Below are 458,436 nucleotides of genomic sequence, written 5' to 3' on the forward strand. Positions count from 1 at the left end.
GGGGTCGGTGACGGTACAGCCGCTGGCCGGGTTGTTTTGCGCATTGCCGCAACTGAGGACGAACAGTTTCTTGTCCTGGATTTCCGTGTGGTTGTAGCTGCCGCCCAGGGTCATGCTGAGCGAATCGCTGAGATTCGCCTGGAAATCCAGTTCCACGCCGCGGCCCGTGGCCTTGTCGGCGTTGATCAGCTGGTTCATATTGACGGCGCCGCTGCCGGCCGTCAGCTGCTTGTCCTTGACGCGGTACTGGAACACGGCCACGCTCAGGCGCGCGCGCTTGTCGAACAGGTCTTGCTTGATGCCCGCCTCGACGGACAGCGCTTTCTCGGCGCCGGCAAACGAAGGGCGGTCGGCCAGGCCGTTCAGGCGGCCCTGCATCGACGGCGCGCGGTAGCCGGTGGCGATGCGCGCGTAGGCATTGGTTTCCGGTGTCAGCACATACGTGCCGCTCAAGTCCCAGCTGACGTTGTGCGAGGTGTCGTGCAAGTTGAATGGGCCGGCCGTGGTCGCTTCCACGCGCTTGGCCGAGAAATCCTTCTTGTCGCTCGTGTAGCGCAGGCCGGCGCGCAGTTTCAGGGCGTCCGAGACCGTGTAGTTGAGCGAGCCGAAGGCCGCATACGACTTCGAGCTCTGGTTTTGCGTGGCGTAGGCGCTGTTTTGCGGATTGCCGGGCGCCAGGCTGTCAAAGCTGATGCTGTCGATCTGGATATCTTCCTTGAAGTAGAATAAGCCGCCTATCCATTGCAGCGGGCCGCGGGCAGACGATTCGGCGCGGAATTCCTGCGAAATCTGCTTGTGGTTGGGAATCACGTCGGCCGTTTCCACGACGAAGGGGATGAAGCCGGGACCCATGGGCGGGGCGTACACGGCGCCATAGCCGCCGTCGACGTCGGCGCGGCTGAAGAAATCGAGTTTTTCGTAACCGGTGATCGAATGCAGGGTGACGCCGGGCAAGTCCCATTTCAGGCGCATGCTGCCGCCCTTGGTTTTCAGGTGCTGGCGGTTGATGCCGTCGGTCGGGTAGGAGTTGTAATCGAAATTGTCGACCAGGTCATTCGTGCCCTGTTTCAGGATGTTGGCGCGGAACAAAGTGGCCGTGCCGTCGAGGTTGCGCGCGTGCACGTTGAACAGGGCCGTGAAGTCGCGCGTGGGCTTGACCAGTACCTGCAGGCGGGCGGCGCTGTCTTCATAGCCTTCGAAGTCGCGCGTGCCGGTGGGGCGCGGGTTGTGCACGCGGTCGTCGCGGCGCTGTGTCTGGCCGGAAAAGCGCAGGGCCACCGTGTCGCTGACGGGCACGTTGAACGCGCCTTCCAGGTTTTTCATGCCATCCTTGCCGAAACCGCCGCTCAGGTAGCCTTCCGTCTTGAAGACGGGCTTGGCGGAATCGAACTTGATCACGCCGGCCGGCGAGTTACGGCCAAATAGGGTGCCTTGCGGGCCGCGCAGCACCTCGACCTGATCCACGTCAAACACGGGAAAACCCTTCAACATGGCGTTTTCCTGCACCACGTCGTCCATCACCAGGCCCACCGGTTGCGAGGCGTTCAGGTCGAAGTCGGTATTGCCCAGGCCGCGAATGTAGAAACGGGGAAAGGTGCGGCCGTAATCCGATTCGACGGAGACGCTGGGCGAACGGCTGTTGAGGAAGCGGATGTCGGCGCCGCCGGCCGTCAGGGTGTCGAGCTTGTCGCCCTTCAGAGTGGCGATGGACATGGGCACGTCCTTGATGTTTTCCGCGCGCCGCTGCGCCGTCACGATCACCGTTTCCAGCTGGCCAGGACCGGCCTGCGCCGCCGGCGCGGCAGGGGCGTCGGCGACAGGCGCCGGGACGCTGTCCTGCGCCATCGCCTGCAGGGGGAAGGCGGCAGTGATTGCCAGGGCAATCAGGGTGTGGCGTATTGTGCTGGCGCGTGTGCTGGCATGCGGTGTCATCATGAAACGGCTCCTGTCGGTGAAGGTTGTTGGGGCGCTGCAAGCTGGCGCTGGCCAGCTGGACGAAAAATCATGCTAGCACGGAAAGTTTTGGTATTCATGCCATTTTTCAGGCGCGCTCATTCAGATGTTTTTCGACTGAATACACGAATAAAATCGTATTTGTCGTCAATATTGGGCGGGTGCATAGTGGAGTGCCGGCAGGCTTGCGCGAGCGCAAAGTGGCCTGGCGTGGCGATGGAGGTTTCCTGCGGAAACGCAAACAGAGGGAGGGCTGTTGCCGTGCAGCCCGCGCCCGGGCACTGGAAATACAACAGCTGCCGCGGATTTTTTTCGGCAGGGGCGTGTTGTTGCTGCGCGACAGGGGACGGTGCCGGTGGCGGCTATCCCCGTGTGCGGATCAGCCGGGAATGGGCGTGCCCTGGTGAAAAATCATTTGCCAGCGGCCATCGCGCCACTTCCACAGCGAACTGCGCAAGCTGGCGCTGGCGGGCAGGGCGCCGCTGGCGTGGCGCTGCGAGCGGTAGCTAACCAAGGCCACATCGTCAGCCAGCAGGCGGGCTTGAAAATCGCTGATGCTGCGCGGACAAAAATCTTCTGCCGGCAAGTCCGCCAGGGTCGCGGCGCGTGTCCAGAGCTTGCCCGAGCTGCCGAATTCGACGAACTCGTCGGCTAGCAGCGCTGCCAGCCTGGCGCTGTCGGCGCGCACGGCCCGGCTTTGCAGCGCCGCTTCCAGCGCCTGCAGCTGCGCCGCCAGGCGTGCGCCGTCCTGCGTCTGCTCCCGCGCGTGGTCCATTGCCAAGGTCTTCAGATGGGGAACGCGCCCGCGCCCGACACATTCAGGCAGGCGACCTTGTCGCTGGAAAAATACTTGATTTGCCCCAGGCCGATGGCGTAGCAGCCGTCGCTGAGCGGGGAAATGGGGCCGGTGAGTTTTTCACCGCTGATCAGGGTGACCACCCAGGGCGTGGTGGCCGGTTTGCCCGCGTGGGCCAGTGCGTGTTGTACCAGGTCTGACATGGAGCCTCCGATGGAAATCAAAGCTCGATGATAGCAGTGCCGCGCGGGCTTGGGCGATGCCGTGCCGGCCTGGCGCGCGGGCTGCGCCATGGCCGCCGCGGCAGGCATGACCGGGCTTCATTATTTATTTGCATAATGGCAATTAAGTGATATAGTTGACAAGCACTCCTGGCGAAAAAGCTTGGCAAGGCAATGTTGATTGATCCTTCTCTGCCGTGCAGCGTTTGTTCCGCCGGCGCCGCGCGCAATACTTTTGAAAGCCGCACCATGTCCAGCCAGTACCCCGACGCACCGCCCCGCTTTTCCATGCCCCCGCCGCCAGTCACCAATACGCCGCTGGAATTCATGCCCACGCACGATCTGTCCTTCTGGGACAGCGATGTGACGTCGGGCTGCATGGTGTCGCTCGATGCCGCCGTGTCGTTCAAGGATGGCTACCCTTCCTTGCGCATCGACCTGCCGGCCGGCTTGCCTGCCGGTACCGTCGTGAAAGTGGGCACGACAGGCGCTGCCGGCAAGGGCCAGCCGCGCATTCCGTTCAACTGGGATTTGCAACGCTTTTCCTTCGCGCTGCGCTCGACGAATGCCGCCATCATGCAGACGGGGGGCATGATTTACCTGGGCAACAGCGATTACAGCAGTTTCTGGTCCGGCTTCCTGAATGCCTTGCATTACGGCGGTTCCGCCGCCGCCGACACCTTGATGTTCGTCAACAATGAGTGGTGGGTGCCCAAGCTGGCCACGCCGCTCGATAGCGAGGGCACGCCCACGGCACAAAACCTGTCGCGCGGGAAATTTACCGTGCAGCTGACCGCCGCCACGACGCAGCCGGAAACCATCTGGCTGGGCATGCTTGCGGCGTTGCCGAAGCGTAAATTGCCCACCGTCATCTTGTCTTTTGACGATGGTTATGCCTCCTGGGATACGTATCTGATGGAGCGGCTGAAATACTATGATTTGCCGGCCTCGTTTGCCATCGTCACTTCCCTGCTGGGGCAGCCCGATTACATGTCGGCCGAGCGCATGAAGGTGCGCTTCGACGATCCGTCGCGCCTGTTCGACTTTACCCTGCACCAGAGCGTGCACGACAATGTGGCGGTTCAGGGTTCGGCCCAGTACGTCACCGCGCTGCAGGTGGGGAGGGACAAGATGCGCGCCGCCGGTATCGGCGGCGACGGGCCATCGCACCATGCGTGGGTCGAATCGCTGTGGACGAATACGGCCATCAACGCTATGCGCGCCGCCGGTTTCCTGTCGGCGCGCGGCGCCGGCTATACGGCCGAGCGCGGCTTCGACCAGATGTTTTTCACTGGCAACGACAAGGATGCCTACATCCTCAACACCTCCACGGTCAACCTGACAAACGACGCCAGCTTTGCGCAAGTCCAGGCGGCGATCCAGACGGCGATGGGCGACGACAGCTTTGTGTTTGTCAACGGCCACGATATCGTCAGGACGCCAACGTCCGATTACCAGACTTCGTATGCGGTCATCGATGAATTGCTGGCATGGCTGGCGGGGCAAGTGGCTGCCGGAGCGCTGCAAGTGGTGTCGCATAGCCGCTGGTTTGCCGATACGACGGGCAGGGTGACGGACCGGCGCTGATCGCCCCGGGAGCAGGGCTGCGCCGGCGCCTCAGGCGTCGGCCAGCAAGTTCTTCGGCAGGGCCACCGACACCAGCTTCCAGTGCCACAGGCCGTCGCGCGCCAGCGTCAGTTCGCCGATATGGCTTTTGCTGTGGGCGCGCTGCACCACGACGCTGTCCCAGGAGGTGTAGCGCAGTTTGTAGTCTGGCTTGGTATTGCGCTTGCGGCCGCTGATGTCGCTGACCTTGGCGAGCGGTTTTTCGTAGCGGTCATTGAGCTTCATCAAGGCGACGATGCCTTCGGGCATCAACATGGTATCGAGCAAGGGGTCGATGACGTCGGGACTGATGTCGTCGGCCACTTCGGGCGCCGAAAACAGGGTGTGCAGTTGTTGCCCGAGGCTGCCGCGCAACTGGGGCAGGTCGATATGCGCAGCGAGGGCCTGGGTATCCTCGTCCATCGTTGCCGTGCGAATCTTGTTCATGGTGAAATACGGGCTGCCATAGAAGACCCCGGCCAGCGCGACCAGTGCCACTACAGCGAGAAGCATCATTCTTTTCATCGTGCGATCTCTCGGATGCCTGGCGACCCGGTGCGCCTGAAGTGTTGGCATTCTACATAATATTTCCCAAAATCAATATAGAGGTTTAAGTAAGTGTTGTTTTAGATCAAGTTTCTTTAAAGTAATTCCGGCGGCAAGGTGATGTCCGTCAGTTTCCAGTCCCAGATGCCATGGCGGCGCAGCAAAAACTGGCTGGCGGCGGGCCCGGCGCCGCTGCGCCGCAGCACCACTTCGTTCCACGAGCGGTACGCCATGCCGAAGTCATGGCGCTTGCCGTCCGCCCCGTGCTTGCCATGCAGGATCAATACCGTGATGCCGGGCGGCGAGACGATGGTGTCGAGCATTTCCTTGAAATCGTCCTCATTGGCCGTTTCGCCGGCCGCCCGCAGCTGGCGCGCCACGCTGGCGCGCACGGCGGGCAGGTCGGCCTGCTGCGCCAGGTTTTCCAGGCGCACGGATTTCGCCGCGATGCTGATGCGGTACATGGCGATATAGGGGCTGACCCAGGTGAAGCCGATGGCGGCGACGGCAAAAATGAGCGCGGTGGCGTACTTTCTTTTCATGGTCCGTGTTTTTGTATGAGCTGTGCCGCCGTGATTTTACCCGGCCAGGGGCGGTGGATGGTGTAGCATTCGTGCCGGCGCGGACCATCGCGCCGCAATATTGAGGACAACCATGAATATCACTATCAATCAGGTGCTGCAGTCGTATATCGACCCGCTCACCGCCAGCGAGTACGCGGCGCTCGAGCGCAGCCTGCTGGCCGAAGGCTGCCGCGATGCGCTGGTGCTGTGGAACGACGTGCTGATCGACGGGCATAACCGCTACGCCATCTGCCGCCAGCATGGCATCGAATTCAAGACCATCCAGAACACCAGCTTTACCTCGCTCGACGATGTCATGCTGTGGATGATCGACAATCACCTGGCGCGCCGCAGCGTGTCGGACTTCCAGCGCGGCGTGCTGGCCCTGCGCAAGAAGGAAATCGTCGCCGCGCGCAGCCCGGCGCCCGTCAGCGCCCAGGATGCGCCGGAAGGCGAAAACGCGCCGAAGGCACCCATGAGCACGCGCGAAGAGGTGGCCAAGGCAGCGAGATTGAGCAGCAACCAGATCAGCCAGATCGAGAAGATCCAGAAGGCGGCGTCGCCGGAACTGGTGGAAGCCGTCCGTTCGGGCACGATCTCGATCAATGCGGCGGCCACCGTGGCATCCCTGCCGCCGGAAGAACAGGTGGCGGCCGTCGCCGGCGGCAAAAAACTGCTGCGCCAGGCGGCCAAGGAAATCCGCGAACAGCGCGCTGCCACGCGCACGCCGCGCGAGCCGAAGGTGCATGTATCGCAGGATACGCCGGAGACGGGCAACGAGCCGTGGGCGGATAACGTGGCCCAGGCGCCGTCCGAAGCGGAACGCCTGCGCGGCGAGATCGCCAGCCTGAAACAGAAGGTGGCGCAGCTGCAGGCGGAAAATGTGGAGTTGAACCAGCGCATCGCGGCCCTGATTGACGCATCCTGATCTGGAGTTTTGGCATGTTACATCGCAGTGCCCTGTTTGCCTCAGTTGCTGTCGCCAGTATTCCCGTGCTGGCCGCACCCGCTGTTTCTGTCAAGGACATGGCCCGCTGGCAGGCGCAGGCGGCCAATGTCAGCATCGCACGCGATACGTGGGGCATTCCCCATGTGACGGGCAAGACGGATGCGGATGCCGTGTTTGGCCTGATGTATGCGCAGGCCGAAGACGATTTCCCCCGCGTGGAACTCAATTACATCAACGCCATGGGGCGCCTGGCGGAAGTGGAGGGCGAACGGGAGCTGTACCGCGACCTGCGCATGAAGCTCTTCATCGACCCGCTTGAGCTGCAGGCGCAGTACCGCGCCAGCCCGGCCTGGCTGCGCAAGTTGATGGACGCCTTTGCCGATGGCCTGAACTTTTACCTGGCCACGCATCCGCAGGTCAAACCGCGGCTGATTACGCATTTCGAGCCGTGGATGGCCTTGAGTTTCAGCGAGGGCAGCATCGGCGGCGATATCGAATCGATCAACCTGGCGCAGCTCGAAGCGTTTTACGGCCAGCAGGCCAGTCCTGCCGCCGTGGCGCTGGCCAGCATCGAGACCGGGTTGGATCCCGAGCCCAGCGGCTCGAACGGTTTCGCCATCGCGCCCGCCATCACCAAAAATGGCCATGCGCTCTTGATGATCAACCCGCACACCTCGTTCTACTTCCGTCCCGAAGTGCAGGTCACCAGCGGCGAAGGCTTGAACGCGTATGGCGCCGTCACCTGGGGCCAGTTCTTCGTCTACCAGGGTTTTAACGACCGCCTGGGCTGGATGCATACCTCGGGCGGCGGCGACGTCATCGACGAATACCTGGAAAGCATCGTCGACAAGGACGGCGCCTGGTTCTACCGCTATGACGGCGGCTTGCGCCCCTTGAAAACCGTGCCCATCACCTTGCCCTACAAACTGGCCGATGGCGGCATGGGGTCGAAAACCATCACCGTCCACTACAGCCACCACGGCCCCATCGTGCGCGCGCAGGATGGTAAATGGGTGGCCGTGCGCCTGATGCATGAACCGTTGAAGGCTTTGATGCAGTCGTACGCGCGCACCAAGGCGCGCGATTATGCTGCGTTTTATCAAACGATGGAATTGCGCACGAATTCGTCGAACAACACGGTGTATGCGGATGCGGATGGCAATATCGCCTACTTTCACGGCAATTTCATCCCCGTGCGCGACCCGCGCTTCAACTGGAAGCAGCCTGTCGACGGCAGCGACCCGGCCACGGAATGGAAAGGGCTGCACACGGTGGCGCAAACCATCACCCTGTTCAATCCGAAGAATGGCTGGATACAGAACACGAACAACTGGCCGTATTCGGCGGCCGGCGCCAACAGTCCGCGCCAGAGCGACTATCCCGCCTACATGTCCGTGTACGGCGAAAACGCGCGCGGCCTGCATGCCGTCAAGGTTTTCCAGAACCAGAAGGATTTCACGCTCGACAAGCTGATCGCCGCCTCGTACGACAGCGAACTGACGGCCTTCGAAGCGCTGTTGCCGCCCCTGTTCGCGGCATACGATGCGCTGCCGGCGGGCGACGCGTACAAGCTGGCGCTGGCCGACAAGGTGGCCTTGCTGCGGGCTTGGGACTGGCGCTATGCGCTGGACTCCACCGCCACCTCGCTGGCCGTGTTCTGGGGCCAGGAGCTGGCCGAGCTGGCAGGAAAACAGGCGCGCGAGCAGGGCGTGCCCGTTGTCGATTTTCTGGCGACGGACAAGGTCACGGCGGCGCAGCGCCTGGCTGCACTGGCGACGGCGGCCGATAAACTGCAGCGCGATTTCGGCAACTGGCAAACGCCGTGGGGCGAGATCAACCGCTTCCAGCGCCTGACGGGGGATGTGGTGCAGCCGTTTGACGATGCGCAAGCCAGCCTGCCCGTGCCTTACGCGTCGGGCAACTGGGGTGCGCTGGCCGCGTATGGACAGAGCAGCAAGAGCACCACGCGACGCATCTATGGCGAGCGCGGCAACAGCTTTGTGGCGGCCGTGGAATTCGGTCCCCGCATCAAGGCGAAAAGCATCCTCGCCGGTGGCCAGAGCGGCGACCCGAAGTCGCCGCACTTCCGGGACCAGGCGGCCATGTATGCGCGCGGCGAATTCAAGGACGTGCTGTTTTATCCCGAGGACGTGGCGAAGCACCTGGAGCGCAGGTACCACCCCGGAAAATAGCCGCCGGGCGTATCAAATCGCGTCGAGCGCCGTGCGCAGGTCATGGCGCAAATCCTCGATATCCTCGATCCCCACCGACAGGCGGATCAAGCCGTCGCCGATGCCCAGCCTGGCCCGCTGCCCGGCCGGGATGCTGGCATGCGTCATCAGGGCAGGGTGCTCGATCAGGCTTTCCACGCCGCCCAGGCTTTCGGCCAGGGCGAACACCTCGCAGCGTTCGAGGAAGCGCCGCGCGCCTGCCAAATCCGTATCGAGGTCGATCGAGATGATGCCGCCGAAGCCATCCATCTGGCGCCGCGCCAGCGCATGCTGCGGGTGCGATGCCAGGCCCGGATAAAACACCTTGCGCACTTCCTTTTGCTGTTCCAGCCACTGCGCCAGGGCCAGGGCGCTTTCGCAATGGCGCTGCATGCGGATGGCCAGGGTCTTCACGCCGCGCAGCGCCAAAAAGCTGTCGAACGGCCCGGCAATCGCGCCCACGGAGTTTTGCAAAAAGCCCAGCTGCTCGCGCCATTCCGCCTGCCGTTCTTCCGCGCCGACGATGGCGATGCCGCCGATGATGTCCGAGTGGCCGTTCAAATACTTGGTGGTCGAATGCACGACGATATCGAAGCCGTGTTCCAGGGGGCGCTGCACCAGCGGGCTGGCGAAGGTGTTATCCGCCACGGCGATGATGCCCCGTTCGCGGCAGATGTCGGCAATGGCGCGCAAATCCGCCAGTTTCAGCATCGGGTTGGTGGGCGTTTCCACCCAAACCATCTTCGTTTCCGGGCGCAACGCGGCCAGCAGGTTTTCCGGATTCGTCAGGTCGACATACGTGAATTCATGACCGGCCGAGCGGCGGCGCACGCGCTCGAATAAACGGTAGGTGCCGCCGTACATGTCGTCGCCGGCGACGATATGGCTGCCCGCGTCCAGCAATTCCAGCACTGACGAGATGGCGGCCAGGCCCGAGGCGAAGGCGAAGGCTGCGCTGCCGCCTTCCAGGTCGGCCACGCAGCGCTCCAGCGCCCAGCGCGTGGGATTGTGCGAGCGGCCGTAGTCCAGGCCTTTATGTACGCCGGGGCTGTCCTGCACGAAGGTGGAGGTGGCGTAAATGGGCGGCATGATGGCGCCCGTCGACGGGTCGGGCGACTGGCCGGCGTGGATGACGCGGGTGGCGAGGCGGCTCTTGCGGGGCGTTTGTTGGCTCAAGATAGTGTCCTGCGTAAGTGGTTGAGAAGGTCGAAGCGGGTGATCAGGCCATAGAAGGCGCTGTCGTCGGCGACGACGGCCGTCAAGCCCCGGTCCAGGGTGGCGCGCAGGGCGGGCAAGCCGCTGGACGGCGCCAGGGTTTCGATCTGCGTCGTCATGGTGGCGCCCACCAGCGAGGCGAAATGCGCGGCGTCGCCGGAAACGTGCAGCAGCAAGTCCGATTCGTCAAGGATGCCGACCAATTGGCCGCCGTCGATGACGGGCAGCTGCGCCAGATCGCTGGCGCGCATGCGGTTGAAGGCCGTGAGCAGGGTGTCGCCCGGCGCCACGCTGACGACGTCGCCCTCGTCGTAGCGGCGTCCGATCAGGTCGCGCAAGTCGCCGGACAAGGCCCGCTGCAGCAGGCCCTGGTCGCGCATCCAGCCGTCGTTGTAGACCTTCGACAGGTAGCGCGTCCCCGTGTCGCACACAAAGGTGACGACGCGTTTGGGCGTGGTCTGTTCGCGGCAGTACTTGAGCGCGGCGGCCAGCAGGGTGCCCGTTGACGAGCCCCCTAAAATGCCTTCGGCCAGCAGCAGGGCGCGCGCGGAATCAAAGCTTTCCTGGTCGCTGATGGTGTAGGCCTTGGTGACGCTGTCCATGTCGGCAATCGAGGGAATGAAGTCTTCGCCGATGCCTTCGACGGCCCACGAGCCGCTCGTGTCCGATACCTTGCCCGTGTCGATGTATTCGGTGAGGATGGAGCCTTGCGGGTCGGCCAGCACGAATTCCAGCTTCGGCTGCGCCTTGCGGAAGTAGCGCGTCAGGCCCGTCAGGGTGCCGGACGAACCGACGCCGACGACGATGGCATCCACGTCATGGCCGCTTTGCTCCCAGATTTCGGGCGCCGTCGTCGTTTCGTGGGCCAGCGGATTGGCGGGATTGTTGAACTGGTCGGCAAAGAAGGCGCCCGGCAGTTCGCGCGCCAGGCGCGCCGCGTAATCCTGGTAGTACTCGGGATGGCCCTTGCCCACGTCCGAGCGCGTGGTGTGCACTTCGGCGCCCAGGGCTTTCAGGTGCAGCACTTTTTCCGTCGACATCTTGTCGGGCACGACAAGGATCACGCGGTAGCCCTTGATGCGGCCCACCAGCGCCAGGCCGATGCCGGTGTTGCCGGCCGTCGCCTCGACGATGGTGCCGCCCGGCTGCAAACGGCCGTCGGCTTCGGCCGCTTCGATGATGGACAGGCCGATGCGGTCCTTGATGGAACCGCCGGGATTTTGCGATTCCAGTTTCAGGAACAGCTGGCACAGGCCCGTGTCGAGCCTGGTCACTTCGACCAGTGGGGTGTTGCCGATCAGCTTGTATAGCGCTGGCGGCTGGGATGGGGATGGCATTCGATCATTCATGGTGGCTCCTGTCAGAGAAATAGCCGCTCCGGATTGTGTCCCGAGCCGCCTTCCGTGCCGCGCAGTGTAGGCGGGTGCACGGGTGCGGCGAACGAATGTTTGCATGCTTGCATATGCGGCTTTCGCATATCGCTTGTGGCGTGCGCGCTTCGAGTATGCGCCGTTTTTAGCCCGCTTGCCGCGCCAGCGGCACGACTATTAAGCTGCCGCAAGCCCGCCATTGCGATTTATAATCACGCCTCGAAAAGGAACTAAACAGTATCCTGAAAACCAGACAAACAGGGCAGGCGGCAGTGGCAAAACTTTATTTCCGGTATTCCGCGATGAACGCGGGCAAGTCGACGGCCTTGTTACAGGTCGCGCACAACTATGAAGAGCAGGGCCAGCAGGTGCGCCTGTACACGGCCGCCATCGACAGCCGCTACGGCGTGGGGAGGGTCACTTCGCGCCTGGGCCCGCAGCGCCAGGTCGATATTTTCCATGCCGACACGAATTTCCTCGACGCAATTTCCCAGGTCGCTTGCCTGCTGGTTGACGAAGCGCAATTTCTCAGCACGGCACAAGTGCAACAATTGCACCAGCTGGCGCAAGTGAAGGGCGTGCCCGTCATCTGCTACGGCTTGCGCACGGATTTCAAGGGCGAACCGTTCCCCGGCTCGGCCTATCTGCTGGCGCTGGCCGACGATATCGAGGAATTGAAGAATATCTGCACTTGCGGCAAGAAGGCCACGATGAACATCCGCGTGGATGAGCAGGGCCGCCGCATCAAGGAAGGCGAGCAGATCAGTATTGGCGGCAACGAGAGTTACCGCCAGGCGTGCGGACGCTGTTTCTATGCCTGATTTACAACGCCTAGCAAAACCGTAGCGAGCGGAAGGACGTTGTGGTTGAGAAGCGCAACTGTACGAAGGTACAGTGAGCATCGCAGGCCGCAAATTACGACGCGCAGTAGGTTTTGACAGGTGTTCTTATTCGGCGACGGGCGCGCCCACATCGGCATCGTCCGCCAGCGCCAGGTCGCCCCGCTCGAAGGCGGCGAGGATGTCATTCGCGCGCGCCACGTCGTGTTCGCGCACCATCACGCGGGCGCCGCCGATGGCGGCCGCCAGCAGCATGTCGGCCTGCATGTGCTGGTCATCCGTCAGCAGCACGTCGATGCCGGCGGCGGCCAGGCAGCCGCGGATGACGTGCGCATCCGTGGGGATCATCAGCCGGGCAATTAAAACGTAGTCGTCGTGCATGGTGCCTCCTGGCAAGGTGGATTCATCCCCATCTTAGCACCGGGCTAGTCCTTACAGCTTGAACACGCCCACCACCTGGTTCAGTTCCTGCGCCTGCTCCTGCAAGGCGTCGGCCGCCGCGGCCGCTTCTTCCACCAGGGCCGCGTTCTGCTGGGTCACCTGGTCCATCTGGGCGATGGCCTGGTTGACTTGCTCGATGCCGCTGCGCTGCTCTTCGCTCGCCTGCGCGATTTCGGCCATGATGGTGCTCACTTGCTGCACGCTGGCCACCACCGTGTCCATGGTGGCGCTGGCCTGGCTCACTTGCGCATGGCCCAGGTCCACCGTGCTGGCGGACGCCTGGATCAAATCCTTGATATCTTTCGCCGCTGCCGTCGAGCGCTGCGCCAGGGTGCGCACTTCCGTGGCGACGACGGCAAAGCCGCGTCCCTGTTCACCGGCGCGTGCCGCTTCCACAGCCGCGTTCAAGGCCAGGATATTCGTCTGGAAGGCGATGCCGTCGATGACGCCGATGATGTCGGCGATCTTGCCCGACGAGCTGCGGATGGCGTCCATGGTGCTGGCCACCTGCGCCACGGCCGCGCCGCCTGCCGCTGCCAGGCTGGACGAGTCATGCGCCAGCCGGCTTGCCTGTTGCGCGTGATCAACGTTCTGGCGCACGGTGGAGCTCAGTTCTTCCATCGAGGCGGCCGTTTCTTCCAGCGAGCTGGCTTGCTGCTCCGTGCGGCTCGACAAATCCAGGTTGCCGCTGGCGATTTCACCGGACGCCGTGGCGATCTGCCCGGCGCTGCCGCGTACATTGCTGACCACTTGCGACAGGTTGTCGCTGATGCGGTTCATGGCGAGCAGCAGGCGGCCGATTTCGTCCAGGCTGCTGGTATCGAGGTGCACCGTCAGGTCGCCGGCGGCGATTTGCGCGGCGGCCGTTTCGGCGGCGGCCAGCGGGCGCGACACGAGGGTGCGCACCAGCCAGTACAGCAGCAGGGCGAAGACAAGCAGGGCGATGAAGCCGGAAATGGCCAGCTGGTTGCGCATCTGGCGCGCTTCCAGGGTGATTTCATCCGTGAACGTGCCGCCCGCGATGATCCACTGCCAATCCTTGAATTGACGGTAAAACAGCTGCTTTTCGCGCGCGCTGGCACTCGTTTCGCCCGGCGCCGTCCACGTGTAGCGCATGGCGCCATCCTTTTGCGCCAGCATTTCCTGGATGAACAATCGGCCGTCGCTGGCCTTGAACTCGAGCGCGCTCTTGCCTTCGCTGTTCGGGTGCAGCACCAGGTGGCCGTAATTGGCGCCGGGCGCCGTGTCGACGATATAGATGTAACCCGTCTGGCCGATCTTGACCTGGCGAATCTTCTCTTTCAGCATGGCCAGATTCTTGCTGATATCGAGGCCGATGAACAGCACGCCCACCACCTTGCCGCCCGCATCGCGCACGGGGTCGTATTGCGTGATGTATTGCTTGCCAAACAGGGTTGCCATGCCAACGAAGCGCTGGCCGGCGCGCAGCGGCGCATAGCTGGGATGGTTATGGTCGAGCTGGGTGCCGACGGCCCGTTCGCCATCCTGTTTTTTCAGCGAAGTGCTGATGCGCACGAATTCATCGCCGTTGGCGGCGAAGATGGTGGCGATCACGCCCGTCTGGGCCGTGTAGCGGTCGACCAGGGACGTGTCGAGGTTGAGCACCCTGTTGCCGTTGGCCAGGGCCGGCGTGGCCTTGCCGGCCACGGCCACCATGGCGCCCGTATCGATCGAGAACGGGCCGGGAAATTCGGCCGCGAACAGGCGGGCAAAGCTGGCCGCCTCGTTGACCATGGCGGTATGAAATACTTCCGTGGTCGTCATGACGCTATTGAGTTCGCTGGTGACGGCCGCTTCGGCGCGCTGTTCCAGGGCATTGGAGGTGCGGATGCTGGTCAAGGCCGTCAGGCTGGCGAGGATCAGGCTGACCAGCGCAAACGTGAAGACGGTAATCTTGCCGCCGACACTCCAGTGGCGGGGGGAGAAGGAAATTGTAGGCATAGTGTGAGTCTGGCAAAGGGTAATCAGCTCGGCCATTCCTGGTCATGACATGACACGCGGGGAGGGGATCTGGTGGGGAATGCGCTTGAAACGGAGGCGCGCAGGCTGTCGGGCCGCGCACAGGCAAGCTGAATTTCAGGGCGCGATGATAGCATGTTGCTTGTGTTTTGTTACTAAGTGTTTCCCGCAGGAATCATTTCTTTTGCGTAAAAACATCACCTGCATCAAGGATTGCAAAGACTGACTATTGACTTTTTTGATTTCAATAATGAATGTTTCTGTTCGTCACTGGCGGATGATGTGATTTTTGTCACGAATGTTTCACTTTGTAATGAATGACACGCTGCCTTTAATCCGCGTTTAAGCTTCCAGGAAGAAACTGATATTCCATGGGAGACTGCCAGGCCGTATCCTGTAGAATAATATGCAGACCAGTCGTGTATTCCCCTTACTGTCTTGCTGGCTGGCGCATGCCTATCTGCGCCGCCTGGAATTGATTCAACTAATTTTCGGAGAAGCCGATGAAGAAGCAAATGATGCTGGTCACCCTGGTGCTTGCCCTGTCAGCCCACGCTGGCGCAGCCCAGACGGACAAGAGCGCCGCTCCTCCGCTACCCATGAAGCCGCTGGCCCAGCAAACGCAGGCCGCCTTGTGGGCATCGCGCGTATTGACACGCGTCCATTACAAGGCCATGCCGCTCGACGACGCCATGTCGGAGAAAATCTTCGATCGCTACTTCAAGTCCCTGGACGCGGAAAAACTGTTTTTCGTGCAAGCCGACGTCGACCGTTTCGCGCCGCTGCGCACCAAGCTCGATGACGCCATCATCAATGAAGACTTGACGGCGCCGTTTGCCATCTACAACCTGTACCAGCAGCGTTTCGACGAGCGCATGGCGTATGCGCGTGAATTGCTGAAAACCAAGTTCGACTTCACGGCCGACGAGAGTTACCAGCTCGACCGCGAAAAGGCTGCTTGGCCGAAGAATGACGAGGAAGTGCGCGACCTGTGGCGCAAGCGTGTCAAGAACGACTGGCTGCGCCTGAAACTGGCGGGCAAGGAAGACAAGGCCATCCGCGAGACCCTGGACAAGCGCTATGAAAGCTACACGACCCGTTCGCGCAAGCTCAACAGCGAAGACGTGTTCCAGATTTTCATGAATTCGTACGCCATGTCGATCGAGCCGCATACCAATTACCTGGGCCCGCGCGCGTCGGACAACTTCGACATCGCCATGCGGCTGTCGCTCGAAGGCATCGGCGCCGTGCTGCAGACGCGCGACGAATACACGGTGGTGCGCGAAGTCGTGCCGGGCAGCCCGGCCGGCCTGTCGGGCAAGCTGAAAGTGGGCGACCGCATCGTCGGCGTGGGGCAGGGCGAAAGCGGCCCCATCACCGAAGTGCTGGGCATGCGCATCGACGACGTGGTGCAGCTGATCCGCGGCGCCAAGGATTCCGTGGTGCGCCTCGACATCCTGCCGGCCGACGCCGGCCCGGACGCCAAGCACGTGGTCTTGCCGCTGGTGCGCAAGAAAATCAGCATGGAAGAGCAGGCGGCGAAGAAATCGATCATCGAAGTGCGCGACAACGGCGTCAAGCGCCGCATCGGCGTCATTTCCCTGCCGACGTTCTACCAGGACTTCGAAGCGCGCCGCCGCGGCGACAAGGACTTCAAAAGCGCCACACGCGACGTCAGCCGCTTGCTGGCCGAGTTGAAGAAAGACAAGGTCGACAACGTCCTGATCGACTTGCGCAACAACGGCGGCGGTTCGCTGAACGAAGCCGTCGAACTGACGGGCCTGTTCATCGACAAGGGCCCTGTCGTGATGCAGCGCAATGCCGAAGGCAAGGTCGAAGTGGAAAGCGATACGAATGCCGGCCTGGCCTGGGATGGCCCGATGGGCGTGCTGATCAACCGCGGCTCGGCTTCCGCTTCCGAGATTTTCGCCGCCGCCGTGCAGGACTATGGCCGTGGCGTCATCATCGGCGAAGGCAGCTTCGGCAAGGGCACGGTGCAGACCTTGTTCAACCTTGACCGTTTCGGCGGCAGCGAGAAAGCCCGTTTCGGCGAGCTGAAAATGACCATCGCCCAGTTCTTCCGCATCAATGGCGGCACCACGCAGTTGCGCGGCGTCACGCCAGACATCAAGCTGCCAGCCATGTCGGACGCGGAAAACTTCGGCGAGTCGAGCTATGACAATGCCCTGCCATGGGTCGCGATCAAGCCGGCGTCCTACATACCGACGGGCGACCTGAAGGAGATCGTGCCGCTGCTGGACAAGAAACATGATGCGCGCGTGGCCAAGGACAAGGATTTCCAGTACTTGCTCGATGACATAGCTCTCGTCGTCAAGCAGCGCAAGGAAAATCAGATTTCGCTCAATGAAACCGTGCGCCGCAAGGAGCGCGATGCCCAGGAAGCGCGCGCCAAGGCCCGTGAAAAACGCCTGATCGCGCAGATTTCGAACCCTGCCGACGACCTGGTGGTCATTCCCGATCCGAAGGACGTGCTGAAGGGCGCGAAAGCGGCCAACAAGACGGCCAAGCAGATCGCCGCCGTGAAGGGCGCCTTGCGCACGGACGACGGCTTGCAGGGTGACGAACGGGCGCTGAGCGCCGAACTGGACGCTGAAACGGCCGCGAAGAGCGCGAAGGACGTGCTGTTGAACGAAGCAGCGCGCATCCTGGCCGACGAAGTTGCGCTGATCAAGGCCGATAGCCGCATGGCGTCCAAGGTCTTGCCATATGGCGCGGACAGCAAGGCGACGCCGGTGACGGCAGCGAAATAAGGCTTGTGGTTGCGTAAGAAGCCGGTTCCTTGCGGAGCCGGCTTTTTTTTGCGCCATCAGTTATCTGTCTGGCGTATTTCTATCATTCCAACAATCAATTGGATTGATATGCCGCGACGCAGCATAATGCACTCGTCTCCTCTATTCTCCTCCAAGAAAATAGATTCAGCCCGCTCCCGCAGCGGGCTTTTTTTTTGCCTCAGATTTTGTGCGCGGGCAGTTGTACGTCAGGCTGGGCGGCCAGCAGGGCCGTGATCCAGCCCGCAAACGCCTGCAGCTTGGGCGTGGCCAGCCGGCCTTGCGGCGTCAGCAGGGACATGGGCATGGGCGTCGGCGGGTGATCCGCCAGCACGGCCACCAGGGTGCCGCTGTCGAGGTGCGCGCGCACCTGGTACACGGCCGCCTGCGCCAGTCCCAGTCCTTGCAGCGCGCAAGCGACGCTGGCGTCGGCGTCGTTGACGGCGATGGGGCCGGCCATCGGCACGCGCACCACCTCCTTGCCTTGCAGGAAATCCCAGTCGAAGGCGCGTCCCGTGCGGCCCGAGTAATGCATGATGCCCCGGTGCGCGGCCAGGTCGGTCAGGGTGTGCGGCGTGCCGTGCCGCGCCAGGTAGGCGGGTGAGGCGCACGTGACGAAGCGCATCAGGCCGACCTGTTTGCCGATGAAGGCGGAATCTTGCAAGGTGCCCACGCGCAAGGCGCAATCGATGCCTTCCTGCGTCAGGTCGACCAGGCGGTCAGTCAGGCTCAGCTGCAGTTGCACGTCCGGCCAGGCGGCGTGGAATTGCGCGATATGGGGCATGACGAGGCGCCGGCCCACCGTGTTGGGCAGGTTGATGCGCAGCAAGCCACGGGGTTTTTTCGCGTCCGGACCGCGGAACGCCAGTTCCGCCGTGTCGACGGCTTTTAAAATATCGAGGCAATGGCGGAAGTACTCGGCCCCTTCCGGCGTCAGGGACAAACGGCGCGTAGTGCGCTGCAGCAGTTGCGTGCCCAGGTAGGCTTCCAGCTTTTGCAGGGTGGCCGTCAGCGCGGCGCGCGGCAAATTCAAGGTTTCGGCCGCCTTGGAAAAACTGTTGGCCTCGACGATGCGCACGAAGGTCTGCATGGCCTTGATCTTGTCCATGGGATAGCCTGTCCTTGTATTGTTCATCTTATGTGAAAAGTGTAGGGCGATTATGCCCTAATTATCTTTGCCCCGGTTTTGCCTAGAATGGCGACATCCCTATCGAACCGAGGAAACAACATGAACAAGGCCTCACCTTCTGCTCCCCACGACATTGCGCCCGCCATGGTGCTGCTGCTGGCCATCGCTTCCGGCCTGATCGTCGCCAATCTGTATTACGCGCAAACCCTCGTCGGGCCCATCAGCGCCTCCACGGGCCTGTCGGCCAAGGCGGCCGGGCTGATCGTCACCCTGACGCAAGTCGGCTATACCCTGGGCCTGCTGTTTGTCGTGCCGCTGGGCGACTTGCTGGAAAACCGCCGCCTGATCGTCACTGCCTTGCTGGTGACGGCCACGGCCCTCGTGGCGGCGGCCCTCTCCACGGGCGCCATCGTGTTCCTGGCCGCCGCGCTGGCCATCGGTCTCGGGTCCGTGGCGGCGCAAGTGATCGTGCCGTTTGCCGCCCACCTGTCGCAGGAAGCGACGCGGGGGCAGACGGTGGGCAAGGTGGTCAGCGGCCTGTTGCTGGGCATCATGCTGGCCCGTCCCGTCGCTTCGCTGGTGGCGGCCCATGCGAGCTGGCACGTGGTGTTTGGCGGCGCCGCCGTGCTGATGGTCTTGCTGGCGCTGGTGCTGCGCCGCGCCTTGCCCGTGCGCCAGCCCGTGTCGAGCATGCGCTATCCGGCCTTGATGGCCTCGCTGTGGCATTTGCTGCTGGGCACGCCCGTGCTGCGCCGCCGCGCCGCCTATCATGCGGGCCTGTTCGGCGCCTTCAGCCTGTTCTGGACCGTCACCCCGCTGGTGCTGTCCAGCCCCGCGTTCGGCCTGTCGCAAACGGGCATCGCCATCTTCGCCCTGGTGGGCATGGCGGGCGCTGTCGCTTCGCCCATCGCCGGCCGCCTGGCCGATGCGGGCCACACCTTGCCGGCCACGGCCGCCGCGCTGGCGCTGGGCGTCGTCGCCTTTGCCTTGCCGATGCTGGCGCCCGAGTCGAAACACGTGGCGCTGGGCTTGCTGGTGGTCGCTTCCATCGTGCTCGACATGGGCGTGGCGGCGAATCTGGTGCTGGGCCAGCGCGCCATCTTCAGCCTGGGCGCGGAAGTGCGCGGCCGCCTGAACGGCCTGTATTTCGCCCTGTTCTTCGCCGGCGGCGCAGCCGGCTCGGCCATCGGCGCCTGGGTGTATGCCAGCTATGGCTGGCAAGCAACTTTGCTGACCGGCATGGCGTTTCCGGGCCTGGCCCTGCTGGTATGGCTGGGAGAATTTCTGCCGCTGGCCGCGCGCCGCACGGCTTGAAACCCTGATGGCGGCTCGTTATCACTAGCGGCTATTTCTATCATCATGAAGATAAAGTGGCGTGATATGCCGCGATGCCGCAAGATGCACTTGTCTCCTCTATCTCCTCCAAGGAAATAGATTCAGCCCGCTTCCGTAGCGGGCTTTTTTTTTGTCTTTGCAGATTAAATCACCACCAGATCGAGCGCGCGCATGAAGTTCGCCGCCTGCGCATGCGTGATGACGGCGCCTTTCAGCAAGGACGCTTCGCTCAATTTGAACCCGTCGATATCGGCGCCGCGCAAGTCCGCGCCCTGGAACTTCGCCAGTTTGATGGTGGCGTTGCGCAGGCTGCCCCCTTCGAAGACGGCGTCGCGGAAGTCGCAGCCGGCCAGGTAGGCGTCGGAAAAGTCCAGCTGTTTGAGTATCGCCTTGCGGAACGAGAAGCCGCGCAGGTCGGCGCCCACCAGCAGGCTGTCTTCGAAGGTGAGGCCCAGGTGGGCCACTTCCTCGAACGAGGCGCCCGTCAGCTTGCAGCCGCGGTAGGTGGCCGAGGCCAGCTTGGCGCGCCGCCATTTTGTGTTGTTCAGGTCGCAGCCTTCGAAGCTGGCGTCGACGGCGTCGACGGATTCGAAATCGGCGCTGCCGGCGCGGCAGCGGCGCCAGGTGCTGCGCGCCAGTTTGCTGGCGAACAGATTGGTGTCGGCAAAGGTGCAGCGTTCAAACGTGCAGCCCTGCAGATCGAGGCGCGACAAGTCTTCGCCGTCGAACGCGCAATCGATGAAGTGGCGCACGGGCAGGGCCAGCTGCTGCTCGATGCCGGCGCGGTCCAGGGTCATGTTGCTTACTGCGGTGTCGTGTGTTGCCATCCGTTTTTATTCCTAATCAAAGCAGGGGAGGGATGGCGCGGCGGGAAAATGCACGAACCAGAACACCTCCCCGGCTGGTGTAACAGCCAAGGGTCAGCGCCGTGGGTCCGCGTGGGCGGGAGCATGCCGGACGGTGCCGGGCACTTACCGGGTTACCAACCGGTGCGCTCATTTTCGATCAGCGCGTATTGTAGCTTGTCCGAATCGGCCTTGCCAGTTCCTGCGAAGCCGGGTTAGTATCGTTGCAGGCGCAGCCACTGCGCCAACGTCGCTCGGACGGATCCGGGCGCTTACGTACAGAGATAACCATGACCGATAGCCAAGCTCCGCGCAGCTTTTCGCGCATCAATCGCCTTCCCCCCTACGTTTTCAATATCACCGCCGAACTCAAGATGGCCGCGCGCCGCCGTGGCGAGGATATCATCGACATGTCGATGGGCAATCCCGATGGCGCCACGCCGGCCCACATCGTGGACAAGCTGGTCGAGACGGTGAAACGGCCCGACACGCACGGCTATTCCGCCTCCAAAGGCATTCCGCGGCTGCGCCGCGCGATTGCCCACTGGTACAAGAAGCGCTACGAGGTCGACATCGACCCGGACAGCGAAGCCATCGTCACCATCGGCTCGAAAGAGGGCCTGGCGCACCTGATGCTGGCGACCTTGGACCGTGGCGACACGGTGCTGGTGCCCAATCCCAGCTACCCGATCCACATCTGGGGCGCCGTCATCGCGGGCGCCGATATCCGCTCCGTGCGCATGGGGCCGGGCGTGGATTTCTTTGCCGAACTGGAACGGGCCATCCGCGAAAGCTACCCGAAACCGAAGATGATGGTGCTGGGCTTCCCGTCCAACCCCACGGCGCAATGCGTGGAGCTGGAATTCTTCGAAAGAGTCGTGGCGCTGGCGAAACAGCACAATATCCTGGTGGTGCATGACCTGGCGTATGCCGACATCACCTTCGACGGCTGGAAGGCGCCGTCCATCATGCAGGTGCCGGGCGCGCGCGACGTGGCCGTCGAATTCTTTACCATGTCGAAAAGCTACAACATGGCGGGCTGGCGCATCGGCTTCATGGTGGGCAATGCGGAGCTGGTGGCGGCCTTGGCGCGCATCAAGAGCTACCACGACTACGGCAGTTTTACTCCAGTGCAAGTGGCGGCCATTGCCGCGCTGGAAGGTGACCAAAGTTGCGTGACGGAAATCTGCGCCCAGTACCAGCGCCGCCGCGACGTGCTGGTGAAAGGCTTGCATGAGGCGGGCTGGATGGTGGAAAAACCGAAGGCTTCGATGTATATCTGGGCGCATATCCCGCAAGCGTATCGCCACCTGGGTTCGCTGGAATTTGCCAAGCTGCTGCTGCAAAAAGCGAAGGTGAGCGTGTCGCCCGGCATCGGTTTCGGCGAATACGGCGATGAATACGTGCGCTTCGCCCTGATCGAAAACGAGGCGCGCGTCCGGCAAGCCTTGCGCGGCATCAAGAATATGTTGCGTTCCGGCGACGCAAAAACGGAAACGGCCACGTAAAAGTTGCCGTATGGAATTGTCTGTTGCCCGTAATATCACTGCCGCGTATTTCTGACATCACGAATATAAAGTGGTTTTATATGCTGCAACGCGGCATCATTCATTTGTCTCCTCTATCTCCTCCAAGGAAATAGATTCAGCCCGCTCCCGCAGCGGGCTTTTTTTTGCCTGTCATTCCGCGCGGCTATGCGTCGCCGGCACCTGTAAACCGCCGTACCGCCACCTCCCACTGCTGCATCAGGCTGGCCGCCTGGTCGCGGCCGATGGCGGGCAGGAACGTCCTGTCGGCGCGCCAGTGCGATGCCAGCTCGTCGACGCCACGGTACTGGCCGATGGCCAGGCCCGCCAGGTAGGCCGCGCCCAGGGCCGTCGTTTCGATCACTTGCGGGCGCACCACGGGGATACCCAGCAGGTCGGCCTGGAATTGCAGCAGCAGGTTGTTGGCGCAGGCGCCGCCGTCCACGCGCAGCTCCGTGATGGGCGCTTGCGCGTCGCGCGTCATGGCGCCCAGCAGGGCGGCGCTCTGGAAGGCGATCGCTTCGAGCGCGGCGCGGGCGATATGGCCCACCGTGCTGCCCCGGCTCAGGCCCAGGATGGCGCCTTTCGCCGAGGGCACCCAGTACGGCGCGCCCAGACCCGTAAACGAGGGCACGAAGACCACGCCGCCGGAATCGGGCACGGAGGCGGCCAGGCCTTCCGCTTCGCCCGCGTGGCCGATGGCACCGAGGCCGTCGCGCAGCCACTGCACCACGGCGCCGCCGATGAAGACGCTGCCTTCGAGCGCATACGCGGGCTGCGCGCCCACCTGGCAGGCGGCCGTGCTGATCAGGCCATGCTGCGATTGCGCGCACTGTTCGCCCGTGTTGAGCAGCAAGAAGCAGCCCGTGCCATAGGTATTCTTGGCCATGCCCGGCGTGAAACAGGTCTGGCCGAACAGCGCCGCCTGCTGGTCGCCGGCGATGCCGCCGATGATGACGGGGCTGCCCAGCACCGCCGCATCCGTTTCGCCATACACGTGGCTCGAAGGGTGGACGGACGGCAGCAGGCTCGCTGGGATGCCCAGCCAGTCGAGCAGCTGGGCATCCCAGCAGCCTTCATGCAGGTTCCACAACATGGTGCGCGAAGCGTTGGTGACGTCGCTCACGTGCAGCCGGCCGCCCGTCATCTGCCATGCGAGCCAGGTATCGATGGTGCCGAAGGCCAGTTCGCCGCGCATGGCCCGCGCGCGGACGCCGGGCACGGCGTCGAGTATCCAGCGCAGCTTGGTGCCGGAAAAATACGGGTCGAGCACCAGGCCCGTCTTTGCGTGGATGGCGCCGGCCAGGCCCCGCGCGCGCAAGTCCTCGCACAGGGCCTCCGTGCGGCGGTCTTGCCAGACGATGGCGTTGTAGACGGGTTCGCCCGTGGCGCGGTCCCATACTACCGTCGTTTCGCGCTGGTTGGTGATGCCCAGCGCACCGAGGGCGTCGGCCTGCAAGCCCGTCTTGGCCAGCACTTCGCGGCAGGTAGCCAGCTGGCTGTGCCAGATTTCCATGGGATCGTGCTCGATCCAGCCCGGCTGCGGGAAGAGCTGGCGAAATTCGCGCTGCGCCACGGCGACGATGGCGCCCGTTTCATCGAAGACCATGCTGCGCGAGCTGGAGGTGCCCTGGTCGAGGGCCAGCAAATACGTCATGCCGCCACCTCTTGCGCCGGATGGGCGGCCAGCCATTGCTGCAGGCGCGCCACGTCGGCCGGCGCGCAGCGCAAACCCAGTTTGCTGCGGCGCCACAGGATGTCGTCGCTGCTCCTGGCCCATTCCACTTCGACCAGATAGCACGCTTCGGCCTCGTACAGGCCGGGCGCCAGTTGCGCGCCCAGGTCGGCCATCGACGTGGCGCCCGTCAGCAGGCGCGCGGCGCGGCTGCCATAGGCGCGCGCATAGCGGCGCGCCAGCGCGGCCGGCAGCCAGGCGTGGTCGCGCTGGAAGCGCGCGAGGAAACCGTCGAAATCATGGCTGTCCACGAGTTGATTCACCTGCTGCAGGTCGCCGCCGGGCAGGGGCGCGTGGGCCGTCCAGGCCGGAGAAGCATTGTCCAGCAGGGGCGCCAGCAGGCCCAGCGCCTCCTCGGCCAGCTTGCGGTAGGTGGTGATCTTGCCGCCCCAGATATTGAGCAGGGGCGCGCCCTTTGCTGCTGCGCCGCGCGCCACTTCCAGCAGGTAGTCGCGCGTGACGGCCGACGCGTTTTGCGCGCTGTCGTCGAGCAGGGGGCGCACGCCGGAATACGTCCACACGACGTCGGCGGGGCCGATTTCGCGCTTGAAATAGCGGTTCGCCGCCTGGCACAGGTAATCGATCTCCGCCTGGCTGATCTTCACCTGGCTCACGTCCCCCTTGTATTCCTCGTCGGTGGTGCCGATCAGGGTAAAGTCATCCTGGTAGGGGATGGCGAAGATGATGCGCTGGTCCGGGTTCTGGAAGATGTAGGCGTTCGGATGCTCGAACAGGCGCGGCACGATGATGTGGCTGCCCTTGATCAGGCGCAACCCCTGCGTCTTGCCGCCGCCGGCCGCGCCGGCAAATTGCGCCGTCCACGGTCCCGCCGCGTTGACGATGGCGCGCGCGCGCAAGCTCTTGCGCTGGCCCCCCTCGGCTTGCAGGGTGGCGTGCCAGGCGTCGCCGTCGCGGCGCGCGTCGACGCAAGCCGTGCGCGTGAGGATATGCGCGCCGTGTTCCTGCGCGTCGAGCGCGTTGAGCACCACCAGGCGCGCATCGTCGACCCAGCCGTCGGAATACACGAAGCCCTTGCGGTAGCCGGCCTTCAGCGGCGCGCCCGCCGCATGGCGGTCCAGCGTGATGCCTTGCGAGGCGGGCAGGAAGGCCCGTTTGGCCAGGTGGTCGTACAGGAACAGGCCCGCGCGTATCATCCAGGCGGGGCGCTGGGCTGCATCGTGCGGCATGACGAAGCGCATCGGCCACATGATGTGCGGCGCGGCGCGCAGCAGCACTTCGCGTTCCTGCAGTGCCTTGCGCACCAGCTTGAATTCATAGTATTCGAGGTAGCGCAGGCCGCCGTGTATCAGCTTGGTGGAGGCGGACGAGGTGTGCTGCGCCAGGTCGTGCTGTTCGCACAGCACCACGCGCAAGCCGCGGCCGGCCGCGTCGCGCGCGATGCCGGCGCCATTGATGCCGCCGCCGACGACCAGCAGGTCGCAGTCGGCGGGCAGGGAGGAAAAGCGGGAAGCGGACATGGAAGGTTCGTCTCGTAAAAAAGGTAAACAGTGAAAAGGCGCCGCCTCAGGCGGCCAGGGCCAGCACGGGCGGCAGCACCAGGGCCAGGCCGGCGATCAGCAGCAGCACGAAGACGGCGCGGCGCACGTGCTCGATGGGCAGGCGTGAAGGGTGGCGGCGCGCCAGCCACGTCAGCCCCGTCACCAGCGGCAAGGCTTCCAGGGTCAGCCACAGTGCCGTCAGGCTGAACTGGCCATGCGCCAGCACGAGGGCCAGGCGCAGCACGGCATTCGCGGCAAACAGCACGATCAGCGAATGGCGGATCATGTCGGCCGGCCATGGCTGGCGGTACAGGTGGTAGACCATGGGCGGACCGGCGCTGGCGAACAGGCCGCCCATCACGCCGGACACGCCGCTGAAGAACAGGAAGGCCGACAGGCCGGATGGCCGCGCCCGCGCGCTGGCGCGCAGCACCAGCATGCATGCGCAGACGACGATGGCGCAGCCGAGCAGGAAGCGCAGCAGGGTCACCTGTTGCGCGCTGAACCAGCCCAGCAGGGCCACGCCCGCGCCCACGCCCAGCAGGCTGACGGCCAGCGAAGGGCCGAACACGGGCCAGGCCAACTGCGGGCGCGTGCGGCCAAAGGTGATGGCCGCATTCACAAGCACCAGCACGCTGACCACGTTGGCCACGTCGCCCAGGCTGGCCAGGTGCAGCACGGCCGTCAGGCCCAGCAGGATCAGGCCGAAAGCAAAGCCCGTCAGGTTCTGCGCGACGCTGGCCAGCGCCACGCAGGCCAGGAACAGCAAGTGCGACGCCACGCTCATGCCATGCTCATTTCGCCAGCGACAGGAAGAAATCCTGCTGTGCGCAACCGCGCCGCACGAAGACGGGCGGCTGGCCCAGGGGAGCGTCGACTTCCACGCGCTGGCCGCCTTCGAAGACGGCGCCGCTCCACAGGTGGACCCAGGCGTCGCCCTGCGGCAGGTAGGCGCTCCAGCGCGCAGCGTCCGCCGCATGCACGGGCGCCACCAGCAGGTCGGGACCGAACAGGTACTGGTCCTGGATGGCGTAGGTGGCGCGGTCGTGTTCATAGTGCAGGAACAGGGGGCGCTGCAGCGGCAGGCCGCGCGCCACGGCATCTTCGGCCAGGGCGCGGATGGTGGGCGCCAGCGCCACGTGCAGCCGCGTCATGCGGGCGAAGTGCTGGAACACCTGCTCATCCTGGTAAAACTGGAAGTTTTCGTCCGGGCGGTTGCCTTCGTGCGTGCGCATCATCGATGTGAAGACGGCCATCTCCGTCCAGCGCTGAAACAGTTCGGCCGTGCGCAGGTTGCCGAACAGGCTGGTATAGCCGCCGATGTCGCTGTGGTGGTAGGCGTTGCCCAGCAAGCCGGACGACAGGGCGCCGCAAATCACCGTCTGCAAGCCGTCGTGGCGGCTGAAGTCGACCGACTGGTCGCCCGCCCACAACAGCGGGCAGTGCGCCTGCACGCCCGTGTAGCCGGCGCGCATGAAGAAGGTGGCCTCGCCCGTCTTGCCGGCTGCTTCGATGGCGCGCGCATTGACTTCGGCCCACAGGGTCGGCCAGGCGTTGTGCATCAGGCGCGCATCGACGCCATTGTGCAGGCGCAGGTCGATCGGCAGGTATTCGCCGAAATCGGCCATCCAGCCGGACAGGCCGAAATCGAGCATTTCCTGGCGCAGGATGCGTTCCTCGAACCATTGCGCGGCGGCCGGGTTGGTGAAGTCGACGACGCCGCAATCGAATTCGCCGAAGTCCACCAGGTAGGCGCCGCCATCGATGGCCGTGGCCAAAAAGCCCTGCTGCAGCGCTTCCTGGTACAGGGTGCCGTCGTTGCATAAATACGGATTGACGTAGCCGAGGAAGCGGATGTCCTGTCTGGCCAGGTCCGCGATCCAGTTTTTCAGGTCCGGATAGCGCTGCGGCTGCCAGCGCCAGTCCCAGAACAAACGCTTGCCGAACGACGTCTGGCGCAAGCCCACCCAGTCTTCGCACCACAGGGCGCTGACGGGCAAGCCGTGTTCCTGCGCCTGCGCGAGGATGGTGCGGGCATGCTCTTCGCCGCCTTTCAGGCCCAGCATGGCGCCATTTTGCAGCCAGGCGGGCAATTGCGGCTGGCGGCCGAAGCGTTGCGAGACGACGCCGACCAGGTCGACGAAGGAGTCGGCCAGCATGAATTCCAGGCGCTCGGGCATGGCCCAGAATTGCAGCTCGTGGAAGTCCGGCTGGCGGAAATCGAAGTCCGCATACGCCGTCGTCTCGGCATGCAGGCAGTAGCGCTGCGACGAGATGAAGCTCGGTTGCGGATAATTCGTGTGATAGTAGTCGCCGCCCGATTTCGACGTCACGTCCGCCTGCCACGTCAAATGGGTCGACTTGTCGCGGCCCACGCCCGGCTCCGACGTCCACAGGGGGAAGTGGCGGCCGCGCAGGTCGAAGTACGACATCTGCTCGCCGCAGCCCCATACATGCTCGTCCTGTTCTGCTGGCAGGCGCAGCCACAGCCGGTTCCAGCCCGGCGCCGCGTAGCGCACCACCAGGTGCACGCCATGCGGCGCCGCTTGCACGGCCAGCACCAGCTGCGGCGTGTCGCCCGCATGGCGCGCAAAGCTCAGGGTGGCGCTGTCGCCGCCCTGCGTGACGGCCAGCGCGCGCAGGGCGCTGCGCTCCTCGACGTAATCTTCGATTTCGAAGTTACCTCGGTACATTTCCATGCTTTCGCGGCCCTGGCCGACGAACACGCATGGCGCATCGGCGCCGTGGCGCAGCAGCAAGCGGCCGGCGCAGCGCAGGGCGACGCTGTCATTTTCCTGGTGTAGTGTGTACTGCATGACGATCAACTCCTGTGAAAACCGGCCGCCCGCATGGTGGGTGTGGGGCGGGCCGGCGGTGCCTCAACAAATAAGCACTGAATTAAAAGACGAGGAACATGCCGGCGGTCAGCTCGACGGGGCTGTAGCCGAAGTAGTTATTGTCCCCCCGGAACTGCAATACGCCCAGCTTGGCGTGGCTGTTGTTGGCGATGCGCGTGGCGTACGCGTAGAACGACAGGGTCGGCTGGAAGTTGTACAGGTAGCCCAGCGAGTAGGCCGTCGACGTGGGCTTGCCCACGCCATCGCCCGTGTTGGTGCCGAAAGCGCCCTTGGCGTTGGCGCCGTCATAGCTGATGTGCGCCAGGCTGCCCTCGATGCGGTGCTTGCCGAGGTCGTAGGCGCCCGAGACGCCGAAAGCGTCGGCCGCATAGCCGCCCGCGTTCGACACGCGGTAGGAGGTGTAGGAGCCGCCCAAGGTAAAATCGTTCCACTTGTAGCGCGCGCCGACGATGTCCGTGACCTGGTTGCGCTTGAGGAAGTTCGGCGTGCCCCCCGTGCTGATGTCGTTGCTTTGCAGGTAATCCATGTGCGCATAGCCGAGGAACAGATCGCCCTTCTTGTACAGCACGTTGGCGGCCCAGCTGCGGCCATCGTTTTCCAGGTCGGTGGCGGAAGACGCCTGCTGGCCGGCCGAATACGAGACTTCCGCAGAAATGTTGTTCCAGGTGGGGCTGCGGTAGCGCAGCGCATTGCCGTAGAACAAGGCCGTGCCCGAGTTGTTGCCGGCCAAACTCGTCGTCTTGCTGGCGTTGTTTGTCACGGGGTCCTTCAGGTAGCGGCCCAGGGATTCGGGGCGCGTGAGCGAGAACAGGGCGCTGAAGTCGTTGGCGCCGTAATTGTGCGCCGAGGCCAGGTCGGCGCCCAGCGAGACCCAGAACGGCGCCATGTACATGGTGCCGCCTTCGATCGAGCCCCAGGTGGTCGAGGCAAAGCCGACGGTGGAGCCCCGGTTGAACAGCACGGATGAGGTGGTGTTGTTTTGCGTGCCGCCGCCCGCATTGCCGTTGAACAAGTTCAAGCCCGTCTCGACGCCGAAGATGGCCTTGTACTCATCGCTGAAGACCCAGGCGCCCGTGAGGCCCAGGCGGCTGGCCATCTCGCCCTGGTTCAGGCGGTGGTTGGTCAGCTGGCGCCCGCTGGCATCCTTGCCGCGCGACACCGTATAGCCGATGTCGCCACGGCCGTACAGTTTCCAGTTGAAGCCGGTGGCGGGCTGCATGGGGGCCGCCGCCGACGTTGCCGGTGCGGCCGCCATCGCCGCCGCCGGTGCGGGCTGGGCCGCTTTCGCTTCCATCTGCGCCACCCGGTCCTGCAACTGCGCCAGCATGGCCTTCATGTCGCTGAGCTCGTCAGCGCGTGCGTTAGCGCTAACAAATGGCGCCGCGAGAAGCACGCCGGTGATGGCCGCGGCCAGGGTGGTCTTGCGGAATGTCGTTTGCATGATCTTGTCTCCTGTGTTTTTTATGAGTATGGTTGCTGATCCCTGCCTTGCTTACATTGAAATAATCAAATTCCTCCCATGCACAAGTATTTGATATCGAGGAAGTCGTCCATGCCATAGTGCGAGCCTTCGCGGCCCATGCCCGAATGCTTGACGCCGCCGAACGGCGCCATTTCATTGGCGATCATGCCCGTGTTGATGCCGACCATGCCCACTTCCAGTTCTTCCGCCACGCGCCAGACTCTGCCCAGGTCGCGGCTGTAGAAATAGCCGGCCAGGCCGAACTGCGTGGCGTTGGCCATGGCGACGACTTCCTCTTCGCTGCCGAAGCGGAACAGGGGCGCCAGCGGGGCGAAGGTTTCCTCGGTGGCGACCAGCATGTCGCTGTTCGCTTCCAGCACCACGCTGGGCTCGAAGAAGCTGCCGCCCAGCGCGTGGCGCTTGCCGCCGATGGCCAGTTTGCCGCCCTTGGCCAGCGCGTCGGCGATGTGCTGTTCGATCTTGCGCACGGCGTTTTCATCGATCAGCGGGCCTTGCGTGACGCCTGCTTCGGTGCCGGCCCCCAGTTTCAGCTCGGCTACCTTGGCCACCAGGCGGGCGGCGAAGTCGTCGTAGATGCCGTCCTGCACGTAGATGCGGTTGGCGCAGACGCAGGTCTGGCCGCTGTTGCGGTATTTCGACATCAGCACGCCTTCGACGGCCGCGTCGATGTCGGCATCCTCGAAGACGATGAAGGGCGCGTTGCCGCCCAGTTCCAGCGACAGCTTCTTGATCGTGCCGGCCGCCTCGCGCGACAGCCAGGCGCCCACTTCCGTCGACCCCGTAAACGTGATCTTGCGCACCAGGTCGTTGTGGCACAGTTCCGTGCCGATCGCTTGCGCCGCGCCGGTCACCACATTGAACACGCCGGGCGGCACGCCGGCGCGCAGCGCCAGTTCGGCCAGGGCCAGGGCCGACAGCGGCGTTTGCGACGCCGGTTTCAGGACCATGCTGCAGCCGGCCGCCAGGGCGGGGCCGGCCTTGCGCGTGATCATGCCGTTCGGGAAATTCCACGGCGTGATGGCCGCACACACGCCGATCGGCTGCTTGATGACGACGATGCGCTTGTCGTTCGACGGCGGCGCGATCACGTCGCCATATGCGCGCTTGCCTTCCTCGGCGAACCATTCCAGGTAGGCCGCGTTCGAGACGATCTCGCCCTTGGCTTCGGCCAGCGACTTGCCCTGTTCAGTAGTCAATATCAGCGCCAGGTCGTCCGCGTGCTGCAGGATCAGCGCATGCCAGGCGCGCAGCACCGTGGCGCGCGCCTTGACGGTCTGCTTGCGCCACAGCCGGAAGGCCGCGTGGGCGCTGGCGATGGCGCGCCGCGTCTCGGCGGCGCCCATGCGCGGCACCGTGGCGATCACCGCGCCGGTAGCCGGGTTGGTGACATCGATGGTGGCGCCGTCGTCGGCGTCGCACCAGGCGCCGTCGATCAGGCATTGCTGTTTCAACAGGTTTGCGTCTTGCAGGTTCAACATGAGGGTTCTCCTTGAATGGGGGCTTAGCCAGCTACAGATACTTGCGCGAGGCCCGCATCGACGATGATGTTCTGGCCCGTGATGCCGTCCGAATCGTCGGCCGCCAGGAACAGGGCCGTGCGCGCCACGTGGCCCGCGTCGAGCCGGTATTTCAGGCATTGCAGTTCGATGAAACGGCGGTCTTCTTCCGGATCGCGCCACAGCGCGGCCTGGCGGTCCGTGGCGATGGCGCCCGGCGCGATGGCGTTGACGCGGATATTCTGCTCGCCCAGTTCGCGCGCCAGGGTGCGCGACAGGCCCGCGATGCCCGCCTTGGACGTGGTGTAGCCGACCAGGTTGGGGCGCCCGCGCATCCACGAGATCGAGCCGAGGTTGATGATGGAACCGCCGCCGGCGGCCGCCATGCCGGGCGCCACCTGCTGGATGGCGAACACGTGGTGTTTCAAGTTCAGCGCCAGGCAGTTGTCCCAGTATTCGGGCGTCAGTTCGGCCAGGCTGTGGCGGTCGTCGCGGCCCGCGTTGTTGAGCAGCACGCGGATGGCGCCGAAGTGCGCCTCGACGTCGGCCAGGCTGGCCTGGTAGGCGGCGATGTCGCGGATGTCGCTGTACACGAAACAGGGCGCATGGCGGCACACGGGCGCCAGGCGCGCGGCCAGGGCGGCGCTGGCGTCGCGGTCGATGTCGCAAAAAGCCACTTGCGCGCCTTGCAGGGCGAAGTGCTCGACCAGCGCAGCGCCGATGCCGGAGCCGCCGCCGGAGACGAAGACCACGCGGTCCTGCAGGCTGGGGTAGAGAGTGATGTTGGCGTTCATGCTGTCCTCAGGGTGAAGATCCGGGTATCAATCCCGGTACAGGGGTTCGGGGCGGCCGGCCACGTCCAGGCGCGCGGCAAAGAGGCCGCCCGCCTGCGGCTGGCGCGCCAGTTCGTCGTCGCTTGCGCCTTCGCGCGCGCTGGTGATGTACAGGGTGCGCAGGTCCGCGCCGCCAAAGGCGATCATGGTGGGGCGCGTGACGGGCACGCGCACGATGCCGATGATTTCGCCCTGCGGCGAAAAGCGCAGCACCCGGCCGCCTTCGTATTGCGCGCTCCAGTAGCAGCCTTCCGCATCGAGCGCCGCGCCATCGGGGCGGCCGCCGTACACGGCGTCCTCTCCCTTGGCGGGCAGGCGGGCAAACACCTTGCGCTCGCCCGCCTGGCCGCTGGCCGCGTCAAACGCGAAACGGTAGATCACGTGGTTCGGCGTGTCGGACTGGAACAGGGCTTGGCCATCCGCGGCGAACGCCAGGCCGTTGCTGACCTTGACGCCAAGGCCCTGCCGCGGCCCCCAGCCCAGGCGGGTGGCGCCCCGTTCCAGGCAAAACATGGCAGCCAGTTCCGCCGTGCGCGGCTCGTACATGGCGCCGGCCCAGAAGCGCCCGGCGCTGTCGCAGCGGCCATCGTTGAAACGCATGTCGGCGCTGTCGTAGGGCGCATCGGCCAGCTTGTCGAGCAAGCCTTCCTGCGGATAGAAGCGGTAGAAACCGTCGCGCAGGGCTGCCACCAGGCCGCCCTTTTCAGCCAGGGCGATGCAGCCCGGCTCGCACGGCACCCACCAGACGCGGTCGAGGCCGGTCGCCGGATCGTAGCGGTGCAGGCGGCGTCCGGCGATATCGATCCAGTACAAACACTGTTCGGCCACGCTCCACAGCGGGCATTCGCCCAGCTGGGCGCGCGCGTCGAGGGCCAGTTCGGCTTGCCATTCACGCATGGGTCTCCTCCGCATTTTCCTGCATGGCCAGGCGCATGGCGATGTGCAGCGTCTCGCCGGGCGCCAGCAGGCGCATGCCCGTGTCGTGCGCGCCGCGCGCGGCCAGCGCAAACGCGTTATTGGCGTGCGTGACGGGTTCGATGGCGATGAAGCTGCGTTCGTCGTTGGGCGCGAAGCATACGAGGTGGCGGCAATTGTCGCTGGCCGACAGCTGCACGCTGTAGTCGCCGTAATCGAGGCTGGCGCGGCCCGTCCAGCCGCTGTAGCAATGGTCGCTGCGCCAGCCGGCCACCGGCTGCGGCGTGGCGAATGGCGACGCTTGCGCCACGGGCGCCAAGCCGGCCGGCAGGTGGTCGGCGCCCATGCTCCACACGCCATCCCATTGCGCCTGCAGGCGCAGGCCGGGCGCCAGCGGAAAATAGGGGTGAAAACCCAGGCCGGCGGGCATGGCGCGCGTGTCGTCGTTGCGCACCGATAAGGTCAGGCGCAGGCCGGCAGCGTCGAGCAGCACGGTTTGCCGCGCCTCGCAGGCGAACGGCCAGTCGGCGTCGCCACCGTGCACCAGCAGCAGTTCGGCGCTGTCGTCCGCACGCGCCGCAACGTGCCAGGCGCGCTGCCAGCCGAAGCCGTGGATGCTGTGCGGCTCGGGCGGGAAGTTGGCGCGCAGCGCATGCGTCTGTTCCTGCGCCTGCAGCACGGCGTTGCCGATGCGGTTCGAATACGGCACCAAAGGGTAGCAGGCCATCTGCCGCACGTCGGCAGCGGCGGGCGCGGCGCGCAGGATGTCGCGCCCGCGCCAGCGGAAAGCCGCCAGCGCGCCACCCGTGGCCGGGTGGACGTCGGCGCGGCAGTCGCCGTGCGCCAGGGTGAAGGGAGACTGGTGGTCCATTCTCAGCCCTTCAAGCCGCCCGAGGTCAGGCCGCTGACGACCTTTTCCTGGAAGATCACGATCAGCACGACGATGGGTACGATGGCCACCACCAGTGCCGCCGAAATGATCGGCCACGGGAAGGCGAACTCGCCCTGGTACAGCTGGATGCCGACGGGCAGGGTTCGGTAAGCCACGGCCGAATTCATCGACAGCGCCAGCAGGAACTCGTCCCAGGAATTCACAAACGCGAGGATGGCGGCCGTCGCCACGCCCGGCGCGGCCAGCGGCAGCACGATGCGCCACAGCGCGCTCAACCGGGTGCAGCCGTCGAGCATGGCCGCGTTTTCGATGTCGCGCGGGATATCCTGGAAAAAGCTCACCATCATCAGGGTGCAGATGGGCAGGTTCAGCACCGTGTACGGCAGCACCAGCGCCCAGTAGGAGTTCAGCAAGCCCAGGCTGCGCATGATTTCGAACAGCGGCACCATCAGGGTCACCAGCGGGAACATCGACACGCCGATGATGGCCGTCAGGATCAGGCCGCGGAAGCGCAGGCGCAGGCGGGCGATCGCATACGCGGCCAGCGCGCTGATGAACAGGCTGAGCAGGGTCGACAGGCCGGCCACGATCAGGCTGTTGGTCAGGAACGTCAGCAGCGGCTGATCCTGGAAGGCGGAGATGAAATTGCCGATGGTCGGTTCGTGCGGCCAGTAGGTGATCGGCTTTTGCGTCAGTTCGCTCTCGGTCTTGAGCGAGGTAAACAGGATCCACAGGGCGGGGAAGACGCCGTTGAGGATGACGATCGCGGCGGCGAACCAGCGCAGGCGCTTCGATGAAAACAGGCCGCTCATTCTTTGTCTCCTCTTACATATTTCAGATACACAAACGTGGTGGCCATCGACAGCAGGAACATGAACACCGCCAGGGTCGAGCCGTAGCCCACGTCCAGGTAATCGACGGTATTGGACTGGATGTACATGGCCAGGGTTTTGGTTTCGTCGCCAGGGCCGGGCATGTTGTACGGAATATCGAAGGACTGGATGGCCGTCAGGGTGCGGAAGATCAGCGCCACCAGCATCGATGGCACCAGCAGGGGCAGGGTCACTTCCGTGAATTGCTTCCATTTGCTGGCACCGTCCACTTCGGCCGCTTCATACAGCGAGGCGGGGATGGTTTGCAGGCCGGCCAGTAAAATCAGGGCCATGAACGACGAGGTTTTCCAGATGGTCGTGATGCAGATGGCGGCCATGGTCAGCGCGGGCGAATTGAACCAGATTTGCGGTTCCCAGCCCAGGCCGGGGACCAAGAGGTCGATGCGGCGGATGATGTCGTTCACCAGGCCGTATTCGCTGTGGAAGAACCAGGCGAAGATCAGGCCGACGAAGGCCAGCGGCAGTGCCCACGGCAGCAGCAGCGCCAGGCGCACGGGCCAGCGGTACTTGAACGGCATGTTGGCCAGCATGGCCAGGCCCAGGCCCGCCACCAGCGCGCCCGGCACGGTGACGACGGTGATGATGACGGTGTTTTTCAGCGATTTCCAGAACAGCGCGTCTTCCAGCGCCATCTTGTAGTTGTCCAGGCCCACGAAACTGGGCAGGCTGCCGCCGGACAGGCGGATGTCGAAAAAGCTGTTGTAGATCAATTTGCTGACCGGGTAGGCCACGATCAGCAGTAAAAAGAGAATCGCCGGCGTCAGCAGGACCCAGGCCAGCGTTGTTTCGCTGGGGTCCGTGATGCGGCTTTTCAGGGTGCGTTGCCTCATGATTTCCTCGTCTGTTGCGGTGTGCGTATGCGTGTGCCGCCCGCGCCGCCGTCGTGGCGGCACGGGCGTGATCCCCTTAGCGCAGGATGCGCTTGACGCGGTTTTCGATCTCGCCCACGGCCGCCGCCGGCGTCTTCACGCCCGCCATCACGGCATTCGTGTTGACGCGCACGGCTTCGGACACTTCGCTGTAGCGCGGCGTGACGGGGCGCGAGCGGGCGCTTTGCACCACCGGCAGGGCATCGGCGAACCAGCCATTGGCGGCCAGCACTTCCTTGTCCTGGTAGACGGATGGGTAGACGGGCAGGTTGGACGCCTTGAGGGCCAGCTGCTTCGACACTTCCGGGCTCGACAGCCAGCGCACCAGCTTGGCGGACGCCTCCTTGTTCTTCGAGAACGAGGACACGGCCCATTGCCAGCCGCCGATGCACGAGGCCGGCTTGCCGCCCGCCATGGCCGGCAGGCTGACGACGCCGACTTTATCTTTCACGCTGCTGTCGGCGCCATCCTGGAAGTGATTCCAGGCATAGCCCCAGTTGACGGCGAACAAGACATTGCCTGCCTGGAACTCCTTGCGCGTATCGTCGGTGGCCACTTCGGCGATGTTCTTTTTCGCCACGCCCTGGTCGACGAGCTTGCGCCACATGGCCAGGCCCGCTTCCGCCTTGGGCTTGTCCAGGGTCAATTTGCCGTTGGTGACCAGTTCGCCGCCCTGGCTCCAGTACGGCAGCAAAAAGGTGCAGACGGCGCCTTCGATGGCCTTGCCCTGGAAGCTGATGCCTTGCAATTCCGGATTTTTTTCGCCGGCCTGGATGGTGCGCGCCACGCTGGCCAGCTCATCCCAGGTTTTCGGCGCCGCCAGCTTGTACTTGGCCAGCAAGTCCTTGCGGTAGTAGAGGAACATGGCGTCGGCAAAGGCGGGCAGGGCCATGACCTTGTTGTCGACCATATTCGCTTGCTTGTAGGCGGGCAGGTACTGGCCCATGATCTTGTCGCGGTCGGCGCCCAGGTATTTGTCCAGGCTTTCGATCCAGCCGGCCGACGCGTACTGGGCCGGGCGGATGATATCGATCAGGAACACGTCCAGGGTGGTATCGCCGGCCGACAGCACCGTGTTCAGGTATTTCTGCTGCAATTCGGACGTGGCGCCGCCCGTTTCCAGGTCGATCTTGACACCGGGATTGGCGGCCATGAACTTGGCGAACAGTTCGCGCATGACTTCGGGGCGCTCCTGGCCGCCGACGAACACCTTGACCGTTTGCGCGTGGGCGCTGGTGGCCAAGCCGGTGGCGAGGACGAAAGTGGCGCCGAGCGCCAGGACGAGGGATTTGATACGCATGATGTTGTCTCCTGTTTTTTTGGAATGGGTATGCCGGTCGTTCGCGGCTTATCGGGAGGGCAGTACCGCGCCCCCTTGCGGATCGAACAGATGGAATTTCTCCATGTCCAGCTGTACAGTGACTTGCTGTCCCGGCGCCAGGGCAAACGTAGGCGGCAGGCGCGCCGTCAATTCGCCCCCTTCGCACTGGAAGATGACCAGGGTTTCCGCGCCCAGCGGCTCGACCACCACCACTGTCGCGGCCAGGGCGGCGCTGGCGGGACTGGCCGCTTCCAGCGTGATGTCTTCCGGGCGGATGCCGAATTCCACTGCGCGGCCGTCGAGCTTGCCGCATGCGGCCTGGCGCTCCGGCGGCAGGGCCAGGCGGGCCGCGCCCAGGACGATCTCGGCCTGGCCGGCGACGTTGCGCGCCACCTTGGCGCCGAGGAAGTTCATCGGCGGCGAGCCCGTGAAACCGGCGACGAATTTCGACACGGGCTCGTTGTAGATCTGGTCCGGCGTGCCGACCTGCATGATGTTGCCGCCGGACAGCACGACGATGCGCTCGGCCAGGGTCATCGCCTCGACCTGGTCATGCGTGACGTAAATGGTGGTGGCGCCGATGCGCTGGTGCAGTTTCTTGATTTCCGTGCGCATTTCCGAGCGCAGCAGGGCGTCCAGGTTCGACAGCGGCTCATCGAACAGGAACAGCTTGGCCTGGCGCACGATGGCGCGGCCCATGGCCACGCGCTGGCGCTGGCCGCCGGACAGGGCGCGCGGCTTGCGGTCGAGCAAGTGGTCGATTTTCAGGATGGCGGCGGCGGCGCGCACGCGCTGTTCGATTTCCGCCTTCGGGAACTTGCGCAGTTTTAAGCCAAAGCCCAGGTTGTCGAACACGGACTTGTGCGGATACAGCGCATAGTCCTGGAACACCATGGCGATATCGCGCTCGCGCGGCGGCAAGTCGTTGACGACCTGTCCCTCGATGGAGATGGTGCCGCCCGTGATCGATTCCAGGCCTGCGACCATGCGCATCAGTGTTGATTTTCCGCAACCCGAAGGGCCCACGAAGACGACGAATTCGCCTTGCTTGATTTCCAGGTCGATGCCATGAATGACTTCGACGCCGTTGTCGTACTTCTTGACGACCTTTTCCAGTTTTACACCTGACATGCTTGTCTCCAAAAGATGCGAATGACGCGTCTGAGCGCGTTACGTGCGTTGCAACAGTGCGTTGCAACAGAACAATTAGTAGGCGCCCGTGTCGAGGGCTTTCGCCAGCGACGGTTTCAGGGCCGTGATAAAGGCATTGGCCTGGCGCATCATCATGCCCATGTCCGAAGCGATGGCCACGTAGTCATAGCCGTAACGGATGAAAGTGTGCACCATTTCCGGCGAGGGGCCGACAATGCCGATGGGTTTGCCGATGGCGCGGGCGCGGCGGGCCGCGTCGGCGATCGCCGCCTGCACGTCCGGGTGGCCGATATTGCCGATATGGCCCATGGCGGCCGACAGGTCGCCCGGCCCCACGAACAGGGCGTCGACGCCATCGACGGCGGCGATCTCTTCCAGCTGCGCCAGCGCGGCCGGGGTTTCCAGCTGGATAATCGAGAAGACGGCGCCGTTGGCGCGCGTGGCGTAGTCGGGCACGGTGCCGTAGCGGCTGGCGCGGTGCATGGCGGCAAAACCGCGCGTGCCGGGTACGGCCTGGCCCGGCTGCGGATAGCGGGTGGCGGCCACGGCACTGCGCGCTTCGGCGGCGTTTTCCACGAACGGGAACATCAGGGTTTGCGCGCCGATGTCGAGCGCGCGCTTGATCTGCACCAGGTCGTTCCAGGCCAGGCGCACGACGGGGCAGGCCGGCGTGCCGCCCAAGGCTTGCAGGATCTGGTAGGCATCCTGGTAATCGATGGGCACGTGTTCCATGTCCAGCACCAGCCAGTCGAAGCCGGCGCAGCCCATGGCTTCGGCCGTGACGGGCGTGCCGGCCATCAGCCAGCTGCCCAGCGGTACTGCGTTGTCCGCCAGCAAGGCGCGGAAAGGGTTGTCCAGGATATCCATAGTTGTGCTCTCTATATAGGTAGGGGAGGCGGCGGCATCAGAAAATCGGCGGCTCCGGCGTGGCGGCGTTGCCCAGCAAGAAGTCCAGGTCGCAGCCCTGGTCCGCCTGTGTCACGTGCTCCATGTACAGCTTGGTGTAGCCGCGCGCATATTTCTGCGCCGGCGCCTGCCATTCGGCGCGGCGGCGCGCCAGTTCCTCGTCCGTCACATCCATGTTCAGGGTGCGCGCGGCGATGTCCAGTTCGATCATGTCGCCGTTGCACACGAGGGCCAGGGGGCCGCCGACGGCCGCTTCCGGCGTGACGTGCAGCACGCAGGTGCCGTAATGGGTGCCGCTCATGCGCGCGTCGGAGATGCGTACCATGTCGCGGATGCCTTGCTGCAGCAGCTTTTTCGGCACGGGCAGATTGCCCCATTCCGGCATGCCGGGCGCGCCGATGGGGCCGCCATTGCGCAGGATCAAGACCGTGTTTTCATCGATGTCCAGGTCGGGCGCGTGGATCTGCGCCAGCATTTCCGCGTTCGAGTCGAACACGAGGGCGCGTCCGCGGTGTTTGGCGAACTTCGGATTGGCGGCCGACGGCTTGATGACGGCGCCGCCAGGACACAGGTTGCCGCGCAGCACGGCCAGCGCCGCGCCGTCGGCCACCGGCTGCGACACCTTGCGGATGACGCTGTCGTCCAGGCAGACGGCGTCGGCGATGTTCTCGCCCAGGGTACGGCCCGTCACCGTCAAGGCCGTCAAGTCCAGCTGCGGCATGATTTCCTTGAGCAGGGCCGGCATGCCGCCCGCATAGAAGAAATCTTCCATCAGCTTGTCGCCGGATGGGAACAGGTTGGCGATGACGGGCACTTTTTGCGCCATCGCATCCATTTCATCGAGCGACAGGGCCAGGCCGGCGCGCCCGGCAATGGCGACCAGGTGGATGGCCGCGTTGGTCGAGCCGCCGAGCGCCATATAGGCGGCCACGCCATTCGACAGCGCGGCGCGGGTGAAGAAGCGCGACGGCTTCAAGTCTTCCCACACCATGCCGACGATGCGCTCGCCGCATTGCGAAGCCATGCGCACGTGGTTGGCGTCCATGGCGGGAATGCTGGTGGCGCCTGGCAAGGTAAAGCCCATGGCTTCAACGATGGACGTCATGGTGGACGCTGTGCCCATGGTGTTGCAGGTGCCGGGCGAGCGCGTCATTTTTGCTTCCAGCTTGATCCACTCGGGCTTGGCGATGTCGCCGGCCACGTAGTCGTCCCAGAATTTCTTGGTATGCGTGCCCGCGCCCACGCTCTGGCCACGATAGCGGTCGTTGAGCATGGGGCCGGCAGGACAAAAGATGGCGGGGATGTCCATGCTGATGGCGCCCATCAGCATGCCGGGCGTCGTCTTGTCGCAGCCGCCGAGCAGCACGGCGCCGTCGATGGGTAGCGAGCGCAGCAGTTCTTCCGTTTCCATGGCGAGGAAGTTGCGGTAGATCATGGTGGTGGGCTTGACCATCACTTCGCCCAGCGACAGGGCCGGCAGTTCGACGGGGAAGCCGCCGGCCAGCAGGATGCCCCGTTTGACGGCTTCGGCCCGCTCGCGCAGGTGCGAGTGGCACGGCGACAGGTCGCTCCAGGTATTGATGATGGCGATGACTGGGCGGTCGAGGAATTCCTCGCGGCGCAGGCCCATCTGCTGCAGGCGCTGGCGGTGGGCGAACGAGCGCATGTCGTCTGGGGCCAGCCAGCGCTGGCTGCGCAGGGATTCCAGCGTGCGGCGGGAGGTAGCGGAGCTCAATGTGTGTCCTTTTTGGTTGCCTGGCGCGCTGCGTATGGCGTTCCAGTGCGGCTGTCTCGGGTCTTGCCTGTCGCCTTTGTTAGCGCTAACATTGCAAGTACAGCGAAATATAATTTGAATCGCAGGGGGCTGTCAACAGATTTAATGCAGGGGGAATGCGCGTAGCCATTACACTATCGGCATGATTTCAATGGCACCAATTTCCAGGGTGGAACTTCTGCGGCCCGGCCGGCATGCCTCGCGGTGCGCCGCGGCGCAGCGGCGCCACTCTGGCATCCCCTGTGCCGCCGGCCATGGCATGATGCATGGTGATCACCGATTTTTGAGAAGGCAGTACCCATGAACGACCCAGTACGCAAGCGGCGTGGCCTCGGCCGCAGCACCGTGTTCGATGTGGCCAAATTGGCACAGACCTCGGCCATTTCCGTGTCGCGCTATTTCAAGGAGCCGGACCGCGTGTCGCAGGAAACACGCGAGCGCATCAAGAGCGCCATCGACCAGCTCGGCTATATCCGTAACGAGGCGGCCGGCGGCCTCGCGTCGACCCAGGGCCGCATCGTGGGCGCCATCGTGCCCAGCGTATCGAACTCCATCTTTGCGGAAACCATCCAGGGCTTGTCGACCACCTTGTCGCAGCACAATTACCAGTTGCTGCTGGCCACCCACGATTACTCGATCGAGACGGAAGAAAAGGTGGTGCGCGCCTTTCTCGGCTGGTCGCCACGTGCGCTGGTGCTGACAGGCGCCGACCACAGTGCCGCCACGGAAACCTTGCTGGCCGGCTTGCAGATTCCCGTCATCGAAACGTGGGATATCCGCCCCGAGCGGCCGTATCCGCAAATCGGTTTTTCGCACATCGCCACGGGGCGCGACATGACCTTGTACCTGCACGCGCAAGGCTACCGGCGCATCGTCTACGTCGACAGCGGCATCGGCAGCGATTTCCGCGCGCGCAAGCGGGCCCAGGGCTATGAGGAAACCATGCGGCAGCTGGGTTTGCGTGCGGAAATCGTGCAAGCATCGGTGACGGCGCCGCTCGACGCGGGCGGGCAGGTATTCAGCGAGCAAATGGCGCGCGCCGAGCGTCCCGACGCCCTGTTTTTTGCCAACGACAACATGGCTGCCGGCGCCATCTATGAAGCGGCGCGCCTGGGCATCCGCATTCCCGAGCAATGCGCGGTGGCGGGCTTTGGCGACTTCCCGTTCTCGGAAAAACTCATGCCGGCGCTGACGACGATCCGCGTGCCCCGCTATGACATCGGCCGGCTGGCCGCGCAAGCCATCCTGCAGCGCCTGGGCGAAGTGGATGAGGGCGCGGCGCCGCCAACCCTGGCGCCGCTGGCCTACCAGCTGATCGCGCGGGCCAGCGCCTGAGATGCCCCGGCTGCGACAGATATTGATGAATCATATTTCCATCATCACAACATGCAATTGGCTTGATATGCTGCGATGCGGCATCATTCATCTGTCTCCTCTACTTCCTCACAGGAATTAGATTCAGCCCGCTCCCGCAGCGGGCTTTTTTTTTGCCCCGCCGGTGTTCGAGCATGTATTCACATGAGTATTAATAATGGATGTATGAAGTTTTACCATTATTTTTCATGGAGGAAAGCCTCTATGATGTATTCATACTTCACTAGGAGGCACTACCGCCATGACCGTCACGACACACAATCTGGGCTACCCGCGCATCGGCGCCAAACGCGAATTGAAATTCGCCCTGGAAGATTACTGGAAGGGCGGCAGCACCTTGGCCGCGCTGGAAGGCCAGGGCGCCGAATTGCGCCAGCGCCACTGGCAAGACCAGAATGCGCTGGACCTGGCGCCCGTGGGCGACTTTTCCTTCTACGACCAGGTGCTGGACTTGAGCTTTACCCTCGGCAACCTGCCGCAGCGCGTGCGCGGCCTGACTGGCGCGGCGCTCGATAACTATTTCCGTGTCGCCCGCGGCCGCTCGGCCAGCGACAGCGATTGCAGCTGCGTCCACGCCGGCGAAATGACGAAATGGTTCGACACCAATTACCATTACATCGTGCCGGAATTCGCGGCCGGCACGCAATTCAAGCTCGACAGCAGCCGCCTGTTGCAGCAACTGGCGCAAGCGCGGCAGCTCGGAGTGAAAGCCAAGCCCGTGCTGATCGGGCCCGTCACTTATTTGTGGCTGGGCAAGGCCAAGGACGATTCCGACAAGCTGGCGCTGCTGCAAGGTTTGCTGCCCGTCTACGTGCAACTGCTGCAGGAACTGGCCGCGCAGGGCGTGGAGTGGGTGCAGATCGACGAGCCGATACTCGTCACGGAACTGGGCGGCGCCTGGCAGCAGGCGCTCGTCACGGCCTACGCTGCCTTGAGCAAGGTCAACAGCGTCAAACTGCTGCTGGCCACATATTTCGGCAAGCTGCAAGACAACCTGGCGCTGGCGTGCACGCTGCCCGTGCAGGGCTTGCACCTGGACGCCGTCAACGCCCGCGAGGAAGTCGAGCAAGTGATCGCCCAATTGCCAAGTTCCAATGTCTTGTCGCTGGGCGTGGTGAACGGCCGCAATATCTGGAAGACGGACTTGAACGAGGTGCTGGCGTGGCTGGAACCCGTGCACGCCAGGCTGCAGTCGCGCCTGTGGATCGCGCCGTCGTGCTCCCTGCTGCACGTGCCCGTCGACCTGGACAGCGAACAAAAGCTCGACACGGAGATCAAATCCTGGCTGGCCTTTGCCCGTCAAAAGCTCGATGAAGTACACACCATCGCCGGCGCCCTGAACCAGGGCCGCGCCTGCGTGCAAGCGGCGCTGGATGCTAATCATGCGGCCGTGCAAGCGCGCCGCCAGTCGCCGCGCGTGCATAATCCTCAAGTCAAGGTGGCCGTGGCCCGCATCGACGCCAGCCTGGGCCAGCGCGCCAGCGGCTATGCCGAGCGTGCCGCCAAGCAAGCCGCGCTGCTGCAACTGCCGCTGTACCCGACGACGACCATCGGCTCGTTTCCGCAGACGGCGCCAATCCGCCAGGCCCGCAGCCAGTTCCGCAGCGGGCAGCTGGATGAAGCCGGCTATCAAAAGCTGATGCAGGCGGAAATCGCCCATTGCGTGCAGGAACAGGAAAGCCTGGGCCTGGACGTCTTCGTGCATGGCGAGGCGGAACGCAACGACATGGTGGAATACTTCGGCGAACAGCTCGACGGCTACGCCTTCAGCCAGTTCGGCTGGGTGCAATCATACGGTTCGCGCTGCGTGAAGCCGCCCATTTTGTTCGGCGACATCAGCCGCCCGCGCGCCATGACGGTGGAGTGGAGCACCTATGCCCAGTCGCTGACGGACAAGCCGATGAAAGGCATGCTGACGGGCCCCGTCACCATCCTGAACTGGTCTTTCGTGCGCGACGACCAGCCCCGTTCCGTGTCGTGCCACCAGCTGGCGCTGGCCATGCGCGCCGAGGTGCAGGACCTGGAACAGGCCGGCATCCGCGTAATACAGATCGATGAAGCGGCGCTGCGCGAAGGCTTGCCGCTGCGCAAATCGCAATGGGCCGAGTATCTGCGCTGGGCCGTCGAATCGTTCCGCATCACGGCCAATGGCGTGGCCGATGAAACGCAGATCCACACGCACATGTGCTATTCGGAATTCAACGACATCATCGCGCAGATCGCCGACATGGATGCGGACGTCATCACGATCGAAACGTCGCGTTCCGACATGGAATTACTGGACGCCTTCGATGATTTTAATTACCCGAACGAAATCGGTCCCGGCGTCTACGATATCCACTCGCCCAACATTCCGAGCCAGGAACAGATGGTCAAGCTGATGCGCAAGGCGGCCGAACGCATCCCCGCGCACCGCCTGTGGGTCAACCCCGATTGCGGCCTCAAGACGCGCGGCTGGAAAGAAGTCATTCCCGCGCTGGCCAATATGGTGGCGGCGGCGAAAACCTTGCGCGGCGACAAGGTCTGAGGATGGCGGGGCAGGGGAGGCCTGTTGAGATATAGCGGGATCGTATTTCTATCATCACAACATGCAATTGGATAATGATGCTGCGATGCGGCATCATTCACCTGTCTCCTCTATCTCCTCCAAGGAAATAGATTCAGCCCGCTTCCGTAGCGGGCTTTTTTTTGCCCGTTTCCATCGGCTGATCGCTTACCATACCTTCACGTAATCCTACCCTCAAGAAGGAAACCGCCCGATGATTTCTCCGTTACGCGCCGCCGGCATGCTCGCGCTGATGGCGCTTGGCGCCTGCTCGGCGGAAAAGCACCCGCTCGACCGCCATCTGGCCCAGTTGCGCCCGGTCACGGTCGCAGCGTTGCCCGACATGGGGTGGCCGGCCGGCACGGCGCTGTGCCCGCTGGGTCTTTATCAGAGCGAGCTGAGCGAATCGGCGCCCCATGCAGACCGCGTCAACGCCTTCCTGAAGCAAAAGCAATTTCTGGGGGATGAAGGCCATTGGTCGCTCATCGTCGTCAAGCCGCTACCGGCGGGGGGCGCCGGTATCGAGCAACTGTTTTTCAAGCGTGCAGACTATGACGTGCTCAATGATCCGCAAGTCATCGCGCGCGATGCGCAGACCGTGCCAGCGGGGTTTGCGCCGCAGACTTGCGTAAGCGTGGAGCAAGCCCGCGTGCTGGTGACGCGCGAACAACGATCGCAGCGAAAACTCCTCATTTTCGGAACGTCCTAGGTCAGATATTGATGAAACATATTTCCATCATCACAACATGCAATTGGCTTTATATGTTGCGATACAGCATCATTGCACCTGTCTCCTCTACTTCCTCACAGGAATTAGATTCAGCCCGCTCCCGCAGCGGGCTTTTTTTTGCCCGTTTTATATGTACAAAGCTGCGCACGCTTGCTTGCCATCATCGCCATCGTGTTGCTTTTGTGCATGCTAAACTGGGTCTTCCCCAGACCAAGGTTGCCTGATGCTTCAATTATTTCGCCACACGCTGGAGTCCACGCCCATCCTCGCCCTGTTTCTCGTCATCGGCGCCGGTTATGCGCTGGGGCGCATCAGCATGTTCGGCTTTTCGCTGGGCGTGGGCGGCGTGCTGTTCGCGGGGTTGGCGCTGGGCGCCTTTGCCCCCGGTGCCGTGCCGCCGCCGATGGTCGGCTCCATCGGCTTGCTGCTGTTTCTGTATGGCATAGGCGTGCAGTATGGCGTGCAGTTTTTCGCCGGCTTGCGCGGTGCGGGGCAGAAACATAACCTGATCGCCTTTGCCGCCGTCATGGGCGGTCTGGCCGTGTCCGTCTGGGGCGGGCAGTGGATCGATATCTCGCTGCGCATGGCCAGCGGCGTGTTTGCCGGCGCCATGACCAGCACGGCCGCCCTGCAGGCCGCGCTGGAAGCGTCGCACGGCAATGGCGACGCGGCCGTCGGCTATGCCGTCGCGTACCCGTTCGGCGTCGTCGGCCCCATGCTGGGCCTGTACCTGGCGGGGCGCATATTAAAACCCGTGCTGACGCCGCCGCCGGCGCCCATCGTCGTGTCCGAAATTACCATCGATGAAGCGAAACTGGCGGGTGCGGCCCTGTCCGAACTGGCCGATGGTCCCCTGGCGGGCGTGCAAGTGATCGGCGTGCGCCAGGGTCACCAGAACCGCTTGCCCGATCCGGGCCTCGTGCTCGGCGTGGGCGATGCGCTGATGGTGTCGGGCACGGTGGCGGGCGTGGAAGCGGCGCGCACGGCGCTGGGCCACCTGGATCCGGGCCGCCTGATGAAGGACCGCAGCGCGTTCGATGGCACGGAAGTGTTCGTATCGGATGCGGAAATCGTCGGCGTGCCCCTGGGCGAGCTGAATCTTGGGAAAGATTTTCCCCTGCAGATCGCCTTCATACGCCGCGGCGACGCCATGATCCTGCCGCACCCGTTCCTGACCCTGGAATTCGGCGACAGGGTGATGGCCATTGCACCAGCGAAACATGCAGCCGATGTGCGCAAGCTGTTCGGCAATTCCATCACGGCCACGGCCGAGTTCAGCTATGTCTCGCTGGGCATGGGCATGGTATTGGGTGTATTGCTGGGCCTGGTGCCTATCCCCTTGCCGTGGATAGGCTCGTTCAGCCTGGGCCTGGCGGGCGGTCCGCTGGTGATGGCGCTGATCCTGGGGCGCCTGGGCAGGGTGGGCCGGATCAGCTGGCGCTTGCCGCTGTCGGCCAACCTGGTCATGCGCAACTATGGCTTGACGATTTTCCTCGCCTCCGTCGGCATGGCGTCCGGCTTGCCCTTCGTGCAGCAAGTGGGCGCCGATGGCTTGCCCATGCTGGCGCTGGGGGCCGTGACGGTGCTGGTGGTGGTGGCATTGGTGGTTATCCTGGGCAAGGTCTTCCTGCGCCTGCCGTTTCCCGAGCTGCTGGGCATCGCGGCCGGCGCCACGGGCAACCCGGCCGTGCTGGTGTTCGCCAACCGCCTGGCCAAGTCCGACCGCCCGAACCTGGGCTATGCCATGATTTTCCCCAGCATGACCATCGTCAAGATCGTGGCCGTGCAAGTGCTGCTGCATCTGTACGGGTGATGGCGGCCAGCGTCAATCGCTTGCAGGGCGAAGTTGCTTGTTGGCTTCAATAAAACGGATGCCAAAAGACAACAGCAAGGCGGCCGCGGCGCATCCTGCGGCAAGCCACAGGTTGGCTGAGAGGCCCAGCCTGTCCACTGCCTGGCCACCGGTCCACGCCCCGAGCGCAATGCCGATATTGAAGACACCGACATACAGCGCGGCGACGATCTCCACGGCCCGGGGCGCCGCCTTCAGCATCAAGGTCATCAGGCCGACCGATACGCCACCGTAGGCCAGTCCCCAGGCCAGCAATACCATGCCGCCGCCGATGCCGGAATCGCCGATAGCCAGGAACAGCAGCGGCGTGAGCAGCAGTCCGCCCGAGATGGCGATGATGGTAGTCGCCGTGCGCCGCACGGCAACCACGCCCACCAGGAAGTTTCCAATGATGCCCGCGCAGCCATAGGCAAACAGCAGCGCGCCCAGCCATTGCGCATCAAACCCCGACACGGACAGCAGTAGCGGGCGCACGAAGGTAAAGGCCATGAAATGGCTGGTCACCAGCAACAGAGTCAGAAGCAGCCCCGCCTGCAACTGCCTGTTGCGCAGCTGTCTGCCGAATTGGCGCAAAGTCGCCGCACCGGCCGCGGGCAGGGCGGGAATGACGGCCAGATGCAGCGCCAGTACCAGGCTGCTGAACAGCGCCATGACGCCGAAGGCCCAGCGCCATCCTGCAACGTCGCCGATTTGTGCGCCTAGCGGCACGCCCAGCACGGAAGCTGCCGCCACGCCACCGAAGATGATCGACGTTGCCAGGCCGGTCGAGCGGGAAGGAACCAGGCGGGAAGCGAGGCCGCCGGCGATGGCCCAGATGCCGCCCATGCAAAAACCGACGAGCACACGGGCAGCCAGCATCCACGCCATATTCTGCGCCAGGGCCGAGGCAATGTTCGCGATCACCAACAGACTCAGCAAACCACAGAGAATCTTGCGCCGGTCCAGGCTGCCCGATGCGACCACGACCAGCGGCGCGAACAAGGCCGCCAGCAATGCTGGCAGCGAGATCATCAGGCCGGCGGTTCCCGTGGAGGTGTCCAGCGTGTCTGCAATCGGCGTCAACAGGCCGACCGGGAGCATTTCCGTCGTCACGACCGAAAAGGTGGCCATGCCGACCGCGCCGACCGCCAGCCATGGGTGGCGGACAGTGGTTTCTGTGGCAACGTGGGGAGACGTACTCATGGTTCATATCCTTCATGTGATCATGCGATATACGGCGCCCTGCTTGCAACGAAGGGGCATCAAAGTGATAATACATACAGCGCGTATGAATAGTATATATACATACGTAATGAATGTAAATAATCATACGCTGCGTATGTAAGGAGAGAGTAATGGTTCGTCGCACCCGTGTGGAAATGGAAGAAACCCGCGCATCGTTGCTGGCCACGGCCCGCAAAGTGTTCAGCGAGCGCGGCTATGCCGACACATCGATGGACGACCTGACGGCGCAGGCAGGGCTGACGCGTGGTGCGCTGTATCATCATTTCGGCGACAAGAAGGGCTTGCTGCTGGCCGTGGTGGAGCAGCTCGACGCGGAAATGGATGGCCGCCTGCAAGCCATCTCCGATAGCGCCGCAGACTCGTGGGAAGGCTTTCGCCAGCGCTGCCGTGCCTATCTGGAAATGGCCCTGGAGCCGGAAATTCAGCGCATCGTCTTGCGCGATGCCAGGGCGGTTTTAGGCGGCGCCTCACCGGATTCGCAGCGCCATTGCCTCGAATCGATGCAAGGGCTGATCCAGCAGCTGATTCAGCAAGGCATCGTGGTCGACGCTTGCCCAGAGGCATTGGCTTCGTTGATCTACGGCAGCCTGGCAGAAGCGGCGTTCTGGATCGCAGACGGTGACGAAGGCAATGCGCGCCTGATAAAAGCAATCGCGGCTTTGGAATTGCTGCTGCGGGGGATGTTGCTTCAAAGATAATTGTGTACAGTGGCAATCTCGCCAGAAGCGGACACGTCTGGAGACGTGGATGACGATATTGAGCAGGGTTGGACTTATATAGACATGGAGGAAAAATATGCAAGTCAAGCGTATCGTTGCAAATTTCCCGGCGTCGGATCCGGGCCTGGCGCGGACGTTTTACGAGGACGTGCTGGGTCTGAGCCTGTTGATGGACCATGGCTGGATCATGACGTATGGTTCGCAAAGCGAGATGAGCGTGCAAGTGAGCTTCGCGACGCAAGGCGGCTCGAACACCGCTGTGCCCGATCTTTCCATAGAAGTCGATGACGTGGATGCCGCATTGGCACGCATGCGTGTGGCGGGGTTTCCCATTGAATATGGTCCTGTCGATGAACCTTGGGGTGTCAGGCGGTTTTTCGTGCGCGACCCTTTCGGCAAGCTCATTAATATCCTGTCGCACATATAGGCGAAGTACCTGCGGCAGCAGGCAATCAATTCCGCCCGCTTCCCTTGCGCGCCAGCCTTTGTAAAACCCCTGGCGCCGCTCCCAATCTGTTGTACAATCATTGAGAACGGTCGTGCTTTTTTGTGCGCTGAGCTTCCTTGCGTGCAGTCATCACGGCAACCGATAAGAACAAGGAGACAGACATGGACCTGCATTACACGGCCGGGGAGACGGCGTTCCGCGATACGGTGCGCGCCTTCCTCGACACCCATTTGCCGGCGGACTTGCAGCGCAAGGTGCGCCAGCATCTGCGCCTGAACCGCGACGATTACGTGCGCTGGCACAAGATTGTTGCAAAGCAAGGCTGGGCCGCGCCGGCCTGGCCCGTCGAACATGGCGGCACGGGCTGGACGGCCGTGCAGCGCCACATCTGGGAAGACGAGTGCGCGCGCGCCGCCACGCCGCCCATCCTGCCATTCGGCGTCAACATGGTGGCGCCCGTCATCATGGCCTTCGCCAACGCCGAACAGAAAGCATATTATCTGCCGCGCATCCTCAACTGCGACGACTGGTGGTGCCAGGGCTACTCCGAGCCGGGCGCCGGGTCCGACCTCGCTTCCCTGAAAACCACGGCCCAGCGCGATGGCGACCATTACATCGTCAATGGCCAGAAAACCTGGACGACCCTGGGCCAGCACGCGGACATGATCTTTTGCCTGGTGCGCACGGATAGCACGGTGCGCAAGCAGGAAGGCATCAGTTTCCTGTTGATCGACATGAAAACGCCGGGCATCAACGTGCGTCCCATCATCATGCTCGATGAAGAACATGAAGTGAACGAAGTCTTCTTCGACAACGTGCGCGTGCCCGTCAGCAACCTGGTGGGACAGGAAAACAAGGGCTGGACATACGCCAAGTATCTGCTGGGACACGAGCGCACGGGCATCGCCGCCGTCGGCCGCTCCAAGCGCGAATTGACTTTCCTCAAGCAACTGGCCATGCAGCAAACCAAGCGCGGCGCGCCGCTGCTGCACGATGCCGCCTTCGCGGCCAAGGTCGCTACCCTGGAAATCGAATTGATGGCGCTGGAAATGACGGTCTTGCGCGTCATCAGCGATGAAGGCAAGGGGCCGGGACCGCAGGCGTCGATGCTGAAGGTGCGCGGTTCGGAACTGCAGCAGCAGCTGACGGAACTGATGGTGGAAGCCATCGGCCCGCAAGCCTTGCCCTTCGATCCATCGTTCCTCGACGGCAGCGCGCCGCACAGTGCCGCCGGCGACGACCTGGCAGCGCCCTTGGCCGCGTATTACTTCAATTACCGCAAGACATCGATCTATGGCGGCTCGAATGAAATCCAGAAAAATATCATCACGCAGATGATCCTGGGCCTGTAAGCCAGAAGGAGACGACATGGACTTCCAATTCAATCAGGAACAGCAGCAATTCGCCGATGCGCTCAGGCGCTGGGTCGACAAGGATTACTCGTTTGAAACGCGCAAGCAGATCGTCCACTCGGCCACGGGCGTCTCAAGCGCTGCCTGGGCCACCCTGGCCGAGCTGGGCATGACGGCCTTGCCGCTGCCGGCCGCGGCGGGCGGCTTCGACGGCACGGCCGTGGACATGCTGCTGGTGATGCAGGAACTGGGGCGCGGCCTCGTGGTCGAACCGTATTTCGCCACCATGCTGGGGGCGCGCTTCCTGACCCTGGCGGGCGGCCACGACGCCGTGCTGGAGCAGGTTGCCGGCGGCAGCCTGAAGCTCGCCTGCGCGCTGGGCGAACGCCAGTCGCGCCACGATTTACATGACATCGCCACCACCGCCACGGCCAGCGGCGACGGTTTCGTGCTGGATGGCGAGAAAACCGTCGTCATCCACGGCGCGCAGGCGGGCGCCCTGATCGTTTCCGCGCGCAGCGGCGGCGGCCAGGACGGCACTGACGGCATTTCGCTGTTCCTCGTGCCTGTGGATGCGCCGGGCGTGACCGTGCGCGACTGCCGCACCATCGACGGCCAGCGTGCCGCCACCGTCACCCTCGTGCAAGTGGTGCTGGGGCATGACGCGCTGATCGGTCAGGCGGGGCAGGGCTGGGGCGTGCTGGACGCGGCCGTCGATTACGGCGCGGCCCTGCTGTGCGCGGAAGCCGTGGGCGCCATGGACGCCATCTTCGCCGCCACGCTCGAGTATCTGAAAACGCGCCAGCAGTTCGGCGCGCCGATCGGCAAGTTCCAGGCCTTGCAGCACCGCATGGCCGACATGTTCATCCACCTGGAGCAGGCGCGCTCGATGGCCATGCTGGCCGCCGCCAAGGTCGACAGTGCCGACGCGGCCGAGCGGCGACGCACGGTCTCCGCCGCCAAGGCGAGGGTGGGCCTTGCCGCCACCTTTGTCGGCCAGCAAGCCGTGCAATTGCATGGCGGCATGGGCGTGACGGATGAATTGCCTGCCGCCCACCATTTCAAGCGCCTTTCCATGATCGCCCTGACCCTGGGCGACGTGGAGCACCATATCGAGCGCTTTATCGCCCAGCCGGGCTTTTTGCCGACGGAGACCGCATGACCGCATTGACCGGAATCAAACCCAAGCACTGGTATTTCGAAGATTTTACGCAAGGCCTGGAAATCGACCTGGGCCAGCGCCACGTGACGGAGCGGGAAATCATCGCCTTCGCCACGGATTTCGATCCGCAACCGTTCCACGTCGACCATGCGGCCGCCGAAAAAACCATCTTCAAGGGCGTCATCGCCAGCGGCTGGCACACGTGCGGCATGATGATGCGCCTGGTGGTGGATAACCTGCTCAAGCACTCGTCCAGCATGGGCTCGCCCGGCCTGGACAGCATCCGCTGGCTCAAGCCCGTGCGCGCGGGCGATACCTTGCAGCTGACCTACCAAGTCAAGGAAGTGCGCCCATCCACGTCGAAACCGGACCGCGGCATCGTCATTTCCGTGTGGAGCGTGCGCAACCAGCACGGCGAAGTGGTGACGACGGTGGAGGGCATGGGCATGTTCGGCCGCCGCCCGGCGGAGCCAGCGGAGCAACACCATGCGTGATATCGCCGGCATCGCCGGTTTCCAGGCCCTGGCAGGACAGCACGTGGCCGTTTCCGACTGGCTGACCATCACCCAGCAGCGCATCGATACCTTTGCCGACGCGACGGACGACCATCAGTGGATCCACGTCGACGCGGAGCGCTGCGCGCGCGAGTCGCCGTATGGCTGCACCGTGGCGCACGGTTTCTTGACCTTGTCCCTGTTGCCCGCCATGCTGCAGGGGGCCTTGCACATGGCCGGCATCCGCATGGCCATCAATTATGGGCTCAACAAGGTGCGCTTCCCCGCGCCCGTGCCCGTGAACAGCCGCCTGCGCGCGCGCCTCGACATCCTCTCCGTCGACGACTTGCCGGAAGGGGCGCAAGTCAACTGGGCCGTCACCATGGAGCGGGAAGGCGACACGAAACCCGTGTGCGTGGCGGAGTTTTTGATGCGCTGTTATCCCTGAGCAGCAAGTTGAACCCGCTTCGCCGGCCGGCAGGCAGTCGTGCGCTTCTGCGCGTGCGCCGGGTGTACGCTGGTGGCGCGCCGGCGTTTTCCGGCGAAGGAGGCGATGATGTCCAACAAGGCAAACAGTGGAAATAGCGGCGCCGGCAAGGGCGCCACGGGCAGCGGCAAGGCGGCCGCCGGGGGCAGCGGCGCTACGGGCAGAGGTCCTGGCCCGGGCAATGCGGGCGGCTGGCCCAGCACGACGGGACGGCCATCGGGGACCAATCGTTCCAATGCCGCGCCGGCAAGGAGCCGCTAGCCGGCACGCTCACTCCTCTTCCGACGCGCAATACCTGTCCCGCCCCGTATGCTTGGCGCGGTACAGCAGGGCGTCGGCGGCGCGGATCAGGGTGCTGGGGTCCATGCCTTCCGTGGGCATGACGCTGGCCATGCCCAGGCTGACGGTGACGTGCGGGCCGACGCTCGATTTGGCATGGGGAATGTCCAGCGCGCGCACTTCGTCGAGGATGCGCTGGGCCACCACTTCGGCGCCGTCGCGCGTTTCCTGCGGCAGCAGGATGATGAATTCCTCGCCGCCGTAGCGCGCCAGCAGGTCGGGCGGGCGCACGGCGCAGCGGCGCAGGGCGGCGCTCACCTGCTGCAGGCACAGGTCGCCCGCCTGGTGGCCGTACGTATCGTTGTAATCCTTGAAATGGTCGATATCGGCCATGATGATGGCCATCGGCACGCCGTCGCGCGCGCAGCGCCGCCATTCGCTGTCCATCGTGTCGTTGAAGCTGCGCCGGTTGGCCACGCCCGTGAGCGAATCCGTCAGCGACAGTTCGCGCATGGCGTCGGCCTGCCGCTTGATGGTCAGCTGGCTGCGCACGCGGGCGCGCACGACGGCCGCGTTGAACGGTTTCGTGATGAAATCGACGGCGCCCGCTTCCAGCGCCCGCGTCTCGTCCTCGGGCTGGTTCAGGGCCGTGACGAAGATGACGGGAATGGCGCTCAGCAGGGCCGATTCGCGCAGCGCGCTGCACACGGCGTAGCCATCCATGCCGGGCATGACGGCGTCGAGCAGGATCAGGTCCGGCAGTTGATTATGCGCAATTTCCAGCGCCTTCACACCGCTGAGGGCGAACAGCACGTCGTGCTCCTCGCGCAGCAGCTGGTGCAGGATCTGGATGTTTTCCATGGCGTCATCGACGATGAGGATGCGCCCGTTCATGGCAAGGTTGGTCCAGCTCACTTGTTTTCCTCTCGTTTCAGCTGATCGAGCACGAGTTTTTCCGCCTCGGCAAAATTCAGCGTTTCAATCGCATGTGCCATCGCCAGCGCCGCTTCCCGGTCTGACTGTTGCAGGGCGGGGTGCAGCGCGTGAAATTGCGCCAGCGCTTTCAGGTTGTTGTTGCGGATCAAGACCAGCAATTCGGCCAGGCCGGCGTGCAGGTCGACGGGCCCGCTGCCGGGCGCGGCCGCCGCCGGCTGGCCGCGCCGCAAGGGCGAAGGCAGGGTGCGCGCCGCTTCGATGACTTCGGCCATCGCCTGTTCCAGGCGGCCCAGCAAGGCGGCCGTGGCGTGCGATTGCCCCGTTTTCAGCGTTTTCTCCGTCTCGGCGGCCAGGCTGGCGATCTGCGTGGCGCCCAGGTTGGCCGCCACGCCGCACACGCGGTGCAGCAGCTGCGCCGCCTGCTGCGCCTGGCCGGCGGCCAGCAGGCGGCGCGTTTCCTCGACGGCGTCGCCTTGCGAATTCTCAAAGCGCTTGAGCAGGGCCAGGAAGGCGCCGTAGTCGCCGCCGAAGCGGTGCAGGGCCGCCGCCAGGTCGATGCCGGGCACCGTGGCGGGCAAGTCCAGCGTCCGCGCGACGGCATCGCCTGCCGGCACGGCGCTGTCGCCACCCAAGGGCGCCGGCACCAGCCGGGTCAGCGTCTGTATCATCTCGTCGACATCGATGGGCTTGGCCACATGCGCATTCATGCCGCTGGCGATGGCGCGCAGGCGGTCTTCGTCCATGGCATTGGCCGTCATGGCGATGATGGGCAAGTCCGGCAAGCCCAGGGCGCGGATGGCCAGGGTGGCGTCGTAGCCGTTCATGACGGGCATCTGCAAATCCATCAGCAGCACGTCCCAGGCGTCCGGCGTGCTGGTGAGCAAGTCGACGGCCAGCCGGCCGTTGGCGGCCACGGTCACGCGCGCGCCCGAATGCAGCAGGATGTATTGCGCCACTTCCTGGTTGATTTCATTGTCTTCCACCAGCAGCACGCGCATGCCGGTGAGCAAACCCGACAAGGGCGTGGACGCGGGCAGCGCCGAAGGGGTGTTGCGGCCTTCGCGCACGGCCGTCACGGCCGCCAGCAGGCGCGCCGGGGTGGCCGGCTTTGAAACGATGCCTGCCAACATCAGGCTGTCGGCCAGGCGTTCGAGGTTTTCGCTATCCTGGTCGGCCACCAGCATGATCACGGGCGGCAGCACCAGGCGTTCGTCGGCGCGCGCCTCGGTGAGCATGGAAATGCCATCCATGCCAGGCATGGCCGCGTCGAGCAGCACCAGGTCCGCCGCCGGCCCGCCGCTGCTGTGGGCGCGCAGCAGGGCCAGACCGGCCGCGCCGCTGTCGGCGCTGCGGCTGTGCCAGCCCTGCGCCGCGCACCACTCTTCCAGCATGGCGCGCACGCTGGCATTGTCGTCGATGATCAGCAGCGACTGGACCCTGGGCGCGCTCTTGCCGGGCGGCTCGGGCGGCGGCGCCACCTTGTCGAAGCGGCAGCCGAAGCGGAAGTCGGAGCCCTTGCCCAGCGTGCTTTTCACGCTGAGGGTGCCGCCCATCAATTCCACCATGCGCCGGCAGATGGCCAGCCCCAGTCCCGTGCCCCCATATTTGCGGCTGGTGCCGCTGTCGCCCTGGGAAAACGCGTCGAAGATGCGTTCCTGCTCGGCCGCGCCGATGCCGATGCCCGTGTCGCGCACGGAAAATTCGAGGGTGGCGCTGTCCGCATCCTCGGCCACCTTGTCGATCGACAACACCACTTCGCCATGCGAGGTGAACTTGACGGCGTTGCCCATCAGGTTGATGAGGATTTGCTCCACGCGCAGGGCGTCGCCGATCAGTTCGTCCGGCACGCCGGGGGCGAGCACGAACACGGGCTCCACGCCGCGCGCCCAGGCGCTGCTGGCCAGCAACACGCCCACGCTGCCCAACATGCGTTCGAGCTGGAAGCGGCGCTGTTCCAGCACCATCTGTCCCGCCTCGATCTTCGAGAAATCGAGCACGTCATTGACGATATTGAGCAGCGACTGCGTCGCCATCTGGATCTTGCCCACATAGCTGCGCTCGCGCCGTTCCAGCGGCGACTCTTCCAGCAGGCGCGCCAGGCCGATGATGGCGTTCATCGGCGTGCGGATTTCATGGCTCATGTTGGCGACGAATTCGCTTTTCGCGACGCTGGCGGCCTCGGCCTTGTCGCGCGCGCGCACCATCTGCTCGTTGAGTTCATGCAGGCGCAATTCCGTGCGCTTGAGTTCGGAAACATCCGAGGCCAGCACGAAGAAGCCGCGCACGCCGCCGCCGTCGTCGAAATCGGGGATGTAGTTGGTCCACGTGTGGCACACCTGGCCGCCGGGATCGAGCAGGTCGCGTTCGAAGCTTTGCGGCCGGCCCGCCAGCACGCCCTCGACGTGGGGCGCATACACGTCGAACAGTTCCTGCCCCAGCAATTCGCTCATGTGGATGCCGGCCAGTTCGGCGCTGCTGCGGCCAAACCATTCGTTATAGAATTTATTTGCAAATCGGCAACGTAAATCGGCGCCCCAGTACGACACCATGCCGGGCAGGTTGTCGGTGACGGTGCGGATGAAGCGTTCGTTCTGTTCCAGGCGCCACGTGGTGGCGTGCAGCACCTCGGTGGCGCGCTTGCGTTCCGTGATGTCGATCGATACCCCCAGCACATGGCTGGCGCGCCCCGCATCGTCGCGCAAGACCACCTTGCGCGTGGTGAAGTGGCGCGTGGTGCCGTCGGCCGTATTGATCGCTTCCTGTTCGATTTCCACCATCTGCCCCGTGGCCAGCAGCTTGCGGTCGGCGCTGACGAAGGCGGACGCCTGCTGCGGCGGGAAGAAATCGTGGTCCGTCTTGCCCAGCAATTGCTCGCGCGAGCGTCCCAGGGTGAGTTCCGCGTGGCGGTTGACCATTTCAAAGCTCAGCTTGTCGGCGCGCTTGACGAAGACCATGGCCGGGATGTTTTCGATGATGGTGCCAAACAAGTGTTTCGAGCGGCGAAATTCCGCTTCGCTGCGCTTGCGCTCGCTAATGTCCAGCCACAGGCCCGATACGCCCAGCAACTGCTGTTCCGGGCCGAAAATCGGGTGGTACGAGACGATCCAGTGACTCAGTTGCTCGCGCTGCCGGCCGCTGTGGCCCTTCAATTCGATGTCGACGATGGGCTGTCCCGTCGCGAGCACCTGACGCACGCAGCGTTCCACCTCCGCCCGCACGGCGTCGTCGAACAGCATGGCGCCCAGGGGGCGGCCCAGGTGCTGCGCCACGCTGGCCCCGTTGATGGCGGCCAGGTAGTGGTTGATCATGACGATGCGCAAGTCCAGGTCCACGAACAGCATGCCGATCGGCGCCGTCGCGTACACGGTTTCCAGCAGGCGCGTGGATTTTTCCAGGGCCAGCGTGCGTTCGGCCACCAGGCTTTCGAGTTGCGTGCGGTGACGCCGCAGGTCGCGTTCCAGCGCGCCCAGGGCGCTGGCCATGTCGGCCGATTCGCGGTCCGCATGCCGGTTCGAGAGCAGGGGTTTGCCTTGCGCCAGCGCATGGATCTGCTGCGTCAGTTCCTGCAGGGTGCTGGCCAGGCGGCCGCCCACGCGCCAGGCCAGGGCGAAGCCGGCGCCCAGCAGCAGCGCCAGGATGAGGGAACCCGTGACTACCGAGCGCAGCAGGGCTTGCGCCACCGTGCTGGTGCGCATGGTGACGGCCACCGTCCAGGCGGCGTCCGGGGCGCGGCGAAAGCCCGTATAGACGTCGATGCCTTCCAGCGTGGCATGGCGCAGCACGCCTTCGCGCGCCTGGCGTATCTGTTCCAGCAGGGGCGCCACCGTGCGCTGCCCCACATAGCGCTGCGGCGCCAGCGTGCGCGCCACGTTGATGCCGTCGGCATTGATGATGGCCGCGCCCAGGTAGGCTGGCAGGTGCAGCTCGCGCAGCAGCACGGCCAGGTAGTCGGGCGGGTACAGGGCCGTCAGCACGTAGGCGCTACCCTGGTTGCGCGGCAAGGGCAGGTTCAGGGCCAGCTGCGGCAGGCTGTCGGGCGCCTTGGTCAGGCTGGTCAGCCGCGGCTTGCCGGAGTCGCGCGTGCGCTCCATGCTGGCGGCCCATTTTTGCGGCAGGGGAGGCGGCGCCTGGCTGGCGGGCAGGGTCGTATTGATCAGCTGGCGGCCCTTGGCGTCGGAGACGATGAAGGCGCTGACGGCCAGGCCAGGCTGCAGCAGGCCGGCGGCCAGGGCCCGCAGGGCGCCGATGTCGTCCGCTTGCAGGGCGGGCGAGCCGGCCAGGATGCGCGCGGCCATCTGGGCGCCGTTCAAGTCGCGTTCGACGGCGGCTGCCACTGCGCGCGCCGCCTGCGCCGTTTCGCTGACAACATGGTCGCGTTCGCGCGTGTAACTTTGCGCCACGAGCAGGAGAAACACGAGCGCCGTCGGAATGACCCAGGCGAGCACCAGCCATGAAATTCTTGAGCGTATCGAAGGCAAATCTTGCACCCGGAAAGCTCCCAGAATGGATGAGTCGACAGGCAGGCTCACGCTGGCGCTGGCTGACCTTGAATGAAAAGATGCTAGACGAAATTGATTCTTCTGACAAGCCTAGTTTCTGGAGTGGAAAAAAGGTTGCGCAAGGCATACAGAGGAGGGGGAACGCCCATCCCGCCATGGCGGCGGGATGGCAAGGCGGGTTTATGGCACCACGGTCAGCACGTCGACATCGATTTCCGGGCTTTCCATGAAATCTTTCTCCACTTCGCCGCGGATTTCCACTTGGGTCTTGGCGTCGATCTTGCGGTTCATGAAGACCTTGTCGTCGATGTCCACGCGGATTTCCGCCGTGCCGTCGGAGAACGTGTATTTCTCCTTGCCCACTTTGCGCAGCAAATGGCCGCGCAGCACGACGGCCTGGTCGTCGACGGGGTTTTTCAGGATGGCGGCCACGCTGCTGGGCGCGGCCGGGCCGGCCGTCGGGCCCACGTATTGGGCGTGCGCGCTGCCGGCCAGCAAGGCGCAGGCGGCCAGGGAGACGATGAGTTTGCGGTGCAGTGGCATGGTATTCCTTTGATAGTGACTGGCGTGTCAGAAGAAAACGGCGGTGCGGGGGATGATAGCACCGGCATTGCCATAGGGCATGTTCGCCCGGACGCTGCCCGTGCTGGCCACGCCATCGTCGAGTTTGCTGTCGATCTGTTCTGCGTAGCTTTCGGGCAAGTTGTCGAAACGGATGCCATTGCCGGCGCGGCCGCCCACTTCGTCGTTGTACAGGTAGACGGCGCCGCCCTGGGCGCTGGTCATGAATTGCGAGGTGCCGTTGAACGAGCCGGTGATGAAGCCGCCCAGGGCCAGGTGCTGCGGCGCCAGGGTGAATTCGCGCGGCTGGCCGTCGCCGATCTGGCCGTCGCCATTGCCGTTGCCGGCCGAATTGGGCACGTGCAGGGTGCCCTGCAGGTCGTCGCCGGGCAGGGCGCGGAACTTGTCCTGGTAGGCGTTGACGGCGGCCGTCAGCGCATTCGATTGCTGGATGATGTTTTTCACCTTGGCGCTGTCGATCAAGCCTTGTCCCTTGAGCACGCCGCCGAGCAGCAAGCCGATGATGACCAGGACGATGGCGATTTCTACGAGCGTAAAGCCGTGCTGGCGGCGTGGGAGCATGGGATTTCCTTGGAAAAAAGTGCGACAACTTGGGTTGGCAGTTTACTGCATTTGATGCCGGGCGCGCATGGCAGGGTCATGGCGTGGCCTTTGCTTTCTTCTTGGCAAGTTCGTCGAGCCGGCGCGCGAGGAAGGCCAGTTCGTGCGGATCGCTGATCTGGCCGCTGGCGAGCAGGCCGCCGATCACCAGGCGGGCGCTGTCGAGCTGGTCCATGTCTTCCAGGATGAACGCTTCCATCTCGCGCACCCAGGATGGCACTTGCGGACCCGTCGCCAGCCGCCGCAGTTCACGCGCATACGACAGGGCCAGCGGCAGGTCGCGCAGCTGGTGCTTCGCCACCAGCGCCGCCTGCGCCATGGCGGGCCAGCGGCGCTGCGGGTCGGCCGCGAAGCTGGCGGCGACAAAGGCCAGCATGCGCCGCACGCGCTGCGGGTCGGCCACGCCCGCGTACACTTCGCTGGCGGCCACCAGCGCATACTGGCTGCGCGGATCGAGCGTTTGCGCCGTTTCCAGCCAGCCGGCCAGGCGGTCATAGTCGAGCTGGCGCCACGGCAGGCTGACACCGGCCTGGTCTTCGAACGACTGCAGGTACAGCAGCATGGCTTTCGACATGGCCAGCGGCTCGCCCAGGCTGGCCAGGCGCGCCACGCCCGCCGGCGGCGCGGCGGGCAGGGGCCGCGCCTGCGCCGGCGCTTGCTGCTGCGCCAGGCGCCAGCCCAGCTGCAGCAGCAGGCATGCCGCCAGCAGCCAGCACAGGGGGCGCGGCACGCTGCTCCAGGGGCGCTGGGCGGCGGCCATCAGATGTTCCTGCGGTAAAAGTCGCACAGCGCGCAACTGGCCAGCAAGGCCACGTAGATGCCGGTTTGCGCCGCCACATTGGCCAGGGCTGGCCAGTCGCCGGTGGCGTACAGCAGCCATTCCGTGCGCGCAAAGGCGTCCAGGCGGGGCAGCAACAGGGCCAGCACGTCGATGGCGCCGGCCGTGGCCCGCTGCACCAGCGAGTCGCCCGCTTGCGGGCCGTGCGCCAGCAGTTGCAGGCTGCCCAGCATGCGCGCCAGCACGTAGAAACCGCTGGTGGCGGCCAGCGCCGGCAGGGCCTGCTGCAGGCTGTCCGCGCACAGCAGGCTGAAGGCGGTGACGATCCACAATTCGCCCAGCAGCGACAGCGCCCACAGCGCGCTTTGCGCGGGCGCGGCGAACAGCGCCATCAGCAGGCCGAACAGCACGGCGGGCACGGCTGCCAGGGCCCCGTAGCCCAGCAGTTTGCCCAGCAGGTAGGCGGCGCGCGGCATGGGCAGCGCCAGCAGCAGTTCCAGGCCCCGGTCGGCCGCTTCGCGCGCCATGCTGGTGATGATGAAGGTGGCGAGCAGGAAGACGCCGGCCAGGCGCAAGGCGGCCGCCAGCAACGCCGCCTGCACGGCGCCGCTTTCCGTCAGCGCCAGTTGCTGCAGGAAGCCGGCCAGGGCGGCGGCGCCGCAGGCGGCCAGCAGGAACAGCCACGGCAGGCGGCTGCGCAGCGCTTCGAGCAAGGTGTAGCGGGCGATGGTGGCGGCGGGCGAGAGCATGGACATCAGCGGGGCAGCCTTTGCGCGGCCACCATGCGGTTGAACAGGATGTTCGGCGACAGCCAGGCGACGATATCGTCGAACTCGCCGCCGGGCTGCTGCGGGCCGCTGGCGGCGCGGCTGATGACGGTGGTGGCGTTCGAGGCATTGTTGCGCTCGTCGACATTGTTGCCGAAAGGCACAGCCTGGCGCTGGCCCTGCACGCCCGTGGCGCCGAAACCGTTCTTGCCGTGCGACATGATCATGGCGGGGATGTCGTTCAAGGCCGTCGCCTGCAGCAGCGCGCCGCCATTGCGCGTGACGATGCTGATGTCGCGCGGCGTCGACAGGCTGAAAAGCTGGCCGCTGTCGCTGAAGGCCGGCGTCACGCTGTAGCGGAACAGATTGTTCCAGCTGTCGCCCTGGCGCAGCCCCAGGGTGGCCCAGGGCAGGAAACCGGCGCGCTTTTCGCCCGTGCAGCGGGTGCCGCGCCGGTCTTCCAGGCCGCTCATGGCGGAGACGGCGGGACAGGGCAGGTAGCCGTAGCGCAGCGCGTAGCCCGTCAGCGCTTCCTTCGCTTCATTCAGCGCCTGTTGCGTCTCGGCCACCTTGCGCTGTTCCAGCTGCACCGTCAAGGGCGTGACCAGGCCGCCTATCATCAGGCCCACGATGACGAGCACGATGGCGATCTCGATCAGGGAAAAGCCGCCCTGGCGGCGCGAAGGATGCGGGCGGGGGCTCATGGCAGGTTGCGCGCGGCGCGCATGCGTTGGTACAGGGTGGGCAAGGTAATCCAGGTGAGCATGTCGTCGAAGGCGCCGCCGGGCAGCGCGGCATTGTCGGTGGCGGGGCGGGCGATGAAACTGCGGCTGGCGCGGTCGTTGGCGGCTTCGTCGAGATTGCCGCGTGCCGTATTGATCTGCGTCACGCCGCTGGCGGCCGTGCCGTAGTGGTCCTTGCCTTGCGAGAACAGCACGACGGGCAGGCATTCGACGCTGACGTCGCACAGTGCCTGGCCCGCGACGAAGGCGAATTCGCCGCGCGCGTCGCGCTCGAGCACGACCCGGTTGGCGACGGCGGAAAACGAGACGATGGGCGCGCGCGCCATTTCCGGCGTGACGCTGTAGCGCAGCAGCTTGCCCCAGGCGTCGCTGCCCGCCACGCCCAGCGCCACCCACGGCAGGAAGCCGCTGCAGGCGGCATCGTCGGCGCAGTCGGCGGCCCGTTCGCGCCCGTCGAGGGCGGAGGCGGCCGGACGGGGCAGGCGGCCATTGACCGCCGCAAAGCCCAGCAAGGCTTCGCGCGCCTGCGCCAGGGTGTCCAGCGTGCGCTGCTGGCGTTCGGCCTCGCCCGTCTTGCGGCCAAAGGCGCTGATCAGCAGGCTGGCCGCGCCCAGGCCCAGCACGGCCACCAGCAGCAACAGGGCGGCGCCGCGCTGGCGACGAGCTTGCCAACGAGCTTGCCGATGAGGTTGACAATGAGCTTGCCGTGGCGTCATGGCGGCGTCTCCTGCGCCTCGGTGACCGTGCCGCTGGCCGGGTCGTAGCGCTGGCCAGGTTTCAGCAGCACCGCCTGGCCATTCGACAGGCGCAGGGTCAGGGTGCCGGGCTTGTCGCGGGCAAGGCGGTTGTGCGGCTCGTTTTGCGCTTCCTGGTTCAGCCAGACGGTGGAGCGGCCGCTGCTGCGCTGCACCACGCCATTCAATTCCACGGGCGGCGCGGGCGGCGGCGGTGGCGGTGGCGCGGGGGCAGCCAGGGCGGGATCGGGTGGCGGCGGCCCGTAGCGCTGCGCGTCGAGCTGGGCGCGCTGCTGGGGCGACAGGAACAAACGTCCCAGCGGCTGTGCCTGCGCCGTGAGTGCGGCGCCGGCCAGCAGCGCGCACAGGATGCGGGCGGACCTCATGGCCGCCCCGGCACGGGCACGCTGTTGACGGTCAGCCACAGCAGTTCGCATTCGGCGCCCAGGGTCGGCACCGCCTCGCCGCCGGCCGCGCCGTGGCGCTTGAGCGTGCAATCCTGCACTGCGAAATAGCCGGCCTGGCGCAAATCGTCAAACAGGTTCAGCAAGTCCATCTCGTGCAGCAAATCCATCTGCAGGCGCATGCGGCTGCCGCGCAGGTGATATTGCCCCATCACCATGGGCAATGGCACGGGCAGCGCTTGCTGCGGGCTGATGTCATAGCTGATCGGCAGCAATTTGCGCTGTTCCTGGCTGCGGCGGATGGCGTCGATCCAGGCCAGGCGGTTTTCTTCGCCGATCAGGCCGCGCTGGCGCAGGGCCAAAAATTGCGGTTCGTAGGCGCGGATTTCCTGCTTTTCCGCTTCCGCGTGGTTGAACAGGGTGGCCGCCGCCGCGCGCGTGTGCTGGGCCAGGTACAGCTGTTGCGCTTCGCGCATGCGATAGGCGGCGGTCAGGCTCAGCAGCAGCAGGCTGGCCAGCAAGGTCAGCGCAAAGCACAGCAGGGCGGCGCGCACCAGGTGCAGTTCGCCAAGCCAGGCGGGCAGGGTGCGCATGGGCGTGCCTGCCCGCTGCATGCCGGGCAGGGGCGGCTGCTTCACGGGGCCGCTCATGGCTGCCACTCCAGCAAGAGGGTAAAGCGGGCCTGGCTGTCCTGCGCCGGCGCGGCGCTCTTGCCGGACAGGGCCGCGCTGGGACGCAGGTCGAGCGGCGTTTCCTCGATCGTCACCTGCATGCGCGGCTGGCGCGCCAGCGTTTGCGCGAAGGCCGTGATGGCGGCCAAGGCGGCGCGGTAGTCATTGTTCGGCATGGCCACGTCCGCTTCCAGGCGCAGCGCCTGCGGCGGCGCGACAGGGATGCCGGCCAGGGCGCTGCGGGGCGGCGCAGTCTGCGGCGGCGGCGGCTGGCCGGCGGCCGCGCGCGCGGGCGCCTGGCCCGCGTGCCAGTGCAGCTGGCCCAGCGCGACCTGCGGCGCCTGGTCCAGCGCGGCGCTCAGCATGCCCAGCAGGCGACCCGGCTCCGGCGCCTGGCTGGCGATCATCTGGCCCAGGGTGACGGCCACTTTCATGTTCTGCGTCTTGGCCGGCGCCGGCGGCTGGGTCGACATGACGCTGCGGTAGCGTTCCTGGTAGGACGCCGTTTCCTGCGCCAGCCGCTGCGTGCTGGCCCCGTCGGCGATGCCGCCAAGCAAATTGATCACGCACCACAGGGCGGCCGACGCACCGATCAGGGCGCTGGCGCCGTACAGCGTCTTGCGCGCGCGCTGGAAGTGGTAATAGCGGGCCAGCGCGCCGGGCGGATAGTGGCTGGACGGCGGATGCTTGCCCAGCAAGGTCAGCAGCAATTCGTCGGCCAGCGCCGGCGTCTGGCGCAAGCCCACCCGTTCGCCGGCCAGCTGCAGGTCGATGAAGTGGTAAGCCACTTCGACGCCGTTGTCGCACAGCAGTTCGAGCTTGGCGATCTGCGCGGCCGGCGCCAGGATGACGGTATTCAGGACGTCGCCGCGCGCCAGCATGCGCGTGCTGGTGAGAAATTGCCGTGTCTTTTCCGTTTCCAGCGCGATATTCACGGCCACGCCGTCGAGCGCGATGGTCGCCGTCTGGCGCGAAAAGCGCAGCTGGCCCTTTTCATAGTAACTTTGCCGCAAGCCGCCCGATTGCTGCGTCACCAGCAGCAAGTGTTCGTGCGCGATCGACAGCTTTTTGACCAGCGCGATACTGAGCAGGCTGGTCGAATAGATGCCGGCCACGGGCACGCGCAAGTGTTCGAGCGCCTCCGTCCACGGTTGCAGCAAGGTGGGATTGGTGAGGGCGAAAAACAGTACCTGGTCGTCGTGGCGGCCCGTGCTTTCGCGCCCCAGCAGGGTGCTGCCCCGGTAGGGCGTGTCGCGGTGTAACTGCTGCTTGCGCCGCTCCAGCAGGGCGCGGCCCGCCTTGCCGCGCACGTGGGGCACGAGCTGATGCTGGAAATCTTCCTCGATCAAGTCCGTCAGCAGGTAGGCGGGCACGTCGAGCCTGCGCTCCTGCGGGTCTTCCAGCCACGCGGCGAAGCCGTCCAGCCCGGCCGCGCTGGCGGGGAAGGCCTGGCCGGGGCCCAGCACGCCGTGGTTCCAGTCGTAGGCGCACAGGGCGTCGCTGGTGAGGTAGAGTAATTGTTTGCGGAACACGGCGGCCTCAGGTTTTGATGGTGCTGATGGTGTCGTAGATCGGCCCCAGCACCGACAGCATGATCCAGCCCAGCAGCAAGCCCAGGATGACCGTCATGGCCGGTTCGATCATGGCTTGCACTTTCTCAATCAACTCCTTCACTTCGCGGTTGTAAAAGTAACTGACATTGCGCAAGGCCGTGTCCAGCGAACCCGTGGACTCGCCCACCTTCAGCATGCGGATCACCAGCGGCGGGAAGATGCCCGTGTGCTGGAAGGCGGCGGTGACGCCGTAACCTTCGCTGATCAGCTGCGCGGCGCGGCGCAGGCCGGCCGCCACCACCTGGTTGCCGGCGATGCCTTCGGACAGGCGGATGCATTCGAGGATGGTGATGCCGGAAGCATACATCAGGGCAAAAAACGTGGCGAAGCGGGCCAGGATGATCTTGTGCAGCACGGGACCGACCAGCCACAGCCGAAGTTTCAAGCCATCCCAGGCGTAGCGGGCCGCCCCGCTGCGGCGGATGAGCGCGCGCAGCCCGAAAAACAGCAGCACGGGCAGGGCCAGCAGCAGATACCAGTAATCGATGAAGACATTCGACACGGCAATGAGCACGCGCGTGTGCAGCGGCAGCTCGCCGCCCATGTTGCGGATGAACGCCGTCAGCTGCGGTACCAGGTAGATCATCAGGAAAAACGTCACGGCCGCCACGACGATGGCGACGACGACGGGGTACATGACGATCTTGCGCGTCTGCGAAGCCAGCTCATCTTGCCATTTCAGGCTTTCCGACAGGTTCTTGAAGACGTCGGCGATCCGGCCGCTCTGTTCTCCCGCCAGTATCAGGCTGGTGAACGTGGCGTCGAAGATGTCGCCATGCTGGGCCAGCGCGCCCGAGAGGGGCAGGCCGCCCTCGATGCTTTCGATCAGGTCCGTGACGACTTCGCGCAGGCGCGGGTGGTCCGTGCTTTCGCGCAAGTCGTTCAAGCCTTCCAGGATGGGTACGCCCGCGCCCGTCAATTGTTCCATGTGGAAGCAGAAATTGATCAGGTCGCGGCGGTGGATGATGCGCTTGCCCAGCAGCACCAGGTACTGGCCCGTGATCTTGCAGTCGATCAAGTCGAGCTGCATGCGGTGCAGGCGCGCTTCCAGGTCCGGCACGTTGGCCGCCTCCATGCTGCCGGGAATCAGGGCGCCGGCCGCATCCATTGCGCGGTAGACATATTGCGCCATCAGGCCAGCCTTTCCGTCAGGTCGACCACGCGGCCCACTTCTTCCAGGGTGGTGACGCCTTCCAGCACGCGGCGCATGCCGTCGTCGACGATGCCCTTGAAGCCGGCCGCGCGCGCCGTAGCCTTGAGCTCGCGCAAACTGGCGCGGCGCGCCGTCAATTCATCGAGTTCGGCCGTCATCTTGAGGATTTCCATGATGGCCAGGCGGCCCTTGTAGCCCTGGTGCGCGCAGCGTTCGCAACCGGCGGCGCGGCAGATGCTGACGGCGGGCGCTTCGGGTGCAAGGCCCAGCAGGCGGCGCTCGATGGTATCGGCGATGACGGTTTCCTTGCAATGTGGACACAAACGGCGCACCAGGCGCTGCGCCACGATGCCGATGATGTTGCCGGCCATGATGTCGGGCAAGATGCCGATGTCGAGCAGGCGCGCCACGGAACCGATGGCCGAGCTCGTATGCAGGGTGGAATACACCTGGTGGCCCGTCATGGCGGCGGCAAACGCCATTTCCGCCGTTTCGCGGTCGCGGATCTCGCCCACGAGGATGATGTCGGGGTCTTGCCGCATCATCGAGCGGATGCCGTCGGCAAAGCCCAGCTTGACGGATTCGTTGACGGAGGTCTGGCGTATCATGTTCATCGGATACTCGACCGGGTCCTCCAGGGTCATGATGTTGACGCTTTCCGTATTGATATGGTTGAGTATCGAATACAGCGTGGTGGTCTTGCCGCTGCCCGTCGGGCCCGTCACGAGGATCACGCCGTCGGGGCGCGCGATCATGAGTTTCAACAAGTTCAATTCCGCCTCGGCCAGGCCCAGCGCGTCCAGCGGCACGATGCCCTTTTGCCGGTCCAGCACGCGCAGCACGACGTTTTCGCCATGCGTGGTGGGCTGCGCCGACGCGCGGAAGTCGATTTGCCGCCCGGAAAACTTGATGCTGATGCGCCCATCCTGCGGCGCGCGCGCCTCGGCGATATTCATGTTCGACATCACCTTCAGGCGCACGGCCATGGCCGGCCAGTACGATTTGTGCAGGCTGCGGATTTGCCGCAGGATGCCGTCGATGCGGTAGCGGATGCGCAGGAACGACTGTTCCGGCTCGAAATGGATGTCCGAGGCGCCGTTCTGCACGGCGTCGGCCAGCAGCGCATCGATCAGGCGCACCATGGGCTGGCTGTATTCGTCCGACGGCGAGGCCATGCTTTGATAGCTGACTTCGCCCGTTTCGATTTCGTGCAGGATGCCGTCGATCGACAGCTCGAAGCCATAGTACTGGTCGATGGCGCGCGAAATGTCCGATTCGTTGACGAGCACGGTGGAAATCGTGATGCCCTTGACCAGCATGGCGCTGATTTGATCGAGCGCAACGATGTTGCTCGTGTCGGCCATGGCCAGGATCAGGTTATCCGCCTGCCGCTCGTAGACGATGGGAAAGACGCGGTAGCGCTTGGCCACGTCCTTCGGTATCAGCTTTAATGCGATGGCGTCGACCACGAGGCTGGACAGGTCCGCGCTGACCTGTTTCAGGTTTTCGCTGAGCGCCTCGCGCACGGTGGCTTCCGTGACAAAACCCAGGGTGATCAGCAGCTTGCCCAGCGGTTCGCTGCTGCGCCGCTGTTCGATCAGGGCGATGCGCAGCTGGTCTTCGCTGATCACGCCTTTCTGGATCAGCAACTTGCCGAGGGGAAGTTTTGCCTGTTCTGCCATGTGATGCTTATTCCTGACGGGGGGTGATGACGGCCGGCTCGGCCGGGGCCGCAGGGGCCGCCAAGTCGCGCAAGCGCGTTTGCACGACGGCCTGGTCGAAGGCGGCGGGCGTCGTTTGCGCCAGGGTCAAGGCGCGCTGGTAATACGTGGCTGCCAGCCGGGGCTGGTTCAGCCGGTCCAGGCCCACGGCCAGGTTGAAGGCATAGTCGGGATTGCCTGGCGCGGCGCCGTAGGCGCGGAAGAATTGCTGCTGCGCTTCGTTCCAGCGGCGCTGCTTGGCGTACACATTGCCCAGTGCAAACAGCACGGGGGCGCTGTCGGGGTTGCGCGCCAGGATGGCTTTCAATTTTGCCTCGCTCTGCGCCACGTCGCCCTGGCGCAGCCCGATCAGGCCGGCCAGCGCCTCGCCATCGTCGGGATTGATTTCCAGCAAACGCACGTACAGGGCCGCCGCCTGCGCGCCCTGGTTTTCGCGCAGGGCCACTGCCGCCAGGCCCAGCAGCGCATCGCGGTTGGTCGCATCCTGCCGCAGCACCGTTTCATATTGCTGACGAGCAAGACCCAACTGGCCGCCGTTGAAGGCTTGGTAGGCTTGCTGCACGTCGGGGTTGATTTGCGGCGCGGCCACGCTGCGCTGCACCTGGATCTGGCTGTTGTCGGGCGCGGCCACCGGTGGCAGGCTGGGCGCTGCGGGCGGCGCCATGTGCGCCAGCTGCGCCGCTACGGCGGCCTGGGCCGCCGCCTGTATCATCGCCTGCTGGTCCTGTGCTGACTCTGGCTGGCGCGCGTCGCGCGGGGTGTCGGGCGGCAGCGCCGCGGGCGTCATGGCGTCCGGCGGCGCGGCACCCGTCGCCGGCACCACCACGACGGGGCCGGCGACGCCGGCCGTGCCCGGGGCATCCGTCAGCGGCATGGGCACGCCGGGCAAGTTGGCGCCCGCGCCGGGGCTGGTGCTGGCGCGCCAGTACCAGTACGCCATGGAGCCGGCCACCAGCAGCAGGATCGCCAGCAGCACGGCCAGGCGCACGGTGACCGGGTCGACGCTGATGGGTCCGGTGGGGCCTTTCGGCGGCGGATTGCTGCGGCTGGCGCGTGGCCGGGCGGGCGGCGCTTCCGGACGGGCGCGCGGCGGCTCGGGGGGCGGGCCTGACTGCGCGCCTTGCTGTGACCCTGGCTGTGGCTCCGGCTGGGCGCCACTGGATGCGGGCTGCGGCGCGGGCGCGTCCGCCAGCGGTTCCAGGCGCAAGGTGCTTGCCGGCTGCACGGGCGCTGGTGCCGGTGCGGGACGGGGCGGCAGGGCGTCGGCCGGCGCCAGTTCCAGCACCTGGTCGTAGGCTTCGGACGGCTTTTCCAGTTCTTCGTCGGAAAGGCTGTTCTGTTTGGCGCGCTCGGCTTTCTTGAGCGCCTGCATCAGCAAGCTCATGGGAAGTCTCCCTGCAAGCGCGCCTGCGGCCGGACGGGCGCCGCTGGCGGGCCATCCGTGTAGGGCTGGGTGTTGAGCGGCGCCTGGCCGGGCAGCAGGTAGCGGTAATCGCGGTAATCGCCCTCGACGCTGGCATCCTTGACGACGACGGGGCGCATGAAGATCACCAGCTCCGTCTTGCTGCTTGCCTCATTGCGGTAGGTAAACAGATTGCCCACCAAGGGCAGGCTGGACAGGCCCGGCACGCCATCCTTGGCATTGTCGATGGAGTCTTGCATCAGGCCGCCCATCACGGCGATCTGGCCATTGCCCACTTTCATGATCGATTCCAGCTCGCGCGCCTGGATCACGGGCACGCGGCTTTGCACGTTGGCCGTGGCCAGGGCCGGATTCGGGTCTTGCACGTAGCCGACGATGCGCGTGATGGTGGGGCGCACGTTGAGGGTCACTTCATCGCTGTCGGAAATCTGCGGCGTGACGCTCATGACGAAGCCGACGGGCACCGTTTCCAGTTTCGATTCATAGGTGGCCGGCGTGGTGATGGTGCCCGTCGAGCTGATCACGGCGGGCGTCACCTTGATGGTAAAGAAGACATTGTTGTCGACCACCTTCAGCATGGCCGTCTGGTTGTTCAGCACGCTGATCTTCGGACTGGACAGCACTTTCACCTTGCCGAACGATTCGAGCAGCTGGATGGTGGTGGAAAAGCTGTCTTTCAGATAATTGAGCAGGAAGATGCCGGGCGTGGCGTTCGGCGTGACGCCGCTGGACAGGCCCGCCGTGCCCACTTGTCCCTGGCGCAATTGCAGGCTGCCCGTCAGGCGCGACCAGTTGATGCCTTGCTGGTATTCATTGCTCAGGCGCACTTCGATGATGGTCGCCTCGATCAGCACTTGCCGCTTGGCACTGTGCAATACCGCGTCGAGGAATTCGGCGATCTTTTCATGCTGGCGCCCCGTGGCGCGCACGGCGATCAGGCCGCCCTCGACGTTGACAACCACGGACGAGGGGCTGCCCTTGTTGGCCAGTTTGAGCAGCGGCATGCCGTTCGCGTCCAGCGGCTGGCCGGGAGCCGCATTCTGGCCGGGCGCCTGCTGTCCCGGCGCATTCTGGCTCCCATTCGGGTTGCCATACGGCATCGGCGGCTGGGCGCCGTACTGGCCGGCCGCACCGGCGGCAGGGTAGGCGCCTGCCTGGTTCTGCTGCTGGCTTTGCTGTCCCTGCTGGCCGGGCATGCTCGTCAATTGCTGGTTCAGCTGCGCCAGCGGGTCCACCTGCACGTCGTTGAGCGTGGTCTCGCGCAGCAGGTCGCGGATATTCTTTTCCAGGCTGTACCAGAAATTATTTTCCGAACGATTCACGACGAGGGTGGTCGAATTGTTATTGCCGTTGCCGCCGCTGCCTTGCGTGCTGCCCACGGGGTTGCTGGCGTTGTTCGACCCGCCGCCCGCCGTGGAGATTTGCGTGGCGATATTCACGCTGCTGTTGGTGCTGCGCGCCATGTTGACGTAATCGACCTTGTAAGTGCGCCAGACGGGCGCGTCGGGCAGCACCGTCAGGTTCTTGCCATCGATTTCGTAGCGCATATCGACTTGCTTGCCGATACGCGCCAGCAATTGCGGCAGGGTCTGGTTCAGCGCATTCAGGGTGACGCTGCCTTCGATCTGCGGGTGGATGTCGATATTCATGCCCGCGTCGCGCGCCAGCGCAAACAGCAGCGATTGCACGGGCACCTTGTGCACGGTGACGCTGTAGGTTTCCACCTTGGGCGCGGGCAGGGGCGCGGCTAGCGCGCTGCTTTGCTGCACCGGTTCGGGAATGACGCCGGCGGCGACGGGCGCGGCATTGAGGTGGGCCGGCGACAGCGGCGTTTGATGCGTGGCGCAGCCGGCCAGCATGGTGCTGCAGGCGAGGGCGACCCAAGAGGTCAGCACAGGAATAGGGTGTTGAGTCATGAAAAGTTCGCCCTTGAAGTCGTGTTGTGCTTTTGTAATTTTACCCAGCATGATCGCTTAAAAGCAATCGGCTGTGCAGGCTTGGGAGGCAATATGCTGAAATAAAGTCAGGGGGCGCCACGCCCCGGTTTTTCCGGTGCCAGGGCTTTTATTTCTGTGCGGATACTGTCTATGTCGCTCAGCAATATTTTCTGCGGCGACGCCGGGGCCAGCCTGGCCCACACGGCTTCGGCGCTGGCCTGGTCGGCAAAGCTGCCATAGACGATGAGCAGGCGCGCGGTGGAGGTCGCGGGCGGCGTATTTGCGGGCGCGGACGCGGTTGCGGGCATGGTGCCAGGCAGGCGAAACACGTGGAGGTCGTGCAGGCCGGTGGCTTGCTGTGCCTGCCGCAGGAAAGTTTCCGCCGCAACTGTCTCGGTGGCGGGCAAGCTGGCGATGTGCAGCACCAGTTGCTTCGGCCCTTGTCGCGCCAGCCAGTCGCGCGATTCGGCCAGTTTGCTGTCGAGCAGCGTCGACGGGGCGGGCTGCGGTGCGCGCACAAGCGCTTCCTTGAGTGTGCCTGGGGCCGCGTCGGCGGGCGCGGCGGAGCGTGCCTGGGATGCGTGGGATGCCTGGCTTGCCGGCGTCGCCATGCTGGCTGTCGCCGCTGTCCGATCCTCGCTGCCTGCCTGCCATTGCCACAGCAGAGCAAAGGCCAGCAACAGCATCAGCGCGCTCAAGGCGCCTGCCAGCAGCTTGCCCGCATGCCAGGGCGGGCGGTAAAAGGGGCTGTCGGCGATGGCCAGGCGCACGTGGCGCGCGCTAATTTCCTGCGCATCGTCCGCAAACGCGGCCAGCAAGGCTTTGTCGGCCAGGATATTGATCCTGCGCACGATACCCTGCGCCGCGCGCGCCAGCCGGCGCTGTGCGGCCGGCGTGAAAACGAGCGGGGCCGTGCGGCCGGCGGCGGCCAGGCGGCATGCCAGATAGTCGTCCAGCAAGGCTGGCGGCAGGCGCGGCACGCTGAAACTGTGGGTGATGCGTTCCTTCAACTGGCGGAACTGGGGCAAGTCCAGGGTGTTCTGCAATTCCGGCTGGCCAAACAGGACGATCTGCAGCAGCTTGTGGCTGGCCGTCTCCAGGTTCGTCAGCAGGCGCAGCGCTTCCAGGGTGGCGCCCGGCATGGCTTGCGCTTCTTCGGCCAGCAACACCACCTGGCGTCCCGCCGCATGCCTGGCGATCAGCTCGCCGTGCAGGGCGCGCAGGACGGCGTCGGCGCGGCAGCCGTCCAGTTCCAGACCCAGTTCGGCGGCGATGGCGTGCAGGACGTCGTCCGGTTCCAGGCGGGGATTGAGCAGGTACAGCACGTCGACTTGGGGCGGCAGGCGGTCGGCCAGCATGCGGCACAGCATGGTCTTGCCGCTGCCCACTTCGCCCGTCAGCTTGATGATGCCTTCGCCTTGCGTGACGGCATACAGCAGCGCAGCGAGCAGCTCGCCCCGCGTATTGCCCGTATAAAAGAAGGCCGGGTCCGGCGTGATGCCGAACGGCGCCGTGCGCAAGCCGAAATGGCGCAGATACATGCCGTGCGGCGAGGGCGCATACGGCCGTCCGGGCGGCGTGGAGGGCGGGGCGTGCGTGTCGGCGTTCATGCTGCGATGCAATTGAGGAAAGCCTGCTCCAGGCTGGCGTCTTGCGCGCCGCCGTGACGCGCGCGGCATTCGCCGGGCGTGCCCGTAAACACGATGCGGCCCCCATGCAGGATGGCCATGCGGTCGCACAATTCTTCCACGTCGGCCAGCGCATGCGAAGTGAGCAGGGCGCCGCGGCCTTGCGTGCGCGCTTGCCGCAAGACTTGCTTGAATTGCGCGCGCGCCTTCGGGTCGAGTCCGCTCATCGGTTCATCGAGCACCAGGTGCGGCTTGCCCGATAGCAAGCATGCGGCCAGCCCCAGTTTTTGCATCATGCCTTTCGAATACTCGCGCGCGGGGCGCAGCAGGGCGTCCGGCGCCAGGTCCAGCGCGTCCAGGGTTTGTTGCAGCGCTTGCGCATCGGGGCGCACCTTGTGCAGGCGCGCCAGGTAGCGCAGGAAGTCGCCGCCCGTCAGGTAATACGGCGCCTGGAAGCGTTCCGGCAGAAACGACAGGGGCTGGCGCGCCGCGCCATGCCGGTGCGGCTGGCCGAAGATGGCGATCTCGCCCCGTTCGGGCGTACAGAAGTCCAGCAGGCATTTCAGCAGGGAAGTCTTGCCTGCGCCATTCACGCCAACCAGGCCGAACAGTTCTCCCGCGCGCACCTGCAGGTCGACGCCGCGCAGCACGGCGCTGCCCGCCAGCTGCAGATGCACGTTGTGGAACTCGATGGCGCAGGCGTTCATAGTGGCAATGGTCGGCAGGCAAGACGGGGGACGAGCGCCATTATTGTCATGGGTGCCGGCGGGCGGCAAGTGTTTCCTTGCCGAGTGTTGAAATGCGCAAAAATCAAATGATGGAATGTATTTTCTTTAAGAAACAACAGGTTCTGGAATAAAATACCCCCGCGCGCCGCTGGCGTGCATCGTCTGATGAATCTGTCGAGGAGCAAGCATGGCAAGGCCAGAGAAAGTCCGGCTCGGTGAAATTTTGGTGCAGCAGAAATTGCTGACGGAAGAACAGTTGGGCCAGGCCTTGACGGAACAGAAACGTTCGGGACGCAAGCTGGGCCGCGTTTTTGTCGAGCACGGCTTCGTCACGGAAGAGCAGATTTCGGGCGCCCTGGCGCGCCAGCTCGACATTCCCTACATCAACCTGAAGTTTTTCAACATCAACCCCGAACTGGTGCGGCTGCTGCCGGAAACCCAGGCGCGGCGCTTCCGCGCGCTGGTGCTGGAAGACCGCCGCGAGGGTTTGCTGGTCGGCATGTCCGATCCCACGGACCTGTTCGCGTACGATGAAATCTCGCGCCTGGTCAAGCGCCATATCGAACTGGCCGTCGTCAATGAGACGGAAGTGCTGGCCGCCATCGACCGCATCTACCGCCGCACGGAAGACATTTCCACCCTGACGCGCGAGCTGGAGCAGGACCTGGGCGACGTTTCCGTCGACTTCGGCGCGCTGGCCGCCAATCCGGGCCTGGAAGAGGCGCCCATCGTCAAGCTGCTGCAATCCGTGTTCGAGGATGCCACGCAGGTGCGCGCCTCGGACATCCACATCGAGCCGCAGGAAGGCCGGCTGCAGATCCGCTTCCGCATCGACGGCGTGCTGCACCTGCAGACGGAAGCGGACAGCAAGATCGCCAGTTCGCTGGCGCTGCGCCTGAAACTGATGTCGGACCTCGATATTTCCGAAAAGCGCCTGCCGCAGGATGGCCGCTTCGCCATCCGCGTGAAAAACCAGCGTATCGACGTGCGTATTTCCACCATGCCGACGCAGTATGGCGAATCGGTGGTGATGCGCTTGTTGAACCAGGGCGGCACGACCTTGCGCCTGGACGCCATCGGCATGCCGCCCGCGCTGGTGGCGCAATTTCGCGCCATTGTCAGCCGCCCGAACGGCCTCGTGCTGGTGACGGGGCCGACCGGCAGCGGCAAGACGACGACCTTGTACTGCGCCTTGTCCGAACTCAATTCCGTGGAAAAAAAGCTCATCACGGTGGAAGACCCCGTCGAGTACCGCTTGCCGGGCATTAACCAGGTGCAAGTAAACGACAAGATCGAGCTGAATTTCGCCAGGGTGCTGCGCTCGGCCCTGCGGCAAGATCCCGACATCGTGCTGGTGGGCGAGATGCGCGACCAGGAAACGGCGCAAATCGGCTTGCGCGCCGCCATGACCGGTCACTTGGTGCTGTCGACCCTGCATACCAACGACGCCATCAGCACGCCGCTGCGCCTGATGGACATGGGCGTGCCCCGCTACATGGTGGGCAGCTCGCTGCAAGCCGTGCTGGCGCAGCGCCTGGTGCGCGTGATCTGCGAAAGCTGCAGCACGCCATACGCGCCCACGCCGAACGAATACGAATGGCTGCGCCTGGAACTGGGCGAGCTGGTCGAACGCAACCAGTATTTCCACGGCAAGGGCTGTTCGCATTGCAACGGCATGGGTTACCGGGGCCGCACGGGCGTGTACGAATTGCTGGAAATCACGCGCGCCGTGGCCGATGCCGCCAACCATGCCGATCCGTCCCACTTCATGAAGGTGGCGACGGCGCAGATGGCGGGCGAAACCCTGCGCCGCCACGCCGTGCAGCTGGTGGTCCAGGGCCGCACGACGGTGATGGAAGCGATGCGCATCAGCAACCAGAGCGAGGATTGAGGTGCCGTTTTTCTCCTACAAGGCGCGCAGCGCCAGCGGCGAACTGTTGACCGGCGTCATGGAAGGCGCCGACAGCGGCGCCGTGGCCGACCAATTGATGGCGGGCGGCAGCACGCCCGTCGACATCAGCGCCACGAAACAGACGGTGACGAAGGCGGGCGCCAACCAACTGGGCTGGTGGGACAAGCTGACCGAGAAAAAGGTCACGCCCATGGACGTGCAATTGTTCAGCCGCCAGCTGTACACCCTGCTCAAGGCGGGCGTGCCCATCATGCGCGGCCTGGCCGGCTTGCAGGAGTCGGCCATCAGTCCCGCATTCGGGCGCATCATCAAGGATGTGCGCGAATCGCTCGACGCGGGCCGCGAACTGTCGGCCGCCATGGCGCGCCATCCCGCCATCTTCACGCCGTTCTACCTGTCGATGGTGCGCGTGGGTGAAATGACGGGGCGCCTCGATGAAGTGTTTTTGCGCCTGTTCGACCACCTGGAATTCGACCGCGACATGCGCGCGCGCGTGAAAACGGCGACGCGCTACCCGACCTTCGTCGTCTTCGCCATGCTGGCCGCCATGGTGGTGGTGAACATCTTCGTCATTCCCCAGTTCGAGAAGGTGTTTGCCAGTTTCCATGCGGAACTGCCCCTGATGACGCGCATCCTGATCGGTATCTCGCGCTTTACGGTGACGTACTGGCCCATTTTGCTGATGCTGGGCGTGGGCGGCTTTTTCGGCTGGCGCGCCTGGCTGCGCACGAAAGAGGGTTTATATAAGTGGGATCGCGCCAAGCTGCGCCTGCCGATCGCCGGCAAGATCATCCTGAAGGGCACGATGGCCCGCTTCGCGCGCAGTTTTGCCCTGTCGAGCACGAGCGGCGTGCCCATCGTGCAGGCGCTGACGGTGGTGTCGCAAACGGTCGACAACACGTATCTGAGCGCGCGCGTGGAGCAGATGCGCGACGGCGTCGAGCGGGGCGAAAGCATCTTGCGCACTTCGGTCGCGGCCAACGTGTTTACGCCCGTGGTGCTGCAGATGATCGCCGTGGGCGAGGAATCCGGTTCGCTCGACGACCTGATGGACGAGATCGCGGACATGTACGAGCGCGAGGTCGATTACGAGCTGAAAACCCTGTCGGCGCAGATCGAGCCGATTTTGATCGTCTTCCTCGGCGCCATGGTGCTGGTGCTGGCGCTGGGCATCTTCCTGCCGATCTGGGACCTGGGCCGGGCGGCCCTGCACTGATGGCAACACCGCTCCGCCAGCGCGGTTTCACCCTGTTCGAGCTGGCGGTGGTGGCGGGCGTGTTCGCCATCCTGACGGCCGTGTTCCTGAACCGGGTCGGCTATTACCAGCGACAGGCGCAGCAGGTGGCCGTGGCGCAGATGCTGGGCGTGCTGCGCACCAGCTTGCGGGTGCAGGTGCTGCACCTGTACCTGGCGGATCGGCGCGACCAGTTGCCGGCGCTGGCGCGGCAAAATCCGTTCGACTGGCTGATGGATAAGCCGGCCAACTACTTGGGCGAGTTCGCGCAGCCGGAGCTTGAAAAATTGCCAGCGGGGAATTGGCTGTACGATAAAAAAGAACAAAAAATCATCTATTTGTTTAGTAATGGCAATATTTTTCCCAGTAAAAGGGTTGATTTAGTGAAATTTAAGGTAACCTTGCCACGTGCGGATGCCGATCTTGACAAGCTCGCCCAGGAACCCGATATCGTGGTGTGGCAATCGCCGGACCCGGCGGCAAACTGACGCGCTTCCTGGTCCGGTGCAGCGACGGTGTCATGGCGTTGGTTTTGAAGTTTTTTTATTTGATTTTGGAGAAAGCAAGAATGAACAAGTCTTTACGTAGTATGAAAAGCGGCGCCCAGGCAGGTTTTACCCTGATCGAATTGATCGTCGTCATCGTGATCCTCGGCATCCTGGCCGCCACGGCAATTCCTAAATTCATCGACATGTCGACCGAGGCGCGCGTGGCCAAGATGCAGGCGGCGGCGGGTGCCTTGAAGTCTGGTTCGGCCCTGTTCCACGCACAATGGTTGGTCAAGGGTTCGCCTGCGGACAGCGTTGCCATCACCATGGAAGGCACGGACGTCAAGGGCGTCAGCGGCTATCCGTCTATCGCTTCGCCTGGCATCGCCGCGGCGGCAGGTGGTCTGCTTGACTACGATACCACCACCACTGCTGCAACGGCGACCGTGTTGACTGTATTGCCTGACAGTAAACATCCAAATTGCAAGGTGACCTATACGGCTGCCGTGGCTGCCGCAGGCACCACACCGGTCCAGCCGCCGGTGGTTGACGCGACGGCCCTGGGCACGCCGGCCAACTGCAGTTAATACAGGCGTGCAGATGCCGTGCCGGCAAACCGGCACGGCCGCGCCATGTTTCCGCCCGCCCAACGCCAGGCTATGCCGGTTGGGCTTTTTTACGGGTATCTCCATTGTCCTTGCCATCGATCATCTTGCCGCAACGTCTGGCGCTACCGCAGGCTAGGCTGCAGTGCCGCCCACGCGGCTTCACCTTGATCGAGCTGGTGGCCGTGCTGGTGCTGGCGGGTTTGCTGGCGACCTTTGCCGTCAACCGGTTTTTCCAGCGCGACACTTTTGACGCGCGCGGTTTTGCCGACCAGGTGACGAATATCGTGCGCTACGGGCAAAAACTTGCGGTGGCGCAAAACCGTGCCGTGTTTGTGCGCATCGATGCCAACAGCGTGGCCCTGTGCTTCGATGCCGTTTGCAGCGCTGACCAGAAAGTGGTGCCGCCCGCGGGCAAGAACAGCGGCAGCAAGGAGACGCAGCAGTATTGCCTGGGGAGCAATTGGCTGTGCGAAGGCCGTCCGTCCAACGTCAAGCTGTCCACCGATGTGACAGGCGAGCCCAGTTTTTATTTCGACGCGCTGGGCAAACCATATGCGCAGAACGATGTGTTCCCGGCGCCATCGGCTTTCCCGGCGCGGCTGAACATCAGTATCCTGGGTGACGGCACGGAGCGCGTCGTCACGGTCGAGGGGGAGACCGGCTATGTCCATTAGCCAGCGGCGCCGGCGTGAACGCGGCGTGACTCTGATCGAACTGGTGCTGTTCATCGTCATCGTCGGCCTGGCCTCGGCCGCCATCCTGGGCGTGATGAGCCTGACGACGCAACACAGCGCCGATCCGCAGCTGCGCAAGCAGGCGCTGGCGATTGCCGAAGGCATGCTGGAAGAAATCCAGCTGGCGCGGTTTACCTATTGCGATCCGCAAGACCCGGCCGCGGAAACGGCGACCAGCCCGGCCGGCTGCGCCATCCCGGAAGGGCCGGGGGAAGAGGCGAACGGCGCGGGGAGGCCGTTCGACAACGTCAACGATTACGTGAGTGCGTATGGCACAGCCACGGAGTACAAGACGGATGCCCAGGGTAATGCCTGGGCTGCCAGCCCCACCCAGAATTACACTGCCTTGGTGACGATCACCGAGCAAGCCCTGAACGGCTTGCCTGCGACGGAAAGCCTGCATATCCAGGTGGTCGTGCCGTATGCCGACCAGCAGATCGTGCTCGACGGCTATCGCGTGCGCTATGCGCCGAATAGTATCCCATGAGTATCCCATGAGAAATTTCTATAACGCCAGGCGCCGCCCGCGCGGCTTTACCCTCGTCGAGATGGTCATCGTGATCGTCATCACGGGCATCATCGGCGCCATGGTCGCCGTCTTCATCCGCGTGCCCGTGCAAGGTTATATCGACACCACCGCGCGCGCCGCGCTGGCCGACACGGCCGACACGGCAGCGCGCCGTCTGACGCGCGACGTGCGCCTGGCCCTGCCCAACAGCGTGCGCGTGTCGAACGACGGCCTGTTCCTGGAATTGCTGCTGACCAAGACGGGCGGACGCTACCTGAGCGACAGCGATCCGTCGGGACTGGGCAGTGTGCTGAGCTTTGAGACCCCTCCCGACACCAGCCTTCCTCTGAACTTTACCGTCGTCGGCGCCATGCCCGCAGATGCGCTGGGCGCGCGCCAGGCGATCAGCGTGGGCGACCAGATCGTCGTCTACAACCTGGGCGGGGCGGGCGCGCCGAACAATGCGTATGCCTGCAGCGCTGCCACCGGCTGCAATCGCGCGCCAGTCACGGGCGTAGCCGGCACTGTCGTCACCTTGGGCAGCTATCCTTTCACGACGGCGCCCGCGCCGCTGCCGTCGCCGTCGAACCGTTTCCAGGTGGTATCGACGCCCGTCACCTATGCGTGCGATCTGAAGAGCGGCACCTTGACCCGTTACGCGGGCTATGTCATCCAGGCTACCCAGCCGGTTGTGGAAAACACGGTCCCGCTGGAGGCGAAGAAGGGAGCACTGCTGGCGCGCCAGGTGACGGCTTGCCGTTTCAGCTATGGCATTTTGGCCAACGTGCAGCGGGGTCTGGTGAATATCGACCTGAGTCTGGGGGCGGCGAACAGCAATACGGGCGTGCTGCGCCTGGTGCAACAGGTACAGGCGAGGAATACGCCATGAGGCGCTTGCTGCGCTGTCGCGCCGGCCGCATGCGCGGTTTCAGCCTCGTCACGGCCATTTTCCTGCTGGTGGTGCTGGCCGCGCTGGCGGCCGTGATGGTGAATATCTCCACTTTCCAGCAGACGGAATCGGCCATGGACGTGCAGGGCGTGCGCGCCGAACAGGCCGCGCGCGCCGGTCTCGAATGGGGGCTGCAGCAGCAGATCAGCGCCGGCCTGACCGCCGGTGCGGCGTGCATCGGTCCGGCCAGTTTCAGCTTGCCGGCGGGCACGACGCTGTCCTCGTTCAGCGTCAGCGTGCAATGCAGCACGGCCACGGGGCCCGGCACCTTGACCAGCTGGACCATTACGGCCACGGCGTGCAACCAGCCGGGCACTGTCGAGCCGTTCTGTCCGAACGCGGGCAACAACGCGGACTATGTTCAGCGCCGCCTGCAAGCCGTGTTGTCGCAGTAAGGTCAACTGCGTGCAAAAAAGATCGCTAATTTATTGTTTTTACACAATAAAGTTGGCTTCATGAATTAAAATTGGCTGGATGCATTAACTGCGCGACAAGATCGGGCAGGCACTTACACTGGATAGGTCGCATGGGTTTATTCGCAAGAGCAAGGAAGTATGAGGGTTGGCTGGCCACGGCGTTTGGCCGGGAAGGCGTCAGCGCTGTCGTTGTCGAACGTCCCGCCGACGGCATGCCGCGCGTGCTGGGCGCCAGTTACCAGGCGGCCGCGCGGCCGGCGCCGGTCGAGGTGCTGGAAAAACTGGGCAAGGACGTGCAGGCGGCAGCGCGCCACTGCACCACCGTGCTGGCCGGCGGCGAGTACCAGTTGCTGTCGCTGGAAGCGCCTGCCGTGCCGCGCGAGGAGCTGAAGACGGCCGTGGGCTGGCGCTTGAAGGACATGCTGGACTTTCCCCTGGCCGAAGCCACCATCGACGTGTTCGACATCCCCGGCGACCCGAACGGCACCCAGCGGGGCAGCAGCGTGTTTGCCGTCGCCGCGCGCAACAGCGCCGTGTCGCGGCGCCAGGCGTTGTACGCCGAATGCAAGATCGGCCTGTCCGTGATCGATATCCCCGAGATGGCGCAGCGCAATATCGCCACCTTGCTGGAAACGCCGGGACGCGGCATCGCCGTGCTGTATTTCGATGGCGACGGTGGCTTGCTGACCATGAGTTTCAATGGCGAGCTGTACCAGGCGCGCCGCATCGACGTGACCCTGACGCAATTGCAGTCACCCGACGCCAGCCAGTATTACGACCGCGTCACCCTGGAACTGCAGCGCTCATTCGACCACTTCGACCGCCAGTTTCATTTCATTTCGCTGGCCCGATTGATGCTGATGACGGGCGCGGCCGACGGCTTGCACGCCTATCTGGCCGACAATCTCTACATGCCGGTCGAGCAGCTGGACCTGGCCACGGTGCTGGACTTGTCGCAGGCCGCCGAATTGTGCGACCCCGCCATGCAGGCGCGCTACTTCCTGGCCATCGGCGCCGGCTTGCGCGAGGTTGGCTTGCATCCGGGCAAGCATGAAGGGAAGGGCGCATGAGCCAGCAGATCAATCTGTTCAATCCCCAGTTTGAACTGCAAAAACACCATATGTCGGCGCGCACGGCCGGCCTGGCCTTGGGCGGCCTGGCGCTGGCCCTGCTGGCCGTGGGCGTGTTGGCCCAGCAAGCCTTGACCGGCCTGGAACGGCGCGAAGCGGGCGTCAAGGCGGCGCTGGTGCAAGGCGAGGCGAAGCGCGACCAGGCTTTGCGCGATTTTCCTCCACGCAAGAAAGATCCGGCCCTGGCGCAGGAACTGGCGGCCGTCGAGGCGCAACGCCAGTTGCTGCAGGATGCGTCGAACGTGCTGGAAAGCGGCAAGCTGGGCAATACCCTCGGCTATGCCGGCTATTTCCGCGCGCTGGCGCAGGCCAGGGTCGAGGGCGTATGGCTGACGGGCGTGGATATCGCCGGCGCCGGCAATGACTTCGGTTTGCAGGGCCGCGCCTTGCACGCGTCGCTGCTGCCCGCGTACATCACGCGCCTGGGCCAGCAGGAAGTACTGCGAGGCAAGACCTTCGCCAGCCTCGACATTAACCAGTCCGGGCAGCCGGCCGTGGCCGAGGGCAAGGCGCCTGGCCTGCCGTATGTCGCGTTCAGCCTGCAGTCGGCCGACCGCGCCGCCGGGCCGGCCGGACCTGCCACGCCGCCGAAACCTGTTACGGAAGGAACACGCTGATGCTGCCCTTGCTGAAGAAATGGGCCGCCGCCTTCGACGCCCTCAGCCTGCGCGAGCGGCTGATGGTGTTCGGCGCCGGTGCTGCCGCCGTCCTGTTCGTGTTTTATTTCATGAGCTTCAATCCCCTGCTGGCGAAACGCGCGGCGCTGGAGGCGAGCATTGCGCAAAAACAAAGCCTCCTGAGTGCCACCGACAAGGAAGTCGAGCTGACCATGCTGGCCCATGCCACCGATCCCGACCAGGAAGCGCGCACGCGCCTGGCGGCCTTGCAGGCGGAAACGGCGTCCCTGGCGCAGGCGCTGCGCGAGAAGCAGCACGGCCTGGTGGCGCCGGAGCGCATGGTCACCTTGCTCGAACACTTGCTGCGCCGGCACGCGGGACTGCGCGTGGTGTCGCTGAAAACCCTGCCCGCCAGCGCCGTGGGCGCGCGCCAGGCCGACAGCGCGAACGGCGATGCGGCGGCCAGGGCGCCGGCCCCGGCGCCACTGCTGCACCAGCATGGCGTGGAAGTGGTGCTGCAAGGCAGTTATGCCGACATGGTGCAATACATGCAGGCGCTGCAAGCGATGCCGACGCGCGTCTTCTGGGGCGCCGCCCACCTCGACGCCGCCAGTTACCCGGGCGCCACCCTGACCCTGACCTTACATACCCTCAGCATGGACGATACATGGATCGCACTCTGACCCTGGGTTCCGCGCTGCTGGCACCCTTCCTGATCCTGAGCCTGGCATCGCCGGGCGCGCAGGCGCAGGCGCTCGACGATCCGACGCGCCCGCCCGCGGCCCTGTGGGCGCCCGCCGACGCCGCGCCCGCCGTCGCGGCCCGGCCGCAGCTGCAATCGGTGCTCGTTTCCACCCAGCCGGGCGGACGCCGCCTGGCCGTCATCGATGGCCAGACGGTCAAGGTGGGCGGCAAGGTGGGCGACGCCGTGGTGGTGGAAATCCGCGACACGGCCGTATTGTTGCGGCGTGGCAAATCACTGGAAACCTTCAAGCTGTATCCCAGCAGCAAGACCAACAACAAGGCCGATCGCAAGACCGATAGCAAGACCGACCGCAAGCAGGAGTAGAAGAAGTGGCCAAGCAACTCAATCAACACAAGGCGAGCATGTTCAAGATCAGTACGATGGCGGCTGTCATCAGCGTCAGCCTGGGCCTGGGCGGCTGCAATGTCGCGCCCGTCAAGCGCGACACCTATAATGCGATCACCGATGCCGTCAAGGGTGCGGCAGCTACCACGGCGCCAGCGGCCCAGCCGGACGCCGTGGAAGCGGCGCTGCTGCCGCCCGTAGCGGCCCTGGCCCAGCAATTGCCGAAGGCCCGCGCCGCGCTCGACGAGCGCTTCAACGTGGCATTCAACAATGTGCCGGCGCGCCAGTTCTTCACTTCCATCGTGGCCGGCACGCGCTACAACATGCTGGTCCATCCCGACATCGGCGGCACGATTTCCGCCAATCTGAAGGACGTGACCCTGTTCCAGGCGCTCGACGCCGTGCGCGAACTGTATGGCTACGATTACAAGGTCGAGGGCACGCAGATCTACATCAAGCCCCTGACCATGCAGACGCGTTTGTTCCATGTCAATTACCTGACGGGCGCGCGCCGCGGCAGTTCCAACCTGCGCGTGTCGTCGACGTCGGTGGGGTCCGTGGGCTCGACCAACTCGGGCGGCTCCGGCAACAGCGGAAATGGCGGCAATAACAATCAGGGCAACAACAACGAGCAGAACCAGCAAACGAATGGCGGCCAGGGCGGCCGTACCCTGGACAGCAGCAACCTGACCACCTCGTCGACGGCCGATTTCTGGCCGGAACTGAAGGCGGCGCTGGAAGCCATCGTCGGCAGCAGCGACGGCGGCCGGCAAGTGGTGCTGAGCCCGCAATCGGGCGTGATCGTCATCCGCGCCATGCCGGAAGAGTTGCGCAATGTCGACATGTATTTGAAGGCCACGCAATTGTCCGTCGACCGCCAGGTGATCCTGGAAGCGAAAATCCTCGAAGTCGAACTCAACGACAACACGCAGACGGGCATCAACTGGGCCTCGTTCGCCTCGATCAAGAGCGGCCACACGAACCGCATCTCGACGGGCTTCATCCAGCCGGGCGGCACCCTGGCGCCGCTGCCGTTCAACGGCGGCCAGCCGCCCAACATGACGAATGGCAGCGGCTTGACGGCCAGCAGCGGCTTTGGCCTCAGCTCGGCGGCGACCTCGGCCGGTTCCATGTTCGGCCTGGCCTTCCAGACGGCCAATTTCGCGGCGATGATTTCCTTCCTGGAATCGCAAGGCTCCGTGCACGTGCTGTCGAGCCCGCGCATCGCCACCATGAACAACCAGAAGGCCGTGCTGAAGATCGGCACGGACGAGTTTTACGTGACGGGCGTGTCGACCACGACGAATACGACGGCCAGCGGCGCGACGACCAGCCCCAACGTGACCTTGCAGCCCTTCTTTTCCGGCGTGGTGCTGGACGTGACGCCGCAGATCGATGCGGATGGCAACATCATCCTGCACGTGCACCCGTCCGTCAGCCAGGTGTCGACCATCAGCAAGGAAATCGACCTGGGCAGCGCCGGTTCCCTGAAACTGCCGCTGGCCGCCTCCAGCACGTCGGAGATGGACAGCATGGTGCGCAGCCAGGATGGCCGTATCGTCGCCATCGGCGGCCTGATGCGCCAGGCTACGACGTCGGACCGCTCGCAAGTGCCGGGCGCGGGCGATATCCCCGTGCTGGGCGCGCTGTTCCGCAACACGGGGCAGGTGATCCAGAAGCGCGAACTGGTGGTGCTGATCAAGCCGACCATCGTCGACGGCGCCAATAGCTGGAACGAGGACTTGCTCGATTCGGGCAAGCGCATCGAGGCGCTCGACCCGCGCCGTCCGTCGGAGCGGCGCTAAATGTACCAGGCCCATTTCGGCTTGCGCGAGGCGCCGTTCGGCCTCACGCCCGATACCAGTTTCTTCTTCAACGGTCCGCAGTCGCAAAAGGCGCTCAACACCTTGCTGGTGGCGGCGCGCAATGGCGAGGGCTTCATCAAGATCACTGGCGAAGTGGGCACCGGCAAGACTTTTCTTTGCCGCAAGTTCATGCAATCCTTGGGGCCGGACTTCGTCACGGCCTACATCCCGAATCCGAACTTGCCGCCCCGTTCGCTGATCCTGGCGCTGGCCGAGGACCTCGATGTCTTGCTGGAAAAGGATATTGAGCAGCATCAGTTGCTGCGCGCACTCAACTTGCGCCTGCTCAACCTGGCGGCGCAAGGCAAGCGCGTGCTGCTGTGCCTGGACGAAGCGCAGGCGATTCCCGTCGACAGCCTGGAAGCGCTGCGCCTGCTGACCAATCTGGAAACGGAAAAGCGCAAGCTGCTGCAGATCGTGCTGTTCGGCCAGCCGGAACTGGACGTCAAGCTGGCCCTGCCGGAAATCCGCCAGCTGGCGCAGCGCATCACCTTTCACTATCACCTGGGGCCCTTGTCGCGCGACGACGTGGATTTCTATGTGGCGCACCGCCTGCGCGTGGCCGGTTTCGACGGCGCGCGCCTGTTCAGCCGTGGCGGCGTGGCCAAGCTGTACCAGGCGTCCGGCGGCATCCCGCGCCTGATCAATATCATGGCGCACAAGGCGCTGATGGTGGCGTATGGCGAAGGGCGGCAGCAGGTCGGCGGCCGCCACGTGGCGCTGGCCGCCAGCGACACCCTGGCCAGCAAGCCGCACCGCTTTTGGCGCAGGCCGTGGCCATGGCTGGCCGGCGCCGGCGTGCTGGCCGCGGCCTGCGGCGCGAGCTGGACTTTATTGAACCGATGACGAAGATGAGCCTGTAGATGAGCCTGATTAACAAGATGTTGCAAGACCTCGATGCCCGCGGCACCCCCGATGGACGCGGCGACGCGGCCGGTATCCGCTCCGTGCCCGAACGCGAGCGGGGCGTCTCGCGCGCGCTGGTCTTCGGCGGTGCGGCCGGCTTGACGGCCGCCGCCATCGCCCTGGGCTGGGTCTACCTGAAGCGCCCGGCCGTGCCGCCCGTGCTGGTCAGCGTGGCCAGTACGCCGGTCCTGGTTCCAGTGCCGGCACCGGCGCCTGTCGTCGTTGTACCCGCGCCCACGCCCGTCGTGGCGGCGGAACCCGAACCCGTATTTCAGGCCGAGGAAGCCACCCCCGCGCCCGCCAAGCTGCGTGCCGCCGACATGCGCCGCATCACGGAACACGCCGCCAAGCCTGCCGCTGCGCCCGTGGTGAAGACGACTGCGTCCGCTGCGAGTGAACGCATCATTGATGGAAAACAAGTCACGCCGCAGCAGCGCGTGGAGAATGAATACCGGCGCGCGCTGGCCCAATTGCAGGATGGCCGCGTGTCCGACGCCATGTTGGCCTTGCAGCAGACCCTGCAGCTGGACCCGCGCCATCAGGGCGCGCGCGAAACGCTGGTGCGCCTGCTGCTGGAAGCACAGCGTCCCGACGAGGCGGCCCGCCAGTTGCAGCTGAGTTTGGCGCTGGACCCGAAACAGCCGGCGCAAGCGATGATGCTGGCCCGTTTGCAGCTGGACAAGGCCAATGGCGGCGCGGCGGCCCTCGATACCCTCATGCGCAGCTTGCCGTACGCCGCCGACAGCGGCGAATACCACGCCTTCCTGGCCGGCGTGCTGCAGCGCGAGCAGCGCTACCGCGAAGCGGCCGAACACTACCAGCTGGCCCTGCAGGCGGCGCCCGACAACAGCGTCTGGTGGATGGGCCTCGGCATCGCCTTGCAAGCCGACAACCACCCGGCCCAGGCGCGCCAGGCGTTCGAGCGCGCCAAGGGCTTGCAAACCCTGTCGCCCCAGCTGCAGGCGTTTGTCGAGCGCAAGCTGGTGCAGCTGACGGCGGCTGAGGCGAAGTAACTATTACCTCAATGAAAGAAACAGCTTGAAGCCTCTGCATCTGCTCATCGTTCTTTGCTGCCTGGCCAACAGCGCACTTGCCGCCCCCGCCAGCGCGCCGGCCAGCTACGTTCTTGAGAATACGGAAGTGCGCGACCTTCGCGCGCAAGCCTTGAAGCGCGATTACCAGCTGTATGTCGCCTTGCCCGATTCCTATCGGCAGGGCAATAAGCGCTATCCGGTGCTGTTCGTTGTCGACGCCAATTATGCATTTCCCGTCGTGCGCAATATCGCGCAGCGCCTGAACAAGCATGCGGGGATGGAAGAAGTCATCGTGGTCGGCTTGTCGTACGCCAACGGCGATGGCGGGGTGTACAGCCGGCGCCGCGACTATACGCCCACCACGCCGCGCAAGCACGATTACCGCTCGGACATGCCGGGGCGGCAGCCCGCGTTCGGCGAAGCGAAGGCGTATGGCCAGTTCATCTCGGGCGAGGTATTTCCCTTTATTGCGCAGCACTATCGCGCGAACATGCAGCGCAAGGTGTTCATCGGCCATTCCTACGGCAGCTTGCTGGGCCTGCAATTCCTGCTGACGGAACCGCGCACCTTCGAGCACTACATCCTCGGCAGCCCGTCGCTGTGGTACGACGCCGGCGTCATGTTCGACCGCGAACAGGCGTATGCGGCCAGCCACAAGGACTTGCCGGCATCCGTGTTCTTCGGCATCGGCGGCCTGGAAAAGCTGGCGGCGGGCAAGAAGCGTTCACGTTCGGAAGAGGACGCCGACATGGTGGCCGACTTGCGCGAATTCGATGGAAAGTTGACATCGCGCAAGTTCCCCAGCTTGAAGACGCGCTTGCGCGTCTTCGCGGATGAAGATCACGCGAGCGTGTTTCCTTTCGTGCTCACGCATGGCTTGCGGGCGTACTTGACGTCCGCAAAATGACGGGCGCTTACGGGCGCATCAATGCCGGCAGGATCAACTTGGTCAGCAATTTTTCGCTGATGCCATGGGCGTCGCGCACCTGGAAGTTGGTCGTGGTGATGACGACCACGGCATCGAGCTCCGGCAGGACGAGCACTTTATTGCCGCCGGAACCCGCCATGCCATAGCTTTGCATCGTGCGGCCATTGGCCGTGAACGGTTGCAGCCACCACAGGTAGCCGTAGTCCATGCCCTCGCGCGCGTTGGCGTGGGGCGCGATCGAGCGCTTGACCCATTCGGCCGGCATCACCTGCTTGCCATGCCAGCGCCCGCCGTCGAGGTAGAGCTGGCCAAGCTTCATCAGATCCACGCTGCGCAGCTGCAAGCCTCCGCCTGTCATGGCGCTGCCCTTGGGCTGGAATTGCCATTTCACCTTGTCGATGCCAAGCGGCTTGAACAGGTTGGCGGCGGCGAAGTCCGGCACGCCCTGGCCACTCACCTTTTCAAGCAGCGGTCCCAGCAGGGTTACGCCGGCCGTGCAATAGCTCCAGGCGCGGCCATACGGCGATTGCTCGGGGCGGGGCTGCCATTCGGGAAAGCCGCGGATCGGCAAGTCCGCCACGAAGCGGCTCCAGTCTTCCACCAGATACATGCGCTCTTCGTTGCCGCGCGAATGCTGGTTGTCGTCGTCGCACTCGAGCAGCGAGCTCATGGTCAGGAAATCCTCGACCGTGATCTTGTCCTTGCGCGGGTCGGCATGGGCCAGCGGGCGCAGTTCCGGAAAGTAGGGCAGGACGGGGGTGTCGGCGCGCAAGAGCTTGCGCTCGATGGCCAGGCCGACCAGCATGCCGGCCACCGTCTTGCCCACGGAGCGCGTGTTGCGCAGGCTTTCGGCGCCATCCTTGTCGAAGTAGTGTTCGTAAAGCAGCTTGCCATGCTGCGCCACCACGACGCTGGTGACTTGCTTGAAGTCGCCCGCTTCGATGGCGGTGGTGACGCCGTCCAGCTCGCCTGCGTGGACGTTGCTGCCGAAGGCGAGAAGAAGGGGGAGGTATCGCAACATGGTGTACTCCTGAGTTGGAAAAGTTCAGTCTAGTCTTGTAAATTGGGCATTGTCTTGGACGTTTGAAACATTTGGCGGCGATAGTTGCTGGGCGTCATGCCGTAGCGGGCCTGGAAGGCGCGCGTCATGTGGCTCTGGTCGGCAAAGCCCACGCTCAGCGCCACGTCGGCCATGCTCAGTTCCGGGCGGCGCAGCAAGCCGCTGGCCTGGTCGACGCGGCGCCAGCGCAGCAGGTCGCCCGGCGAACAGCCCCAGGCCTGGCGGAACACGCGGGCCATGTGCACGGGATGCACATCCAGGGCGGCGGCCACGTCGGCGATGCGCAGATGCGTGTCATTGGCCAGGTCCATCACGGCTTCATACGCCTGGTGGGCCCAGCCGGGCAGGGCGGGGCGCGCCTGCCGGGGCGCCTTGTGCAGGCTGGCCAGCATCTCCCACGCGCCCGCTTCGAGCAAGGCGCCGTCGCCGCCGCGGCCCACTTCGCGCGCGAGCCGGAACGCGGCCGCCGCGCTGGCCGTATCGCGCAACACGGTGGCGCACTCCTGGGCCGCATGCAATTCCTCGGCGCCCGACAGCAGGGCAGGGTCGAGCGATACCGTCATGAAACTGCCCTTGCCATCGACGAAGCGGTCGCGGTGCGTCGTGCCGGCAGGATTGAAGACGAGGGTGGGCGAAGGCGCGCGCGGCGGGGCGTGCAGGGCGCTGGAAATATACGTGCCGGACAGAACGAAGACGAAGTGGGCATCGTCATGCCGGTGCGTTTCGACTTCATCCTCGCCACGCGTGGCCTTCAGGCGGCGGATATCGAAGATGCTGCCGCGCGCGCCGTGATGCACGTCGCCATAGAATTGGCCGGATTTGAACTGGAGTGGAGTGGTCATATCGGCATGGTATGTGCGGCCGCCCTGACGGGCGAGCGCGGGACGACGAATGGCGCCAGACGCAGGATGAACGGTCGATTCGGGGGAATGCACGGAATGTGGGACGGCGGCTCAGGCCGGTTTTGCGTGGCCGCTGGCAGGCGTGCAGGGGTGCCGGGGCGGCTATGTGTAAAATTTGCGCAGCGTCCAGATGTCGTCGTCGATACTGGATCGCGCCAGGGGCGAGCCGCTGGAATGCCGGGCGCCGCCCGCCAGGCAGTGCCAGCGTCGTCATGAACTCTCCGACCGCCGGAAGCGGTCATCGATAAGGTCAGGTGCAATGCGTACATTGAATGAATTATTGGATAGTGAAGACCCGGCGTTTCCGCTGATCCGGCAATGGGTCAGCGAGGCCGACATCCCGGTGGAATTGCTGCCGCCCTCGGCCGGCAGGGAAGATGTGCTGCTGAGCCTGCAGGTCACCACGCGTTCCCCCCTTGGCGCGATCGCCTATGAAACGGGCGGCATCCTGGTGGATGACGGCTGGCTGCGGATATTGGGCTCGGGACATGGCAAGCTGGAGCGGAACCTTGCTACGTGGAACGAAGGAAAGGCCGAAGGCTTTCTGTTGGTGGCCGACGACGTGCTCGGCGGCTTTTTTGCCATCAACGGCGGCGCACTCGGGGCCGACCAGGGCAAGATGTATTACCTCGCGCCCGAGACGCTGGCATGGGAAGCGCTGGAGATCGGCTACACGGCGTTCGTCGAATGGGCTTTTACTCGCCAGCTGCGGCAGTTTTACGGCCGGCAGCCCGGCGATGCGCAGGATTTTGACGAATTGCCCGAATTGCCCGAATTGCCTTTGCCCGGCGACCTCTGCCTGAATTTTTATCCATTTCTGTGGACGCAAGAAGGTTCCCTCAAGACCAGCTCGCGGCGCGCCATTCCCGTGGAAGAGCAGTGGGTGCTCAACCTTGATCTGCAACAGAAGTTGCTGGACGCTCCTGCGGGCGCGAACTGAGGCATGGCTTGCGGGCGTCTTTGACGGCATCGCCCTGCGCATCCCGGGCCGGCGAAATGGCGTTTCAACCCCCGATTCGAGCGCTTTGTCGCAATGGCAGGCGCGAGAAAAGGGATAGGGGATAGCATACGATGGGCTTTCTCGCGATGCGCCGCCCGCCAGCGAGTGTCCGATACTGCCGCGGCAGGCATCGGACGCTTCTCAATGACCTCGATCAGGATGAATACGCATGAAATTGACCCTTCCACATGTCCTCTCCACTTGTCTGCTGGGCGCCTTGGGCGTTATCGGCAGCGCGCACGCGGCTCCCGCCGATGCCGAACTGGTCGCCTTGGTGCAGCGCCATGCGCAGGCGCAGAGCAACTTTGATCAAGTGGCCTTGAACGCCATCACGGCGGAGAATTATGTGGAAATATCGCCGGTCGGCGAGGTGGACGGGCGTGCAAAAATGCTCGCCTTCTATGCGCCGGAGCAGAAGCGGCCGAGTCCCCAGCTGCAGGTCGATGAACCGGTGGTGCGCCTGTTTGGCGATACGGCGCTCATCTCGGCGCGTCTGTCCTACCGTCTCAACCAGGATGGGGTAGCCCGCAATTTCGCCCTGCGCGCCGGCTATGTCGCTCGGCTTGTCGACAAGCAATGGCTGCTGGTCAGCGCACAGTACACGGGCATCCGCCCGCCGAAACCGTGAAGTGAGCCGTGCCTGGCGCCCGGCGGTGCCCGGCCAGCCTACAGCCGCGCCTCGTCGCCCCACACGTGCCGCATGCTGAAATGCATGCCGGCATCGTCTTCGTGCAGCGACGAGACGATGGCGAACTGGCTGTCGCCCGTGTCGCGCGGCGTCATCTGCGATAGCTCGGCGGCGGCCAGCGGCGCGCCCAGCGGGTCGCTGAGCGGATGCACGTGGCCGGCGCCCCGTTGCGTCACCACCCCCAGTTCGCCGCTGCGCAGGCGTACCAGGGTGCCGGGCGGATACTTGCCCAGCAGATTGACGAATTGCTCGCCCAGCAGCGGGTCGATGGGCACGCCCTGGTCGAGGAAGATGTGCTGCAGCGCCTGGTCGGGGACGATGGAACGGCGGTAGTTGCGCGCCGAGACGCGGGCGCAATAGCGGTCGGCCAGGCCGATCAGCTTGGCGTTTTGCAGGATTTCATCGGCCGTGCGCCCCTGCGGGTAGCCGCTGCCGTCGTCATTTTCATGGTGCAACAGCACGCAGCTCAGCCATTCCTCGTCATCGACGCCGGCGCAGCGCAGCAATTCCGTGCTTTCCTGCGGATGCTGGCGCACGATGCGCATTTCATCGTCGTTCAGGGGGCCGCGCCGGTCCTGGAAACTGTCGTGGTGGCGCAGCATGCCCACGTTCATCGTCAGCGCGGCCGCGCCGATCAGCAGCAGTTCATCGTGGGACTTGTGCATGCCGCGGCCCACCAGCATGGCCAGCAAGGCCGTTTCGATGCAGTGGCGCACGGCGTAGCTGCCGGCGATCTGGTTGAGCAGGATGCTGGCCAGGGCGATATCGGCATCGTGTTCGAGCGCGCGCAGCAGTTCGCGGGCGATGTCGCGCACGTCGCGCTCGGCATTGCTTTCGCTGCGCAAGTCGAGCAGCAGCCGTTCCAGGCGCTGCGCCGCCTCATTGAGCAAGCGCAAGACGGATGGCTGGTCCGGCGCGCCCACGTACAGGCCCAGCTGCAGCAAACGGCCCAGCTGCGTGCCATCCGTGATGATCTGCCCCTTGCGCAGTTGCGGGCCGGCACTATGGTCAGCCAAAAACAGATCCCAGGGCAGGGGTTCGCCGGGAACCAGGTCGGCCGGGCCGATGCGACGCTGTACCATCTGTCATCCTTTGCCCCGCCGCAGCGAAGCCATGTTCAGTGCTCGGTTATATGCTGCGCAGGCGCTCCAGCGCCAGGCGCAAGGTCTCGTCTTTCTTGGCAAAGCAGAAGCGCACGATGCCCGACTCCTTGCCCTGCACGTAAAACGCGGAAACGGGAATGGCTGCCACCTTGATTTCCGTCGTCAGCCATTCGGCGAACTGCGCTTCGGTCTCTTGCGAAATCGCGTCGTAGCGCACGCACTGGAAATACGTGCCGTCGGCCGGCAGCAGGGTAAAGCGGCTGCCCGCCAGGCCGTCGCGGAACAGGTCGCGCTTGCGCTGGTAAAACGCGGGCAAGTCCAGGTAGGGCTGCGGATTCGCCATGTAGCCGGCGATGCCGTGCTGCATCGGCGTGTTGACGGTAAATACGTTGTACTGGTGCACCTTGCGAAATTCCGCCGTCAGGGCCTTTGGCGCCGCCACGTAGCCGACTTTCCAGCCCGTCACGTGATACGTCTTGCCGAAGCTGGAGACGATGAAGCTGCGCGCCGCCAGTTCCGCGTTGCGCGAAAGCGACGCGTGCGGCACGCCGTCGTACACCATGTGCTCGTACACTTCGTCGGACAGGATCAATATTTGCGTGCCGCGCACGATGTCGGCCAGCGCGGCGATGTCCGCCGGGCGCAAGATCGTGCCCGTCGGATTGTGCGGCGTATTGATGATGATCAAGCGCGTCTTGCTGCTGACGGCGGCGGCCAGCTGGTCCCACGGCACGCTGTAGCCTTGTTCACCCACTTGCATGGACACCAGCACGGGCACGCCGCCGGCCAGGGCGATGGCGGGCAGATAGCTGTCGTAGGCCGGTTCGATGACGATGACTTCGTCGCCCGGATGCACGCAGCACAGGATGGCCGTGGTCAGCGCCTGCGTGGCGCCGGCCGTGACGGTGATTTCCGTGCCCGCGTCATAGTTGTGGCCGTACAAGCTGGCGATTTTCGCGGCGATGGCCTCGCGCAAGGGCGCGGCGCCCGTCATCATCGGATACTGGTTGTGGCCGGCGCGCATGGCGTCGCTGACCAGGTCGACCAGGGCCGGGTCGCAATCGAAGTCGGGAAAGCCCTGGCCCAGGTTGACGGCGCCATGCTGGGCCGCCAGGCTGGACATGCGGGTAAACACGGTGGTGCCCACGAGAGGCAAGCGGGTGGTCAGGGTGGGAGTCGTGCAGGGCAGGGACGGGCTGTTCATGAGCGGTAGGGGCGCGGTGCGGAAAGTGGAATCGTTTCCCATTCTAGCGCAGCGCACCCCGTTGCGTGCGGGGCTTTGGCGCCTCAGCCTGGCAAGGCCCAGCCTTCCGGCACCATGATCTTGAACATGCCGGCCTTGGCCGTCTTGCGGGCCAGTTTCAGCAGGGCCTTGTCCTTGGTGATGAGGATGTCGGCGTTGGCGTCGCGCGCCAGTTCGAGGAACTTCTGGTCATCCTTGTCCGTGCAGACGGGCAGGCGCACGCCGGAGACGGGCGGCGCCACGACCGTGATGTGGGCGTCGAAGCGGGCGGCGGCGACGGCGCGGCTGGCTTCGTCGAGCGGCAAATGTTTGTAATGCAACACGACCAGATATTCCGCGCGGCAATCTTCGCGCGTGATGGCGTGCACGGCGCCGCTTTCCATGGCCGCCAGCAGGGGCGCCCAGCGCGGGTCGTTGAAGACGAACAGGTCGAGGCAAACGTTGGTGTCGAGGACGAGTTTTTGTGGAGCAGGTATCATGTCGGCAATTCTATTCTGTAGTGATAATTTATGTTGATCGTGCTTTCGCCCGCCAAGAGTCTCGACCTGGAGACGCCGCCAACAACCTCGTTGCACAGCACCCCCGATTTTCTTGACCATTCCGCCCAGCTCATAGCCCGCATGCGCCAGTTTTCGCCCGCCGAAGTGGGCAGCCTGATGGGCATTTCCGATGCCTTGTCGGCCCTCAACGTGGCCCGCTACGCTTCCTGGACGCCCAAGCTGGCGGAAGCGCGCCAGGCCATCATGGCTTTCAATGGCGACGTGTATGCCGGTTTCGAGGCGCGCAGCCTGCAGCCGGCCCAGCTCGACTATGCCCAGTCGCGCGTGCGCATCCTGTCGGGCCTGTACGGCTTGCTGCGCCCGCTGGACCTGATCCACCCGCACCGCCTGGAAATGGGCACGCGGCTGTCGACCACGCGCGGCAAGGATCTGTACGCATTCTGGGGCGACACCATCACCAACGGCCTGAACCGCACGGCAAAAGAGCAGGGCGCCAAGGTGCTGGTCAACCTTGCTTCCGAGGAATATTTCAAATCCGTCAAGCCGCGCCAGCTGGACGTGCCCGTCATCGCGCCCGTGTTCGAGGACTGGAAGAACGGCAAATATAAAATCATCTCGTTCTACGCCAAGCGCGCGCGCGGCATGCTGGCCCGCTATGCGGCCGTCAATGCCATCCGCGACCCGCAGCAGCTCAAAGAATTCGACGTCGACGGCTACGGTTTCGTGCCGGAAGCGTCGAACGATACCAGCTGGGTGTTCCGGCGCAAGGTGGGTGTATAAGTAAAAAAACCGGGCGAGCCCGGTTTTTTCTTATCTTACTGCCAGAATTTCCACCACTTGCGTTCCTTGTTCACCCCTTCCGGGCTGAGGAATGCCGTGTTCGGGTAGTTCTTGGTCAGCACGCGCAAGGCATCGTCGCGCAAGTCGGTCAAGCCCAGCTTGTCATATGAGCGGTACATGATGAACAGCGCTTCTTCGATGGCCGGCGAAGCGGCAAAGTCGCTGACCGTCGTTTGCGCGCGGTTGGCGGCGGCCAGGTAGGCGCCGCGGCGGTAGTAATAGCGCGCCACGTGCACTTCGTATTTCGCCATGGCATCGACCAAATAGTTCATGCGGGCCAGCGAATCGGGCGCGTATTTGCTATTTGGAAACTTGTCGACCAGTTGCTTGAAGGCGGCAAACGCTTCGCGCGTGGCTTTCGGATCGCGCTCGGTCGGATCTTGCTCGTACAGGAAGTTCAGGAAGCTGATCTGGTCGTTAAAGCTGATCAGGCCCCGCAAGTAGTACATATAATCCACATTCGCGTGGTTCGGATGCAACTTGATGAAGCGTTCGACGGCAGCCAGTGCCTGAGCCTGGTCTCCCGACTTATAATACGCGTAAGCGATCTCCATCTGCGCTTGCAGAGCATAGTTGCCGAAAGGATAGTTAGCCTCCAGCTTCTGGAACAGGCCGATTGCAGCTTCATAGTGCTGCCCGGCCATTTCTTCACGCGCCTCCGAGTATAATTTCGTAACGGACCAGTTTTTGGTCTCATCCACTTTTTCAGGCAACAAGCTGCAAGCGGACATGCCGAGCAGAACGACTGAAGCGACTACCAACGATAATTTTTTTTGCATGACGTTTTGCAAGAAGGTTTTAACCAAGATTTTACAATAGGCTGATTATAGCCGATGGGAATGCTGTGATATTAACTCCGAAGCCTAATTTGGCTGACCCCGCGTTTGACTCCCTTTCTGACCATGTTGCCGAAGAGGCGTTTGACGGCGATTTTGCCGCCGACGACGTCTTCGAGGAAATGGCCCCGATTACATTGGAACTGACGCCGGACGCCTGCGGCCACCGCCTCGATAAAGTCATCGCCCAGCTGGTGCCGCAATACTCGCGCAGCCGCTTGCAATTGTGGCTGGAAGCCGGTTTCGTGACCGTCGATGGAAAAGTTGCCAAACGCAACATGACCGCCTATGGCGACGAGAAGATCGTCATTCTGCCGCAAAGCGCGCCGGAAGACGAGGCTTTTAAGCCGGAAGCGATGGAATTGAACATCGTGCACGAAGATGAGCATATCATCGTCATCAACAAACCGGCCGGACTGGTCGTGCATCCGGGCCCCGGCAACTGGTCGGGCACCCTGCTCAACGGCCTGCTGCACCACTGCCCGCAACTGGCGGGTGTGCCGCGCGCCGGCATCGTGCACCGCCTGGACAAGGATACGAGCGGTTTGATGGTCGTCGGCAAGACCCTCGCTTCGCAAACGGACCTGGTGCGCCAATTGCAGGCGCGCACCGTCAAGCGCGAATATTTCGCACTCGTGTGGGGCACGCCGAAGGCGGCGGGCACCATCGATGCGTCCATCGCGCGCCACCCGCGCGACCGGGTCAAGATGGCCGTCTCGGAAAACTTCACGGCCAAGCCTGCCATCACGCACTATGAATTGATCGGCAGCGGCGAACTCGACCGCCGTCCTGTAAGCCTGATGCAATGCCGCCTGGAAACAGGCCGCACGCACCAGATCCGCGTGCACATGCAGCATCTGGGCTTTGCGCTGGTCGGTGATTATGTGTACGGCAAGCAGCACCTGGTGTCCGTCTTCTCGCGCCAGGCACTGCAGGCGCGCCGCCTGGGCCTCGTGCATCCGGGCACCCTGGAAGCGTGCGAGTGGATCGTGCCGCTGGCCGACGATTTCGCCCAACTGATCGCCACGGCCGGCATTCCCGAGCCGGAACAGGTCTGATGACGGCTGCCTTGCCTTATATCACTCCCCATTGGCCCGGCCTGCCCGCGAACGTGGGCGCGCTGGCGACCGTGCGCGCGGGCGGCGTCAGCCAGGGCCCGTATGGTGACGGGCAGGGCGGCGGTGGCTTGAACCTGGGTACGCACGTGGGCGACGAGGCCACGCACGTGGCAGCCAACCGCGCGCGGCTGGCGGGCGCCTTGCCATCCGAGCCCGCTTGGCTGTCGCAGGTGCACGGCGTGGCCGTCGCCGATGCTGCCAGCCTGGACGGTTGCGTGCCCGATGCCGACGCCAGCATCGCCACGCAGGCGGGCGCCGTGTGCGTGGTGATGACGGCCGATTGCTTGCCGGTATTGTTTTGTTCGACGGACGGCCTCGTCGTCGGCGCGGCCCACGCGGGCTGGCGCGGCCTGGCCAACGGCGTCTTGCAGCGCACGGTGGACAGCATGCGTGCGCAGGGCGCGACGGATATCCTCGCCTGGCTGGGGCCGGCCATTGGTCCACAGCAATTCGAAGTGGGGCACGATGTGTTGCAAGCGTTTCAAGACGGCGCGCGCGATGATGCTGAGCGGCAAGTGTTGAGCGCTTCCTTCGTCGCCATCGCTGGCAAGCCGGGCAAGTACCTGGCCGACATCTATGCGCTGGCGCGCACCATGCTGCTGCGCGATGGCGTGGCGCAAGTGGCGGGCGGGGAATATTGCACCGTCAGCGATGCGGCGCAGTTTTACTCGTACCGGCGCGATGGCGTCACGGGAAGACAGGCCAGCTTGATCTGGCGCAAATAATCTGCACGGCAGACACTTATGTGTCTGCCGTTTTTGTTTTATCGTCTGCTGAGGCCAGCGCGCGGGCTTGCAGTTCCGCGATGCGCGCCGCCTTGCGTTTGCGTCTCCTTGAGCCCGTCAGATAGAATAGGATGGACAGCGGGATGACGCAGTACAGCACGAAGGTCATCACCCCGGCGACGATGGACGGTTCCGTCAGCGCCATGAGGCCGACGACATAGATCCAGGCAACAGCGGTCATGAGCATCATTGGTATTGGCAGTCAGTAAGAGTTTGCATGCAGGTGGCCCGGAAGTAATTATTTATCAATTCTTGAATGGATTTATATAGCTATGAACATGCCCGATCCTCAAATGATGACCAAGGAATGGATGGCGCAGATCAGCAATCCTGAACAGTGGAAGACGTGGTTCAACATGGTACCGCAGCCCGCCGGCAATCCGATTGCCGGCATTTTGCAGGACGCGGGCGCCAGCATCAAGCCGGAAGCGATCGAGCAACTGAAAAATGCCTACGTGGCCAAGCTGACGGGCTTGTGGGCAGACTTTATGGCCGGCAAGGCGCCGGAATTGAAAGACCGCCGTTTCTCCGCGCCCGCCTGGCACGCCAGCCCCCTGTCTGCCTTCAATGCGGCGGCCTACCTGCTGAACGCCGAATTTCTCAGCGCCATGGCCGACGCTGTGGAAGCGACGCCGCACCAGAAGCAAAAGATTGCGTTTGCCGTGCAACAAATCGTCGACGCCATGTCGCCCGCCAATTTTCTTGCCACCAATCCCGACGCGCAGCAAACCCTGATCGAGACCAAGGGTGAAAGCCTGGCCAAGGGCTTGAGCAACATGCTGGCCGACATGGGCAAGGGGCGCATTTCGCAGTCCGACGAATCGGCCTTCGAAGTGGGCCGCAACGTGGCCACCACGCCGGGCACGGTGGTGTTCGAGAACGCGCTGTTCCAGCTGATCCAGTACACGCCGACGACGGCCACGGTACACCAGCGGCCGCTGCTGATGGTGCCGCCGTGCATCAATAAATTCTATATCCTTGACTTGCAGCCAGAAAACTCGCTCGTGCGCTATGCGGTGGAGCAGGGCAATACCGTGTTCCTGATGTCCTGGCGCAATCCGGACCTGAGCATGCAGCACCTGACGTGGGACGATTACGTCGAGCAAGGCGTGATCGAAGCCATTCGGGTCACGCAGGACATTTCCGGCCAGGACAAGCTCAATATGTTCGGCTTTTGCGTGGGCGGCACCATCGTCTCGACGGCGCTGGCCGTGCTCAAGGCGCGGGGCGAGAATCCGGCCGCCAGCCTGACCTTGCTGACCACCTTCCTCGATTTCTGCGACACGGGCGCGCTCGACGTCTTTATCGACGAGCCGCAAGTGGCGCTGCGCGAGCAGACGCTGGCCAAGGGCGGCCTGATGTCGGGCCGCGACCTGGGCAGCACTTTTTCGAGCCTGCGGCCGAACGACCTCGTGTGGAACTACGTGCAGTCGAATTACCTGAAGGGCAAGGAACCGCCCGCGTTCGACTTGCTGTACTGGAATGGCGACGGCACGGGCTTGCCGGGCCCCATGTTTTGCTGGTATCTGCGCAACACCTACCTGGAAAACAGCCTGAAAGTGCCGGGCAAGCTGACGGTGGCCGGCGAAAAGGTCGACTTGAGCAGCATCGACGCGCCCGCGTTCATCTACGGTTCGCGCGAAGACCATATCGTGCCCTGGGGCGCGGCGTACGCCAGCATGGCCGTGCTGAACCCGAAAAAGCCGAAAGCCAACCGCTTCATCCTCGGCGCCTCGGGCCATATCGCCGGCGTGATCAATCCTGCCTCGAAGAAAAAGCGCAGCTACTGGAGCAATGACGCGGGCAAAGGCGCACGCACGGCGAAAGCCAAGCCCTTGACGGCCGAACAGTGGATGGAAGGCGCGACCGAGCACGTGGGCAGCTGGTGGCCCGAATGGGCGGCTTTCCTGGCCGAACACGGCGGCGCGCAGGTGAAGGCGCCGGGCAAGCCGGGCAACAAACGCCACGCGGCAATCGAGCCGGCGCCGGGGCGGTATGTTAAAGTCAGGGCGGACTAGTTTACAAAAGCTTCTGGCCCGGCAAGACCGGCGTAATCTCCGGTCTTGTCAGGAATCTACTTTTAGTTGCGTTGCAATAAATGCGGGAATCTACTACCCTGATGTGCAATGGAGCCGTTTTCCACTCTATAATGGAAAACGTAGGCAGGTGCGAAAGCGGACCCACGTTCGCTTTTTTTTCGGATTAACTCAGTATGCGCTGCGGCGCAATAAGTGGAACTTGTGATGAGTAGTGCAAAAAAAAGTATAGACCGCCTGATTAAAAAATATCCCAACCGCCGTCTGTATGACACGCAAACCAGTTCCTACATCACCTTGACGGACGTCAAGCAGCTGGTGTTGGACAATGAGGTGTTTACCGTCGTCGATGCCAAGTCCAATGAAGATTTGACGCGCAGCATCTTGCTGCAAATCATTTTGGAAGAGGAAGCGAACGGTGCGCCCATGTTCTCGAGCAGCGTGTTGTCGCAGATCATCCGCTACTATGGCCACGCCATGCAGGGCATGATGGGATCCTACCTGGAAAAGAACGTGCAAGCGTTCACCGATATCCAGCACAAATTCACGGGCACGTCGGCCGGCAGCTTCGAAGGCAAGCCCTTCAGCCCTGAAATGTGGACCCAGTTCATGAATGTCCAGGGCCCGATGATGCAAGGCATGATGAACAACTACATCGACCAGAGCAAGAGTCTGTTCGTGCAGATGCAGGAACAGATGCAGAGCCAGAGCAAGAATCTGTTCGGCACCTTCCCGTTCGTGCCGCCGGTACCTCCAACCGACAAAAAGTAATCGATCCGACACACTCCCGGGCGATTCGATCGCCTGGGAGTTGTATTGGCGTCATCAAAACAGCATAGTTCTGCCAGCAAGGGGCGGCTCGGGGTACAATAGCCGATTCGCCTCACCATTTTACTAGCTGCCAACTATGTCTGAAATTCACCGTATTCCCGTTCCTTCCGCCCAGCCCGAGGCCATGCTGGCCATGCCAGGTGCGGCGCCGAAAGTGGGCTTTGTCTCGCTCGGCTGCCCGAAAGCGCTGGTCGACTCCGAACAAATCCTGACCCAACTGCGCGCCGAAGGCTACGAAACGGCGAAATCCTACGCTGGCGCCGATCTGGTGATCGTCAATACCTGCGGTTTTATCGATGCTGCCGTGCAAGAGTCGCTCGACGCCATCGGCGAAGCGCTGGCTGAAAACGGCAAAGTGATCGTGACCGGCTGCCTGGGCGCCAAGAAAGATGCTGCCGGCGACGACATCATCATGAAGGTGCACCCGAAAGTGCTGTCCGTCACGGGCCCGCACGCGCTGGCCGAAGTGATGGATTCCGTCCACTTCCACCTGCCGAAACCGCATGCGCCTTTCCTCGACCTGGTGCCGCCGCAAGGCGTCAAGCTGACGCCGAAGCATTACGCCTACCTGAAAATTTCCGAAGGCTGCAACCACCGCTGCAGCTTCTGCATCATCCCGTCCATGCGCGGCGACCTCGTCTCGCGCCCGATCGGCGAACTGATGATCGAAGCGGAAAACCTGTTCAAGGCCGGCGTCAAGGAATTGCTGGTCATTTCGCAAGATACCTCGGCGTATGGCGTGGACGTGAAATTCCGCTCCGGCTTCTGGAATGGCCGTCCCGTGAAGACCCACATGACGCAACTGACGGAAGCGCTGGGCGAGCTGGCCAAGTCCTACGGCGCCTGGGTGCGCTTGCACTACGTGTATCCATACCCGCACGTGGACCAGATCATCCCGATGATGAGCGGCGGCCACATCCTGCCATACCTGGACATTCCGATGCAGCATGCGCACCCTGACGTGCTGAAACGCATGAAGCGTCCGGCCAGCGGCGAGAAAAACCTGGACCGCATCCAGGCCTGGCGCGCCATCAACCCGGACCTGACCATCCGCTCGACCTTCATCGCCGGTTTCCCTGGCGAAACGGAAGCGGAATTCGAGTACTTGCTGGACTTCCTCAAGGAAGCACAGATCGACCGCCTCGGTTGCTTCGCGTATTCGCCTGTCGAAGGCGCGACCGCCAACGAAATCGCCAATCCCGTGCCGGAAGAGCTGCGCGAAGAGCGCCGCGGCCGCGTCATGCTGCTGCAGGAAGAAATTTCCAAGAAACGCCTGCAAGCCAAGGTCGGCAAGACCGTGCGCGTGCTGATCGATGAAGTCACCCGCTCCGGCGGCGTGGGCCGCTCGTCCGCCGACGCGCCGGAAATCGACGGCGTCGTGTATGTGAAGCCGCCATTCGAACCGCACCGCAAGCTGGCCGTCGGCCAATTCGTCGATGTGACCATCACCTCGGCCGACGCGCACGACCTCTGGGGTGCTGCCGAGTAAAAAACGTCCATGCCGGCGTTGCGCTGCCTTGCCGTACAGCAAGGTACTGCCTGCGGCAGCGCGCCTTGGCCTGAACGTTTTTACGCGGTGAAGATGATATTTGACAAGGTGTAACACTCTGTCATACGTACGGCGTACAGGGCGTAAAGCCCTTACAATCAAGGCGGACCAGTAATTGCTGGCCCGCCTTTTTATTTGCCGACGACGCCATGACCACACCCAAAACCCCCCAGACGGCGCTGATCCACAGCGATTACCAGGCGCCGCAAGGCTTTGCGGCGTTTCCCAACGCCATCCATCACGCATCGACCGTGCTGTTCAAGGATGTGGCGGCCATGCGCTCGGGCGACTGGAAAGAAAAGAACGCCTACACCTACGGCTTGCACGGCACGCCCACCACCTTCACCCTGGAAGCGCGCCTGGCCGAGATCGAAGGGGGCAAATACTGCCTGCTGGCGCCGTCGGGCCTGGCGGCCATCGCCATGGCGGACTTTGCCCTGCTCAAAACGGGCGATGACGTTTTATTGCCGGAAAACATCTACAACCCGAACCGCGAACTGGGACGCTGGCTGGCGCAGGATTTCGGCATCACGGCCCGCTATTACGATCCGCTCATCGGCGCCGGCATCGCGGGCTTGATCCAGCACAATACCAAGCTGATCTGGACGGAAGCGCCAGGCTCCGTGACGATGGAAGTGCCGGACTTGCCCGCCATTTGCGCGGCCGCCCATGCGCGCGGGGTGCTCGTCGCCCTGGACAACACCTGGTCGGCGGGCCTGGCCCTGCGCGGCTTTGACCTGGGCGTGGACATCATCATGCAGGCGCTGACGAAATACCAGTCGGGCGGCTCGGACGTGCTGATGGGCGCGCTGCTCACGCGCGAGCGGGCGCTGCACGACCGTCTGGCGCAGGCGCACATGCGTCTGGGCATGGGCGTGGGGGCGGACGACGCCTACCTGGTGCTGCGCGGCTTGCCCACGATGAAGCTGCGCTTCGACGCCCACGACCAGGGCGCGCGCACGGTGGCCGCCTGGCTCAAGGGGCGCAGCGAGATCGCCACGGTGCTGCATCCGGCCTTCGACGATTGCCCGGGCCACGCCATCTGGCAGCGCGATTTCACAGGTGCGGGCGGCCTGTTTTCCGTGCTGTTCGATGCCCGCTACACGGAGGCGCAGACGGACCGCTTCGTCGATGCCTTGCAGTTGTTCAAGATTGGCTACAGCTGGGGCGGCGCGAACAGCCTGGTGATGCCGTACCGCATCGCCGCCATGCGCAAGGGCTGGCAGTTGCCGGGCCAGCTGGTGCGCCTGAACGTGGGACTGGAAGATCCGCAGGATCTGATCGCCGATATCGAACGGGCGTTCGCGGCGATGTAGCGGCAAGCGGGCAAGCACGATAGCTTGCCCACAAGTAATTTACAGGGGCACGGGCTTGTTGTTGTTCAAGTCGAGGAAGCCGCGCAGCAGGCGGTAGGCTTTCCACAGCCAGGCCACGCCCCACACGAGGAAGGCCAGCGGGATGCCGATCAGCGTGATCCACAGGATGGCGCCGACGACGATCCAGGCCACGTACCACCAGAAGGAACGGATCATCCAGCTGTGATGGCTGTACACGAAGGTCCCGGCCGCCTCGTCCCGCTTCACATAATTGATGATGAGCGGAATGAAGGAAAACGCGCCCAGCGAAAACACGAAGCTGGCGCCATGTATCAGGTACAACCACCAGGCCAGGTTCTTGGTCTGCTGGAGTTGGGTATCCAAAATAATATCTTGTGACATGAAGGCTCCCGTCGTTGCTCAATTTTTAATTGTAACAAGCAAAGCGGCGCAGGAGCGCAGTCCATGGAAAAAGGCAGAATACATTGTTGAAACGAAATCGCTATCCCACCCTGGCCGCGCGCGCCAGGTCATGGCTGCGCCAGGCTTTGCCGGCCTTGCTGCTGTGCGTCACGGCTGCCCATGCCGCCGGCGCCCCGCTGGAGGCGGAGTTTGCCGCCGGCTTGAAGGACGAGGGCCTGGCGGGCGCCGTCTGGAGTGAAGTCTTGCCTGACGGAACAGTCAAAGTCGGCGCGTCCGGCCTGCGCGATACCGCCAGGCGCATGCCCATGCAGGCGGATACGCGCATGCAGGTGGGTTCCGTGGGCAAGGTGGCGCTGGCGCTGGGCGTCTTGCGCCTGGTCAGCGAAGACCGGCTCACGCTCGATACGCCCCTGCAGCAGGTGCTGCCGGAACTGGCGCTGAAAAACCCGTGGCAAGCCAGCGACCCCGTGCGCATCCGCCACCTGCTGGCGCATACGTCCGGCCTCGACAACGTGCGCTTCTGGCAGGCGTTCAGCCTGAACCCGGCGCCGCAGACGCCGCTGGCCGACGCTTTTGACGGCGACCGCAACCTGCTGCGCGTGCGCGCCCGGCCCGGCAGCCGCTATGCATATTCGAACATGGGCTATGGCTTGCTGGGCATGGTGATCGAGAAAATCACGGGCCAGCCGTACGAGCGCTATCTCGACGCGCAGCTGCTGCAGCCGCTGGGCATGGCGGACAGCACGTTCGCCTTCGTTACGCAAGTGAGCACGCAAATGAGTACGCAAATGAGTACGCAGGCGGGTGCGCAGGCTGATCCGCGCCTGGCCATGGGCTACTTCGAGCATGGCGTGGCGCAGCCGGCCGTGCCCCAGTATTTGCGTCCGGCCGCGCAATTTACCACCACGGCGGCCGACATGGGCAAGCTGGCGCAATTCCTGATGGGCGACGGCAAGCTGCAGGGCAAGCGCTTCATCGACCTGGCGCTGATGGGTGCCTTGTCCGAGCCGGCCGGCACGGATGCGGCGCAGGCGGGCCTGGCCACGGGCCACGGCCTGGCGCTGGCCGTGCGCGACCGCCACAATGTGGTGGGCGCCTGCCATCCGGGCACGGCCGTGGGTTTCCGCGCCATGCTGTGCCTGTATCCGGAGCAGGACAGCGCCTTCTTCGTGGCCTTCAACACGGATGCGGAGCAGGCCGACTATGAACGCTTCAACCGCCTGCTGCTGCGGAACCTGGAACTGCCGCTGCGCGCGCCGGCCCCGCGCGGCACGCCCGCGCCCACGGTGGAAAACTGGCAGGGCGTCTACCTGCCGTCGCCCAGCCCCATGGCCAGCATGGCCTGGGTCGATGCCGTCTTCGGCTTTACGCGCCTGAAATGGGATGGCGAATCGCTGTTCCTGATCCCGTTCCAGGGCGAGCCGAAGGAGCTGGAACCGGTGGGCGGCTTGCTGTTCCGCGCCAGCGACCGCAGCACGCCGTCGCATGTGCTGATGCAGGAGGATGGCAAGCATGTGCTCAGCGACGGCTTGCGCAGCTATGAGCGCGCGTCGATGCTGCGCATGCTGGTGCTGTGGGGCAGCCTGGCCCTGGGAGCGGCGGGCTTGCTGTATGTGCTGGTGGTGGGCGTCTGGCGCGCCGCGCTGCGCAGCCTGGGGCGGGGCGATCACCTGTTCGCGCCCTTGCTGTCGCTGCTGGCGCTGCTCCTGCCGCTGCCGTTTTTCTATTTCCAGTCCTACCTGCGCCTGGGCGACGTCACCATCGCCAGCGTGCTGCTGGCGCTGGCGACGGGCGCGCTGCCGCTGGCGACGGCGTTCGGTCTGGCGCGCTGCTGGCGCAGCCGCGGCACGGCGGCCGAGGCGGGTTCGTGGGCAAAATGGGATTGGGTGGCCTTGCTGGCGGCCTTGCAACTGCTGCTGGTGCTGGCCTGGTGGGGATTGCTGCCGCTGCGCCTGTGGCACCTGTAGCCGGCGCTCAGCGCCAGGCGTGCAGCAGCCGGTGCCACCAGCGTTGCGCTGGCCTGGGCTGGCTGCCATGGCCGGCGCGGCCGGCCCGCTTGGCGCGATAGCTGGCGGCCGCCATGTGCAGGCCGATGCGGTCCATCGCCGCCATCGCGTCCGCCTCCTGCGGCGACAATCCATGCCGCAACGCTTGCGCACGGGGTTCCAGCAGGAAGGCGGCACGCAGGGCGTCGTCCGTGTACAGCCTTGCCAGATAGGTTTCCAGTGCGGGGGAACTCATGCGTTTCGCCCCGCGCGCAAGGCCGTGCGCGCCAGCTCCAGCTGGTCCAGCACGTGCCCGAACGACGGGTAATTGCCGTCGCGTTCGACGATCACCGTCAACGGTTGCGGCGCCTGGCGCGCCAGCACGGTCAACAGGGCGAAGACGGCGGGCGGCACGTCGTGCAGATGGTCGTCCAACAGGCGCTGGCCGCCGCCGGGCGCGTCGATCCAGTGGCCGCCGCTCAGGTGCACGGCGCCGACCCGGGCCAGGGGCAGGCGCAGCAGCAGTTGCTCCGGGTCATGCCCGAAATTGACGGCGTTCGCATACAGATTATGCAGGTCCAGCAGCAGCGGCACTTGCGCGCCGTCAAGGATGTGCGTCAGCCACCCGGCTTCGTCCAGCGTGCTGGCGGGCGGCTGGACCAGGGTGGCGATGTTTTCCATCAGCGGCGCGCTGCCGACGATGCGCGTGGCCAGCGCGATATTGGCGATGGCGCCGGCGGCGCTGTGCGGCGTGCGCGGCGGCGCCGCCAGGTGGCCGATTTCCACGCCGCCGGCGCGCACGAAACTCAGGTGCTCGGACCACGATTCCGCTTGCACCTCCTTCATCAGGCGCGCCATCGCATGCAGGCGGCGCGGGTCGGCGGGAATCGTCGACGCCAAGCCCATGCCCACGCCGTGCAGGCTGACGGGCACCTGGCGCGCCAGGCTGCGCAAGGCGGCGATGCCGGAGCGCGCGGCGTGGTAATAATCGTCGGCGATCACTTCCAGCACGTCGATGTGCGCCAGGTTGGACAGGATGCCGGTCGCCAGTTCGCCGCGCCAGCCCAGGCCGACGCGGTCGCGCGCGCTCCCCTGGCTAGCTGCCACAGCCGCCGCCACCGCCGCAACCGCCGCAGCCGCTGCCGCAGGAAGAACCGTCGCCGCCGCCCGACGAGCCGCCGCCGGAGTCGCCCGAGCTGCCGGACGAGGAGTCGCCGCCGCCGTTTTGCCGCGGTACCGGGTACAGCTGGGTGACATACGCGTACACCGACGGCGGCAGGGCGCCGAGGCCGAAGATGGCCGCCAGCAGGGCCATGTCGGCGCTGCTGCTGCCCGCCTGCAGGCGCGATGAACGCATGTTCAGCCGGCCAAACAGCATGCGCAGGTCGGTCAGCAGCCGCTGCGCGCTCCAGCTGGTCGCCTGGGTGCGCAAGCCGCGCAGCATGAGCAGGAAGATCGCCAGCAGCAGCGCCAGGAACAGCAGGTTGTAGTGCTGGCGGCTGATGGCGATGACGGCCTTGACGGCGGCCACCGTCAGCAGCAGCCAGTGCGCCGTCCAGGTGATGCGTTCGCGCCGGCGCAGCAGCGGCGGGCCGACCAGCAATTGCTGCTGCGTCAAGGTTTCCAGGTAGGCGCGGCACGAGGGCAGCATCTCGGCTTGCACGGCCAGTTCCTTGCTGTGGCCCTGACGGCCCAGGTACAGCTGCAGCACGTCGCGTTCGATGTCATGGCTGGCGAAGCGCAGGCTGTCGGCGCTGGCCGTTTCCAGCAGCGGGCCGTCGGCGCGCAGCAAGCCGCGGTCGACCAGCACGACGGCGGCGACTTTCACGGCTTCGAGGGCGCCGCCGCGCAGGAAGGCGATGCGGTACGGGTCATCGGCCAGCGACAGCTGGGCGTGCGGATTGCGCAATTCCATGCGTATCAGCAGCTCGCGCGCCAGGTAGTACACGAGCGTGCCAAAGACCAGGTAGGCGAGCAGGAACCAGGGCCCGCTCCAGTCGAACGGATTGGCGCCGTTCACCGCATCTGCTCCGCGTGTTCGCGCAAGTGTCCGGTAATCGTCATCAAGCCCGCAAAGGCGGGCAAGGCCTGCCCCGGCGCCAGGCGCGCCGTTTCGCGCGCCGCCGACATGGCTTGCAGGGCCGCGTGCAGGGCTGGCTCGCCCAGCTGGTCGACAAATGCTTCGAGCGCCTGCTTGCCGGACAGCCCGGACTTGCCCTCCAGCTGCGCCAGCGACGCCGCGGACGAGCGCAGGGGGCCGGCTGCGTCGGCGATGGCGCCGGCCAGCTGTTCTTCATTCAGGCTCACCAGCAGATACCGTTCGCGCATGCGCACCTGCTGGTTCAGCAGCACTTGCCGCAAGCGCCGCAGCACGGCGTCGCGGTTCGTGCGCAGGCTGGCGAAAGGGTCGGCGCCGTGCAGCACCTGGTGTCGCGCGATGATGTCGGCGAACTTCACGGCGAAGGCGTCGGCGGCCTGCGTCAATTCGCCCTCGAGCAGGAACATCACCTGCAAATCGATGGCGGCGTGCGCCAGGCGCAAGGGCCCGCGCAGCGCATCGGCCGCCTGCGGCGCAAAGCGCTTGAGCAGCAACAGCAGGTTGACGTCGGAGGTGGCGCGCACCTGGCCATCGGCGGCCGAGCCAAACAGCACGGCGGCGGCAAGGTCGTCACCAAAGGTGTTTTGCGCGGCGGCGACAAACACATCCAGGTGGCGTTGTATCTCTTCTGGCAGCGGTGGCGGCATGCGGTGTTCTTTCACGATGGGTTGGCAGGATGCGCATAAGTTTGCAATATAGCAAACTTATGCCATCGTGCGCGCACCGTCCGCCAGATGGCGCCGACTCAGGTCAATACGTTGAGCAAGCCATCGAGACCCACGAAGTTCAGCGCCACGTCCGCCTGCGAGCGCACCACGGGCTTGGCGCGGAAGGCCACGGACAGGCCGGCGATGCCCATCATTTTCAAGTCGTTGGCGCCGTCGCCCATGACGATGGCCTCGGACGGGGAAATGCCCAGCTCCGCGCACACGCGTTCCACCGTGCGCTGCTTTTCCTCGGCGTCGACGATGCCGCCTAACACCTTGCCCGTCAGCTTGCCGTCGACGATTTCCAGTTCGTTCGCATGCGTGTAATCGAGGCCCAGACGCTCCTTCAGGCGTTCGGTGAAGAAGGTGAAGCCGCCCGACACCAGCAGGGTTTTCAGGCCCGCCTTCTGCACGGCCGCCAGCATGGTTTCCGCGCCCGGCGACAGTTTTAAGCGTTCATCGTAGACGCGCTGCAGGGCCGAGGCATCGAGGCCTTCGAGCAGTGCCACGCGCTGTTTCAGGCTGGAGCTGAAATCGAGTTCGCCCCGCATGGCCGCTTCCGTGATGGCCGCCACCTGCGGTTTCAAGCCCTGCATGTCGGCGATTTCATCGATGCACTCGATGGTGATCAGGGTCGAATCCATGTCCATCGCCACGAGCTTGAATTCGCCGAGCTCGCGCTGGCCCATCATGTAGGTGGCGTCCAGCTGCGCCGCCTGGGCCGCCACTTCGATGGTGGGGCGCAGCGCGGGTGAATAGGCGATCTGCTCGCAGCGCACGGCGTTCGGACCCAGGCGCGTGATGGACGTGGGCGCGGCCAGCGCGGCGATGCGCTCGAGGCGGGCGCTGTCGCCGTCCAGGCCCTGCAGGATCAGATTCATGGTGATGGTCTTGGTATTGGTCATGGGTCAGCCCTGCATAAATGATAGGAATAGTCTAAACCGTCAATTGCTTGATGGTGGTCTTGATCTGCGTCACGCGCGCGGCCAGGTCCGGCATGGCGGCCGTGATTTTCAGCTTGTCCTGGCCATGCAGCTTGATATGGCGGTTTTTCTGGATTAAGTCGATGATGCGCATCGGGTCGATGGGCGGCTTGGCCATGAATTGCAGGGTGGCCGCCTCGCCATGCACGTCGATCTTGACGATGCCCACGGTTTTCGCGGCGATGCGCAGGCGGTGCGTTTCGACCAGGGCCTTGACGGCGTCGGGCAGCTTGCCGAAGCGGTCGATCAGCTCTTCCTGGATATCGTCGATCTTCTCCTGCGTGGCGCAGTTGGCCAGGCGCTTGTAGATCGACAGGCGCTCGTGCACGTCGCCGCAGAAATCGGCCGGCAGCAGGGCCGGCACGTGCAGGTTGATCTCCGTCGTCGACGCCAGCGGCGCGGCCAGGTCCGGCTCCTTGCCCGCTTTCAGCGAGCGCACGGCTTCATTGAGCATGTCCGAATACAGCTGGAAGCCGATTTCCGTCATCTCGCCGGACTGGCTTTCGCCCAGCACTTCGCCGGCGCCGCGGATTTCCAGGTCGTGCATGGCCAGGTAAAAGCCGCTGCCCAGTTCTTCCATCTGCTGGATGGCGTCCAGGCGGCGCTGCGCCAGCTTGGTGAGACCCTGCACGTCGTGCACCAGCAGGTAGGCGTAGGCCTGGTGGTGCGAACGGCCCACGCGGCCGCGCAGCTGGTGCAGCTGCGCCAGGCCGAACTTGTCGGCGCGGTGCATGATGATGGTGTTCGCCGTCGGCACGTCGATGCCCGTCTCGATGATCGTCGTGCACAGCAGGATGTTGAAACGCTGGGCGACGAAGTCGCGCATGACTTTTTCCAGGTCGCGCTCGTGCATCTGGCCGTGCGCAACGGCGATGCGCGCCTCGGGCAGCAATTCCGTCAGCATGGCCAGGCGGTTCTGGATGGTTTCCACCTCGTTGTGCAGGAAGTAGATCTGGCCGCCCCGTTTGAGTTCGCGCAAACACGCTTCGCGGATGATGGCTTCGCCTTCGCTGCGCACGAACGTCTTGATGGCCAGGCGCTTTTGCGGCGCCGTGGCGATGATGGAAAAGTCGCGCAAGCCTTCCAGCGCCATGCCCAAGGTGCGCGGGATCGGCGTGGCCGTCAGGGTCAGCACGTCCACTTCCGCGCGCAGGGCTTTCAAGGCTTCCTTCTGGCGCACGCCGAACCTGTGTTCTTCGTCAATGATGACCAGGCCCAAACGGGTAAACTTCACGTCGTCGGACAGCAGCTTGTGCGTGCCGATGACGATGTCGATGGTGCCGTCGGCCATGCCCTTGAACGCCTGCGTGATCTCCTTGCCGCTGCGGAAGCGCGACAATTCCGCGATGCGCACGGGCCAGTCGGCGAAGCGGTCGGCGAAGGTTTGCGCATGCTGCTCGGCCAGCAGGGTGGTGGGCGCCAGGATGGCCACCTGCTTGCCGCCCATCACGGCGATGAAGGCGGCGCGCAGCGCCACTTCCGTCTTGCCGAAGCCGACGTCGCCGCACACGAGGCGGTCCATCGGTTTGCCGGAAGTCATGTCCTTGATGACGTTGTGGATGGCTTCGGCCTGGTCCGGCGTTTCGTCGAAGCCGAAGCTGTCGGCGAAGCGCTGGTAGTCGTGCGACGAGAATTCGAACGAGTGGCCCTGGCGCAGCGCGCGCCGGGCGTACAGGTTGAGCAGCTCGGCGGCCGTGTCGCGCACCTGTTCGGCCGCGCGTTTCTTCGCTTTTTCCCACTGGCCCGAACCGAGCGAGTGCAAGGGCGCGTCTTCCGGCGAGGCGCCCGAATAGCGGGAAATGACGTGCAGCTGCGATACGGGCACGTACAGCTTGGTGTCCTTCGCATATTCGAGATGCAGAAATTCCGTCTCGCCTTCGCCCAGGTCCATGCTGGTCAGGCCCATGTAGCGCCCGATGCCGTGGTTGATGTGCACGACGGGGTCGCCGATCTTCAGCTCCGACAGGTCGCGCACCATCGATTCGACCTGCGTCACGCCTTCCTGCTTCTTGGTGCCGACGCGGCGGCCGGAACCGGCATACAGTTCCGTCTCCGTGATGAAGGATAAATGACCTTCCGGCGTGAACAGTTCGAAACCCGCGTGCAGCGGCGCCACGCCCAGCATCAGCTTGGCGTCGGACTGCAAAAAGCCGTCGCTGCCTTCCACGGGCGTCAGGTGCAGGTCGTATTCGGTAAAGTACTGCTGCAGGGTTTCGCGGCGGCCGTTCGATTCGGCGCAGATCATCACGCGGCGGCCCGCTTGCAGCAAATAGCTGCGCAGGTTGGCCAGCGGGTCGTCGGCGCGGCGGTTGACGGCGATGTTCGGCACGGGGGCCGACAGTTCGGACGCCAGCGCATCGTTCGATTTGGCGATCGCCAGGCGCGGATACGGCTTGGCCAGGCCGAAGAACTGCTCGTCGGACAGGAACAGCGATTCCGGCGGCAGGATCGGCCGTTCGCGGTCGGCTTTTAAGAAGCGGTAGCGCGACTGCGTATCGGTCCAGAAGCGGCCGATGGCAGAGTCGATTTCGCCCACCAGGGCCAGCGAGGCGTCGGGCGGCAGGTAATCGAACAGGGTGGCCGTCTGTTCGAAGAACAGGGGCAGATAGTATTCGATGCCGGCCGAGGCGATGCCGCTGCTGATGTCCTTGTAGACGACCGAGCGCGATGGGTCGCCCTCGAACTGTTCGCGCCAGCGGTTGCGGAAGGTGGTGCGCGCCGCTTCGTCCATGGGAAATTCGCGCCCCGGCAGCAGCCGCACTTCGTGCACGGGGTACAGCGAGCGCTGGGTGTCGGCGTCAAACGTGCGGATGGTCTCGATGGTGTCGCCGAACAGGTCGAGGCGGTAGGGCAGGGCGGAACCCATGGGGAACAGGTCGAGCAGGCCGCCGCGCACCGAGTATTCGCCGGGCGACATCACTTGCGACACATGGCTGTAGCCGGCCAGGGTCAGCTGCGACTTCAATCGCGCTTCGTCGAGCTTTTCACCCTTCTTGAAGAAGAAGGTGTAGGCGGCCAGGAAGGACGGCGGCGCCAGGCGCACCAGCGCCGTGGTGGCCGGCACGATCAGCACGTCGCACTGGCGCGTCTGGATTTCGTGCAGGGTGGCCAGGCGCTCGGAGACCAGGTCCTGGTGCGGCGAAAAGGCGTCGTAGGGCAGGGTTTCCCAGTCCGGCAGCAGGTGGCAGCGCAGTTCCTTGCCGCCAAACCACGGGATTTCATCGAGCAGGCGCTGGCCGTCGCTGGCCTGCGCCACCACTACGGCCAGCATCTGGCCCCGCGCTTTTAACTCCAGCGCGGCGAGCGCCAGGGCATAGGCGTCGGATGAACCATACAGGGCGGGCAGCGCGTAGCGGTTGCCGGGCTTGGGGAGGGCTTTTGTTAAGTCTAAGGACATGCAGGCGATGACACTAGTGGCAGAGGCAGTTGAGTGGGACAGCTGTGGTGCGCGCAGCGCCGCCAGTGACGGCGCTGACAGGCGAGATTATAGACCATCACTTATATCTCCGCGCTTGAGAAAACCGTCGCGAGCGGCAGTGATTTGTGGCTAAGAAGCGCAACCGTACTTTAGTACGGTGAGCATCGCAGGCCGCAAAGCACGACGCGCAGCAGGTTTTATCCTGCGCGGACATTCGCGATGCCGAACGGGACATGCACCATCGGGATGGTGCCGCCCGCCGATTTGAGGTGGCTCAATTGATCGTCGAAGAAGATATGCGGCTTGAACACGGCCAGCACGCGCGATTTGTCCATGCCGCCGAGGAAAAATGTCTCGTCGGCTGCCACACCCCAGCTTTTCAGGGTCGTCACGACGCGCTCGTGCGAGGGCGCGTTGCGCGCCGTGATGATGGCGATGCGCAGGATCTTTTTATAGCCGGGGTCGCGCCGCTGGGCCCTTTCTTCCAGGCGCTGCATGGTGGCCAGCTTCTGGAACAGGCCGGCCAGCGGGCCTGGGCGGTGCGGCGTACCCACGTTCAGCGTTTCATGGGCGTGGAATTCATCGACGTCATTGTTGCGCTTGAAGACGGTTTCCGCTTCGTCGTCGGCGATCACGCCGTCGAAATCGAAGGCCACGCGCAGTTCTTCGTCGTTTTCGTCGTCTTCCGTGCGCGACGGCAGCACCAGGCCGGCCGGATAGTCGCAGGCCAGGGCGCTGCGCACGTCGCCTTCATTCGCGCTGAGGAACAGCGACGCGTTGAAGGCGGGCAGGTAGGGATACGGCGACTTGCCCGTCATGAAGGCGGCGCGCGAAATGTCCAGGCCGTAGTGAGCGATGCTGTGCATGACGCGCAAGCCCGTTTCCGGCGAATTGCGCGAAAACAGCACCACTTCCACGGGCGACTGGCGCGGGTAATGCTTGTTGATGTTCAGGAAGCGGCGGATGAAGGGGAAGGCCACGCCGCGCGGCAGAACCGTGTCGATGTGCGTCTCCTGGTACTTGCGGTATTCCTCGGGGCCGTTGTCGAGGTAGATCTGGTGCGATTCGGCCAGGTCGAACAGGGCGCTGGAAGCGACCCCGATCACCAGTTTGTGTTCGATAGGATAAGCCATGCTGTACCTGTGGTGTGCGTGTTGGCCATCTTATACGACTATTAACTGCGTAGCCAATAGCGGTGCGCGGGGATTTTTTGCACCAAAGCAGGGCATCGGATGGCTTTTCGATGCCACTGTGCAAGGCGCGCCACAGTCAGGAAATAAATATTGATTTGTATCAAGTATGTAGCAGTCAGCGTCCCCGTTTTCCACTATGCTCCTATTATCAAATCTCGCCAATTGTAACGAAGCGTACGCCCCATCCCCGCCACCTTTATACAAGTGTCAGCTGTTTTACTCGAACATGCCAGCCTCAACCTCGCCAGCAAAAATCGTGATTATATAAAGGGCCTAGCCATGTTTAAGAATTTACTGATCAAATGGAAGTTGGCGACGCTCGTCGCCGTGATGATGGCGGCCTTGCTGGTGGTGGGCATCAGCGGTTACACGGGCATCGCCACCGTCGGCCGCGCCGTCAATGAAATCGGCGTCGTGCGCCTGCCGTCGATCCAGGGTTTGATGATGATCAGCGAAGGCCAGACGGCCGTCGCCGCCGCCACCCTGACGGCCGCCATCTATGAAAACAATTATCAGGCACAGGACAAGTTTGCGGAAGCGCTGCAGCTGCGCACGCGCGCCTGGAACAATATCGAGGCGGGCCGCAAGCTGTACGAACCGCTGCCGCAAACGCCCGAGGAAGCCGTGCTGTGGCAGCGCTTCCAGGGCGAGTGGACGGCCTGGAAGGCGGACGACGACAAGGTGCGCGCCATCCTGCGCCAGCTGGCCGACAACCGCGACGAAGCGCGCCAGAAAGAGCTGTTCGTGGGCTTTTACAAGCAGTACCAGGATTCGCGCGCGCTGTTCGGCAAGGCCGAAGGCACGCTCAACGACATCATCAAGCTCAATAACGGCGTGGCCGATGCCAGCGTCAAGGACGGCAGCGCGGCCGTGATCCGCTCGGAAAGCCTGATGGTCATCCTCGGCTTGCTGGCCTCCGCACTGGGCATTGGCTGCGCCGCCTACATCACGCGCGCCATCACGCAGCCGATCAATTCGGCCGTGAAAGTGGCGCAGACGGTGGCCTCGGGCGACCTGACGAGCCAGATCGAGGTGCACACGACGGAAGAAACGGGCCAGCTGCTGCAGGCGCTGAAGGACATGAATTCCAGCCTGGTCAGCATCGTCGGCCAGGTGCGCAGCGGCACGGAGACCATCGCCACGGCGTCGTCGCAGATTGCCAGCGGCAACCTGGACCTGTCCTCGCGCACGGAAGAGCAAGCCAGCTCGCTGGAAGAGACGGCGTCGTCGATGGAAGAGCTGACTTCCACCGTGCGGCAGAACGCCGACAATGCCCAGCAAGCCAACCAGCTGGCGCTGAGCGCCTCGGGCGTGGCCGTGAAGGGCGGCGCCGTGGTGGGCAAGGTGGTCGAGACCATGGACGCCATCAACGATTCGTCGCGCAAGATCGTCGACATCATTTCCGTCATCGACGGCATCGCCTTCCAGACGAATATCCTGGCGCTGAACGCGGCCGTGGAGGCGGCACGCGCGGGCGAGCAGGGGCGCGGTTTCGCCGTGGTGGCGACGGAAGTGCGTAATCTGGCCCAACGATCGGCTGGCGCGGCGAAAGAAATCAAGACCCTGATCGGCGACTCCGTGGTGGCCGTCGACGCGGGCAGCAAGCTGGTGGCCGAGGCGGGCAGCACGATGGCCGAAATCGTCTCCAGCGTGCAGCGCGTGACGGACATCATGGCGGAAATCAGCCTGGCGACGCAGGAGCAAAGCTCGGGCATCGACCAGATCAACCAGGCCATCGGCCAGATGGACCAGGTGACGCAGCAAAACGCGGCCCTGGTGGAAGAGGCGGCCGCCGCGGCCGAATCGCTGCAGGAGCAATCGGGCCAGCTGGCCGAGGTGGTCAGCGTCTTCAAGCTCGATGGCGTCCAGGCGCCTGCCGCGCGCGCAAACGCGAACGCAAAGCCAGCCGCGCCGCGCGCCGCGGTGGCCAGCGCGGCGCTGAAGCGTCCCGCATCGCGTCCGGCTTCCCGTCCCGCCGCGGGCCGTCCGGCCTTGCACGCCGTGCCGTCCCAGCGCCAGAGCGCGCCGCGCGACGACGAGTGGGAAGTGTTCTGATGGCTTGACGGCGCCTGCATGCGCTAACGGACGGCCGCCTTGCGCGGCCGTTTCTACATGCGCGCACAGGTTCGCACTGCGGTTACTACTTACTAAAAAAACAGCGTTATAAAAATAGCTGTTTTGCCATCTAAGCAAATCTTTTCAAAACTTAACGCGACATTGCTTGTGAGATAACTCACACTGCCTGCCGTACCACCCTTGTTCCCGCCTCGGCCACATCCCGGCTGACCCCTCCGCCTGCTGCGTCCAGCCATTCGTGGCAGGCGGCAGCCATTGCCGTCAGCCTTGCATGCGAGCCCGGCGCAATGACCGATGCACCACACTGAAGGATGCGAATGAAGATGGCAAATATGAAAATCGGCACGCGCCTGCGCTGCTCCTTTGCGTTGTTGACCTTGCTGCTGCTGGCGACCGCCATGCTGGGCATGCTGCGCCTGTCCAGCCTGGAACTGCGCATGCGCGACGTGATCGACGACAAATATCCGAAAACCGTGCTGGCCAACGACATCATCAAGAATGTCAACATCATCGCGCGCTCCTCGCGCAACCTGCTGCTGATGACGGAGCCGCAGCAGCTGGCGCAGGAGCGGGCCACCATCGCCAGGGCGGGCGGCGAAACGGAAAAGGGCCTGGCGCAGCTGGACAAGGTGGTGCTGTCGCCGCAGGGCCGCCAGCAGATGGCGGCCGTGGCGCAGGCGCGCGCCACCTTCAACGGCGGGCGCGACAAAGTGCTGGCCCTGCTGGAACAGGGGGCGCGCGAGGAAGCGAGCAGTTTGCTGCTCGGCACGGTGCGCGGCGACCAGCTGCGCTACATGGCGGCGCTGGAAAGCCTGATCGCGCTCCAGCATGACCTGATGGAGGAGGCGGGCGCCGAGGTCAGCCACGAATACGCGACGGCGCGCAACATGATGCTGGCGTTGAGCGCGCTGGCCGTGCTGTTTTCGCTCGTCACCGCCTGGCTGGTCACGCGCAGCATCGTCAACCCGCTGCGCCATGCCTTGACGGTGGCGCAGACCGTGGCCGCCGGCGACCTGACGTCGACCTTCGGCCGCCACGCGGGCGATGAAACGGGCAAGCTGCTCGATGCGCTGTGCATCATGAATGGCAATCTGCTCGACATCGTGCAGCGGGTGCGCAGCGGCACCGATACCATCGCCACGGCGTCGTCGCAGATCGCGGCCGGCAATATCGACTTGTCGTCGCGCACGGAGGAGCAGGCCAGCTCGCTCGAACAGACGGCGTCGGCCATGGAGGAACTCAGTTCGACGGTGCAGCAGAACGCGGACAATGCCCGCCATGCCAGCGTGCTGGCCGTCGAGGCGGCGAACATCGCCGGCGCCGGCGGGCAAGCCGTGGGACAGGTGATCCATACGATGGACGCCATCAGTGCGTCGTCGGCGCAGATCGCCGACATCATCGGCGTGATCGACATGCTGGCATTCCAGACGAATATCCTGGCCCTGAACGCGGCCGTGGAAGCGGCGCGCGCGGGCGAGCAGGGGCGCGGCTTTGCCGTCGTGGCGACGGAAGTGCGCAACCTGGCGCAACGCAGCGCGGCGGCGGCGCGCGATATCCGCGCCCTGATCGCCAATTCCACGCAGCAGGTGGATGCGGGCGCGGCCCTCGTCGCGCAGGCCGGCGCCACGATGCGGGACGTGGTGGCGGCCGTGGGACGCGTGAGCCAGATGGTGGCCGACATCACGGCCGCCAGCGCCGAGCAAAGCACGGGCATCGGCCAGGTCAGCCAGGCCGTCGTGCAGATGGATGAAGTGACGCAGCAGAACGCCGCCCTGGTGGAAGAGGCGGCGGCCGCGTCGCAATCGCTGGAAGGCGAGGCGGCGAAGCTGCTGCAGGTGGTCAGCGTGTTCCGCCTGCAGCAGGGGCCGGCGCACACCTTGCCGCGCCGGAGCGCGCCGGCCGTGCCGCGCCTGCTGGCCTAGTGGCGCGCCTGGCAAGGTTCTGGCGCGGCTGCGTCGTGCTGTGGCGGGCGCGGCGCCAGGCGCGGGAGGGGCAGGGCGGCAAGCCGAGGGCGTCGGCGCGCAGCCGGGAGTTGCTGGCGCGCCTGGACGGCGCCATCGGCGCCGGCGAATTCCGCTTTCACTACCAGGGCAAGTTTGACACGGCGCAACTGCGCCTGGTCGGCCTGGAAGCGTTGCTGCGCTGGGACCATCCGCGCCACGGCCTGGTCTACCCGAACGAATTCATCGGCCTGGCCGAGCAGACGCAGGCCATCGCCGCGCTGGGCAACTGGGGCATCGATGCGGTTTGCCGCCAGCTGGCGCAGTGGCGCGCGGCGGGCCTGCCTCTGGTGCCGGTCGCGGTGAATGTCTCGGCGCGCCAGCTGTGCCAGCCGCAGTTGCCCGACTTCGTGCTGGATTGCCTGCGGCGCCACGCGATTCCTGCCCGCCTGCTGGAGCTGGAAGTGACGGAAAGCTGCCGCATTGACGACATGGCGCAGGCGGCGCAGGGCTTGCGCCGCCTGCGCGCGCTGGGGCTGGCCCTTTCGCTCGACGATTACGGCACCGGTTATTCGGGCTTGAGCCATGTCCGGATGCTGCCGATTCACACCATCAAGATCGACCGTTCCTTCATCCGCGATGTGGATCGCTGCGGTAGCGACGCCGTGATCGTCGCCTCGACCCTTGCGCTGGCGCGCGGCCTGGGCTTGCTGGCGCTGGCCGAGGGCGTGGAAAACGGTGCACAGCTGGCGCAGTTGCGGCGGCTGGGCTGCCCGCAGGTACAGGGCTTCTATCTGCACCGCCCGGCGCCCGCGGCCGAGGTGGCCGCGCTGCTGTCCGCCGGCCTTGTAACGGTGCCGCAAGATGGCGCCATGCGGCATGGCGCGGATGCTCAGTAGAATATGGCCACTGCAAGCCGCGTGCTTTAACACCTACACCCCCACGCAAGAATGATAAACAGTCCCGTCCCGGCCTATGTCTTCGGCCCGTTTCGCCTTTTGCCGCTAGAACGCCTGCTGTTCGAGGGCGACCGCGCGCTGCGCCTGGGCAGCAGGGCCATGGACTTGCTGCTGGCACTGCTGGAGCGCGCCGGCGACATCGTCGACAAGCATGAACTGGTGGCCATCGTCTGGCCCAATGCCGTGGTCGACGACGCGACCTTGCGCGTCCACCTGGCGGCGTTGCGCAAGGCGCTCGGCGACGGCCGCGACGGCCAGCGCTACATCACCACCATTCCCGGGCGCGGCTACGGCTTCCTGGCGCCGCTGGCGCACACGGGCCGACCGGCGTCCGGTGCGGCGGGCGCCGAGCCGCGGCATAACCTGCCCGTCATGCTGACGCGCATGCTGGGCCGCGCCGAGGTGCTGCAAACGATGGCCAACCAGCTGCTGCAATTGCGCCTGCTGTGCATTGCCGGTCCGGGCGGCATCGGCAAGACCACCCTGGCCGTCGGCCTGGCCACGCGCGTGCTGCGCCGCTATGCCGACGGCGTGTGTTTCGTCGACCTGTCGCCGCTGGACGAGGGCCGCCTGGTGCCGCTGGCGCTGGCCACGGCGCTGGGGGTGGCGGTGCCGGCCGGCGACGCCATGCCGGTCCTGCTGGCCTACCTGCGCCCGCGCCACATGCTGCTTGTGCTCGATAACTGCGAACACGTGATCGGCGCGGCCGCCACGCTGGCCGACGCCTTGCTCAAGGGCGCGCCGCTGCTGCACGTGCTGGCCACCAGCCGCGAGCCGCTGCGCCTCACCAGCGAACAGCTGCAGCGCCTGCCCGCGCTGGAATTGCCGCCTGCCGATGCCGTGCCCGATGCGGCGGCGGCCCGGCATTTCTCCGCGGTGCAGCTGTTTTGCGAACGCTGCGCGGCCGTCGACGATGCCTTCGTGCTGGCCGACGCCGACGTGCCCGTGGTGGTGGACATCTGCCGGCGCCTCGACGGCATCCCGCTGGCGCTGGAGCTGGCGGCCGGGCGCATCGGCCATTTCGGCCTGCACGAACTGCGCCGTCAGCTCGACGACCGCTTTCGCCTGCTCACGCGCGGCGCGCGCAACATGCCCTTGCGCCACCAGACCTTGCGCGCCACGCTGGACTGGAGCTACGGCCTGCTCGACGCGCGCGAGCGCCAGGCGCTGCAGGCGCTGAGCGTGTTCAGGAGCCGCTTCCGCCTGGAGTCGGCCAGCGCCGTGGCGGGATGCGACGTGTTCGACACGCTGGCCGACCTGGCGGCCAAGTCCCTCGTCAGCATCGAGTTTTGCCGCCAGCACGTGTATTACCGGCTGCTCGACACCACGCGCGCCTATGCTGGCGCGCAGCTGTCGGCGGGCGGTGGCGCGGGCGCCGTGCTGCTGCGCCATGCGCGCCATTGCCTGGGACTGGCCGCACGCATCGCCGCCGACTGGGGCAGCATGCCGCCGGCCCAATGGAGCGCGCGCTACGGCCGCCATGTCGACGACCTGCGGGCCGCCATCGACTGGGCCTTCGGCGAGGAGGGCGACGTGGCGCTGGGCGTGGCGCTGACCCTGGCCGCGCAAACCCTGTTCTATCAGCTGTCGCTGATGGATGAATACCGCGTGCGCGTCGAGCGGGCGCTCGAGCGCATGGCCACGCATGCGGTGGACGACCCCGACAGCGAAATGCAGCTGCATGCCTCGCAGGCGCACCTGCTGCTGCATACGCAGGGCATCACCGGCACCATGCTGCGTTCCTTCCAGCGCGGCTATGCGCTGGCCATGCGCACGGACGATGGCAGCCGCCGGGCCGAAGCGATTTGCGGCATGTGGATCTGCTGCCTGAAGCTGGCCGATTTCCAGCGCGCCGACAGTTACGTCATAGAGCTTGCCGTCCTGTGCGCAACGCGCGACGACACGGCGATGCACCTGGTGCTGGCGCGCATGCGTTCCGTGGGCGAGTATGTGCAGGGACGCTACGCGCAGTCGGCGGCGCTGGCGCGCATGGTGCTCGCGCATCCCGAGGGTGCGGCGCAGCTGGGCTTCAACAATGCCTTGCTGGCCGATCACCAGGTGTGCCTGCGCGGCACGCTGGCGCGCTGCCTGTGGATGCAGGGCCGCCCCGACGACGCCCTGGCGCTGGCGCGCGAGGCGGTGACGGTGGGCTTCGAGCACAATGGCGTCACGCTGTGCGTGGCGCTGGCCATCCATGCCATTCCCGTCGCCCTGTGGTGCGGGTGGCGGGAACTGGCGCAGGCGTGGACTTGCCTGCTGTGCGAGCACGCGGCCCGCTATGGCTTGCTGTACTGGAGCGCCTGGGGCGCCGCCTACCAGCGCCTGCTCGACGGGGGCGAGGCGATGACGCCATTTCCCTGGCCTTCGGTGCGCAGCTGGCCGATACAGGTCGATTTGATGGCCACCCTGCACGACGCGGCCGCCGATAGCCAGGCGCTGCGGCGCGCACGCACGGGCCTGGCGCCGTGGAGCGCGCCGGAAGTGCTGCGCCGCGACGCGCACCACCGCTGGCGGGCGCTGGCGCACGACGATGCGGCCGGCCTGGACGCGGTGCGGGTGCAGCTGGAAGAAGCGCTGCAGCTGGCCAGGGGCCAGCAGGCGCCGGGCTGGGAACTGCGCTGCGCCACCAGCCTGGCGGCCGTGCTGCTGGCGCAAGGCCGCGGCGCCGCCGCGCATGCCGTGCTGGCCCCTGTGCATGCGCTCTATAGCCAGGGGCGCGACACGACGGACGTGATGGCGGCGGCAGCGTTGCTGGCGCAGCTGGGCTGAGCGCTATTCGTAGGCGCCCAGCCGGCGCTGCTCCTCCGGCGTGAAACTGGCGTCGCGCAACTGCTGCAGGGCTGCCGCATCCTGCGCGCCGCCGGGCAGGCTGTTTTTTTGCGCCTGGTAGGCGATGATGCGTTGCTGCCACTGCGATTCCTCGCGGTCCAGTTCCGCCAGACGGGCCGCCGCCGCCGGCGTGAAGGTGCTGGCGCGCAGGCGGTAGACTTCATTCTCGCCGCCGCCCTGTGCCCGCAGGGCCTTGACCGATTCATCCAGCCTGGCCACCTGCAGCGGCGCATCGCGTGCGGCGCGCTGGGCGGGCGACATCTTCTGGTCCAGCGCCGTCAGCTGCGCCTGGCGCTGGGCTTCATCGAGCGTCGTGTTGCCGAGGATATCCATGCGCGCCACGGCGTCGTCGTCATACGCATCGCTGGCGCCGAACAGGCCGGCGCTTTCCTCGGGCGTAAAGTAATCGCCGCGCAGGGCGCGCATGGCTTGCAGGCGCGCGCGCGCCGCCACGGCGGGATCAGCTTGCGCCGGCAAGGCCTGTTCCGCGCCGGCCAGCGCCTGCTTGTAGGCCAGATACGCGCCCAGCAGGCGCTTCGCTTCGCGCGCGGGCACGGGCGCCAGGCGCTTGTCCAGCTCCGCCTCGATCTGGCTGCGGATGGCGGCCAGCGGCTTTTCGCCGAGGCCCGCCAGGTAGTAGTCGAACAGGTGGCCCAGTTCCGCGTCGACCACCAGCTTGTCGCCGGCGGCCACCGTCACGTTGCCGTCGGGCCGCGTGCCTTCCATCGAGCGCACGAACGCGAACAGGTCCGGTTCCGTCTTTTCCGGCGGCGGGGCGGGCGGCTCCCCGGGGCGCAGCACCAGGTACAGGGCCAGGGCCGCCAGGCTGCCGCCGATGATCCATTTCGCGTTCGTGCGCATCGTAGGCTCCTTACAGTCCCAGGCCTTGCAGGCGGTTGGCTTGCTGGCGGAAGACCGTGACGGGGTTCGTCTCGAACAGGTTGACGATGCCGACGAACTGGTTGACTTCATCGAGATGGTTCATGGCGTAGTCGTCGCGGATCACCTTGCCCAGGTGGCTGGAGCAGCTGCTGACCAGGCCATCGTTCTTGATGCCGCCGAAGGCCAGGCTGATGGCGGCCAGCAGCGGGTCGCCCACGTCGAGCACATTCGTGTACGGTTGCGCGCCGCTCCATGAAAAGTAGTGCACGCCTTGTACCTGGTAGGCGCCTTCGCCGCAGGCGGAGGTGGGCACGCCTTGCGGGTGGCGGCTGTTGAAGGCCAGCGAACCGGCCGTGGACAGCGAGGCCAGCGAGGCGCCCGCGTTTTGCGGCAAACCCTTGTTGCCCGACAAAATGCCGATCAGGGAGGCGAGCGCGTTGCCCAGCGCGCCGCTGGTGTTGGGTATGGCGCCGCTGAGGATATCGGCCACCTTGGAACCCTTGTTGACGCCGGCCACGCTGGTGACGGACGCCACCAGGTCGGGGCGCACGGAGGCGACATAGCGGGCCGTGGGGCCGCCGTGGCTATGGCCGATCAAATTGACCTTGGCCGCGCCGGTGGCGGCGAGGATTTGCCGCACCTGCGACAGCAGCTGCTCGCCGCGCACTTCCGTGCTGTTGGCGGCCGACACGGTGGTCACATACACTTGCGCGCCGCCGCTGCGCAGGGCGGCGGGGACGCCGTAAAAATATTCGACGGGACCGAGCTTGTCGAAGCCGAACAGGCCGTGCACCAGCACGATCGGGTACTTCGTCTGCGTGTAGCCGGCGGCGCTGGCGCTGCCGGGCAGGATGGCGAGGGAAAGCAGAAGGGTGGATAGCAGTTGCCAAAAGCGAGTCTTCATTTTGTCTCCGTTATGTATTATTAATAGTGGAAATGAGTGGAAATGTCGATGCTGTAGCGATGAACCGCGCGCTCCTGTACATTCTCGATGTATTAAAAATAGCGAGCGCTCGGTTTTTTGAATGTAGCACCGCTGGATTTAAATTGCATTTGAATTGCATGATGCAGCGCAATAACTGTGGGAATTTGACGTTGCTTATATGCCCATTGCATAGTTGAAAAGTCAAATAGTTGTTTTCCTGAGCTATAATCGGCGCGGCATCAGCCGTCCCGCCATCTTGCAATGCCGCGTCCCGGCATGGCATGGATATCGCTCCTACACCGTTACTTGGGAATGCACTTGTCGACCCATTTTAATTTTGAACAGTTTCAGCAGATGACGCCTTTAAATGGCGAAAACATCTGGGAATATATTCTTGACCGCCACGCGGAGCGCATCGGCGTCAAGCGCCGTAAGCCGGCGCTGGAAAATCTTGAACGCATCTTCGTCGCCACCTTCCGCCTGGCGAATGACGTGGGTTTCCGCGCCATGAGCTTGCGTGATTTATGCCGCGAGACCGGCTTGTCGATGGGCGGCCTGTATGGCTACATCACCAGCAAGGATCAACTGGCCGAAATGATCGAGGACGTGGTGCGCCACGCCACGCAAGCCTTGCCCTTGCTGTTTGCCGACGTGAAGTCGCCGCTGGACCGCCTGGAAGCGATGATACGTTCGTCGATCTACCTGTCCGAAGTGCTGCAGCCGTGGTTTTATTTCGTCTTCATGGATTCGCGCGTGCTGCAGGTGGAGCAGCGCAGCATGGCGAAGAATTCGGAACTGTATGTACAGACCCTGATCGCCGCCACCATCGGGGAAATCGAACCGAAGCCGCAGGGCGATCCCACCTTGCTGGCCGCACACTGCCTGGCCCTGTTTCAGGACTGGTACGTGAAACGCTGGAAGTACCGCGCAGCGAAGGTCAATGTCGACGATTTCGCCGATAGCGTCGTCAGTACGGTGCGCGGCTACCTGAGCATGGTCAAGGCGCCGTAAGAACGCCGCCGAAAAAAAAGCCAGGATCGCTCCTGGCTTTTTCACTAGTTCGTTTCCACCGGCACCGTCTCCGGCACTGCCGCCGGATCCGTCGGCGTCTCCGCCTCCATATCCAGCGTCTTGATCCCGTTCATGTCGATGAATTCGTCGTACAGCCACTCGCCGTCGACCTGGCTCAGGCCCGCCGGCACGGCGCGCGTGACTTGCGGGCGCGTCGACAGGGCCGTGCGCATGTAGTCGATCCAGATCGGCATGGCCAGCGAGGAACCGAATTCGCGTCCGCCCAGGGACTTGGGCTCGTCATAGCCCATCCACGCCACCGCCACGATGCCGCCGCCATAGCCGGCGAACCAGCCGTCGACGGCGTCGCTGGTGGTGCCCGTCTTGCCGGCGATGTCGCTGCGGCCCAGTTTTTTCGTCGCCGCCGCGCCCGTGCCGGTGCGCGTGACTTCGCGCAGCATGCTGTCCATCACGAAGGCGTTGCGCGGGTCCAGCGCCAGGGTCTTCTCGTCGTTCGGCGCGGGCGGCTTGGTCTGCATCAGCACCGCCCCCTTGGCGTCGACGATGCGGTCGATCAAATACGGTTCCACCTGGTGGCCGCCATTGGCGAACAGGGCGTAGGCGCCCGCCATCTGCACGGGCGTGACGGAACCCGTGCCCAGCGCCATCGTCAGGTTGCTGGGCTGGCGGGCCGGGTCGAAGCCGAATTTTTCCATGAAGTCGTGCGTGTACGACACGCCCAGCGCGCGCAGGATGCGCACGGAGGCCACGTTCTTCGATTGCGCCAGCGCATAGCGCATGGTGATCGGGCCGTCGAACTTGAAGTCGTCATTCTGCGGCGCCCATACCTTGCCGCCCGCCTGCATTTCCAGGGGCACGTCGTTGATCAGGGTGGCCGGCGAAAAGCCTTTTTCCAGCGCCGCCGAATACACGAAGGGCTTCATGGCCGAACCGGGCTGGCGCCAGGCTTGCGTCACGTGGTTGAACTTTTGCAGGTTGTAGTCGAAGCCGCCCACCATGGCGTGGTAGGCGCCCGTTTCCGCGTCCAGCGAGACGAAGGCGGCGGCCACCAGCGGCACTTGCGTGATGGCCCAGTTGCCCTTGGCGTCCTGGGTGATGCGGATCACGGCGCCCGGGCGCAGCTTGATGCCGGCGCCCGCCTTGGCGGACAAGGCGGGGGCCGCAAAGCGCAAGCCCTCGCCCGTGATGGCCTTGGCGTCGCCGTCGCCGATGTCGGCCACCACCTTGCCGCTGGCCACCTCCGTGACGACGGCGGCGATCAGGCCATCGCTGTCCGGGCGTTTTTGCAGTGCAGCATCGATGGCGTCGTCGCGCTGCTCGGCCTCAAGCGGCATGTCGATGAAGGTTTCCGGGCCGCGGTAGCCGTGGCGCTGGTCGTAGGCGATGACGTTGCGGCGCGTCGAGGCGTAGGCCGCATCCTGGTCCGCCTTCAAGATCGTCGTGTAGACGCTGATGCCCCTGGTGTAGCTGTCTTCCTTGTACTGCGCATACACGGCCTGGCGCGCCAGTTCGGCCACGTATTCGGCGTGCGTGTCGAAACCCTGCTTGCCGCGGCTGTTGATATGCAGCGGCTGCGCCAGCGCCTGCTGGTACTGGCCTTCGCTGATGTAATCGAGGTCGCGCATGCGCTTCAACACCAGTTGCTGGCGCGCGTGCGCCTTTTTCGGATTGCTGATCGGGTTGTGGCGCGAGGGGTTTTGCGGCAGGCCCGCCAGCATGGCCATTTCCGCGATCGACAGTTCGGACAAGGGCTTGCCGAAATACGTCTGCGCCGCGCTGCCGAAGCCGAACGAGCGCTGGCCCAGGTACATCTGGTTCATGTACAGCTCGAGAATCTGGTCTTTCGACAGGGCCGACTCGATCTTCAGGGCCAGCATGATTTCATTGAGCTTGCGCGAAGCGACTTTTTCGCGCGTCAGGAAGAAGTTGCGCGCCACCTGCATGGTGATGGTGGAGCCGCCGCCGTGGCCGAAGCCGTGGCGCAGATTCGACAACACGGCGCCGCCGGCGCGCACGAAGTCGATGCCGTGGTGTTCGTAGAAGCGGCCATCCTCGATGGCCAGCAGGGCCTTCTTCATCATTTCCGGCACTTGCGCAATCGGCACGAAGTCGCGGTGCTCTTCGCCGAATTCGCCGATCAGCACATTGTCGGCCGTGTACACGCGCAGCGGGATCTTCGGCTGGTAGTCCGTAATGACGTCCAGCTCGGGCAGGCGCGGGCGCACATACAGGAACAGGTAGGCGATCAGCAGCAGGGCGGCGGCCAGCGCGGCGCAGCCGGCGAGGATGAAACCGCGCACGGTGGCGCGGCGGGAAGGCCAGGGGAATCCGGTTCGTTTGGCAGTCAAGGCAGTCTCACGTGAGCGTGCAAGGCACGGTGGCAGCGATTATAGACCAATGCGCCGGCGCTTCCCGCGCGGGCAGGGCGGCGGGCTGGCCTCGGGGACCGGGAGCAAAAAACCTTTTCATCGAAACGCGGCTGTGCGATAGTCTCGGCTTCAAGAAAATAGCCCGGGCGTCAATCCGGGCTGTTTATTTTTAAAAATTAAGGAAATATCCATGGCAAAAGATGCAACACCGAGCGTCGTGAGGCCCTACATCCCGGCCGATGCGAAGCTGCCCGAGATGACCTTCCGCGCCCTGTTCATGGGCGTCATCCTGGGGATGGTCTTCGGCGCTTCCTCGCTCTACCTGGTGCTGAAAGTGGGGCTGACCGTCAGCGCCTCGATTCCCGTCGCCGTGATCGCCATCACCCTGTTCGGCCTGGCCAAGAAGGTGGGCGGCAAGGATTCGTCGATCCTGGAAAACAGCATCACGCAAACGGCCGGTTCGGCAGGCGAATCGCTGGCCTTCGGCCTGGGCGTGACCATGCCCGCCATCCTCATCCTCGGCTTCGACCTGGAAATCTCGCGTGTCATGCTGGTCGGCGTCCTCGGCGGCCTGCTGGGCATCCTGATGATGATCCCCATGCGCCGCACCATGATCGTCGACCAGCACAAGGAACTCAAATTCCCCGAAGGCACGGCGTGCGCCGAAGTGCTCAAGGCGGCCGCCACGGAAGAATCGCGCATCGCCGCGGGCGAAAGCATCGAGAAGGATTCGGCTGCCGCGCTGGACGCCAAGCGCCGCGCGAAGATCATCTTCGGCGGTTTCGCCGTCGGCTTGCTGTATAAAGTGTTCAATATCTCGTTCAAGGGCTGGAAGGATACGCCGGGCGTGGAATTTGCCGCGCCGCTCAAGGGCGGCTCCATCGGCGCCGAAATCTCGCCTGAATTGCTGGGCGTGGGCTACATCATCGGCCCGCGCATCGCCGCCACCATGGCGGCCGGCGGCGTGCTGTCGTACCTGCTCCTGATCCCGATGATCAAGTTCTTCGGCGACAGCCTGACCACCGTGCTTTCGCCAGGCACCAAGTTGATCAGCGAAATGGGCGCGGACGACGTGCGCAGCGCCTACGTGCTGTATATCGGCGCGGGCGCCGTGGCCGCCGGCGGCCTGATTTCCCTGGTGCGCGCCATGCCCATGATCTGGCGCAGCCTGTCGGCCGGCCTGAAAGGCATCGGCAAGGGCGTCAAGACCAATTCCACCCTGCGCACGGACCAGGACATCCCCCTGAAATGGGTCGTCATCGGCTGCCTGTCCATCATCGCCGTGATCACCTTCGCCACGCCGCTGCACATGAATTTCCTCGGCGCGCTGCTGATCCTCGTCTTCGGCTTCCTGTTCGCCACCGTGTCGTCGCGCCTGACGGGCGAAATCGGCTCCTCGTCGAACCCGATCTCCGGCATGGCCGTGGCCACCTTGCTGTTCACTTGCCTGATCTTCCTCATCATGGGCTGGACGGGCGGACGTTACTATGTGACGGCCCTGTCGGTGGGCGCCATCGTCTGCATCGCCGCCAGCAATGCGGGCACCACGTCGCAAGACTTGAAAACCGGCTACCTGGTGGGCGCCACGCCGCGCCTGCAGCAGTATGCGATCCTGGCGGGCGCCTTGTCGTCCGCCCTGATCCTCGGTCCGATTCTGCTGAAACTGAACGAGGCGAGCACCGTCTACGTGCCGGCCGCGCAAGTGGCGCCCGGCCTGACGGTCGATGCGTCGAAGCTGACGGTGACGGGCGAGCTGCATGGCCCGCAAGCCGAGACGGACCACAACACGTATAAAGTCTGGCAAAAGACGGATACCGTGGGCGGCCCGGCCGGCAAGTATTTTGTCAAGGATGATGGCCAGCTGGCTTACCTGGTCGATCCGGGCATCAATGGCCATTACAGCAAGCGTCCCGACGGTTCGGAAGTGAAGAAATACGATGCGCCGAAGGCCGTGCTGATGTCCTACATCATCAAGGGCATCCTCGACCAGCAGCTGCCGTGGACCCTGGTGCTGTTCGGCGTGATGATCGCCGTGGTGCTGGAAATGGCCGGCATCCCGTCGCTGGCGTTTTCGGTGGGCGTGTATCTGCCCCTGTCGTCCACCTTGCCGATCTTCGTCGGCGGCCTGGTGCGCTGGCTGGCGGACCGCCGCAACAACAAGCTGGAACACAACGCCAAGCTCAATGAAGAAGAGCGCCAGCTGGCGGGCGATCGCAGCTCGGGCGTGCTGCTGGCGTCCGGCTACATCGCCGGCGGCGCGCTGGCCGGCATCATCATCGCCATTACGGCCGGCGTGCTGACGCACTTCGACCAGATGATGGCCGACTGGGCCGAGCACGGCAACCCGTTCTACGCGGGCCTGCATTCGGATGCGCTGTCGCTGCTGCCGTATGCGCTCATCATCGTGCTGCTGTATATCGTGGCGCGCGAGAAGAAAGCGGGCAGTTCGCAGGCTTGATGTCATAGCCACTCCAAGGAAAACCACCCGGGTCGCACCGGGCGGTTTTTTTATGCGCGCGCATGAGGCGATGGCTGTGATACGGGCCGCGCCGCCAGTTGCGCCGCGCTCGCGTAGATCGTTACGTGCTCGGACGCCAGTTGGCGCAGGTGGTCATAAAAGGCCTGCGCGGGTATGCACCACGACGCCGCGTCGCCCACTTGCCCGTTGACGCGCAGGCCGGCGGCATCGAATTCCCGGTGAAAGTACGCGCGCAGATCCTCCCGGCCGGGATGGTCGATGCGGCGCTGTGCGATGGCCCGATCGAAAGGGCGCACGGGTACGTCCCAGCGCCGGCCAGCGTGGTCCAGGCAAGCCAGCAGCCTTGTCTCTTCCTCCCACACGGGCACGGGAAAGGCCTCGCCCATGGCGTCTTCCAGCGCGTGATAGAACGTGACCGGTCCCATGGAAATGCCCAGGCCCAGCACCTTCGCGTGGTCGCAGCCGATGAAGCGCTGCCAGGGAGAACCCATGCCGAAGATCGAGGGCGCGCGGTGGTGCGCTTCGGTGAGGTCGGCGGCATGGCGGCCCCACGCGCAGACGGAGTGCGTCGGGTGGATGCTGCGCCGGACACCGGGGCTGGCAAGGAAGGCTTCCGGCAGGCGTCCCATGTGCGTGCCGTGGCGGCGCGGGTCGAATACATAATCGGGCATGGCGCAGGCGGCGCGCACGGTGCCGCCCGGCAGATAGTAGGTGGGCAGCAGCAGGGCGCCTTGCGGGCCGACGGCGTCCTGCAGGGCGGCTATCACGGCTGGCGCGCCGCCTTCCACATAGCCCAGGCTTTTCAGCGATGAATGCACGAACAGCGTATCGCCTGGCGCGATGCCCAGCCGCGCAAGATCGGCGGCCAATCCGGCGCGCGTCACGTGGGGGGCATTCTGGCGCACGTGTCGGGCGCCGGCGGCGCGGCGCCATGCTTCCAGCGCGGCCCTGGCGGCGCGTTTCGCCTGTTCAAGCATCGCCTGTTTCCCGCTCTATTTCCACTTCCAGCAGGTTGGCATCGATGCAGAACTTGGCGGCCCAGTTCAGGTAAGCCCAGGTGCCGTAGTCGCCATCGACGGGAAACGAGCCCTTGACGCCGCCGCGCGCGTGCGCGGGACCGTCGATGCTGACCGCGCGCCGCACGTAGCGGTTCAGGCGGCGCCCCGCGTCGAGGTAGGGCCGCTCGCCCGTGAGCCGATACAGCAGGAACAGACAATGCGCGTTTTGCGCGGAACCCGTGAGGCAGGCGTAGTTCGCTCCCGGCTGGAAGTCCGGGCCGAGGCGGCCGGCCAGGTAGCCGTCGGCCGCCACGGCCCTGGCGACGCTCGCTCCCGTGCGCGCGGCGGCATCCAGCAGGTCGGCGCGCGCCGAAAAGCGGTGCGCTTCGAGCAGGCCGCGCAAGGCGTAGCCGATGGTATGGGTCAGGGGCAGGAGCGGGTTGTCCAGGCAGTTCGACGCGAACCAGCCATTGGAGCGCTGTTTGGTCAACGCCCAGTCGACTTGGCGCAAGCCGGCCGCGCCATAGCCGTGGCCCGGCGCGACGCGGTCCGCTTCGAACAGTCCCCATGCGACATGCGTTTCGTAGGCCTTGTCGCCGGCGCTGGCGAACGGCGTCGGATGGCGGCGCCAGCAGCCGTCCGCATCCTGGCTGTCGCGCAGCCAGCTTGCCGCGCGATGCATGGCGTCTGCATAGGCCGCGCCGTACGCCGCCACGCCGGCGGCCAGGCCGAGCAGGATCTGGCCCGTATTGAAAGTGACGGGCACGCGCGGCGTCGAATCGATCTTCCCGCCCTGGAATCCGCCTTGCGCGAACTGGATGGCCAGGCACCAGTCGAGCATGCGCCGCGCGCGCCCGTGCAGCGCCTCATCCCCACCCTCATCGCCCGTGCGCTGCGCCAGGGCGATGAGGGTGGGGATGATGTAGCCGGTGGTCTCCGGGTAGGAGCTCGACCACCCTGTGACCAGGCTGTAGTCGCGCGCGACGCCGCCGTCGTTTGAGCTGGAATGATCCTGCGCCGCGCATAGCCAGGCCGTGCAGGCATTGACGACGGCTTGCGGGCCGGGGTCGAAGGCGGGCAGGCCGCGCCGGTCCGACAGCCGCTCCATGCGCGCCGCCGCCGGCAGGCTCGCCTGCGGCGACAGCGTGTTCCTGATCTTCGTGAGCAAGGTGCGCATGGCAGTCATGGCCGTAATGGCAGCAGCGGCGTGGTGGTTGGCACAGGTTACTGTAGCGCCGGCAGGGGGCGGGGTTATTGACTTGCCGCAAGGATTGGCCGTCGCATCGCTGCCGCCGGAATTGACGCATAATGGATACTTCACCGTTGTCGACGAGGCCCGCCATGAACAGCGTCACGCTTGAATACACAGTCGTCACCAATCCCGACGCGTTCGTCGGCTTCAAGTATTACGTGAAGGCGGGGCAGGCATTCGATGCCGATGATTTCGCCTACTCCTACAAGCTGAAACGCTCCGACCTGGACCCGGACAGCGTGCTGGCCACGCGCGAGGCGGCGGCGAATTTGCAGCCGGGCGAGTGGCTGAGCGTGTCGCATTCGATTGCGGCGTAGCGCGCAGGTTGCGGGCTTCCTCCCGTCGTACTTTGGCGGCCCGGCAAGCGGGAGATATCGGTGCTGCGGACCGCAAGACCGGAACCGGCTGTTACGTCGGAAGCCAGTGCCAGGGCCGGGTATCGCCGGCACGGATCTTGTCGAGATGCCCACTTCTGCCTATAATTGAGAATAATTCTCATTAAGTTTGTGCTGCCCGCCAGACCCGCCGCTCCATGTCCGCCGACCACGTCTCCCTGCATGATTTCGATGACATCGCCATCCTGTATCGCCAGCACCATGGCTGGCTGCGCGGCTGGCTGCAGCGCAAGGTGGGCAACGCCTTCGACGCGGCCGACCTGGCGCAGGCCACCTTCCTGCGCGTGCTCGCGCCGCAGGGCATGCAGGGGGTGCAGGAGCCGCGCGCCTATCTGACGACGATCGCCCGCAACCTGCTGATCAACCATGTGCGCCGGCGCGCCATCGAGCAAGCCTACCTCGACACCCTTGCCCTGATGCCGGAGCCGGTGGCGCCGCCGCCCGAAGTGCGCCTGATGTTCCTCGAACGGCTGGTGGAGCTGGACCGGCGCCTGGCCGGGCTGCCGGCGCAGGCCCGGCAAGCCTTCCTGCTGGTGCAGCTCGACGGCATGGGGCAGCAGGAGGTCGCCGCCGAACTGGGCATTTCCCTGTCCACCGTCAAGCGCCATCTGGCCAGGGCGGCCCTGCGCTGCTTTTTTCCGGAGCAGCACGATGGATGAAGAGGCAAGCCTCGCCCTGGACGGAACGGGTGCCGCCGCAAGCGTGGCGCCCGCCGTGGCGCAGCGGGCCGTGCAGTGGTGGCTGGCGCTGCAGGGCGGCGACGCCACTGCCGCACAGCTGCAGGCATGGCAGCGCTGGCGCGCCGAGGCGGTCGAACATGAGCGGGCCTGGCAGCGCATCGAGGCCGTCAGCGGCCAGCTGGCCGGCATTCCGCCGCCGCTGGCCAGCGCCGCCCTGGCCGCACCCGCAGGCGCGCAGCGGCGCCGCGCGGTGCGCCTGCTCACGGCGCTGGTGGTGGCGGGCGGCAGCGCCGCCATGCTGCGCCAGACACCGGCGTGGCAGTCGTGGAACGCCGATGCCAGCACGGCCACGGGCGAGCGGCGCACGGTGCGCCTGCCGGACGGCGGCACGCTGGTGCTCAATACCGATAGCGCCATCAAACTGCGCTATGACGCCGACGAGCGCGCGGTGCAGCTGCTGCGCGGCGAGGTGCTGCTGCAGACGGCGCCCGATGCGCAGCAGCGGCCCTTCCGCGTGTACACCGCCGACGGTACGGCGCGCGCGCTGGGCACGCGATTCATCGTGCGCCAGCACGACGGTTTCGTGCAGGTGGGCGTGCTGGAGGGGGCCGTCGAGCTGCGGCCTGCGGCGGCCGACGGCCAGCCACGCGTGCTGCGGGCGGGCGAGGAGGGCAGTTTTACGCGCGACGGCGTGGGCGCGGCGCATGCGCTCGATGCCGGCGCCGGCGCCTGGGCCGACGGCATGCTGGTCGCCGCGCACATGCGCCTGGACGATTTCCTGCTGGAGTTGTCGCGCCACCGGCGCGGCCACCTGGGATGCGATCCGGCGCTCGCGCACATGCTGGTGTCGGGCGCCTATCCGCTGGCCGATACCGACAGGGTGCTATTGGCGCTGGTGGAAGCCTTGCCCGTCGAGCTGCACTACCTGACGCGCTACTGGGTCACCGTGCGGCCGCGCGCGGCGAAAAAATAAACTGAAAATACATGGACTGTTTTTGCACGCTGCCTTGTCAAGGGAAGTGAGGGCGCAGGTATTGGCCCGTTCCACCCATCCCATGATACGAAGGCATGCCATGAACAACCGCAGCACATTCCCCCCATCCACGCGCTTGCTGGCCATGACACCGCTGGCCAGCCTGGCCGGCGCGCCGGCGCAGGCGCAAACGGCCGGACAGGCCGCGTCCTTGCGCCATTACGCCATCCCGGCCGGGCCGCTGGAAGCGACATTGAACCGGCTGGGACGTGAAGCGGGCTTGCTGATCGCCTTTGGCTCGGCCGCGACGGAAGGGCTGCGCAGCGGCGGCGTCAGCGGCAGCTACACGGTGGACGACGCGCTGGCGCGGGCGCTGGCCGGCACCGGGCTCGCTGCCGTGCGCACGGCCGGCGGCGGCTATGCGCTGCGTGCCGCCGCCACGTCCGCTGCCGGCGGGGCGGCGGATGGCGTGCAGATGATGGCGCCCGTGACCATCAGCGCGCAGGCGGAAGGAGAAAACCCGTGGGGCAGGGCCAGCGGCTATGTGGCGCGGCGGGGCAGCACGGCCACCAAGACCGACGCTTCCCTGCTGGAAGTGCCGCAATCGGTCTCCGTCATCACGCGCGACCGCATGGATGACCAGGGGGTGCGCACCCTGAACGACGCCATCCAGTACACGGCCGGCTTGCGCAGCAACACGGCAGGCGCCAATCCCGCCGACGACAGCCTGTCGGTACGGGGCTTCAGCCAGTTTTCGGGCGCGTTCTACCTGGACGGCATGCGCCTGATGCCCATGGGGACGCTGGGCTTTTTCGGCGTGGAGCCGTACGGCGCCGAGCGCGTGGAAGTGCTGAAGGGGCCTTCGTCCGTGTTGTACGGCCAGAATGCGCCGGGCGGCATCGTCAATTTCGTCGCCAAGCGCCCCGCGGCGGACCAGGTGAACCAGGTCGAACTGTCGCTCGGTAGCTACGCGCGCAAGCAGCTGGCCCTCGACGTGGGCGGCAAGCTGGCCGACGACGGCAGCCTGCAGTACCGGCTGGTGGGGCTGGCGCGCCAGGCGGACCAGCAGATCGATTACATGCAGGACGACCGCTACTATCTGGCGCCCAGCCTGACGTGGGCGCCGAGCGCCCGCACCAGCATCACCTTATTGGGCTTTTTCCAGCAGAATCGCGCCATGCAATCGTCGAACGTGCAGTGGGAAGCCTTGAACGGCAGCAATCCCAACGGCCGCCTGCCGCTGACGCGATTCCTGGGCGAGCCCGGCTTCGACCATGAGGAAACGCGCGTCGCGTCGGCGGGCTACGCGGCGCGCCACACGTTCGACAGCGGGTGGACGCTCCGGCAGAACTTCCGCTTCCTGCACGCGAATAACCATGAACAGTATATGTTTCGTTACGGCAACTTAATCGACCATGCAGTCACCAACCGCGAGATCGATACGCGCGACGGCAAGGGCAGCGTGTACTCGCTCGATACCAGCGTGACGGGCCAGGTGGCGACGGGCGCGCTGCGCCATGAGGTGGTTGCCGGCATCGATTACAGCCGCAGCAGTACTTCGTTCAGCTCGTATATCGCCGACGGTCCGCAGATCGATATCTACCGCCCCGTCTACGGCGGCGCGCTGGACCTGGCGGCGCTGGCGCCGGACGCCCTGCGCCGCGAGCATAACCGGCAGCTGGGCGCCTACCTGCAAGACCGCATGCAGTATCGTCAATGGGTTTTCACCGTGGGCGGGCGCCAGGACTGGACGCGCCAGGAACAGCGCAATCTGCTGGTATCGCCGTCTGCCACGACGGTGCGCAAGCCCACGGCATTCACGGGCCGCGCCGGCATCACTTACCTGGCAGCGAACGGCCTGGCGCCTTACGCCAGCTACAGCGAATCGTTCTCGCCCGTCTCCGGCGCCGACCGCCTTGAGCGTCCGTTCGAGCCGGAAACGGCCCGGCAAGTGGAGGTTGGCGTGAAGTACGCGCCTGGCGCGCATCTGTCCGTGACGGCCGCCGCATTCGAACTGCGCCGCCAGAACGTGCTGACGACGGACCCGGACGACCCGAATTTTTCCATCCAGCAGGGGGAGGTGCGCTCGCGCGGCATCGAACTGGAAGTGGCCGCGCAGCCGGGCAGCCAGCTGAAACTGCTGGCGTCCCTCACCTACAATCCCCTGAAGGTGACGAAGGCGAATCCGGACATGTGGGGCACGAACGTGCAGGGCAAGTCGCCGTATGAAGTGCCCCGGCAGATGGCTTCCGCGTGGGCCGACTACGCCTTCGTTGGCGGCTTGCGCGGGCTGTCGGCCGGCGCCGGCGTGCGCCACGTGGGCGCCAGCTGGGGCGACGCGGAGAACACCTTCCAGGTGCCGGCGTTCACCCTGGCCGACCTGTCGCTGCGCTATGATCTGGGCCAGGCGCGCAGCGACTGGCGCGGCCTGAGCGTGAGCATGACGGTGAAGAACCTGTTCGACAAATACCATGTCGCCTCGTGTTTCTCTGCGCGGGCCTGCAATTACGGCGAACAGCGCAATGTCGGCGTGCGCGTGGCCTACCTCTGGTAGCACGCAGCCTTACGCAGGCGCAAACCAGGCGCGCAATTCCGCCTCGGCCCTCTGCGCCGTCGCCTGCGTCAGGGTCAGCACGATGATTTTTTCCCGTGCCGGGCGGTGCCCGTCGTCGCTGGCCAGTTCGATGGCCTGTTCGAAGCTCGTGTAGCCGTGGCCGCATTCATGCGGGCATTGCTGCACGATGCGGGCCGCCTTGCCCGCGTGCCGGTCCGCCAGGTTGACGATGGGGTTGCCGTCATAGAACGGCTGGCCATTGGCGAACGCGGTGCGCAGATACGGCGCGCATTGGCCGTCGAGGAAGGCCAGGCGCGCCTGCCACCAGGCCTCTGCCGCCGCATACGCGGCATGGTCCTCGAGAAAATCGGTAAACAGGAAGTCGTTCATTTTGCTTTCCTCGGCTAGATGCCGAACACTTTCAATATGGCGTCCGTGAACCCCTCGAACCAGCTGCCCACCTTGCCCGGCTGCTTGCCGTGGCGCGGAGTTTCTTCGTACAGGTAGACGCCGTTGTCGCCGTCGAAGCGGTCGTTGAGCAAGGCTTGCTGGCCGCGCAGATACGGGACGAAGGTTTCGCTGCGCAGGGTCGAGTACAGCACGTCGGTGGTGAAACCCAGGGTGGCGGACTGGCTGATGGAGCGCCCCTGGCCGGCCCGCTCCAGGCGCACGCCGCGGCAGCCGCGCACGATCAGGGTGACGGGGCCGCGAAAGACGATGAAGCGCAGCTGCAGGGTGAGCCAGGCATGCAGGCTGCCCAGGCGCCAGTGGCTCGATATCGCCAGCGGCTGATTCGAGTCGCAGACCAGGCCCACGAGTCCCCGTGGCTGGAAGACCAATGCGCTGCCGGCCGGCAGGTGGACGACGGCCACTTCCAGCAGCGGGTCGTCGCTGGCGGAAATCGTCACAGATGCCGGCGCGTCGCTGTGCAGGCGCGTCAGCGCCACCATGCCGGCGGCCAGGCTGGTGAACGGGAAGCGCCAGTCCAGCAGCCATTGCGTGCGCTTGTGCGTGCTGACGGGCGACGATTGCAGGTATTCGGGATGGATCAGCATCTGCTGGCGGGGCTGCAGCAGCAAGCCCTGCGAGACGGCGGAGATGCGCGACTCTCCATGCGGCGGCAGTGGCAGTGAACTGCCCGCGACTTGCAGTTCGCGCGCGATCGACAGCGGCGGCAAACGGGAAGCGACGGGCGCCAGCACGAAGTAAAAGAAGGCCTTGATGGTGGCGGGCAGCAGGATGGCCGACAGTACCAGCAGGGCGGCCGTGGGCGCCACGTCCATGACGGGCGCGCGCCAGCGGGCTATCCAGTTGCGCGCCAGTTGTCCTTCACCGGCCGCGATGGCCTTTTGCACGGGCGCCAGGGCGGCGCTCAAGGCTTGCTCGTCGATGGCAAATGGGGTGGGATGGGGGGCATGCGCGGCATCGCCGGTACGGGCGCGCTGCGCCGCCCAGGCCTGATACGCTTGCAGGTTGATCTCGCGCAAACGCTGGCCTTGCGCTTCCAGCTGCGACAGCTGCGCGTAGGCGTCGCTGCCGGGCAGGCGCGCCGCCAGCGGGTGCTGTGCTTCCAGCTGCCGGCGCTGCTGAAGATTATTTTGCAGTGCAGCATATGCGCCCACGTGTTCCGCGTGCAGGCGCGCCAGCGTGTGCCGCGCATCTTCGCCGCTGATCGCCGCCTGCAGGGCGGTCAGATAGCGGGCTTCCTGCGCCAGCACTTCGATCTCCACGCGGCGCGCCGCTTCCTCCTGCGCGTGCCGGGCCAGGGTGTTCGCGTCGGGCAGGGGAATGGTGAACAGCGACGCTTGCTGCCGCGCGCGCAAGGCCGTCAATTGCGCCTGCACTTGCGCCAGGCGCGCGGCGATGGCCGTGTGCGAGGCCTTTTGCAGGGCGTTGACCCGCGCCGTGGCGGCAGCGGCCAGGCCGGCGCCATGGCTGTCGGCGCCCTCGGCGGCCAGCCTGAGCGCGGCCACGGCCTCGCTGCCGGCGCTGTAGGCGCGCCATTCGGCCAGCAGCAGGCGTCCGGCCAGCAGGATGACGATGAACAGGGCGAACTGCAGCGCGTGGCGCAGCAGGAAGCGCAGGATGGCCGTCAGCAGCTGGCGCAAGGAGGGATCGCCTTAGGTGGCCGCGCTATCGGCGTCGGCGCAGCATTTTTTGTATTTCTTGCCGCTGCCGCAGTGGCACGGGTCGTTGCGGCCCGTCTTCGGTACTTCGCGCAGGACGGTGGCGCCGGGCTGGCTTTGGGCCTGGCTTTTCAGGTGGCGCTGGCGCGCCCAGGCGGCGTTGATGGCGATCACGGATGGAATCACGCCATCCATGGCCGTTTCGGCCGCATCGTCGTCGAGCTCGCCGGCCGTGGCCAGGTACTGGAACGGCGCCAGGTATTCCGGGTGGCTGACGGCCAGGGCCGCCCACTGGGGCTTGTCCAGGCTCGTGCCAAGGATAAAACCGGCGCACCAGGCGGGCACGCTCCATTCGGGGCCGCACACATAGATGGGCTCGAAGCTGTCCGGGTCCTTCGCCAGCCATTCGACCATGTAGGCGTGGTGGCGCTGCGCCAGGCTGGCCGCCCGTTCGCTGGCCTCGTCCTGTGCCGGCAAGGCGCTGCCGGCCGCCTTGTCCCAGACCCAGGGCAGCCATTGTTCCGGCGCGATCTGTTTCGGGCTCAGGGCGACGGCCGTGAGAAAACCTTCCAGCATCGACACGTCCATGGCACGGCCGGCCAGGGCGGGCGCGGCCAGCAGGGTGTCGAGTTCGGCGTATTCGTCGTCGGAGAGGGGCGTGGTGGTGGAGATGCTGGACATGGAATTTTTCAGTAATGTGGGTGGATGGCCGCTGGCCCTGGCGGTATTGTACCGTCCGGCACGGGGGAAACGGCTGCCGAATGAAAAACGGCGGCCCGCAGGCCGCCGTTTTGATCTACAACAAGACGCTTACTTCACGCCGTGCATCAGTTTGTTGATCAGCGGTGCGATCAGGAACAGGATCACGCCGGCGCCCAGCAGGGACCAGAAGCCGAAGGTGTAGCCGGACAGGGCCGACTGTACCGACATGCCGCTTTCGCCGCTGACGTGGCTGGCGAAGATGCCGGACAGGTTGTTGCCGATACCGGTCGACAGGAACCAGCCGCCCATGCCCAGGCCGACCAGGCGTACTGGCGCCAGCTTGGTGACCATCGACAGGCCGATAGGCGACAGGCACAGCTCGCCGATCGATTGCAGCATGTACACGGTCGCCAAGGTCCAGAACGGGATCTTGTTGTCGGCGCCAACCAGGCTCGACAGTGCGAAGATCAGCAGGCCGAAGGCCAGCGCATTGCCCAGCAAGCCCAGGCCGAACTTGCGCGGGATCGAAGGATTGACGTTGTGGCGCGCCAGGAAGACCCAGACGGCGGCGATGATCGGCGCGAAGACGATGATGGCGACCGAATTGACGGTCTGGAAGTAGGCGGTCGGGAAGATGGCGAAGCCCAGGTCGCGGTTGACGATCTTGTCGGCCAGGAAGGTAAACGAGCTGCCTGCCTGTTCGAAGAACATCCAGAACAGGATGTTGAAGACGAAGATCAGCAGCATGGCGATGACGCGGTCGCGCGCCACTTTACCGTTGCGTATGCCTTCGATCATCAGCATCACGGCCAGGCCGACGAACAGCACGGTCAGGACGATTTGCAGCTTTTCAGCGCCGACGGTCAGCAGGAAGTACATCAGCGGGATCACGCACAGGGAGCCGACGGCCACCCAGACGACGCGCATCGGGCTGCCGGCACCGGCTTCCGGTGCGCCGATGCCCTTCAGGGCGCGGCGGCCGATGGCGAACCATACCAGGCTGATCAGCATGCCGAAACCGGAGGCCATGAAGACCATCTTGTACGCAGGCATGTCGCTGGTGCCGAAGATCGACCCGGCCAGCCATTGCGTAAAGACAGGGGCGACCATGGCGCCCATGTTGATACCCATGTAGAAGATCGTGAAGCCACTGTCGCGGCGCGGATCGGCCGTCGTGTACAGCTTGCCGACCATGGTCGAGATGTTCGGCTTGAACATGCCGTTACCGACGATCATGGTGGCCAGGCCCAGGTTGAAGATGTCCTGGTTCGGTACCGAGATGCAGAACAGGCCGGCAGCCATGAAGACGGCGCCCAGCAGGATGGAGCGCTGGTAACCGATGACCCGGTCGGCGATGTAGCCGCCGAACAGGGCGCCGGCGTACACCAGCGCGAGGAAGGAACCGTAGGTAAGGTTGGCCGCTGCCTGTCCCGAACCGTCGCCGCCGTGGAACTGGGCCACGATGTACAGTACCAGCGCCCAGCGAACTCCGTAGAACGCGAAGCGTTCCCAGAATTCAGTCATGAACAACATCCACAATGGGCTTGGATGGCCCATAATCTGCTTGAACTCGGGAATAACGGCTTCCTTGTTGGGCGTAGTCGCACCGCTCATGCGGTTCCTCCTGAAAAATTATTATAGTCAATCGATACAACGAACTTATGGAAGCCTGCGGGCGGCGGGGACTCTCATGAAGAACCTCACGCACGGGAATTCCAATAGGCTGGCATTCTAATCTACAAATTGCGCTGAGCGAAGATTTCGATTCGCATTAGCAAGAATGACTGTTTCATATTGGTCAAACCGGTTTGCAGGCAAGGGCGGCCCCGGCGATTTTGCGGCGGCACAGCACAACTTGCCTGACTTGTCGTATATTGAGGCTGCAAGACCTTCGAGCATCGATTTTTAAAGGGATTTTTCGCATTATGGAACACGACGTTATCGATACTCTGGTTTCACCGGAAGGCCGCCTGGACGTGCTCTCCAAGACTGAAGTCAACAAACTGCTCGACACCAGCCAGGGCGGCCTGTACAACACTTTCCGCCGCTGCGCGCTGGCGGTCCTGAATTGCGGCAGCACCATCGACGATGGCCGCGCCCTGCTGGAGCGCTACCAATCGTTTGAAATCTCCATCATTCAGCGCGAGCGCGGCATCAAGCTCGACATCAAGGGCGCGCCGGCCATCGCCTTTGTCGACGGCAAGATGATCAAGGGCATCCACGAGCACTTGTTTGCCGTGCTGCGCGACATCATCTTCGTCAGCGATGAAGTCACGGGCAACCCGAAATTCGACTTGCAGAGCACGGAAGGCGTGACGGATGCCGTCTTCCACATCCTGCGCAACGCCAACGTGCTGCAAACCCAGCTCAACCCGAACCTGGTCGTGTGCTGGGGCGGCCACTCGATCAACCGCGCCGAATACAATTATTCGAAGGAAGTGGGCTACCAGCTGGGCTTGCGCAGCCTCGACATCTGCACCGGTTGCGGCCCTGGCGCCATGAAGGGCCCCATGAAGGGCGCCACCATCGGCCACGCCAAGCAGCGCCTGCACAATGGACGGTATCTCGGCATCACCGAGCCGGGCATCATCGCGGCCGAGTCGCCGAACCCCATCGTCAATGACCTCGTCATCATGCCGGACATCGAAAAACGCCTGGAAGCGTTCGTGCGCGCGGGCCACGGCATCGTCGTGTTCCCCGGCGGCGCCGGCACGGCCGAAGAGATTCTGTACATCCTCGGTATTTTGTTGCACCCAGACAATGCCGAGATTCCATTCCCGCTGATCTTCACGGGTCCGGAAACGTCGCGCGAGTACTTCGTGCAGATCAATCAGTTCATCAGCGATACCCTGGGTCCGGAAGCGCAGCAGCGCTACAAGATCATCATCGACGACCCGGAACTGGTGGCGCGCGAAATGCTCGAAGGCATCCGCCAGGTGCGCGAATTCCGCAAGGCGCACAGCGACGCGTATTACTTCAATTGGCTGCTGAAGATCGACCACGAATTCCAGAAGCCGTTCCAGCCCACGCATGAAAACATGCGCAACCTGAGCCTGCACAAGAACCAGCCCACGCACTTGCTGGCGGCCCAGCTGCGCCGCGCGTTTTCGGGCGTGGTGGCGGGCAACGTCAAGGATGACGGCATCCGCTCGATCGAAAAGCACGGCAACTTCGAGATCCACGGCGACAAATCCATCGCCGGCCCGATGGATGCGCTGCTCGCTTCCTTCGTGGCGCAGCACCGCATGAAATTGGCGGGCACGGCGTACGTGCCTTGCTATACCGTGGTCCAGTAAGTCGTTTTTCAAGCAGCGCCGCCCGCCCCCTGCGTGTGCAAGGGGAGGGCGGCGCCTTTTCATCCGCGTTCCCAGCCATGCCCCCATCGTGTTCTTTCGCCGCCACAGGCAATCAAATCGCTTGCGTCATCGATTCGTGGGTGCTATCTTTGGAACCGGTTCCAAAATAAAAATATGCATATCAACAGGTAGTGGAGAGCAACCTTGGATTCAGTACGCGGCAATAAAAAGACAGTCTCCGGCGAGCCGGCACGGCCCGTGACCATCGCGCAGGTGGCGCGCGAGGCGGGCGTGTCGAAGACGAGCGTGTCGCGCTTTCTCGGCGGCGAACTGGACGCCCTGTCCGAAAACATCCGCCAGCAGATCACCAGCACCATCGCGCGCCTCGGCTACCAGCCGAACCAGATGGCGCGCGGCCTCAAGCGTGGCCGCACGCGCCTGATCGGCATGGTCGTGGCGGACATGCTGAACCCCTACACGGTGGCCGTGCTGCAAGGCGTGGAAGCGGCTTGCCAGCAACATGGCTATACCTTGATCTTGTGTAATACCGGCAATGACGAACAGCGCGAACGCCAGTCGCTTGCCGCGCTGCGCTCGTACAGCGTGGAAGGGCTGATCGTCAACACGCAGGGGCGCAACATCCAGTCGTCCGACTTGCAGCAGGCGGGCATGCCCATCGTGCTGGTCGACCGCCGCATCGAGGGTAGCGATTTCGACCTGGTGGGCCTGGACAATGTGCAGGCTGGCCGGCTGGCCACCGCGCATCTGATCGAACAGGGTTTCGACGCCATCGCCTTCGTCGCGCCGCCCTTGACGGGCGTCAGTTCGCGGCTGATGCGCGCCGACGGTTTCCAGGCCGTGATGGCCGAACATCCGGATTGCGTGGGCGAAGTGCTGGCGGTGGACCTGGACGACCGGCCCTCCATCGACGCGCAGGTGCGTCTATGCCTGGCGCAGTGGCGCGGCCGCCGCGTGGCGCTGCTGGCGTCGAACGGCATGGTGGCGCTGGAACTGGCGCTGATGCTGCAGCGCCTCGAATTGCGCATGCCGCAGGACGTGGGCTTGCTGGGCTTTGACGAATTGCCGTGGTCGCCGCTGGCGGGCCTGAGCACGATCGAACAGCAGACGTACGAGATCGGCTTTTCGGCGATGACGTGCATGCTGTCGCGCCTGCAGGGCGATCAGTGCCCGCCGCGCGAGGTGCTGTTGCCAGGCAAATTGATTGTGCGCAATTCCACCCGGAGCGGGGAAGTGCGCAAGGACGGCGATTGACGAAAAGAGGGCGTACGCCCTTTTTTTGGGAAGGTAATGGAACCGGTTTCATGAATTGTATTCACACTGGAAAGGGGCGTGGATAGTCAGGCAGGGCAATGGCAGGAGGTTGGTACGACACGGCAAGAGACGATCTGAATCGTCCATTTGACAATATTCCCGGAAGCGCCTCGACGAGGCCGGTACCGGGATCACAGGAGACGGAAACATGAAGATGACGACACTGTTCTATTCGAAAATACTGGCTTGCGCACTGGCAGCCACGTGCGCCCTCGGTGCGGCGGCCGACGCCGGCGCCCAGACGCTTGGCGACTTGATCAAGAAAGGCAAGCTGACCATCGGCGTGGTCAGCGGCACGCCGCCGTTTGGCAGCATCGACGCCAAGGGCGCGCCCGTCGGCTATGACGTCGACGTCGCCAACCTGATCGGCAAATACCTGAACCTGCCCGTGGAAGTGGTGCCCCTGACGGCGCCGTCGCGCGTGCCGTCGCTGGAATCGGGCAAGGTCGATTTCCTCGTGGCAACCCTGGCGCCCACGCCGGAACGGGCCAAGACCCTGATGTTCACCATGCCCTACAGCGCGTTCGAACTGGCCATCGTCGCGCCGGTCGGCGGCAAGCTCAAGGCCCTGGCCGACTTGAAGGGCAAGAAGGTGGGCGTGACGCGCGGCACCACGAATGACACGGCGCTGAGCCGCATGGCCCCGGCCGGCACCAGCATCGTGCGTTTCGAGGATGACGCCACCGTCACCCAGGCCTTGCTCAGCAAGCAGGTCGACGCCGTCTCGATTCCCAGCACGATGGCGCTCGACATCATCAAGACGCGCGGCGCGGGCAAGATCGAGGTCCGCTTCGCCTACTCGCTGCAGCCCAACTCGATGGCCGTGCGCCGCGGCGACTTCGAGCTGCACCAGTGGCTCAACAACTTCATCTACTACGTCAAGCTGAATGGCGAACTCGACGCCATCGCGCGCAAGTGGAGCGGCGCGCCGCTGCCGGCGCTGCCGACCTTCTGATACCGCGACCCGCACAGGGAGAGTGTTCGTCCGCACGGCGCGCCGCCATGGTGGCGCGGCCGGGGATGCGCACGTAGACAAGGAGTTGAGTATGCCGTATGAATTTCATTTCGAACTCGTCATGCAATCGCTGGACCGCCTGCTGTGGGGCGCGGCGCTGACGATACGCCTGAGCGCCCTGTCCATGGTGCTGGGGCTGGCGGTGGGCGTCTGCGCCGCCGTTATCCTGAAGAACGGTCCCGCCTATGCCCGCGCGGCGGTGCGCGCGTATGTCGAGGTGATCCGCAGCACGCCGTTCCTGGTGCAGCTGTTCATCATCTACTTTGGCTTGCCGTCGCTGGGCCTGCAGCTCGACGCCAACGGTGCCGCCCTGGTCGCCATGACGGTCAACCTGGGCGCCTACGCGGCGGAAATCGTGCGCGCCGGCATCGGCGCCGTGCATCCGTCGCAGCTGGAAGCGGCGCAGGCGCTGGGCATGACGCGCTGGCAAGTGATGCGCCACGTGGTGCTGCTGCCGGCGCTGGAAAAGGTGTATCCGGCGCTGGCCAGCCAGTTCACGCTGATGATGCTCGCATCGAGCGTCGTGTCGGCCATTTCCGCCGAAGAGCTGACCGCCGCCGCCCACTTGCTCGACGCGGAAACCTTCCGCAGCTTCGAGATCTACATCGTCGTGATGGTGCTGTACATCCTGCTGGCCCTGCTGTTCCGCTTCGGCTTCTGGGTGCTGGGCCAGATCGTCTTCAAACGCCGCCGCCGTCTTGGCGCGGTGCGCATGGGAGCATGACATGATCAGTGACTTTTCCTGGGATAACCTGCAATTCCTGCTCGAGGCCACGCGCTGGACCATCGGCCTGTCGCTGATCGTCTTTATCACGGGCGGCATCGCCGGCTTCGCGGTGGCGCTGCTGCGCACGGCGCGCAGCCGATTCCTGCGCTGCATCAGCGCCCTGTACATCCAGCTGATCCAGGGTACGCCCGTGCTGATCGTGCTGTTTTTGACCTATTACGGGCTGGCTCTGTTCGGCTACAAGCTGTCGCCGGTCATCGCGGCCGGCGCGGCGATGACGATCTTTGCCAGCGCCTACCTGGGCGAGATCTGGCGCGGCTGCATCGAAGGCGTGCAGCGGCAGCAGTGGGAGGCGTCCGCCGCGCTGGCGCTGAACCGCTACCAGCAGCTGCGCTACGTCATCCTGCCGCAGGCGCTGCGCCATTCGCTGCCGCCGACGGTGGGCTTCATGGTGCAGATCATCAAGAACACTTCGATCACCTCGATCATCGGCGTGGTGGAACTGACGCGGGCAGGGCAACTGGTCAGCAACGCGACCTTCCTGCCTTTCATCGTCTTCCCCATCGTCGCCCTGATCTACTTCGCGCTGTGCTATCCGCTGTCGCGCTACAGCCATTCACTGGAAAGGAAATTCCATGCCCATCGTTGAAATCGACCATATCAGCAAGAGCTTCGGCGCCAACCACGTGCTCAAGGGCGTGTCGTTCGCCGTCGAGAGGGGCCAGGTGATCGCCGTGATCGGCCGCAGCGGCTCCGGCAAGAGCACCATGTTGCGCTGTATCAATGGCCTGGAAACCATCGACAGCGGCAGCATCGTCGTGGCCGGCCACACGCTGACGGCGCGCCAGGAGCATCTGCTCGACTTGCGCAAGGATGTCGGCATGGTCTTCCAGAGCTACAACCTGTTCCCCCACCTGACCGTGGAAGAAAACGTCATGCTGGCGCCGCGCATCGTCAAGAAGGTGCCCGACGCCCAGGGCCGCGCCACGGCGCTGCGCGTGCTCAAGCAGGTGGGCCTGGACCACAAGCGCGAGGCCTATCCCGAGCAGCTGTCGGGCGGCCAGCAGCAGCGCGTGGCGATCGCCCGCTCGCTGGCGATGGAGCCGCAGGTGATGCTGTTCGACGAAGTGACGTCGGCGCTCGACCCGGAATTGACGCAGGAAGTGCTGAAGGTGATGGAAGAGCTGGCGCAGGCGGGCATGACGATGCTGCTGGTGACGCACGAGATGGAGTTCGCGCGGCGCATGGCCGACGTCACCGTCTTCATGCACCAGGGATTGGTGTGGGAGAGCGGGCCGTCGGAAGCCTTTTTCAGCAATCCGCAAACGCCCGAAGCGCGCCAGTTCGTCGGCGCGGGAGCGATCAAGTGAGCCCCGTCCTGGTGGCCGCGTCGGCCTACGGCGCAAGCAGGGTAAGGCAGCTGGGGCAAAGCCAGTTCATCGACGTGGTGGCCGATGCGGGCGGCGCCGGCATCGAGATCCGCCGCGAACTGTTTACTTCCGACTTGCCGGACCTGGCGCGCATGGGCGCGGCGGTGGCCGCGCGCGGCCTGTACTGCGTGTATTCCACGCCCATCGAATTGTGGGGTGCGGACGGCTTGTTGCAGCACGAGCTGCTGCAGCAGATGCTGGACGAGGCGGCGCGGCTGGGAGCGCGCTACCTGAAGGTGTCGCTCGGTCATTACCCGGCCGCGCCGGACCTGGCGGCCTTGCACGCCCAACTGGCGGCGGCGCCCGTGGCGCTGCTGGTGGAAAACGACCAGACGGCCCACGGCGGCAAGCTGGCGACGATGGCGCGCTTCCTGGCGGCGGCGGACGAAGCGGGGCTGCCGGTGGGGCTGACCTTCGACATCGGCAACTGGCGCTGGGTGGGCGAGGATGCGCAGCAGGCGGCGCGCCTGCTGGCGCCGTACGTGCGCTATGTGCATTGCAAGGCTGTCCTTGACGACGGCGGAAGGCTGTCCGCCTGCGCCGTTTCCGACGCCGATCCGGCCTGGCGCGCCGTCTTCGCGCATTTCGCGCCGGGCGTGCAGCGGGCCATCGAATTCCCGCTCGAGGGCGCCGACCTGGTGGCCGAAACGGGCCGCTACATTCAGATGCTGGAGGCAGCATGATGGCGCAGGAATCGAATCAAGGGGCGCACGCGCTCGACGTCGTCACGTATGGCGAGGCGATGGCGATGTTCGTTGCCGAGCAAACGGGCGACCTGGCGGCCGTGGCGCACTTCACGCGCCGCCTGGCCGGCGCCGAGACGAATGTCGCCATCGGCCTGGCGCGCCTGGGCTTGAAGGTCGGCTGGCTGAGCCGGGTGGGCGACGATTCCTTCGGCCGCTTCATCCGCGCCAGCGTGCAGGCCGAAGGCGTCGATTGCAGCCGGGTCGTCACCGTCGCCGGCCAGTCCAGCGCCTTCCTGCTCAAGGAAAAGGCCGAGAATGGCGCCGATCCGCTGGTCGAATACTTCCGCAAGGGGTCCGCCGCCAGCCGGCTGGCGCCCGAGCACTTCGACCCCGCCTATTTCCTGTCCGCGCGCCACCTGCACGCCACGGGCGTGGCCGCGGCGCTGTCCGAGACCAGCCTGGCGTTCGCCGGCCAGGCGCTCGACTTCATGCGCGCCAACGGCCGGAGCGTGTCGTTCGACCCGAATCTGCGGCCCTCGCTGTGGCCGTCGCAAGCCGTCATGGTCGAACAGATCAACCGCCTGGCCGCCAAGGCGGACTGGGTGCTGCCCGGCCTGGGGGAGGGAAAAATCCTCACCGGCCACGACCTGCCGCACGACGTCGCCGGCTTTTACCTGCAGCGGGGTGCGCGGCTGGTGGTCGTCAAGCTGGGCGCCGACGGCGCCTATTACCGCACGGCCGAGGGTGACAGCGGCATGGTGCCGGGCGAGCGCGTGGTCAACGTGGTCGACACGGTGGGCGCCGGCGACGGCTTCGCGGCCGGCCTGGTCAGCGCCTTGCTGGAAGGCTTGCCGCTGGCGCAGGCGGTGGGGCGCGGCAACCGGGTCGGCGCCTTCGCCATCCAGGTGGCCGGCGACATGGAAGGCTTGCCGACCCGCGCCCAGCTCGACGCGCTGGTCCCATCTTGAACCATACAGGGGAAATACTCGTGAAAAAACATGTGGTTGTGTACAAAAAACTGGCCGAGCCGCTGCTGGCGCGCCTGCGCGCCGAATGCGAGGTGACGTATTTCGAGGCGATCGATGCGGGCAACCGCGCCGCATTCGCCGCCGCCATCCGCGGCGCGCATGGCTTGCTGGGCGCCAGCGTGCGCCTGGACCGTGAATTGCTGGACCCGGCGGAAGGGCTGCGCATCATTTCCACCATTTCGGTGGGCGTCGACCAGTTCGACGTCGATTATTTGCGCGAACGGGGCATCCTGCTGGCCAATACGCCGGACGTGCTGACGGAAACGACGGCCGACACGATCTTCGCGCTGATCCTCGCCAGCGCGCGGCGCGTCGTTGAGCTAGCCGAATTCGTCAAGGCGGGACGCTGGACGCGCAGCGTGGGCGAAAGCCAGTATGGCGTCAACGTGCATGGCAAGACCATCGGCATGCTGGGCATGGGCCGCATCGGCCGCGCCGTCGCCCGCCGCGCCGCGCTGGGTTTCGGCATGCAGGTGCTGTACGTGAACGGCGAAGCCGTGCCCGAGGTGGAGGCGGCGCTGGGTGCGCGCCAGGTAGCGCTCGACGACTTGCTGGCCGGGTCGGACTTCGTCTGCGTGGTGCTGCCGCTGACGGCGCAGACGGAACGCATGATGGGCCGGCGCGAGTTCGCGCTGATGCGCCCCGGCGCCATCTTCATCAACGGTTCGCGCGGGCGCATCGTCGACGAGGCGGCGCTGATCGAGGCGCTGCAGCAGGGCAGCATCCACGGCGCCGGTCTCGACGTGTTCGAGCGCGAACCGCTGGCGCCGGACAATCCGCTGCCGCACATGGCGAACGTGGTGGCGCTGCCGCATATCGGCTCGGCCACGCACGAAACGCGCTACGCCATGGCGCAGCAGGCCGTGGACAACCTGCTGGCCGGTTTGCGCGGCGAGCGTCCGCGCCACCTGGTGAGCCAGGGACAGTTTTCACAAGAAGATAGACAGGGCAAGACATGAAGAAGAAGGTAGTAGGGGCAATGATCATCGGCGCCGGCAGCGGCTTGTGCTTCGCGCAGTCGAACGTTGCCGTGTACGGCATCATGGACATGGGCGTGGTGTCCGAGAGCGGCGGCGCCGGCGGCAGGGTGCTCAAGGTGACGAGCGGCATCGCCAATGGCTCGCGGCTCGGTTTCAAGGGCAGCGAAGACCTGGGCGGCGGCATGACGGCGCTGTTTACGATGGATGCGGGCATACTGGCCGACACGGGCGCTTCGGCCCAGGGCGGCCTGCTGTTCGGGCGCCAGGCCTTCGTTGGCCTGGGCGGCGCGGCGGGCACCTTGCGGCTGGGCCGCCAGTACACGTTCATCGACAGCAGCCTGGGGGCGCTGGACCCGTTCTACCTGGGTTTTGCGGGCAGGATGAGCAACGTCTTCACGGCCGGCTACATCAGCCGCGTCGACAACAGCATCACCTACAGCTCGCCCGTGCGCGGCGGCCTTTCCGGCGAACTGGCGTACGGTTTCGGCGAAGTGCCCGGTGATGCTTCGGCCAGGCGCTACACGGGCGCGGCAGCCACCTATGCCAGCGGGCCGCTGTATGTGCGCCTGGCGCACCAGGATGCCAACACCCTGTCAAGCGCGCTGGTGGCGGGCAGGGCGCGCAACACGGTGCTGGGCGCCACCTGGGACTTCGGCGTGGTCAAGGCGCATGGCGCCGTTGCCGTCAGCAAGAGCACGGCGGGCGCCGCCGCCACGGTCGACAGCGCGGACCTGATGCTGGGCGCCACCGTGCCTTTTGGCCCGCACCGCGTCCTGTTCTCGTACGTGCGGCGCGACGACCGGCGCGCCGCCAACGGCGACGCCTCCCAGGTCGGCATCGGCTACACCTACGCGCTGTCGAAGCGCAGCACCTTGTACGCGGCTTACGCGCATATCGACAACCGCAACGGCGCCGCCTACGTGGTGGGCAACGCCACCGACAACGGCACCGGCAACCAGGCCTGGAACCTCGGCCTGCGCCACACTTTTTAACGGGAGAATCGAATGAAGAAAATCGGATGGATACTGGTCGGCGCCAGCACCGTGGCGCGCGAATGGATGGTCGATGCGATCCGCCAGCAGGGCGACGCGGAAGTGCTGGCCGTGGTCAGCCGGGACGCCGCGCGCGGCGCCGCCTTTGCCGAGCAGTTCGGCATCGCCGCCAGCTATACGGACCTCGATGCGGCACTGGCGCATCCGGGCGCGGACGCCGTCTACATCAGCACCACCAACGAGTGGCACATGGCGCAGACCTTGCAGGCGGCGCGCGCCGGCAAGCACGTGCTGTGCGAAAAACCGCTGGCGCTGAACCTGGACGACGCCCGCCGCATGGTCGACGGTTGCGCCGAAGCGGGCGTGGTGCTGGGAATTAACCACCACCTGCGCAACGCCGCCAGCCATGGCAAGATGCGCGAGCTGATTCGCGCCGGCGAGATCGGCCAGCCCTTGTATTGCCGCGTGCTGCACGCGAACAACCTGCCGCAGCACCTGCGCGGCTGGCGCCTGGACGCGCCGGAGTCGGGCGGCGTCACGCTCGACATGTTCGTGCACGACGTCGACACCCTGCGCTTCCTGCTGGATGCGGAGCCGCGCCACGTCACCGCCTGCGCCACCAGCGGCGGCATGACGGTGGCCGGGCTGGAAGAGGGCCTGATGGCCGTCATCGAGTTCGACAACGGCACCCTGGTGCAGGTGCACGACGCGTTCAACGCGCCGTATTCGCTGTCCGGCGTGGAAATCATCGGCACCCAGGGCACGATCTTCGCCACCGGCGTCATGACGCAGCGCCCCGTCGGCACCATCAGCCTGACGCGCGACGGCGGCAGTGTCGACATCCCCGTCGAGCATGAAAACCTGTACGTGCGCTCGGTGCGCGCCTTCCAGCGCGCCATGCGCGGCGAAGGGCAGCCGGCCGCTACCGGCGACGACGGCATGCGCGCGCTGGCCACGGCGCTGGCGGCGCAGCAAGCCAGCCGCAGCCACCAGCGCGTGACCCTGGCCGGCTGACGGCCTGCGACAGACGTAAAAAAGCCGCCTGATCGCAAGATCAGGCGGCTTTTTTTGCCTTGAAGCATCGAACGCCTGAAAAATCGTAGCGAGCGGATGGGAGTTGCGGCTAAGAAGCGCAACTGTGCTATGGCACAGTGAGCATCGCAGGCCGCAAATCGCGACGCGCAGTAGATTTTTCAGGTGTTCATCACTCTTCGCGGCGCAGATGAGGGAACAGCAGGACGTCGCGGATGTTCGGCGAATCCGTGATGATCATCATCAGGCGGTCGATGCCGATGCCGCAGCCGCCGGCTGGCGGCATGCCGTATTCCAGCGCGCGGATGTAGTCGGCGTCGTAGAACATCGCCTCTTCATCGCCGGCGTCCTTGGCGGCGACTTGCGCCAGGAAGCGGGCTGACTGGTCTTCCGCGTCGTTCAACTCGGAGAAGCCGTTGGCGATTTCGCGGCCTACCATGAACAGCTCGAAGCGTTCGGTGATGCCGGCCACCGTGTCGGAAGCGCGCGCCAGTGGCGACACTTCGACCGGGTAGTCGATGATGTAGGTCGGTTCCCACAGCTGCGCTTCAGCCGTTTCTTCGAACAGCGCCAGTTGCAGCGCGCCCAGGCCGGCCGTGGCGAACGGCTTGACGCCGAATTTTTTCAGCTCTTCCTTGATGAATTCGGCATCGTTCAACTGCTCGGCGGTGTAGCCTGGAGCATACTTGTTGATCGCTTCGACGATGGTCAGGCGGTGGAACGGTTTTGCCAGATCCAGTTCGCGGCCGCCGTAGGTCAGGGTAGCGGTGCCGTGCGCGTCGATGGCGGCCTGGCGGATGACGGCTTCCGTGAAGTCCATCAGCCATTTGTAGTCGGTGTAGGCCGCGTAGAATTCCATCATCGTGAATTCAGGGTTGTGACGGATCGACACGCCTTCGTTGCGGAAGTTGCGGTTGATCTCGAACACGCGGTCGAAGCCGCCCACGACCAGGCGCTTCAGGTACAGCTCGGGCGCGATGCGCAGGAACATCTGCATGTCGAGCGCATTGTGGTGCGTGATGAACGGTTTTGCCGCGGCGCCGCCCGGAATCGTGTGCAGCATCGGCGTTTCCACTTCCATGAACTCGTTCTTTTCCATGAAGCGGCGGATCGACGAGATGGCGGCGGTACGCGCCTTGAAGGTGCGGCGCGTCTCTTCGTTCATGATCAGGTCGACGTAGCGCTGGCGGTACTTCGTTTCCTGGTCGGCCAGGCCGTGGAATTTGTCCGGCAGCGGGCGCAGCGACTTGGTGATCAGGCGCAGTTCCGTGACCTTGATGGTCAGTTCGTCCGTCTTGGTCTTGAACAGGGTGCCCGTCACGCCCAGGATATCGCCCAGGTCATAGTGGTGCAGGGCGGCCATGGCCGCTTCGCCGGTCAGGTCCAGGGTGGCGTAGATCTGAATGCGGCCGTCGGCCTTCGGGCCGGAGGCGTCTTGCAGGGTGGCGAAAGCGGCTTTCTTGCCCGCTTCGCGCTTGAGCATCATGCGGCCGGCCAGCACCACGGTGACAGGTTCGGCTTCCAGCTCTTCGCGCGTCTTGCCGCCGTATTGCGCGTGCAGGTCGGCCGCCTTGTGCTCGGGGCGGAAATCGTTCGGGAAGGCGACGCCTTGTTCGCGCAGTGCTGCCAGCTTGACGCGGCGCTCGGCGATGATCTTGTTTTCATCGGGGGCGGCGGCTTGTTCTTGGATATCCGTAGTCATGGTGTTCTTCGTTGGTGATTATTGATGATGTGGCGCCAGCGCTGGCGCCACGCTGGCAAACAGTGCGTCGACGTCGAGTGCGGAGAAATCCGGCACGATGGCAATGACGTTGTCGAAGGCGGCAAACGCCTCGGCCGGCAGGGTGGTGGTGAGCACCACGACGCGCATGCCGGCGCGGCGCGCCGCTTCCACGCCCAGGGGCGCGTCTTCGAAGACGATGCAGTCTTGCGGCAGCGCGCCGGCCAGCAGCGCGCCTTTCAGGAAAACGTCCGGGTGCGGCTTGCCCCGCTCCACGTCGGCGGCGCCGACGATGGCGTCGAAGCGGTGGCGCAGGTCCAGGCCATCGAGCGTGAACGCGATGTTCTCGTCCGGCGCTGCCGTGCCCACCACCAGCCCGACGCCAGCCTGGCGCGCGCTGGCGATCAGCCGGTCGAAGCCAGGCACTGTGGCCAGGTGCGGGCCATACAGTTCGCGGTAGACGACTTCCTTTTCCGCCAGCAGGGTGACATGGTCGGCATCCGCGCCCAGGTATTTGGCGATGATTTCGTGCCCCTGCCGTCCCGCCGTGTCGCGGAAAAAGGCGTCCGCGTCCAGCGCATGGCCGTGGCGTTCAAAGAACGCCAGCCACGACGTCGTGTGGAAGGCCATGTTGTCGACGATCGTGCCATCCATGTCGAACAGGAAGGCGCGCTGCGCCGGAGCGGATGCGTTCATTCTTACACGCCTTGCTTGAGCGAGGCGGAGATGAAGTCGTCGATGTCGCCATCGAGCACGCCCTTGGTATTGCCCGTCTCGAAACCGGTGCGCAAGTCCTTGATGCGGGACTGGTCCAGCACGTAGGAGCGGATCTGGTGACCCCAGCCCACGTCCGTCTTCGAGTCTTCCAGCTTCTGCTGCTCGCTCATGCGCTTGCGCAGTTCATGCTCGTACAGCTTCGCTTTCAGCATTTCCATCGCTTCGGCGCGGTTGCGGTGCTGCGAACGGTCGTTCTGGCACTGCACCACGATGCCGGTCGGCGCATGGGTCATGCGGACGGCGGAGTCGGTCTTGTTGATGTGCTGACCGCCGGCGCCCGACGCGCGGTAGGTATCGACGCGGATATCGGCCGGGTTGACGTCGATCTCGATCGAATCGTCGACTTCCGGATACACGAACAGCGACGTAAACGAGGTGTGGCGGCCGTTGGCCGAGTCGAATGGCGACTTGCGCACCAGGCGGTGCACGCCCGTTTCCGTGCGTAGGAAGCCGTAGGCGTGATCGCCCTCGACCTTCAGGGTGGCCGTCTTGATGCCGGCTACCTCGCCGTCGGACTGCTCCAGGATTTCGACCTTGAAGCCCTTGCGTTCGCAATAGCGCAGGTACTGGCGCAGCAGCATTGAGGCCCAGTCCTGGGCTTCCGTACCGCCGGCGCCGGCCTGGATGTCGATGAAGCAGTTGTTCGGGTCCATCGGATTGTTGAACATCCGGCGGAATTCCATGCTTTCGATGACCTTGCGGATTTCCTGCACGTCCTGCTCGATCGCTTCGAGCGTCTCGTCGTCGCCTTCTTCGCGGGCCATGTCGAACAGGTCGCGGGTGTCGCGCAGGTCGGCATCGGCCTTGGCGAGCGTGAAGACGATGGCTTCCAGCGCCTTCTTCTCTTTACCGAGGTCCTGGGCGCGCTTCGGATCGTTCCAGACGGTGGGATCTTCCAGCTCTTCGTTGACTTGCTCTAGTTTCTCCGACTTGACAGTGAAGTCAAAGATACCTCCGAAGTTCGGCTTCGCGGACCGTCAGGTCGTTGAGCAGGGCGGAGATGATATTGATGCGTTCGGCTTCCATAATGTTCTGGTCTTCTATGGTGAAATCAAACCCTGAATTATACGCGAGCGCGGCGCGTTTCCGCTGCCGCCGCGGCGCAATTGCTGCCGCACGGGGCAATAAAATGACGATTTTGCTGTATTTGCGACAATATTTTTGCCTTGATAGGGGCTGCCGTGCTGCGTATGATGCTGGCGATATTGTCTTTCCACAGGAATACATCATGCTTCAACTTCCCCGTCTCGCCCTGTTACCGCTGCTGCTGGCCGGCTGCGGCGCCTTGCCGCCCGCCGCCACGGGACCCGTCCGGTCGCCATCGGCCGCGCCGGCCGGCAGCAGCGCCACCCTGGCCCTGCTGGAGACGACGGACTTGCACGCGAATGTGCTCAGTTATGATTACTACAAGCTGCAGGCGGAACCGTCGATCGGCCTGGAACGCACGGCGGCCTTGATCGCCCAGGCGCGTGCGCAGTTCCCGAACAATCTCTTGCTCGACAACGGCGACACCATCCAGGGCACGGCCCTGGCCGACTACCAGGCATTGGTCAAACCGCTGGCTTGCGACCAGACCCTGGCCATCTACAAGGCCATGAACTTGCTGAAAGTGGACGGCGGCGGCATCGGCAACCACGAATTCAACTACGGCCTGGCGTTTTTGAGCCAGGTGACAGGCAACCGCTTCGACGTCGACAGCGTCGACGCCAGCAAACCGCGCTGCGCCGGTCCCGCATTCCCGCAAGTGCTGGCCAATGTCTACAGCGTCAAGACGGGCCAGCCCCTGTTTGCGCCATATCACATCATCGACAAGCAGATCACGGCCACCGGCCCCGATGGCAAACCGGTGACGAGCACCGTGAAGGTGGGCATCATCAGCTTTGCGCCGCCCACCATCATGGCCTGGGACAAGCGCTGGCTGGAAGGCCGCGTCTACACGCAGGGCGTGCGCGAGACAGCGGAAAAATTCATCCCCGAGATGCGCGCCAGGGGCGCCGAGCTGGTGGTGGCCATTTCGCACGGCGGTCTCGATGACAGCCCGTACTCGCCAACCATGGAAAACGGTAATTACTACCTGTCGCAAGTGCCGGGCGTGGACGCCATGCTGATCGGCCATTCGCACCAGCTGTTCCCGAACGCGGCCAGCACGGTGCCGCAGTTTAATTTGCCCGGCGTCGACAAGGTCAAAGGGCTGGTCAACGGCGTGCCGACCGTGATGGCCAATTTGTGGGGCAAGCACCTGGGCGTGATCGGTTTGCGCCTGCGCCACGACGGCAAGCAGTGGGTGGTCGACAAGAGCGCCACCACGGTGGAAGCGCGCGGCATCCAGAATGCGGACAAGAGTTACGTCCAGCCCGACGCAGCCATCGCCGCACTGGTGGCCGAGGAGCACGCAGCGACGATCGCCTACGTGCAGACACCGGTCGGCGCCACGGACTTCCGCATGTCGACGTATTTTGCCGACGTGGGCGACGTCAGCGCCATCGAAGTGGTGAACCAGGCGCAAGCGGGCTACCTGGCCGCCTACGTGAAGGCGAACCTGCCGCAATATGCCAGTCTGCCCGTACTGTCGATGTCGTCCCCGTTCAAGAGCGGCTCGGCCGGCGTGTCCGACTACACGGACGTCAAGGCGGGCAACGTGGCGCTGAACAACGCGGCCGACCTGTATCTGTATCCGAACGCGCTGTACGGCGTGAAGATGAATGGCGTCGAATTGAAGGCCTGGCTGGAGCAGTCGGCGCGGCGCTTCAATACCATCGATGTCAACAAGACCGAGCCGCAGGAACTGGTCAACACGGCCCATCCGAGCTACAACTTCGATACGCTCACCAGCGCCGACGTGCGCTACCAGATCGACGTCACGCAGCCGCCGGGTCGCCGCATCCAGGGCCTGACGTTCAAGGGCAAGCCGGTGGACGCGGGCCAGGAATTTCTCATCGCGACAAATAACTACCGCGCCAGCGGCGGCGGCAATTTCCCCGGCCTCGACGGCAGCAAGACGGTGGTGGCGTCGCCCGACAACAACCGCGAGCTGCTGATCGCCTACGTCACGCAGCAGAAACACCTGACGCGCGCGAAAAACGGTTCCGCGCGCAGCTGGCGCTTCGCCAGGGTTGCCACGAAAGGCCCCGTGGTCTTCCATTCCGCGCCGAACGTGATCGAGCTGGCGAAGGCGGCCGGCATCGATAACGTCACGCAGTTGAAGCTTGATGACGGTGCCGGCAAGGGCTTTGCGCTGTATCAGCTCGACCTGTCGAAATGAAGGCATGGTTGTTTACCGTTGCCCTGGCCGTATCGCCACTGGCATGGGCAGGGCCGGATGTCACGGCCCAGGCCAAGGTCTTGATGCGCGCGGGCGAGGCGAGCCAGCCGCAGGCGCGCGCCCTGTTCGAGCACGCGGCGGGGCAGGGCGGCGGTCCTGCAGCGTATTACTTGGGATTAATGCACAAGAACGGCATGGGCGGCCCGCAGGACAGCGCCGCCGCGTTGCGCTGGCTGGAACTGGCCGCGCAACGCGGCGTGGCGCCAGCCATGTTCATCGTGGCAAACATGCTGCAGGACGCCGATGAAACACGGGCGCGTCACTGGCTGGATGCCGCCTGCGACCTGGAATACCCGGAAGCGCTGCAGCAGAAATCCGTCGCCCTGGGCGAAGGGCGCATGGGCTATGCGCACAGCGAGGAACAGGCGAACCTGTACCTGAAAATGGCCACGCACGCGATGGGGCACAGGGCCGCAGAGCCGTGATTGTCCGCCAGGTCAGGTTCGCAGGCTATTTGCAGCCTCGGCAATGGCCAGCGGGTTGCGCGACAGCAGGGCGGCGGCCAGGTCCAGCAAGCCTGCCGCCGCCTTGATGGCCGCGTGCGTGTGCCCGATGTCGGCCACGGTTTTCCTGCCTTGGTCGATGGCCGTGTTCACATTGGCCAATGCCTGCTGCGCACTCTGGTTGATCAGGTAGATGCCGTGGGCGCGGAAAAAGGACACCATCTGATCCAGGTGGCTTTCATATTGCTTGAGATCATGCAGCACGGCTGACGGCGTCGGCGGCGTGCGGTCGGTCAGCGCGATGCGCAGCTCCAGTACCTGGTTCGAGGCCTGTGCCAGCTTGTCGGCGATTTCCGTGGTTTGTTTTTCATCGAGTGCGATAACGTTGCCCATGTCCGACTCCTACCAGGGGGATGGTGAATAATTGGCGGCCTGTTTTTGCAGGGTATCGACTTGCTTGGCAAAAGTGTCCAGTTGACGTTCCAATGCCGGGTCTTGCATGGACTTGGCGCGCAAGGTGCTGAGACTGTTTTGCAATTCCGTCATGGCGGCAAGATAGGCCTCGATGACCTTGCCACGCTCCTGCAGCTGCCGCCCGTCAAGGTAGAGCTTGGCCTTCAGATAGTTGCTGGTCACGGGTTCCCTGGCGGCAGCGTTGTCGAGCGAGCGATTCAGGGATGCCAGCGTCAGGCTCTCGTCGTGCAGATTGGCCTGGTAGTTTTGCTGCGCATATTTTTTCAGCGCATTGCTGATGATATAAATATCGTCTTCGCGCGCCAGCAATTCGTTGATTCCCGACTGCTGTCTTTGCTGCGTGACAATCTGGCTGATCAGTGCGCTCAGGCGCGTGACTTTGTCCAGCTGGTCGGCGTCGAGCACCGGCGCCGTGCCGCCGGACTGCTGCAAGGCGCTCAGCGAACCGCCAAGGGCGCCGATCTCCTCCTTGTAGTTCGCCAGCTTGTCGTTGGCCAGCGCGGCAAGTACTTCCGCGTAGCGTTTCAATACATCGTTCAGTTCGGCTGTGCCCGCCAATTGCGCCGCATAGTCCTTGCAGCGCCGGAGCAGGTCCTGTTCCGTTTCCTGCGCAACGTAGGGGCGGTCGGTGATGATGCTGTTGCGCCGTACATTATTGGTGCAACTGCTCATGGAGTGGGTCAGCATGGGTTTGAATACTTCCGTTATCGCCACCGTCTGTCCCGCGAACTTGTCGACCGGCGTGAAGTTCTTGCAGGCGCTACTCATGCCGGCGATCAGCAGGCAGGCGCAGATGCTTGTCATGGGCTGGCGCATAGGGTCTCCATGGTAGGGAAGGGATTGCCGCCATGGCCGGTTGACCCTGGTTCAATGACCATATCACCATTGCATCGCTATACTTTTGACGCAGATCAGACATATGCATCGTGTGTCATGGTGTAGCACCTGTGTCAATTTGCGCCATATTTTCCTTACAAAAGACTGACAACAGGCCTGCAATTGCGGCTTTTCCGCATGTTGCGACGCGTCATATGTAGTTGTTGCTGGTGCATGTTTACTCACCTACAATGATTTATCGATGGGGCGGTTATCCAGCGTACGACTATAAAAATAAGTGGCATTAAAAACGTTGTATCAGAGGAGATGACAATGAATTTGAAACAGAAATTGCTCGTGGCAAGTTTGGTTTTGGGTTTCTCGCAGGCGGCAGTCGCAGCCGACCCCATCAAGATCGGCGTGTCCGGACCGTTTACGGGCGGTTCCGCGCCGATGGGCGTGTCGATGCGCGACGGCGTCAAGCTGGCCGTCGCTGAAATCAATGCCAAAGGTGGCGTACTGGGCCGTTCCCTGCTGCTCATCGAGCGCGATGACGAAGCGAAGAACGAACGCGGCGTGCAGATCGCCCAGGAACTGATCAACAAGGAAAAGGTCGCCGCCACCGTCGGCTACATCAACACGGGCGTGGCCCTCGCTTCGCAGCGCTTCTACCAGGAAGCGAAGATTCCCGTCATGAACAATGTGGCGACGGGCTCCATCGTCACCAAGCAATTCGCCGACCAGCCGGAAAACTACATCTTCCGCAATGCGGCCAATGACACCATCCAGTCCGGCATGATCGTGCATGAGGCGATCGAAAACCGCAAGTTCAAGAAAGTGGCGATCCTGGCCGACTCCACCAACTATGGCCAGCTGGGCCGCGAAGACCTGGAAAAGGCGCTCGACAAGAAGGGCATCAAGCCCGTCGTCGTGGAAAAATACAACATCAAGGACGTCGACATGACGGCCCAGCTGCTGAAAGCCAAGCAGGCGGGGGCGGAAGTCGTGCTGACCTACGGCATCGGCCCGGAACTGGCGCAGATCGCCAACGGCATGGAAAAACTGGGCTGGAAAGTGCCGCTGATCGGCAGCTGGACCCTGGCCATGGGTAACTTCATCGACAACGCGGGCAAGAACGGCAATGGCACGCGCATGCCGCAAACCTTCATCCAGGACGCCAGCACGCCGAAGCGCAAGGCCTTCATCGACGCCTACGTGGCCGCCTACAAGCCATCGGGCGGACGCATGCCGTCGGCCGTTTCGGCTGCGCAAGGCTACGATTCCATCTACCTGCTGGCCGCGGCCATCACGCAGGCGGGCGGCACGGACGGCCCGAAAGTACGCGCCGCGCTGGAAAACCTGAACGAGAAGGTGGAAGGCGCCGTCACCACCTACAACAAACCGTTCAGCAAGACCAACCATGAAGCGATCACGGCCGACCTGACCGTGTTTGGCGAAGTCAAGGACGGCAAGGTCGTCCTCGCGAAATAAGCCTGGCGGACAGTCGCCGCGCAGTGGCCAGCCTTGAGGAATCAGGACTGGCCATTTTTTTCATCTATCGTCTTCCGGGGAATACCATGGAAATTTTCCTGCAGCTCGTCTTCAGCGGCATCGCGCTGGGCATGATCTATGCCGTCATCGCCTTCGGCTACCAGCTGACCTTTGCCACTTCCGGCACCCTCAATTTCGGCCAGGGCGAATCCCTGATGCTGGGCGCGCTCGTGGGCCTTTCCCTGGTGGGCACCATCCACGGCGGGCCGTACATGAGCTATCTGCTGATGATCCCCATCGTCATCGTCTTCGGCGCCTTGCAGGGCGTGTTCGTCGAATGGATAGGCGTGCGGCCCGCCATCAAGATCAAGTCCGAATTCGGCTGGATCATGTCGACCATCGCGCTGGCCATCATTTTCAAGAACGTGGCGGAAAATATCTGGGGCAAGGATGACCTGATGTTCCCGTCGCCGCTGTCGGCCGCGCCGTTCCAGGTATTCGGCGCCAACGTGCAGCAGATGCAGGTGGCCGTCATCGTCGGCGCGCTGGCCATCATGCTGGCCGTGGAAGTATTCAACCGCAAGTCGATCTATGGCAAGGCCGTCGTGGCGACGGCCAACGACCGCGACGCGGCCGGTTTGATGGGCATCAACACGGGCATGGTCATCACCTTTTCCTACGCGCTGTCGTCGGCCACGGCCGCGTTTGCGGGCGTGCTGGTGGCGCCGCTGACCCTGACGGGCGCGACCATGGGCGCTTCGCTGGGCTTGAAAGCGTTTGCCGTGGCCATCATCGGCGGCCTGACCTCGGGCGTGGGCGCCATCGTCGGCGGCCTGATCCTGGGTATCGCCGAGACGACCACCGGCTACTACATCTCCACCGGCTACAAGGAAGTGCCTGGCCTGCTGCTCCTGCTGCTGGTGCTGGCCATCAAGCCGTCCGGCCTGTTCGGCAAAGCCGCGATCAAGAAAGTCTGAGGACGACATGAACAAGAAAATCACCATGCTGGCGTTGAGCGCGGCGGGACTGGCCGTGCTCGCGCTGTTCCCCATCGTCATTCCGAACCCATATTACATCCACCTGGCCGAGACCATATTGATCTATGCCATCCTGCTGTTCGGTCTCGATATCGTCGTCGGCTACACGGGGCAGGTGTCGCTGGGCCACGCGGGCCTGTTCGGCATCGGCTCCTACGCCACGGGCGTGCTGGTGTTCAAGCTGGGCGCGCCGTTCTGGCTGGCCATCCCCGCCAGCATCCTGGGCGCGGCCGTCTTCGGCGCCATCCTGGCCTTGCCGGCCCTGCGCGTGACGGGGCCCTACCTGGCGATGGTGACCCTGGCCTTCGGCACCATCGTGCAAATCCTGATCAATGAAATGAGCTTTCTGACGGAAGGGCCGATGGGCATCAAGATCCACAAGCCCGTCCTGTTCGGCCACAAGCTTTCCGAGGTCGAGTACTACTACATGGTCGCCGCGCTGCTGGTGATCTCGCTGGTGGTGGTGCACCGCATTCTGAAGTCGAACCTGGGCCGCGCCTTCGAAGCCTTGCGCGACAGCCCCATCGCCTCGGATTGCATGGGCGTCTCCGTGTATCGCTACAAGGTCTACGCCTTCGTCATCAGCGCCGGCTTCGCGGGCCTGGCCGGCAGCCTGTATGCGTATTCGGAAGAGTACATTTCGCCCAATACCTACAACTTCGAGTTGACGATATTGTTCCTGCTGGCCGTCATTATGGGCGGGCGCAAGACGCGTTCCGGCGCCCTGATCGGCGCCCTGATCGTCGTCATGCTGCCCAGCCTGCTGTCGGACATCGAATTGTTCCGCAAGATCGCCGTCGGCGCCGCCGTGCTGGGCGTGATCGGATCCATCATCATGCTGGCGAAGAAGCGCTCCACCGTGCGCGGCGTGCTCGTGCCCCTGGTGGCCACCATCGGCCTGGCCGCGTATTCGTACAAGCTGGAAAACATGGTCGACTGGCGCCTGACCATCTTCGGCCTGATGACCTTATTTGTCGTGTACTACCTGCAGGACGGCATCGTCGGCTTCCTGATGAGCTTTATCGGCAAGGGCCGGCGCCATGTGGAAGCCGTCGCTTCGCACGGCGTGGCGCCGTTCGACCACGCCCAGGGCGGGCAGCAGGGCGCGACCTTGCTGCGCGTGGACCAGGCCCTGATGCAGTTCGGCGGCCTGAAAGCGCTGAACCAGGTGGACTTGAACGTCACGCAGGGCTCCGTGCACGGCTTGATCGGGCCGAACGGCTCGGGCAAGAGCACGATGATGAACGTGCTGACTGGGATCTACAAGCCGACGGCGGGCAAGGTGGAATTTGCCGGCGTGGTGATTTCCGGCCGCACGCCGTCCGAAATCGCCCTGGGCGGCGTGGCGCGCACCTTCCAGAACGTGCAACTGTTCGGCGAGATGACGGCGACGGAAAACGTGCTGGTGGGCTTGCACAACACGTTCAAATCGAACGTGCTGGACGTGATGCTGCATACGCCCCGCTACAAGCGCGAAGAGAAGGCGGCGCGCGAGCGGGCCGCCAGCATCCTCGAATTCGTCGGCCTGGCCGACCTGGCCAACGAAGAGGCGCGCAATTTGCCGTACGGCAAGCAGCGGCTGCTGGAAATCGGCCGTGCGCTGGGCCTGAACCCGCGCCTGCTGCTGCTCGACGAGCCGGCGGCGGGCCTGACGGCGCCCGACATCAAGGAACTGATGGCCATCATCCGCAAGATCCGCGAGCACGGCATCACCATCATCCTGATCGAGCATCACATGGACGTGGTGATGGCCCTGTCGGACGTGGTGACGGTGCTGGACTTCGGCCAGAAGATCGCCGAAGGCGTGCCCGCGCTTGTCCAGAGCGACCCGAAAGTGATCGAAGCCTACCTGGGCGGCAGCGCCGAAACCCTGGCGCCAGCGGCGCACTGAGAGGAAGACCATGCTGACCATTAACAATCTGCACGCCGCCTACGGCAAAGTCGAAGTCTTGCACGGCATTTCGCTCGACGTCCCGAAAGGCAAACTGGTGACTCTGATCGGCTCGAACGGGGCCGGCAAGACCACCACCATGCGCGCCATTTCCGGCATGCTCAAACCGAAATCCGGCACTGTCACCCTGGGCGGCAAGGATGTCACGGGGCTCGATTCGCACCGTATCGCCCGCGCGGGACTGGCCCATTCGCCGGAAGGCAGGAGGGTGTTCGCCTCGATGTCGGTGACGGACAACCTGCTGCTGGGCGCCTTCCCCCGTTTTACGCGGGCGCGCCCGAAAGGCGACATCAAGGGAGACCTGGACAAGGCGCTGGAACTGTTCCCCCGCCTGAAGGAGCGGCGCGACCAGCTGGCCGGCACCTTGTCGGGCGGCGAGCAGCAAATGCTGGCCATGGCCCGCGCCGTGATGCTGAACCCGGAAGTCATCCTGCTGGACGAGCCGTCGATGGGCCTGGCGCCGATTCTGGTGGAAGAAGTCTTCCGCATCATCACGCGCTTGAAGGCGGAAGGCGTGACCATGCTGCTGGTCGAACAATTCGCCGCCGCCGCCCTGAACGTGGCCGATTACGGCTACGTGCTGGAAAACGGCAGCATTTCCGTGCACGGGCCGGCGGAAAGCCTGAAAAACGATCCGAAGGTGATCGCGGCCTACCTGGGCGGCGGGCATTGAGCATGGCTGGACAATGCGCTTGCTGCGCATTGTCAAATCCTCTACACTGCGCTTCCCAACCCGCAGTGTAGAAAAAGGCATCATGCGCAGCGCCAACCCGTTCTCCCCGCTTTTACCTCCGCTTTTATCCCCGCTTTTTTTCCTGCTCTTGCCCGCCGCGGCCTGCGCCGACGATGCGCCGCTGCAAAAGGTTGAAATTACCGCCGCCAGCGGCGTGCAGCAGCGGCGCGACGACACGGCTGCAAAGATCATCGTCAGCCGCGACGACCTGGCCCAATATGGCGACAGCAGCCTGGCTGCGACGTTGAAACGCCAGCCCGGCGTCTCCATCGTCGGCGGCGAGGTGCGCATGCGGGGCCTGGGGGCCGGCTACACGCAGATGCTGATCAACGGCGACCCCGCGCCACCGGGTTTTTCCATCGAATCGATCGCACCCGAGATGATCGAGCGCATCGAGATTCTGCGCAGCGCGACGGCCGAATACAGCATGCAAGCCGTCGCCGGCAGCATCAACGTGGTCTTGCGCAAGGGCGCCAGCGGCGCCGAGCGCGAAGGGAAGCTGGGCGCGGGCCGGCAGGATGGCCGCCGGCAACCTGCCGCGTCGCTGCGCGTGGCGGACAAGCTGCCCGGTTTCGCCTACTCGCTGACGGGCGCGCTCGAGCGCACTGCCGACGACGTGGCGGGAAGGATGACTGAAACAAGCGCAGATGCCACCGGCACGCTGCTGGCGCAGCGCACAACGCGCACGCGCAATGCTTCGTCCGTCAACAAGGCCAGCCTGACGCCGCGCCTGCACTGGACCCTGGACAAGGGCGACACCATCACCTGGCAAAGCCTGCTGGACTGGTACCGCACGGGGTTTGACGGCGTGGCGCGCGAAACGACCTTGCTGGGGGCGGCCTCCAGCTATCCGCGCAATGGCGCCACCTCGCAAGCCAGCGTGTTCTCAGCGCGCAGCGATGTGAGCTGGGCGCACGCGCTGGCGGCGGGCAAGCTGACGGCCAGGCTGGGCGTCAACCACAACCGGCGCGACACGGATTATGTTTTCCATGGCGAGACGGCCGCCGGCGCACCCCTGCTGCTGCGCGGCGTGGCTTCCGACGCCATCGACGACAGCGTCAACAGCAGCGGCAAGTACCTGGGCCGGCTCGGTGGCGGCCACGCCTTGAGCCTGGGCTGGGATGGCAGCCTGATACGTCGCAGCGAGTCGCGCCGCCAGCGCGACACGTATCTTGCCGGCGGCGCGCCGTATGCGCTCGATGAAGACTACACGGCCGACGTGCGGCGCCTGGCCCTGTATGCGCAGGATGAATGGGAGGTGACGCCGCGCCTGCAAATGTATGCGGGCGTGCGCTGGGAAGGCTTGCAGACGGCGACCGAGGGCCGCACCTTGAGCGAAGTGCGCACGCGGGCCAGCGTCTGGAGTCCCGTGGCGCAGCTGCTGTGGAAGTTGCCGCAGCAGGAGCGCGACCAGCTGCGGCTGGCGCTGGCGCGCACCTACAAGGCGCCCACCACGCGCAACCTGGTGCCGCGCCGCTACACCGTCAACAATGGCAACAGTGCCAATAATCCCGATTTCCAGGGCAATCCCGACCTGCGCCCGGAACTGGCGTGGGGGCTGGACGCGGCGTATGAAAGCTATTTTGGCAAGAGCGGCGTGGCCAGCCTGTCGGCATTCACGCGGCGCATCAGCGACGTTACCGTGCAGCGCCTGTTCCTGCACGACGGCGTCTGGACGGCCAGCCCGTTCAACAATGGCGCGGCCACGGTGCGCGGCATCGAGCTGGATGTGAAATTTCCCGTGCGGACCTGGTGGGCGCAGGCGCCCGACGTCGACGTGCGCGCCAATGCGGGGCGCAACTGGTCCAAGGTCGCCGCCGTGCCGGGTCCCGGCAACCGACTGGCCAGCCAGGTGCCGGTCACGCTCAACCTGGGACTCGATTACCGGCGCTCGCCGGGGATGAGCATGGGCGGCAATCTGAACGTGCAGACGGGCGGCCTGGCGCGGCTCGATGCGCACGCCGGCAGCCATGCGGGCGTGCGGCGCACCCTCGACGCGTATGCGCTGTGGCAGCCGGACGCGAAAACGCGCGTGCGCCTGTCGGCCGCCAACCTGCTGCACCAGCAACAGGTGCAGGGGCAATCCTGGGGGGATGATGCAGGCCGCAGCGACAGCGTGACGACCCTCGATGGCAGCGTTGCGCTGCGCCTGATGCTCGAGCGCAGCCTGTAGGCATCAGTGTTTGGTGGGCTTTTCCTGCTGCACCAGAATGAACGGGCTGACGACGACGGCCCACAGCGCGGCATCGGCCGCCTGCCAGTCCAGCGCCTGCTGGTCCGACACCTTGGCGACCTTGCCATCGACCATCCATTGCGTGATGGTGGCCTTGTCGTCGTGCGAGATACGCACGGCCACTTCGACCAGGTCCAGCTCATTGGCGACCCAGACAACGTTGCCTTGGGCGAAGTGCTTTTCCAGCTCGCTCCAGGCCAGGCGGGCCGTTTCGCTGTTCACTTTGAGGCGCAGTTCGGTGTCTTTTTCAGGATTGGTTTGCATGCGAAATATCAGGTTGCGGTGAGTCGGGTGCCGGTGCGCGCGGTTTATTTGCCTGGCAAGGCTTCCACCTGCGGCGTCGGCGTACCCCGCCATGTTAACCGATAGGCGGCGCCTTTGCGAACATTGCCGACCAGGGCAGGGCGGAAGCAGGCCAGGTTGGTGCCGCTGGCGTGACGCACGCTGGGGAAGATCACGCCCATGGAGCCGGCTTCGAGCAGGATGGCGGCCAGGTCTTGCGAGGCGATGTAGCTGGCCGGGTCCAGGCAAGCCTGGTAGCGCTGCTGGCCGCGCAAGTCGTGGAAACTGGCGGAAAAATCGGCCAGCAGCGACTGGTAATTGACGCTGTCGTCGAAATAGTCGATTTCCTGGTATTCCACGGTTTTATGGAAAATGATCTCGGCCAGCGCCGTTTTCATGTCGAAGGCGCAATACCAGGCGCCTCGTTCGCCATCGTTGAAGCGCGCCCCTTCCGGGCGGGCATACGTGTAGGCGGCGTTGATGATGCGAAAGTGCGGCACGCCAAAAACCAGCTCGTCCACGCCAATTCCTGGCGCGCCGCCGTACTCGGCCACCAGGCGCGCGTTGGTCGCGTTGTCGAGCTCGAACAGCTCGCGCAGGTGATCGTCGTTCTCGGCCAGGGGCGCCAGCACGGAGTCTTCCATGTCGGCGAAGCGCGAGGGGATCAGGCGGCAAGTGTCGATCTGGCGCAAGGCGGCCAGCGGCGGCAGGTGCTCATTCGGGGCGGCAGGCACGATCACAGCCCTCCGCGGCGCGCGTCGAGCAGCTTGCGCACCGTCTGCATGGCCAGCAAGCCGCCGGCCAGCATCTGCGACAGGGGCGTGCGGCCGCCGAAGATGGGATTCTTGTTGGGCAAACTTACCCATTCGTCGGCCAGCTTGTCGCCGTACAGGATGTGCAAGGCCTTGTAGATGCCCAGCAAATAGGAAATGCGCGTGATGCGGTCCACTTCCAGCACGCGGTCCGGGTGCTTCTTCCACTCGTACCAGGCGCTGCTGGACAGGCCGCCCAGCAATTCGCGCGCATCGTCGTCGCGCAGTTTCCAGGCGGCGGCCAGCTTGAAAAACCCTTTCAAGGCCGCTTGCGACAATCGCTCGCGCTCGGCTTTGGCATTCAGGTCGACGAGCACGGCCGGCTCGAAGCGGCTCTTGGGGTAGGCGTAGGCGAGATTCATGGCATATCCTTCATTAAAACTCTGTATATGGACTATTTATACTCCTTTTCTGGATTCGTTGCAACGGCCGCGCGCATGCAAAACGGGGCGCGCCAGGACGGGAGTCCCGGTGCGCCCCGTTGGCGGGCCGCGTTCGCTTATCTGGCCGTGACGGTGACGGGCACGTTGAGTTGCGCCGTCAAGCCGTTACTGTCCAGCGCCACGACCTTCAGCGCATAGCTGCCGGCCACCGGTTGCGGCCAGGTGGCCGTGATGGTCATGCCGCTCATGGAAAACTGCATGCCCAGCGGCGCGCCGAGGATGGAGATCCACAGGGCGTTCGCGCCGGGAGCCGTCAGCACGATGCTGCCGCTCATGGCCTTGCCGGCCACGCCCGTCATGGCGGCGGCGCTGATCGTGGGGCCGGCGGCGGCGATTTTCACCGTGGCCACGGCCTGGCCCGTCAAGCCCGTCTTGCTATCTTTGGCGATGACGGTCACGCTGTAGCTGCCCAGCACGGGGCTGGCCCAGCTGACGACGCCGGCGGCGCTGACGGCCATGCCGGACGGCGCGCCTGACAGGCTGTACGTGACGGGGTTGGGCGCCACCGTCGTGGCGGTGAATGACAGCGCGACGCCCGGCTTGCCGCTCACGCTGGCCACCGTGACGACGGGGGGCAGCGGGGCGGCGATGGCCACCGTATAGATACCTTTGCCGCTCAGGCCAGTCTTGCTGTCCGTGGCTGTCACGGTGACGGCATAGGTGCCGGCCACGGGCGCGCCCCAGCTCACCAGTCCGGCGCTGCTGATGGTCATGCCGGCCGGCGCGCCGGCGAGCGTGTAGCTGACGGGATTGGGGGCGGAGACGCTGACATTGAACGCCAGGGCCGTGCCAACCTTGCCCGTGATGGCGCCGGCGCCGACGACGGGCGGCGCGACGGGGGTAATGACGATGGCGTACACGCCCTGGCCACTGAGGCCGCTGACGGTATCCTTGGCCACCATGGTCACGGCATACGTGCCCGCGACGGGGGCGGCCCAGCTGACCACGCCCGTGGCGGCGATGCTCATGCCGGCCGGCGCGCCCAGCATGCTGTAGCTGAGGGGATTGGCAGCGGTGGCCGAGACGGTGAACGACAGCGGCTTGCCGGCCGCGCCGCTGATGCTGGCCGGCGCCACCACGGGCGCGGTCGGTGCAATCTGCGTGCCCGACAGGCCGGCCAGCAGGCTTTTCACGTTCGGCGTGCCCAGGCCGCCCAGCGGGTCATAGCCGACCCTGGCCGTGCACACGCTGCACGTGCCGTTGCTGCCGCGCGTGATGTCGGCAAAGCTGCTGGCAAAGGTGCCGGGCACGCTGGCGATCTGGCCGTACAAGATGTTGTGCGGCAAGCCGAGCGCCGCCTTCGCCTGCAGCGCGCGGCTGGCGTTGGCGATGGCGACCAGGCCGGCCCATTGCGGCGTGGACAGGCTGGTGCCGCCAATGCTGAGCCAGCTGGCGGTGCTGCTGCCGGGTGTCATCACGGCCGTGTACTGGCCCGTGGCGGGGTCGGCATTGAAGGCCACGTCGGCCACGTTGCGGCGCAGCAAGTTGGTCAGGCCGGGCACGCTGGCCGTCTGGTAGGCGGGCAGTGCCGTATAGGCGCTGATGCCGCCGCCCGTGCCGGACCAGGCCGTTTCGCTGCGCAGGCCGCTGCCGCTGTAGCTGAGCGTGGTGCCGCCCACGGCCAGCACGTTGGACGACACGGACGGCCAGGACACGCCGCTGCCCGAATCGCCCGTGGCGGCCAGGTAGCTCATGTTCTTGCCCGTGAAGGCGCTGTCGACGGATGCTGTCCAGTTGCCTTCGGCGGCGCCAAAGCTCATCGACACGACGCCAGGCCCCATCTGGTTGGCCAGGCGCACGGCGCCCAGCAGGCTGTTGATGGAAGCGTCGGGCGCCTCGATCAGCACGATGCGCGCCAACGGCGCAGTGGCATGCGCCCACTGCACGTCGAGCGCGATTTCCATGGCCCAGCCCGAGTTATAGGCGGGCGCCGTGGCCGTCATGGTGCTCGTTGGCGTGTTGTAGACAACAGAAAATTCACAGCCGCTGGCCGGGGCGGGCGGCAGGGGCAGGGTGGCATTCGTGGCGATAGCCTTGGTGGTGCAGCCGGGCAAGCCGAATTTCTGGTTGAAGATGGCCAGTTCGGCCGCCGCGTTCGGGTTGTGCATGGCGTCGACGATGTAGATCGTCTGTCCCGTGCCCAGCTGTGCCGCCTGGGCTGGCGTCAGCGCCGTGCCGGCCGCCGGCAGGGCGGGCAAGTCGTAGGCGGCGCGGATTTGCGCGGGAGAATAGGTCGCCACCACGCTGCTGCCGGCCATGGGCGCGGCGATGTCGCCCGCGCCGCCGTCCAGCAAGGGGGCGATATCCTGTGCCGCCTGTTCCGAGGCGGCGATTTTTTGCGCCGTCAGGCGGCGCGTGGTCATTTCCCGCATGGCGCCGGGCACGTTTTGCAAGTGCGGCCGCCAGTGGGCCGAGCCGCTGCTGTTGGCGCTGTCGCGCCCGTCGGGCGCATCGAGCAGGGCCGGGGCCGCATGGAACATCGGTTGCACCACCAGCGCGCCGACGGCGGCGGGGACGACGGGCACCTCGACGGCGAACTGTGTCGCGGCCGTGGCGATGGCGGCGGGCGGCGTCGATGTCTCCTGGCCGGGGCCGCAAGCGGCCAGCAGGAGGACGGTTGTGGCGCCCAGCAGCAGGCGCCCGTGACGGTGATGCGGGGGAATGATTTTTTTCATGGCGAAACTCTCCGAGTTGGGCGAGGGCCACATCTCGACAATGCTTCCAGGCTGGCGCCGCGCGCTGGCGGTCCCGGCCCTGCATTGGCAGCCCCGCTGCCGTGGCGCTTGCGCGCGGTAGGCCGGTGGCTTTGCGTCCCCGCCTTTCGACGGGTTTGCCCTCAAAACTGATCATGCATCATTGGGAATTTCATGATGCGTCATCGATTTTAGTGAATTTGCCAAATAAGTGTTAACTATTTTCAATCAATATTTTTATTTATGCAATAAAATGTGGCAAATTTGCCTATTGATGGATGGAATCTTGTCAGGCTGATTAAGTCTTAAAAGCAAGGTTATCAAGGGTATACCGAGGCGTGACAGTGTTTTTTCACGGCAACGGCGCTTGCACTTTTTGTTTTCTAATGAATCTAACGAATTTGCTGAATATGCGATCTTGCCGGTCTCAATCCTCGAACACCATGCCCGGATACGGCGCTGCGCGGCAGGCCGCCAGCATGGGCTTCCAGCCGGTGGCCGTCCGGGTCGAGAAAATACAGGGAATCGCCGGCGCTGCGGTTTTGCTGCCATTCGGGCACGCCGGCGGCGCGCAGGCGGGCGGCAAAGGCGGCGAAGTCTTCCGTGGAAATGGAAAACGCGTAGTGCGTGTAAGCCGGGCTGGCCAGCGCGGCTGTGCCCTGTCCATCCAGCGACAGGCACAGCCACAAATCCCCGGCCGACAGATACGCGCCCCTGTCCCAGCGCGCATGCAGGCGCAGACCCAAGGTGTCGCGGTAAAAGGCCACGCTGCGCGCCAGGTCGCGCACGGACAGGGTGAGGTGGTTCAGGCCGGTCAACATGGGGCTGGATAGCTTTCAGGTGGGGAAGGCCTGTGTCGGCTATCGCCATGATTTGATATCACTTTGTTCCACAGAAGTTTGAGATACAGCAACAAGGCCACAAACCTCACGGCACCTGGCCAAACCGTAGCGAGCGGCAGTGATTTGTGGTCGAGAAGCGCAACCGTACTTCCAGTACGGTGAGCATCGCCGGCCGCAAAGCGCGACGCGCAGTAGGTTTGGGCAGGTGCCATCAGACAGGCTCGGCGTGTTCCACCATGAGTTGTACTTTGGTCGTGCCATTGTATTCATTCGCATCGAGCCGGAAGGCGACCCGCGTGCGCTCGCCCAGGGCGTCCGTGTGGCCGAACCAGATGGCGTCGAAGCGCACGCCGTTCTTTTCCAGCAACAGTTTCAAATGGCGCTCTTTTAATATGCGCTGGCTGACGACGCGGAATTCGTCGCAAAAGACGGGCGGGGCGAAGCCCTGGCCCCACACTTGCTCATCCATCAGCTCGATGAAGGCCGTCGTGTAATACGCGTCTTCCAGCGGGCCGTCCGTTTCCACCACCCGTTCCAGCTGTTGCTGGCTGAGCCAGGCCTGGCCCACGGCTTCGAATGCCTGGGAAAAGGCGTCGAAGGCGTCGGCACGGATGGTCAAGCCGGCCGCCATGGCGTGGCCGCCGAACTTGTCGATCAGGCTGGGCGCCCGTTTCGACACGAGGTCGAGCGCGTCGCGCAAGTGAAAACCGGGGATCGAGCGGCCGGAACCCTTGATCCAGCCGTCGGCGCCCGGCGCGAACGTGATGGTCGGACGATAAAACTTTTCCTTCAGGCGCGAGGCGACGATGCCGATCACGCCCTGGTGCCAGGATTCATCGAAGACGCTGATGGTGCTGCTGTTGGCCGGTTCGAAAGCATCGAGGTGCAGTAAGGCCGTATCCTGCATTTCCGCCTCGATTTCGCGGCGCTTCAGGTTGATGTCGTTGAGTTGCTGGGCCAGCGCCCAGGCGCGGCCTTCGTCGTCCGTGACCAGGCATTCGATGCCCAGGGACATGTCTTGCAGGCGGCCGGCCGCATTCAGGCGCGGTCCCAGGGCAAAACCGAGGTCGAACGGCGTGGCGCTGCGCGCTTCGCGGCCCGCCACGCGGAACAGGGCGGCCACGCCCGCATGCATATTGCCCTTGCGCATGCGCTTGAGACCTTGCGCGACGAGGATGCGGTTGTTGGTATCGAGGCGCACCACGTCGGCCACCGTGCCCAGCGCCACCAGGTCGAGCAGGTTGTCGAGCTTGGGTTGCGTTTGCGCATCAAAGATGCCGCGCCGGCGCAGCTCGGCGCGCAGGGCCAGCAAGACGTAGAACACGACGCCCACGCCTGCCAGGTGTTTACTAGGGAAACCGCAGGCGGGCTGGTTCGGGTTGACGATGACGGCTGCGTCGGGCAGCGTGTCGGCCGGCAAATGGTGGTCGGTGACAACCACCTGGATGCCGCGCCGGTTGGCCTCGGCCACGCCGTCGATGCTGGCGATGCCGTTGTCGACGGTGATGATGATGTCGGGCGACTTTTCGCGCGCGGTGAGCTCGACGATTTCCGGCGTCAGGCCGTAACCGTATTCAAAACGGTTGGGCACGATGAAGTCGACGTCGGCGCCCATGGCGCGCAAGCCGCGGATGGCGACGGCGCAGGCGGTGGCGCCGTCGCAATCGTAGTCGGCCACGATGACCATACGTTTCTTGGCGGCAATGGCGTCGGCCAGGAAGACGCCGGCCGCGCCGATGTGCAGCAAGCCGGACGGCGGTATCAAGTCTTTCGGCTCGATCGAGAGCTCTTTCGCGTCGGACAGGCCGCGCGACGCGTACAAGCGGGCCAGCACGGGGTGGATGCCGCCCTGGCGCAGCAATTCGGATTCGCGGTAAGGGCAGGGACGGGTGGCGATGCGGGTACGGGTCATGATGCTTTCAACTTGTTCAGGGTAATCGCGCGCCAGAATTTGCGCTGCGCATGCTTGCTGGTGGTGCAGTCCAGCCAGGCGTCGCGGTGGCTCAGCACCAGGCGCAACTGGCCCAGGCGGCCATCCTTGAGGGCCGCCAGCAGGGGCGCGAACCAGTCCGCTTCCAGCGCTTGCAACTGTTGCAGCCACATGCCCCATTCCTGCGCCTGCGCCGCTTCGGTCAATCCGCCCAGCACGACGATGGCGTCGGCCTGGTCCGCCAGCACACTGCTTGGACTGGCATCGCGCCGCGCCGGTTCCGCCAGCGCGGCCAGCCAGCCGGGCGCGTCCTTCGTATGCAGGCTGGCCGCGCAGCGCGCAGATGCAGCCAGGCTGCCGCCCCAGATCCAGAAGGAATTGATGGCTTTCAAGCCCCGTTCTTCGCGCGCCGCGTTGACGGGATGTTCATGCCACAGCATCTGCACTTCGTTCTGCAGGCGGCGCGCGGCGCGCGCATGCTCGCCTTCCGGCATCCACACGGACAGGTCTTGCGTGGTGGCGGCGTCCGGCGTGGCGCACTGCAAGTCGCTCCAGCCATCGGCACGCATGAACCAGGTGCCCGCGTCGCCATACGCCAGGGGCTGGCCGATTTCGTCGAAATACGGACGCGCCGTCTCGAACAGCGTGCGGCCATCGGTCTCGCTCAGCTTGAGCTGGCGCAAGTCTTCCAGGCTGATATGGCTGCGGGCGATGGCCAGGTGGGCCGGATGCAGCAGGAAATAGCGCGCGCCCGGTTCCGGCGCCAGGCCGTAGCCGCGCATGGCCTGGGCCGCAAAGGCCGCCTGCGCCGCCTCGCCGTTGGGCGCGGACGACAGGGTCAAGGCATGCGCCAGCCACGCTTCGTGCGGCAGCAGGCGGTTGGCATTGTCAAAAGTTTCCAAATTGCAATCGGAGGTGCGCGACAGCAGGGCCGCCAGGGCGGGTGCCTGCAAGACCTTGAGCAGGTCGGCAGCCAGTTCGGCATTGGGCAAGGCGAAGGGCAGGACGAGGGTAAGTTGATTCATCCCGAGATTGTAGGCGATTGTGGCGGTGGGGGAGTAGTTCCCGCGCTTTTTCCCTTGACGGCGGGTGCGGGAAAAGTCGCGCCACGGTGATGTGTTTCACGCATGAGTGTCATTTGTGTGGCACACTGCGCGCTCGCATATTACGTTGTCGCGGGAGCGCATGAGCATCATCAAACAATTTCCTTTTGAGTGGCAGGTTGGCGTGCGCTATACGCGTGCCGGGAAGCGCAGCGGCCGCAACAGCTTCATTTCCTTCATCTCCCTCATTTCCGTGGCCGGCATCGGCCTGGGCGTGGCCGCCCTGATCGTCGTCCTCTCCGTCATGAACGGCTTCCAGAAGGAAGTCACCGACCGGCTGATGTCGGTGCTGGCCCACGTCGAGGTGTTCGATACCAGCGGCTCGATGCCGAATTGGCAGGCGCAGGAGCGCGCCGCCTACGCCAACCCGCAAGTAAAAGCCGTGTCGCCGTTCGTGGAAACCCAGGGCATGCTGCTCAATGACGAAACCATGCGCCCGTCCGTCGTGCGCGGCGTGCTGCCGCAGCAGGAAGCCACCGTCTCCAGCGTGGCTTCCCAGATGAAGCAGGGCAGTTTCAAGGACCTCACGCCCGGCTCGTACAACATCGTGCTGGGCATCGACCTGGCCAAGGCGCTGGGCGTGCAGGTGGGGCAGAACGTCACCCTGATGCTGGAACGCGAGCCGAAGGCGGGCGACCCGGCCACAGGCATCGTCATGCCGCGCATGCGCGCGCTGAAAGTCGCCGGCATCTTCGAGGCCGGCCACAATGAACTCGATGGCAGCCTGGCGTTTGTCAACATGCAGGATGCGGAGCAGCTGCTGCAGCTCGACGGCCCGTCCGGCCTGCGTTTGCGCCTGCACGACATGAACCAGGCGCCGCAGGTGGCGCGCGAATTGAAGGCGTCGATGCCGGGCCAGCTGTGGATGCGCGACTGGTCGCGCGCCAGTGCCAGCTGGTATGCGCTGGTGCAAAGCCAGAAGAACATGATGTTCATCATCCTCAGCATGATCATCGCCGTGGCCGCGTTCAACCTCGTCTCGACCCTGGTCATGTCGGTCACCGACAAGCAGGCGGACATCGCCATTTTGCGCACCCTGGGCGCCTCGCCGTTCTCGATCATGAAGATCTTCATGATCCAGGGCGCGCTGGTCGGCTTGCTGGGGAGTGCGCTGGGCGTGATCGGCGGCGTCGTGCTGGCGCTGAACGTGGGCGTCATCGTGCCCTTCATCGAAGGCATCTTCGGCCTGCACTTCATCTCGAAGGAAATCTACCAGATCAGCGCCGTGCCGTCGGACGTGCACTGGCTGGACGTGGCGCAGATCGGCCTGATCGCCTTCGGCCTGGCGCTGGTGGCGACCATCTACCCGAGCTGGCGCGCCGCGCGCGTCAAGCCGGCCGAGGCGCTGCGCTACGAATAATTGGCTTGTGTACCGGGGTCGGACCCGTCGGGTCTGACCCCAGCCTTTTGCTGCGGTATGAGTCATTGGCTGATCAACAAACTGCTGGGGTCAGACCCATCGGGTCTGACCCCAGAGAATTAATGAATTAATGAGCATGTTAAAAAATATTCCCTTCGAATGGCTGGTTGGCCTGCGCTACACGCGGGCCGGCAAGCGCAGTGGCCGTAACAGTTTTATCTCCTTCATCTCGCTCATTTCCATGGCCGGCATCGGCCTGGGCGTGGCGGCGCTGATCGTCGTGCTGTCCGTGATGAACGGCTTCCAGAAGGAAGTGACGGACCGCATGCTGTCCGTGCTGGCCCACGTGGAAGTGTTCGACAACAGCGGCAGCATGCCCGACTGGCGCGCCGAAGCGGCGCAGGCGTTCAAGAATCCTGCCGTGAAAGGCGCCGCGCCGTTTGTGGAAACGCAAGGCATGCTGCTGCGCGACGACGCATTGCGCCCCGCCATCGTGCGCGGCGTGCTGCCCGAGGAAGAGCCGAACGTCTCCGACGTGGCCGGCCAGACGCGCATGGGCAGCTTCAAGGCCCTGCAGCCGGGCACCTTCAATATCGTGCTGGGCATCGAGCTGGCGCGCGCCCTGCGCGTCAACCTGGGCGAAAAAGTCACGCTGATGCTGGCGCAGGGCCAGGTCACGCCGGCTGGCGTGCTGCCGCGCATGCGCAGCTTCACCGTCAGCGGCATCTTCCAGGCGGGTCACAATGAATTCGACGCGGGTTTGGCCTTCATCAATATCGAAGACGGCCAGCGCTTGCTGCGCCTGGACGGCCCATCGGGCCTGCGTTTGCGCCTGGCCGACATGAACCAGGCGCCGCAAGTGGCGGCGGAGCTGAAAAAATCCATGCCGGGCGACCTGTGGCTGCGCGACTGGTCCAAGCTGAACGCCAACTGGTTCGCCGCCGTGCAGACGGAAAAGCGTATGATGTTCATCATCCTGACCTTGATCATCGCGGTGGCCGCCTTCAACCTGGTATCGACCCTGGTGATGACGGTGACGGACAAGCAGGCCGATATCGCGATTTTGCGCACCCTGGGCGCCTCGCCTCGTTCCATCATGAAGATTTTCATGATCCAGGGCGCGCTGGTGGGCATCCTGGGCACCATCCTGGGCGTGGGCGGCGGCGTGCTGGTGGCCATGAACATCGACGTCATCGTGCCCTTCATCGAGCATCTGCTGGGCGTGCAGTTCCTCTCCAAGGACATTTACTTCATCAGCACCGTGCCGTCCGACCTGCGCTGGCCCGACGTCACCAAGATCGGCGTGCTGGCCGTGATCCTCGCCTTCCTGGCGACCCTGTACCCAAGCTGGTGGGCTGCCCGCGTGAAACCTGCGGAAGCCCTGCGCTATGAATAAACCACTGACTATGACCATGACCGATCTGAACAAACCTGCCTCCAACGGCGCTTCCGCCGATTCCGCCGTCCTCAGTTGCCGCGGCCTGGGCAAGACTTTCACGCAGGGCAGCTACAAGGTGCAGGTCCTGGCCGGCATCGACATCGACGTCCACCGCGGCGAGCGCGTCGCCATCGTCGGTGCTTCCGGCTCGGGCAAGTCGACCTTGCTGCACCTGCTGGGCGGGCTCGATACGCCCACCAGCGGCAAGGTGACCCTGCTGGGCAAGGATTTCGCCACCCTCAGCGAAAAGGCGCGCGGCGACTTGCGCAACGCCTCGCTGGGTTTCGTCTACCAGTTCCACCACTTGCTGCCCGAGTTTTCCGCGCTGGACAACGTCGCCATGCCGCTGATGATACGGCGCATGAAGCGCGCGCCCGCCACCGAGCTGGCGCAGCAGATCCTCACGCGCGTGAACCTGGCCAAGCGCGTTACGCACACGCCGGGCGAATTGTCGGGCGGCGAGCGCCAGCGCGTGGCCCTGGCCCGCGCCCTCGTCACGCAGCCGGCCTGCGTGCTGGCCGATGAACCGACGGGCAACCTCGATCACGCCACGGCCGAACAGATTTTCGACCTGATGCTGGAATTGTCGCGCACCCTGGGCACGGCCTTCGTCATCGTCACGCACGATATCGAGCTGGCCAAACGCTGCGACCGCGTGCTGCGCCTGACGGACGAAGGGCTGCAGCCGTACCAATACTAGGAATTCGCCATGTGGATCGACACGCACTGCCACCTCGACGCGCATGAATTCGGCAGCGAATCGCTGCAGGTGGCTGCGCGCGCGCAGCAGCAGGGCGTGGGTATGATCGTCATTCCCGCCGTCGAACGGGCCAATTTCAGCATCGTGCGCGATCTGGCGGCAACGGCGCCCAACGCCTGCTATGCCCTTGGTATACACCCGATCTACGTGCCGCACGCCACGGACGACGATTTGATCGCCCTGCGCGAGGCCGTGCAAGCCGCCATGGCCGACCCGAATTTCGTCGCCATCGGCGAAATCGGCCTCGATTTCTTCATTCCCATGCTGTGCGAACCGGCCATGCGCGCCAAACAGGAGCATTTCCTGCGCGAGCAGCTGAAGATTGCCCGCGATTTCGATTTGCCAGTCTTGACGCACGTGCGCCGCTCGCAGGACATCGTCCTCAAGCATGCGCGCCAGATCCGCCCGAACGGCGGCATCGCCCATGCGTTCAATGGCAGCTTCCAGCAGGCGCAGGGTTATATCGACCTCGGTTTCAAGCTGGGGTTTGGCGGCGCCATGACGTTTACGCGCGCGTTGCAGATACGCCGCATGGCCGCCGACCTGCCTTTGGAAGCTATCGTGCTGGAGACGGACGCGCCCGACATTTCCCCCAGCTGGAGCCACCCTGGCCGCAACAGCCCCGAAGAATTGCCGCGCATCGGCGCGGTGCTGGCCGAACTGCGAGGCCTTGATATTGCGCAAGTGGCGCTTGCCACCAGCGCCAACGCGCGCGCCGTGATGCCCCGATTACCCCTGATGGAGTGAGACCATGAACAAGAAAATGCTTGCGGGCGCCCTGGCAGCCTGTATGTCCACCGTGTTGGCGCCCGCCCAGGCGGCGACCGGCGCCCAGTGCGACGGCATGCCGCGCCTCGACGTCACCACGCCGGCCGGCTTTTGCGTGGCCGTGCTGGCCGACGGCCTGAAATTCCCGCGCGGCGTGCTGCCGCTGACGAATGGCGACATCGTCGTCACGGACATGGCGGGATGGGCGCCGAAGCAGGGTAAATTGTGGCTGTTGCAGCCCAAGGCGGCCGGTGGCGGCTACGAGCGCAAGCTGCTGCTCGACAAGCTCGATCGCCCGAACGGCATCGTGCAGGGGCCGGACGGCATGGTCTACGTGGGCGAGGTGGGGCGCATCTTCCGCTTCGACTTGCGCGATCCGGCCCGCGCCATCACCGACGTGATCGGCGGCACGGCCAAGACGCCGCGCCTGCCGGGCCTCGGTTTGCACCTGCTGACGAACATGCGTTTCAGCCCCAAGGGCGACCTGTATGTGAACGTGGGGTCGAGCACCGACCATTGCGAGAACGACGGCAAGGCGCCCGATCCGGCCAAGGCTTGTCCATCGGCGGAAGGCCTTGACGCGCTGGGCGCCATCCGCGAATACACGATGGCGTGGCCGGCCGGCACGGTGACGAGCTGGCGCACGCATGCGCGCGGCTTGCGCAATTCGATGGCGCTGGCCTTCCATCCGGCCACGGGCGAGCTGTGGCAGGCGGAAAACTCGCGCGATGCCATCCAGGCCGCCATGCCGCAGCTGAAAAGCGACGAAAACCTGCCGCATGAAGAACTCAATTTGATCAAGGCCGACCGGCACTATGGCTGGCCGTACTGCTACGACGACAACGTGGCCAGTCCCGAGTATCCGAAGACGGCTTGCGACGCCCAGTATGCGGCGCCGCAGCGCCTGCTGCCCGGCCACGCCGCGCCGCTGGGCATGACCTTTTACACGGCCAGCCGCTACCCGGCGTTGTACAAGAATAGCCTGATCATCGGCTACCACGGCTACCGCAGCAATGGCCACCGCCTGGTGGCCCTGTTGCCCGACAAGGCCGGCGCGCCACTGGGCAAGTCCGTCGAGTTGATCGGCAACTGGGAGCGCAAGGGCAAGCAGGGCAGGGGCGCTCCCGTCGACGTGAAGCAGGGGCAGGATGGCGATATCTATATGGCCGATGACCATAATGGGCTGGTGTTGAAACTGCATTACGAGGCGGGCAAACCGTAATGCATATCGCTTGACCTCGCTCAGTGCGGGGGCTGCCGCATCCTCCTACAATCGGCCTGAGGTTCCCTATCGTCCAGGGGCAACGGGAGGCCGGCGTGAAACCCGCATTCATCAATCTGCGTGAAAATTACTCGAGCGTGGCGGCCGTCGACCAGGCGGCCTTGTTCGGCGAAATCGGCTGGGAAGACTTGATCGGCAAGGACAGCTTTGCCAATACCTGCGCCATCCGCGTCAGCCTGGCCCTGATCAAGGCCGGCGTCCAGGTCAGGGGCCGTATGGCCATCCGCAAGGGGCCGTTCAAGGGCGCGCTGATCGAACCGGGTCAGGCCAAGCTGGCGCACATGCTGGCCAGCCCGTCGATGTTCGGCGCGCCCGAAAAATTCGCCAGGAATGCCGCCATCGCCGGCATCGGCCAGCGCCAGGGCCTCGTCGCCTTCTTCCGCATTCCCGGCTACCTGGGCGGTGCGGGCGGGCATATTGATATCCTGCTGCCATCCATCGGCGTCAAGGAGTGCGGCACCGAATGCTACTGGGAGTGTGCCGAGGTCTGGTTCTGGCCACTCCATTGACGCATGCTTTTTACGCTTGTTTGAACTTCCTCGAACGTCCGCGCGAAGCCGCATTGTGCGCGCGCAGGATGGAGTCGACCCGCTCGGACGCATCGCGCGACAGGTTTTGCGCCACGGCGATATCGGGGAAGAATTCGGGCAGGCGGTAGCTGAGCCACGCATACGCGGAATAGTAGCGGCACGTGTCTTCCACCTGCTGCAGATTCTGCGTGCCGCCGCCGTAGGCGTGCTGGCGCAAGGTAGACGTCTTGCCCTGCGACAGATTCTTCGCCCAGTGTTCCCACGCCGTTTGCAGGGACGGCACCTTGCTCGATATCGGCACCAGCGACAGGGTGAACTTGTCGGCCACGGACAGGGGCAGGGTGTCGAGCCAGATGGCGCGCTCTTTCTGGTCTTCCGTGATGCGGGGGAAGAAAAAGCCGTCCGGCACGTCGATATTGTGGATGAAGCGGCGCAGCAGTTTCGACAGCGACAGCTCGCCCGTCACCGACGAAATGCGGTGCAGGTGTTCCAGCGACGGCGCCACGGCAAAGCCGCTGGTGTTCAGCGGATGCAGCTTTTCCTTCAGCAGGGCGCGCATCACTTCATGCGTCTCGTTGTCGTAGCCGGCCACCAGTCCCTCTTCATGCACGCCGTAGCGGCCCGCGCGCCCGGCGATCTGGCGCGCCAGCGCGGCCGAAATCTCTTCCTCCTCGCGGCCATTGTATTTGACGCAGGTGGTCATGACGATGCGCGCGATCGGCATGTTCAGGCCCATCGCCAGCGCGTCCGTGCCGACGACGATATCGGCCGTGCCGTCGCGGAAGCGCTGCGCCTGCGCGCGCCGCACTTCCGGCGACAGGTTGCCGTACACAGTGGCCACCGACAACCCCGTTTCCGTGATCATGTCGCGCCACATCAGCACTTCGCGGCGCGAAAAGGCGATGACGGCGTCACCGCGGCGCAGGTTGCGCACCTTGCGCACGGCCGTCGGCTCCATCGACAGGGGCGCCATGCGTTTCAGGACATGCACCTCCAGCGGGCAGTCCAGGCGCTCGGCCAGCGCCTCGATGGCGCGCCGCGCTTCGGGCGCCCCTACCAGGTAGACGGTGTGGGCGGGCGCGCCGCAGACGGCCGCCGTCCATGCGGCGCCCCGGTCCGGGTCGGCCAGCATCTGGATTTCATCGATGACGGCCACTTCGACGACGGTTTTCGTGTCCAGCATTTCCACCGTGCTGGCCACGTGCGTGGCGCCGTCGACGACTCTGCGCTCCTCGCCCGTGATCAGGCTCACGGCCAGCGGCTTGCCATGCGGCGCGGCTTCCTGCAGGCGTTCGTAGTTTTCCAGGGCCAGCAGGCGCAAGGGCGCCAGGTAGATGCCGCTCTTTGCCTTGACCAGCGCTTCCATGGCGCGGTGCGTCTTGCCGGAATTCGTGGGCCCGAGCAGGGCGACGAAGCGGCGCGGCAGGCGGCGCGCCATCTCGAACGAGGCGGGATATTCGGCCAGGTTGATGCTCTGGCGCGTGCGCGCCGCATGCTGTTCTTCCTGCTGGCGCTCGATGGCGTGATTGAAGCGCTGGCGGATGCGGTCGAACACCATGCCGGCCGGCTCCGACGTCTGCATGTCGGCCAGCGTGTGCAGGAAGACCATCGGGTCCGTGTCCACGTCTTCGCTCAAGCCCGCGATATCGGCGACGAAATCGATCACATGCTGGCGCAGCTCCTCGAAGACGGCCGCGCTGGCCCGTTCGCGCACCAGGGCCAGCTTGGTCTCGCGGTCCATCTTGCGCCACTTGGCCGGCCGCGCCAGCACGCCCTGGCTTGGTACCAGCGCATACGGCACCACCAGGTGGCCCGCCTTGACGACGCCGGAAAAGCGCACGAAGACGCGGCCTTCCATCTTGACGAGGCGGATATGCTCGGCCAGTTCCCCCAGTTCCGCGACCAGGGTGGCGTCGTTATTGTCTTCAGTGCTGTCGGAAATGTCGGTGGAAGTGTCGGGAGGAAGTGCGGAGGAAGTCATGTCGTGCCTGGGTGTTGAAGTAAGCGAGGCCGATTATACCGTGCGCAGGGTAAAGATTTTGTCCGGCGCGCGGTGCGGACGCTGCAGCAGCGCTGATCTTGAAAGCGGTGATACCTGGGCTGGATAAGCTTCCGGCAAGCGTGGAAAACAGCGCTTCCACGGTATCGCGAATCAGGTTGCCTGGATGCGAAATGGGCAGGCGATATCTGACGGTTTGCGCTTGCCGGTTTTTGCCTGTTGCGCTTATATCCGGCTGAAAAATTATCAAATATATTTTTATTAATAATGTTTAATTTTTTTAATTTAATTGTGGAATCTAAATTATCTTAACATTGATGGTGACAGAGAGTCTGTTTCTATCAGCGCATGGCGACGATATTTGCATGGCGTGCAGATTGTTTTTTTGCGGGGCAGGCTTGCACATATTCGCTTGCGTGCATCGGCAATGAATAAACGCCGCGTTGTTCCAATGGCGCCAGCGGCAGCCGGCGCGCCGATGACGGCCACCGAGACTGCAGATTTGAAATTCAACCTGGCACACAGTGAGCGAACCGCGCCTGCAATGTTGATTGCATGAGCAATTGTGCAGCGGGGTGAAATGAATTGAATTATCTTGACAATTAATAATGGTGAGCTGATCATGGCCTCAGATTTTTCGAGGGAATTTTGGCATGTTTTCAAAAACATCTGAAATCGACGGCGATATGCGGCATTATTTTCGCTGGCGGTCTTGCTATCGGCTGGGGCGTGCCGAATTTATATGAACGGCTGCAGCGTGCGTATGGCGAAAGGAATCGCAGCGCGTATTTTGCCGGCACCGCCACCAAGGTTGTTGTGTATGGCACGCAGACCTGTCCTTATTGCGCGAAAGGGCGCGCCTGTCTCCAGGATTTCCACTTCGCGCTGACGCACAGCCAGCTAGCGATGAACCAGGACATACCTGTGTATGTGGCCCTGCGCCGGAGGATGGCGCGCGCAGGGATTCATCAGCCATCCGACTTGAGGAGAACACCATGAATAAAAAGCTCGCTGCGTTTCTTTTTGCGACCGGTCTCGGTTTAGCCGTGACTGCGACGCCAGCCTTTGCCAGCTGCTATAGCGCCTGCGCCGCCGAATGGCGGGCTTGCATTGCCAGCGGTACGTCTCAAGCCGAGTGCGGCGCCGAGCGGTCCGCCTGCCAGCAAGGCTGCAATTGACAGGAGAGCGCAGCCCGCTAGCGTAGCCTGTTGCCATCGACACCAGCAAGCCATGGCGTCGATGGCAGTTCAGGCGGCACGCGCGCGTACCAGGCGCAGGCCCCAGCCGGTGGCGATCTTGCCATCGCCGTCTTGCAGCGGCGCCATGGCCTCCATGAGCGCGCTGCGCAGGCGCCGCCTGGCGCCGTCATCCAGGCGGTCGATATCGTAGGTGTCCAGCAGGGCGGTCCACAATTCGCCCGGCGTTGGCGTCCATGGCACGTCGATATCGTCAAACGCGACGTCTGCGAAACCGGTATCGAGCAGTTCGCGCCAGCCCGCTTCCGATCCAGCGCGCCGGTCGCCGAAGCGCATGCTTGGCAGCGCGTCACTGGCGATCGGCTTGAACACGCGCATGAAAACGTCGTTGACTTCGCCCAGCAAGAATGTCCGGCCGACGATGGCCGCGAATTGGCCAGCGGGACGCAGCACGCGGCGCATTTCGCGCACGACTTGTTCGATGTCGTCCATCAGCATCAGCGCCATGTGCGAGACGAGATAATCGACGCTGGCCGATGGCAGGTCCAGCGCCTGGGCGCGTCCCAGCAGCAGCCGCACGGAAGCGGGCAGGGCTGCGCGCGCGGCAGCCAGTTCCGTTTCGCTCATGTCGGCGCCGAGCAATTGTAGCCGGGGCTGCCGCCTGGCTGCCAGCAAACTCAGCAGATGGCCATCGCCGCAGGCCAGGTCGAGCACGCTCAATGGCGTGTCCGCGGTTGGTATCAGGCTGGTCAGCACGTCGTAGGACGAGGCCCAGCCGCGGGCGCGGGAACTGGCCGGCAGATGGGAAAACGCGGCGCTGGTGACGCCCACTTGCCTTTGATGAAAGTCCTGCAAATAGGTTTCGGCCGCAGTCAGTGGTGTCATGCAAGGTTCGCAAAGTCATGGCGCCTTAACGCCGGATGGCCATCTTAGCATGCGGAAAGTGTCGCCAGCGGTGGCGGCGGATGGCGTGCAGGGCCGCGTTTATCCACGCCACCATTGCGCCAGATCAGAGGGCAAAAAGTGGGAAAGGGCACAGTAGCTGAATCCCTTTCGCGTCGAGTTCCCATGCGCACCCTGATACTCGGCTTTGCCGCTGGCGCCGCCTGGTTGCAGACGCAGGCAAGCTTGCCGCCGCATGCGGGCGTGCTGCTGTGGGGGATCGCGGGCGCAGGGTGGGCAGCGAGTGTGGCGCTGCGCCGTCACGCGCGTTGGCGTTCTGCTGTTGTGCTCGCCGCTGGCGTAGGACTGGGCTTTTATTGGGCCGCCTGGCTGGCCCAGGCCGCCATGGCGCCGCAGCTGGCGCTGGCCGATGAAGGGCAGGATATTGTTGTCACGGGCACCGTCGCCAGCCTGCCGTACCGTTTCGAGCAGGGCGTGCGTTTTAATTTTGCCGTGGAGAAGGCGGTTGGCGTGCAGGTTCCTCGCTTGATCGCCTTGTCCTGGTACGCGGGTTTTCGCGATGAAGTGACGAACGAGGTGGGCGACGTGCAGCCGGGCGAGCGCTGGCGCCTCACCGTGCGGCTGCAGCGTCCGCACGGCAATGCGAATCCCATGGGCTTCGACTACGAGGCCTGGCTGCTGGAGCAGGGCGTGCGCGCAACGGGCTATGTGCGGCCGCAGCCGCGCGCCGATACGCCGAACGTGCGCCTGGCTGCCTTCGTGCCCGGCTTCGGCAACGTGGTGGAAGCGAGCCGCGCGGCCTTGCGCGCACGCATACTGCGCAGCCTGGAAGATAGGCAGTATGCGGGCGTGATCGTGGCGCTGGTGGTGGGCGACCAGCGCGCCATCCCCCAGTCGGACTGGCAAGTATTCAACCGCACGGGTGTGAGCCACTTGATCTCCATCTCGGGTTTGCACATCACGATGATCGCGGGACTGTTCGCCCTGGGCGCGGGCACGCTGTGGCGGCGCTCGTTTTTTACCGACTGGCAACTGCCCTTGCGGCTGCCGGCGCAAAAGGTGGCGGCGCTGGCCGGCGCGCTGGCAGCGTTCCTGTATGTGCTGCTCGCCGGCTTCGGCGTGCCTGCGCAGCGCACCTTGTATATGTTGCTGGTGGTGGCGCTGGCCCTGTGGCTGGGGCGCATCACCAGCATCGGCCATATCCTGTGCCTGGCGCTGGGCGTGGTGGTGCTGCTCGACCCGTGGGCCGTGCTGTGGCCCGGCTTCTGGCTGTCGTTCGGCGCCGTCGCCACCATGCTGTACGCGACGGCAGGCCGCACCACAGTGCCCTTGCCGCAGCAGGCGGGACGCTGGCGCCGCCTGCGCGCGGCCGTGGCGCTCGGTGCGCACACGCAGTATGTGGTGACGGTGGGGCTGGTACCGTTGACGATGCTGCTGTTCTCGCAAGTGTCGCTGGTTTCTCCCGTCGCCAATGCGCTGGCCATCCCCGTCATCAGCCTGGTCGTCACGCCCCTGTCGCTGGCGGGCAGCCTGCTGCCGGCGCCCCTGTCCGATGGACTGTTGCTGCTGGCGCACGCCATCGTGCAGATGCTGGCACAGGTGCTGGACTGGCTGGGTGCGCGCCGCTTTGCCGTGTGGACGGCGCCCGCGCCGCCAATGTGGAGTTTTTGCTGGGCATTGTTCGGCACGGCATGGCTGCTGGCACCACGGGGATGGCCCCATCGCTGGGCCGGCATGCTGGGCTGGCTGCCCCTGCTGACAGCTTTGCCGTCCAGCCCGCCGCCGGGCCAGTTGTGGGTGACTGCCTTTGACGTGGGACAAGGCATGGCCGTGCTGGTGGAAACGCACGGTCACCGCCTGCTGTATGACGCGGGTCCCGCCTACAGTCTCGATTCCGATGGCGCCAGCAGGGTCATCGTGCCTTACCTGCGCGCGCGCGGCATCGCCAGGCTCGACGGTGTGATCATTTCCCACAGCGACCTCGATCACGCGGGCGGCGCCGTATCCTTGCTGGAAAACGTGCAAGTGGGCTGGCTGGCCTCGTCCCTGTTCGACGGCCACCCGGCCATTGAGGCTCGGCGCCAAGCCCGGCTCCCGTATCTGCATTGCGTGGCGGGCCAGAGCTGGACCTGGGAAGGCGTGCATTTCGCCATGTTGCACCCCTTGCCCGCCAGCCATACGGACATCAGCTTGACGCCGAACGCCCGCAGCTGCACCGTGAAAATCACGGCAGGCAAGCATGCCATCTTGCTGGCCGGCGATATCGAAGCGGCGCAGGAAGCGCAATTACTGGCGCGCTCGATGGAGGGCGACTTGGCGGCCGACGTGCTGCTGGCACCGCACCACGGCAGCGGCACGTCTTCCACGCCGGCGTTTTTGAGCGCCGTGCATCCGGCCCTGGCCATTTTCCAGGTGGGGCACCGCAACCGCTATAAACATCCGAAGGCGCAGGTGTATGCGCGCTATGGCGACATGGGCATTACCCGCTTGCGCACGGATGTGGAGGGGGCGGTGGTGCTGGCGTTTGGGGAGGGGGTAGCTGTGACGCGGTATCGGGCCAGCCGGCCGCGGTACTGGCATGGGCGCTAGTGGATATGCTTTCACTCACCGTTATTTGCATTTATTTTTGAAATGAAAATATCGTAATCGATATATTCAATGAAATAAAGTATCAAAAAATTTAATGTCAAGTTAAAATGGTGTGATATTTTAGATGATGACGATTTTTGTGGGTATTTTTATGTCGCGTCGAGGTGAAGGTGAAATCTTGATTTTGGAAATGGTAAAGCTAGACAATTCACTCAGTAAAGGGAGAAATGTTTAAAATTCGCAATATCTGATGGTGACGTCGGAGGGGAGGTTGTAATGGTGAGAAGTAAAAATTAATGAAATAGTGCTAATCTATTGGCTTGGAAAATATAATTATTAGGGATGATATGAGTTCGCAAAGTAATGATTCGGGAAGTTGGTGGGGATTTTATGCGGTGCGATATGCTATGGGGACAGTGGTTGGTGGGGCTATTTTTTATTTTCTGGCTTCAAAAATTGAAGCACTTAGGCCCATGTTATTCCTGACAGCCGACGGGAAAATTGAAATGCCTCAGATAGTTCTTCTAGCGGCGTATGGGATGACTTATTGCTATATTGCAAGTGCTCCTATTTTAGTGTTTCATGCTAGTCGTTTTCTGATTAGGCTAGAATTTTTTTCTGGTTGGGTTGATTTCTTTATTTCGCTATTTAATTTCATAATACCATTTTCGATATTGTTTTTATTTGGCTATGGTGGTGGGTGGTCGTCATTCTATTGGTCGGTTATGCTCATTACTTCTCTAGTACTTTGGTTTCAGGTTGTAGGTGTGTTTTTTTGCATTAAGAATTCAAGTGCGATGTATAAGTTCTATAAGGTATTGGCGAAGAAAAGAATTAAGGCTGAAGAATTGGGGCTTGCTGATTCATATCGTCATCTTCGTGAACACGGAAATTCTTTTCTCATTGTTGTATTGGAAATTTTTCTGGCGGTGGTTTTGTTTACGATCAGTGGAGTTGCGGAAAATAATTCAGATGCTTCTATGTCATCGGGCGAATTTTTTCAAATCCTATTTGGCTTTCTGTTTTTATGGATGTTTCCTGCAGCATGTGTTTGGCTGATAGGAACGATATTTGAGCGGCGATTGCAGGAAGATACGACTATTTAAACATAATTATTTTGCTTGTCTGGTTCGCTCGTCAGGTATCTCCATCCCTCTTTTTTTTACATACTCCAGAAACAGCCTTGCCCCCTTGGCCATCCTCGACGTGCCGTAGACGGCATGAATGCTGGGGTCCAGCTCCTTCGATGACGTGAGGCGGTACGCCGTGCAGACCCTGCGCAGGGTGCCGTTGGCCACGGCCGGTTCCGCCAGCCAGCTGGCCAGGCGCACGATGCCGGCGCCTTCCAGGGCCGCCTGGAAGGTGGCGATGCCGGAAGTGAAGCGGAAACGGGGCTGCACCTGGTAGCGCACGTTGCGTTCGCTGGAAACGAAATGCCAGTCGCGCAGGATGCGGGGGGCCGAGTGCATGATGATGTCGTGGCCGGCCAGCTCTTCCGGTTCCCCGGGCGCGCCCATGCGTTCTATATAGTCGGGCGAGGCGTACATGTAGCGCCGGTAATTCCACAGGGGGTAGCCGATCAGTTCGCTGGACTGGGGAAAGGCGCCGCGGATGGCGAAGTCCAGCTTTTCCTGGATGGGGTCGATGGATTTGTCCGAGAAATGGATGTCCACCGACACGTTCGGGTAGTCGCGCGAAAATTGCGCCACCACTTTCGGCAGAAAGCCCAGCGACAGGATTTCCGGCGCCGACAGGCGCACCCAGCCTTGCGGCGAATTGCTCAGCTCCGCCAATTGGTCTTCCGCCTCGGCCTGCGTTTCCAGCAAGTGCTTGGCCGACGCGTAATACGTTTCGCCGGCCGTCGTCAGGGTGAACTGCTTTTGCGTGCGCAGGATCAGCTCGGCGCCGATGGCGTCTTCGAGGAACTGGATGGCGCGCGTGACGGCCGACGGCGAGCGCCCCAGCATGCGCGCCGCGTGGATGAAGCTGCGCTTTTCCACCACGGTGCAAAAGGCGCGGATCTCCCACATCAGTTTCATCGACATCGCGTGACTCCCGGCAAAAGAGGCCAGTAGACCGTACGGGGCGCATTCCGTCAAGCGTTACGCCTGATTGCGTTTTCCGCAATATGAAGTTGCATCCGGAAAAATCCACGGCGCCTATACTGCCGCTGTCGCCCATTCCTCATTGCCTATCATGCTGACCATCTCGCTGCTGTGTTTATTTGCCTTCTTTGCCGGCCTGATCGATGCCGCCGTGGGCGGGGGCGGGCTGATACAGCTGCCGGCCCTGTTCAACCTGATGCCGAACATGGCCTCGACCTCCCTGCTGGGCACGAACAAGCTGGCGTCCGCCTGCGGCACCACGTTTGCCGCCCGCTCGTTTGTCGGCAAGGTGCACATCCCGTGGCTGCTGGTGTTGCCGGCCGTGGCCAGTGCCTTTGTCATGTCCTTCATCGGCGCGGCCGCCGTGTCGTATGTGCCGCAGCAGGTCGTGCGCCCCATGGTGCTGGTGTTGATCATCATCATGGCCATCTACACCTTCATCAAGAAGGATTTCGGCACGACACGCGAAGCGCGCCCCATCGGTGGACGCGAACGCATCCTCGCCATCGTCATCGGCGGCGCCATCGGCTTCTATGACGGCCTGTTCGGGCCGGGCACGGGCAGTTTCCTGATTTTCCTGTTCATTCGCGTCTTCGGCTTCGATTTCATCCTCGCTTCGGCCTGCTCGAAACTGGTGAATATCGCCACCAACGTGGCCGCGCTGGCCTTCTTCATTCCCGCCGGTCACGTGGTGTATGCCGTGGCTGCACCGATGGCTGTGTGCAACATCCTGGGCGCCCTGACGGGCACCTGGATCGCCGTGCGCCGCGGCGCCGCCTTCGTGCGCATTCTGTTCCTCGTGTTGCTGGTGCTACTGATCGTCAAGTTGTCCTACGACATCTTCTTCAAGTAAGTTTCTGAACGACAACAAGCCATGAAAACCATCCAGGGCGTGCTGTGGGACAACGATGGCGTGCTGGTCAATACCGAGCAGCTGTTTTATGAAAGCAACCGCGACTTGCTCTTGCCCTACGGCATAGACCTGACGCCGAAGCAATTCTTTGACTGGTTCCTGGACAATAACTACGGCGCCTGGCATGTGCTGCTGGGGCAGGGCCATGGGATCGAGCTGGTCGAGCGCTTGCGGGCCGAGCGCACCGCGCTGTTCGCGCAGCGCCTGCGCCAGGCGCGCCAGCTGGCCATGCCCGGTATCGGGCACGTGCTGGCGGCGCTGCGCCCGCACGTGGCCATGGGCGTGGTCACCAGTGCCTACGAGCAGCATTTCCGGATCAGCCATGCGGCCACGGGCTTGTTGCGCCACTTCGATTTCGTGCTCACGCGTGAAATGTATGGCGAAAGCAAGCCGGCGCCCGACGGTTACCAGCTGGGCTTGCAGCGCCTGGGCCTGGCCGCCGCCGACTGCGTGGCCGTGGAAGACTCGCCGCGCGGCTTGCGCGCCGCCAACGCGGCCGGGCTGGAATGCATCGTCGTGCGCAATCCCATGAATCGTCATTACGCGTTCGACGACGCTTTTTGCGTCGTGGATTCAAACGCCGAGCTGGGCGAAGTGCTGGCGGCGTTCGTGCCCGGCATGGCCCATACGCCCCGGCAATTAGAGTCCTTCCTCTGATACGTCTTGCCGGCATGCCATTACAATTGTTTATCGCATTCACCGGCACCGACCCACGATGACCCTCCCGCAACTGCACTTTGCCCATGCCAACAGTTATCCAGCCGGCACTTACCGCAAGCTGTTTGGCTTGCTGGGACAGCATTACACCGTGCAGGCGCTCGACATGCATGCGCACGATCCAGAATACCCCGTCAGCACGGGCTGGCCAGAGCTGGTGCGCGAGTATATCGACGACCTGGAGCGCCGCTACAGCGCGCCCGTGATCCTCGTCGGCCATTCGCTGGGCGGCATGCTCAGCGTCATGGTGGCCAAGCAGCGGCCTGACCTGGTGCGCTGCGTGGTCTTGCTCGATTCGCCCGTGGTGGCGGGCTGGCGCGCCTTGCTGGTGCGGCTGGCGCGCAACACGGCACTGGGCGAGCGTTACTCTCCCGCCCGTTTTTCCGCCCGGCGGCGCAAGCTGTGGCCCGATGCGCAAGCTGCGTATGAGCATTTTGCCGCCAAGGACATGTTCGCCATCTGGGCGCCGCAAGTCTTGCGCGATTACATCGACAGCGGCCTGGCGCCGCATCCGGACGGGGTGCAGCTGCGCTTTACGCGCGAAGTGGAGACGCAGGTCTACCGCAGCTTGCCGCACCACATCGGCGGTCTCGTTAAGGACGGATTTCCAGTGCCCATCGGTTTTATCGGCGGCACGGAATCGGTGGAATGCCGCCAGGCGGGCTTGACGGCCACGCGCAAGCTGGTCGGCAAATTTTTCCGCCAGGTGCCGGGCGGGCATCTGTTTCCCATGGAAAACCCGGAACTGACGGCGCAAGTGGTGCGCGAGATGATCACCTCGCTGTTGGCTAAACACTAGCCGACTGGCAAGGATTTTCAGCGGGCAAGGGCCAAAAGTGGCGGATTTTCGCGTAAAATCCTGCCATCCGGGCCACGCCTGCAGCAGGCGTGCGGCCCCAGCCATTCCGATATTCTAGAAAGATACCCCTGCGATGACGATTAAAAGCGATAAATGGATACGCCGCATGGCGGAAACAACGGGCATGATCGAGCCGTTCGAACCGGGCCAGGTCAAGGAACGCGACGGCAACCGCATCGTTTCCTACGGCACGTCCAGCTATGGCTATGACATCCGTTGCGCCGACGAGTTCAAGTTGTTCACCAACATCAATACCACCATCGTCGATCCGAAGGATTTCGACGCGAACAATTTCGTCGACGTGTCCGGCAAGGGCTATTGCATCATCCCGCCGAATTCGTTCGCGCTGGCCCGCACCGTCGAGTATTTCCGCATTCCCCGCAACGTGCTGACGATATGCCTGGGCAAGAGCACCTATGCGCGCTGCGGCATCATCGTCAACGTCACCCCGTTCGAACCGGAGTGGGAAGGCTATGTGACCCTGGAGTTTTCCAACACGACACCGCTGCCGGCGAAAATCTACGCCAACGAAGGCGTGGCGCAAGTGCTGTTCTTCGAGTCAGATGAAGTGTGCGAAACGTCGTACAAGGACCGCGGCGGCAAATACCAGGGCCAGGTCGGCGTAACGCTACCCAAGACCTGATTGCGGTGAAGGGAGGGGCGCCAGCCGTCTTTCCCTGTCTTTACCTGCCTTTACACCTGCGGCACTATATCTGCGCCCATGCTTGCCGTTAACCTTGGTATCGAAACACTGAGGAGGCATCATGGTAGCGGCAATCGGTTCAGGCAGCGCGGTCAGCGCGGCCAGTAGCGCCAGTTCGGGCAGCAGTTCGCAGATCGCGGCGCTGCAAAAGCAGATCACGGCGGCGCAAAAGCAGTTGACGGAGTCGCAGAAGGGCGAGCAGACGGAGGCGTCGCAAAAGCTGCAACAGCAACTGGCGCAGCAAATCCAGGCCTTGCAGGCGCAAATTGCCCAGTTGCAAGCTGCCGCCGCGCAGAAAGCGGCGCAGCAAGATGCTCAGCCGGCCAGCAGCGCCGATACGGCGACGAGCCCGGCCAAATCGACTTCGTCCACCCTGGGCAGCATCATCGATACGCAGGCGTAACAGCAACTCCGCGCGTAAAAGACGCCAGGCTCGCCGACAGGTCAGCCTGGCGTTTTGACGGGCAACAACATTTCCACGCACAGTCCGCCACCGCTGCGCAAGCTGGCCCCGATGCGGCCGCCATGGGCGTTGATGACGTGCTGGGCGATGGCCAGGCCCAGGCCATGGCCGTCCGTGCTGTGCTGGGTATTGCTGGCGCGGAAGAATGGTTCAAAAATGCGGGCCAGGTCGGCGCTGGCCACGCCGGGTCCCCGGTCCAGCACGGCGATGCGCAGGCAATCATGCTGGCGCGACAGCTCGACATCGACCGTGCCGCCGTCGGGACTGTGCTTGACAGCATTGCGCACCACGTTTTCCACGGCGCGCGCCAGCAGTTCGGGCTGGCCCGTGACGCAGGCGTCGGCCATGGCAGCGTCGACCGCCAGGTCGATGCCCATCAGGCGCGCCCTGGCTTCATAGCGGGCGTCGTCCACGATGTCGTGCACGAGGTCGGCGATGCCGACGTCTTCGCTGTGCGCGTGCCCCGCGCCCGCTTGCCCGGCGCCCGCTTCCAGCCGCGACAGGGTCAGCAGTTCACCGATCAGTTTATCCATGCGCTCGCTTTCGCGTTCGATGCGCTGCATCGAGGCGGCCATCTTGTCCGGCTGCTGGTGCGCCAGGCCGATGGCGGCCTGCAAGCGCGCCAGCGGCGAGCGCAGCTCATGCGAGACATCATGCAGCAAGCGCCTCTGGCTGTCCATGAGGCTGCGCAAACGGCCCGTCATGCGGTCGAAATCGCGTCCCAGGTCCGTCAATTCATCGCCGCGCTTGCCGCTGGCGTGAAAGCGCGGCGCCAGGTTGCCGTGCGAGGCGGCCTCGAATGCCTGCCGCAGGTCGCGGATGGGGCGCGCAAAATACCAGGCCAGCAAAAAAGCGAACAGCAGGCTGGCGGCGATGGCGGCGGCCAGGGGAATGAAGGTGCGGTAGGGGCTGTCCATGCGCGGGCCGGGCGGCATGCCGCGGCCGAATTCGCCGCGTGGCGGCGGGGCGCCCGCTTCGCTGGGCCGTGGACCTGGTCCCATGGCGCGCGGGCCGCTCAGGGTGACGGCGTTGAGCGTGTCGCGCGCGGCGCCCGCCTCGGCATTGCGGAAGCGTTCGGACGAGGGCAGGAACAGCAGATAGCGCTTGCCGTCGCTGCCGGCCACGTCGCGCACGACGGGATGGGCCTGGCTTTGTTGCAGCATGGCGCGTGCCTTGGCGAGCATGGCGGGATGCACCGTGCGGCCCATCAATTCTTGCCCTTTGGCATCGACAGCAAACACGCGCATGCGTTCGAGCTTGCCCAGGAATTGCCGCAAGGCCTGGCTGCCGCCTGCTTCCACGGTGGCGCTGGCGGCCTCGATGATCATTTGCGCGGGCGGGCTGGTGTCGATGTCGAGGGCCCGTTCCTGCTGCGCGGCCCGGTTTTTCAGCCAGAAGGTGCCGCCGATGCCGATGGTGGCCGTCACTTGCGCCAGCATGATGCACAGAAAAAACTTCCAGAACAGACGGCCCACGCTTACTCCTTGATCAGCTGGTAGCCGAGACGGTACACGGTTTGCAGGCAGGAACGGCCATCGGCCAGGCTGCCCAGCTTGCGGCGCAGGCTGCTCAAGTGCACGTCGATATTGCGGTCGAAGCGGGCCATGGGCCGGCCCAGGCCCAGTTCGGACAGCTGATTCTTGCTCACGGGCTTGCCTGCATGGCGCACCAGCACTTCCAGCAGGTTGAATTCCGTGCTCGTCAGCTCCAGGTGCGCGCCGGCCCAGGCAACGCGGCGCTGTTCCGGCCACATCGTCAACTGGCCCACGGTCAGCGGCGCCAGGCCCGACGTGTCCTGCGGCGCCGCTTGCGCACGGCGCAGGATGGCGCGGATGCGCGCCGTCAGCTCGCGCGGCGTGCACGGTTTTGTCACGTAATCGTCGGCGCCCAGCTCCAGGCCCACGATGCGGTCCGTATCGTCGCCGCGCGCCGTCAGCATCAGGATGGGCAGGTTGCTGCCGGCGCGGATGCGGCGCAGGGTTTCCAGGCCATTCATGCGCGGCATCATGACGTCGAGGATGGCGATGGCGTACAGGCCCGTCAGCGCCTCGGCCGCGCCGCTTTCGCCGTCATGCACGGCGCGGGCGTCAAAACCTTCCTGCGTCAGGTATTCCTGGAACATGCCGACCAGTTCCACGTCGTCATCGATTAACAAAACCTTGCTCATGCCTGTGCTTTTTTCGGGTGAATATCGCCCGATGATAGCAGTCAAAGGGGGCCGTTCAGGGCGGTTTTACCCGCTTTTACATACGTCCGCTTACATTTGCGCACCTTCCTTTACACGCTTTTACGCCGCCCTAACGTTGCTTTACATGCCAGACGCCCACAATCAGGGCTGATCGCCACGAAAGGAAAGCCCGATGAAATACCTGAGTATTGCCATATCCCTGTTGCTGCTGTCCGCCTGCAGCATGCCGCTGCTGGCGCTGGCCCAGCAAGAAGCTGCGCCGGACGGCCCGCCAGCGCGCGCCATGGAAGGGCCGCCGCCCGGCCTGCTTCACGGACCCGGCGGACCCGGTGCGCCGGGCTTGCCGCCATTCCTGCGCGGCATCGACTTGAGCGAAGCGCAGCAGGACAAGATTTTCGCCGCCACCTATGCCCAGGCGCCCTTGCTGCGGGAACAGGAAAAAATCGCCTTCAAGGCTCATGCGCAACTGCGCGCGCTGGCCTCGTCCAGCGCCTATGACGATGCGAAGGCCAGCGCGCTGGCCAGCACGGCGGCGCAAGCCATGGCGCAGATCAGCTTGCAGCAGGCGCGGCTGGAGCAGCAATTGCTGGCCGTGCTGACGCCGGAACAGCGCAAGCAGGCGCAGCAGCGGGGCGACAGCCGCCCCGGCCCGCGCCGTCCCCAATAAGCACAGGAGAGCGAGATGAGCATCAGTGCCTTGAGTTCGACCAGCGCCGCCAGCCAGCTGAGCGCGTTCAGCCGCCTGGGCGGCGGCAGCAATACCGGCAGTACCAGCGGCGCGGGCGGTACGCGGCCGTCAAAACCCGACGATGGCGCATTTCTCGACGCTATTTCCAGCGCCTTGTCATCGATCGGCGTGACGGTCGATGCCAGCGACGGCGATAGCGCGACGGACGGCGCCAGCGCCGCCGGCAGCGGCGACGCGGGCCAGGCGCTGGGCGCCTTCCTGCACCAGCTGATGGGCAGCCTGCATGCGCAGAGCGGTGGCGGTGCTGGCGGGCAAGAAGAGGGGGTAGAGCCGCCTTCGGGGCCGCCACCCGGCGGTGGCGCGCGCGGCGGCCCCGGCAATATCGAGTCGGATTTGCAAAGCCTGCTGCAAAAACTCTCGTCATCCGGCAGCGATGGCAGCGACAGCGCGCAGAGCGCGGACGGCAGCGTGACGGACTTGCAGTCCAGCTTTGCCAGCCTGCTCAGCGCGCTGGGCGGCGATGAGGGCGGCGCGAGCAGCAGCAAACTGAGCAGTTTCCTGCAGGCGCTGTCGGGCAGCCTGGGCGCGGCGAGTGCGGGCGGCAGCCTGTCCGCCAGCGGCAACCTGGTCGATACAACGGCTTGAGCCATGGAACGCAAGCTCGCCATTGCCGTCAGGAAGGCGCTCGCGCAACGGGCCACGCAGGCGCTGTTCCTGTGCGCCAGCCTGAGTCCTGCCCTGGCGAGCTTGCCCTATTTGATGGAATACATATGGACTTACATGATCACGGTCTGGCATCCGACCTCGAAATGATGCGGCAACAGGCGTTTGAACGGCGGCAAGTCCTGCGCTGGCTGCTGGCGGGCGCCGCCACCTTGCCGTTGATGAGCTGCGGCGGCGGTTCGGACGCCGGCGGCACGGCCGCGAGCGGCGGCGTCACAGGTACGTCCGGCGGCGCCGGCAGCGTCACGATACCGACCGCGGGCGCCTGCACGGTGATTCCCGAGGAAACGGGCGGGCCGTATCCGGCCGATGGCACGAACACGAATGGCGGCAGCATCATCAACGTGCTGAACCAGACGGGCGTCGTGCGCAGCGATATCCGCGCCAGTTTCAATGGCGCCACTGGCGTGGCGGCAGGCGTGCCCTTGACCATCAATTTGCAGTTGCTCAACGCCAGCGGCGGCTGCGCCAGCCTGGCCGGCTACGCCGTCTATCTGTGGCATTGCGACCGCGACGGCCTGTATTCGCTGTATTCGAGCGGCGTGACGGCGCAAAATTATTTGCGCGGCGTGCAGGAAACGGATAGCACGGGCAACCTTGCCTTCACCACCATCTTTCCCGGCTGCTACGCGGGACGCATGCCGCACGTGCATTTCGAGGTCTATCCCAGCCTGGCCAAGGCGGCCAGCGCCGTGAACCGCATCAAGACGTCGCAGTTTACCTTCCCGATGGCAACGCTGAACGAGGCTTACGCGGCCAGCGGCTACACGGCCAGCGTGCGCAACCTGGCGCAGATCAGCTATGCCGCCGACAATGTCTTTGCCGACGGCACCAGCTTGCAGATGGCCACGGTGACGGGCAATGCCACCGATGGTTATGTGGTGACCCTGACGGTGGCCGTGAACGGTTAAGTTGCCGTCATGAAACCCAGGTCGCGCCGGCTGAAGTTGCCGATGTTCGGGAACACGTCGGCCAGCTGGCTGTCTGCCACGCCGAACCATTTGGCCAGGGTGGCGCCATACTGGTCGACGGAGGTGGTCGGCAGCAGGGAGCCGGAACCCACGTCCAGCTCATGGCCCAGGCCCGTGGCGGGGAAGGCGCCGTAGATGTCGCGGCCCTTCACGGCGCCGCCCACGACAAAGTGGTGCGCGCCCCAGCCGTGATCCGTGCCGTCGCCGTTGCTGCTGAAGGTACGGCCGAAGTCCGACGCCGTAAACGTCGTCACCTGGCGCCGCACGTCGGCGCCCTGCAGGGTGGCCAGGGTCGCGTCGAAATACGCGAGCGCGTGCGCCAGGCGCGCCATCAGGTCGCCATGCAATTCCTTTTGGCGGTCATGCGTGTCGAAGCTGCCCAGGGTCACATAAAACACTTGCCGTTTCGCCCCCAGGGGACCGCGCCCGCCGATGATGCGCGCCACCGTCTGCAATTGCACGGCCAGCTGGTTGACGCTGGACGCGCCCGTGTTCGGGTTGATGTAGGGCGGCGGATTGGGCACGCCGCCCGCGCCGGCCGCCAGCATGGCGCCGCTCAGCACGCTCTGGCTGGAAATGGCGCGCTGCACCGTCGCCACGTGTTCCTGCTCCATCATGTCGTCGCCCGCCGTGCTGATGATGTCGCGCAAGGCCGTCTCGCCCTCGGTGGTGCCGAACAGGTAGCCGCCGCCGATATTGCGGATCGGCACGGCGCCTGCCTGGCCCACCTGGAACTGGCGCACCTGGCGCCCGCTGAGGAACAGCGCGTTTGACGCGGCCGAGATGGCCGTAAACGTCGCATTCGCGTTGCCCGTGCCGAGCAGGTCGCCCAGGCGTCCGCCCCAGCCGATGCTGGCGCCTTCCGGCAAGCCCGATTGCCAGGTCGATTGCTGGTCGTTATGCGAAAACAGTTTCGGCGGCAGCGCCACATTGCCCGCCTTGTATTGCGCCAGGGTCAGGGGCTGGATCAGGGTACCCACGTTGGCAACGATGGCGGCGCGGCCGCCGTCGAACAGGTCTTTCACGGGAGCGAGGGCGGGATGCAGGGCAAAGCTGCGGCCCGTTTGCACCGTGGCGGGCGTGATCGGCAGCACGCCGCCCGTTTCGCCGACGCCGGGCAGGTGGATCGAATCGTTGCTGCCCGTGTTGCGCAGGCGCAGGTATTCGCTCCACGATGGCGTGTCCGTGGCCAGCACCGTGTTGAAGGAATCGTTGCCGCCGGTCATGAACAGGCAGACGAGGGCCTTGTAGTCGTCGGCGGACTGGGCCGCAGCCTGGCCCATGGCGGCCAGGTTGAGGGCGAATGGCGTGGCCGCGCTGCCGGCCAGGCCCAGCATGGAGCCGAGGAAGCGGCGGCGCGAGAAGTGAGAGGTGATGGTCATGCTGCTTCCTTATTTTTGAACCAGGTATTCAGGCGAGGCCATGGCCAGGAAAATGGCCAGGTGCACGCGGTAGGTTTTTGCCGTCGTCACTTGCGCGGCATTGCTGCCGCTGGCAGGGGGAATCGCGATGCTCGTGACGGCCGCCAGGATCTTGCCGCGCAGCCGGGACGACATATTGCCGGACATTAACAGCAAGTTGACCCGGTCCAGCAAGGCGGCGGGCTGGTCGGCCAAGGCCAGTTCGGCCGAATAATCGGCTTGCACGGCGCTGTTTTCCGCCACGCCGCCGCGGATGGCGTCCTGCATGAAGTTCAGGTAACCGGTGACGGATGGCTCCGACGTGATCTGCATTTCCGGCGCCACCAGGCCCGCCGTCGCCAGCGCCGAATTGGGCGGCACGTACGAGGGGCGGAAGTAGTTGAAGACGGATGGCGCGTTCATGGGATTCTGCCCCAGCCCCGACAGTGGATCGCTCAGGTAATAGATGCGGTACTGCAAGGCTGCATCCTTGGCGTGAAAGGCGCGCATCCAGTTGCCCAGACGCACAAGCGGTTCGCGCAATTTGCCCGTGCGCAGGCTGCTGCCGGCTGGCGCCAGCGCGTCGGGGTCGAGCAGCACGGCGCGGATCACGGCCTGCATGTCGCCGCGCACGCCAGAACCATTGTTGGCGAAGGCGGCCGCAACCCTGCCCACATAGGCCGGGCTGGGGTTGCTGGTCACCAGGCGCTGGATCAGCTGGCGGCCGAAGAAGGGGCCGGCATTCGGATGGTTGAACAGGGTGTCGAGGGCCAGCGCCATGTCCGCTTCGCCGCCGGCGGCGCCCGCCGCGCTCACGCCCAGGAAGCGCTTTTCGCTGGTGGAGTGGTACGCCGCATAGTTCTGCATCGGTTTCCAGTCGCGGTCAGGATCGGCCACGCTGCCAAAGAAACGGTTCGCACCCTGGTCCGGGCCGGCCCAGCTCCAGCCCGTAAATACTTTCGCCAGGCCGCCCACATCGTCGCGCGTGTAGGTGTCGATGGGCTTGCCGCCCGACATTTTCAATGAACCATCCGCATTCAGCTGGTACAGGCCGATGGTAAACAGCTGCATCACTTCGCGCGCGAAATTCTCGTCGGGTGTACGCGTGGCCGATTCCTTCTGGTTGCGCAGGTGCGACAGGTACAGCCCCATCATCGGATGGGTGGCCACGCCCTGCAGCAGGGTGCGGAAGTTGCCGAACGCATGTTGCCCCAGCATGTCGTAATAGCTGGCGACGCCCCGCGTTTGCGTCCATACGCTCTCGTTTTGCGTGGACACGACGAAGATTTCCGACAGGGCAAAGGCCACGCGCTGGCGCAACTGGTCGTCGCCGCGCACGGCTTGCTGCCAGAACGACTCGTAAAAGTCGTTCGGCACGGCCTTGGTGGCCGCCGCGCCCGCAACGGGATACTTGGCGTCGATATATTTGCGGTGCAAGGTTTGCGGCTTGGAAAACTGCGCGCGGAACCAGGCGTCGCTGTCGCTGGCGGCGAGGGCGTCGATGGCCGCCATGTCCGGCCCGAACGTGGCGCGGCCCAGGAAGCGCGACGCTTCCGCGCGCGTGAAGGTGGCTGTCTGGTTGGCCGGGGGCGTGGTCAGGGGCGGTGGCGGGATGGTGTCGCCCGGCTTGGTGCCGGGGGTGGCCGGATCGCCGGGGGCGGTGGTCGCGGGCGGCACGACCGATATGTCCGGGTTCTGGGTGGCGCCGGTCTTGCTGTCGCCGCCACCGCCGCAGGCGGCAAGCAGGCTGAGTAATGTGATGGCCAATAAACGGCGCAAGGTAGGGTCTATCATTTAGTTTCTTTCAGGCAATCAAATTCTGGCCCATTAATTGTAGGGCTTGCCTACCAAAATCCTGTTTCCAATTAACTATTTACGTGTTGGCCACGTTTATTTTTATCGTCCGTTGGCATGATATTGGTGGTGTTTTTGGCGGGGTAGCGCGAAGTTTTCTTTTTAAAAATGAAAAATATTTTTTGCCGATAGCGAGCACTGTGGCGGATAGGCGACGTAATCATTCCTGCCAATTAAGCTTGTTTGAAAGCTCATCTTGACAACGAAACCCGCTTCGCCGGAAACCATGGTTTTTACGCTATCGGCGAAACGCCGTTCGCCATCCTGTCCCATTCTTCCCCTGCGCCGGACTGGCATGGCCCTTGCGTCAGGGAGGCATGGGCCACCCGCCCGCCTTTCACCGGAGCCTGTCATGACCAGCCGCCTGCTCGCCTATCGTCCCGAAATGGAATTGCCTGAAGCGCCGGGCATGCTGCCGCTGCAGCAGGAAGATGCGCTGGCGCTGGCGGCGCAGTTGCTGGAATTGCAGGGGCCGGCCCAATTCGATGCTTTCCTGGCGCGCCAGCTGGGCACCACTGCGGCGGGCCAGCAAGTGCGCGGCACGCCGCTGGAAGGGCCGCTGCGTCAGTTGCTGGGCAAGGTGGTGGCGCCCTTGCTGCCCCTGCATGGTGGCTCGCCGCAGGCGCTCAAGCGGCGCGCTGCGGCCATCTTCGGCATGGAACTGGAAGGATTGAGCCCGGAAGACAAGGAATTCGAACTGGCGCGCCAGGTCGTGCAGCTGATCGATGCCGTCAACGCGGCCCTGGCGCAGGACGGCGTCCTGGGCGCGCGCGACCCCAGGACGCGGGTGGACGCGGCCCTGCTGCAAGTGGCACGCCGCGCGGCGCCAGGCTTGCTCAGGCAGGCGGCGCAAATGCCGGGACGGGACGGTGGCCATTGGCGCCGCGAGGGCGGGCACATCGTCGTGCTCGATTGTTAGCCGGGCTGCTGCTGCGTCCGGCACTGTTGTGTCAACCGAGGTGCTAACTTTGAGGAGTTCATCATGCATGACTTGGATCGTACGACCCTGGAATACGGACAGGAAATGTCCGGCTTTGAAGCGGAACAGTTCGAGTTTGGCCAGGGCGAGTGGAGCGGCGAGGGCGGCGCGAGCGCCATGTTTTCCGAGGACGAGGAGATGGAGCTGGCGAATGAACTGTTGTCGGTCAGCAATGAAGCCGAACTGGAACAGTTTCTCGGCAATTTCCTGCGCAAGGCCGCCTCCGTGGCGGGCGGTATCATCAAGTCGCCCGTGGGACAAGCGATCGGCGGCGTGCTCAAGGGCGTGGCGAAGAAGGCCATTCCCCTGGCGGGCGGCGCCATCGGCGGCTATTTCGGCGGCCCGCTGGGCGCCAAGATCGGCAGCGGCCTGGCCTCGGCCGCCGGCAGCGCCCTGGGGCTGGAAGCGGAAGCGTCGTCGAACGAAGACCGCGAATTCGAGGGCGCCAAGCAGTTCGTGCGCCTGGCGGCCGATACCGTCAACCGCGCCGCGCAAGCGCGCGGCAATGGCGACCCGCGCGCCATCGCCCAGGCGGCGGCCAGCGCGGCGGCGCGCCAGTTCGCGCCAGGCCTGCTGGGCCGGCCGGGCGGCCAGGTCGCCACGCAGAACGGCAGCGGCGCAGCTGCGGGGGGCGTGGCGCCGGCCGGCGTGCGCAGCGGCGCCGGCATGCGCCCATCCAGCGGCCGCTGGGCGCGCCAGGGCCACAAGATCGTCCTGTACGGCGTGTGACATCATGGCCATCGGCGCTTATGCAGCCTGGATGCTGGAGCAGGAGGCGCGCTCGCTGCTGACGCGGCTGGCGCGGCTGGAACCGTTTGCGCTGATCGAGCCGACGGTGCTGGCGGCGTCCCTGATGCCCAGCGCCCAGTCGGCCATCGAAAGCCAGCTGGTGCAGGGCCGGCGCGCCTTGCGGCGCATGGTGGCCCAGTTCCAGTGGTGGCTGCGGCGCGAGCGCGCCGACGGCGCCAGCATGGCCACGGCCGCCGAGGCCCAGCGCCGCTTCACTTTCCTGCGCCTGAAATTCAATGCCGCGCTGACCCAGTTCGACCTGTTCAACGAAGTCATCACCCAGCGCAGCGAGCACAAGACGGGCGTGTGGCTGGCCGGCCTCGACATCGTTGCCGCCGATGCGCTGGCGCTGCCCGGCGATGTCTACCAGGCGCCGCCCGTGATCTGCTACCTGGACCGGGGGCCGGGCGCGGCCATCCGCCGTGCGCGCACGCGCCTGCCGGGCGGCGGCGACAATCCCGTCGCCATCATCCGCCTGCCGCGCGAACGCATGATCGGCAGCGGCATCGCCTCGTCGCTGGTGCACGAGATCGGCCACCAGGGCGCGGCGCTGCTGGACCTGGTGGCGTCCTTGCGGCCCGTGTTGCAGGCCATGCAGCACGGCGGCAGCGGCCTGGTGCATGTGTGGCAGTTGTGGGAGCGGTGGATTTCCGAGATCGTGGCCGACTTCTGGTCGCTGGCGCGGGTCGGCGTGGCCGCCACCCTGGGCCTGATCGGCGTGGTCAGCCTGCCGCGCGTGTTTGTCTTCCGCCTCAATATCGACGATCCCCATCCGGTGCCATGGCTGCGGGTGCGCCTGAGCTGCGCCATGGGACGGGCCTTGTATCCGCATCCGCAGTGGGACCGCCTGGAACAGCTGTGGCTATCGTACTACCCGCTGGCCGGCCTGCCGCCGGCCCGGCAGCGGCTGCTGGAACAGTTGCAGGCCAGTATGGATGCCCTGGTGGGCTTGCTGGTGCAGCACCGGCCGCCGGCCTTGCGCGGCGGCTCGCTGGTCGAAGCCATGGCCGCGCACACGCGCCAGCCGGCCATGCTGGCGCAGCTGTTTCGTAGCTGGACCCTGGCGCCGGCGCAGATGTACCAGGCGACGCCGACCCTGGTGTTCGCCGTGCTGGGCCAGGCGCGCGCCAGCGGCACCTTGAGCCCGGAAGACGAAAGCGAGCTGCTGGGGCGTTTGCTGACCCACTGGGCCCTGCGCAGCACCCTGGACACGTCGGAGCTGTGCGCAGATGTCGTGCGGCATGGCCGCCGGTCCGGCAAGCCGTTTGATTATCCATTGAGGAGAATGACATGAGCAGCAAGATGAGCAGCAATATGGGTGGCAAGATGGGCAGCAGGAGCGGGGCGGCGGGCCAGGCGAACCCGAAACAGCAGGGCGGCAGCATCGTCGTCACCGTGCACGAGCAGGACAGCGGGGCCATGGTCGTCAATGCCGCGATCAGCCTGTACCGGGGCGCCGACGCCGACTGCCATGATTTCAACGCTGCCGCCTGGCAAGCCGACCCCGCCATGCTGGTGGGCGTGCGCTGGACGGATGGCCGTGGCAGCACCGTGTTTGCCGACCTGGCGACGGGCAGCTACGTGGGCGTGTATGGCAATTTCCCCGCCACGGCGCCCCAGTGCGTGACGGTGCAGGCCGGCTGCAGCGCCGTGCTGTGCTTCAAGCCGCAGCTCAACCCGCAGGTGGGGCTGGCCTTCGAAACGCCGGACTGCCATCCCAGCGACTGCAATTTTGGCAGGGTGGGCGACCGCGCCGTGGCCACCGTCTCGTTTGACGGCGATCAAAGCGCCGACGGGCGCGACCAGGTGCAGGTGCTGGCGGCCGCGCCATGGGTGCCCATGCGCGGCACGCCGAACGCCTTTTCCACACCCGTGCGGCGCGCCGGCATGCACCGTTTCATGGCGCAGATGATGCTGTCGCAGCGGCCCGACCTGCGCGGCGCCTTGCCCGTGCCGGAAGGGCTGAGTCCGAACGCCATGCTGGCCGTGGATGCGGAATACGAGACGGAAGAGCGCCAGCCGCAGCCCATCTCGGGCAATGTGGGCGTGTCGCTGACGCGCACGGAAACGGAACCGACGGAAGACTTGCCCCTGTGGACCCTGATACGCAACAGCACCGAGGCGATGTCGTTTACAAATTACCTGCATTTCATGGACAGCCTGTTTTGCGGCGACCTGGCCGCCGTGCGCGGCTTCGAGCAGGAGCGCTTCGTCAAGAAGGCCGACATGTTCCAGCAGCTCAAGCAGCGCCGCGCGCTGCCGTTCTCCGATTCGGACTCCTACCGCGTGCTGAAAGTGGCGACGGAAGCGTTCGTGATGGTCAATTGCGGCGTGCTGAACCAGCCGCTGGCCTTCAATCCGGCCGAAGACAACGCCTATCTGGACCGGCGCGACATCCCCCAGGGGCGCGACCTGGAAACCGTGCTGCGCAACGATTACCTGGAAAACATCGACGGCTTCCAGACCTTGCCCTACCTGGCCGTGATCCGGCGCAAATTGCCCGACATCCCCATCAGCATCCCGCGCGGCCAGGAGGGGGAAGTGGACCTGTGCTTTGGCATCATCCAGGAAAAGCTGGCGAACCCTTGCCTGCTGGAACTGATCTGGTCGTACTGGCACGAAGAGGGCATGCTGGTGCAGACCATGAACGCCATCGCGCAACGCTTCCAGAACCTGCGCGCCCCCGGCGGCGGCCTGGACCCCTTGTCGAACACGGAAATCGACATGCTGCGCCCGCTGAATAACTTGCTCTGGGGCTACACCCAGGATGAGCAGCACCGGCTGACCGTGGTACGCCGCAACTATGAGTATGACCATCACTACGGTGTGCGCCTGGACGGCAAGGCAGTGCAGCACTTCCGGCCGGCCGACAGCCGCTCCAAATTCCTGGAAGCGTTCCACCACCTGCTGCGCCTGCTCACCTCGTTCTACAAGCAGGATGACGACACCACCGTGAAGGCGGATGCCTTCCCCGTGCTGAATGCCTTGAAGGAAATCCATTTGATCCTGTCGCAGGGCGCGCACAACCAGTTCGGCGACTTGCCGTCGACGGCGCGTATCGAGATGCTGATGCAGCAATGGATGCTGGCGCGGCCCGAATTCCGCGAATTCTTGCCGACGCGCGTGATGGTGGCGTATCCGGAACCGTGGATGGACCGGGTCGATGCCATGAAGAAACTGCAGGGTTGGACGGATACGAGCGTGATGCATTTCCGTAACCTGGCCATCTTTGGCGAGCAATTGCTGCTCTCCGTGCGCTATGGCAACTGGAGCGACATCTACGAACCCACGCAGGCGTTCAACTGGGCGCGCTTCTGGCGCCCGCAAGTGCAGGGCTATATCCACGGCTACCGCGCCGCCACCGGGGTCGACCTGTCCGTCGACAGCAGCGACCCGGCGATCGAAGCGACGATGCCCTCGGTATTGCTGCGCCAGCGCCTGAGCCAGCAGCTGCGCAGCGTCTAGGACGGGAGCGGGGCGCGTGCATGCTCGACTTTACCAGTGCGCTGTACCTGGGCATGCGCCATCCGGCGGCTACGCTGGCGCCATGGAGCAGCCTGACCCAGGGCCAGCCGGCCGCGCTGCAGGAGCCGCCAGGCGCGCAAACCCTGGCAGCAAGCCTGGCTGCGCTGCAAGGCTGCGAGGCCGCTTGCGTGCTGCCGTCGACCCTGCACCTGTTCTGGGACCTGTTCGGCATGCTCGCTGCCGAGCGGCTGGTGATCCTCGTCGATGGCGGCAGCTACGCCATCGCGCGCTGGGGCGCCGAGCGGGCGCAGGCGCTGGGCTTGCCCCTGCGCATGTTTCCCTGCGGCGAGATGGCGGTGCTGCGGCGCCTGGCGGCGGACTGGGGCCGGCAGGGACGGCGTCCCCTGATCCTGGCCGATGGCTATGTGCCGGGCAGCGAACAGGTCTTGCCGCTGGCCAGCTACGCGGCCCTGGCGCGCCAGGGGGGCGGCTATCTGCTGCTCGACGACACGCAGGTGCTGGGCGTGATGGGCACGGCTGGTGGCGGCTCGGCGCGGCTGCATGGCTTGCCGGGCGGCTACGACAAGGGGGGCGGTCACCTGATCGTCGGCGCCTCGCTGGCCAAGGGCTTTGGCGTGCCGCTGGCCGTGCTGGCCGGCAGCGGCAACTTGCTGCGGCGCTTCGCGGCGCACAGCCAGACGCGCGTGCATGCCAGTCCGCCTTCGGCAGCCGTGCTGGCGGCGGCGCGGCGCGCCCTGGCGCTCAATGCGCGCCATGGCGACGCCCTGCGCGCCAGGATGGCGGAGCGGGTGGCGCAATGGAGGGCGGGGATGGCGGCGGCCGGCATCGCCTGCCAGGGTGGCAGCTTTCCCGTGCAGCGCCTGCCCGGCCGCGCCCATTTGCAACAGGTCTTGCGCGCAGCGGGCGTGCTGTCGCTGGCGCAAGCGGGGGACGGTCCCGGCGCGCTGACTTTTCTGCTGCGAGCCGACCAGACGTCGCGGCAACTGGAGCAGGCGATGGGCTTGCTTGTACATCACATCAGGAGGCGATATGAACGAAGCGTTTGAAATGCTGCCCTTTGCGGGGCAGCCGGGAGCGGCCGGCGAGCAGGAATGGCAGGGGGAGTGGTCGCCAGAGTGGTCGCAGGAGTGGCAGGGGGAAGAAGAGGGCGAGGCCGAATGGGAGGGCGAGCGCTGGCCCCCCGGTGGCGCGCGCGGGGGCATGCGCAGCGGCGGGCTGCGCGCGCGGCCGCCCCTGCGCGGACAGCGCCGTCCCGCGCCGCCGCGCTACCAGGCGAATCCGGCGCGCAGGCCGCCGCGTCCCGCACCGCCGCCCTTGCCCTATCTGCCGCCGCGCTACCGGGGCTGGGGCGGCTATGTGCCCCTCTACCCGACCCTCTATCCGCAGGCCTATCCCGTGGCGGAGCCGGCGTTTGGCGACCAGCCGGAGCCGGAGCCGGCCATGGATGCGGGCCAGGGACAGGATCAAGGGCAGGACCAGGGCCAGGACGATGACGGGCAACAAGGTGAAATCCCGCCCACCCTGGCCGGCACCATGGGCCGGGTGCCGGAAGCGGCCGCCTTGACCTACCAGGCGCTGGGGACGCTGGCCAATGCGCTGCGCGACCCGAATGGCCGCGGCCCGGGCCTGTATGTGATCGAGTTCGATGCGGGCGGAAGGCGCCGCGCCTACAGCGGCCAGACGGACGATCTGCACCGGCGCCTGCTGCAGCACCGCCTGTGCGGCCAGATGATGGGCGTCGACGTGAGCGGGCATCAGGTGTACGTGGCGGCCCTGTCCTCGGCGGCCCAGCGGCGCCGCATCGAGCAGCGCATCCACGACGACATGTTCGCCAACCAGCGCGGCGTGCTGACGAACCAGCGGCGCGAACTGGAACTGGCCGTGCTGGGCGAAATGTGGAACTGACGACAGCCCGTTCACTACTGCGAAGGAGTGCACCATGCATCAACTTGAATGTGAATGCGCGCAATGCCGCCAGCGGGCCGGCGCCGCGTTTGAAGTGCTGGAGTTTGGCGAAACCTGGTCCGGCAAGGGGAGCGCCCCGGCCCTGTTCAGCGAAGAGGAAGAGTTGCAGCTGGCCATGGAACTGCTGGAAGTGTCCAGCGAGGAGGAGCTGGAACAGTTTCTCGGCAACGTATTCAAGAGCGTGTGGAAGGGCGTCAAGAAGGTGGGTGCTACCATCGCCAAGGTGGCCAAGCCCCTGGGCGGCGCCTTGAAGGCCGTGGCCAAGACGGCCTTGCCCTTTGTCGGCGGCGCCCTCGGTTCGATGATACCGATACCGGGCGTGGGCACGGCGCTCGGTTCGGCCCTGGGGCGCGCCGCCAGCAATGCGCTGGAACTGGAGATGGAAGCCGCAGCGCCGGCCGACCGCGAACTGGAGCTGGCGCGCCGCTTCGTGCGCATCGCGGGGCAGGCGGCGCGCCTGGCGGCCGACGGCGACGGCAGCGCGCGCGCCGTGGAAAGCGCGCTGACGCGGGCCCTGCACCAGCAACTGCCGCACTTCCGTTCGGCCGCGCCGCAGGGCGAGGCGGAGAGCGGGCGCTGGCGCCGGCGCGGCAACCGCATCGTCGTCATGGGCGACTGGCAATAGCGCGGCAAGATGATCATCGACTGTCATTGCCATGCGGGACCGGGCGACGGCTTGAGCGGGCCGTGGGACAGCGATGCGCCGCTGCAAGCCTATCTGCGCCGCGCGCAGGCGGCCGGCATCGCCCGCAGCGTGCTGTTCGCCACCTTCCACTCCGATTACGCCATCGCCAACCATGGCGTGGCGCGCCTGGTCGCCTCCGATCCGCAGCGTTTCTACGGTTTTGCCTTCGTGCATGCGCGGCGCGACCGGGGCCGCGTCATGGACGTGGTCCGCACGGCCGTCGAGCGCTATGGCTTTGTCGGCATCAAGGCGCACCGCCTGGATGCGCGCATCAGCGGCGAAGTGTGCGACGCGGCCCGCTTCTTCGGCTTGCCCGTGCTGTACGACCCGGCCGGCGAGGTGGCCGTGGCCGAACTGCTGGCGCAGCAGTATCCCGACGTCGCTCATCCTGCCCCATCTGGGCAGCTTCGGCGACGACTGGGCGGCGCAGCTGGCGCTGATCGACCATCTGGCGCGCCACCGCAACATCCATGCGGACAGCTCGGGCGTGCGCCGCTTCGACTTGCTGCAGCAGGCCGTGCGCCGCGCGGGGCCGCACAAGGTCCTGTTCGGCTCGGATGGCCCCTGGCTGCATCCGGGGCTGGAATTGCACAAGATTCAGCTGCTGGGCTTGCCGCCGGCCGATGCGGCTTTGATTACGGGTGGCAATTTCTTGCGGCTGGCGCGGCTGGCTTGAGGCAGATCAAGGCGCGGCCGGCGGAATCGCAATCGTAGCGGCAGTCGCGGCTGGCGTCGCGTAGGCGGCCGCCTTGCGGCGTATCTGCAAGGCGCGGTCCGTCACGCCCAGGCGGGCGGCGGCGCGCTGGTTGTTGCCGTGTTCCTCGGCCAGCACGAGGCGGATGGCCATGTCGGTGGCGCAGCGCGCGATGTGCGACAGCTTGCAGCCCTGGGCCAGGGCCCGCCGCACGGCCGCTTCGAAGTACTGGTCGGGCCAGGGCGGGGCCAGCAGCCGTTCTTCGGGGGGCAGGGCGCCGATGGTGATGGGACCGGGGCCGCAATGGCGGTGCCAGATGCGCGTGACGGTCTGGCGCAGCTCGCGCACATTGCCCGGATAGTCGCGCAGCAGCAGGTATTCGCGCACGGCGGCGTCCAGCGGGGGCGGCGGCTGCTGGGCCAGCTCGGCGAGGAAATGCCGGGCCAGCGGCAAAATGTCGTCCTGGCGCTCGCGCAGGGGCGGCGTCTGGCAACGCCAGCCGGCGATGCGGTAATACAGGTCGGCGCGGAAGGCGCCGCGCGCCACCTCGTCTTCCAGTGCGCGGTTGGTGGCGCAGACGAGGCGAAATTGCGTCGGTTGCCAGGTATTGCCTCCCACGCGCTTGTATTTGCGTTCCTGGATGGCGCGCAGCAGCTGCGCCTGCAGGGGCAGCTGCAGTTCGCCCACTTCGTCGAGGAAGAGCACGCCGCCGTCGGCCAGGGCGAAAGCGCCGTCGCGCGGTGCCGCCGCCCCCGTAAACGCGCCCCGTTCATGGCCGAACAGTTCGCTGCCAGCCAGTTCCGGCGACAGGGTGGTGCAGTCGAGGATGGTGAAGTCGCCCCGGCAGTTGCCCAGGCGGTGGACCAGTTGCGCCAGTAAATCCTTGCCCGTGCCCGTCTCACCCGTGATCAGCATCGGGGCCTGGCTGAAGGCGGCCATTTCCACCACCTGGTGCAGCAAGGCGCTCCAGGCTGCACTGTCGCCTACCAGCTGCTGGCGCACGGCGCCCGACGCCAGCAGCTGCGCCACAGCTTGCCAGCGCTGCAGGCGCGCCAGCACCTGGCCCGCATCGACGGCGCCTTTCGGCCACAGCAGCACATCGAGCGCACCAGCGGCCATCAGGGCCCGCTGTTGCGCGCAGCTGGGGGGCTGCTCGCAGGCGGCGATGGCCAGCACGCGGGCATGGCTGCACAGCGCCGGCAGCGCTTGCAGCAGCGCCGTATTGGCTTCGGCGAACAGCACGATGCCCGTTCCATCTTCTTCGCCATCGTGCCGCCGGGCTATAGTTACCTGAGCCTGCTTCAAGGCCGCCGCCAGCATGGCGCCACTGCCAGCCGCCGCCTGCTGCATGATTTCCAGCCACACCTTGAGCGTCATAGGCCTGCCGTCACGATGGCACGAGTCGCCCATCTTAGAAGCCCGATACCCCAGCCGTTTGATCTGGCGCAAGCGTGCGCGCTGGCCCACAATGAAAAACGCCGCCTGATTTGCATCAGGCGGCGCCAGTGAGCGCGGTTCCAGCAACGTCATCAAGCAACGTCACGAGAATGGCTAAAAACGTTCAGGGCAAGGCGCATTGCCGAAGACAGTACGAATAGTACGGCTAGGCAATGCAACGCCGCCATGGACGATTTTTAGGCGTTCTCATCCATCTTGACGCAGTCGACGAAGTAGCCGCGCTTGCCATCGACTTCGCGTTTCACGAGGCCATGCACATCCGTCTCGAAGCCGGGGAAGCGCTCGTTGAAGTCGCGTGCGAAGCGCAGGTAGTCGACGATGGTCTTGTTGAAGCGCTCGCCCGGGATCAGCAGCGGAATGCCCGGCGGGTACGGCGTCAGCAAGATGGACGTGATGCGGCCTTCCAGTTCGTCGATGGCCACGCGTTCGATTTCGCGGTGCGCCATCTTGGCGAACGCGTCCGACGGCTTCATGGCCGGGATCATGTCCGACAGATACATTTCCGTCGTCAGACGGGCCACATCGTAAGCCTTGTAGAAATCGTGGATCTGCTGGCACAGGTCGCGCAAGCCCATTTTTTCGTAGCGTGGGTTGGCCGCCGCAAATTCCGGCAGGATGCGCCACATCGGCTGGTTCTTGTCGTAGTCGTCCTTGAATTGTTGCAAGGCCGTCAACAGGGTATTCCAGCGGCCCTTGGTGATGCCGATGGTAAACATGATGAAGAACGAGTACAGGCCGCATTTTTCAATGATGACGCCGTGCTCGGCCAGGTACTTGGTGACGATGGACGCGGGGATGCCCGTGTCGCCGAACTGGCCGTCCAGCGACAGGCCCGGGTTGACGATGGTCGCCTTGATCGGGTCGAGCATGTTGAAGCCGGGAGCGAGGTCGCCGAAACCGTGCCAGTCATCTTCGGCGCGTATCATCCAGTCTTCCTGCTGGCCCATGCCTTCGTCGTTGAAGCTGGCCGGACCCCACACCTGGAACCACCAGTCCTGGCCCCATTCCTGGTCGATCTTCTTCATGGCGCGGCGGAAATCGAGCGCTTCCATGATCGATTCTTCCACCAGGGCCGTGCCGCCCGGCGCTTCCATCATGGCCGCGGCCACGTCGCACGAGGCGATGATGGAATACTGCGGCGAGGTCGAGGTGTGCATCAGGTAAGCCTCGTTGAAGGCGTCCTGGTCCAGCTTGACCGTGTCCGATTCGCGCACGAGGATTTGCGAGGCCTGCGACAGGCCGGCCAGCAATTTGTGCGTGGACTGGGTCGAGAAGATCATCGATTCCTTGGCGCGCGGACGGTCCTTGCCGATGGCGTGCATATTCTTGTAGAAATCGTGGAAGGTGGCGTGCGGCAGCCACGCTTCATCGAAGTGCAGGGTGTCGATCTTGCCGTCCAGCATTTCGCGCAGGGTTTCCACGTTGTAGATCACGCCATCGTAGGTCGATTGCGTGATGGTCAGGATGCGCGGCTTCTTGTTTTTCGCTTCGCGCGCGAACGGATTCGCCTCGATCTTGCGGGCAATGCTTTCCGGCGTGAATTCATGCAGCGGGATAGGGCCGATGATGCCCAGGTGATTGCGCGTCGGCATCAGGAACACGGGAATGGCGCCGCACATGATGATCGAATGCAAGATTGACTTGTGGCAATTGCGGTCGACGACGACGATGTCGCCTGGCGCCACGGTCGAATGCCACACCATCTTGTTCGAGGTCGAGGTGCCGTTGGTGACGAAATAGCAATGGTCGGCATTGAAGATGCGCGCCGCATTGCGTTCCGACGCGGCGACAGGACCCGTATGGTCGAGCAGCTGGCCCAGTTCCTCGACGGCGTTGCAGACGTCGGCGCGCAGCATGTTTTCACCGAAGAACTGGTGGAACATCTGGCCGATCGGCGACTTCAGGAAGGCCACGCCGCCCGAGTGGCCAGGGCAGTGCCACGAGTAGGAACCGTCGTTGGCGTAGTGCACCAGCGCGCGGAAGAACGGCGGCGACAGGCCATCCAGGTAGGATTTCGCTTCGCGGATGATGTGGCGCGCGACGAATTCCGGCGTATCTTCGAACATGTGGATGAAACCATGCAGTTCGCGCAGGATATCGTTGGGAATATGGCGCGAGGTGCGCGTTTCGCCGTACAGGTAAATAGGAATGTCGGCGTTCTTGTAGCGGATTTCCTCGACGAAGGCGCGCAGCGACTTCAAGGCGTGATCGGTTTCCTCGATGGAACCGGCGCCGAATTCTTCATCGTCGATCGACAGCACGAAGGCTGACGCGCGCGATTGCTGCTGGGCAAATTGCGACAAATCGCCGTAGCTGGTCACGCCCAGCACTTCCATGCCTTCTTTTTCCATTGCGGCGGCAAGGGCGCGAATGCCCAGGCCGGACGTATTTTCAGAACGGAAATCCTCGTCAATGATGACGATGGGGAAACGAAATTTCATGCATGTCTCCAAAAAAGCAAGCCGCCCCTGACAGATGTGAAGGGGCGGACTAGGGCGCGACGGTCAGGCGGTAGTGCAACCCGGCAGCCGCATAAAAAAAATAAGAACGGGATTCTCGCAGAAATGCGGCCTCTGCGGGAAAAAAATATCGCCCCAAAGCGCCACAAGCTTGCGCTAGCGTGACGCAACGGTGTGACAGGGGTATTACAGCAACATTCTGTTAATCAACATCAACCTTATCAGGCTTTGCGTTGCAAGGTGACAAAGGCGTAAGGCAGGCCGGATTTCTCCGAAACATGCGCTTCGCGCGCGGTTTCTTGCCACACGGCATGATCCACGGCGGGGAAAAACGCGTCGCAATCAAAGGTCTGGCCGATTTCCGTGACGATCAGGCGCTGCGCCAGGGCCAGCGACTGTTTATAGATGTCGGCGCCGCCGATGACATAGCCTTCGGCGCCGTCCAGCAGGGCGATGGCCGCTTCCAGCGACGGCGCCGCTTCCACGCCTTCATGGCGCCAGTCCGGATTGCGCGTGATGACGATGTTGCGGCGGTTCGGCAGCGGGCGGCCGATGGAATCGAAGGTCTTGCGGCCCATGAGGATGGGGTGGCCCGTCGTCAAGCGCTTGAAATGCGCCAGGTCTTCCGGCAATTTCCACGGCAGGGTGTTGTCGATGCCGATGCCGCCTTGCTGGTCGGTGGCGACGATGATGGTCAGTAAGCTCATTGGTTCTGTGAAAAAGGTGGGGGCGAGGCCCGATGCCCGTCATTATCGTTGAAATTGCCGGCAGCCTCCAGATGCGCACGCATGGCATGCGCCAGCGCGCCCGGTGCTTCCAGCGGGATCATGTGGCCCGTGTTGTCTTTCAGCAAGTGCAAGGTGGCTTGCGGCAGGCGGGCGGCCATGGCGCGCAGGTCGTCGGGATCGACGAGCTTGTCGTCTTCGGCGCCCACGATCAGCACGGGGAAATCGAGTTCCGGCAAGCGCGCCATCAGGTCGGGACGGTCTATCGTGGTGAGAAATTGCGCCAGCAGCACGTCCTTGCCCAGGTCCAGCCCCATCTGCCGGATCAGGCCCGTGATGGCGCCGTCCTGCAAGTGCGACGGGTGCAGCAATTCGCGCAGGCGCTGGCGCGTGATGCCCGTATAGGCATTGCGCTCGAGCATGGCGACGATGCGCTGGCGCGCTTCGATTTCCGCCGGCAGCAAACCTTTGGCCGAATTGGCGATCAAAGTGAGGGATTTCACACGCTGCGGGTGCGCCAGCGCGTGTTCGAGCGCCAGGTAGGCGCCCAGCGAAAAGCCCACCAGATGGGCTTGCGGAGCGCTGTGGCTGGCGATCATCTGCTGCATCTGCGGGCGCGTGCGCGCCTGGTGCAAGGGCACGTGCCGCAGCTCAAAGGCGTCGCCCAGGGCAGGCGCCAGGCGCGACCACAGGCGTGCGTCGCACAGGGTGCCAGGAATGCAGTCGAGTCGTATATTGATCAAGGACAAACCTAGTGTGAAAAATTTTTGTCGAGCGGCATTATCCGTCATTTTGCGCATGGGGACAGCGGCACGATTTTTCCGTATGGCATTATTTTCAATAGTGCGCGGCTGGCAAGCCGGAACTTTATGGTAGGCTCATGGCTCATCAAGCCGGCGTGCCGGCGACGTGACCTGAAACACCGAATGCAACCCCTACATTAAAGAGGAATTACCATGGCGATCAGTTTGCAAAAAGGCGGCAATGTCAACCTGAGCAAGGAAGCTCCCGGCTTGAAGAAAATCGTGATTGGCCTGGGCTGGGACCCGCGCGCCACCGATGGCGCCGCTTTTGACCTGGACGGCAGCGCTTTCCTGCTGAAAACGGATGGCAAGGCCCGTTCCGATGCCGATTTCATTTTTTATAACAACCTGAAGTCGGCTGACGGCTCCATCGTCCACGCGGGAGACAACACGACCGGCGGCGGCGACGGCGACGACGAGAAAGTGGCCGTCGACCTGGCCAGCGTGCCCGCCGACATCGACAAGATCGCCATCGCCGTCACGATCCACGACGCGGAAAACCGCAAGCAGAACTTCGGCATGGTGGGCAAGGCCTACATCCGCTGCCTGAACGGCGACAACGGCGCGGAAATCGCCCGCTACGACCTGTCGGAAGACGGCTCGACGGAAGCGGCCATGATCTTCGGCGAAATCTACCGCGCCGGCAGCGAATGGAAATTCAAGGCCATCGGCCAGGGTTTCAAGGGCGGCCTGGGACCACTGGCACGCTCGTTCGGCATCAACGCCTAAGAGCTCCGGAAAACGGCCCATGGCGGCGTTGCGTCACCTCGCCGTACTATTCGTACTGTCTTCGGTGACGCGCCTTGCCCTGAACCGTTGTCCGAAGCTCTTTTAGCTTTGTATAGAACCCAAAACGGCAGTCCATGGCGGCGTTGCGCCGCCATGGACTGACTGTACATTCGTACTGTCTTTGGACGACGCGCCTTGCCTTGAGCCGTTGTCCGAAGCTCCCACACCTGAATAAATAATTGCATGGAAAACCTGATCAAGGGGCAGCGCCTGGCGCTGTCCGGCCTCGTCACGGGCAACGTCGTGCAACTGGGACTCGCCAGCGCTGGCGTGCCGCTGGACTTTGCCTGTTTCGGCCTCGACGCCAACGGCAAGCTGTCCGATGACCGCTACATGACTTTCTTTAACCAGCCGCGCACGCCGTGCGGCGGCGTGGAAGCGGCGGCGCCGTCCGGCGATGCGGCCGGTTTCAGCTATCAGCTGGACCGCTTGCCTGCCACCATCGAGCGCCTCGTCGTCACGGCCGCCATCGATGGCGCGGCCACCATGGCGCAGCTGGGCAGCGGCTACCTGCGCTTGCAGGACGGCGGGCGCGAGCTGGCCCGCTACACGTATGCGGGATCTGATTTTGCGCAAGAAAAAGCCGTCATGCTGGGCGAGTTCTACCGCAAGGACGGCGGCTGGCGCTTCATGGCCGTGGGCCAGGGTTTCAATGGCGGCCTGGACGCTCTGGTTGCCCATTTCGGCGGCGAAGTGGCGCAGGCGGCAGCGGAGCCGGCGCCGCCGCCAAAAATTTCCCTGTCGAAAATCTCGCTGACCAAGGCGGGCCAGACGCACAAGGTGTCGCTGCAAAAGGGCGCGGGCGCGCCGGGCAAGCTCACCGTCAAGGCCAGTTGGGTCGATAACGGCGATGGCGACGACGATAATGACGACCTCGATTTAAGAGTCGGCATCCTCTTGCCGAACGGCCAGATGCGCTTCATCCAGGCGCCCGATACGCCGGGCAGCTTCGACGTCATGCCGTATGTGCGCCACCTGGGCGACGTGGCGGGCGCATCGGGCAAGGAACCGGCCACGGAAACGGTGGAAGTCAATCCCGCGCTGGCGCAACAGTACGGCGGCACGGTGGGCCTCGTCTTCAGCGTGTATTCGGCGCTGGCCAATGGCGCCGTGTCGGTCGCTTCCATGCGGCCGAAGATGGTCATGCAATATGGCGAGCAGATCGTCGAGTGCGCGTTCGACTTCCGCCTGTCCAAGGCGGCCGAGGACGATTCCGTCTACACCTATGTGATCGGCATGGCGCGCATCACGCCCGACAGCATCATCCTCGAACCGTCCGGCAAGACGTCGGAACCGGGCAGCGAAGCGACGCCGTGGCTGAGCTGGCAGGGCGAGAACTTGCAACTGGCCTTCAACGGTCCCGTCGTCTTCAAGGGCGAGGACAAGGAAGACGAAGATGATTTCAACGCGGACAATCCGCGCCGCTATATCGCCTAGGAGGCACTGATGGAAACCTTGTCCAAGGGACAGCGCTTGCCGCTGGCCAATCTCGTTCCCGACGGCGTGCTGCAGGTGGGCGTCGCTGCGCAGGGGCTGGCGCTCGACGTGGCCTGTTTCGGCCTCGACGCCAACGGCAAACTGGCCGACGAGCGCTACATGACCTTTTTCAACCAGCCGCGCACGCCGTGCGGCGGCGTGGAAGCGCGGGCCGGCAGCGGCGGCGACATGGCCGAGTTTGCCTTGCAGCTGGCGCGCTTGCCGGCCGGCATAGACCGCCTCGTCGTGACGGCGTCCATCGATGGCGGCGGCGTGATGTCGCAGCTGCAAGCCGGCCACGTGCGCCTGCAGGCGGGCGGACGCGAGCTGGCCCGCTTCGCTTTCGCGGGTAGTGATTTCGCGCAGGAAAAAGCCGTCATGCTGGCGGAAATCTACCGCAAGGATGGCGGCTGGCGCTGCATGGCCGTGGGGCAGGGCTTCAATGGCGGACTCGATGCGCTGGTGCGCCACTTCGGCGGCGAAGTCGACCAGGCTGCTTCTGCTGCCCCTGCGGCGGTTTCGGCCGTCATGCAGGCAAAGATCAACCTGGAAAAACGGGTTGAACGGGAAGCGCCGCAACTGGTCAGCCTCGTCAAGCAGGCGGGCGTGTCGCTGCAGAAAGTGGGTTTGCTTGACCACCGCGCCAAGGTGTGTCTGTGCCTGGATATTTCCGGCTCCATGGGCCGACTATATAAAGAAGGGCTGGTGCAGCGCTTTGCCGAACGCATCCTGGCCCTGGGTTGCAAGTTCGACGACGATGGCGAAATCGATGTTTTCCTGTTCGGCAAGAATGTCCACCATCCGGCGCCCATGGCCTTGAGCAACTGCAATACCTACGTGGGCCAGGCCATACAGCGCCATCCGCTGGAAGGCGATACGCGCTATGGCGCCGCCATGCAGGCGATACGCGCATTTTATTTCCCCGATGGCGCCGGCGGCGAGCGCACGCGGCCCGTCGCCGCGGAATTGCCCGTGTACGTGATGTTCGTCACAGATGGCGGCACCAGCGACCAGGCGACGACGGAGAAACAATTGCGCTGGGCCAGCCATGAACCGATCTTCTGGCAATTCATGGGCATCGGCAAGGGGCGCAAATCGAAAAGCAAGTTCCTCGCCGCCTTTGCCGATTCCGACTTCCCCTTCCTGGAAAAGCTCGACGAATTGCAGGGCCGCCTGGTCGACAATGCCAATTACTTTTCCGTCAGCTCGCCCGACGAGCACAGCGATGCGGAACTGTATGACTTATTGATGACGGAATATCCGGGCTGGCTGAAACTGGCGCGCGGCAAGGGCTTGCTGAGGTAGCGCAAAGGTGGCGCAAAGGTCATCGGATGAGGCTATGCGACCACAAGTGCGAGAGATTTGTAAATTGAAGTAAATAACAATGGTTCGCATTTGCTTTGCTCCTTGCAATCGTGGCATGCTTTGAGAATGTGCTCTCACGCTGCGGCGTAGTGCCTCATCCGTAGCGTCTCGATTATTTTTTAAGCAAATGCATAAAATCCTCTTTCACTGTCTGGCGGGCGGCAGCCTGCTCGTGTCCGGCGCCGCTGTCCAGGCGCAAACCGTCACCGGCGATACCGTCGTCAAGCCCGCACCGGCCAAGGCGACCGCCGTCGATGCTCCCGCTACCGTCAGCGTGACGGCCGAACGTCCCACGGGCCGCATCGACCGGCAAGTTTACGACGTCAAGTCCGACGTGGGCAGCACCAACGGCACGGCGGCCGATGCCTTGAACAATGTGCCTTCGGTGGCCGTCGACCCCGACGGTTCCGTGTCCTTGCGCGGCAGCAGCAATGTGCAGATATTGATCGATGGCAAACCGTCGGCCATGCTGCAGGGCGATTCGCGCGGCGCCACGTTGAACGCCATGGCGGCCGACGATATCGAATCCGTGGAAGTGATCAACAATCCCGGCGCCCAGTTCGGCAACGAAGCCGGTGGCGGCCCGATCCTGAACCTGGTGATGCGGCGCAACCGCAAGCCGGGCGGCTTTGCCACCGTCAACGCGAATGCGGGCATCGCCGGGCGCTACAACAGCTCCGTCTCCGGCACCTACAATGAAGGGCCGTGGGGCTACCAGGGCGGCATCAATGTGCGCCATGACGGCCGCAATTCCGTGGGCGAGGTCAGCCGTGAACGCCTGGACCGCGGCACGGGCGCCTTCGCCCCCAGCAGCCAGAGCTCCACCAACAATGGCTTGAACGATTCGCTGGGCTTGCACGGCACCGTCAATTACAACCTGAATGCCAACGATACCCTGGCCGCCAGCGTGTCGTACAACGGGCGCAGCAACGACCAGCGCTCGCTCGACCGGTATATCAACGGCGACAGCACGGGCAACACCATCGGCGACTATGTGCGCAGCACCGTGCGCAATGGCGACAGCCGCAACTACAGCTGGGGCGGGCGTTACGACCACAAGGGCGAGTTGCCTGGCGAAACCCTGAAAATCGACTTGCGCGTGTCCTCGTCGACCAACGAGAGCGACAGCGATTACGCGAATGCCTATGCGATCGCGCCTGTCAACGCGTTCGACAGCCGCGCGCGCCAGCACAGCGAGACGGGCAACCGCATCGTCGACTTCAGCGGCGACTACGAGCGTCCACTGGCGGGCGGCACGGCCAAGCTGGGCTACAAGGTGGCCGACAACAAGAGCAGTTTCGACACTTTATATACGGATATCAATCCGGCCAGCCTGGCCGAGACCGTCAATCCCATGCGCAGCAACCGTTTCGAGCTCGACGAGCGCACCATCGCGCTGTACGGCTCTTACCAGATGCGCCTGAGCGAACGCTGGGGCGCCCTGGCCGGCTTGCGCGCCGAGTACACGGACTTGAACGTGCGCCAGATCACCAGTGGCGTTGAGGCTGGCAACAATTACGTCAACTATATTCCCAGCCTGTTCGCCACCTATAAAGTCAGCGACGAGAGCAATTTGCGCTTCAGCTACGCGCACCGCATCCGCCGCCCGAATGCGGGCGATTTGAACCCCTACGTGGTCTACCGCGACGAGTTCAATGTGTCGGCCGGCAACCCGAAGCTGAAACCGACGCAGACGGATTCCTTCGAAATCGGCTATGAAACGAAGATCGCGGGCCTGGAAAGCAGCTTGCGCGCCTACCACCGGCGCGACACGGACGCCATCGTCGATTACCGCTATTTTATTAGCGACAATGTGCTGCTGACCACGCGGGAAAACGGCGAAGGCAGCCATTCGAGCGGCCTGGAATTCAGCGTCAGCGGCAAGCTGACGCCGTCCCTGACCCTGAACACGAGCGGCAACCTGGCGCGCAGCCAGCAGACGAGTTCCGACGACCTGGGCAACCGCAGCACGCGCACGGCCAACGCACTGAGCGGCCGCGCGCGCCTCAATTACCAGATCAATGCGGATAACCAGCTGCAACTGGCCCTGCAAATGCAGGGCAAGATGCTGTCGGGACAGGGCTACCGCTCGCCGAACAACACGCTGAACCTCAGTTTACGCCACACGGTGACGCCGCAATTGAGCCTGGTCATGAATGTGACCGATGTGTTCAGCAGCAACAAGATGGAAACCGTCATCAACAGCGCCTCGCTGCGCGAGACGAGCACGCGCCGCTTTGACGGCCGCATGATTTATGTGGGCTTGTCGTATCGGCTGGGCGGCGCCACGTCGGCGGCGAAGGAGGGCGAACGGGAGCCGCGCTTCGGTCCGCCGGGCGGACGGGGGCCAGGCGGACCCGGATCCGGTCCCGGTCCCGGCGGACCGGGCGGCGAAGCAGGCTAGGCCGCCCCCGCGATTTCGTGCAGGAAGTCGATGAAATCGTCCATATGGAGCTCGAAGCGCCATTCGCCTGCGCCATGTCTGGCGCGGTACACGGGCAAGTCGCCGTCGATGCTTCTTTCTTCCAGGTGCACGCAGTACGGGTCGCCGCCCGCATCGGCAATCACCACGAGCTTCGACTGCCAGCTCGCGATGTTGTGATGATGCACGGCATGGACGGCGTAGCCGTGCTGGGCCTTCACCAGCTCCGCCGCGCCGTACAGATGCAGGCCCTGCGGGAAGCGCTTGCCGTCGACATGCACGCGCAGCGGCGAATAGCATTCCAGGAAATGGCGGTAGATTTCCGGCAAGACCCATTGCGCGTCGATCTCGGCCATGTCCTTGGCGCTGGCCATGGTCAGCCAGTTCGACGGTTGCGCCAGGTCTTGCTCGCGCTGGCGCCGCAGCGCCAGTTTCCGCTCCAGGAAGGCGGCTGCTACTTGCAGGCGCGACCGCGGCTTGGCCAGCGTCTCATGCTTGGCGGGCGCCTTGTAGCCTGCACCGTCAGGGTAGCCGTCCGCTTGCCAGTCCAGCACGGCGCTTAGTCGCAGCTGCTCTGCCTTCCAGTGGCCGGGATCGGACGGCAAGTCCTGGTCAAACGGCTGGCGGCTGAACACGGCCAGGCTCTTGATCGCCTTGGCGCGCACTTCCAGCCTGGTGGCGCCGGACGCTGCCAGCGCCACCAGGGGCGCATACGCGTCCACGCCTATACTTTTCAGCAAGCCATCGACGCCCCAGTACGCCAGTGCGGGCTGCTCCAGTGCCCATGCGAAAAAGGCCGCATGTTGACTGCCTTCCACCAGATGCACGATATCCGTCATCAAAAAGGTGCGCCAGTGCAGCAGTTGTCCATCGCGCGCATACGCCGTCAGGATGTCGAGCACGGCCAGCCTGTCGTCCGCGGCATGCTTTTTCAGCAGCCGCTCTTTCAGCCTGGCGAACTTGCTGCCATCCGTTTCGTCAAACAGCTTGCGGTGCAGGGCTGCCAGCGGTGTGACCGCCATCAGACGGCCATCGCCGCCTTGATGGGCGCATGGTGTTCATAGCCTTCCAGCGAGAAATCCGACGGCTCGATCTTTTCCAGCCATTCCGGCTCGTACTTGCCCGTCTTCGCGTAGTCGGGCACGCGCTCGGAAATGACGAAACGGGGCGCCGGGAACGGCGTGCGCTTCAATTGTTCTTCCACCATGTCGAGGTGATTTTCATAGATGTGTGCGTCGCCGATGAAGTAGGTGAACCAGCGCGGCGTGTAGCCCGTCAGGCGCGCCACCAGGTGCAGCAGGGCGGCGCCTTCGGCGATGTTGAAGGGCGTGCCCAGGCCGATATCGTTGCTGCGTACATATAAACACAGCGAAATTTCGCGCGTGCTGGCGTTCGGGATGAACTGGTACAGCAAATGGCAGGCGGGCAGGGCAACAGCGTCCAGTACGGCCGGGTTCCAGCCGTGGAACAGGATGCGGCGGCTGCCCGGGTTGCTCATGATGGTGTCCAGGCATTCGCGCAACTGGTCGACGGCCTTGTACAGCAGCACTTTTTGCACGCCGTTCTCGACGATGGGGGCGACCAAGCTAAAGCCGTTCGCTTGCGCATCGGCGATCTGTGCGGGCTGGTCGGCGTCGAGCAGCTTATATGCGGGCCATTGGCGCCATTGCACGCCGTACACGGGGCCCAGGTCATCCTCGCCTTCGCGGTAGGGGTTGGCCAGCCATTGCGCGTTTTCATTGGCGTTCTGGTCCCAGACCTTGCAGCCCAGGGCGCGGAACTCGGCCGCGTTGCGCGAGGCGCGCAGGAAGGCGCACAGTTCGCCGATCACGGATTTGAAAGCCAGTTTCTTGGTTGTCACGGCAGGGAAGTTGCCGTTGGCCAAGTCGAAACGCATCATGGCGCCCGGCACGCTCAGGGTGCGGATGCCCGTGCGGTTGTCTTGCCAGCTGCCCGTTTCGAGCACGGTCTTGATCAAATCTTGATATTGCTGCATGTATTTCTCCAACGGTAAGGATGGTGATTGTAACGCAGGCGCGACAGGCGGGCCGCGGCCTACGCACATAATTACGCTGCCGTCTTACCTGCAAACATGACTCTGTGGTAATTTGTGTGTCCTTGAAGAAATACATAGAAACGGCAGATGCTGCACCATGTTCTTGCGACAATTTGTAAATAATAATAACGCCGCCGTGGTGGAGATGAGCAGGGCCGATTTTCTCAAGGCTAACCTGCGCCTGATCCTCGCCTGGCCCTTGCTGGGCCTGATCCTGTGCGCGGTATTGTGGACGGCCACCTTGCTGCAGCTGGAAGCGGAAAAGAAGGTGGCGCAGCAGCAGGCGCTCGACAGCGTGTCTTCCTTGTCGAAAGCATATGGCCAGTACCTGCTGCGCACCCTGGAGCAGATGGACCAGCTGACCTTGCAGCTCAAGTATGAATGGGAAAACTCGCGCGGCCAGCTGCGCCTCGATCAATTGAAAACGCAGGGCATGTATGCCTTGCCGCAATTTGCCATCGTCGCCATCCTCGACCGCAAGGGCCATCCCGTGACGGCCACGGCGCCGCTGCAGCGCCTGCGCGTCAACGAGCGCAGCGATTTCCTGTTGCGCCACTGGCGCAGCAATTCCAGCGCGCTGCGCATCGCGCTGGGGAGGGCCAGCGAGGCGGCCCCGTCAGCGCCAGGCGCCGGCGAAAGCCTCGTGCACTTCACGCGCCGGCTGGAAGACGAGGATGGCAATTTCGACGGCGTGCTGCTGATCTCCATCCATTCCAGCTATTTTTCCGAATTCTATAACAGTGTCAATTTTGGCAAGTTCGGCATGTCGGCCATGGTGGGCGAAGAGGGCGAGCTGTTCAGCACGCGCCTGGGTTCGCGCGTGCTGCCGACGCAGAGCGGCCAGGGCACGCCGTTTCTCGACACCAGCTTCCTGGAAACGGAAAGCGGCGCCCTGCATTCGGGCGGCAGGATAGCTTTTTCCGACAAGCAAAATCGCTATGTGGGCTGGCAGGCGCTGAAAGCCTATCCGTTTACGACCGTGGTCGGACTGTCGGACGGCGAAATGCTGCACCCCTACGAGGAAACGCGCACCATTTATATCGGCATCGCCCTGGCCGTCACCGTGCTGCTGCTGGCCTTTGCCGCCGTCGCCACCGTGCTGTCGCTGCGCCTGGCGTGGCGCCACCACCAGTCCGAAGGCGTGCGCAACGCCTACCGCATGGCCACCGAAGGCACGAGCGACGGCTTTTATATCATCGCCGCCCTGCGCGGCGCGGATGGCAGCATCCTCGACTTCGAGATCGTCGACTGCAACGAGCCGGGCGCCGGCTACTTCGGCGTGCGCCGCGAACAGTTGCTGGGCATGCGCCTGCAGTCGCGCGCCCACGAGCCGTATTTTCGCGACTTGATCCATAATTACCGGGCCGCCATGGTCTCCGGCTTTTCCGAGGAAGAGATCGAGTTGCCGGAAGGCAACCCCTTCAAGCTGCGCTGGATACGCCGGCGCCTGGTGCGCAGCGGCGACCGCCTGGCCGTCACCCTGCAAGACATCAGCACGGCCAAGGAGCACGAGCGCGACTTGCGCCGCCTGGCCAATGAGGACGGCTTGACGGGCTTGCCCAACCGCTACTGGCTGCAGCAATTCCTGCCCGGCGCCCTGGGCCGCGCCGCCATCGCGCGGCACATGCTGGCGCTGCTGTTCATCGACCTGGACGGCTTCAAGGATATCAACGACACGCAGGGCCACGCGGAGGGCGACAAGGTGCTGCGCGCCGCCTCCCTGCGCCTGAAGGCCGTGCTGCGGCCGGGCGACCACGTGGTGCGCCTGGGCGGCGACGAATTCGTCGTCGTGCTCGACCCGGTGGAGGACGACAGCCGCGCCGAGCAGGTGGCGCAGCGCATCGCCATCGCCTTCGACGAACCGTTTTACCTGGGCAGCGAACGCCACAAGATGGGCGCCTCGATCGGCATCAGCCTGTATCCGCGCGATGGCGCCGAGACGGAAGTGCTGCTGAAGAACGCCGACATCGCCATGTATGCCGTGAAAGTGGCGGGCAAGGGCCATCATCGCTTTTTCCAGCCGGAATTGTTCGAAACCATCCGCAACCGCCGCGAACTGGAACAAAGCCTGGTGGCGGCGCTGGAGCAGGATCAGTTCCTCGTCGTCTACCAGCCGAGGGTCGACGCCATGAGCGGGCAGCTGTGCAGCATGGAGGCGCTGGTGCGCTGGCACCATCCGCAGCACGGCATGGTGCCGCCGCTGGAATTCATTCCCGTGGCCGAGAGCAGCGGCCTGATTTCCCAGCTGGGCGAAGTCGTCATCGAAAAGGTGTGCCTGCAGATGGCGCGCTGGCAAGCCAGCGGACTGGAACTGGTGCCAGTCTCCATCAACGTCTCGGCGCGCCAGTTCGGCCGCGGCGACGTGCACCAGGTGCTGGCGTCCGCGCTGACGCGCCACCGCATTGATGCGCGCCTGATCGAGGTGGAAATCACGGAATCGGCCATGATGGATGAACAGAACCGCGCCGTGGAGCAGCTGTCCGCCATCCGCGCGCTGGGCGTGCGCCTGCTGGTCGACGATTTCGGCACCGGCTATTCCTCGCTGTCGCAGCTGCAGAAGTTCGCCATGGATGGCTTGAAGATCGACCGCGCCTTCACCATGGAGCTGGGCCGCTCGGAGCAGGGCGAAGTGTTCGTGCGCGCCATCCTGTCGATGGCGCATGCGCTGGGCATGAGCGTGGTGGCCGAAGGGGTGGAGACGCGCGAGCAGCTCGACATCCTGCGCACCCTGCAATGCAATGAGGTGCAGGGCTATTTCATCTCGCGCCCCGTGCCGGCGGAACAGATGCTGTCGCTGATGCATCAGCGCTTTCTGATACCGCTTCCAGCCTCTGCATTGGCACTGTAGAAGGTCGTATGCGCAAGAAAAACAACGCCGTTTCATAAAAAGAGCGAACGTTCGCTTTTTTCTAAAAAATATTATATGCTTCGCTCATGCCGTCAGTGAATTGGAGTTCACGGCGGCAAGAAAAGTGCAAGACGGGGCAGCTGGATATGCCCGCGATAGTGTGCCGAAGACAATTTCATATAATAAAGAGAGACCAACTTGAAACATAAATATCTGCCCCTCCTGATCGTTGCCGCATTCGCCGGCATTTCCTCCACCGCACAAGCATCGGGCTACCGTTTTGGCTCGCAAAGCGTTTCCGCCCAGGGCACGGCCGATGCCAGCGGCGCCGAAGCGGCCGACGCATCGACCATTTTCTACAACCCGGCCGGCCTGTCGCGCCTGGAAGGCACGCAATTCGTTGGCGGCGGCACCCTGGTGGTGCCGCATTCGACCTACACGGATGCGGGTTCGAAGCCTTTCTTCCCTGGTAATCGCACGCCGTACGCGGCCACCAAGGACTATGCGCCGGACGCCGTATTCGCGCCTGCGCTGTACGCCAGCAAGAAAATCAATGACCAGTGGACCGTCGGTGCCGGCCTGTTCGTGCCGTATGGCGCCAAGCTCGACTACGGCAATGACTGGTATGGCCGCTACGCGATCACCAATATCAAGCTCGAAGCCATCGCCCTGAATCCTTCTGTGTCGTTCAAGCTGGACCAGCACCACTCGTTCGGTTTCGGCATCACGGCTGAATACATGAAGGCGGAACTGGGCCAGGGCGTGGACGTGCCGGGTTCGGTTGCCTTCCTGGGCAAGTTCGCGCCTAGCGCATCGCAGGCTTTCCTGGCCAATATCGCCAAGACCCAGGGCCTGGCCGCCGCGCAAGCTGCGGGCGCGGCGTTGCAGGGCCAGATCAAGGATGGCCACGCGTCGATGGATGGTCATGACTGGGGCTTTGGCTTCAATCTCGGCTATCTGTACCAGCTGAACGAAGGCACGCGCTTCGGTATCGCCTACCGCTCGTCGATTTCGCACAAGCTCAAAGGCAGCACCATCTGGGACTTCTCGCAAGTGACGAGCAATCCTGCCGTGAACGGCTTCATCGCCAAGGCCTCGAACAAGGTCAATTCCGAGGCGCTGGTGGAACTGCGCACGCCGGAAACCCTGTCGATCAATGCCTTCCACCAGATGGATGATCGTTGGGCCTTGATGGGCGACGTCACCTGGACCCGCACTTCGCGCCTGCAGAACCTGGACATCCAGTTCCCGCCGACGGCCGAAGGCGCCGAGCGCATCCGCCAGAACTGGAAAGACACCTATCGCGTCTCGCTGGGCACCAACTACAAGTACAGCGAAAACCTGCTGCTGCGCGCCGGTATCGCCCACGACCAGGCGCCAGTACGCAGTGCCGAACTGCGCCACCCGGCCTTGCCGGACAGCGACCGCATGCAGTACTCGATCGGCGCGAACTGGAAGCTGAACGCCAATTCCTCGATCGACCTGGCGTACAGCTATATCGACTTCAAGGACGCCAGTGTCAACTACACGAATGACTGCTCGCCTGTCAAAACTGGCTGCACCGGCAACGGTGAAACCACCAAGGGCCTGTTCAAGACCCGCATGCAGTTGATCGGTCTCGCTTATAACTACAAGTTCTAAGCAGGTAGTGGCGGCCAACCCGGCCGCCATGAAAGAAAAAAAGCGCCTTCGGGCGCTTTTTTTTTTGGTGTCACGATTGTCAATTAATCCCTGGCGCGCATGGCCTGGTCCAGCAGAGTCAAGGCCAGCCGCACGCTGTCGTCGGGCAGTTCCAGCAACTGGTCTCCCACATACCATTCCACCACGCTGTGCCCGGGGAGGGCTGCGTGGCTGGCGCGGCTGAACAGCCAGATGCCGTGGTCGGCGGCCACCTGGTTGCGGATGGCGATGGCCCGTTCGCGCGAGACGGGCAAGTGCAGGTGCAGCATGTTCGCTTGCGGACTGGCGGGATTGACGGCAATGGCCGGGAAGTCGCGCAGCAGCGCGTACAGCCACTGCGTGCGCGCAAAATACCGCGGCATGGCGGCGATGCGCGCGTCGAACTGCATGGCGGCGGCCACCACGTACGGCGTGCGGTGCACGATATTGCCGCCCTGGCGGCGGAACCACTCGCGCGCCCGCTCGACGAACGGGCGGCTGCCGGCCAGCATGGCGCCACCGAGGCCGCCGATGCCCTTGTACAGCGACACGTAGACGGAGTCAAAACCATCGCAGATGGCGGGCAGGGGCTGGCCAAAACCCGCTTGCGCCTCCCACAGGCGCGCGCCATCCATGTGCAGGTGAATATTGTGCTCGCGGCTGTGCTGCTTGATCTGGCTCAAGTCTTCCCAGGAAGGGCACTGGCCGCCGATTTCGCGCATCGGCAGTTCCAGCTGCGCGGCGCCCAGATGATCGGGCACGGCGCGCAACTCGTCCACCGTCCACGGGCGGTGCGGGTCGCCGATCATCAAACCCTTGAAGTGATCGAGCAATTCATGGTTGCCCCGCTCGTGGCGCAGGATGTGCGAGGTCGGGTGCAGCGCCACCAGGCGCGAGCCCCGGTCCTGGCACGCCAGGCGCAGGGCCGTGACCTGCGTCATGGTGCCCGTGATGCAGAACACGGCCGCCTCGAAACCGAGCAGGCCGGCGATCTTGTTCTCGAACTGTTCGATCAGCGCGCCTTCGCCATAGGTATCGTGCGCCACATCGTTGGCGTCGCACCAGGCGGCCATGGCGGCGAAGGTGGCGCTTGGGGCGGGCTGGCGGTGGCCCGGCAGGACGGTGTGGCAGCGCTGGCGCAGCTCAAGCTCGTTCACGGTGGTTTCCTTACAGGGTGGCCGTGGCCAGTTTCGCGCCGAAGCCGATGAACATGGCGCCCACGCCGCCGCCCATGCCGGCCGACAGGCGGCGACGGCGGCGGAAGGTCTCGGCCAGGCGCGCGCCGACAAAAATGATGGCCGTCAGGTAGGTAAAGCTGATCACCTGGCAGATCAGGCCCAGGCCGATGAAGGACAGCACGGGATTCGGGAAGGCCGGGTCGACGAACTGGATGAAGAAGGAAATGAAGAACAAAATGGCCTTCGGGTTCATCAGGCTGATGATCAGCGCCTTGCGGAATGGGTCGCTTTCCTTGACGGGGGTAGGGACGGCCGCCGCTTCGCCTTCGGCCGGTGCCGGCGCGCGCAGCTTGCGCCAGCAGCCGATCAGCATCTGCAGGCCGATCCAGCCCAGGTAGGCCGCGCCGATGTATTTCACCACGTAGAACAGGGCCGGGCTGGCTTTCAGCAGGGACGCCACGCCGCAGGCCGACAGCACCATCAGTATCAGGTCGCCGGCGAAGATACCGAAGGCGCCCTGGTAGGCGGGACGCACGCCGCGCTGGGCGGCGACCGACAGCACATACATGGAATTGGGACCGGGCAGGATGACGATGAAGATGGTCCCCAATAAAAAGGTCCAGAAATCGGTGATGCCCAGGTTGGCGTGGAAAAGTGCGTTCATGGCTGTTTTTGCTTAGTTGATCTGTACGTTGTGAAATTGCAGTGCGGCAAGGTTCGCATAGATGCCTTTCATTGCGACCAGCGACGCATGCGTGCCTGTCTCGACGATCTTGCCGTCTTCCATGACGATGATGCGGTCGGCGCGCTGCACGGTGGCCAGACGGTGGGCGATGATGACCGTGGTGCGGCCTACCATGGCCGCTTCCAGCGCTTTTTGCACCAGGCGTTCCGATTCCGCGTCCAGCGCGCTGGTGGCTTCATCGAGCAGCAGCAGCGGCGGGTTTTTCAGCAGGGCGCGGGCGATGGCGATGCGCTGGCGCTGGCCGCCGGACAGGCGCACGCCCCGTTCGCCGAGGAAGGATTTGTAGCCGTTCGGCAGGCGCTCGATGAATTCGTGGGCGGCCGCCATTTTCGCCGCGGCGATCACTTCCTCGTCGCTGGCGCCGGCGCGGCCGTAGCGGATGTTTTCCATGGCGTCGGCCGAGAAAATCACGGTATCCTGCGGCACGATGCCGATGGCGTCGCGCAGGGTGTGCAAGTCCAGCTGCTTGATATCCACGCCATCGAGGCGGATGCTGCCGCTTTGCGGGTCATAGAAGCGCAGGAACAGCTGGAACAGGGTGGTCTTGCCGGCGCCGGAAGGGCCGACGACGGCCACCGTTTCGCCGGCGCGGATGTCGAGGCTGACGTGATCCAGCGCGTGGGTGTCCGGACGCGACGGGTAGGAGAACATGACATTGTCCAATGTCAAGGCGGCGCCGGTGGCGGCGCGTGCGGGCAGCGGCAGCGGCGTGGCCGGCGAGGCGATTTCCGACTTGACGGCCATCAGTTCCAGCAGGCGTTCGGTGGCGCCGGCGGCGCGCTGCGCTTCGCCCATGACTTCGGACAGGGCGCCGATGGCGCCGGCCACGATGGAGGCGTACAGGATGAACTGGCCCAGGTCGCCGCCCGTCATCGAGCCTTCCAGCACGGCGCGCGCGCCCAGCCACAGCACGAAGACGATGGTGCCGAAGACCAGCAAAATCGCGATCATGGTCAAGAGGGCGCGGGCGCGGATACGGCGCATGGCCGTCATGAAGGCGCCTTCGACGGAGTCGCCAAAGCGTTTCGATTCGATTTTCTCGTGCGTGAACGCTTGCACGGTGGGCATGGCGTTGAGGATTTCGCCGGCCATGGCCGATGCGTCGGCGATGCGGTCCTGCGAGTCGCGCGACAGCTTGCGCACCTTGCGGCCAAACACGATGATGGGCACGACGACGAGTATCAAGAGGCCGATGATGATGCCCGCCAGCTTGGCGCTGGTGACGAACAGCATCACCAGGCCGCCCAGGAACAGCAGCACATTGCGCAGCGCCATGGAGATGCTGGTGCCGACGACGGCCTGTATCAGGGTCGTGTCGGTGGTGATGCGCGACAGGACTTCGCCCGTCTGCGTGGTTTCAAAGAATTCGGGGCTTTGCGTGACGACGTGGCGGTACACGGCGCTGCGGATATCGGCCGTGACGCGCTCGCCCAGCCACGACACCGTGTAAAAGCGCGCGGCCGTGGCCAGCGCCAGGATGGAGGCGACGCCGAACAGGGCGAGGAAGACCAGGTCGACGTGCTGGATGCTCTTCGAGCCGGCCGCGCCGCCGAAACCGAGGTCGATCATCTGCTTGAAGGCGGCGGGAATGGCCAGGGTCGAGGCGGCGGCCACCACCAGCGCGATACCGGCCAGGAAGAACTGCTTGCGGTACGGCGTCAGAAAGGGCATCAAGCCCTTGAAGGCGGCCAGGCTGCCTTTTTTCAGTTCGCGGCTGGTGCCGGTGTCGGGAGTCGATGCGGTGCTTGCTGTACTGGTACTGCCTGTTTCTGTGCTGGTTGTCATTGTTTTTCGCTTTGATTTACTTTTTGCTTGTCCGGGGTCAGTCCCGACGGGTCTGACCCCGGCATTTTATGCATTGCTTATAACTTCATCGGCTGGACGTAGCCCGTCATTTCCAGGTAGGCGCGGCCCACGGGCTGGCCGTCGCGCTCCACCGTCACGGCGCCCTCCCAGTACACGGCGCCCGTCGAGCGGCGCGAATCGAGTTCCTGGTCCGCTTGCAGCGGCTTGATCTGCCAGCGCGTCGCGCCCGTGCGGATCTCGGTGGCGACCGGGTATTCGGCCTGCGTGCGGGGCGAACGCCACAGCTGCGTGGGCGTGAAATCGACGTCGCCAGGGGCGAACTGCGTCATCTTACCGGACGCGTCGCGCCATGTCGCGTGCGCCCATAGTTTAGCACCTGTCTTGCTGCGGATCTGGAAGGCCATCAGGGCGCCGCCGTCGTCGAGGTTGGCGCCTATCCAGTTCCAGCCGCTGGCGTCCGCATCGAGCACCTGGCTGGACCACTCGTGATCGAGCCAGGTGGCGCCCGTCACGGCTTCCGGCTTGCCGCCCGCGCGCGCGATGGTGCCCGTCGTGCGCAGCTGCGGCTTGCTGTAGTAGTAACTCGATTGCGCGGGCCGCGCGCCCTTGCGCGAGTAGCCGCCAACGCCTTGCAGCAGCACGGGCTGGGTGGGCGCGAGGGTCAGCTGCAGGTTGAATTCGCGCGCGGCCAGGCTGACCCGGTAGCTGCCGTCCGTTTGCCGCTGCATGCGCCAGTCGTCGAGTTTGACGTCCGTGTCGCCCACCTTGGCGTAGGCCAGGCCGAACCCCTCGCGCGCGCTTTTCTCGTCGTGCAGCAGCTTGCCCACCTTCGGGTCGGACAGGGCCGCATGGCCGATGATCAGCTGTTTCGGCGCAAACGCGCTGGGGTTGTCCGTATCGGTGGCCGTGGCGCTGCGAAAGAAGGTCACCTGGTAGCCCAGCTGCTCGCCGCCGGCGGTTTTGACCCAGCCCGTGGCGTACCACCACTCCGTTTTATATGCGGGATGGGCGCCGAAGTCGTGCGGCAGGCGCAGGGTCTGGCCGGCCGGCAGCGGCGTGACGGGGGCAAAGGCAGGCGGCGCGGCCAGCGCAGGCAGCGCCAGCGCCAATGACAAGATGAAAATACGACGCATTACCAGTCCTCCCTGACGGCGCGGATGGGGCCAGCGGACAAGGCTTGTCTGCCCGCGATCAGCGCCGTGGCGGCGGCCGCCGTCAGCAGGGCGCCGGCCACGGTGGCGATCAAGGGCCACGGCAAGTGCAGCTGCATGGTCCAGTGGAACGATTGCGGATTGACGATGAAGACGAGCACAAAGCTGATCAGCAGGCCCAGGATGAAACCGGTGGCGATGCCCAGCGCCGTCAGCGCGCCGCCTTCGAGCGCCAGGATGGATAAAATCTGCCCGCGCGTCACGCCCACGTGGCGCAGCATGCCGAATTCGCGGGCGCGCGCCAGGGTTTGCGCGGAAAACGTGGCGGCCACGCCGAACAGGCCGATGACGATGGCGATGGCTTCCAGCAGATAGGTGACGGCGAAGCTGCGGTCGAAAATCTGCAGGCTCAGGGCGCGGATGGCCGACGGGTTCGACACTTCCAGGCTGGCGCCGAAGGGCAAGGCTTTCAGGCGCTGTTGCAGTTCGTCGCCCGTGGCGTCCTTGGCCAGCCACAGGGCGGCGTCGCTGACATCGAGGTCGCCCGTCAGCGCGCGGTAGTCGTCCAGCGGCATCTGGATGGCGCCGGAAGAGCGCGCATAGTCGCGCCAGATGCCGGCGATGAAGAACTTGTGCAAGCCGCCTGCCAGCGGCAGGGCTATCTGCTGGCCCGGTTTGACGTTGTACAGGTCGGCCGCCGCCTCCGACAGCCACACGGGCCGGCTACCTGCCGGCACGGGCAGGGTGTCACCCACCAGTACCATGCTCTTGCCCGGATCGGACAGCAGGATCGGGCGCGCCAGCAGCACCACATTCGGTCGGTCGGGCGCCAGCGACAGCGAGCGCAGGCGCTGGAAATCCACCCTGGCCACTTCGGGCAGGGCGGTGATGCTGGCCTGTTCGCGTGGATTCAAGCCTGCCGTGCCGCCGCTGGCGGCCGTGCGCGCATACACGTCGGCCGGCAAGATCTGCAGCAGCCAGTCGTCGACGGAAACGCGGAAACTCGACACCATGATGGCCATCGCCACCATCAGGCTAAAGCTCGACAGCACGCCGCCGAGGGCGATGCCGGCCTGGCCCGAGGCGTTCGCCAGGCGGGCCAGGGTCAGGCTGCGCACGGGCGCATGCTGGCTGGTGTCCGTGCGCAGCCAGGCGCGCTGCAGGAAGCGGAAGACGACAGCGGCCAGTTGCGGCATCAGGGCGATGGCGCCGATCAGCAGCAGCGCGATGGACAGATAGCCGAACAGGGGCAGCTCGAACACAGGCGGCAGGAAGGTCAGGGCGCCGGCCAGCAGCAGGCAGACCAGCGCGGGCCAGGTTTTCGCCAGGCGCGTCGTCACGACTTCCTCGCTGCCCGATTTCAGGGCGATGGCGGGTGCCGCGCGCGCAGCTTCCAGCGCGGGCGCGGCGCAGCCCAGCAAGGCGACGCCGAGGCCGAGGATAAAGTAGACGAAGGCGGCGACGGGCGTGAACTGCACCTGCGGCTGCACGCCCGCGAAATAGCCGGCGCCCAGGTCGCCGCCGAAGAAGCGCAGGGCCACGGCCGCCATGGCGTAGCCGCCCGCGATGCCCAGGCCGGCGCCGACGATGCCGAGGCTGGCGCCTTCCAGCAGCACCTGGCGCAGCAGCCGGCCCCGTTCCATGCCCAGCACGCGCAGCAGCGCGAACTGGCCGCGGCGGCGGATGACGGACAGCGCCTGCGTGGAAAACACGAGGAAGGCCCCCGTGAACAGGGCGACGAGGGCCAGCACCGTCAGGTTGACCCGGTAGGCGCGGCTGAGGTTATTGTTGCGGCTATTCTGGTTCTCGTCATTCGGCTGGCCCACCTGGAAGCGCCCCGGATACTGCGCTTCCAGCGCCCGCGCCAACTCGGCCTGGAAGGCGTCGCGGTTGACGCCCTGGCGCAGTTTCAGGTCGATGCGCGACAGCTTGCCCAGCTTGTTGAAGCGCCATTGCGCCGCGCCGATATCCATCACGGCGATGCGCTGGCCGGCGCGCGCGCGCTGCAGCGAACCGGCCACGCGCAGCGGCACCGTGCCCGTGCCCGATTGCAGGGCGACCTCGCCGCCTTGGGCTACATTGAGCCAGCGCAAGGCGGCCGGCGACAAAAAGACGGCGTCGTCGGCCAGGGTGTCGAAAGGCTGGCCTTCGGCCGGTGCGCCGATCAGGTCGGGCGAGATGAAGCCGGCGCGGAAGACGTCGAGCGCCAGGATGTGCAGCGGGCCGCCGTCCTTCTTGCCTGCCACCGTGGCCTGCAGTTCCAGCACGGGCGAAGCGACAGCCACGCCGTCGCGCTGCGCCAGCCATGGGTAGATGGCTTCATCGAACAGCGCTTCGCGCCCGGCCACCTGCACGTCGGCCTGGCCGGACAGGCTTTTGACGGCCGTGGAAAATTCATTGAAGGCGGCCGCGTTGATCAGGTGGATGGCAAAGCCCAGCGACACGCCGATGGCGATGGCCAGGATGGCGACGAGGGCGCGCACGGGATGCGCGCGCCATTCGCCCAGCAGCAGCCAGCGCGACAGCAGGCGCGTGCCCGCAGGATCGGCTGCCGGCGCACTCAATGCAGGCATTCGACGGCCAGGCGTTCGCCGGCGCGCCGTGCTTTCAATTGCGCCGCATCGCGGTTCTTGTCGCCCGCGCCGACGGCGTCCTGCGCCGCCCATTTCTGCTCCAGGCGCAGCTGCGCGCAGTGCTTCTCGTGGACTTCCTGCTGCCTGGCGCCCCGTTCGCGCGCCTGGTCTTCCAGCTGCTCCTGCTTCTTGCGCGCCGCTTCCATCTGGCTGGCCACCCGTTCCTGGCGCGTGGCCGCGCCCTTGTCGACGGCGGGCGGCGGCGCGGGGATTTCCAGGATTTGCAGCTGGCCGGCCGTGCAGGGCGTGGCGCTATAGCTGCTCTGGCCATCCTTCACGCACTTGTAGACGTCCTGCGCACTGGCGGAACCGGCCAGCAAGGCCATGGCGCATAGCAGGAGGGATGAGGGCTTCACAATATCTTCCCCGGATTCATGATGTTCTGCGGGTCCAGCGCCTGCTTCACGGCGCGCATCAGCTGCAATTCCAGCGGCGACTTGTAGTGGGCGAGATCCGCCTTTTTCAGCGCGCCGATGCCGTGTTCGGCCGAAATCGAGCCCCCAAAAGCGTGCACCTGGTCATGCACGATGCGGTTGATCGCATCCTGGTTGGCGAGGAAATCCTGGTCCGTCATGCCGGCTGGCGGCGCCACGTTGTAATGCAGGTTGCCGTCGCCCAGGTGGCCGAAGCACACGAGCTGGCAGCCGGGGAAGGCTGACTCGAGGGCCGCATCCGTGATGGCGATGAAATCGGCGATGCGGGAAATGGGCAGAGAGATGTCGTGCTTGATGTTCTTGCCCGCCTGCGCCTGCGCCAGCGGGATGTGCTCGCGCAGCTGCCACAGTCCCTCGGACTGCGCCACGGAACTGGCGACGACGGCGTCTTCGATCAATTCGTCTTCCAGGGCCGCGCCGATGCTCGCTTCCAGCAATTCCACGGCGTGCGCCTCGGACTGGCTGCTGGACAATTCGAGCAGCACATATTGGCCGTGCGCGTCGGCGAAAGGGCGCGGCAGCTGCGGGAACTGCTCCGCCACCAGCTGCAGACAGTACTGCGACATCAGCTCGAACCCCGTCAGGCTGGCGCCGCAATGGTCCTGCATCAGCGAGAGCAGGCGCAGCGCGTGGGCGGGCGAGGGCATGGCGGCCAGCGCCGTGATGCAGGCTTTCGGCTGCGGATACAACTTCATGACCGCGCCGGTAATAATTCCCAGGGTGCCTTCGGCGCCGATGTACAGGTCGCGCAAATCGTAGCCCGTATTGTCCTTGCGCAAGCCGCGCAAGCCGCTCCAGATCTCGCCCTGCGGCGTGACCACTTCCAGGCCCAGGCACAGCTCGCGCGTGTTGCCGTAGCGCAGCACGGCCGTGCCGCCCGCGTTGGTCGCCAGGTTGCCGCCGATGGTGCAACTGCCTTCGGCCGCCAGCGACAGGGGGAACAGGCAACCGGCGGCGCTGGCCGCTTCCTGGATGGTTTGCAGGATGCAGCCCGCGTCCACCGTGATGGTGCGGTTGACGGGATCGAGCGCGCGGATGCCGTTCAGGCGCGCCAGCGACAGCACGATGGCCGTGCCGGCGGCGTCCGGGATGCTGCCCAGGACCAGGCCCGTGTTGCCGCCTTGCGGCACGACGGGGACGCGCCATTGCGCGCAGGCGCGCAGGATTGCTGCCACTTGTTCCACGGTGGCGGGGCGCAGTACGGCCAGGGCCTTGCCCGTGAAACGGTCGCGCCAGTCGGTGAGGAAGGGCGCCGTGTCGGCATCCAGGGTGAGGACGTAGGCGTCGCCCAGCAGGTCGCGGCAGGCGGAGAGGAAGTCGGCTTGGTCAGTCATGGGCTTGTCGTTCATTTCTTGATGCTCACTTTAGTCACTTTTTCCAGCAATTCCCTGGCCATGCGCTTGGCCGCCTTTTTATACGGGCGCAGGTACAGCACGGCGCAGGCAAAATAGATGCAGACGATGGCCGCCTCGCCCCAGGCCATCCGGGCCGAGACGGGGTTCGTGTCGCTGTAGCCGCGCACCACACCTTCCGTGAAGTACAGCAGGATCACCATCGACGACCATTGCAGGGTGTACACGTCGCGCTTGATGACGCCATACAGGGGAATGAGCAGGGGCGCCGCCTTCAGGACGACCCAGGAGCCGCCCGGCTGCAGCGGCGCGACGACGGTTTCCCACAGCACGCACCAGACGATCAGGGTGACGAGGCTGGCGATGGCGCCCCAGTGAAAATACTTGTGCAGTGCGCCGTGCATCACGCGCCCGCCAGTTTCGCGGCGTTTTCCGCCAGGCGCCGGCCCAGGGCGATGGCCAGGCGCTTTTCATCGTCGCTCAGGGCCTTGTCGCCGTCTATGCCCGACCAGTGCGTGGCGCCATACGGCGAGCCGCCCGTGGACGTCGTCATCAGCTCGGGATGCGTGTAGGGCAAGCCCATGACCAGCATGCCGTGATGGAAGAGGGGGATCATCATCGACAGCAGGGTCGATTCCTGGCCGCCGTGCAGGCTGCCCGTGGACGTGAACACGCAGGCGGGCTTGCCGGACAGGCTGCCAGCCAGCCAGTCGCTGGCTGTACCGTCCCAGAAGTACTTCATGGCGGCGGCCATGTTGCCGAAGCGCGTGGGCGAACCCAGGGCCAGGCCCGCGCATTCCTGCAAGTCTTCCAGTTCCACGTAGGGCGCGCCGTCAAGGGGCACTTCCGGCGCCGTCGCTTCCGTCACCGTCGAGACGGCGGGCACGGTGCGCAGTCGGGCGTCGCAACCGGGCACGCTTTCCACTCCCTGGGCTATCAACTCGGCCAACTGGCGCGTGGCGCCATGGCGTGAATAAAACAATACGAGAATAATCAGATTGGTTGGCTTCATCATTGGTATTATAGGGCGCTTTACAGCCTGATACGACTGCTGTCATGGCGCCGTTCTGATTTTGCACATGTTTTCAAAATATATATTCCCGTTCTTTCAATACCTGTGGCGCGCCCTGAGCATCGGGCTGGCCGTCGTGCGCGGCCTGACCTGGTCCGAAACGCGCGACCTGCTGCAATTCGCGCGCCGCCGCGTGCGCGAGGAAAGCCTGCCGCAGGTGGCCGGCAGCCTGACGTTCGCCACCGTGTTTGCGCTGGTGCCGCTGCTGACCCTGGCCCTGGCGATCTTCACCACTTTCCCGCTATTTAATACCTTCCGCCATGCGCTGGAAGATTATTTCGTGCAAAGCGTGATGCCCAAGGGCATATCGAACACCATCCTCGATTATCTGACCACGTTCGCCTCGAAGGCCACGCGCCTGTCGGCCATCGGCGCGGGGGCCCTGATCGTCACGTCGGTGGGCATGATGGGTTTGATCGAGCGCGTCTTCAACCGCATCTGGCGCGTGCGCCAGGAACGCCGCTGGACCAAGCGTCTACTTGTTTACTGGGCCATCGTCACCCTGGGGCCGCTGCTGGTGGGCGTGTCGCTGACGGTGACGTCGCGCCTCTTCATGGCCACCAGCGGCGTGGTGGGCGCCGTGCCTTTCCTGGGCGCCGTGTTTTATACCCTGGTGTCGATCGGCCTGACCATGCTGGCGTTTACCTTGCTGTACATCGCCGTGCCGAACCGCGACGTGGATTGGCGCGACGCGGCCTGGGGCGGCTTGCTGGCGGCGCTGGCGTTCGAGGTGGCCAAGCGGGGCTTCGGCGAATTCATTCAGGAATTTCCCACCTATTCGCGCATCTACGGCGCACTGGCCGCCTTGCCGCTGTTCCTCGTGTGGATTTACCTGAGCTGGATGATCACCCTCGTGGGCGCCTTGCTGGTGGCCGCCTTGCCCGTCGTGAAATACGAACGCTGGTGGTACGAGGCGGCGCCGGGCAGCGAATTCGTCGACGCCGTCGCCATCCTGAAAGTGCTGCACCAGGCTTGCCACTGCGGCGATTCGGCCCTGGTGGGCGCCGCCGAGATCCGCCGCAGCACGCGCCTGGGCTTCGAAGAGATGGAAACCCTGCTCGACAAGATGGTGCAGCAGGGCTGGGTGGGACGAGTCAACGTGGAAGGCGCCGTGCGGGTGCAGTGGGGCAAGCGCGTGGCCGACAGTTCCGACCACTGGGTCTTGCTGGGCAATGTCAACCGCATCAGCCTGGCCGATGTCTACCGCTTGTTCGTCTTCGGCGGCATGCGCGTGAACTCCGGCTATCCGGCCGGTTCCACCAATGAGCGCGATATCCAGGCGGCGGAAGAAGCGGCAGCCCTGGCGGCGCAGGTGGAAAACGCCGTGGAGCAGGGACTGGGCCTGACTTTGGCGCAGCATTTCGGCGCCGTCAAATGTAACTGAACGGTCTTAACTGAGCGGTCTTAGTACACCACGGGCCGCAGGGCCGCCAGCAGCGCGGCTGCCTTGAACGCGGCCGCATCCTGCGCCCGCACCACACCCAGATAATACGTGTCTTCGCCGCCGTGCATGTTGATCAGGCGCAGCTGATGCGGCGCCAGGTGGGCGGCGATGGCGGCCAGGCCCTCGGCCATCGCGTCGCCATCCTCGCGCTCGGCCCAGGAAAAATCGCGCAGCGCGGGCAGGCCGATATGCTGGATTAGGCGCGGCACTTCATCGACGGCTTTCCAGTCCAGGGTGGTGCCGTGGCCCAGCGTGTGGGCGGCCGTGGACCACAGCAGGAAGAAACAGGCCGCTGCGGGCGTGTCGCCTTCGTATTCTTCTTCCGGGTCGTCCTCCGCCAGCTCGTCGAGCGTGATGTCCACGCAGCGCGCGGCCAGGTCCGCGTCGCCCTGCAAGAGCAGGGCGGCCATGCTGCGCAACTGCGCGCGGTCGGCCTTTGCGAGGATTTGCGCGGGCGTAAAGCTGCGGCGCCTGACGGGTTTTTTCTTGCTCAGGCCCATGGCCTCGCTCAACTGGGCCGTGATGGCCGCCTTGAAGTTCTCCACGGTGTCGAACTGTTCCAGCCGCTGGCCCGTGAAATCCATGCTCCAGGCCATGCCATCCTTGACGACATATAAAAAGTCGCTTTGCACGGCCACGCCGCGCAGATGGTGGGCGGGCGGATACAAAGGCACAAACGCCTGCTTGCCGTCCAGGGTCAGCATGCAGGCCAGCCCTTGCGCATCGATGGCGAAGATCAGGTTCTTGCGCAGCCTGGGCGGCGACGACGTCGTGGCGCAATCGATGGCTTCGTACCGGCAGGGCGCCAGCACCTCGCCCTGGCTATTAATCATGCCAAACAGGAAGCGGCCATCGATGCGCTGGCTGACGATGGCGATCTTTTTCTTGGTGCCGAAATCCTGCACGGAGCTGTAGGCGGGCGGCACCACCATCGCGCCCGTGGCGTCCAGCACGCCGTGGACATTGCGCTCGTCCTGTTCGCCCGTCAGGCGCATGAAGTCGATATACCCATCGTCGCGCTGGCACAGGCTGTCCACGCCTTCGAGGAGCCGTGCGCCGTCCGGCAAGCGCCGGAGGCAGGTGGGGCCGTCCGGCGCGACCTGGTGGAGCAGGTGGGGACTGATCACGTACAGGTCGCCGGGCGCGGGCGCCAGCACGACCGTGCCGTTCAGGTCCATGACGCCGTGCGCGTCGGGCTTGTCCGCCGTGGCAAAGGTGATCCAGCCATCGTCCGCGTCGCTGGCGTCCAGGTGAACGAGGCCCCGCGACAGCGGCGCGATCCAGCGGCCGTACGGCGTGACGAGGCCCCGAATGTCCGGCTGTCCCGCCGCAATCACCGCGTAGCACAGCGCGTCTTCCACCCATTCCCGCACTTCCAGGCCTTGCAGGAACGGCAGCGCATTCGCATCCAGTTCCTCGACATCGGCCAGCTGCGCATCGGCCGTGGCCGACCAGTAGCCAATGGCGGGCGATGCGGCGCCGGCGTCCAGCAGGGGCGCCAGCGCTTCCTTGTCGCCGCGCTGCAGGGCAGAGTGCAGGGCTTGCGCCTCGGCGCGCAGGGCTTCGAGCCCGGCCGCGTATTGCGGCGTGTCGATATCGTGCGGGATCAGCTGCACGCAGTCAAACACCAGCCACGCCTGGCCCCCCGCCAGCAGGGCGCTGATGCCGGCGCGCGCGACGATGGCGGCCGCGTCGCGCGGCCTGTCCATCAGGGCGGACAAGGCTTGCCAGCTGGCCTGCGCCTGCGCCATCGGCGCGGCCAGCACGCAGGGGCAGTCTTCGCCATCGCCGTAGATGGGCCAGGCGACGGCTTGCGTGCCGGCGCCGATGAGCAGCTTGAACAGCATGGGGGTATCGAGCCGCCATTCGGCCAGGCCCGTGATCGTATCGGTGTCGAAGCCGGCCTGGCCGGGCAGGAAGGCGGTGCTGAACAGGGCTGCGGTATTGATCATTGATATTTATCTAAAAGTGTACGGGATATTCAGGGCGCTGGCGGCATGACCCAGTGCGCCAGCGCGCCGCGCTCCAGCCCCAGGCGTTGCGCCACGGCGGCCGCTTCGAAGGCCCACAGGCCGTAGTAGCCGCCCAGTCCCTGCGCGCGCAAATGGCCGTTGAACCAGTCTTCGCGCACGAGCGCCGTGTGCCAGCCGGCCAGGTAGCGTTGCAGGTGATCGAGCTGCTGCGCGCGGTCGTCCGCGTCGATGCAGTCGTACAGGGCCGTATAGGGTTCGGCGAAATACCATTCGTCGACGGCGGGACGCTGCGGGTCGATGGCGGACAGCAGCGCTTCGTACACGCCATCTTCGCCATCGAAGGCCGTTTGCAGGGCGGCGAGGCGCGTGGCCAGGTCGTGGCGGCCGAACAGCAAGGTCGCGCCCAGCAGCTGCAGGGTGCGCGCGTAATCCGTCAATTGTTCGAAATCAAAGGCGGGCAAGGCGTCGTCAGCGTAGGCCGCGGCCAGGGCCGCGCGCGCCGTTTCGCAGGCGGCGACGGCCGCTTCCAGCGCCGTTTCCACGTCAGGCAAGGACAAGCCTGCCGTGTAGCGCAGCGAGAAGACCTGGTAAGCCGTGCTGGCGGCCGCGCAAGCCCAGTAGGCGTCGTCGCCGCCATCGACTTGCGCCTGCGCCTGCGCGCGGACATAGGCAGCCAGCAGGGCGTCGAGGTAGGCGAGGTTGCGGGCAAAATCGAACGCAGTGTCGTACGTCTCGGGCGGCGCCTGGCGCGGTGCATGGTGCCAGGGTGCGGATGCCGGCGGACAGGCATCGGCGCAATCGCGCTGGATGGCCCAGTCGGCGAAGACTTGTTGCAGATACTGCGCCGTCTCGTCGTCGTGCGCGATGGCGCCCGCGCCCACCAGGGTCGTGCCCAGCAGGGTGTAGCCGGGAAAGCGGCTGCTCTCGTAGGCGATGGTGGTCACGCTCTGGATGGCCTTGCCGTCGCTCAGGTCGCGCACGCGGAAGTACACGTCGTCCCAGCCGGCCAGCGACGGCGCCGCCTGGCCCGCCGCCACGGTGGTCCAGTTGCCGTCGGCCTGTTCTTCATAGGCGTCGAGCAGTTCGTCGATGCCGCCGGGGCGGTCGATGCGGTTGTTGGCGTCGTATTGCAGGCCCAGTTCGGCCGCGAAAGCTGCCGCGTGGCGGCCCGCGAACACCATGTACTGGGCGTTCAGGGTGCCGACCAGCAGGTCGGATTCTTGTCCGGCGAGGCCGAGCGCCTGCGGCAGCCGGTACCAGTGGTGGCCCGGGATGCCGGCCATGGGACCGCCTTCGGCCGCCTGCGGGTTGGTGCAGCGCAGCTGTTCCAGCCATTCATAGCGTTCGCGCCGCGCCGCTTCCGTGCCGCTGCCGCGGCCTGTCAATTCGTCAAACAGGGTATTCAACAACATGGTGCATCTATCCTAAAAAACACGTGCGTGGCGTGGCGTCATGCCGGCGTGCTTTGCGCAAACGCAAACAGCGCGTCGAGCACGGCGTCCGGTTGTTCGGCCATCAATTCGTGCCCGCTGTCGACCTGCACCACCGTGCCATGCGCGATGCTTGAAGTCAGCAAGCGGGTCGATTTGGGCGGCGTCATCATGTCGCGCGCGCCGAAAATGAATAAAGTGGGGCAGTGTACCGAAGCGGCGGCGATTTCGCCGTTCGCGTAGGCATTGCAGGCGAAAAAATCCGTGTGAAACACGTGATCGGGGTTGAGGGCGGCGATGCGCTGCTTCAGGCGCCGCGCGCCGCCCATGGCGTAAAAGCCCGGGCCGGGAAACGACGGCTTTTGCGCGATCGACGAGTGCGACCAGATATTGACCATGTCGATGGCCGCCTGTTCATCGCTCAGCGACGTTTCCAGCAGCGCCGGCGAAACCTTCATCGGGTAGGTGGAGCCCAGCATGGCCAGGTGGCTGATCCGCCCGGGCGCCAGGAATGCCGCTTCCAGCGCGATCAATGAACCCATGCTGTGGCCGGCCAGCATGGCCCTGGGCGCGCCGGCCGCGTCCAGCACGGCCAGGATCCAGCGCGCCAGGTCGGTCACATTGTCCCTGGCCTTGCCCCCGCTGCGGCCATGTCCCGGCAAGTCGACGGCCAGCACGTTCCAGCCGTGGTGGGCAAAGTAGCGCGTTTGCAGGGCCCACACGGAATGGTCGTTCTGTGCGCCGTGGATGAAGACGGCCGTCGGTTGATTCGGGTCAAAAGCTTTGCCGCCCGTGTAGCAGTAGGCGGTGGTATTGTCGATGGTGAACAGCATCTCAGGTGCCTTTCTGCGACAGTTTCAGGCCACGGGCCAGGTCTTCGATCAAATCGTCCGCGTCTTCCAGCCCCACCGATAGACGCATGGTGCCTTGCGTGATGCCCGCCTGCGCCAGCTGATCGTCGGGCACGCGGAAGTGCGTGGTGGAGGCGGGGTGGATGACGAGCGACTTGGCGTCGCCCACGTTGGCCAGGTGCGAAAAGATCTTCAGGCTGTCGACAAAGCGCTGGCCGGCCGCGCGGTCGCCGCGCAGGCGGAAGGTGAACACGCCGCCCGCGCCTTTCGGCAGCAGGGTTTTCGCCAGTTCGTAATCGGGATGCGACGGCAGTTCTGGGTAGGATACGGATTCCACGGCCGGATTGGCCAGCAGGAAGTCGATGATCTTGCGCGTGTTGGCCACGTGGCGATCCATGCGTAAGCCCAGGGTTTCGACGCCTTGCAGGATGGCGAAGGCATTGTGCGGGCTCATGACGGCGCCGAAATCGCGCAAGCCTTCGCGCCGCGCGCGCAGGGCGAACGGCGCCACCGTCGATTCCTCGGCGAAGACCATGCCGTGGAAACCGTCATACGGCTCGCACAGTTCGGCGAAACGCCCCGTCTTGTCATACGCCGCCTGCCAGTCGAAGGTGCCGCCATCGACGAGCAAGCCGCCGATGGCCGTGCCATGGCCGCACAGGAACTTGGTGGCCGAGTGGAAGACCAGGTCGGCGCCATGCTCGAAGGGGCGCAGCAGATACGGCGTGGTAAATGTCGAATCGAGCATCAGCGGCAGGTGGTGCTCGTGCGCCAGGGCGGCAATCCGGGGAATGTCGAGCACGTCGAGGCCGGGATTGCCCAGGGTTTCGGCGAACAGCACTTTCGTATTCGGGCGGATGGCGGCGTGCCAGGCGTCCACGTCGCGCGGGTCGACGAACGTCGTGGCTATGCCGAAGCGTTTCAAGGTGTAGGCCAGCAGGTTCTGCGAGCCGCCGTACAGGGCGCGCGACGCGACGATGTGCGAGCCGGCGCCCGCGATGGTGCATAAACCCAGGTGCATGGCGGCCTGGCCGCTGGCCGTGGCGATGCCGGCGACGCCCCCTTCGAGGGCGGCGATGCGCTCTTCCAGCACGGCGTTGGTGGGATTCGAGATGCGCGAGTACACGTGGCCGGCCCGCTCCATATTGAACAGCGAAGCCGCATGTTCCGAACTCTTGAAGGCAAACGAGGACGTGAAATGGATGGGCGTGGCGCGTGCGCCCGTGGCCGGGTCGGGCGCTGCGCCCGCATGCAGGGATAAAGTGTCGAAACCGGGGTATTTCGGGCCGCTCATGGTGTCTCCGCCAAGTTTTATAGTGGCAAGATCGTAACCTGATTTGCATCTGAGCAAAAGGGCTCGTGTGCAGGGCGCATGGCGCCGTGCTGGCGGGGGGCGTGTGTAACCTGCAGTGTAAAAAAAGTGACCGCTGCGGTGCGGCGGTGGTAGGATACCGGATCAGCGATATTCGGGCTGTTTGACTTGTGCGCGTGCGCCGCGCCGCAGGGAAGGCTGCTACGTGCCAGCGAAATCCTGGGCTTCAGGCGAACTCTCATCGCATGTCCACCAGGAAAGATTTTATGCCCGCAATATCGTTCGACGGCGCCCTTGCCGTACCCGGACCTTCTATCGTCGACGGCCTGTGCCACGCAGGCTGGCTCATGCAAGAGCATTTTATCTCCCCTGAACTGAGCTGCCAGCTGGCCGCCGAATGCGTGCAATCCATGCTCAGCGGCAAGATGAAGGGCGCCGGCGTGGGCAGCGGCCATGCGCCGCTGCTGCAGCCGGACATCCGCGGCGACCATATCGAATGGCTGGAAACGGGCAGGTCAAGCGCTTGCGACCGTTACCTGGAACACATGGAAGCGCTGCGCTGCATGCTCAACCGCGAGCTGTTCCTGGGGCTGGACGAGTACGAAAGCCACTTCGCCCTCTACGCGCCGGGCGCCTTTTACCGGGCCCATCTGGACCGTTTCCGCGATGACGACAAGCGCACCGTGTCCGTCGTGCTGTACCTCAACGACGATTGGCTGCCGGAGCACGGCGGCGCGCTGCGCCTGCACCCGCAGGGCGGCGAGCACATCGATATCGCGCCGCAAGCGGGCCGCATGGCCATGTTCATGTCGGGCGAGATGCTGCACGAAGTGTTGCCGACGGCGCGCGAGCGCCTGTCGATCGCCGGCTGGTTCCGCCGCAGGGCGTGAGAAAAACTACTGTGCGTCGCGGGGCACGGCCGGCGATGCTCACGGTACTCGCGTACCGCTGCGCTTCTCGGCCGCGCCGCGCATCCGCTCGCTACGTTTTTCTTGCCCGACAATCCCCGTCGATTTGATTGCGCGCAAGGCTGGATTTTTCCGCAGGCATAGGCTACAGTCGCAGTAAGGGCTAGAATAACTAAAATACCAATCACGCGGACAGGACGGCCAATATGAAAGTATCTGAAATTCTCCAAGTCAAGGGCAATATCCTCTACACGGTCACGCCTGACCAGCCCCTGCTTGACGCGGCCAATACCATGGCTGAAAAGGACATCGGTTCGCTGGTGGTCATGGAGTTTGGCGACCTGGTCGGCATGCTGACCTTCCGCGAAGTGTTGAACGCGCTGCATGAAAACGCGGGCCAGATCGGCGGCGGCACCGTGCGCAAGCACATGGACGACCACCCGATCACCGTCACGCCTGACACGGAAGTCAATGAAGTGCGCCGCATCATGCTGGAAAAGCATGCGCGCTACCTGCCCGTCATGAATGCCAAGACCTTGCTGGGCGTCATTTCTTTCTACGACGTGGCGCGCGCCGTGCTCGAAGCGCAAAGCTTTGAAAACCAGATGCTCAAGGCCTACATCCGCGACTGGCCGGCCGAAACCACCGACTAAGCTTCACTCATGCAGTAAAAACAACGCCGGCAACTGCCGGCGTTTTGCATTGTCTATCCAGGGTGGCGCCTACGCCGCGCCCTGCAGTGCTTCATTGTTCAGCCAGCTGCCCAGCGCCGTGGCCGTCATGGGGCGGGCGAACAGGAAACCTTGCGCCATCGGGCAGCCCAGCGCCTGCAGGATCTGCGCCTGGCGCTCGTCTTCCACGCCTTCCGCGATGACTGCCAGGCCCAGGTTGCGGCCCAGCTGGATGACCATTTCGGCGATGCTGCTGCCGCGCGCGGAACCCGTGATTTCCGTCACGAAGGCGCGGTCGATCTTCAGGCGATCCACTTGCAGGCGCTGCAAATACGACAGCGAGGAGAAGCCCGTGCCGAAGTCGTCGATGGCGATGCTCACGCCCGTTTGCTTGATCTGCCACAACATCTTGATCAATAAATCAGGCTCTTCCATGGCCATCGATTCCGTGATTTCCAGCTCGATGAACTCGGGCGGCGCCTGCGTCTCTTCCAGCGCGGCGCGCAGCATTTCCAAAAACAGGGGGTGGCGGAATTGCACTTGCGACACGTTGACGGACATGACGAAGTTGCGGTGGCCCTGCTCGCGCAGCAGCACCAGTTCGCGGCATGCCGTGCGCAGCACCCATTCGCCCAGGTCGATGATGATGCCGGAATACTCGGCAATGGGAATAAATCGGTCGGGCGAGATGAACTTGCCGTCCGGCGTCTGCCAGCGCAGCAGCGCTTCGGCGCCCACGGGGCGGCGCGTGGTCAGGTCGATCTGCGGCTGGTAGACGACAAACAGCTGGCCCTGGCTGAAAGCCGTGCGCAGCGCATGCATCATGCGCACCCGTTCGCGGATTTCGATGCCCATGCTGCGCGAGAAATAGAAATGCCCGGCGCGCTGCTGGCTTTTCGCCCGTTTCAGGGCGATATCGGCATCTTTCAGCGCATCGGCGCCCGTGCCCGCATGTTCGCCCAGCCGCACCAGGCCCAGGGTGGCGGACAATTGCACGTCCTGGCCATCGATGCTGAACGGCGCCTGGAACAGGGCCAGGATCTTGGTCGGATTGACTTGCGACGAGTCGCCCAGCACGCAAAAGATGTCGCCGCCCAGGCGCGCCACGGTCAGCTGCGGGCCCAGCTGGGTTTGCAGGCGTCCCGCCACGGCCACGAGCAGCATGTCGCCGAACTGGTGGCCCAGCGCGTCGTTGGTCTCGGCAAAATGGTCGAGGTCCACCAGCGACAGGGTGGCGTCGTCGCGCGCGGGGCCGGCCAGGGTGGCGTCGAGGATTTCCACCAGGCGCGTGCGGTTGGGCAGCTTCGACAATTGGTCGTAGAAGGCGGCATTGTGCAGGTGCGACACCAGTTCGACGTTGTCGAGACCCACGGCGACGTTGCTGCAGAATACTTCCAGCAGGCTTTCATCGATGGCCGAAAGGGGGCGCGGCAGCACCAGGTAGGCGGCCGCGTCGCGGCTGGCCTTGCCCGCGAAGTACAGGGTGGCGTAGTCGTGCGCATACACATTGCGCCGCTGCGCCAGCGTGTGCTCGACGGCGGCCATCACGCGGGGGTTTTGCAGGCCGCACAGGGCGCTGTGCGGCAAGCTGGAAAAGCTGCCCGTGCAGGCCGAGACGAGCAGCTCCCGCGAACCATTGTCCTGCAAGTCCTGCACGCACAGCACGCCGTCGGCGCGGATGCCCAGCAGGTCGGCGATCTGCGCCAGCACGCCGGCCGAGAAGTTTTGCACGCCGTGCAGCGCCATCAGCTGCGTGCTGGCGTGGACGATGCGGTCCAGGCCGCGCCGGCTGCTGCTGATCGAACGGATCTGCTCGTACGAGCGGATGGCTGCCGTCACCGTGGTAAACAGCTTGATGCGCGTCAATTCGGACTTGGTCTTGTAGTCGTTGATGTCGAAATCGCGGATGGCGTCGATTTCCGGCGCATAGCCGGGCTGGCCCGTGCGCAGGATGATGCGCACATCCGTCATCTTGAGGGTTTCGCGGATATAGCGCACCAGGTGCAGGCCCGCGTCATCCTGTTCCATCACCACGTCGAGCAGGATGACGGCGATGTCGTCTTCATGCTTGAGCAGTTCGCGCGCCTGGCCGGCCGAATACGCATGCACGAATTCCAGCGGGCGGTGCTGCATTTCCAGGTTGCCCAGGGCGAAAGTGGTGGTGGAGTGGACGTCTTCATCGTCATCGATGATCATCACCCGCCAGACGCTGCGCGGTGCGACGGCCAGCGGCGCCGCTGGTTGCTCATCGAGGAATACCAGGTCGTCGTGATCGTCCTTGTTGGCGTCAAGGGGGATGATCGGTGCGGGCATGTATAGCTTCTCCAAGATGACTCAGTACGGAATGTGAGCACATCAGAAATGCCCATGGCGTTGTTGCACTGCCTCGCCGTACTCGCGTACTGTCTTCGGCAGTGCGCCTAGCCCTGGGCATTTCTGAAGCGCTCTGGACGCATCGAAAAAACAGCACTCCATATAGCCGAGGCTTGAGTATTTTCTGATGATCGTTCATCCAAGTATATAGCTATTTAATAAGCAAAATGTTTTTTTAAGTCTATTCTGTGGGGCAATATTTCTTGAATTGCATGATTGCAACTCATATTTGGTGTTTTTTATATGAAAAAAAACACGGTATTTGAAAATGGCGATTTTGGCGGGGCAATATCGGCCTTGCTGCGGCATTAGCGGCATGGCATGCCCCGCAGGCTGGTAGAATTGAGTTTTCCAGTCCTCACACTTCCTACTATGTCCGGCAATTCTTTTGGCAAGCTGTTTACTGTTACCACTTTCGGCGAATCGCATGGCCCGGCCATCGGCTGCGTGATCGATGGTTGTCCTCCGGGATTGATCCTGTCGGAAGCCGATATCCAGCCCGAGCTGGACCGCCGCAAGCCCGGCACGTCGCGCCATGTGACGCAGCGCCAGGAATCGGATACGGTGGAAATCCTCTCCGGCGTGTACCAGGGCGTCACGACGGGCACGCCGATTGCCCTGCTGATCCGCAATGAAGACCAGCGCAGCAAGGATTACGGCAATATCGCGGAAAGCTTCCGCCCCGGCCACGCCGACTACACCTACTGGCACAAGTATGGCGTGCGCGATCCGCGCGGCGGCGGACGCTCGTCGGCGCGCCTGACGGCGCCCGTCGTGGGCGCGGCGGCGATCGCCAAGAAATGGCTGCTGCAGCAGTACGGCACCACGTTCAAGGGTTGCATGAGCCAGCTGGGCGACATTCCCGTGCCGTTCCAGTCGTGGGAGCACGTGCATGCGAACCCGTTCTTTGCCGCCAGCGGCGACGCGGACCTGATCGCGCGCATGGAAGAGGCCATGGACCAGCTGCGCCGCGACGGCGATTCCATCGGCGCGCGCATCGACGTGATTGCGCAAAACGTGCCGGTGGGACTGGGCCAGCCCATCTACGACAAGCTGGATGCCGACATCGCCTACGCCATGATGGGCATCAATGCCGTCAAGGGCGTGGAAATCGGCGCCGGTTTCGATTCGGTGGCGCAAAAGGGTTCCGAGCACGGCGACGAACTGACGCCGGAAGGTTTTATCGGCAATAACGCCGGCGGCGTCCTGGGCGGCATTTCGACGGGGCAGGATGTCAAAGTCTCGATCGCCATCAAGCCGACCTCGTCGATCCGCACGCCGCGCCGCTCGATCGACAAGGAGGGCAATCCCGTGATGGTGGAAACGTTCGGCCGCCACGACCCGTGCGTGGGCATCCGCGCCACGCCGATCGCCGAAGCCATGCTGGCGCTGGTGCTGATCGACCACGCCCTGATGCACCGCGCGCAGTGCGGCGATGTCAGCGTGAACACGCCGAAGTTGAAATAATGGACTCTTACCGGATAGACGTGGCCGCGCCACGCGAATCCGGTAGTAAGCGCCTCAAGCCACCTTGTTCGCCACCAGCTCGAGTTGATGGCGCATCTCCACCGACTGCACCAGCAACGCCCGGATATCGTTGATCAGGTTGAACTCCGTCTGGTTCAACTGGATCGGCGGGAAGCTGTCGTCCCAGTCGCCGTATAAAAATCCCGTGGGGTGGCCGTTGGCCGACAGGGGCAGCACGACGAAGCTGCGCGCTTCGGACAGCGTCGCTTTCCACCATTGCGGCAGCTTGGCGGCAAATTTCGGGTCGCGCGCGTTGTCGATGAAGATCACGCGGTCGCTGTTGAGGGCCGCGTGGAAGACGTTCGGTTCATACGCGTCGCCAAACACCATCAGGTCCTGCAAGTCGGCCATGCCTTCGCCCATGCTGATGCGCGCCGAATACAGATGATCCCTGTGGTTGCGCACGAACGCCACCGAGCGCGAAAAATCGAAGCCCTGGTGCAGCGTTTCGAGCGCCATCGAGACCATCTGGCCCGGGCTGGCGCTGCCGATGGCGCCGCGCAGGTCGGCCAGGCCGCCGATCAGCACGCGGTTGCCTTCGGCGCGCATGCGCGTCGACGCCAGCTGGCGCGCGCGCCGCTCGGCCGGTTTCGACAGGGGCGCGATCGACAGGTCGGCCGCCGCCATCGCCTTGGCCTTGTCCACGGCCACCACCAGGTCCGTCGCGGTGATGCCCAGGGTACCCGCATAATCGTCGATCAGCGCGTGCACCTGCGCCGCGCCGGCCGCGTCGTCATGCCACAGCGAGTCGGCGCAGCGCGCCGCCATCGTTGACAGGCCCGCCATCCAGTCGGCGCCGCTGACGGGCGCATTGTCCGGTGACGGATCCATCGGACGCATGCCGTTGATCAGGTGCTGCGGCAAACCCCAGTGGGCGGCCGTGGCATAGCCCACTTCCGGCAGCGACAGGCCGAGGATTTCGCGCGCGGCGGCCGCCTCGTTGCCGGGACCCGCATGCGCCTGCATGCGCGCCCAGAAGTCCGTCATGTAGAACGTCACCATCATGCGGCCCAGCGTGTGCAGCATCGAGCAGACGACGGCTTGCTCCGCCTGCAGGCTGCCGGCGCTGGTGGCCACCTGCTGCGCCACCATCCCGGCCAGCACGGCCTTTTCCATTTCCACGTGGGCGCTGACGGAATCGGGCGACGCCTGCGACAGCTCCTCGATCAGTTTCAGTCCCAGCGCCAGGTGGCCGATGGCGTCGATGCCCAGCACCAGCACGGCTTTCGAGACCGTGTTGACGCGCTGGCCGAAGGCGGAATACATGCCGCTGTTGGCCAGCCGCAGCACCTTGTGCGTGAGGACAGGGTCGGACAGCACCGTTTGCGTGATGTCGAATTCGTGGTCATCCTCGCCGCGCATGGCGCCGAGGATGGCGCTGATGGCCTTCGCGAAGCCGGGCATGTCGCCCTGCTGGCGCGTGCGCGCCCACAGCAGGTCCAGGGTGTTTTTGCCGAGCTGTGTCGGCGCCGTGAAATGACCTGGATTCATTGCACCCCTCCGCGCGGTTCATTGGCAGACGGCGCAGGCACCAGCGCCGCATAGGTTTTGTCGCTCAAGGCCGATAGCGCGGCGTGGGCCGGCATCGGTTTGCCCGTCAGATAGCCTTGCACATACTGGCAGCCGCGCGATTCCATGAAGTGCATCTGCTCCTCGGTTTCCACGCCCTCGGCCACCACGGACAGGTTCAAATGCTTGGCCAGGTCGAGAATGGTGTTGCAGATGGCCGCATCCTTGCTCGATTCGGGCAAGTCCTTGATGAAGGTGCGGTCGATCTTCAGCACGGAAATGGGGAAGCGCTTCAGATACGCGAGCGAAGAATAGCCGGTGCCGAAATCGTCGATGGCGATGCGCGCGCGGCGCTCCGTCATCTTGACGAGGATGGTTTCCGCATGCACGGGGTCGATCATCAGGGTGCCTTCCGTAATTTCCAGCACCAGGTGTTCGCCGGACAGTCCCGAAAACGCGATGGCGTCGTCGAGGATGTCGAGGAATTTGTCGTTGCGGAACTGGCGCGGGCTGATGTTGACGGAGATGTACAGCGGCCGTTTGGCCACTTCCTGGAATTGCTTGAGCTGCACGCAGGCCGCCTTCAGCGCCCAGGCGCCCAGCAGGTTGATCAGCCCATTGGCTTCGGCAATCGGAATGAAGCGCACGGGCGGCACCAGGCCCAGGGTCGGGTGCTTCCAGCGCATCAGGGTTTCGAAACCCTGGATCTGCCGCGTGTGCGCATCGACGATGGGCTGGTAAAAGAGTAAAAACTCGCCTTCGCGCACGGCGTGGAACATGGCCGCTTCCAGCGAAATATCGTGTTCCGACGGGCCGTTCAGGCGCGGGCTGTAGACCAGGCAGCGGGCCTTGCCCGTTTCCTTGGCGCGCGACATGGCCGCATCGGCCAGCGCCACCAGGCGCACTTCATCTTCCGCATGCAGCGGATAGATCGATACGCCGACCGAGGCGCCCACATAGATCGTGTGGCCATCGACTTCGAACGGCGCCTGCAGGGTCGCCAGCAGGCGGCCCGTCACCAGCTTGATCTGCGCGTCCGTGGCGCTGCCGGGCAGCACGGCGACGAATTCATCGCCGCCCACGCGCGCCAGGGTGTCGCTGTCGCGCAGCGTCTTGCGCAGGCGGGCCGCCGCCAGGCGCAGCACGGCGTCGCCGACGGGGTGGCCCAGGCCATCGTTGACCTTTTTAAAGCCATCGAGACCGATCGTGGCGACGGAAAACCCCTGGCCCGAACGGGCGGCCTGGGCGATCACCATGCGGATGCGGTCCGACAGCAGCAAACGGTTCGGCAAGCCCGTGAGCGCATCGTGCGTGGCCATGTGGCGCAGGCGTTCTTCCGTATTGTGCTGGGCCGACGTGTCGCGCCCGACCACCAGCAATTCGGCCACGCCGGCCGCGTTCATATATGAGGACAGGCGCAGCTCGAACCAGATTTCCTGGTCCGGCGTCTGCAGCCGCACTTCCAGGCGGCCCGGTTCTTCCAGGGCGTCTTCCAGCGCCGCCTGCAGCGCCGCGCGCGACGCTTCGGCGGCCAGCGGCAGCAGCAAATGGCCGGACAGGCCCGATGGCGCACCAAACAGGGTGGCCGCGCGTTTGCTGGCGAACAGGATCAGGCCGTCCGTATCGAGCCGGAACACGACGTCGCCTGCCTCTTCCATGAGGTTGTCCAACTCGTGGCGAGCCTCGCGGTGGGCGGCGGATGGGGTACTGGAAAACATCGTGCTGGCTTTTACCTTTTTGTTATCAGTGCCGGCGCTCGCTGCAGGGCAGGGCGCCAACGGAAAGAATGCATCGTGCGTGACGCGTGCCATAGTGGCCGGAAGGCGGCTATCGGAACGCGATCCACACGAAATGTATCATTGAAAAGCACCCGATTACATGAAATAGAGCAACATTGCTTCAGGTTTTGTAAATATTCCTGCCTTCCATGAAAAAAATCATGCCGCGCGACACACGCAGGCATTTTCGTTCCACATGGAAACATTTATCTGCGCTTGCTTCCACTGGCGCGCTTGCCCCGTCATGCGCTTTGCGCTAGTCTGGCTGGCAGACGGTGTTGACGGTGCGCCAGCGACGGCAAGGGCGCCATGATAACAAATCGCGGGAGACCTCCATGAATGCCTTTGACACGCATGAAGTTTTCAACCAGGCCACGCCCTTTGAAAATGTCAATCTGTTCGCCTGCGACCCGGCGCTGATCGAAGCGCTGCTGCGCGAGGGCGGCGGCGCGGCGTTGCAGGAGCTCGACGCGCTGGGCGAAAAGCTGGGGCGCGCCGAGACCTATGCGCTGGCGCGCCTGGCCAATATCCACACGCCCGAGCTGCAGCAGTTCGACCGGGCCGGGCGCCGCATCGACGAGGTGCTGTTCCATCCGGCCTGGCATGAGCTGATGGCCATCCTCGTGGGCGCCGGCGCGCACGCTTCGCCGTGGGCGTCGCCCGGTCCCGGCGCCCAGGTGGCGCGCGCGGCGGCCTATCTATTAGTGGGGCAGGTGGAAAACGGCACGCAGTGTCCCGTGACGATGACGTATGCCTCGGTGCCGGCCTTGCGCCAGGCGCTTGATCTGCCGCAAATCGCGCAGCGCTGGCTGCCGAAAATCCTGTCGCGCGACTACGATCCCCGCTCGCTGCCCGTGGAGCAGAAGCGGGGCGCCCTGGTCGGCATGGGCATGACGGAAAAGCAGGGCGGCTCCGACGTGCGCAGCAACACCACGCGCGCTACGCAGGTGCCGCCGGCCGAGGCGCAAGCGCTGTTCGGCGACGAGGCCGCCGGCGCCTGGCGCATCGTCGGCCACAAGTGGTTTTTCTCGGCGCCGCAGTGCGACGCGCATCTGATCCTGGCGCAGGCGGAAGAGGGCGGATTGTCGTGCTTTTTCCTGCCCCGCTACTTGCCCGACGGCAGCCGCAACGCCATCCGCGTGCAGCGCCTGAAGGATAAGCTGGGCAACCGCTCGAACGCCTCGTCGGAAGTGGAGTTTACGAATGCCTACGGCTGGCTCGTGGGGCAGCCGGGGCGGGGCATCCCCACCATCCTGGAAATGGCCAGTCACACGCGCCTCGACTGCGTGCTGGGCAGCGCCGGCATCATGCGCGCCGCCTTGACGCAGGCGCTGCACCATGCGCGCCAGCGGGCCGTGTTCGGCAAGCCGCTGGCCGAACAGCCGCTGATGCAAAACGTGCTGGCCGACCTGGCGCTGGAATCGGAAGCCGCCACGGCGTTTGCGCTGCGCCTGGCCCGCTGTTTCGATGAAAAGGATGATGCAGGGCAAGCCATGCTGGCGCGCGTGCTCACGCCGGCCGGCAAGTACTGGATATGCAAGCGCGGTCCCGGTTTCGGCTTCGAAGCGATGGAAGTGCTGGGCGGCACCGGTTATGTGGAAGAGGCGCCGCTGGCGCGTCTGTATCGCGAATTGCCCGTCAATTCGATCTGGGAAGGCTCGGGCAACGTCATGTGCCTCGACGTCTTGCGCGCCTTCGGCAAGTCGCCGGCCGCGCGCGACGCGCTGGCGGCCGAGCTGGCGCTGGCCGGCGATGAGCACCCCGCCTTTGCCGCCTACCGCACGCGCCTGCTGGCTGACCTGGATGGGCCGCAGACGGACGAATTTGGCGCGAGGCAACTATCCGAGCGCATCGTGCTGGCCGTGCAGGCGGGATTGCTGCTGCGCCATGCGCCGCCGTTCATCGCGCAAGCGTTCCTGCAGTCGCGGCTGGCGCAGGCGCCGGGCGGGGCGTATGGCCGCTTGCCGGCAGGCACCGATTGCGCGGCCATCCTGGCGCGCGCGCTGCGCGAGTACTGAGTTTGCCTCCGCTTGTGTATGCAATTATTTCGAAAATTCCGGCCACAGGCGGGCTGGGGGCTGGGATAATGCTGCAATCCATCATTTTATCGATACACAGCGCGCTTGCGGCCCAGGCTTGCCGCCGCGCCAGCTAGCATAGAAAGAAAAACAATATGAAACAAGATCCGCGCTTCCCGAATTTGTTCATTACCGATCACCCTTTGATCCAGCACAAACTGAGCCACATGCGCGAGCACGACACGTCGACGCGCACCTTCCGCGAATTGCTCAAGGAAATCACCTTGCTGATGGGCTATGAAATCACGCGCGACCTGCCGCTGACGACGCGCGAAATCAAGACGCCGCTGGTGACCATCGACGCGCCCGTCATCGCCGGCAAGAAACTGGCCATCGTCCCCATCCTGCGCGCCGGCATCGGCATGAGCGATGGCTTGCTGAACCTGGTGCCATCGGCGCGCGTGGGCCACATCGGCGTGTACCGCGACCCGGCCACGCACATGCCCGTGGAATACCTGGTGCGCCTGCCGGACCTGAACGAGCGCACCTTCATCCTGTGCGACCCGATGGTGGCGACCGGCAATTCGGCCGTGTATGCCGTCGACGTGCTGAAAAAACGGGGCGTGACGGACGAGCAGATCATCTTCCTGGCCCTGGTTGCGGCACCGGAAGGCGTGACCGTGTTCCAGAATGTGCATCCGAACGTCAAGATGTTCTGCGCTTCGCTCGATTCGCACCTCGACGACCACGCCTACATCGTGCCGGGCCTGGGCGATGCCGGCGACCGCATCTTCGGCACCAAGTAAACCGGTTCAGGCGAGTATTGCGATGGCAACCTTAATCGACCCGGATTTTCGCGCGCGTTTGCGCGCCCTGAATGAAAAATATGCGGCTGGCGTGCCGGCCCTGATGCAGGCGATCACGCAGGCAAGCGGCCGCTGCGACAGCGAAGGCCCCCGTCTGGAACCGCTGACGGAGCTGCACCGCGCGCTGCACGCGGTGGCCGGCTCGGCCGCCACCTTCGGCTTTGCCGCGCTGGGGCAGGAGTGCCGGCGCCTGGAACAGCTGGTGCGCGCCATGCTCAATGCCCCTGCGCAAGCGGTGGCGGATTGGCCTGGCGTGCGGGCGCAGGTGGCAGCGCTACTGGACTGGGCGGGACGCGACGCGGCGGCCACCCATTTCACCGCCTAGATGACCGCGCCATAGTCATGTGGTTGCAATGATTCATTTGATACAACGCAAAGCACCCGCGTCGCAGATTAGGATATAGTGTGTCCATGCCGCTGGTACAGGGCGCCGCAAGACGGGGATTTGGCTATTAAAGTAGTGTTCGCAAGTTTATTTTGCGAAAGAATGGTTTTTCTCAGTTTTGTTGGTATAATTGGGCATCGTTGGATTCGAGGTAGTAGTGCAGTTTGTCTGTCATTTCTTTCTTGCTTCAAACGATATAACGGGCGCAAGCCCAACTTAACTGAAATAGGAAATTGTAATGGCAACTGGCATCGTAAAATGGTTCAATGATTCGAAGGGTTTCGGCTTTATTACCCCTGACGAAGGCGGCGAAGATCTGTTCGCTCACTTCTCGGCTATCCAGTCGAACGGCTTCAAGTCCCTGCAAGAGAACCAACGCGTTTCTTTTGAAGTGACCGCTGGCCCTAAAGGCAAGCAAGCTTCGAACATTCAGCCAATCTAATACGCTGGATCAAACGAAATAAAGAAATCCTCGGTCTCCGAGGATTTTTTTTCGCCTGAATTTCCGTGAGGCATGGGTTTTGTGTGCGTTTGATGGGCTACGCGGCCTCTGCGCGGCTGTCTTTCGGCTACTTTGCCTCATTGTCGGCGGGTAGGCTTGCCTGGTCAGCGCAAGTCTCTAAGCCGAACTCTGCGGTGTTCCCCTTGATGTCACGACGCCGGACAAAACCGACGCGCAGCAGGTTTGGTCCCGCGTCCTCAGATAGCCCGTTCGCGCCAATAGTCTGGCTGTGAGTATGAGTGCCTTAAAAAATCCACGAACGCCCGTATGCGCAGCGGCAAGTGGCGGCGCTGGGCGAACACGGCGTAGATATCGTTGCCCGGGGCGGCGAACTGGTCCAGCACCGTCACCAGCTGGCCCGAGGCGATCTCGGCGCCCACTTCCCACATCGAGCGCCACGCCAGGCCCTTGCCGGCCAGCGCCCAGTCGTGCAGCACTTCGCCATCGTTGCAGACCATATTGCCGGCCACCTTTAAAATCACATTCTTGCCGTTTTCGCGGAAAGTCCAGCCCCGCTGGCTGCCTTCGCTGCTGATCGCCAGGCAATTGTGCTTCGCCAGGTCGGCCGGGATGCGCGGCGTACCCGCCCGTTTCAAATAGGCGGGCGAGCCGACGAGCACGCGCTGGTTGTCCGCCAGCTTGGTGCTCACGAGCGAGGAATCGGACAGGCTGGCGATGCGGATGGCCACGTCGATGCCTTCGCCGATCAGGTCGACGAGGCGGTCGTTCAGGTTCAGCGACACCGTCACGTCGCGGTGCTCGGCGACAAACGAGGGGATCAGGGGCGCCACATGCTGGCGCCCGAAGCCGGCCGGCGCGGAAATGAGCAAATGGCCGCTGGCCTTCACGCTGCGTTCGGCCACGGCCGCTTCCGCCTCTTCCAGTTCCCCCAGGATGCGCTGGCAATCTTCCAGGAAGGCGGCGCCTTCATTCGTCAAGGCCAGCTTGCGCGTCGTGCGCTGGAGCAATTTGACGCCCAGGCGCTGCTCCAGCGCATCGAGGCGGCGGCCTATCATGGCTGGCGCGATGCCTTCCGCGCGCGCGGCGGCCGACAGGCTGCCCTTGGCCACCACTTCCACGAACGTTGATATTTGTCTGAACTGGCCCATGTTGTGCTCCGCAATGCCATCACTTGTGATAAAAACGCATAGATGAAGTGATTTTTAATCTCGTTTCCATGCCTTATAGTGCAATACTATAGAACAAACGCGCCGGCCGGCAGAGTGTTTTTGCGCCTCTGTCCAGCTTGCCCGCGCAGTCGTTCGGCTTATACTTGGATCACCAGATTACCTTTGCTTATATTTACTAAAAACCGGAGAACTTCATGACGCAGAACACGATTGCACTTCCCGAAGGCATGCAAATCACGGGGGCCATTGCACCCGGCTACGAACAGATCCTGACGCCGGCCGCGCTGGCCTTGGTGGCCAAGCTGACGCGCGCCTTCGAGCCGCGCCGCCAGGAATTGCTGGCCGTGCGCGTGGAGCGGGCCAGGCGCCTCGACGCGGGCGAGCGTCCTGACTTCTTGCCAGAAACCGCACACATCCGCGACGGCGACTGGAAGATCGCGCCGATTCCGAAGGCGCTGGAATGCCGCCGCGTGGAAATCACCGGACCCGTCGAGCGCAAGATGGTCATCAACGCCTTCAATTCCGGCGCGGACAGCTACATGACGGACTTCGAGGATTCGAACACGCCGAACTGGGATAACCAGCTGACGGGCCAGATCAATATGTTCGACGCCGTGCGCAAGACGATTTCGCTGGAGCAAAATGGCAAGTCCTATAAGCTGAACGACAAGATCGCGACGCTCGTCGTGCGTCCGCGCGGCTGGCACCTCGATGAAAAGCACGTGCTGGTCGACGGCAAGCGCATTTCCGGCGGCATTTTCGATTTCGCGCTGTTCATGTTCCATAACGCCAAGGAACAACTGGCGCGCGGCGCCGGCCCGTACTTCTACCTGCCGAAGATGGAATCGCACCTGGAAGCGCGCCTGTGGAACGATATCTTCGTCATGACGCAAAACGAGTTGGGCTTGCCGCAGGGTACGATCAAGGCGACCGTGCTGATCGAAACCATCCTGGCCGCCTTCGAGATGGACGAAATCCTGTACGAGCTGAAAGAGCACAGCTCGGGCTTGAACGCGGGCCGCTGGGATTACATCTTCTCGTGCATCAAGAAATTCAAGCTGGACAAGGACTTCTGCCTGGCCGACCGCGCCAAGGTTACGATGACGGCGCCGTTCATGCGCGCCTACGCCTTGCTGCTGCTGAAAACCTGTCATAAACGTGGCGCACCGGCCATCGGCGGCATGGCAGCCTTGATCCCGATCAAGAACGATCCGGAAAAGAACGACATCGCCATGGGTGGCGTGCGCAACGACAAGGCGCGCGACGCCACCGACGGCTATGACGGCGGCTGGGTGGCCCATCCTGGCCTGGTGGAACTGGCCATGGGCGAGTTCACGAAAGTGCTGGGTGACAAGCCGAACCAGATCGAGAAACAGCGTCCCGACATCGACGTGAAAGCGTCGGACTTGCTGAATTTCCAGCCGGAAGCGCCGATCACGGAAGCGGGCTTGCGTTACAACATCAACGTGGGCATCCACTACCTGGGCAGCTGGCTGGCCGGCAACGGTTGCGTGCCCATCCATAACCTGATGGAAGATGCGGCCACGGCCGAGATCAGCCGTTCGCAAGTGTGGCAATGGATCCGTTCGAGCAAGGGCGTGCTGGAAGATGGCCGCAAGGTGACGGCCGAGATGGTGCGCGCCATGATTCCGGAAGAGCTGGCCAAGGTGCAGCGCGATGCGCCGGGCGGCAACGGCCCGACCTATGTGCGTGCCGGACAAATCTTCGAGGAAATGTCGACGTCGGAATCGTTCGCCGAATTCCTGACCTTGCCGCTGTATGAAGAAATCTGATCTTGATCAAATAGATCGATAAAAAAATCCCGGCGATGCCATAAAGCATCTGCCGGGATTTTTTTATGGCGGAAGGGTGGACTTAAAAGCTGTTTTTCCACATCCGCAAGGCGGCAAATGCTTCCACGGGCGACGCGTCGGTGGCCAGCTTGCCTTCCACCTTCAGGCTGGTCAGGATCGCCGGTTCGCGGTAGCGCAGGAAGGGATTCGTGGCCTTCTCCAGGGCAATGGTCGACGGCACGGTGGACAAGCCTTGCTGGCGTTTTTCCGTGTCGATGGCGATGCGTTCCTGCAAGGCATGGTTGCCCGGTTCGACGGCGTTGGCGAAGCGCAGATTGGACAAGGTGTACTCATGCGCGCAAAATACCTCGGTATCGTCGGGCAGGGCGGCCAGCTTGCCCAGCGAGTCGGCCATCTGGCCCGGCGTGCCTTCGAACAGGCGGCCGCAGCCGCCCGCAAACAGGGTGTCGCCGGAAAACAGCCAGGGTGCGCCGCTGCGCTCGTCGCGCTGGCGCACGTAGGCGATATGCCCCTTCGTATGGCCGGGCACGTCGATGACGGTCAGTTGCAGGCCCAGCTCGGGCACGTGGGCGACATCGCCTTCGGCAAGCGGTTCCGTGATGGCTGTGATAGCCTCATTGCGCGGGCCGAAGACGGGGACGGCGAAATGCTGCAACAATTCAGGTACGCCGCCCGTGTGGTCGGCGTGGTGATGCGTGAGTAAAATGGCGGACAAGGTCAACTGATGGGCTTGCAGCGCATCGAGGATGGCCGTCGCATCGCCGGGGTCGACCACGGCGGCATGGCGGCCGTCATGGATCAGCCACAGGTAATTGTCGGCAAAGGCGGGCACGGCAAGTACCGATAAAGCGTGTTCAGGGGAATGTGTCATGAGCAAAAGAGAAAACTGAATGGACAGTGTGGCATCCGAAAAATCCATTATAGCGCTTGACGGCTGGCTGCAGACACCGGCCGGTCTGTATGTGCGTGCCTGGGAGCAGCAATGCCTCGACAGCCTGACTGTCGATATCTTCGGTTTTAATGCCGTGCAGATCGGCTTGCCCCAGCTCGATGCGCTGGCGGCCAACCGCATGCCGAACAAATGGCTGCTCGATGCGCGCCTGCCGTCGCGTCCGCCGCAGGAAAGCCGCTTGACCCTCGTGTCGGCCTTCGACGAGCTGCCGTTCGACTCGCAAAGCCTGGACCTGGTGGTCTTGCCGCATGTCCTCGAATTTGCCGCCGAGCCGCACCAGGTCTTGCGCGAAGTGGAGCGCGTGCTGATTCCGGAAGGGCGTGTGATCGTCTGCGGCTTCAATCCGGCCAGCCTGTGGGGCATGCGCCAGGGACTGGGGCGGGTCACGGGCCGGCATTATTTGCCGCAGGCCGGCGAGCTGATCTCTATGCCGCGCATGAAAGACTGGTTAAAATTGCTGAACATGGGCGTGAGTCAAAGCCACTTCGGCTGCTACGCGCCTGCCTGCAGGACAGAAAAATGGCTGCGCCGCAACGCCTTCATGGACAAGGCCGGTGCGCGCTGGTGGCCATATCTGGGCGCAGTGTATATAGTGCAGGCGATCAAGCGCGTCAAAGGGATGCGTTTGATCGGTCCGGCGTGGACCAAAAAACCGGCGACGGCGCCCGCAGGCGCACCGGTCACGAATAAAAGGCGGGAACAGCAAGATGGATAAGGTTGAGATTTACGCCGATGGCGCATGCAAGGGCAATCCCGGCACGGGCGGCTGGGGCGCGCTGATGGTGGCCGATGGCGCCAAGAAAGAAATTTACGGCGGGGAACTGAATACGACGAATAACCGCATGGAATTGAAGGCCGTGATCGAAGCCTTGACGGCGCTCAAACGTCCTTGCCAGGTGGTGCTGTATACCGATAGCCAGTACGTGCAAAAGGGCATCAGCGAATGGATTCACGGCTGGAAAGCGCGCGGCTGGAAAACGGCCGCCAAGGCACCCGTGAAAAACGTCGACTTGTGGCAGGCGCTCGATACGGCCCAGGCCGTGCATGAAGTGGAATGGCGCTGGGTGCGCGGCCATAACGGCCATCCGGGCAATGAGCGGGCAGATCAGCTGGCCAACCTGGGCGTGGAAACCGTGCGCGCCTGAGAACGCCCAACCAAACCTGCTGCGCGTCGCGCTTTGCGGCTGGCGATGCTCACCGGCTCGGCGCCCCCGTACCAAGTACGGTTGCGCTTCTCTGCCACAAATCACTGCCGCTCGCTACGGTTTTGTTGAGCATTCGGGCATGCCGTGATGTAATCGGAGGGCACAGGTTTGCTATACTGTGCCCTTCGCTTTTTGCTTTTAAGACTGAATCTGCCATGCGTCAAATTGTCCTCGATACTGAAACCACCGGCCTGAACCCGCGCACGGGCGACCGCATCCTGGAGATCGGGGCGGTCGAACTGAACAACCGCATGTTGACGGGGAATAATTTTCACCATTACATCAATCCCGAGCGCGACTCGGAAGAGGGCGCGCTGGCCGTCCACGGATTGACGACGGAATTCCTTAGCGACAAGCCGAAATTCGCGGAAATTGCCGACGAATTTCGTGCCTACATCGCCGACGCTGAACTGATCATCCACAACGCCCCGTTCGATATCGGCTTCCTGAACGCGGAATTCAAGCGCTTGAACTTGCCGCCAGTCCACGAGCAAGTACATGGTGTGATCGACACCCTGGTGCAGGCGAAGGAAATGCACCCAGGCAAGCGCAACTCGCTCGACGCCTTGTGCGACCGTTATGGCGTCTCGAACGCCCACCGCAAGCTGCACGGCGCGTTGCTTGACTCCGAATTGCTGGCTGACGTCTACCTGGCCATGACGCGTGGGCAAAACAGCCTCAGCATGGAAGAAGAGGTGGAAGTGGCCGCCGACGGCGCCGCCCTGGAAATCGTGCCCCTGGCCGAAGTCATCTTCCAGAGCGCCAGCGCCGACGAACTGGCCGCCCACGAAGCCACCATCGCCGGCCTCGACAAGGCCGCGAAAGGCCAGTGCATCTGGACCGCCGTCACGGCGCCGCCAGCGGCCGCGTGAGAAAAAAGCGGGGCGCGCTAAATTTCCTCTCGCCAGCCCTTGCAGATGCCGCAACACCTATGCGATAATTCGCCTCGCTTCGGGAGGTTAGCTCAGGGGTAGAGCACTGCATTCACACTGCAGGGGTCGCAAGTTCGAAACTTGCACTTCCCACCAAGAATTCGCTGTAAAATCAAGTACTTACATTAAAGCCGACACATTGCGTGATCGGCTTTTTTTGTGCTTGTGTAATTAGCCTGTGTAATTTTATTTTTTGTTTTGTACTAGCACCGATAGCTTATCCAATGCAGCACGCTGCGCATCGACCTGGAGGTGCGCATAGCACTGGGTCGTCTGCACATTGCTGTGACCGAGAATCTTGCTAATAGTATAAAGATCGCCCCCCCAAGCCAAGCATGATGCTGGCACAAGAATGCCGTAGGTCATGAAAGTTCACATGCTCCATACGCGCCTTCACGCGCGCTCGGCGCCAAGCGGATGCCAGGCCTGTTCGACAGCGCGCGCGCCGTCGCCGTGCTGTACGGCAGCGACCTGGCCCTGGGCTTCCTGTTCATCGCCGCGTCGCTGATGGTGGCCGCCGGCTTGCCTGCTTGGTGGGTACTGGGCGCCACGGTGCGCTGGCTCGACAAGCGCCGCGACAAGGACATTGGCGAGCTGGCGCGCGATGCGGCTGCTGTCGTCAAGGACGTGCGGGGTGGGCTTTGAGCGCCATCACGCTGGCCCAGCTGGTGGCCATCATGCCGCTGGCGCGTACGCGCGCGGTTGCCTTCCTGGCGCCGCTGAACGTTTGGTATTACGCCCCCGGCGCGCCAAGCATCGTTCTTGTCCCAGGTCGGGCACGAGTCCGGTCAGCTGCGCTATGTGCGTGAGCTGGCCAGCGGCCAAGCCTACGAAGGGCGCGCCGGCCTGGGCAACACGCAACGCGGCGACGGCGTGCACTTTCGTGGGCGCGGCCTGCTGCAGGTGACCGGCCGCGTCAACTACGCCGCCTGCGGCAAGGCGCTGGGCCTGGATCTGCTGGCAAGCCCGAGCTGCTCGAGCAGACCGTCAACGCCTGCCGCTCGGCCGGCTGGTTCTGGCAGACGAGAGGGCTGAACGCCCTGGCCGACGCTGGCGACCAGGAACGGGTGACGCGCCGCATCAACGGTGGCGTGAACTGCTTGGCTGAGCGCCTGGCCTTGTACCAGGCAGCGTGCAAGGTGCTGGTGTGAGCGCGCTGGTTAAGCTGGCGGGCAGGGTGCCTGGCTGGCTGTACGGCGCCGTGCTGGCATGCGTGCTGGTCGGCGCCGGCATGCTGTACCAGCGAGCGCAGGGCGTCGCCCAAGGCCGCGCAGCCGTGCAAGCGCTGTGGAATACCGACAAGACGACCCGCGCGGCAGCGGAAACGAAGGCGGAGGCGCAGCGCGCCGCCGAGAACCTGGCGCAAGCCAGGCAACAGGCCGTCAAAGCTGCGGCCATCAAGAAAGTCTACGATGACGAAATCAACGATGTGCGCGTTCGTCTTGCTGCGGCTGAGCGCATGCGCAAGCCCGCCTTCTGTGCAAGTGCAGGACCTGCCGCCCAGGCCGGTGCCGTTGGCGCCGAAGGAGGCGCTGCAGCCGATCCCGCCGGTGGGCTACTTCCTGACGCGGTGGCGTGAGATATTCAAGCTTTGATCCTGCAGACGGAGGAAGTGGCCGCGACGGGACGCGCGTGCCAGGCGTTTGTGCGGGATAGTAGCATAGGGCTGTAGCGCTGATTCGGAGTGTTTGCGCAGGTAGGCAGTAGGGGAGTGAGCTAGTCGATTGAGTCTTGATGCCTTCTGATCAACGCAAGTTTAGTGCCTCAGGTGTCTTTGTGCAGTCGAGCGTCCATCTCTCCAGCACGCCGGGGCCGGATAGAGTAAATGCTGTCTAAGTTGATAACTTCGGCTCTTGGTATACACTCAATAGAAGGAAATTGGACGTTAGAAGAGGAGTCTTACCATGAGGCACATCTCTACACTGGCCGTGATCGGTACTGTTCTTTTTATCACGGGAACAGCTGCATCTGCAGGGAATGGCGGCGTTAAGGCCGGTCCGCATTTAGGAACCCCGATCGCAACAACAATGCACACGACGACAACGCACGCAACGACAACTGCACCAGCTTTACCTACCCCATCGCATTCGGGGCAACCAAATCAAAGCTGCGGCAGTGCCACTGCTCCCAATACTCCTGGTAATTCAGCTTCTGCACCTGGGTCAGCTTTCAATCCAGATGGCCAGGCTGGAACAGTATATGCTGGACAGCAGCCACAAAATTCGCGCAATCCTATGAGTGTGTCACAGTATGATGTTGCTTGCGCGAAACAGCCATCTAAGTAAGGTGCAAGCGTAAGGCCGATGCCGCTTTGGCCGGGTTACGAGTTCGAAAAGTTAGCACCGCCGGCGCTGAATTGCGAAAAGGTAAAGGCGTTGGCGCGGGATTGGCCACGTGGTTGGAAGTATGAAGTGGAACTGGAGGCAGTTATTGCGGTCTGCATTCTGCCAGATGAAAAAGCAGAGCGCTGATTGTCGCTGCATCAACAGCGGCAATCAGCCTGGTCAGGCAGATTAGTGGGGACCGGTGGTTTTGAAGGCCAGCAGCAGCTTGACGCTACATTGCCTGGCTAACAGGCTGCCAACCTTTTTCAGTTTTATGCATCGTCATTACACCAGTCATTTCTGCGGTTTTCTCTTCAAACCAAGAGCTCCTATCTACTGGCAAGCCGGCGGGTGTCTTAGCAACCTCCTGGCCTACCGCACTTGCGTGAGCGTTAAACAGGCCAGATGCATATTTCCATCCTGCTTGAGTGCACCCCCTCGAAAAGAAAGCTTGCATTACTTCCCCCTCATTTCTGAGTACTTGTGATCGAGGCACCTTAGCGCGATCCTCTTTCCAAACGCGCGCAAGTTCGTCGAGTTTGTCGCGGCTGCCTTTTGTAGCTGCGGCTCTTTCATCTTGCCATTGGGATTGTGCTGCATCATATTCACGCTGAGCGCTTGGGCTTAATCCACGTGGTATTTCTCTGTAAGGGCTTGTTTCTTGAAACGTAGCTTCGATCTTGGCAATTTCGCTTTCTACCTCGCGGACTTGGCGCTCGTACTCAGCACGTGCAGGACCGAATTCTGCCTCGCGAGCTTTATCCTCGAGCCAAGCATTTTTCAGCTTGGCTAATCCTTCTTTATTTTTTAAGTGCAACACGTACTCGTATTCGACACGGTAGTAACCGTCTTTTTCGTACCCATTTGTTTTATTGATTTTCGCAACTTCGATGTTCTGACAACTCGCAACTGCCGACTCAAGAACCTGTTCAACGTCGCTTGTCGAGGGAGTATTGCTACAGCCGGATAAGATCAACGGGGCAATAATTAAATAGAAGGCTTTCATGTGGCGATTTTTCGAATATTTATTAAAGACCAACTATACAACATTGCCCAGAGGAAATGCAAAGCGCAGGAATTTCTGTACTCTGTCGGGACAGTGCGGGCGGGAAGACGAGCCTACAATGTATCCACCTATGGCGCTGCTGAGCGCATGCGCATGCCTACCTTCTGTGAAGAGCAGGACCTGCTGCCTCGGCCGGTGCCAGTGGCGACGAAGGAAGCGCTGCAGCCGATCCCGCCAGCGGGTTACTTCCTGACGCGGTGGCGCGAGATATTCAAGCCTTGATCTTGCAAACGGAAGAAGTGGCCGCCACAGGCCGGGCATGTCAGGCGTTTGTAAGGGGAAATGGGATGGCTCTTTAACCTGTCCGGGATTATCCGTGCGACAGAAATTAGAGTTGTGATGGGGTGGCGATAGTCTGTTTCCGGTAGGCTGGGCAGGCTCTTGAACGAGGCGTAGTTATCTTGATAAAAGATAAAATTATTGCGTTAAAGAATTTTTTCATGCAAAATAAATATTTTTCAATTTGATAATTTTATGCCGCCGATTACAATAAAAGTTAATTTATACAAGTTGACTGTCGCTGATGTTGCAAGTTCTCTCCCGGATCTGCTTGCGCAAATTGATGGAGATGCATTGGTTGACCGAATTCGGACAACAGGTCGATTTGATGTTCGCTTAGAGCACATTCATGCTCCCCGAAGTGCCGAAAATGATACCGATTTCTGGTTACTCGATTTCATCAAGTTGCGTATGGATCATGGACCAGGGAAGGTCGGGAAAACTACTGCAATTGAAGGTTTTCCATTGGGTGACGACGAAGGTTTCGGAGAAGAAACATCGGTCTTGTTCGATCCGGCGACAAATTATTTGCTTGTTCAGTACAATCATCATGGAGTTCGGGGTGCCTCGATCGCACGTTACCTTAGCAATTATAACCATGCCGATGTGGCGTCCGTGTATGAGATGGACATCAAATTGGACGACTCATCGGAAGCAAAGTTGGCGGCAAGAAACATAATTACAAAAGTGCACTTTAAGATTGCCCCAGCTCAAATGACGGCAGCGCATAGGGTCAATAATGTAAGCCTAGGTAGAGCATTGGCTTTGAATGATGATCAGAGTGGAAATACAGTTGAACTGACAATCTCAGCAAATCGAGGGCAAAACTTGGCGACGCGTAGTGCCAATGGCCTACTGAACTCCTTAAAGTCTCTTATGCGGGCGGATAGGGCGCAGGATACTAATGTTCTAACGCAGTTTGACGTAGAGGCAAAGGCGCAATTGACTGATCGTGCGGAGAAGATTGATATGCTTTTACCAGCTCTTCAGGCTGTTGTTGACGGTGTAGAAATGGGCCCAGACCGTCGTTACACTGTGGCTTCTCGTTGGGCGGCCCTGATCCGTGCTCGACGTGGATGGGCTGCAATTATGAGGCGTTAAGAATATGAGTTTGACTGTAGAGAAATATTACCCGTTTTTTTTATCCGCTGTGGCTGGCTGCCTTTGGTGGTATTTCTCGTTACTGTTACCTGTTGATGAAAAAGAGTTTTTAGCGGCGGCGCTTAGTCTAGGCGCCGTTTTGACAGGATTTATAGCAACAGCTCAGGCGATCTTGATGGCACTTCCGAGTGATAGCGCGATGGGACGGATACGTGCTACGGGCTATTTGCCACACCTAACAAATTATATCGGGACTGCTTTGTATGGCGGTATGGTATTTTGTGCTGTAGATTTGGCGGGTTTTTTTCTTTTGGATAATACTAAAAGACTCCCTGTGTGGTTCTCTGTGGTATGGGCCATCATTGGTATTTTTGCTGCACTTTCGTTCTTTCGTGTGACATCAATAATGTTAAAAATTATGCGACATCCTTAATTTCTGTCTATCTATATTGTTTATTTCAATAAATTCTCAATATCTAATTTATGAAAATATTTTCCAAGGTATTTAGTGGTGACGCTACGAAGGAAAGCTTGATGTCATGGTGACTGGCTGTAGATGAAAATACAGAGACTATTGTGCCGATAAGCGAAAATTCCCTAGGTTTTGCTGAGCGGCATATGCCGAGATGATAATTTCAACTTTTTGGGAATTGGTATGTGCAGAAATTGGAGTCGAGACGTTGCCGTGGTCGTTTGCGGCGTAGAAAATGGCCAGGTTACCGAAAATGGTACCGGCGTGCAGAAATTCGCCAGTCTAGCAGAGGCGCAGGCTGTCTTTCCTGACTTGGATCCTAACGCAAACAGCGCTCGCTTTACGTGGGCGATGGGTAACACCGAAAAAGATGATATGCGATTCGAAACTTATGCAGCGAACAAATTCTATTCCACGTAGCGGATGCTTATTGACAGCCCACTACCAGTCGATGATTGCCCAACATTGCGCCCAGACATTTCCCCGGGTTCCATCTCTCCAATTTCATCGGTATAGGTGTACAGCATGTAGTGCCATCGTATGAAGCACTGATTGTCGCTGCGCCAACAGCGACAATCAGCCTGGGCCAGCTGGTTAGGCCAGTGAACCAAATAGGCTCATGCTGCCTCCGGGAGAGGGGAGTTTGACTCTAACATTAGGAGGTTCACCTTTTGGCTTTTCCAATCATCCCCTGGATTGGCGGCAAACGACGTTTGGCCGACCGCATCATTCCGCAATTTCCGCCACACTCTTGCTACGTCGAGGTTTTTGCCGGCGGCGCTGCGTTGTACTTCATGCGGCCGCCGGCCGAGGTGCTGAACGACGTCAACGGCGAGCTGATCAACCTGTACCGCGTTGTCAAGAATCACCTGGAAGAGTTCGTGCGCCAGTTCAAATGGGCGCTATCGAGCCGCGAGGTGTTCAAGTGGCTGCAGAACACGCCGCCGCATACCCTGACGGACTTGCAGCGTGCGGCCCGCTTTTTCTACCTGCAGCAGCATGCATTGATATTTAATATTAAAGGAGAGAAATATATGGCTTGGAAATTATTTATTTTTAGTTTCGATCCATTGGCAAAGAGAATCCAACTCTGCGTTTAATACTTTGTCCAAGAAGGTTGCGCAGGAAGATGCTAATTTCTTCTGCTCAGAATCGAACTTCGAAACCTCGCCGTGAACAAATTTTGAACGAATTTTATATATATCACGTACGGAGTCCCTTATTTCCTTTCTTTCGGTTGGTGTTTTTCCAATTGTAAAAGCACACCTATCTGAGAGCCGCTCAGTGATTGATCCGTTTTCATTGCCTTCTCCAAGTGAAGCTTCCAGAGCAATACATTTTTTAATAAATTTAATTCGCTCATCATCATCAGCTTCAGCATCAAATGACCATTCTAGCGCACTTCTTATGCCCTTGCAGTTTTCTAAGTTTGTTTTTTCTTCTATTATTTTATAAATGGCAACTAACTTGGATAAATCTTGTGAGCCAGCGCTTTTTGTTTTGTTTTCCGCAGATGAGTTGTAGCTAGTAATTTTCCCTAAATAGTTTGATGTGCTAAGGCCCAGTCGTGCCTTGAACGTTTGATCTTCACAGCCCGTTCTTTTTACAGTTGCAAAGTCGATATCTGGCAAACTAATTCCAAATCTTTTTCTTTCAGGAATTGCGAACATTGGCTTTTTTAAAAATCCAGTTAATCTGCCTAATTCCATGAATATTTTCATTTTTGAAAGTGCGTCATGAATCGCCGATTGGTTTTTGTCCGTAGTCGCATATCCAGAGCTTTTAATCTTCAAATAGTTTTTAAATTCTATACTATTTGTGTTGCCTCTATTTTCTATTCCGATGCCTGTGATATAAGATATGTCTTCTGAAATGTATTGTGATTTTCCAAATTTAATAAATGGAACATCAAAATGTATTTCATATGTAATTGGCAGTGAATCGATTGTAGATAGAACCTTTTTTGAGAATTCCTTACATTCTTCATCCGTTATTCGCGATTCTTCGGGTGGTGCCAGGAATGTGGGCTCTCCGTATTGCACAGAAAGCTGGAGATTTTCTAGTATTAACCAATATAAATCACTATAATCAAAAATCGAGGCTATTTCTTGGTTTTTGAAAATTTCGGTAGAGAGATTTTTTAGTTCCGTCGGCCGGAGGATTGGCATCACTCCTTGTTTTTTGTAATTTTTTAAAATTCCATGCAGGATTTTTTCTATTTTTTCTCTTGCGTTGGGGTGTATGAGTGTTGTCATTTATTGATTAATTTCTTATGATAGGTTATATATTGATGTTGCTGGGATCGATTTAATTTTATCAACTTTCGTAATTATGCACACGTAGTGAGCTGATCGAGCAATGTTTTAGGACCGGATTCTCGCTGCTCGACCTGCCGCCAGAGGCATGGCCCTGTTACATGGCACCAATCCTGCGCAGCTCGCATGAGGTACCCAACGAGCTAGAAGTCGCCCCCGCAATGTTCGGCATGGTACCCCACTGGGCAGACCACAAGCTGGCCCGCCAGACCTACAACGCCCGCACCGAGACGATGGCCAGCAAACCATCCTTCCGCAGCGCATGGAAGCGCAAGCAGTTCTGCATCATCCCGGCCGCCAACTTCTTCGAACCCAACTACGAAATGGCAAGCCCGTGCGCTGGCGCATCGAGCGTGCCGACGGTGGCCCGGTGGCCAGAGCCGGCATATGGGAGTACCGCCCAGAGGATCAGTTGCTGTCGTTCTCGATGCTGACTATCAACGCCGACGGGCATCCGCTGATGCAGCGCTTCCACAAGCCCGATGACGAAAAGCGCATGGTGATGAGCCTTGATCCTGATCAGTGCCTAAGTTGGTTGGACGGTTCTCTGGTGGCGGAGACGAGTGGGGAAGGGTGCGCTCCGGTTTGGCAATTGCCGCGCTGGATATCACAAGCAAACGTAATTGCCGTAATACGGTGCGTCTGGGTTCGGCAGACCTGACGCGGCGGTGGGCTATGCTTTCAGAAAATAGAGCGCCTCGCTACGCAGCGAGCTGGAGTTGCCGAGAGTTATAACCAAGTAGTTGCGCTAGATTTTGATATCTCGGTGCAACTTTTAACGAGCATGGTACTGTCGACGTCCGTGCCCTCTTAGATCGTGCCCTGTCTACCGCCTGTCTTGCCAGGAATGACAACATCCTCCAAATCATTGTTCAGGTGCTCGAACAAGGCTTTGGAGGTTTGGGTGATGGCCTTTTGACGTTGGCATCCCGGTACTGTGCAATACTTACCGTCGGCCAATTCAATATAAGCGGGACAATTCTTGTATTCATGATCAATGCAAGGCATATATCCTCCCAAGTTGTGGATGTTTGCATACTGCCTATATGTACAGATTACACCGCAGCCAGCGGTTTGTTGGAAATATTACATTTATCTCGCGGCATATCGGGGATGGAGGGGCATGCTTGGGGGAGGCTGTTCATTTGGATTTTTCGGCAATTAAGGCAGGATCTCCCGCGCCCCCATCCTCGTGTCGGTATAGTCGTGGTGTCAGCCAGTGCTGGCATACCCTTCCTTGTTTCGTCCAATAGTCATATCTGGAATTGCAGGTCGATGTAACTCCATTGCTTTTGAGCATTTCAGCCCTGTGTAATTTCCTGTGTAATTTGGTGCAATTTCGCGACTTCTCTTGATAGTCATGACGAAACTCTCCCTGTGAGAACCCTGCAAAATGGCGCTTTCAATGGCATTCACACTGCAGGGGTCGCAAGTTCGAAACTTGCACTTCCCACCAGAATTTTCTTTTGTATTCAATGATTTAGAATGTTACATCTTGTCTGAATACGAGCTTGGGGCAAACTTGGGGCAATGGGATTTTTAATCCACTGCCTAGCCTCAACGATACGGCCGCTTCCTGCGGCCGTTTTCACATCAAGCTGGCTTAGAACGCCTGACAGTCCTCTTCCTTGCTTTCAAAGCAACAAGTTCGTACACTAAGGACGCCTAACAAAACCGCTGAATGTATCTCCAGCAGATGAGTATGCAGGCAAGCGAGAGAAGCGCCTGGCGGATATCGGCACGGCGTTCGTAGCGGATGCGTAATCGGCGGAAGCGGTGCAGCCAGCCCAGCGTGCATTCGACTACCCAGCGCCATTTACCCAGGCGTTCGTGCGACTCGATGTGATTGCACCACAACGCTTTACCCGCCCCCCGCCTCACATACATACGCGATAGCAAACGATTCGTATGGCTGCAGGCTGAGGTGGTCGGTCCAGCTGTCACGCTGGGCATAGTTGCTGATCAAGCCTTGCCCGGCAATGCCGTGCAGCATTGCCGGCAGATCCAGTTCGACGTGTTCGCCGGAGAAGTTGTTGACGACAACCAGCTGTTGGCTTCCCAAGCTGCGCCGGTAGGCGAATACCTGCGGATGCTGCTCCAGCAACGGCAGGTAATTTCCGTAAACCATGACGTCCCAGTGCTTGCGCAGTTCGATCAGCTTCTGGTAGTGGAAGAAGACCGAATCGGGTTGTTCCAGTGCGGCCGCGACGTTGATCTCCGGGTAGTTGGGATTCAGCTTGAGCCATGGTGTGCCAGTACTGAAGCCGGCGTTGTGTGTGCTGTTCCACTGCATGGGGGTGCGTGCATTGTCCCGCCCGTTAGCGTGGATGCCGGCCATCATCGTCTCCGGTGGCACGCCGGCGGCCGTGCGTTCACGGTAGAGGTTGAGCGATTCGATGTCGCGATAGTCGTCGATAGAATCGAAACGTACATTGGTCATGCCTATTTCCTCGCCTTGATAGACGTAGGGGGTGCCCTTGAGAAAATGTAGCGCGGTGGCCAGCATCTTGGCCGATTCGACCCGGTAACGGCCGGGGTCGCCGTATTTGGACACGGCGCGCGGCAGGTCGTGGTTATTCCAGAACAGCGAATTCCAGCCGGCATCGGCCAGCTCGGTCTGCCACTTACCGATGATCTGCTTGAATTCGATCAGATCGAACGGCCGCGGCTTCCATTTCCCCTCCCTGGTATCGTGGGTCATGGTGATGTGCTCAAACTGGAAGACCATCGACAGCTCCTGACGCGCCGGGTCGGAATACAGCTTGGCTGTCTCCGGGGTGGCGCTCCAAGTCTCGCCCACCGACAAGACATCGCGTGCCGCCAAGGTCGCTTGGTGCATTTGCTGCAGCAGCGGGTGCAGTCGTGCGCCGTTGGCGATGATCTGCTGGTCGACCTGTTTGCCGATGAGATCGATCACATCCATGCGGAAGCCGCCGATGCCCTTGTCCAACCACCAGTTCATCATGCGATGCACCTCTTCCTGCACCTGGGGATTTTCCCAGTTCAGGTCCGGCTGTCGTTTCGAGAACAGATGGAAGTAATATTCACCGCTGGCGGAATCGTACTCCCATGCACTCCCGCCAAAATACGAACGTTGCTGGTCGGGCGGGGAGCCATCGGCGCCTGCATTGCGCCAGATGTAGTAGTCACGGTAGGGGCTATCCCTGGATTTCTTCGCCTCGACGAACCAAGCATGCTCGTCAGAGGTGTGGTTGACCACAAGATCCATCAGGATACGGATGTCGCGCTTGGCCGCCTCTGCGATCAACTGCTCCATCTCGGCCAATGTGCCGAATTCAGCGGCGATATTCTGATAGTCGGAGATGTCATAGCCGTTATCGTCCATCGGCGACCGGTACACTGGCGACAGCCAGATCAGGTTGATTCCCAGATGTTGCAAGTAGTCCAGTCTGCCGATGATGCCGGCCAGATCACCGACTCCATCGTGATTGCTGTCTTGAAAACTACGTGGGTAGATCTGATACACGACGGCGTTATGCCACCATTTCTTATCCAACATGATTATCTTTCTCGCTTATTGATTGACGGCACTGTCTTGCAACGTGTCAAGGGATCGCCAGGGGGAGGGCAGATCCGATTTCGTTGTTGGATCAGGCAGCTAGGAGACCGCATACCTGGAGCCTGGCATGGCACCCAGGCTCTTAACCCGATCCATCTGTTTCTCATCAGCCAAGAACGATGGATCAGGAGTGTCGTAGGTACCTGCAGCGACTTACCCCGATCACACCGTCCGCTTCTGCTCCGTTTGCGGACGTTGGAGGCACTTGTTTTTAAGTCTGGGGTAAGATTCCGGCTGACCTAATCAGCACCCTAAAGGTGAACAATCGCTGGGCGATTACTGAGTAACGAGCCTCAATAATCACGATTGACCGAGCTGTAGACGCGCCGATTGCCACTCCGGCCAGACAGCTTCTGCGACAATGTCTGGGTAGCCGCGTTCCTCTTCCATCATTTCAGCTTGTGAAACGGGCATCGGCATGCAACTCGCGTTGTCACGGATAGCAATGACTTCGGGCTGTGTCAATGGTCTGCCCAACGTTTTTTCAGCGTGGAGAAGAACGGTCACAAGCGCAGGGATGAAAACCAAGCAGAGACGGTCTTCAGAATCGTGCGTAGGCGGGGACGGCGGCGCTTGCCGCTTTTTGAACATTCCAAACATTTAAATGTAGAAAGACATAAAAATAATAATCAATTAAGTTCTGGCAATGACCGCTTCTGGCTGCTGATTCAATCGGTCAACGCAACACTTTAACTTAAATGCATCGTTGCAGAACAGAAATTATGTGAAAGAGACCTCGAATCGATTGCTCCGCGCTCCGCGAAACCCGGGATTAACGTTGTAAGAGGTTGAGCCACGGAAGAGTGCATGGTAGAACCCGCCAAAGCTCAAGCAGCTTGTGCTTGAATGCGGTAGAAGTCTCCGCAGGGCCAGGGGGATAGACAGGTCAAGCCCGATCACGTCGTTGGATCAGGCAGCTACTAGATTGGACCCCAGGCGTCTGCTAGGACGCCCAGGTCTTTAACACGATCCATCAGTGTTTCATATTTCAAAAAACTATGGATCAGGAGAGTCTAAGTTGCTGGTGGCGATTCACGGTTCTGTGCTATGGGAAAGGGAGACCGTTTAGGCCACGCGCTCGCACTCGGAATGCAGCTCATTTCTGGTCGCCTTTGGCGCTTGCCGTTTCACATCACGGACATGCGGCATTCGCTGCGCCCCCGGTGTTGCAAGCGTTGAGGTAGCTTTGCGCCACTGCGGGCGTCAATTTACCACCCGCCTGGGCGTTTATGAATGCTGTGCGACAAGCGCTTTGACCGTTGGCCCCCGGGACAATCGCTTGAGCGTTCATACGTTGAACATAGCTGACGGGGTTGACGCCACAGAGCAGGGCGTTGTTTTGCGCGACAAACGCTCCGGCAGCGTTCCGGACGATATTGGTCGCTTGTTCGCAGTTGTTGGCCTGAGTACGCACTGTCAGGTGGAGAGGGGTGGGCGGGTTCACGCCATTTGGCAGGAGGCCGAAGGTCAAGTGAACGTCGGGTTGTGCGGCCGTCAATTCGCACACTTGCAGGTTTTGCGTAGCAGGGCTTAGGCTTTTGCAGAGGCCGCTGGCGGCGGCATTGCCATAAAACGCCAGCGATGGGCATCGATTTGGAGTCTGCGCCAAAGCAATGGCGGAGGCGGACAACAGCGAAACGGTCATTGCGGCAAGACGCATCTGGGATTTCATCTTGTTCCTTTCGACTTGGTTGAATGGTTGAGTCTGGTATCTCAAATTGAGGTCTGGTTGGTAGCTCCAAGATATAAGAAGTACAAATCCTACATGTTTCTACTAAAGACAAACTATTCAAATGTAATAATATTATTTTTTTGAAAATATCGTTGATGTGCATCGGTGGTGTCCCGTCCGAACTGAGGACAAGTACGTTTTCCAGCTATCGGTGATGTTATCTGCTGATGCGATAGCCCTCTTGATCCTTTCCTTGAGCGGCAAAATCATCAATCCGGCTGCCGTGCGATCGTCCCGATTGCGGCTCAGTAAGTACGGATCGTCTTCGGTCAAGTGTGGCATGGCGTCAAACAGCGCTGTGATTTGTGCCTCAGTGAAATTCTCCGTTTCTCCATACTTCAGTACACCAAGTGGAACTGCTCCAATTACCATCGTTCGCTAAACGGTCTACACGTTTTTTTAGTATGAATCGGCTAGCCCGGATTGGGCCTGTAGTGGTTTAATGTACCCGGACACTGATTTAGGCGAGAATGCTCGCCATGGAGAGGTGTTTGATGAGCAAGCAAAGACGTACGTTTTCCCCTGAGTTCAAACAGCAGGCAGCATGCTTGGTGCTGGATCAAGGATACAGCCACGTGGAGGCAAGCCGGTCGGTATCGGCGAATCGGTGCTGCGCCGCTGGGTGCAGCAGCTTCAGTTGGAGCGGCAAGGCATCACGCCACAGAGTAAGGCAATGGCGCCTGATCAGCAGCGAATACCGGAACTCGAAGCACGTATTGAGCGTCTCGAGCGGGAGAAGTCCATTTTAAAAAAGGCTACCGCGCTCTTGATGTCGGAAGGGATAGAACGTACGAGGTAATCGATCAGATTTGTGGTGACGAATCAATCGAGTTGATCTGCGCGGTGTTCGACGTGGCGCGGTCATGCCTGTATGCGCATCGGGAGCGCGTCCGCCACATTGATGTTGAGCGCATGGCATTGCGTAGCCGCGTGCACGAGCTGTTTGTCGAGAGTCGCAGTTCGGCGGGAAGTCGCAGCATCAAGGGCATGATGCGCGAGGAAGGCACGGCAATTGGCCGTTTCAAAGTCACTCGTTTGATGGAGGAGTTGGGGCTGGTCTGCAAACAGCCTGGCAGTCATGCCTATAAGCAGGCTACGGTGGAGCGTGTCGATATTCCGAACCACCTCAACCGTGAATTCACAGTGGAGGCGCCAAATCAGGTCTGGTGCGGGGACATCACCTATGTCTGGGCGCAAGGCCAATGGTATTACTTGGCAGTGGTGTTGGATTTATTCGCTCGCCGAGCGGTGGGCTGGGCATTCTCGCGACGACCCGACGCCGACCTTGTTGTGCAAGCGCTGGAAATGGCTTACGAGCAGCGAGGTCGACAGCAGGGGGGGCTGTTTCAATCAGATCCGGGAAGCCAGTACGCCAGCCGAAAATTCCGCCAGCGCTTGTGGCGCTATCGGATATGACAGAGCATGAGCCGTCGGGGAAATTGTTGGGATAACGCCCCGATGGAGCGCCTGTTCCGCAGTTTCAAAACGGAATGGCTGCCGTCAACCGGTTACATGACGGCACAGGAAGCACAACGGGACATCAGCCACTACCTGATGCACCGGTATAACTGGATACGACCACATCAGTTCAACCAGGGACTGGCACCGGCCGTCGCCGAAGAAAAACTTAACGTAGTGTCCGGGATGGGTTGACCACTACACATCAGCCCAGAGGCCGACGAAAGCGGCCAAGAATTACGTTTTGGCCGTCACCATCAAGCCGACTTAAACCTGCGTCGGCCAGCGAAACCGACTATGCCCAAGCCGGCCAGTAACATGGCGTAGGTTTCTGGCTCAGGAACAGGAATGGTGTTATTTGTGAAACTTGCCGTAAATCTCATGTAATACGTCTTGTCCACGCCCCACGGCTGACTTGCGTTAAGGGGATCCACGGCATTCGAATAAACGTGGTTCCCTGTTAACTCGCCATTGTTGTTGGATCCTTGCATCCTGACGTAATACACTGGATTCTGGATGCCTGCAACTGTTAAGTATGCTACGTATTCTTTATTAAGTGGCAATGCCAGATTGAGTCCGGTTGCTTCAAATGCTTTAGTTTTGCCACTGTATGGGATTGGAGCACTCGTGTACAAGGCGGGACCGACGGCTTTGGTTCCGTCCCATGCTGCAATCCCGAATCCGACATAGCCGGTGCCAGAATTTGAAGTGCCATAACCGGAAGATGCATAGAGGGTGAAATCGTTCAGCACTCCGCCTGGAGAAGTAAAGGTTTCTCCATAAGTAGTCGAACCTACTGCGCCCAAGTAACCTAGTTCGCCACCGTTGAACTCGTTGGAAAAGGTTGTTGCTTGTACATGGAAGGAGGCGCACAAAATAATGCTCGGCAGTGCAACTTTGATAGCTGTGTATAAGTTCATCATTTCCCCTATTTTGATGTTAAAAAGATACCGAAATTAATTATACGACAATTTTATTGAAAAATTGCACCAATTAAATTTTTATTAAGAATGAAGGATTTCCTATGCTTACGATTGAAGCCGGCGCCAGCCTGCACGATGCCGTATCGTATGCCAGCGTCGTCGCGGCACATATCGGAGCAGGGTGGCTTTCCCCATGGTCACGGAGACTATCCATCGTGCTGGTTGGGCGCCGCACTCAACGAGCGCGGTGTCGGCATCTGCGTGCGCCTTGAAAAAGGCGGTAACACCGGCTTTGCGTGTGTGCGACTTCCTGCGCTCAGACGATGACGAGCGGATAGTCTCGCTGGCCGCCCCGACCGGTGCGACCGGAACGGCATTGCGCGAGGTGGTGCTGCCGCCGGCGTGGCGCATCAACCGCGCAGCCGCCACTCCATCCTCAAACCGCTACTGCTTGCACTGCTGCTCGGCGCAGACATCGCCAAGCGTCTGCTCGACGCACTGCGATTCATTGCCTACCGCAACTACTCGCACCACCCAGGCATCATCAAATCGAAGCCTCGAGTCCCACGTCCGAAATCGCACAAATCACTAAGTCAGAAGCCGTGCTGAGGCGCGGCGCTGCTAAGTTCGATGGATTGCAGCATGAACCCATGCCTTTAATTCATCCTCCCTTTTATTAAGCAATACTCATTGACTACTCAATGCAAGTGCATTACATTGCTTTAATCGATAGTAGATATCGTATGTTGGTGTCGCAATGCAGGGCATGAGGTAATGCCAAGGGGTATGGCAAATATGAATGAATATTTTGTGGCTGCAAGGGCAACGATCGGCCTGGTCGCTATGATTCACTCCGTTTGGGGAGAAAAACTCATCTTCAATCGACTCCGGTGCGGCAAACTGGCGCCAAGCAATGGCGGCGGCGTGCTCCTTGAGTGGCAGGTACGCATACAAGGGGCCAGCCGGCATGCACTGACCGTCTTCGGCCTCTGTATTGCCGCCGTTCTGCTGCGGTTGGGCTGGCCGGGGCGGCCTTGGTATTTTTTGGTTCCAGGGCCCGGCATTCCGGCTGAGTCTGCCTGCTCGCCGTCGCACTTCTTACATGGTGGGGCCAGACTTGATTGTTTTGCCCCCGACATTCCACTCTTCTTCAAATTTCGATCATGCGTACTTCCAAAGCCCAACAAGCAAAAAACCATCGGCTGATCATTCAGACCGCAGTAGACCTGATGACCCAGCATGGGTTTGAGGGCACCACGATGAAGCAGATCGCGCGTGCCGCCGACGTGGGTGATGCCACCATCTACAAATACTTCCCTACCAAGGAGAAACTGGTAACCGCCTATTTTGAGCAAGCAATTGCAGACGCAGTGGCGCAGGCCGACAAGACGGAGGGGCAGAACGAATTTTCGCTGCAGGAACGTCTGCAACTGGTAGTCAACAGTCTGCTGGAAGGTTTGCTGGCCGACCGTGAATTTGTGGGTCTGGCGCGCGGCATGGTGGAGCGCACTCCCACGCTGCTGTTGGGCGAGCAACTACCCGGCAAGCCTTTGCTCCGGCAAACCTTCGTCCAGATGCTGGAGCAGGCCGAGACGAGCGGTGAAATCGTGTCTTGCGGCTTCAAGCCCAGCCTGGCTGGACTGTTGGCCGACTATGTGTACGGCGTCATTGCGTACTGGCTACGCGACACCTCCGACCAATTTACCAACACCACGCAAATGGTCGATTTGAGCCTGGGCGTGCTGGTATTAGCCTTGCGCAGCGGCCTGGTGGACAAGCTGCTGGAGCTGGGAGGTTTCATGGTGCGCAGCCAGCTTGCGCGCCTGATGCAAGACGGCAATGGCTTGCTGGATCTGCTGCAATTGGCCCGCCGCGGGCTGGGAGGGGTACGTTCATGACGCCCACGACCAAGACGAACACAGTTTCGCAGTTGCCGCGTACCGGGCGTCTTTCGCGTGGGGCGATTGTCGGTATGGCAGTGGCGCGGGCCGGGCTGACCCACCTGGGCCATAAGGCCAAGTCGATCACGTGCGACGAGGCGAAAACGGATCAGGCCCGCATGGCACATGAGGCGGAACTCGGGCGCATCCTGTTTGCCGCGTTGAATCAGCTCAAGGGCACGGCACTCAAAGCCTCGCAGCTGCTCAGCATGGAACTGGGCTTTTTACCCGAGGGCGTGCGCCAGGAACTGGCTCGCGCCCACTACCAGGTCACGCCGCTGAACCGCGCGTTGGTGATCAAAGTGATGCGCCAGGAGTTTGGCCAGGATCCGCAAGCCCTGTTCCAGCAATTCGAGCCTGTCGCCTTTGCTGCCGCCAGTCTGGGGCAGGTCCACGCCGCCGTCATGGCCGACGGTCTGGCAGTGGCCGTCAAGCTCCAATACCCCGGAATGGCGGACTCCATCGGCAGCGACATGCGTATGCTACGCAGCCTGCTGCAAGCCTTGGGGGAACGCTCGGATATGTTGCTCAAAGCCGATATCATCGCGCGCATGATGGATGACATCGAACAGAAACTGGCCGAGGAACTGGACTATTTGCATGAGGCACAGACCATGCAATGGTTTGCACAGCATCTCACGCTGCCGGGCCTGGTGGTCCCCCAGCCGGTAATGGGCCGCACCACACGCCGCGTGCTGACCATGCAACGCCTGCCGGGATTGCATCTCAACGAATGGTTGCTGACCGAACCCGATCAAAACGCACGTGATCAGGCTGGTCAGTTGCTGTTTGATACCTTCTTTCATTGCACCTTTGTGCTGCACCGCTTGCAAGCCGACCCGCATCCGGGCAACTATCTGTTCATGCCGGACGGCCGACTGGGCCTGCTGGACTTTGGCTGCACCCGCGCGCTGGACGCTGATTTTTGCCAAGCGCTCAGCGCGCTCTGGTCGGCACAGTTGCGCGACCCGGCGGACCACCGTGCCATGCAGCAGGCCTATCGGGACCTGGGCCTGATTGGGCCGCATCTGAATGAGCAGGACTTTTGCCAGCAACTGCTGCCGGCAATGGCCGAGCGGCATGCCTGGCAGAAGTTGCCGTTTACCGTGGCGGTGTATGACTTTACGCACCACCCGCCATACCCACGTCCATCAGCCGAACATCATCGCCAGGCACTTTGGCATCTGCAGTCCTTGCCGAAGGAACTGCCCTATGTCGACCGGGCCTATTTAGGTCTGCTCCAGCTTCTCAAAACCCTCGGTGCACGTGTGCGCACCACCAACCCCTGGATTCGTTGAGTGAATACGATATTTCTGCTTACGGGATGCGCGCTCTTCATCATGCTTGGCAGCAGCCACGCCGCGCCGGCGCAATTCCTGGCGGGCCAGCACTGAAGCCCGTCCAATCAGGAAAAAAAGTACTTCATAAACAGAGATTTGGTGGGCTAATTCCCAACTGCGGACTCAAAAAAAGTGTTGCTCGTCCGTGGTCTCATTTTGAATCGACGCAAACGGCGGAGCGCAACATGAAAAAAATAGTCATCGTGATTTTTGATCATTTTACCGATTTGGATTTGTTCTTGATGTGGGACATCCTCGGGAGGAATAAGACGGACTGGCAAGTGAAGATATTGGGAACACAGGAAGAACACCAATCCGCAAACGGCCTTGTTATCAAGACCCACGGGTGCATCAGCGAAGCGAATGACGCAGACGTTGTATTGTTTTCCAGCGGTAAAGTTGGAGTGAAAGGCGCTATCGCCAACCCGGATTTCATGCGTGCATTTTCGCTGAACCCGAACGCGCAGCTCATTGGATCGATCTGTGCCGGCTCGTTCATTCTTGCCAAGTTGGGTCTGCTGGCAATGGCGCCGGCCACGACTCATCCCGATGCCAAAGAGGAACTGCAATCCCTGGGAATTGACGTGCTCGATTTGCCCTTGGTATGCAAAGGGAATGTTGCGACCGCAGGTGGCTGTTTGTCTGCTGTGTATCTAATCGGTTGGGTCGTTGAGACCTTGTTCGGCCGGGAAAAACGTCAAGAAACACTTAGAGAACTTATTCCGGCCGGCCAAAGCGCAATCTATGAACGACTAATTGATACGAGTATCCGAGACGCCATCTCCCCGAAAGTAGGCGTTGGCGCAATATTGGAAAACCGCTTGCAAGCTCCGTCAAGCAGTTTGCCAATCGAGGACGATCCCGTATGAATCTACGTTTCTTTCACCGCACCTCAGCCGTTGTCATTGCTGCATTTGCATGTTTCACAGGACAAACCATCTGATATCGCTATGGCGCATTCCAGCCTATGCGACCACGATGAAAGTATTCCGTCCGCCAGAGCACGTTTGCAAACTTGAATGCGCGCCAATCAAAACAACCGCAGTCCGACCATCGCTCACTTTACAGAGAGAGTTTTATTCATGACAAACGAAGCAAACAAAGTCTTCCTCATTTCCGCACCGGCAGCAGCCATGTCGGCGTCAGGATTGACGCACATTGATTTCTCCGACGGCTATTCCGGTCAGGGGGATAGAACCTACGTTGACGCCGAGCAAGCGGGGCGCGCCGTTTTCGCTGAGCCGCATCGCATGCTCACCTTGCTGATAATTTTGCGCAACGGAATCGTCGCACCGTTCGGATTAAAGAAAAGTATTAGCTTTGGTGATCGCGGGCTGGGGAAGATTGGCATGTTTCCGATTATTTCAAGTACGGAGACTGAAGTCGTCGTCGGTGGTGACGACAAGCATCTGGATTTCCGGATCTGGATAAGCATTCAACCGAGTCTGAAGGGATCGGAAGTGACGGTTTCAACCTTGGTTAAAATAAACAATCTCTTTGGAAGAGTGTATTTGTTTATCATCATGCCGTTTCATAAGCTCCTGACGCGCTCGCTGTTGGAGCGCGCGGTCAACCGGCGCGACTAGGCGCACCGCAAGCCAGAACGGTGACCTCATTGTTGCCGCTAACCGAATATTGACCATATAAACGCAGAGTAGGCCATGGGACATTATCACAGGTCCGACGTTGCGCTCCCATCGGGAATGACCAGTACAAAATCGTAGCCCTGAATCATGCCTTGGACACTGCTGTTTCCATTCGCCAGGGTTTTCGCCGATCCCAGCAAGGGGCGCACGTCGAACAATGACCATTCCTTATGCTCGTTCGCTGCGGCGAAGAAGGGCAATACGCCAGCCATGGCGGACTTGATATCGGTTTTTTCGATTTCTGTTGAGACCGATGCGCGTCCAATTCCAGCAAATTGCGCCTGCTGGCCTTTGGACGCCAGCACCAACACGTGCAGCGATTTCTGCCCGCGGCCTTCCGCATATTCAGCCAAATAATTGCCGATCTCCCGGCTGCCGGCACTCAGCGGGTTATAACCTCGGAATACATGAACTGCACCGGCTTTCAGCAACATTCGCTGTGCAGGCGCAAGCGTCAAATGGCTGGCCACATTTCGCTTCATTAGTTTGGCACGCTGTGTATTGGATGAATATCCCTGTCCCGGAGTTATGTTTTTGCTATAAATGCTGCGGCTTTCGATCAACGAATTTAACATCGCCAAGGCGGGCATGTCCTTGGGGGCCGTGAGCAGCTTCTGTAGCGCGAACAATTCCTCTTCTTTGACTTTCAACATGAAAAGATCACGCGGGTCTCCGCTCGTCGACGCCCGGCCATAGTCATTGTTTTCAAGCTTGCGGAAGGCCTCGATTTTTGATTTCGCCAAAGGACCAAGCGGTTGCCCGGCCATTTGGTCGAGCAAATATTTCGAAGCGCCCATGAGTTCCTGATCCATTCCCACTAATTGGAACGATGGTCCTGCAGCTTTAGCGAAACGGGCCAGGAATTGCGCCTCAGCTTGCCAATTGTAGAAAGCAGTAGCGACCGGATAGGCCTTATTAAATGCTGCTATGCCAGCAACGCCAGTATTGGCCTTCAACGTCTTTGCCAAAGCATCAGCAACAGCCGGCCCATTTTCGACAATCAGTGTCGTAAATCCTTGACTTGCCAATTCTTCAAAATACGCCGCCGAAAAATTCGCAATTTCTGCAATGCCATGGTCCTCGCCGATGAGCACGAATTGGCTCTCCCGACCTGCGTCTATCAATGCTGCCGCGCCGGAACCAACCATCTTTCCATGATCGATTGCGATAGTCGTGCGAAGGGCGGCCAAGCGGTCCGGCAGGGATAGTGGCTGATCCGCCGACAATGCAGGCATGGCCAAGCCGGCCAAAATGATAGAAAGAATTATGGAATGAGTTTTTCGCATTATTTTTCGCAAGAATTGTGTTCTGGTCGGCGATTTCAGTCGCGGGGTATCAGCATGCTACGCGTAATCAGGGTCGGCTGACCTTGAAGGACATTTTCCTTTTATGGATTTTCCATATTGGCTGGAAGGAAGAATTTGCCAATGCTACGGTAAATCAGGTGACGCGACAACTATCCTGACACGGGAAAAAATTAATAATTTCGCAAACGGTCATTGGACAGGACCCTGCCGCCATTAAGGTAGCGGGCGGTTGGCAATGCCAACCGCGCCGCCAGCCGCTAATGCGACAGCACGGAATCGCGCGACCTGTGCCCGAGGTAAGGCAGCAAGCTGAGGAGACCAAGCAGGGCCAGCGCGACGCCGACCCACAGCGGGGAGCGCAGGCCGTAGCCGGCGGCGATGCCGAGGCCGCCTAACCATGATCCGGCGCCCAGGCCGATGTTGATGACGGACGTGTGCACCGTGTTGACCAGCGGCCCCGGGTGGGCGGTCTTCATCACGCGGGCGATGATGGCGGGGTTCATCGACATGCCGACGAGGCCTGTGACGACCAGCAAGGCGACGCTGATGCTCTTGTCGTGCGCAAAGACTGCGAACAGCGCCAGACTGATGCTCAGGATGACCATGCCCCAGACCATGATGACGGTGGTGTAGCGGTCCGCATAGCGGCCGACCACGGCATTGCCCACCACGTTGGCGACGCCGTAGACGCCCAGCAGCCAGGGGATAGCGGATGCGGGAAAGCCGGTAATTTCCGTCAGGATGGTTGCGAAGTAACTGAACGCCGCGAAAATCGCTCCAATGATGAGGCCGCTGCTGGCATACGCTGCCCACAGGTGGCGGTTACGGAATTCCCCCAGCTCATTGCCAAGGCTGACGACTTCGGACGGCTTGGCGCGCGGCACCAGTACGGTGATGAGCGCCAGGCACAAGAGCGCCAGCACCACCACCAGCCAGAAACTGGCGCGCCATCCCAGGTGCTGATCGATGAGCGTGGCGACGGGCACGCCCACCACGGAAGCGAGCATGAGGCCGCCGATCACGACGGCGGCGGCTCGTCCGCGCGCGTTGGGCGCGACGATGTCGGCACAGATCGCCAGGGACAGGCCAAAGCAGGTGGCAGCGGCCACGCCCGTGACTACCCGCGCGATGGCCAGGATGTCATAGCTGGTGGCGGACGCGGCGACTGATTGGGCAAGGACATAAAAGCACAGCAGCCACAGCAGTCCCTTCTTGTTCGGCACGCGCAATTTGAGCAGGATGATGGTGCTCAGCGGTCCGCCGATGACCATGCCCATGGCATAGAGCGAGATCAGATAGCCGATCCGCGTCACCGGTTCGTCCATGGCCAGGGCCAGCGACGGCATCATGCCCGCCACCATGAATTCGGATGTCGTCAACGAAAAGATCGTCAACCCCAGAATGTAAACAACCAGCGGCATAGCAATATCCTTCGAAAGTAATAACTAAAACACTCGCCAGGCGTGGCACGCACCCCGGCCGCATGCGGCCCTTGCGCGCGCCACGTCGTGGTTAGGTGTTGCAAGACGTAAAGACGCTGTCCGGAATGTCGCCGACAAACAGGTTGGGGAAGTCGCGTACCGACAGGTGCTGCGGGTCGTTGCCCGTGATCATGCGCAGCAGGCGGTTGCCGCCGGCCTCCAGGTAAAAGACCGATGACGGCTTGCCTGTTCGCTCCACTACCCAGGCGTCCGCCTCCCGGCCCAGCACGGTGTGGCGGCCGTCGTGGCGGGCGCCGCCGTCCAGCAGCACCGCTTGCGGCAGGAACAGCTCATGGAACGGGATCACTTCATCGGCCAGCGCCGTGCCCTGCAGCTGCTCGCCGGTGGCTTGCGCTTGCCTCGCGTAGGCCACTTTCTGCTTGCGGCTTTGTTCACGCCTGGCGTCGCCGATTTCCGACATCCACAGCAAGTGTCCATGTTCCTTTTCCGACCAGGGGTTGAACAGGCCATCGATGCGGCAGATGTTGCGCGCATAGTCGAACCAGCAATAGCCGGACGTGACCTGGTCATCCGCCTGCATCGGCGTCCAGTAGGAAATATAAGCGCTGCTCCATTGCAGCGGCAGCAGCGGCGGGGCGGGGTGTGTCGGCATGGCAGCTCCCTAGCGGCCCAGCGCGTAGCCGAGGCTGGCCATCAGCGCTTCTTGTAGCGACGGCAAGTCCTTGCGGCGGGCGTCGAAGCTGGCGGTCAGCTCTGCATTGCTCAGTTCGATACGCTCGCCCACGCTTTCAAACCACAGGCGGCTGCTGTTGGCGTGCTCCTTGAACAATTGCATCAGGGGCACGGCGCGGGCATTGAAACTGTCCAGGGCGGCGGCCGTGCTGGCTTCAGTATCGAGGATTTTCACCAGCAGCAGGGCTGCCACCACCGCCATGGTGGTGCCGTGGCCGATGGAAAAATGCCCCGATTGCAGCGCATCGCCCAGCAGGACGAACTTGCCGTCGCAGGCCCGGTCACGGCTGAGAGTCATGAAATTGCGCCAGCCCTGGCCCGGTTGGCTCTGCAGCCTGTGTTCACCGAGTTCGGCTTTGAACGTCCTGGCGATGTACGCGGCTGCATCGCGCTCGGAAAGCGCTTCCAGCCCGGCCTTGGCGTACGTTTCTTCGCTGCATTCGACGATGAAGGTGCTCATCGTGTCCGAGTATTTGTAGGCATGGCCGATGAAAATGCCTTGTTCATTGCTGCGGAACACCAGGTTCATCTGGTCGAACAGCTGGGTGGTGCCGTACCAGATGTATTTGTTGCGGCCGAAATCGATGTGCGGCGCCAGTGCTGGCGGCAAGTCCAGCGATTTGTAATTGACGCCACTCGAGACCACCACCAGGTCGTACCCGGCTTCCAGCTGCGCCTTGTCGTCTGGCGGCGTTTCGTAGCGGATGGCGATGCCGGCCGCCACGCACTTGGCGCGCAGGGCTTGCACCAGGGCCTGGCGTCCGACGCCGCACAGGGTAACACCCGTGCTCATCAGGTTGGGCTGGTCGTGATGCACGAGCTTGAATTCTTCCAGGAACTGCGGATTGAGTCGTTCCGGCTGCTCCAGGTAAGAGAGTGGATTGGCGGGATGGCGCGGCGGCCGTCCCGGCAGCACCACGCCCCAGCCCAGCACTTCCTCCGGCGTATTTTTTTCCGTAATGCTGATATTCCAGCCGGGCTGGGCCTGTTTCATCTGGCTGGCGAAGAGCAGGCCTGCGGGACCTGCGCCGATGACGAGAATGTTCATTAATTTACCCTTCCAAGTTTGTACCAAACGTTTTGTTTCTTCTGGATTTGCTGCAATTCATCGTAGGGAACCGATGTGAAGTACAGTTTCTCCGCCATGTCCGGCGGATAAACACGGGGGAATCTCTTGTGCATGTAGCGCGTGTAGCGCGTCTGCAGGAAGAAAATCAGATTCGGATTGCTCAGCGCTTCATAGTTGGCGATCGCCATGTCCTGCATGGCGTCCGCCTGCACCTTGCGCTGCTGCGTGAACTCGGACAGGGCAGGGCCCAGGGCATTGCCGTGCTTTTCCAGCAAGGAAACGAAGACGTGGACGTCTTCCAGCGCCATGTTCATGCCTTGTCCGAGGAACGGGGCGGTGGCATGCGCCGCATCGCCGATCAGCAGGATATTGGCCTTGTAGTGGAAGGTGCTGGAGCGGACGTTGATGAGGTCGTTGCTGGGCAGCGCCATGAACTGGTCGAGCATCTCCTTGCGGCGTTCCGGCGGCAGGCTGCCGAAGTAGCGGCTGAAGAAGTCGGCCATGGCTTCGCGGTTGAGCGTGCCCAGGCTGGGCGTGCCGGTGTAGGGCAGGCACAGGGCAAAGCTGATGCTGCCGTCCGGGATGGTGGCGGCGCGGCCCGCAAACAGGCCCTTGGAATCCATGCCGAAGAAGTACAGCAAATCCTTGCGGAAACCGAGATCTGCCGCGTGCGGCAACACGAGAGTCTTGTAGCCGTGGCGGAAATAGCTCTGCCTGAACTCGAAACGGCGCATGCCGCTTTGCATGGCGCGCCGCACGGCCGAGTGGGCGCCGTCGGCGCCAATGACCAGGTCGCCATACAGCTGCTGCACGGCGCCGTCCGGGCCCTGGACCAGCACGATCTTTCTTTCCAGATCGACATCCAGGCATTTATGCTCAAAGTAATACTTCACTTCGTGCTTGACGGCATGCCGGTTCAGCAGGCGCTGGAAGGCCGTGCGGTCCAGCGACAGGGGAAACAGGCCTTCGAGCGGCGTCAGTTCGCGTATCCGGTGCCGGCCGCCCACGCTGAATGCCATGCCGACGATGGGTTCGCCGCACTGGTCGAGCTCCTGTTTGCTGATGCCAGCTCCCAGGACGGCCTTGATGCCGCGCACCGTCATGCTCACGCCGATGGCGCGCGAGTTGACCGGGTCGGCGTTGGCGGCATTCTCCAGCAGCGGATCGCCGCGTTTTTCGATGACGTGGACATCGTGCCCCCGTTGCGCCAGATAAATGGCGCTGAGGCTACCTGCCAGGCCTCCGCCGACGATAATGATTTTATGCATTTCAGGCCTCTCTTGACATCTTTCCCCGAGATAAATCGGTAAGTTGCTGATTAAAAAACTCCAACATTTCTATCGGCGCCATGCCGATGACATCGCTCTCCAGGCTGCGCGCGTACTGCGCCAGCGCCAGGCACTTCTGCGCCAGCATGTCGCAGCCCAGGCTGTAGTCGCTGCTGACCTGGCTGCTGACCGGTTCGGGCACGGGCGGTCCCGCATGGCGGCCGGGCACGCCCGATGGCATGTTCATCAGGGCCGCCGACAGGGGGCGCAACAGGCCGGTCATGATGTCGATGGAGGCGTTCATCAGGCGTGAGCGGCGCAGGCTGCCCAGCGGCCGCTGCGCGAAATGGTGGGCCATCAGCAGGAAGGTCAGTTCGTAGCAGCCTTGATACAGCTGCATCAGCGCGCGCGCCGTTTGATCCGTCACCACGCTGCAGTCCGCCCGCGCTTCCAGCACCGGATTCTTCAGCGCCGGCAGCGCCGGCTCGAACGGCTTGCCGCAGGCGGAGAACTTGCCGGCGACGGTGCGCAGCCGCTGGAAGTGCGACGAGGCGAAATGCGGCGAATCGACGGCCACGCCTTCGCCCTGCTCGGTGACGAAGTCGATGGCGAACAGCGCGCTGTCGCGGTCGGACACTTCCAGCTGGTAGCCGGGATAGGCGCGGTTGGTCAGTTCTTTCAGGAACAAATGGTGTTCGCCGCCGCGCTTGCCGCCGCCGCTCTCGAACAGGCCGGGCAGCTCGGCTACGGCCCGGCGGATCGCGATATAGAAGGTGGCAATCGATTTGCCCGGCGTGGGAATGTAGTCGGGCCATTCGAAACGCACGAAACGGGCCAGTACGTGTTCGGAAAATGGCTCGAATGCAAATTCCGTGTCCAGGCCGAAACGCTGGCGCGCCTGCTGGCCCAGCACCGGGGTGCCTCTATGGAACGGTTCGCCGAGCGCCATCAGCACATTGTTGACTAATAAATAGTGAATCATTTCTTCGTGGGCGATTTCCAGCAACATGCCGCGCGTGCCGCTGTTGCGGCGCCGGTCTTCGGCGCCGCAGGCCAGTTCCAGCTCGGCCGGCAGCCAGCGGCCCGCCTGCACCAGCGCCGCCCCTTGCGCATAATTGGGAATGGAATACGCGGCATACAGGTATTGCAGCATGAGCGACAGTTCCAGGTCGATGGCCTTTTTCAGCTCGCCGATCAATTCCGCCTTGCTGCCGATGGCATGCGGCGTGGCCGGTGCCGGCAGCGCCGCCCTGGCCTTTGCCTCGACCTGCGTCAGGTATTTCAGGAACAGGCGCGACTTTGGCAGCGACAGTTCGCGCGTGCTGGGCATGTAGTAGCTCTTGTCGCGGTTCTGCGGATCGCACATCTGCCACATCAGGCGCGCATACGTTTCGCACTTGCACTGGTCCGCCAGGCTGAAGACCTTGTCCGACATGAAGGGATACACGAGCTCGTAGTAACTCATCACATGCCGGTAGAGGAAGGCGTAGTCGACCTGTTCCGCCGGTACGTCGTCGAGGTCCCAGTCGTCGGGCAGCACGCGCACGCCGAGGTATTGTTTGTGCTTGCCCGTCCCCAGCACGATGCGGGTCGCGCCCGGCTGGCGCCCCGTCAGGGTCAGCGCCGTGTAGCCGTGTCCGAGCGGCGACGGTTGCTGTTCCACGGCCAGCAGCGCGCCGTCTTCCGCCTCCGCCAGGGACGGGGGCGCCGCCAGCTCGCCGCGGAAGCGGCTTTGCACGGTGATGGCCTGCGGGAATGCCTCGTGCTTGTTGCGGTTCGGCGCTTCCAGGTACAGCTGGTTGCTGTCCGATTGCGATACCCAGTCAGCCTCGTCCCACTGCGCCTGCGCGCTGCCCAGGCTGAGCGAACCCGCGGCGGGGGCATGTTGCAGCGGCACGTCGAAGACGCCGTGATGGCGCCAGTGGTCGCGGTACAACTGCTCGGGAATGCGCGCCAGCAAGGCGCCGGAGTCATCCTGCAGCAGCAGGTCGCCGAGCGCCTGCTTGCCGCCCATGGCATGCGTGGGATGCTGTTCCGATACGGCGTCCGCGTCGCGCGTGGTGAAGGGGATGGCGGTCGGCATGTTGAACGAGACGCGGTCCGCATGCAGTTTCACCAGCACCGGTCCCAGGCTGGCCTGGCGCGGCTGCAGCAGGCGGCCGGCCGGATAGGTGGCCAGCTCGTCGCGCCGCCACAGGCCGATGCTGCCGGCCAGGTCGTAGAACACGGGCGAGTCCGGTTTTGGCGGCGTCGACATATTGAACAGGCAATACTGCACCGTCAGGCCCAGCACCTCGTCGTCGGCCAGGGCTTGCTGCAAGGCATGCATACTGGCCGGCAACGGCAGGTCCGCATTGAACAGGAAATGCGGGTCTTGCTTGGACACGGAGAACTGGAACAGCCTGGAGCGGCCGATTTCCTCGTCCAGGAAATGTCCGCTGCGTTCCGTGATGTGGCCGCTGCCGAGCCAGCGCACCGAGTGCGCCTGCGCGATGTCGGCGGTAAACAGCGTGGGCGTGTTGGGCGTGGCCAGCTTGTCGCTCAAGGTGAACTGGCCGGCGTAGATCAGCGTGGTGTCGGGCTGGGCCGGGTTGTTGTCGATCCACCTGGCGCGGTTGAAGGTCGTGCGCAGGTACTCGTTGTAGTGGCCCCACAGGCCCAGCCTGGCGCCCACCAGCGGGTCTTGCGTATCGATCTCGCCATCGCGCAGCTGGACGCCCGTGATCCTCGCGTTTTCCCACGAAAAATGATTATTCCCGCAAAAATTGTGGCCTGCCGCCTGGCTGAAGATGCCGTCCGGATCGGGCTTGCCCTTGGCGTTGAAGCGGGGGGTAAGCTGTTTCAGGTGCGCATGGAACTCAGCCGGCGGCCGGCTCAGGTCGACAGGCTCGCCCGCCATCGATACCGTATTCGTGGCGATATCGATGTTGCCGTGCGTATTGCGATTCCCCGTCGGCACATTGGCGCGGGCAAAACCCCGAAAATGCAGACGGGGGAAGTCAAGTAGGCTCATGCGCGCTCGGTCGAGGAAGTGATGAAGGTATCGTTGGCGGCGGCGACGTCTTCCCGTTGATCTAGCCGCTGCAGCAACAGGCCGCTGGCGTGCTGGGCGCTGATCAGGCTGCCTTCCATCCAGCCGCAATGCGCGGTATAGGCATCCGAGCAAGAGATGATGCCGTCCCGGTGCAGCAGGACGGCCGGGTGCTCGGCTTCCGGTTCCACGCAAAACTCGACGCCATGCGGCCAGAACTTGTGGAAGTGCGCCTTGATCGGCGGCAGCGGCTGGCCATCGAGCGGCAGGACGTCTTCCAGGTGGCGGCGGACGCGCTCCAGGTACACCTCTTCACCGAGTTCCAGGCTGTCGCGCCAGTAGGTGGCGCTCTTGCTGTCGGTATAGAACAGCACATACTTGTCGCTCTTGAAGTAGACCTTGCGCAGGGGATTGGCCGCCATCAGCACCTTGTCGGTCAGCCCCAGCGCTTCCCACCAGGCCGTGTCGAACGTGAGGAAGCCCTTGAACAGGGGCAGCGAGTCGTACTGGAACGGGCTCCAGGCGTTCGGGAAATCCAGGTTCAGGCGCGGCATGGCGGACGGCGGGATGGCCATCACCAGGTGGCGCGTGCGGTGCATCTGCGTGTCGCCCTGGTGGCTGAAGGCGAGTACATGGTCGGCGCCGGATTTTTCGACGGACAGCAAGCGGTGTTCCAGGCGGAATTCCACCCCGGCGGCCTGGGCCTGGTACTGCAGCTGGCACAGCAACGCGTGGTAGCCGTCGGTGGCATAGCGCCACTGGTTGGCGGCGTTTTCCGTAAAGTGCTGCGTTTCCGGGTGTTTCTTGATGATGTCGTAGGCCATGGCCGCCGACACCATCGGCAGCAGCAGGGCGTCATAGCCGGTCGCCTTGATGATGTGGGTGGCCTTGGCGGCGCCCAGGTAATGGCTGACGAATTCGAGGAAGGAGTCGTTCGGATGCTCCTTGAGCATCGGGCTCAGGCCATGCAGCGTTGCCTTCAGCTCTTCCAGCACGCTGTCGTGGGAAATGACCTCGGTGAACGGGTAGACGGCATGCGGCAGTCCGCTGCCCTGCATCAGCTGCTGGAAATGCGGATGCAGCTGCGGCGAGTAGCGCGCGGCGCCGAGTTCGGCGATTTCCTCGCCATCGATTTTCCGCGACTGGATGCGGCCGCCGACGGTGGGATTCAGGTCGAAGACCCGGATGCGCAGTTTCCTGCTGGCGGCGGTGTCGATCAGGCGGTTGGCGCAAGTCAAGCCGCCTATGCCGGCGCCTACGATGCAAATGTCAGAATACGTGCTCATACGAAATTCCTTTTTAACGTTCATTAATCAAAAAGCTGCAAAATCGCTAGCAAAAGTTTCCCCTGCACGTGTAGGCAAGGGAGGTGGGACGCTGGGTGTTACCGCACTTGGCGAGCGTTATCGGCTGGGGAATGAAGAGCCTGGCGAGAACTGGCGTTGTTTCTGGAATGGTCGATTCTTGGCTGCAGAGTTTCTGTTTCAAATCAAAGATGGCACCGACAGTAGCCCAGGCATCGGGCAGTCAATTTGATAAATATCAATGTAGTTGTCGTTCGGTGTTGCGTCCTTGTCGACGCAGCGAGGCAGGCGGGATGGCGGCGGCAGTGCGCCGGGCAGTGGCAGGGAGGTATGGAATGCAGCGCGGTGCGGCGTATCGAGCCGCTGCGGGAGTGTCGCCGTTTGCCGATGATGCCAGGACCAGCGGTGGATCCTGGCGCCATCGGCGGTGGCTTGGTCTGCTTCTTGCTATTTTTACTGTGTTTCTACTGTTTCTGCTGTTTCTTGCTTTGCGGCTGGCGCGCAGTGCATGCGCCAGCCGGGCGATGCCCGATGCCGGCGCCCGTCAGAAATCCACGGCGGCCGACAGTTGCACGCTGCGGGGCGCCGATTGGGAGACGGTGCCATACGAAGCCACGCCGGCCCAGTAATGGCGGTCGAACGCGTTCATCAGCCCGCCGCGCAAGGTCGTCGCCTTGCCGGCGATGGCCGTGCGGTAGCGCAAGCCCAGGTCCACCTTGGTCCATGACGGCACCGACTGCAGATTCGTCTGGTCGACAAACTGCTTGCCCGTGTAGCTGACGGCGCCCGTGGCCGTCAGGCCGGGCCAGTACGGCACATCCCATTCGCCGCCCAGGTTGGCCATGGACGTGGGCACGCCCACGGGGCGCTTGCCCATGGTGGCAGCGTTGTTGGTCTTCACCAGGCGCCCGTCGAGCAAGGTGATGCCGGCCAGCAGGCGCACGGCCTTGCTGGCGGCGCCCGACAGGTTCAGTTCCAGGCCCCGGTTGCGCTGCTCGCTGTCCATGCTGTAGACCTTGCCATACAGCTGGCCGCTGGGTTTCGTCACCTGGAACACGGCCAGCGTCGCCAGCACCACGCCGAAATCGGCCTTGGTGCCCACTTCATACTGCTTGCTCCTGTAGGGCGCGAAGACCTGGCCCGCGTTGTCGGCGATGTTGGGCGCGATATCGCCCTTGCTCAAGCCCTCGATATAGTTCGCGTACAGCGACACGTGGCGCAATGGCTTGACGACGATGCCGGCCAGCGGCGTCAGGGCGCCCTGCTTGTAGTGCGTGGTCAGCGCGCCCGTCGTCGCATGGTAGTTTTTCGCTTCGACCAGCTGGCGGCGCACGCCCAGGGTCAGTTGCACGCGCTGGTCCAGCATGTCCAGGGTGTCGGCCACGGCCAGGCTGGACAGGGTGGAGGCGGACAGCTTCGGCGCGCGGGCCGGGGCGGCAATGCCGGGGTCGGCCACGGCGACAGGGTGGTAGATATTCGAGGTGATGAGCTTGCCGGAATTGCTGACGCTGCCAAATTCGTCCTGATAGACATTGCCCATCACGACCAGCGCATGCTCGACGCCGCCCGTGCGAAAGCGCGCGCGCACGCCCGTGTCCGCACTGGCGCGCCGCACGCGGAATTTCCAGTTCATGGGCGTGACCGTCATGTCGCCGGCCGCGCTGGTGATGGTCGGCGTCTGGTCCGAATAGCGCGACACGTCGGAGCGCGTGCCGCCCACGTCGGCAAACACGGTGACGTTGTCGTTCAAGTCGTATTCGACCTTGCCCAGGGTGGCCAGGTCGTTGGATTTCCACCAGCCCCAGGATTGGGCGATGTTGCGGCGGCCGTCGGGCGCTGCCGGCACGGGCAGGCGCGCGGCCACGAGGAAGGGGCGTGTGGGCGCGTCGATCCACTGGTATTGCTCGATCACGTCGAGCGAGGCGCGCAGCCGCTGGCCCTGGTAATCGAGGGCGATGGCCGCCACTTCCGCGCGCGACGTCTGGTGGTCGAGCTGCGTGTGGCCCTGGCGGTGCAAGCCATTGAAGCGGATGCCGAAGCGCCGTTCCTCGCCGAAGCGGCGGCTGACGTCGATGGCCGCGCCAGCCTGCGAGCCCGCGCCGTAATCGACGGTCAGGCGCGTCAGGTCGCGCGGCAAGGAGCGTTTCGGCACGGCGTTGACGACGCCACCCACGCCGCCATTCGGCGACATGCCGTACAGCAAGGCGGCCGGTCCCTTGAGCACTTCCACGCTCTGCAGATACTCCGTAAATAAATGGTAGTTGGGCGAGACGCCATATACGCCGTCGAACGCCACTTCGCTCAGATTGCCCTCGTTGAGGGGAAAGCCGCGGATGAAGAAGGAATCCGTGACGCCGCCGATCTGGCCCGTGAAGCGGGTGGACGGGTCGCCGCCCAGCACCTCGGCCAGGGTCAGCGCCTGCTGGTCCAGCATGCGCTGGCTGGTGTAGCTGTTGACGCTGAACGGCGTATCGAGCAAGTCTTTTTCGCCCAGCATGCCGGCGCGCGCGCTCTTGGCGATCTGTCCGCCGGCGTCCGCTTCGGCTTGTCCGTTGACCAGCACGGTGGCGAGCGGGGCGGATGCATCGGCCGTCGCCTGGGCGATCGCCTGCGGCGTCACGCTGGCGACGAGCAGGCCGGCGAGGATCAATCGGGTGGTGAGGTGGGGGTGGGTGAGTCGGGAATATGGAATGGGCATCAGGGGCAAGCGTATAAAGTTGATAGGGAGGAATTGCACACAAGATATTATAAATGAGAATCATTACGATTTATAATGATTAATATATTCATTACCGCCACGGCCGCATACATGCCGCGCGCATGCCTGGAGGGCATTTCAGCGCGGAAAATGACCATCCTGGGCCTTCAGATCCGGATATTTGCTGTCTTATATAAGATTCGTCGCCATCTGATACACAAACAGCGGCAGGACAGTCTAAAATACGTGGTGGGCAAGCACGGCGTCACCGCCGGCACACTAGCCGTCCAAAGCAAGGCTAACCGTCCTGTGTTTGGAATGAAGAAAGTTAACCACCAGGCATCACCGCATACAAGGGAATGAACATGGCAACACAAAAATCCAAAATCATCTACACGCTGACTGACGAGGCGCCGCTGCTCGCGACGTATTCCCTGCTGCCAATTATCAAAAAATTCACCGCGCCGGCTGGCGTGGACGTGGTCGCCAGCGATATTTCGGTGGCGGCCCGTGTACTGGCTGAATTTCCCGAATTCCTGACGGACGCGCAAAAAGTCCCGAATACCCTGGCTGAACTGGGCAAATTGACCCAGAGTCCTGACACCAACATCATCAAACTGCCGAACATCAGCGCCTCGCAAGGCCAGCTGATCGCCTGCGTGCGCGAATTGCAAGGCCGTGGCTACAAGCTGCCGGATTACCCGGAAGATGCGAAGACGGACGAAGAGAAAGCCCTGAAAGCGCGCTACGGCAAGTGCATCGGCAGCTCGGTCAACCCGGTCTTGCGCGAAGGCAATTCCGACCGCCGCGCACCGAAGGCCGTCAAAGAGTACGCACGCAAGCACCCGCATTCGATGGGTGAGTGGAGCCAGTCGTCGCAAACGCACGTGTCGCACATGCACCATGGCGACTTCTACCACGGCGAAAAATCGCTGACGCTGGAAAAGGCGCGCGACGTCAAGATGGAACTGGTCACGGCCTCGGGCAAGACCATCGTGCTGAAACCGAAGGTTTCCCTGCAAGCGGGCGAAATCATCGACAGCATGTTCATGAGCAAGAAAGCGCTGCTGGAGTTCTACGAGAAGGAAATCGACGACGCCTTCAAGACGGGCGTGATGTTCTCGCTGCACGTCAAGGCGACCATGATGAAAGTGTCGCACCCTATCGTTTTCGGCCATTGCGTGCGTATCTTCTACAAGGACGCGTTCGCCAAGCACGCCGCGCTGTTCGACAAGCTGGGCGTGAATGTCAACAATGGCATGAGCAACCTGTACGACAAGATCGAAACCCTGCCAGCGTCGCAAAAAGATGAAGTGCTGAAAGATTTGCACGCTTGCCACGCCAACCGTCCGGAACTGGCCATGGTCGATTCGGCCAAGGGCATCACCAACTTCCATTCGCCGAACGACATCATCGTCGACGCGTCGATGCCAGCCATGATCCGTATCGGCGGCAAGATGTGGGGCGCCGATGGCCGTCCGAAGGACGTCAAGGCCGTCATGCCGGAATCGACTTTCGCGCGTATCTACCAGGAAATGATCGGCTTCTGCAAATGGCATGGCAACTTCGATCCGAAGACCATGGGCACCGTGCCGAACGTGGGCCTGATGGCGCAGCAAGCGGAAGAATACGGTTCGCACGACAAGACGTTTGAAGTGCCGGAAGGCGGCATCGCCAACATCACCGACCTGGAAACGGGCGAAGTGCTGCTGACGCAAACGGTGGAAGAGGGCGATATCTGGCGCATGTGCCAGGTCAAGGACGCGCCGATCCGCGACTGGGTCAAGCTGGCCGTCACGCGCGCGCGCAATTCGGGCATGCCTGCCGTGTTCTGGCTCGATTCCTACCGTCCGCACGAGAACGAAGTCATCAAGAAGGTACAGGTTTACCTGAAGGAGCACGATACCAAGGGCCTGGACATCCAGATCATGTCGCAAACGCGCGCCATGCGTTACACGCTGGAACGCGCCTTCCGCGGCCTGGACACCATCTCGGTGACCGGCAATATCCTGCGCGACTACCTGACCGACCTGTTCCCGATCCTGGAACTGGGCACGTCCGCCAAGATGCTGTCGATCGTGCCATTGATGGCTGGTGGCGGCATGTACGAAACGGGCGCCGGCGGTTCGGCACCGAAGCACGTCAAGCAGCTGGTGGAAGAAAACCATCTGCGCTGGGATTCGCTGGGCGAGTTCCTGGCCCTGGCCGTGTCGCTGGAAGACATGGGCATCAAGACGGGCAATGCGAAGGCCAAAATCCTCGCGAAAACCCTGGATGAAGCCACCGGCAAGCTGCTGGACAACAACAAGTCGCCATCGCCACGTACCGGCGAGCTGGACAACCGCGGCAGCCATTTCTACCTGGCCATGTACTGGGCGCAAGCCCTGGCTGCGCAGAAGGACGATGCGGAACTGGCAGCGCATTTTGCGCCGGTGGCCAAGGCCCTGGCCGACAACGAAGAAAAGATTGTTGCCGAGCTGAAAGCAGTACAAGGCAAGGAAACGGATATCGGCGGCTACTACCTGCCAGATCCGGCGAAGACGGAAGCCGTCATGCGTCCTAGCGCCAGCCTGAATGCGGTGCTGGACAGCATCTGATGCAGTCTTGACAGGCACTAAGTTCTTGCTTGCTGCCTGATAAAAAAACGCCGCCGGAAGCGATTCCGGCGGCGTTTTTCATTTCCGTGCAGGTTTTTTACTTGTAATGCTTGTAGACCTCGGTGCTGCCATTGTTCTTGACCAGCAAGACGTCATACGCATCCTTGTGCGGTCCTTCCATGCCTGGCGAGCCCATCGGCATTGCCGGCACGGCCAGGCCTTTCGCCTTGGGTTTGTCGCGCAGCAACTGCTTGATCTCGCTGGCCGGCACATGGCCTTCGATGGCGTAGCCGTTGACGAGGCCCGTGTGGCAGGAGCCGAGCGCGTCGGGAATGCCGGCCAGCTTGCGGTATTGCGCCGGCATTTCCACGTTTTTCGCACGGACCGTAAAACCGTTCGCTTCCAGGTGCTTGATCCAGTCGGCACAGCAGCCGCACGAGGCGCTCTTGTAGACTTCGATGACGGGCAGGGCCGCCATGGCGAACGTGGGCAGGCCCAGCATGGCGGCGAAGGCGCCGCGCAATAAGAAATGTTTGATCATGTGTTGCTTTCAGACGGAATAGGGCTATTGTGGCCACCTTGGTTGCCTGCTTGGGACGAGCTTGGAATTTAAGCGGAAAGCGGCCGCGGCGGCCGGCGTTGGCCGTCGGGAATGAATCCCGTCAGCAAGGTGGCCGCAGCGATGGTGACTTGTTGCGTGCCGCTGCAGGCGGCGGCAGGCAGGGCCAGGCCAGGCGGCATCAGCGCGCCCAGGCAAAAGCTGGCGCAGGCGCCGCACGCGGGGTGCTTGGCAGGGGTCTTGTCGTCTTCCGGCGTGCCGGCGTCGTGCGGGATGGCGAAGGATGGCGCAGCGTGATGCTGGCAAGCCGCTGTCATCGCGACGGCAGGCTCGTCAGCGAGCGGCGCGCATAGCCGCGTGGCGCCCGCAGCGGCCGCTTGCAGCGGCACCGCCGCGATCAGCAGCAGGATCAGCCATGTTTTGAAGAGTCTTAGCATCGCCGGAAAGTATAGCATAGGGGCAACTGTCGCCAGGCGCGGGCGTCCGCTAGCGCGAGGCGGCGGCCAGCATTTTCGACGCGTACATGGCGCGGTCCGCATGGCGCAGCAGCAGTTGCATGGTATCGCCGTCTTCCGGATAGTGGGCCACGCCGATGCTGACGGCGATCTGCAAATGCTGTCCGTTGCCCAGGTGCAGCGGCGCAGCCAGGGCCGCGTGGATCTTTTGCTCGATCAGGCTGACGTCGGCCGGCGCGGCATTGCTTTCCAAAAGCACGACGAATTCATCGCCGCCCATCCTGGCCAGGGTGTCGGTTTCGCGCATGCAATCGCGCAGGCGGCTCGCCACCGTTTGCAGCAGCAGGTCGCCGCAGGCATGGCCGTGGTCGTCGTTGACCCGCTTGAAGTTGTCGAGGTCGAGGAAAAGCAGCGACAGCCGGCCTTCCTGGCGGTGCGCGCGCGCAAAGGCCGTGTGCAGGCGGTCGTGGAACAGGCGGCGGTTCGGCAGGCGGGTCAGCTCGTCGTGCATGGCCATGAATTGCATCTGCGTCTGCAACTGCCGGCGTTCGATGGCGGTGGCAAGTTGCTTGGCGACAAATTGCAGCAAATCCTGGTCTTGCTCCGTGCCGATGACGGCATCCTGGCCGCCTTGCAAGGCCAGCGCGCCGATGCTGCCCAGGGAAGAATACAGCGGCACGGCCAGCCAGCACGAGGACAGGGCGCAGGCCGCCGTTTGCAGCGCCGCCGGCAGGCCGGCCAGTTGTCCCGCCTGCAGCAGCAGGGGGCGGCCGCTGCGCAGGACTTCGTCGCACAGCAGGCTGGCCAGCGATGACGTGGGCTGCGGCGCGCTGTCGTCGGCATGCGAGGTCATGGGAGGCTGGGCGCCGTGTTCGTCATGCAGCAGCAAGGTCAGGCTGCGCGTGGGCAAGTGTTCGCCGATGATGTGCTGGATGCGGTGCAGCAAGGCGGACAAGTCTTGCGTCGCCTGCATGGCTTCGGAAATGGCGTACAGCGCGGCCTGCTTTGCCTGCGCCTGTTTCAGCAGGGTGACGTCGCGCGCCACGGCCACGCGCAGCTGGTCGGCGGCGGACCAGCGGGCGGACCACATGATGTGCGCCAGGCTGCCATCTTTGCGCAGGTAGCGGTTCTCGAAGTGCGTCTGCGCATGGCCATCCATGATGGCGCGCGCGGCGGCCAGGGTGCGCGCGCGGTCGGCCGGGGCAACCATGTCGAGCATGAGCTTGCCGATCATTTCCTGCTGCGTGTAGCCGAAGATGCGTTCGCAGGCGGCGCTGACGAAAACAAAGCGCCCCTCCACGTCGACCATGCACACGGCATCGAGCAACAAGTCGGTAAAGCTGGCCAGCGGCGCGCGCAGAATCTTGTGTTCCATAGTGGCATTTTAATGGACATTCCCGGCGGTGATTCAACTTGTTGGGGGTAGGCGAGGTCGGCGGCATGAAAATGTTTCATTTCCCCGACGCTCATGCTTTTCCGTTTCTTGCCGTTAATGCAGTATTGCCATGCAGTACTTGCCATCACGCCAGATAACGTGACGCAAGGTTTGCCTGGCGCCAGGTAATTGCAAAATACTTAACCATATCGAACTTTTATGATGCATCTTCTCTCCATTTGCAAGGTGACAGCGCCATGACCTCCATTTCTCCACTGTCCAACTGGAACAGCGCCCCGTCGCGGGCTGCCGCCGCCACGTCGAACCGCGCGGAGGCGGCAGCGCCGTCGCCCGTATCGACGCCATCGTCCATCGTCGCTCTCAGCCCGGAAAGCGTGAACGACGGCAAGCCGGCGGCGCTCGTCAAACCGCCGATGGTGTGGGAAAGCGCGACGCGCGACAAGGTGAGCGAGGCGATGACGAAGAGTTTTTCTTCGTACGCGTTTGGCGGCCGCTTCAGCGGCCTGGGCGCGGCCATGCTGGGACAGGCCAAGCTGGGAAACTACAATTTCTCGCAGGCGATGCGGCAGCCGCCGCCGAGCACCACGCCGAACATCTATGCGGCGTCCGGCATCGCGCCCGGCAGCCTGCATGGCAATGGCGAAGACCGGGTTTCCCTCAGCATCACGACGAAGAGCGGCGTGGAAGTCAAGCTGTCGCTCGACAGCCAGGGCGACGGCCTGGCCGTGAACATGACGACCAGCGGCGACCTCAGCGACGCTGAAGCGAGCGCCCTGGGCGAGCTGGCAAAAGGTTTCCAGGAAGCCATCGACGGCATGGGACAAAGCACGCCGAAAATCAAGCTGGAAGGCTTGATGCAGTTCGATCAGCAAGTGCTCGAGTCGGTGAAGCTGCATGCGGAAGTCAAGGTGCGCGGCGAAACGGAAAGTACCCAAACCCTGGATTTTCAGGCCGATGGCGCGCAGCGCAAGGTCAGCTTCAGCGGCGAGGCCGGCAGCCTGGACCTGAAGGTCGATACCAGCGCGCTCAATACCCTGGGCAGCCCCGAGCGGCAAGCCAAGGCGCTGGGCAGCTATATGAAGCAATTCGACCAGGCGGCGTCGCGCGGCCATGGCGACGCGGGCCTGGTGGCCATGCTCAAGGATAGCTTCACTGCCTTGCACAGCAATACCGCCGCGCCGCAAGTGGCCACGGACAATCCCGAGACGGGCAAGTGGCGCCTGGCGGCCGAGGACAAGTCCATCCTGACGGGGCTGGCCGATTTCAGCGCCTCCGTGTCGCAGACCGTGAAATTCAGCAATCCCATGCGCAGCGCGGAAAAGGATGGCTTCAATTATGAAGTGTCGCAAAAGACGGAGCAGGCCGGCGCCCGCCAGGACGAGCGCTCGATCAGGCAGCAGCAGCAATCGAAGCTGAGCGCCAGCTACCACCAGACGCTGGTCCCCGGCGTGCCGCTGCGCCTGCTGGACAACACGGAGTCGCAGAACTATACCTACCACCAGATCGAGGATGCGGCCAGCAGCGAGGCGCAAGTGGCTTATAAGGATGGCAAGATGGTGAAGGCGAGCTTGCGGCAGGAGGGCAGCCAGTCCGAACACGTCATGAAGTATTTCCTGGGCAAGCTGCAATCGGACAAGACCACGCCGGGCAATTTCTCCGTGCTGCGCGACTTGCTGCCCGTGCTGGGGCCGTACAAGTCGGGCGAGAAGGAGATGACGCCCGAAGCGCGCCTGGAACAGCGCAGGCAGGCGTTGCTGACCTTGAGCGACGACGTGCTGCTGCAGTCGTATGCGGGCCAGACCATCAGCCTGTGGCAAGCCGATGTGCCGCCCGAGGAGGCGGTCCGTTAATTGCCCCTTGCCTCATATTAAAAAAAGCCCGTCTTCCTGCGAAGACGGGCTTTTTGTTTGATGCGGCGCAAACAGCTTACGCTTTGGCCTTGCTTTGCTTGATCCAGTAACCGACGCCCAGCGCGGCGAGCCACACGGGGATCAGGTAGACGGAGATGCGCAGGCCCGGCGTCAGGTACATGATCACCAGGATGCCGGCCAGGAAGGCCAGGCACAGGTAGTTGGTGAACGGGTAGCCCAGGCTCTGGAACAGGGTCGTCTTGCCTTCGATTTTTTTCTGCGCGCGGAAGCGCAGGTGGATCCAGCTGATCATGGCCCAGTTGATGATCAGCGCCGACACCACGAGTCCCATCAGCACTTCGAACGCTTCGCCCGGCATGAAGTAATTGACCACCACGCAGGCGCCCGTCGCCAGGGCCGACACGCCCAGGGCGACCAGCGGCACGCCGCGGCGGTTCAGGTGCAGCAGCGCGCGCGGCGCATTGCCTTGCTTGGCCAGGCCGAACAGCATGCGCGTGTTGCAGTACACGCCGCTGTTGTAGACGGACAGGGCGGCCGTCAGCACCACCACGTTCAGGGCCGTGGCCACCAGGTTGCTGTCGAGCGCATGGAAGATCAGCACGAAGGGGCTGCCGCCGGTGACGACGTTTTGCCACGGGTACAGCGACAGCAGGATGCCCAGCGCGCCGATATAAAAGATCAGGATGCGGTAGATGGCCTGGTTGGTGGCGCGCGGGATCGTCGTGCTCGGGTCATCCGCCTCGGCCGCCGTGATGCCGACCAGTTCCAGGCCGCCGAACGAGAACATGATGACGGCCATGGCCATCACCAGTCCCTGCCAGCCATTCGGGAAGAAGCCGCCGTGCTGCCACAGGTTGGCCACCGACGCCTGCGGACCCGCGTCGCCGGAGGCCAGCAGGTACGCGCCGAAGACGATCATGCCGATGATGGCGACAACCTTGATGAGGGCAAACCAGAACTCCATCTCGCCGAATGCTTTGACATTCAACAAGCTGATGGCGTTAATCACGCAAAAGAAGACGAGCGCCGACACCCAGGTGGGCACGCCCGGCCACCAGTACTGCACGTAGATGCCGACGGCCGTCAGTTCGGCCATGCTGACGAGCACGTACAGCACCCAGTAATTCCAGCCCGACAGGAAGCCGGGCAGGTGGCCGCAATATTTGTCGGCAAAGTAGCTGAAGGAGCCGGCGACGGGTTCGTCGACCACCATCTCGCCCAGCTGGCGCATGATCAGGAAGGCGATGACGCCGGCGATGCCATAGCCCAGCAGCACTGAAGGGCCGGCCATCTTGATGGTTTGCGCGATGCCCAGAAACAGGCCGGTGCCGATGGCGCCGCCCAGGGCGATGAGCTGGATGTGGCGGCTTTTCAGGCCGCGCTTGAGCTCTTGTGGTTCGGTAATCCCGACTGCCGTCATATGTTTTATCCTGTTTTTACGGGGCTGAGGTCGCTGATTCTAAAGCATGAATGGGCAAATCAGGAGCGAAATGCATGTTGCACTGCGGAGGCGCAAGAAAAGCCCCGCATCTTCGCCGAACGGCGCGCAAAACGGCGGCCCAGGCGTCCGCTTTTACGCGCCGGCCGCGACGATGGCCGGTTCGTACGTGGCCAGGAACTCGGGCGGCAGGCGGCGCGCGCGGCCGCTGCTCAATTCGATGCAGATCAAGTCCCAGCGTCCGCGCACGACGGTGGCGCCGTCGCTGTCGCGGACCAGCTGGAAGCGCCGCTCCATGCTGGAACGGCCATCGCTGGCGCACAGCCAGGTGGCCAGGGTCAGCGCTTCGCCGGCCCGCGTCGGCAGCAAATAGTCGTATTCGCCGCGGCGTATCGCCATGGCCCGGTCCAGGCGCCGGTAATCGTCCAGGTCCAGCCCCAGGGTGGCCGAATGGTGCCAGGCGATATGCTCGCACCAGCGCACGTAGACGGCGTTATTCGTGTGCTGCAAGCCGTCGATGTCGCCCGGTTCGGGCGTGACGGGCAGGGTATGGGCGTGCGGATAATCCCAGTTCAAGAGCATTCCTTTCGATACGGTGGCGGCTGATTGTACGGTCTCGCGGCGCTTTCTGTCTGCGGCGCACGCGTGGAAAAACACTGTTTTTCCCATTGATGTATGATGCATCATAATTTGTCAACGATCAGAAACACGCATGAACCATCCATTGGACACTCTGCTGCACGTCAATCTGGGCAAGTCCGTGTACGCCATGCTGCGCGAAGCGCTGGCGGCCGGGCGCTTCCAGCCGAATGACCGGCTGCGCATCCGCGAACTGGCGCAGCAGCTGGGCACCAGCGTCACGCCTGTGCGCGACGCCATGCTGCAGCTGGTGCAGGAAGAGGCGCTGGTGCTGCGCTCGCCGCGCGACTTCCGCGTGCCCGTGCTGAGCGTGGCGCGCTACCTGGAAATCCGCGCGCTGCGCCTGGAACTGGAAGGACTGGGCGCGGCGGAGGCGGCGCAGCGCATCGACGCCGCCACCCTGGCCGACCTGGAACGCCTGCTGCAGGCGAACGAAGAGGCCATCGCGCGGCACGACCTGGCCGCGGCGCTGCAATGCAACCAGGCGTTTCACCTGGGCCTGGCACAGGCGGCCGGCATGCCGACCTTGAAACGCTTCGTCGACCATCTGTGGATGCAGACGGCGCCCCTGATCGCCGCCGGCTACGCCAGCTTTTCGCCCGACATGCGGGTGGGCCACCACCACGCCATCATCAGCGCGCTGCGCCAGCGCGACAGCGGGGCCGCGCGGCGCGCCATCGAGCAGGACATCCTCGACGGCGGCACGCAGATGCTGGCCTACGTGATGCGCCAGGAGCGCATCCACGCCGGCGCAACCGAAGAAGACAAGGAAGAACATGACGCACATCAAGCACAAGATTGAACAGAACATGGAACAGAAAACCGCCATCGTCACGGGCGCCAGCCGCGGCATCGGCCATGCCGTCGCGGAACGCTTCCGCAGCCTGGGCTGGAGGGTCATCACCGTCTCGCGCAGCCCGATTCCCGGCGGCTGCCCGCGCAGCCAGGAGCACAACACGCATGTGTGCATGGATTTGTCAGACCTGAGCCAGATCGGGCAGATGGTCGAGACGCTGCGCCCCATGCTGGGCGACGCCAAACTGCACGCGCTGGTCAACAATGCGGGCGTGTCGCCGAAGGGGCCGGGCGGTTCGCGCGTCAATTCGCTGACGACGGACATGCAGACCTGGCAGGAAATGTACAACACAAACTTTTTTGCGCCGCTGGCCCTGACGCGCGGTTTCGCGCAGGAATTGTCGAATGCGCACGGCGCCGTCGTGAATCTGTGCTCGATCGCCGGCTACCGCGTGCACCCGTTTGCCGGTTCCGCCTACGCCAGCTCGAAGGCGGCGCTGGCGTCGCTGACGCGCGAAATGGCCAACGACATGGCGCCGCTGAACGTGCGCGTGAACGCCATCGCGCCGGGCGAGATCGACACGGCCATCCTGTCGCCGGGCACTTCGCACATCGTCGACACGCAAATCCCCCTGCGCCGCCTGGGCACGACGGCCGAAGTAGCGGATCTGGTGGAGTTCCTGTGCAGCGAGCGCGCCTCGTACATCACGGGCGCGGAAATCCCCATCGACGGCGGGCAGCGCATTTGATTGAAAAGGAAGATCGCATGACACAACATATCGGCATCGTCGGCTGCTCGGCCGAAGGCGCGGCCCTGTGCTACCGCACGATCTGCGAAGAGGGCGCGCATGCGCTGGGGCCATATGAACACCCGGAAGTATCGATGCACACGCCGTCGCTGGCGCGTTACGTGGATTGCCTGAACGGGGGCGACTTGGCAGGCGTGGCCGAACTGATGCTGGCGTCGGCGCGCAAGCTGGCCGCCGCCGGCGCCGATTTCCTGATCTGCCCCGACAACACCATCCACCAGGCATTCGAGCTGATGGCGCCCCGTTCGCCGCTGCCATGGCTGCATATCGCGGACGTCGTGGCCGCAGAAGCGGCGGCGCGCGGTGTCCAACGGGTGGGCTTGACGGGAACGCGCTGGCTGGTCGACAGCGCCGTCTATCCGGACAGGCTGGCCGCGCGCGGCATCGCCTGCGTGCGGCCCGGCGAGGACGAACGCAGCGAGATCAACCGCATCATCATGGAAGAGCTGGTGCCGGGCGTGGTCAAGGGGGGCAGCGTGGCGCGCTTCCAGGCCATCATCGCCGGCTTGCGGGAGCAGGGCTGCGACGCCGTCATCCTCGGCTGCACGGAGATCCCGCTGATCATCAGCGACGCCAATTCGCCGCTGCCGACGCTCGATTCCACGCGCTTGCTGGCGCGCGCCGCCTTGCGCCAGGCGCTGGAAACCTAGCGTTCCAGCTGCGCCTGCAGCGCGGCCACCACCAGCGCGTGGTCGTCCGCCTGCGCCAGGCCGGAAACGGTGACCGTGCCGACCAGTCCCACGCCGCGTATCAGCAGGGGGAACGCGCCGCCATGGCCCGCGTACTCGATGTCATCGAGGTATTTCACGTCTTCGAAGGTGCTGCCGCGGCTCTTGTACGAGATGCCCATGTAATAGGAGCTGCGGCAAAAGCGCTGCACCGTGTTGTTCTTGCGGCGTATCCAGTCCGCCTGGTCCGCCGTGGCGCCCGTCATGGCGTGGTGGAACAGGATCTGACCGTTGCGCGTGATGTTGACGGTGACGGCCTTGCCCCGCTTGCGCACTTCCTCGACGATCCACAGGCCCACGGCCAGCGCGGCGTCGTTGTCGAAGCGTTCGAATTGCAGGGATTCTTCCTGTTGCGCCAGGGTTTGCAGCAAATCGGCGTAATGATCCATCGTGGAGGAGGGCGGTAGTGGCTGGAAGCGCTACTGTAGCGCACCATGGGCCGGCCGCGCGCGCTTTTTCCGTGGCGCGGCTAAAATAAGCGGCATGACCCTGTCCCTGTTTGCCGATGAAGACCAGATCCCGGCCGGCCCGGCGCCGCTCGTGCCAGGCTCGCGCGCGTCGGTCCTGCTGCGCGGCTTTGCGTTGCCGTATCTGCACGAGATGCTGCCGGCGCTGCACGCCGTCGTGCTGGCGGCGCCCCTGCGCCACATGGCCACGCCGGGCGGCTTGCGCATGTCGGTTGCCATGAGCAATTGCGGCCCCCTGGGATGGGTCACGGATGGGCGCGGCTACCGCTACGCGCGGCACGATCCGGCCAGCGGCCTTCCCTGGCCGCCCATGCCGCCCGTGTTCCTGCGCCTGGCGCGGCAGGCGGCGCTGGCGGCCGGCTATCCCGACTTCACGCCCGACGCCTGCCTCGTCAACCGTTATGCCCCCGGTGCGCGCATGGCCCTGCACCAGGACCGCGACGAATGCGACTTCACCGCGCCCATCGTTTCCGTCTCGCTGGGGCTGCCCGCCACCTTCCTGTTCGGCGGCGCCGGGCGGGCCGACAAGGCGGCGCGCATCGCCTTGCTGCATGGCGACGTGGTGGTGTGGGGCGGCGCCGACCGCCTGCGCTTCCACGGCGTGGCGCCCCTGAAGGAAGGCGAACACGCGCTGCTGGGCGCGCAGCGCATCAATTTGACGTTTCGCAAGGCCAGCTGATCGGTCAATACGCCCCATTAATGCAAGGTGCTTGCAAATGCGGCCGTTTTTCTCCATGATATGCAACTTGTTTGCATATGGAGTGTCCAGCATGAAGCGCGATCCCCTTTCCTCGCCCCTGCCCGACGTGGCGGCCGGCCCCCATCTGGGCAATCCCTTGCCGCTCGAGTGGGTCGGCATGCAGGGCATCGCCTTGCCCCTGTGGCTGGAGGAAGGCGGGCAGGCGCAGCAAGTGCATGCCTGGGCCGATGTGCAGGTCGACTTGCCCGACCCGCGCGTGAAGGGCATCCACATGTCGCGCCTGTATCTGCTGCTCGACGCGTTCGCCGCCGCGCAGCCGCTCGATGCGGCCGCGCTGGCCGCCGTGCTGCGGCGCATGGTGGACAGCCACGCCGATTGCGGCAGCACGCAGGCGAGGCTGGCGCTGGCGTTCCCCCTGCTGCGGCGCCAGCCGGCGCTGCTGACGGCGGGGCTGTCCGGCTGGAAATCGTACCCTGTGCGCCTGCAGGCCAGTGTTTCGCCGCAGGGCTTTGCCTTGTCCTTGACGGTGGAGATCGGCTACTCGTCGACCTGTCCGTGCTCGGCGGCGCTGGCGCGGCAATTGCTCGCCGACGCCTTCGCGGCGCGGTTCGGCGCGGGCCCCATCGACGGCACGGCTGCGCGTGAATGGCTGCGGGAACACGCGAGCCTGGCCACGCCGCACAGCCAGCGCAGCACGGCGACGGTCACCGTGCCCTTGACGGAACAGGCGGAACTGGATCTGTTTCCCCTGATCGACGTGGTGGAAGCGGCGCTGGCGACACCGCTGCAGACGGCCGTGAAACGGGCCGACGAGCAGGCGTTCGCGCGCCTCAATGGTGCTAACCTGATGTATGTGGAAGATGCGGCCCGCCGCGTGCAGGCGGCGCTGGCGCCATTGGTGCCACCGTATGCGCAGGCGCGTGTTACCGTACGGCATATGGAAAGCCTGCATCCGCACGATGCCGTGGCGCAGGCGGGCAAGCTTGCCGGAGATTGGTAGTCAACCACCGTGGAGGAGGGCAACATGCCGGAGAAAATCGAGCGGGACGTCAACGATGACAGCCTGGAAGAGGAACTGGAGCGCGAACGGCGCGAACATGCGCTGATCGACGAGGAAAAGCTGGGCATGGACGAGCTGGAAGAGGAGCACCTGAAGCGGGAACGCCAGCCCGGCGGGCCGGCGGGGCGCTAGCGTCAGGCGCGGGAGTCAAGGCGGCGCGATCATCGCTGGCATCGCGCGGCGCTGCCCGGTACAATTTCGCTTTGTCCTGCTCCCCCAACCCCGGAGGCCCATGAAATATCGCGCATTTTTCCCGTTCATCCTCGGCCTGACAGGCGCCGTCCTGGCCGCCTCGCAAGCCCAGGCCGCCACCATCTGCACCGCCATGGCGGACGCCAAAACGGGCACCGTCTTGCTGCAAGAGGGTAATTGCCTCGACCGCGTCACCCCCGCCTCCACGTTCAAGATCGCACTCAGCCTGATGGGCTATGACGCCGGCTTCCTCAAGGACGAGCGCAAGCCGACCCTGCCGTTCCGCCAGGGCTATGTGGACTGGGGCGGCGAAGCGTGGCGCCAGGAGACGGACCCGTCGCGCTGGATGCAGTATTCCGTCGTCTGGTATTCGCAGCAGATCACGCAGGCGCTGGGCGCCGAGCGCTTCCAGAAATATGCGAAGGCTTTGCGCTATGGCAATGCGGATGTGTCGGGCGATCCGGGCAAGGACAATAGCCTGGAGCGCTCGTGGATCAGCTCTTCGCTGAAGATCTCTCCGCTGGAACAGCTGGGCTTTTTGCGCAAGCTGGTCAACGATCAGTTGCCCGTCACCAAGCAGGCGATGGAGCAGACGCGCCGCCTGACCCGCCTGGCGGACGTGGGCGGCTGGCAAGTGCATGGCAAGACGGGCGCGGCCTTCCCGCGCAAGGCCGACGGCAGCTTTGACGAAGCGCATGGCTACGGCTGGTTCGTGGGCTGGGCCAGCAAGGGCGAGCGCAGCATCGTGTTTGCGCGCCTGGTGCAGGACGAGCAGAAGGGCCAGCAGTCCGCGGGCTTGCGCACGCGCGAGGCCATGCTGAAGGAATTGCCTGCCTTGCTGGAGCAGGCGCAGAAGTGACGGCCAGCATCGTCGCCGCCACCTTCATCGCTTCCGACGGCGAGTACCTGGAAGCCGTCATCGAGGTGGAAGGCCAACGCCTGCACGTGATGGACGAGTTCGGCGGCGGGCAACTGGCCGCCGGCACGCAAGTCCGGCTCGAATTGTGGCCCATGGCCAGCGAGCAGGACGACTGGGACGCCATCTTCGGCGCCAACCCCGGCTGCGTAAAGGGCGTGCACCGGCTCGATGGCTGGCGCTACCTGGCGCTGGGCGTCGTGACCCAGGTCGATCCCGTCATCTGCGATTGCGGCTTGCTGCAACTGGAAAACCCGTTTACGACGCATGATGCGCGCTGCGTGGGCGCGTACGTGGGCGTTACGCTGGCGCGCCTGGATGCTTGCCTGGCGTAAAATCCGGCCCGCTTTGTTGCCCGCCCTATATACTTGCTGAAACGGATCATCCGGCATCAGACAAGGTTACAAGCATGGCATCAGGCATGGAGCAGTTTCAGGAAAAAGCACGGCAGGCATGGACATGGACGCGCGCGCAAGCCGTGCGCGTGGCGGGAGTGGCGTGGACAAAGGCGGTGGCGCTGTACCGGCGCGGCCACGCGCACCTGATGACCTTGCCGCCCGTGCGGCGCGCGCTGGTGCTGGGGCTATGGTCGTTCCTGGCCGTGCTGGCGCTGGTGATCCTGTACATGCTGCTGCTGATCCCCCTGACGCCAAGCATCCACGACTTGCGCCAGGCGCGCGCGGCCGCGCCGAGCACCATGGTCAGCGCGGACGGCGAGGAACTGGCCCGCTTCGACCAGGGCTTGCAGGAGCGGGTCACGTTAAAACAGATTTCGCCGAACGTGATCAGCGCGCTGATTTCGACGGAAGACCACCGTTTCTATGACCACCACGGCATCGATTTCACGCGCACGGCGGGCGCCGTCCTGCATACGGCGGGAGGCAACCCCCAGGGCGGCTCTACCATCACGCAGCAGTTGGCGCGCAATATGTTCCCTGAGGAAATCGGCCGCTCGCGCAACCTGAACCGCAAGCTGAAGGAACTCATCACGGCCCTCAAAATCGAGGCCACCTACAGCAAGACGGAAATCCTGGAAGCCTACCTGAACACGGTACCCTTCCTGTACAACACCTACGGCATCGAAATGGCGGCGCGCACCTATTTCGACAAGCCCGCGTCGCGCCTCGACATCCTGGAAAGCGCCACCCTGGTCGGCATGCTCAAGGGCACGAATTACTACAATCCCGTCGGTAATCCCGAACGATCCTTGCAGCGGCGCAATGTGGTGCTGGGGCAAATGCGCAAACATGACGTCATCGACGAGGCGCGCTACAGGCAGTTGATCAAGCGTCCCCTGCGCCTGCATTTCGAGCGCCAGAGCGAGCGGGCGCAATCGGACAGCCATTTCACGGCGTATGTGCGCAAGTGGCTGATCGACTGGGCCGACGAGAACGACTACAACCTGGAGCGCGACGGCTTGATCGTGCACACCACGCTGGACCAGGATTTGCAGCAGGCGGCCGAGCGCGCCGTCGAGCGCCAGGCGAATGCCTTGCAGGCGATCGCCGACGTGGAATGGAGCCGCGCCGGCGTGCCCTCGTCCACCTCGACGGGCATGTATGCGGGCATGCAGGGCGGCAGCGTGCCATTCGATTATTTCTGGAAATCGCATCCGGCCCTGCTCGACGCCTTCGTGCGCGAGTCGGGCGACTACCGCAAGCTGACGGCGGCCGGCGCCACGCCGGACGACGCGCTGGCGCAACTGAAGGGCGACCGCGCCTTCATGGCGGCCCTGCGCAAGTCGAAGACGCGCCTGGAAGCGGGCTTTGCGGCCATGGACCCGGCCACGGGCGCCGTGCGCGCCTGGGTGGGCAGCCGCGACTTTGCGCGCGAACAGTTCGACCACGTGTCGCAGGCGGCGCGCCAGCCCGGTTCCACCTTCAAGCCCATCGTGTATGGCGCGGCGCTGGAAAAGGGCCTGAGCCCCGAGCACGTCTACCGCGATGCCGTGATGGATATCAAGGCGTCCGACGGCACGATATGGCGCCCGACGGACATGAGCGGCACCACGGGGCGCGACATGACCATGCGCGACGGCCTCGTCTACTCGAAAAACACCATCACGGCGCAAGTGATGCAGGACGTCGGCTTGCCGCCGATCATCAAGCTGGCGCGCGCGCTGGGCATCCGCGACAGCAAGCTGGAAAAAGTGCCGTCGCTGGCGCTGGGCACCAGTCCCGTCACTTTATTGGAAATGGTCAACGCCTACGCCAGCATCGCGGCCCAGGGCGAGGCGCGCCTGCCGTTCGTCGTCACGCACATCACGGACCGCGAAGGCAAGCTCATCGCGCGCTTCGGCGAAGACAAGCCGCAACGCGCGATGAAGGCGGAATCGGCGGCCACCCTGACGGACATGATGCGCGGCGTCATCGACCGCGGCACGGGCACGGCCATCCGCAGCCGCTTCGGCATCCGCTCCGACGTGGCCGGCAAGAGCGGCACCACGCAAAACAATGCGGACGGCTGGTTCATCCTGATGCATCCGGAACTGGTGGGCGGCGCCTGGGTCGGTTTCAATGACGCCAGGGTCACCATGCGCAGCAATTACTGGGGCCAGGGCGGCCACAATGCCGTGCTGGTGGTGGGCGACTTCTTCAAGACGGCGCTCGACACGGGAAAACTGTCGCGCGACGCCATCTTCCCCGGCGGCAAGCCGCCACCGCCGCTGCGCCACGTGGAGCCGGTCGACGAGCCCGCGGACGAACCCGTGGAAGAGCCGGGCGATTTGCTGCAGGAAGGCGCACCGGCCGCGCCGCTGGCCATGCCGGCCGAAGGCGAGGGCGGACAGGAATCGCATGGGAAGGCGGTGCCGGAACCTATGCCGCAGCCAGCACCGGCACCGCAGCCGGCGCTTGCACCGCAAGGTTAATCCGCTGTGTCGATGGGGTTGGAAACGCAATACTTTTGGAAAGCCGCTAACGCGTGAAACCATATATTCAACTTACCATACGCACGAAGGCGTCCACGGCATCATGGGCGCTTGGCGAACAGTTCATCGACACGCTGGAGGAGCACGCCGGATTGCTCTTGCCTGAGCAGATATCGCATAATCCGGATAAATTTACCGAGTCTTACGCCGGAAAAATGGCGATGGAACAGCGCTGGGCAGCGCCTTGTACTTTGCGTTATGGCGGCGGCATGTTTGAAGTGGCGGAACAATTCGCATGGCGACGAAAAAAAACCATCAAATCCAGCGGCTATGTGAGCCACACAAAGCGTAATATTCGTGGCCAGATCGTGCCCGGTGGCGTGAGTTTCACGTCAGCGTATAGCCGGAACATCGATTTTCATATGCTTTTCAAGCAGTGGTGCCATATCTTTCCGCCTCAGATCGCGATGCTGCATCCCTTTCTTCCCCTTGAATTGGCCAACCTTGAACGCTACGATAGTTTTCGCCTGGGATCGTTCAATGCGTCCCTCAGGCCGGATATTCCGGACGTAGCGTGGGCCATGTTCTATGGGCCGGATTTTTGCCAGCGCATCGATGTGGAGCGGCTGCTGGCCGCTGGATTTTTCGTGGAAAAGATGGGTGAGGGTATCCTGGTCAGGGTAACGGAACATATTGACGATGTTGAAAATGATTTCCCAATGTTTTTACGACGGCGCGCGGAACTCAAGGGCCTGTTTCCTGTCGGATTTTTCCTGGATAAGGAGTGAGCTGCAAGAGCCTGGAGCGATAGCTGCGATGCCTATGGCTTTGATGCCTGCCGCCTTCACACCGTATTGCGCCTCAATCCCGCTTCGCGCACGAACACTTGCAGCGCCGCCATTGTTTGCTCGTGCAGCGCTTGCAGCTTCGCTTGCAGTGCTGGCGTGACGGCCAGGCTGCCATCCGCCTGCCGGCGCACGGGCAGGCCCAGCGCCTGCGCCATTTCTACTGGGTAATTCGTGAAGTTGCCGTACGGCCGCTTGCCGTCCACGGACGGGGTGGGCCAATAGCCTTCGGCCAGGTAATCCTCCGCACTGCCCATGCCCAGCATTTCCACCGTCAGCCACGACTGCTGGCGCAGCAGCGTCAGGTGCCGCGCAGTCAGGGTGAACGGCGTTTTACCGTTGGCATAGCTGCCCGGCTTCAGGTCGGCCATCTGCACGAAGTGGGGCAGCAGCAGCGCCGCTTCCATCAGGCGCTGCGCGGCCAGCGCCGCATCCTTGCCGGCGATGACTTGCATGGCCAGTTGCAGGGTATCGCCATTGCCCAGCGGGTGCTCCGGATTGAGCATGGGCGCGCCGCTTTCCACGGGCGACCAGCCGATGTTGAAACGCCGTATCAGCGCCAGGTGGTGCACATTGAGCACCTTGGGCAGCGGAGCGTCGAGGGTGGCCAGGATGCGCTGGCGCACGTCGCGCGGCAGGCCGCCGTCGGCCGCGCGCACGAGCATGGGCGAGCACAGCAGGGCGCCGGCGAGGCGCAGCAGCTGGCGCCGCAGGGGCTGGACCAGGTCCGGCATCACGGCGCCGTCAAGTCCTGGCGCTGGAATTCGATGCGGTTTTCTTGATAAGCCCACTTGGTGTAGGGCCCGAACACGCGCCGGTTTTCCTTGCTGTCGGCATTCGACACTTCGCGCTTCATGCGCCGCACGAGGGCGGGGTCCGTGAGCGGCGCCGTCGTGGCGGCAAATACGTCGTGCCGCACGCTCTGTTTCGCGTCGGCGCCGCGCGAGATGATGGTGAGCTTGCGCGAGGCGGGATCGAAGTACACGCGCATGGCGAAGGTATTCATGTCCTGCAGATACAGGCCGTCGTCGCGCTGCTGGGCATAGAAATAATCGCCGCAGACGGCTTTCGGCTCGCGTTTCCACTCGCACGACAGGACGATCATCAGATGCTGGTCATCGAGTTGCTTGACCGAAATGCGTCCCTTGGAATAGCCCCAGGTGCTGGCCGGCACGGTTGCCGACGAGGCCAGGTTGTAGTCGCCCACGAGTTTGGTCAGGGGAGCTTGCGCCGAGGCGCCGGCGCAGAAAGTAAAGGCGGCGGCCGCAAGGGCGCCTTGTATCTTGGAAAAGGATGTCATGATGGCCATAAAGAAAAGTTGCCATATTATAGATGGCAACTTGCCAAGATGGCCGCGCGCTTGAACGGCGCGCCGGTCGTTACTTCAGCTTGCTTAATTCCGCCACGTCGATCTTGACGGCCTTGCCGTCAGTGGCGGCTACCAGGGTCAGGAAGTGGGGCGTCGCGTAGTGCGCCGTCAGGGCCGCCTTGTCGGTCCATTCTTCCAGCATGATGAAGCGCGTGGGAATCTTGTTGTCGAGGTGCAATTCGTAGCGCAGGCAGCCGCTTTCGGCGCGGCTCGGCGTCACGACGGCTTCCAGGGCGGCGCGCACGGCGTCGGTATGGTCGGCTTGGGCATCGATGGTGGCGACGACGGTCAGGGTCATGGTGGTCCTTGTGTAGTGATGGGGCGGATGCAGCTTAGCGCATCCTGGACTTTCATGCCTGCCATGTCCAGTCTGGCTGCGCCGAAACAGTTTCCGTCGCAGCCAGAAAATCCGCCGCCGCTTACGCTGCCTGCAGCGCGCCGATCTGTTCAAATGCGGCCGTCAACGCCTGCGCCCTGGCGGCGTCGCTGACCTTGACGCCTTCGGCGCGCACGATCTCGATCTGCGTGACGCCGAGGAAGCCGAAGAAGGCGCGCAGATGGCTTTCCTGGTGTTCCAGGGCCGCCATCGGCGTGTCGGCGCCGTAATAGCCGCCGCGCGTCGAGGCGATGATCACGCGCTTGCTGCCCAGCAAGCCTTCGGGGCCGTTGGCGCCATACTGGAACGTTTTGCCGGGCACGGCCAGCGCATCGAGCCACGATTTGAGCTGGCTGGGGATGGCGAAGTTGTACATGGGCGCGCCGATGACGATGACGTCGGCGGCCAGCACTTGCTCCAGCGCGCCGGACAAGACGGCAGCGTCGGCGGCGCCGGGCGCGGCCGTAAATTGCGGCAACGGTTGCGCGGCCAGGTCGCGGTAGTGGGCGACGGCGCCCGGCGCGGCCGCTTGCAGGCGGGCGACGATGGCGGCGGACAATTGGCGGCTGAGGGAATGCTCGCCGAGGATGCTCGAATCGATGTGCAGGATGTTCATGTGGGCCTTCTTGGGTGATATGATCGGGTGGTATGCTTTTGTAACCGAGTTAAATATAGTGACTATCAAATGAACGCACAAGAAGGCACTTTTTCCACACTGGGGCACACGGATGTGACTATTGGCGACGCCGCCGCGCAAGGAGCGGAGCTGGAACGGCGCATGCGCGACGAGGGCGGCCATGCGGGCGTGGCCGCTTCCTGCCGCCCGATCACGGATATCCTGACCCGCGTGGGCGACAAATGGAGCGTGATGGTGGTGATATTGCTGGGCAATGGCACCAAGCGCTTCAACGAGATGCGCCGCCTGATCGGCGGCATCTCGCAGCGCATGCTGACCCTGACCCTGCGCGGGCTGGAGCGCGACGGCCTGGTGACGCGCACCGTGTTTCCCACCGTGCCGCCGCGCGTCGATTACGCCTTGACGGACCTGGGCCGCTCGCTGTTGATCCCCATCAGCGCGCTGGGCGCCTGGGCGCATGGCCACCGCGACGCCATCGATGCGGCGCGGCTGGCGTTCGATGCGAGGGCGGCGAACCAGTTGCCAGCGGCGGAGTAGGCATGGCGCTGCAAACCATTTGGCGAGAAAGTGAAACAATGCCCCAGATACAATTATTCTACCCCCGCAAGGAAGCCGTGGATCTTGCCTTGCTGCTGGCCGTGTGCGATGAGTTGAGCCAGGAGTGGAAAGACCATGCGCTGGGCGTGGAGCCGATGCCCGTGTATGGTGACAATAAATCGCTGGCGGAGCGCTTGCGCGCCAATCCGCACTACGCCTGCAGTTTTGACGTCGCTTGCCGGCTGCTCAGCAGCCAGCGCAATACGCGGCAAACCTCCCGCGCACTGTTCGACCATGTTGACAATGCGCAATGGTTTGAGCGCGTCAAGGCGCCGCATGGCTTGGGCGGCAGAAACGTGGATTGCGTGGAATTTACCGCGCCATGCCTGGCGTACTGGCATGGCTTGCCGGATGGCGTGCGCGCGCAGCTGGCGCTGCAGGCGCAGCAGCTGATCTGCGCCGACGTCGAGCTGGGCACCGGGGAGGACGTGGCGGTGGTCACCATGCAGTGGTCCGATCCGCAGGCGATTGCCGCGCTCGCCAGCACGGTCGAGGTACCGGCAGGCGGCACGCTGGACCGGCGCCAGCTGCTGCAATTGCTGATCGCCGATATCGGCCAGACCCCGTTCCAGCCGCGGTATCGCCGGCAGAATATCGGTGCCCCGGTCACGGGCTGGGACCGGCGCCTGCTCGCGTATTTCTGGCCGCATAAGTCGGTGGGCTATGCCGGCACGGCGCAGAAGACAAAGCCCTTGATTGCGGCGGCCGCGCAGTTGGCCCTTTGCCTGGAGGGCGGGCGCGACTGGGACGGTCAGCAGCAAGGCGAGGCTGTCGATTTGGCGGAGGCGATTTTCCGCTGGGGAGGCGTGCCGCAAAAACACGGCACGGTGACGCCGGCCAATGTCGCAGCCGTGTTCCGCGCCGCGCTGGCCGCGGATGGCAAGGCTGCCGCGCTGATGAACAGCGGCTGGACCAAGGTGGCGGCCTTTGCCACCGCCCACCGCGATCACGCCCGGGGGGCTGGCTGCGCGCAAGTCATCTGGGATAGCCGGGTCGCGACCTCGCTGATTTCGCGTCTCGACCATCTATTGTCGGCCAACGGGCAGTCCGCGCCCGGCAATCTGTTTCCCGGTATCGGCACCGTTGCCGGACGCGGTGGCAGCCGTCCACGCCCGCTTCGGCTGCGCTGGCCCGACGGTTACCGCAAATGGAGCGCGCAAGTGGCCGGCAGTGCGCTGGTCCGCGACATTTGCGGCTTGCTCAATGCCGGAAACCATCCGGCGATGCCCTTGCCAGAGGGCGGCACGGGGCCGTGGACCATGCGCGGCGTTGAAATGGTGCTGTTCATGGATGGTTATTGAGCGTCACCCGCGCCCGTCAGCTGCGCCATCGTCTGGCGCAGCTGACGGTTCGACGCACGACGGATCTGCCTGACTAGAGTCCGGCCGCATCGCTCCGGTAGCGCGCCGGCGGCAGTTCGAACTGGGTCTTGAAGAAGCGGGTGAACGCGCTTTGCGAGGAAAAGCCCAGGCGTTCGCTGATTTCCACCACGCTCAGGCTCGTTTCGCGCAGCAAACGGCGCGATTCGCGGCTCTTGGCGCGCAGTTCCAGCGCGCGGAACGACGTTTTCTCCTGCTGCAGCTGGCGCTGCAGGGTCCAGCGGTTCATCGCCAGGCCGTCGCACAGGGCGGGCAGCAGCGCGGCGCCGTCGGCGTCGGCTTGCTGGCCCAGCAAATCGATGATGGCTTGCTCCACGCGGGCTGAAAACAGCTGCGCGCCCTGCAACTGCTGCAATTGTCCCTGCGCGTGCCGCAGCGCGTGCGGCGCCAGCATGGCGTTGAACTGGGCGAAAGGCCGGTCCAGCGCCGGCGCGTCAAACGTCAGCGTGTTGCGCGCCTGGCCGAAGGTGGCGGCGGCGCCGAAGCACTCGCCAATGGCCGGCGCGAACCACGGCGCCTTGCCCTGGAAACCGGCATGGAAGGCCGTGGCCGCGCCATCGTCGTAGGCGCGCGCCACCAGCGACAGCATGCGGAAATTGGCCAGCGCCTGCATGGCGCCCCCCAGCGGGCAAAACTCGGACAGGTATTCGATCTCGATGCGCGTCCCATTCTCACTCATCAGCATGAAGTCGAATTCGCCGATCAGGCCCCGCAAGTGCAGCAGCTCGTGCAGGGCGCTGCGCAGGGTGGGGCGGTTGAAGCAGACGTGGGCGATGCCCGAGTAATGCGCGAACCAGTGCGTCACGTCGAGGTCGAGCAAGCCGCGGTGCTGCGGCAGCTGCTGGGCGTAGGCCGTCATGCGGCGGTGCCGCTCGGCGTTGATGCGTCCGCCCGGCTCCTCGAGCTGCGCCGGCGTGATGCCCGTCTGCCGGAAAAAGTCGGCGGGGTCGTGGCCATCGGCTTGCATGGCGCGCGCGCATTGCTGCGCGATCCGGTTAGAAACCGTGCGCGTATCGGGTTTGTGCAAGGGTGTCTCCTGCTTGTTGTAGTAATTTTTCACAAATATTAGCACTTTGTAGGAGATTGTTGGTTGTCGTGCCGTCTAACCAAAAATTGTTCTCGCGGGTATAAAACGCGTGCTGTGCGGTCAAGAAACTCACGCATTCTCACGCTATATTGATTTCGGGCTGGCCCTGATGCCACCCGGATACCTACAAAAACAGTCTTGGAGATAATGATGAATTGCACTATGAAACCGATGGCCCGCATGGTCGCCGGCTGCGTCGCCACGCTTGCCCTGGCCGCCTGCGGCAACGACACCGTCAGCGAGGAATACACGCAGCCCGTGTTCGGCGCCACCACCTATAGCCAGCTCAAGGTCGACGGCTATACCTTCAAGGACATGAACCGCAACGGCAAGATCGACCCGTACGAAGACTGGCGCCTGTCCGCCGAGGCGCGCGCCGACGATTTGCTGTCGCGCATGAGCCTCGACGAGAAGGCCGGCCTGATGATGCACGGCACGGCGCCCACCGTGTCCGACCCTTCCGGCATCGGCCTCGGCGGCGCGTATGACTTGACGGCCCTGCAAGACCTGATCGTCAAGCAGTACGTCAACACGTTCATCACGCGCATGGCGGGCGATACGGCCAACATGGCGTCGCAGTACAACAAGGTGCAGGAAATCAGCGAAACGTCGCGCCACGGCATTCCCGTGTCCATCAGCACGGACCCGCGCCACCATTTCCAGTACACGGTGGGCGCCAGCGCCGGCACCAAGGGATTTTCCCAGTGGCCGGAAACCCTGGGCCTGGCCGCCATCGGCGACGATGCGCTGGTGCGCCGCTTCGGCGACATCGCGCGCCAGGAATACCTGGCCGTCGGCATCACGCAAGCGCTGTCGCCGCAGGCGGACCTGGCCACCGAGCCGCGCTGGTCGCGCATCAACGGCACCTTTGGCGAAGATGCGGACCTGGCCAAGCGCATGGTGCAGCACTATATCGAAGGCTTCCAGGACGGCAATACGGGCTTGCATGACGGCAGCGTGGTGGCCGTCGTCAAGCACTGGGTCGGCTACGGCGCCACGAAAGAGGGTTTCGACGGCCACAATTACTATGGCCGCTACATGACTTATCCGGGCAACAACTTCGCCTACCACGTGAAGCCGTTCGAGGGCGCCTTCACGGCCAAGGCGGCCTCCGTCATGCCAACCTACGCGTTGCCGGATGGCAATATCACCATAGCCGGCATCACCTTGGAGCAGGTGGCGGCCGGTTTCAGCAAGACCATGCTGACGGACTTGCTGCGAGGTAAATACGGCTTCGAAGGCGTGATCCTGTCCGACTGGGGCATCACTTCCGACTGCGACGCCAACTGCCGCAACGGCACGCCGGCCGGCGTGGCGCCTTCCTTCATCGGCTTCGGCACGCCGTGGGGCATGGAAAACGCCACCAAGGCCGAGCGTTACGTGAAAGCCGTCACGGCCGGGATGGACCAGTTTGGCGGCGTGACGGAAGCGCCGTACCTGACGCAAGCCGTGCAGCGGGGCCAGTTGACGGAAGCGCGCATCAACGCGTCGGCGCGGCGCATCCTGATCCAGAAATTCAAGCAAGGCCTGTTTGAACACCCATTCGTCGATGCGGCCAAGGCGGCGACCACGGTGGGCAAGGCGGACTTCATTGAGGCGGGCCTGGAAGCCCAGCGCCGCTCGCTAGTCTTGCTGGAAAACAAGGACAAGGTCTTGCCGCTGGCAACCTCCGTCAAGAAGGTCTACCTGTACGGCATCGATGCGGCCGTGGCGAAGCAGTATGGCTACACGGTGGTCGCCACGCCGCAGGAAGCGGACGTGGCCCTGCTGCGCGTGGCCGCGCCGTATGAAATCCTGCACCCGAACTACATCTTCGGCAGCATGCAGCACGAAGGACGCCTGAATTATGTCGATGGCGACGCCGACTACGAAGCCATCAAGAACGCGGCGAAATACGCGCCGAAGACGGTGGTGACGGTCTATCTGGACCGCCCGGCCATCCTCGGCAACGTGCAGGACAAGGCCAGCGCCATCCTCGCCAACTTTGGCGTCAGCGACGGCGCGCTGTTCGATGTCTTGACGGGCAAGGCCAAACCGCAAGGCAAGCTGCCGTTCGAACTGCCATCGTCGATGGCCGAAGTGCAGGTGCAGAAATCGGACGTGCCGTATGACACGGCCCATCCGCTGTACAAGTTCGGTTACGGGCTGGGGTACTGATAACGCCCCTGTCGTCAGCGCAGCGTGATCCAGCTGCGCTCCTGCACGGAGCGCAGCGCGGCGGCTATCAGCCGGTCCACTTCGTAGCCGTCGCGGAAGGTGGGCCAGACCGGCTTGCCGCCGGCGATCGCCTGCAGAAAATCGCGCGCCTCGATGACGATTTGTTCGTTGTAGCCCGTGCCGTGCCCGGCTCCCTGGCTGAACGCCAGGTAGTCGGGGTGGGCGGGTCCCATCAGCAGGCGCTGGAAACCATGGCGTTGCGCGGGGCGGCTGGCGTCGTACAGCCACAGCTCATTCTGGCTTTCCTGATCAAACGCAATGGCGCCTTTCGTCCCCGTGATACGGTAGGTGTAGCCCATCTTGCGCCCGGCCGCCACGCGGCTGAAGGTCAGCGCGCCCAGCGCGCCGCTGGCAAAGCGCAGCATCAGATTCCCCTGGTCGTCGTTGTCCACCGCTTCCATGCCATGCGGGCCGTCGCGCCGCGCATGCACGGTATTCATGTCGGCCACCAGCGAGTCGACGGGGCCGCCCAGGCGCAGGGCCAGGTTGAGCAGGTGCGAACCCACGTCGGCCAGCGCGCCGGCGCGCGTTGCCGTGGCTTCCCGCGTGCGCCAGGAGGCGGGTGCGCGCGGGTCGTGCAGGTAGTCTTCCACGTGCTCGGCGGCGACGTGGATGATGTCGCCGATTTCCCCCGATTCGATGATCTGCCGCGCCAGCTGGCTGGCGGGCGTGCGGATGTAGTTGTAGCCGACCATGTTGGCCACGCCCGCGCTTTCCGCCGCCTGCGCCAGCAGCAAGGATTCGGCGGCCGTCATGCCCAGCGGCTTTTCGCAAAACACGGGTTTGCCCAGGGCCAGCGCCGCCAGCACGATGTCCTTGTGCGTGGCGGGCGGCGTGGCGACGACGATGGCGTCGATGGCGGGGTCATTGACCAGTGCGCGCCAGTCGCCGGTGGACCTGTTCCAGCCCAGTTCCCGCGCGCTGCGCGCCGCGCCTTCTTCGCTGCTGGTGGCGATGCAGGCGCAGACGGGGTTGCGGGCCGTGGGAAAGATGCTGCGCACGGTCTTGTAGGCGATGGTGTGGGCCTTGCCCATGTAGCCGGCGCCGATCAGGCCGATGTGGATGTCTTGCATAGGGAGTCTCCGAGGGTGACGCGTAGGGGATTCAGGCTTGCTGGCGCCAGGCGTGGCTGTCCAGGGCGTCGAGGAAGCGGGCCGCGGGCCAGTCCTGCGCCAGCGCTTCGCGCATGAGCTGCTGCTGCGTGGGCGGCGCCATGCCATCGATGGGCTGGTCGCGGTCCAGGTTACTGGGAAAGGCATAGCCTTCGGCGCAGGCGGCGATCGCGTGGCCGACGCCAGCGTCATCCAGGGCACCCTGCGCGCGCAGCGCCTGCAAGGCGGGATATAGCGCGGCGCTCATGGCGCGGCGGTCCAGCGTTTCCATGGCGCGCCCGAATGGCGACGACACTTGCAGCAGCTTGGCCATGCGGCGGATGTCGGGCGAACGGTTATGCCCGGCCGCGTGGAACAGGGCGGGATTGAAGAACACGGCGTCGCCTTTCGACAGCGGCAGCTGCACGCAATGCCGGGCAAAATAGTCGCGGAACGGCCGCTGCTGCCAGGCGAGAAAACCGGCCCGGTAGCGCTGCGAATAAGGCAGGTACAGGGTGGGACCGGATTCCAGCGGCATGTCGCAATGGGCGACGGCGCCCTGCAGGGTCAAGAGGGCAGACATCTGGTGCACGGGCGCGGGATAGGCGGCGCAGGCGGCGGCGCTCTGGAAGCCCAGGTGATAGTCGCGGTGCGGCGCCTGGGCGGCCCCGCCGGGATTGACGACGTTTACTTGCGCCGTCATCTGGTAGGCGGGCCCCAGCCAGGCCTCGGATATCCAGGCGAAGACGGGATTGGCGTAGTAGCGCGCGAACGTTTTGGGCGCGCGCAGGCAAAGCTTTTGCTGGGCGTTCCAGATGCGGTCATTCGCGCCCGGCCTGGCGAAATGGTCGCCTGCCGTCTGGCCGCTGGCATGCTGTCCGGCGATCAGGTCGCGGAACACGCGATTCGCCTGTTCCAGCGTCTCCATGTCGGTGACGGCCCGTTTGAGCACGATGACGCCGGGACCGTCCATCAGCGCCTTGCCCCATTCGGCCTGCAGCGCGCGCAGCGACGCCGGATTGGCAGCCAGTTCGCGCACTGCATCGCAGTCGTAGACGAGGATATTTTCCTGCACCGCGGCGGCGTGCGGATAGTCGGCCAGCGCCGTGCGGCAACTGACGGTGCCGATGAAGTCTTGCAGGTCGCAGCTTTCCGGCGTCAGCCAATACGGGACGGGCGGCTGGGCGCCGGCGTTGGTGGTGTGCATGCGGTGTCTCCTGATTATTTAAGTTGTAGAATCAGTATAGGGATGAAAATCCGCATTTTTCATCAGAAAATCCATCAAAAAACCATCAATCCGAAATGGAGAGCACGTGACGCATCCTTTCCCCGTCAAGGTCGTGGCGCTGCAGGCCGGCGTCAGCGTGGCCACGGTCGACCGCGTGATCAGGCAGCGCGGCGGCGTGCACGCCAATACGGTGCGCCGCGTGATGCAGGCGCTGGATGAACTGGCGCGGCAAAGCACGCAGGTGGGCCTGTCCGGCAGAAAATTCATGCTCGACGTGCTGATGGTGGCGCCGCGCCGCTTTACGGATGCCGTGCGCGCCGCGCTGGAGGCGGAGCTGCCGTCGCTGCATCCGGCCGTGCTGCGTTCGCGCTTTCACCTGCATGAAACCCTGGAGGTGGACGGCATCGTCGACCTGCTGGAACGCATCCGCAAGAACGGCAGCCACGGCGTGCTGCTCAAGGCGCCGGATGTGCCGCCAGTGGCCGAGGCGGTGAACCGGCTGGCGGCGGCCGGCATCCCTGTGGTGACCCTGGTGACGGACTTGCCGGCTTCCGCGCGCCGCAGCTATGTGGGCATGGATAACCGGGCGGCGGGCGAGACGGCCGCCTATCTGATCGGCCAGTGGCTGGGCGGCGCGAAAAAGAGACGGCAGGTGCTGGTGACCCTGAGCAGCAACCGCTTTCATGGCGAGGAAGAGCGCGAGATCGGCTTTCGCCGCGCGCTGCGCGAACGGCATCGGCACTTGAGCGTCGTCGAAGTGAGCGAAGGCCACGGCATCGACGGCGCCACGGGCGCGCTGGTGCGGCAGGCGCTGGCCGACCATCCGGGCATCGCCGCCGTGTATTCCATCGGCGGCGGGAATGCCGCCATCGTGCAGGCGTTCTCCAAAGCGGGCCGGCCTTGCCAGGTCTTCATCGGCCATGACCTCGACGCGGACAACCTGGCGCTGCTCAAGTCTGGCGCCATCCACGCCGTGCTGCACCACGACCTGGGCCAGGACATGCGCCGCGCCTGCCAGGAAATCCTGCGGGCGCAGGGCGCGCTGCCGGCATTGGCGCAGCCGGCCTGCCTGTCCGCCATCCAGATCGTCACGCCGTGGAACCTGCCCGCCCTGAATGGCCTGAATTGACAGGCATGCGAGGCTGGCCGATACTCGCCGCTTCGCTCATCGCTCACCTTTGAAGGAATCCCCCGATGTCCGTCATCCCGAAATTGCATCAGACCGTGCTTGCCGCCTTACTCTCCACCGCGTTTGCCATGCCGGCCATGGCCGCCGCCCCCGCAGCTGCGGCAGCCCCGTCGGCCTGGGTCGAGGCCAGCAACCGCAACGCGGCCATCGTGCTGGCGGCGCAGGCGCAGTTCTCGCCTGAAAACGCTTCCGACACGGGCCTGGCGCAGTACGACGGCCTGGCTGCCGACCTGGGACCCAATATCGTCGAACGCCAGGTGGCGGCCATGCAGCAGGCGCGCGCGCAATTGCAGCAAAAGCTGGAACTTGAACGCGACGAACGCATTCGCCAGGACCTGGAGATTTTGATCGGCGCCGTCGACCAGGAAATCGCTGGCACCCAGCTGGAAGCCAAGTACGCCTTGCCGTGGGTTGATGTGCCGCAAATGGTCTTTGGCAGCATGCAAAGCCTGCTGCAGGAACAGCGCCCGGCCGCGCGCCGCGCCAAGGCGCTGGAACGGCTGCAGCGCTACGTCGGGCAATACCCGGGCAGCACGCCGATCACGCAGCAGGCGAAGGCGCGCTTCACGGAGCAAATCGGCAAACCCGGCCTGGCGGGACCCGTGCGCCTGCAGGTGGAGCAGTCGCTGGAAAACGTGCCGACGTATGTCGCCGGTATCCGCAAGCTGTTCGCCGACATGCAGATCGCGGGCGCGGAGAGTGCGCTGGCGGCCATGGAACAGCAGCTGACCGAGTATGCGGCGTGGGAAAAGCAGGTGGTGCTGCCCCTGTCGCGCACGGATTTCCGCATGGCGCCCGAGCTGTATGCGTTTCGCCTGAAGCAGGTGGGCATCGATATCGAGCCGCGCGCGCTGGTCGAACGGGCGCAGGTGGCTTACCTGGAAACGCGCGCCGCCATGCAGGCGCTGGCGCCCGTCGTGGCGGAGAGAATGTCGCTCAAGAGTGTCGACGGCAGCGATTACCGCCAGGTGCTGCGCGCGCTGAAAAGCGCGTCGATTCCCAACGAGCAGCTCGAAGCGCATTACAAGGGCGTCAATACGCAGCTCGAAGAACGCATCGCCCGGCAGCGCGTGGTCGATATTCCTGCGCGCGCCATGACCATGCGCCTGGCGTCCGCCGCCGAATCGGCGGCCCAGCCGGCGCCGCATATGCGTCCGCCTCCGCTGATCGGCAATACGGGAGAACACGGCCAGTTCGTCCTCCCCGTCAGCAATCCCGCCGCCAGCGGCAAGGGCGAGGCGTATGACGATTTCAATTTCGCGGGCGCCGCCTGGACCCTGAGCGCGCACGAGGGCCGCCCTGGCCACGAGCTGCAGTTCAGCGCCATGGTGGAGCGGGGCGTGTCGCAGGCGCGCAGCCTGTACGCGTTCAACAGCGTCAACGTGGAAGGCTGGGCGCTGTACGCGGAAGCAGAGATGATTCCCTACGAGCCGGCCGAAGGCCAGTTCATCGCGCTGCAGTTCCGCATGCTGCGCGCGGCGCGCGCCATGCTCGACCCGATGCTGAACCTGGGGCAAGTCACGCGCGAAGAAGCGGGCCGTATCCTGACGGAAGAAGTGATGCTGTCGAAACCGATGGCGCGTCAGGAGCTGGACCGCTACACCTTCAATGCGCCGGGCCAGGCGGGCAGCTATTTCTATGGCTACACGCGCATCCTGCAACTGCGCGCGGAAACGGAGCTGGCGCTGGGAGACAGATTCGACCGCCTGGCATTCAATAATTTCCTGCTTGGGCAGGGCTTGCTGCCGCCGGACTTGCTGGCCAAGGCCGTGCGCGAACACTTCATCCCCGCACAGAGAAAAGCCAGGGGCTGACGGCGGTCTCCTGCGCATGCCATACTGGCGCCCTTGAATGAAAACGTGAGAGTGGCAGGCATGTGGCGTGGGATTGTATGTGGTGTGCTGGCCGGCGCCTTTTGGGGCGCCGTTTTCATTGTGCCCGTCTTGCTGCCGGATTTTTCCCCGATCGAGCTGATGGTGGGGCGTTACATCTGCTATGGCGCGCTGGCGGCCGGCCTGATGCTGCCGCGCCTCTTGCCACTGCTGCGGCGCTTGCGGCGCAGCGACTGGCTGGCCATGCTGCGCCAGGCGCTGGCCGGCAATGTCGTGTATTACCTGCTGCTGGCCTACGGCGTCAAACTGGCCGGCGTGGCGCCCACTTCCCTGATCATCGGCTTGCTGCCCCTGAGCGTCACCATCCTGGGCCGCAAGGACCACGGCGCGCTGCCGCTGCGCCAGCTGGCCTGGCCGCTGCTGGTGGTAGCGCTGGGTATCGCCTGTATCAATGTCGATATCTTCAGCCATGCAGGCGGCGCGGGCGGCGCCGGTCTGGCGCACAAGCTGGCCGGCGTGCTGTGCGCCGTTGGCGCGCTCGCCTGCTGGACCTGGTATGCGCTCGACAATGCCCGTTTCCTCAAGCGCCACGCGCATTTCAGTTCCGTGGAATGGGCCATGCTGTATGGCCTGGCCAGCGGCGTCATCGCCCTGGCCGTTGGCGCCGCGATGCTGGCGCTGCAGCAGGCAAGCGGCGCCGACGACGCGCCGGCGCGCGACTGGCACCGCTACTGGCTCGTGTGTTTGCTGCTGGCGCTGGGCGCTTCCGTGATCGGCAATTACCTGTGGAACCTGGCGTCGCGCCTGGTGCCGGTCACCTTGTCGGGCCAGCTGATCCTGTCGGAGACCCTGTTCGCGCTGCTGTACGGCTTCGTCTACGCGCAGCGCATGCCGCGGCCCCTGGAATGGGCCGCCATGGTCTTGCTGACGGCGGGCGTGCTGTGGTCCGTGCGGCGGCATGCGCAATAGGAGGGAGCAGGGCAGGAGGCAGGACGGACGTAGCGAAAAATACATCGTTGCCGGCCTGCCGTTTGCAGTGGGCGAGCCGTATAATTACGCTAATTTTCCGCCCACCCAGGGAGTTCCGCTTGCAGCTACCGATCCGTTATCCGAACATGCCGCAACTGCTGCTGAAGGCCCGCGACAGCCTGCTCCAGCATTTCCGTCCCATCCTCAATCACTTCGGCGTGACGGAGCAGCAGTGGCGCATCATGCGCGCGCTGAACGAAAGCCCGACCCTGGAACCGCGCGAACTGTGCGAGATCTGCCAGATTTCCAGTCCCAGCATGAGCGGCATCCTGGCGCGCATGGAAGAAATCGGCTTGATCGGGCGCAGCAAGTTCGAAGGCGACCAGCGCCGCCGCAAGGTGCACCTGTCGGAAGCGGGCGCCAGCCTGCTGTTGCAGATGGGCAAGCTGATTGACCTGCAATATGAACACCTGGAAGCGGCCTACGGCAAGCAGGTGTTCGAAGACATGCGCCGCACCTTGGAAGCCTTCATTGCCCTCGAGACCCTGCCGGTGGCGCCCGCCATCCTGCGCTGACCATCCCGCTTTTCCCCCGTTTTCCCGCCTGCCTGATTAGCCACCGGGCGCGTGTTTTTCGACACGCGCCGCCGCTGCTTTCCCCATGCCTGTTCCGCGTATTTCCGCATCCTGCCGGGCTTGTGTCCGCATACCTGACGGTTTTGCTATAAGACACAAGAAAGTTTTGCTATAAGACTACGCCTTACAGTCAATCACTTACATGTGAGTAAATAAGCGTATAATTTGCTCCACTTGATCCAAATCAAGAAGAAAAGCGGACGCCCCACGCGCTGTATGGGGCCGCAACGCGGCGCCTCGCCAGTATGTCGCCATCACGGCGGTAATGCCGGCCGGGCGTACTATAAAACAGGAAAGTCAGGAAAAAATGAACACTACATGCATGCGCGCTGCGGCGCTGGCCGTCTCCACGCTCATCGGCGCAAACGTTTGCGCCCAAAGCAATGTCAGTATTTACGGCGTGGTCGACGCGGCCATGGCGTACACCAGCAACCAGGGCGGCAATTCGAACACCTACATGCGCAGCGGCAACTTGTCCGCCAGCAAGATCGGTTTCCAGGGCGTGGAAGACCTGGGCGGCGACCTGAAGGCGCTGTTCCTGCTGGAAAACGGCTTTGAAAGCGACACGGGCGCGCAAAGTTCGGCCAGCTCCCTGTTCAACCGTCAGGCTTACGTGGGCTTGCAATCGGCAGCCTACGGTAGCGTCACGGCCGGCCGCCAGTACACGCCGTACTACCTGCTGGTGGGCTCGCTGGCGTCGAGCAACGTGTTGACGGGCGCCACCGGCGCCCACCCTGGCGATATCGACGGCCTCGATACGACCGTGCGCATCAGCAATTCCGTCACCTACAGCATGCCGGCCTGGCGCGGCCTGCAGGCCAGCGCGCAGTACGGCTTTGGCGAAGCGGCAGACGGCAACGCCGTGGGCAGCAGCTTCAGCGCCGCCGTCAAGTACAGCACCTCGCCAGCCGAATTCGCGCTCGGCTACCTGAAACTGAAAAACGGCCAGAACAATGCCAGCGCCATGGCCATGAGCACCCAGGGCGGCTGGAACGGCAATGCTTCGGGCAGCTTCGGCATTTCCGCCATCAACCAGGGCTACGCCTCGGCTGAAAGCGTGCAATTCATCGCCGCCAGCGCGCGCTACACCATGGGCAAGTGGATGGTGGGTGCCAACGCCAGCAACGTGCAATACGAGGCGGGCAGCCGCTCGGCCTTCCGCGACACGGCCATCTTCAACACGGCCGGCCTGATCTCCAGCTACCAGTTGACGCCGCAGTGGTTCCTGGCCGCCGGCTACAGCGACACCTTCGCCAGCCACGCCAACGGCATCGCCGACCGCGCGCGCTACCGCCAGCTGTCGTTCGAACAGACGTATGCGCTGTCGAAGCGCACCGCGATCTACCTGATCGAGGCGCGCCAGCTGGCGCGCGGCCAGACCCTGGGCCAGGACGGCGCCATCGTCAACGCCGTCGCCTCGGTCGGCGATTCGCAAAACGGCACGCCATCGTCGACCGGCGGCCAGACGGTGGTCATGGTCGGTCTCAAGCATTCTTTCTGAACGGTTGCTGAACTCACGGGAGCTTCAAGTGGACGCTACACATCACAAGGAGGGCCGCGGCCCTCTCAATCCCGGCCGCCGCATGGTGCTGGCCGGCTTGCTGTCGGCTTCGGCCGCGGCGCTGATTCCCTGGGCGCTGGCAGAACCGGTCGCCAATGCGGAGCAGGGCGCCTTCCTGGGCGTGTCGGCCATGCTGGTGGGGCGGCAAGTGCTCGACCCCGTGCTGGCCAACCGCCTGTATGACGCACTGGTGGCGCAGGATACGGCCTTCCCGGCGAAGGTGCGCGCGCTGCTGGCCCTGATCAATGCGCAAGGCTTGCAGGCGGCCGGCCTGCAGGAAGCGCTCGACGGGCTGGACCCGGCCCAGTCGCCGCTGGCTGCCTTGCCGCGCCAGATCGCCAGCGCCTGGTACCTGGGCATCGTCGGCACGGGCGAGGCGGCCGTCTGCGTCGCCTACGAGCAGGCGTTGAACGCGGCCGTCGTGGCCGACGTGCTGAAACCTCCCACGTATTCCTACGGCGCCTACGGCAGCTGGGCCAGAAAACCAATTTAAGGAGCCATCATGGCTGAAGAACTCTCTGCCGATTACCTCGTGATCGGTTCCGGCATCATCGGCTCCCTGGCCGCGCGCAAGCTCGCGCTGGCCGGCGCCTCGGTGCTGATCCTGGAAGCGGGACCGCGCGTGTCGCGCGGCGAAATCGTCGCCCGTTTCCGCAACACGACGCGCCGCAGCGACTGGATGTCGCCGTATCCGTCCGTCGCCACGGCGCCGCACCCGATCTACCAGCCGACCGATAACGGCTACCTGGTGCAGGCCGGCCCGTATCCATACCCGGCCGAATACATCCGCCAGTTCGGCGGCACGTCGTGGCACTGGGCCGCGCAGGCGTGGCGCAATGTGCCGAACGATTTCCGCATCCATACGCTGTATGGCGTGGGCGTCGACTGGCCGATCAGCTACGAAGACCTGGAGCCGTTTTACCAGGAAGCGGAAGAGATCATGGGCGTCTCGGGCGCCGAGAACACGGGTTCGCCGCGCAAGCAGACGTTTCCGATGGACCCCGTGACGGAGCCGTACGCCATGCGCCGCATCCGCGAGCGCCTCGACCCCACCTTCAAGGTCGTCGGCAACACGGTGGCGCGCAACAGCGTCAGCTACGATGGCCGCCCGGCCTGCTGCGGCAACAACAGCTGCCAGCCGATCTGCCCCATCGACGCGCAATACCACGGCGGCATCGCCGCGCAGCAGGCGGAGGACGCGGGCGTCAAGATCGTCTGCAATGCCAACGTCTACAAGCTGGAACACGACGCGCAGGGCCGCATCACGGCCGCGCTGTATTACGACGTCGACAAGAAAAGCCACCGGGTCACGGCCAAGACTTTTATCCTCGCCGCCAACGGCATCGAAAGCCCGCGTCTGCTGCTCGTTTCCGCCTCAGATAAATACCCGAACGGCCTGGCCAACAGCAGCGACATGGTGGGCCGCAACCTGATGGACCACCCGAGCACCTCGATCACCTTCGACGCCGATGAAGACTTGTGGCTGGGCCGGGGCCCGCAAAGCCCCAATTCCATCAACACCATGCGCGATGGCGACTTCCGCAGCGAGCACTCGCCGTACCGCCTGGATTTCACGAACATCTCCCGCGTCGACGGCGCCACCAGGGAATTGATCGGCAAGGGCGTGTTTGGCGAAGCATTCGAGCAGCAGCTGCGTTTCCGCTCGGCCCGCGAAATGAGCCTGAAAAACGTGCTGGAAGTGCTGCCGAACCCGGAGAACCGCATTGCCCTGAGCAGCGAAAAGGATGCCATGGGCATCCCCAAGCCGCAGGCGCACTATTCGATCGACGAGTACACGAAGCGTGGCCATGAGCGCTCGAAGCAGGATTTCGAGAAGATCGCCAAGCTGATGGGCGGCACCAATCTGCGCCACAGCAAGGAAGGCGTGTTCGCCAACAATCAGCATATCTGCGGCACCCTGTCGATGGGTTCCGACCCCGCCAAGGCCGTGTGCGACCAGTGGGGCCGCACCTTCGACCACGCCAACCTGTTCCTGTGCAGCACCGGCGTGCTGCCCACGTCCGGCACCTGCAACTCGACGGAAAACGGCCTGGCCGTGGCGCTGCGCACCGTCAAGCACATCCTCGACGAACAACAGGGAGGCACAGCATGATGGCGGCCTTCAGACTGACGGCGGGCGCCGTCTTGCTGTCTCTCGCGGCCATGCCCGTGCTGGCGGCCGACAAGGGCGTGCCCGATGCGGCGGCGATCGAACGCGGCCGCTACCTGGCGACGGCCGGCGACTGCATCGCCTGCCATAGCGTGCCTGGCGGCAAACCGATGGCGGGCGGGCTGTCCCTGGCGACGCCATTGGGCGCCATTGTCGCCACCAATATCACGCCGTCGAAAACGCACGGCATCGGCAATTACACGCTCAAGCAGTTTTCCGACGCCGTGCGCCATGGCGTGCGGGCCGACGGCGCCAACCTGTACCCGGCCATGCCCTACACGGCCTACGCCAAGGTGACGGACGAGGACACGGCGGCCCTGTATGACTACTTCATGCACGGCGTGGCGGCCGTGGATGCGGCGCCGGCACAGACGACGGACTTGCCGTTCCCGTTCAACATCCGCCTGTCGATGGCGGGCTGGAACATGCTCTTCCTCGACAAGAAGCCCTTCGTCGCCGATACGGCGAAAAGCATGGAGTGGAACCGGGGCGCCTACCTGGCGCAAGGCCTGGCCCACTGCACCACCTGCCACACGCCGCGCAATGCGCTGATGGCCGAGCAGCTGTCGAAGGAGCTGGGCGGCGCCGACCTGGGTACGTGGCATGCGCCGAACATCACGTCGGATATCAACAGCGGCGTGGGCGGCTGGAGCCAGCAGGAACTGGTCGATTACCTGCGCACGGGCCGCACCGCGAACAAGGCGCAAGCGGCGGGACCGATGGCCGAAGTCATCGACCATAGCCTGAAGCACCTGAACGACGCGGACTTGCACGCCATCGCGCACTACGTCAAGAGCGTGCCGGCCATCCGCGACAAGGCAGATACGCAGCCGGTGACGCAATGGGGCAAGGCGGGCGACGAGCTGGCCAGCATCCGCGGCGTGCCGCTGCCGCAAAACCTGAACAAGATGTCGGGTGCGCAGCTGTACGATGCGCAGTGCGCCAGCTGCCACCAGGCCAGGGGCGAGGGCAGTTTCGACGGCAGCCTGCCGCCGCTGTTCCACAACTCGGTGACGGGCCGCAGCAACAGCAACAACCTGGTGATGGCCATCCTCGACGGCGTGGAGCGGCAGGATGGCAGGGGTGCCCATGCGGGTCACCTGATGCCTGCCTTCCGCCAGACCCTGTCGGACGAACAGATCGTCACCCTGGGCAATTACGTGCAGAAGATGTACGGCAATCCCGCCATCAAGGTGACGGCGGAGCAGGTGACGACCTTGCGCAACGGCGGCGCACCGTCCAACCTGATCGGCCTGGCCCGCGCGGGCATCATCGTCGGCGTGCTGGTGCTGCTGGCATTGCTGCTGTGGTGGCGGGGACGCCGGCGCAAGCAGGCGTAGAAGCAGCCGCGAATAACAGGCGCTGAAGTACAGACGCTGAAGTACAGGCAGGGGCCAGGCTGAATAGTCCGGCCCCTTTTTTTACGTCTTGATATTGCAACTGGTTTGCATCTGTGTAAATTATGTACTATCATTAGTTACATGAGACGCGACAGCAAACTATCATCGATCCTCCATGTGCTGCTGCACATGGCCCACGCGGGACGCCCGATGACGTCCGAGGAACTCTCCACCTACCTGGACACCAATCCCGTGCTGGTGCGGCGCGTGATGGCCGGCTTGCGCGAGCGGGGCTACGTGGCCTCGGTCAAGGGCCACGGCGGCGGCTGGCGCATCGTCTGCGACCTGCACCGCGTCACCCTGCACGACATTTACGTGGCCGTGGGGTCGCCCACCGTCTTCGCCATGGGCAACCGCGTCGATCAGCCGGGCTGCCTGGTCGAGCAGGTGGTCAACCAGTCGCTGGCCGGCGCCTTCGACGAAGCCGAGGCGCTGCTGATCCGGCGCTTTGGCGCCGTCACCCTGGCCGACCTGGCCGAACGTTTCAGCCAACAATACGCCGCACACCAAGGAGCACCGCATGACCATTCCTGAATCCCAGGGCGGCGCCACGCCAGCCGCCGCATTCGACGCCGCATTCGACGTCATCATCGTCGGCGGCAGCTACGCGGGCCTGTCGGCCGCCACGCAACTGGCGCGCGCCCGCCGCCGCGTACTGGTGGTCGATGGCGGCCAGCGCCGCAACCGCTACGCCAGCCATTCCCACGGCTTCCTGACCCAGGACGGCAGCGGGACGGCCGCCATCGCGGCCGAGGGTAAGGCGCAGCTGATGGCGTATGCCACCGTCGCCTGGCTGGATGGCACGGCCGTGCAGGCAGCGGCCAGCAGCGATGGCGATGGCTACGACGTGACCCTGGCGGACGGCATGCGCGTGCGGGGCCGCCGGCTGGTGCTGGCCACCGGGGTGATCGACGAATTGCCGCCCGTCGATGGCCTGGCCGAGCGCTGGGGCCGCAGCGTCTTCCACTGCCCGTATTGCCACGGCTATGAACTGGAGCAGGGCGCCATCGGCGTGCTGGCCACCGGCCCCCTCTCCATGCACCATGCGCTGATGCTGCCCGACTGGGGCACGGTCACTTTCTTTCTCAACGGTGCGTTCGAGCCCGATGGCGCGCAGCTGGAGCAGCTGGCCGCGCGCGGCGTCACGGTAGTGCGCGCGCCCGTGGCGCGGATCGCCGGCGTGGCCGACGTGGTCATGCAGGATGGCAGCCGCCATGCGATGGCCGGCCTGTTCGTGGCGACCCGCACCCGCCTGGCCAGTTCCCTGGCCGGTGAGCTGGGCTGCGCGCAGGAAGAGGGCGCCATGGGCCCGTTCGTGCCCACCGACGAGCAAAAGGCCAGCAGCGTGCCTGGCGTATTTTGCTGCGGCGACGCGGGGCGCATGGCCGGCAGCGTGGCGTTCGCGGTGGCCGATGGCGCCATGGCTGGCGTGGCGGCGCACCGCTCGCTGATGTTCGGACTGGCCCCGGCGGCGTAATGCCGGGGCCGTGGTGCGTGCTGGCGCTCAGGCGGCAAAACCGCCATCGATCTTCAGTCCTGCGCCCGTGACGAACGCCGCTTCCGGGCTGGCCAGGTAGGCCACCATACCGGCGATTTCATCGGCCGTGCCGTGGCGGGGCAGGGCCATCAGGCCGTGCATCAGGTCGGCGAAGTCGCCCGTCGGCGGGTTCATGTCCGTGGCGACGGGACCCGGTTCCACGTTGTTGATGGTGATGCCGCGCGGACCCAGGTCGCGCGACAGGCCTTGCGTCAGGCCGCTCAGCGCCGATTTGCTCATGGCGTAGGCGGCCGCGCCGCCGAACGGCATGCGGTGCGCATTCGTGCTGCCGATGTTGATGATGCGTCCGCCCGTCTGCATGTGCGCCACGGCCGCCTTGATGGCGACGAAGACGGCGCGCACGTTGACGTTCAATGTCTTGTCGAAGTCTGCCAGCGAGAAATCGTCGATGGCGCCGGGCAGGAACACGCCCGCGTTGTTGACGAGGATATCGATACGGCCAAACTGCGCCGCCACCTTGTCGATGGCGGCCGTCAGGGCGGTGGCGTCGGCCGCATCGGCTTGCACGCCCAGGGCCTTGCCGCCGCTTGTCTCCACCGTGGCGGCCAGCGCCTGCGCTTCGGCGGCCGAGCTTTGATACGTGAAGACGACGTTGGCGCCCTGGCTGGCCAGGCGGCGCACGATGGCGGCGCCGATGCCGCGCGAGCCGCCCGTCACAAACGCGATCTTGTCTTGCAGTGGCAGGGAGGTGCTGGTGGTGGTTTGGGTTTGCATGATGTGCTTTCTAAGTGAGGAATCGAGGAGTTCAGTATCTGCCTTTCATTCCTGCCGCGCTAGCCATGAATCGCTACAATCACTTTCAACCATTGGTATCAGCTGAGCGGGTAGAATAGGCGCATGGACGCCCTCAATCACTTGCAATCCTTCGTGCTGTCTGCCGAGCTGGGCAGCTTTTCCGCCGCCGCGCGCCGCCTGGGCCTGACGCCGGCCGCCGTCAGCAAGAACGTGGCGCGCCTGGAAGCGAGCCTGGGATTGCGGCTGTTCCAGCGCAGCACGCGCCGCCTGACCCTGACGGAAGGGGGCGAGCGTTTCCTGCAGCAGATAGGCGGCGCCCTGTCCACCCTGCGCGAGGCGATCGCTGGCGTGGCGGAAGAGGGCGGCCAGCCGGCCGGCATCCTGAAAATCAGCATGGCGCCGTCGTTCGGGCGCAGCTACGTGGTGCCACTGCTGGGCGACTTCATCGCGCGCCACCCGGGCGTGGTGCCCGACTGCCATTTCGACAACCGGCAAGTCGACTTGATCGGCGAAGGCTTTGATGTCGCCATCGGCGGCGGCATCGAGCTGACGCCGGGCGTGGTGGCGCGCGAGCTGGGCCACGCCCACATCGTCGCCACGGCGTCGCCCGCCTTCATGCAGGGCAAGGCCATGCCCAGGCATCCGTCGGACCTGGCGCAATTCGACGGCGTGGCGCGCCGCTCGGCCGGCAGCGGCAGGCTGCGCAGCTGGATATTGCGCGACGGCTCGGGCGGCGAAGGCGTGGCCGAATGCCGGCCGCGCGCCATCTTCGACGACCCGGAAGCGATGGCGCAGGCGGCCATCCTGGGCGTCGGCGTGGCGCTGCTGCCCATGCCGCACGCGCTGGCCCACTTGCGCAGCGGCGCCCTGGTCCGGCTGCTGCCAGGCTGGCACGCCGATTCCGGCCCCTTGTCCGTGTACTATCCCAGCAAGAAGCTCTTGCCCGCGAAGACGCGCGTGTTCGTCGATTTCCTGCTGGAGCAGTTCCGTCAGCGCGATTTCGCTGCGCAGATGCGGCCCGATTAAACGATGAACAATTCCCATGCATAGTAATTACAGCCTGTTTTACACCTTCGACGGCGACCGGCCGGCCCGCTTCCGGGAAGCGCGCGTCTTCGGCACGACTGTCTGGACGGCCAGCGGCACGGCCATGACCTGGGGCGAGGAGACGCGCAACGACTACGCAAGGGAAGCCGAAGCGTACGCCGTCTACCTGGCGCATGGCCGGGCCGCGCTGGCCGACGGCTACGTGCTGGCGCGCGAAAGCGTCATCGACCCGGCCGTCTTCGATTTCGCGCTGCTGCAAACCCTGGTGGCGGATGCCGCGCGCCTGGCTGTCGAAGCCGCGCGCCGCGCGCATCCCGACCAGCACATCGACGCTTTCGCGTTGGTGAGCGACGACAGCGCCATGACGATAGGCTGCATGGCCAACAGCCGCGAAGCGCTGGCCGCCTCGGAATACGACGAGGAGATGCTGTGGAATCCCGCCGAATGGGCGTTCGACGACGGCGGCGCGTATTTCGACAGCGCCTACCGCCTGCTCTTGCAGGCGCACCGCGACTTGCCGTTCGACATGGACTTCGCCACCTTCCGCAGCGGCGTGTTCGACGCCTGCATCGCGGCGCTGGCGCAGCTTGACGCCGAAGGGGTATTCGGCACGGGCGCTCGGCGTGACGAGAGCGTGCTGCTGTTCGAGGTCAGCGACAGCGAAGCGGTGGAAGGCGCGATGGCGCGTTTGAATCCGCCGGCGGTGGTGGCGCGGTTCGAGGCGTGGATGGCCAGCTGGGCCGATTAGGTTCTACGCCGCCACCAGCCTGAGTCTCGTAATCTCCGCCGGCGCGCCGATGCGTTTCGGCGGCCCCCAGTAGCCCGTGCCGCGGCTCACGTAAATCCACAGGCGGCCTTGCCGGTGCAGGCCCGCCACGTAGGGCTGCTGCAGCGGCACGAACAGATTCCACGGCCAGAACTGGCCGCCGTGCGTGTGGCCGGACAATTGCAGGTCGTAGCCGGCCGCTTCCGCCTCGGGCGCGCTGCGCGGCTGGTGCGCCAGCAGGATGCGGGGGATATCGGCCGGCGCGCCGGCGATGGCCGCTTGCGGGTCGCTTTTCTGCGCCGGATCGAAGGCGGCCGCGTTGAAGTCGGTGATGCCGGCCAGCGCCAGGCGCGCGTCGTCGCGGTCGAGGACGACATGTTCATTCATCAGCACGCGCAAGCCCAGACGGCGAAATTCCGCCACCCACGGTGCGGCGCCCGAATAGTATTCGTGGTTGCCCGTGACGAGGAAGACGCCGTGGCGCGCGCGCAGCTCGCCCAGCGGCGCCGTGTGGCTGCCCAGTTGCGCCACCGTGCCGTCGACTACGTCGCCCGTGATGGCGATGAGGTCCGCCTGCAGGCCGTTGGCGCGCGCGACGATGGCCTGCACGTAGGCGCGCTTGATGGTGGCGCCCACGTGGATGTCGCTCAGTTGCACGATGGTGTAGCCCTGCAAGGCGGCCGGCAGGCCCGCGATGGGCACGTCGACCTCGCGCACGCGCGCCACCCGGCGGGCATTGATGAAGCCGACGACGGTGGCCAGCAGCGCCAGGAGCAGCACAAGCACGGCGGACGCCTGCGCGTGCGGGCGGGTGGCGGGAATCAGCATCAGCAGTGCGCGCAGCGCGGTCAGCACGAACAGCGAGGAAAAAAAGCCCATGCACAGCGAGCCGGCCCAGCTCAGACGGTCGGCCAGGCGCGCATCGTTGGTGACGGTGCGGGCAAAGATCGTCATCGGCATGAGCATGGTCGACGCCAGCAGGACCAGGCCGCCCAGCAGCCAGCCGGCCAGGCCGACGGGGAGCGACGGCAGCAGCAGCCAGCCCAGGAGGGCGTGCAGGGCGCCCAGTATCATGGTGATGCGCAGCAGCGGCGTGCGGGTTGTCATGTCATGCTTCCAGAGGTGAGGCGGCCGCCGATTATAGCCGACGCCTTGGCCGCAGGCAGCCGCCACCCCGCTCAGGGGGCGATATGCAATCCCAGCATGGCCAGCTTGCCGAAATCGACGGGTTTGGCGAAGTGTTCGTTGAAACCGGCCTGTAGGGCCGCCTGGCGGTCGTGTTCCTGGCCGTAGCCGGTCAGCGCGACGAGCAGGAATTGCTGCGGTATCGGCAGCTGGCGCATTTTGACGGCCACGTCGTAGCCGCTCATGTCGGGCAGGCCGATGTCGAGAAAGACGATGTCGGGCTTGAATTCCAGCGTGCGCTCGGTGGCTTGCGTGCCTGTGTAGGCCGTGCGCACCGTGTGGCCGTACATTTCCAGCAGTTCGGCCAGGGTGTCGGCCGCATCGCGGTTGTCGTCGACGACGAGGATGCGCTGGCTGCCGCCGGTGGCGGCCTGCGGCGCCGGCACGGCCGCCAGCGGCACGTTGGCGTCGAGCGGCAGCAGGACTTCGAAGGTGCTGCCCAGCCCTACGCCGGGGCTGCGCACGCTGACCTGGCCGCCGTGCAGGGTCACCAGGTTGCGCACCAGCGACAGGCCGATGCCCAGGCCATCCTGCACCCGGTCGGGCGAGTGGCCGCTTTGCTCGAACAGGCCGAAGATGCTGTCGATGCTGGCCGCGGCGATGCCGATGCCGTTGTCGCTGAGGCGGATGCGCACATTGTCGCCTTCGCGTTCGGCGGTAATGGCGATGCGCCCGCCCGGCGCCGTGAACTTGGCCGCGTTGAGCAGCAGGTTGGCGACGATCTGCGACAGGCGCACGGCGTCGCCGCAGACCCACAGTTCTTCCCGGGGCAGGTTGACGTCCAGCGCATGGCCGCGCGCCTCGATGCTGTGCGAACTCGTTTCCAGCGCGCTGCGGATGACGCTGGCCAGGCTTACGCTTTCCCATTGCAGCGAGATTTTGCCCTGCGAAATGCGCGACACGTCGAGCAGGTCGTCCACCAGGCGCACCAGGTGATCGGTATGGCGGGCGATGGTGCGGCGCGCATTGTCCTGCACGGCCGGCACGACGGGGTCGAGCTTGCACAGCAGGGCCAGCGCCGTGCGGATGGGGCCCAGCGGGTTGCGCAATTCGTGCGCCAGGGTGGCCAGGAATTCATCCTTGCGGCGGTCCACGTCGCGCAGCGCGCGCTCGACGCGGCCCAGGCGCAGCAGCGCCTTGACGTTGGCGATCAGTTCATCGGCCTCGATCGGCTCGACCAGGTAATTGTCGGCGCCGCCGTCCAGGGCGCGGATCTTGTCGGCCGTGCCGATGCAGGAAGCCGACGTTTGCAGCACCAGGATGGTGTTCGTCTCGGCGCCGCCCTTCAACTGGCGGCACACCTCCAGGCCGTTGATGTCGGGCAGCTTGACGTCGAGCAGGATCAGGTTGGGGCGGTCGTGGCGGGCGCGCAGCAGCGCGTCGCCACCGTTTGACGCTTCGATGACCTTGAAACCGGCGCGTTGGAGGATGCGCGACTTGGCGTAGCGGGCGCCATCGCTGTCATCGACGTTCAGGATCAGAGCATCGCTGTTGTTATCCGGTAGCATGCGCATTGTCCCAGGTGGTTGTGCCTTGCGGCGGAACCGGCTCTTGCCGGTGGTGTGGATTGCCGATCAGCGCGCGCAGGGTCGCCAGCAATTGCTGGCGCGGCAGCGGTTTCACGTAGTAGGCGTCGGCGCCCAGGGCCAGGCCCTTGCGCACGTCGTCGATCTCGGTGGCGACGATGACGGGCACCTGGCGCCGCAGCGGGTCGTTTTTCAGCTCGGCCAGCCAGTGCCAGGCCGTTTCGCCGTGCAGCAGGATATCGAGGATGACGGCGGCGGGGCGCTGCTGTTCCCAGCGCTCCTGCGCCTCGCGCACGCTGCGCGCGGGGACGACGCGAAATTCGCTGCCGGCCAGGAATTTTTCATACAACAGGCGCACGGGGGGATTGTCTTCCACCACCAGCACGGCGATGCGCTGGTCGTTGCCATTGTCGTTGGCCGGCGCGCACGGGGGCAGGCTGCCTTCGGGCGCGTGGTAGCTGGCGGGCAGGACGACGGAAAACAGCGAACCGTGGCCCGGCGTGCTTTCCACGCTCACCGTGCCATTGAGCAGGGTGGCCAGGTTGCGGCACAGGGGCAAGCCCAGACCCGTGCCCTTGACCTTGCGCTGCATATGGTTTTCCACCTGGCTGAATTCCTCGAAGATCATCTGCACGTCTTCGGCGGCGATGCCCAGGCCCGTGTCGGAGACGGAAAAGCGGATCGCGTCCTGCTCCGGCAAGGGCGTGGCGCTGACGACGATGGCGCCCGCTTCCGTGAACTTGAGGGCGTTGGAAATGAAGTTGCGCAGGATTTGCGACAGCTTGCCTTCATCCGTGTGGATGTGCAGCGCCGGATCGGGGTCGATGAAGGTCAAGGTGAGCGTATCGGACACCAGCAGCGGGCGCAGCATGCCGCGCAGGGCGCTGAACAGGTCCGCCACCTGGAAACTGTTGGCGTGCACGTCGACCTTGCCCGCCTCGATCTTGGCCAGGTCCAGCAGGTCGTTCACCAGGTCGCTCAGGCTGACGGCGCTTTGCAGGATGAACAGCACCTGTTTTTCCTGTTCCTCCGACAGATCTCCGTCGATGCGGTCGAGCAGCAGCTTGGACAGGGCGCGGATGGAGCTGAGCGGCGTGCGGAATTCATGGCTCATGTTCGACAGGAAGCGCGATTTCATCTGGTCGGCGCGGCGCAGGTGGTCGGCCTTTTCGTCCAGTTCCGCGAACAGCGCCACCACGCCGCGATTGGTGTCTTCCAGTTCGCGTGTCAGCTGCAGCAGGTCGTCCTGCCGCGTCTTCAGTTCGGCCAGGGTGGTCAGCAGCTCGCGGTTCTGCTGCTGCACTTCCGACAGCGTGATGTCCGGCGGCAGCGCCTGCAGGCTGCCGGACAGCGTGCCGATCTTGCCGCCGTCGAGCAGGGGCGCGTCGCGCGGGAACAGCTTGTGCAGGGTGATCTGTGTGCCATCGCCCGGCGCGCTGCGGATATGGCAGCGGTCCATCAGGCGCTGCGCGCCCAGGATGCCCAGGCCCATGCCCGTCGGCGAGCGGTAGGTGCCAGCCAGTATCTGTTCCAGCTGCGCGATGCCGGGGCCCTGGTCCTCGATGCGGATGCTGAGCACCTGCGGCGCCGTCTGGCCATCGATGGCGAAATGCACCTTGCCGCTGCCGGCGTAGTTGTAGACGTTGCGCGCCAGTTCCGATACGGCCGTGGCGATGCGCACCTGGTCCTGCACGCCGAAGCCGCACAGGGCGGCGATCTGCCGCGCGCGCTGGCGCGCGCCCACCACATCGAGTTCGCTGCCGATATGGGCCGTCAATATGCGTCGTGTCATGTCGTTTCGCTCCTTTCCCCCGTCACGGCCTGCTGTTCCTCGTGTTCGCGCAGCACCACCACCGTGACGTCGTCGCGCCCGCGCGCAAAGTCGCGGTACAGCACGGCGGCGACGAGGCTGGGGTGGCAGTGCGCCAGGCCCGGATACTGTTCCAGGTCCCAGCGCGTGTGCAGGCCGTCGCTATGCATGATCAGTGTTGCGCCAGGCTGCCACGGATAGCAGAATTCCTGCACCTTGCGCAGGTTGCTTCCGACGATGCCGTTGTGCGACAGCAAATGCCGGCGCTGCCGCGCATCGAAGGCGCAGGCGGCGATATTGCCCACGCCCGCGTAGCGCAACTGACGGCGCGCGCTGTCGATATGCGCCAGGGCCAGGGCCGCGCCGCGCGTGGCGCGCAGGGCGCCGTTGGCCAGCTCGATGAAGGGGGCGGGCAGCGGCGGCAGTCCCGGCGTGTCGTGTTCCAGCAGGGCGCTGGCGCGTTCCGAGGCGCGCGCCGCGAGCGGGCCGTGGCCCAGGCCATCGGCCACCATCAGGCTCAGTTCATGGCCTTCGCAGACCACGTTCCAGGCGTCGCCGCATACCTGTTCCGAGGCCAGCGGCAGGCAGACGGCGCCGATCTGCCAGTTCGGGCTGGCCGGGATGGCGCTGCTGGCGTTCGGCCCCCAGACCACCATCATCAGCACCGTGCCCTTGCCGGGCGCGGTGTACAGGTCGAATTCCTGGCTCAGGCGGCGTATCGCGCCCAATCCCACGCCGTAGGTGCCCGTGGTGGAATGGCCATCCTGCATGTGCTGGCGCACATTTGCCATGCCGGGGCCGCTGTCGATGGCCAGCACTTCGATGCCGCTGGTGCCGCCGCGCAGCACCTTGCGCAGCAGGATTTCGCCGCGCTGCGCGTGCTTGACGATGTTGGTCGCCGCTTCGCTGATGATGATGGCCAGCTGGCCCGTGCGCACGTCGTCGAAACCGATGTGGCGCGCCAGTTCGTTGCCGGCGCGGCGGGCCGTGGCGATTTCGCTCGGTTCGCCGACGGAAAAACGGCGTTGCCTGGCAATGTCAGGGGCTTGCTCGAGGTGGTTCAAAACAGCTTCCATTTCGCGATAGTGACAGTGGTGCCCGCGCCGGGCGCCGTGTCGATGTGAAAGGCGTCGGCCAGGCGCTTGGCGCCACCCAGCCCCAGTCCCAGCCCGCCGCCGCTGGTATAGCCATCGGTTAGCGCCAGGGGAATATCGTCGATGCCCGGTCCCGCATCGACAAAGCGCAGTTCCAGCCCCTGGCGCGCGCCATCGCTGACGCGCGCGATGCGCGCTTCGCCGCCGCCGCCGTAGCGCAGGGTGTTGCGCGCCAGTTCGCTGGCCGCCGTAATGATCTTGGTCTGTTCGATCAGGCCAAACCCCATGGCGACCATGCTGTCGCGTACCTGTTTGCGCAGCCGTACGACGTCTTCGTCGCTGTGCAGAGGCAGAATCTGCTGCGCCCCGGCCTGCGCCCGTTCCTGTGCCTGCGCGCCTAGCACGGCGCCCCCGTCATGCGCATGCGCCGCCCCGTTCCAGCAGCTTGATCCCCCGTTCCACGTTCAGGGCCGTGCTGACGCCTTCCAGGGTCAGGCCCAGTTCCACCAGGGTGATGGCGACGGCCGGCTGCATGCCGACGACGACGGTGCGCGCGTCGAGGATTTTCGCCATCGCCGCCGTGTTGCTGATCATGCGGCCGATGAAGGAATCGACGATGTCGAGCGCGGAAATGTCGATCAGCACGCCCGTGGCGCGGTCCGTCACGATGCGGGTGGTCAGGTCGTCCTGCAAGGTCATCGCCAGGCGGTCATGCATGTCCACCTGGATCGTCACCAGCAGCAGCCGGCCCATGCGTAAAATGGGGATTCTTTCCATAGGCGCCTCAGTGTTGTTGCTGCTGGTAGGTGATGCTGGAGCCCGTGCGCTTCAGGGCCACGACGAAGGCGTCGGCCAGGGTAGCCTTGGTCATCACGTCTTCCAGGTTCACGCCCAGGTGCACGATGGTTTGCGCGATCTGCGGGCGGATGCCGCTGATGATGCAGTCGGCGCCCATCAGGCGCGCGGCGGCGATGGTTTTCAGCAGGTGCTGCGCCACCAGGGTGTCGACGGTGGGCACGCCCGTGATGTCGATGATGGCGATCAGCGCGCCCGTGTCGACGATTTTTTGCAGCAGGCTTTCCATCACCACCTGCGTGCGCGCGCTGTCGAGGGTGCCGATCAGGGGCAGGGCCAGCACGTTTTGCCACAGCTGCACCACGGGCGTGGACAGTTCCAGCAATTCCTGCTGCTGGCGCAATATCACCTGTTCGCGCGCCTTCTGGTAGATGGCGATGGTGAGCAAACCCAGCTCGTCGAACAATTTGCTGGTGCTGACGATGGCGTCGCCCAGTTCCTGCGGCTGCGCCGTGATTTCCTGGCGCAGGTAGGCGAACAGCGGTTCCTTGAGCGAGAACATGAAGCTTGCCGTGTCGATCGGCGAATAGCCCTGGCGCACGCGCGACTGCGATATTTCCGCCAGCAGCTGGCGCGTGTCGTCCCAGGCGCCGCCTTCGATGTCGAACGAGTCGCCGCTTTCCAGCGCGCCCGCCAGCAGCGGCAGGAATTGCGACGCCTGCTGGCGCAGCTCGTTTTCGGCGATCTTGTCGCGCCGCACCAGGCGGGCGATCAGGCCGGCCATCCAGCCGTCCAGCAATGCCGTGTGGTGTTCGTTGATGATGCCGGCCAGTTGCTGCGCCTGGCTTGTGCCCGTCTTGACCGTGTCCGTCTTCATACTCATGCTCATCCTTGGCTGGAGTGGAGGGTGCGGCGCGGCCGCAAGCGGGCACGCGCTGTGATGAATAAATTATAGGCAGGCGTGGCCATAGCTTGTGTTCTGTGCCGCACATAGTGGCGCATGTCGATGTACATTCTTGTGGGAAACATTGGCGTCCTTAAAGATGTATGTAGTTTGCATGTTTAAGCGAATTCCGCTACACTGGGAACACTCAACAAGAGAAAAACATCATGAATATCGACAAATTCAAACAGCAGCACCTGGCCATCCTGGCCGCCATCGATGACTTGCGCCAGCTGGCGCGCGGCGGTGTCGGCGCGCAGGCGCAGGCCATTGCCGACCAGATCATCGCCATGAGCGGCTTGATCAAGCTGCACCTGGCCGTCGAGCAGCGCTACCTGTATCCGGCCGCGCAGGCGTGCGGCGTGGCCGAGGTGGCCCGGCTGGGACGCCAGTACGAAAACGAGATGCACGGCATCGCCGGCGCCTACCTGGATTTTGCCGGCCGCTGGAATACGCCCGTGCGCCTGGAAGCCGAACCGGAAGCCTTCCGCAGCGAAGCCAATACCGTGCTGCACGCGCTGTTCCAGCGCATGCGGCGCGAAGACCACGATCTGTATCCGGCCATTGAATCGCTGGCCTGACACCGCTTACTAATAGATACATTAATAGATACACAGGAGTTTTACATGCTGACCCAAGAACAACGCGCCATCATCACGGCCACCGTCCCCATCCTCGAGCAGGGCGGCGAAGCGCTGACCCGCCATTTCTACAAGAATCTGTTCCGCGACCATCCCGAAGTGCTGCCGTACTTTAACCAGGCGCACCAGCACAGCGGCGACCAGCAGCGCGCGCTGGCCAATGGCGTGCTGATGTATGCCAAAAATATCGACAAGCTTGCCGCGCTGGGCGACCTGGTGGCCACCATCGTCAACAAGCACGTGGCCTTGCAGATTCGCGCCGAGCACTATCCGCTGGTGGGCGCCAGCCTGTTGCAAGCCATCCGCGAAGTGCTGGGGGCCGAGGTGGCCAGCGACGCCGTCATCGACGCCTGGGGCGCGGCCTACGGCCAGCTGGCCGACATCCTGGCCGGCGAGGAAGGGCGCATCTACAAGGCGCAAGCGGCCGCGCCAGGCGGCTGGAGCGGCGTGCGTGACTTTATCGTGCGCGGCAAGAGCGTGGAAAGCGCCGAGATCACGTCCTTCCTGCTGGCGCCGGCCGATGGCCAGCCCGTGCTCGACTTTGCGCCAGGTCAATACATTGGCGTGCTGGCCACCGTCGATGGCGTGCCCATGCGCCGCCAGTATTCCCTGTCCGCCGCCAGCAATGGCCAGACTTACCGCATCAGCGTCAAGCGCGAAGAGGGCGGCAAGGTATCGAATTTCTTCCACGACCACGTGCAGGCGGGCGACACCGTGCAGCTGACGCCGCCATCGGGCGACTTCGTGCTGACGGAGAGCGACAAGCCGCTGGTGCTGATCAGCGGCGGCGTCGGCATTACGCCCACCCTGGCCATGCTGACGGCGGCCCTGCGCGGCAAGCGTCCCGTGCATTTCATCCACGCGGCGCGCAACCACGGCGTGCATGCATTCCGCGCGCAGATCGATGCACTGGCCGCGCAGCACCCGCAGCTGCAGCGTTATTACTGCTATGCGGAACATGGCGGCGAACACGATGCGCCGGGCGCCGCCGCGCCGGACGCCGTCGGCTTGCTGAATAAAGAGCAGTTGAACAGCTGGCTGCCGGCCTCGCGCGACGTCGACGCCTACTTCCTGGGGCCGCAGCCATTCATGCGGGCCGTCAAGCAATACTTGCGCGAACTGGGCGTGCCGGAACAGCAGACGCACCACGAGTTCTTCGGACCGGCTGCCGCCTTGAATTGATTCTTTGCCTGCCTTGTGTTGTCCCGGCGAGAAAAAACGCTGCCGTAAGGGGCGGGTAAGCCTCGCACTGTACTGTGAATCCAAGCTCGAAAACAAAAGAGCAGCTTTTACATAACAGGAGGCAACACAATGCATGACGATCTCGTTCAAAAAATCAAGAGCGACCCCAACTATCACCAACTGGTCAAGGTGCGTTCCCGCTTCGGCTGGGCGCTGACGGGCCTGATGATGCTGGTGTACTACGGTTACATCCTGCTCATTGCCTTCAACAAGGAATTTCTTGCCACTAAGACGGGCACCGGCGTGATGACCTGGGGCATGCCGATCGGCCTGTTCGTCATCGTGTTTACCGTGCTGGTCACGGGCATCTATGTGCGCCGCGCCAACAAGCAATTCGATGACTTGAGCAACGCCATCCAGGCACGGGTGCAAGCATGAGCGGCACCACATTGACGCAACGCAAACTCTCCTGCCTGGCAAGCCTGGCCTTGCTGGCGGGCGCCAGCAGCAGCGTGCTGGCGGCCGGCGCCGACCTGGGCCAGGCGGTCAAGCAGCCGACCAACTGGACGGCGATCATCATGTTCGCCGCCTTCGTCATCTTCACGCTGTTCGTCACCAAGTGGGCGGCCGCGAAAACCAAGTCGGCTTCCGATTTCTACACGGCCGGCGGCGGCATCACGGGCTTCCAGAATGGCCTGGCCATCGCGGGCGACTACATGTCGGCCGCTTCCTTCCTCGGCATTTCCGCCGCCGTCTTTTTGAACGGCTACGATGGCCTGATCTACGCCATCGGCTTTCTCGTCGGCTGGCCCGTCATCACCTTTTTGATGGCGGAGCGCCTGCGCAACCTGGGCCGCTTCACCTTTGCCGACGTGGCCGCCTACCGCTTCAAGCAGGCGCCGATCCGCATTTTCTCCGCGTCCGGTACCCTGGTCGTCGTGGCCTTTTATCTGATTGCGCAGATGGTGGGCGCGGGCCAGCTGATCAAGCTGCTGTTCGGCCTGGAATACTGGATCGCCGTCGTCCTGGTCGGCACCCTGATGATGATTTACGTGCTGTTTGGCGGCATGACGGCCACCACCTGGGTACAGATCATCAAGGCTGTGATGCTGCTGGGTGGCGCCACCTTCATGGCCGTGGCCGTGCTGGCGCAGTTCAACTTCAGCCCGGAAGCGCTGTTCGCCAAGTCGGTGGACGTGCACGCCACCAAGGAAGCCATCATGGGCCCCGGTTCCTTCATCAAGGATCCTATTTCCGCCATTTCGTTCGGCATGGCGCTGATGTTTGGCACGGCCGGCTTGCCGCACATCCTGATGCGTTTCTTCACGGTGCCCAGCGCCAAGGAAGCGCGCAAATCCGTGTTCTGGGCCACCACCTGGATCGCCTATTTCTACATTCTGACCTTCATCATCGGCTTTGGCGCCATCGTGCTGGTGAGTACCAATCCCGAGTTCAAGGATGCCGCAGGTAAATTGCTGGGTGGCAACAACATGGCGGCCGTGCACTTGGCCAAGGCCGTGGGCGGCAATGTCTTCCTCGGCTTCATGTCGGCGGTCGCGTTTGCCACCATCCTGGCCGTCGTGGCGGGCTTGACCCTGTCGGGCGCGTCGGCCGTGTCGCACGACCTGTATGCCACCGTCATCAAGAAGGGCAAGGCCACGGGCGCCAACGAATTGAAAGTGTCGCGCGTGACGACGATCGTGCTGGGCATCATCGCCGTGGTGCTGGGTATCGCCTTTGAAAAGCAGAACATCGCCTTCATGGTTTCGCTGGCCTTCGCCATCGCCGCCTCGGCCAACTTCCCCGTGCTGTTCATGTCGGTGCTGTGGAAGGATTGCACCACGCGGGGCGCCACCATCGGCGGCTTCCTGGGCTTGATCACGGCCGTCGCGCTGACGGTGGTGTCGAAGTCCGTGTGGGTCGACGTGCTGGGCCATGGCGAAGCGCTGTTCCCGTATGCGTCGCCGGCGCTGTTCTCAATGACGGCCGGCTTCGTCGGCATCTGGCTGTTCTCGGTGCTCGACAAGAGCCCCCGCGCGCGCATCGACCGCGCCGGTTACGAAGCGCAGCAAATGCGTTCGGAAACGGGCATCGGCGCGGCAGGCGCCAGCGCGCATTGATGTAAACAGGAGTTGTTGAAGGAAACAATGCCCGGTTCGCCGGGCATTGTTGTTTTTGGCGCGCTTACTTTGCCACGCGCAGGGGGATGACGCCCGCCGCCAGCGCCGGCGCGCCCGGCGTTGCGTCGAGTATCGATGCCAGCGTCACCGTGTCGAGCACGGCCAGGAAGGCGGCCGTGGCCTGGCCCAGCTTGGCCTTCAGCAGGCAATCGGGCGTGAGCGGACAGGTATTATTTTCCTTGTTGAAACATTCCGCCATGAAAAAATCGTTTTCCGTTTCGCGCACGACGGTGCCGATATTGATCTCGGCCGGGTCGCGCGCCAGGCGCAGGCCGCCATTTCTCCCACGCACCGTTTCCACGATGCCCGACAGGCCCAGCTGGTGCACCACCTTCATCAAATGATTTTTCGAGATGGAGTGCAGGTCGGCAATGTCCTGGATGGTCACGAGCCGGTCGCGGTGCACGCCCAGGTACATCAGGGTGCGCAGGGTGTAGTCAGTGTAGGCAGTCAGTCGCATGGGAGAAGGGAGTAAAACACCCGACAAACCTGCTGCGCGTCGCGACTTGCGGCCTCCGATGCTCACTGTGCATCCGCACAGTTCCGCTTCTCGGCCACAACTCACATCCGCTCGCTACGGTTTTGTCCGGCGTGTGAAAGATGTGGATTACATCCTTGTTTCAGCCGCCAGCATACAGGAGAGCGCCGGCCATGTGTGTTGCGCCGTCACTTTTCAGCCTCGAAAGACAAAAGTTGATTGCCTTTCGCTTAAATGCGTAGTAAATTTTCATATTGTTGCCCTGGCAAACAGCTCGTAAGCCCTTGTCGGCCCTTTGGGTATGATTTTTATTGATGGAAATCAAGAGGATGGTGAAGCAATAAGGTAAATTTACTACAAATTCGACGATGGGCGTTTCCCGGGCCGGGAAGCGCGTACTACGCAATCTGTGCGGTGCCGCCGTGGCCGCCCCAGGAAATGAATACCATGCAAATGAATGAAGTGAAAGACGAGCTGCTGAGCAGCGATATCCGCCAGCTGGGCCGTCTGCTGGGCGACGCCATCCGCAACCACCTGGGCGACCCCGCCTTCGAACGCATCGAACATGTGCGCCAGCTGGCCATCCGTTTCCGCCGCGACAATGATGAAGCGGCGCGCGCGCAGCTGTCGGACGCGCTGCAAGCGCTGTCGCAGGAAGAAACCACGCAATTGACGCGCGCTTTCAGCTATTTCTCGCTGCTGGCCAATATTGCGGAAGATCAACATCACATCCGCCGCACGCGCGCCCATCTGATCGCCGGCTCGCCGCCGCGCCAGGGTAGCCTCAGCCATGCCGTCGGCAATGTGTTTGACGCGGGCAAGGCCGATGCGCTGGAGACGTTCTTCGACGATGCGTTCGTCAGCCCCGTCTTCACGGCGCATCCGACGGAAGTGCAGCGCAAGAGCATCCAGAATTGCCAGATGGCTATCGCGCGCCTGTTGAGCGAGCGCGACCGCGTGCAAATGACGCCGGAAGAAGCGGAACAGAACGAAGAAGCGCTGGGCCGCGGCATCGTCACCCTGTGGCAGACGCGTCTGTTGCGCACGAGCAAGCTGTCCGTCATGGATGAAGTGGCCAATGGCCTGTCGTTCTACGACCACACGATCTTGCGCGAATTGCCTAAATTGTATTCTTCGCTGGAAACCATGCTGGCCCAGCGCGATGCCCGCTGGGAAGATGCGGAATTGCCCAATTTCATGAAGGTGGGCAGCTGGATAGGCGGCGACCGCGACGGCAACCCGTTCGTCACGGCCGACATCCTGCGCAGCACCCTGCAAACGCAGGCCGACAAGGTACTCGATTTTTACCTGGGCGAATTGCGCAAGCTCGCTTCGCAACTGTCGCTGGCGCAAATACTCAATGCCTGCAGCGAGCCGCTGCGCGCGCTGGCCGAACGCTCGGCCGACGCCTCGCCGCACCGCGTCGACGAGCCGTACCGCCGCGCCTTGCACGGTATCCACGCGCGCCTGGACGCCACGCGCGTCGTGCTGTCCAAGAAGGGTGACAATGCGGGCAAGCAGGCAGACGGCGTGCAGCCTTACGCTGCGGCATCTGACCTGCTGGCCGACCTGGACGTGGTCCAGCATTCGCTCGTCAGCAATGGCTTGCGCGCGCTGGCCCGTGGCCGGCTGCGCCAGCTGCGCCGCGCCGTGAAGGTGTTCGGCTTTTCGCTGGCGCCGCTCGATTTGCGCCAGAATTCCGACGTGCACGAGCGCGTCGTGGGCGAACTGTTCGCGGGCGCCCAGCCTGGCCTCGTCTACCTGGACCTCGATGAAGAGCAGCGCATCAGCTTGCTGTTGGCCGAGCTGGAGTCGCCACGCCTGCTGACGTCGCCGTATGCGCAATACTCGGAGGAAACGACGTCCGAACTCGACATCTTCCGCGCCGTGCGCGCAGCCCACGTCAAATATGGCCGAGAATCGGTGCCGAACTGCATCATCTCCAAGGCGGCCAGCGTCTCGGACTTGCTGGAAGTGGCCTTGCTGCTGAAGGAAGTGGGCTTGCTGCGCCAGGGCAGCCGCGAAGTGGACGTCAACATCATCCCCCTGTTTGAAACCATAGCCGACTTGCGCGCCGGCCCCGCCATCATGGCGCGCGCGTTCGGCTTGCCGTTCTACCGTGGCTTGCTGGCATCGCGCGCGGACCAGCAGGAAGTCATGCTCGGTTACTCGGACAGCAACAAGGACGGCGGCTTTTTGACGTCCGGCTGGGAGCTCTACAAGGCCGAGATCGAGTTGGTGACGGTCTTCAAGCAAGAACAGATCAAGCTGCGGTTGTTCCACGGCCGCGGCGGTTCCGTGGGCCGCGGCGGCGGACCCAGCTACGAAGCCATCCTGGCCCAGCCGGCCGGCGCCGTGCAGGGACAGATCCGTTTGACGGAGCAGGGCGAAGTCATCACGGCCAAGTATGCGAACCCGGAAGTGGGGCGCCGCAACCTGGAAGTGCTGGTGGCCGCCACCATCCAGTCGACCCTGCTGCCGCAGGCGCAATTGCAGCCGAAAGCTTCGGCCGGCGCGGGCCACCTGGCTGCCATGGAAGAGCTGTCCGGCACGGCCCTGAACGCCTACCGCGACCTCGTGTATGGCACGGATGGCTTCGAGCAGTATTTCTGGGAATCGACGGTGATCGCGGAGATTGCCGCGCTGAATATCGGCAGCCGTCCCGCCTCGCGCAAGAAATCCACGTCCATCGAGGATTTGCGCGCCATTCCCTGGGTCTTGAGCTGGGCGCAATGCCGTTTGATGCTGCCGGGCTGGTTCGGTTTCGGTTCCGCCGTGCAAGCCTACCTGGCCGCCCATCCGGCCGACGGGGCAGACGTGCTGCGCGGCATGTACACGGATTGGCCTTTCTTCACGTCCCTGCTGTCGAACATGGATATGGTGCTGGCCAAGAGCGATATCGCCATCGCCGGCAAGTATGCGGAACTGGTCAAGGACAAGGCCTTGCGCGACGCCATCTTTACGCGCATCCGCGCTGAATATGCGGCCACCCTGGACGCCTTGAAGCTGATCACGGGCCAGGAAGAGTTGCAGCAAGCCAATCCGTTGATGCAGCGCTCGATACGCAACCGTTTCCCGTACATCGATCCGCTCAACCACGTGCAGGTGGAACTGCTGAAACGCTTCCGCGAGGGCAAGCAGGACGCGGCGGCGCGCACGGGCATCCATTTGTCGATTAATGGCATCGCGGCGGGACTGAGAAATAGTGGTTAAGTAAGTCATTCAAACAATATCAAGGAGACAGCATGACCATCAAAGTTGCCATCAATGGCTATGGCCGCATCGGCCGCAATGTCTTGCGCGCGTTTTATGAAGGCGGCAAGCAGCAGGATATCGAGATCGTCGCCATCAACGACCTGGGCGACGCCAAGTCGAATGCGCATTTGACGCGCTACGATACGGTGCACGGCAAGTTTCCCGGCGTCGTCACCATCGACGGCGACAATATGCTCGTCAATGGCGACCGCATCCGCGTCTTCGCGCAGCGCGACCCGGCCCTGATTCCCTGGGGCGAACTCGGTGTCGACGTCGTGCTCGAATGCACGGGTTTCTTCACCACCAAGGAAAAAGCGTCGGCCCACTTGAAGGGCGGGGCGAAGAAAGTCATCATTTCCGCGCCGGGCGGCAAGGACGTGGACGCCACCATCGTGTTCGGCGTCAACCAGCACGTGTTGAAAGCCTCGGATACGGTCATTTCGAATGCTTCGTGCACGACGAATTGCCTCGCGCCCTTGGTGAAACCGCTGAACGACGCCATCGGCATCGAATCGGGCCTGATGACCACCGTGCACGCCTACACGAATGACCAGGTATTGAGCGACGTGATGCATGAAGACTTGCGCCGCGCCCGTTCGGCCACGCATTCGATGATCCCCACCAAGACGGGCGCGGCGGCCGCCGTCGGCCTCGTCTTGCCGGAACTGAATGGCAAGCTGGACGGCTTTGCCGTGCGCGTGCCGACGATCAACGTGTCGCTGGTCGACCTGTCCTTCATCGCCAGGCGCGATACCACGGTCGAGGAAGTCAACGCCTTGCTGAAAACGGCGTCGGAAGGCGCCTTGAAGGGCATTCTCACGTACCAGACGGAACCGCTCGTTTCCATCGATTTCAACCATAACCCGGCCTCGTCGAACTTCGATTCGACCCTGACCAAGGTCTCGGGCCGCCTCGTGAAGGTGTCGTCGTGGTACGACAACGAGTGGGGCTTCTCGAACCGCATGTTGGACACCACGGTCGCCCTGATGGCGGCCAAGTAAGAACGTAGTACCGCTGATCCAGCGCACCAGGACGGCCGGCCCACAAGGCCGGCCCTTGTAGCAGCACGAACTTTATAGAAAGCAGCACACCATGACCATGCAAGTACAGCAACGCGCCACCAAGATCGTTTCCACCATCGGCCCCGCTTCGAACGATATCGATACCCTGGTCCGCATGTTCAAGGCCGGCGTCGACGTCGTGCGCTTGAACTTTTCGCATGGCAAGGCGCAAGACCATATCGACCGCGCCCGCATGGTGCGCGAAGCGGCAGCCCTGTGCGGCCGCGAAGTGGCCATCATGGCCGACTTGCAAGGCCCGAAGATTCGCGTCGGCAAGTTTGAAGAAGGCAAGATTTTCCTGGAAAACGGCGCCAAGTTCATCCTCGACGCGAAATGGGGCGAAAACGGCGAGCTGGGCAACATCGAGCGCTGCGGCCTCGACTACAAGGAATTGCCGCGCGACTTGCGCGCCGCTGACGTATTGTTGCTCAACGATGGCCTCATCGTCTTGACGGTGGACAAGGTCGTCGGCAGCGAAATCCACACGACGGTGAAAATCGGCGGCGAATTGTCGAACAACAAGGGCATCAACCGCCAGGGCGGCGGCTTGTCGGCTCCGGCCCTGACGGCGAAAGACATGGAAGACGTCAAGACGGCGATGAGCTTCCAGGCCGATTACGTGGCCGTGTCCTTCCCGAAAAACGCCACCGACATGGTCATGGCGCGCCAGCTGGCCAATATCGCGGGCGAAGCGTGGGACCACAAGCCGATGATGATCGCCAAGATCGAGCGCGCGGAAGCTATTCCTGCGCTGCAAGAAATTCTCGACGCGTCCGACGGCATCATGGTGGCCCGCGGCGACCTGGCCGTCGAGGTGGGCAATGCGGCCGTGCCGGCCCTGCAAAAGCGCATGATCAAGATGGCGCGCGCGTCGAACAAGTTGGCGATTACGGCCACGCAGATGATGGAATCGATGATCGTCAACGCCGTGCCGACCCGCGCGGAAGTGTCCGACGTGGCCAATGCCGTGCTGGACGGCACGGATGCCGTCATGACGTCGGCGGAAACGGCCTCGGGCCGCTATCCGATCGAAACGGTGGAAGCGATGGCCGCCATCTGCCTGGACGCGGAAAAGTGGGACACCTGCAAGCTGGATGCCGATTTCCTCAATGCCACGTTCTCGCGCATCGACCAGTCGATCGCCTACGGCGCCCTGTTTACGGCCCATCACCTGCGCGTAAAAGCCATCGCCACCCTGACGGAATCGGGTTCCACGGCGCTGTGGATGAGCCGTTGCAACATCGACATCCCCATCGTCGCGCTGACCCCGAGCGTGGGCACGCGCCGCAAGCTGGCCCTGTACCGCAACGTCAGCACCTTGGAATTGACGTCCGGCACGGACCGCGACAAGGTTTTGCAACAGGCGGAAGATTTGCTGGTGGAGCATAAAGTCGTGGCCAAGGGCGACACCGTCGTGCTGACCTGGGGCGAGCCGATGGGCAAGGTCGGCGGCACGAACGCGCTGAAGATCATGAAGATCGGCCAGCACTGACCGCATCGCTGGCCGGCTGCCGCCTGCAGTCTTAAGAATGACTGAAAGCGGGGTGCCTGGCCGCCCATCGCAATGGCAGATGCCTGATTTGCCATTGCGATGGCCACATTTCCGTGTCAGCATGGTTTACTGCCTTCCAAGGCGCTTCCGGAGTCCATGATGACTACCTACCTGCCGGCACTGATCTGGTCCCTGTCGGCCTTCGCTTGTCTCTTCATCGCCAAACGCCGTTCCTTGAAAACAACTACCGTCAGGTCCATCCTGGTGGTATTTCTGGGGCCGTTTGCCATTCCTTTCGTGCTGGCGGCCAAGTCCCAGAAACCCCATCTGGCATGATCGCCCGCCACGGCTACCGATACGCGCTGAACGGCCAGCCGCCGCGCTGAAACAACAGTTTGCCGGACGGGATGGGCGCCGGCATTGACGCCGCGGGCAATGATTTGTGATAATGAGAATTATTATCAATTGAGTCGCTTGCCTTGCGGCCGGCCAGCGTCCTGGCCGTGCCTTGCCTTGAGCGCATCGGAGTCCCTAGTGAACATTGCGCAATCCGGCGAATCGATCGCAGTCATTTACAGCAATCACCACGGCTGGCTGATGCGCTGGCTGCGCGCCAAGCTGCAGTGCGCCGACCATGCGGCCGACCTGGCGCAGGATACCTTCGTGCGCCTGCTGACGGCGCCGCCGGAAGGCCGGCAGACCATGCGCGAGCCGCGCGCCTACCTGACCACCGTGGCGCAGCGCCTGCTGATCGACCATTACCGGCGTCTGTCGCTGGAGCAAGCGTGGCTGGAAACCCTGGCGCAGCAGCCCGATCTGCTGATGCAGTCGCCCGAGGAGAGTTTGCTGGTGCGCGAAGCCCTGCAGCGCATCGATGCCATGCTCGACGGCTTGCCGCCGCTGGTGCGCAATGCCTTCCTGTTGGCGCATGTCGATGGCCTCGGCTACGGGGAAATCGCCCGGCGCCTGGCCGTGAGCGAGCGCAGCATCAAGCGCTACATGGTGCAGGCGTTCGAGCGCTGCATCCTGCTGATCCTGTGAGCACCGCCAGGACGGCGGCCATCGATCCCCGCGCCGCGCGGGCGGCGGCGCAATGGCTGGTGCGCCTGCACGCGGGCCCCTTGACTGCAGGCGAGCAGCAGGCGTTCCAGGCCTGGCGCGCCAGCGATCCCGCGCACGAAGCGGCCTGGCAGCGGGCCGAGCTGGTGTGCAGCGCCCTGGCCGGCGTGCCGCCCGCGCTGCGCCAGGCGGCGGATGCGGCGCCGCAATCGCCGCGGCGGCGTGCCGTCCTCTACGGCCTGGCCGGGCTGATCGCGGCCGCCCCCGCGCTGTGGCTGGCCAGCCAGTCGGCGCCCTGGCAAGCGTGGCGCGCCGCGATCCGCACGGCGCGCGGTGAAATCCGGCATATGGCATTACCCGACGGCACGCAACTGGTGCTCAATACGGACACGGCCATCGACGTGCGTTTTGACGACGCGGCCCGGCTGGTGGCCTTGCATGCGGGCGAAATCCACGTTGCCACGGCACACGATGCGGCCGTGCCGGCGCGACCGTTCCTCGTGCGCAGCAGCAATGGCACCGTGCGCGCGCTGGGCACGCACTTCAGCGTGCGCCACCTTGGCAGCGTGCTGGCGCCGCGCACCGAGGTGGGCGTCAGCGAGGGCGCCGTCGAGATCGAACCATCGCAGGCGCCCGACGGCTTGCGCACGATCAATGCGGGCCGGCAGGGCAGTTTCGACGACGTGGCCGTTTCCGCCCTGACGCCGTCGTCACCCCATGCGGACGCCTGGCTGCGGGGCATGCTGATCGCCGAACGCATGCCGCTAGGGGAGGTGCTGGAACAGGTGGCGCGCTATCGCTATGGCGTGCTGCGCTGCGATCCGGCGCTGGCGGCCTTGCCCGTGGACGGCATTTTCCAGTTGAACGACCCGGACAACATCCTGCTCCTGCTGCAACGTTCCCTGCCGATCCGGCTGGCGCGCCGCACGCGCTACTGGATCAGTGTCGAGGCAGCCTGAAGAAATTATTTGCCGCTTGCCTGTCCCTTTTTTGAGATTGCTTCGTCATACAAGGTAGAGAACGAACAATCCGAACCATCGAAAGGGTTTTACATGGCTGTGCAGCACCGCTTATTTTCCCCGTGGACGCCACTCGCGCTCCATCCCACCACGGGCGCCGTGCGCGCCGCGCTGGTCTTGCTGCTTGCCGTGGGCGCGGCTGGCGCCGGCTTCCCGCAGACTGCGCTGGCCGCTGAAGCCGGCCCGTCCGCAAGCGTGCGCGACTACAGCATTCCCGCCGGCAGCCTGCGCAGCGCATTGGCATCGTTCGCCATCGCCGCCGGCGTGAACCTGTCCACCCAGGGCGTGGCGCTCGACGGCCTGGCGACGCCGGGCTTGCAGGGGCGCCATGGCGTTGCCGCCGGCCTGCAACAATTGCTGCAAGGCAGCGGCCTGGAGGTGACGGATGGTGGCAAGGGCAATTATCTGTTGCGCAAGATCAATACCAATACGGCCGATGGGGGCCTGGCCAGCATGCCCGCCGTCGTCGTCAGCGCCGAGGCGGACCGCGCCACGGAAGGCACGGGCTTGTATACCTCGCGCAATCTGTCGACGGCCACGGGCTTGAACCTGTCGCAGCGCCACACGCCGCAAACGGTCAGCGTCATTTCGCGCCAGCAAATGGAAGATTTCGATCTGACCACCCTGCAGGACGTGGCGCGCGCCACGCCCGGCCTGTATGGCAAGACGCAGGGCGTGTCCGACCAGGAAACCACGTATTTTGCGCGCGGCTTCGCCTTGAGCCACATCAATGTCGATGGCTTGCCGCTGGACGTCACGGGTTTCAATGAGCGCAACGTCTCCGCCGACATGCTGATGTACGACCGCGTGGAAGTGGTGCGCGGCGCCACGGGCCTGATGGAAGGGGCGGGTGCGCCGTCGGGCAGCATCAACATGATACGCAAGCGCCCGACGGCCACGCCCTTGCTGGACGCATCCATTCACCTGGGCAGCTGGAAGGACCGGCAATTGACGGTGGACACCAGCAATGCCCTGAACGCATCGGGCAGCGTGCGCGGGCGCGTGGCGGCCAGTCTGCGCGACAGCGACAGCTTCGTCGACGTGGTCAACAACAAGAACAGCACGGTATATGCGATCGTCGAGACGGACCTGACGCCATCGACCACGGCCGGCATCGGCTTTTCGCGCCAGCACAGCCGCACTGACGGCGTGTTCGTCGGCTTGCCGACCTTGCCCGACGGCCGTCACATGGACTTGCCCCGCTCGACTTTCCTGAATAATGCCGATTCCTTCCAGAAGCGCGACAACAACGTCGTCTTCGCCGACCTGGAAACGAAGCTGGCGCAGGGCTGGCGCAGCCGCTTCGCCATCACGCATATCGACGCCTCGTCGAGCACGCGCAATACCACCAACGGCCGCGTCGCTGGCGAAACGTTTTTGCTGGAACAGTCGGAAACGGGCTGGAAGTACAACACGCAGCAAGTGGTGGCGGACTGGCGCCTGAGCGGCCCTGTCACCTGGTTCGGCCGCCAGCATGACGTCATCGTCGGCGCCAGCTACCGCCACGACGATTCGGACGCGGGTCAGAGCTGGGAAGGCGCGCAGACGCGCGTGTTCGACATCCGCCACTGGAATCCCCGCGCCTACCGCATGAACGGCGCGCCGTTCGAGCCCTACAACTGGGGCCGCAAGACGGACGAGAAGGGGCTGTATGCGGCAGGCAACTTCAGCCTGGCCGATCCGCTGCGCCTGGTGCTGGGCGGGCGCTTCGGCTGGTATGCGCAGGATGTCACGGGCTGGTATGCCGCCAATCCGACGTGGCGCCGCGACCTGACGGAAAACGCGAAATTCACCCCGTACGCGGGCCTCGTCTACGACCTGGACCCGCATCACTCCGTGTATGCGAGCGGCACGCAGATATTCCAGCCGCAAAGCGTGCTCGATGTCAAAGGCAATGGCTTGCCGCCGTTGAGCGGCACCAACCTGGAAGTGGGCGTCAAGGGAGAATATTTTGGCGGCAGGCTCAACGCCAGCGGCGCCTTGTTCCGCATCAAGCAAAACAACCGCGCCATGACCGACGAAGTCAATTGCCCCACGGGCGGCTCCATCTATTGCGCCCGCGCGGCCGGGCAGGTGCAGAGCGAAGGCGTCGACTTGCAATTGTCGGGCTCGCCATTGCCTGGCTGGCAGATCTCGGGTGGTTACACCCATGTGCTGGCCAAGTACACGAAGGACAGCGTGGCCGCCAACATCGGTCAGCGCATCGCCACGGACGAGCCGAAGCAATTGTTCAAGCTGTACACGAACGTGCAGCTGAGCGGCAGCCTGGCGCGCTGGAACCTGGGCGCCTCCGTGTATGCGCAGGACAAGATCGACCGCCGCGACAAGGCTTACCTGACGCAGCAGGGCGGGTACGCCATCGTCGGGCTGACGGCCGGCTATCGGATCAGCGAGCAGCTGCAGCTGCGCGCGAGCATCGACAACGTGCTCGATCGCCGCTACTACCAGGCGCTCGGCTATTCCTGGTCCGGCGGGCTGGCGCGCTACGGCGCGCCGCGCAGCGTACTTGTCTCGTTGAACTACAAGATGTAGCCGTTGCGCCAGCGGAGCGCGCCCGTCCGGGCGCCTCTGCTACACTGCCGCCGTCTTTATCTTTCCACTTTGCCATGACCGCCATGCCTCTCCTCACGCCCCTGAAAAGCGCTTTCCAGCAATCGCGCGCCGAGAATAACATCGAGCTGATCCTGCCCGAATTGCTGGCCGCGCAATTGCACGTCGTCATCGGCGGGCAAAGCGAGCAGATCGACCTGTTCCTCGTGCCGTCGCCGAATCCCGAGCGCCGCTGCGTGACGGTGGCGGAAGATCCCGCCTTCCTGGCCGGCATCAATTTCCCCAAGATTCCCGTCACGGGCGCGCAGCTGCTCGCCTCGATTCCCCCCGAGATCGAAATCGTCCTGCTGCATGGCGATGGCGCCAATTACCTGACGCGCGAGCAACTGGCGTGGTTCCGCGGCATGCTGGCGCAGAACGCTTGAGCGGCAGTCCCGCCAGGCCTTGCAAGCCGGCGCGCGCCGAATGGATACGCTTTGCGCCGGCCGACGATGTCAGCTGCCATGCGGCGATGATGGCCAATATGCGTCCCGTGCTGTGGCGCAGCGTGCTGCTGGGCGGTTGCGTCCTGATCCTTGCCTTCATCGTGCAAGCCGTCTGGCGCGACGTGCCGTATGCGGGCGAGGCGGTGCTGCTGGGCCTGCCGGCGCTGACCGCCTGGATCGTCGGCGTGCTTTTTCTGCCGGGCCCCGATCTGTCTTTTCATGTCGAGATCAATGATGCGGGCGTGTTGCTGCGCCGGCTGGCGCGGGGCTTGCCCGGCCATGACAAGGTGCTGCAACTGGCGCCGCAGCAGATGCGCGCGCTGGAGGTGGTCACTTATGCGGGCGCGGTGGATGTCTACCGCGGCGGACCGCCGATGGCGCGCGTGGAGCTGCTGCTGCACACGACCCTCGACGATTGCCCGCTGATCCGCGTGGTGGGCATGGATCTGCCCGTGCCGCAGCGCTGGTCGTTGCGGCAGATCAAGGACGAGCTGGGCCGCCGCTGTACACTGGCCGGTATCCCTGTGAGCGAGCGCGCCGGTGCGACCTATCAGGCCTCTTCCGCCATACGCGCGCTGTGGCCGCCAGCCTGAACGGGCGAGTGCTGTCGCATCGCGACCTCAGAATATTGTGTTTCTTGCTATAGTATTGCTGAAGTCCTATGAATATGTTCGCAAAGCAACTATACTCATGGCTCTTTAAAAAATCATCGTCACGCTGGCGGCCAGCCATCCGCGCCAGAGTTCGTACGCATTCCGCTTTTTCACTCTGTAAAAAGCACCTTTCCCCCGCGCGGCAGGCGCGGGCGTGATGACCGAGCCTTGCCCTGGTCGACTGCTACCGTTGTCATTTCCGCTGTGTTGCCGCTTTAGTAAAAAGCGTGGCGCCGGCGCGCGCGGTGCGCCGTCATGTTTTGCGACGTCACGTTTCACTCACCTTATGCCACGACAGTATGTTTAGTTCCATCTTTGCCGTATCGACCGATACCATGCAGTACATCTACGGCACGCACAACGCCTGGCTGGTGCTGTTTTCCATCGGCATCGCCATCTTTGCCTCGTTCATGGCCTTGCAGATCGCCGGCATGGCGCGCAGCAGCGAGCGCGGCTTCCAGCGCCAGACGGCCATCATCACGGGTGCCATTGCGCTCGGCGGCGGCATCTGGTCGATGCACTTCATCGGCATGCTGGCTTTCGACATCTGCACGCGCGTCTCCTTCGACCCCAGCCTGACCTTGCTTTCCATGCTGCCCGGCGTGGCCGCTTCGTGGGTGGCGCTGCACATGCTGGCGCGCCCGAGCATCAACTGGCGCCAGCTGGTGGTGGGCGGCGTGCTCGTCGGCGTGGGCATCGGCTCCATGCATTACAGCGGCATGGCCGCCATGCAGACGTCGCTGACCCTGCATTACCAGCCCTGGCTGTTTGCCCTGTCGCTGGTGGTGGCCGTCGTCATGGCCATGCTGGCGCTGTGGATACGCTTCGGCCTGAGCGCCATGCGTTTGCGCATGAGTCCCCTGGCGTCCTTGCTGGTCAGCAGTGCCGTCATGGGCTTGGCCATTTCCGGCATGCATTACACAGGCATGCTGGCGGCGCGCTTTTCCGGCACCCCCACGGCAGGCGACAACACGATCACGGTGCAAGCTTCGTTCGTGGCCCTGGCCGTGGCGCTGATCACCGTCACCCTGACGGTGTTTGTCGCCGCCGCGAACGGCTTGCTGCGCTACCGCCAGCTGCTGCGCCATGCCAGCGCCAGCGAATCGCGCCTGCGCGCCATCGTCGATACGGCGGCCGACGGCTTGATTACCATCGATGGCCAGGGCAAGGTGCGCTCCTTCAATCCCGCCGCGGAAAGCCTGTTCGGCTGGCGCGAAGCGGAGATCGTGGGGCGCGACGCCAGCGTGCTGCTGCAGCCGTCCGAAGCGGCCGAGTACGAGGGTTATCTGCGCGACTACCTGGAAACGGGCGCCTCGCGCATCCTCGACAGCGGACGCGAACTCGATGGCTGCCACAAGGATGGCGCCGTGCTGCCCATGCGCGTGGCGATCGGCAAGATCGACACGCCGGGCCAGCCCCTGTTCGTGGCGTTTGTCACGGACATGCGCTCGTCGCGCAGCATGGAGCAGGCGCTCAAGGACAGCGAGCGCCAGTACCGCACCCTGATCCGCAATATCCCCGGCGTGTCCTTCCACTGCAGCTTCGCGCCCGAATGGAAGATGATCTTCATCAGCGACGCCGTCTTCAACCTGACGGGCTGGATGCCGCAGGATTTCGTCGAGGGCCGCGTCAGGCTGTTCGACCTCGTGCACCCGGACGACCGCCAGCGCGTCAACGACACCTGCGTGCAGGCGGCCGGCGAAAAGCGCGACTTCGAGAACGTCTACCGCCTGATCCACCGCGACGGGCGCGAGCGCTGGGTGCGCGAAAGCAGCGGCCCCGTGCTCGACAACGACGGCGTGGTGCGCTGGATCGACGGCGTCATCCTCGACATCACGGAAAGCGAATTGCGCAACGCCGAGTATGAAGGCAAGGTGACGGCCATCTCGCGCGCGACGGCCGTCGCGGAATTCGACCTGCAGGGGCGCATCCTGGCGGCCAACGAGAACTTCCTCGACCTGATCGGCTACCGGTCCGACGACGTGCTGGGCTTGCACCACAGCATCTTCTGCGAGCCCGGCTATGTGACCTCGCCCGACTACATCGCGTTCTGGCAGCACCTGGCGCAGGGTGAATTCAATACGGGCGAGTACAAGCGCATCGGCAAGGATGGCCGGGAAGTGTGGATACAGGCGTCGTACAACCCGATCTTCAATACGGACGGCAAGCCGTTCAAGGTGGTCAAGCTGGCCACCGACGTGAGCGAACGGCGCGCCATGCAGGAAAACCTGCGCGCGGCAAAAGACCGCGCCGAGCTGGCCGCCGAATCGAAGACCAGCTTCCTGGCCAACATGAGCCATGAAATCCGCACGCCGATGAACGCCATCATCGGCTTTACGGAAGTGCTGCTGGGGACGGCCCTGGACAGCCTGCAGCGCCGCCACTTGGGCACGGTGCGCCAGTCGGCCCGTTCCCTGCTTGAACTGCTCAACGACATCCTCGACACGGCCAAGCTGGAAAAAGGCGCCACCGAGCTGGAACTGGTGGACTTTTCGCTGCCCGACCTGGTCGACCACGTGGCCGCGTCGCTGCGCATCACGGCCCATGCGCGCGACCTGGTGCTGCATGTCGACATCGACCCGGGCATGGGCCAGTTCTTCCTGGGCGACGCGCGCCGGGTGCAGCAGGTGCTGACGAATTTGATCGGCAACGCCGTCAAGTTCACGGAAGTGGGCCATGTGCGCGTGGCCGTCGGCATGCAGGGCGAGCAGGTGCATATCGCCGTGCACGATACGGGCATCGGCATCCCCGCCGACCGCCTGGACAAGATATTCGCGCCGTTCACGCAGGCCGATTCCTCGATGAGCCGGCGCTTTGGCGGCACGGGCCTGGGCACGACGATTTCGCTGCAGCTGGTCGAGCTGATGAAAGGCACCATCACGGTGGAAAGCACCCTGGGCGTGGGCAGCGTGTTCCACGTGCTGCTGCCGCTGGCGCCGGGCAAGGCCGTGGCGCGCCGCAGCGAGCAGCCCGTGGTGGCCTTGCCGCCGCTGCGCATCCTGGCGGCCGACGACGTGCCGCAGAACGTGGAGCTGCTCCTGATCAGCCTGGGCGCGGCCGGCCACCAGGTGATCGCCGCCAGCGATGGCGAGAGCGCCGTGCGCGAATTCGGCAAGGGCAGCTTCGACATCGTCCTGATGGACGTGCAGATGCCGCGCATGGATGGCCTGGAAGCGACGCGCCTGATCCGCGTGCACGAGCGCGAGCAGGGCCTGAAGGCGACGCCCATCATCGCCCTGACGGCCAGCGTGCTGGAACAGGACCGGCGCGCCGCGCAGACGGCCGGCATGAACGGTTTCGCCTCGAAGCCGCTGGAAATGCACAAGCTGACGGCGGAAATCGCCCGCCTGCTCGATATCGCCGTGGCCATGCCGCCGCCGGCGGCCGGTGCGGCGGCGCGTGCCGCTGCCGGCCAGGTGGACTGGCAGCGCGGCATCGCCCTGTGGGGCGGCCGCGAAGCCCTGCAGCGGGCCATCGCGCGCTTCGTGCAGGCCAATGGCGACTGCGCCGCCATGCTGGCGGCGGAACTGGAACGCGGCGGCAGCAGCGTGGCCGGCCACCTGTTGCACCGTATCAAGGGCGCGGCGGGCAATCTGTGCCTGGTGCAGGTCGAAAGTCTGCTGGGGCGCATCGAACAAGCGATTGCGCGCCAGTTGCCGGTGACCGAATTGCTGGTGCAGCTGGCGGCCGCCTTCATGGCGCTGGCCGGCGAGCTGGAAGAGGCGGGCATGCCGGCCGTGGCCATGCAGGCGCCGGCCGCCAGCGCGCCCCTCGATGCAGCCGCCGCTGGCGCCTTGCTGCGGCAAGCTATCGCCAGCCTGGAAGGCGGGCAGCTGGACGACGCCTTGATGGCGCAGATCGCCGCCATGCTGGCGCCGCACGGCCAGCAGCCGCGCCTGCAGGCGCTGGCCAGCGCCATCGACGACTTTGAATTTGCGCGTGCCGCGGGCGTGCTGCGCCAGCTGCTGGCGTGGCTGGAAGCGCCAACGCCTGCCGACCTTTCCTGATATTGGGCTAACGATGACCTTACACGAAGACAAACCGATCCTGCTGCTGGTCGACGATGAAGCGACGAATCTGCAGGTGCTGCGCCAGATTTTGCAGGACGATTACCGGCTGCTGTATGCCAAGGATGGCGAGAAGGCGCTGGAACTGGCGCAGAACAACCCCGTCGAACTGATCCTGCTCGACATCATGATGCCCGCCATGACGGGCTATGAAGTGTGCCGCCAGCTGAAGGCCATGCCGGCCACCGCGTCCATCCCCGTCATTTTTGTGACGGCCCTGTGCGACGTGAAGGACGAGGCGGACGGCTTCGACGCGGGCGCCGTCGACTACATCACGAAACCCGTCAGCCCGCCCATCGTGCGCGCCCGCGTGCGCACGCATCTGTCGCTGGTGGACGCCGAGGAATTGCGCCGCTCGCGCCTGCAGGTGATCCAGACCCTGGGCCAGGCGGCCGAGTACAAGGACAACGAGACGGGCATGCACGTCATCCGCATGAGCTATTACGCGCGCCAGCTGGCGCTGGCGGCCGGCTACAGCGCGGGCAGGGCGGAAGACTTGCTCAACGCGGCGCCCATGCACGACGTGGGCAAGATCGGCATCCCCGACGCCATCCTGCAAAAACCGGGCAAGCTCGATGCGGACGAATGGAAAGTCATGCGCAGCCACGCGGAAATCGGCGCGGCCATCATCGGCGAGCACGCGGGCGGCCTCTTGAAAATGGCGCGCACGATCGCCTTGACGCACCATGAAAAATGGGATGGCAGCGGCTATCCGCAAGGCTTGAAGGGCGAGGAAATCCCCCACGAAGGCCGCATCGTCGCCATCGCCGACGTCTTCGACGCGCTCACCAGCGAACGCCCGTACAAGCGCGCCTGGACGGTCGACGAAGCCATCGCCACCATGCAGCGCGACAGCGGCACGCACTTCGACCCGCAACTGCTGGCGCTGTTCATCGAACAGCTGCCGGCCATGCTGGAAATCAAGGACAAGTGGCGCGAGCCGGCGTAGGGGAGGCAGGTCAGGGCGGATCCACGCGCAGGCGATCGGCAAGCAGGCGTGCACAGGCCGCGGTGTCGCCGAATCGCACGTGTTGGCACGCCATGTCGCTGCCCAGCTTGCTCATGTGGCGCGATGAAATGGCATACGCAAGTTTGCCGGGCTGGCGGCGCGATGGATACATGAAACCGTGAATCGCGCCGGCTTCCTGCGCAATGATCCGATCCAGCTGCCAGCCCAGCCATTGGCACCAGCCGTGATCGGGGCTGCGCAATTGGTCATAGATGCCCAGCCGGCTGGCGGCCAGGCCCGTCAGGTCGAGCAGCCGCAGTGGCACGCTGAATGACAGCGTCGCGATCAGCGCTTGTTGCGCATTGTGCTCGATGTAAAAGGTGCCCGGGCGCGTGGCATCATTACGGCAAAGCTGGGCTTCCCAGGCTGCCGTGTAGGCATCGTCCGCGATATACACCCAGTGATAGGGGAAGCCGTGCGCATTGGCCAGCTCGGCCGGCGGACCGAAGCGGTAGGTCCGTTCAACCTTCGCCGGCCAGATGGATGCCGTGTTCCACGCCGCGCGCACGAGAGCCTGGCCGGCCTGAAGGATGATGATATTGCTCAATAATTCAGTGCGCAGCGATGCCAATGCCGGCAGGCGTGCGGCCATGTCTGGCGGAACTGGTGTTTCTTGCAGTTCAGGCGTCATGCGGGACTAGCCTATGATGTCAGCCATGCCCCTATGCTGCCACTTTGCCGATGCCATGACCTTGCGTAATCTCTCGCTGGCCGGCAGATCCAGCAGCGCCTGCTGGCTGGGATGCACTGCGGGCCGCGTTTCAAACGATTTGCCTGCGAGCATCTCTGCTGGCGAAAGTTCGTTGAGTTCGTCTGCGCTGCTGATCCAGAAGGCATGGATTTCACTGCTCGGCTGGCCGGCCAGGATGGCCAGCACGGGCGCGATCAATTCCGGCACGGGCTGTACAAATTGCCATGCCGGAAACTCCTTGCCGATACTGCGTCCCTTGGGCGTCACGCAATAAAACCGCAGGCTTTCCACGGCGCGATACAGCGACGCTTGCGACAGTTCCACCCATCCCTGGCCAATGACTTCTGAAACCTTGAGTTTTGATGCAGGAAGTCGCAGCAGGATCGATGGCGGCGTGGCGACCAGCGAGGCGCGCGCCGCATGGAGTGCGCGCGTGGCCAGGTCGATCAGGCGCTCGCGCTCGGGACCGTGCGCCAGCATGTCGAGTTGCGCACCCACCAACTGCGAGAATTGTTCCACTGCCCGCAAGTCCCTATCTGTCCATTCCTGTAGGTCGGGCGCCAGGGTGCTGTGAGTCAGATGTGCTGTCATGTTCACTCCTCGGATAAATGCGGCTGACATCTCACTCACAAGATTATCATGTTTCGCAACTTTATCAAGCGAGCAGCGCACTTTTCCCGCATCAGGCAGCTGGATATGCGGCCGCGCGGTCATGGTCATTGCTTTCTTGCATCTGGATTGGCGCCGTGGCGATGCCTTATGGCAAGCTGTCCGGCAGCCGCAAAATCCGCCGTATCTCCAGGATCGCCTGCGGGCTTTCCTGCACACTGTGCCACGACGGGATGACTTTTTCGGACAACGCGCCGTCGAGGTGGGCGCTGGCGTAGGGCACCACGCCGTCGCTTGATTCGGCCAGCGGCAGGTCCGGCGTGTCGTTGCCCATGATGGAGTAGTAGCGCACTTTCGGGCTGATGGGCAGGTCGGCCACCAGGCGCACGAACGGGTCCTTGTCGCTGAGGTTATCGATGCTGTTGGGGATGCGCAGAGGCTCGCTGCTGCCCGTGTCGAGCTGCGCCAGGCTGCCGGCCGCGTCGGACAACTGGTCGAGCATGGTGATGGGCAAGGTGACGAGGTTGGCGATCCAGCGCGCCACCTTGTGGTTGGCGAACGAGGTGCCGCGGTGCGGCGCGGCGATGAAGATGGCGCGGTTCACCTGCGGCATGGCCGTGAAATTCAGGTAGGGCGCCAGGCCCGCGCGCACTTTTTCCGCCTTCTTGCCCTTCAAATTGTATTCTTCCGTGATGGCGTCGAGCAGGGTGTTGCTGGCGTCGGACACCATCAGGCGCGCCAGCACGCCGCCCATGCTGTGGCCGATCAAGACCATGTCGTTGGCGGCGTCCGCCTTGCCAGCCGGGTCGAACTGCGCCAGGGTGGCGGCAAGCGCCTGGCGGATGGCGGCGTTGTTGGCCGCCAGCGGTGCATTGCTCGGGTAGTACACTTGCCAGATCTGGTAGCGGCGGCGCAGCTGTTCGTCGCCCATCAGTTCATTTGCCACGTTGATCCACGCTTCCGGGCTGCTGGCCAGGCCGTGCAGCATGACGATGGTGCGCTTGTTCGGGTCGTAGGGCTGCATCAGGTGCACCTGCGGGCGCGAAATGCCGTCGGCGCGGCCGAACAGGGTGCGCAGCGCCTGCACGCCGAAGCCGGAACGGGCCAGCCACAAGCCATAGCCGGCCGTGAAATTGGCCGCCACCGGCAGTTCCTGGCCCGCCATGCGCGTCGATTCGCTGCGCGTCGGGTCGACCAGCATCACCAGCAGCTGCTGCGTCGCCAGCACTTCCTGCAGGCTGTTGCCGTCGAAGCGGATCAGCGCCGTGACGACGGGGAAGCGGGTTTCCTGGTAGGGCACATAGTCGCCTTTCGACGCCTGGGGCTTGGGCATGACGGCCACCAGGTCGGCGCCGAAGCCGTCGCGCCGGTACACATTGCGCAGGCCGGAAAACGACAGCGAGGTGGCCGGCAGCAGCTCTTCGGGCAAGGTGCCGTCTTCGGGCAGGCGCAGGGCCGACAATTCGCTGTCGATCTGCCAGCCGGCGACGCGGATCACATGGCCGTCGGGACGGTATTCGCCGCGGTGGCGGAACAGGTTGCCGACGGCCTTTTGCACGGCGTAGTTGTAGTAGTCGCGGATCTGCGTCTGGCGTTCCTCGAAGGCGCGCTGGCCCGGTGTGCGCGTCGTGTAGAACAGGTAGGCATACGCATAGCGGGCCGATTCGAGCCAGGCGGCCAGCCGTTCGGCGCTGGCGTGGCCGCCCTGTTTTTCTTCCGCCAGCGCGCTTTCCAGCCACAATTCGGACAGGGTGGCCAGGCGCTGCTCGTCGCTGAGCAGCTCGGAGCGGGCCAGGTCGGCGCGGCAGCTGCCCGTATTGACTTCGCAGGCGGCGATGTCGCTGCCGATGATGCGCAGCACCTCGCTGGCTGCGGCGCTCAATTTCCCCGTGGTGAGGATGTCGCCGCGCCGCTGCTGCAGGTAGTCGGCCGGCGAGATCGCGCTGACGGTGACGGCGGCGCAGCCGCTCAGGAGCGCCGCGGCGCACAGGAGGGCGCATACGCGCAGACGCCGCATCAGCATGGCCGGTCGGCGCCTAGAACGAGTAGACCAGGGTCAGCGACGTTTGCGTATCCGTGTTCTTCTTGTCGTCCGGTACGCGCGTGTCGTTGCGGGCGCTGAAGGCGGCCTTCATCTGCATGGTGCCGTTGATTTTCGTGCTGAGCGCCGTCTCGGCGATCGAGTGGGTGTTCGAGGTGCCCCGTTCCACGCTGATCGTCTGCGTAAACATGGCCGACTGGCTGATCTTCCACTTCATGGCGGCCGCGCCGCGCACCGTCAGGCCGTGTTCCGATTCGCCCGCGTCGTTGGTGCCGCTGAAATAGCCGGGACCGATTTCCACGTCGACGCTTTTGTCGCTCGACTGGTACCAGCGCGAGCCATGACCGACGGCCAGGGTCGAGTACTTGGTGTAGGCGCCGAACTTGTCGTTCACGTGCGAGGCCAGCACGAACAGTTTTTCATGGTCGGCCATCAGCTTGTAGGCGGCCTTGGCGGAGGCGGAAAAGCGTTCCGCCGAGCGTTCGCGCACTTTCTCGCCGTCGTCGTTCGTCGTTTCGTCTTCCTTGAAGTAGCCGCTGAAGATGTACTGGTTGCTCCAGTCGTCGAGCTCCTGGCGCGCGTCGATCTTGCCCGTGACGGAGGTGCCGACCGTGTTGCCCGAGGTGGTGATGGCGCCCAGTTCGGCGGAAGTGCTCCAGCTGCCGATGGGGATTTCATCGAACAGCATGCTTTGCTTGGTGTCGGCGGCGGCGGCGCTGCCGCAGGTGATGGCCAGCGCCAGTGCGAGAGAGTGGGTCGGTTTCATGGCTGTATTTGTCTGTGGCGCGCGCCGGGCGTGCCTGCTGTTCGTTAATGGCAGTGGTGGCTATGCAGGCCGCGGCAAGCCGGGAGGCGCCGATAAACCTGCGCACATGCGCGCGCGGGCGCGGCCAAAAAATGTCGAGGCTGTATTGTACCCGACCCTGCCATCGTTCGCCGCACGCGGCGGCGCGCATGAATGCTGCTATATTATGAGAAATATTGCAAACTTGGCATGCATGGATGATGACGATGAAAATGGCACGCAAGCTTGTTACTCTGATATGGCTGTGCGGTGCGGCGCCGGCGGGCGCGCAGGCGCCCGAAGCGGCGCCGGTACAGGGTCCTGGGCCGGCACCGCAACTGACGCAAACGATGATACGCGATGCCGTGCGCGCCGTGCTGGAGGAAGAGGCGCAGGTGCGCGACTCTTTGCCGCAGCCGGCCATGCAGCAGGTGACGATACGCGCCGACAGAAAATATGAGCAGTTTGCCGCCGCCTTTGCCGAAGCGAAGGTACCCGACTGCCTGCACGCCGATGGCTTGAAGCGCGAGCCTACCGGCATCGGCCCGCTCGCCATCGGCGGCGTGTATGCCTTGCCCTTCGTGGCAATCGCCAAGCTGCGCGGGAAATGTAGCTAGCGGGGACGCCGCCCGGTGGCGCGGCCGCGCGGCGGGGCTGGCAAGTGGCGCGCGCCTGGCGTATGCTGCGCATGTTTGCTGTCCCGCTCTTTACAAGGAATTCCCGTGCGCTGCCTGGTCATCGAAGACGAAGCTGAAACTTCCCGCTATATCTGTGCCGGCCTTCGCGAGGCTGGCCACGACGTCACCGCCTGCGACAATGGCATCGACGGCATGCGCCTGGCCTGCGGCGAAGACTGGGATGCGCTGGTGCTCGACCGCCTGCTGCCCGGCGAGATCGACGGCCTGGCCATCGTCGCGCGCCTGCGCGGCATGGGCCGCAACACGCCCGTGCTGGTGCTGTCGGCCCTGTCCAGCGTCGACGAGCGCGTGCGCGGCTTGCGCAGCGGCGGCGACGATTATTTGTCAAAACCGTTCGCCATCGCCGAACTGCTGGCGCGCATCGAGGCGCTGCTGCGGCGCGCCGCGCCCGTGCCCGAATCGACGCAGCTGCAGGTGGCCGACCTGGTGCTCGACATGCGCACCATGCGCGTGACGCGCGCCAACCGGCAAATCGCCCTGCAGCCGCGCGAATTCCGCCTGCTCGAATACCTGATGCGCCACCAGGGCCAGTCCGTCACGCGCGCCATGCTGCTCGAAGCCGTGTGGGACTACCATTTCGACCCGCAGACCAACGTCATCGACGTGCAGGTGAGCCGCTTGCGCACCAAGGTGGACAAGGAATTTTCGCCACCGCTGATCCACACGGTGCGCGGCGTCGGCTACACCCTGGGCGTGATCGACAGTGCGTAACTGGCACCGCTCGATCGCGGCCCGCCTGGCGCTCGGCTATGGCGTGCTGGTGGTCGTCTCGATCAGCATCGTCTGCGCCGTGTTCTATTTCGGCACCATCGGCGTGCTCGATCGCAGCGTGGACCGCAAGCTGACCCTGCTCTCGGAGCGCCTCGCCGCCCTGTACCAGCAGGACGACGCCAGCCGCACGACGGCGGAAATCGCCCATTTGCTGACCGACCGCACCGACAGCGACACGGAAATCTTCCTGCTGGTGGGCGCCGACGGCCGCCGCGTGGCGGGCAATCTGTCGTCCTGGCCCGACGTGGGCAGCCCCGTGGGCCGCTTGCTGCACCGCGACGTCACGCGCGAAGGGCGCCGGGTGCCCGCGCGCATGCTGATCCGCGACCTGGAGGGCGGCGCGCGCCTGTTCGTCGGGCGCGACATGGAAGAGGGCAAGTCGATCCGCACCCTGGTGCTGCGCTCCCTGGCCTATGGCGGCGGGGTGGCCATCCTGCTGGTGGTGGCGGGCGCCTGGCTGTTCCGCCGCCAGCTCGAGGCGCGCATCGGCCAGATCCGCCGCACGGCAGGGGAAATCGAGGCGGGCGACCTGAGTCGGCGCATTCCCGTCTCCAGCGAGGATGAATTCGGCTTGCTGAGCCGCGACATCAACCGCATGCTCGACCGCATCGAACATTTGATGGAAGGCGTGCGCCACGTGTCGAACGCCATCGCGCACGACTTGCGCACGCCGCTGGCGCGCATCCGCAACAAGCTCGATGGCGCCTTGCGCCAGCATCAGGACGTGGCCGGCTACGAGAGCGCGGCGCAGGCGGCCATCGACGACATCGACGACCTGACGCGCGTGTTCGACAAGCTGCTGCAGATCGCGGCGGCCGAATCGGGCATGCGCCCGGAGAATTTCGACGACATCGACTTGCAGCAGATCGGCGCCGATATCGTGGAAATGTACGAAGCCACGGCCGACGAGCAGGGCGTGCTGCTGGTGCAGATGTATGGCGAAGGCGTGCCAGCGCGCGGCGACCGCAATCTGCTGGGCAGCGCCCTGGCCAGCCTGGTCGACAACGCCATCAAGTACGCGGGCCCGGGCGCCACGGTGGAAGTGTCGGCCGGCAGCGATGAACGGGGCAGCTGGCTGGCGGTGCGCGACAACGGCCCCGGCGTGCCGACGGAAGAATTGCCGAAGCTGACGCAGCGCTTCTACCGGCTCGACAAGAGCCGCCACTTGCCCGGCAATGGCCTGGGCCTGTCCATCGTGGCGGCCATCGCGGCCCTGCACGGCGGCAGCCTGGATATCGAGGATGCGGCGCCGGGCCTGCGCCTGCGCTTGCGGCTGCTGCGCTAGGCTGCCAGTGCCCGTGGCATATCCGCACATTACCAACTTGTAACCCCCTTCATTTTCGCCTCCCCCTATCATCCGCTTTACCCCGCGTAGAGCGGCTGCGTGCGCGCAGCGGCCCGTGCCGGGCTGCCTGCGGCCGTCGCCGCGTCCCGTTCAGTAGAGCCGTTTCATGCATACATTTACCGCCACCGGCGACAACGCCGCGCCGCCACCGGCGCCACTGCGCCAGCATGGCCACCGGATCAAGGCGGCGCTGGGCGCGCTCGTCTTCCCCCTGCAGCGCGCGCGCTGGCAAGCGGTCATCGCCGCGACGCCGGGCCTGGCGGCGCTGGCGCAAGCCCATCCCAGCCTGCGCTACAAGATCTATCGTCCCTACGCCAGCCGCCAGCTGGGCTGCGCGGCGAGGGTGGATCTGCTGTGCGGGCATTACCGTTTTCTGTGGCAGGCTGGCGCGCGGCCGCTGGTGGAGTACGCGGCGCGGCGCGCGCTGGTGCTGGCCAGCATCGAAGGCAAGGATGGCGCCAGCTACCGCTTGCAGCTGACGGCCATCCATGACAGCCATCGAGAAGGGGAGCTGTGCCTGCGCCTGACGCGCGACGGCGTGCCGCTGTACCTGGCCAGTTTCCTGTTCCGGCCCCAGCCTGGCGGCGCCGTCATCCAGCTGGGCGCCTTGCAGGGCTTGCGCTCGCCCGCCGGCGCGCAGGCGGTGAAGGAGGCCACGCGGGCGCTGCACGGCTGCCGGCCGAAAAACCTGATGGTGGCCGCCTTGCGCGACCTGGGCGACTTTTTCGGCTGCGGCCACCTGGACCTGGTCAGCAACGCCAACCGCATCGCGCTGAACTGGCGCCGCCGCCGGCATATCTCCTGCGATTACGACCTGGCGTGGCGGGAACTGCATGCGCTGCCCACCAGCGACGGCAATTACCGCCTGCCTTGCGGCCCTTGCCGGATGCCGGACCTGGAGCTGGTGCCGTCGAAAAAGCGCGCGGACGCGCGCCGCCGCGGCGCCATGCTGGTGCAGCTGGCGGCCGACATGCGCTGGCAAGTGGCGGCCCTGCTGCACGCGCAATGACGGCGCAGGGCGGGGTTTCTTGACCTGCGCGGCTTTTTTGCCGGGCAGCCCGGCGCAATCGGCGCGATCGGCGTATACTGAGCGGCGTTGTTAACCTGAAGCCAGTCATCCCATGCCAGCACAATTCCCCACTTCGCGCATGCGCCGCCTGCGCGCGACCCCGCAACTGCGCGAGCTGTTCCGCGAAACCGAGATCAATCCGCGCGACCTGGTCCTGCCGATCTTCGTCGACGAAGGCAGCAGCGAATTTATCGACATCAAGTCCATGCCCGGCGTGCGCCGCATTCCTGAAGCGAAGCTGGCGCAGGAAGTCGAGCGCTATGCGCGCGCCGGTCTGCGCTCCGTCATGACCTTCGGCATTTCGCACCACAAGGACAGCCACGGCACGGACACCCTGAACCCGGACGGCCTGGTGGCGCGCATGTCGCGCATCATCAAGGACGCCGTGCCGGAAATGGTGGTCATGTCCGACACCTGCTTCTGCGAATACACGGACCACGGCCATTGCGGCATCCTGCATGGCGACACGGTCGACAATGACAGTACGGTGCTCAACCTGGGCAAGCAGGCCGTCATCGCGGCCCAGGCGGGTGCCGACATCATCGCCCCGTCGGCGGCCATGGATGGCCAGGTGGCGGCGATCCGCGGCGCGCTCGACGCGGCCGGTTTCCACGACACGCCCGTGATGGCGTATTCCACCAAGTTCGCCTCCGGCCTGTACGGCCCGTTCCGCGACGCGGCCGGCAGCACCCTGAAGGGCGACCGCAAGACCTACCAGATGGACCCGATGAACCGCCGCGAAGCGGTGCGCGAATCGCTGATCGACGAAGCCGAAGGCGCCGACGCGCTGATGGTGAAACCGGCCGGCGCCTACCTGGACATCATCCGCGACCTGCGCGAAGTGACGCGTTTGCCGATCGGCGCCTACCAGGTCAGCGGCGAGTACGCGATGATCAAGTTCGCCGCGCAGGCGGGCGCCATCGACGAGCGCCGCGTGGTGCAGGAAACCCTGGGCGCCATCAAGCGCGCGGGCGCGGACATGATCTTTACGTACTTCGCGATGGATGTGCTGAATAATCCGTACTAAGTAAACACGGGGCAGGGCGGCCGCCTTTTCAGCTATCATGGCGCGCTGCCCAACCTGAATTTGCTTATGCCCCTGAAAATCTCCCGCATCCTGCACGCCGGCTATGTCTTCGAGTGCGAAGGCACGGCCATCGCCTTCGATCCCATCGTCGAAAACCCGTTCAGCCGCAACTGCCACGCGTTTCCGCCCGTGCGTTTCGACCTGGACGCCGTGCGCCGGCTGCGCTGGGATGCCGTCTTCATCTCGCACTTCCACGACGACCACTGCTCGCTCGACAGCCTCGATGCGCTCGACCGCGCCACGCCCATCTACCTGTACTGCGTCTTCGACGAACTGTTCGCGATGCTGCGCGCGCTCGGTTTCACGCGGGTGGAGAAGCTGCACGTGGACGTGCCCGTGCAGGTGGGCAGCATCGAGGTGATCCCGCGCCGCGCGCTGGACGACGATGTCGACTCGCTGTTCCAGGTGCGCGCAGCGGGCTTGAATGTGCTCAACGTCGTCGATTCCTGGATCGGCCCCGAGACATTGGCGCAGCTGGCCGCGTTTGCGCCCTGGGACATGGTGCTGTGGCCGTTCCAGACCATGCGCGAGATCGCCGTCATCGCACCGTCGCAAGCGGCGCGGGGCCCGGTGGAACTTCCCGACGACTGGGTGCCGCAGCTGCGCGCGCTGGCGCCCCGTTACCTCGTGCCCAGCTCTTGCCAGTTCGTGCAGGAAGACTGGTCCTGGTACAACCATGCGATGTTCCCGATTACTTACCGCCGCTTTGCCGATGAAATGGGCGCCGCGCTGCCCGAGACGCACATCTTCCGCCTCGATCCATCGACGGCCGTGCTGCTCGATGCACACGGCATGGCGCCGGCCGCGCCGCTGCCCTGGGTCATTCCCGTGGGGCCGCAGGACGTGGATTTCGACTACCGCCCGGAGGCGCTCGCGCCCGCCACGGCGGACATCGCCCGCCGTTTCGCGCCCTTGAACGATGCCGACACGGCGCTGGTGCTGGATTTCTGTCATCGCGGCTTGCTCGAACGCTACCGCGACATGGAGCTGCCCGAGGACAGTTATTTCCAGGCCCCGCGCGTGTGGCGCCTGGCGCTGTACGGCCATGACGGCGCGGCCACCATCCTGCATTACCGCACGCATGGCGACTTGATCGACCTCGTGCCGGACACGGGCGAGGCGCCGGGCTGGACGACGCAAGTGCCGCTTGTGAAATGCCACGCGGCGCTGGTGCTCGGTGAATCGCTGACGTCGATGTACATGCGCATCAACGATGGTCCTTTCGACGAAGCCACGTGCGCCGAACTGGTGGAAGCCGACATCGTCGACGATCCCTTGATCCGTTGCCTGTTCAACGACGCCATCGGCGCCTATCAGGCGGCGCAGCTCAAGCGCTTGCTGGCCCGCTGAAGAAAATCGCGCGACAGGGTAAGATAAACGATTAATCCCAGTATCTCAGATCAAGGAATGATCAACATGACACAAAACAAGGAAACCGCGATCCTGGCCGGCGGCTGCTTCTGGGGCGTGCAAGACTTGCTGCGCCGCTATCCGGGCGTGATCGCCACGCGCGTGGGCTACAGCGGCGGCGACGTGGCCAACGCCACCTACCGCAACCATGGCACGCATGCGGAAGCGATCGAGATCATTTTCGACCCGCACACCATCAGCTACCGCAAAATCCTGGAATTTTTCTTCCAGATCCACGACCCCAGCACGGAAAACCGCCAGGGTAACGACCGCGGCACCAGCTACCGCTCGGCCATCTTTTATACGAGCGATGAGCAAAAACGGGTGGCCGAGGACACGATCCGCGACGTCGACGCCTCCGGCCTGTGGCCCGGCAAGGTGGTGACGGAAGTGGCGCCGGCCGGCCCGTTCTGGGAAGCGGAACCGGAGCACCAGGATTATCTGCAGCGCTTGCCGCACGGCTACACTTGCCATTACATCCGGCCGGACTGGGTCTTGCCGCAACGCGGGCAGTAAGGAGCCGGGCATGCGTTACTGGCGCGTCGAGCGGCCGCCGGCGGAAGGGCAGCTGGACTTCGGGCGTACCCTGGAGCTGATGGCGGCCATCGGCCATGCCGACGTGAACGCGGTCGCCGGGGCCATCCTGAAGACGGTCAGCACGGTCGCGCCCATTGCCCAGTGCACGATCTTTGCCTATGAATTCGGCAACCGCCCCCGCACCGTTGCCGTGGCCGACCGGCGCGGCGGGCGCTTTTTGCAGGATATCGCCGACAGCTACGCCCGCCATTACTATGCGCTCGATGGCAACCAGCGCGTGATCGCCCCGGTGCCGGGGCGGAAAATCGATCCCGCCATCGTGCTGCACCAGCAGGCCAGCGACGAGATCGACCATCCCGGCTACCGCGCTGTCTGCTACCAGAAACCGAATGTGTCGGACCGCCTGTCCCTGCTGGTGCAGCCGGCCAGCGATATCTGGCTGTCCGTCAATTTCTACCGCGACAGCAGCCAGGGCCAGTTCCAGCCCGGCGAAGTGGCGGGCATCGAAACCCTGTCACCGCTGTTTGCCCATGCCGTCAAGCATCACTACAGCTTGAAGGGCCAGGCCACGCAAAGCGTCGCGCCGCTGATGCTGGCAAGGCTGCGCCAGCATTGCCCCGCCCTGAGCAAGCGCGAACTGGACGTGCTGCGCTGCGTGCTCGAAGGACTCACGGCCGTGGAAATAGCCGAGACCATGGGCGTGCAGCCATCGAGCGTCATCACCTACCAGAAGCGCGCCTATAAACGCCTGGGCATTTCCAGCCAGCGGCAACTGTTTGCGCTGTGCATGGCGCCAGACCCTTAGTCCTTTTGGCGTAGGGCTGGCTTCGCCTTTTTGACTGTTTTAGCCGCGAAACGTCCCCAAAATGGGGACAAGGTTTGCGGCGCGCGTCTGCATACTGTGTTGCAAGCCGGGATCACCCGGCCGCTCTCACCCAATAACAATAGCAAGGGGAGAGCGACACCTTATGGAGACCAGCATGACCATCGCCCACGCGGCCACCCCCGCCACCCCCGTGCCCGTCCTCGACGCGGCCAACCTGCAACTGGAACAGCAAGTGATGCGCAAGGTGTCGCGCCATCTGCTGGGCTTTCTGTTCCTGCTGTTCGTGTTTTCCTTTCTTGACCGTATCAACATCGGCTTCGCCGGCCTGACCATGATGCAAGACCTGGGCCTGTCCGGCACCCAGTTCGGTTTTGCCACCACCCTGTTCTACATCGCCTACATCGCTTGCAGCATCCCCAGCAACATCGTGCTGGCCCGCATCGGCGCCCGTCAATGGATAGGCTCCATGATGATCGCCTGGGGCCTGGCCTCGACGGCGACCCTGTTCGCCAGCGGCCCGGCCAGCCTGTATGCGCTGCGTTTTTTGGTGGGCGTGACGGAGGCGGGCTTCCTGCCCGGCATGCTGCTGTATCTGACCTACTGGTTTCCCAGCGCTTACCGGGCGCGGGCGAATGCCCTGTTCATGATCGCCATGCCCGTCACGGCCGCCATCGGCTCGGCCCTGTCGGGCTTGATCCTGGGGCTCGATGGCCACTGGGGCTTGAAGGGCTGGCAATGGCTGTTCTTGCTCGAAGGCATGCCTTCCGTGCTGCTGGGCCTGGCCGTGTACGGCTACCTGGACGACTCGCCCGCCAAGGCGAACTGGCTGGGCAAGCTGGAACAGCAAGTGCTGGCGCGCATGCTGGCGACCGAGCAGAAGCCTGTTGCGCCGCAGCAAAAAACCTCGGTGCTGGCGGAAATGCTGTCGCCCACCGTGCTGAAATTCGGCATCGCCTATTTCTGCCTGGTCAACACCCTGGCGATGGTGGCCGTGTGGACGCCATTGATCGTGAAAAGTTTCAATAGCAATGCCAGCAACACGCAAATCGGCTTGCTGGCGGCTATCCCGCAAGTGTGCACCGTGATCGGCATGATCGCCTGGGGCCGCCGCTCGGACCGCCTGCAGGAACGCCGCTGGCACATCGTCTGGCCCATGCTGCTGTCGGCCGCCGGCTGGCTCTGCACGGCCTATGCAAGCAATCCCGTGCTGCAACTGCTGGGCGTGTGCATGGCCTCGACGGGCGCTTATACGGCCATGTCCGTCTTCTGGACGACGCCGGACCGGGCCCTGAGCCTGGGCGCGCGCGCCATCGGCATCGCCGTCATCAATGCCACGGGCAATATCGGCTCGGCCCTGAATCCCGTCGTCGTGGGCTGGCTGAAGGATATCACGCACAGCTTTGCCACCGGCTTGCTGTACGCCAGCGTCCTGCTGGTGGCGGGCGCGGCCATCGTGCTGACCCTGCCCATCGCGCGCGGCGGCAAAGACCATACTTGATCGAAGAGGACCCATCATGAGCGACACGTTTCACCCTTATCCCCATGTGCCGAAGGTGTATCCGCCCGGCAAACCGGCCGGCGCCGCCACGCAGCATGTCCCGGTCCTGATCGTCGGCGGCGGCCCCGTGGGCCTGGCCACGGCTCTGGGCCTGGCCCGCCACGGCGTGCGCTCGGTGCTGATCGAGGCGGACGACGGCGTGTGCACGGGCAGCCGCGCCATCTGCATCTCGCGGCGCAGCCTGGAAATCATCGAACGCCTGGGCGCGCTCGACGGTTTTATCAGCAAGGGCTTGCCGTGGGCGGGCGGGCGCAGCTTTTATCGCGACGAGGAAGTGCTGCACTTTACGATGCCGCAAGACGCGAACCAGAAGTTGCCGCCGATGGTTAACCTGGCGCAATACCATATCGAGCAATTCCTGCTCGATGCGGCCGAGCGCCAGCCGGAATTGATCGATATCCGCTGGCAAACGCGGGTGACTGGCGTGGACAAGCGCGCCGGCGGCGCCAGCGTCACCGTGGCCACGCCCGACGAATCCTACAAAATCGAGGCGGACTGGCTGGTGGCGGCCGACGGCGGGCGCAGCGTGGTGCGCGAGGCGCTGGGCCTCAAATTGCAGGGCACCAGCTATGAAGGGCGCTATGTGATCGTCGATATCCACCTGAAGAGCGAGCGCCCGACGGAGCGCCTCGCGTATTTCGACCCGCCGTCGAATCCAGGCTCGACCGTGCTGGTGCACAAGCAGCCCGACGATATCTGGCGCATCGATTACCAGTTGCGCGACGACGAGGATGCGCAGGCGGCCGTGCTGCTGGAAAACGTGGCGCCCCGCGTGGACAGCCTGCTGGCCATGATGGGGGAGACGGCGCCGTGGCATCCCGTGTGGATCACCATCTACAAGGCCAATGCGCTGACCCTGGAAAAATACCGGCATGGCCCCGTGCTGTTCGCGGGCGATGCGGCCCACCTCGTGCCCATCTTCGGCGTGCGCGGAGCCAATTCCGGCATCGACGATGCGGACAACCTGGCCTGGAAGCTGGCCTACGTGGTCAAGGGCCAGGCGCCGCATGCCTTGCTGGACAGCTATTCGGACGAGCGCGTGTTCGCCGCCCGTGAAAACTTGCGTCACGGCACCAAAAGCACGGAATTCATGGCGCCGCCTACTTTCGCTTTTGATTTGATGCGCACGGCCGTGCTGGGGCTGGCGGGCAAGCATGCGCACGTGCGCTCCCTGATCAACCCGCGCCAGACCAGCGCCATCGCGTATGCGCTGTCGGCCCTGAATGCGCCGGACCCCGACACGTTTGCCGCCGGCCCCGCTCCGGGCACGGTCTTGCCGGAATGCCCGCTGGCGCTGGCGTACGACGGCGGGCAAAAAGCGGGGTATATTACCGATTTGCTCAAGCGCGCCGATGGCCATTTCACGGGGCTGTACTTCAGCGAGGACGGGGCCATTCCCGCTGAATTGCTGGTGCTGGGCGAGACCTTGCCGCTGACGAGCGTGGCGATTTCCCGCGGCGTGGCGCAGGAGTGCGCCTGGGACCACACGGCGCAGGTATTCTCGCTGTTCGACGCGCAGCCTGGCACGTTTTACCTCGTGCGCCCGGACGGCCACGTGCTGGGACGCTGGCGGCAAGTGCAGGCGGGGCAGGTGGCGGCAGCGCTGGCGGCGGCCGGCATCGCCCAATCACAGTGACAAGGAGACAATATGACCGATATCGAACTGGATAATTTGTACACGGAGCTGTGCCACACCATGGGCGGCCTGGGCGAACAGCGTTCGCCCCTGTTCCTCGCCCGTTTCGCCTTGCTGGCCATGGGCGCCATCGGCAAGGCCGACGTGGTGCAGGGCTTGCTGCGCGACGCGGCCGACGGCCTGGCAGAGCCGGCATGATAGGCGCTGGCTACCAAAGCGGCTTCGGCAACGAGTTTGCCACGGAAGCCGTGCCCGGCGCCTTGCCGCAGGGGCAGAATTCGCCGCAGCAGGCGCCGCTGGGCCTGTACGCGGAACAATTGTCGGGCACGGCCTTCACGGCGCCGCGCGCGCAGAACCGGCGCTCGTGGTTGTACCGCATCCGCCCCGCCAGCCAGCATCCGCCGTTTACCTTGCTGGAAAACACCCGCATCGTCAGCGACTTCCACGGCATGCCGCCGACGCCGCCGAACCAGTTGCGCTGGGATCCGCTGCCGCTGCCCGACAGCGCCACGGCGGTGGATTTCATCGACGGCTGGCAGACCATGGCCGGCAACGGCAGCGCCGAAACGATGAGCGGCTGCGCCATCCACGTGTATGCGGCCAACCGCTCCATGCAGCGCTTCTTTTACTCGGCCGATGGCGAATTGCTGGTCGTGCCGCAGCAAGGCCGGCTGGCCATTGCCACGGAACTGGGCTTGATCGAGCTGGAACCGCAGGAAATCGCCGTCATCCCCCGCGGCGTGCGTTTCCGCGTGACCCTGCCCGATGGCGCGGCGCGCGGTTATGTGTGCGAAAACTTCGGCACGGCCTTCCGCCTGCCCGACATGGGCCCCATCGGTTCGAACGGCCTGGCCAACAGCCGCGATTTCCTCACGCCGCACGCGGCGTATGAAGACATCGACGGCGCATGCGAACTGCTGGCCAAGTTCGGCGGCCATTTGTGGCGCACGACCCTCGATCATTCGCCGCTGGACGTGGTGGCCTGGCATGGCAATTACGCGCCGTACAAATATGACCTGCGCCGCTTCAACACCATCGGCTCGATCAGCTACGACCACCCCGACCCGTCGATCTTCCTCGTGCTGCAGGCGCCCAGCGAAAATCCCCTGTTCGGCGCCATCGACTTCGCCATCTTCCCACCCCGCTGGCTGGCGGCCGAGCATACCTTCCGGCCGCCGTGGTTCCACCGCAACGTGGCCAGCGAATTCATGGGACTGATCCACGGCGTGTACGATGCCAAGGCGGCCGGTTTCGTGCCGGGCGGCGCCAGCCTGCACAACTGCATGTCCGGCCACGGCCCCGATGCGCAGACCTTCGACAAGGCGTCGCACAGCGACACGTCCGCGCCCGTGAAGGTGGGCGACACCATGGCCTTCATGTTCGAGACGCGCACCATCCTCAAGCCCACGCCATTCGCGCTGGACGGCGGCCTGCTGCAAAACGACTATTTCGTGTGCTGGCAAGGCTTGCGCAAGCATTTCGATCCGGAGCAGGCGTAGACAGCCAATCAAAACCTGCTGCGCATCGTAATTTTTACTGCCTCGGCGGCCCCGTACTCCGTACAGTTGCGCTTCTCGAGCCGACACGGGCGCCGAGTCTTTCTTTCGCTCGTTACGGTTGTGTCAGGCGTTGTTAGTCAAACATTAGTCGCGCAGTCCGCGCCCGCGCCTGTGCGATAAATCTTGCCAAGTTGAAATTATCAATATACCATCCACCTTGCATCGAGCACGCGATTTTTTCTGTACCCGCTAGTCGAAGAAATGAACTGCTGAAAGGGCTGTATGGACCACTTTCCGGAGAACTTCGCCCGTCGTCGTGCCCTTCGAGGCATCGGTGCTCTCGCGGTTGGCACAACCGTCGGCTTGTCAGGCTGTTGCTTGCTCAAGCCATGTCCCATAGATTGCGTAAACAGTCCTGACATTAACTTGCCGACGGGACCTTTGACCATCGATGCCCACTGCCACATTTTCAATGGCACGGATATCCCTGTCATGGACTTTGTGGGAAAGGTGCTGGTTGGGGAGGCCAGCCCGCTGGGACCTGCGGCAATGGCTGTCGGTGCGCTGCTACAAGGCCTTGCGTGGTCATTGGCGCCTTCGGGTAATGTGGAACTGCAGACGCTCCGGGAGTTGTCCCCCCAACTGGCTGCTTGTACAACCGAGCAGGCCAAGATTGAGGTCATTTCACAGCTGCGACGAAACGCATATGCAGCCGGTACGGCTTCCTTGAAGACCGCTGCCGCTACCTCCCCCCTGTACCTGCCATTCATTGTGGAAAAACAAAGCAAGCTCCTTGTTCCCGATATGCAGACCCGTTTGCAAGTCGAGGCCCTGGAAATTATTGACAAGCTTCCTGCCACGATTCCCGATTTGGACAAGGACGCTCCAGAGCCATTGGACATGCTGAGTGGAGACAGGTCGGTGATGGGTGTAATTAAATTCATCCTTCAAAATTTCCAATACCGGTATGTAAATATTCAGCAATATCTGCGCACATTTAATGTTCCCGGGGTTCGAACGGTGGACCTCCTTATGCCCAGCATGGTCGATTATTCGTGGTGGATCTCAAAGGGGAAAACAACAGGGACGACGCTCGAAACGCAGGTCAAGGTCATGGAGCAGTTGTCCATTATGACGGGAGGGAGAATGCACGGATTCGTGCCATTCTGTCCGTTGCGAGAAGTGGCGTTCGGCAAGGGGGAATCAGCTACCAGTTCTTTTGCTCTTGTCCAGGGCGCGCTTGATGAACATGGATTTATCGGCGTCAAGTTATACCCACCAATGGGCTTTGCCGCGCTGGGAAATCAGTATATTCAAGATGCGGAGCCCGATTTCTGGAAGCGTTGTTGGTTGCCGGAGTGGGTACAAAATACCCCTGATTTGGGAAGGTTGCTTGATGACGCCTTGCGCCGGCTTTATGGCTACTGTGAAGAGCATGGTGTACCTGTCATGGCGCACACGGGTCTTTCTAACGGGCCCAGCATGGCCTTCAAGAATCTGGCCGGCTCCAGATACTGGGCGTGCGTCTTGAAGGAGTTTCCACGCCTGCGTATCAACTTCGGACATTTTGGCGACACGTCAATCGTGAAAGACCAGCGTGCAGGATTCTCCCTTGCCGAAGCATTTGCAAAGGAAATGAATCCAAGCGGACCTGGGGAATTCGCGTACGCCGATGCTGGATTCTTTACCGAGGTGATATCGGACCAGGCTGAACTCAAGGCCGATCTGCAAAAGCTCTATGACCTTACCGCCCAAAAGGGTTCTGCATCGTTGGCGAATCGCTTTTTATATGGCACAGACTGGGAAATGAGCCTGACAGCCAGCTCAATTGGAAGCTATTTGAGCGATTTTATGAAACTTTTCAAAGAGCTTGAAGAACTGCCATCTCTCAGAGACGAAACCGCGACGACGCTCTCGAATAAATTCTTTGGCGATAACGCCGTACGTTACGCAGGCTTGTCCCGAGGCGGGAAAACGCGTTTGAGGTTGCAGACATTCTATGACAAACATGGCGTAAAGCCGCCTGCCTGGTTGTTGAAAGTTGATGATCGATTCGGTTAGCGGAAAAGAGCATGGTGCGGGTGTCCGAAATTTCACTTTCAAAATTTGGAGATTATCGATGTCTAACAGACTCCGGCAGTCGGTTGCTATCATTTTCTCGCTCATGGCTATGGGAGCCTCGGCAGCGGATATCGATATGGAAAAAATCCAGCAAGAAATTCCTGCGGCAAAAGATGAATCCATATCCGTTATTTGTGAGAGATGCAATTCTGATTTCAAGATAAGCGAGCATAAAATACTGCTGGATGGCCTGAGCAGCCGGAGGTATGTGCGCCAAATGCAAATTGCACTTTACATGCAAGATATCGTTCATCAGACTGCATCAAAAGCCCACTTCGACAACTGTGATTTTTCCGGAGCTATCGCTTATATTGCACAACTTAAAGCCGAACTGGACGAGCACGCTGAAGCGGCCACGGTTCTTCTCATGGCAAAAAAACCATTGTTGGTGAATCTGGAACTGAATCTGGCCTTCCTGTCCCTGGGACAGGCACTGCATGGAATTCAGGACTTCTATGCTCACACGAATTATGTCGAAATCAATATCGATCATGCCAGCGCTTTATCGGACTTCAAGGTTGTCAAAACCTGGGGAGACCAGGCAGAAGAGAATATTCAAAAATGGCAAGAGGTGGGTCTAAAATCTGGATACGTGAGTTGGGGGGCACCAAAGAAATGTGCTGTTCCATATGAAACGCATGGAGAGATGGCTAAAGACTCAAAGGAAACTGATCGAGGGAAAAAAACTATTTCAAAGTTTGGTAATGTTACCCATTTTGAAGTGGCTCAGGGACTTGCCAAAGATGCTTCAAAGAAATTTATTCTTGACGTATTCGCAGAGTGGCCGATTTTAAACGCAGTAAGTCAGGGAACGATTACACTCGATGTGTTGGTGGACAGCCGGGCGACCGTTTTGAAGTAGCGACGAAACAAATCCCGGCAAGGTCAGTGTTGAAGTCGGGGAGGGATGACGCCATCGCCAGCCAAAGTGCGCCGTTTGCGACAAAACAGCGTTCACTCCCGGCTCTTCGCATATGCAAATTCCGGATAAGCTAGCGCGGCACCATTCGTTCACGCCTGGAGATGGAGCGCGGTATAGTCGGCCCATGGAACTCTTAGCCCACAACTTCAGCAGCGATTTCGCGCGCAGCGCCCACCTGGCCCGCGGCGCGGGCGACGACGGCGACAGCGAGGCGCTGGTCGCCTTCCGCGACCCGCAGCAAATGAGCTTGCTGGTACGCGCCACGGCCTTTGTCTTTGCCGACCCCCGTTCGCGCCAGTTGCACGAGCTGATCGAACGCATTGCCCCCAGCGAGGCGACGGTGCTGATCACGGGCGAAACGGGGACGGGAAAAGAACTGATTGCGCGTCACGTGCACGGCTTGAGCGGCCGCGCCGAACAGACCTTCGTGGCGATCAACTGCGGCGCGTTTTCCGAAACCCTCGTCGAGAGCGAGCTGTTTGGCTATGAAAAGGGCGCGTTTACGGGCGCGCAGCAGGGCAAGCCTGGCTGGTTCGAGACGGCCAGCGGCGGCACCCTGTTCCTCGATGAAATCGGCGACTTGCCGCTGGCGATGCAGGTCAAGCTGCTGCGCGTGCTGCAGGAGCGCGAAGTGGTGCGCCTGGGCGCGCGGCGCGCCATCCCCATCGACGTGCGCCTGATCGCCGCCACCAACGTGGACCTGGCCGAGGCCGTGCGGGCAGGGCGCTTCCGCGAAGACCTGTATTACCGCCTGCAGGTGATCGGCCTGCCGCTGCGCCCCTTGCGCGAGCGCCCGGGCGACGTCATGCCGCTGACGCGCCACTTCATGGCCATCTATGCGCAGCGCCTGCACCTGGGCGAGGTGGAACTGGGCCTGGACGCGCAAGAGGCCTTGCTGGCCTACCCATGGCCGGGCAACATCCGCGAACTGGAAAACGTCATTCACCGCGCGCTGCTCGTGTGCCGCAGCGGCGTCGTGCGGGCCGAGGATTTGAGCCTGTCGGGCTGGCACAGGGCGCCCGCTGCCGCACCTGTCCCCACGCCTGTCTCCGTGCCTGTGCCAGACGCCTGGGCGGGCGGCGCCGACATCGCCTATGCGGCCCACGGCACTGCCGGCCAGGACGATTTATTGGCGGCCGAGCGCTTCGCCCGCGCCTGGCAAGCCTTGCTCGACTCGGGCGAAGCCGTGGAATTCGAGGCGATGCAGCAGGAACTGGTGCGCGCCGCGTGGGAGCGCAATGAGCGCAACCAGGTGCGCACGGCCAGGCACTTGAATTTGAGCCGCAACATCCTGCGCACTTTCCTGAAAAAGGCGGGCGCCATCGACTAGGCGCATGCGCGACCTCCCGGAGCCGGACCCGCAGCGATGCGGCTCCGGCTTTTTTCATGGCTGCTGCGCGCGCAGCATATTGCTGCCATGGGGGCAGCGGATTGCTGCCAAATCAACAGCGGCGGGCAGCGGCGGGCCTCTGCGGCATGGCATGTTTTCTGCGAGGAGGGTAGGGCAGGCCGCTGCGCGATGCGCATACGGCCTTTTCTTCGACCCACGACAGGAGTCCACGCATGACCATAGAATTCATCTGGCAATTGCCCACCAGCGGCGATGGCCGTTACGCGGCGCCCGGTATCACGCGTCGCGGCGAACGGGCCGCCGGCGCGCCCAGCCCCCTGCAGGCGGGCGTGAGCGACCCGCGCGGCGCGCGTCCGCCATTCAATTATTTCGATTATTTGCACCAGATCGCCCGCGCGGCCGATCTTTCCGGCTTCGACGGTATCCAGGTGCGCCACGATACGCAGGGCGATGAAAGCTGGATCGTCGCCGGCTACCTGGCCCGCAGCACGCGCCACCTGAAACTGATCGCGGAATTCGACGCGGCCTGGGGTTCGGCCGTGTATGCGGCAAAGAACGCCGTCAGCTTCCAGCGCTTCACGGGGGGACGCTTCGCCTGGCAGATCGGCCCTGGCGGCGACGCGGCAGCGCGCCGGCGCCAGGGCGATGCGGCGCCGGAGGCCGACATCCTGCCCCGCATCGATGAATTCATCACGGTGGCGCGCGGCGTGCAGAATACGTCGCCGTTCAGCTTCAAGGGCAAGTTCTTCGAAGTGCAGGACGGGGGCTTCAAAGGGCCGCTGGCGAACCATCCCGTGAACGGCATCTATCTGACGGGCGAGTCGCCTGAAGCGCTGGCCCTGTCGGCGCGCCAGGCCGACGTGCACGTGTTCGACGCGGCGCCCGTGGCGCACTTGCAGCCCGCCATCGGCAGCCTGCACACGCAGGCGCGCCAGCTGGGCCGCGCCGTGGCGGCGGGCTTGCGTATCGACGTGCTGGCCCGCGAAACGTTCGACGAAGCCTTGCGCGATGCGCGCCGCTACCGCAGCGGGGCGGGGTTGCCTGACGATGCCCCGTCGGCTGATGGCACGGCGGGCGGTGCAGCCTTGTTCTGGCCCGGCTTTGCGCAAGCGCAAACGGGCGCCCGCGGGGCCCTGGTCGGCAGCCATGCACAGGTCGCCGCAGCGCTCGAAGCCTACGCGCAGGCCGGTGTGTCCAGCTTCGTGCTGGCGGCCATTCCCCATTTCGAGGAAGCCTACCGCATCGGCGAGCACGTGCTGCCCCGCGTGCGGGCAGCGTTGCGCGCCCAGCTGCAAGCGGCTTGAGTCCCCGTATCCAACCTATTCAAGGAGTACCCATATGGCTATCGATTTTTTCTGGCGCATCCCCACGCATGGCGAACCGAGTTCGCACCGCGCCCGCACGCCGTTTCGCGGCGACTGGTTTCCCGGCAATGACAACCTGCGCCAGGCCGGCCTCGGTGGCGGCGGCGCCGACGGTTTTACGTATATCGACTACCTGGCGGAAATCGCCCGCGCGGCGGAATTGTCCGGCTTCCAGGGTGGTTTGATACCGTCTTTCCCCATGACGGACGAACCGTGGGCCATTTCCGCGCTGCTGGCGCGCGAAACGAGCACTTTCCGCTTCATGATCCCGTTCCAGCCCGGCTTCCTGAATCCCGTGGTGGCCGCGCGCATAACCGCCAGCCTGCAGCGGGCCACGGGCGGGAGGGCCCTGTACAACGTGATCACGGGCGGCGGCGGTCCGGCGCAGCTGTGGTGGGGCGATTCGGCCGGCCACGACGACCGCTATACGCGCACGACGGAATTTCTCGACGTGGTGCGCGGCGTGTGGCGCGGCGGGCCGTTTTCCTACCAGGGCAAGTTCTACCAGGTGGAGGATGCGGGCCTGGCCACGCCGCTGTCGGAGCAGGATTTCCCCGAGATTTACTTTTCCGGCTCGTCCGACGCGGCCCTCGGTTCCGCGTCCAAGCATGCCGATTACTACCTGACGTGGCTGGAGCCGTTCGAGCAGCTGCGCGAGAAATTCGCCCGCGTGCATGAAAAGACGGCGCTGCTGGGCCGCAAGATCAAGTGCGCCGTGCGCGTCGACATCGTCGCCCGCGCCACGGAAGAGGAGGCGTGGGACGAAGTGCGCAAGGGTTTCGAGGCCGTCGATGCGGCCACCCTGCGCCAGTTCCTGGGGGCGGATGGCGGCGATTCCGTGGGCGCGGCGCGCCAGCGGGGCAACCGCCCGACGACCCTGAACAGCTACAAGGACTTGATCACGGCGCCGAACATCTGGTCCGGCTTCAACCTGCTGCGCGGCGGCCAGACGCAGGGCATCGTCGGCAGCTACCAGCAGGTGGCCGAACGCCTGGACGAACTGGTGCAGCTGGGCGCCGACGCCTTCATCCTGGCCAGCACGCCGCACCTGGAAGAAGCGTACAGGGTGGGCGAGGAAGTGCTGCCCCTCGTGCGTGGCCACACGGCGGCACTGCTGCGCGCCGCCTGAGTATCCCCTGTTGCCGCGACAGCAGCGCCACCGCCTGCTGTCGCGCAGGCAGCACGCGGCGGCGCCGCTGCTGCCAAATCAACAGCACTATCATGGCGATAGTCTTCCTTTGAAATCAATCACTTAATGACGATTTTGCTGCGCTGCGGCAGCGGGCATGCCCCTTGCAATACAGGTCATCACCATCTCGCGTTTTGACTTTACTCAAGGATAATCACCCATGCGCCGTTCGACTGCCCCCGCCGCCTTTTCCTCTTTCCCCTTTCACTTGACGCCAGTGCGCCGCGCGCTGCGCTCGGCCTTCGCCATCGGCGGCCTGATGCTCGTCCATGGCATGGCCCATGCCGAAGCGCCCGGCGCCGAGGTCATCGCCGCGGCCGACGCGAACGGCGCCGGCGAGGGCGCCGCGCTGCAATCGGTGACGGTGACGGCGCAAAAACGCGAAGAATCCGCGCAGAAGGTGCCGAGCGCGATCACGGTCCTGGGCGGCAAGGAGCTGCTCGACACGGGCATCGGCCGCTCGGCCAGCGAAATCCTCAATTACGTGCCGAACGCCTCGGCCGGCACGCAGCAGCATGGCCGTCCGCGCTGGTGGATACGCGGCGTCGGTGCGGGCCAACAGCAGATCGACTTTCCGAATCCCGTCGGCTTTTACCTCGACGACGTCTACATCAGCAATTCCAGCGCCACGGGCTTTCCCTTGTTCGACCTGGACCGGGTGGAAGTGCTGCGCGGCCCGCAAGGCACCCTGTGGGGCAAGAACACGACGGGCGGCGCTATCAACGTGATTTCGCGCAAACCGTCGTTCAAGTCCAGCGGCTACGCCAAGGTCGATTACAGCAGCTACGACACCAAGCTGGCCGAAGGGGCCATCGGCGGCGCGCTGGTCGACGAGGTGCTGGCGGGGCGCTTGTCCTTCCACACGGAGCAGCAGGACAAGGGCCGCTTCCACAACCAGTTTACGGGCGAACGCGATGGAAAGCTCAAGGACAGCGCCATCCGCGGCCAGCTCAAGGCCCTGATCGGACGCGATTTGACGGCCAATCTGAACCTGCATTATCGCGACTACACGACCAAGGGCGCCACCACCACCGTGGCCAGCTATGGCGCGAATGGCGTGTACCGCAATGGCTACATCCCCAGCACGAATCCCGATGACGTGAGCACGAATGCGCCGGCCGACAGCGACGTGAAACAGGGCGGCGCGCAGCTGAACCTGGAATATGCGCTGGGCGAGCTGACCCTAACGTCGATCACCGGCTATGAAAACTTCCGCAACGAGGCGACGGGCGACAGCGACAACACGCCGCTGGAAGTGGGCCGCAGCCGCTCGAAGGCGAGCAGCCGCCAGGTATCGCAGGAGCTGCGCCTGACGTCGCCGCAAAACGGCGCCGTGAGCTGGGTGGCGGGCCTGTTCTACTTCAATGAAAAGATCGATTCCGATTCGGCTGGCGCGCGCCTGCCCAACGGTACCGTGCCGGCGCTGGCGGGCAGCACACAGCCCGTCGGCTACAACCGCACCGTCTACCAGCACAAGGCGCGCAGCGCGGCCATCTTCGGCAGCACGACCGTCAACTTCAGCGAGCAGTTCCTGTCCACCTTCGGCTTGCGCTGGACGACGGAAACCAAGGACCTCGATTTGCAGCGCGTGCAGGCCGCATCGAACACGGTGACGTTTGGCGATGCATCGAACTGGTGGAACACGGTCAAGGGCGGCAATTACGCGGCCGCTTCCGTGGCCAACAACAATTTCACGTCGAACCCGTCGACCACGTGGAATGCGCTGACGTATGACGTGACGCCCGAATACCGCTTCAGCCGCACCCTGCGCGGCTACCTGAAATACGCGCACGGCATCAAGTCGGGCGGCTACAACACGAGCGCCACGGACGTGCGCGCCCTGAACACGGTCAAGCCGGAAACCCTGAATTCCTTCGAGGCGGGCATCAAGTCGGAATGGCTGGACGGGCGCCTGAATTTCAACGCCAACGTCTTCCACTATGACTACAAGAACGTGCAGGTGAATATCACGGGCGTGTACAACGGCGACCCCACGCAAAGCGTCAATTACCTGCAAAACGTGCGCAAGGCTCACGTGAACGGTGCGGAATTCGAGCTCGAGGCGCAGCCGACGGACAACCTGCACCTCAACGCCAATATCGGCCTGCTGCGCACGGAATTCGACGATTTCGCCATCCAGAACAATGGCGGCGACCGCTCCGGCAATGAATTCGTGCGCTCGCCCCACGTAACGGCCTTGCTGGCTGCCGACTACCGCTACCCGCTGGGCAATGGCGCGCAACTGGTCTTCAGCGGCGACGTGCGCTATACGTCGAAGCAGTACTACTATGTCGACCCGCAAAATGCCGCGCGCGACCTGCTGAACCAGGGCGGCTTCGCGCTGGCCAATGCGCGCCTGTCGTACGTGCTCCCGGGCGGCAAGCAGCGCATCACGGCATATGCGAACAACCTGGCCGACAAGGTCTACCGCAACCATACGCTCACCAGCTTCGTGCCGGGCGCTGTGAATGGCGACACCGTCATCATCGGCCAGGGCCGCACGGTAGGGGCGTCGTACACGCTGCAGTTCTGAGCGTGACCGCCTGATGTAGAAAGGCCGGCGATTGCGCCGGCCTTGTCGTTTATGGCGCCAGCTTACGCCGCCGCTTGCAGCAGCGCCTCGAGGCGCCGCTGCGCCTCTTCCAAAGGCCGGCGGTCGATCCACGCCTCGATATCCACGTCGCGGTCGAGGAAACCGTGCTGCAGCTGGAAATTCTTCTGCTGGCGGAACAGCGCCACCTTGTCGTCGGACAGGTCGGGCGCCAGGGTCAGGTGAAAACCGTCGCGGTAGGCTTCGGCCACGGCGTCGGCGCCGGCCCGCGTCTCGCCCTGCAGGATGGCCAGCACGTCGGCCTGGTGGCTGCGGGCCCAGTGCGCGGCGCGCAGGGTTTGCGTCAGGAAGCGCACGACCAGCTCGAAATGCTGCTCCAGCATGGTCTCATGCACGGTGATCGGCCGCGGCGTGCCGTTATTCACGCGGAAGCGCCGGTCGGGCAGGGCGTCGATGTCTATGCCCACTTCCAGCCCCGCCGCGCGGGCCGCCTCGGCCGCCGCCGCGCCTTTTACGTAGACGGCATCGACTTCGCCGCGCAGCAGCGGCGCGATGCCTTGCCACAGTCCCGCGCCGAGATTGGCTTGCGCCGGCGCCTCGCCGCCCACTTCCACCAGCTGCACGTCGTCGAGCGTGAGGCCGGCCGACGCCAGCACGCCCTTGTAGCCGGCCAGGCTCATGCCGCGCGCGATGCTGCGTCCGCGCCGGTTGTCGCGCAAGTCCTCGGCGCGGAAGACGGGCAGCGCCAGACGCTTGCCCTGCAGCTGCGCGGGCGTCGCGATGCCGGAGCCGGGGCGCACGAGGATGGCTTGCCACTCGTCGATCCAGGTCAGGCCGATCAGCCGCGTGGGCGCCCCTTGCGCGCGCGCGGGCAGGGCCAGCAGGTTGCCGCCTTCGCGCACGAGCGTGGACAGGCCGTGGTCGTAATGGTGGCGCGCCAGCTCGCCGCCCACTTCCTGCAGGGTCTTTAACGCGATGCCGTCGCGGGCGAATTCCTCGTCCAGCCAACCCAGTTTGTAGGCCAGGCCCGTGGCCGTGGGCACGGGGCAGCGGGTGAACCAGACGGTATCGGCGGCGGGGGATGGTGCGGTAGTCATGGGATTCCTTCGTGGTGGTGGAAGCCTGGAACCGTGCAGGAAACGTGCCCGCGCCGCTTGCTGGCTGGCCGACAGCGCGTGCGGACGGTGCTGCTGCCGCGCCAGCAGCCGCTGTTGCGCAGGCAGCAGCCATGCACCACTTTCCCCGCGCTGGCGCTGGCACGCGTCTTGCGAAAGTAGAGGCAGGACTGACCCGTATTCCAACCCCAACGAATGGAGCATGACATGACGGACGTGGCACAAGCGGAAGCACAACAAGTACAGGTGCAGGAGTTGACGGCGGCCGAACTGGCCTTCGTGGAGCAGGTGCGCCGCGATGCGCAGATCGCCTTCGACGGCTTGCGCGAGACGGGCAGCCTGACGGCCAATGGCACGGTGGGCTTCGTCGAGCGCACGCCGGGCGGCGACAAGGTGGTGGTGGTCAACGATCCGGGCCCGTTCCGCCGCGGCCAAGCCCTGAAGGCGGCCGTGCTGGCGCTCGACGGCACGGTGCTCGCGGGCGACGCGAACAACGGCGGCGCGCGCTACTTAAAACTGTTCCGCGAGCGGCCGGAGGTCACGTCGATCTCGCACGTGCACTCGCCGTCGCTGGGCGCATGGGCGCAGACGCACCGCACCCTGCCGATCCGCTACGTGCCCGTGCAGCGCTACCAGCTGGTGCGCGAAATTCCCATCTATATCGACCGCCGCCAGCCGGAAGTCGATTTCATCCTCGGTGAAATCGCCCGCAACACGCATGCGACGGCCATCCTGGAAGCGAATGGCGGCGCCACCGTGTGGGGCAAACAGGGCTTGCTGAAGCTGGCCGAGTTCATCCTGCTGCTGGAAGAGGGCGCGAAGATCCAGATCGCGGCCGAAGCCATCGGCGGTTCGCGCGATTTCGGTCCCGGCGTGCTGCTGCAGCAATGGAAGATGAGCAAGCTGATCGACACGGCGCGCGCGCTGTCCTTGTTACCCGCCACCGACCTGGTGTAACCCTTTCACGAACAGGCCCGCAATGTCATTGAAATTCTTACGTTTGAGCTGGCGCAAGGCAGTCGCCGCCGCCATGGCGGCCAGCCTGCTGGCGCCAGCGATGGCGGCGGCCGCCGATCCGCTGCCGACCGCCGTGCGCATCGCCGTCGTGGCCCGCACGGCGCCGTCCGGCAAGACCGTGTTTGCCGGTTCCGCCGCCCAGGTGGCATCGACTGGGTGGCTGGCCGCCGAACTGGGCAAGCTGGGCGTGAAGCTGGAATGGGTGCCCGTCACCACCAATTCCGTGGCGACGCAGGTCAATGAAGCGTTTGCCAACCATTCGATCGATCTGGCCCAGTATGGCGACTTGCCGTCGATTATCGCGAATGCCTCGGGCTTGCAGACGCGGCTGATCTTGCCCGGCGGCAGCGCCAACAATACCTATCTGGTGGTGCCGAACGCTTCCACGGCGAAATCGATCCAGGATTTGAAGGGCAAGAAGATCGCCCTGCACCGTGGCCGGCCGTGGGAATACCCGTTCGCGCGCCTGCTGGAAGCGAATGGCATGACCTTGCGCGACGTCAAGATACTCAACCTGAATCCGCAGGCGGGCGCGGCGGCCGTGGCGACGGGCGGCGCGGATGCCTTCTTTACCCTCAGCGACGCCTTCTTGCTGGAAGATAAAAAGGTCGGCAAGATCATCTGGTCGAGCAAGGCGCCGCCGCAGGATTGGAAGATGCGCGCCGAGCTGTGGGCCGACAGCGGCTTCCTGCAACGCTGGCCGCAGCTGGCCCAGCTGGTGGTGACGGCCTATGTGCGCGAACACCACCGGGCCGCCGGCGCGGGCGGCGAAGACGAATACGTACGCACGGAGGCGGCTGCGGGCCAGGTGGAAAGCGTGGTGCGGCGCGAACTGGCGGGCGACCACACGCCGTGGCAGGCGCGCTGGTCGCCCTTGTTTACGGCCAGCCTGCGCCAGCATTATGTGGGCGAGGCCGCATATGCGAAGAGCGCGGGCTTGATCGGGCGGCCCCTGCAAGTCGACAGCCTGTTTGCGCCCCAGTTCGTCAACACGGCGCTGGCGCAGCTGAAACTGCAAACGTACTGGGCGCCATGACTTCCATCGCCCGCGCCATCGCCTTGCCGCGCACCCCCGCGCCAGCGCGTGCAGCCTCAGTCCCCTTGCTGCAGCGCTTTATCCGTTCACCCTGGTCCGTGTGGGCGTCGCCGCTGGCCTTGCTGCTGCTGTGGACGGCCGCCACCACCTTCGAGTGGATGCCAGCGCACATCTTGATGTCGCCATGGCAAGTTCTTCTGACGGCGCGCGACCTGGCCGAAAGCGGCGAACTGGGCCAGCACCTGGGCATCAGCCTGTTCCGCCTGCTGGCCGGCTTCGGCCTGGGCGCCAGCTGCGGCCTGGCCTTTGGCGTCGTGCTGGGGCTGTCCCCTGGCTTGCGCGCCTATGTCGACCCCGCCTTCAATGTCTTGCGCCAGTTGCCGACCGTCGCCTTGATCCCCTTGTTCATCTTGCTGTTCGGCATAGGCGAGAGTTTTAAAGTGTTTATTGTCGCCAAGGCCAGTTTCTTCATCGTCGCGCTGGCCGTGCATGACGCCATCCGCAACCTGTCGCAGCGCTACTTTGAGGTGGCGCAAGTGTATTGCTTTTCGCGCTGGCAGCGCATCCGCCTGATTGTCTTGCCGGCCATCGTGCCGGCCGCGCTGACGGGCATGCGCATCGCCCTGTCGCGCTCGTGGATGGTGCTGGTGGGCGCGGAATTGCTGGCCGCGGACAGCGGCTTGGGCCAGATGATGGAAATGGGCCGGCAAATGTTCCGCCTCGACGTGGTGATGGTGGGCGTGGTGCTGACGGGCGTGATCGGCTTTGGCCTGGACCGGGCTTGCCACGCGCTGGAAGCACGGCTGATGCGCTGGAAACGTAGTGGCGATGGTAAGGGAGGCGCCACATGAAACAACGTTTGATCCAGATCATCAAGGGCGCGCTGTTGCCGCTGGCCTTGCTGGGCGCCTGGCAATGGGCGTCCGGCCAGGGCGCGGCGGCCGCGTATATCTTTGTCTCCCTGGGCGACCTGGCGCACAGCTTGCGCGACCTGGTGATCACGGGCGAGCTGTGGGTGCACCTGTGCGCCAGCCTGGGCCGTACCCTGGCTGGCTTGTTGCTGGGCGGCAGCGCCGGCATCATCACGGGCGCGCTGATGGCGCAGTCGCCGCTGGCGGACCGATTGATCGGCCCCCTGTTCCACGGCATCCGGCAAGTACCGTTGCTGGGCCTGATTCCCTTGCTGGGCTTGTGGGTGGGCAATGGCGACGGCGCCAAGCTGCTGGTGATCGCCATCGCCGCCTTCTATCCTACCGTGCTCAACACCTATGCGGGCATGCGCCAGGTGGAAGGGCGCTTGCGCGAAGTGGGGCAAGTGCTGACCCTGACGCGCTGGCAGACCTTGCGCCAGATCTTGTTGCCGGGCGCCATGCCGGCCATCGTCACGGGTGTCACGCATGCACTGGCGTTCGCCTGGCTCGCTTGCCTGGGCGGCGAGCTGCTGTTTTCAGCCGGTCCCGGCATGGGTTCATTGCTGCTCAATGGCGAAGTGTCGGGCCGCATGGATGTCGTCTTGCTGGCCGTGCTCGTGATCGCCTTGCTGGCGCAGGCGATGAACGTGGCGTTTGCGCGCCTCGCGCGCCTGCTGGTGAAGGGGCGCAGCAGTGAGTGAATCCCTGCCATTCCAACCGGACGCGGCCGTCAGCGCCCGCGAAGGGGAGTTACGCGCCTTCTTGCTGCGCTTTATCGGCCTGACCCTGCTGTCGGGCGTGACCATCGGCATGAACAAGGTGCTGGCCACCTTGCTGGGACTGCATTTGCACGTGAGCAACTTTCAGCTGGCCGCGATCAGCAGCGCGGAAACCCTGGCCATGGCGCTGGGCACCATTCCTGCCGGCTACATCTTGTCGCGCGGCAATCCGAAGCATCTGTACGCGGGTGTCAGCCTGAGCCTGGCGCTGGCCTTTTGCGTGCTGCCGTGGCTGCCCGGCTGGCAATGGGTGGCCTTGCTGATGTTTCTCGTCGGCCTGTGCATTTCCCTGCGCATCGTGGCCATGAGCACCGTGTTTCTCGTGCGCTTGCCGGAACTGGGGCAGGGCAAGGCGGGCTGGTACAAGGGGACGTTGATACTCGGCATGCAGTTCCTGGGGCCCCTGTGCGGCAATTACCTGATCGCGCAACTGGGGCTGAAGGCGGGATTTTTGATTTCGGCCCTGATGTTCGCCATCCTGGCCGTGCTGGGCTGGCAAGTGTTGCCTGACAATACGGCGCCGCGCAAGCAGGCGGGCCACTCCACGCTGCCGGGCGCGGCCAGCCTGCGCGAACTGCTGCGCCTGCCCATCGTGCGCGTGACTTATCTGTTTGAAATCCTCGCCAGCTTCACGGCGTCCAGCGTGGGCGTGTTTTCCATCTTGCTGGCCATCCGCGTGCTGCACTGGCCTCCTCACCACTCCGTCTGGCTGATGGCCGTGCAGGGACTGAGCTGTGTACTCGTGCTGCTGTTACTGGGGCGTTTCGTGCTGGCCAGCCGCTACCGCGAGCAACTATATGGCGGCGCCCACCTGGCCATCATGGCGGCCTTGCTGATCCTCGGCCTGTGGCCTTCCAGCATCGCCTACCTGGGTGCCTCCGTGCTGCTGGGGCTGGGACTGGGCGTGAATAACCTCGTCAATACGGACAATATCGCCCGCGCGCCCGTCGACAAGGCCCGCGTTTCCGCCCATCTGACCCTGTTCGGCATGGTGGGCGGCACGGCCGGCGCGCTGGCGGCGGGCCGCCTGGCCGACTTGACGGGCTTGCGCAATGTGTTCCTGATCTGGCTATTTCCCTGGTTGGCCGCCTGGCTGGTTTTCCACGGCAGCCGCTGGCTGCGCCGCTCGCCGCCCGCTGCCATTCCTTCCCTCGCCCCCACCGCAGAGAGTGCGCCATGAATGATTTTGTTTCCCCATCGGCCTTGTCGCCGCAACAGCAGCACCTGAGCGGCGGCTTGCAAGTGCAGCACGTGAGCAAGTCGTTTTCCCTGAAAGGCGCGCCGCTGCCCGTGCTCGACGATATTTCGCTGACCATCGCGCCAGGCGAATTCGTCGCCATCGTGGGCGCCTCAGGTTGCGGTAAATCAACCCTGCTGCGCCTGCTGGCGGGCCTGGACACGGATTACACGGGCTTGCTGCTGCACGATGGCGTGCCTATCCGTGGCACGGATTTGCGCCGGGGCCTCGTGTTCCAAGATCACCGCCTGTTCCCCTGGCTGACGGTGCAGCAAAACGTGGCCGTGGCTTTCAGCAATACCAAGGTGCCGCTGGCCGAGCGCGAAGCCCGCGTGGCGGCGGAAATCACGCGCGTGGGCCTCGATGGCTATGCGGATGCCTATCCGCATCAGTTATCTGGCGGCATGTCGCAGCGGGCGGCGATTGCCCGCGCCCTCGTCGGGCGGCCCGACGTGCTGCTGCTGGACGAACCGCTGGGCGCGCTCGACGCGCTGACCCGCTTGCGCCTGCAGCAAGAGCTGCGCCGCCTGTGGCAGGACGAGGGCATCACCATGGTGATGGTCACGCATGACATCGATGAAGCCGTCTACCTGGCCGACCGCATCGTCGTGCTCGATGCGCGTCCCGGCAAGGTGCGGCGGGTGCAGGACGTGCCGCTGGCCCACCCGCGCCAGCGCGGCTCGGCCGGCTTTGTCGCCATCCGCGACGGCTTGCATGCGGATTTCAGCGACCTCGACGAATCGCACGCGCCCGTGGCGCGGGAAGAACACCCCAGCAGCTCGTGGGATGGCAATGAATGGGCGCGCAGGATGGCGCTGTAGTTTTTTTGATATCCATCAACCTGGAGATACAAGATGAGCAATAGCAACGCACTCGACACCCTGTGGTACACGCGCTGCCCCGTCCCCACGGGCCTGGGGATAGCCCTGCAGCAAGGCTGGCTGGAAGAAGCCTTGCGCGCCGACGGCACCGGCTTGCGCTCGCTGCGCGAATCGGACCAGGAAGCCGTGCGCGAATCGCATTTCGACCATACCCTGCAGAACTCCGTGCGTCACGGCGGCAATATTCCCGCCCTGTGGGCGCGCGCGGCGGGGCGCGACACCCGCGTGATCGGCCTGTCGTGGTCGGACGAGACGCAGCTGATATTGACCTTGCCCGGCAGCGGCATCCAGACGGTGCGCGACTTGAAGGGCCGGCGCTTCGGCTTGCCATTGTGGAGCAAGGCGCAGATCGACTTTGCGCGCGCGCAAGCCTTGCGGGGGCTGGAAAATGCGCTGAGCCTGGAAGGGCTGGCCGTGGCGGACGTGGAACTGGTCGATTATGTGGTCAATACGGGCCAGAGTGAGGCGGCGCCGGAAAAGGGCGCGGCGACGAATCTGTTCAGCGGCGCCCGGCGCGGCGGGCAAAGCCCGGAATTGCTGGGCCTCTTGCGGGGCGAGGTGGACGCCATCTTCCTGAAAGGCGCGTCGGCCGCCCAGCTGGCGCAGCAGTTCGGCTTGCATACGGTGATCGACACGGGCATCCACCCGGAACCCTTGATCCGCGCCAACAACGGCACGCCGCGCACCCTGAGCGTGGATGCGCACTTGCTGGACAACCATTTTGCTTCCGCCGTCACCCTGGTCGACCAGGTGCTGCGGGCCGAAGCGTGGGCGCGCGGCCATGCGGACGAGACGCGCCGTTTCCTCGCGCGCGAATCGAATGCCAGCGAGCACTGGGTGCAAGTGGCCTACGGCAAGGATGCGCATCTGCGCCTGGACACGGACCTGGCGGAAACGTCGATCGCGGGCTTGCAGGATTTCAGCGATTTCCTGTTCCGCTGGAACTTCCTGCCCAGCAAGGTCGACGTGCGCGCGTGGATCGACCCCCGTCCTTTCGAAGCGGCGCTGGCGCACGCGCGCCGGGCGGCTTGAGCGGGAAGTACGTCAACAGTGGCCATGCTTGATGATGAGGAGAATGCGATGCGGCGACGCACGGTGATGGGCGGGCTGGCGCTGCTGCCCCTGGCGGGACAGGCAGTGTCGGCGGCGAAGGCGGGGGCGCCGCCGGCGGCCCTGCGCATCGCCTCGACGGGTTTTGCAGAGAATGGCAAGGCGGAACTGGGCGGCATCGCTTACCGGGTGCAGCAGGAAGGCTGGCTGGCGCGCGAACTGAAGCAGCGGGGCGTGCGGCTGGAATGGCTGCCCGTCACGGGCGACACGGGCGCCACGATGAATGAAGCGTTCGCCAGCGGACGCATCGACATGGCCGCGTATGGCGACTTGCCGTCCGTCATACTCAACGCGGGCGGCGTGCGCACGCAGGTGATCGTGCCTGCGGGGAGGGGTACGGACCAGTTCCTGCTCGTGCCCACCGGTTCGCGCGCCACGTCGCTGGCCGAGCTGAAAGGCAAGCGCATCAGCGTGCACCGGGGCCGGCCGTGGGAACTGGGCTTGCGCCAGCTGATCGCCGACCAGCGCATGTCGCCCACGGATTTCCGCCTGATTAATATGGATCTCAAACCGGGCACGGCTGCGCTGGCCACGGGCGCCGTCGACGCCTTGTTCATGATCAATGGCTATCCGCTGGAAGACAAGGGCATCGGCCGCATCATCTGGTCCAGCAAGGGCTTACCCGAGCGTAAAATGCGCGCGGAACTGTGGGCGCGGCGCGATTTTACGCAAGCCCATCCCGACATCGCGGAACTCGTGGCCACGGCCTGGCTGCGGGCCCAGCACTGGGCGGCGCTCGACGGCAACCGCGAAGCGATCATCAAGGATGGCACGCGCAACGGCACGCCCGACAGCGTGGTGCGGCGCAGCTACGATGATCCGGGCTTGCAGTGGAAGGAGCGCTGGTCGCCCCTGTATGACGACGCCGTGTACCGCCATTACCGCCGGGTGCTGGCGTTTGCGCAGGAACAAAAGCTGATCCGGCAACCGTTGACGGCGGAAGAATTGCTGGAGCCGCGTTTCGTCGCGGCCGGCTTGAAAAAGCTGGGGCTGGCCAATTACTGGGAACCGGCCAAGGTGTAGCGTCAGCGCGGGACGTGGCTCAATGGGGCAGGCATACGCGTCCCGCCACGTTGATCACGTCGTCGCCCGCATGTGCGCGCAGTTGCAGCAGCATCAGGGCCACGCCCAGCATCAGCGCGGCTGCGCAGAGTTTCTTGTGCATCGTCTTTTCCGTTTTTATGCTCGATGGAGCTTGGTTGTCATATTTACAGCCATATTATTGCCGAAATTCATGTGTGCGGGCTGAGCTTGTGCCAAGCGTGCTTTACAATTATGCATCTTGCGCATCCGCGCCATCTGAATGCTATGCATAGTATGTGAAGGGAATGACAAGCCTGTGACTTCCAAGCCGATCAAGATCGCCGCCACCGTTGTCGTGGCACTCGCCGCTGGGGCCGGCATTTATACGTACACCCGTCCCGCCGCTACGGCCACGCCGGGCGCTCCCGCCGCGGGCAATCCGGCCGCCGCTCCCCAATCGACCGTCGACACGGCCGCCGTGGCCGCCCAATTCCGCGAATTGCTGGGTAATTTCCGCAAGATTATCGTGTTGCTGGCCGACGAGCAAACTCTGCCCGAAGGGGCGCGCGATGAAGCCCGCAAAGTGGGGCAGGCGCTGTTCCATGAAAACCAGGAGCGCATCGCCAGGCTCGATCTTGTGCTGGATCAATTGACGGCGCCCACCAATCCGGGCCGCTTCGAGGCGCTCGACAGTTTATTGACCTATATCGAATCCGATCCCGGCCTGTACGACGCGGACCGCCTGGCGTTCCGCGAACTGCTGCAAAGCATGCTGGCCGACGTGGCCAAGGATTCGTCCCTGCCCGCGATCAAGCTGCACAAGCGCATTTCCGAAGACCTCGACGCGCTGGGCGAGATCGAGCGCAACTACGAGAAGGAAATCCGGCAAATCTTCGGCAACCTGGGCCAGCGCGCCATCGAACTCAAGCGTGAACGGTGGGACGATTACGTGGCGCAGCTGAAAAAACTCTACAGCCGCGAACAGATTCTCAAGGAAAACGGCATCGTCGTGCCCTATGCAACACCGCCGGCTGGCTCCGTGCCCGAAGCCAAGCCCGCACCCAAGAAGGACGAAGCGGAAATCTTCGGCCTCGGCTTGCCGAAGAAAACCATCGTGCTGACCTTCGACGACGGCCCGCACCGCCGCTACACGGAAGAAATCAGCGCCATCCTGAAACAGTATGGCGTGCCGGCCGTGTTCTTCAACGTGGGCCGCAACCTGGGCAGTCTGGACGCGGAAGGCCACGCCAAGCTGGGCGCGGGCGCGGAAGTGAGCCGCAAGCTGATGAAAGAAGGCTATGCCGTGGGCAACCACAGTTTCAGCCACGCACAATTGTCGAAACAGACAGGCGACAAGCTGAAAGGCGAAATCCTCGGCACCGATACGCTGTTGAAGGCCATCAGCCCCGAGCGGGCCGCGCTGTTCCGCTTTCCGTATGGTGCGCGCAACAGCGAAGGTATGGCCGCGCTGGCCGATGCGCATTTGAAATCCGTGATGTGGAATATCGATTCGCTGGACTGGGCCGACCCCGTGCCCAGCTCGATCACCAATCGCGTGCTGGCATCCGTCGACAAAGCGGGACGGGGCATCGTCCTGTTCCACGACATCCACGAACGCACGGTGAAAGCCTTGCCGGCCGTGCTCGACAAGCTGATTGCCGAAGGCTATCAATTCGCGGGCTGGGATGGCACGAGCTTCCAGGTCGCGAAAAGCACGGCCCCGGCGCCGGAAAAGGTGCCCGTCACCACCGGTTACGCCAATTCCTGGGCCGTCGTGATCGGCATCGACGATTACGCGAAATGGCCGAAATTGCAATATGCGGTGCGCGATGCGCAAGGCATCCGCGAGACGCTGATCGAGAAATTCGCGTTCGCGCCCGAGCGTGTCGTGACCCTGAAAAATGGCGAAGCGACGCGCAACAATATCCTGGCCGCCTTCCACGACAAGCTGGCGCATGGCGGCGTGCAAAAGAATGACCGCATCTTCGTCTTTTTCGCGGGCCATGGCGCCACGCGCAAGCTCAGTTCCGGACGCGACCTCGGCTACATCGTGCCCGTCGATTCCGACCCGGCGCAATTTGCCACGGATGCGATTCCAATGACGGAAATCCAGAATATCGCGGAATCGCTGACGGCCAAGCATGCGTTCTTCGTCATGGATGCCTGCTACAGCGGCCTGGGCCTGACGCGCGGCGCCGGTTCCAGCTCGTTCTTGCGCGACAACGCCAAGCGCATCGGCCGGCAAATGCTGACGGCGGGCGGCGGCGACCAGCTGGTGGCCGATGGCGGACCGAACGGCCACTCCGTGTTCACGTGGACCTTGCTGCAAGGCTTGGCGGGCAAGGGCGACCTGAATGGCGACGGCCTCATCACGGCCACGGAACTGGCCGCCTATGTGGCGCCGGCCGTGTCCAGCGTCTCGAACCAGACCCCTGCGTTTGGCAGCCTGCCTGGCTCGGAAGGGGGCGATTTCGTCTTTGAATTGCCGGGCGAGACAGAATTCCTCAGCCCGAACACGACGCAGCTGTCGACGGAAGCCATTGCCCTGAACAGCAAGCTGGACGCCAAACCGGCAGCGGCCAGCGTCACGGTGAAGGATTTGCAGGGCGGCGAACAGAAGATCGTCACGCCTGGCGCCGTGCCGTCGTCCACGCGCCAGCTGGCGCAACGGGCCAACGACCGGGGCTTGCAGCTGTACAAGGAGAAACAGTATGCGGCGGCGGAAGCGCAATTTACGGAAGCGCTGAAATTGCGCCCCGACTTTGCGCTGGCGGCGAACAACCTGGGCTTTGTCTTCTACAAGCAGGAAAAATACCGCGAAGCGGCCCGCTGGTTTGAAAACACGGTCAAAATGGACCCGTCGCGCGCCATTGCCTACCTGAACCTGGGCGACGCGTATGCCAAGGCCGGCGATGCCGCCAAGGCGAAAGCGGCCTATAAAACCTATCTGGAACTGGCGCCGACGGCTTCGACGGCGCCGGCCGTGCGGCAAAAGATGGAGAAGCTGTAAGCGTGTCCGACAGCGTGCCCATCGTCCACGTATTTGCCTGCAACGGGCGCTTTCCCAGCTGGGAAGCGCTGCAGGCTTATCTGTCGCCCACGTACACGGAAGACGGCGATGCCGTACCGTCGCCATTCTTCATGGAAACGGGCCTCACGTCCTATGAGCCGGCCTGTTTCGAGAGCGCCATGCTGGCGTCGGCCGCGCCGCTGGCGCAGCTGCTCGATGGCGCGTCGTATGGCGACAGCTGGCTGGCGCAGGCATGCGCGGATGCGCAGGCGCAGGGCGTGCTGGCCGATGCCAGCGTGTGCGTGTTTGCGCCGAATCAGCTGGCGCACCCGCAGCGCAGTTCGCTGCATTACGTGGGCAGTTACTGTTACTGCGTGGAAGACTGAGCGCCATCCCCCCGTTCCTCATGCAATAGCTTGTTGACGCTGGCCAGCAGGCTGGTGCCCGAGGTGGTGATGAAGCGTGCGCCGGCCGCTTCCGCTTCCGTGCCGTAGCTGGCGATCGTATCTTTGCTGCAATACACGATGATGGGCAGTCCGGGCTGGGCTTGCTGCACTTCGCGCACCGTGCGTATGCCCGCATCCTTGATGCGCCGGCGGTTTTCCACCCGCGCCATGTCCGTGATGAGCAGCGCATAGGGCTTTTGTTGCAGCATGGACAGCGCCTGCCGCGTCGAGACCGCCTGGTCCACCTTGATGTTTTCCCGTTCCAGCTGTTCCACCAGCAAGGTATTGTTGCGCGGATGGTCGTCCAGCCACAGCACCAGGCTGGCGGGTTTTTTCTCCGCAGGCATGCCGGCCAGGGCCGTGACGGCCGCGCCCTCGCACGGCGGATGGGCCAGCAACAGCTGCGTCACGGCTTCCTGCATGTCCTCCAGCGATTTCTGCTGCAAACGGCTCAGTTCCGCCACTTCGATTTCCTTGCCGCTTTGCAGGCGCACGGATTCGTTCTTGACCATGCTGTCGGCCCGCTTGATCATGATGGACAGGTAAATACGCGTGAGCAGGTAGCCGATCAGAAAACCATGCACGGAAAAGAACAGCATGATGCCGCCCACGACGGCCATGGCTGTGGGCGTGTCCGTGTCCAGGCTCGGTGCGATGAAGGCGGCCATGTTGCGCGCGCTGCCGGGCAGGCTTTTGAGTTCGATCAAGCCCACGCCGACGATGATTTTCGTCAGCCAGTCCGAAACTTCCACCAGATTCGAATTGATTTCCATGGGCGTGGGCGTGCCCAGGAACAGGGTATTGCTGGCGTTGCCCGTCGCCGCATCGGCCCCGGCGGCCGGCGGCTCGTCCGTGGCGCGGTCCTTGCCATTGCTGCGCTCGTCGTGCGGCGCCATGTTGACGGTGCCCGAGGGCAGGGTGCGCGGTATGCCGAACAGGAATCCCAGCAGCATGCCGCTGACGCAAAAGCCCAGGCTCCACAGCAGGGCCGGCACGGCATGGTAGTAGGGCGGCAACAGGGCGCCCGCCAGCACGGCCAGCAGCCCCGCCAGCAGGATGAACAGCAGGATATACGGCAGCACGTCGCGCTTGCGCACGTCGGAAGGGGGACTGCCTGCCTTGCCGGTGCTGTCGTTCAGGTTCACGCTCGCTCCTTGAAAAGGCTGAATCCAGGCGCCCATCCACCGCGTATATATAGCCAGCAGGAGCCCGTACTGACATCATAAAAACTGGAGACGCGATGCTATTGAGAAAACGCAAACTGGTGGCAGCTTGTGCACTGGCATTGTTGGGCATGGGGCGCCAAGTGGCGGCGCAAGTTCCGGCCGACGGGGCCACAGGGGCCGACGCGTCGCGCACCGTGCGCGTGACGGGCCACTATGACAACGCCGTCGGCACGTCGGACGCGGCCAGCCAGGGCGTCATCACCAATGAACTGATCGTCAACCGGCCCGCCTTGCGCACGGGCGAGTTGCTGGAATTCGTGCCGGGACTGATCGTCACCCAGCACAGCGGTGACGGCAAGGCCAACCAGTATTTCCTGCGCGGCTTTAACCTCGACCATGGCACGGATTTTGCCACCTACGTCGACGGCATGCCTGTCAACATGCGCACGCATGCGCATGGGCAAGGCTATTCCGACCTCAATTTCCTCATTCCCGAACTGGTGCAGCGCATCGATTACAAGAAGGGGCCGTATTTCGCCGGCGAAGGCGATTTTTCCTCGGCAGGCAGCGCCCGCATCCGTCTGGCCGACAAATTGCCGCAAGGCCAGGCCAGCGTATCCGTCGGCCAGCATGGCTATGTGCGCGGCGTCGTCGCCGATTCAGTCGCTGCCGGGCCGGGCACCTTGCTGTATGGCCTGGAAGTGAACCGCAACAACGGTCCCTGGGACGTGCCGGAAAACGTGCGCAAATATAGCGGCGTGCTGCGCTACAGCCAGGGCACGCCGGACGACGGCTTCAGCGTGACGGGCATGGCGTACAAGAACAGCTGGAATGCCACGGACCAGGTGCCGCTGCGCGCCGTGGCGTCGGGCCAGATCGGCCGTTTCGGCTCACTGGCGCCCAGCGACGGCGGCGACACGTCGCGCTACAGCCTGTCGTACGCCATGCGCAAGCGCACGGAGAAGGGGCTGTTCGAACTGGATGCTTACCTGATCCGCTCGCAACTGGAGCTGAACAGCGATTTCACCTATTTCCTCGCCAATCCGGCCGCCGGCGACCAGTTCCAGCAAAGCGAGCGGCGCACGGTGGCGGGCGTGAACGCGGCCGAAAGCTGGAGTACGGAGCTGGCGGGACTGCCCATGCGCAACAAGGTTGGCGTGCAGGCCCGCTACGACCGCTTGTCGCCCGTGGGCCTGTACAACACGGTGGATCGGGTACGGCAGAGTCCGGTGCGCGAAGACAGCGTGCGCGAAGCCAGCATCGGCCTGTACGGCGAAAACACCGTGCAATGGCTGCCGTGGCTGCGTTCTGTGGCGGGCTTGCGCTACGACGCCTACCGTTTCAATGTGGCCAGCAGCATAGCTGGCAACAGCGGCGCGGCGAACGACCACGTGGTGTCGCCCAAGCTGTCCCTGATTCTTGGTCCGTGGAGCAAGACGGAATTCTTCGTGAACTATGGCAAAGGTTTTCATAGCAACGATGCACGGGGCACGACGCAGACGCGCCTGCCTGACGGGCAAGCTGCCACGCCCGTGACGCCCCTGGTGCCGACGAAAGGCGTGGAACTGGGTGCGCGCACGGAATGGCTGCCGGGCCTGCAAAGTTCGCTGGCCCTGTGGCGCCTCGATATCGCGTCGGAACTGCTGTTCGTCGGCGACGCGGGCGAGACGGAAGCGAGCCGCGCCAGCCATCGCCACGGCATCGAGTGGAACAACCATTACATCGCCGCGCCGTGGCTGCTGTTCGACCTGGACCTGGCCGCTTCGCGCTCGCGCTATACGCAAAACGATCCGGCGGGCAACCACATCCCCGGCGCCATCGACAAGGTGGCTTCGTTCGGCGTGACGGTGACGGACCAGGGCCCGTGGTCGGGCGCTTTTCAATTGCGCTATTTCGGCCCCCGTCCCTTGATCGAGGACAATAGCGTGCGCTCCGCTTCGACTACACTGGCATATGCGCGCCTGGCGTACCAGCTCAACCGCAAGACGCGGCTGTCGCTCGACGTGTTCAACCTGTTTGACAAGCGCGCCAGCGATATCGATTATTACTATGCGTCGCGCCTGCCTGGCGAGGCGGCGGACGGGGTGAACGACCGGCATTTCCATCCGGTCGAACCCCGTTCCGTACGCCTGACCTTGTCATATGCGTTCTGATAACGGTAGACTGGGGCATGACCGATCATTTAGTAAATACCAGTAAATTTCTTTCCCTCATATTGCGCCATGCCCCAGAAAAAATCGGCCTCGCGCTCGATAGCAACGGCTGGGCCGACATCGGCCAGCTGCTGGCGCAATCGGCCCGGCATGGCCGCCGCCTTTCCCGTGAACAATTGGATGACGTGGTGGCGCGCGACAGCAAGACGCGCTACGCCATCAGTGCCGACGGCTTGCGCATCCGCGCCAACCAGGGCCATTCCCTGGCCGCCGTCGATATCGCTCTGCCGCCCGCCACGCCGCCTGCCATGCTGTACCACGGCACGGCCAGCCGCTTTGTCGAAGCGATTCGTGCCGGCGGTTTGTTGCCGGGATCGCGCAACCACGTGCACCTGTCGTCCAGCCGCGAAACGGCCGTCGCCGTGGGCGCGCGCCACGGCAAGCCCGTCGTGCTGACGGTGGATGCGGCCGCCATGCAGGCGCAGGGCCACGTGTTTTATGTGTCCGACAACGGCGTGTGGCTGACTGACGCCGTGCCGCAGACCTTCATCACTTTTCCCTGAGGGGCGCTTCCACGCCCGAATAGGCCAGCACGGCGTCGGGCAGGCGCGCGCCCCGGATAGGAATGGCCGCGACAGCCTGGTTCAGCTCGGCTACTTCTCCCGACGTCAACCGCACGTGCGCCGCACCGATATTGTCCAGCAGGTGCGCCATCTGCGTGGTGCCGGGAATCGGCACGATCCACGGCCGCTGCGCCATCAGCCAGGCCAGGGCGATCTGCGCCGGTGTCACCTGCTTGCGCGTGGCCCAGCTATTCACCAGGGCCACCAGCGCCAGGTTGTGCGGCAGGTTTTCCGGTGAAAAACGCGATTCGAGCTGGCGGATGTCGCCGTCGGCAAAGCGGGTCTTCGCGTCGATGGCGCCTGCCAGGAAGCCCACGCCCAGCGGGCTCCACGGCACGAAGCCGATGCCCAGTTCCTCGCACAGGGCCAGCACGCCATCTTCCGGCCCGCGCCACAGCATCGAGTATTCGCTTTGCACGGCGGAAACGGGCAGGGCGGCATGGGCGCGCCGCAGCGTTGATAATCCCATCTCGGACAAGCCCCAGTGCAGCACCTTGCCTTCTTTCATGAGGTCCCGCACGGCGCCGGCCACGTCCTCGATCGGCACTTGCGGGTCGACCCGGTGCTGGTACAGCAAGTCGATGCGGTCCGTGCGCAGGCGTTGCAGCATGCCTTCGACGGCCAGCTTGATGTGCGCGGGGCGGCTGTTCAAGCCCGGACGGCGCTGGCCCGTCTGCTGGTCGATGTCCCAGCCGAACTTGGTGGCGATGACGATGTCGTTGCGAAACGGCGCCACGCCTACGCCCAGTATCCGCTCCACCTCGTGCGGTCCGTACGCCTCGGCCGCGTCAAACAAGGTGACGCCCCGCTCGAACGCCGTGCGGATGATCCTGTGCATCTCCGGGCGGCTGGGGATCGTCGTCTGGTAGGTGCGGCTCATGTTTTGCACGCCCAGGCCCAGGCTCGATACTTCCAGCTGGCCCAGCTTGCGGCGGTTCGCCACCGTTGCCTGCACCGTCCGGTCCTGCGCCTGGCCGATCAACGGTGCGGCGGCCAGGCCGCCCGCCGCCAGCAGGAAGTCGCGACGGTCCGTGGGCGTGTCGTGTTTGCTTGTCATGAAGCTATCCCTTCAGATATCGAGCTTGCGTGCCGCCATCCACTGGACGATGGCCGGGTCGCGGTGCGAAAAGAAGCTGCTGCTGCCCGTTTCCAGGGTGGCGATGGCGGCCATGTCCGCTTCGTCCAGGTCGAAATCGTCAATTTCCAGGTTTTCCGCCATGCGCTCGCGGCGCACGGTCTTGGCCAGCACGGCGATGCCCCGGTGCGTCAGCCAGCGCAGGACGACCTGGCCGACGGACTTGCCGTGCTTGCCAGCGATGCCCAGCAGCAATTCATTGTGGAACAGGTTGTTGCGGCCCTCGGCGAATGGCGCCCACGCCTGCGGCTGCACGCCGTGCTCGAGCATGAAGGCCACGCTGTCCGCCTGCTGGTGGAAGGGGTTGATCTCGATCTGGTTGACGGCGGGCGCGATGTCGTTGAAGGCGATGAGGTCCATCAAGCGGTCCGCATGAAAATTGCTCACGCCGATGGCGCGCAGCTTGCCGCTGCGATACGCATCCTGCATGGCGCGCCACGATCCGTGTACGTCGCCGAACGGCTGGTGGATCAGGAACAAGTCCAGGTAATCGAGCTGCAGACGCTGCAGCGACTGCTCGATGGCCTGTGCCGTGCGCTCGTAGCCCGTGTCCTGCACCCACAGCTTGCTGGTGACGAACAGTTCCTCGCGCGCGACGCCGCTGCGGGCGATGCCCTGGCCGACGGCCGCTTCGTTCAGGTAGGAAGCGGCCGTGTCGATCAGGCGGTAGCCGGCGGCGATGGCGTCGATGACGCTGCGCTCGCATTCGGCGGGGTCGGGAATCTGGAAGACGCCGTAGCCGGCGACGGGCATGGTGATGCCGTTATTCAGGGTGACGCGGTTCATCGCAAGCTCCTTCAGTCATTAACAGGAGCTACTGTACGGCGTCTGCCACCTATTGATAAGCCGTTGGAATCGGCATGCTCTTATTAGCTGCGCTAATGAATGAGGGCTTTGGCTTTGGCTTGCCCCTGGCGCTTGCGGCGCCAGATCAGCACGCCCGATACGCTCAAGCCGGCCACCAGCACGCCCATGGCGCAGATGAACATCTTAAAAGGCCAGCCCCACATCGAGGCCATGTGCAGGGCGCTGATCCAGCTGCGGATGGTGTCGCCGCTGGCCGCGCCCGTGGGCAGCCACGCGGCCAGTTGCCGGCCGCTGGCCGCGTCGAAGAAGACGGTGGTGAGGCCCTTGTGGGCGCGCACGTCGCGGCTGCTGCGCACGTTGTAGCTGTACACGCCCAGCGCGCGTTCGTAGGACAGCGCGTTTTCCTCGACGATGGCGAACGCGTGCCGCTGCGCCAGCGCGTGCATCAACAGGCGCCCCTGCGTGCGCGCGGCCGGCCAGTCCAGGTGCGGGCCCGGCGACGGCGTGTGCCGCGCCACCGCTTCCTCGGCCCCCTGGTGCGGGAACAGCGGCTGCATCACGGCCGCATACACGCCGTACAGGTTGAAGGCGACGCCGCTCCAGGCAAACACCAGCAGCATGGCCCACAGCCACAGGCCGCCCGCGCGGTGCAGGTCGAATACCAGTTTATAGCTGCCGCCGTGGCGGCGCAGCAGCCAGGACGGGCGCCAGCGCCGCAGCCACGGTTTGCCGCCCGGCGAGCGTTTTTTCAGGCGCGCGGGGAAGGTCAGGGCGGCGCCGATGAAGCAATCGACCGTCCACACGATGGCGACCAGGCCGAAGATGAGCAAGCCCGTGTCGCCCAGCGCCAGCGCGTAATGCAGGCGCTCGATGAAGGGCAGCAGGTTGATGGCGCCCTGGCTTATCGCGCCCCAGCGACGCTGGCCCAGCACGGCGCCCGTGTAGGGATCGACAAACACTTCGTCGCTGGCCAGCGGCGCGGAGTCCGCCGGGCGCAGGTAGAACACCATGCTGCGGCCGGGCGGCGCGGACAGGGGCGCGTACGTGACGTTCGCCTGGGGAAAGCGCGTAGCGACGGACTCGCGCAGCAGCAGGGCGTCGAGCGGCGCCGCGCCCGGCGTTGGCGGCGCTGCGCGGAAGACGGCGGGCAGCATGGCCGCTTCCAGTTCATCCTTCCATGCGAGCGCGCTGCCCGTGACGCCGGCCACGATGAGGAAGCCGGCCATCAGCAGGCCCGCGTAGCGGTGCAGCGCCGCCAGTGCGGGGCGCATGTGCAGCGATGGCATCAGAACCTGTACATCGCGCTGACGTTGGCCGTGCGTTCGGCATTGCGGTAGCACAGGCCCGGCAGGTAGCCGCAGTCGTACAGGGTCTGCTTGTCGAGCACATTGTTGACGTTGAGGGAAAACTGCCACGGCCCGCGCGACACGCCCAGCGCCGCATCCCACTGCGTCAGGCCGCCATTGCGGATGTTCAGATTGTCGCCGTCGGAGTTCGAGCGCATGGCGCCGAGAAAGCGCATGCCCAGCGCCGCATACGCGGGCAAGGCCGTGCCCAGGTTGAACGCCTGGCGCGCCCAGGCCGAGGCGCTGTGGCGCGGCGCGCCCGACTGCTGCAAGCCAAGGTCGCCGTTATTGCTTTTCCTGACCTCCGTATCGAGGTAGGTGTATTGCGCGATCAGGCTCAGACGGCTGGCGAACTCCGTGCGCGCTTCCAGTTCCAGGCCGCGCGAGCCCACTTGCCCCGTCTGCAGCAGGCTGCCCGGGTTGCCGATGTCGGAGGTGGTGACGTTGTCGCGCACCAGGTCGAAGACGGCGGCCGTGTAGCTGGCGCGCTGGCCCGCGGGTTCGTAGCGCACTCCAGCCTCGAATTGCTTGCCGCGCGACGGCTTCAGGGCGTCGCCGTTGGCCGTGATGCCCAGTTCGGGCGAGAACGAGGTGGCGTAGCTGACATACGGCGCCCAGCCGCCATCGAACAGGTAGACGGCGCCCACGCGGCCCGTGGTGGCCGACGGCGACTGGTGGTAGTCCGCTTTCACGCTGCCGGCATGGAGGTCGGTGACGTCGCGCGATTGCGTCGCCTTGTCGCGGCGCAGGCCCGCCGTCACGACCCAGCGGTCCCATTTGATTTGATCCTGCGCATACAGGCCCAGTTGGCGCGACGGTGCGTCCGCGCGGGTCGGCGACTTGGCCGGGACCAGGGGCTGCTTGCCATACACGGGCTGGTACAGGTCGATCGGCTCGATAAAGCCCTGCTGGTGGCGGTATTCGTCCGTGTTGCGGATGTTCGCGTAATCGACGCCCAGCAGCACCTGGTGCGCCAGGCTGCCCGTGGCGAAGCGCGCCTGCAGCTGGGTATCGGCGAACAGGCTTTTCGACGCCGTATCGACGGGCATGAAATAGCGCTTCACCGTGCCATCGTCATTCAAGCCCAGGGGGAACATGTCCGTGCGGTCGTTCTTCAGGTGCGTGTAGCGCAGGTTCTGGCGCAGCGACCACGTATCGTTGAACGCATGCTCGAACTCGTAGCCCAGCATGGTATTGCGGCGCTTGAAGCGGTTGTCGTCGCCCATCAGGTTGACACCGGGGTCGACCTGGCCGCGCGGGCCCGGCGCCAGCAGCTGGTTGGGAAACGCGTATTGCTGGTTGTCCTGCTCGTAGCGGGCCAGGAGGGTCAAACGCGTGGCCGGTCCTGCCTGCCAAGTGAGGGACGGAGCGAAGTACAGGCGGTTGTCGCGGTCGCGATCCAACCGCGTGTCCGCTTGGCGGCCCAGCATGACGACCCGCCAAGTCCAGGCGCCCGGCGCGTCGAGCGTGCCGCCAACGTCGGCTTTCAGCTGGCGGCGCTGGTAGCTGCCGTACTCGATGCCCACTTCGCGCACGGCGTCCGCGCTGGGACGCTTGCTGACGGCGTTGACCATGCCGCCCGGCGGAATCTGCCCGTACAGCACGGAGGCGGGGCCGCGCAGCACTTCCAGGCGTTCCAGGCCATACGGCTCGATGGAGGCGCCAAACGTGCGGCCCGAATTGCGCAAGCCATCTTGCAGGATGCCGTTCGTTTCGATGGTGAAGCCGCGCAGCAGCGAGGAATCGTCGCTGCCCAGCGGGCGCTGGTTTGGCGTCACGCCCGCCGTGTAGCGCAGGGTCTCGTCGAGCGATTCGGCGTTGCGGTCGCTGATTTCATCGGCCGTGACGACGGACACGGATTGCGGGTTTTCATTTAAGGCCGTATCCATCTTGGTGGCCGAGGCGGCGCGCCGCGCCACGTAGCCGCGCACGGGGCCCGTCGCCGTTTCGCGTTCGGCCGTGGCATTGATGGTGATGGCGGGCAGGGTGGCGCTGGCCTGCGCCGCCTGTGCGCTTGCCGGCGCCGGCAATGGCGTTGCCGAGGCGTCCGCCCGCAGCGCATAGGCGCCGTTGGCGCCCGCCACGACGCGCACGCCCTGGCCGCGCAGCAGTTCGTCGAAGCCCTGGCGCACGGTATAGCTGCCCGCCAGGCCGCCGCTGCGCTTGCCCTGCAAGAGGGCCGCGTCGGCCGACAGTTCCACGCCGGCCGCGCTGGCGAACGCGGTCAAGGCCCGCTCCAGCGGCCCGGCGGGGATCGCGTAGGGGCGCTTGGCTTGCGCATTCTCAAGCGTTTGCGCGTGGGCGGCAGGGGCCGTGACGGCCACGGCGCCCATGGCGGCGCCAGCCAGGAACAGGGCCTGGATGGCGACGGCGAGGGGAAATGGACGCAGCGTGGGTGCGGTCGGGCGAGGGGGCATGGTGCAGATCCTTGGAAAGTGGAAGGAAAAAATCGGTTCTTCCCGTATTCCGAACGAAAAGCCAAAACCCTCAAGGTTTTTTCATTTATTTTGCCTATATTTTTCAGGATGCCTGGCGCGGCCCCACGCTGACCCAGTAGCGCGTGCGGTAGCGCAGCTGCACGGGCAGGCTCAGGGCCAGGTTGGCCAGCGAGCGGTCCGTGTCGCGCAGCGAATACACGCCCGTCACGCGCAGGCCGGCGATGGAGGCGTCGCAGCGCAGCACGCCGTGACGGTAGCGTCCCAGCTCGGCCAGCAGTTCGCCCAGCGGCATGCGTTCGGCCACCAGGCGGCCATCGGCCCAGGCGGCGGCGCTGTCTTCCACCTTGCCGATGTCTTGCACTGCGCGGCGCGTATAGCCGGCCTGCTGGCCCGCCTGCAGGTGCACCGGCGCGGCGCCGTCCTGCCGCGGCTGCAGGGCGACGGCGCCCTGGAACACGGCCACCTTGCTGGCGTCGGCATCGAGGCGCACGCCAAAGCGCGTGCCCAGCGCCGTGGCCGTGCCTTGCGGCGTCGCCACCAGCAGCGGACGGTAGACAGGTGCCGTTTCGTGCGTGCTGGTGACGAGGATGGCCCCCGCGCGCAGCACGATGCGCCGTTCGCCGGCGCTGTATGCCACGTCGATGGCGCTGGCCGTGTCCAGCACCACCTGCGTGCCGTCGGCCAGCACGATGGCGCGCGTCTCGCCCACAGCCGTGCGGTAATCGCTGGCCGCGCGCTGCCACAGGCCCGATTCGTGCGCCAGCAGGGCCGTGCCGCCGCCCGCCGCGATCAATCCCAGCAGCTGCAAGGCGCGCCGGCGGCCGGCGGCATGGCGCTGGGCCGGCGCCAGCGCACCGCGTGCCACCTCGCGGGGCAGGGCCTCGAATTGGCGGGCGAAGCGTTGCAGCCGGGCCCAGGCCCGTTCGTGCTCGGGGTGGGCGGCGCGCCAGGCGGCGCAGGCGTCGGCATCGGCCGCGCTGGCGTCTTCCGCCCATAGCCGCGCCATCCACTCGGCGGCGCGCTGCAGCACGGCGGGGGCGATGGGAGCACTGTCCAGTTGGGGGTTCATGCGCATTGCGCCATGCAGCAGGCCAGCAGCGCGCGGGCGATGTATTTTTCCACGGACGAGACGGAAACGTCGAGGCGCGCGGCGATGTCGGCGTAGGCCATGCCTTCGAGCTTGCACAGCAAAAAGGCGTCGCGCACCTTGTTCGGCAGGCTGGCCAGGATGGCGTCGATTTCCATCAGCGCTTCGACGATCAGCGCGCGCATTTCCGGCGTCGGCACGAGCGCTTCCGGCTGCGCGGCGATGGCGTCCGCGTAGGCTGACTCGATATGCCGGCGGCGGAACAGGTCGACCACCAGGCCGTTGGCGATCTGCGCCAGGTGCTGGCGCGATTCCACGGGAGCGGGCGCGCGGCCCCGCGCGAGGATGCGCAGATACGTGTCGTGCGCCAGGTCGGCCGCGTCGAAGGCGTTGCCCAGCTTGCGGCGCAGCCAGCCCTGCAGCCAGCCATGGTGGTCGCTGTAGAGAACTTCGATTTGCCGATGCAGTTCCAGTTCGGGGCGTAGCATGCAACCTTTCCATGCCACGGTCCACAGGACACACAGGCCTTGATGCGATTGAGAATTGTTCGTATTGTAGCCCGATTGCCGGGACTTGTGGCCCGGCAGTGGCTGTCCAGCAACGCTATCGGGCGGCCATCACGTTGAAATCAGCTTGATATCGGCCACCCGCTCCACCAGCCACACGCAAGCGACCAGGGCGATGGCCAGCGAGCCGACGGTCAGCACTTGCCGGTACAGCCACGTCTTGCGCAGCAGCCAGGCGAGCGGCAGGAAGGCGGCGACGATGGCCAGCTGGCCGATTTCCACGCCCACGTTGAAGCCGAACAGGCTGGCCAGCAGGGAACCTTGCGGCAAGCCCAGGTCGCGCAGCACGCTGGCGAAGCCGAAACCGTGGATCAGCCCGAATATGAAGGCGGCCACGGGGCGCTTGCCGCGGAACAGGGGCAGCAGGTTGTTCAGCGCGGCCAGGATCACGGAAGCGGCAATCGCCGATTCCACCCAGCGCGACGGCAGCGAAACGAGCGACAGGCTGGCCAGGGTCAATGTGATGGAATGGGCCAGCGTGAACGCCGTGACGACTTTCAGCACGTCATAAAAAGCCGCTTTCAAGCCTTGCCGCTGTTCGCGCAAGCCCGGCAGCAGCACGGCCGGCAGCAGCAGGGACAGCAGGAACAGGATATGGTCGTAGCCGATCCAGATATGCCAGATGCCGTGTTTGACATACGCGCCGAACTGCGCCAGGCGGTCGGGGGCGGCCAGGGACAGCGTCTGGCGGGGGCTGTCCGGGTCGAAGATGGCCGTTTGCGTGGCGCCGCCGCTGTCGATCTTGAGCAGCCCCTTGTGCTGCGGGTCGAGGTCGGCGAACAGCGTGTAGCCGACGCTCAAGGTGGCTGGCGCGGCGTTGCCGGGGCAGGTGGCCGCAAAGCGCAGCACGCTGTAGGCGCCGTCCGTATGCTGGTCGATCAGCTGCTCGACGGCCTTCAAGGGGCAGGCGCCCCGGTCGCTGGCCAGCTGCAGGCGCTGCAGCGCATAGGCGGCGATGGCCGCGTGGCGCGCGCGTATCTCATCCCAGGTCAGCGCGCCGTCGCCATTGCCATCGAGGCCGATGGCGAAATCGAGGTCGCGCAGGGCGATGTCCCATTGCCCGTCGATCTGCTGGCCGTGCACGGCCAGGCTCAGGTAGCTGTCGCTGGGCTTGTGCGCCTGCGCGGGGGCCAGCCAGGCGCACAGGGTGAGCAGCAACGCGAGCATGCGGGCGTTCACAGCGCACCTGCTTTCTTTGCGGCACTAAGTTTTTGCCCATCCTGCGGCCCCAGCTGCCTGACGAGGCGCTGCAGGGCCACGTCTTCCACGCCATGCGCCGTGATCCAGGCCAGCACCGGTTGCGCCGCCGCGTAGTTGCGCGCGGCCACGGATGCTTCCAGCAAGATGCGCATGTCGGGCACTTCCTTCTGGATGGCCCAGTTTTTCTGCGCCAGTTGCAGGGCGGCCGGCACATCCTGTTGCAGGAACAGGGCGAAACGGGCCTGTTCCCGCTGGTGCACGGTGTCGCCGCGTTGCATGGCGGCATTGAAGCGGGCTGCCAGTTCCGCCTTTGCCGCCTGGAAGGCCGTCTGCTGGCCGGGCAGCGCCTGCAGGGCCAGCGCGTAGCGCAGCAGCAGGGCGTCGATGCGTTGCTGCTCTTTCAGCAATTTGGCGACTTCCTGCGGGCGCTGCCGGTCGAGCAGGAAATCCGCGTAGGCGCCCAGCAGATAGCTGTCGCGCGGCTGCCGCGCCAGCGCCGTCGTGTAGCGCGCCTCGGCCAGCGCCGCCTCTCCGCGCCGCGTGGCCATTTCCGCCAGCAGGGTTGCGGCCCAGCTGTCGAGCTCCGGCGCCGCGCCGGCGCTGCGTTGCAGGGTCAGGTCCAGCAAGCGCTCGCTGCTGGCGGCGCGGCCCGTGACGCTGGCGATACTGGCAAGGCAGGTGACGGTGACGAGCTGCGTCGTCAGGGCCGACAGGCGCGCGCAGGCCGCCGTCGCCTGGGCGTAGTCGCCCTGCACGGTGAGGACGGTGGCGCGCGTCAGCCAGGCCTGGCCGTTTTGCGGTTGCTGGGCGATGACGGCGTCGAGGTCTTGCAGGGCCGGGCCGAAATGGTGGGTGCTTTGCAGGATGGTGGCGCGCAGCAGGCGCACGGGGACGGGCGGCGCCGCTTGCCGCCACCAGGGCGCCAGCGCCGCCTGCGCGTAACCCAGGTAGCGCGGGTCCGTTTCGCTGCGCGCCAGGGCAATGTAGCGCTGGGCCAGGCTGGTGGCCAGGGCAAGGTCTTGCGGCGTGTCATTCAGTTGCTGGCGCAGGCCGCGCAAGGCCAGCTGCGTGGCGTCGGCGCGGCGCGGCAATTGCTCGATGACGGCGCTGCCGTCTTTCGGCGTGTAGGGCGCGGCCGGCGCCAGTACGGGCAGGCAGGCGCACAGCAGGGAAATCGGTGTTTTCATCGTGGACGCCATCGACGGTGGAGTAGGGCGGCAAGGGCGGGCGCCGGAGAACGCTGTCTCCGGCGCCCGCACTCGGTGACCGCGCGTTACAGCGGTACCGGCTCCGTATTTTCCGGAGAGGTCGCCATGATGGCGTCGATGGCGACGCCGTCCTTGTCATCGCTGGTGGTCAGGATGACGTTGCTGACGGCCACATAGAAGGCGTCGAGCAAGACCACGGGCGGAGGGGTGACGCCGCCGTCGCCGTTATCGCCGCCGTGGCTGCTGCCGCCGCCACCGCAGCCGGCCAGCAGGGTGGTGAGCGCCAGGGCGCCGCATGCATGGAGCTTTTTCATCGTATTCTCCTCGTAGGCTTACAGTTGCGGCGAACCGGCGATGGGGTTTTTCAGGTAGGGAAAACCTGCCGTGAAGTAGGTTTCATCGAGGAAAGCGCCGTCCGTGAAGTGCAGGCCGCCGGCCGGGGCGTCGGCCGGGGCGCAGCCGATGTTCAGGGTGCACAGCTTGCCCATGGCCACGCGCAGCACCACGTCGACCACGTCGTCGCCGGGGCGGCGGCCGTTCGGGAAGCCCGCGTTATCGCCGTCGATCACGCCCAAGCGCTTTTGCGCGCCGACGGCGGTGGGGGCGATCGAGGTGTTCAGGCGCAGCATTTCAGAGGCGACGACCGTCGCTGGCTGGTTCACGCCCTTGATGCCTGTCAGGAAAGTCGCCACCAGGTCGTTGCGGGGGAAGTTGGTGGGCGCCTTGGCGCCTGCCGAGCCGAACAGCACTTCCACCAGGGCCGGCGCCGTGGGGTTGGTGACGTAGTCGGCAAATTGCGCATCGCCCGACGGTTTGCTGGCGTTGAAGCGGTCCTTGTCCTTCAGGCCGATGACCAGTTCATTCACCAGCGGCATGCCCAGGCGCGACACTTGCACCCATGCGCCGCCTTCCTTCGAGGCCGTGGTGGCCGTGCCCGGCGCCGGGTTCAGCAAACGTCCCTGGCGCAGGCTGGCCGTGGTCCAGCCGCCGATGACGGGGTCGCTGCCGGCCGTCAGGCAGGCGGTCGGCACTTCCATCTCGATGGCCGTGACGTTTTTCCGGGCCAGGTCATCCTTGGCGGCCGACTCCGCATTCGCGGCGAATTCCGTGGCGGGCGCCTTGATATTGATCAAGTCGAACGTTTCGCCCAGGTTCACGACGAACGGGTCCTTGCGCTGGCCGACGAACATGCGCGCCGGCGTGGCGCAGCCGGGAATATTGACGGCATACACATGTTGCGCAGCATACGCAGCATAGTTGGGGATGGACTTGTTGCCGATATTGTCGACGGGCTTGTCGAAGGTCGTGCCGCCGCCGCTGGCGTTGGTGACGGCGCTCCTGGTGCCCGTGCGGCGGTCGCCCCGCACCACGGTGACGCTGTACGTTTCGCGCACGTTCAGGCCGGCCGGATTGACGCTGTCGATGGCGCCGCCGTTGATGACGAGCGGAATCGAGACTTTCTTGCCGCCCACGGTGAACTGGCCATCCTTGATGGTGTTGGTGAAGCGGAACTGGAAGGTGAGGTCTTCCTTGCCGTCGCCATTGTTGTCGATATGGATTTCGTACAGGGCGTTGGGGTCCATGGCGAAGTAATTCGGGCCGCCATACGCGTCCTGCAGGGGAATGTAGTCGGCCACCAGGGTGGTGTAGGCGCCGCGGCCCGCCTCATAGCTGCGGAACATATAGAAGTCGGTGGCGTCGACTTTGGGATTTTGCGTGATGAATGGCGCTTCGCGGTGGCTGGAAGCGTGGGCCGCTGGCGCGATGGCCAACGTGACGGATACGGCGAGCAGGTTGCCCATGAGGGCGGCGCCCAGCGCGGTTTTCGAGTGTGACAAGGACATTTCGATTCTCCCGATTTTTGTTAGCGTTGACAGACAAGTCCAAGAAACTGCAGGCTGCCTGACTTATACGCACGGGGAACGAAAACGGATTCACTGCGTCGAAAAGGAGGTCATTGGCTCACCAGGCCAGCACCTTGGGGCCAAGGGCCGCGCCGATGGCGGTGGGTACCAGCATGCCCAGCACGTACCAGAAACCGACGAAGCTGGCCGCCAGCTCGGGGCAATGCAGGCAATAGACGAGCGCCGCCATGGCGCCGGCCGCAAAACCGGCAGCCGCGCCCGCCAGGCGCAGGCGCGTGGGCGCCAGCTGGCGCATCAGGCGCAGCACGGCGGCCAGGATGGGCAGGGAAAGGGTGGCGATCAGCAAAGGGCAGCTGCGCCAGGTGGCGCCCCAGAACAGCTCGGCGCGTTGCCCGGGCGGGGCTTCCTGCAGGATGAGGGCGCCCAGCGCCCACATCAGCAGCAGGGGCAGGGCGAGCAGCAGGGGCAGGGCGCGCGTCGGCGCACCGGGCATGCACAGGCGGCGGCTGGCTTGCCAGGCCGCCAGGCAGAGGCAGGCGACAAAGCCCACCTTGACCCAGAAATCGGGCAACCGGGCCAGCTGTTCCAGGTTGGGCCGCACGCCCAGCAACATGGCCATCAGCGCCACGCTGCCCAGTACGCCGGCGCTCAAAGTGCCCGCGGCGCGCCAGCGGGCGCCCGGGGGCGGCGCGGCGGCCACGTCGGGGCCGCTGGCCAGCATGGCGATCAAGTCATCGGTTTTCATGGTGTCGTTATCCTCAAGTTGGCTGCCAGTGCCTTCAAGCCGCGATGCACGGCCACTTTGACGCTGGCTTCCGAAATCTGCATGGCCGCCGCCGTGTCGCGCACGGACCAGCCGTCGAGCTTGGTATGCACGATGGCGTCGCGCTGCTGCGCCGGCAAGCTGGCCAGCAATTTGCCCAGGTCGCGGCTGGCTTCGGCCGCCTCGGCATCGGCGCTGGAAAACAGTTCCTGCGCGCTATCTTCTTCGTCGTACGGCAAGTGCTGCGCTTCGCGCCGTCCATGCCGGCGCAGCCAGTCGATCAATTTATAGCGGGCGATCGCATGGATCCACGACGTCAGCGGCACGCCCGTGTCATACGTCAGCCGCTGGTTGTGGATGGCCAGCAGACACTCCTGCACCAGGTCTTCCACCTCGTCCGGCCAGCGCTGCAGGCGGCGCCGCAGGAATGCGCGCAAATGGCTGCTGCTGGCCTGCAAGAAACTGCGATACGCCGCCGCATCGCCATCGAGCCCGCGCAGCATCAAGCCATGCAGCCGCAATTCCGTGCCATGCAGGTGCTCGCTTACAGGTATTCGTTGCATGCAGGCCTTTGGTGACAGGCGTTGAAAAAAATAAATATCACTAATTTTGCCGGCGGCTGTAACCAATCCGGCCATTGCGGCGAATTGACAGGCAAGCACGCTTCTTCATTCACTATAACGGGTAGTCATCATGCATATCAAGCACCGCCTTGCCGCCAGCCTCGTTCCGCTCTGCCTGTGGGCCGCGACGGCACCCGCGTACGCGCAGCTGGCGGCCGGCCAGCGCTGCGCCGTGCAAAGCGGGCCGCAGACGGCGGCGCTGGTGGAGCTGTACAGCAGCGAAGGCTGCTCCAGCTGCCCGCCCGCCGACCAGCGCCTGAGCGCCTTGCGCAAGGAAGCGGGGGCGGCCAGCCTGGTCGTGCCGCTGGCCCTGCACGTCACGTACTGGGACCAGATCGGCTGGACGGACCCGCTGGCGCAGGCGCAATTCGATGCGCGCCAGGCCGAATTGCTGCGCCACCAGCCCCGCCACGTGGCCTACACGCCCCAATTCTTTGTGGGCGGCACGGAATTGCGCGGCTGGGATACGCAACTGCCGGCCGCCATCCGCCGCATCAACGCGACCGCCGCGCCCGTTAATATCAGCCTGTCCGCCACGCCTGGGCCTGGTGGAAAATTATTGCTGGAAGCCAATGCCAGCGCGCCGGATGGGCAGACGGGCGGCCAGCTGTACGTGGCCATCAGCGAAAGCGCCATCGTTTCGAAAGTGCTGCGCGGCGAAAACCGCGGCGCCACCCTGCATCACGATGCGGCCGTGCGCCTGTGGCTGGGACCCGTTGCGCTGGCGCAAGGCCGCGCCCGGCTGCACCGCGAAGTCAACTTGCCCGCCAGCTGGCGCCCGGAGCAGCTGCAAGTGGTCGCCTTCGTGCAGCGGCCCGACAGCAGCGCCATTCTGCAAGCCGTCAGCACGGCATCCTGCGCGAAGGGAGTGATGTGATGAACGGACAAGCGAGCGTGATCCACCCCGCCTGGCTGCGCCTGACGCACTGGCTCAATGCCGTGGCCGTCGTGGTGCTGGCCACCAGCGGCTGGCGCATCTATAACGCGGCGCCATTTTTCCCCTTCGAGCTGCCGCGCGCGCTGACCCTGGGAGGCTGGCTGGGCGGCGCCCTGCAATGGCATTTCGCCGCCATGTGGCTGCTGGTGGCCAATGGCTTGCTGTATCTGATCATCAATATCGCCTCGGGACGGCTGCGGCGCCAGTTCTTTCCCCTGACGCCGCGCCTGTTGCTGGCCGATTTTGTCGCTGCGCTGAAGGGCAAGCTGGCCCATGCGGACCCGCGCCGCTACAACATGGTGCAGCGCGCCGCCTACCTGTTCGTCATGCTCGACTGCATCGTGCTGGTGCTGTCCGGCCTGGTGCTGTGGAAGTCCGTGCAATTCCCCCTGCTGCGCGAGCTCATCGGCGGCTACGAGAGTGCGCGCAGGGTCCACTTCATCGCCATGGCGCTGCTGACGGGCTTTGTCGGCGTGCACTTGCTGATGGTGGCGCTGGTGCCGCGCACCTTGGTCGCCATGCTGCGCGGCCGCTAAGGAGACGATCATGAAAAAAACCATCCTCGTGCCAAGGCAGGGCCAGGCTATGCTGGACGACGCCTTGCGCCAGATCAAGCAACCGTCGCGCCGTTTGTTCCTGCAGCGCAGCCTGACCCTGGGCGGCTTGTCCTTGTTGACCGGTTGCAACGTCAGCGACCCGTCCGGCATCGAGACGGCGCTGGCGGCCGTGTCGCGCTTCAACGACAGGGTACAGGGCTGGCTGTTCGACCCGACCAAGCTGGCGCCGACCTACCCGGACTCCATGATCACGCGGCCGTTTCCCTTCAACGCGTATTACGGCGAAGATGAAGTGGAAGAAGTCGATGGCGACGCCTGGCGCCTGGAATTGAGCGGCTTGATCGCCGACAGGAAGCCGTGGAGCTTGCCGCAATTGCGCGCCTTGCCGCAGGAAACCCAGATCACGCGCCACATCTGCGTGGAAGGCTGGAGCGCCATCGGCAAGTGGGGCGGCGTGCCGTTTGCCCACTTCCTGAAGCGGGTCGGCGCCGACACGACGGCGAAATACATCGGCTTCAAGTGCGCCGACGATTATTTCACCAGCATCGACATGGCCACGGCCCTGCATCCGCAAACCATCATGGCCCTGAGCTACGACGGCCAGGAATTGCCGCCCAAGTACGGCTACCCGATGAAATTGCGCATGCCGACCAAGCTGGGCTACAAGAATCCCAAGCACATCCAGGCCATTTTCGTGACGAATACGTATCCGGGAGGGTATTGGGAGAATCAGGGCTACAACTGGTTCGGCGGTTCCTAGGATGGCCGGAGAGGCGGCCAGTGCGTAATCGTACTGCCTGCGGCAATGCGCCTGGCCCTGACCACCTCCCGGCCTTCCTATTATTTATCAGCAAGCAGCACCCGTAGCACCGCAGTCGCTTTCACACCGGGCATTTGCCCAACTAACCCAGAGACAAGGACTTATCATGAAAACCACGATCACCACCTTCGCCGCCATCCTCGCTTCCGCCATCCTCATGTCGGGCGCCGCGTTTGCCCAGGATGCCATGAAGAAAGACGCCATGGCCAAGGACGCCTCGGCCGACGCCATGCACAAGGACGCCATGGGCAAGGACGGCATGCACAAGCCGATGGCGAAGAAACACATGAAGAAGGACCACATGGCCAAGGATGGCATGGCGAAAGATGCCATGGCAAAAGACGGCATGAAAAAGGATGAGATGAAAAAGGATGGCATGGCCAAGGATGCAATGGCCAAGTAAGTGGGCAAGCAAGGTTTTGCATGGGCAGGCGCACCATCCTCGCCGGGTGGCGCGCCTGCCGTCGTTTCGCCAGCGGCTTGCTGGTGTTCATGGCAATTTGCTAAAATTGAAAACTTATTTAATAGCAATTGCTGGAGTCACGATGCCGATGCATGAAGCAAGCTTCCCATTACGCTGTGCGGCAGCGGTGCTGGCCATCCTGCCCGGGCTTGGCCAGGCGATGCCGGGCGCGACCTGTCCGCCGCAAGTGTATCCGCACGAGGCACGCCTGTATGAACTGGAAGGTAAAACGAGCGTGCGCTTTTCCGTAGAGCAGGATGGCAAGGTGGCAACGGCATCCGTGGCACGCAGTTCGGGGTGGAAAGTGTTGGACGATGCGGCGCTGAGCAATGTGCGGCAGTGCGTGTTCCCTGCTGATAGAGCGGCCAAGGAAAATTTTAGTGTTCAATATGTATGGGACCTGGACGATACCGAGCTCTTGCGTCCCTTGCTGGTACCCGGCAGCTGCCAGCCTTCCCAGCGCGTCCAGGGCTATAACAATCTCGACAAATCGGCCAGCAATGACAGCGGCGTCGTGCTGCGCATGTTTATCGGCAGTGAAGGCGCCCCTGCACGCATCGTGGCCGAAGCGCCAGGCCTGCCAGCGGAACTGGTCGAGGCGGCGGTTACCTATGTGCAGGGTTGCCGTTTTGCCATCGATCCTGAAGTTGGCGGCACGCGTAGCTGGAGCACGTATGGCAAGGTGCTGCTGCGCCGCCAGCCCCTGTAGTAAGCTTGCACTGTCCACATCGTTTTCCTGCCGAAGTCATGACTGAACCATCCGCCGCTGCCACCGTATCGTCCCCCTCCGACAAATCGATCCGCCGCCGCTCGCTGTTCGCCGCCTGCAGCGCGCATGCCGTGCATGACGGCTTGACGGATGTCATCTATGTGCTCCTGCCCATCTGGCAGGCGCAGTTTGCCATCAGTTACGCCATGGTGGGCCTGTTGCGCGGTTCCTACTCGGGCATGATGGCCGGATTCCAGCTGCTGGCCAGCCGCCTGGCGAAGCGCTGGGGCCGCGAACGCATGCTCGTGGGCGGCACGGCGCTGGCCGGCGTCGCCTACCTGATCGCGGGGCAGGCGGGCGGCCTGGCCGTCTTGCTGATCGCCTTGCTGCTGGGCGGCCTGGGCGCCAGCACGCAGCATCCGCTGGCGTCTTCCATCGTCACCGACACGCACGAGGCGGGCGGCGGCGTGAAGGAGGCGCTGTCGCACTACAACTTTGCCGGCGATATCGGCAAGACCCTGATTCCCGCGCTGGTGGGCTTGCTGTTATTGGTGTGCAGCTGGCAAGCCAGCGTCTCCTTGCTGGGCTTGCTGGGCCTGGCGGCGGCCGGCTTGCTGTGGTGGCTGCTGCCGAAACCGGGCGAGCTGCAGGCGGGCGCGAAGAAGGCGGGCAAGACCATCGCCGGCAGCGGCTCGAAGGCGAGCTTTCGCGCCTTGCTGGCCACGGGCACCCTGGACAGCGCCGTGCGCATGGGTTTTCTCACCTTTTTGCCATTCTTGCTGAAAAGCAAGGGCGCGGGCACGGCCGGCATCGGCGTGGCGCTATCGCTGCTGTTCGTGGGCGGCGCCTTCGGCAAGTTGCTGTGCGGCTACCTGGGCGCGCGTATCGGCATGATGAAGACCGTGTGGCTGACGGAATCGATGACATCGCTGCTGATCGTGCTGGCCCTGTGGCTGCCGCTGGCCGGCGTCATGGCCATGCTGCCCCTGCTGGGACTGGCGCTCAATGGCACTTCATCCGTGCTGTATGGCGTGGTGCCGGAACTGGCCGAACCCGGCAAGCGCGAGCATGCGTTCGCCCTGTTCTACACGGGCAGCATCGGCGGCGGGGCGCTGTCGCCCGTGCTGTTCGGCGCGCTGGGCGACCATACGAGCGTGCACACGGCCTTGCTGGCGCTGGCGGCCGTATTGCTGCTGACCTTGCCGCTGGCGTGGAAGGTGCAGCGGGGCCTGGCGCACGGCGGCGCCGCATGAGGGGACGCTTCGCATGAGCCTGCCATTGCCGCGCGATAAACACGATACGCGCACCGCGCGAGCCCTGATCGCCTTGAGCTGGGAGGAAGTCCATCCAGCCATGCCGCAGATCCTGGAATGGGTGCAGGATGTCAATTGGCCGGTGGCCGGCGTGCTCCTGCCTTATCTGGCCGGCATCGGGCCGCGCCTCGCGCCCTATATAAAAACGGTGCTGGCCGGTAATGACGAACAATGGAAGTATTTTGTATTGCAAGGCATCGTGCGCCATTCACGGGATCTGGCACTCGAATTGGACGGGGAATTGCAACGCTTCGCCCATGCACCGACAATGGGAGAACGGGAAGAAGGCGTGGCCGAGGTGGCCCGGGAAATTCTGCAATGCCAGATAATAACTGCGGCCGGCCAGCAATCAGGGGCATTATTGTAAGAAATCAGTATTGAATGTGCGTGCGTGTGGCCATTCCAGTAATAGATAGGAGACAATCCGGTCCGAATATATTTCGACCTCCGGGTTGTAAAACCCTCCCTATCATTTAACAGGAAGATTACATGGGTAATTTTAGTATCCCGCACACCAATAAAGCACTCGCCGTGTATTTTCACGGCAAGATGGTGCCTAGGTTGTTTGCGGTATTTGCGGCGATCCTGGCGGCAGTGGCAGGTTTTGTCTTGTACCTGAGCACGACCATCCCTCAGAAAACACTGACCGATACGCAGGCCATGACCTTGCGTAATGGCGCCAAGCTGGGCACGCACAGCAATTTGACTATTCTGTATGGCACGGCGGCTTTTCTATTGCTGCTCGCCGTGCTGGTGCTGGTCATGCGCGCGATAATGCTCAAGCGGCGGAAAAGCCGTTTTGAATTGCATGAAGACGGTGTGGTGCATGAATTGAACGGCATTCGCAGCTACGCCGCCTTTGCCGATATCGAGGACCTGTATCTGTTTGCCGGCGGCTCCACCGCCATGACCGGCATGATCAATAACTTTGCCTACCGCACGGGCGCCGACCAGCCCTGGATATGGGCTACCGGAGAACTCAAGCGCTTTGACGAATTCATGGACGAATTTCGCTCCCGTTACCTGGATTACCGCATGCCCGTCTTGAAGCAAAAGCTGGCGGACGGCGAGCGCGTGACTTTCCGCTACATCAGCAGCGGCGAGGTATACAAGAAACGCTTGTTCGGCAATTTCCTGAATGTCAAGACACAGGAACTGGCCTTCTCGGCGCAGGGCTTGCATGTGGACGGCGTCACCTGGCCTGGCGCCAGCCTGAAGTGCATGAATCAGAATGACTGGACCGAGAGATTGACGATCAAGGATGCGGCGGGTACGACAGTCTTTTCATGCATCGGCACGGGTATCCTGAGTTTCGACCTGTTTGCCAATATGATAGACGACGAGATTAATCAAGCGTCGTAATTCCGGCGGAAATAAGCCTCCCGATACGGGGAGGCTTGCGACCGGCTTATCCCGGTCGGCGGCCAAATGCAGATAAAAAATGAAAACACAGTTACTGTCGAATGACGAATATCAAAAAACCTTCCATGCGCCTATGCTGAAGGTGACCGAGACCGCCAGGGAAGTCGTCGATCTTTGGGCATATGCCGATCTGGTCATCGGGAGTGACTTTGGCGACGCCGCGGACTGGAATTGGCAGGTCGCGCATATTTATGAGTCGTCAGATGGAAAGTTTCAGCACATCGGCATTCCCGTTCCCCGCGATGATACTTATCTGACTGTGATCGTCGATATACACGGCAGAAAAATCCTGGGGCATGTTTTTCTTGATTTGCGCGCCAGGCAGTCAAGCCGCAGTGAGGAATAACAGGCAGCGATTGGTGCTCCATGTCGCATTGATAAGTTACTGGCAAGCCGATACGGCATGACTTGCCCGCCAGTCCCCCCATCGTCTACACTCGCCGCATGAAAAATTTTGAAAAGCGGCGCGACCGCTATGACTTGTTCCGGGCATTCGACAATCCCCTCGTCAACATCAACTTCCAGCTCGACGTGCCGGATTTCCGGCCCTGGTGCAAGGAACGGAAAATCCCCGTGTTTCATTTTTTCCTGTTTTGCCTGCTCAATACGGTCAGGGATATCGATCAGTTCATGTATCGCATCTACCAGGGCGAAGTGATCAGGATCGACGATTTTCCCGCTTCCTATACCGTCATCAATGGCGACGATAACCTCAATTACACGCGTTTCACGATGACGGACCAGCTCGACCTGTTCATCGAACGCAGCCTGGCAGCCAAGCGTTTCGCGGAAGCCAGCTCCGCGCTGATCAATACGGGCGAGGGGGAAACCGAGCGCGAGCAGCGCAACAATATCTTCATCACTTGCCTGCCGTGGCTGGAGCTGGCGGCCATCGAACACCCGATCCACCGCCACCGCGATGCCGATATCCCGACCTTTACCTGGGGCAAGTTTGGCCCCGCGCAAGAGGATGGCCGCATGCGGGTGCCGTTTTCCGCGCAAGCGCACCATGGCTTTGTCGATGGCTACCACGTGCAGAAACTGGCGCAGGCATTGTCGCAGCGCATCGCCGCCATTATTGCCTAGGCCAGATAGTCGCTGGGCGCCTGGCCCAGTACGCGGCGGAAGGCGGCCGTGAAGGCGCTGGGGCTGGCATAGCCGAGGTCGAGCGCGACACGGGTGACGGCTTGCCCGTCCGCCAGCCGCGTGATGGCCGCCAGCAGGCACGCTTGCTGGCGCCATTGGGCAAAGGCCAGCCCCGTCTGGGCGCGGAATTGCCGCGTAAAGGTGCGCCGGCTCATGCCGGCCTGCGCCGCCATCGCATCCAGGCTGCTGTCCAGGCTTGGTTGCCGCAGCATGTCCAGGCACAGGCGCGCCAGCCGGGGTTCCTGCGGCAGCGGGGCGCTCAGGGGCAGGGGGCTGGCAGCGGCAATCTCGTCGAGCAGCAAGGCCATCAGTCGTCCGGGGCGCGATGCTTCGACGTACAAGGCTTCCACGGTCACGGCTTCGGCCAGCAACTGGCGCAGCAGCGGCGAGGCGTCCAGCACCTGGCAGTGGGGCGGCAAGCCCATCCCGGCGATGGCCGGTGCGTCGATAAACACATTGTGCATGGTCACGGCGCCATGCATGCGCATGCCGTGCGAAAGCCGGGCCGGCACCCAGCAAGCCCGCTGCGGCGGCACCAGCCAGTTGCCTTGCGGCGTGTGCACGCTGATGACCCCGCGCGCCGCATAGGCGAATTGCCCGCGCGCATGGCTATGGCTGGGAAAGACGGCATCGGCGGCATGGTCGCGCGCCGTGGCGATCAAAGGGCGGGGCACTTCCGTATAAAAATCATCCATGGCCCATACTCTATAGTATTTGACCTGCCATCGAAGGCGGGCCGCTTGCCGGCCGCATACCATCACACTCTTTTCAGGAGTGAACATGCACAATACCTATCATCGCGTGGGCCATGGCCCGCACGCCGTCATCGTCCTGCATGGCTGGTTTGGCGACGCCCACGCTTTTTCCCCGATGGAAGCGGGTCTCGACGGCGGCGCTTTCAGCTATGTCTTCATGGACAATCGCGGCTATGGCGGCATGCGCGGCGCGGCGGGTGAGTATTCGATGGAAGAGGTCGCCCGCGACGCGCTGGCCTTGGCCGATGCGCTCGGTTTTGCCACCTTCAGCGTGGTGGGCCATTCGATGGGCGGCATGGCGCTGGAACGGCTGGCCTTGATGGCGCCCTTGCGCTTGCGCAAACTGGTGGCCGTGGCGCCCGTGCCCAGCTGCGGCGTGGCGTTCGACGGGGCGGCGCGGCAATTGTTTCTCGACGCCAGCGGCAACCAGCAGGCGCGGCGCGCCATCATCGACCGCAGCACGGGCGGACGCTTGCCTGCCGCCTGGCTGGACTGGAAGGCGCAATATTCGTGGGAGAGTGCGGATCGGGCCGCGTTTGCACGCTACTTCCTCGCGTGGAGCGGGACGGATTTCAGTGAAGAAATCAAGGCGGCGCGCGTGGCACTGCCGTTGCTGGCGCTGGTGGGGGAGCACGACCCCCGTTTTGACGCGGCCCTGATGCACCGCACGTATCTGGCGTGGTACCCGCAAGCCCGGCTCGAGGTGCTGGGCAATGCGGGACACTATCCGATGAATGAAACGCCGCTGGCCCTGGCGGCCAGCATCGAGGCGTTCTTGACGGAAAAAGACTAGTTACGCGGCCTTGCTGCGCAGGCGCAGCAGGCTCAGGCCCAGCAAGACGAAGGCGCCGCCTGTGATGCGGTTGAACAGCTTGGCGCGGCCCGGCGTGGCCAGCTGGGTTTTCAGCAGGCGCGCCAGGTTGGCGTAGAACAAGTGGGCCAGCATGGCGCAGGCGACAAACGAGGTCGTCAGCACGGTGAACTGGATGGCCACCGGTTCGCCCGGCGTGATGAATTGCGGGAACAATGCCGAAAAGAACAGGATGGCTTTCGGATTCGTCAGCGCCACCGTCAAGCCCTGGCGAAACAGTTTCCAGAACGTGTTGGGATTCGCCGCGCCGGATGCCACGGGCGCATCGGCCACGACGCTGGTCTTGCTGCGCCATTGCTTGATGCCCAGGAATACCAGGTACAGGGCGCCAGCCAGTTTCAGCAGCATGAAGGCCGTGGCCGAGGTGGCCAGCACGACGCCCATGCCGGCCATGGCCACGCCGGAAATGATGAACAAGCCGAAACCATTGCCCATGCTGCTGATCATGGCGCGGCGCGGTCCGACGGCGATGGCGTTCGAGATGGCCAGCAAGACGGCCGGGCCGGGAGAAAACGTGACGAGCAGGGCGACGCTGCAGAAAAGCAGCCAGTTCGAGAGATGCATGGGTGTTCCTGGGTGGGGCCGGAGCCGGATTGAGAGTCAAAACACGCTTATTGTACGAAGTTTTCGACTCCCGTGTCGGCTACCCCGGCCCGACACGGGCGAGTGTCATGCAAACAGGCTGGCGACCACATGGTTGATGGCGGCGCCACCGGCGATCAGCCAGCAGAACAGCAGGCCGGCCAGCAGCAGGGGCTTGATGCCGGCGCGGCGGATGGCCGACATGTGCGTGGTCAAGCCCAGGGCCGCCATGGCCATGGCGAGCATGGCCGTGTCGATATCGGTGATGGTGGCCACCATGCTTGCCGGCAGCAGGCCCAGCGAATTGAAGGCGACCACGCCGATGAAGATGAAGGCGAACCAGGGGATGGCCAGCTTGGCCGCCTTGTCGTGGCTGCCGTTGCCGCTCCTGGCCTTGCTGCGCGCCAGGACCGCCGACAGGATGACGAGAAACGGCGCCAGCATCATCACGCGCACCATCTTGGCGATCACGGCCGCATTCGCCGCCTCTTGCCCGATCGACTTGCCAGCCGCCACCACTTGCGCCACTTCATGCACGGTCGAACCGATGTACACGCCGAACGCGGTGGGCGTGGCGCCCAGCACCTGCCAGTCCAGGTTCCACCGGTACAGCAAGGGATACAGGAAGATGGCGATGGTGCCGAACACAACAACGGTGGAGACAGCCACGGTGACATCCTCGCTGCGCCCCTTGACGACGGGCTCGGTCGCCATCACGGCCGCCGCGCCGCAGATGGAGCTGCCCGCGCCGATCAAGATGGCGCTGTTGCGTTCCAGTTTGAATACGGTGGTGCCAAGGAACATGGCCAGGCCAAACGTGGACGCCAGCACCAGCGCGTCGATGGCGATGCCGGCCAGGCCCACCTGGCCGATATCCTGGAAGGTCAGGCGGAAGCCGTAGAGGATGATGCCCAGTCGCAATAATGTCTGCTTGGAAAAGGCCACGCCCGCGCCGCAGGTGGGCGCCAGGCGGCCATACACGCTGTTGCCCAGCACGATGCCGAGCATGATGGCCAGGGTGAGCGCGCTCATGCCGTGGCTTTGCATCCATTCCAGCTTGCCCAGCGCAATGGCGCCATAGGCGATCACGCCGCTGAGCAGCAGGCCCGGCAGCAGGCGGCCGTAGCGGTCGCTGAAACTTGTTGTATTGGTGCTTGAGAGGGAAGACATGCCGTACTCCATGTTTTTATGCGTATGGCATGACTGTACAGTTCGTCGATTAAATGGTAAAACGGATTGTTTTTGTATGTTTAACCGACAAAATAGGTAAATAAAATGGCGTTGACCTTGCGGCAATTGCAGATTTTCCTGGCCGTGGCGGACACGGGCAGCACCAGCGCGGCGGCCGAACACATTGCGCTGTCGCAATCGGCCACCAGCGCGGCCCTGAATGAACTGGAAGCGCTGCTGGGCGCGCAACTGTTCGACCGGGTGGGCAAGCGATTGCTGCTCAACGACAATGGCCGCTTGCTGTTGCCGCAGGCGCGGCAGATGCGCGACGGGGCCGCCAGCATCGAGCGCCAGTTCGCGGGCGCCGACCCGTCCGTGCCCATCAGCCTGCAAATCGGCGCCAGCACCACCATCGGCATTTATTTGCTGCCGCAGATCCTGGCGCAGGCGGCGCAGCAGTACGGCCGCAGCATTCCCCAGGTGACCATTGCCAACACGGCCGACGTCGCGGCCGCCGTGGCGGAATTCCGTGTCGATATCGGCCTGATCGAAGGTCCGTGCCACGAAGCGGGCTTGCTGGTGGAACCGTGGCTGACGGACCAGATGCTGATCGTGGCCGCGCCCACGCATCCGCTGGCGCAACTGCGCCATCTGCTCAGTTTTACGGAGCTGAACCAGGCCGGCTGGCTGCTGCGCGAAGCGGGCTCGGGCACGCGTGAAGCCGTGGAGCAGGCGCTGGTGCCGTATCTGCACTATCTGCGCGCCGCGGGCGAGTTCAGCAACTCGGAAGCGATCAAGTATGGCGCGGCGTCCGGGCTGGGCATCGCCTGCCTGTCGCGGGTGGTGGTGGCCGATTTGCTGGCCAGCGGGCAATTGGTGGAACTGGAAACCATGCTGCCGCCATTGGAGCGCAACTTTTATCTGATTCGCCAGTCCAAAAAGATCCTTTCGCCCCGTTTGACGGGTTTCCTGGAATTGTGCCGCCACGCGTCGCGCATGGCGGGGTAACGCGCTCAAACTGCTTGACTGTTTTTCATATGAGGGATAAATTCCCATATATGGAAAATTCAGCGCTCACAGAGAACGATACGGAACAGCGGCTGGCGGCCCGTTTAAAACAGTTGCGTGTGGAGCGGGGCTGGTCGCTGGACCAGCTGGCCAGTGCCAGCCAGGTCAGCCGCGCGACTTTATCGCGCCTGGAAAATGGCGAAGTCAGCCCGACGACAAACGTGCTGGGCAAGCTGTGCGCCGCGTATGGCTTGGCCATGTCGCGCCTGCTGCGCATGGTGGAAGACGATTTTCCGCCCCTGCTGCGGCGGGCCCAGCAAAGCGTGTGGGCAGACCCGGATACCGGTTTTATCCGCCGCTCCGTCTCGCCACCGGCGCGGGCGCTGGCCGGCGAAGCGCTCGAATGCGAGCTGGGCGCGGGCGTGACGATCGCCTACGCGGCCTCGCCCCGGCCCGGCATGGAACATCATTTGTTGCTGCAGGAAGGCAAGCTGAACGTGATGGTCGACGGCCGCTCGCACGACTTGCTGGCCGGCGATTGCCTGCGTTACCAGCTGCACGGCGCCAGCGCCTTCATGACGCCGCCGGACAGCGGCGCCCGCTATTTTCTCTTTCTTGTCTGAGGTCGCCATGCCCGCATCGCTACGCCATTTTTCATCCGCCGACATTCTCGAACGCTTGCCGGAGCTGGGCGCGCTGCTGCAGGCATGCGTGCACGACGGCGCCAGCATCGGTTTTATCTTGCCGTTCGACACGGCGGCCAGCCAGGCGTTCTGGACGGATAACGTCTTGCCGGCCGTCACGCGCGGCGTGCGCCTGCTGCTGGTGGCCGAGGTGGAAGGGACGGTGGCGGGCGCCGTGCAGCTGGACTGGGATACCAATCCCAACCAGATGCACCGGGCCGAAGTGCGCAAGCTGCTGGTCGCGCCCGCTTTTCGCCGGCGCGGCCTTGCGCGCCGGCTGATGCAGGCGCTGGAAGAGCAGGCGCGCCTCTTGCCGCGCAGCTTGCTGACCCTGGACACGCGCAGCAGCGACCATGCCGAACCGCTGTATTTGTCGCTCGGCTACGTGGCTGCGGGCAGCATCCCCGGCTATGCGCTGGCGCCGGCCGGCGACCGGCTGGACGCCACCACGGTCATGTACAAGCAGCTATAGCGATTTTGTCGCGGCGCGGCGATGAGCTGGGGAACTCAGGCTTTCAGCCGCGCTCTAACGCTTGCGGCAGTGCGGTTTGCCGGCGCGGTGACGGCGTGCGTGGCCTGTGCGGCTACCAGGCTGATGCCGTGCGCGGCTTGGGCTGACACTTGATCACGGCTCAGCTTGAAGATGCCAACCGTGCCTGACAGCAGCGTGGCGCGCTGCTGCATGCTGGCCGCCGCGGACGATGCCTGTTCCACCAGGGCCGCGTTTTGTTGCGTTACCTGTTCCATTTGCACGATGGCGGCATTGACTTGTTCGATGCCGGACAATTGCTCGCCGCTGGCCATGCTGATTTCGCCCATGATGTCCGTTACGCGGTGCACGCTGGCCACGATTTCGCGCATGGTGGCGCCGGCCGTGTCGACCAGGCGCGCGCCTGCGTCGACCCGATCGACGGAGTCGCCGATCAGTTGCTTGATTTCCCTGGCCGCGCCGGCCGAGCGTTGCGCCAGCGTGCGGACTTCAGCGGCCACGACGGCAAAGCCGCGCCCTTGCTCTCCGGCGCGCGCCGCTTCCACGGCCGCGTTCAAGGCCAGGATATTCGTCTGGAAGGCGATGGCGTCGATGACGCCGATGATGTCAACGATCTTTTTCGACGAAGCGTTGATCGAGCTCATGGTATCGACCACTTGCGCCACCACCGTGCCCCCTTTGCCTGCCACTGCGGCGGCCGATTGCGCCAGTTGATTGGCCTGCCGCGCGTTATCCGCATTTTGCTTGACGGTGCCCGTCAGCTCGTCCATCGAGGCGGCCGTGCGTTCCAGCGAACTGGCTTGCGCCTGTGTGCGCTGCGACAAGTCCAGGTTGCCGGCGGCGATTTCGCCCGAGGCGCCCGCGATGTCGTGCGTGCCGCCGCGTACCTCGCCCACAATCGTGATCAAGCTGGCATTCATGTCTTTCAGGGCTTGCAGCAGTTGCCCCACTTCATCGCGGGAATCGACGCGGATATGCTCGCTCAAGTCGCCGCCAGCCACCTTGCGCGCCACTTTGACGGCATGCCGCAAGGGCCGCACGATGCCGCTGCTGATGAACCAGGCCGTCGCCAGGCTCAACACGCCGCCGACCAGGCCCAGCGCAATGATCAGCACGCTGGTATCGTGCGCGCGGGCCATGGCCGCCTCCGCCGCCGTGCGCATCTGCGCCGATTGCGTGGCGATCTGCTGGTCGAGTTCGCGCAGGGCGGGTTGTTCTTGCGTACTGTTGCGCGTGGCCTGCAATTGCGCGATGCGCGCATAGCGCTGGTTCACGCTGCTATCGATTTCCCCGCTCACGGTCGACAACTGCCACGTGCTGATGACCACCACCACGGCCAGTAAAAGCGAAGTGAGCAAAAAGCCTGTGGTCAGGCGCACACCGATACGTATATTTGAAATATTCATGTCCCCTCAGCTGTTGTCCCATGGTGGCCGTCTCCCATGCCTGCGGCATGGCGTGGCGCTTGTCCCCTGAAGTTGCTGGGGTGAAATGAGTGTAGCAGTGCGGTACTAAGTAATCTATAAATATTTCCATATTGGAATTAGTCACTGCCTGTTTAGCAACAGCGGCATGATTTGTTGCCAGATAAAATCACTCGTCGTATTACAGACGCGTCCTACCTCGATACCCGGTATCGTCCGACTGGCGCATGCCGGTGCAGCGCCTACACTGTTCCTTGCACAGACCCGACGGCGGGTCTTTCTTCTTATTCACAGGAGGCTGACATGGCGAATATCCAGGCAGGATCGGACGGTGCGGCAAATGAGGAAATGTCGGCCAAGCGCCTGAACGTGGTCGACTGGATCTCGATGATCCTGCTGATCGTGGGCGGCTTGAACTGGGCGCTGGTGGGCTTGTTCGATATCGATATCGTGGCCCGCATCCTGGGCGCCATGTCGACGGCGTCGCGCGGCGTGTACGTGCTGGTGGGACTGGCGGCGCTGTATTCCATCTATCTGTGCGTGCGCAAGCTGCCGGCCAAGCCCTAGAGTCGTCTGCGCGACTATGAGGCGGCGCACAAGAAGCGCAAGGGCGTGCTGCAAGCGCCGGGAATTGGATCTGGCGTCACGGGCCTGATGCCGCCTTGTGCGCGTGCATGTGCCTGCATGCGTGCAGGCTGGCACTCGGCCAGCTTGGACGCTGAAGTTATTGCATGTGCTTATTGCATGCGCTTACTGCGTGCGCAGGTAGGCCAGCAAATCGGCCACTTGCTGGGCGTTACCGATGCCCCAGAAGCGCATGTTGTTGCCAGGAATGAAATCGCTCGGCGCTTTCAGGAAGCCGGCCAGGTTTTGCTCGGTCCAGACGATATTCGCGTTTTTCATGGCCGCCGAGTATTTATAGTCGGTGGTGGCACCGGCCTTGCGGCCGATCACGCCCGTCAGCTTGGGGCCGAAGCCGCCGCGCGCCGATGGCCCCACCTGGTGGCAAGAGGCGCACTTGCGAAAAGCGGCCTTGCCCGCTTCGGCATTGCCCGTGAGGGCGGCAGGAGCGGCCGCCTGTGCGGCGGCGACTGGCGCAAGCAGCAAGGCTGCGGTGGCGAGAGGGGAAAACCAGCGAAAAAGAAATGGATAGGTCATCGTTGAGGCGGAAGTGCACGATATGGCAAGCAATGACGTATTTTACAGGCGGGCATCAAAACCTGTCCGTCAGCGGCGCAGCGATGCCCGGCGGCGCAGGAATGGCTGCGGGAATGGCGGCAGGAAGGGAAGCGCGCAGGAATCGATACGGGATGGCCTGAATGCCGCTAGCGCTTGCCGCCCTGTGCGCCCAGCGCCGCCATGGCCGACGCGAACACGATGCAGGCGATGGCCAGCCATTGGGTTAGGCTCAGCAGTTCTCCCAGCACGGCCATGGCGGCCAGCGCGCTGACGGCCGGCGCCGCGCTGCTGAACATACCGAACACCCCTTGCGGCAAGCGGCGCAAGGCAAAGATTTCCAGAGAGTACGGCAGGGCGCTGGACAGCATGGCAATGGCCAGGCCCATCAAGGCAATCGATGGCGCCAGCAAGGCCGTGCCCGAGTAGGTGATGCCGATGGGGACCGTCACCATGGCCGCCACCGTCATGCCCCAGGCCACGGCTTGCCCACCTTGCAAGGTCGAGGCCCGCTTGCCGAAGATGATATACAGCGCCCAGCACAGCGCCGCCCCCAGCGCATACGCCACGCCGACCGGGTCCAGGCTGCCTGGACTGCCTTGCAGCGGCAACAGTAAATACAAGCCAAACACGGCGCACGCCACCGCCAGCAAATCGCGCGGCCGCCGCGACGACAGCATGGCCACGGCCAGCGGCCCTGTTACCTCGATGGCGACGGCGATACCGATCGGTATCAACGCAAACGCCCGGTAAATCAGCAAATTCATCAACCCCAGCACGGAACCATAGACCAGCAAATTCAGCACATCCTTGCGCGTCAGCCGGTAGCGCCACGGCCGAAAGATGGCCAGCAGGATCAGCGCGGAAAACCCCACGCGATACGCCGTGATCCCTTCCACGCCAATGACGGGAAACAGATTCTTCGCAATCGCCGCCCCCAGATTGACGGAAATCTGCCCTCCCAGGACGGCCAGGGAAGGGAGCAGGATGCTGTCGGGGAGGGAAGAGGTCGAGGCGGGGGAGGTCATGGGACGGTATTTTAATATGCCTGAGGCTGGCAGTCGCTGGCAGATTGGTAAGCCGGGGAGATTTAACGAGGTAGTTGCTGACATGACTGGTGCATCGCGGCTTGTTTTTCGATATCATGTTGCAAAATACGCTACAGTTGTAAAATTGTTTACTAATGATCGGGAGCAGCCGCTCCTAATCGAACAGTCTTTACCATTAGCACATTAAAGACTGATACTAATGTTAATCGGCATTTCGACTAAAAGAGTCGGCAATCGGCCATGAGCTGACATTGGTAATCTGCAGAGTTATTAGATGAAGGGAATACAGTGTTTCTTGATGCGTGGTTGAAACTCAGTATTTTTTGGCCGATTATTTTTCTTGCTATCCTGCTGGGGGGGCTCTTGTATGCAGTCGCATTGTTTCGCGCTATCATGGCCTGTCGCAGGCTATTGCGTGAGGGCGAGTTAGAGCAGTTCTGGCTCACGGCGGTTCTGGTGATATTGTTGACTGTGCCCGTTGCCGCGCTAATCTTTTGATGGAACGCCTTAGGATGACAGTGACCGGCCAGAAGCGGACGACTGACTTACCCTTCTTTACTCAATCTAAGTATGCAAAGTTACGTAAAAAGACACTGGGACGAGACTAGAGGCGACATGTACGATGCATGGGGCACGTCCTGGTGGTACTTTGAAGTCGATGGTGCAGGCCGGGTTACCCGACAAATTGAACAGTACGATTCTGGTCCTCTGCTTTGCTATAGTGCCGAGCATGAGAGCGACGAATTTGGCGGGATATCAGAAAAGCCTCTCGATTTAACGGAGCCAGGGTACAGTGTGATCTCCCATCAAGAGTTCGAGTCAATTTGGAGAGCCGCGTAGTGCTTCCGTTATCGGCCAAAACCGGACGCTCAAAATCCACCTCTAGTTAAGAAAATCGGATAAGAAAATTGATGAACCGCCTGGAGCTCAAGTCACCGCATGAAGGTTCGTTGTTGACTTTCACTATTACAAACAAGTTTGAAGAAGGCATTGACTTTAATGTGCGGGTTGACACGCCTGTCTTCTCAGGCACTGCTCCATCATCGACATTCATGGCGGCTCCGCTTGCAGCGTGGTTTCAAGATATGGCCGATGACTGGAAAGGCTGGAAAGGCGAAAAGAAGTGGGGAGACCTCGAGAGTCGTGTTCTGTTAACTGCGACCAGCGACTCAACGGGACACATAAAAATGAAAGTGACCTTGATGGGACCGGACTATGATTCTGAGCTGCGCGTGAATATCATGTTTGAGGCAGGACAGTTAGAAGGTGTGGCGCGTGATGTTGCCCTTCTTTTCCCATAGTCTAGTATCGGCCAAGAGCGGACGGCCCTTGGCCCGAAATGCATCTATGCTGATGCTGGAATCATTCAAATGCAACATAAAATTCGAATTGCAGCCGCTGGAAACACGCTCGCTCCTGCGTTGGGAATCTTGCAAAAACTTGGCTATGCGGTGACTCGAGACAGGACGGCTGAACAGCAATATCAAGCGGAAAATGATACTTGTATTTTTGTCGCTGATGACCCATTGACTCTACTGGGTCTAGTAAAGATTTACGAGGAACGTGGTGCTGACTGGCAACCGAGTGACGAAGAAGTGCAGCGCTTGCTTTTGCTCGACGAATGTGAGGAATGACGGCCGAGTTCGGCCAAGAGCAGACGGCCTCGCAATTTTTATCTCATAGGAATAAATGAAGCACTTTATTAATGCGCAACTAGGGAGCGACGACTTTCGTCAGCAGTTTGCTGCAATACGGAACGCGTTTCTCTTGCGAATTGAAGAGGCCGCATCCTTGATGCCAAGCTGTGAGTTTCGTGCTTGCGACATTTCTGGGGAGCCGATCGCTTGGGTATGGAATGCAGAAGTATTTCAAAATACTGGCGTGGCGGGCTCACTGGTAGACGCAAAGGGCTTCGCTGCAAACATGATTAACTCCGGGATGAAGTTTGCTTTTGGTACTTGCCAGCACGACGGCAAGGAAATCATTTGGCTGACAACTTGGGAAGAACCTGAACAAGACCCAGTGTGGCCGAGCGGAGTGAAGATTCTGAAAAGTGAAGCGCACGACGGAGTTCAGATCGGGATACGCAAGTAGAAGGGCGGCGACTAAAAACGGCCAAAAGCGGACGCTGCGTTAGATCTACACCCGGCCATGATTGAACCGACAGATATGTGCAACAAGAAAATAACGATAGATCTTACCTACGCGAAGAATACATTGTTCGTTCGTCAATCCGTTGCGGTCGCTTTTGGTGTGCCAATCGATAGGGAAATAACTTGGGTCTTCCTTCGAGATCTGCTCTGTAATTCCAGCGAGTTTGCATTACCTGCGCAGGTGTTAGTCTGTGGCCTGCCAAGTGCTAGCGGCGCGATTGGAGATGAGATTCGAATGCTCCGCACCTTTCTCCGCGCGCTTGCGACAACGCGAAGCATCGAAGTTCAGATTATTTTGCACGATTAAACATATAGCGCTCTCCCCCTACTCTTGGGGCGACAGTTGCCATACACGGTATGGCTGAGATCGGCCAGAAGCGGTCGGTGAGTCTACCCATGATAAATTGGAGACACAATGTATATTCAAGAAGTCGAAATTTTTTCTGATGCATCGAACGCCGTTGTAATGCGCCATCCACAGCGTAATTTCCCCGGGTGCCTGATTCAAGGCGATACACTGAGTGTCTTGCTTCGGTCTCTTAAAGTAGTACAGTCTGAAGCGGCGTGCCTAAGTGAAGAGGCTGCAGGAGAACTCGCGGACACTGTTGAGCAGCTATCTGACCTGGTGTCTCACTACAAAGTCACGTTAATGAGCAGCAATATCTCTCTTCCGTTTAGCGACTGAGCATCTTCGATCTTTCGTGAAAACGGCGAGCATCTGCTTCGGGGCGAACCCCGCCAACAGCGGCAACCGGCCAACAGCGGACGTAACCAATCGGATAGAGTCGAAAATATGTCAGAAATATTACAGCTCAGAGCAGTCGCCCAAATCGCGCTAACGACGCATATCACTCCGAGGGTTAGAAGTATCTCTTTGAACCTTGACTTATCGTTTCAAAAAGTTCGCTTCCGAGTCTATACGGACGGAGCCTTACCTGAGTCTGCTTTGCAAGCATTAAGCTGTGCGGTGACAGAGATTCAAGCTTCCTTAAACTATGAAGTTGACGAGGAGTATCTCGTAATGCCAGAACCGGAACCGATGGAATACCTTCCAATTGTGGTTTATATTCGTTGCGAAGATGCGTGGGTTGACCGAACATGACAGCAACCGGCCACAAGCGGTCATTCGCGGCAGCGTGACAATTTGTGAGTTTTTCTGCTTAGCAATCCGCTATGCTCTGGTGCCGCTACCGGCCAAAGACAGACGCCGATGAGCATATTTTTCGATTCACGGAGGGCAATATCAAAACACTTGCACGCGCCATAATATTCGCCACACAATATATAGATAGTCGAGCCGGCGACGCCTCGGACGAAGATGTCGCGGCACTCGAAGAGATTTCAGCGGAGTTGAAAAAATGTTCCGTCGAGGAAAAAAACTGCCTTATCCAAGCCGCAAAAGAGCTCGGAGTTGAATCTTGGCTGGATGAAATGGGCATTGATTAAGTGCGCAGAAAAGGATATTGGAAGGCTGCTGTCGGCCACAAGCGGACGTAGTGAGAATGAGGACAGATGGTTATGCTTCCAGCTATACAGATCTTCACAGCCATCATCAGTGCAGCGTGCGCCGTTATGATCGCCTTGTATGCAACGTGGTTGTTGATGCATCGGCTGAGGCAACGAGAGTCCAAACGCCTCGCGTTTAGAAATTGGCTTCGTCATCTCTTCGAGGCTGTTATGGGCCTCTAAGATTTATAGTGCTTGCAGCGGGGTGAATGGCCGCACGCGGAACCTGGCAACGGCGGCAACCGGCTGCGGATTCAATCGGTGGTCGCAACACTCAAACCTAAATTCCTAGGTGACAGGAGTGTTGAAGATGAAACAGAAACCACGCATTTATTACACCGAGACGCAGAAGGCCTTGATGTGGGAACGCTGGAAGCAAGGCGACTCTCTGCAGATGATAGCCCAGCTGTTTAATCGGAATCACTCGTCGATACAGCGGATTCTGGCTGAATCTGGTGGCATACGGCCAGCGCAGCGATGCCGTTCCAGACTGGCGCTGACGCTGGCCGAGCGCGAGGAGGTATCGCGTGCCATCGTTACTGGCGTATCCATTCGCGCACTTGCCAGACGCCTCGGACGCGCACCATCGACCATCAGCAGGGAACTCAAGCGCAATGGTGGCCGCGAAGCATATCGTGCAACTCAGGCGGATCAGCATGCTTGGGATCAGACGCGGCGCCCCAAACCTTGTAAGCTGACGAAGAACCGCATGCTGGCCAACATGGTTGCCAGCAAGCTCCAATTGCAGTGGTCGCCGGAACAGATTGCTGGTTGGCTCAAGCAGCTGTTCACGAGCCACGAGGAGTATCACGTGTCGCACGAAACCATTTACCGCAGCCTCTATATTCAGGCCCGAGGCGCCCTAAAGAAGGAGTTACTGGAGCACTTGCGCCGGACGCGCGCCATGCGCCGCTCACGTCATCACACCCAAAAGACGGACAACCACGGCAGAATTGTCGACGCCGTGCCGATCAGCGAGCGTCCAGCGACGGCAGCGGATCGAGCAGTGCCCGGGCATTGGGAGGGGGACCTGCTCTGCGGCAGCCACAACAGCCAGATCGTGACGTTGGTTGAGCGCCAGACGCGCTATGTCATGCTGATAAAAGTCGTTGCCAAAAATACCGAAACGGTGGTCAACGCATTGATCGACAATGCCCGCAGGCTGCCTCAGGAACTATATAAGTCACTGACCTGGGATCGTGGCAGCGAGCTCGCCGGGCATAAACGCTTTACATTGGCCACCGATATCCAGGTCTACTTCTGCGATCCACAGAATCCATGGCAGCGCGGTTCAAATGAAAATACCAATGGCCTGTTGCGCCAGTATTTCCCCAAGGGGCTGGATATTTCTACTTATTCACAAGAGCAACTCGATGCGGTAGCCAGACGACTCAACGAGCGCCCCAGGAAGACGCTACACTACCAAACACCGGCTCAACAATTTGAACAGTGTGTTGCGTTGACCGATTGAATCCACAGGCGCAAGCGGACATTACAAGTTTTATCTGTTTTTCGGATAAACGCTTCTTTCTTGCATTCATTGGCATTATTAAAGGTGGTAAAGTTTAATGTCATTGCTGTGCGCATTGATAATAGTTAAATTAATATGGTGAAGACACGGCAATCCTGCATTTCTTGCTGTTTATCGCGCCGTCTATTTGCTTGTAACTCAGGAGAAGTATTGAATGACTTTTTTTAGTATCGGCAACACCAATTTTGAAGTGGATGTAGCGAAATCAAGCATTAGTCTGGAAGCCCATGGCAGCGGCATGCTGGAGCTGAATATCGATATCCATGGCGACGATGATGTGTTCATGCGCTTGACCGAGCCGGAGGATGCGGAATGGTCGTGGGCGCTGTATCCGCCGGTTTTTTTCCTGCATGGCTTGCGCATACAGGAAGGGCAGGGAGGAGCGTTTGCGATCGGGATGCTGGATATGCATCCCGAGGCGGAGGAATCGGGTATCTATATGATGGAATATGGTGACGTGTCGGCCGTCAACATCATTGAATTGTCGGCGGATCGACTAGCCGTGTCGGGTAGGGTGGACTTGTGCGGCAAGCGCCTGCCATTTCATATCGATATGCCGCGCAGATAGTATCGGGGCCGGGCTCCTCGGGATTGGAATGCGCCCCATTGAGGCGCATTCCCCCGGCGGACCGGCCCCGCTCCAGTCTGATTAGTCCAGCTTCAACGCCTTCGCCACATCCCCCCACGCCACATACTTGAAGTTCTGCGGTCCATCGGGCAGGCGCTTGTAGCCGTCCTGGATTACCAGCATGCCTTGCGCGTACGCGCCGCCCAGGTTGGCGGAGGTGACGTCCAGACCATCCGTTTCCGAGGTGCCGTCGATGCCGGCGGGCAGGTTGAAGCCCACCTTGAAGCGGCCGCGCACTGTATATGGCGCTTGCGCGTCGAGCACCACGTAGCTGCTGTCGCCCTGGCTGGAAACGATCAGGTAGCCGCTGTCCGGCTTGGCGCCTGGCTGGCGGTAGATGGCCATGCCTTCCACGTCGGCCGTCAGGTTCGCGCCCACGGGCAAGACCATGGTGAGGGCGTCCGGTTTGGCGGCGTCGGCCGAGGTGGTCCAGATGCCGCGCGTTTCCTCGCCCAAGAAGAGGCGGGCGTTGACATCGTCGGCCACGCAGCCTTCCGGTTGGGTGGCGACCTTGAAGCTGCGCAAGAGGGTGGCGCTGAACTTGTTGCCGTTCAAGCCAATGCTGTATTGCTGGAAAGTGCCATCCTTGTCGTTGATGAACGCTTGCACGCCGCCGCTGGCCGGCTGGTACAAGCACATGCCGTAGATGCTTTTCAATCCCGTAGGGAAGCGGCCCGCTTCCGCCACGTCGCCGCTGGCATTGATGGTGAACAACATCATGCTGTTATCGTCGCGCTGGGTGGCGACGGCCAGGTCGACCTTGCTGCCGCCCAACTGGATATTCTGCCGCACGTCGACGTTGTTCAGGCGGCCCACTTCCAGCAGCTGGGTCTGTTTGCCTTGCAGGTCGTAGACCAATAAGCCTTGCTTCTTGTTGGTGCCGAGGATGCGTGCGTCGGCCGGATTGCTGGACAGCCAGATGGCCGGATCGTCGGCCGCGTCGCCCTGGCGCGCCATCGGCTCCGTCTGGGCTTGCGGGGCGATGATGGCCACGGCAGGCTGCGTTTCCGCTTTGCCAGCCCATTTCAAGGGCCGCGTTTGCCAACCATTCTTGCCGCGCAGCAGCAAGGAGTCCTTGTCCAGCGCCAGTTGGCTTTCACCCTTGCGCACGTTCAAGGCGACGGCTTGGGCTGGCTGCGCCGTCCATTGACTTCCCTGGCGGGAGAACAGATGCAGCTTGTCTGCCTTGCCGTCGAGCACGGCCACGCCGCCCGGCAGCACGGCCAGTGCACCGGCGCCACCGTCCAGCTGGCCATACGGCTTGCGCAGGGCGACTACTTCGCGCTTGCCCATGCCTTCGGACTCGGCGTCATACGCCCACACGCCCATGTTGGCCTCGCTCACCAGCAGGCGATGGGCGCCATCGTCGACCCGGCAATGCTTGGCGTGCGGCGGCAAGGCCAGTTTGCGCACCAGGCTGCGCTGCTCGCCCTGCATCACCCACTGTTCCGCTTGTCCATCCTTGCCGATCAAGAACAGATGGGCCAGCTGCTGGGCGTCGCGGTACAGGCACGACGCTTCCACGGAAAATGTCGGCACGGGAAATGGCGCCAGCTTGATCAGCTTGCCGGCTTGCACGTCGACGGAGACGGGCAGCGGGCGCTGCGTGTCCGCTTCCAGGAAGACGGCCAGCACCTTGTTGCCATCGCTGCGCGTGTCCAGTTGCTTGGCGCGCACGGCGATACGGTCCTGTTCCTGGCCGGCTGCGTTGAACAGGCGCAAGCCGTGCTTGTCGAGTAGCAGCCACCCGCCGCCGGGCAGGCGCGACAGTTCTTCCGCTTCCTGCGTGAAGGAAGGCACAGTGTTGGCAGGCGCGGCTTGCGCCGTGCCCGCGAGGCAAAAGGCAGCCAGCAGGGCGCTGCAGAGTACGGTTTTTTTCATATTGTTGGAAATCATCATCAGAAGGCGCTGGCTTTCAGGCTCACTTTGAAAGTGCGGCCATATTGTTCGTTTTGCACGTTGTATTGCTTCGTGCCCTGGTAAACATAGTATTTTTCGTTGTTCAAGTTGGCCGCCTCGAACATCAGCTGGAATTGCTTGTTGATCTGGTACGACAGCGAGAAATCGAGCTGCTTCTGGCCGGCGACGATATGGTCCTGGCTTTGATCGAGGATGTCGTTGCCCATTTCCAGCAGGTAAGGCGACTTGTAGTTGAGGGCCAGGCGGGCGCTGACCGGGCCTGTTTCATAGCCCAGCATCAAGTTCATCACCTGGTTCGACTGGCCCGGCAGGCGGATGTCGCGGTTCAGCTGTTTGTTGCTGGCTTTGTCGAAGCGGCCGATTTGCGCGCTTGAGGTGCTCAGGGTGCCGTTCACGCCGACGAGGAAACGATTGAAGGGCGCCGGCAGCATGCGCAGCGGCTGCATGTAGGCCAGTTCGATGCCTTTCACCTTGGCCGCGTCGCCATTCGCATACGAGGTGGCCGTCGTGTAGCCGGCCCACTGTCCCGTGCCGGCCAGGTTCGTCGTGTACGTGAAATTCTTGATGTCCTTGTAGAAACCATACGCCGACATCACGCCGTCATTGCCCAGCACGCGCTCGATGCCGAGGTCGAGGTTGTTGGCCTTCAGCGGCTTCAAGTCCGGGTTGCCGATCACGGCTTCCGTGTTGCTGGCCAGGCTGATGCCGGGCGCCAGCTGGCTGAAGTTGGCGCGCACGACGGCTTGCGTCCAGGCGGCCCGCACGCTGGTATGTTGATCCAGGTCATAACGGGTTTGCAGGTTTGGCAGCCAATTGGTGTACGAGCGTTCGCGCGTCAAGGCTGTGGCGACGCCGGCGCTATCCACCTGCGAGCCGGCCGCTTCGAAACTGGTGCGCTCGGCGCGCACGCCGCCCAGGATGTGCCAGGCGTCGAAGTCATAGCTGTTCTGCACATACATGGCGTTGATGTCTTCATGCATGCGGTAGTCGTTGATGATGGACTCGGTCGCCAGGCGCGCCTTGGCGCGGTCCAGTCCCGCCACGCGGGCGCGGATCAGGGCCGGGTCCAGGGCCACGCCGATGTTGCCCAGGTCATAGTCGAGCGTGTGGCCTTGCACGAAATTGCTCATCGAGGTGGAACCGGCGCCCCAATAATTGCCGCTCGATGCCTTGCTGCTGTTATATGCCCATTGATCCGTGTCATTGGTTTTTTCGCGGCGGCTGACTTTTGCGCCGAACTTCAGGGTGGCGATGTCGAACTTGTGCGCCAGGTCGATGCGCGCGTGGTGTTCATTGTCCTTCGAATAGCGTTTTTGCAGGGTGATGGCGTTGAGCGCGTAGCTGGCCGGGTCGTACAGCGAGGCGGGGCCGCTCAATTTCGGTTCCTGCGTATCCGTGAAACTGATGCCGGCGAAATTGCTGGTGCCGCGGAAACGGCCGTCGTTCAGGGATTCCGGCGTGTCTTCCGTGGCGCGGCTCAGGCCGCCTTTCACGTCCAGGGTCCAGTCGCCCGATTTCTGCTGCGTGCCCAGCACGAGCGAACGCACTTGCTGCGTGTACTTGCGCTGGCGGATGCGGCGCTCGGCGCGCGCGCTGGCCGTCTGGCCTTCCGCCAAGCTGCCGCCCGCGATATTGCTGATGGTCAAGCGGTCGCGTACTTCATTGTCGGAAAATTCGCTGAGGAACGAGCGCAGGAACCAGCTGTTGCCCGCTTTGGGACGGTAATCGAGGTTGACGGCCAGCGCGCCGCGCTTGCGCACGGGCAGGTAGTCGCGCAATTCCAGGCCCGACAATTTACCCTTGCTCCAGGCGCCGCCCGTTTCCACGTCATCCGAGCCGAACGAGCGCTTTTCCGCGCTCAGGCCGGCTGCAACGCCCAGCTTGCCGTCGAGGAAGCGCTGGGCCCACAGGGCGCCACCGCTGGGACTGGTCTTGCCCGTCTTTTCGTCAATGCTGGCGCCCACGTTGGCCGACAGCAGCTTGCCCGGCAAGTCGAAGGCGGACAGCGATTTGACTTCGACGGTGGCGCCCAGCGAGTTGGCGTCCATTTCCGGCAGCAAGGTCTTCGAGACTTCCAGCGTGCGGATCAGGCCGGCAGGCAGGATGTCCAGCGCCACGGCGCGGCGGCCCGCTTCCGGCGACGGCACCAGCGCGCCGTTGATGGTGACGGCGTTCAAGTCCGGGCCCAGGCCGCGCACGGTGATGTAGCGGCCTTCGCCCTGGTCGCGCTGCACGGACACGCCCGGCAAGCGGGCCAGCGCCTCGGCCGCGTTTTTGTCCGGCAAGCCGCCGATATCGTCGCTGCTGATGACGCTGATGATGTTGTCGGCTTTCTCTTGCGCGGCGATGGCGTTGCGCAGGCTGGCGCGCTGGCCGCTGACGACCACGGTGGCGGCCGGCTGGCCATCCGCATCTTGCGCTTGCGCATGGCTTTGGCCGCTGAAGACGGCCATGATGCCGAGGGCCACGGCCGTCAGGCGCAGCGGGGAGGGGAACGATGTGTGCATGGTTTTCATGAAGAGCTCGGTTAGGGGAAGGAACCGGGCGGATTCTAGGCAGCAAATATGACGGTTGCGTGACAGGCAAGGGCTTGCCACCTTGAAAACAACGCCATGGGAGCGCTTTCCCGCTGGAAATGAATCATGATGAGCTGAAATGACCTGCCAGCGCAGGGCGCATGGGATGCGGCTTGCCGGATTTGCATCGGCTGCGCTGTTAATGATGAGCCGTTTGCACCTGCCGCACGGGCGTGGGGCATGTCATCGTGCCGTCATGGGCGGGCGCTATCGTGGCGACAGCACCACTTTTAAAGGTTTCCCACATGCTGCCGTTGCACCGTAACAGCCTGATTGCCGCAGCGCTCGCGTTGCCCTTGTTCTTGTTCCTGTACGCCACACTGGGGCACCTTAAACCGTTTGCCATCTGGAAGTGGATGGATATCGTCTGCGAAGGCGGCACGGCCGTCATGGCGGGCATCTGGTTCTTGTTTACCCTCAGCAGCCGTCCCCGCGGGCGGGTGACGCGCCTGATCGCCGGCGGCCTGTGCGCCATCATGCTGGGCTCCTGGGCCGATTGCCTGGACGAATTCTTTGCCGTCGATAAGAGCGCCGTGTGGGATAACTGGCTGGAAGCCTTGATTCCGTTCGGCATGCTGGTGCTGACGATGGGCATGTATTACTGGCGCCAGGAACAGTTCCGCCTGAACGAGCACCTGCAAAAGCGCGAGCGCCTTTTCCGCGACCACCGCGCCTTCGACCGCATCACGCAGCTGGCCGACGCCAGCTACCTGCGCACGCAGATGCGCCTGGAACAGGAGCGCCGGCCCGGCCTCGATTGCGCGCTGGTCTTGCTCGACATCGACAGCTTTCATTTGATTAACCGCGAATACGGCCACCGCGAAGGCGACCGCGTGCTGCAAGCCGTGGGCCACATGCTGCTGTTGAACTTGCGCAATGACGACTTGCTGTGCCGCTATGCGGGCGACCGCTTCGCCGTGCTGATGCCGGGCGTGTCGCGCGAGGATGCGGCCGCGAAGGCGCGCCACCTGTGCGCCATGGTGGGACAGATGCGCCACCACGCCAACGACAACCGCGAAATCCGCCTGAGCCTGCGGCATGCGTGCGCGCTCACGGATGGCGTGCCGGAAGTGGTGTTGGCCGAGCTGAGCCGGGCCGTGGAAACGCCCGGCCGCGGCGCCGGCCCCAGGGCCAGCACCGCCGCGCCTGCCTGATGCCGCTGAACCAGCAGGGCGACCCCAGCATCGCGGCCCATCACCAGCCGGCGCTGGTGCTCGATTATGCGCGCAGCCGCGAACTGGCCGTGGCGCCGCTGCTCAAGGGCACGGGCCTCGATGGCGGCGCGCTGCCGTCCGCGGAAAGCCAGGTCAGCGCCGCGCAATACCTGCAATTGCTGGCCAACGTGGCGCGCGGCCTGGACAGTGCCGATACCAGCTTCATGCTGGGCCAGCAAATGCTGCCCGGCCATTACGGCGCGGCCAGCCACGCCTTGCTGCAGGCGCAGAATCTGCGCCAGGCGCTAGGCATCCTGTGCGAATTCCACACCTTGCTGTGTCCGCTGTTGCAGCCGCGCTTGCGCGAGGCGGGCGACATGCATGTGCTGTACTGGGTCGATGCGTTCGGTGCGCCCAGCCAGCTGCCTTTTCTGGTGGAGATGCACATGACGGCGCTGGCGGCCATGTGCCGCTGGCTGGCCGGCGAAGCGCTGCCGTGGCGCTTTTGCTTCAACCGGGCGCGGCCCCGCCACGTCGAGCAGCACGAGGTGCACCTGGGCCAGGCGCTGCGCTTCGATTGCCAGGTCGACGCCATGCTCATCGATTCCAGCTGGCTGGATAAACCCTGGCCGCGCGGCAATGCCACGGCGGCGGCGCTGGCCTTGCGCGCGGCCGCCGTGGCGCCCGTGCCGGCGGCGAGCCTGCTCGGCGCGCTGTACGACTATCTGCTGGCCAATATCCGCTGTGCGCCGACCCTGGAACGCACGGCGCAGGAGTTCGGCGTCAGTCCCGCCACCCTGAAACGCCACCTGGCGCGCCATGGCACGCATTTCCAGGCCGAGCTGGACCAGGTGCGCGCGCACAAGGCGATCTATCTGTTCCAGGCGCATGGCTACGACAACGACGCCGTGGCCGCCTATCTTGGCTTTCATGATGCCACCAACTTCCGCCGCTCGTTCAAGCGCTGGACGGGCCAAACGCCGCAGTTGCTGCGCCATGCTTTGGCCCTTTTTGTGGCAGGTTGACCGCCGGCGTTGCGCGCCAGCGCCACGGACAGTCGTTCCTGAGGGAACAATTGCCCGTTCTGCTACATCCATAGTACACTCGATCAGAGAGCGAACAGACGCGCTTTGAGGCGCTCCGGCACGGCGTCAAACGACGCCGCAATACCGTCATCTTGATGGCGGTGCCGGCGGCAGACGACCGGTGTGCCGTGCCTTAACCCAGCCTGGAAACTGGCGTCACCCGTGGGGTGCGCCGGAAACCGGGCAACTTGATAATGCTCAATCGTGTATTCACAATCGCAGATCGATCCAGTCGTCAGTTTCCGCAACACCCAGGGTGAGGCGGTGCGCGGCACGATTTTCAACTTGCAGCGCAATTCGCTGGTCATGGAAATCTATAATCCATACTCGATTGTGCAGGTCAGCGAGGTGCTCAATGACGTGACGGTGCGCATGGGGGCGAAAAACGCCTACGTGGGCAAGGCCGTCGTCATCAGCAGCGTCAACACGGGCCTGACCGCCATCGTTTCCGTGACCCTGATCGACGAGTGGCGCGAGCTGAGCGACGTGGTGGTGGTCAAGGGCGCCGTGCAGAAAGAGTCCAGCGCCTTTGTCGCCGGCTGGGGCGAGCGTTTCCGCATCCGCCGCGACTACCAGATCGTCGTCAACGAAATGCGCGCCTTCCTGTCGGAAGTGTCGCGCTGGGTCGAGCAAGTCGACTTGTCCGACTCGCTGCCCAAGGAAAACGGCCGGCTGCGCCCCGATATCTTCGACGAGCTGGCCTTGCCACTGATGGAGCAAACCCAGCTGTACCTGCGCCAGCTCGAAGTGGAAGCCTCGCTCGTCGAGGAAGAGCGGGCGCCCGCGCACCGCGCCTTCGCCCAGGCGGCGCTGCATCCCTTGATCCTGCGCGCGCCGTTCGTCTTCCGCACGTTTACCAAGCCGCTCGGTTACGCGGGCGATTACCAGATGGTCAACCAGCTGCTGGACGACCCGCGCCAGGGGCCGAGCACGTACTTTCAGATCGTCAATGCGGCCTTCTTGCAGGCGGCCGTGGCCACAGCGCACCGCAACCGCATCGATATCCTGACGGAATTCCTGTCGCAAAAGGCGGCCGTGGCGCGCGCTGCCGGGCGCGTGTATAAAGTGCTCAACGTGGGCTGCGGCCCGGCCATCGAGGTGCAGCGCTTCCTGGAAACGTGCCCGGACGCGCAGTGGCTGGCCTTCGAACTGGTCGACTTCAGCAGCGAGACCCTGGACTGGACGCGCGCGCGCCTGACCACCATCATGCAGCGCACGGGGCGCGTGGTCGAGATCGATTATGTACACGATTCCGTGCACAACCTGCTCAAGCGCCGTCATGGCGCCGGTATCACGGGCTTGCCCGGCAGTTTCGACGCCGTGTATTGCGCCGGCCTGTTCGACTATCTGTCCGACAAGGTGTGCGCGCGCCTGCTGATGCATTTCGCCTCGCGCGTGGGACCGGGCGGACGTTTGCTCGTCACCAATGTGCACGCGAACAACCCCGGCAAGTTCGGCATGGAGCATTTGCTGGAATGGCATTTGATCTATCGCAATGAAGAGGGCCTGTCGGCCTTGCTGCCCGAGCACGCGACGGACCCGCTGATCTATGTCGATGCCACGGGCGTGAATGTGTTCGCGGAAGTGAGCATTCCTTGATGGATACTCCAGGCCTGCACGCCGGCTACACGGCCGTTTTGCGCGACTTCCGCCTGGAATTCAGCCGCGGCGGGGCGTACACGGGCATCGTGCTGATCCTGCTTGGCATGGGCCTCGATTCGGCCCTGTATCCGGACAAGCAGTCGGCGTTCACCACTGCGCGCATCCTCGTGTCCGTGCTGATCTTTTGCGTCGTGCTGGCCATGCGCACGCGCTGGGCGCAGGACCGCATCCAGGGCTTGACCTTTGTCTGGCTGATCCTGCCGCAAATCATGATCGCCTGGATGATCGCCGTCACGGAAGGCGCCACCTCGATCTATTACGTGGGCATGACCCTGGCCATCTATTCGTCGGGCATCGTGCTGGCCTTCGGCTTGTGGCAGAATATGGTTTTCGGCGCCATCTCCTGCCTGCTGTATGTGGGCGCCTGTGCCTGGCATGCGGGCGGCTTCGACCTGGCGGGTACGTTTGTCGTCAATTGCTTGTTCCTTATCATGTCGGCCAGCATCAGTGCCGTGTTTACCTATTTCAATGAGCGCGCCCGCTTCATGCTGTTCCAGCTGAAGGCGGAAGTGGCGCAAAAGAACACCCAACTGGAAGAAACCAACAAAAGTCTGGCCGATATCAAGGGGCAGATGCTGCAGCAGGAGAAAATGGCCGCCATCGGCACCCTGGCCGCCGGCATGCTGCATGAAGTCAATAACCCCGTGAATTTCTGCATGATGGCCATCGAGGTGGCCATCGAAGACCCGGCCGCCAAGCAAAGCGCGCTCGTCAGCGAATGCCTGGCCGACGCCAAGCAGGGCATGCTGCGCGTGCAGCACATCGTCTCCGACTTGAAGACCTTTGCCTACCGCAAGAGCGGCAACCAGCTGGAAACGGGACACTTCCAGTTCCGCAGCGCGCTCGACGCGGCCATCCGCCTGGTGGGCCATGAAACGAAGAATGTCAGCATCAGCCACGACTTGCCGGTCGACACCCTGGTGCGCGGCGACGAAGCGGCCATCGTGGGCGTGCTGATCAACTTGCTGGGCAATGCCGTGCTGTCCATGCGCAAGGGCAATGCGCCGCCGTTCGAGATCCGCATCACGGCCCACTGGGACGAGAACCGCCTGCGCATCAGCGTGCGCGACAACGGTCCCGGCATCGCCCCGGAAAACCTGGCGCGCGTGTTCGAGCCGTTCTTTACCACGCGCGAAGTGGGGCAGGGACTGGGCCTGGGCCTGAGCATCAGCTATGGCGTGATCGAGCGCCACGGCGGCACCCTCACGGCCGAAAGCGTGCTGGGGGAATGGGCCAGCATGAATTTCGACTTGCAGCGCTCCGATTGGGAGGGCCGTTAGCATGGATAACGATAGCCGCGCCAGCGTGCTGTACGTGGATGATGAAGCGCTCGCCTGCAAGTATTTCGAACGCGCCGCCGGGGCCCGCTACCGCGTGCTGACGGCGCTCAGCGTCGATGCGGCGCTCGCCTTGCTGGCAGACGAGGCCGGCCAGATCGATGTGCTCGTCACCGATTACCGCATGCCGGACCGCCTGGGCAGCGAATTGCTGCAGGAAGTGGCGCAGCGCTATCCGCACATCGTCTGCATGCTCGTCACCGCGTATGCGGACAAGGATGTGCTGCTCGAACTGATCAACGGCGGCGCGGTGTTCCGCCTGCTGGAAAAACCGCTCGACCTGGCCGCCATGCAGACGGCGCTGCAACTGGCCGTGCAGACGGGACGCGAGCGCGCCGCGCGCCGCCAGGGCCTGGTGGCGATGGAGGAATCGCTGGCGTTTCTTGCGCATGAATTGAACACGCCGCTGGCGGCCATCGCCAATTTTGCGCGCGGCATCGCCCGGCGCGCGCAGGCGGAGGCGGCGCCGCAGGCCGAGATCGGCGAAGCGGCCGCCTTGATGCACGACAATGCGCGCTATTGCCTGTCGGTCCTGGCCAGCTTTGTCGACACGGTGCGCCTGGCCAGCGCCGGGCCCGGCATGCAGGGCGGACGCCGCGCCGGTAGCGCGCGCCAGCTGCTGACCACCTTGCTCGACAGCTATCCCTTGAGCACGGCCCAGCGCGCCGCCATCACGGTGGACGTGGGCGACGATTTCTCCATTGCCGAGTCGCCCAATTGCGTCGCGCTGATCCTGTCGTCCGTGCTGGCGAATGCCTTGCGCTCGGCCGGCGAGCAGACTCATCCGGCGATCGGCATCCGCATCGACGCCGGCCGCATCATGGTGCGCGACAATGGCGCCGGCATCGCCCCCGAGATAGTCGAACAGCTGTTGATCGACCCCGTCAGTGCCAACGGCGACGAAGGCAAGGGCTGGGGCATGGTGTTTTGCCACCGCATGATGCAGTCGTTCGGCGGCAACCTCGACATCGCCACCGAGTTTGGCACTTCCACCACGGTAACCCTGAATTTTCCAGTACATATAAGGAACGAGCATGATTGACGCCAATCTGCGTTTACCGGCTCAGCGTGAGCCGGCGCAAGGCTTGCCGACGATACTCTATGTCGATGACGAGGCCAACGCCCTCAAATACTTCCAGCGCGCCATCGCGCCGCTGGCCGACGTGCTGACGGCGACCTCGGTCGAGGAGGGCAAGCGCATCCTGGACGAGCAGGCCGACCGCATCGCCGTGCTGGTGTCGGACCAGCGCATGCCGGGCGCCTATGGCAACGAGCTGCTGTCGTACGCCTGGGACCGCCATCCGCACATCGTGCGCATCCTGACCACCGCGTATTCCGAGCTTGAGCACACGGTGGAAGCCGTCAACCAGGGGCAGATCCACCGCTACATCCAGAAGCCGTGGGATATCGCGGCCCTGCGCATGGAACTCAAGCAGGCGCTGGAACTGGCGCGCTTGCGCAACGAGCACGCCCAATTGCTGCGCGAAAAGCTGATGGTGCGCCAGCGGCAAGCCGTCGCCAACCGCATCGGCAGCCTGTACGCGTTGTGCGCCAGCCTGGCCGGTCCGGAACAGCAGCTGCCCGTGGAAGCGTATTTGTCGGCGGCCCTGACGGCCGGCGTCACGCCGCCGGAGCCGGACTGGCTGTTGATG

General features: G+C 63.8%; 406 protein-coding genes, 1 tRNA gene, 4 pseudogenes and 1 riboswitch (2 of these 412 cut by a window edge). Of the genes and pseudogenes, 235 read left to right on the plus strand and 176 right to left on the minus strand.

Annotated elements, in window-relative coordinates; translation table 11 throughout:
• The 3 genes from OX460_RS02190 to OX460_RS02200 form a co-directional block, all read right to left on the minus strand.
• A protein-coding gene (locus tag OX460_RS02190) for a TonB-dependent receptor (RefSeq protein WP_289898404.1) crosses the window boundary here: on the minus strand, window positions 1–1,932 show its 5' portion. 366 nt of this gene lie to the left of the window's left edge; 1,932 of the gene's 2,298 nt are visible here — the first part of the coding sequence; it begins with the start codon at window positions 1,930–1,932; the stop codon falls past the left edge of the window.
• Between the two features lie 400 nt (window positions 1,933–2,332).
• Complete coding sequence (locus OX460_RS02195; RefSeq protein WP_289898405.1) at window positions 2,333–2,728, minus strand: nuclear transport factor 2 family protein; 396 nt, start codon at window positions 2,726–2,728, stop codon at window positions 2,333–2,335.
• 11 nt (window positions 2,729–2,739) lie between these two features.
• A complete protein-coding gene (locus tag OX460_RS02200) occupies window positions 2,740–2,952 on the minus strand; it encodes a hypothetical protein (RefSeq protein ID WP_010399127.1) in 213 nt (70 codons plus the stop codon).
• A gap of 267 nt (window positions 2,953–3,219) precedes the next feature.
• Between OX460_RS02200 and OX460_RS02205 the strand changes: the two genes are divergently transcribed.
• A complete protein-coding gene (locus tag OX460_RS02205; RefSeq protein ID WP_289897489.1) occupies window positions 3,220–4,557 on the plus strand; it encodes a polysaccharide deacetylase family protein in 1,338 nt (445 codons plus the stop codon).
• Window positions 4,558–4,587: 30 nt separating this feature from the next.
• Here the strand turns inward: OX460_RS02205 and OX460_RS02210 are convergent, their stop codons facing one another.
• Together OX460_RS02210 and OX460_RS02215 are read right to left on the minus strand one after the other, a co-directional pair.
• Entirely contained in the window at window positions 4,588–5,091 is a 504-nt protein-coding gene (locus tag OX460_RS02210; RefSeq protein ID WP_180278753.1) for a DUF2939 domain-containing protein, read from the minus strand.
• Between the two features lie 125 nt (window positions 5,092–5,216).
• Window positions 5,217–5,663, minus strand: coding sequence for a DUF2939 domain-containing protein (locus OX460_RS02215; protein ID WP_251348257.1), 447 nt, complete (start codon window positions 5,661–5,663; stop codon window positions 5,217–5,219).
• A gap of 112 nt (window positions 5,664–5,775) precedes the next feature.
• Here OX460_RS02215 and OX460_RS02220 point away from each other — a divergent pair, with 112 nt between their 5' ends.
• Together OX460_RS02220 and OX460_RS02225 are read left to right on the plus strand one after the other, a co-directional pair.
• Complete coding sequence (locus tag OX460_RS02220; protein WP_289897490.1) at window positions 5,776–6,612, plus strand: hypothetical protein; 837 nt, start codon at window positions 5,776–5,778, stop codon at window positions 6,610–6,612.
• A 14-nt stretch (window positions 6,613–6,626) separates the two neighbouring features.
• Entirely contained in the window at window positions 6,627–8,825 is a 2,199-nt protein-coding gene (locus OX460_RS02225; RefSeq protein WP_289897491.1) for an acylase, read from the plus strand.
• A 12-nt stretch (window positions 8,826–8,837) separates the two neighbouring features.
• Here OX460_RS02225 and OX460_RS02230 read toward each other — a convergent pair whose 3' ends face one another.
• Entirely contained in the window at window positions 8,838–10,019 is a 1,182-nt protein-coding gene (locus OX460_RS02230) for a PLP-dependent aspartate aminotransferase family protein (protein ID WP_289897492.1), read from the minus strand.
• Window positions 10,016–11,395, minus strand: a complete 1,380-nt coding sequence (locus OX460_RS02235) for a cystathionine beta-synthase (RefSeq protein WP_289898406.1) — start codon at window positions 11,393–11,395, stop codon at window positions 10,016–10,018. Before OX460_RS02235 ends, OX460_RS02230 begins: the two co-directional genes overlap by 4 nt.
• Before the next feature lie 305 nt (window positions 11,396–11,700).
• Between OX460_RS02235 and OX460_RS02240 the strand changes: the two genes are divergently transcribed.
• Entirely contained in the window at window positions 11,701–12,249 is a 549-nt protein-coding gene (locus tag OX460_RS02240; protein ID WP_289897493.1) for a thymidine kinase, read from the plus strand.
• 126 nt (window positions 12,250–12,375) lie between these two features.
• On the opposite strand, the gene OX460_RS02245 is transcribed toward OX460_RS02240, so the two are convergent.
• Window positions 12,376–12,648 (minus strand): DUF2007 domain-containing protein, encoded by a 273-nt coding sequence (locus tag OX460_RS02245; RefSeq protein WP_099667473.1) that lies wholly within the window; start codon window positions 12,646–12,648, stop codon window positions 12,376–12,378.
• Between the two features lie 51 nt (window positions 12,649–12,699).
• A complete protein-coding gene (locus OX460_RS02250; RefSeq protein WP_289897494.1) occupies window positions 12,700–14,670 on the minus strand; it encodes a methyl-accepting chemotaxis protein in 1,971 nt (656 codons plus the stop codon).
• A gap of 521 nt (window positions 14,671–15,191) precedes the next feature.
• On the opposite strand from OX460_RS02250, the gene OX460_RS02255 reads away from it, so the two are divergent.
• The gene (locus tag OX460_RS02255; RefSeq protein WP_289897495.1) at window positions 15,192–17,459 is read left to right on the plus strand and encodes a carboxy terminal-processing peptidase; all 2,268 of its coding nucleotides are present in this window, start codon (window positions 15,192–15,194) and stop codon (window positions 17,457–17,459) included.
• Between the two features lie 199 nt (window positions 17,460–17,658).
• Here OX460_RS02255 and OX460_RS02260 read toward each other — a convergent pair whose 3' ends face one another.
• Window positions 17,659–18,585 carry a LysR family transcriptional regulator gene (locus OX460_RS02260; protein ID WP_289897496.1) on the minus strand — a complete coding sequence of 309 codons (927 nt, stop codon included), beginning with the start codon at window positions 18,583–18,585 and terminating at the stop codon, window positions 17,659–17,661.
• 120 nt (window positions 18,586–18,705) lie between these two features.
• Between OX460_RS02260 and OX460_RS02265 the strand changes: the two genes are divergently transcribed.
• Complete coding sequence (locus OX460_RS02265) at window positions 18,706–19,920, plus strand: MFS transporter (RefSeq protein WP_251348267.1); 1,215 nt, start codon at window positions 18,706–18,708, stop codon at window positions 19,918–19,920.
• 164 nt (window positions 19,921–20,084) lie between these two features.
• Here OX460_RS02265 and OX460_RS02270 read toward each other — a convergent pair whose 3' ends face one another.
• Window positions 20,085–20,768 carry a pentapeptide repeat-containing protein gene (locus OX460_RS02270; RefSeq protein WP_257218975.1) on the minus strand — a complete coding sequence of 228 codons (684 nt, stop codon included), beginning with the start codon at window positions 20,766–20,768 and terminating at the stop codon, window positions 20,085–20,087.
• A 308-nt stretch (window positions 20,769–21,076) separates the two neighbouring features.
• On the opposite strand from OX460_RS02270, the gene alaC reads away from it, so the two are divergent.
• Complete coding sequence (alaC, locus tag OX460_RS02275) at window positions 21,077–22,294, plus strand: alanine transaminase (RefSeq protein ID WP_289897497.1); 1,218 nt, start codon at window positions 21,077–21,079, stop codon at window positions 22,292–22,294.
• A 184-nt stretch (window positions 22,295–22,478) separates the two neighbouring features.
• On the opposite strand, the gene glpK is transcribed toward alaC, so the two are convergent.
• From glpK to araD, 15 genes are all read right to left on the minus strand, one after another.
• A complete protein-coding gene (glpK, locus tag OX460_RS02280) occupies window positions 22,479–23,969 on the minus strand; it encodes a glycerol kinase GlpK (protein ID WP_289897498.1) in 1,491 nt (496 codons plus the stop codon).
• On the minus strand, window positions 23,966–25,525 hold the full coding sequence (glpD, locus tag OX460_RS02285; protein ID WP_289897499.1) for a glycerol-3-phosphate dehydrogenase: 1,560 nt from the start codon (window positions 25,523–25,525) through the stop codon (window positions 23,966–23,968). Before glpD ends, glpK begins: the two co-directional genes overlap by 4 nt.
• A gap of 46 nt (window positions 25,526–25,571) precedes the next feature.
• Window positions 25,572–26,333 (minus strand): TSUP family transporter, encoded by a 762-nt coding sequence (locus tag OX460_RS02290; protein ID WP_289897500.1) that lies wholly within the window; start codon window positions 26,331–26,333, stop codon window positions 25,572–25,574.
• A 7-nt stretch (window positions 26,334–26,340) separates the two neighbouring features.
• Window positions 26,341–28,362 carry an alpha-glucosidase gene (locus OX460_RS02295; protein ID WP_289897501.1) on the minus strand — a complete coding sequence of 674 codons (2,022 nt, stop codon included), beginning with the start codon at window positions 28,360–28,362 and terminating at the stop codon, window positions 26,341–26,343.
• 82 nt (window positions 28,363–28,444) lie between these two features.
• Window positions 28,445–29,845, minus strand: a complete 1,401-nt coding sequence (locus tag OX460_RS02300; protein WP_289897502.1) for a porin — start codon at window positions 29,843–29,845, stop codon at window positions 28,445–28,447.
• 65 nt (window positions 29,846–29,910) lie between these two features.
• Window positions 29,911–31,365 (minus strand): NAD-dependent succinate-semialdehyde dehydrogenase, encoded by a 1,455-nt coding sequence (locus OX460_RS02305; protein WP_099394007.1) that lies wholly within the window; start codon window positions 31,363–31,365, stop codon window positions 29,911–29,913.
• 23 nt (window positions 31,366–31,388) lie between these two features.
• Window positions 31,389–32,177, minus strand: a complete 789-nt coding sequence (locus OX460_RS02310) for an SDR family oxidoreductase (RefSeq protein ID WP_289897503.1) — start codon at window positions 32,175–32,177, stop codon at window positions 31,389–31,391.
• Between the two features lie 27 nt (window positions 32,178–32,204).
• Window positions 32,205–33,113: an SMP-30/gluconolactonase/LRE family protein gene (locus OX460_RS02315; protein ID WP_289897504.1), complete on the minus strand. Its 909-nt coding sequence runs from the start codon at window positions 33,111–33,113 to the stop codon at window positions 32,205–32,207.
• Window positions 33,106–34,002: an aldose 1-epimerase gene (locus tag OX460_RS02320; RefSeq protein ID WP_289897505.1), complete on the minus strand. Its 897-nt coding sequence runs from the start codon at window positions 34,000–34,002 to the stop codon at window positions 33,106–33,108. Before OX460_RS02320 ends, OX460_RS02315 begins: the two co-directional genes overlap by 8 nt.
• Window positions 34,003–34,004: 2 nt before the next feature.
• The gene (locus tag OX460_RS02325) at window positions 34,005–34,835 is read right to left on the minus strand and encodes a carbohydrate ABC transporter permease (RefSeq protein WP_034755232.1); all 831 of its coding nucleotides are present in this window, start codon (window positions 34,833–34,835) and stop codon (window positions 34,005–34,007) included.
• Window positions 34,832–35,746 carry a sugar ABC transporter permease gene (locus OX460_RS02330; RefSeq protein WP_099667487.1) on the minus strand — a complete coding sequence of 305 codons (915 nt, stop codon included), beginning with the start codon at window positions 35,744–35,746 and terminating at the stop codon, window positions 34,832–34,834. The genes OX460_RS02325 and OX460_RS02330 overlap by 4 nt, the downstream gene beginning before the upstream one ends.
• Before the next feature lie 76 nt (window positions 35,747–35,822).
• On the minus strand, window positions 35,823–37,085 hold the full coding sequence (locus OX460_RS02335) for an ABC transporter substrate-binding protein (RefSeq protein ID WP_289897506.1): 1,263 nt from the start codon (window positions 37,083–37,085) through the stop codon (window positions 35,823–35,825).
• Window positions 37,086–37,133: 48 nt separating this feature from the next.
• Window positions 37,134–38,237, minus strand: coding sequence for a sn-glycerol-3-phosphate ABC transporter ATP-binding protein UgpC (ugpC, locus tag OX460_RS02340; protein WP_289897507.1), 1,104 nt, complete (start codon window positions 38,235–38,237; stop codon window positions 37,134–37,136).
• Window positions 38,238–38,312: 75 nt separating this feature from the next.
• The gene (locus tag OX460_RS02345; RefSeq protein WP_289897508.1) at window positions 38,313–39,125 is read right to left on the minus strand and encodes an aldolase/citrate lyase family protein; all 813 of its coding nucleotides are present in this window, start codon (window positions 39,123–39,125) and stop codon (window positions 38,313–38,315) included.
• A gap of 37 nt (window positions 39,126–39,162) precedes the next feature.
• Window positions 39,163–40,899 carry an L-arabinonate dehydratase gene (gene araD / locus OX460_RS02350; protein ID WP_289897509.1) on the minus strand — a complete coding sequence of 579 codons (1,737 nt, stop codon included), beginning with the start codon at window positions 40,897–40,899 and terminating at the stop codon, window positions 39,163–39,165.
• A gap of 339 nt (window positions 40,900–41,238) precedes the next feature.
• Between araD and OX460_RS02355 the strand changes: the two genes are divergently transcribed.
• From OX460_RS02355 to OX460_RS02375, 5 genes are all read left to right on the plus strand, one after another.
• On the plus strand, window positions 41,239–42,273 hold the full coding sequence (locus OX460_RS02355) for a LacI family DNA-binding transcriptional regulator (RefSeq protein ID WP_289897510.1): 1,035 nt from the start codon (window positions 41,239–41,241) through the stop codon (window positions 42,271–42,273).
• Between the two features lie 280 nt (window positions 42,274–42,553).
• Window positions 42,554–44,839, plus strand: coding sequence for a 5-methyltetrahydropteroyltriglutamate--homocysteine S-methyltransferase (gene metE, locus OX460_RS02360; protein WP_289897511.1), 2,286 nt, complete (start codon window positions 42,554–42,556; stop codon window positions 44,837–44,839).
• 232 nt (window positions 44,840–45,071) lie between these two features.
• On the plus strand, window positions 45,072–45,566 hold the full coding sequence (locus OX460_RS02365; RefSeq protein ID WP_289897512.1) for a hypothetical protein: 495 nt from the start codon (window positions 45,072–45,074) through the stop codon (window positions 45,564–45,566).
• 11 nt (window positions 45,567–45,577) lie between these two features.
• On the plus strand, window positions 45,578–45,811 hold the full coding sequence (locus OX460_RS02370; RefSeq protein WP_289897513.1) for a hypothetical protein: 234 nt from the start codon (window positions 45,578–45,580) through the stop codon (window positions 45,809–45,811).
• Complete coding sequence (locus tag OX460_RS02375; RefSeq protein WP_289897514.1) at window positions 45,811–47,400, plus strand: TrkA C-terminal domain-containing protein; 1,590 nt, start codon at window positions 45,811–45,813, stop codon at window positions 47,398–47,400. The genes OX460_RS02370 and OX460_RS02375 overlap by 1 nt, the downstream gene beginning before the upstream one ends.
• 12 nt (window positions 47,401–47,412) lie before the next feature.
• Here the strand turns inward: OX460_RS02375 and OX460_RS02380 are convergent, their stop codons facing one another.
• Complete coding sequence (locus OX460_RS02380; protein ID WP_289897515.1) at window positions 47,413–48,621, minus strand: MFS transporter; 1,209 nt, start codon at window positions 48,619–48,621, stop codon at window positions 47,413–47,415.
• 152 nt (window positions 48,622–48,773) lie between these two features.
• Between OX460_RS02380 and OX460_RS02385 the strand changes: the two genes are divergently transcribed.
• From OX460_RS02385 to OX460_RS02415, 7 genes are all read left to right on the plus strand, one after another.
• The gene (locus OX460_RS02385) at window positions 48,774–49,361 is read left to right on the plus strand and encodes a TetR/AcrR family transcriptional regulator (RefSeq protein ID WP_289897516.1); all 588 of its coding nucleotides are present in this window, start codon (window positions 48,774–48,776) and stop codon (window positions 49,359–49,361) included.
• 97 nt (window positions 49,362–49,458) lie between these two features.
• Window positions 49,459–49,809 (plus strand): VOC family protein, encoded by a 351-nt coding sequence (locus OX460_RS02390; protein WP_099667498.1) that lies wholly within the window; start codon window positions 49,459–49,461, stop codon window positions 49,807–49,809.
• A 182-nt stretch (window positions 49,810–49,991) separates the two neighbouring features.
• Window positions 49,992–51,182: an acyl-CoA dehydrogenase family protein gene (locus OX460_RS02395; RefSeq protein WP_289897517.1), complete on the plus strand. Its 1,191-nt coding sequence runs from the start codon at window positions 49,992–49,994 to the stop codon at window positions 51,180–51,182.
• A gap of 16 nt (window positions 51,183–51,198) precedes the next feature.
• The gene (locus tag OX460_RS02400; RefSeq protein ID WP_289897518.1) at window positions 51,199–52,344 is read left to right on the plus strand and encodes an acyl-CoA dehydrogenase family protein; all 1,146 of its coding nucleotides are present in this window, start codon (window positions 51,199–51,201) and stop codon (window positions 52,342–52,344) included.
• Window positions 52,341–52,838 carry a MaoC family dehydratase gene (locus OX460_RS02405; protein WP_099667501.1) on the plus strand — a complete coding sequence of 166 codons (498 nt, stop codon included), beginning with the start codon at window positions 52,341–52,343 and terminating at the stop codon, window positions 52,836–52,838. Before OX460_RS02400 ends, OX460_RS02405 begins: the two co-directional genes overlap by 4 nt.
• Window positions 52,831–53,286, plus strand: coding sequence for a MaoC family dehydratase (locus OX460_RS02410; RefSeq protein WP_251348291.1), 456 nt, complete (start codon window positions 52,831–52,833; stop codon window positions 53,284–53,286). Before OX460_RS02405 ends, OX460_RS02410 begins: the two co-directional genes overlap by 8 nt.
• Before the next feature lie 108 nt (window positions 53,287–53,394).
• Window positions 53,395–53,586: a hypothetical protein gene (locus OX460_RS02415; RefSeq protein ID WP_289897519.1), complete on the plus strand. Its 192-nt coding sequence runs from the start codon at window positions 53,395–53,397 to the stop codon at window positions 53,584–53,586.
• Window positions 53,587–53,595: 9 nt separating this feature from the next.
• On the opposite strand, the gene OX460_RS02420 is transcribed toward OX460_RS02415, so the two are convergent.
• The 17 genes from OX460_RS02420 to OX460_RS02500 all read right to left on the minus strand — a co-directional run bounded on the left by OX460_RS02420 (window position 53,596) and on the right by OX460_RS02500 (window position 74,500).
• Window positions 53,596–54,519 carry a diguanylate cyclase gene (locus OX460_RS02420; RefSeq protein WP_099667505.1) on the minus strand — a complete coding sequence of 308 codons (924 nt, stop codon included), beginning with the start codon at window positions 54,517–54,519 and terminating at the stop codon, window positions 53,596–53,598.
• Complete coding sequence (locus OX460_RS02425) at window positions 54,516–58,985, minus strand: PAS domain-containing protein (RefSeq protein ID WP_289897520.1); 4,470 nt, start codon at window positions 58,983–58,985, stop codon at window positions 54,516–54,518. Before OX460_RS02425 ends, OX460_RS02420 begins: the two co-directional genes overlap by 4 nt.
• 234 nt (window positions 58,986–59,219) lie before the next feature.
• A complete protein-coding gene (locus tag OX460_RS02430) occupies window positions 59,220–59,582 on the minus strand; it encodes a NirD/YgiW/YdeI family stress tolerance protein (protein ID WP_099667507.1) in 363 nt (120 codons plus the stop codon).
• 27 nt (window positions 59,583–59,609) lie between these two features.
• Window positions 59,610–60,182 carry a prepilin-type N-terminal cleavage/methylation domain-containing protein gene (locus OX460_RS02435; RefSeq protein ID WP_289897521.1) on the minus strand — a complete coding sequence of 191 codons (573 nt, stop codon included), beginning with the start codon at window positions 60,180–60,182 and terminating at the stop codon, window positions 59,610–59,612.
• Window positions 60,183–60,258: 76 nt separating this feature from the next.
• Complete coding sequence (locus OX460_RS02440; protein ID WP_289897522.1) at window positions 60,259–60,981, minus strand: hypothetical protein; 723 nt, start codon at window positions 60,979–60,981, stop codon at window positions 60,259–60,261.
• Window positions 60,981–61,754 (minus strand): ABC transporter permease subunit, encoded by a 774-nt coding sequence (locus tag OX460_RS02445; protein WP_289897523.1) that lies wholly within the window; start codon window positions 61,752–61,754, stop codon window positions 60,981–60,983. Before OX460_RS02445 ends, OX460_RS02440 begins: the two co-directional genes overlap by 1 nt.
• Window positions 61,754–62,470: a type II secretion system protein gene (locus OX460_RS02450; RefSeq protein WP_289897524.1), complete on the minus strand. Its 717-nt coding sequence runs from the start codon at window positions 62,468–62,470 to the stop codon at window positions 61,754–61,756. The genes OX460_RS02445 and OX460_RS02450 overlap by 1 nt, the downstream gene beginning before the upstream one ends.
• Window positions 62,467–63,225 (minus strand): hypothetical protein, encoded by a 759-nt coding sequence (locus OX460_RS02455; RefSeq protein WP_289897525.1) that lies wholly within the window; start codon window positions 63,223–63,225, stop codon window positions 62,467–62,469. The genes OX460_RS02450 and OX460_RS02455 overlap by 4 nt, the downstream gene beginning before the upstream one ends.
• Entirely contained in the window at window positions 63,222–63,629 is a 408-nt protein-coding gene (locus OX460_RS02460; RefSeq protein WP_251348300.1) for a hypothetical protein, read from the minus strand. The genes OX460_RS02455 and OX460_RS02460 overlap by 4 nt, the downstream gene beginning before the upstream one ends.
• Entirely contained in the window at window positions 63,626–64,297 is a 672-nt protein-coding gene (locus tag OX460_RS02465) for a hypothetical protein (protein WP_251348301.1), read from the minus strand. The genes OX460_RS02460 and OX460_RS02465 overlap by 4 nt, the downstream gene beginning before the upstream one ends.
• The gene (locus OX460_RS02470; protein WP_289897526.1) at window positions 64,294–65,850 is read right to left on the minus strand and encodes a hypothetical protein; all 1,557 of its coding nucleotides are present in this window, start codon (window positions 65,848–65,850) and stop codon (window positions 64,294–64,296) included. The genes OX460_RS02465 and OX460_RS02470 overlap by 4 nt, the downstream gene beginning before the upstream one ends.
• Before the next feature lie 7 nt (window positions 65,851–65,857).
• Window positions 65,858–67,063, minus strand: coding sequence for a type II secretion system F family protein (locus tag OX460_RS02475; RefSeq protein ID WP_251348303.1), 1,206 nt, complete (start codon window positions 67,061–67,063; stop codon window positions 65,858–65,860).
• Complete coding sequence (locus tag OX460_RS02480) at window positions 67,063–68,766, minus strand: ATPase, T2SS/T4P/T4SS family (protein ID WP_289897527.1); 1,704 nt, start codon at window positions 68,764–68,766, stop codon at window positions 67,063–67,065. The genes OX460_RS02475 and OX460_RS02480 overlap by 1 nt, the downstream gene beginning before the upstream one ends.
• Window positions 68,767–68,773: 7 nt before the next feature.
• On the minus strand, window positions 68,774–70,189 hold the full coding sequence (locus OX460_RS02485; protein ID WP_289897528.1) for a tetratricopeptide repeat protein: 1,416 nt from the start codon (window positions 70,187–70,189) through the stop codon (window positions 68,774–68,776).
• Window positions 70,186–72,144: a pilus (MSHA type) biogenesis protein MshL gene (gene mshL, locus OX460_RS02490; protein ID WP_289897529.1), complete on the minus strand. Its 1,959-nt coding sequence runs from the start codon at window positions 72,142–72,144 to the stop codon at window positions 70,186–70,188. Before mshL (OX460_RS02490) ends, OX460_RS02485 begins: the two co-directional genes overlap by 4 nt.
• Before the next feature lie 107 nt (window positions 72,145–72,251).
• The gene (locus OX460_RS02495) at window positions 72,252–73,775 is read right to left on the minus strand and encodes an AAA family ATPase (protein WP_251348307.1); all 1,524 of its coding nucleotides are present in this window, start codon (window positions 73,773–73,775) and stop codon (window positions 72,252–72,254) included.
• Window positions 73,772–74,500, minus strand: coding sequence for an ABC transporter ATP-binding protein (locus OX460_RS02500; RefSeq protein WP_251348308.1), 729 nt, complete (start codon window positions 74,498–74,500; stop codon window positions 73,772–73,774). The genes OX460_RS02495 and OX460_RS02500 overlap by 4 nt, the downstream gene beginning before the upstream one ends.
• A 208-nt stretch (window positions 74,501–74,708) precedes the next feature.
• On the opposite strand from OX460_RS02500, the gene OX460_RS02505 reads away from it, so the two are divergent.
• From OX460_RS02505 to OX460_RS02580, 16 genes are all read left to right on the plus strand, one after another.
• A complete protein-coding gene (locus OX460_RS02505) occupies window positions 74,709–76,412 on the plus strand; it encodes a GspE/PulE family protein (RefSeq protein WP_034781098.1) in 1,704 nt (567 codons plus the stop codon).
• A gap of 1 nt (window position 76,413) precedes the next feature.
• Complete coding sequence (locus tag OX460_RS02510) at window positions 76,414–77,649, plus strand: type II secretion system F family protein (RefSeq protein WP_289897530.1); 1,236 nt, start codon at window positions 76,414–76,416, stop codon at window positions 77,647–77,649.
• On the plus strand, window positions 77,649–78,155 hold the full coding sequence (locus OX460_RS02515) for a prepilin-type N-terminal cleavage/methylation domain-containing protein (RefSeq protein WP_289897531.1): 507 nt from the start codon (window positions 77,649–77,651) through the stop codon (window positions 78,153–78,155). Before OX460_RS02510 ends, OX460_RS02515 begins: the two co-directional genes overlap by 1 nt.
• Window positions 78,125–78,742, plus strand: coding sequence for a type II secretion system protein (locus tag OX460_RS02520; protein WP_289897532.1), 618 nt, complete (start codon window positions 78,125–78,127; stop codon window positions 78,740–78,742). Before OX460_RS02515 ends, OX460_RS02520 begins: the two co-directional genes overlap by 31 nt.
• Before the next feature lie 104 nt (window positions 78,743–78,846).
• Window positions 78,847–79,437 carry a type II secretion system protein gene (locus tag OX460_RS02525; protein WP_289897533.1) on the plus strand — a complete coding sequence of 197 codons (591 nt, stop codon included), beginning with the start codon at window positions 78,847–78,849 and terminating at the stop codon, window positions 79,435–79,437.
• Window positions 79,427–79,984 carry a type II secretion system protein gene (locus OX460_RS02530; protein ID WP_251348312.1) on the plus strand — a complete coding sequence of 186 codons (558 nt, stop codon included), beginning with the start codon at window positions 79,427–79,429 and terminating at the stop codon, window positions 79,982–79,984. The genes OX460_RS02525 and OX460_RS02530 overlap by 11 nt, the downstream gene beginning before the upstream one ends.
• 7 nt (window positions 79,985–79,991) lie before the next feature.
• The gene (locus OX460_RS02535) at window positions 79,992–80,894 is read left to right on the plus strand and encodes a prepilin-type N-terminal cleavage/methylation domain-containing protein (RefSeq protein WP_251348313.1); all 903 of its coding nucleotides are present in this window, start codon (window positions 79,992–79,994) and stop codon (window positions 80,892–80,894) included.
• Window positions 80,891–81,349 (plus strand): agglutinin biogenesis protein MshP, encoded by a 459-nt coding sequence (locus OX460_RS02540; protein ID WP_251348314.1) that lies wholly within the window; start codon window positions 80,891–80,893, stop codon window positions 81,347–81,349. The genes OX460_RS02535 and OX460_RS02540 overlap by 4 nt, the downstream gene beginning before the upstream one ends.
• Window positions 81,350–81,480: 131 nt before the next feature.
• Window positions 81,481–82,440, plus strand: coding sequence for an agglutinin biogenesis protein MshI (locus OX460_RS02545; protein WP_289897534.1), 960 nt, complete (start codon window positions 81,481–81,483; stop codon window positions 82,438–82,440).
• A complete protein-coding gene (locus tag OX460_RS02550; protein ID WP_289897535.1) occupies window positions 82,437–83,117 on the plus strand; it encodes an MSHA biogenesis protein MshA in 681 nt (226 codons plus the stop codon). Before OX460_RS02545 ends, OX460_RS02550 begins: the two co-directional genes overlap by 4 nt.
• Window positions 83,117–83,800, plus strand: coding sequence for a type II secretion system protein GspM (gene gspM / locus OX460_RS02555; RefSeq protein WP_251348317.1), 684 nt, complete (start codon window positions 83,117–83,119; stop codon window positions 83,798–83,800). Before OX460_RS02550 ends, gspM begins: the two co-directional genes overlap by 1 nt.
• The gene (locus tag OX460_RS02560; RefSeq protein ID WP_289897536.1) at window positions 83,785–84,186 is read left to right on the plus strand and encodes an MSHA biogenesis protein MshK; all 402 of its coding nucleotides are present in this window, start codon (window positions 83,785–83,787) and stop codon (window positions 84,184–84,186) included. Before gspM ends, OX460_RS02560 begins: the two co-directional genes overlap by 16 nt.
• A gap of 38 nt (window positions 84,187–84,224) precedes the next feature.
• Complete coding sequence (mshL, locus tag OX460_RS02565) at window positions 84,225–86,012, plus strand: pilus (MSHA type) biogenesis protein MshL (RefSeq protein ID WP_289897537.1); 1,788 nt, start codon at window positions 84,225–84,227, stop codon at window positions 86,010–86,012.
• Window positions 86,013–86,918: an AAA family ATPase gene (locus OX460_RS02570; RefSeq protein WP_289897538.1), complete on the plus strand. Its 906-nt coding sequence runs from the start codon at window positions 86,013–86,015 to the stop codon at window positions 86,916–86,918.
• 17 nt (window positions 86,919–86,935) lie between these two features.
• Window positions 86,936–87,991 carry a tetratricopeptide repeat protein gene (locus OX460_RS02575; RefSeq protein ID WP_289897539.1) on the plus strand — a complete coding sequence of 352 codons (1,056 nt, stop codon included), beginning with the start codon at window positions 86,936–86,938 and terminating at the stop codon, window positions 87,989–87,991.
• A gap of 25 nt (window positions 87,992–88,016) precedes the next feature.
• Complete coding sequence (locus tag OX460_RS02580; RefSeq protein ID WP_289897540.1) at window positions 88,017–88,919, plus strand: alpha/beta hydrolase-fold protein; 903 nt, start codon at window positions 88,017–88,019, stop codon at window positions 88,917–88,919.
• Between the two features lie 7 nt (window positions 88,920–88,926).
• Here OX460_RS02580 and OX460_RS02585 read toward each other — a convergent pair whose 3' ends face one another.
• A complete protein-coding gene (locus OX460_RS02585; protein ID WP_289897541.1) occupies window positions 88,927–89,961 on the minus strand; it encodes a serine hydrolase in 1,035 nt (344 codons plus the stop codon).
• 29 nt (window positions 89,962–89,990) lie between these two features.
• Window positions 89,991–90,842, minus strand: coding sequence for a helix-turn-helix transcriptional regulator (locus OX460_RS02590; RefSeq protein ID WP_251348322.1), 852 nt, complete (start codon window positions 90,840–90,842; stop codon window positions 89,991–89,993).
• 319 nt (window positions 90,843–91,161) lie between these two features.
• Between OX460_RS02590 and OX460_RS02595 the strand changes: the two genes are divergently transcribed.
• On the plus strand, window positions 91,162–91,842 hold the full coding sequence (locus OX460_RS02595) for a DUF2625 family protein (RefSeq protein WP_251348323.1): 681 nt from the start codon (window positions 91,162–91,164) through the stop codon (window positions 91,840–91,842).
• Window positions 91,843–92,071: 229 nt separating this feature from the next.
• Complete coding sequence (locus OX460_RS02600; RefSeq protein ID WP_251348324.1) at window positions 92,072–92,530, plus strand: nuclear transport factor 2 family protein; 459 nt, start codon at window positions 92,072–92,074, stop codon at window positions 92,528–92,530.
• 38 nt (window positions 92,531–92,568) lie between these two features.
• On the opposite strand, the gene OX460_RS02605 is transcribed toward OX460_RS02600, so the two are convergent.
• The 3 genes from OX460_RS02605 to OX460_RS02615 form a co-directional block, all read right to left on the minus strand.
• The gene (locus OX460_RS02605) at window positions 92,569–93,672 is read right to left on the minus strand and encodes an HD domain-containing phosphohydrolase (RefSeq protein ID WP_099667534.1); all 1,104 of its coding nucleotides are present in this window, start codon (window positions 93,670–93,672) and stop codon (window positions 92,569–92,571) included.
• Between the two features lie 46 nt (window positions 93,673–93,718).
• Window positions 93,719–94,897 carry a pyridoxal phosphate-dependent aminotransferase gene (locus tag OX460_RS02610; protein ID WP_289897542.1) on the minus strand — a complete coding sequence of 393 codons (1,179 nt, stop codon included), beginning with the start codon at window positions 94,895–94,897 and terminating at the stop codon, window positions 93,719–93,721.
• A gap of 83 nt (window positions 94,898–94,980) precedes the next feature.
• A complete protein-coding gene (locus tag OX460_RS02615; RefSeq protein ID WP_070281998.1) occupies window positions 94,981–95,415 on the minus strand; it encodes a putative toxin-antitoxin system toxin component, PIN family in 435 nt (144 codons plus the stop codon).
• 30 nt (window positions 95,416–95,445) lie between these two features.
• On the opposite strand from OX460_RS02615, the gene yaaA reads away from it, so the two are divergent.
• A complete protein-coding gene (gene yaaA / locus OX460_RS02620; protein WP_251348327.1) occupies window positions 95,446–96,216 on the plus strand; it encodes a peroxide stress protein YaaA in 771 nt (256 codons plus the stop codon).
• A gap of 35 nt (window positions 96,217–96,251) precedes the next feature.
• Here the strand turns inward: yaaA and OX460_RS02625 are convergent, their stop codons facing one another.
• Window positions 96,252–97,055: an outer membrane protein assembly factor BamD gene (locus tag OX460_RS02625; RefSeq protein WP_077405789.1), complete on the minus strand. Its 804-nt coding sequence runs from the start codon at window positions 97,053–97,055 to the stop codon at window positions 96,252–96,254.
• Between the two features lie 89 nt (window positions 97,056–97,144).
• Between OX460_RS02625 and OX460_RS02630 the strand changes: the two genes are divergently transcribed.
• Window positions 97,145–98,170, plus strand: coding sequence for an RluA family pseudouridine synthase (locus OX460_RS02630; RefSeq protein ID WP_099667537.1), 1,026 nt, complete (start codon window positions 97,145–97,147; stop codon window positions 98,168–98,170).
• Complete coding sequence (pgeF, locus tag OX460_RS02635) at window positions 98,170–98,955, plus strand: peptidoglycan editing factor PgeF (protein WP_289897543.1); 786 nt, start codon at window positions 98,170–98,172, stop codon at window positions 98,953–98,955. The genes OX460_RS02630 and pgeF overlap by 1 nt, the downstream gene beginning before the upstream one ends.
• 16 nt (window positions 98,956–98,971) lie before the next feature.
• On the opposite strand, the gene OX460_RS02640 is transcribed toward pgeF, so the two are convergent.
• Entirely contained in the window at window positions 98,972–99,205 is a 234-nt protein-coding gene (locus tag OX460_RS02640; RefSeq protein WP_306558479.1) for a hypothetical protein, read from the minus strand.
• A gap of 82 nt (window positions 99,206–99,287) precedes the next feature.
• Here OX460_RS02640 and phaC point away from each other — a divergent pair, with 82 nt between their 5' ends.
• The 4 genes from phaC (at window position 99,288) to OX460_RS02660 (ending at window position 104,747) form a co-directional block, all read left to right on the plus strand.
• Window positions 99,288–101,033 carry a class I poly(R)-hydroxyalkanoic acid synthase gene (phaC, locus tag OX460_RS02645; protein WP_289897544.1) on the plus strand — a complete coding sequence of 582 codons (1,746 nt, stop codon included), beginning with the start codon at window positions 99,288–99,290 and terminating at the stop codon, window positions 101,031–101,033.
• A 225-nt stretch (window positions 101,034–101,258) separates the two neighbouring features.
• Window positions 101,259–101,822 carry a polyhydroxyalkanoate synthesis repressor PhaR gene (gene phaR, locus OX460_RS02650; protein WP_010399000.1) on the plus strand — a complete coding sequence of 188 codons (564 nt, stop codon included), beginning with the start codon at window positions 101,259–101,261 and terminating at the stop codon, window positions 101,820–101,822.
• A 193-nt stretch (window positions 101,823–102,015) separates the two neighbouring features.
• Window positions 102,016–103,371 (plus strand): 30S ribosomal protein S12 methylthiotransferase RimO, encoded by a 1,356-nt coding sequence (gene rimO, locus OX460_RS02655; protein WP_176389289.1) that lies wholly within the window; start codon window positions 102,016–102,018, stop codon window positions 103,369–103,371.
• Window positions 103,372–103,580: 209 nt separating this feature from the next.
• A complete protein-coding gene (locus OX460_RS02660; protein ID WP_289897545.1) occupies window positions 103,581–104,747 on the plus strand; it encodes a cystathionine beta-lyase in 1,167 nt (388 codons plus the stop codon).
• Between the two features lie 39 nt (window positions 104,748–104,786).
• On the opposite strand, the gene OX460_RS02665 is transcribed toward OX460_RS02660, so the two are convergent.
• Window positions 104,787–105,149: a hypothetical protein gene (locus OX460_RS02665; protein ID WP_289897546.1), complete on the minus strand. Its 363-nt coding sequence runs from the start codon at window positions 105,147–105,149 to the stop codon at window positions 104,787–104,789.
• Between the two features lie 86 nt (window positions 105,150–105,235).
• Here OX460_RS02665 and OX460_RS02670 point away from each other — a divergent pair, with 86 nt between their 5' ends.
• Entirely contained in the window at window positions 105,236–107,137 is a 1,902-nt protein-coding gene (locus tag OX460_RS02670; RefSeq protein WP_289897547.1) for a serine hydrolase domain-containing protein, read from the plus strand.
• Window positions 107,138–107,144: 7 nt separating this feature from the next.
• Here the strand turns inward: OX460_RS02670 and OX460_RS02675 are convergent, their stop codons facing one another.
• From OX460_RS02675 to OX460_RS02705, 7 genes are all read right to left on the minus strand, one after another.
• Window positions 107,145–107,411 (minus strand): hypothetical protein, encoded by a 267-nt coding sequence (locus OX460_RS02675; RefSeq protein ID WP_289897548.1) that lies wholly within the window; start codon window positions 107,409–107,411, stop codon window positions 107,145–107,147.
• Complete coding sequence (locus tag OX460_RS02680) at window positions 107,408–108,262, minus strand: DUF692 family multinuclear iron-containing protein (protein WP_289897549.1); 855 nt, start codon at window positions 108,260–108,262, stop codon at window positions 107,408–107,410. Before OX460_RS02680 ends, OX460_RS02675 begins: the two co-directional genes overlap by 4 nt.
• A complete protein-coding gene (locus tag OX460_RS02685) occupies window positions 108,252–109,175 on the minus strand; it encodes a TIGR04222 domain-containing membrane protein (protein ID WP_289897550.1) in 924 nt (307 codons plus the stop codon). Before OX460_RS02685 ends, OX460_RS02680 begins: the two co-directional genes overlap by 11 nt.
• A complete protein-coding gene (locus OX460_RS02690; RefSeq protein WP_289897551.1) occupies window positions 109,172–109,900 on the minus strand; it encodes a nucleotidyltransferase domain-containing protein in 729 nt (242 codons plus the stop codon). Before OX460_RS02690 ends, OX460_RS02685 begins: the two co-directional genes overlap by 4 nt.
• A 98-nt stretch (window positions 109,901–109,998) precedes the next feature.
• Entirely contained in the window at window positions 109,999–110,841 is an 843-nt protein-coding gene (gene serB, locus OX460_RS02695) for a phosphoserine phosphatase SerB (RefSeq protein WP_289898407.1), read from the minus strand.
• Window positions 110,842–110,896: 55 nt separating this feature from the next.
• The gene (gene mfd / locus OX460_RS02700) at window positions 110,897–114,340 is read right to left on the minus strand and encodes a transcription-repair coupling factor (RefSeq protein WP_099667548.1); all 3,444 of its coding nucleotides are present in this window, start codon (window positions 114,338–114,340) and stop codon (window positions 110,897–110,899) included.
• Between the two features lie 218 nt (window positions 114,341–114,558).
• Complete coding sequence (locus OX460_RS02705) at window positions 114,559–115,494, minus strand: 5'-nucleotidase (RefSeq protein ID WP_077405756.1); 936 nt, start codon at window positions 115,492–115,494, stop codon at window positions 114,559–114,561.
• A 339-nt stretch (window positions 115,495–115,833) separates the two neighbouring features.
• Here OX460_RS02705 and OX460_RS02710 point away from each other — a divergent pair, with 339 nt between their 5' ends.
• The 4 genes from OX460_RS02710 to OX460_RS02725 all read left to right on the plus strand — a co-directional run bounded on the left by OX460_RS02710 (window position 115,834) and on the right by OX460_RS02725 (window position 123,298).
• Window positions 115,834–117,609 (plus strand): methyl-accepting chemotaxis protein, encoded by a 1,776-nt coding sequence (locus OX460_RS02710; RefSeq protein WP_289897552.1) that lies wholly within the window; start codon window positions 115,834–115,836, stop codon window positions 117,607–117,609.
• A gap of 344 nt (window positions 117,610–117,953) precedes the next feature.
• Window positions 117,954–119,552 (plus strand): methyl-accepting chemotaxis protein, encoded by a 1,599-nt coding sequence (locus OX460_RS02715; RefSeq protein ID WP_289897553.1) that lies wholly within the window; start codon window positions 117,954–117,956, stop codon window positions 119,550–119,552.
• Window positions 119,552–120,469: an EAL domain-containing protein gene (locus tag OX460_RS02720; protein WP_289897554.1), complete on the plus strand. Its 918-nt coding sequence runs from the start codon at window positions 119,552–119,554 to the stop codon at window positions 120,467–120,469. Before OX460_RS02715 ends, OX460_RS02720 begins: the two co-directional genes overlap by 1 nt.
• Before the next feature lie 51 nt (window positions 120,470–120,520).
• Complete coding sequence (locus tag OX460_RS02725; RefSeq protein ID WP_289897555.1) at window positions 120,521–123,298, plus strand: winged helix-turn-helix domain-containing protein; 2,778 nt, start codon at window positions 120,521–120,523, stop codon at window positions 123,296–123,298.
• A gap of 3 nt (window positions 123,299–123,301) precedes the next feature.
• Here OX460_RS02725 and OX460_RS02730 read toward each other — a convergent pair whose 3' ends face one another.
• Window positions 123,302–124,219, minus strand: a complete 918-nt coding sequence (locus OX460_RS02730) for a lipase secretion chaperone (RefSeq protein ID WP_289897556.1) — start codon at window positions 124,217–124,219, stop codon at window positions 123,302–123,304.
• 10 nt (window positions 124,220–124,229) lie between these two features.
• Window positions 124,230–125,144 carry a triacylglycerol lipase gene (locus tag OX460_RS02735; protein WP_289897557.1) on the minus strand — a complete coding sequence of 305 codons (915 nt, stop codon included), beginning with the start codon at window positions 125,142–125,144 and terminating at the stop codon, window positions 124,230–124,232.
• Between the two features lie 375 nt (window positions 125,145–125,519).
• Here OX460_RS02735 and OX460_RS02740 point away from each other — a divergent pair, with 375 nt between their 5' ends.
• Window positions 125,520–126,176 (plus strand): helix-turn-helix domain-containing protein, encoded by a 657-nt coding sequence (locus tag OX460_RS02740; RefSeq protein ID WP_052140174.1) that lies wholly within the window; start codon window positions 125,520–125,522, stop codon window positions 126,174–126,176.
• Between the two features lie 44 nt (window positions 126,177–126,220).
• Here the strand turns inward: OX460_RS02740 and OX460_RS02745 are convergent, their stop codons facing one another.
• Window positions 126,221–128,545 (minus strand): PBP1A family penicillin-binding protein, encoded by a 2,325-nt coding sequence (locus tag OX460_RS02745; protein WP_289897558.1) that lies wholly within the window; start codon window positions 128,543–128,545, stop codon window positions 126,221–126,223.
• A gap of 211 nt (window positions 128,546–128,756) precedes the next feature.
• Here OX460_RS02745 and OX460_RS02750 point away from each other — a divergent pair, with 211 nt between their 5' ends.
• The gene (locus tag OX460_RS02750; RefSeq protein ID WP_289897559.1) at window positions 128,757–131,024 is read left to right on the plus strand and encodes an oligopeptide transporter, OPT family; all 2,268 of its coding nucleotides are present in this window, start codon (window positions 128,757–128,759) and stop codon (window positions 131,022–131,024) included.
• A 50-nt stretch (window positions 131,025–131,074) separates the two neighbouring features.
• Here OX460_RS02750 and OX460_RS02755 read toward each other — a convergent pair whose 3' ends face one another.
• A complete protein-coding gene (locus tag OX460_RS02755) occupies window positions 131,075–132,022 on the minus strand; it encodes an AAC(3) family N-acetyltransferase (RefSeq protein ID WP_289897560.1) in 948 nt (315 codons plus the stop codon).
• The gene (locus OX460_RS02760; RefSeq protein ID WP_289897561.1) at window positions 132,015–133,220 is read right to left on the minus strand and encodes a hypothetical protein; all 1,206 of its coding nucleotides are present in this window, start codon (window positions 133,218–133,220) and stop codon (window positions 132,015–132,017) included. The genes OX460_RS02755 and OX460_RS02760 overlap by 8 nt, the downstream gene beginning before the upstream one ends.
• A gap of 164 nt (window positions 133,221–133,384) precedes the next feature.
• On the opposite strand from OX460_RS02760, the gene OX460_RS02765 reads away from it, so the two are divergent.
• From OX460_RS02765 to OX460_RS02780, 4 genes are all read left to right on the plus strand, one after another.
• Window positions 133,385–133,612, plus strand: coding sequence for a hypothetical protein (locus OX460_RS02765; RefSeq protein ID WP_077405728.1), 228 nt, complete (start codon window positions 133,385–133,387; stop codon window positions 133,610–133,612).
• Between the two features lie 215 nt (window positions 133,613–133,827).
• Window positions 133,828–134,349, plus strand: a complete 522-nt coding sequence (locus OX460_RS02770; RefSeq protein ID WP_289897562.1) for a sigma-70 family RNA polymerase sigma factor — start codon at window positions 133,828–133,830, stop codon at window positions 134,347–134,349.
• The gene (locus tag OX460_RS02775; protein ID WP_289897563.1) at window positions 134,342–135,343 is read left to right on the plus strand and encodes a FecR domain-containing protein; all 1,002 of its coding nucleotides are present in this window, start codon (window positions 134,342–134,344) and stop codon (window positions 135,341–135,343) included. Before OX460_RS02770 ends, OX460_RS02775 begins: the two co-directional genes overlap by 8 nt.
• A 100-nt stretch (window positions 135,344–135,443) precedes the next feature.
• A complete protein-coding gene (locus OX460_RS02780; RefSeq protein ID WP_289897564.1) occupies window positions 135,444–137,897 on the plus strand; it encodes a TonB-dependent siderophore receptor in 2,454 nt (817 codons plus the stop codon).
• A gap of 9 nt (window positions 137,898–137,906) precedes the next feature.
• On the opposite strand, the gene OX460_RS02785 is transcribed toward OX460_RS02780, so the two are convergent.
• The 4 genes from OX460_RS02785 to OX460_RS02800 form a co-directional block, all read right to left on the minus strand.
• Window positions 137,907–138,287, minus strand: coding sequence for a hypothetical protein (locus tag OX460_RS02785; RefSeq protein WP_289897565.1), 381 nt, complete (start codon window positions 138,285–138,287; stop codon window positions 137,907–137,909).
• Window positions 138,288–138,301: 14 nt separating this feature from the next.
• Window positions 138,302–140,005: a hypothetical protein gene (locus tag OX460_RS02790; RefSeq protein WP_289897566.1), complete on the minus strand. Its 1,704-nt coding sequence runs from the start codon at window positions 140,003–140,005 to the stop codon at window positions 138,302–138,304.
• Window positions 140,006–140,017: 12 nt separating this feature from the next.
• Window positions 140,018–140,704: a UPF0149 family protein gene (locus tag OX460_RS02795; RefSeq protein ID WP_289897567.1), complete on the minus strand. Its 687-nt coding sequence runs from the start codon at window positions 140,702–140,704 to the stop codon at window positions 140,018–140,020.
• Between the two features lie 129 nt (window positions 140,705–140,833).
• Window positions 140,834–142,339, minus strand: coding sequence for an oligopeptide:H+ symporter (locus OX460_RS02800; RefSeq protein WP_099667564.1), 1,506 nt, complete (start codon window positions 142,337–142,339; stop codon window positions 140,834–140,836).
• A gap of 311 nt (window positions 142,340–142,650) precedes the next feature.
• Between OX460_RS02800 and ppnN the strand changes: the two genes are divergently transcribed.
• The 11 genes from ppnN to OX460_RS02855 all read left to right on the plus strand — a co-directional run bounded on the left by ppnN (window position 142,651) and on the right by OX460_RS02855 (window position 153,225).
• Window positions 142,651–144,021, plus strand: coding sequence for a nucleotide 5'-monophosphate nucleosidase PpnN (ppnN, locus tag OX460_RS02805; protein WP_289897568.1), 1,371 nt, complete (start codon window positions 142,651–142,653; stop codon window positions 144,019–144,021).
• A 204-nt stretch (window positions 144,022–144,225) separates the two neighbouring features.
• Entirely contained in the window at window positions 144,226–145,293 is a 1,068-nt protein-coding gene (locus tag OX460_RS02810) for a LacI family DNA-binding transcriptional regulator (protein WP_289897569.1), read from the plus strand.
• A gap of 208 nt (window positions 145,294–145,501) precedes the next feature.
• Window positions 145,502–146,308 carry a transporter substrate-binding domain-containing protein gene (locus tag OX460_RS02815; protein ID WP_289897570.1) on the plus strand — a complete coding sequence of 269 codons (807 nt, stop codon included), beginning with the start codon at window positions 145,502–145,504 and terminating at the stop codon, window positions 146,306–146,308.
• 91 nt (window positions 146,309–146,399) lie between these two features.
• Window positions 146,400–147,092 carry an amino acid ABC transporter permease gene (locus OX460_RS02820; RefSeq protein ID WP_099667567.1) on the plus strand — a complete coding sequence of 231 codons (693 nt, stop codon included), beginning with the start codon at window positions 146,400–146,402 and terminating at the stop codon, window positions 147,090–147,092.
• Between the two features lies 1 nt (window position 147,093).
• Complete coding sequence (locus OX460_RS02825; RefSeq protein WP_251348358.1) at window positions 147,094–147,744, plus strand: amino acid ABC transporter permease; 651 nt, start codon at window positions 147,094–147,096, stop codon at window positions 147,742–147,744.
• Window positions 147,731–148,465: an amino acid ABC transporter ATP-binding protein gene (locus OX460_RS02830; RefSeq protein WP_099667569.1), complete on the plus strand. Its 735-nt coding sequence runs from the start codon at window positions 147,731–147,733 to the stop codon at window positions 148,463–148,465. The genes OX460_RS02825 and OX460_RS02830 overlap by 14 nt, the downstream gene beginning before the upstream one ends.
• A complete protein-coding gene (locus OX460_RS02835) occupies window positions 148,462–149,208 on the plus strand; it encodes a TIM barrel protein (RefSeq protein ID WP_289897571.1) in 747 nt (248 codons plus the stop codon). The genes OX460_RS02830 and OX460_RS02835 overlap by 4 nt, the downstream gene beginning before the upstream one ends.
• Window positions 149,205–150,179 carry a sugar kinase gene (locus tag OX460_RS02840; RefSeq protein WP_289897572.1) on the plus strand — a complete coding sequence of 325 codons (975 nt, stop codon included), beginning with the start codon at window positions 149,205–149,207 and terminating at the stop codon, window positions 150,177–150,179. Before OX460_RS02835 ends, OX460_RS02840 begins: the two co-directional genes overlap by 4 nt.
• A 20-nt stretch (window positions 150,180–150,199) precedes the next feature.
• A complete protein-coding gene (locus tag OX460_RS02845; RefSeq protein ID WP_289897573.1) occupies window positions 150,200–151,198 on the plus strand; it encodes a D-glycerate dehydrogenase in 999 nt (332 codons plus the stop codon).
• A complete protein-coding gene (locus OX460_RS02850; RefSeq protein ID WP_289897574.1) occupies window positions 151,195–152,211 on the plus strand; it encodes a porin in 1,017 nt (338 codons plus the stop codon). Before OX460_RS02845 ends, OX460_RS02850 begins: the two co-directional genes overlap by 4 nt.
• A gap of 12 nt (window positions 152,212–152,223) precedes the next feature.
• Entirely contained in the window at window positions 152,224–153,225 is a 1,002-nt protein-coding gene (locus tag OX460_RS02855) for a Gfo/Idh/MocA family oxidoreductase (protein ID WP_289897575.1), read from the plus strand.
• Window positions 153,226–153,415: 190 nt separating this feature from the next.
• Here the strand turns inward: OX460_RS02855 and lysS are convergent, their stop codons facing one another.
• The 4 genes from lysS to OX460_RS02875 all read right to left on the minus strand — a co-directional run bounded on the left by lysS (window position 153,416) and on the right by OX460_RS02875 (window position 156,970).
• A complete protein-coding gene (lysS, locus tag OX460_RS02860) occupies window positions 153,416–154,945 on the minus strand; it encodes a lysine--tRNA ligase (protein ID WP_099667574.1) in 1,530 nt (509 codons plus the stop codon).
• A gap of 18 nt (window positions 154,946–154,963) precedes the next feature.
• Complete coding sequence (locus OX460_RS02865; RefSeq protein WP_289897576.1) at window positions 154,964–155,659, minus strand: HAD family phosphatase; 696 nt, start codon at window positions 155,657–155,659, stop codon at window positions 154,964–154,966.
• A 2-nt stretch (window positions 155,660–155,661) separates the two neighbouring features.
• A protein-coding gene (gene prfB, locus OX460_RS02870; protein ID WP_139143151.1) for a peptide chain release factor 2 occupies window positions 155,662–156,766 on the minus strand; the annotation gives its coding sequence in 2 pieces (ribosomal slippage) (window positions 155,662–156,684 and window positions 156,686–156,766; 1,104 coding nt in all).
• Window positions 156,683–156,970, minus strand: coding sequence for a hypothetical protein (locus tag OX460_RS02875; protein ID WP_171984906.1), 288 nt, complete (start codon window positions 156,968–156,970; stop codon window positions 156,683–156,685). Before OX460_RS02875 ends, prfB begins: the two co-directional genes overlap by 84 nt.
• Between OX460_RS02875 and OX460_RS02880 the strand changes: the two genes are divergently transcribed.
• Window positions 156,969–159,002, plus strand: coding sequence for a bifunctional 2',3'-cyclic-nucleotide 2'-phosphodiesterase/3'-nucleotidase (locus OX460_RS02880; RefSeq protein ID WP_289897577.1), 2,034 nt, complete (start codon window positions 156,969–156,971; stop codon window positions 159,000–159,002). The two genes, OX460_RS02875 and OX460_RS02880, sit on opposite strands and share 2 nt — an antisense overlap.
• On the plus strand, window positions 158,999–159,487 hold the full coding sequence (locus OX460_RS02885; RefSeq protein WP_289897578.1) for a hypothetical protein: 489 nt from the start codon (window positions 158,999–159,001) through the stop codon (window positions 159,485–159,487). The genes OX460_RS02880 and OX460_RS02885 overlap by 4 nt, the downstream gene beginning before the upstream one ends.
• A gap of 12 nt (window positions 159,488–159,499) precedes the next feature.
• On the opposite strand, the gene OX460_RS02890 is transcribed toward OX460_RS02885, so the two are convergent.
• Window positions 159,500–159,898 (minus strand): hypothetical protein, encoded by a 399-nt coding sequence (locus OX460_RS02890; protein WP_251348366.1) that lies wholly within the window; start codon window positions 159,896–159,898, stop codon window positions 159,500–159,502.
• A 9-nt stretch (window positions 159,899–159,907) separates the two neighbouring features.
• Window positions 159,908–160,783 carry a hypothetical protein gene (locus OX460_RS02895; RefSeq protein WP_289897579.1) on the minus strand — a complete coding sequence of 292 codons (876 nt, stop codon included), beginning with the start codon at window positions 160,781–160,783 and terminating at the stop codon, window positions 159,908–159,910.
• A gap of 345 nt (window positions 160,784–161,128) precedes the next feature.
• Between OX460_RS02895 and OX460_RS02900 the strand changes: the two genes are divergently transcribed.
• The 5 genes from OX460_RS02900 (at window position 161,129) to OX460_RS02920 (ending at window position 168,180) form a co-directional block, all read left to right on the plus strand.
• A complete protein-coding gene (locus tag OX460_RS02900; protein WP_046682990.1) occupies window positions 161,129–162,286 on the plus strand; it encodes an ABC transporter substrate-binding protein in 1,158 nt (385 codons plus the stop codon).
• Between the two features lie 86 nt (window positions 162,287–162,372).
• Window positions 162,373–163,263 carry a branched-chain amino acid ABC transporter permease gene (locus OX460_RS02905; RefSeq protein WP_034782923.1) on the plus strand — a complete coding sequence of 297 codons (891 nt, stop codon included), beginning with the start codon at window positions 162,373–162,375 and terminating at the stop codon, window positions 163,261–163,263.
• A gap of 7 nt (window positions 163,264–163,270) precedes the next feature.
• Complete coding sequence (locus tag OX460_RS02910) at window positions 163,271–165,214, plus strand: branched-chain amino acid ABC transporter ATP-binding protein/permease (protein WP_289897580.1); 1,944 nt, start codon at window positions 163,271–163,273, stop codon at window positions 165,212–165,214.
• Between the two features lie 10 nt (window positions 165,215–165,224).
• On the plus strand, window positions 165,225–165,947 hold the full coding sequence (locus OX460_RS02915; protein WP_099667581.1) for an ABC transporter ATP-binding protein: 723 nt from the start codon (window positions 165,225–165,227) through the stop codon (window positions 165,945–165,947).
• 82 nt (window positions 165,948–166,029) lie between these two features.
• Entirely contained in the window at window positions 166,030–168,180 is a 2,151-nt protein-coding gene (locus OX460_RS02920; protein WP_289897581.1) for a TonB-dependent receptor, read from the plus strand.
• A gap of 3 nt (window positions 168,181–168,183) precedes the next feature.
• On the opposite strand, the gene OX460_RS02925 is transcribed toward OX460_RS02920, so the two are convergent.
• The 7 genes from OX460_RS02925 to OX460_RS02955 all read right to left on the minus strand — a co-directional run bounded on the left by OX460_RS02925 (window position 168,184) and on the right by OX460_RS02955 (window position 176,267).
• A complete protein-coding gene (locus tag OX460_RS02925; RefSeq protein WP_251348370.1) occupies window positions 168,184–168,504 on the minus strand; it encodes a DUF2288 domain-containing protein in 321 nt (106 codons plus the stop codon).
• A 44-nt stretch (window positions 168,505–168,548) separates the two neighbouring features.
• On the minus strand, window positions 168,549–169,256 hold the full coding sequence (locus tag OX460_RS02930) for an RES family NAD+ phosphorylase (RefSeq protein ID WP_289897582.1): 708 nt from the start codon (window positions 169,254–169,256) through the stop codon (window positions 168,549–168,551).
• Between the two features lie 2 nt (window positions 169,257–169,258).
• A complete protein-coding gene (locus OX460_RS02935) occupies window positions 169,259–169,696 on the minus strand; it encodes an MbcA/ParS/Xre antitoxin family protein (protein ID WP_071076812.1) in 438 nt (145 codons plus the stop codon).
• 137 nt (window positions 169,697–169,833) lie between these two features.
• Window positions 169,834–172,452 carry a putative Ig domain-containing protein gene (locus tag OX460_RS02940; protein WP_289897583.1) on the minus strand — a complete coding sequence of 873 codons (2,619 nt, stop codon included), beginning with the start codon at window positions 172,450–172,452 and terminating at the stop codon, window positions 169,834–169,836.
• Between the two features lie 83 nt (window positions 172,453–172,535).
• Window positions 172,536–172,622, minus strand: a riboswitch (cyclic di-GMP riboswitch).
• A 240-nt stretch (window positions 172,623–172,862) separates the two neighbouring features.
• Window positions 172,863–173,291: a VOC family protein gene (locus tag OX460_RS02945; protein WP_354669813.1), complete on the minus strand. Its 429-nt coding sequence runs from the start codon at window positions 173,289–173,291 to the stop codon at window positions 172,863–172,865.
• Window positions 173,292–173,523: 232 nt separating this feature from the next.
• Window positions 173,524–175,224 (minus strand): single-stranded-DNA-specific exonuclease RecJ, encoded by a 1,701-nt coding sequence (gene recJ / locus OX460_RS02950; RefSeq protein ID WP_289897584.1) that lies wholly within the window; start codon window positions 175,222–175,224, stop codon window positions 173,524–173,526.
• Window positions 175,221–176,267, minus strand: coding sequence for a hypothetical protein (locus OX460_RS02955; RefSeq protein ID WP_289897585.1), 1,047 nt, complete (start codon window positions 176,265–176,267; stop codon window positions 175,221–175,223). Before OX460_RS02955 ends, recJ begins: the two co-directional genes overlap by 4 nt.
• A 160-nt stretch (window positions 176,268–176,427) precedes the next feature.
• Between OX460_RS02955 and OX460_RS02960 the strand changes: the two genes are divergently transcribed.
• The 6 genes from OX460_RS02960 (at window position 176,428) to OX460_RS02985 (ending at window position 182,462) form a co-directional block, all read left to right on the plus strand.
• Entirely contained in the window at window positions 176,428–177,705 is a 1,278-nt protein-coding gene (locus tag OX460_RS02960; protein ID WP_251348375.1) for a lipoprotein-releasing ABC transporter permease subunit, read from the plus strand.
• Window positions 177,706–177,835: 130 nt separating this feature from the next.
• Entirely contained in the window at window positions 177,836–179,101 is a 1,266-nt protein-coding gene (locus OX460_RS02965; protein WP_289897586.1) for a lipoprotein-releasing ABC transporter permease subunit, read from the plus strand.
• A gap of 16 nt (window positions 179,102–179,117) precedes the next feature.
• Window positions 179,118–179,843, plus strand: a complete 726-nt coding sequence (lolD, locus tag OX460_RS02970; RefSeq protein ID WP_035819561.1) for a lipoprotein-releasing ABC transporter ATP-binding protein LolD — start codon at window positions 179,118–179,120, stop codon at window positions 179,841–179,843.
• A gap of 9 nt (window positions 179,844–179,852) precedes the next feature.
• Window positions 179,853–180,650 (plus strand): TatD family hydrolase, encoded by a 798-nt coding sequence (locus tag OX460_RS02975; protein ID WP_289897587.1) that lies wholly within the window; start codon window positions 179,853–179,855, stop codon window positions 180,648–180,650.
• A gap of 4 nt (window positions 180,651–180,654) precedes the next feature.
• Window positions 180,655–181,893: a PQQ-dependent sugar dehydrogenase gene (locus tag OX460_RS02980; RefSeq protein WP_289897588.1), complete on the plus strand. Its 1,239-nt coding sequence runs from the start codon at window positions 180,655–180,657 to the stop codon at window positions 181,891–181,893.
• A 95-nt stretch (window positions 181,894–181,988) separates the two neighbouring features.
• Window positions 181,989–182,462 (plus strand): T6SS effector amidase Tae4 family protein, encoded by a 474-nt coding sequence (locus tag OX460_RS02985; RefSeq protein WP_289897589.1) that lies wholly within the window; start codon window positions 181,989–181,991, stop codon window positions 182,460–182,462.
• A 10-nt stretch (window positions 182,463–182,472) separates the two neighbouring features.
• Here OX460_RS02985 and OX460_RS02990 read toward each other — a convergent pair whose 3' ends face one another.
• Together OX460_RS02990 and OX460_RS02995 are read right to left on the minus strand one after the other, a co-directional pair.
• Window positions 182,473–184,464 (minus strand): helicase-related protein, encoded by a 1,992-nt coding sequence (locus OX460_RS02990; RefSeq protein ID WP_289897590.1) that lies wholly within the window; start codon window positions 184,462–184,464, stop codon window positions 182,473–182,475.
• Between the two features lie 321 nt (window positions 184,465–184,785).
• On the minus strand, window positions 184,786–185,106 hold the full coding sequence (locus OX460_RS02995; protein ID WP_289897591.1) for a hypothetical protein: 321 nt from the start codon (window positions 185,104–185,106) through the stop codon (window positions 184,786–184,788).
• A gap of 24 nt (window positions 185,107–185,130) precedes the next feature.
• On the opposite strand from OX460_RS02995, the gene OX460_RS03000 reads away from it, so the two are divergent.
• A complete protein-coding gene (locus OX460_RS03000; RefSeq protein WP_289897592.1) occupies window positions 185,131–185,481 on the plus strand; it encodes a hypothetical protein in 351 nt (116 codons plus the stop codon).
• Window positions 185,478–185,660, plus strand: a complete 183-nt coding sequence (locus OX460_RS03005; protein ID WP_143451532.1) for a hypothetical protein — start codon at window positions 185,478–185,480, stop codon at window positions 185,658–185,660. The genes OX460_RS03000 and OX460_RS03005 overlap by 4 nt, the downstream gene beginning before the upstream one ends.
• Window positions 185,661–185,729: 69 nt before the next feature.
• Here OX460_RS03005 and OX460_RS03010 read toward each other — a convergent pair whose 3' ends face one another.
• On the minus strand, window positions 185,730–186,563 hold the full coding sequence (locus OX460_RS03010; protein ID WP_289897593.1) for a class I SAM-dependent methyltransferase: 834 nt from the start codon (window positions 186,561–186,563) through the stop codon (window positions 185,730–185,732).
• Window positions 186,564–186,746: 183 nt separating this feature from the next.
• Here OX460_RS03010 and OX460_RS03015 point away from each other — a divergent pair, with 183 nt between their 5' ends.
• The gene (locus OX460_RS03015; protein ID WP_289897594.1) at window positions 186,747–189,170 is read left to right on the plus strand and encodes a DNA internalization-related competence protein ComEC/Rec2; all 2,424 of its coding nucleotides are present in this window, start codon (window positions 186,747–186,749) and stop codon (window positions 189,168–189,170) included.
• 347 nt (window positions 189,171–189,517) lie between these two features.
• Complete coding sequence (locus OX460_RS03020; protein ID WP_289897595.1) at window positions 189,518–190,276, plus strand: hypothetical protein; 759 nt, start codon at window positions 189,518–189,520, stop codon at window positions 190,274–190,276.
• A 6-nt stretch (window positions 190,277–190,282) separates the two neighbouring features.
• Here OX460_RS03020 and OX460_RS03025 read toward each other — a convergent pair whose 3' ends face one another.
• On the minus strand, window positions 190,283–191,215 hold the full coding sequence (locus OX460_RS03025; RefSeq protein WP_289897596.1) for a LysR family transcriptional regulator: 933 nt from the start codon (window positions 191,213–191,215) through the stop codon (window positions 190,283–190,285).
• Between the two features lie 151 nt (window positions 191,216–191,366).
• Here OX460_RS03025 and OX460_RS03030 point away from each other — a divergent pair, with 151 nt between their 5' ends.
• The 5 genes from OX460_RS03030 to OX460_RS03050 all read left to right on the plus strand — a co-directional run bounded on the left by OX460_RS03030 (window position 191,367) and on the right by OX460_RS03050 (window position 194,870).
• Window positions 191,367–192,128 (plus strand): TSUP family transporter, encoded by a 762-nt coding sequence (locus OX460_RS03030; RefSeq protein WP_152252001.1) that lies wholly within the window; start codon window positions 191,367–191,369, stop codon window positions 192,126–192,128.
• A 21-nt stretch (window positions 192,129–192,149) separates the two neighbouring features.
• Window positions 192,150–192,845: an HAD family phosphatase gene (locus tag OX460_RS03035; protein WP_289897597.1), complete on the plus strand. Its 696-nt coding sequence runs from the start codon at window positions 192,150–192,152 to the stop codon at window positions 192,843–192,845.
• Window positions 192,846–192,903: 58 nt separating this feature from the next.
• Window positions 192,904–193,704 (plus strand): alpha/beta hydrolase, encoded by an 801-nt coding sequence (locus OX460_RS03040; RefSeq protein ID WP_099667598.1) that lies wholly within the window; start codon window positions 192,904–192,906, stop codon window positions 193,702–193,704.
• Window positions 193,705–193,837: 133 nt separating this feature from the next.
• Window positions 193,838–194,407, plus strand: coding sequence for a dCTP deaminase (dcd, locus tag OX460_RS03045; protein ID WP_034755486.1), 570 nt, complete (start codon window positions 193,838–193,840; stop codon window positions 194,405–194,407).
• 121 nt (window positions 194,408–194,528) lie between these two features.
• Window positions 194,529–194,870, plus strand: coding sequence for a FlxA-like family protein (locus tag OX460_RS03050; protein ID WP_289897598.1), 342 nt, complete (start codon window positions 194,529–194,531; stop codon window positions 194,868–194,870).
• A gap of 41 nt (window positions 194,871–194,911) precedes the next feature.
• On the opposite strand, the gene OX460_RS03055 is transcribed toward OX460_RS03050, so the two are convergent.
• Together OX460_RS03055 and OX460_RS03060 are read right to left on the minus strand one after the other, a co-directional pair.
• Window positions 194,912–196,405, minus strand: coding sequence for an ATP-binding protein (locus tag OX460_RS03055; RefSeq protein ID WP_289897599.1), 1,494 nt, complete (start codon window positions 196,403–196,405; stop codon window positions 194,912–194,914).
• Between the two features lie 2 nt (window positions 196,406–196,407).
• Entirely contained in the window at window positions 196,408–197,097 is a 690-nt protein-coding gene (locus OX460_RS03060; RefSeq protein ID WP_251348393.1) for a response regulator transcription factor, read from the minus strand.
• 193 nt (window positions 197,098–197,290) lie between these two features.
• Between OX460_RS03060 and OX460_RS03065 the strand changes: the two genes are divergently transcribed.
• From OX460_RS03065 to OX460_RS03080, 4 genes are read left to right on the plus strand one after another with little or no spacing between them, the layout of a single operon-like run.
• On the plus strand, window positions 197,291–197,785 hold the full coding sequence (locus OX460_RS03065; protein WP_289897600.1) for a Spy/CpxP family protein refolding chaperone: 495 nt from the start codon (window positions 197,291–197,293) through the stop codon (window positions 197,783–197,785).
• A gap of 15 nt (window positions 197,786–197,800) precedes the next feature.
• Window positions 197,801–198,451 carry a hypothetical protein gene (locus OX460_RS03070; protein WP_289897601.1) on the plus strand — a complete coding sequence of 217 codons (651 nt, stop codon included), beginning with the start codon at window positions 197,801–197,803 and terminating at the stop codon, window positions 198,449–198,451.
• Window positions 198,452–198,454: 3 nt separating this feature from the next.
• Window positions 198,455–198,619, plus strand: a complete 165-nt coding sequence (locus OX460_RS03075) for a hypothetical protein (RefSeq protein ID WP_289897602.1) — start codon at window positions 198,455–198,457, stop codon at window positions 198,617–198,619.
• Entirely contained in the window at window positions 198,577–199,440 is an 864-nt protein-coding gene (locus OX460_RS03080) for an intradiol ring-cleavage dioxygenase (protein ID WP_289897603.1), read from the plus strand. The genes OX460_RS03075 and OX460_RS03080 overlap by 43 nt, the downstream gene beginning before the upstream one ends.
• Here the strand turns inward: OX460_RS03080 and OX460_RS03085 are convergent.
• Both OX460_RS03085 and OX460_RS03090 read right to left on the minus strand, forming a co-directional pair.
• Entirely contained in the window at window positions 199,437–200,882 is a 1,446-nt protein-coding gene (locus OX460_RS03085; protein ID WP_289897604.1) for a DUF1501 domain-containing protein, read from the minus strand. The two genes, OX460_RS03080 and OX460_RS03085, sit on opposite strands and share 4 nt — an antisense overlap.
• Window positions 200,883–200,891: 9 nt before the next feature.
• A complete protein-coding gene (locus tag OX460_RS03090) occupies window positions 200,892–202,694 on the minus strand; it encodes a DUF1800 domain-containing protein (RefSeq protein WP_289897605.1) in 1,803 nt (600 codons plus the stop codon).
• 412 nt (window positions 202,695–203,106) lie between these two features.
• Between OX460_RS03090 and OX460_RS03095 the strand changes: the two genes are divergently transcribed.
• From OX460_RS03095 to OX460_RS03130, 8 genes are all read left to right on the plus strand, one after another.
• On the plus strand, window positions 203,107–203,673 hold the full coding sequence (locus OX460_RS03095) for a hypothetical protein (protein ID WP_289897606.1): 567 nt from the start codon (window positions 203,107–203,109) through the stop codon (window positions 203,671–203,673).
• A 63-nt stretch (window positions 203,674–203,736) separates the two neighbouring features.
• Window positions 203,737–204,462: a hypothetical protein gene (locus tag OX460_RS03100; protein WP_289897607.1), complete on the plus strand. Its 726-nt coding sequence runs from the start codon at window positions 203,737–203,739 to the stop codon at window positions 204,460–204,462.
• 4 nt (window positions 204,463–204,466) lie between these two features.
• The gene (locus OX460_RS03105) at window positions 204,467–205,816 is read left to right on the plus strand and encodes a hypothetical protein (RefSeq protein ID WP_289897608.1); all 1,350 of its coding nucleotides are present in this window, start codon (window positions 204,467–204,469) and stop codon (window positions 205,814–205,816) included.
• On the plus strand, window positions 205,813–207,987 hold the full coding sequence (locus OX460_RS03110) for a hypothetical protein (RefSeq protein ID WP_289897609.1): 2,175 nt from the start codon (window positions 205,813–205,815) through the stop codon (window positions 207,985–207,987). Before OX460_RS03105 ends, OX460_RS03110 begins: the two co-directional genes overlap by 4 nt.
• A 20-nt stretch (window positions 207,988–208,007) precedes the next feature.
• Complete coding sequence (locus OX460_RS03115) at window positions 208,008–209,054, plus strand: aminotransferase class I/II-fold pyridoxal phosphate-dependent enzyme (RefSeq protein WP_289897610.1); 1,047 nt, start codon at window positions 208,008–208,010, stop codon at window positions 209,052–209,054.
• Window positions 209,038–209,913 carry a hypothetical protein gene (locus OX460_RS03120; protein WP_289897611.1) on the plus strand — a complete coding sequence of 292 codons (876 nt, stop codon included), beginning with the start codon at window positions 209,038–209,040 and terminating at the stop codon, window positions 209,911–209,913. Before OX460_RS03115 ends, OX460_RS03120 begins: the two co-directional genes overlap by 17 nt.
• Before the next feature lie 34 nt (window positions 209,914–209,947).
• Entirely contained in the window at window positions 209,948–210,598 is a 651-nt protein-coding gene (locus OX460_RS03125) for a hypothetical protein (RefSeq protein WP_289897612.1), read from the plus strand.
• Between the two features lie 322 nt (window positions 210,599–210,920).
• Complete coding sequence (locus OX460_RS03130) at window positions 210,921–211,334, plus strand: amidohydrolase family protein (RefSeq protein ID WP_289897613.1); 414 nt, start codon at window positions 210,921–210,923, stop codon at window positions 211,332–211,334.
• 6 nt (window positions 211,335–211,340) lie between these two features.
• Here the strand turns inward: OX460_RS03130 and OX460_RS03135 are convergent, their stop codons facing one another.
• The 4 genes from OX460_RS03135 to OX460_RS03150 all read right to left on the minus strand — a co-directional run bounded on the left by OX460_RS03135 (window position 211,341) and on the right by OX460_RS03150 (window position 216,737).
• Window positions 211,341–212,729: a sigma 54-interacting transcriptional regulator gene (locus OX460_RS03135; RefSeq protein WP_289897614.1), complete on the minus strand. Its 1,389-nt coding sequence runs from the start codon at window positions 212,727–212,729 to the stop codon at window positions 211,341–211,343.
• 257 nt (window positions 212,730–212,986) lie between these two features.
• Entirely contained in the window at window positions 212,987–215,251 is a 2,265-nt protein-coding gene (locus OX460_RS03140) for an arginine/lysine/ornithine decarboxylase (RefSeq protein ID WP_099667615.1), read from the minus strand.
• 239 nt (window positions 215,252–215,490) lie between these two features.
• Entirely contained in the window at window positions 215,491–215,976 is a 486-nt protein-coding gene (locus OX460_RS03145; protein WP_099667616.1) for a dihydrofolate reductase, read from the minus strand.
• On the minus strand, window positions 215,973–216,737 hold the full coding sequence (locus OX460_RS03150) for an alpha/beta hydrolase (protein WP_289897615.1): 765 nt from the start codon (window positions 216,735–216,737) through the stop codon (window positions 215,973–215,975). The genes OX460_RS03145 and OX460_RS03150 overlap by 4 nt, the downstream gene beginning before the upstream one ends.
• Before the next feature lie 213 nt (window positions 216,738–216,950).
• Here OX460_RS03150 and OX460_RS03155 point away from each other — a divergent pair, with 213 nt between their 5' ends.
• The 4 genes from OX460_RS03155 to OX460_RS03170 all read left to right on the plus strand — a co-directional run bounded on the left by OX460_RS03155 (window position 216,951) and on the right by OX460_RS03170 (window position 222,831).
• Entirely contained in the window at window positions 216,951–217,526 is a 576-nt protein-coding gene (locus OX460_RS03155; RefSeq protein WP_099667617.1) for a TerD family protein, read from the plus strand.
• Between the two features lie 243 nt (window positions 217,527–217,769).
• On the plus strand, window positions 217,770–219,023 hold the full coding sequence (locus OX460_RS03160; protein ID WP_289897616.1) for a TerD family protein: 1,254 nt from the start codon (window positions 217,770–217,772) through the stop codon (window positions 219,021–219,023).
• Window positions 219,024–219,032: 9 nt separating this feature from the next.
• Window positions 219,033–220,367 carry a VWA domain-containing protein gene (locus OX460_RS03165; RefSeq protein ID WP_289897617.1) on the plus strand — a complete coding sequence of 445 codons (1,335 nt, stop codon included), beginning with the start codon at window positions 219,033–219,035 and terminating at the stop codon, window positions 220,365–220,367.
• Between the two features lie 187 nt (window positions 220,368–220,554).
• Window positions 220,555–222,831, plus strand: coding sequence for an outer membrane beta-barrel family protein (locus OX460_RS03170; protein WP_289897618.1), 2,277 nt, complete (start codon window positions 220,555–220,557; stop codon window positions 222,829–222,831).
• Here OX460_RS03170 and OX460_RS03175 read toward each other — a convergent pair.
• Both OX460_RS03175 and OX460_RS03180 read right to left on the minus strand, forming a co-directional pair.
• Entirely contained in the window at window positions 222,828–223,871 is a 1,044-nt protein-coding gene (locus OX460_RS03175; RefSeq protein WP_289897619.1) for an SMI1/KNR4 family protein, read from the minus strand. The two genes, OX460_RS03170 and OX460_RS03175, sit on opposite strands and share 4 nt — an antisense overlap.
• Complete coding sequence (locus tag OX460_RS03180; RefSeq protein ID WP_289897620.1) at window positions 223,871–224,845, minus strand: thymidylate synthase; 975 nt, start codon at window positions 224,843–224,845, stop codon at window positions 223,871–223,873. The genes OX460_RS03175 and OX460_RS03180 overlap by 1 nt, the downstream gene beginning before the upstream one ends.
• Window positions 224,846–225,050: 205 nt before the next feature.
• Here OX460_RS03180 and OX460_RS03185 point away from each other — a divergent pair, with 205 nt between their 5' ends.
• Window positions 225,051–227,753: an EAL domain-containing protein gene (locus tag OX460_RS03185; RefSeq protein WP_289897621.1), complete on the plus strand. Its 2,703-nt coding sequence runs from the start codon at window positions 225,051–225,053 to the stop codon at window positions 227,751–227,753.
• A 198-nt stretch (window positions 227,754–227,951) separates the two neighbouring features.
• Entirely contained in the window at window positions 227,952–229,394 is a 1,443-nt protein-coding gene (locus tag OX460_RS03190) for an OmpP1/FadL family transporter (protein WP_099667624.1), read from the plus strand.
• 83 nt (window positions 229,395–229,477) lie between these two features.
• Here the strand turns inward: OX460_RS03190 and OX460_RS03195 are convergent, their stop codons facing one another.
• The 9 genes from OX460_RS03195 to wrbA form a co-directional block, all read right to left on the minus strand.
• Window positions 229,478–230,569 (minus strand): beta-eliminating lyase-related protein, encoded by a 1,092-nt coding sequence (locus tag OX460_RS03195; RefSeq protein WP_289897622.1) that lies wholly within the window; start codon window positions 230,567–230,569, stop codon window positions 229,478–229,480.
• Window positions 230,570–230,579: 10 nt separating this feature from the next.
• Window positions 230,580–231,254 carry a leucine efflux protein LeuE gene (gene leuE, locus OX460_RS03200; protein WP_289897623.1) on the minus strand — a complete coding sequence of 225 codons (675 nt, stop codon included), beginning with the start codon at window positions 231,252–231,254 and terminating at the stop codon, window positions 230,580–230,582.
• Window positions 231,255–231,266: 12 nt separating this feature from the next.
• Window positions 231,267–233,120, minus strand: coding sequence for an ABC transporter transmembrane domain-containing protein (locus OX460_RS03205; protein ID WP_251348417.1), 1,854 nt, complete (start codon window positions 233,118–233,120; stop codon window positions 231,267–231,269).
• A gap of 77 nt (window positions 233,121–233,197) precedes the next feature.
• On the minus strand, window positions 233,198–234,274 hold the full coding sequence (locus tag OX460_RS03210) for a carotenoid 1,2-hydratase (RefSeq protein WP_289897624.1): 1,077 nt from the start codon (window positions 234,272–234,274) through the stop codon (window positions 233,198–233,200).
• On the minus strand, window positions 234,274–236,865 hold the full coding sequence (locus tag OX460_RS03215) for an ABC transporter permease (protein ID WP_289897625.1): 2,592 nt from the start codon (window positions 236,863–236,865) through the stop codon (window positions 234,274–234,276). Before OX460_RS03215 ends, OX460_RS03210 begins: the two co-directional genes overlap by 1 nt.
• Window positions 236,853–237,281: a DUF4124 domain-containing protein gene (locus OX460_RS03220; RefSeq protein ID WP_289897626.1), complete on the minus strand. Its 429-nt coding sequence runs from the start codon at window positions 237,279–237,281 to the stop codon at window positions 236,853–236,855. Before OX460_RS03220 ends, OX460_RS03215 begins: the two co-directional genes overlap by 13 nt.
• Complete coding sequence (locus tag OX460_RS03225; protein ID WP_289897627.1) at window positions 237,278–238,693, minus strand: FAD-binding oxidoreductase; 1,416 nt, start codon at window positions 238,691–238,693, stop codon at window positions 237,278–237,280. The genes OX460_RS03220 and OX460_RS03225 overlap by 4 nt, the downstream gene beginning before the upstream one ends.
• An 11-nt stretch (window positions 238,694–238,704) precedes the next feature.
• Entirely contained in the window at window positions 238,705–239,115 is a 411-nt protein-coding gene (locus tag OX460_RS03230; protein WP_099667632.1) for a DUF2069 domain-containing protein, read from the minus strand.
• Window positions 239,115–239,723, minus strand: a complete 609-nt coding sequence (wrbA, locus tag OX460_RS03235) for an NAD(P)H:quinone oxidoreductase (protein ID WP_099668485.1) — start codon at window positions 239,721–239,723, stop codon at window positions 239,115–239,117. Before wrbA ends, OX460_RS03230 begins: the two co-directional genes overlap by 1 nt.
• Window positions 239,724–239,790: 67 nt before the next feature.
• Here wrbA and OX460_RS03240 point away from each other — a divergent pair, with 67 nt between their 5' ends.
• Complete coding sequence (locus OX460_RS03240) at window positions 239,791–241,167, plus strand: YihY family inner membrane protein (RefSeq protein ID WP_251348424.1); 1,377 nt, start codon at window positions 239,791–239,793, stop codon at window positions 241,165–241,167.
• Window positions 241,168–241,187: 20 nt separating this feature from the next.
• Here the strand turns inward: OX460_RS03240 and OX460_RS03245 are convergent, their stop codons facing one another.
• From OX460_RS03245 to OX460_RS03260, 4 genes are read right to left on the minus strand one after another with little or no spacing between them, the layout of a single operon-like run.
• On the minus strand, window positions 241,188–243,179 hold the full coding sequence (locus tag OX460_RS03245) for a WG repeat-containing protein (protein ID WP_289897628.1): 1,992 nt from the start codon (window positions 243,177–243,179) through the stop codon (window positions 241,188–241,190).
• Window positions 243,180–243,208: 29 nt separating this feature from the next.
• Window positions 243,209–244,612 carry a PoNe immunity protein domain-containing protein gene (locus OX460_RS03250; RefSeq protein WP_289897629.1) on the minus strand — a complete coding sequence of 468 codons (1,404 nt, stop codon included), beginning with the start codon at window positions 244,610–244,612 and terminating at the stop codon, window positions 243,209–243,211.
• A 38-nt stretch (window positions 244,613–244,650) separates the two neighbouring features.
• Window positions 244,651–245,463: an alpha/beta hydrolase gene (locus OX460_RS03255; RefSeq protein WP_289897630.1), complete on the minus strand. Its 813-nt coding sequence runs from the start codon at window positions 245,461–245,463 to the stop codon at window positions 244,651–244,653.
• 1 nt (window position 245,464) lies between these two features.
• Window positions 245,465–246,775, minus strand: coding sequence for an O-acetylhomoserine aminocarboxypropyltransferase (locus OX460_RS03260; RefSeq protein ID WP_289897631.1), 1,311 nt, complete (start codon window positions 246,773–246,775; stop codon window positions 245,465–245,467).
• Window positions 246,776–247,059: 284 nt separating this feature from the next.
• Here OX460_RS03260 and OX460_RS03265 point away from each other — a divergent pair, with 284 nt between their 5' ends.
• Complete coding sequence (locus OX460_RS03265; protein ID WP_289897632.1) at window positions 247,060–247,683, plus strand: 2OG-Fe(II) oxygenase; 624 nt, start codon at window positions 247,060–247,062, stop codon at window positions 247,681–247,683.
• A gap of 224 nt (window positions 247,684–247,907) precedes the next feature.
• Window positions 247,908–248,354 (plus strand): CBS domain-containing protein, encoded by a 447-nt coding sequence (locus OX460_RS03270; RefSeq protein ID WP_010398828.1) that lies wholly within the window; start codon window positions 247,908–247,910, stop codon window positions 248,352–248,354.
• A gap of 69 nt (window positions 248,355–248,423) precedes the next feature.
• Here OX460_RS03270 and OX460_RS03275 read toward each other — a convergent pair whose 3' ends face one another.
• Complete coding sequence (locus tag OX460_RS03275) at window positions 248,424–250,685, minus strand: EAL domain-containing protein (RefSeq protein ID WP_251348430.1); 2,262 nt, start codon at window positions 250,683–250,685, stop codon at window positions 248,424–248,426.
• Between the two features lie 432 nt (window positions 250,686–251,117).
• Here OX460_RS03275 and aroC point away from each other — a divergent pair, with 432 nt between their 5' ends.
• Window positions 251,118–252,212 (plus strand): chorismate synthase, encoded by a 1,095-nt coding sequence (aroC, locus tag OX460_RS03280; RefSeq protein WP_034755562.1) that lies wholly within the window; start codon window positions 251,118–251,120, stop codon window positions 252,210–252,212.
• A 54-nt stretch (window positions 252,213–252,266) separates the two neighbouring features.
• Here the strand turns inward: aroC and OX460_RS03285 are convergent, their stop codons facing one another.
• Together OX460_RS03285 and OX460_RS03290 are read right to left on the minus strand one after the other, a co-directional pair.
• Window positions 252,267–253,763 carry an HDOD domain-containing protein gene (locus OX460_RS03285; protein ID WP_251348431.1) on the minus strand — a complete coding sequence of 499 codons (1,497 nt, stop codon included), beginning with the start codon at window positions 253,761–253,763 and terminating at the stop codon, window positions 252,267–252,269.
• Entirely contained in the window at window positions 253,760–255,499 is a 1,740-nt protein-coding gene (locus tag OX460_RS03290) for an EAL domain-containing protein (protein WP_289897633.1), read from the minus strand. Before OX460_RS03290 ends, OX460_RS03285 begins: the two co-directional genes overlap by 4 nt.
• Window positions 255,500–255,894: 395 nt before the next feature.
• On the opposite strand from OX460_RS03290, the gene OX460_RS03295 reads away from it, so the two are divergent.
• From OX460_RS03295 to OX460_RS03310, 4 genes are all read left to right on the plus strand, one after another.
• Window positions 255,895–257,577: an isovaleryl-CoA dehydrogenase gene (locus OX460_RS03295; protein WP_289897634.1), complete on the plus strand. Its 1,683-nt coding sequence runs from the start codon at window positions 255,895–255,897 to the stop codon at window positions 257,575–257,577.
• Between the two features lie 155 nt (window positions 257,578–257,732).
• Window positions 257,733–258,383 carry a uracil phosphoribosyltransferase gene (upp, locus tag OX460_RS03300; RefSeq protein ID WP_289897635.1) on the plus strand — a complete coding sequence of 217 codons (651 nt, stop codon included), beginning with the start codon at window positions 257,733–257,735 and terminating at the stop codon, window positions 258,381–258,383.
• Window positions 258,384–258,405: 22 nt separating this feature from the next.
• Window positions 258,406–258,768: an Hpt domain-containing protein gene (locus OX460_RS03305; protein ID WP_099667644.1), complete on the plus strand. Its 363-nt coding sequence runs from the start codon at window positions 258,406–258,408 to the stop codon at window positions 258,766–258,768.
• 298 nt (window positions 258,769–259,066) lie between these two features.
• Complete coding sequence (locus OX460_RS03310; protein WP_010398811.1) at window positions 259,067–259,270, plus strand: cold-shock protein; 204 nt, start codon at window positions 259,067–259,069, stop codon at window positions 259,268–259,270.
• 257 nt (window positions 259,271–259,527) lie between these two features.
• On the opposite strand, the gene OX460_RS03315 is transcribed toward OX460_RS03310, so the two are convergent.
• Entirely contained in the window at window positions 259,528–260,439 is a 912-nt protein-coding gene (locus tag OX460_RS03315) for a LysR family transcriptional regulator (RefSeq protein ID WP_035819455.1), read from the minus strand.
• A gap of 215 nt (window positions 260,440–260,654) precedes the next feature.
• Between OX460_RS03315 and aceB the strand changes: the two genes are divergently transcribed.
• Window positions 260,655–262,253: a malate synthase A gene (aceB, locus tag OX460_RS03320; protein ID WP_289897636.1), complete on the plus strand. Its 1,599-nt coding sequence runs from the start codon at window positions 260,655–260,657 to the stop codon at window positions 262,251–262,253.
• Window positions 262,254–262,335: 82 nt separating this feature from the next.
• Here the strand turns inward: aceB and gloB are convergent, their stop codons facing one another.
• Complete coding sequence (gene gloB, locus OX460_RS03325; protein WP_289897637.1) at window positions 262,336–263,145, minus strand: hydroxyacylglutathione hydrolase; 810 nt, start codon at window positions 263,143–263,145, stop codon at window positions 262,336–262,338.
• Between the two features lie 19 nt (window positions 263,146–263,164).
• On the opposite strand from gloB, the gene OX460_RS03330 reads away from it, so the two are divergent.
• From OX460_RS03330 to OX460_RS03360, 7 genes are all read left to right on the plus strand, one after another.
• Window positions 263,165–263,941 carry a class I SAM-dependent methyltransferase gene (locus OX460_RS03330; protein ID WP_289897638.1) on the plus strand — a complete coding sequence of 259 codons (777 nt, stop codon included), beginning with the start codon at window positions 263,165–263,167 and terminating at the stop codon, window positions 263,939–263,941.
• Window positions 263,934–264,371, plus strand: a complete 438-nt coding sequence (gene rnhA / locus OX460_RS03335) for a ribonuclease HI (RefSeq protein ID WP_034784447.1) — start codon at window positions 263,934–263,936, stop codon at window positions 264,369–264,371. The genes OX460_RS03330 and rnhA overlap by 8 nt, the downstream gene beginning before the upstream one ends.
• 215 nt (window positions 264,372–264,586) lie before the next feature.
• Window positions 264,587–265,303 carry a DNA polymerase III subunit epsilon gene (gene dnaQ, locus OX460_RS03340; protein ID WP_077405442.1) on the plus strand — a complete coding sequence of 239 codons (717 nt, stop codon included), beginning with the start codon at window positions 264,587–264,589 and terminating at the stop codon, window positions 265,301–265,303.
• Between the two features lie 81 nt (window positions 265,304–265,384).
• A tRNA-Val gene (locus OX460_RS03345) sits at window positions 265,385–265,459 on the plus strand.
• A gap of 321 nt (window positions 265,460–265,780) precedes the next feature.
• A complete protein-coding gene (locus tag OX460_RS03350) occupies window positions 265,781–266,008 on the plus strand; it encodes a hypothetical protein (protein WP_289897639.1) in 228 nt (75 codons plus the stop codon).
• 156 nt (window positions 266,009–266,164) lie between these two features.
• Window positions 266,165–266,398, plus strand: a complete 234-nt coding sequence (locus tag OX460_RS03355; RefSeq protein ID WP_289898408.1) for a hypothetical protein — start codon at window positions 266,165–266,167, stop codon at window positions 266,396–266,398.
• Between the two features lie 112 nt (window positions 266,399–266,510).
• A complete protein-coding gene (locus tag OX460_RS03360; RefSeq protein WP_289897640.1) occupies window positions 266,511–266,942 on the plus strand; it encodes a hypothetical protein in 432 nt (143 codons plus the stop codon).
• A gap of 977 nt (window positions 266,943–267,919) precedes the next feature.
• On the opposite strand, the gene OX460_RS03365 is transcribed toward OX460_RS03360, so the two are convergent.
• The gene (locus tag OX460_RS03365; RefSeq protein ID WP_289897641.1) at window positions 267,920–268,693 is read right to left on the minus strand and encodes a hypothetical protein; all 774 of its coding nucleotides are present in this window, start codon (window positions 268,691–268,693) and stop codon (window positions 267,920–267,922) included.
• 534 nt (window positions 268,694–269,227) lie between these two features.
• On the opposite strand from OX460_RS03365, the gene OX460_RS03370 reads away from it, so the two are divergent.
• From OX460_RS03370 to OX460_RS03380, 3 genes and pseudogenes are all read left to right on the plus strand, one after another.
• A complete protein-coding gene (locus OX460_RS03370) occupies window positions 269,228–270,133 on the plus strand; it encodes a DUF6731 family protein (RefSeq protein WP_289897642.1) in 906 nt (301 codons plus the stop codon).
• Between the two features lie 4 nt (window positions 270,134–270,137).
• Complete coding sequence (locus tag OX460_RS03375) at window positions 270,138–270,566, plus strand: hypothetical protein (RefSeq protein WP_289897643.1); 429 nt, start codon at window positions 270,138–270,140, stop codon at window positions 270,564–270,566.
• Between the two features lie 710 nt (window positions 270,567–271,276).
• A pseudogene (locus tag OX460_RS03380) lies at window positions 271,277–271,603 on the plus strand (DNA adenine methylase); the annotation flags it as partial.
• A 48-nt stretch (window positions 271,604–271,651) separates the two neighbouring features.
• Here OX460_RS03380 and OX460_RS03385 read toward each other — a convergent pair.
• Window positions 271,652–272,860 (minus strand): HEPN domain-containing protein, encoded by a 1,209-nt coding sequence (locus OX460_RS03385; protein ID WP_289897644.1) that lies wholly within the window; start codon window positions 272,858–272,860, stop codon window positions 271,652–271,654.
• A 161-nt stretch (window positions 272,861–273,021) separates the two neighbouring features.
• Between OX460_RS03385 and OX460_RS03390 the strand changes: the two are divergent.
• The 3 genes and pseudogenes from OX460_RS03390 to OX460_RS28500 form a co-directional block, all read left to right on the plus strand.
• Window positions 273,022–273,177, plus strand: a pseudogene (locus OX460_RS03390) (SOS response-associated peptidase family protein); the annotation flags it as partial.
• A 5-nt stretch (window positions 273,178–273,182) separates the two neighbouring features.
• Window positions 273,183–273,581 carry an SOS response-associated peptidase family protein gene (locus OX460_RS03395; RefSeq protein ID WP_289898427.1) on the plus strand — a complete coding sequence of 133 codons (399 nt, stop codon included), beginning with the start codon at window positions 273,183–273,185 and terminating at the stop codon, window positions 273,579–273,581.
• Window positions 273,557–273,655 (plus strand): hypothetical protein, encoded by a 99-nt coding sequence (locus OX460_RS28500; RefSeq protein WP_354669814.1) that lies wholly within the window; start codon window positions 273,557–273,559, stop codon window positions 273,653–273,655. Before OX460_RS03395 ends, OX460_RS28500 begins: the two co-directional genes overlap by 25 nt.
• 930 nt (window positions 273,656–274,585) lie before the next feature.
• Here OX460_RS28500 and OX460_RS03400 read toward each other — a convergent pair.
• The 3 genes and pseudogenes from OX460_RS03400 to OX460_RS03410 form a co-directional block, all read right to left on the minus strand.
• Window positions 274,586–274,744, minus strand: a pseudogene (locus OX460_RS03400) (transposase); the annotation flags it as partial.
• Between the two features lie 37 nt (window positions 274,745–274,781).
• Window positions 274,782–276,440, minus strand: coding sequence for an alpha-glucosidase (locus OX460_RS03405; protein WP_289897645.1), 1,659 nt, complete (start codon window positions 276,438–276,440; stop codon window positions 274,782–274,784).
• A 1,192-nt stretch (window positions 276,441–277,632) separates the two neighbouring features.
• The gene (locus OX460_RS03410) at window positions 277,633–278,172 is read right to left on the minus strand and encodes a hypothetical protein (protein WP_251348447.1); all 540 of its coding nucleotides are present in this window, start codon (window positions 278,170–278,172) and stop codon (window positions 277,633–277,635) included.
• Between the two features lie 554 nt (window positions 278,173–278,726).
• On the opposite strand from OX460_RS03410, the pseudogene OX460_RS03415 reads away from it, so the two are divergent.
• A pseudogene (locus OX460_RS03415) lies at window positions 278,727–279,885 on the plus strand (IS3 family transposase).
• Window positions 279,886–279,947: 62 nt separating this feature from the next.
• On the opposite strand, the gene OX460_RS03420 reads toward OX460_RS03415, so the two are convergent.
• Window positions 279,948–280,610, minus strand: a complete 663-nt coding sequence (locus OX460_RS03420) for a PEP-CTERM sorting domain-containing protein (RefSeq protein ID WP_251348448.1) — start codon at window positions 280,608–280,610, stop codon at window positions 279,948–279,950.
• A 798-nt stretch (window positions 280,611–281,408) separates the two neighbouring features.
• Between OX460_RS03420 and OX460_RS03425 the strand changes: the two genes are divergently transcribed.
• The 5 genes from OX460_RS03425 to OX460_RS03445 all read left to right on the plus strand — a co-directional run bounded on the left by OX460_RS03425 (window position 281,409) and on the right by OX460_RS03445 (window position 285,479).
• On the plus strand, window positions 281,409–281,819 hold the full coding sequence (locus OX460_RS03425; protein WP_289897646.1) for a hypothetical protein: 411 nt from the start codon (window positions 281,409–281,411) through the stop codon (window positions 281,817–281,819).
• The gene (locus OX460_RS03430; RefSeq protein WP_251348449.1) at window positions 281,777–282,511 is read left to right on the plus strand and encodes a TetR/AcrR family transcriptional regulator; all 735 of its coding nucleotides are present in this window, start codon (window positions 281,777–281,779) and stop codon (window positions 282,509–282,511) included. The genes OX460_RS03425 and OX460_RS03430 overlap by 43 nt, the downstream gene beginning before the upstream one ends.
• Window positions 282,508–283,851: an AarF/ABC1/UbiB kinase family protein gene (locus OX460_RS03435; protein WP_289897647.1), complete on the plus strand. Its 1,344-nt coding sequence runs from the start codon at window positions 282,508–282,510 to the stop codon at window positions 283,849–283,851. Before OX460_RS03430 ends, OX460_RS03435 begins: the two co-directional genes overlap by 4 nt.
• Entirely contained in the window at window positions 283,848–284,762 is a 915-nt protein-coding gene (locus OX460_RS03440; RefSeq protein WP_354669815.1) for a DJ-1/PfpI family protein, read from the plus strand. Before OX460_RS03435 ends, OX460_RS03440 begins: the two co-directional genes overlap by 4 nt.
• Window positions 284,763–284,912: 150 nt before the next feature.
• Window positions 284,913–285,479, plus strand: coding sequence for a DUF2867 domain-containing protein (locus OX460_RS03445; protein WP_251348451.1), 567 nt, complete (start codon window positions 284,913–284,915; stop codon window positions 285,477–285,479).
• Between the two features lie 86 nt (window positions 285,480–285,565).
• Here the strand turns inward: OX460_RS03445 and OX460_RS03450 are convergent, their stop codons facing one another.
• The 7 genes from OX460_RS03450 to OX460_RS03480 all read right to left on the minus strand — a co-directional run bounded on the left by OX460_RS03450 (window position 285,566) and on the right by OX460_RS03480 (window position 295,674).
• Complete coding sequence (locus tag OX460_RS03450) at window positions 285,566–286,774, minus strand: hypothetical protein (protein WP_289897648.1); 1,209 nt, start codon at window positions 286,772–286,774, stop codon at window positions 285,566–285,568.
• Between the two features lie 329 nt (window positions 286,775–287,103).
• Window positions 287,104–288,267, minus strand: coding sequence for an MFS transporter (locus tag OX460_RS03455; RefSeq protein WP_289897649.1), 1,164 nt, complete (start codon window positions 288,265–288,267; stop codon window positions 287,104–287,106).
• 91 nt (window positions 288,268–288,358) lie between these two features.
• The gene (vioE, locus tag OX460_RS03460) at window positions 288,359–288,940 is read right to left on the minus strand and encodes a violacein biosynthesis enzyme VioE (RefSeq protein ID WP_289897650.1); all 582 of its coding nucleotides are present in this window, start codon (window positions 288,938–288,940) and stop codon (window positions 288,359–288,361) included.
• Window positions 288,941–288,949: 9 nt separating this feature from the next.
• On the minus strand, window positions 288,950–290,068 hold the full coding sequence (locus OX460_RS03465; RefSeq protein WP_289897651.1) for a tryptophan hydroxylase: 1,119 nt from the start codon (window positions 290,066–290,068) through the stop codon (window positions 288,950–288,952).
• Entirely contained in the window at window positions 290,068–291,357 is a 1,290-nt protein-coding gene (locus tag OX460_RS03470; protein WP_289897652.1) for an NAD(P)/FAD-dependent oxidoreductase, read from the minus strand. The genes OX460_RS03465 and OX460_RS03470 overlap by 1 nt, the downstream gene beginning before the upstream one ends.
• A 1-nt stretch (window position 291,358) precedes the next feature.
• On the minus strand, window positions 291,359–294,370 hold the full coding sequence (gene vioB / locus OX460_RS03475) for an iminophenyl-pyruvate dimer synthase VioB (protein WP_289897653.1): 3,012 nt from the start codon (window positions 294,368–294,370) through the stop codon (window positions 291,359–291,361).
• Window positions 294,367–295,674: an FAD-dependent oxidoreductase gene (locus tag OX460_RS03480; protein WP_289897654.1), complete on the minus strand. Its 1,308-nt coding sequence runs from the start codon at window positions 295,672–295,674 to the stop codon at window positions 294,367–294,369. Before OX460_RS03480 ends, vioB begins: the two co-directional genes overlap by 4 nt.
• On the opposite strand from OX460_RS03480, the gene OX460_RS03485 reads away from it, so the two are divergent.
• Window positions 295,649–295,924: a hypothetical protein gene (locus OX460_RS03485; RefSeq protein ID WP_150130958.1), complete on the plus strand. Its 276-nt coding sequence runs from the start codon at window positions 295,649–295,651 to the stop codon at window positions 295,922–295,924. The genes OX460_RS03480 and OX460_RS03485 overlap by 26 nt on opposite strands.
• Before the next feature lie 312 nt (window positions 295,925–296,236).
• Here OX460_RS03485 and OX460_RS03490 read toward each other — a convergent pair whose 3' ends face one another.
• On the minus strand, window positions 296,237–298,390 hold the full coding sequence (locus tag OX460_RS03490) for a TonB-dependent siderophore receptor (RefSeq protein WP_289897655.1): 2,154 nt from the start codon (window positions 298,388–298,390) through the stop codon (window positions 296,237–296,239).
• Window positions 298,391–298,755: 365 nt separating this feature from the next.
• Here OX460_RS03490 and OX460_RS03495 point away from each other — a divergent pair, with 365 nt between their 5' ends.
• On the plus strand, window positions 298,756–300,987 hold the full coding sequence (locus tag OX460_RS03495) for an NADP-dependent isocitrate dehydrogenase (RefSeq protein WP_289897656.1): 2,232 nt from the start codon (window positions 298,756–298,758) through the stop codon (window positions 300,985–300,987).
• Between the two features lie 97 nt (window positions 300,988–301,084).
• Here the strand turns inward: OX460_RS03495 and OX460_RS03500 are convergent, their stop codons facing one another.
• The 3 genes from OX460_RS03500 to OX460_RS03510 form a co-directional block, all read right to left on the minus strand.
• Window positions 301,085–301,528: a DUF411 domain-containing protein gene (locus OX460_RS03500; RefSeq protein ID WP_289897657.1), complete on the minus strand. Its 444-nt coding sequence runs from the start codon at window positions 301,526–301,528 to the stop codon at window positions 301,085–301,087.
• 68 nt (window positions 301,529–301,596) lie between these two features.
• Window positions 301,597–301,983 (minus strand): hypothetical protein, encoded by a 387-nt coding sequence (locus OX460_RS03505; protein WP_289897658.1) that lies wholly within the window; start codon window positions 301,981–301,983, stop codon window positions 301,597–301,599.
• Window positions 301,984–302,032: 49 nt separating this feature from the next.
• Window positions 302,033–303,376, minus strand: coding sequence for a diguanylate cyclase (locus OX460_RS03510; RefSeq protein WP_099667725.1), 1,344 nt, complete (start codon window positions 303,374–303,376; stop codon window positions 302,033–302,035).
• A gap of 257 nt (window positions 303,377–303,633) precedes the next feature.
• Between OX460_RS03510 and OX460_RS03515 the strand changes: the two genes are divergently transcribed.
• Window positions 303,634–305,247 carry a hypothetical protein gene (locus tag OX460_RS03515; RefSeq protein ID WP_289897659.1) on the plus strand — a complete coding sequence of 538 codons (1,614 nt, stop codon included), beginning with the start codon at window positions 303,634–303,636 and terminating at the stop codon, window positions 305,245–305,247.
• 76 nt (window positions 305,248–305,323) lie between these two features.
• On the opposite strand, the gene OX460_RS03520 is transcribed toward OX460_RS03515, so the two are convergent.
• Both OX460_RS03520 and OX460_RS03525 read right to left on the minus strand, forming a co-directional pair.
• Window positions 305,324–306,688, minus strand: coding sequence for an amino acid permease (locus OX460_RS03520; protein WP_251348465.1), 1,365 nt, complete (start codon window positions 306,686–306,688; stop codon window positions 305,324–305,326).
• A gap of 153 nt (window positions 306,689–306,841) precedes the next feature.
• On the minus strand, window positions 306,842–307,282 hold the full coding sequence (locus tag OX460_RS03525; protein ID WP_289897660.1) for a thioesterase family protein: 441 nt from the start codon (window positions 307,280–307,282) through the stop codon (window positions 306,842–306,844).
• Window positions 307,283–307,418: 136 nt separating this feature from the next.
• On the opposite strand from OX460_RS03525, the gene OX460_RS03530 reads away from it, so the two are divergent.
• Genes OX460_RS03530 through OX460_RS03540 form a run of 3 tightly spaced genes read left to right on the plus strand, consistent with a single transcriptional unit; the run spans window position 307,419 to window position 309,599 of the window.
• Entirely contained in the window at window positions 307,419–308,147 is a 729-nt protein-coding gene (locus OX460_RS03530; protein ID WP_289897661.1) for a GntR family transcriptional regulator, read from the plus strand.
• Window positions 308,122–308,889, plus strand: coding sequence for an SDR family oxidoreductase (locus tag OX460_RS03535; RefSeq protein WP_289897662.1), 768 nt, complete (start codon window positions 308,122–308,124; stop codon window positions 308,887–308,889). The genes OX460_RS03530 and OX460_RS03535 overlap by 26 nt, the downstream gene beginning before the upstream one ends.
• A gap of 17 nt (window positions 308,890–308,906) precedes the next feature.
• Complete coding sequence (locus OX460_RS03540; protein ID WP_289897663.1) at window positions 308,907–309,599, plus strand: amino acid racemase; 693 nt, start codon at window positions 308,907–308,909, stop codon at window positions 309,597–309,599.
• Here OX460_RS03540 and OX460_RS03545 read toward each other — a convergent pair.
• Window positions 309,596–310,066, minus strand: a complete 471-nt coding sequence (locus OX460_RS03545; RefSeq protein WP_034786432.1) for a heme-degrading domain-containing protein — start codon at window positions 310,064–310,066, stop codon at window positions 309,596–309,598. The two genes, OX460_RS03540 and OX460_RS03545, sit on opposite strands and share 4 nt — an antisense overlap.
• Before the next feature lie 94 nt (window positions 310,067–310,160).
• Here OX460_RS03545 and alkB point away from each other — a divergent pair, with 94 nt between their 5' ends.
• The 7 genes from alkB to OX460_RS03580 all read left to right on the plus strand — a co-directional run bounded on the left by alkB (window position 310,161) and on the right by OX460_RS03580 (window position 316,669).
• Entirely contained in the window at window positions 310,161–310,823 is a 663-nt protein-coding gene (alkB, locus tag OX460_RS03550) for a DNA oxidative demethylase AlkB (RefSeq protein WP_289897664.1), read from the plus strand.
• Between the two features lie 91 nt (window positions 310,824–310,914).
• Complete coding sequence (folE2, locus tag OX460_RS03555; protein ID WP_289897665.1) at window positions 310,915–311,844, plus strand: GTP cyclohydrolase FolE2; 930 nt, start codon at window positions 310,915–310,917, stop codon at window positions 311,842–311,844.
• A 24-nt stretch (window positions 311,845–311,868) separates the two neighbouring features.
• On the plus strand, window positions 311,869–312,036 hold the full coding sequence (locus OX460_RS03560) for a hypothetical protein (protein ID WP_289897666.1): 168 nt from the start codon (window positions 311,869–311,871) through the stop codon (window positions 312,034–312,036).
• A gap of 100 nt (window positions 312,037–312,136) precedes the next feature.
• Window positions 312,137–312,955 (plus strand): class D beta-lactamase, encoded by an 819-nt coding sequence (gene blaOXA, locus OX460_RS03565; RefSeq protein ID WP_289897667.1) that lies wholly within the window; start codon window positions 312,137–312,139, stop codon window positions 312,953–312,955.
• Window positions 312,952–313,347: a hypothetical protein gene (locus tag OX460_RS03570; protein ID WP_289897668.1), complete on the plus strand. Its 396-nt coding sequence runs from the start codon at window positions 312,952–312,954 to the stop codon at window positions 313,345–313,347. Before blaOXA ends, OX460_RS03570 begins: the two co-directional genes overlap by 4 nt.
• An 86-nt stretch (window positions 313,348–313,433) precedes the next feature.
• On the plus strand, window positions 313,434–315,881 hold the full coding sequence (locus OX460_RS03575; protein ID WP_289897669.1) for a transglycosylase domain-containing protein: 2,448 nt from the start codon (window positions 313,434–313,436) through the stop codon (window positions 315,879–315,881).
• Window positions 315,882–315,934: 53 nt separating this feature from the next.
• A complete protein-coding gene (locus OX460_RS03580) occupies window positions 315,935–316,669 on the plus strand; it encodes a hypothetical protein (RefSeq protein WP_289897670.1) in 735 nt (244 codons plus the stop codon).
• A gap of 56 nt (window positions 316,670–316,725) precedes the next feature.
• Here the strand turns inward: OX460_RS03580 and OX460_RS03585 are convergent, their stop codons facing one another.
• The 4 genes from OX460_RS03585 to OX460_RS03600 form a co-directional block, all read right to left on the minus strand.
• Window positions 316,726–317,460: a hypothetical protein gene (locus OX460_RS03585; protein ID WP_289897671.1), complete on the minus strand. Its 735-nt coding sequence runs from the start codon at window positions 317,458–317,460 to the stop codon at window positions 316,726–316,728.
• Window positions 317,460–318,026 (minus strand): hypothetical protein, encoded by a 567-nt coding sequence (locus OX460_RS03590; protein ID WP_289897672.1) that lies wholly within the window; start codon window positions 318,024–318,026, stop codon window positions 317,460–317,462. The genes OX460_RS03585 and OX460_RS03590 overlap by 1 nt, the downstream gene beginning before the upstream one ends.
• Before the next feature lie 79 nt (window positions 318,027–318,105).
• Window positions 318,106–318,393, minus strand: a complete 288-nt coding sequence (locus tag OX460_RS03595; RefSeq protein WP_289897673.1) for a putative quinol monooxygenase — start codon at window positions 318,391–318,393, stop codon at window positions 318,106–318,108.
• A gap of 121 nt (window positions 318,394–318,514) precedes the next feature.
• Window positions 318,515–319,087 carry an NAD(P)H-dependent oxidoreductase gene (locus tag OX460_RS03600; RefSeq protein WP_289897674.1) on the minus strand — a complete coding sequence of 191 codons (573 nt, stop codon included), beginning with the start codon at window positions 319,085–319,087 and terminating at the stop codon, window positions 318,515–318,517.
• A 162-nt stretch (window positions 319,088–319,249) separates the two neighbouring features.
• Here OX460_RS03600 and OX460_RS03605 point away from each other — a divergent pair, with 162 nt between their 5' ends.
• Entirely contained in the window at window positions 319,250–319,645 is a 396-nt protein-coding gene (locus OX460_RS03605; RefSeq protein WP_289898409.1) for a helix-turn-helix domain-containing protein, read from the plus strand.
• A gap of 77 nt (window positions 319,646–319,722) precedes the next feature.
• Window positions 319,723–321,006, plus strand: a complete 1,284-nt coding sequence (locus OX460_RS03610) for a hypothetical protein (RefSeq protein ID WP_289897675.1) — start codon at window positions 319,723–319,725, stop codon at window positions 321,004–321,006.
• A 73-nt stretch (window positions 321,007–321,079) separates the two neighbouring features.
• Here the strand turns inward: OX460_RS03610 and OX460_RS03615 are convergent, their stop codons facing one another.
• A complete protein-coding gene (locus OX460_RS03615) occupies window positions 321,080–322,111 on the minus strand; it encodes an AraC family transcriptional regulator (protein WP_251348482.1) in 1,032 nt (343 codons plus the stop codon).
• A gap of 222 nt (window positions 322,112–322,333) precedes the next feature.
• Here OX460_RS03615 and OX460_RS03620 point away from each other — a divergent pair, with 222 nt between their 5' ends.
• Window positions 322,334–324,328 carry a glycoside hydrolase family 3 N-terminal domain-containing protein gene (locus OX460_RS03620; RefSeq protein WP_289897676.1) on the plus strand — a complete coding sequence of 665 codons (1,995 nt, stop codon included), beginning with the start codon at window positions 322,334–322,336 and terminating at the stop codon, window positions 324,326–324,328.
• A 14-nt stretch (window positions 324,329–324,342) separates the two neighbouring features.
• Here the strand turns inward: OX460_RS03620 and OX460_RS03625 are convergent, their stop codons facing one another.
• Both OX460_RS03625 and OX460_RS03630 read right to left on the minus strand, forming a co-directional pair.
• A complete protein-coding gene (locus tag OX460_RS03625) occupies window positions 324,343–325,461 on the minus strand; it encodes a Gfo/Idh/MocA family oxidoreductase (RefSeq protein ID WP_289897677.1) in 1,119 nt (372 codons plus the stop codon).
• Between the two features lie 31 nt (window positions 325,462–325,492).
• Window positions 325,493–326,686, minus strand: coding sequence for a phytanoyl-CoA dioxygenase family protein (locus OX460_RS03630; RefSeq protein ID WP_289897678.1), 1,194 nt, complete (start codon window positions 326,684–326,686; stop codon window positions 325,493–325,495).
• A 106-nt stretch (window positions 326,687–326,792) separates the two neighbouring features.
• On the opposite strand from OX460_RS03630, the gene OX460_RS03635 reads away from it, so the two are divergent.
• The 10 genes from OX460_RS03635 to OX460_RS03680 all read left to right on the plus strand — a co-directional run bounded on the left by OX460_RS03635 (window position 326,793) and on the right by OX460_RS03680 (window position 337,940).
• Window positions 326,793–327,836, plus strand: a complete 1,044-nt coding sequence (locus OX460_RS03635; RefSeq protein ID WP_289897679.1) for a LacI family DNA-binding transcriptional regulator — start codon at window positions 326,793–326,795, stop codon at window positions 327,834–327,836.
• A 65-nt stretch (window positions 327,837–327,901) separates the two neighbouring features.
• Window positions 327,902–329,710 carry a DUF885 domain-containing protein gene (locus tag OX460_RS03640; RefSeq protein WP_289897680.1) on the plus strand — a complete coding sequence of 603 codons (1,809 nt, stop codon included), beginning with the start codon at window positions 327,902–327,904 and terminating at the stop codon, window positions 329,708–329,710.
• A gap of 60 nt (window positions 329,711–329,770) precedes the next feature.
• On the plus strand, window positions 329,771–330,697 hold the full coding sequence (locus OX460_RS03645; protein WP_289897681.1) for a DMT family transporter: 927 nt from the start codon (window positions 329,771–329,773) through the stop codon (window positions 330,695–330,697).
• A 119-nt stretch (window positions 330,698–330,816) separates the two neighbouring features.
• Window positions 330,817–331,272, plus strand: coding sequence for a homoprotocatechuate degradation operon regulator HpaR (gene hpaR / locus OX460_RS03650; RefSeq protein ID WP_251348489.1), 456 nt, complete (start codon window positions 330,817–330,819; stop codon window positions 331,270–331,272).
• A 367-nt stretch (window positions 331,273–331,639) separates the two neighbouring features.
• Entirely contained in the window at window positions 331,640–332,833 is a 1,194-nt protein-coding gene (locus OX460_RS03655; protein ID WP_354669816.1) for a porin, read from the plus strand.
• Window positions 332,834–332,861: 28 nt separating this feature from the next.
• Window positions 332,862–333,386, plus strand: a complete 525-nt coding sequence (locus tag OX460_RS03660) for a sugar dehydrogenase complex small subunit (protein ID WP_289897682.1) — start codon at window positions 332,862–332,864, stop codon at window positions 333,384–333,386.
• Window positions 333,387–333,395: 9 nt separating this feature from the next.
• A complete protein-coding gene (locus OX460_RS03665; RefSeq protein WP_289897683.1) occupies window positions 333,396–335,006 on the plus strand; it encodes a GMC family oxidoreductase in 1,611 nt (536 codons plus the stop codon).
• The gene (locus OX460_RS03670; protein ID WP_289897684.1) at window positions 335,003–336,403 is read left to right on the plus strand and encodes a cytochrome c; all 1,401 of its coding nucleotides are present in this window, start codon (window positions 335,003–335,005) and stop codon (window positions 336,401–336,403) included. The genes OX460_RS03665 and OX460_RS03670 overlap by 4 nt, the downstream gene beginning before the upstream one ends.
• 141 nt (window positions 336,404–336,544) lie before the next feature.
• Window positions 336,545–336,997, plus strand: a complete 453-nt coding sequence (locus tag OX460_RS03675) for an Rrf2 family transcriptional regulator (RefSeq protein WP_289897685.1) — start codon at window positions 336,545–336,547, stop codon at window positions 336,995–336,997.
• The gene (locus OX460_RS03680) at window positions 336,984–337,940 is read left to right on the plus strand and encodes an NAD(P)/FAD-dependent oxidoreductase (RefSeq protein ID WP_289897686.1); all 957 of its coding nucleotides are present in this window, start codon (window positions 336,984–336,986) and stop codon (window positions 337,938–337,940) included. Before OX460_RS03675 ends, OX460_RS03680 begins: the two co-directional genes overlap by 14 nt.
• Before the next feature lie 27 nt (window positions 337,941–337,967).
• Here OX460_RS03680 and OX460_RS03685 read toward each other — a convergent pair whose 3' ends face one another.
• Complete coding sequence (locus OX460_RS03685; RefSeq protein ID WP_289897687.1) at window positions 337,968–338,735, minus strand: SDR family oxidoreductase; 768 nt, start codon at window positions 338,733–338,735, stop codon at window positions 337,968–337,970.
• Window positions 338,736–338,858: 123 nt separating this feature from the next.
• Here OX460_RS03685 and OX460_RS03690 point away from each other — a divergent pair, with 123 nt between their 5' ends.
• Together OX460_RS03690 and OX460_RS03695 are read left to right on the plus strand one after the other, a co-directional pair.
• Window positions 338,859–339,782 (plus strand): LysR family transcriptional regulator, encoded by a 924-nt coding sequence (locus OX460_RS03690; RefSeq protein WP_289897688.1) that lies wholly within the window; start codon window positions 338,859–338,861, stop codon window positions 339,780–339,782.
• 16 nt (window positions 339,783–339,798) lie between these two features.
• Window positions 339,799–340,551, plus strand: a complete 753-nt coding sequence (locus tag OX460_RS03695) for a DUF4303 domain-containing protein (RefSeq protein WP_289897689.1) — start codon at window positions 339,799–339,801, stop codon at window positions 340,549–340,551.
• A gap of 3 nt (window positions 340,552–340,554) precedes the next feature.
• Here the strand turns inward: OX460_RS03695 and OX460_RS03700 are convergent, their stop codons facing one another.
• The 7 genes from OX460_RS03700 to OX460_RS03730 all read right to left on the minus strand — a co-directional run bounded on the left by OX460_RS03700 (window position 340,555) and on the right by OX460_RS03730 (window position 347,862).
• Window positions 340,555–341,676 carry a metallophosphoesterase gene (locus tag OX460_RS03700; RefSeq protein WP_289897690.1) on the minus strand — a complete coding sequence of 374 codons (1,122 nt, stop codon included), beginning with the start codon at window positions 341,674–341,676 and terminating at the stop codon, window positions 340,555–340,557.
• 71 nt (window positions 341,677–341,747) lie between these two features.
• Window positions 341,748–343,262, minus strand: coding sequence for a response regulator (locus OX460_RS03705; RefSeq protein ID WP_289897691.1), 1,515 nt, complete (start codon window positions 343,260–343,262; stop codon window positions 341,748–341,750).
• Window positions 343,249–345,072, minus strand: coding sequence for an ATP-binding protein (locus tag OX460_RS03710; RefSeq protein WP_289897692.1), 1,824 nt, complete (start codon window positions 345,070–345,072; stop codon window positions 343,249–343,251). The genes OX460_RS03705 and OX460_RS03710 overlap by 14 nt, the downstream gene beginning before the upstream one ends.
• A complete protein-coding gene (locus OX460_RS03715; protein WP_289897693.1) occupies window positions 345,069–346,154 on the minus strand; it encodes an ATP-binding SpoIIE family protein phosphatase in 1,086 nt (361 codons plus the stop codon). Before OX460_RS03715 ends, OX460_RS03710 begins: the two co-directional genes overlap by 4 nt.
• Entirely contained in the window at window positions 346,151–346,588 is a 438-nt protein-coding gene (locus OX460_RS03720; RefSeq protein ID WP_253192610.1) for an ATP-binding protein, read from the minus strand. The genes OX460_RS03715 and OX460_RS03720 overlap by 4 nt, the downstream gene beginning before the upstream one ends.
• Before the next feature lie 10 nt (window positions 346,589–346,598).
• Complete coding sequence (locus OX460_RS03725) at window positions 346,599–346,961, minus strand: STAS domain-containing protein (RefSeq protein WP_099667758.1); 363 nt, start codon at window positions 346,959–346,961, stop codon at window positions 346,599–346,601.
• 7 nt (window positions 346,962–346,968) lie between these two features.
• Window positions 346,969–347,862, minus strand: a complete 894-nt coding sequence (locus tag OX460_RS03730; protein ID WP_289897694.1) for an STAS domain-containing protein — start codon at window positions 347,860–347,862, stop codon at window positions 346,969–346,971.
• Between the two features lie 227 nt (window positions 347,863–348,089).
• On the opposite strand from OX460_RS03730, the gene OX460_RS03735 reads away from it, so the two are divergent.
• The 4 genes from OX460_RS03735 (at window position 348,090) to OX460_RS03750 (ending at window position 351,865) form a co-directional block, all read left to right on the plus strand.
• Complete coding sequence (locus OX460_RS03735; RefSeq protein ID WP_099667760.1) at window positions 348,090–348,503, plus strand: hemerythrin domain-containing protein; 414 nt, start codon at window positions 348,090–348,092, stop codon at window positions 348,501–348,503.
• Window positions 348,504–348,548: 45 nt separating this feature from the next.
• Window positions 348,549–349,745, plus strand: a complete 1,197-nt coding sequence (gene hmpA, locus OX460_RS03740; RefSeq protein ID WP_289897695.1) for an NO-inducible flavohemoprotein — start codon at window positions 348,549–348,551, stop codon at window positions 349,743–349,745.
• A gap of 129 nt (window positions 349,746–349,874) precedes the next feature.
• Entirely contained in the window at window positions 349,875–350,183 is a 309-nt protein-coding gene (locus OX460_RS03745; RefSeq protein ID WP_099667762.1) for a DUF485 domain-containing protein, read from the plus strand.
• On the plus strand, window positions 350,180–351,865 hold the full coding sequence (locus tag OX460_RS03750; RefSeq protein ID WP_289897696.1) for a cation acetate symporter: 1,686 nt from the start codon (window positions 350,180–350,182) through the stop codon (window positions 351,863–351,865). Before OX460_RS03745 ends, OX460_RS03750 begins: the two co-directional genes overlap by 4 nt.
• Window positions 351,866–351,929: 64 nt before the next feature.
• Here OX460_RS03750 and OX460_RS03755 read toward each other — a convergent pair whose 3' ends face one another.
• Complete coding sequence (locus tag OX460_RS03755; RefSeq protein ID WP_251348507.1) at window positions 351,930–352,385, minus strand: Rrf2 family transcriptional regulator; 456 nt, start codon at window positions 352,383–352,385, stop codon at window positions 351,930–351,932.
• Window positions 352,386–352,850: 465 nt separating this feature from the next.
• On the opposite strand from OX460_RS03755, the gene ppc reads away from it, so the two are divergent.
• From ppc to OX460_RS03810, 11 genes are all read left to right on the plus strand, one after another.
• Window positions 352,851–355,616: a phosphoenolpyruvate carboxylase gene (ppc, locus tag OX460_RS03760; protein WP_289897697.1), complete on the plus strand. Its 2,766-nt coding sequence runs from the start codon at window positions 352,851–352,853 to the stop codon at window positions 355,614–355,616.
• Window positions 355,617–355,648: 32 nt separating this feature from the next.
• Complete coding sequence (gene gap / locus OX460_RS03765) at window positions 355,649–356,659, plus strand: type I glyceraldehyde-3-phosphate dehydrogenase (protein WP_289897698.1); 1,011 nt, start codon at window positions 355,649–355,651, stop codon at window positions 356,657–356,659.
• Between the two features lie 91 nt (window positions 356,660–356,750).
• Window positions 356,751–358,211 carry a pyruvate kinase gene (gene pyk, locus OX460_RS03770; RefSeq protein WP_083292642.1) on the plus strand — a complete coding sequence of 487 codons (1,461 nt, stop codon included), beginning with the start codon at window positions 356,751–356,753 and terminating at the stop codon, window positions 358,209–358,211.
• A 156-nt stretch (window positions 358,212–358,367) separates the two neighbouring features.
• On the plus strand, window positions 358,368–358,547 hold the full coding sequence (locus OX460_RS03775) for a hypothetical protein (protein ID WP_289897699.1): 180 nt from the start codon (window positions 358,368–358,370) through the stop codon (window positions 358,545–358,547).
• A 198-nt stretch (window positions 358,548–358,745) separates the two neighbouring features.
• The gene (locus tag OX460_RS03780; protein ID WP_289897700.1) at window positions 358,746–359,252 is read left to right on the plus strand and encodes a sigma-70 family RNA polymerase sigma factor; all 507 of its coding nucleotides are present in this window, start codon (window positions 358,746–358,748) and stop codon (window positions 359,250–359,252) included.
• Window positions 359,249–360,229, plus strand: a complete 981-nt coding sequence (locus OX460_RS03785) for a FecR family protein (RefSeq protein WP_289897701.1) — start codon at window positions 359,249–359,251, stop codon at window positions 360,227–360,229. The genes OX460_RS03780 and OX460_RS03785 overlap by 4 nt, the downstream gene beginning before the upstream one ends.
• 93 nt (window positions 360,230–360,322) lie before the next feature.
• Window positions 360,323–362,821, plus strand: a complete 2,499-nt coding sequence (locus OX460_RS03790; protein ID WP_289897702.1) for a TonB-dependent receptor — start codon at window positions 360,323–360,325, stop codon at window positions 362,819–362,821.
• Between the two features lie 83 nt (window positions 362,822–362,904).
• Entirely contained in the window at window positions 362,905–363,264 is a 360-nt protein-coding gene (locus OX460_RS03795; RefSeq protein ID WP_289897703.1) for a hypothetical protein, read from the plus strand.
• On the plus strand, window positions 363,261–363,917 hold the full coding sequence (locus tag OX460_RS03800; protein WP_289897704.1) for a hypothetical protein: 657 nt from the start codon (window positions 363,261–363,263) through the stop codon (window positions 363,915–363,917). Before OX460_RS03795 ends, OX460_RS03800 begins: the two co-directional genes overlap by 4 nt.
• A gap of 359 nt (window positions 363,918–364,276) precedes the next feature.
• Complete coding sequence (locus OX460_RS03805; RefSeq protein ID WP_289897705.1) at window positions 364,277–367,984, plus strand: PAS domain S-box protein; 3,708 nt, start codon at window positions 364,277–364,279, stop codon at window positions 367,982–367,984.
• Window positions 367,985–367,997: 13 nt separating this feature from the next.
• Window positions 367,998–368,993, plus strand: coding sequence for an HD domain-containing phosphohydrolase (locus tag OX460_RS03810; protein WP_289897706.1), 996 nt, complete (start codon window positions 367,998–368,000; stop codon window positions 368,991–368,993).
• A 10-nt stretch (window positions 368,994–369,003) separates the two neighbouring features.
• Here OX460_RS03810 and OX460_RS03815 read toward each other — a convergent pair whose 3' ends face one another.
• Genes OX460_RS03815 through OX460_RS03830 form a run of 4 tightly spaced genes read right to left on the minus strand, consistent with a single transcriptional unit; the run spans window position 369,004 to window position 373,160 of the window.
• Window positions 369,004–369,684, minus strand: a complete 681-nt coding sequence (locus tag OX460_RS03815) for an RES family NAD+ phosphorylase (RefSeq protein ID WP_289897707.1) — start codon at window positions 369,682–369,684, stop codon at window positions 369,004–369,006.
• A gap of 6 nt (window positions 369,685–369,690) precedes the next feature.
• Entirely contained in the window at window positions 369,691–370,464 is a 774-nt protein-coding gene (locus OX460_RS03820) for a hypothetical protein (RefSeq protein WP_289897708.1), read from the minus strand.
• A gap of 37 nt (window positions 370,465–370,501) precedes the next feature.
• A complete protein-coding gene (locus OX460_RS03825; protein ID WP_289897709.1) occupies window positions 370,502–372,376 on the minus strand; it encodes an alpha/beta hydrolase in 1,875 nt (624 codons plus the stop codon).
• A gap of 13 nt (window positions 372,377–372,389) precedes the next feature.
• Entirely contained in the window at window positions 372,390–373,160 is a 771-nt protein-coding gene (locus tag OX460_RS03830; protein ID WP_289897710.1) for a DUF481 domain-containing protein, read from the minus strand.
• A gap of 245 nt (window positions 373,161–373,405) precedes the next feature.
• On the opposite strand from OX460_RS03830, the gene OX460_RS03835 reads away from it, so the two are divergent.
• The 18 genes from OX460_RS03835 to OX460_RS03920 all read left to right on the plus strand — a co-directional run bounded on the left by OX460_RS03835 (window position 373,406) and on the right by OX460_RS03920 (window position 395,094).
• Window positions 373,406–373,795 (plus strand): hypothetical protein, encoded by a 390-nt coding sequence (locus OX460_RS03835; RefSeq protein WP_289897711.1) that lies wholly within the window; start codon window positions 373,406–373,408, stop codon window positions 373,793–373,795.
• A gap of 105 nt (window positions 373,796–373,900) precedes the next feature.
• Entirely contained in the window at window positions 373,901–374,587 is a 687-nt protein-coding gene (locus tag OX460_RS03840; RefSeq protein WP_034785794.1) for a winged helix-turn-helix domain-containing protein, read from the plus strand.
• Window positions 374,580–375,932 (plus strand): HAMP domain-containing sensor histidine kinase, encoded by a 1,353-nt coding sequence (locus tag OX460_RS03845; protein WP_289897712.1) that lies wholly within the window; start codon window positions 374,580–374,582, stop codon window positions 375,930–375,932. The genes OX460_RS03840 and OX460_RS03845 overlap by 8 nt, the downstream gene beginning before the upstream one ends.
• A 166-nt stretch (window positions 375,933–376,098) precedes the next feature.
• Window positions 376,099–377,001, plus strand: a complete 903-nt coding sequence (locus OX460_RS03850; protein WP_289897713.1) for a DUF535 family protein — start codon at window positions 376,099–376,101, stop codon at window positions 376,999–377,001.
• A 112-nt stretch (window positions 377,002–377,113) separates the two neighbouring features.
• The gene (gene hemB, locus OX460_RS03855) at window positions 377,114–378,088 is read left to right on the plus strand and encodes a porphobilinogen synthase (RefSeq protein ID WP_099667779.1); all 975 of its coding nucleotides are present in this window, start codon (window positions 377,114–377,116) and stop codon (window positions 378,086–378,088) included.
• A gap of 66 nt (window positions 378,089–378,154) precedes the next feature.
• Window positions 378,155–379,498, plus strand: coding sequence for an MBL fold metallo-hydrolase (locus OX460_RS03860; RefSeq protein ID WP_289897714.1), 1,344 nt, complete (start codon window positions 378,155–378,157; stop codon window positions 379,496–379,498).
• 66 nt (window positions 379,499–379,564) lie between these two features.
• Window positions 379,565–380,074 (plus strand): peptide-methionine (S)-S-oxide reductase MsrA, encoded by a 510-nt coding sequence (gene msrA / locus OX460_RS03865; protein WP_289897715.1) that lies wholly within the window; start codon window positions 379,565–379,567, stop codon window positions 380,072–380,074.
• Between the two features lie 10 nt (window positions 380,075–380,084).
• Window positions 380,085–380,900, plus strand: a complete 816-nt coding sequence (locus OX460_RS03870) for a helix-turn-helix transcriptional regulator (protein ID WP_289897716.1) — start codon at window positions 380,085–380,087, stop codon at window positions 380,898–380,900.
• A gap of 175 nt (window positions 380,901–381,075) precedes the next feature.
• A complete protein-coding gene (locus OX460_RS03875; protein WP_289897717.1) occupies window positions 381,076–382,419 on the plus strand; it encodes an MFS transporter in 1,344 nt (447 codons plus the stop codon).
• 16 nt (window positions 382,420–382,435) lie between these two features.
• Window positions 382,436–384,115 (plus strand): FAD-dependent oxidoreductase, encoded by a 1,680-nt coding sequence (locus tag OX460_RS03880; RefSeq protein WP_289897718.1) that lies wholly within the window; start codon window positions 382,436–382,438, stop codon window positions 384,113–384,115.
• A 12-nt stretch (window positions 384,116–384,127) separates the two neighbouring features.
• Complete coding sequence (locus OX460_RS03885; protein WP_092708909.1) at window positions 384,128–384,313, plus strand: DUF2783 domain-containing protein; 186 nt, start codon at window positions 384,128–384,130, stop codon at window positions 384,311–384,313.
• Window positions 384,310–385,614, plus strand: coding sequence for a homogentisate 1,2-dioxygenase (gene hmgA, locus OX460_RS03890; protein WP_289897719.1), 1,305 nt, complete (start codon window positions 384,310–384,312; stop codon window positions 385,612–385,614). The genes OX460_RS03885 and hmgA overlap by 4 nt, the downstream gene beginning before the upstream one ends.
• A 441-nt stretch (window positions 385,615–386,055) precedes the next feature.
• On the plus strand, window positions 386,056–387,675 hold the full coding sequence (locus OX460_RS03895; protein ID WP_289897720.1) for an amidohydrolase family protein: 1,620 nt from the start codon (window positions 386,056–386,058) through the stop codon (window positions 387,673–387,675).
• 58 nt (window positions 387,676–387,733) lie between these two features.
• Window positions 387,734–388,597 (plus strand): HET-C-related protein, encoded by an 864-nt coding sequence (locus OX460_RS03900; protein WP_099667787.1) that lies wholly within the window; start codon window positions 387,734–387,736, stop codon window positions 388,595–388,597.
• Window positions 388,598–388,898: 301 nt separating this feature from the next.
• Window positions 388,899–389,987 carry a sigma 54-interacting transcriptional regulator gene (locus tag OX460_RS03905; protein WP_289898411.1) on the plus strand — a complete coding sequence of 363 codons (1,089 nt, stop codon included), beginning with the start codon at window positions 388,899–388,901 and terminating at the stop codon, window positions 389,985–389,987.
• Window positions 389,988–390,220: 233 nt separating this feature from the next.
• Window positions 390,221–391,312, plus strand: coding sequence for an LLM class flavin-dependent oxidoreductase (locus OX460_RS03910; protein ID WP_289897721.1), 1,092 nt, complete (start codon window positions 390,221–390,223; stop codon window positions 391,310–391,312).
• 34 nt (window positions 391,313–391,346) lie between these two features.
• A complete protein-coding gene (locus OX460_RS03915; RefSeq protein WP_289897722.1) occupies window positions 391,347–392,501 on the plus strand; it encodes an LLM class flavin-dependent oxidoreductase in 1,155 nt (384 codons plus the stop codon).
• Between the two features lie 220 nt (window positions 392,502–392,721).
• Window positions 392,722–395,094, plus strand: a complete 2,373-nt coding sequence (locus tag OX460_RS03920; protein WP_289897723.1) for a TonB-dependent receptor — start codon at window positions 392,722–392,724, stop codon at window positions 395,092–395,094.
• Between the two features lie 62 nt (window positions 395,095–395,156).
• Here OX460_RS03920 and OX460_RS03925 read toward each other — a convergent pair whose 3' ends face one another.
• Window positions 395,157–396,209 (minus strand): ABC transporter substrate-binding protein, encoded by a 1,053-nt coding sequence (locus OX460_RS03925; RefSeq protein ID WP_289897724.1) that lies wholly within the window; start codon window positions 396,207–396,209, stop codon window positions 395,157–395,159.
• 225 nt (window positions 396,210–396,434) lie between these two features.
• On the opposite strand from OX460_RS03925, the gene OX460_RS03930 reads away from it, so the two are divergent.
• Genes OX460_RS03930 through OX460_RS03965 form a run of 8 tightly spaced genes read left to right on the plus strand, consistent with a single transcriptional unit; the run spans window position 396,435 to window position 404,221 of the window.
• Window positions 396,435–397,184, plus strand: a complete 750-nt coding sequence (locus OX460_RS03930; protein WP_099668503.1) for a class II aldolase/adducin family protein — start codon at window positions 396,435–396,437, stop codon at window positions 397,182–397,184.
• Window positions 397,185–397,206: 22 nt separating this feature from the next.
• On the plus strand, window positions 397,207–398,280 hold the full coding sequence (locus OX460_RS03935; protein ID WP_289897725.1) for an ABC transporter substrate-binding protein: 1,074 nt from the start codon (window positions 397,207–397,209) through the stop codon (window positions 398,278–398,280).
• Window positions 398,277–399,131 (plus strand): ABC transporter permease, encoded by an 855-nt coding sequence (locus tag OX460_RS03940; protein WP_289897726.1) that lies wholly within the window; start codon window positions 398,277–398,279, stop codon window positions 399,129–399,131. Before OX460_RS03935 ends, OX460_RS03940 begins: the two co-directional genes overlap by 4 nt.
• A complete protein-coding gene (locus OX460_RS03945; RefSeq protein WP_289897727.1) occupies window positions 399,128–399,892 on the plus strand; it encodes an ABC transporter permease subunit in 765 nt (254 codons plus the stop codon). The genes OX460_RS03940 and OX460_RS03945 overlap by 4 nt, the downstream gene beginning before the upstream one ends.
• Window positions 399,885–401,150, plus strand: coding sequence for an MFS transporter (locus tag OX460_RS03950; protein ID WP_289897728.1), 1,266 nt, complete (start codon window positions 399,885–399,887; stop codon window positions 401,148–401,150). The genes OX460_RS03945 and OX460_RS03950 overlap by 8 nt, the downstream gene beginning before the upstream one ends.
• The gene (locus OX460_RS03955; protein WP_289897729.1) at window positions 401,147–402,028 is read left to right on the plus strand and encodes an ABC transporter ATP-binding protein; all 882 of its coding nucleotides are present in this window, start codon (window positions 401,147–401,149) and stop codon (window positions 402,026–402,028) included. The genes OX460_RS03950 and OX460_RS03955 overlap by 4 nt, the downstream gene beginning before the upstream one ends.
• A gap of 33 nt (window positions 402,029–402,061) precedes the next feature.
• Entirely contained in the window at window positions 402,062–403,120 is a 1,059-nt protein-coding gene (locus tag OX460_RS03960) for an ABC transporter substrate-binding protein (protein ID WP_289897730.1), read from the plus strand.
• Between the two features lie 48 nt (window positions 403,121–403,168).
• Complete coding sequence (locus OX460_RS03965; protein WP_289897731.1) at window positions 403,169–404,221, plus strand: ABC transporter substrate-binding protein; 1,053 nt, start codon at window positions 403,169–403,171, stop codon at window positions 404,219–404,221.
• 19 nt (window positions 404,222–404,240) lie between these two features.
• Here OX460_RS03965 and OX460_RS03970 read toward each other — a convergent pair whose 3' ends face one another.
• Complete coding sequence (locus OX460_RS03970) at window positions 404,241–404,363, minus strand: hypothetical protein (RefSeq protein ID WP_255206395.1); 123 nt, start codon at window positions 404,361–404,363, stop codon at window positions 404,241–404,243.
• A 174-nt stretch (window positions 404,364–404,537) separates the two neighbouring features.
• On the opposite strand from OX460_RS03970, the gene OX460_RS03975 reads away from it, so the two are divergent.
• Both OX460_RS03975 and OX460_RS03980 read left to right on the plus strand, forming a co-directional pair.
• A complete protein-coding gene (locus tag OX460_RS03975; RefSeq protein WP_289897732.1) occupies window positions 404,538–407,231 on the plus strand; it encodes a polysaccharide deacetylase family protein in 2,694 nt (897 codons plus the stop codon).
• A gap of 2 nt (window positions 407,232–407,233) precedes the next feature.
• Complete coding sequence (locus tag OX460_RS03980) at window positions 407,234–407,617, plus strand: immunity 22 family protein (protein ID WP_289897733.1); 384 nt, start codon at window positions 407,234–407,236, stop codon at window positions 407,615–407,617.
• Here OX460_RS03980 and OX460_RS03985 read toward each other — a convergent pair.
• Window positions 407,599–408,822 carry a response regulator gene (locus tag OX460_RS03985; protein ID WP_289897734.1) on the minus strand — a complete coding sequence of 408 codons (1,224 nt, stop codon included), beginning with the start codon at window positions 408,820–408,822 and terminating at the stop codon, window positions 407,599–407,601. The genes OX460_RS03980 and OX460_RS03985 overlap by 19 nt on opposite strands.
• Window positions 408,823–408,917: 95 nt before the next feature.
• Between OX460_RS03985 and OX460_RS03990 the strand changes: the two genes are divergently transcribed.
• Together OX460_RS03990 and OX460_RS03995 are read left to right on the plus strand one after the other, a co-directional pair.
• The gene (locus OX460_RS03990; RefSeq protein WP_289897735.1) at window positions 408,918–410,996 is read left to right on the plus strand and encodes a TonB-dependent receptor; all 2,079 of its coding nucleotides are present in this window, start codon (window positions 408,918–408,920) and stop codon (window positions 410,994–410,996) included.
• Window positions 410,997–411,013: 17 nt separating this feature from the next.
• On the plus strand, window positions 411,014–411,559 hold the full coding sequence (locus OX460_RS03995) for an RNA 2'-phosphotransferase (protein WP_289897736.1): 546 nt from the start codon (window positions 411,014–411,016) through the stop codon (window positions 411,557–411,559).
• Here OX460_RS03995 and OX460_RS04000 read toward each other — a convergent pair.
• The 12 genes from OX460_RS04000 to OX460_RS04055 form a co-directional block, all read right to left on the minus strand.
• Complete coding sequence (locus OX460_RS04000; RefSeq protein WP_251348543.1) at window positions 411,546–412,676, minus strand: aldo/keto reductase; 1,131 nt, start codon at window positions 412,674–412,676, stop codon at window positions 411,546–411,548. The two genes, OX460_RS03995 and OX460_RS04000, sit on opposite strands and share 14 nt — an antisense overlap.
• Window positions 412,677–412,688: 12 nt before the next feature.
• Complete coding sequence (locus tag OX460_RS04005) at window positions 412,689–413,540, minus strand: aldo/keto reductase (protein ID WP_289897737.1); 852 nt, start codon at window positions 413,538–413,540, stop codon at window positions 412,689–412,691.
• 92 nt (window positions 413,541–413,632) lie between these two features.
• On the minus strand, window positions 413,633–414,847 hold the full coding sequence (locus OX460_RS04010; protein ID WP_289897738.1) for a PepSY-associated TM helix domain-containing protein: 1,215 nt from the start codon (window positions 414,845–414,847) through the stop codon (window positions 413,633–413,635).
• Entirely contained in the window at window positions 414,847–417,324 is a 2,478-nt protein-coding gene (locus OX460_RS04015; RefSeq protein WP_289897739.1) for a TonB-dependent siderophore receptor, read from the minus strand. Before OX460_RS04015 ends, OX460_RS04010 begins: the two co-directional genes overlap by 1 nt.
• A 103-nt stretch (window positions 417,325–417,427) precedes the next feature.
• Window positions 417,428–418,414: a FecR domain-containing protein gene (locus tag OX460_RS04020; protein WP_289897740.1), complete on the minus strand. Its 987-nt coding sequence runs from the start codon at window positions 418,412–418,414 to the stop codon at window positions 417,428–417,430.
• A complete protein-coding gene (locus OX460_RS04025) occupies window positions 418,411–418,920 on the minus strand; it encodes a sigma-70 family RNA polymerase sigma factor (protein ID WP_289897741.1) in 510 nt (169 codons plus the stop codon). The genes OX460_RS04020 and OX460_RS04025 overlap by 4 nt, the downstream gene beginning before the upstream one ends.
• Before the next feature lie 129 nt (window positions 418,921–419,049).
• The gene (locus OX460_RS04030; RefSeq protein ID WP_289897742.1) at window positions 419,050–420,165 is read right to left on the minus strand and encodes a HupE/UreJ family protein; all 1,116 of its coding nucleotides are present in this window, start codon (window positions 420,163–420,165) and stop codon (window positions 419,050–419,052) included.
• An 8-nt stretch (window positions 420,166–420,173) separates the two neighbouring features.
• Window positions 420,174–421,385: a hypothetical protein gene (locus OX460_RS04035; RefSeq protein ID WP_289897743.1), complete on the minus strand. Its 1,212-nt coding sequence runs from the start codon at window positions 421,383–421,385 to the stop codon at window positions 420,174–420,176.
• A gap of 86 nt (window positions 421,386–421,471) precedes the next feature.
• Window positions 421,472–421,720 (minus strand): hypothetical protein, encoded by a 249-nt coding sequence (locus tag OX460_RS04040; RefSeq protein ID WP_099667811.1) that lies wholly within the window; start codon window positions 421,718–421,720, stop codon window positions 421,472–421,474.
• 18 nt (window positions 421,721–421,738) lie between these two features.
• The gene (locus OX460_RS04045) at window positions 421,739–423,250 is read right to left on the minus strand and encodes a DUF4331 domain-containing protein (protein ID WP_289897744.1); all 1,512 of its coding nucleotides are present in this window, start codon (window positions 423,248–423,250) and stop codon (window positions 421,739–421,741) included.
• A gap of 118 nt (window positions 423,251–423,368) precedes the next feature.
• Complete coding sequence (locus OX460_RS04050) at window positions 423,369–424,016, minus strand: DUF1109 domain-containing protein (protein WP_289897745.1); 648 nt, start codon at window positions 424,014–424,016, stop codon at window positions 423,369–423,371.
• A complete protein-coding gene (locus tag OX460_RS04055; RefSeq protein WP_251348553.1) occupies window positions 424,013–424,597 on the minus strand; it encodes a sigma-70 family RNA polymerase sigma factor in 585 nt (194 codons plus the stop codon). Before OX460_RS04055 ends, OX460_RS04050 begins: the two co-directional genes overlap by 4 nt.
• 130 nt (window positions 424,598–424,727) lie before the next feature.
• On the opposite strand from OX460_RS04055, the gene OX460_RS04060 reads away from it, so the two are divergent.
• The 10 genes from OX460_RS04060 (at window position 424,728) to OX460_RS04105 (ending at window position 431,964) form a co-directional block, all read left to right on the plus strand.
• Window positions 424,728–425,534 (plus strand): DUF1223 domain-containing protein, encoded by an 807-nt coding sequence (locus OX460_RS04060; protein WP_289897746.1) that lies wholly within the window; start codon window positions 424,728–424,730, stop codon window positions 425,532–425,534.
• The gene (locus OX460_RS04065; RefSeq protein WP_289897747.1) at window positions 425,534–426,130 is read left to right on the plus strand and encodes a cytochrome b/b6 domain-containing protein; all 597 of its coding nucleotides are present in this window, start codon (window positions 425,534–425,536) and stop codon (window positions 426,128–426,130) included. Before OX460_RS04060 ends, OX460_RS04065 begins: the two co-directional genes overlap by 1 nt.
• 10 nt (window positions 426,131–426,140) lie before the next feature.
• Window positions 426,141–426,911, plus strand: coding sequence for a molybdopterin-dependent oxidoreductase (locus OX460_RS04070; protein WP_289897748.1), 771 nt, complete (start codon window positions 426,141–426,143; stop codon window positions 426,909–426,911).
• A gap of 166 nt (window positions 426,912–427,077) precedes the next feature.
• Complete coding sequence (locus OX460_RS04075) at window positions 427,078–427,374, plus strand: pentapeptide MXKDX repeat protein (protein WP_289897749.1); 297 nt, start codon at window positions 427,078–427,080, stop codon at window positions 427,372–427,374.
• 142 nt (window positions 427,375–427,516) lie between these two features.
• Window positions 427,517–428,143, plus strand: a complete 627-nt coding sequence (locus OX460_RS04080) for an energy transducer TonB (protein ID WP_289897750.1) — start codon at window positions 427,517–427,519, stop codon at window positions 428,141–428,143.
• A 38-nt stretch (window positions 428,144–428,181) separates the two neighbouring features.
• Window positions 428,182–429,396, plus strand: a complete 1,215-nt coding sequence (locus OX460_RS04085) for an MFS transporter (RefSeq protein WP_289897751.1) — start codon at window positions 428,182–428,184, stop codon at window positions 429,394–429,396.
• A gap of 13 nt (window positions 429,397–429,409) precedes the next feature.
• Window positions 429,410–429,823: a DUF5071 domain-containing protein gene (locus OX460_RS04090; protein ID WP_289897752.1), complete on the plus strand. Its 414-nt coding sequence runs from the start codon at window positions 429,410–429,412 to the stop codon at window positions 429,821–429,823.
• A 122-nt stretch (window positions 429,824–429,945) separates the two neighbouring features.
• Window positions 429,946–430,818 carry a hypothetical protein gene (locus tag OX460_RS04095; protein ID WP_289897753.1) on the plus strand — a complete coding sequence of 291 codons (873 nt, stop codon included), beginning with the start codon at window positions 429,946–429,948 and terminating at the stop codon, window positions 430,816–430,818.
• Window positions 430,819–430,897: 79 nt separating this feature from the next.
• Window positions 430,898–431,224: a hypothetical protein gene (locus tag OX460_RS04100; RefSeq protein WP_289897754.1), complete on the plus strand. Its 327-nt coding sequence runs from the start codon at window positions 430,898–430,900 to the stop codon at window positions 431,222–431,224.
• A 98-nt stretch (window positions 431,225–431,322) separates the two neighbouring features.
• Window positions 431,323–431,964 carry a CatA-like O-acetyltransferase gene (locus tag OX460_RS04105; protein ID WP_289897755.1) on the plus strand — a complete coding sequence of 214 codons (642 nt, stop codon included), beginning with the start codon at window positions 431,323–431,325 and terminating at the stop codon, window positions 431,962–431,964.
• Here OX460_RS04105 and OX460_RS04110 read toward each other — a convergent pair.
• Window positions 431,961–432,719, minus strand: a complete 759-nt coding sequence (locus OX460_RS04110) for a helix-turn-helix transcriptional regulator (protein WP_289897756.1) — start codon at window positions 432,717–432,719, stop codon at window positions 431,961–431,963. The two genes, OX460_RS04105 and OX460_RS04110, sit on opposite strands and share 4 nt — an antisense overlap.
• A gap of 85 nt (window positions 432,720–432,804) precedes the next feature.
• On the opposite strand from OX460_RS04110, the gene OX460_RS04115 reads away from it, so the two are divergent.
• Complete coding sequence (locus OX460_RS04115; protein ID WP_289897757.1) at window positions 432,805–433,572, plus strand: alpha/beta hydrolase; 768 nt, start codon at window positions 432,805–432,807, stop codon at window positions 433,570–433,572.
• Here OX460_RS04115 and OX460_RS04120 read toward each other — a convergent pair whose 3' ends face one another.
• A complete protein-coding gene (locus OX460_RS04120; protein ID WP_289897758.1) occupies window positions 433,573–434,214 on the minus strand; it encodes a LysE family transporter in 642 nt (213 codons plus the stop codon). It lies immediately after the preceding gene.
• A gap of 105 nt (window positions 434,215–434,319) precedes the next feature.
• Window positions 434,320–435,402 carry a YeiH family protein gene (locus OX460_RS04125; protein WP_289897759.1) on the minus strand — a complete coding sequence of 361 codons (1,083 nt, stop codon included), beginning with the start codon at window positions 435,400–435,402 and terminating at the stop codon, window positions 434,320–434,322.
• 105 nt (window positions 435,403–435,507) lie between these two features.
• Between OX460_RS04125 and OX460_RS04130 the strand changes: the two genes are divergently transcribed.
• From OX460_RS04130 to OX460_RS04140, 3 genes are read left to right on the plus strand one after another with little or no spacing between them, the layout of a single operon-like run.
• Window positions 435,508–436,410 carry a LysR family transcriptional regulator gene (locus OX460_RS04130; RefSeq protein WP_289897760.1) on the plus strand — a complete coding sequence of 301 codons (903 nt, stop codon included), beginning with the start codon at window positions 435,508–435,510 and terminating at the stop codon, window positions 436,408–436,410.
• Between the two features lie 50 nt (window positions 436,411–436,460).
• Entirely contained in the window at window positions 436,461–437,033 is a 573-nt protein-coding gene (locus tag OX460_RS04135; RefSeq protein ID WP_289897761.1) for an XRE family transcriptional regulator, read from the plus strand.
• A 7-nt stretch (window positions 437,034–437,040) separates the two neighbouring features.
• Window positions 437,041–437,565, plus strand: a complete 525-nt coding sequence (locus tag OX460_RS04140; RefSeq protein ID WP_289897762.1) for a GNAT family N-acetyltransferase — start codon at window positions 437,041–437,043, stop codon at window positions 437,563–437,565.
• A 35-nt stretch (window positions 437,566–437,600) separates the two neighbouring features.
• Here OX460_RS04140 and OX460_RS04145 read toward each other — a convergent pair whose 3' ends face one another.
• Window positions 437,601–438,989, minus strand: a complete 1,389-nt coding sequence (locus tag OX460_RS04145; RefSeq protein WP_289897763.1) for a methyl-accepting chemotaxis protein — start codon at window positions 438,987–438,989, stop codon at window positions 437,601–437,603.
• Window positions 438,990–439,310: 321 nt separating this feature from the next.
• Here OX460_RS04145 and OX460_RS04150 point away from each other — a divergent pair, with 321 nt between their 5' ends.
• Window positions 439,311–439,574 (plus strand): DUF378 domain-containing protein, encoded by a 264-nt coding sequence (locus tag OX460_RS04150; RefSeq protein ID WP_218965320.1) that lies wholly within the window; start codon window positions 439,311–439,313, stop codon window positions 439,572–439,574.
• Between the two features lie 183 nt (window positions 439,575–439,757).
• Here OX460_RS04150 and OX460_RS04155 read toward each other — a convergent pair whose 3' ends face one another.
• Window positions 439,758–440,165 (minus strand): cytochrome c family protein, encoded by a 408-nt coding sequence (locus tag OX460_RS04155; RefSeq protein WP_289897764.1) that lies wholly within the window; start codon window positions 440,163–440,165, stop codon window positions 439,758–439,760.
• 167 nt (window positions 440,166–440,332) lie between these two features.
• Window positions 440,333–441,211, minus strand: coding sequence for an EamA family transporter (locus tag OX460_RS04160; RefSeq protein ID WP_289897765.1), 879 nt, complete (start codon window positions 441,209–441,211; stop codon window positions 440,333–440,335).
• A gap of 932 nt (window positions 441,212–442,143) precedes the next feature.
• Between OX460_RS04160 and OX460_RS04165 the strand changes: the two genes are divergently transcribed.
• The 7 genes from OX460_RS04165 (at window position 442,144) to OX460_RS04195 (ending at window position 446,990) form a co-directional block, all read left to right on the plus strand.
• Window positions 442,144–442,533 carry a DUF6228 family protein gene (locus OX460_RS04165; protein ID WP_289897766.1) on the plus strand — a complete coding sequence of 130 codons (390 nt, stop codon included), beginning with the start codon at window positions 442,144–442,146 and terminating at the stop codon, window positions 442,531–442,533.
• A gap of 69 nt (window positions 442,534–442,602) precedes the next feature.
• Window positions 442,603–442,866, plus strand: coding sequence for a hypothetical protein (locus OX460_RS04170; RefSeq protein WP_289897767.1), 264 nt, complete (start codon window positions 442,603–442,605; stop codon window positions 442,864–442,866).
• 55 nt (window positions 442,867–442,921) lie between these two features.
• The gene (locus OX460_RS04175) at window positions 442,922–443,326 is read left to right on the plus strand and encodes a hypothetical protein (protein WP_289897768.1); all 405 of its coding nucleotides are present in this window, start codon (window positions 442,922–442,924) and stop codon (window positions 443,324–443,326) included.
• A gap of 474 nt (window positions 443,327–443,800) precedes the next feature.
• Window positions 443,801–444,070: a hypothetical protein gene (locus OX460_RS04180; protein WP_289897769.1), complete on the plus strand. Its 270-nt coding sequence runs from the start codon at window positions 443,801–443,803 to the stop codon at window positions 444,068–444,070.
• Window positions 444,071–444,558: 488 nt separating this feature from the next.
• Window positions 444,559–444,831, plus strand: coding sequence for a hypothetical protein (locus OX460_RS04185; protein ID WP_289897770.1), 273 nt, complete (start codon window positions 444,559–444,561; stop codon window positions 444,829–444,831).
• A gap of 370 nt (window positions 444,832–445,201) precedes the next feature.
• Window positions 445,202–446,362: an IS30 family transposase gene (locus OX460_RS04190; protein ID WP_289897771.1), complete on the plus strand. Its 1,161-nt coding sequence runs from the start codon at window positions 445,202–445,204 to the stop codon at window positions 446,360–446,362.
• A gap of 214 nt (window positions 446,363–446,576) precedes the next feature.
• Window positions 446,577–446,990: a hypothetical protein gene (locus tag OX460_RS04195; protein ID WP_289897772.1), complete on the plus strand. Its 414-nt coding sequence runs from the start codon at window positions 446,577–446,579 to the stop codon at window positions 446,988–446,990.
• An 81-nt stretch (window positions 446,991–447,071) separates the two neighbouring features.
• Here OX460_RS04195 and OX460_RS04200 read toward each other — a convergent pair whose 3' ends face one another.
• Window positions 447,072–448,931, minus strand: a complete 1,860-nt coding sequence (locus OX460_RS04200; RefSeq protein WP_289897773.1) for a phytase — start codon at window positions 448,929–448,931, stop codon at window positions 447,072–447,074.
• A 17-nt stretch (window positions 448,932–448,948) separates the two neighbouring features.
• Window positions 448,949–451,486, minus strand: coding sequence for a TonB-dependent receptor (locus OX460_RS04205; RefSeq protein ID WP_289897774.1), 2,538 nt, complete (start codon window positions 451,484–451,486; stop codon window positions 448,949–448,951).
• Window positions 451,487–451,791: 305 nt separating this feature from the next.
• Between OX460_RS04205 and OX460_RS04210 the strand changes: the two genes are divergently transcribed.
• The 6 genes from OX460_RS04210 to OX460_RS04235 all read left to right on the plus strand — a co-directional run.
• Window positions 451,792–452,700, plus strand: coding sequence for a GGDEF domain-containing protein (locus tag OX460_RS04210; RefSeq protein WP_289897775.1), 909 nt, complete (start codon window positions 451,792–451,794; stop codon window positions 452,698–452,700).
• Entirely contained in the window at window positions 452,700–453,725 is a 1,026-nt protein-coding gene (locus tag OX460_RS04215; protein ID WP_289897776.1) for an AraC family transcriptional regulator, read from the plus strand. Before OX460_RS04210 ends, OX460_RS04215 begins: the two co-directional genes overlap by 1 nt.
• 264 nt (window positions 453,726–453,989) lie before the next feature.
• A complete protein-coding gene (locus OX460_RS04220; protein WP_289897777.1) occupies window positions 453,990–455,384 on the plus strand; it encodes a class I SAM-dependent methyltransferase in 1,395 nt (464 codons plus the stop codon).
• Window positions 455,384–456,727 (plus strand): HAMP domain-containing sensor histidine kinase, encoded by a 1,344-nt coding sequence (locus OX460_RS04225; protein WP_289897778.1) that lies wholly within the window; start codon window positions 455,384–455,386, stop codon window positions 456,725–456,727. Before OX460_RS04220 ends, OX460_RS04225 begins: the two co-directional genes overlap by 1 nt.
• A 1-nt stretch (window position 456,728) precedes the next feature.
• Window positions 456,729–457,826 carry a hybrid sensor histidine kinase/response regulator gene (locus tag OX460_RS04230; RefSeq protein ID WP_289897779.1) on the plus strand — a complete coding sequence of 366 codons (1,098 nt, stop codon included), beginning with the start codon at window positions 456,729–456,731 and terminating at the stop codon, window positions 457,824–457,826.
• Window positions 457,819–458,436, plus strand: the 5' portion of a protein-coding gene (locus OX460_RS04235) for a response regulator (RefSeq protein WP_251348576.1). The gene runs 396 nt beyond the window's last position; the window shows 618 of its 1,014 coding nt (coding positions 1–618); the start codon lies at window positions 457,819–457,821; the stop codon falls past the right edge of the window. Before OX460_RS04230 ends, OX460_RS04235 begins: the two co-directional genes overlap by 8 nt.

Origin of the sequence: Janthinobacterium sp. SUN033 (assembly GCF_030397595.1) — a bacterium.
Taxonomy (GTDB): domain Bacteria; phylum Pseudomonadota; class Gammaproteobacteria; order Burkholderiales; family Burkholderiaceae_D; genus Janthinobacterium; species Janthinobacterium kumbetense.

Excerpts from the sequence above, each read along its gene's own strand:
- dnaQ (WP_077405442.1), top strand. The coding sequence starts at position 264,587 with ATGCGTCAAATTGTCCTCGATACTGAAACCACCGGCCTGAACCCGCGC.
- OX460_RS02260 (WP_289897496.1), bottom strand. The coding sequence starts at position 18,585 with ATGGACAAGATCAAGGCCATGCAGACCTTCGTGCGCATCGTCGAGGCC.
- OX460_RS03645 (WP_289897681.1), top strand. The coding sequence starts at position 329,771 with ATGTGGCGTGGGATTGTATGTGGTGTGCTGGCCGGCGCCTTTTGGGGC.
- OX460_RS02880 (WP_289897577.1), top strand. The coding sequence starts at position 156,969 with ATGCTTCAACTTCCCCGTCTCGCCCTGTTACCGCTGCTGCTGGCCGGC.
- OX460_RS02545 (WP_289897534.1), top strand. The coding sequence starts at position 81,481 with ATGGGTTTATTCGCAAGAGCAAGGAAGTATGAGGGTTGGCTGGCCACG.
- OX460_RS04050 (WP_289897745.1), bottom strand. The coding sequence starts at position 424,016 with ATGAAAACCGATGACTTGATCGCCATGCTGGCCAGCGGCCCCGACGTG.
- OX460_RS04005 (WP_289897737.1), bottom strand. The coding sequence starts at position 413,540 with ATGAACCGCGTCACCCTGAATAACGGCATCACCATGCCCGTCGCCGGC.
- OX460_RS03710 (WP_289897692.1), bottom strand. The coding sequence starts at position 345,072 with ATGACACGACGCATATTGACGGCCCATATCGGCAGCGAACTCGATGTG.
- metE (WP_289897511.1), top strand. The coding sequence starts at position 42,554 with ATGACCGTCACGACACACAATCTGGGCTACCCGCGCATCGGCGCCAAA.
- OX460_RS02270 (WP_257218975.1), bottom strand. The coding sequence starts at position 20,768 with ATGGCAACACACGACACCGCAGTAAGCAACATGACCCTGGACCGCGCC.
- OX460_RS03330 (WP_289897638.1), top strand. The coding sequence starts at position 263,165 with ATGGACAGTGTGGCATCCGAAAAATCCATTATAGCGCTTGACGGCTGG.
- OX460_RS04195 (WP_289897772.1), top strand. The coding sequence starts at position 446,577 with ATGACTTTTTTTAGTATCGGCAACACCAATTTTGAAGTGGATGTAGCG.
- OX460_RS03905 (WP_289898411.1), top strand. The coding sequence starts at position 388,899 with ATGAGCTTGCTGGTACGCGCCACGGCCTTTGTCTTTGCCGACCCCCGT.
- OX460_RS04185 (WP_289897770.1), top strand. The coding sequence starts at position 444,559 with ATGCTCTGGTGCCGCTACCGGCCAAAGACAGACGCCGATGAGCATATT.
- OX460_RS03960 (WP_289897730.1), top strand. The coding sequence starts at position 402,062 with ATGAGCAATAGCAACGCACTCGACACCCTGTGGTACACGCGCTGCCCC.
- OX460_RS03735 (WP_099667760.1), top strand. The coding sequence starts at position 348,090 with ATGAATATCGACAAATTCAAACAGCAGCACCTGGCCATCCTGGCCGCC.
- OX460_RS03020 (WP_289897595.1), top strand. The coding sequence starts at position 189,518 with ATGAGTTCGCAAAGTAATGATTCGGGAAGTTGGTGGGGATTTTATGCG.
- OX460_RS04095 (WP_289897753.1), top strand. The coding sequence starts at position 429,946 with ATGGGTAATTTTAGTATCCCGCACACCAATAAAGCACTCGCCGTGTAT.
- OX460_RS02960 (WP_251348375.1), top strand. The coding sequence starts at position 176,428 with ATGAGCATCATCAAACAATTTCCTTTTGAGTGGCAGGTTGGCGTGCGC.
- mshL (WP_289897537.1), top strand. The coding sequence starts at position 84,225 with ATGTTCAAGATCAGTACGATGGCGGCTGTCATCAGCGTCAGCCTGGGC.
- OX460_RS03705 (WP_289897691.1), bottom strand. The coding sequence starts at position 343,262 with ATGCTACCGGATAACAACAGCGATGCTCTGATCCTGAACGTCGATGAC.
- OX460_RS02400 (WP_289897518.1), top strand. The coding sequence starts at position 51,199 with ATGGACTTCCAATTCAATCAGGAACAGCAGCAATTCGCCGATGCGCTC.
- OX460_RS03755 (WP_251348507.1), bottom strand. The coding sequence starts at position 352,385 with ATGCGACTGACTGCCTACACTGACTACACCCTGCGCACCCTGATGTAC.
- OX460_RS03215 (WP_289897625.1), bottom strand. The coding sequence starts at position 236,865 with ATGCCTGCATTGAGTGCGCCGGCAGCCGATCCTGCGGGCACGCGCCTG.
- OX460_RS03630 (WP_289897678.1), bottom strand. The coding sequence starts at position 326,686 with ATGCACACCACCAACGCCGGCGCCCAGCCGCCCGTCCCGTATTGGCTG.
- OX460_RS03070 (WP_289897601.1), top strand. The coding sequence starts at position 197,801 with ATGAGCATCAGTGCCTTGAGTTCGACCAGCGCCGCCAGCCAGCTGAGC.
- OX460_RS02380 (WP_289897515.1), bottom strand. The coding sequence starts at position 48,621 with ATGAGTACGTCTCCCCACGTTGCCACAGAAACCACTGTCCGCCACCCA.
- OX460_RS03395 (WP_289898427.1), top strand. The coding sequence starts at position 273,183 with ATGGAAGCGCAAGCAGTTCTGCATCATCCCGGCCGCCAACTTCTTCGA.
- OX460_RS03165 (WP_289897617.1), top strand. The coding sequence starts at position 219,033 with ATGGAAACCTTGTCCAAGGGACAGCGCTTGCCGCTGGCCAATCTCGTT.
- OX460_RS03970 (WP_255206395.1), bottom strand. The coding sequence starts at position 404,363 with ATGCACAAGAAACTCTGCGCAGCCGCGCTGATGCTGGGCGTGGCCCTG.
- OX460_RS03125 (WP_289897612.1), top strand. The coding sequence starts at position 209,948 with ATGCATCAACTTGAATGTGAATGCGCGCAATGCCGCCAGCGGGCCGGC.
- OX460_RS03225 (WP_289897627.1), bottom strand. The coding sequence starts at position 238,693 with ATGACTGACCAAGCCGACTTCCTCTCCGCCTGCCGCGACCTGCTGGGC.
- OX460_RS02480 (WP_289897527.1), bottom strand. The coding sequence starts at position 68,766 with ATGGCAGAACAGGCAAAACTTCCCCTCGGCAAGTTGCTGATCCAGAAA.
- OX460_RS03535 (WP_289897662.1), top strand. The coding sequence starts at position 308,122 with ATGACGCACATCAAGCACAAGATTGAACAGAACATGGAACAGAAAACC.
- OX460_RS02595 (WP_251348323.1), top strand. The coding sequence starts at position 91,162 with ATGCGTACATTGAATGAATTATTGGATAGTGAAGACCCGGCGTTTCCG.
- OX460_RS03140 (WP_099667615.1), bottom strand. The coding sequence starts at position 215,251 with ATGAAATTTCGTTTCCCCATCGTCATCATTGACGAGGATTTCCGTTCT.
- OX460_RS02585 (WP_289897541.1), bottom strand. The coding sequence starts at position 89,961 with ATGTTGCGATACCTCCCCCTTCTTCTCGCCTTCGGCAGCAACGTCCAC.
- OX460_RS03745 (WP_099667762.1), top strand. The coding sequence starts at position 349,875 with ATGCATGACGATCTCGTTCAAAAAATCAAGAGCGACCCCAACTATCAC.
- OX460_RS03500 (WP_289897657.1), bottom strand. The coding sequence starts at position 301,528 with ATGATCAAACATTTCTTATTGCGCGGCGCCTTCGCCGCCATGCTGGGC.
- OX460_RS03075 (WP_289897602.1), top strand. The coding sequence starts at position 198,455 with ATGGAACGCAAGCTCGCCATTGCCGTCAGGAAGGCGCTCGCGCAACGG.
- OX460_RS02225 (WP_289897491.1), top strand. The coding sequence starts at position 6,627 with ATGTTACATCGCAGTGCCCTGTTTGCCTCAGTTGCTGTCGCCAGTATT.
- OX460_RS02255 (WP_289897495.1), top strand. The coding sequence starts at position 15,192 with ATGAAGAAGCAAATGATGCTGGTCACCCTGGTGCTTGCCCTGTCAGCC.
- OX460_RS03175 (WP_289897619.1), bottom strand. The coding sequence starts at position 223,871 with ATGGCGGTCACACCGCTGGCAGCCCTGCACCGCAAGCTGTTTGACGAA.
- recJ (WP_289897584.1), bottom strand. The coding sequence starts at position 175,224 with ATGACCCGTACCCGCATCGCCACCCGTCCCTGCCCTTACCGCGAATCC.
- OX460_RS03255 (WP_289897630.1), bottom strand. The coding sequence starts at position 245,463 with ATGCTGTTCACCATCGACAATACCACCGCCTACTGCTACACGGGCGGC.
- OX460_RS02910 (WP_289897580.1), top strand. The coding sequence starts at position 163,271 with ATGAACAAGAAAATCACCATGCTGGCGTTGAGCGCGGCGGGACTGGCC.
- OX460_RS03455 (WP_289897649.1), bottom strand. The coding sequence starts at position 288,267 with ATGCCGCTGGTTGTTTACATTCTGGGGTTGACGATCTTTTCGTTGACG.
- OX460_RS02830 (WP_099667569.1), top strand. The coding sequence starts at position 147,731 with ATGCCCATCGTTGAAATCGACCATATCAGCAAGAGCTTCGGCGCCAAC.
- OX460_RS03145 (WP_099667616.1), bottom strand. The coding sequence starts at position 215,976 with ATGAGCTTACTGACCATCATCGTCGCCACCGACCAGCAAGGCGGCATC.
- OX460_RS02705 (WP_077405756.1), bottom strand. The coding sequence starts at position 115,494 with ATGGCTTATCCTATCGAACACAAACTGGTGATCGGGGTCGCTTCCAGC.
- OX460_RS03750 (WP_289897696.1), top strand. The coding sequence starts at position 350,180 with ATGAGCGGCACCACATTGACGCAACGCAAACTCTCCTGCCTGGCAAGC.
- OX460_RS02825 (WP_251348358.1), top strand. The coding sequence starts at position 147,094 with ATGATCAGTGACTTTTCCTGGGATAACCTGCAATTCCTGCTCGAGGCC.
- OX460_RS03860 (WP_289897714.1), top strand. The coding sequence starts at position 378,155 with ATGCCCCTGAAAATCTCCCGCATCCTGCACGCCGGCTATGTCTTCGAG.
- vioE (WP_289897650.1), bottom strand. The coding sequence starts at position 288,940 with ATGCCGACACACCCCGCCCCGCCGCTGCTGCCGCTGCAATGGAGCAGC.
- OX460_RS03015 (WP_289897594.1), top strand. The coding sequence starts at position 186,747 with ATGCGCACCCTGATACTCGGCTTTGCCGCTGGCGCCGCCTGGTTGCAG.
- OX460_RS02455 (WP_289897525.1), bottom strand. The coding sequence starts at position 63,225 with ATGACGCCACGGCAAGCTCATTGTCAACCTCATCGGCAAGCTCGTTGG.
- OX460_RS02430 (WP_099667507.1), bottom strand. The coding sequence starts at position 59,582 with ATGCCACTGCACCGCAAACTCATCGTCTCCCTGGCCGCCTGCGCCTTG.
- OX460_RS04140 (WP_289897762.1), top strand. The coding sequence starts at position 437,041 with ATGCCCGCATCGCTACGCCATTTTTCATCCGCCGACATTCTCGAACGC.
- OX460_RS03270 (WP_010398828.1), top strand. The coding sequence starts at position 247,908 with ATGAAAGTATCTGAAATTCTCCAAGTCAAGGGCAATATCCTCTACACG.
- OX460_RS02920 (WP_289897581.1), top strand. The coding sequence starts at position 166,030 with ATGCGCAGCGCCAACCCGTTCTCCCCGCTTTTACCTCCGCTTTTATCC.
- OX460_RS03245 (WP_289897628.1), bottom strand. The coding sequence starts at position 243,179 with ATGATCAATACCGCAGCCCTGTTCAGCACCGCCTTCCTGCCCGGCCAG.
- OX460_RS02415 (WP_289897519.1), top strand. The coding sequence starts at position 53,395 with ATGTCCAACAAGGCAAACAGTGGAAATAGCGGCGCCGGCAAGGGCGCC.
- OX460_RS02440 (WP_289897522.1), bottom strand. The coding sequence starts at position 60,981 with ATGGCCGCCGCCCAGCGCCCCTGGAGCAGCGTGCCGCGCCCCCTGTGC.
- OX460_RS03185 (WP_289897621.1), top strand. The coding sequence starts at position 225,051 with ATGAGCAGGGCCGATTTTCTCAAGGCTAACCTGCGCCTGATCCTCGCC.
- OX460_RS02600 (WP_251348324.1), top strand. The coding sequence starts at position 92,072 with ATGAAATTGACCCTTCCACATGTCCTCTCCACTTGTCTGCTGGGCGCC.
- OX460_RS03885 (WP_092708909.1), top strand. The coding sequence starts at position 384,128 with ATGACCGATATCGAACTGGATAATTTGTACACGGAGCTGTGCCACACC.
- OX460_RS02210 (WP_180278753.1), bottom strand. The coding sequence starts at position 5,091 with ATGATGCTTCTCGCTGTAGTGGCACTGGTCGCGCTGGCCGGGGTCTTC.
- OX460_RS02330 (WP_099667487.1), bottom strand. The coding sequence starts at position 35,746 with ATGAGGCAACGCACCCTGAAAAGCCGCATCACGGACCCCAGCGAAACA.
- ppc (WP_289897697.1), top strand. The coding sequence starts at position 352,851 with ATGCAAATGAATGAAGTGAAAGACGAGCTGCTGAGCAGCGATATCCGC.
- OX460_RS03850 (WP_289897713.1), top strand. The coding sequence starts at position 376,099 with ATGCATACATTTACCGCCACCGGCGACAACGCCGCGCCGCCACCGGCG.
- OX460_RS04120 (WP_289897758.1), bottom strand. The coding sequence starts at position 434,214 with ATGCATCTCTCGAACTGGCTGCTTTTCTGCAGCGTCGCCCTGCTCGTC.
- OX460_RS03675 (WP_289897685.1), top strand. The coding sequence starts at position 336,545 with ATGAGACGCGACAGCAAACTATCATCGATCCTCCATGTGCTGCTGCAC.
- OX460_RS03410 (WP_251348447.1), bottom strand. The coding sequence starts at position 278,172 with ATGAAATCCCAGATGCGTCTTGCCGCAATGACCGTTTCGCTGTTGTCC.
- OX460_RS03305 (WP_099667644.1), top strand. The coding sequence starts at position 258,406 with ATGGCAACCTTAATCGACCCGGATTTTCGCGCGCGTTTGCGCGCCCTG.
- pyk (WP_083292642.1), top strand. The coding sequence starts at position 356,751 with ATGACCATGCAAGTACAGCAACGCGCCACCAAGATCGTTTCCACCATC.
- OX460_RS03925 (WP_289897724.1), bottom strand. The coding sequence starts at position 396,209 with ATGACTACCGCACCATCCCCCGCCGCCGATACCGTCTGGTTCACCCGC.
- OX460_RS03520 (WP_251348465.1), bottom strand. The coding sequence starts at position 306,688 with ATGACGGCAGTCGGGATTACCGAACCACAAGAGCTCAAGCGCGGCCTG.
- OX460_RS02475 (WP_251348303.1), bottom strand. The coding sequence starts at position 67,063 with ATGGCGCAATATGTCTACCGCGCAATGGATGCGGCCGGCGCCCTGATT.
- OX460_RS02220 (WP_289897490.1), top strand. The coding sequence starts at position 5,776 with ATGAATATCACTATCAATCAGGTGCTGCAGTCGTATATCGACCCGCTC.
- glpK (WP_289897498.1), bottom strand. The coding sequence starts at position 23,969 with ATGACGTATTTGCTGGCCCTCGACCAGGGCACCTCCAGCTCGCGCAGC.
- OX460_RS02940 (WP_289897583.1), bottom strand. The coding sequence starts at position 172,452 with ATGAAAAAAATCATTCCCCCGCATCACCGTCACGGGCGCCTGCTGCTG.
- lysS (WP_099667574.1), bottom strand. The coding sequence starts at position 154,945 with ATGACTACGGATATCCAAGAACAAGCCGCCGCCCCCGATGAAAACAAG.
- OX460_RS02460 (WP_251348300.1), bottom strand. The coding sequence starts at position 63,629 with ATGAGGTCCGCCCGCATCCTGTGCGCGCTGCTGGCCGGCGCCGCACTC.
- OX460_RS04090 (WP_289897752.1), top strand. The coding sequence starts at position 429,410 with ATGAGCCTGCCATTGCCGCGCGATAAACACGATACGCGCACCGCGCGA.
- OX460_RS04150 (WP_218965320.1), top strand. The coding sequence starts at position 439,311 with ATGGCGAATATCCAGGCAGGATCGGACGGTGCGGCAAATGAGGAAATG.
- OX460_RS03505 (WP_289897658.1), bottom strand. The coding sequence starts at position 301,983 with ATGCTAAGACTCTTCAAAACATGGCTGATCCTGCTGCTGATCGCGGCG.
- OX460_RS03135 (WP_289897614.1), bottom strand. The coding sequence starts at position 212,729 with ATGACGCTCAAGGTGTGGCTGGAAATCATGCAGCAGGCGGCGGCTGGC.
- wrbA (WP_099668485.1), bottom strand. The coding sequence starts at position 239,723 with ATGAAGCCAACCAATCTGATTATTCTCGTATTGTTTTATTCACGCCAT.
- OX460_RS03935 (WP_289897725.1), top strand. The coding sequence starts at position 397,207 with ATGTCATTGAAATTCTTACGTTTGAGCTGGCGCAAGGCAGTCGCCGCC.
- OX460_RS02625 (WP_077405789.1), bottom strand. The coding sequence starts at position 97,055 with ATGCAAAAAAAATTATCGTTGGTAGTCGCTTCAGTCGTTCTGCTCGGC.
- OX460_RS02890 (WP_251348366.1), bottom strand. The coding sequence starts at position 159,898 with ATGGGCAACGTTATCGCACTCGATGAAAAACAAACCACGGAAATCGCC.
- OX460_RS03260 (WP_289897631.1), bottom strand. The coding sequence starts at position 246,775 with ATGAGCGGCCCGAAATACCCCGGTTTCGACACTTTATCCCTGCATGCG.
- OX460_RS03080 (WP_289897603.1), top strand. The coding sequence starts at position 198,577 with ATGGACTTACATGATCACGGTCTGGCATCCGACCTCGAAATGATGCGG.
- OX460_RS02995 (WP_289897591.1), bottom strand. The coding sequence starts at position 185,106 with ATGATCAGCTCACCATTATTAATTGTCAAGATAATTCAATTCATTTCA.
- OX460_RS02925 (WP_251348370.1), bottom strand. The coding sequence starts at position 168,504 with ATGCAAACCAATCCTGAAAAAGACACCGAACTGCGCCTCAAAGTGAAC.
- OX460_RS02505 (WP_034781098.1), top strand. The coding sequence starts at position 74,709 with ATGGCAAGGCCAGAGAAAGTCCGGCTCGGTGAAATTTTGGTGCAGCAG.
- OX460_RS03990 (WP_289897735.1), top strand. The coding sequence starts at position 408,918 with ATGCTATTGAGAAAACGCAAACTGGTGGCAGCTTGTGCACTGGCATTG.
- OX460_RS03600 (WP_289897674.1), bottom strand. The coding sequence starts at position 319,087 with ATGAACATCCTGCACATCGATTCGAGCATCCTCGGCGAGCATTCCCTC.
- OX460_RS02760 (WP_289897561.1), bottom strand. The coding sequence starts at position 133,220 with ATGCGCACCTTGCTCACGAAGATCAGGAACACGCTGTCGCCGCAGGCG.
- OX460_RS02710 (WP_289897552.1), top strand. The coding sequence starts at position 115,834 with ATGTTTAAGAATTTACTGATCAAATGGAAGTTGGCGACGCTCGTCGCC.
- OX460_RS02850 (WP_289897574.1), top strand. The coding sequence starts at position 151,195 with ATGAAGAAGAAGGTAGTAGGGGCAATGATCATCGGCGCCGGCAGCGGC.
- OX460_RS02780 (WP_289897564.1), top strand. The coding sequence starts at position 135,444 with ATGAACAACCGCAGCACATTCCCCCCATCCACGCGCTTGCTGGCCATG.
- OX460_RS02345 (WP_289897508.1), bottom strand. The coding sequence starts at position 39,125 with ATGGATATCCTGGACAACCCTTTCCGCGCCTTGCTGGCGGACAACGCA.
- OX460_RS03795 (WP_289897703.1), top strand. The coding sequence starts at position 362,905 with ATGCCTCTCCTCACGCCCCTGAAAAGCGCTTTCCAGCAATCGCGCGCC.
- OX460_RS02310 (WP_289897503.1), bottom strand. The coding sequence starts at position 32,177 with ATGAACGCCAACATCACTCTCTACCCCAGCCTGCAGGACCGCGTGGTC.
- OX460_RS02990 (WP_289897590.1), bottom strand. The coding sequence starts at position 184,464 with ATGACTTCCTCCGCACTTCCTCCCGACACTTCCACCGACATTTCCGAC.
- OX460_RS02395 (WP_289897517.1), top strand. The coding sequence starts at position 49,992 with ATGGACCTGCATTACACGGCCGGGGAGACGGCGTTCCGCGATACGGTG.
- OX460_RS03620 (WP_289897676.1), top strand. The coding sequence starts at position 322,334 with ATGAAACCGATGGCCCGCATGGTCGCCGGCTGCGTCGCCACGCTTGCC.
- OX460_RS03700 (WP_289897690.1), bottom strand. The coding sequence starts at position 341,676 with ATGACAACCCGCACGCCGCTGCTGCGCATCACCATGATACTGGGCGCC.
- OX460_RS02385 (WP_289897516.1), top strand. The coding sequence starts at position 48,774 with ATGGTTCGTCGCACCCGTGTGGAAATGGAAGAAACCCGCGCATCGTTG.
- OX460_RS02750 (WP_289897559.1), top strand. The coding sequence starts at position 128,757 with ATGGCAAAAGATGCAACACCGAGCGTCGTGAGGCCCTACATCCCGGCC.
- OX460_RS02435 (WP_289897521.1), bottom strand. The coding sequence starts at position 60,182 with ATGCTCCCACGCCGCCAGCACGGCTTTACGCTCGTAGAAATCGCCATC.
- OX460_RS02690 (WP_289897551.1), bottom strand. The coding sequence starts at position 109,900 with ATGCCGCCACCGCTGCCAGAAGAGATACAACGCCACCTGGATGTGTTT.
- OX460_RS03530 (WP_289897661.1), top strand. The coding sequence starts at position 307,419 with ATGAACCATCCATTGGACACTCTGCTGCACGTCAATCTGGGCAAGTCC.
- OX460_RS02935 (WP_071076812.1), bottom strand. The coding sequence starts at position 169,696 with ATGAATCTCGCCTACGCCTACCCCAAGAGCCGCTTCGAGCCGGCCGTG.
- OX460_RS02895 (WP_289897579.1), bottom strand. The coding sequence starts at position 160,783 with ATGACAAGCATCTGCGCCTGCCTGCTGATCGCCGGCATGAGTAGCGCC.
- OX460_RS03040 (WP_099667598.1), top strand. The coding sequence starts at position 192,904 with ATGACCCTCCCGCAACTGCACTTTGCCCATGCCAACAGTTATCCAGCC.
- OX460_RS02795 (WP_289897567.1), bottom strand. The coding sequence starts at position 140,704 with ATGTCCAGCATCTCCACCACCACGCCCCTCTCCGACGACGAATACGCC.
- gap (WP_289897698.1), top strand. The coding sequence starts at position 355,649 with ATGACCATCAAAGTTGCCATCAATGGCTATGGCCGCATCGGCCGCAAT.
- OX460_RS04225 (WP_289897778.1), top strand. The coding sequence starts at position 455,384 with ATGGATACTCCAGGCCTGCACGCCGGCTACACGGCCGTTTTGCGCGAC.
- OX460_RS02615 (WP_070281998.1), bottom strand. The coding sequence starts at position 95,415 with ATGATACCTGCTCCACAAAAACTCGTCCTCGACACCAACGTTTGCCTC.
- OX460_RS03965 (WP_289897731.1), top strand. The coding sequence starts at position 403,169 with ATGCGGCGACGCACGGTGATGGGCGGGCTGGCGCTGCTGCCCCTGGCG.
- OX460_RS04170 (WP_289897767.1), top strand. The coding sequence starts at position 442,603 with ATGCAACATAAAATTCGAATTGCAGCCGCTGGAAACACGCTCGCTCCT.
- OX460_RS02735 (WP_289897557.1), bottom strand. The coding sequence starts at position 125,144 with ATGAAGACTCGCTTTTGGCAACTGCTATCCACCCTTCTGCTTTCCCTC.
- phaC (WP_289897544.1), top strand. The coding sequence starts at position 99,288 with ATGAACATGCCCGATCCTCAAATGATGACCAAGGAATGGATGGCGCAG.
- msrA (WP_289897715.1), top strand. The coding sequence starts at position 379,565 with ATGACACAAAACAAGGAAACCGCGATCCTGGCCGGCGGCTGCTTCTGG.
- OX460_RS04070 (WP_289897748.1), top strand. The coding sequence starts at position 426,141 with ATGAAAAAAACCATCCTCGTGCCAAGGCAGGGCCAGGCTATGCTGGAC.
- OX460_RS02785 (WP_289897565.1), bottom strand. The coding sequence starts at position 138,287 with ATGAACGACTTCCTGTTTACCGATTTTCTCGAGGACCATGCCGCGTAT.
- OX460_RS04105 (WP_289897755.1), top strand. The coding sequence starts at position 431,323 with ATGAAAAATTTTGAAAAGCGGCGCGACCGCTATGACTTGTTCCGGGCA.
- OX460_RS02205 (WP_289897489.1), top strand. The coding sequence starts at position 3,220 with ATGTCCAGCCAGTACCCCGACGCACCGCCCCGCTTTTCCATGCCCCCG.
- OX460_RS02300 (WP_289897502.1), bottom strand. The coding sequence starts at position 29,845 with ATGCAAACGACATTCCGCAAGACCACCCTGGCCGCGGCCATCACCGGC.
- OX460_RS02295 (WP_289897501.1), bottom strand. The coding sequence starts at position 28,362 with ATGCAGTACACACTACACCAGGAAAATGACAGCGTCGCCCTGCGCTGC.
- OX460_RS04110 (WP_289897756.1), bottom strand. The coding sequence starts at position 432,719 with ATGGATGATTTTTATACGGAAGTGCCCCGCCCTTTGATCGCCACGGCG.
- blaOXA (WP_289897667.1), top strand. The coding sequence starts at position 312,137 with ATGAAATATCGCGCATTTTTCCCGTTCATCCTCGGCCTGACAGGCGCC.
- aceB (WP_289897636.1), top strand. The coding sequence starts at position 260,655 with ATGACGCAGAACACGATTGCACTTCCCGAAGGCATGCAAATCACGGGG.
- OX460_RS04115 (WP_289897757.1), top strand. The coding sequence starts at position 432,805 with ATGCACAATACCTATCATCGCGTGGGCCATGGCCCGCACGCCGTCATC.
- OX460_RS03350 (WP_289897639.1), top strand. The coding sequence starts at position 265,781 with ATGCCAGGCCTGTTCGACAGCGCGCGCGCCGTCGCCGTGCTGTACGGC.
- yaaA (WP_251348327.1), top strand. The coding sequence starts at position 95,446 with ATGTTGATCGTGCTTTCGCCCGCCAAGAGTCTCGACCTGGAGACGCCG.
- OX460_RS02495 (WP_251348307.1), bottom strand. The coding sequence starts at position 73,775 with ATGAACGCCGACACGCACGCCCCGCCCTCCACGCCGCCCGGACGGCCG.
- OX460_RS04155 (WP_289897764.1), bottom strand. The coding sequence starts at position 440,165 with ATGACCTATCCATTTCTTTTTCGCTGGTTTTCCCCTCTCGCCACCGCA.
- OX460_RS03810 (WP_289897706.1), top strand. The coding sequence starts at position 367,998 with ATGACCTTACACGAAGACAAACCGATCCTGCTGCTGGTCGACGATGAA.
- OX460_RS04000 (WP_251348543.1), bottom strand. The coding sequence starts at position 412,676 with ATGACAAGCAAACACGACACGCCCACGGACCGTCGCGACTTCCTGCTG.
- rimO (WP_176389289.1), top strand. The coding sequence starts at position 102,016 with ATGCCAGGTGCGGCGCCGAAAGTGGGCTTTGTCTCGCTCGGCTGCCCG.
- OX460_RS02515 (WP_289897531.1), top strand. The coding sequence starts at position 77,649 with ATGGCAACACCGCTCCGCCAGCGCGGTTTCACCCTGTTCGAGCTGGCG.
- OX460_RS03050 (WP_289897598.1), top strand. The coding sequence starts at position 194,529 with ATGGTAGCGGCAATCGGTTCAGGCAGCGCGGTCAGCGCGGCCAGTAGC.
- OX460_RS04205 (WP_289897774.1), bottom strand. The coding sequence starts at position 451,486 with ATGAAAACCATGCACACATCGTTCCCCTCCCCGCTGCGCCTGACGGCC.
- OX460_RS04075 (WP_289897749.1), top strand. The coding sequence starts at position 427,078 with ATGAAAACCACGATCACCACCTTCGCCGCCATCCTCGCTTCCGCCATC.
- OX460_RS03585 (WP_289897671.1), bottom strand. The coding sequence starts at position 317,460 with ATGCCGGACCTGGTCCAGCCCCTGCGGCGCCAGCTGCTGCGCCTCGCC.
- OX460_RS04210 (WP_289897775.1), top strand. The coding sequence starts at position 451,792 with ATGCTGCCGTTGCACCGTAACAGCCTGATTGCCGCAGCGCTCGCGTTG.
- OX460_RS02900 (WP_046682990.1), top strand. The coding sequence starts at position 161,129 with ATGAATTTGAAACAGAAATTGCTCGTGGCAAGTTTGGTTTTGGGTTTC.
- OX460_RS03830 (WP_289897710.1), bottom strand. The coding sequence starts at position 373,160 with ATGAAACCGACCCACTCTCTCGCACTGGCGCTGGCCATCACCTGCGGC.
- OX460_RS03005 (WP_143451532.1), top strand. The coding sequence starts at position 185,478 with ATGAATAAAAAGCTCGCTGCGTTTCTTTTTGCGACCGGTCTCGGTTTA.
- OX460_RS04180 (WP_289897769.1), top strand. The coding sequence starts at position 443,801 with ATGTATATTCAAGAAGTCGAAATTTTTTCTGATGCATCGAACGCCGTT.
- OX460_RS03450 (WP_289897648.1), bottom strand. The coding sequence starts at position 286,774 with ATGCCTGCATTGTCGGCGGATCAGCCACTATCCCTGCCGGACCGCTTG.
- OX460_RS03435 (WP_289897647.1), top strand. The coding sequence starts at position 282,508 with ATGACGCCCACGACCAAGACGAACACAGTTTCGCAGTTGCCGCGTACC.
- OX460_RS02500 (WP_251348308.1), bottom strand. The coding sequence starts at position 74,500 with ATGAACGCCTGCGCCATCGAGTTCCACAACGTGCATCTGCAGCTGGCG.
- hmgA (WP_289897719.1), top strand. The coding sequence starts at position 384,310 with ATGATAGGCGCTGGCTACCAAAGCGGCTTCGGCAACGAGTTTGCCACG.
- aroC (WP_034755562.1), top strand. The coding sequence starts at position 251,118 with ATGTCCGGCAATTCTTTTGGCAAGCTGTTTACTGTTACCACTTTCGGC.
- OX460_RS02530 (WP_251348312.1), top strand. The coding sequence starts at position 79,427 with ATGTCCATTAGCCAGCGGCGCCGGCGTGAACGCGGCGTGACTCTGATC.
- OX460_RS02445 (WP_289897523.1), bottom strand. The coding sequence starts at position 61,754 with ATGTCCATGCTCTCGCCCGCCGCCACCATCGCCCGCTACACCTTGCTC.
- OX460_RS02465 (WP_251348301.1), bottom strand. The coding sequence starts at position 64,297 with ATGAGCGGCCCCGTGAAGCAGCCGCCCCTGCCCGGCATGCAGCGGGCA.
- OX460_RS02660 (WP_289897545.1), top strand. The coding sequence starts at position 103,581 with ATGACCACACCCAAAACCCCCCAGACGGCGCTGATCCACAGCGATTAC.
- OX460_RS03815 (WP_289897707.1), bottom strand. The coding sequence starts at position 369,684 with ATGACGCCTGAACTGCAAGAAACACCAGTTCCGCCAGACATGGCCGCA.
- ugpC (WP_289897507.1), bottom strand. The coding sequence starts at position 38,237 with ATGTCAGGTGTAAAACTGGAAAAGGTCGTCAAGAAGTACGACAACGGC.
- OX460_RS03995 (WP_289897736.1), top strand. The coding sequence starts at position 411,014 with ATGACCGATCATTTAGTAAATACCAGTAAATTTCTTTCCCTCATATTG.
- OX460_RS04165 (WP_289897766.1), top strand. The coding sequence starts at position 442,144 with ATGAACCGCCTGGAGCTCAAGTCACCGCATGAAGGTTCGTTGTTGACT.
- OX460_RS03575 (WP_289897669.1), top strand. The coding sequence starts at position 313,434 with ATGGAGCAGTTTCAGGAAAAAGCACGGCAGGCATGGACATGGACGCGC.
- OX460_RS03105 (WP_289897608.1), top strand. The coding sequence starts at position 204,467 with ATGGCCATCGGCGCTTATGCAGCCTGGATGCTGGAGCAGGAGGCGCGC.
- OX460_RS02390 (WP_099667498.1), top strand. The coding sequence starts at position 49,459 with ATGCAAGTCAAGCGTATCGTTGCAAATTTCCCGGCGTCGGATCCGGGC.
- OX460_RS02905 (WP_034782923.1), top strand. The coding sequence starts at position 162,373 with ATGGAAATTTTCCTGCAGCTCGTCTTCAGCGGCATCGCGCTGGGCATG.
- OX460_RS02370 (WP_289897513.1), top strand. The coding sequence starts at position 45,578 with ATGAAACATATTTCCATCATCACAACATGCAATTGGCTTTATATGTTG.
- OX460_RS02375 (WP_289897514.1), top strand. The coding sequence starts at position 45,811 with ATGCTTCAATTATTTCGCCACACGCTGGAGTCCACGCCCATCCTCGCC.
- OX460_RS04190 (WP_289897771.1), top strand. The coding sequence starts at position 445,202 with ATGAAACAGAAACCACGCATTTATTACACCGAGACGCAGAAGGCCTTG.
- OX460_RS03560 (WP_289897666.1), top strand. The coding sequence starts at position 311,869 with ATGCCGGAGAAAATCGAGCGGGACGTCAACGATGACAGCCTGGAAGAG.
- OX460_RS02740 (WP_052140174.1), top strand. The coding sequence starts at position 125,520 with ATGACGCCTTTAAATGGCGAAAACATCTGGGAATATATTCTTGACCGC.
- OX460_RS03170 (WP_289897618.1), top strand. The coding sequence starts at position 220,555 with ATGCATAAAATCCTCTTTCACTGTCTGGCGGGCGGCAGCCTGCTCGTG.
- OX460_RS04060 (WP_289897746.1), top strand. The coding sequence starts at position 424,728 with ATGCATATCAAGCACCGCCTTGCCGCCAGCCTCGTTCCGCTCTGCCTG.
- phaR (WP_010399000.1), top strand. The coding sequence starts at position 101,259 with ATGAGTAGTGCAAAAAAAAGTATAGACCGCCTGATTAAAAAATATCCC.
- OX460_RS04175 (WP_289897768.1), top strand. The coding sequence starts at position 442,922 with ATGAAGCACTTTATTAATGCGCAACTAGGGAGCGACGACTTTCGTCAG.
- OX460_RS04215 (WP_289897776.1), top strand. The coding sequence starts at position 452,700 with ATGCCGCTGAACCAGCAGGGCGACCCCAGCATCGCGGCCCATCACCAG.
- OX460_RS03180 (WP_289897620.1), bottom strand. The coding sequence starts at position 224,845 with ATGCAGCAATATCAAGATTTGATCAAGACCGTGCTCGAAACGGGCAGC.
- OX460_RS03160 (WP_289897616.1), top strand. The coding sequence starts at position 217,770 with ATGGAAAACCTGATCAAGGGGCAGCGCCTGGCGCTGTCCGGCCTCGTC.
- OX460_RS04230 (WP_289897779.1), top strand. The coding sequence starts at position 456,729 with ATGGATAACGATAGCCGCGCCAGCGTGCTGTACGTGGATGATGAAGCG.
- OX460_RS03285 (WP_251348431.1), bottom strand. The coding sequence starts at position 253,763 with ATGAATCCAGGTCATTTCACGGCGCCGACACAGCTCGGCAAAAACACC.
- OX460_RS04035 (WP_289897743.1), bottom strand. The coding sequence starts at position 421,385 with ATGAAAACACCGATTTCCCTGCTGTGCGCCTGCCTGCCCGTACTGGCG.
- OX460_RS03510 (WP_099667725.1), bottom strand. The coding sequence starts at position 303,376 with ATGGAACACAAGATTCTGCGCGCGCCGCTGGCCAGCTTTACCGACTTG.
- OX460_RS03030 (WP_152252001.1), top strand. The coding sequence starts at position 191,367 with ATGCTGACCATCTCGCTGCTGTGTTTATTTGCCTTCTTTGCCGGCCTG.
- OX460_RS03730 (WP_289897694.1), bottom strand. The coding sequence starts at position 347,862 with ATGAGTATGAAGACGGACACGGTCAAGACGGGCACAAGCCAGGCGCAG.
- OX460_RS03590 (WP_289897672.1), bottom strand. The coding sequence starts at position 318,026 with ATGACATCCTTTTCCAAGATACAAGGCGCCCTTGCGGCCGCCGCCTTT.
- OX460_RS03685 (WP_289897687.1), bottom strand. The coding sequence starts at position 338,735 with ATGCAAACCCAAACCACCACCAGCACCTCCCTGCCACTGCAAGACAAG.
- OX460_RS03025 (WP_289897596.1), bottom strand. The coding sequence starts at position 191,215 with ATGTCGATGAAACTGATGTGGGAGATCCGCGCCTTTTGCACCGTGGTG.
- OX460_RS03290 (WP_289897633.1), bottom strand. The coding sequence starts at position 255,499 with ATGTTTTCCAGTACCCCATCCGCCGCCCACCGCGAGGCTCGCCACGAG.
- OX460_RS02305 (WP_099394007.1), bottom strand. The coding sequence starts at position 31,365 with ATGTTGAACCTGCAAGACGCAAACCTGTTGAAACAGCAATGCCTGATC.
- OX460_RS02235 (WP_289898406.1), bottom strand. The coding sequence starts at position 11,395 with ATGCCATCCCCATCCCAGCCGCCAGCGCTATACAAGCTGATCGGCAAC.
- OX460_RS02250 (WP_289897494.1), bottom strand. The coding sequence starts at position 14,670 with ATGCCTACAATTTCCTTCTCCCCCCGCCACTGGAGTGTCGGCGGCAAG.
- OX460_RS03495 (WP_289897656.1), top strand. The coding sequence starts at position 298,756 with ATGGCAACACAAAAATCCAAAATCATCTACACGCTGACTGACGAGGCG.
- OX460_RS02315 (WP_289897504.1), bottom strand. The coding sequence starts at position 33,113 with ATGCGTGAATGGCAAGCCGAACTGGCCCTCGACGCGCGCGCCCAGCTG.
- OX460_RS03655 (WP_354669816.1), top strand. The coding sequence starts at position 331,640 with ATGAACACTACATGCATGCGCGCTGCGGCGCTGGCCGTCTCCACGCTC.
- OX460_RS03420 (WP_251348448.1), bottom strand. The coding sequence starts at position 280,610 with ATGAACTTATACACAGCTATCAAAGTTGCACTGCCGAGCATTATTTTG.
- OX460_RS02955 (WP_289897585.1), bottom strand. The coding sequence starts at position 176,267 with ATGAATCAACTTACCCTCGTCCTGCCCTTCGCCTTGCCCAATGCCGAA.
- OX460_RS02765 (WP_077405728.1), top strand. The coding sequence starts at position 133,385 with ATGAACAGCGTCACGCTTGAATACACAGTCGTCACCAATCCCGACGCG.
- OX460_RS02800 (WP_099667564.1), bottom strand. The coding sequence starts at position 142,339 with ATGAGCGGTGCGACTACGCCCAACAAGGAAGCCGTTATTCCCGAGTTC.
- folE2 (WP_289897665.1), top strand. The coding sequence starts at position 310,915 with ATGAAGCGCGATCCCCTTTCCTCGCCCCTGCCCGACGTGGCGGCCGGC.
- OX460_RS02725 (WP_289897555.1), top strand. The coding sequence starts at position 120,521 with ATGATAAACAGTCCCGTCCCGGCCTATGTCTTCGGCCCGTTTCGCCTT.
- OX460_RS04080 (WP_289897750.1), top strand. The coding sequence starts at position 427,517 with ATGCCGATGCATGAAGCAAGCTTCCCATTACGCTGTGCGGCAGCGGTG.
- OX460_RS02665 (WP_289897546.1), bottom strand. The coding sequence starts at position 105,149 with ATGTCACAAGATATTATTTTGGATACCCAACTCCAGCAGACCAAGAAC.
- OX460_RS02550 (WP_289897535.1), top strand. The coding sequence starts at position 82,437 with ATGAGCCAGCAGATCAATCTGTTCAATCCCCAGTTTGAACTGCAAAAA.
- OX460_RS02975 (WP_289897587.1), top strand. The coding sequence starts at position 179,853 with ATGTGGATCGACACGCACTGCCACCTCGACGCGCATGAATTCGGCAGC.
- OX460_RS03910 (WP_289897721.1), top strand. The coding sequence starts at position 390,221 with ATGACCATAGAATTCATCTGGCAATTGCCCACCAGCGGCGATGGCCGT.
- upp (WP_289897635.1), top strand. The coding sequence starts at position 257,733 with ATGAAACAAGATCCGCGCTTCCCGAATTTGTTCATTACCGATCACCCT.
- OX460_RS02215 (WP_251348257.1), bottom strand. The coding sequence starts at position 5,663 with ATGAAAAGAAAGTACGCCACCGCGCTCATTTTTGCCGTCGCCGCCATC.
- OX460_RS02885 (WP_289897578.1), top strand. The coding sequence starts at position 158,999 with ATGAAGGCATGGTTGTTTACCGTTGCCCTGGCCGTATCGCCACTGGCA.
- OX460_RS03875 (WP_289897717.1), top strand. The coding sequence starts at position 381,076 with ATGACCATCGCCCACGCGGCCACCCCCGCCACCCCCGTGCCCGTCCTC.
- OX460_RS04045 (WP_289897744.1), bottom strand. The coding sequence starts at position 423,250 with ATGTCCTTGTCACACTCGAAAACCGCGCTGGGCGCCGCCCTCATGGGC.
- OX460_RS02265 (WP_251348267.1), top strand. The coding sequence starts at position 18,706 with ATGAACAAGGCCTCACCTTCTGCTCCCCACGACATTGCGCCCGCCATG.
- OX460_RS02640 (WP_306558479.1), bottom strand. The coding sequence starts at position 99,205 with ATGATGCTCATGACCGCTGTTGCCTGGATCTATGTCGTCGGCCTCATG.
- OX460_RS03690 (WP_289897688.1), top strand. The coding sequence starts at position 338,859 with ATGGACGCCCTCAATCACTTGCAATCCTTCGTGCTGTCTGCCGAGCTG.
- OX460_RS03295 (WP_289897634.1), top strand. The coding sequence starts at position 255,895 with ATGAATGCCTTTGACACGCATGAAGTTTTCAACCAGGCCACGCCCTTT.
- OX460_RS03365 (WP_289897641.1), bottom strand. The coding sequence starts at position 268,693 with ATGAAAGCCTTCTATTTAATTATTGCCCCGTTGATCTTATCCGGCTGT.
- OX460_RS04010 (WP_289897738.1), bottom strand. The coding sequence starts at position 414,847 with ATGCCATCGCTGCACATGCGCCCCGCACTGGCGGCGCTGCACCGCTAC.
- OX460_RS03680 (WP_289897686.1), top strand. The coding sequence starts at position 336,984 with ATGACCATTCCTGAATCCCAGGGCGGCGCCACGCCAGCCGCCGCATTC.
- OX460_RS03820 (WP_289897708.1), bottom strand. The coding sequence starts at position 370,464 with ATGACCATGACCGCGCGGCCGCATATCCAGCTGCCTGATGCGGGAAAA.
- OX460_RS03930 (WP_099668503.1), top strand. The coding sequence starts at position 396,435 with ATGACGGACGTGGCACAAGCGGAAGCACAACAAGTACAGGTGCAGGAG.
- OX460_RS03065 (WP_289897600.1), top strand. The coding sequence starts at position 197,291 with ATGAAATACCTGAGTATTGCCATATCCCTGTTGCTGCTGTCCGCCTGC.
- OX460_RS03915 (WP_289897722.1), top strand. The coding sequence starts at position 391,347 with ATGGCTATCGATTTTTTCTGGCGCATCCCCACGCATGGCGAACCGAGT.
- OX460_RS03940 (WP_289897726.1), top strand. The coding sequence starts at position 398,277 with ATGACTTCCATCGCCCGCGCCATCGCCTTGCCGCGCACCCCCGCGCCA.
- OX460_RS02730 (WP_289897556.1), bottom strand. The coding sequence starts at position 124,219 with ATGCGCACGAACGCGAAATGGATCATCGGCGGCAGCCTGGCGGCCCTG.
- alaC (WP_289897497.1), top strand. The coding sequence starts at position 21,077 with ATGACCGATAGCCAAGCTCCGCGCAGCTTTTCGCGCATCAATCGCCTT.
- OX460_RS03405 (WP_289897645.1), bottom strand. The coding sequence starts at position 276,440 with ATGTTGGATAAGAAATGGTGGCATAACGCCGTCGTGTATCAGATCTAC.
- OX460_RS03670 (WP_289897684.1), top strand. The coding sequence starts at position 335,003 with ATGATGGCGGCCTTCAGACTGACGGCGGGCGCCGTCTTGCTGTCTCTC.
- OX460_RS02605 (WP_099667534.1), bottom strand. The coding sequence starts at position 93,672 with ATGGTACAGCGTCGCATCGGCCCGGCCGACCTGGTTCCCGGCGAACCC.
- OX460_RS03480 (WP_289897654.1), bottom strand. The coding sequence starts at position 295,674 with ATGAGCACGTATTCTGACATTTGCATCGTAGGCGCCGGCATAGGCGGC.
- OX460_RS02815 (WP_289897570.1), top strand. The coding sequence starts at position 145,502 with ATGAAGATGACGACACTGTTCTATTCGAAAATACTGGCTTGCGCACTG.
- OX460_RS03640 (WP_289897680.1), top strand. The coding sequence starts at position 327,902 with ATGTCCGTCATCCCGAAATTGCATCAGACCGTGCTTGCCGCCTTACTC.
- OX460_RS04055 (WP_251348553.1), bottom strand. The coding sequence starts at position 424,597 with ATGCAACGAATACCTGTAAGCGAGCACCTGCATGGCACGGAATTGCGG.
- OX460_RS02965 (WP_289897586.1), top strand. The coding sequence starts at position 177,836 with ATGAGCATGTTAAAAAATATTCCCTTCGAATGGCTGGTTGGCCTGCGC.
- OX460_RS02770 (WP_289897562.1), top strand. The coding sequence starts at position 133,828 with ATGTCCGCCGACCACGTCTCCCTGCATGATTTCGATGACATCGCCATC.
- OX460_RS03545 (WP_034786432.1), bottom strand. The coding sequence starts at position 310,066 with ATGGATCATTACGCCGATTTGCTGCAAACCCTGGCGCAACAGGAAGAA.
- OX460_RS03515 (WP_289897659.1), top strand. The coding sequence starts at position 303,634 with ATGACCTCCATTTCTCCACTGTCCAACTGGAACAGCGCCCCGTCGCGG.
- OX460_RS03880 (WP_289897718.1), top strand. The coding sequence starts at position 382,436 with ATGAGCGACACGTTTCACCCTTATCCCCATGTGCCGAAGGTGTATCCG.
- OX460_RS03490 (WP_289897655.1), bottom strand. The coding sequence starts at position 298,390 with ATGCCCATTCCATATTCCCGACTCACCCACCCCCACCTCACCACCCGA.
- OX460_RS02715 (WP_289897553.1), top strand. The coding sequence starts at position 117,954 with ATGGCAAATATGAAAATCGGCACGCGCCTGCGCTGCTCCTTTGCGTTG.
- glpD (WP_289897499.1), bottom strand. The coding sequence starts at position 25,525 with ATGTCCGCTTCCCGCTTTTCCTCCCTGCCCGCCGACTGCGACCTGCTG.
- OX460_RS03465 (WP_289897651.1), bottom strand. The coding sequence starts at position 290,068 with ATGAACATTCTCGTCATCGGCGCAGGTCCCGCAGGCCTGCTCTTCGCC.
- OX460_RS03120 (WP_289897611.1), top strand. The coding sequence starts at position 209,038 with ATGAACGAAGCGTTTGAAATGCTGCCCTTTGCGGGGCAGCCGGGAGCG.
- OX460_RS03470 (WP_289897652.1), bottom strand. The coding sequence starts at position 291,357 with ATGCATAAAATCATTATCGTCGGCGGAGGCCTGGCAGGTAGCCTCAGC.
- OX460_RS02875 (WP_171984906.1), bottom strand. The coding sequence starts at position 156,970 with ATGATGTATTCCTGTGGAAAGACAATATCGCCAGCATCATACGCAGCA.
- OX460_RS02575 (WP_289897539.1), top strand. The coding sequence starts at position 86,936 with ATGAGCCTGATTAACAAGATGTTGCAAGACCTCGATGCCCGCGGCACC.
- OX460_RS02245 (WP_099667473.1), bottom strand. The coding sequence starts at position 12,648 with ATGCACGACGACTACGTTTTAATTGCCCGGCTGATGATCCCCACGGAT.
- OX460_RS02485 (WP_289897528.1), bottom strand. The coding sequence starts at position 70,189 with ATGAGCTTGCTGATGCAGGCGCTCAAGAAAGCCGAGCGCGCCAAACAG.
- rnhA (WP_034784447.1), top strand. The coding sequence starts at position 263,934 with ATGGATAAGGTTGAGATTTACGCCGATGGCGCATGCAAGGGCAATCCC.
- OX460_RS03310 (WP_010398811.1), top strand. The coding sequence starts at position 259,067 with ATGGCAACTGGCATCGTAAAATGGTTCAATGATTCGAAGGGTTTCGGC.
- OX460_RS04130 (WP_289897760.1), top strand. The coding sequence starts at position 435,508 with ATGGCGTTGACCTTGCGGCAATTGCAGATTTTCCTGGCCGTGGCGGAC.
- OX460_RS02355 (WP_289897510.1), top strand. The coding sequence starts at position 41,239 with ATGAACGACCCAGTACGCAAGCGGCGTGGCCTCGGCCGCAGCACCGTG.
- OX460_RS04100 (WP_289897754.1), top strand. The coding sequence starts at position 430,898 with ATGAAAACACAGTTACTGTCGAATGACGAATATCAAAAAACCTTCCAT.
- OX460_RS03210 (WP_289897624.1), bottom strand. The coding sequence starts at position 234,274 with ATGCGTCGTATTTTCATCTTGTCATTGGCGCTGGCGCTGCCTGCGCTG.
- OX460_RS02320 (WP_289897505.1), bottom strand. The coding sequence starts at position 34,002 with ATGGACCACCAGTCTCCCTTCACCCTGGCGCACGGCGACTGCCGCGCC.
- OX460_RS04135 (WP_289897761.1), top strand. The coding sequence starts at position 436,461 with ATGGAAAATTCAGCGCTCACAGAGAACGATACGGAACAGCGGCTGGCG.
- hmpA (WP_289897695.1), top strand. The coding sequence starts at position 348,549 with ATGCTGACCCAAGAACAACGCGCCATCATCACGGCCACCGTCCCCATC.
- OX460_RS02980 (WP_289897588.1), top strand. The coding sequence starts at position 180,655 with ATGAACAAGAAAATGCTTGCGGGCGCCCTGGCAGCCTGTATGTCCACC.
- OX460_RS03100 (WP_289897607.1), top strand. The coding sequence starts at position 203,737 with ATGCATGACTTGGATCGTACGACCCTGGAATACGGACAGGAAATGTCC.
- gspM (WP_251348317.1), top strand. The coding sequence starts at position 83,117 with ATGCTGCCCTTGCTGAAGAAATGGGCCGCCGCCTTCGACGCCCTCAGC.
- OX460_RS03540 (WP_289897663.1), top strand. The coding sequence starts at position 308,907 with ATGACACAACATATCGGCATCGTCGGCTGCTCGGCCGAAGGCGCGGCC.
- OX460_RS03265 (WP_289897632.1), top strand. The coding sequence starts at position 247,060 with ATGCCCGCAATATCGTTCGACGGCGCCCTTGCCGTACCCGGACCTTCT.
- OX460_RS03695 (WP_289897689.1), top strand. The coding sequence starts at position 339,799 with ATGCATAGTAATTACAGCCTGTTTTACACCTTCGACGGCGACCGGCCG.
- vioB (WP_289897653.1), bottom strand. The coding sequence starts at position 294,370 with ATGAGCCTACTTGACTTCCCCCGTCTGCATTTTCGGGGTTTTGCCCGC.
- gloB (WP_289897637.1), bottom strand. The coding sequence starts at position 263,145 with ATGACACATTCCCCTGAACACGCTTTATCGGTACTTGCCGTGCCCGCC.
- OX460_RS03240 (WP_251348424.1), top strand. The coding sequence starts at position 239,791 with ATGTTTTCAAAATATATATTCCCGTTCTTTCAATACCTGTGGCGCGCC.
- hemB (WP_099667779.1), top strand. The coding sequence starts at position 377,114 with ATGCCAGCACAATTCCCCACTTCGCGCATGCGCCGCCTGCGCGCGACC.
- alkB (WP_289897664.1), top strand. The coding sequence starts at position 310,161 with ATGACCCTGTCCCTGTTTGCCGATGAAGACCAGATCCCGGCCGGCCCG.
- OX460_RS03085 (WP_289897604.1), bottom strand. The coding sequence starts at position 200,882 with ATGACCATCACCTCTCACTTCTCGCGCCGCCGCTTCCTCGGCTCCATG.
- OX460_RS02775 (WP_289897563.1), top strand. The coding sequence starts at position 134,342 with ATGGATGAAGAGGCAAGCCTCGCCCTGGACGGAACGGGTGCCGCCGCA.
- mfd (WP_099667548.1), bottom strand. The coding sequence starts at position 114,340 with ATGTCCTTAGACTTAACAAAAGCCCTCCCCAAGCCCGGCAACCGCTAC.
- OX460_RS02560 (WP_289897536.1), top strand. The coding sequence starts at position 83,785 with ATGGATCGCACTCTGACCCTGGGTTCCGCGCTGCTGGCACCCTTCCTG.
- OX460_RS02195 (WP_289898405.1), bottom strand. The coding sequence starts at position 2,728 with ATGGACCACGCGCGGGAGCAGACGCAGGACGGCGCACGCCTGGCGGCG.
- leuE (WP_289897623.1), bottom strand. The coding sequence starts at position 231,254 with ATGAACGCACTTTTCCACGCCAACCTGGGCATCACCGATTTCTGGACC.
- OX460_RS03805 (WP_289897705.1), top strand. The coding sequence starts at position 364,277 with ATGTTTAGTTCCATCTTTGCCGTATCGACCGATACCATGCAGTACATC.
- OX460_RS02590 (WP_251348322.1), bottom strand. The coding sequence starts at position 90,842 with ATGACCACTCCACTCCAGTTCAAATCCGGCCAATTCTATGGCGACGTG.
- OX460_RS04020 (WP_289897740.1), bottom strand. The coding sequence starts at position 418,414 with ATGAACCCCCAACTGGACAGTGCTCCCATCGCCCCCGCCGTGCTGCAG.
- OX460_RS03375 (WP_289897643.1), top strand. The coding sequence starts at position 270,138 with ATGAGTTTGACTGTAGAGAAATATTACCCGTTTTTTTTATCCGCTGTG.
- OX460_RS03870 (WP_289897716.1), top strand. The coding sequence starts at position 380,085 with ATGCGTTACTGGCGCGTCGAGCGGCCGCCGGCGGAAGGGCAGCTGGAC.
- OX460_RS04145 (WP_289897763.1), bottom strand. The coding sequence starts at position 438,989 with ATGAATATTTCAAATATACGTATCGGTGTGCGCCTGACCACAGGCTTT.
- OX460_RS03205 (WP_251348417.1), bottom strand. The coding sequence starts at position 233,120 with ATGACAACCAGCACAGAAACAGGCAGTACCAGTACAGCAAGCACCGCA.
- OX460_RS02855 (WP_289897575.1), top strand. The coding sequence starts at position 152,224 with ATGAAGAAAATCGGATGGATACTGGTCGGCGCCAGCACCGTGGCGCGC.
- OX460_RS03775 (WP_289897699.1), top strand. The coding sequence starts at position 358,368 with ATGATGACTACCTACCTGCCGGCACTGATCTGGTCCCTGTCGGCCTTC.
- OX460_RS03275 (WP_251348430.1), bottom strand. The coding sequence starts at position 250,685 with ATGCCCGCACCGATCATCCCCCTTGACGCCAACAAGGACGATCACGAC.
- mshL (WP_289897529.1), bottom strand. The coding sequence starts at position 72,144 with ATGACTCAACACCCTATTCCTGTGCTGACCTCTTGGGTCGCCCTCGCC.
- OX460_RS03370 (WP_289897642.1), top strand. The coding sequence starts at position 269,228 with ATGCCGCCGATTACAATAAAAGTTAATTTATACAAGTTGACTGTCGCT.
- OX460_RS03060 (WP_251348393.1), bottom strand. The coding sequence starts at position 197,097 with ATGAGCAAGGTTTTGTTAATCGATGACGACGTGGAACTGGTCGGCATG.
- OX460_RS04015 (WP_289897739.1), bottom strand. The coding sequence starts at position 417,324 with ATGCCCCCTCGCCCGACCGCACCCACGCTGCGTCCATTTCCCCTCGCC.
- OX460_RS03425 (WP_289897646.1), top strand. The coding sequence starts at position 281,409 with ATGAATGAATATTTTGTGGCTGCAAGGGCAACGATCGGCCTGGTCGCT.
- OX460_RS03790 (WP_289897702.1), top strand. The coding sequence starts at position 360,323 with ATGGCTGTGCAGCACCGCTTATTTTCCCCGTGGACGCCACTCGCGCTC.
- OX460_RS02405 (WP_099667501.1), top strand. The coding sequence starts at position 52,341 with ATGACCGCATTGACCGGAATCAAACCCAAGCACTGGTATTTCGAAGAT.
- OX460_RS04030 (WP_289897742.1), bottom strand. The coding sequence starts at position 420,165 with ATGCTCGCGTTGCTGCTCACCCTGTGCGCCTGGCTGGCCCCCGCGCAG.
- OX460_RS02675 (WP_289897548.1), bottom strand. The coding sequence starts at position 107,411 with ATGAGTTCCCCCGCACTGGAAACCTATCTGGCAAGGCTGTACACGGAC.
- OX460_RS03385 (WP_289897644.1), bottom strand. The coding sequence starts at position 272,860 with ATGACAACACTCATACACCCCAACGCAAGAGAAAAAATAGAAAAAATC.
- dcd (WP_034755486.1), top strand. The coding sequence starts at position 193,838 with ATGACGATTAAAAGCGATAAATGGATACGCCGCATGGCGGAAACAACG.
- OX460_RS03945 (WP_289897727.1), top strand. The coding sequence starts at position 399,128 with ATGAAACAACGTTTGATCCAGATCATCAAGGGCGCGCTGTTGCCGCTG.
- OX460_RS02840 (WP_289897572.1), top strand. The coding sequence starts at position 149,205 with ATGATGGCGCAGGAATCGAATCAAGGGGCGCACGCGCTCGACGTCGTC.
- OX460_RS02755 (WP_289897560.1), bottom strand. The coding sequence starts at position 132,022 with ATGCTTGAACAGGCGAAACGCGCCGCCAGGGCCGCGCTGGAAGCATGG.
- OX460_RS02865 (WP_289897576.1), bottom strand. The coding sequence starts at position 155,659 with ATGAACGCATCCGCTCCGGCGCAGCGCGCCTTCCTGTTCGACATGGAT.
- OX460_RS02200 (WP_010399127.1), bottom strand. The coding sequence starts at position 2,952 with ATGTCAGACCTGGTACAACACGCACTGGCCCACGCGGGCAAACCGGCC.
- OX460_RS03955 (WP_289897729.1), top strand. The coding sequence starts at position 401,147 with ATGAATGATTTTGTTTCCCCATCGGCCTTGTCGCCGCAACAGCAGCAC.
- OX460_RS04200 (WP_289897773.1), bottom strand. The coding sequence starts at position 448,931 with ATGAAAAAAACCGTACTCTGCAGCGCCCTGCTGGCTGCCTTTTGCCTC.
- OX460_RS03725 (WP_099667758.1), bottom strand. The coding sequence starts at position 346,961 with ATGGAAAGAATCCCCATTTTACGCATGGGCCGGCTGCTGCTGGTGACG.
- OX460_RS03115 (WP_289897610.1), top strand. The coding sequence starts at position 208,008 with ATGCTCGACTTTACCAGTGCGCTGTACCTGGGCATGCGCCATCCGGCG.
- OX460_RS03430 (WP_251348449.1), top strand. The coding sequence starts at position 281,777 with ATGCGTACTTCCAAAGCCCAACAAGCAAAAAACCATCGGCTGATCATT.
- OX460_RS02410 (WP_251348291.1), top strand. The coding sequence starts at position 52,831 with ATGCGTGATATCGCCGGCATCGCCGGTTTCCAGGCCCTGGCAGGACAG.
- OX460_RS03485 (WP_150130958.1), top strand. The coding sequence starts at position 295,649 with ATGCAAATGTCAGAATACGTGCTCATACGAAATTCCTTTTTAACGTTC.
- serB (WP_289898407.1), bottom strand. The coding sequence starts at position 110,841 with ATGAATCTGATCCTGCAGGGCCTGGACGGCGACAGCGCCCGCCTCGAG.
- OX460_RS02335 (WP_289897506.1), bottom strand. The coding sequence starts at position 37,085 with ATGCGTATCAAATCCCTCGTCCTGGCGCTCGGCGCCACTTTCGTCCTC.
- OX460_RS03825 (WP_289897709.1), bottom strand. The coding sequence starts at position 372,376 with ATGCTGATGCGGCGTCTGCGCGTATGCGCCCTCCTGTGCGCCGCGGCG.
- OX460_RS03010 (WP_289897593.1), bottom strand. The coding sequence starts at position 186,563 with ATGACACCACTGACTGCGGCCGAAACCTATTTGCAGGACTTTCATCAA.
- OX460_RS03920 (WP_289897723.1), top strand. The coding sequence starts at position 392,722 with ATGCGCCGTTCGACTGCCCCCGCCGCCTTTTCCTCTTTCCCCTTTCAC.
- OX460_RS03090 (WP_289897605.1), bottom strand. The coding sequence starts at position 202,694 with ATGATAGACCCTACCTTGCGCCGTTTATTGGCCATCACATTACTCAGC.
- OX460_RS04085 (WP_289897751.1), top strand. The coding sequence starts at position 428,182 with ATGACTGAACCATCCGCCGCTGCCACCGTATCGTCCCCCTCCGACAAA.
- pgeF (WP_289897543.1), top strand. The coding sequence starts at position 98,170 with ATGACGGCTGCCTTGCCTTATATCACTCCCCATTGGCCCGGCCTGCCC.
- OX460_RS03110 (WP_289897609.1), top strand. The coding sequence starts at position 205,813 with ATGAGCAGCAAGATGAGCAGCAATATGGGTGGCAAGATGGGCAGCAGG.
- OX460_RS04160 (WP_289897765.1), bottom strand. The coding sequence starts at position 441,211 with ATGACCTCCCCCGCCTCGACCTCTTCCCTCCCCGACAGCATCCTGCTC.
- ppnN (WP_289897568.1), top strand. The coding sequence starts at position 142,651 with ATGGAACACGACGTTATCGATACTCTGGTTTCACCGGAAGGCCGCCTG.
- OX460_RS03250 (WP_289897629.1), bottom strand. The coding sequence starts at position 244,612 with ATGTTGTTGAATACCCTGTTTGACGAATTGACAGGCCGCGGCAGCGGC.
- OX460_RS03665 (WP_289897683.1), top strand. The coding sequence starts at position 333,396 with ATGGCTGAAGAACTCTCTGCCGATTACCTCGTGATCGGTTCCGGCATC.
- OX460_RS02540 (WP_251348314.1), top strand. The coding sequence starts at position 80,891 with ATGAGGCGCTTGCTGCGCTGTCGCGCCGGCCGCATGCGCGGTTTCAGC.
- OX460_RS02535 (WP_251348313.1), top strand. The coding sequence starts at position 79,992 with ATGAGAAATTTCTATAACGCCAGGCGCCGCCCGCGCGGCTTTACCCTC.
- OX460_RS03130 (WP_289897613.1), top strand. The coding sequence starts at position 210,921 with ATGCGCGCATCAGCGGCGAAGTGTGCGACGCGGCCCGCTTCTTCGGCT.
- OX460_RS03095 (WP_289897606.1), top strand. The coding sequence starts at position 203,107 with ATGACCAGCCGCCTGCTCGCCTATCGTCCCGAAATGGAATTGCCTGAA.
- OX460_RS03900 (WP_099667787.1), top strand. The coding sequence starts at position 387,734 with ATGTCTAACAGACTCCGGCAGTCGGTTGCTATCATTTTCTCGCTCATG.
- OX460_RS04040 (WP_099667811.1), bottom strand. The coding sequence starts at position 421,720 with ATGAAAAAGCTCCATGCATGCGGCGCCCTGGCGCTCACCACCCTGCTG.
- OX460_RS03595 (WP_289897673.1), bottom strand. The coding sequence starts at position 318,393 with ATGACCCTGACCGTCGTCGCCACCATCGATGCCCAAGCCGACCATACC.
- OX460_RS02945 (WP_354669813.1), bottom strand. The coding sequence starts at position 173,291 with ATGTTGACCGGCCTGAACCACCTCACCCTGTCCGTGCGCGACCTGGCG.
- OX460_RS03625 (WP_289897677.1), bottom strand. The coding sequence starts at position 325,461 with ATGCAAGACATCCACATCGGCCTGATCGGCGCCGGCTACATGGGCAAG.
- OX460_RS02570 (WP_289897538.1), top strand. The coding sequence starts at position 86,013 with ATGTACCAGGCCCATTTCGGCTTGCGCGAGGCGCCGTTCGGCCTCACG.
- lolD (WP_035819561.1), top strand. The coding sequence starts at position 179,118 with ATGACCGATCTGAACAAACCTGCCTCCAACGGCGCTTCCGCCGATTCC.
- OX460_RS02365 (WP_289897512.1), top strand. The coding sequence starts at position 45,072 with ATGATTTCTCCGTTACGCGCCGCCGGCATGCTCGCGCTGATGGCGCTT.
- OX460_RS02915 (WP_099667581.1), top strand. The coding sequence starts at position 165,225 with ATGCTGACCATTAACAATCTGCACGCCGCCTACGGCAAAGTCGAAGTC.
- OX460_RS03155 (WP_099667617.1), top strand. The coding sequence starts at position 216,951 with ATGGCGATCAGTTTGCAAAAAGGCGGCAATGTCAACCTGAGCAAGGAA.
- OX460_RS02325 (WP_034755232.1), bottom strand. The coding sequence starts at position 34,835 with ATGAGCGGCCTGTTTTCATCGAAGCGCCTGCGCTGGTTCGCCGCCGCG.
- OX460_RS02290 (WP_289897500.1), bottom strand. The coding sequence starts at position 26,333 with ATGAGCGTGGCGTCGCACTTGCTGTTCCTGGCCTGCGTGGCGCTGGCC.
- OX460_RS03835 (WP_289897711.1), top strand. The coding sequence starts at position 373,406 with ATGAAAATGGCACGCAAGCTTGTTACTCTGATATGGCTGTGCGGTGCG.
- OX460_RS02450 (WP_289897524.1), bottom strand. The coding sequence starts at position 62,470 with ATGAGCCCCCGCCCGCATCCTTCGCGCCGCCAGGGCGGCTTTTCCCTG.
- OX460_RS04065 (WP_289897747.1), top strand. The coding sequence starts at position 425,534 with ATGAACGGACAAGCGAGCGTGATCCACCCCGCCTGGCTGCGCCTGACG.
- OX460_RS03230 (WP_099667632.1), bottom strand. The coding sequence starts at position 239,115 with ATGCACGGCGCACTGCACAAGTATTTTCACTGGGGCGCCATCGCCAGC.
- OX460_RS02820 (WP_099667567.1), top strand. The coding sequence starts at position 146,400 with ATGCCGTATGAATTTCATTTCGAACTCGTCATGCAATCGCTGGACCGC.
- OX460_RS03605 (WP_289898409.1), top strand. The coding sequence starts at position 319,250 with ATGCGCGACGAGGGCGGCCATGCGGGCGTGGCCGCTTCCTGCCGCCCG.
- OX460_RS04125 (WP_289897759.1), bottom strand. The coding sequence starts at position 435,402 with ATGTCTTCCCTCTCAAGCACCAATACAACAAGTTTCAGCGACCGCTAC.
- OX460_RS03035 (WP_289897597.1), top strand. The coding sequence starts at position 192,150 with ATGAAAACCATCCAGGGCGTGCTGTGGGACAACGATGGCGTGCTGGTC.
- OX460_RS04025 (WP_289897741.1), bottom strand. The coding sequence starts at position 418,920 with ATGCTACGCCCCGAACTGGAACTGCATCGGCAAATCGAAGTTCTCTAC.
- OX460_RS03445 (WP_251348451.1), top strand. The coding sequence starts at position 284,913 with ATGCGCGCCAATCAAAACAACCGCAGTCCGACCATCGCTCACTTTACA.
- OX460_RS02610 (WP_289897542.1), bottom strand. The coding sequence starts at position 94,897 with ATGAACAGCCCGTCCCTGCCCTGCACGACTCCCACCCTGACCACCCGC.
- OX460_RS03315 (WP_035819455.1), bottom strand. The coding sequence starts at position 260,439 with ATGGGCCAGTTCAGACAAATATCAACGTTCGTGGAAGTGGTGGCCAAG.